The organism is Janibacter melonis, from assembly GCF_003721155.3.
Lineage (GTDB): Bacteria > Actinomycetota > Actinomycetes > Actinomycetales > Dermatophilaceae > Marihabitans > Marihabitans melonis.
The window spans coordinates 791,409-1,245,116 of record NZ_CP044548.2; the positions used below are offsets into that span (position 1 = coordinate 791,409).

The window sequence follows — 453,708 nt, forward strand, 5'->3', positions numbered from 1 at the left end:
GCGCTCGGCGACCGCCGCCGGCGTGCCGACGATCGCGGTCCCGCACGTCGTGCCCGTCCCGCCGGTCGAGGGCTCGGTGCAGCTCGAGACGCTCGAAGGGGTGTCGCTGGCCGACCTCGTGACGCGGGCTCGGTCCCCCTTCGCCTCCGCCTAGACCGGTGCGCCCGCGGGGCGCCCGGTCCTACGATGGGGTGTGGCTGCGAACGCGCCCGCGCCCCGTCAGCAGATCCGCTTCTGCCGCTCCGTCGACGGGACCCAGATCGCCTACGCCGTGCACGGGTCAGGCCCGCCGCTCGTCGTGGACTCCTGCTGGCTCAGCCACCTCCAGCACGACTGGTCCTCGCCGGTGTGGCGTCACCACCTGCTCGAATGGGGCCGTGAGCACACGGTCGTGCGCTTCGACGAGCGCGGGCACGGGCTCTCCGACCGCGACGTCACCGACCACGGCCTCGAGGTGCGGGTCGCCGACCTCGAGGCGGTCGTCGACGACGCCGGGCTCGAGCGCTTCGACCTGCTCGCCATGGCGCAGGGCGGGCCGGTCGCCATCTGCTACACCGCCCGCCACCCGCAGCGGGTCTCGCGGCTCGTCTTCTACGGCAGCTACTCGGGGCAGCAGTCGAAGGACCCGACCGAGGCGGCGATGGACGACACCCTCGACGCCCTCATCGCGGTGGGGTGGGCGCGGCCCGACTCGACCTTCCGCCGGGTCTTCACCTCGTTGATGATCCCCGGCGCGAGCGAGGAGCAGCGGGTCTGGCTCGACGAGCTGCAGCGCACCTCGACGAGCGCCGAGACCGCCCGGGAGTCGCGCCGCCAGCGGCTCGTCGCCGACGCGTCGCACCTGCTCGCGCAGCTCGACGTGCCGACCCTCGTCATCCACTCGCGGGGTGACCGGATGAACGACTTCTCCGAGGCCCGCTACCTCGCCGCCCACGTCGCCGACGCCCGCCTCGTGGCGCTCGAGAGCGAGAACCACATCGTCCTCGAGGACGACGACGCCTGGCCGGTCTACCGGGCCGAGCTGAGCCGCTTTCTCGCCGAGCCCGTGCCGGTCCGCGGGGGCACGGCACCCGGTGGGGGCCGCTCGGAGGGGCTCGAGGACCTCTCGCCCCGCGAGCGAGAGATCCTCGCTCTCGCCGCGCAGGGCCGCGACAACGACGAGATCGCCCGCTCCCTCGTGCTGAGCACCCGCACCGTCGAGCGTCACCTGAGCAACGTCTACGCCAAGCTCGACCTGCACGGGAAGTCGGCCCGCACGGCGGCCGTCGCCCGCCTGCTCACCGGCCGCTGAGCCCCCTTCGCCGCTGCGCGCACCCCGCCACGACCGGCGGTCGAGGTCGTCCGCGTCCGCGGTGGGCTACGTGCACGCACCGATGCGGCGCGCGCCGGTGCGCTCCTAGCGTCGACCCGTCAGGTCGGCACGCACGAAGGAGAGCGCCATGAGTACCATCGCACCCGACGGGCCCGCACCCGTCGACCCGCCCGCCGAGGACGCGGACACCGCACTCAAGGCGCGGCACCGCGCCATGTGGGCGCTCGGCGACTACCCCGCCGTCGCCCGAGAGGTCGTCGCCCCGCTGGGGCCGGTCCTCGTCGAGGCCGCCGGGGTGCACGCCGGGCAGCGCGTCCACGACGTCGCCGCGGGTCCCGGCACCGTGGCCATCCCGGCCGCCCGCACCGGCGCCGAGGTCGTCGCGACCGATCTCACGCCGGAGCTGCTCGAGGCGGGCCGGGCGGCCGCCGAGGCCGAGGGGCTCGACATCCGGTGGGTCGTCGCGGACGCGGAGCACCTGCCGTGCGACACCGGCGAGTTCGACGTCGCCCTGTCGTGCGTCGGCGTGATGTTCGCCCCGCACCACCAGGCGGTCGCCGACCAGCTGGCACGGGTCGTGCGGCCCGGGGGGACCATCGGGCTCCTCAGCTGGACGCCCGAGGGCTTCATCGGGCAGATGTTCGCCAAGATGCGGCCCTACGCGCCCCCGCCGCCGGCCGGCTCCCAGCCGCCGCCGCTGTGGGGGCACCTCGACCACGTCCGTGACCTGCTCGGCGACCGGGCGGAGATCACCACTGCGGTCCAGCAGGACCTCGTCGTCGACCGCTTCGCCGGCCCGCAGGACTTCCTCGACCTCTTCAAGAGCAGCTACGGGCCGACCATCGCGGTCTACCGGGCGCTGGGGGAGGGCTCCGAGCGGGCTGCGGCGCTCGACGCAGAGCTGATCGGTCTCGTCGAGCGCTTCGACGTCGGCGACGGCACGACGGTGCTGCCGTGGGAGTACCTGCTCGTCACCGCGACCTGCCGCTGAGCCGGACCTAGAGGTCCACGGCGTCGAGGACGAGGTCGCCCGACCCGGCGGTGACGCCGTCACGAGGTGGCAGCGGGGGCGGCGTGCCGCCGAAGGCGGGGCACAGCGCTCGGAAGTCGCACCACGAGCACAGCCGCGACGGGCTCGGTCGCCAGTCACCGCTCTCGTGGGCGCGCTGGATCGCGGCCGAGACCGCCCGCACGTTGCGCTCGAGCGCGAGCAGGTCCGCCTCGTCGGGGGAGTAGCGGATGACCTGGGCGTCGCGCAGGTAGACGAGCTGGAGCAGGTCGGGCACTCGGCCCGTGCTGCGCCAGATGATGAGCGCGTAGAAGCGCATCTGGAAGAGCGCCCGGCCCTCGAAGCGCTCCGAGGGGGACCGCCCGGTCTTGTAGTCGACGACCCGCACCTCGCCGGTCGGTGCGACGTCGAGCCGGTCGATGATGCCGCGCAGCCGCAGCCCGTCGACCTCCACCTCGACCCGGCTCTCGCGCTCGTGCGGCTCCAGCCGGGTCGGGTCCTCGAGGGTGAACCACCGGTGGACGAGCGCCTCCGCCTGGGCGTACCAGGCCTGCTCGTCGGGCCCGTCGTCGGTGCCCACGAGCGTCGCGAGCTCAGGACGCTCGGCGAGCATCGCCGCCCAGCGACCGGGCACGAGAGCCACGGCGGCGTCCGGGGTCCGCTCGGGCGCGGGCAGGTCGAAGAGCGCCTCGAGCACCGCGTGCACGAGCGTGCCCCGGGCCGCCGCGGCCGACGGCGCCTCGTCGAGCCGGTCGACGGCCCGGAAGCGGTACCTCAGCGGGCACGCCTTGAAGTCCGCCGCCCGCGACGGCGAGAGCGAGGGCAGATCGGTCGTGATCGTCGATCAGTCCTCGGGGTGGTAGCCGAGGTTCGGCGAGAGCCAGGTCTCGGCCTCCTTGAGCGTCCAGCCCTTGCGCTGCGCGTAGTCCTCGACCTGGTCGCGGCCGATCCGGCCGACGACGAAGTACTGGCTGTCGGGGTGCCCGAGGTACCAGCCGGAGACGGAGGCCCCGGGCCACATCGCCATGCGGTCGGTGAGCTCCATGCCGATCTCGTCGACGTCGAGCATCTCCCACAGCGTTGCCTTCTCGGTGTGCTCGGGGCACGCGGGGTACCCAGGAGCCGGACGGATGCCGTCGTACTGCTCCTTGATGAGCTGGCGGTTGTCGAGCTGCTCGTCGGGAGAGTAGCCCCACAGCTCGCGACGCACCCGCTCGTGGAGCATCTCGGCCAGGCCCTCGGCGAGGCGGTCGGCGAGCGACTCGAGGAGGATCGCCGAGTAGTCGTCGAGCTCGGCCTTGAGGCGGGCCACGTGCTCCGCCGAGCCCAGGCCGCCGGTCACGGCGAAGGCGCCGACGTGGTCGGGCAGACCGCTCTCCTTGGGCGCGACGAAGTCGGCCAGGCTGCGGTTGGGGACGCCCTCGCGGTGCCGGCCCTGCTGGCGCAGCATGTGCAGGCGGTGGGCCACCTCGGTGCGCGACTCGTCCGTGTAGACCTCGACGGAGTCGCCGACGGCGTTGGCCGGGAAGAGCCCGACGACGGCGTTCGCGGTGAGCCAGCGCTCGTCGATGACGCGGCGCAGCATGTCCTGCGCGTCCTCGAAGAGCTTGCGGGCCGCCGGGCCGGTCGACGGGGCGTTGAGGATGTCGGGGAAGGAGCCCTTCATCTCCCAGGCGTTGAAGAAGGGCTGCCAGTCGACGTACGGCACGATGTCGGCGAGCGGCACGTCGCGCAGCACGGTGCGCCCGGGCACCTTGGGCGCCGGCGGGACCGAGCCCTCGTCCCACTGCATCGGCGTCGCCCGCTCGCGGGCCTGCTCGAGGGACAGCAGCGGGCGGTCGTTCTGCTTCGCCGCGTGCCGCGCCCGGATCGAGTCGAAGTCGGCCTTGACCTCGCCCATGAGGCGCTCGCGCCCCTCGTCGGACAGCAGGGCGGCGACGACCGGCACCGAGCGCGAGGCGTCCTTGACCCAGATGACGGGGCCGTCGTAGCGCTGGTCGACCTTGACCGCCGTGTGGGCGCGCGAGGTCGTCGCGCCACCGAGCATGAGCGGGATGCTCAGCCCCTGACGCTGCATCTCCTCGGCGACGCCGACCATCTCGTCCAGGCTCGGCGTGATGAGCCCGGACAGGCCGATGATGTCGGCCTTCTCCTCGCGGGCGGCGTCGAGGATCTTCTGCGTCTGGACCATGACGCCGAGGTCGACGACGTCGTAGTTGTTGCACTGGAGGACGACCCCGACGATGTTCTTGCCGATGTCGTGCACGTCGCCCCGCACCGTCGCCATGACGACCTTGCCCTTGCTGCGCTCGGGGGCGTCCGGGTCCTTCTCGGCCTCGATGTAGGGGATGAGGTAGGCGACGGCCTTCTTCATGACGCGGGCCGACTTCACGACCTGGGGCAAGAACATCTTGCCGCTGCCGAAGAGGTCGCCGACGACGTTCATCCCGTCCATGAGCGGGCCCTCGATGACCTCGATCGGCTTGCCGCCGCGCTCGGAGATCTCGCGCCGCAGCTCCTCGGTGTCGCTCTCGGCGTAGTCGTCGATGCCCTTGACGAGCGCGTGAGTGATCCGCTCGGAGACCGGCAGGGAGCGCCACTCGTCGAGCTGCTTGGCCTCGACCTCGCCGCTGCCGCGGTGGGCCTCGGCGATCTCGAGCAGCCGCTCGGTCGCGTCCTCGCGACGGTTGAGCACGACGTCCTCGATCCGCTCGCGCAGCTCGGCGTCGAGGGTGTCGTAGGGCACGAGCGCGCCGGCGTTGACGATGCCCATGTCCATGCCCGCGGCGATCGCGTGGTAGAGGAAGACGGCGTGGATCGCCTCGCGCACGGGGTTGTTGCCGCGGAAGCTGAAGGAGACGTTGGAGACGCCACCGGACACGAGGGCGTGGGGGAGGTTCTCCTTGATCCAGCGCGTCGCCTCGATGAAGTCGGTCCCGTAGGCCGCGTGCTCCTCGATGCCCGTCGCCACGGCGAAGATGTTGGGGTCGAAGACGACGTCCTCGGCCGGGAAGCCGACCTCCTGCGTGAGGATCGTGTACGCGCGCTGCGCGATCTCGAGACGGCGCTCGTAGGTGTCGGCCTGGCCGTCCTCGTCGAAGCCCATGACGACGATCGCCGCGCCGTACTTGCGGCACAGGCGAGCGTGCTCGACGAAGGGCTCCACGCCCTCCTTCATGGAGATCGAGTTGACGATGCACTTGCCCTGGGCGCGCTGCAGCCCGGCCTCGATGACCTCCCACTTCGAGGAGTCGATCATCAGCGGGACGCGGCAGATGTCGGGCTCGGAGCCGACGAGGTTGACGAAGGTCGACATCGCGGCGACGCCGTCGAGCATCCCCTCGTCCATGTTGATGTCGATCACCTGGGCGCCGGACTCGACCTGCTGGCGGGCGACGGACAGCGCCGCCGGGTAGTCCTCGGCCTGGATGAGCTTGCGGAAGCGGGCCGAGCCGGTGACGTTGGTGCGCTCGCCGACGTTGACGAAGAGGGAGTCGGCGGTGATGGTGAAGGGCTCGAGCCCCGACAGGCGCATCGCCGGCTCGACGGTCGGGGGCACCCGCGGCGGCACGCCCTCGACCCGTCGGCCGAGCTCGGCGATGTGCTCGGGCGTCGTGCCGCAGCAGCCGCCGATGATGTTGACGAGGCCGTCGCGCACGAAGCCGTCGACGACCTCGGCCATCTGCTCGGCCGTCTCGTCGTACTCGCCGAAGGCGTTGGGCAGGCCGGCGTTGGGGTAGATCGACACGAAGCAGTCGGCGACCCGGGAGATCTCGGCGACGTAGGGACGCATCTCCGCCGCGCCGAGCGCGCAGTTGAGCCCGACGGCCAGCGGCTGGGCGTGCCGGACGCTGTTCCAGAAGGCCTCGGTCGTCTGCCCGGTGAGGGTGCGGCCCGAGGCGTCGGTGATCGTGCCGGAGATGATGACCGGCCAGCGGCGGCACTGCTCGTCGAAGAGGGTCTCGAGGGCGAAGATCGCGGCCTTGGCGTTGAGGGTGTCGAAGATCGTCTCGACGAGCAGGATGTCGCTGCCGCCGTCGACGAGGCCGCGGGCCTGCTCGAGGTAGGCCTCGACGAGCTCGACGAAGGTGATGTTGCGCGCCGCCGGGTCGTTGACATCCGGCGAGATCGACGCGGTGCGGTTCGTCGGGCCGAGGGCGCCGGCGACGTAGCGCGGGCGCTCGGGGGTCTCGACGGCGTCGCACGCCGCGCGCGCCAGCCGGGCCGCCTCGTAGTTGATCTCGTAGGACAGCTCCTCCATGCCGTAGTCGGCCATGGAGATGCGCTGCGCGCTGAAGGTGTTGGTCTCGATGATGTCCGCGCCGGCGGCGAGGTAGTCGTCGTGGATCGAGCGGATGACGTCGGGCGCGGTGATCGAGAGCAGGTCGTTGTTGCCCTTGAGCTCGCGCTCCCAGTCCGCGAAGCGCTCGCCGCGGAAGTCCGCCTCGCTCAGGCCCCGGCGTTGGATGAAGACACCCATCGAGCCGTCCAGCAGCAGGACGCGCTTGCTCATGAGAGCGGCGAGCGCGTCGGAGGCATCAGGGCGGTGGGCGGGGGAGGTCACGTCTGGGGGAGTCCTGTCGGCAGGGCCATCGGGGGAGGTGCTCATTATCGCCTAGGGTGCCTCGCATGGCCGCATCCCCTGATCGACCGTCCGGCCTTCGAGTCGCGTCGGTCGGCGGCGTGCCGGTCTACGTCGGCTCGTCGTGGCTGATCCTCGCCGTCGTCGTCATCGCCCTCGTCGGTCCGGGCATCGCCGCGGACCGCCCCGACCTCGGGGCCCTCGCCTACGGCGTCGGCGCCCTCTACGCCGTCGGCCTGCTCGTCGCCGTCCTCGTCCACGAGGCCGCCCACGCGGTCGTCGCCCGCGGCGTCGGGCACCGCGTCCACGCCGTCGTCGCCGACATCTGGGGCGGGCACACGACGTACGACCCCTCCCGGGGCACCCCCGGGAGCGCGGCCGCCATCGCCGTCGTCGGGCCGCTGAGCAACCTCGTCCTCGGTCTGCTCGCCTGGGGGGTCCACCCCTTCGCGCCCGAAGGGGTGCCCTCGGGCCTGCTCGGGGCGTTCGCCTTCGTCAACGTCCTCCTCGCCGCCTTCAACCTCCTGCCCGGTCTGCCGCTCGACGGCGGGCAGCTCGTCGAGGCCGCCGTGTGGCGGCTCACCGGCAGCCGTCCGCGCGGCCGGGTCGTCGCCGGATGGTGCGGGCGGGCCGTCGTCGTCGTGGTCGTCGTGTGGGCGATCGGCCTGCCGCTGCTCTCCGGGGCCAGGCCCGACCTCTTCCGCGTCGTGTGGACCGTGCTCATCTGTGCCTTCCTCTGGCAGGGCGCGACGGCCGCCATCGCCGCCGGTCAGTCCCTCGGCGTGCTCGCCCGCCTCGACCCGGCCCGCGTCATCCGCCCCGCCCGGGCGGTCTCGGAGCGCGCCGTCCTCGCCGACGTCGACCCGCAGGCCGCCCACGGCGTGCCCGTCGTCGTCGACGCCCTCGGCCGCCCGCTCGCCCTGCTCTCGGCCGCCGCGATGGGCGGCGTGCCCGAGGAGCTGCGCGAGCGCACCCCCGTCTCCGCCGTCATGGCGCGTCAGCCCTCCGAGTGGGTCGTCCCGCTCGAGGGCGACCCCGAGGAGGACCTCATCGCTCTCGTGCGGACCTTCCAGGACACCCGGGCCAGCCATCTCGCGGTGACGCGGGGCGGGGTGCTCGCCGGCGTCGTGTCCGTCCACGAGCTCGGCGCGGCGCTCGACGAGGTCCAGGGACGACCGCCCCGCCCGTGACGCCGTCCGGAGCACCGCCCACGGGTCCGTAGACTCGCGGGCTATGACTGCCACCGGATCCCAGTACCGCCGCGGCCCCTTCCGTGAGGGCGACCGCGTCCAGCTGACGGACCCGAAGGGGCGGATGCACACGATCACCCTCACCCCGGGCAAGCAGTTCCACACCCACCGCGGCCACGTGAAGCACGACGACCTCATCGGCTCGCCCGACGGCTCGACGATCACCAACACCGCCGGCACCGAGTACCTCGCCCTGCGCCCGCTGCTGTCGGACTACGTCATGTCGATGCCGCGCGGCGCGGCCGTCGTCTACCCCAAGGACGCCGGTCAGATCGTCACCATGGCCGACGTCTTCCCCGGTGCGACCGTCGTCGAGGCCGGTGTCGGGTCGGGCGCGCTGTCGATGTCGCTGCTGCGCGCGGTCGGCGAGAGCGGGCGGGTGCTGTCCTTCGAGCGCCGCGCCGACTTCGCCGACATCGCGGTCGCGAACGCCCGGGCCTTCTTCGGCGAGGACCACCCCGCGTGGACCGTCACCGTCGGCGACCTCGTCGAGTCCCTGCCCGGCGCCGTCGAGCCCGGCACCGTCGACCGCGTCGTGCTCGACATGCTCGCCCCGTGGGAGTGCCTCGAGGTCGTCGCCGACGCGCTCGCGCCCGGCGGCGTGCTCATCTGCTACGTCGCGACCGCCACCCAGCTGAGCAAGGTCGCCGAGGCGATGCGCGACTTCGGGACCTTCACCGAGCCCGAGGCGTGGGAGTCCCTCGTGCGCGGCTGGCACCTCGAGGGCCTCGCGGTGCGTCCCCAGCACCGCATGCACGGTCACACCGGCTTCCTCATCACCACCCGGCGCCTCGCGCCGGGCACCACCCCGCCCCTGCGCAAGCGCCGCCCCGGCCGCGGCTACGTGCCGGCCGAGGAGGACCAGGACGGCGCTCCCACGGGGGCCATGCTCGACGCGACGAGCCACCTCGGACCCGAGGGCCAGGACTGGAGCAGCGAGGCGCTCGGCGAGCGGGTCGCGTCGGAGAAGAAGATGCGCAAGCTCGTCCGGGGTGTGGTGCCCCCGACGCCGCGCTGACGTCGTGAGCGAGGATGGGGCTGACGCGACCTAGGAGGACGACCCGATGAGCACCGGAGCCACCGGCGCGGTCCCGCAGGGGCCGAGCCCCGCGGAGCAGCTGCGCACCACCCAGCGCGAGCTGAGCACGAAGACCTCGCAGCTGAGCACGCTGTCCTCGCAGAACGAGCGCCTCGTGCGCACGCTCAAGGACGCCCGGGAGCAGATCGTCACCCTGCGCGCCGAGATCGACCGCCTGGCCCAGCCGCCGTCGGCCTACGCGCAGCTCGTCGGGGTCCACGACGACGGCACCGTCGACGTCCTGAGCAACGGGCGCAAGATGCACGTCGCCGTCTCGCCGACGATCGAGGCCGACGCGCTCGAGGTCGGGCGCGAGGTGCTGCTCAACGAGGCGATGAACGTCGTGTCGGTCCACGACCCCGACGTCGCCGGCGACGTCGTGCTCGTCAAGGAGCTGCTCGACGACGGCCGTCTGCTCGTCCTCGCCCGCCAGGACGAGGAGCGCGTCGTGCGCCAGGGCGCGGCCCTGCGCCGCGAGCGCGTCCGCGTCGGCGACGCCGTGCTCCTCGAGGCCCGCAGCAACATCGCCCTCGAGCTCATCCCCAAGGCCGAGGTCGCCGATCTCGTGCTCGAGGAGGTGCCCGACCTCTCCTACGAGGACATCGGTGGCCTGTCCGGCCAGATCGAGACGATCCGCGACTCCGTCGAGCTGCCCTACCTGCACGCCGAGCTCTACGAGCGCCACCAGCTCAAGCCCCCGAAGGGGGTCCTGCTCTACGGCCCGCCCGGGTGCGGCAAGACGATGATCGCCAAGGCCGTCGCCTCCTCGCTGGCCCGCAAGGTCGCCGAGCGCGACGGGCGCGACGCGGCGACGGCGACGAACGCCTACTTCCTCAACATCAAGGGCCCGGAGCTCCTCAACAAGTACGTCGGCGAGACCGAGCGGCACATCCGCCTCATCTTCCACCGGGCCCGTGAGAAGAGCAGCGACGGCACCCCCGTCGTCGTCTTCTTCGACGAGATGGACAGCCTCTTCCGCACCCGGGGCTCGGGCGTGTCCTCCGACGTCGAGACGACGATCGTCCCGCAGCTGCTCGCCGAGATCGACGGCGTCGAGGGTCTCGAGAACGTCATCGTCATCGGCGCGACGAACCGCGAGGACATGATCGACCCCGCGATCCTGCGACCCGGTCGCCTCGACGTGAAGATCAAGATCGAGCGCCCGGACGCCCAGGCCGCGCGAGAGATCTTCGCGAAGTACCTCACCGCCGACCTGCCGCTGCACCCGCACGACCTCGGCGACCACGACGGCTCGCACGAGCGCACGGTCGTCGCGATGATCGACGCCGTCGTCGAGCGGATGTACGCCCAGATCCCCGAGAACCAGTTCCTCGAGGTCACCTACGCCGGCGGCGACAAGGAGGTCCTGTACTTCAAGGACTTCAGCTCCGGCGCGATGATCCAGAACGTCGTCGACCGCGCGAAGAAGCTCGCGATCAAGGAGTTCCTCACCTCCGGCGTCGAGGGCCTGCGCGAGGAGCACCTCCTCGCCAGCTGCCTGGCCGAGCTGCGCGAGAACGAGGACCTGCCGAACACGACGAACCCGGACGACTGGGCTCGGGTCTCGGGCAAGAAGGGGGAGCGGATCGTCTACATCCGCACCCTCGTCGGCACCGCCTCGGGCACGAGCGCCGGCAAGTCCATCGACCTCGGCTGAGCGGATCCCTGCCGAGCAGCTGGCAGATGCTCGGGTTGCAACCAAGGCGGATGCCGACATCTCGGGCAGATCATCCGAGAAGTTGGCAGGTGCTCGGGTTGCAACCAGGGCGGTTGCAACCAGGGCGGATGCCGACATCTCGGGTGCGGCGGGCTCGCCGAGACCGGCTAGTCGTCCGCGTCCGGGCGGTCCGCCTCGGCGTCGGGACGGCGGCCGTAGCGGGCGCGCTCCTGCGGGGGGACGACCCCGCGTCCCGGTGTGGTGATGTCCTGCTCGCCGAGCTCGCGCTGGCCGAGGGGGTCGGGGGTGGGCTCGCCGACGGCGACGCCGCGGTGAGACGTCGGAGACGAGGGAGCAGCCGCGCGCCGTCGGCCGAGCAGGGTCGCGGCGGCCCGCCAGCCGAGCAGCCCGAGGGCGAGCGAGAGCGTCGCGACGACGACGAAGGGGAGCGCGGTGCCCTGACCGGACATGTCGCGCAGCGCCATCCCGCCGAAGACCGTCGCGACCCACACCGGCAGACCGGTGGCGAGGGTGACGGGTGCCCGGCCGAGGCCGGCGACGACGCCCACCCAGCCCAGGACGAGACCGGCGAGGAAGGGCCAGGCCGTCTCGAGCCACCCGGCGAGGGTCACCCCTTCGGCATGGCTGCGCCGACCGACGACGACGAAGACCGCGACGACGAGGACGTCGAGCGCGAGCGCGGCCGCGGCGGAGCGCGCGGTGTCGCGCTCAGGCACGGTCGAAGAGGGAGGGCTGGGGCGGGGCGTGCGTCGGGTCGACGCCGTCGAAGAGGCTCGAGACCGACTCCCCGGCGTGGATGCGCGAGATCGCCTGGGCGAAGAGGCCGCTCACCGAGCGCACCTGGAGCTGCGGCCAGCCGTCCGGCGCCGGCACCGTGTCGGTCGTCACGACCTCGTCGACCATCGGGTGCTCACGCAGCCGCTCGACCGCACGGCCGGCGAAGAGCCCGTGCGTGCACGCGACGGAGGCACCGGTGCAGCCGAGCTCCTCGAGCTTGGCGAGCAGCTCGACGATCGAGCCGCCGGTGGCGATCTCGTCGTCGAGGACGATCGCGTGCCGGCCCCGCACGTCGCCGACGACCGACTCGACGACGACCGTGTCGTCGGACGTGCGCTGCTTGCTGCCGGCGGCGACCGGCAGGCCGAGGAGACGGGCGAACTGCGTCGCCTCCTTGGCGTTGCCGAGGTCGGGCGAGACGACGACGGCGTCGTCGAGGTCACGCCCGCGGAAGTGCTCGGCGAGCACCCCGAGCGCGGTGAGGTGGTCGACCGGCACCGAGAAGAAGCCGTGGACCTGGGGTGCGTGCAGCGCCATCGTGATGACGCGGTCGGCCCCGGCGGCGGTGATCATGTCGGCGACGAGCCGCCCGCCGATCGAGATGCGCGAGGCGTCCTTCTTGTCCGAGCGCGCGTACGCGTAGTGCGGCACGACGGCGGTCACCCGCGCGGCCGAGGCGCCCCGGGCGGCGTCGAGCATGAGGAGCAGCTCCATGAGGTGGTCCTGCGTCGGCGCGACGAGCGGCTGGACGACGTAGACGTCGCGCTGGCGGCAGTTCGCCAGCAGCTGGGTCTGGAGGCAGTCGTTGCTGAATCGGGTCGTGCGGCTCGGCGAGAGCGGCACGCCGAGCTGGTCGCAGATCCGCTCGGCGAGCTCTCGGTGGGCGCTGCCGGAGAAGACGACGATCTCTCTCACTGCGCGTGCTCCTGGTCCTCGGCGTCGCCGACGGCGAGCGGGCGCTGCGAGCCTACCGACGCGTGGAGGTGGTGCGCGATCTCGCCCACGAGCTCGGCGTGCGCGGCGTCGGCCCCCGGGCAGGCGCCGGGCATCGAGGCGAAGCCGTGCGGCAGCCGGCGGTAGGTCGTGCACCGCACCGGCACACCGGCCTCGGCGAGGTGCTCCGCGTACCGCGTCGCGTCGTCGCGAAGGGGGTCGAGCTCGCCCGCCTGCACGAGCGCCGGGGCGACCCCGGTCGCGTCGCCGGCCAGGGGAGAGGCGAGCGGGTCGCGGTGGCGCGGGTCGGCCCGGTGGTCCTCGCGCACGCCGAGGGTGCCGTCGAGGTAGAGCGCGCGGAAGGCCGTGATGCCCGCGCGGGTGAGGACCGGGCCGTCGGCGTGCTCGTCGATGGACGGCGAGCTCATCGTGAGGTCGGTCGCCGGGTAGATGAGGGCCTGGTGGCGCAGGACGGGCTCGCCGTCGGGACCGCGCAGGTCGCGCAGCTGCTGGGCGACGACGGCGCCGAGGTTGCCGCCCGCGCTGTCGCCCGCGAGACCGACCCTCGTGAGGTCTGCGTCGGCGAGCACCGGCAGGCTCGCCCCGTGCTCGACGAGCCAGGAGACGACGTCGACGGCGTCGTGGGCGGCGGTGGGGAAGAGGTGCTCCGGGGCCATCCGGTAGTCGACGCTGACGACGACCGCCCCGACCTGCTCGGCCAGGCGCGAGCACAACGGGTCGTACATCGCGGTCGAGCCCTGCACCCACCCGCCACCGTGGAAGAAGACGAGGAGGGGCAGCGGGCCCGGCATCGCGGGCAGGTAGCAACGAAGGGGGATGCGCGCCCCGTCGCGCACGGGGGCGCTCACCGTCTCGACCCGCACCCCGCGGCCGACGGGCCCGGTGATCCACGTGAAGGGGGCGCGGGTCGGGTAGACGGTCTCGCGCTTGGCCCGGATGTCGTCGAGGTCGGAGTCCTCGACCGGGCGGCGCCCCAGCCGCTCGAGGAGGTCGGTCACCACCCGGGTGCGCAGCGCCGGTCGCGGGGCACGAGCCGGGCGGGGCCGGGCCAGGTGGGGACGCGCGGTCATGCGGGCTCCTTCGTCGGGCGCAGGTGGTGGGCCATCTCGGCGGCGAGCTCCTCGAGGGCGGGGTGCCCGGCGGCCGTGAGCCCGGGCAGGGAGAGGAAGCCGTGGGGCGAGCCGCGGTACCGGGTGTGCCGCACGGGCACGCCCGCGTCGCGCAGGGCCTGGGCGAAGGCCTCGCCGTCGAGACGGAGCGGGTCGAGCTCGGCGGTCTGCACGAGGGTCGGGGGCAGCCCGGCGAGCTCGCCGCGGGCGGGGGAGACGATCGGGTCGCTGCCGTCGAGGTCGCCGAGGTAGAGGCTGCGGAAGGCGCGCAGCATGTCGGGGGTGATGACGGGGAAGCCGTGCGGCGGCACCTCGACGTCCTCCTGCTCGAGGACGAGGTCGACCTCGCGCTCGGTGAGGTCGGGCGCGGGGTAGGTGAGGGCGAGGTGGCGCAGGGCGCTCACGCCGTCGGCGACGAGCCCCTGGGCCACCGCCGCGGCGAGGTTGCCGCCCGCGCTGTCGCCGGTGAGGGCCAGCCGGTCGGGGTCCGCGCCCAGCTCGGCGGCGTGCGCGAGCACCCACCGGGTGACGTCGGCGCAGTCGTGCACGGCGGTCGGCGCGCGGTGCTCGGGCGCCATGCGGTAGCCCACCGAGACGACGACGGCGCCGGCGACCTGGGCGACGCGCGTGCACACGGGGTCGAAGGCGGTGGGGTGACCCATCGCGAAGCCGCCGCCGTGGAAGTGCATGACGACCGGCAGCGCCCCCTCGACGTAGTCCGGCCGGTGCACCCGGACCCGCACGCGGGCCCCGTCGCGGACCGGGACCTCGCGGACCGTCGTCGTCACCCCCTTCGTCGGGGTGCCGATCGCCCACGTCAGGGGCCGGTGCAGGGGCACCCGTCGACGGGTGCGGGCCAGCCGGGCCGGGCTGATCGTGTCGACCGGGCCGCTCGTCGCGCGCAGCAGGGCGGCCAGCGCCCTCGTCCGCAGCGGCATCCAGGCAGAGGGCGTCGCGGAGGGCATGCGGCCATTGAACCGCGCCCTCCTACGCTGGGGGACATGAGCGTGCGCAGAGTCATGGGGATCGAGACCGAGTACGGCATCTCCGTGCCCGGTCAGCCGTGGGCCGACCCCGTCCAGACCTCCGGTCTCGTCATCTCGCGCTACGCGAGGGAGCACGGGCTGCGCGCGACGCACGGGGCGTGGGACTACTCCGACGAGCAGCCGCTGCACGACGCCCGCGGCTTCTCGATGCCCCGCGACGAGGCCGACCCGACCCAGCTCACCGACGAGGAGCAGCCGGGCCTGGCCAACGTCGTGCTCACCAACGGCGCGCGCCTCTACGTCGACCACGCCCACCCCGAGTACTCCTCGCCCGAGGTGATGACCCCCCGCGACGCCGTCGTGCACGACCGGGCCGGCGAGCTCGTCATGCGCGAGGCCGTCGAGCTGCTGTCGACCCGGCCGCCGGGCGTGACGCTCTACAAGAACAACACCGACGGCAAGGGCGCCTCCTACGGCACCCACGAGAACTACCTGCTCGACCGCGCCACCCCCTTCGCCAGGGTCGTGCGCGACCTCACGCCCTTCTTCGTCGCGCGTCAGGTGGTCATCGGGGCCGGCCGCGTCGGCCTGGGCCGCGAGAGCGAGGGCGCGGGCTACCAGATCTGCTCGCGGGCGGACTTCTTCGAGGCCGAGGTGGGCCTGGAGACGACCTTCCGCCGCCCGATCATCAACACGCGGGACGAGCCGCACGCCGACCCCGACCGCTACCGGCGTCTCCACGTCATCGTCGGCGACGCCAACCTCGCCGACGTCGCGAACCTGCTGAAGATGGGCTCGACCTCGCTCGTCCTCGCCCTCGTCGAGGCCGACGCGGTGCGCGGCCGGCTCGCCCTGCGGGACCCCCTTCGGGCCCTGCGCGAGGTCTCGCACGACCCGACGTGCACCGCGCTCGTCGAGCTCGCCGACGGTCGGCGGATGACCGCCGTCCAGCTCCTGTGGGCCTACCGCGAGCTCATCGGCGAGCACCTCGAGCGGCACGGCAGCGACGAGGCGACCGACGAGGTCCTCGCCCACCTCGACCGGGTCCTCACGCTCCTCGAGAGCGACCCGATGTCGGCGGCGAAGGACCTCGACTGGGTCGCCAAGCTCTCGATCCTCCAGGGCTACCGCGACCGCGACGGGCTCGCGTGGGGCGACCTGAGGCTGCAGGCGGTCGACATCCAGTACAGCGACATCCGTCCGGCGAAGGGGGTCTTCGCCCGCCTCGAGGCGGCCGGCCGGATCACCCGGCTGACGACGCCCGAGGAGGTCGAGGCGGCGGTGACCACGCCGCCGGCCGACACCCGTGCCTGGCTGCGCGGGCGGCTCGTGCGCGACCACGCCCCCGACGTCATCTCCGCGTCCTGGGACTCCGTCGTGCTGCGCGTCCCGCGCGGGGTCGCGCGCATCTCGATGCCCGAGCCGACCGCCCTGGGCCGTGACGCGACCGCGGCCGCGCTCGCCCACGACACGGTCACCGAGGTCGTCGAGGCGCTCGGGGCATAGGTTGGGGGCTCGACCCGTCGACGAGAGGAGCCGGTGATGGCCGGTCAGGAGCAGGTGCGGCGCAGCGGTGGCGGCGGCGAGGACGAGACCCCCGGCGACGACGCCTTCGGCCAGGTGAGCGCGAGCAACGCCGCGCGCGACGAGGGGCTGGACTCGGTGCTCTCCGACATCGACGGCGTGCTCGAGACCAACGCCGAGGAGTTCGTCAAGAGCTTCGTGCAGAAGGGCGGCGAGTAGCCCCCGGTCCGGGCCGGGGGCGCTGCCCCTAGCCTGGGCGCCATGGAGCGGCGCATCTACGGCATCGAGACCGAGTTCGGCGTGACGTGCACGTCGCAGGGCAGGCGGCGCCTCACGCCCGACGAGGTCGCGCGGTACATGTTCCGCTCGGTCGTGCGGTGGGGCCGCTCGAGCAACGTCTTCCTCGGCAACGGCGCGCGGCTCTACCTCGACGTCGGCAGCCACCCCGAGTACGCGACCGCCGAGTGCGACGACCTGCTCGACCTCGTCGCGCACGACCGCGCCGGCGAGCTCGTCGTCCAGCAGCTCGTCGACGACGCGCAGACACGTCTGGCCGAGGACGAGGTCGACGGCGAGATCTACGTCTTCAAGAACAACGTCGACTCCGCCGGCAACTCCTATGGCTGCCACGAGAACTTCCTCGTCGCCCGCACCGACGACTTCGGGGCGATCACCGAGGGGCTGCTGCCCTTCCTCATCTCGCGCCAGCTCGTCGCCGGCACGGGCAAGGTGATGTCGACGAGCCAGGGACCGGTCTTCTCGGTGAGCCAGCGGGCCGACCACATCTGGGAGGGCGTCTCGTCGGCGACGACACGCTCGCGCCCCATCATCAACACCCGCGACGAGCCCCACGCCGATGCCGAGCGCTACCGCCGGATGCACGTCATCGTCGGCGACTCGACGATGACCGAGACGACGACGCTGCTCAAGGTGGGGTCCGCCTCGCTCGTCTTGAGGATGCTCGAGTCCGGCGTGCGGATGGACCACCTGCGTCTCGAGAACCCCATCCGGGCGATCCGCGACATCAGCCTCGACATCACCGGGCGAGCCACGGTCCGGCTGGCCGACGGTCGTCAGATGAGCGGCCTGGAGCTGCAGCAGGCCTATCTCGACGGAGTCCTCGAGCTCGTCGAGCGCGAGGGGATCGACGACGCGGTGACCACCCAGGTCGTCGAGCTGTGGCAGCGCACGCTCACCGCGATCGAGACCGACCGGCTCGACCTCGTCGCGACCGAGGTCGACTGGGTCGTCAAGCACCGGCTGCTCGACGCCTACGCCGCGAGCAGGGGTGTGGGCATGGAGGACCCCCGCATCGCCCAGCTCGACCTCGCCTACCACGACATCGACCCGCAGCGCGGGGTGCACCACGTGCTCCAGCGGGCCGGGCGGGTCGCCCGCGTCGTCGACGACGCCCGCGTCGCGGCGGCCGTCGACACCCCTCCGCAGACCACGCGGGCCCGGCTGCGCGGCGACTTCGTGCGGGCCGCGCGGGAGCACGGCCGCGACTTCACCGTCGACTGGGTCCACCTCAAGCTCAACGACGCGACCCAGCGCACGATCCTGTGCAAGGACCCCTTCGCCGCCGTCGACGAGCGGGTCGACGCCCTCATCGCCTCGATGCGCCCCGCTTCGCCGGAGCCCGCCGCCGCGCCCTGAGCAGGGCCCGCCGACCAGGGCCGTCGGACGGCTCGGTCAGGCGTCTCTCAGGGGGCTGTGGTTATGGTGGAGGAGAAGTCACCCCCAAGACGAAGGACTCCTCGTGATCTCACGTGCCCGCGCGACCGTGGCGCTGACCGCGGCCGCTGCACTGACCCTCACCGCCTGCGGCGGTGACGACACCGAGGCCCCGGAGGCCGCCTCCTCGGGGGCGGTGGACCAGGTGAAGGTCACCGCCGGCACCGAGAAGGCCGCCCCGAAGATCGCCCTCGAGGACAAGAGCGTCTCCACCTCGAAGACCGAGGTCAAGACGGTCAAGGAGGGCAAGGGCGCCCCGGTGAGCAAGGACGACGTCGTCACCGTCGACATCGCCCTCTACAACGGCACCAGCGGCAAGCCGATCCCCAACACCGAGACCTACACCGCGGACCCCATCGCGATCGACCTCGGCAACGAGCAGATCTTCCCCGGGCTGCGCAACGGCATCGTCGGCCAGAAGGTCGGCAGCACCGCGACCGCCGTCGTCCCGCCGAAGGAGATGTTCGGCGAGACCGGCAACGAGCAGCTCGGCGTCGCCGCGACCGACTCCGTCGTCATGGTCTACGACGTCAAGGACGTCATGCTCAAGGAGGCCGAGGGCAAGGAGGTCGCCGCGAAGTCCGGCCTGCCGAAGGTCACCTACTCGACCGACAAGGCCGCGACCTTCGAGATGCCCAAGGGCAAGGCTCCGAGCTCCACGACGGCCCAGACGCTCGTCCAGGGCGACGGCGCGACGGTCAAGAAGGGCGACACCGCCTACGTCAGCTACACCGGCGCGCTGTGGAAGAACGGCAAGGTCTTCGACTCCAGCAAGCAGGAGGGGCGTCGCCCCTTCGCCGTGCCGGTCGGCGGCGGCCAGGTCATCAAGGCCTGGGACGAGGAGCTCGCCGGCACGAAGGTCGGAGACCGCGTCCTGCTCGTCGTGCCCCCGAAGGACGGCTACGGCAAGACCGGCAGCCCCGACGGCAGCATCACCAAGGACGACACGATCGTCTTCGTCATCGACGTCCTCGGCAAGGTCTGACCCGGCGCTCGCGCCGCGACGACCTGCCACGCCACCCGCAACCCCAGACCCCAGGAGGTCCGCATGCCCTTCGACCCGAGCACGACCAAGCCCGAGATCGAGTTCCCCGGCGACACCCCGCCGAGCGAGCTCGTGCTCGAGGACATCACCGTCGGCGACGGCCGCGAGGCCACCCCCGGCGACCCCATCAAGGCGCACTACGTCGGCGTCGCCCACAGCACCGGCGAGGAGTTCGACGCCTCGTGGAACCGCGGCGCCCCGCTTGCCTTCACCGTCGGCGTCGGCCAGGTCATCCAGGGCTGGGACCAGGGCCTGCTCGGCATGAAGGAGGGTGGTCGTCGCAAGATCACCATCCCGCCGCACCTCGGCTACGGCGACCGCGGCGCCGGCGGCGCGATCAAGGGCGGCGAGACCCTGATCTTCGTCGTCGACCTCGTCTCCGTCGGCTGAGGAGTCGGCTGACACCCCCTTCGCCCCACGCCTCGGGCCCCCACCGGTACGCCGGTCGGGGGCCCGTGGTGCGTCCGGGGGCTGTCTCAGCTTTCCCGCCCTGGGCGGGAACATTCGACCTCGGGCGAGAACATTTCCTTCCCGATGTCGCACTTTCCCGCCCTGGGCGGGAAAGTGGGGACGAGGCCGAAGGGGGTCAGAGGAGGGCGGCGGCGTGGCGGCCGGCGGCGGCGGCGGTGACGAAGGCGGCGCGCTCGGACGCGTAGCCGCGGCCCATCGTCGTGAGCGGCACCGGGCAGGCGCGCAGCGCCTCGTCGAGCCCGGCGGCGGGCACCAGGACGGGGGAGAGGCGACCGGTCGCGGACGCGCAGACAGCCTCGACCGCGTCGCGCAGACCGGGGGAGAGGTCGTCGTCGTCGGCGAGCGGCACGTCGGCCGACCCGAGGACCACCCGGCCCAGCGTCGTCGCCGTGTGGTGCGACAGCCCGCGATGACGACCGCGCGGGTCGGCCGCGGAGACACGCAGGACCGCGACCCCACGACCGTGCAGCGTGTGCACGGTGTTGAGCACCTCGCCCTGGCTGATGCCGGAGTACCCCCACGGCGTGGCCGAGCCGGCGTTGCCCGGCCCCTGCGCGACGACGACGACGTCGGCGCCGAGGACGTACCGCGCCGCGAGCAGCGCCGAGTGCAGGGTGATCGTCTCGTGCTCCCCGCCGTACGCCTGGCCGACGCTCGTCGTGCTCGTGAGCATCCCGGTCTCGCGCATCGCGGCGACGAGACGGGAGTGGCCGAGCGGCAGCGAGCCCGTGTCGGTCATGACGTAGGCGACGCGAGCGCCGGGGCGGTCGGCGTGGATGCCGGCGACGACGGCCGGCAGGGCCGAGTGCAGCTCGGCGGCGACGACGGGCATGCCCTCGAGGTCACCGGCGACGACCTGGGGGTGGTCGGCCATCGCCTCGTGGTGGGGCGACTCCTGCTCCTCGAGCGCGAGGACCATCGTCTGCAGCGGCGCGTAGCGCGCCTTGACGATGTGGCCGGGCGGTCGGGCGCCGTCGGCGGCGACGGGGTCCGGGGGCAGCGCGTCGGGGATCGCGACGACGAGGGCCTGGCCCCCGGTGCCCAGCCCCTTAAGCAGCGCGCTCGCGTTGAGCAGCACCGTGTCGCCCACCTGCGGGGTGCCGACGATCGGGGTGTCGGCGAGCGCGGCCATGACCCCGCCGCCGTCGAGCTCGACGTCGACGGTGACCACCGGCCCCCAGCCGTCCGTGACGGACGAGACCGTGCCGCGGCGCCAGTGGATCATGGCGCGAAGGCTATCTGCCCGCCTCGCGACCCTCGGGTAGCGTCGGGCGTGCGCCGCAGCGGCGCAAGCGGCGAAGGGAGAGCGCGTGGCCGTCAGCAACACCCCTCGGGCCAAGACCGAGCGGCTGATGAACCTCACGATGTGCCTGCTCTCGACCCGCCGGGCCCTGCCCAAGGCGCGCATCCGCACGATGGTCGAGGCGTACCAGGGCGTCGAGTCCGACGAGGCCTTCGACCGCATGTTCGAGCGCGACAAGGACGAGCTGCGCGGTCTGGGCATCCCGCTCGTCACCGAGCAGATCGGCGGAGCCTTCGAGGACGAGCCGGGCTACCGGATCGACCAGCGCGACTACGCGCTGCCCGACCTCTCCTTCGCCCCCGACGAGCTCGCGGTCATCGGCCTGGCCAGCCGCGTGTGGACCCACGCGGCGATGGCGCCCAGCGCCGCGACGGCCTGGCGCAAGGTCGCCTCGCTCGAGCCCGGCGACGGGGCGACGGAGGACCCCTTCGTCGGCATCGAGCCCACCCTCGGCGGCTCCGAGCCCTCCTTCCCCGCGCTGCAGGAGGCGACCGTCGCCGCCCGCACGGTGACCTTCGACTACACCCGCTCCGGGGCCGCGGAGCCGCAGACCCGACGGGTCGACCCGTGGGCGCTCACGTCGTGGCACGGCCGGTGGTACCTCACCGGGTACGACCTCGACCGCGCGGGCCAGCGGATCTACCGCCTCTCGCGGATCTCGTCCGCCGTGCGCACCGGGGGAGAGATCACCCACCAGCGCCCCGAGGACCTCGACCCGCAGGGCGCGGTCGCGCGCTTCGCCCAGGGTGACCGCCCGACGACCGTGGCCGTCGTGCGCGTGCGCACCGGCGCCGGTCACGCGCTGCGCCGGCGAGCCCGCGCGAGCACCGACGCGGGGGAGGGGTGGGACCGTCTCGAGGTCGAGCACTCCTCGACGCACGCCCTGGCCGACGAGCTCGCCGGGTACGGCGGCGACGTCGTGGCCGAGTCGCCCGAGGAGCTGGTCACCGCCGTCCGGTCACGCCTCGAGGGCGTGCTCGCCAGCCTCGGAGGAGCCCGATGAGCCCCCGCACGCCCGCCGAGCCGGCGACCACCCGGGTCTCGCGGCTGCTGACGATGGTCCCGTGGCTCGTCTCGCGCCAGGGCATCGCGCTCTCCGAGGCCGCCGAGGGCCTCGGGGTCAGCGAGCAGCAGCTGCGCGACGACCTCGACCTGCTCTTCATGTGCGGGTACGGGCCGATGACCGACGAGCTCATCGACGTCAGCTACGAGCAGGGCCACGTCTACATCGACAACGCCGAGACGATCAGCCGCCCGCTGCGCCTCGGGGTCGCGGAGGCCACGACGATCATCGTCGGCCTGCGCGCGCTCGAGGCCTCCGGCGTCGGCCCCTCCGACGCCGTGCGGCGCGCCCTGGCCACCCTCGAGCAGGCGACCGGGTCCCTGCCCGGCATCGACCGGGTCGGGGTCGTCGCCGAGGGCGAGCGCGACCACGAGGTGCTCCAGAGCGCGAGCAGCGCCGTGCAGCAGCGCCGCCGGGTCCACCTCACCTACCTCGTGCCCTCGCGCGACGAGCGCACCGAGCGCGACGTCGACCCCATGCGGGTCGTCGCGCTCGACGGCCACTGGTACCTCGAGGGCTGGTGCCACCTCGCCCAGGACACACGCCTCTTCCGCCTCGACCGCGTCGAGGCGATCGAGCTGCTCGACGTCGACGGCACCCCGCCGCCGCAGGCGGTCTCGCGCGACCTGTCCCAGGGTGCGTACTCGGGGGCGCCCGACGACCGCGTCGTCACCCTGCTCCTGCGGCCCCGCGCCCGCTGGGTCGCCGAGTACTACCCGACCCTGTCGCAGGAGGAGGTCGGCGAGGACCTGCGGGTACGGCTCACGGCCCGCGACGACGCCTGGCTGGCCCGGCTCGTCCTCGGCTGCGGGGGGCACGCGGTGCTCGAGGCGCCGCAGCCCGCCGTCGACGCGGTGCGCGCCCGTGCGCTCGCCGCGCTCAGCGGCTACCCAGCCTGACGGGCGTACACTCGCACGAAGCAGTCACCCGCACCCCGAGCCCCTCGAAAGGCCAGGCCCGACATGCCCAACCTCGGCCCCATGGAGATCGTGGTCATCGCGATCGTCATCCTCGTCCTCTTCGGCTTCAAGAAGCTCCCCGACGCCGCCCGCAGCCTGGGCAAGTCCGCCCGTGTCTTCAAGTCCGAGGTCAACGAGATGAAGGAGGAGGACCGCGCTCGCGAGGAGGCCAAGAAGGCCCGTGAGTCCGGCACCATCACCTCCGCCGGCACCCCGGTGCGCGACGACGTCACCCACCGCCAGGGCGACGCCATGATCGACGAGACGAAGCCGCGGACGGACAACACCTCCGGCCCGGCCGTCTGACGACACCCCCTTCGCACCGCTCTCGCACGCCGCCGTGGCCACCCGACGACGCACGCCCAAGGACCCCGAGGGGCGGATGCCGCTGAAGGCGCACTTCATCGAGCTGAGGCGCCGGCTCGTCATCGCCGCAGCAGCGGTCGTCGTCGGGACGGTCGTCGGGTGGATCTACTACGACCCGATCTACGAGCACCTGTCCTCGCCCTTCCGCGAGTACAAGCGGATGCACCCCGAGAGCGTCATCGCGCTGAACTTCGCCAACCCGACGGCGGCCTTCAGTCAGCAGCTCTCGATCTCGATCTTCGCCGGCATCCTCATGACGAGCCCGATCTGGTTGTGGCAGATCTGGGCCTTCGTCGTGCCGGGGCTGACCAAGCGCGAGAAGCGCATCTCCGGCGCCTTCTTCAGCGCCACCGTGCCGCTCTTCGCGGCGGGCTGCGCCTTCGGCTACTACACGCTGCCGAAGGCCCTCATCATCCTCTACGGCTTCACCCCCGACGAGGACACGAGCTCGAACATCCAGAGCACGACGGACTACTTCACCTTCGTCATGCGCTTCATCTTCGCCTTCGGGGCGTCGTGGCTGCTGCCGGTCGTCCTCGTCGCCCTGTGCTCCATCGGCGTCATCACCGGGCGCCAGATGCTCCGGGCATGGCGCCCGGCGGTGCTCCTCATCTTCGTCGCGTCCGCGATCATCACGCCGACCCCCGACCCCTTCACGATGTTCCTGCTCGCGGGTCCGCTCGTCATCCTCTTCTTCGGCGCCTGCGGGATCGGCATGCTCATCACCCGCAAGCGGGAGCAGGCCCGACCGGCCTGGCTCGACACGCCGGAGGACCAGGCCTCCGCGCTCGACTGAGGCGCGGGCTGTCGTCATGAGCTCTCGCCGCATCGGTCTGCTCGTCAACCCCACGGCCGGCAAGAACGCCGGCGCCCGGGTCGGCACGACCGTCGCCGACCTGCTCGAGCGCGGCGGTGCCGAGGTCGTCGACCTCACCGGGCTCGACGCCCGCCGGGCCGAGGCCAAGGCCCGCCGTGCGGTCCGCGACGGCGAGGTCGACACCCTCGTCGTCGCCGGTGGTGACGGGGCCGTCGGCCTCGGGGTCAACATCTGCGCGGAGACCGAGGTACCCCTCGGTGTCGTCGCCGTCGGGACCGGCAACGACAACGCCCGTGAGCTCGGGCTGCCGGTGCGCGACGTCGAGGCCGCGGTCGAGCGGGTGCTGCACGGCTCGGCCCGCGCGGTCGACCTCGGCCGGGTGCGCAGCACCGACGCCAGCCAGCAGCGGTGGTACCTCGGCGTCCTGTGCGGCGGCTTCGACGCCCTGGTCAACGAGCGGGCGAACACGATGCGGTGGCCCCGCGGGCCGGCCCGGTACAACCTCGCGATCGCCCGGGAGCTGCCCACCTTCGCCCCGATCCCGTACACGCTCACCCTCGACGGCGAGCTGTCGCACCCGCGCGCGATGCTCGTGTGCGTCGGCAACGGGCGCGCCTACGGCGGGGGCATGCGCGTCACACCCGACGCCGACATGGCCGACGGCCTGCTCGACGTGCTCGTCGTCGACGAGATCAGCGTCCCGGAGCTCCTGCGCGTCTTCCCCAAGGTCTTCCGCGGCGCCCATCTCGGGCACCCCGCGGTGAGCGTGCACCGGGCGCGCTCCGTGCGTCTCGACGCGCCCGGCGTCGTCGCCTACGCCGACGGGGAGCGTCTCTACCCCCTGCCCGTGGACGTCGACGTCGTGCCCGGCGCGGTGCGCATCCTGATCTGACCCACCCGCCCGGTTAGCCTGACGACATGTCAGACGCCGTGGACGCCTTCGCCGCCGGGGTCGACTTCCCGCTCGACCCCTTCCAGATCGAGGGCTGCGAGGCCATCGCAGCCGGGCACGGCGTGCTCGTCGCGGCGCCGACGGGAGCCGGCAAGACGATCGTCGGGGAGTTCGCCGTGCACCTCGCGCTCCAGCGCGGGCAGAAGGCCTTCTACACGACCCCCATCAAGGCCCTGTCGAACCAGAAGTACCACGAGCTCGCCGCCCGCCACGGGCACGCGCAGGTCGGTCTGCTCACCGGCGACACCTCGATCAACGGCGAGGCGCCGGTCGTCGTCATGACGACCGAGGTGCTGCGCAACATGATCTACGCGGGCAGCAGCACGCTCGAGGGCCTGGGCTTCGTCGTCATGGACGAGGTGCACTACCTCGCCGACCGCTTCCGCGGGGCGGTGTGGGAGGAGGTCATCATCCACCTCGCGCCGTCCGTGCAGCTCGTCTCGCTCTCGGCGACGGTGAGCAACGCCGAGGAGTTCGGCGACTGGCTCGACGAGGTGCGCGGCGGCAACGTCGTCGTCGTCTCCGAGGAGCGGCCGGTGCCGCTGTGGCAGCACATGCAGGTCGGCAAGGAGGTCTACGACATCTTCGTCGACGGCGCGACGCCGAGCGACGAGGCCGACCGGTGGCGGGTCAACCCGCTGCTCATGGACGCCGTGCGCAGCGCCTCGCGCTCCGGCGAGGACGGCCCGGCCCGGGGCCGGGGCGGGCGTGACCGCGACCGGCGGGGCCGGGGCGGGCGGCCCCAGGGCGGCGCGCGTCAGCGTTTCGGCGGGGGAGCCTCGCGCACCGAGGTCATCACCCAGCTCGACCGCGAGGGGCTGCTCCCCGCGATCACCTTCATCTTCAGCCGGGTCGGCTGCGAGGGCGCCGTCGGGCAGCTCCTCGGCAACGACGTCCGGCTCATCAGCGCCGCCGAGGGCGAGCGCAACCGGCGCACCCTCGAGGAGCGCTCGGCCGTTCTCGAGGGCGAGGACCTCACGGTCCTCGGCTACCACCAGCTGCTCGCCGGCCTCGAGCGCGGGTACGCACCCCACCACGCCGGCATGCTGCCGATCTTCCGCGAGGTCGTCGAGGAGCTCTTCACCGCGGGCCGGGTCAAGGCGGTCTTCGCGACCGAGACCCTGGCCCTGGGCATCAACATGCCCGCCCGCACCGTCGTGCTCGAGAAGCTCGTGAAGTTCAACGGCGAGGCCCACGTCGAGATCACCCCTGCCGAGTACACCCAGCTGACCGGCCGGGCCGGCCGACGCGGCATCGACGTCGAGGGCCACGCCGTCGTCGTGTGGTCGCGCGGCATGGACCCGCTCTCGGTGGCGGGCCTGGCCTCGACCCGCACCTACCCGTTGCGCAGCTCCTTCGCCCCGACGTACAACATGGCGGTCAACCTCGTGGCCACCGTCGGTCGCCAGACCGCCCGCGAGATCCTCGAGAGCTCTTTCGCGCAGTTCCAGGCCGACCGGGCCGTCGTCGGCCTGGCCTCGAAGGTCCGCTCCCAGCAGGAGTCGCTCGAGGGCTACGCCGAGGCGATGCACTGCGAGCTCGGCGACTTCCGCGAGTACGCGCAGATCCGCCACCGCATCAGCGACCTCGAGAAGTCCGGGCGCAAGCAGCGCTCGGCGACCCGTCGCGCCGAGACCGCCGTCTCCCTCGACTCCCTCGAGACCGGCGACATCATCCGCATCGGGGGCCGCCGCTCCGGCCTGGCCGTCGTCGTCATCCCGGCCCGGCCCTACAAGGGGCAGTCCGGCGAGCCCATGGTCCTCACCGAGCACAAGCAGGTGCGCCGGCTCACGACCTCCGACCTCGACGGGCCGGTCACCCCCTTCGGCAAGCTCGCGGTGCCCCGGTCCTTCAACCCGCGCTCGGCCCGGCACCGGACCGATCTCGCGACGACGCTGCGGGTCAAGGCGCCCCACGAGGGGGCGCCGTCGATCCGGCGCGAGGCGAAGGAGGCCGCCGGGGGAGAGGACGCCCGGCTGGTCCGCCTGCGCCAGGAGCTGCGGGCGCACCCGTGCCACGCGTGCCCGGACCGCGAGGAGCACGCGCGGTGGTCCGAGCGCTGGTGGCGCCTCAAGCGCGAGCAGAGCGCCCTGCAGCGCACCGTCGACTCCCGGACCGGCTCGGTCGCGGCCCGCTTCGACCGGGTCGTGTCCGTGCTCGTCGACCTCGGCTACCTCGACGAGGGCGGCGACGCCGTGAGCGCGGACGGCGCCCGGCTGCGCCGGCTGTACTCCGAGAAGGACCTCCTCGCCGCCGAGTGCCTGCGCGCCGGCACGTGGAAGCAGCTCACCCCGGCCGAGCTCGCCGCCGCCGTCTCGATGCTCGTCTACGAGCCGCGGCGCGACGACGCCGACCTCATGCCCCGGATCCCGACCGACGGGCTCGCCATCGCCTGGGAGGACATGCAGGAGCGCTGGCGCGACATCGAGGCCCGCGAGCACACCGCGGGGCTCGACCCCACAGACCCGCCCGACGCCGGGATCGCCTGGCAGGTGCACCGCTGGGCGAGCGGCCGCCGGCTCGACGAGGTGCTCCTCGACTCCGACCTCACCGCGGGCGACTTCGTGCGCCGGTGCAAGCAGATCGTCGACCTGCTCGACCAGATCGCGAAGGCCTCCGAGGAGGACCGGCTGCGCAGCACCGCGCGCAAGGCGATCGACGCCGTCATGCGCGGCGTCGTCGCCGCCGACCGCATCGACTGACGCGGCCGGCACCGGGACGCCGCGGGCAGGGCGAAGGGGGAGCGGGGCCGGGTCAGTCGGCCTGCGGGTACAGCGCGGCCGCCGCCCGGCCGAGGGGACCGGCGATCCCGTGGTCGAGCGCGAGCCGGCTCATCCCCGCCGGGTCGGGCAGCTCCGGGCCGATCGTCAGGTCGACGTCCGTCACCGGCACGTCCCGCGCCACGGCGACGACGCGCGGGGCGGCGTCGAGGTAGTCGCTGCCCGCCTCGAGCCGGGCACGCTGCGCGCCCTTGATCGACGGGTCGCCGCTCGCGATCGCCGCGCGGATGCCCTCGAGGGAGCCGTGGGCGGCGATGAGCCGGGCAGCGGTCTTCTCACCGATCCCGGCGACACCGGGCAGCCCGTCGCTCGTGTCGCCACGCAGCACCGCCATGTCGGCGTACGCGTCGCCCGTGGGCACGTCGTACTTCGTGCGCAGGTAGCCCTGGTCGACGACATCGGGGTCACGGACGCCGCCGCGTGCGGTGTAGATGACCCGCGTGCTCGACGCGTCGTCGACGAGCTGGAAGAGGTCGCGGTCGCCCGTCACGACGTCGACGGGCATGACCCCGCGGTAGTGGTGGGCGAGGGTGCCGATGACGTCGTCGGCCTCGTAGTGGGCGGCTCCGACCTTGGGCACGCCCAGCACCTCGAGGCACTGCGCGATGACCGGCACCTGGGGCCCGAGCTCGTCGGGCACCTCCTCGCCCTCTGCGGCGTCCTCGGCGACGCGGTGCGCCTTGTAGGTGGGGATCGCGTCGACCCGCCACTGCGGGCGCCAGTCGTCGTCCCAGCAGGCCGCGACGTGCGTCGGCCGGTAGCGCCCGACGAGGGTCGCGATCATGTCGACGAAGCCGGCGACCGCGTTCGTCGGGATGCCCGACGGCGCCTCCGCCCGGGCCGGGACGCCGTAGAAGGCGCGGAAGTACAGGCTCGCGGAGTCGAGGAGGAGCAGGCGCGGCGTCGCAGACGGCATGGCCGAAGCCTATGCGTCCGGCGCCACGGCGCCCCGTCGCCTATCGTCACCCGCATGGAAGAGGCTGACCAGCGCATCGTCGACCTGCTCGTCGTCGACGGCCGGATGAGCTACACCGATCTCGGGCGCGCCATCGGCATGTCGACGTCGGCGGTGCACCAGCGCGTGCGCCGGCTCGAGGAGCGCGGGGTGATCCGCGGCTTCACCGCCCAGGTCGACCACGCGCAGGCCGGTCGTCCGCTCACCGCCTTCATCGCCGTCGAGCCGCTCGACCACCGTGCTCCCGACGACATCCCGCAGCGGCTGCGCGACGTCGCCGACGTCGAGTCCTGCTACAGCGTCGCCGGCGACGCCAACTACCTGCTCAAGGTGCGCGTCGGCACCCCGCAGGACCTCGAGGCGCTCATCGCGACCATCCGTGCCAAGGCGGAGGTCTCGACCCGCACGACGGTCGTGCTGTCGACCCCCTGGGAGGACTGAGCGCACCGGGTCGACGGCGAAGGGGTGGACGTCCCCGGGTTAGGCTCGGACGTGCCCGAGACCCCCTTCGCCCCGCCCGCCTGGGTGCGCGCCGTCCTCGCGGTCGCCGGCGGGCTGCTCGTCTGGCTCACCTTCCCCGACCACGGGATCCACCTCGCCGGGGTGCCCGGTGTCGCCCTCGTCGGCCTCGCCCTGTGGGGCGTGCGGGCGCGGGTGGGCTTCGGCCTCGGGATGCTCGCCGGCTGGGCGACCTTCCTGCCGACGCTGCACTGGTCGGGCATCTTCGTCGGCGCGATGCCGTGGGTGGCCCTGTCGACCGTGCAGGCCCTCTACGTCGCCGTCATGGGAGCGGTCCTCGCGGCCGTGCAGCGCCCGCTGCTCGCCCGGGGCCGTGTGGTCCTCGCCGCGCTCGCCCTGCCCGTGCTGTGGGTGCTGCAGGAGCTCGTCCGCGGCACCGTCCCCTTCGGCGGCTTCCCGTGGGCCCGTCTCGCCTTCGGGCAGGCCGACAGCCCGCTCGCGCGGTGGGCCTGGCTCGGCGGGGCGCCGCTGATCAGCCTCGTCGTCGCGCTCCTCGCGGTGCCGCTCGTGCTGCTCGTCGTGCGTCGCACGTTGCGCGCCGCCCTCCTCGTGCCGGTCGCCGTCGCCCTCGGGCTCACCGGCCTGCTCCTCCCGGTCCACGCCGAGGCGCCCGAGGGCTCGACGCCGGCCCGGATCGGGATGGTGCAGGGCAACGTGCCGCGCGCCGGCCTCGACTTCAACGCCGAGCGGCGTCAGGTCCTCGACAACCACGTCACGGGCACCGAGGAGCTCGGCCGCTCCGGTGAGCGCCTCGACCTCGTCGTGTGGCCGGAGAACTCCAGCGACATCGACCCGCTGCGCAACCCCGACGCCGCCGCCCAGGTGCAGCGCGCGCTCGACGCCGTCGACGTGCCCGTCGTCGTCGGCGCGATCCTCGACGAGCCGAGCCCGGAGGTGAGCAACGCCAGCCTGCTCTACGAGCCCGGCCGTGACGCCCCGACGGCCCGCTACGTCAAGCAGCACCCCGTCCCCTTCGCCGAGTACGTCCCGTACCGGGACTTCTTCCGCCTCTTCTCCGACAAGGTCGACCTCGTGCGGGTCGGCTTCGCGAAGGGGCCCGGGCCGCAGGCCTTCCCCGTCGAGGGGTCCGCGGGCGGCTTCTCCGTCGTGCCGACGATCTGCTTCGAGGTGGCCTACGACGGGCTCATGCGCGAGGCGGTCCACCACGCCGAGGACGGCGGGCTGCCCAGCGTGCTGCTCGTGCAGACGAACAACGCGACCTTCGGGTACACGGCCGAGTCGACCCAGCAGCTCGCGATCTCGCGGATCCGGGCCATCGAGCACGGCCGACCCGTCGCCCACGTCTCGACCGTCGGCGTGAGCGCCGTCATCGCCCCCGACGGGTCCGTCACCCAGCCCACCGAGCTCTTCACCGCGGCCCAGGTCGTCGGCACCTTCGACGCCCGCACCGGGCTCACCCCCTCCGACCGGCTCGGCCCGTGGGTGGAGATCGGCAGCGCCCTGGCCCTCGTCCTGCTCGTCGTGGCGGGGCGACTGCGCGGGCGCCGGGCGGATAAAGTCGACACCTCACCGAAGACGAAGCTGGAGTCGAGTGCCCGTGCCTGACGCCCCCCTGCGGCCCCCCATCACCCGGGTGGCCGTGCTCATCCCGACCTACAACGAGCGCGAGAATCTCCCGCGCGTCGTGCAGCGCGTGCGCGACAGCGTGCCGAGCGCCGACGTCGTCGTCCTCGACGACAACAGCCCCGACGGCACCGGCGCGGTCGCCGACGAGCTCGCCGCCGCCGACGACCAGGTCCACGTCCTGCACCGCCAGGGCAAGGAGGGTCTCGGCGCGGCCTACCTCGCCGGCTTCCGCTGGGCGCTCGACGCCGGCTACGACGCCGTCGTCGAGATGGACGCCGACGGCTCGCACCGCCCGGAGGACCTGCCGGCGATGCTCGAGGCCGCGCGTGACGCCGACCTCGTCATCGGCTCGCGCTACGTGCGCGGCGGCAGCGTCGTCAACTGGCCGCTGTCGCGCAAGGCGATCTCCATGGGCGGCAACCTCTACATCCGCGCGATCCTCGGCATGCCGGTCAACGACGCGACGGCCGGCTACCGGGTCTACCGCGCGGACACCCTGCGCGAGATCGGCCTGCACCAGGTCGAGAGCGCCGGCTACGTCTTCCAGACCGACCTCACCGTGCGCACCGTGCGCGCCGGGATGCGCGTCGTCGAGGTGCCGATCACCTTCGTCGAGCGCGAGATCGGCGAGTCGAAGATGGACGGCGACGTCGTCAAGGAGTCGATGCGGCGCATCACCGGGTGGGGCGTGCGCCACCGCCGTGACCAGGCCGCCTCCCTCCTGCACCGCGAGCGGCGGTGGCACCGGCTGTGAGCCAGATCCACGGCCAGCCCGGAGCACCGCGACGGCGGCGCCGCGTCCTGCCGTGGGTGCCGGTGGCGCTGCTGCTGCTCGTCGTCCTCGAGCTCGCGGTGATCATCGCCGTCGGCCGCCGGATCGGGGCCTTGTGGACGATCGTCTCGCTCGTCGCGCTCTCGGTCGCCGGCGTGTGGCTGCTGCGGCGCGAGGGTGCCCGGGCGATGCGCGCCCTGCGCACGTCCGCCCGCACGGGCGAGATGCCCAGCCGGGCGCTGGCCGACGGCATCCTCGTGCTCGTCGGCGGTCTGCTGCTCGTGCTGCCGGGCTTCGTCACCGACGTCGTCGGGCTGCTGCTCGTCCTGCCCTTCACCCGCCCCCTCGCCCGGCCGCTGCTCGAGGCGGGTATCCGGCGTCGCGTCTTCGGCGACCTCGGGGTGATCCGGGTGCGCACGGCCACCCACCGCGACGGGCGCTCGCGCCGCGACGGCCCCGACCCCGGCGACGAGGTCGTCGAGGGCGAGATCGTCGACTGAGAGACGCCGAGCACGGTCCGACGGGGGAGGGGGTCCCCCTTCGCCCGCCAACCCCCGCGCGACGTGCCGTGCCTGCACGACGAGAGCCGCCCCGGTCGTGCCGGGGCGGCTCTTGTGCGAGGAGGGTGCGGTCAGGCGGAGCGCTTGCGCGGCTTCTCGCCGCGACGCTCGCGCAGGAGCGCCAGACGCTCCTCGAGGAGCTCCTCGAGCTCGGGGACGGAACGGCGCTCGAGCAGCATGTCCCAGTGGGTGCGGGCGGGCTTCGTGGGCTTGAGCTCGGGCTCGGGGCCGTCGAGCAGCTTGCCGAGCTTGCCGCAACGGCACTCCCAGGTGCTGGGGATCTCGGCCTCGACCGAGAAGGGCAGCTCCGTGCGGTGGCCGTCGTCACACACGTAGGTGGTGATCTGCCGCTCGCTGGGGACGACGTTCGCGGTGGTCTCCATGCTGAACGACACCATGCGGGTGCCGCGAAGTGTGCGCTCTGCCATCTCAGTACTCCTCGTCGATCAGGGGGTGCGCCCGCCCTGCTGTCGGGCACACATGAAGAACGCCCGGGGGCGTCCAGTTTGTTCCGGCTCCGCGGCAGGCGTGAGGTACGTCGCCTGCGACTCAGATCACATGAGGGGGTCGATCTGCGCTCTTCGGCGAGCGAGCGATGTCGGCAGTCCGTCAGGTTACCGCGTCGTACCCGTGTCGCGCACATCGGCCCACGGGGCGAGGGTACGGTCCCCCTGTGACCCAGCACCGAAGCGACGTCGACGCCGACCTGCCCCTCGCGCCGCCCGGCTCCGCGCTGCGGCACGGGGACTCTCGGACGCCACGTCGCACGGTCGTGTCCTGGGCGATGTGGGACTGGGGCGCCCAGCCGTACAACACGGTCATCATCACCTTCGTCTTCTCCGTCTACATCACGAGCTCGAGCTTCGGCGCGACGAACGCGACGTCGACCGCCCTGGCGATCGCCACCGGCATCTCCGGCCTCGTCGTCGCCCTCGTCGCCCCCGTCCTCGGGCAGAACGCGGATCGCAGCGGTCGCACCGTGCGCAACCTGCGGGTGCAGACCTGGCTCATGGCGGCCCTGGCCGCCTCGCTCTTCCTCGTGCGTCCCGAGCCGGGCTTCCTCCTGCTCGGCCTCGTCCTGCTCGGCGTCGGGTCGATCGTCTCCGAGGTCGCCGGGGTGACGTACAACGCGACGATCGAGCAGGTGGCCACGCCGCGCACCGTCGGCCGGGTGTCCGGCTTCGGGTGGGGGATGGGCTACCTCGGCGGCATCCTCGTGCTCCTGCTGCTCAACTTCACCCTCATCGCACCGGAGCGCGGCCTCTTCGGCGTCACCGGCGCCGACGGCCTCGACATCCGCGTCTCGATGCTCGTCTGCGGGCTGTGGATCGCGGTCTTCACCGTGCCCGCCTTCCTCGTCCTGCGCGACGAGCCGCGCGAGCGGGCCCCGCGCGTGGGCATCGCCGAGTCCTACCGGCTGCTCTTCGCCTCGCTGCGGGCGCTCTACGCGAGCTCGCCCCACACCGTGTACTTCCTGCTCGCCTCGGCGCTCTTCCGCGACGGGCTGGCCGGGGTCTTCGCCTTCGGGGCGATCCTCGCCGCGGGGACCTTCGGGCTCACCGCGGGCGAGGTCATCATCTTCGGCGCCGTGGCCAACGTCGTCGCGGGGCTGAGCACGATGGCGATGGGCGTGCTCGACGACCGGATCGGCCCGAAGCGGGTCATCATCATCAGCCTCGTCGCGCTCGTCGTCATCGGCCTGGGCATCTTCGTCCTCCACGACGGCGGCAAGCCCGTCTTCTGGAGCCTCGGGCTCGTCATGACCGCCTTCGTCGGACCGGCGCAGGCGGCCTCGCGCAGCTATCTCGCGAGGGTCATCCCCGAGGGCCGCAGCGGTGAGATCTTCGGGCTGTACGCGACGACCGGGCGGGCCGTGTCCTTCCTCAGCCCGCTCGCCTTCGCCGCCTTCATCGCCCTCGGCGCAGCGGTGACCGGAGATGACAACACCCAGTACTGGGGCATCCTCGGCGTCGCGCTCGTGCTGCTCGCCGGGCTCGTCGTGCTCATCCCCGTGAAGTCGCACGAGGAGCAGGTGCGGGGCTGATCAGCCCGCGTACTCCCAGTGCCAGGGCTCGGGCAGGCTGCCGCCGGCCTGCGCCCACGCCGGGTGGAACCACCCGTAGAGCGCGGCGTTCTGCTGCATCCACGCGTGCGCGGCGGTGCCGAAGCTGTTGATCCCGCCGCACAGGTCGAGGGCGAGCCCGAGCCCGTGGTTCGAGCGGCCCGGCGTGGCCGCCCAGCCGCCGCGCTGCTGCTTGACGATGACCTGCTCGGCGTAGGAGCGGTAGCTGTCGGTGATGCAGATCGGCGAGCCGGTGTCGCGGGCGTAGGCCTTGCTCATCTCGTTGAAGGCGGCCGCGGCCTTGGGCCGCAGCATCTCGCCGGCCGCGCCGATGAGCGGGCACAGGGCGTTCGGGGGCACCTGGCCGTTGGGGTAGGTGCCCTCGTTGTCCGAGCACGGTGCGGCGCCCTCGAAGGCGCTGACGTCCTGCCCCGCCTTCTCCATCGCCGCGGTGAGGCTCTCCTGGGCGTCCTGCGCGTCGGGGTCGGTGAGCCCGAGGAGGGACTTCACGAGCGGCCCGGCCTCCTTGAGCTCGGAGGCGTACTCCTTGCGCAGCGTCTCCAGCGTCGCCTTGCGCTCGGTGATGACGGCGGTGAGGTCCTTGCGGGCCTTGTCGGCCTTGGCCTTCTCGCTCTTGGCGCGCTTCTCCGCCGTCGCCCGCTTGCGGGAGAGCTGGGCGGCGGTGATGGTGTCGACCCGCACGAGGTCGACGCTGTGGATGCGCTCGTCGGTGAGGTAGCTGAGGTCACCGGCGGAGTCGCCGGCCTTGGCCGGTGACTTCGTCATGATGTTGAGGAAGGCCATGGTGTCGGTGTAGCCGCCGGCCTCGGTGTACGTGCCGAAGGCCCAGTCGCGCAGGTCCTCGCGGCCCGCGTCGAGCCGGTTCTTCAGCCGGGTGGACGCACGACGCGCCTCGTCGGCCTCCTTCTTCGCGGCGCGGTGCTTCGACGTGGCCTCGGAGTAGCGCTCGAGGAGGGTGTTGGCCCGGGTGGAGTGACGGCGCAGCTCGGTGACGAGGGAGCCGATCTCCTTGTTGTTCTTGAGGATGCTCGCGGCGAGCGCGTTGGCCTCGTCGACCTGCTTCCTGACCTCGGCGGGGGAGAGGGCGTCGTCCTCCTCCCCCTTCGCGCTTTCGTCGTAGGCGAAGGGGTCGCTCGAGCTCTCGCTGCCGCTCGCACCGGGAGAGGTGGGGTCTGCGGGCTCGCCGGCCGGGTCACCGGTGGTCGGGGCCGTCGTGCCCGTGGGTGCCGGCTCGGTGGTGCTCGTCGGGGCGGGGGTGGTGCTCGTCGGCGCGACGGGGGAGGGGTCGGCGACCGCGGCGGGGGCGGTCAGCGACCCGGCGACGGTGCACACGGCCACGGCCTGAGCGCATCGGCGCCACGAGATGGTCCCCACTCGGTGTGTCCCCTTGACTGTCGCTGGTGCCAGATGGCACGGCCCCCATGATACGTACGGCACGGGCCCGTGGGGAGGGGATCCCCAGACATCTGCGACAGCCCTCTCGGATCAGCCCCGCTGCAGCCGCACGAGGACCTCGTGGTGGCCGGTCTGCGGGAACATGTCGACGAGGCGCGCCTCCTGCGCGACCCACGACGGCAGGTCGGCGAGGTCGCGGGCCAGCGAGGCGACGTCGCAGCTCGAGTAGACGAGGTGACGCGCCGAGGAGCGCTCGAGGGCCTGCGTCAGCGCACCGATGCCGCGCCGCGGCGGGTTGACGACGACGAGGTCGGCGTCGGCGGTCGCGGCGTCGGCGTCGCCGGTCCCGAAGTCCGCGGCCAGGCCGAGCTCGGCCGCGGTGGTCCGGGCCGCGGCGACGGCCTCGGCCGAGATCTCCAGGCCTCGGACCGGCGTGCCGGCGGGCAGCACCCGCGCCGCGTGGAGGGCGAAACCGCCGACCCCGCAGTACAGGTCGAGCACCGACCGCGGGGCGACGTCGCGGACCCAGCCCGTGGCGGTCTCGTAGAGCGCGGCGGCGGCCGCGGTGTTGGTCTGGAAGAAGCCGCCGGGTCGCAGGTGCAGCGGCACCCCGCCGATGCTCATCGTCAGGTGCTCCTGCTCCGTCAGGAGCACCTCGTGCTCTCCCTCGAGGACGGCCTTGTGCTCGGGCTGGAGGTTGACGCTCACGACGACGAGGGAGGGCAGCTCCTCGAGCAGGCGGGGCAGCGCGTCGCGCAGACGCGGCAGGTGGCGGTCGCTGCGCAGGACGAGACGGAGCATGAGCTCCTCGTCGGGGCTCACGGTGAGGAGCACGTGCTTGAGCTCGCCGCGCCGACGGGGCACGTCGTAGGGCGGCACCTGCAGCCGCTCGAGCCAGTGGGCGACCGGGCCGAAGGCGGCCGAGAGGGCATGAGGGTAGAGCCCGCACCCCTGGAGGTCGACGCCCCGACCCTCCCGGTCGAGGATGCCCAGGGTCAGGGCGCCGGGGGAGCCACCGACGACGAGCTTGGCCTTGTTGCGGAAGCCGGCCTCGGGGGAGGCGAAGGGGGAGCGCCACACGACCTCGGGCGCGACGCGGGCCAGCCGCTCCTGCACGTCCTGCTGCTTGCGCCGCAGCTGGACCTCGTAGGGGATGCCCATGAAGGTGCAGGACCGGCACGCCCCCGCGTCGAAGTAGTCGCACTGCACGCCCTCATCGTGCCACCCGTCCACAGCTCGTCCGTCGCGGCGGTCGCCGTCCACAGCCGCCGCCGGGCCCGTGCACCCGGTCGCACGACGGCGGACCGTGGGGGCTTAGCAGGCCGACGCAGGAGGAGCAGACATGGACGAGCAGGGTCAGGGCAGCGGCACCGACGTCAACGAGGTCCGGCTCGTCGGGCGGGTGAGCGGCGAGCCGACCGTGCGCACGCTGCCGAGCGGCGACGAGGTGGTGACCCTGCGGGTCGTCGTGTCGCGCACCGACGGGCGGCCGGTGGACACCATCGACCTCGCGTGCTGGTCCGCGCGCTCACGACGGGCCGCGCAGCACCTCGCCGACGGCACACGGGTCGAGGTCGAGGGCTCGTTGCGGCGGCGCTTCTACCGCACGCCCGGCGGGGCGGCCAGCCGGTACGAGGTCGAGGTCCGCCGTCTCGTGCGCGAGCGGACGCGTGTCAGCACATGTTGACACTCGGGGCACGCGGTGCCATCGTGTCAACATCTGTTGACGAGGCGAGGTGGCCGGACGATGACCCAGGAGATGGTCGACATGGTCGTGACCTTCATGGACGACGAGGACCCCCGTGCCGCGCTGCGCGGGGGAGCAGAGCTGCGGCGCGGTGTCGAGCGGCGCGAGGCCGTGCTCGTGCGGCGAGCCCGCAGCGCCGGCCTGTCGTGGGCGGAGATCGCCCACGAGCTGGGCGTCAGCCGGCAGGCGGTGCACCGCAAGTACGGCGGCTCGCGCTTCGAGCGAGCGCGCTCGACGTAGCCTGCGACCGTGGACGAGTCATCAGCAGGCAGCACCCGCCGACGCCCCGACGTCACCGACGTCGAGCTCGTCGGCGGGACGGAGAAGGTGCGGCTGCACCTCGTCGAGCACGACCCGGCGTGGGCGCAGGCGTACGCCCGCCATGAGACACGTGTTCGAACGGCGCTCGGGGGAGTCGCACGATCGGTCGAGCACATCGGTTCGACCTCCGTGCCGGGCCTCGCGGCCAAGCCGATCGTCGACGTCCTCGTCACCGTGCCCGACATCACCGCCGAGGAGGACTACCTCGACGCGTTGGTGGCCGCCGGGTACCAGCTGCGGGTGCGCGAGCCCGGCCACCGGCTGGTCCGCACGCCGGAGCGCGACGTCTTCATCCACGTGCTCGAGCCGGACGACCCGGCCGCCGACGACTACCTGCTGCTGCGCGACCACCTGCGCCGTGACGCCGACGACCGGGCGCTGTACGAGTGCACGAAGCGTGAGCTCGTCAGCAGGGACTGGCCGAGCATGAACCACTACGCCGACGCGAAGACCGAGGTCATCGAGGCGATCAAGGCGCGCGCCCGGGCGGCTCGGGACGCTTCCACCTGAGCCTCTTCTTCAGGATGTGGGCGCTCCCTCGTCTTTCGCCGATAATCGACATTATGTCAAGTAGCGCACTCGGTTAGGGTCCCCCGCATGTCGACACCTGTCATCGAGCTCGGACCAGACGCTCTCCTCGTCGAGGGCACCCCCGTCGTGCTGCCCATCCCCATCGGCACCCTCGTCGCGGCCTGGGGCGAGCCCGAGCTCTGGGTCGGCACGGCCGGGTCCGTCGTCACGTGGCACGAGCTCGGGGTCTTCGCGCACCGTCTCGACGAGACGCACGTCAAGACGCTCTGCGTGCAGCTGCGTCCCGAGGCGGACGCCCCGGCCTTCGTCCCCCGGTCGGCCTTCACCGGCCGTCTGGTCGTCGACGGCGAGGTCGTCACCGACGAGCTGCCCGGGGCCGGCGTCGACGCACGTCGCGTCGCCGGGACCGCGACGACCGAGCGTCACGGCGTGCGTCTGCACGCGAGCTACGAGGGCGACCACCTCGAGTCCGTCGAGATGACCGTGCCGAGGACGACCCCGGCCGTGCCGGTCGAGCGCTACGCGCCGCGGCGGGTCGCCGACCCCGTGCGCTTCACCGACCTGGGGCTCAAGCTGGCCGTCGTCGACGAGCTGATGTACCAGCAGGAGGTGATCCAGCCCCGGCTCGACGCCCGTGACTTCGCCCGGTCCTACACCGGGCGGACCATCGACCTCGACGCCGAGGGTCACCGGCCCGTCCCGGAGATCCTCGCCTACCTCCAGGACCTCCAGATCGACCGCAGCGAGGCCGCGCTCGTGCACGAGCTCGTCATCGACGCGGGCAACGACGTCTACCGCGAGGTCGCCCCGCTGTGGGACGGGGAGGACGACACCTTCGACATCGGGTCGTGGGCCGACCTCGACCTCCTCCCCCACCTCACGAGCCTCGACTTCGTCTCGCTCACCCCGGACGACGAGACGCTCGACGTGCTGCGGGCCCGTGGCCTGGATGTCGACGCCTGAGGGCCCTGCGCCGCTCGAGGTGATCGCCGGCGTCCACCCCGGCTCGCCCGACGCACCCCGTGACGTCAGGGCGCCGCGATCAGCGCAGGTCAGCGCGGCGGTGCGCCGCTGGTGGGCCCGCCAGGAGGGATGACCGCTCCCCCGTCCTCTCGACCGGGCGGCCACACATACGGCAGACCCGGCTCGACGTCGTCGAAGAGCGCCCCGTAGTGCGCGGGGAGCTTGGAGAGGAGCGAGGAGCGGTGGCTGCGGTGGAAGGCCTCGTCGCCGAGCCATGACGGCAGCGCGCCCGCCGCGGCGAGCTCGTCTTGGGTGCGCACGGCCTCCACACCCGATCCCGCCAGATCGGCCCGGATCGTCGCGGCGCAGGTGTCGGCGAAGCCCCGCGCGACCCACACCTCGCAGCACGTGAGCGAGTACCGCCCGAGCGCCTCGAGGCAGCCGCGCCACATCGTCACGGCGGGGTGGTTGCGCCACCCGTAGCCCGGCACGGTGAGTCCTCGCACCACCTGGATGCACTCGACGCGCTGCTTGCCCAGACGCTTGTCGTCGAGAGCCTGCGCGGAGGCGGCGAAGTCGGCGTACGGCAGGAAGGTCTGCACGGTCCTCCTCGTCGGGTCTCGGGCCCGGAGGCTCGGCTGCCGGTTCGGCGCTCGAGCGGTGGCAGCTGCCACCCTCGCACGAGGCGGGGTGTGAGACTGCGCGGGTGACCCCCTTCGCCCGGCTCGTCGAGCGCGTCCACCGCCGCCGGCACGACGGGGTCGTCCGTCACCGCGTCGACGTCATGGGCACCACCACCGCCTGGGTCGAGCGGGCGCCCGAGGGGCCGCCGACGGCTCCTGCGCTCGTCCTCGTGCCCGGCCTGTCGATGTCGTGGCGGGCCTACCAGTGGCTCCTCGAGCACCTGCCCCGGGACCGCGTGGTCGTCGCCGTCGACCCGCCGGCGTCCGGTCGCACGGGACGTCCGCAGCGCGGTCTCGACGCCGACGCGCAGGCGACGCACGTCGCGGCCTTGCTCGACCACCTCGGGATCCGAGGCGTCGACCTCGTCGGCCACTCGCTCGGCGCCCTCACCGTGGCGCGGCTCGCGGGCTCGCGGCCGGACCTCGCCCGGCGGGTCGTGCTCGTCGGTCCCTCCCCCGACCCGCACCTGCCGCACGTCCGCGACCACCTCCGGGCCCTCGTGGGCGACGCGCGCCGCGAGCGGCCGCGAGTGCTCGTGCAGGCCGCGACCGACTACGTCCGGGCCAGCCCCGCGCTGCTGCCCGCCTTCGTCGCGCAGATCGGCACGAGCGCGACCGAGCTCATGGCCGGGGTCGTGGCCCCGACGACCGTGCTGCGCGGGGGCCGCGACGCGGTGGCGGGCCGCCGGTGGTGCGCCGACCTCGCCGCCGCGGTCGAGGACGGGCGCTCGCTCGTCCTGCCCGGCGGCACCCACGGGCTGCCGCAGCACGACCCGGCCGATCTCGCCGCCGTCCTGCGCGACGTCCTGCGCTGAGCCCCGCTCGTGGTCCGCGAGACCCGGTCGCCGCCGGCCCGCGACGACCGGGTCTCGCGGACTCCGAGCGGGTCTCGGCGGGTGGCGGTAGTGGGGTGGGAGCTGTGGGCTGGGCTCGGTCGGGTTGGTCAGGTCGGTCGTGCCGGTCAGGCCGAGCCGATGGAGCGCACCGCGGCGCCGAAGACCCACGGGACGCGTGCGGCCGCGGGCACGACGAGCCGGCGCACGGGTCGCAGCCGGGTCGCGGTCACCAGGCCGAGGGTGAGGGCGGTGTGCCGGCGGGTGACCGCTCGCCACCTCGCGTCGTACGAGGCGGGGTCGTCGTCCGTGACCGCGGCCACCGCCGCCTCGCCCTGGGCGACGCCGAGCATCGTCCCCTCCCCCGTGAGCGCGTCGACGTAGCCCGAGGCGTCGCCGACGAGCAGCACCCGACCGGCGACACGGGCTCGGGTGCGCTGGCGCAGCGGCCCGGCGCCCCGGGCCGAGCTCGCGGCCGCGGCGTCGCCGACCCGCTCGAGCAGCGCCGGGAAGCCGGCGAGATGGGTCTCGAAGGGAGCCCGCCGCCGGGTGAGGACCGCCACCCCCACCATCGTGCCGTCGACCGGGGTGACGTAGGCCTCGGCGTCCCGGCCCCAGTGGACCTCGACGTGGTCGCTCCACGGCGCGACGGCGAAGTGCTGGCGCAGGCCGTAGCGCGGCGTGCCGGAGGCGGGGCGCTCGAGCCCCAGCGCACGGCGCGTCGGCGAGTGCAGGCCGTCTGCGGCCAGGAGGTAGCGCGCGCGCACCCGGGTCTGGCTCCCGTCGCGGGTCACCCGCACGGTGACCCCGTCGGCGTCCTGGGTGATCTCGCCGGCCCGCCCCGTGACGAGCTCGACGTCGGCCGCGCCGACGCGATCGGCGAGCGCAGCGTGCAGGGTCGTGCGCCGCACGCCGCGCCCGGGGCCGCTGCCGAAGCCGGCCTGCGCCGACCGCTCCCCCGCCACGTAGCGGATCCCCGCGATCGTCACCCCTGCGGGGTCGACCCCGAGCGCGCGCAGGGCCTCCAGGCCCGCCGGCATGAGCCCCTCGCCGCACGCCTTGTCGACGACCCCGACGCGCTGCTCGACGAGGGCGCACGACAGGCCGGCACGCCGCGCATGGAGCGCGGTGGCCAGGCCGACGGGCCCACCTCCGATGATGACGACGTCGAGCACCGACCCATCATGACTGCCCACCTCGCAGACGGCGCCTGCGCGGCCCGCCCGGTTACCGTGGCGTGGTGCCGCAGACCCCTCGACGACCCGTCCTGCGGGCAGCACGCGGCCTGGCCCTGACGACCCACCCGGGCCCCGCCGTGGCGGTCACGGCCCTGAGCGCCCTGCTCTCCCGCGCGGCCTCCCTCCCCCTCTCGCGCGGCAGCCGCGTGGTCACCGCCGTGGGGTGCGGTCAGCTCGTCATCGGCTGGACCAACGACCTCGTCGACGTCCAGCGCGACCGGGCCGTCGCGCGGGCCGACAAGCCGCTGGCGAAGGGGGACGTCTCCCCCGTCGCCGTGGGGTCGGCGGCCACCCTCGCCGCCGTGAGCTGCGTCGTCGCCTCGATGAGCTGCGGGCGCCGGGCCGGGCTCACCCATCTCGGGCTCGTCGGCTGCGGGGTCGCCTACAACCTCGGCCTCAAGAGCACGTGGTGGTCCTTCGCGCCGTACGCTCTCGCCTTCGGCTCGTTGCCCTCCGTCGCGACCCTCGCGGCCCCCTCCCCCGCCCTCGCGCCGTGGCCGACGACGGCCGGGGCGGCGCTGCTCGGCGTCGGGGCCCACCTCGTCAACGCCCTGCCCGACCTCGAGGACGACGAGGCGACCGGCGTCGCCGGGCTGCCGCACCGCCTCGGCGAGCGCCGCACCCGACAGCTCGTCGGCGCCGTCCTGCTCGGATCCACGCTCGTCCTGCTCGCCGGGCGTCGCCCCCTTCGCGGGGCCGATCTCGCACCCCTCGCGGCGACGCTCGCCCTCGTGCCCCCGGCGGTCCGCACCCGCGGCCGCTCCTCGCTCGCCGCGGTCGTCGCGATCGCGGGCGTCGACGTCGCCCTGCTCGGCAGGGGCCGACCCCGGAAGGATCCCCGTAGATGACCGCACCCCCGCTCGACCGCGCCAGCAGGCTCCGCTCGGTCGGCGCCGTCCTGCCGCCGTACCGCTACGACCAGACCGAGCTCACGACGATGTTCCTCGACATCCTCGGCGAGCAGGACATCCACCCCGAGGTCGTGCGGCGCACCCACGCCAACGCCGGCGTGAGCCAGCGCCACCTCGCGATCCCCGCCGAGCGCTACGCCGCGCTCGAGGACTTCGGGGCGGCCAACGACGCCTTCATCGAGGCCGCCGTCGAGCTCGGCGCGGCCGCCATGCTCGACGCGCTCTCTCAGGCCGGGCTCACCCCCTCCGACGTCGACCTCGTCATGTCGACGACCGTCACCGGGCTGGCCGTGCCCTCGCTCGAGGCCCGGATCGCGGCGCGGATCGGGCTGCGCCCCGACGTCAAGCGGGTGCCGCTCGTCGGCCTCGGCTGCGTCGCGGGGGCCGCGGGTGTCGCCCGCGTGCACGACTACCTCCTCGGGCACCCGCAGGACGTCGCCGTCCTCGTGGCCGTCGAGCTGTGCAGCCTCACCGTGCAGCGCGACGACGCGTCGATGGCCAACGTCGTCGCGAGCGGCCTCTTCGGCGACGGGGCGGCCGCGGTCGTCCTCACCGGCGCCGAGCGCGAGGCGCCCTCGCCGTCGACGAGCCCGGGCAGCGACGTCGTCGTCGTCGAGTCGCGCAGCCGGATGTACGCCGGCACGGAGCGCGCCATGGGCTGGGACATCGGGCAGACCGGGCTGAAGATCGTCCTCGGCGCCGAGGTGCCCGGACTCGTCCTGGCCAACCTGCGCGGCGACGTCGACGGCTTCCTCGCCGACCACGGGCTGACCCGCGAGGACATCGGCTGGTGGGTCGCCCACCCGGGCGGGCCGAAGGTCCTCGAGGCGATGCAGGACGCGCTCGAGGTGCCCCGTGAGGCCCTCGGCATGACGTGGTCCTCGCTCGACCGCATCGGCAACCTCTCCTCGGCGTCGGTCCTGCACGTGCTCGCCGACACCCTGCGCGACCGTCCCCCGGTCCCGGGGACCCACGGGATGCTGCTCGCCATGGGCCCCGGCTTCTGCCTCGAGATGGTCCTGCTGCACGCGGAGGTGTCACGATGAGGTCCACGACCGCCTACTACGGGCTCGTCGCCGCCGTCGGGGTCGAGCGCCTCGTCGAGCTCGTCGTCGACCGCCGCAACCGCCGCTGGGCGGCCGAGCAGGGCGGTGTCGAGACCGGCGTCGGCCACTACCCGGCGATGGTGGCCCTCCACACCGGGCTGCTCGCCGGGTGCGTCCTCGAGGTGTCGAGGGCCCGACGCCCCTTCGTCCCCGCCGTCGGCTGGCCGGCGGTCGCGGGTGTCGTCGCGGCGCAGGGCCTGCGCTGGTGGTGCATCCGCACCCTCGGGCGCCAGTGGAGCACGCGCATCGTCGTCATCCCGGGCGCGCAGCGGGTGACCTCCGGCCCCTACCGCGTCATCCCGCACCCGAACTACGTCGCCGTCGCGACCGAAGGGGTGGCCCTCCCCCTCGCGCACTCCGCGGGCGTCACCGCCACCGTCTTCACCGTCCTCAACGCCGTCCTCCTGCGCCACCGCATCCGCCTCGAGGACGAGGCGCTGCGCTCCCTTCGCCCCGGCACCACCGCCGAGGAGGAGACACCCGAGAGGAGCTGACATGACCGACGCCACGCTCGAGTTCGTCGGGACCGCGACGAGCCTGCTGCGGCTGGGTCCCTTCACGATCCTCACCGACCCGAACTTCCTGCACCGAGGGCAGCTGGCCTACCTCGGCAAGGGGCTCGCCAGCCGTCGTCTCACCGAGCCCACCCGCACCCCGGCCAGCCTGCCCGAGCTCGACGCGATCGTCCTGTCGCACCTGCACGGCGACCACTTCGACCGGGTGGCCCGCCGCGAGCTGACGCGGGACCCGCCGTTGCTCACGACGCCGCAGGCCGCGCCTCGCCTCGACCGGTGGGGGTTCGACGCGGTCGGGCTGAGCACGTGGAGCAGCCACGAGCTCGAGCGTGACGGGGTCGGGCTGAGCATCACCTCGACGCCCGGACGGCACGCCCCGGGTCTCGCGCAGGCGCTGCTGCCGACGGTCATGGGCTCGGTGCTCACCCTCGACACCGGCAGCGGCGAGCCCCTGCGGGTCTACGTCACCGGAGACACCCTCTACCGCGAGTCGCTGCGCGAGGTCGTGGAGCGCTGCGGCCCGGTCGACGCCATGGTCGTCCACCTCGGGGGCACCCGCGTGCTCGGCCTGCTCGTGACGATGGACGACGAGCAGGGCGCCCGTCTCGTGCAGACGATCCGCCCGAAGGTCACCGTGCCGGTGCACTTCGACGACTACCGGGTATTCCGGTCGCCGCGCGAGGACTTCGTCGCCCGCTTCGCCCGCGACGCGCTGCCCGGCGACCTGCGGGTCGTCGAGCGCGGCCGGACGATCTCGCTGGTGCCGTAGCCATGACGTACTACGTCGGGGTGTCCGGGTGGCGCTACCGCGCGTGGCGGGGCGACTTCTACCCGCAGGGGCTCGTCCAGCGCCGCGAGCTCGAGTACGTCGCGCAGCGGATGACCTCGGCGGAGATCAACGGCTCCTTCTACTCCCTGCAGCGCCCGTCGTCGTACGCGACATGGCACGACGAGACGCCCGACGACTTCGTCTTCGCCGTCAAGGGCGGGCGCTTCATCACGCACATGAAGAAGCTGCGCGACGTCGAGACGCCGCTGGCGAACTTCTTCGCGTCCGGGGTGCTCGCGCTCGGCCGCAAGCTCGGACCGGTGCTGTGGCAGCTGCCCGCTCGGACGACCTTCGACCCGGGCCGTGTCGGGGACTTCCTCGCGATGCTCCCCCGCACCCTCGACGAGACAGCGCAGCTGGCCCGCGGGCACGACGACAAGCTCGGCGAGGGCCGCGCGCTCGTCGACCTGCCCGACGGACTGGACGGGCGCCGGCGGGTCCGGCACGCCCTCGAGCCGCGGCACCCGAGCTTCGACACCGACGAGGCTCGTGACCTGCTGCGAGCCCACGACGTCGCCATGGTCGTCGCCGACAGCGCCGGCCGGTGGCCGCGCATGGAGGACTCGACGACCGACCTGCACTACGTGCGCCTGCACGGCGAGACCGAGCTCTACACGAGCGCGTACCCGCCGAGCTCGCTGGACCGCTGGGCCGAGCTGTGCCGCGAGTGGCACGACCAGGGGGGCGACGTGCACGTCTACCTCGACAACGACGCGCGAGGGCACGCGCCCCACGACGCCGTCGCGCTGCTGGACCGGCTGGGCGGCGTGCCGGAGCACCGCACGCCCGTCCCCGGCGGCCCGGGCGAGCAGGGCGGCGGCTGACCAGCGCCCGGGCCGTCGGCGCCGCTACGCTGACGTGGGACATGCAGGACGGGTCGCCCCGCGCTGGTGCTCGCGCGATCCCGCCACCCACCTCACCGAGGAGCCCCCGAGATGCACGTCCTCATCGCCACCGACGGCTCGAAGCAGTCGCTGCGGGCCGCCCGCCACCTCAAGACCTTCGCCGACCCCGCGAAGATCGACACGATCACCGTCCTCGCCGTGACCCGCCCCCTCGCGGCGCTGTCCTTCCACGACGAGATCTCGCCCGACGCGCGCCGGCCCAAGCCGATGGCCGAGGCGTCCTTCCGCGCCGAGGCCGAGGCGGCGGTCAAGGTCGTCGCCGCCGAGTTCGACGACTGGGAGGGCACGACGGTCAAGCGCAGCGTGCGCAGCGGAACCCCGTCGACGGAGATCATCCGGGCGGCCAAGCTCGGTGACGTCGGTCTCGTCGTGCTCGCCAACGGCAACCGCGGGCTGAGCGAGAGCATCCTCATCGGCAGCACCGCGGCCCGTGTGCAGGCGTCGGCGCCGTGCCCGGTCCTCGTCGTGCGCCCGACCCCGAGGCCGCGGCGGCGCAAGAGCTGACGGCGGACGCGGGGCACCGCACGGGTCGGGGATGATGCAGGCGTGAGCGACGCCGACCTGCGGGTGCCGCCGGGGCCTGGGATCCCCGGCGGTCTCGTCATCCCCGGCGGCGAGCTGCGAGAGCGCTTCTCGCGCAGCTCCGGACCGGGAGGGCAGGGCGTCAACACGACCGACTCGCGCACGCAGCTCTCCTTCGACGTGTCCACGACGACGGCTCTGACCGCGTCGCAGCGTCGCCGGCTGCTCGACCGGCTCTCCGGCCGGCTCGTCGACGGGGTGCTCACGGTCGACGCCTCCGAGCACCGCTCGCAGCGCCAGAACAGGTCGGCGGCACGCGACCGCCTCGCGGCCCTGCTGCGCGAGGCGCTCGCCCCTCCCCCGCCGCCACGGCGGGCGACCCGGCGCACCCGTGGCTCGCAGGAGCGCCGGCTGGCGGCCAAGCGGGAGCGCTCGTCGACCAAGCGCGCCCGCTCCCGGCCGCACGGGGACGACTAGCCGACCGGCGGGCCCGGGTGCGGCCCCCGGGCCCACGCGAGCACCTCGTCGAGGTCCAGCCCGTAGGTGGGCCCGCCGGCGTGCTGGTAGGCCTCGACCCGCTCGCCCCCACGCTCGACGAGCCGCCGCCCGCCGGTCTCGTTGCCCCGGGCGAGATGGGTGACGCCGACGCAGACCTGCGCCAGCCCCTGCCAGAGGTCGCGCTCCGACGACGGGGCGGCCTTCCACCTCGCCTCGAGCACCTCGTGCGCCGAGAAGGGGCGCCCCTCGCGCAGCAGCCGACGGGCCTCCTCGACCGTCTCCAGCGGCGGCAGGGGGTCCTCGCTCACCGGCTCGACCCCGGTCGCGCCGTACGGCAGCGGACGTCCGAGGGCGTCGCGCGGGCGGGACTGGCGCGGGCGGCCCTCGTCGTCGCGGTCGCGGCTCACGACGACCTCATCTCGTCGGGCAGCTGCAGGGCGACGACCCGCCCCGACGCGACCTCGTCCTCACCGGCGGTCATCGTCAGCGCGACGGTGACCTTGCGGCCCTTGACCTCCTCGACCCGCCCGCGCACGACGAGCTCGACGCCCATCGGGGTGGGGCGCTGGTAGCGCACCTCGAGCGTGCCGGTGACGTAGCGCAGCGACCCGTCGCCCTCGAGGTCGAGACCGGCGGCGTGCGTCCCGGCGAGCGCGGCCGACCCCGTGCCCGAGCAGTCGAGGACCGAGGCGACGAGCCCTCCGTAGACGTAGCCCGGCATCGCCGTCTGCTCGGGGCCAGGGGTGAATCGGGTGATCGTCTCGGTGCGCGACCCGTCGGCCCACCGGGTCTTCAGGTGGTGCCCGAAGGGGTTGCGCGCCCCGCAGCCGTAGCAGTGGGCCGCGTCGGCGGGGTAGTGGTCCTGGACGGCCGGTCCCTCGCCGGCCGTGGTGCCAGCGGTGCCGGCGGCCTCCGCCCGCCGGGTGCCCAGCCAGCGCCGGCTCGCCTCGACGAGAGAGTCACCGAGCGGCGTCGGGTTGTGGGCGACCTCCCAGCGGTAGCCGTCCGGGTCGGCGAAGTAGCCCGAGTACCCGCCCCACTCCCGGCGCTGCCCCGCGGTGACCTGCGCGCCGGCCGCGGCCGCGAGGGCGAGCACCGCGTCGACCTGGTCGGCGTCGGTGACGTTGTGCGCGAGGGTGATCGGCCCGATCCCCTCGGCCGGCTCGCCGACCTCGGCGACGAAGCCCGCGCGGTCCCACAGCGAGAGGACGAGGCCGTGGGCGAGGGGCAGGAAGAGCACCTCCCCCGGCTCGTGGAGGACCGGCTCCCAGCCGAGCCCGTCGACGTAGAAGGCGTGCGACCGCCCGACGTCGGCGACGGCCAGGGTGACGAAGTTCGCGCGCTGCTCCATGCCCGCCACGCTAGCCCGGCCCCGCCGCACGAGCAGGTGCGACGGGGCCGGGCATCGGTGCGGGCGGCTCGGTCGGCACCGGGGTGGGAGAGGTGGTCAGTGCGAGGTGCCGGCCTCCTGCGTCGTCGGCTCCTCGTCCCGGGCGTCGCGGCGGTTGGCCATGAGGCTGGTGATCGTCGTGATCGTCAGCGCCCCGACGATGACGCCGAGCGAGGCGAGGGTCGGGATGGTCGGGACCGACTCCCACACCCCGTGCGCCCAGTGGAGGATGAGCTTGACCGAGATGAAGGCGAGGATCGCCGCGAGACCGTAGCCCAGGTGGCGCAGCTTGCCGATCATCCCCTCGAGGACGAAGTACAGGGCGCGCAGGCCGAGCAGGGCGAAGGCGTTGGTGACGAAGACGAGGTAGGGGTCACCGGTGATGCCGTACACGGCGGGCACGGAGTCGATCGCGAAGATGAGGTCGGTGCCGAGGATCGCGAGGACGACGAGCGCGAGCGGGGTCAGGGCCTTGCGACCGCGCTCCCCGACGATCATCTTCGTGCCCCGGTAGTCGTCGGTCACCGGGTAGAGGCGACGGGCGAGGCGCACGATCTTCAGCTCGTCGACGTCGACGCTGTGCTCGCCGGAGCGGGCGTCGCGCAGGACGGTCCACGCGGTGAAGAGCAGGATCGCGCCGAAGAGGAGGAACATCCACGAGAAGCGCGCGATGAGCGCCGCGCCGACCGCGATGAAGGCACCACGCATGACGAGGGCCCCGACGATGCCGATGAGCAGGACGCGCTGCTGCAGCACCCGCGGCACGGCGAAGCTCGTGAGGATGAGGATGAAGATGAAGAGGTTGTCGACGGAGAGCGACTTCTCCACGAGGTAGCCCGTGTAGTACTCGACGCCGATCTGGGAGCCGTGCTGGCTCCACACCCACAGCCCGAAGGCGAGGGGCAGGGCGATGTAGAAGGCCGACCAGCCGACGGCCTCCTTCATGGAGACCTCGTGCGGGCGCCGGGTGAGCAGGAAGTCGAGGGCGACGAGCGCCAGGACGCCGGCGATCGTCACCCACCACAAGGTGGCGTCCGCGATGGACTCGATACCGGGAGCGGCCGAGGCGGCCGAGGACAGGGAAGACACAGCAAGGACCTCGCATCGTCGAGCGGTGCGAGGTCTCCTTCGCCCGACGCCGGGCCGTGCACCGGGCGGGGCATGGACCCCGCGGAATGACCGGCGACACGCTGGGAAGTACTCCCCTCGTGGTTGCACATTAAACCAGGCGGGCTCTCAGCGGGGCAAAGCGGCAGGGGTGTCGTACACCTCCCCTACAGTCGATGACATCTGGCCGATGTGTAACAAGGTGTCACGAGAGGACGCGACGATGCGCAACCCGTACACGCCCGGTGAGCTGCCCCGCGTCCTCGCCGGGCGCGAGGACCAGCAGCACCGCATCCGCGGCGTCCTCAGCCGGGTGAGCGCCTACGGCGAGACCGGCGGCCCGCCCGTCGTCTTCCTCGGCCCGCGCGGCGTCGGCAAGACCTCCCTGCTGCGCGAGGCGCAGCGCGACGCCGACGAGCACGGCTTCCTCACCGTCTGGGTCTCCTGCCACCACGGCGCCCCCTTCCTGCCCGACCTCGTCAGCCGGGTCGACCACGCCCTGCGGGCGGCGGACGTCGTGGCGAAGGGGGACCGCCGCTCCCTCCGCCTCGACGAGATCGCCGTCGAGCTCGGCGTCCCGACCGGGGTCAAGGTCTCCGCCCGGGCTGCCCCCGACGAGGGGGGCGGCGCCGAGACGGGCGCCCAGGTCTCGGCTCTCGAGGATCTCCTCCACGGCACGGCGACCCGGGTGCGCGAGCGCGGCGGGTCCGGCCTGCTCGTGCTCGTCGACGAGCTCCACGCCCCGAGCCGGACCGACCTCGCGGTCCTGCTCAACGCGATGCAGAACCTCGCGGGCGGGCGGGAGGACTCCCCCTTCGCCCTCGTCTGCGCCGGGCTCCCCTCGAGCGTCTCCGTCCTCACCCGGGCGGCGACCTTCGCCGAGCGCAGCACCTTCGTCACCCTGCCGCCGCTCGCGCCCGAGGCCGCGGCCCAGGCGGTGGGCGAGCCCGCCGAGGAGCTCGGCGTCGGCTGGACCGGCCCGGCGCTCACCGAGGTCGTCGAGCGCGCCCAGGGCTTCCCCTACCTGCTCCAGGTGCTCGCCCACGCGACCTGGCAGAGCGCCTCGCCGGTGGCCGGCGACCGGCTCGGGGTCGCCGATGTCCGCGCCGGGCTCCCCCTCGTCGAGGCGCAGCTCGACGCCATGTTCGCCGCCCGGTGGGGTGCGGCCACCCCGCTCGAGCAGCACCTGCTGACCGTCATGGCGCACGCGGGCAGCGCGAGCGTGACCCGCGCCGAGATCGCGGCGGGCATGGGCCGCTCGACCCAGTCGCTCGGCATGCCCCGCGAGCGGCTCATCGACAAGGGCATCGTCGAGCCGGCCGGGCACGGCCGCCTCCGCTTCACGATGCCCGGCTTCGCCGAGTACCTGCGGGCGACGACGGCGACGGGCGACGCCAGCCGCCCCTCGACGTGACGGGTCAGGACCCGGCGACCATCGCGGCGAAGAGCCCGACGTAGAAGAGGACGAAGATCGCGACGACGGCGACGCCGACGCCGAGGAGCACCGTGCCGACGATGCCGAGGATGCGCCCGATCGAGACGAAGTCGCGGTGGCCGTAGCGCCCCGGGCTCGCGTCGATCTCGCGCAGGGCCTGGTTGCCGAGGTACCACGCGATCGGCGAGGTGACCCACACCCCCATGATGCCGACGATGCCGAGCACGAGGATCGTCACCGCCTGGGGGTGGTCGGGCGGCATCTGCGCCATCTGCGGGAAGGGGTGCGGCGCCCACGGGCCGGCCGCGGCACCCGGCACCTGCTGCTGCGGTGCCGGCTGAGTGCTCCCGGACGCGGGGATCTCGGTCGTGGTGCCGGCCCCCGCCGGACCGGTGACCGGCCCCTGCTCGACGTCGTCGCCCCTGCTCTCCTGCGTCATGCCCGCACCCTACGCGGGGGCCGTCAGGGCGACGATGGGGAGATCTCCCCCGGCCGCGCTACCGTGACCTCGGTCTCGACGCGGAGACCTCCCCCGACCCGTCAGGAGATCGACGATGCGTGCGCTGGTCAAGACCCGTCCCGGACCAGGTCTGGAGCTGGTCGACGTGCCCGAGCCGACGCCCGGGCCGCGCGACGTCAAGATCCGCGTGCTGCGCGCCGGTCTGTGCGGCACCGACCTGCACCTGCACGACTGGGACCGCTGGGCCGCCTCGACGGTCACGACCCCCCTCGTCCTCGGCCACGAGTTCAGCGGCGTCGTCGCCGAGGTCGGCTCCGACGTCACCGACGTCGAGGTCGGGGCGCTCGTCTCGGGCGAGGGCCACGTCGTGTGCGGCCGCTGCCGCAGCTGCCGGGCCGGCCGCCGTCACCTGTGCATCAACACCTCGAGCGTCGGCGTCAACCGCGACGGCGCCTTCGCCGACTACGTCGTCATCCCGGCGACCAACGTCTGGGTCCAGCCCGAGGACTTCGACCCCGACCTCGCCGCGGTCTTCGACCCGCTGGGCAACGCGACCCACACGACCCTGTCCTTCCCGCTCGCAGGCGAGGACGTCGTCGTCACCGGCGCCGGGCCCATCGGCGTGATGTCGGTGGCCATCGCCCGGCACGTCGGCGCCCGCTACATCGCGGTGACCGACCTCTCCGACGAGCGTCTTGAGCTCGCCCGTGCCGCCGGCGCCGACATCTGCGTCAACCCGGCCCAGACCGACCTCAGCCAGGTGATGCGCGACCTCGGGATGCGCGAGGGCTTCGACGTCGGGCTGGAGATGAGCGGCGCTCCCCCGGCCGTCGCGTCGATGATCGACCACATGAACCACGGCGGGCGGATCGCGATGCTCGGTCTGCCCGGCGAGCCCTACCCCGTGGACTGGGGCAAGGTCATCACCCACATGATCACCATCAAGGGCATCTACGGCCGCGAGATGTACGACACCTGGTACGCCATGAGCGCGATGCTCTCGACGTCTCGCCCCCTTCGTGATGCGGTCACCTCCGTCATCACCCACCGCTACCCCGCCACCGACTGGCAGACGGCCTTCGACACCGCCCGATCGGGCCGGTGCGGCAAGGTCGTCATGGACTGGAGCTGATCGCATGTACACCATCGAGGACGACCTGGCCGCCGAGCTCGCCGAGATCGAGGCCGCCGGGCTCACCAAGCACGAGCGGCTCATCACGACCGCCCAGTCGGCGCACATCGCGACCTCGCGGGGCGAGGCGCTGAACTTCTGCGCCAACAACTACCTCGGCCTGGCCAACCACCCCGAGATCGTCGCCGCCGCCCACCGAGCGCTCGACGAGTCCGGTTTCGGCATGGCGAGCGTGCGCTTCATCTGCGGCACCCAGACTGGGCACCGCGAGCTCGAGCGGGCGATCGCCGACTTCGTCGGCACGCAGGACGCGATCCTCTTCCCGTCGTGCTTCGACGCGAACGGCGGAATCTTCGAGGTGCTCCTCGGGCCCGAGGACGTCATCATCTCCGACGCGCTCAACCACGCGTCGATCATCGACGGCGTGCGCCTGAGCAAGGCCCAGCGCCGCCGCTACGCCAACCGCGACATGGCCGACCTGCGCACCCAGCTCGAGGAGGCGAAGGGGGCCCGCCGCGTCCTCGTCGTCACCGACGGCGCCTTCTCCATGGACGGCTACCTCGCCCCGCTGGAGCAGATCTGCGACCTCGCCGACGAGTTCGGCGCGCTCGTCATGGTCGACGACTCGCACGCCACCGGCTTCGTCGGCGAGGGCGGCCGTGGCTCGCACGAGGCATGCGGCGTCATGGACCGCGTCGACATCATGACCGGCACGCTCGGCAAGGCGCTCGGCGGCGGCAGCGGCGGCTACGTCGCGGCCCGGCAGGGCGTCGTCGACCTGCTCAAGCAGCGCGCCCGGCCCTACCTCTTCTCGAACGCCGTCGCGCCGGCCGTCGTCGCCGGCTCGCTGCGGGCGCTGGAGATCGCGCGCGACTCCGACGAGCCGCGCCAGGTGCTGCGACGCAACGCCGAGCTCTTCCGCGCGCTCATGGGCGAGGCCGGTTTCGAGCTGCTGCCCGGCGAGCACGCCATCGTCCCGGTGATGTTCCCCGGCGAGGACGGCGCCCGCCAGGCCGGCCTGGTCGCCGACCGCATGCTCGAGCTCGGCATCTACGTCATCGCCTTCTCCTACCCCGTCGTGCCGAAGGGGCAGGCCCGCATCCGCGTCCAGCTCTCCGCCGCGCACAGCGAGGACGACGTGCGGGCGTGCGTCTCCGCCTTCGTCCAGGCCCGTGAGGACGTCACCGCCGCCTGACTCATTTTCCCGCCCAGGGCGGGAAAGCTCGACCTCGGGAAGGAACCTTTCCTTCCCGAGGTCGAAGCTTGTTTCCCGACGGGGCGTCCCGGTCAGCCCTCGACGAAGGGGTGTGCGTCACCGGCGCCCTGACGGGCGATCTCGGCGGTGCCCGAGCTGTAGTCGACGACCGTCGTCGGGGCGGTGCTCACCTCGCCAGCGTCGATGACGACGTCGACGGCGTGGTCGAGCTCCTCCTTGACGTCCCACCCGAAGACCGGGGTCTCCTCCTGACCGGGCAGGAGCAGGGTGCTCGAGAGCATCGGCTCGCCGAGCTCGGCGAGCAGCGCCTGGACGACCGGGTTGTCGGGGATGCGCACGCCGACCGTCTTCTTCTTCGCGTGGAGCAGGCGTCGGGGCACCTCCTTCGTCGCCGGGAGGATGAAGGTGTACGGCCCGGGCGTCGTCGCCCGCACGGTGCGGAAGACGTGGTTGTCGACGTGGACGAGCTGGCCGAGCTGGGCGAAGTCGCGGCACAGCAGCGTGTAGTGGTGCTTGTCGTCGAGCCGCCGGATGTCGCGGATGCGGTCCTTGATGCTCTGGTCGTCGAGCCGCCCGCCGAGCGCGTAGCCGGAGTCGGTGGGGAAGGCGACGAGGGCGCCCTCGCGGATGCGCGCGACGACCTGACCGATCGTGCGCGGCTGGGGGTTGTCCGGGTGCACTTCGACGAAGGTGGCCATGGGGCCAGGGTAGGACGCACGGGGCGCCACCGGATCAGTCGCGGGCCAGCTCCTGCGCGAGCGTCGTCGCGAGGGCACGGGCGGGCCGCCCCACGCCGATGAGGGTCGCCGACGCCGGGCCGGTCCAGTCGCCGTAGCCGACGAAGGCCACCCGCGGGTCCGTGACCGAGCGGGCCCCGTCGACGACGGGGATGCCGTCGCGGGTGCGCAGGCGCAGGGAGCGCAGGTGCCGCAGCGCCGGGCGGAAGCCGGTCGCCCACACGACCGCGTCGAGGTCGACGTGCTCGCGCCCGATGACCGCCCCGGTCGCGTCCATCCGGTCGAACATCGCCCGCAGGCGCAGCGCCCCCTTCGCCCGGGCCTCGCGCACGCTGGGCATCGCGACGATCGTCCCCGCGAGCTCGGACTCGAGGTCGCGGGCGTCACCGGTGATCCGGGCGCTCGCCCGCTCGAAGAGGTAGCGCCCGTCGACGTCGTCGGGCAGGAAGCGCAGCCGACCGAGGGAGGCGAGGTGCACCCGGGCGGCGTGCCCGAGCAGGTCGGCGGTGATCTGCACGCCGGAGTTGCCGCCGCCGACGACGGCGACCTGCTGCCCCACGAAGGGCTCGGGCCCGCGGTAGTGGGCGGAGTGCACCTGCGTGCCCTCGAAGCAGGTGGCGCCCTCGACGAGCGGGACGAAGGGGGCCCGCCACGTCCCCGTCGCGCTCACGACGTACCGGGCGCGCACGCTCCCCTCGCCGGTGACGACGTCGAGGCCGTCGTCGTCCGCCCGCACGTCGCTCACGTGGACGCCTCGGCGGACCGGCACGTCGTAGCGCTCCTCGTAGGCGGCGAGGTAGGCGAGCACGTGGTCGACGGGCGGGAAGACGTCGGGGTGCTCGGGCATCATCCACCCGGGCAGCGAGGAGTATCCCGACGGGGAGAAGAGGCGCAGCGAGGGCCACGTGCGCCGCCACGCGCCGCCGGGCTCCTCCTGCTCGTCGAGCACGACGTGGTCGACGCCGTGCCGGCGCAGCCAGTAGCTCGTGGCCAGCCCGGCCTGGCCCCCGCCGACGACGACGACGTCGGCGCGGTCAGCCATCCGTCTCCGGCGCCTGCTCCTGCATGCGGATCGGCGTCCCGCGCTGGACGGTGCGGGAGACCGTGCACAGCCGGTCGCGCGACTGGGCGACGGCACGCGGCAGCATCTCGCGGGCGCGGTCGCCGTCCTCGCCCGCGGGGAAGCGCAGGGTGAAGGTGACGTCGAGGTCGACCATGTGGTTGCCGTCCTGCGGCGTCGAGGTCTTCGTGCCGCTCGCGACCACCTCGAAGTGCTCGGGCTCGGCCCGGCGGCTCGTGATGTGGTCGACGTCGACGGCGCTGCACCCGGCGATGGCCGCGAGGAGCAGCTCGACGGGCGTGAAGTCGTCGTCCTCGCCGCTGCCCAGAGCGATGCTGCCGCCACGCGCGTTGCGCGCCTCGTAGCGCCCCAGCTCGGTGCGGGACAACGAGACCTCACGATGCCCCGGTCCGGTCCCGCCGGTCGTCTCGGCGTCTTCCTGCTGGCTCATCGCGCTCCTGGGGTCGAGGGGAGATCGGGGTGCGGTCCCATCTTCGTCAGAGCGGGTCGCCCGCGCCACCCGGTGACCAGGGCTGGGATCGTCCTACGGTGGCGTCATGACCTCCCACGGCCACGGCCGCCTCATCCTCGTCCGTCACGGCCAGACGCAGTGGAGCCGCGACGGGCGCCACACCGGGCTCACCGACCTGCCGCTGCTGCCCGAGGGCGAGGCCGACGCGGCTTCCCTGCGTCCGTACCTCGCCCGCCTCGACCTCGCTCTCGTCCTGTCCTCCGACCTCGGGCGGGCGCTGCGCACGGCCGAGCTCGCGGGGCTCACGCCCGAGGTCGACCCGGACCTGCGCGAGTGGGACTACGGCGGGGCCGAGGGCCGCACGACCGAGCAGGTCCGAGAGGACGAAGGGGGTCGGTGGACCGTCTTCGACGGCGTGCCGCCGGGGCAGACCCCCGGCGAGACCGTCGAGGAGGTCGCCGCGCGCGCCTCGCGCGTCCTCGCCCGGGTGCGGCCGGTGCTCGAGGGCGAGCACGCGGCCCCGGCCGACGTCTGCCTCGTCGGGCACGGGCACGCCCTGCGCATCCTCACCGCGGTCTGGCTCGGGCACTCGCCCCGCCTGGCCGCCCAGCTCGAGCTCTCCCCCGGCTCGCTCAGCCTGCTCGGCCGCTACCGCGAGGACGCGTCGGTCGTCGCGTGGAACGTGCCCGCCACCGGTCTCGACGCCCTCGTCTGACCCCCTTCGCCCGGCACCCCTTCGCCCCCTTCGCCGGTCGTGGGTCTCACCACCAGCGGCGGGGCCGCTACGGCAGCGGCCAGGTGTGCACCGGCTCGTTGGTGTGCATGTGCTCGACGTACAGCTCGAGCATCTGCGACAGGGCGCTCGCCCGGTCGGCCCCGCGCTCCTCGAGCCGGCGGACCGCCTCGGTCTGCCACACGGCGCCGTTCTGGCCCGTCGTGCAGCGTCCCTCGATGACGGAGAGGTAGCGGTCGCTCACCGCCGGTGAGACGCCCCAGTCCTCGAGCCCACGGGCCGCGACCGGCAGCAGGTGCCGCAGGGTGAGCTCGTCGACCCCGACCTCCCCCTGGCCCGGCCAGTACAGTCGGGCGTCCATGCCGCCGCGCGCCGCGGCCTCGAAGTTGGCCCGCGCCGCCGCGAAGGACAGCCGGGTCCACACGGGACGCTCCTCGGTGGCCAGCGTGCGCACGAGCCCGTAGTAGAAGGCGGCGTTGGCCATGACGTCGACGATCGTCGGGCCCGCGGGCAGGACGCGGTTCTCGACCCGCACGTGGGGCTTGCCGTCGGCGATGTCGTAGATCGGGCGGTTCCACCGGTAGACGGTGCCGTTGTGGAGGTTGAGCTCGGTGAGGGCGGGGGTGCCGTGCTCCTCGAGGACGGCCACGGGGTCCTCGTCGGTCGACTCCGCGAGCAGCGCGGGGAAGTAGCGCACGTTCTCCTCGAAGAGGTCGAAGATCGAGGTGATCCACCGCTCGCCGAAGAAGACGCGCGGGCGCACGCCCTGGTTCTTCAGCTCGATGGGGCGCGTGTCCGTGGCCTGCGCGAAGAGCTCGATGCGGGTCTCCGCGTGCAGCCGGCGGCCGAAGAAGAAGGGCGAGTTCGCGGCGAGCGCGACCTGGGGGGCGCTCACCGCCTGGGCGGCGTTCCAGTGGTCGGCGAAGTCGGAGGGGCTCACCTGGAGGTGCAGCTGGACCGAGGTGCACGCCGACTCGGGTGCGATGGAGTCGGCGAAGGTCTCCAGCCGCTCCCCCGTCGGCCCCTCGATGTCGATGACGATGTCCTCGCCGCGCGCCTCGAAGATCGAGTCGTTGAGCGCGGTGTAGCGGTTGTTGCGGCTGATCCACTCGCCCTGGAAGTGCTCCGGGCGGATCGTCGGCAGGATCCCGATGGGCACGATGCGCGCGCCGACCGCCCGCGCGCGCTCGTCGGCGGCGTCGAGAGAGGCGCGCAGGTCCTGCTCGAGGGCGAGGGCGGCGTCGCCGGGCAGCGGGCGGGGGGCGACGTTGAGCTCGATGTTGTACTGCGCGAGCTCGGTCTGGTAGCCGGGGTCGTCGATGGCGGCGAGGACCTCGGCGTTGGCGAAGGCGGGATCGGCCGCCTCGTCGAGGAGGTTGAGCTCGATCTCGAGCCCGGTCAGGGGCCGCTCGGCCTCGAAGCTCGACTGCGCGAGCATCCGCTCGAAGACGTCGAGGTCCTGGTGGACCTTCTCCCGGTAGCGCTGACGCTCCTCTCGCGAGTAGCTCTGCGCCGATACTTCCTTGCCCACTCCGGCCTCCTGGGGTCGGTCCGCCGCGGTCGCGACCTGGGTGCCCAGGCTAGACGTCAGACCCGCGCCACGACGGGCGAGCGCGGGGGTCGGTCGGGGCCGCTCGTGCCAGGTCGGCGGCGGCACGCCCCACGAGGTCCGGGGCGTTGTCGGCGCGGGCTCGTACGGTCGTGCCATGCGGCTGATCCACACCTCCGACTGGCACCTCGGACGCGCCTTCCACGGCGTCCGGCTGCTCGACGCGCAGGCCGCCTACCTCGACCACCTCGTCGAGACGGCCCGCTCCGAGAGCGTCGACGCGGTCGTCGTCGCCGGCGACGTCTACGACCGGGCCATCCCCGCCCCCGACGCGGTCGAGCTGCTCTCCGACGTGCTCCACCGGCTGCAGGCGGTGGGGACCCAGGTGGTCCTCTCCCCCGGCAACCACGACTCGGCGCGCCGGCTGGGCTTCGGGTCCGGGCTGCTCGAGCACGCCGGGGTCCACATCCGCACGAGCGTCGACGACCTCGCCCGGCCGGTGCTCGTCGGCGACGGCGCGATCTACGCGCTGCCCTACCTCGACCCCGCATCGGTGAGCGTCACCGACGCCCTCGAGGTGAGCACCCGCAGCCACGCCTCCGTCATCTCCGCCGCGATGGACCGGGTGCGCGCGGACGCGGCGACCCGAGGACCGCGCACCGTCGTCGCCGCGCACTGCTTCGCCGTGGGCGGGGCGAGCAGCGACTCCGAGCGAGACATCGCCTGCGGCGGTGTCTCGGCCGTGCCGACCTCGGTCTTCGACGGGGTCTCCTACGTCGCCCTCGGCCACCTCCACGGGGCGCAGCAGGTCGGCGAGCGGGCCTGGTACAGCGGGTCTCCCGTCGCCATGTCCTTCTCCGAGGCGGGGCACACGAAGTGCTCGCTGCTCGTCGAGGTCGACGGGACCGGCACGACGCACGTCGAGCGGGTCGCGGCCCCGGTGACCCGACGCCTGGCCACCCTGCGCGGCGACCTCGAGGACCTCCTCGCAGACCCGGCGCTCGAGGACGCGCGGGACGCCTGGGTGCAGGCCACCCTCACCGACACCCTGGCCCCGCGCCGGGCGATGGAGCAGCTGCGCACCCGCTTCCCGCACACCCTCTCGCTCGTGCTCGACCCCCGCGGCGGCGTCGTGCGCGAGCACCGGCGCCCCAGCCAGGTGGCCGGGCGAGCCGCGGTCGAGGTGTGCACCGACTTCGTCGCGGACGTGCGCCCCGGCGGCACCGTCGGCGACGACGAGCGCGCGCTCCTGCGCGAGGCCGTCGAGGCCGTGCAGCGGGCGCACGACGACGAGGGCAGCGCGACGACCCGTGAGCGGGGCGTCGCGTGAGGCTGCACCGTCTCGAGGTCGAGGCCTTCGGCCCCTTCGCCTCGCGGCAGGTCGTCGACTTCGACGCGCTCGGCCAGACCGGGCTCTTCCTCATCACCGGGCCGACCGGGTCGGGCAAGACGAGCCTGCTCGACGCCATCTCGTTCGCGCTCTTCGGTCAGCTGCCGGGGGTGCGCGGGGCGAAGGCCCTGCACAGCCAGCACGCCGACCCGAGCACCCCGCCCGAGGTGCTCCTCGAGGTCACCCTCTCCGGGCGACGGCTGCGGATCACCCGGCGGCCCGCCTTCGAGCGGCCGGGCCGCAAGACGCCGGTCCAGGCCGCGATCGTCCTCGACGAGCACCTCGGCGGGCGGTGGACGACGCTCACGCAGCGCCTCGACGAGGCCGGCCGCGTCATGGAGGACGCGCTCGGGATGACCCGCGAGCAGTTCCACCGCGTCGTCGTGCTCCCCCAGGGCGACTTCGCCTCCTTCCTCCACGCGAGCAGCGACGACCGCGGCGACCTGCTGCGGCGGCTCTTCGACGTCGAGACCTACGCCGGGGTGCAGGACTGGCTCCTCGAGGAGCGGCGCCGCGTCGAGCAGGTCGACCGCGACGCGGCTCGCGACCTCGACCGGCTGCGCGAGGAGGCCGTCCCCCTGCTCGCGAGCGGGCCCGGTGGCGGCGACGAGCCGGCCGTGGGGGCCGGGGCCGACTACCCCGAGCCCACCGGCGCCGCGACCGCCGACGGGACGCTCTCGCAGCTCGACGCCGCGGGGCTCGCCGACCTCCTCGCTCGCACGCAGCAGGCCGCCGAGAGCGAGCACACCGAGTCCGCGGCGGCGGTCGAGCTCGCCGAGGCCGCGCTGCGCCAGCACGAGCACCAGGCCCGGCTAGCCCACCAGCAGGCCGCCAGCCACGACCGCGGCACCCAGGCCGTCGTGGCCCGCGACGAGCTGCTCGCCCGCGCCGACGAGCACGACGCCGCGTCCCGGTCGCTCGCGCGCTCCGCGGCGGCCCGTCGCGCTCTCGGGGCCCTCCCGGCGCTGACCCGGGCTCAGGAAGACCTGCGCCGGGCGCACGAGCAGACCAGCACCGCACGCGCGGCGCTTCCACCGCTCGCCCCGGCGGCCCGCGACGATCTCGAGCGCTGGGTCGCTGACGTCGCCGGCGCCTCGGCCGACGTCGCGAGCGCCCAGCACGAGGCCCGGTCGCTCGTCGGACGGCTGGACCGTCAGCCGGGGCTGGTCGACGAGCGGGAGCGTGCTGCCGCCGACCTGGCGGCGGTCGCCCCGGCACGAGACGCGCTGCACGCCGAGCTCGAGGCGGCCCAGCAGTCCCGGGACGCGGCCGCTGCGGCTGCCGCCGAGCTCGAGACCATCACCACCCGGGCGGCTCGGCTGCGTCGCGCGCTCGACGTGCGGCGGCGCCTCGACGACGTGCGGGGGCGTGCGCTGCCTGCCGCGGCGGACGTGGTCCGCGACGCGCGCGACCGGGCGCAGGACGCCCGGCAGCGCTACCTCGACCTCTTCCAGGCCCGGCTCGACGGCATGGCGGGCGAGCTCGCCGCCGCGCTCGTCGAGGACGCGCCGTGCGCCGTCTGCGGCTCGACGGCCCACCCCGCCCCGGCCGCGACCGGAGAGCTCGTCGAGCCGGTCGCCGTCGAGCGCGCGCTCACCGCGAGCACGCTGGCCGCCGACGCCCTCGCCGAGGCGCAGGGACGCCAGACCGAGGTCGAGGTCGAGGTCGCGGCACTCGTCGCCACGCTCGGTGAGGAGGTGCGCGAGGCCGACAAGATCGCCGTCGATCTCGAGCAGACCGAGGCGGCCGCCCGGGCGTGCTCCGAGCATGCCCGCGAGGCCGAGCGGCTGGGCCGTGCCGTCACCGGCCTCGTCACGCGCCTGGAGCGTCTCGCGGGCGAGGAGGACCGTCTCGTGCAGGCCCTCACCGCCGCGACCACCCGTCATGACACCGGACTGGCCGCCCTCGTCGCCTCTCACGACGACGTCGTCTCCTCGCTCGCGGCCCATGCCGCGGGGTGCCCGTGCGGTGCGGTGTCGCCGGCGGGCTCCTCGAGCGGGGTGGACGCCGCCGCCGAGCGAGCCGGTGACCTCGTCCTGGACGACCTGCTCGTCCACCGGGTCGAGACCACGGTCCGCGCGGCCGTCCAGGTCGCGCAGGAGCACGAGCGCCACCTGCGGGCGGGCGAGCGCCTGCTGTCGGCACTCGACGCGCACGACGCCGCGACGGGGCGTCACGACAGCGCGGCCGCGGAGCTCGCGAGAGCGCTCGAGGCCGAGGGCCTGACGGACGTCGACGAGGCTCACAGCCATCTCCTCCAGGCGGAGCAGGTGGCGGGGCTCGAGCGGGCCGTCGCCTCCTACGCCTCCCGTCTCGCCGCGGCCCGCGCCGTCCTCGACGAGCCCGAAGTCGTGGCTGCCCTCGCCTCTGCCCGGCCCGACGTCGAGGCCGTCGACGAGCAGGCCCAGCACGCCCGGTCCCGGTGGACCGAGGCGACGCATCGCACCGCCGAGCTCTCCCAGGTGGTCGGCGCGCTGCGCTCCGCAGCCCGACGTGCGCGCGCCCTCGCGCAGACATCGGGCGACCTGGCCTCCCGGCGCGACCTCGTGACGAGCGTCGCCGACCTGACCTCCGGTCGCGGCCCGCACAACCCCGACGGCGTCTCGCTGACGACGTACGTCCTGGCCGCCCGCCTCGAGCGCATCGTCTTCATCGCCAACGAACGCCTCGACGCGATGGTCACCGGCCGCTACGAGCTCGCCGTCGACCACGGGCGTGGCGGCGACCGCCGTCGGCGCGGCGGCCTCGGTCTCCTCGTCCACGACCGGTGGAGCGGCGAGACGCGCGCGGCGACGACCCTGTCCGGGGGCGAGACCTTCATGGTGTCCCTCGCCCTGGCGCTCGGCACCGCGGACGCCGTGCGCGAGGAGTCCGGTGGCAGCGAGCTCGAGACGCTCTTCGTCGACGAGGGCTTCGGCTCGCTCGACGACGACGCGCTCGAGGAGGTCATGGCCGTCCTCGACGAGCTGCGCGCCGGGGGCCGGGCCGTCGGTGTCATCTCGCACGTCGCGGACATGCGCCACCGCATCCCCACCCAGCTCACCGTCACCCGCCGGGTCGACGGGTCGAGCGTCTCCGTCGTCGAGGACGCCGACGCGGCCTGACCTGCGCGTCGTCGACCGCTGCACGAGGGGCCGGTGACTGGAGCAGCCGGAGGGTGGGCGACCGCCCTCCCGGTCGCGCGGCTTCCCCCTTCGCCCGTCTCGACCCAGGACGAGCCGAACGCGCCACTGAGCGCGCCTGCTGCCCCCTTCGCCCTGGTCTCCCCGTTCGTCGAGCCCCGGAGTCTCACGACGGCCACTCAGCACGACAAACCCCGGCTCCGCACGAGTTTCTTACTCATGCGAAGCCGGGGTTTATCGGGTGACCCGAGAAACTCGGGGCGGGTGGGGCGAAGGGGCAGGTGAGGGGAAGGGGGAGGTGGGCGGGGGGCTAGAGGGCGGCGAGCTCCTCGGGCGAGGGGCAGGAGCACACGAGGTTGCGGTCGCCGTAGGCGCCGTCGATGCGACCGACCGGGGGCCAGTACTTGTCGGCCGACTCGACGTCGCCCGGGAAGACGGCGGAGGCGCGGTCGTAGGAGCGGTCCCATTCGCCGACGAGCGTCGCGGACGTGTGCGGGGCGTGGCGCAGCACGCTGGACTCGACGCCGTCACCGGCGACCGCCTCGTCGATCTCGCGGCGGATGGCGATCATCGCGTCGCAGAAGCGGTCGATCTCGCCCTTGTCCTCGCTCTCGGTCGGCTCGACCATGAGCGTTCCGGCGACGGGGAAGGACATCGTCGGGGCGTGGAAGCCGTAGTCGATGAGCCGCTTGGCGACGTCGTCGACGCTGACACCGGTGTCCTTCGTCAGCTGGCGCAGGTCGAGGATGCACTCGTGCGCGACGATCCCGTCGTGCCCGGAGTAGAGCACCGGGTAGTGGTCGCGCAGCCGCGCGGCGACGTAGTTGGCGTTGAGCACGGCGACCTGGGTGGCCCGGGCCAGACCCGCACCGCCCATGAGCCGCACGTACGCCCACGAGATCGGCAGGATGCCCGCCGAGCCGTACGGCGCGGCGCTCACCGGGCCGACACCCGACTCGGGGCCCGCCGCCGGAGCGAGCGGGTGGTTGGGCAGGTGCGGGGCGAGGTGCTCGCGCACCGACACCGGGCCGACACCGGGACCGCCGCCGCCGTGAGGGATGCAGAAGGTCTTGTGGAGGTTGAGGTGGCTGACGTCGGCGCCGAAACGGCCCGGCTGGGCCAGCCCGACGAGCGCGTTGAGATTCGCGCCGTCGACGTAGACCTGACCACCCGCGTCGTGGACCATCGCGCACAGGTCGCTGATCGTGTCCTCGTACACCCCGTGAGTCGAGGGGTAGGTGACCATGATCGCGGCGAGACGCTCCTCGTGCTCGACGATCTTGTGCTTGAGGTCGTCCATGTCGACGTTGCCGGTGATGCTGTCGGTCTTGACGACGACGACCTTCATGCCCGCCATGACCGCGGAGGCGGCGTTCGTGCCGTGCGCGCTCGAGGGGATGAGGCAGATCGTGCGCTCGTGGTCACCGCGCGCGTCGTGGTACCCGCGGATGGCGAGCAGACCGGCGAGCTCGCCCTGCGAGCCGGCGTTGGGCTGCAGCGAGACGGCGTCGTAGCCGGTGATCTCGCACAGCCAGTCGCTCAGCTGGGCGACGAGGTCACGGATGCCCTCGGTCTGGTCGTCCGGGGCGAAGGGGTGAAGCCCGGCGAACTCGGGCCAGGTGATCGCGGCCATCTCGGTCGTCGCGTTGAGCTTCATCGTGCACGAGCCGAGCGGGATCATGCCGCGGTCGAGCGCGAAGTCGCGGTCGCTGAGCCGGCGCAGGTAGCGCAGCATCGCGGTCTCGCTGCGGTGGGCGTGGAAGACCGGGTGGGTGAGGTACTCGCTCGTGCGCACGAGCGCCTCGGGCCAGCTCGGCTCGGCCGGCGCGGTCGTCGAGCTGTCGACGACACCCTCCTGGCCGTCGGTCGAGCCCTGCCCGAAGGCGGACGCGACGGCGGCGACCTCGCCCGGGTCGGTCGTCTCGTCGACGCTCACGAGGACGGTGTCGGCGTCGTGACGCCAGATGTTGACCCCGGCCTCGACGGCGGCGGCGACGACGTCGTCGGCGCGACCCGGCACGCTGACGCGCAGGGTGTCGAACCAGTGACCCTCCGCGACCTCGGCACCGCGCGCGGCGAGCTGCTCGGCGAGATCACGGGCGGTCGCGTGGACACGTCCGGCGATCCGGCGCAGCCCGTCGGGGCCGTGGTAGACGGCGTACATCGAGGCCATGACGGCGAGGAGGACCTGCGCGGTGCAGATGTTGCTCGTCGCGCGGTCGCGGCGGATGTGCTGCTCGCGGGTCTGCAGGGCGAGGCGGTAGGCCTGGGCGCCGGCGGAGTCGACGGAGACGCCGACGAGGCGACCCGGCAGCGAGCGCTCGAGACCGGTGCGCACCGCCATGTAGCCGGCGTGCGGGCCGCCGAAGGCCATGGGGACGCCGAAGCGCTGCGTGGTGCCGACGGCGACATCGGCGCCCCACTCCCCCGGAGGCGTGAGCAGGGTGAGGGCGAGCAGGTCGGCGGCAGCGGTGACGAGGGCGCCGGCGTCGTGCGCGGCCGTGGCCAGGGCGCTCCAGTCGTGGATGAGGCCGTCGGCCGCGGGGTACTGGACGACGACGCCGAAGACGTCGCGGTCACCCGCGGCGGCACGCAGCTCCTGCGCGGTGCTCACCTGGGTGAGGTCGGCGACGGCGACGGCGATCCCGAGCGGCCGGGCGCGGGTCTCGATGACCGCGCGGGTCTGGGGGAAGAGCGCCTCGTCGAGGACGACGACGGCCCCGTCGGGAGCCTTGCTCGTGCGACGCATGAGCGTCATCGCCTCGGCGGCCGCCGTGGCCTCGTCGAGCAACGACGCGCCGGAGACGCTGAGGGCGGTGAGGTCGCTCACCATCGTCTGGAAGTTGAGCAGCGCCTCGAGCCGACCCTGCGAGATCTCGGGCTGGTAGGGGGTGTACGCCGTGTACCAGGCCGGGCTCTCGAGGACGTTGCGCTGGATGACCGGCGGGGTGATCGTGCCGTAGTAGCCCAGGCCGATCATCGAGGTGAGGACCTGGTTGCGCCCGGCGAGCTCGCGCAGCTCCTCGAGGACGGCGAGCTCGCTCGTCGCGGCCTCGACGTCGAGGGCACCGGTCATCCGGATGGCCCCCGGCACGGCGGCGTCGCACAGGGCGTCGAGACTCGGGCGACCGACGACGGAGAGCATCTCCGCGACGTCGCTCTCACGCGGTCCGATGTGACGGGCGGCGAAATCGGGCAGGGACGGTGCGCTCATCGAAGGCTCCCTCGGTGGTCAGGCACGGCAGGTCAGCCTCCCCATCTGTCACGCGCAACGGCGCTTCCAGAGGTGCCTGATCCGCGGGGTCCTGGCGCCTGAGAGGTTCCGGGGAGTTTGCCCCTTCGGCGCCCCGTCGACGTGGACGGGGACTCTCCCCCGCGGGGTGAGCAGCGCCTCGCAGACTACCAGCGGTGCGACGAGGCAGGAGATCCCCCGCGGACGGGCGGGCACCCGGCCCGGGTCACGGGCGAGCGGTCAGGCGAGCTTCGCGCGGCGGCGCGCGCCGAGCTCGTCACCGGCGACCTCGGCGAGCTCGCCGGTCTCGTCGTCGTAGCGCTCGGAGGGCAGCTCCATGAGCGAGCCCTCGACCTCGCGCCACACCCGGCCGACGGCGATGCCGAAGACGCCCTGACCGCCCTGGACGAGGTCGATGACCTCGTCGGCGGAGGTGCACTCGTACACGCTCGCCCCGTCGCTCATGAGGGTGATCTGAGCGAGGTCCTCGACCCCGCGCTCGCGCAGGTGCTGGATGGCGACCCGGATCTGCTGGAGCGAGACACCGGTGTCGAGCAGGCGCTTGACGACCTTGAGCACGAGGATGTCGCGGAAGCCGTAGAGCCGCTGGCTGCCCGAGCCGTGCGCCCCGCGCACGGAGGGCTCGACGAGCCCGGTGCGGGCCCAGTAGTCGAGCTGGCGGTAGGTGATGCCGGCGGCCTTGCACGCCGCCGGGCCGCGGTAGCCGATGTCCTCGCTGAGGTCCGGCAGGTCGTCGTCGAAGAGGACGCCCTGCGCGCGCACGGAGGGCTGCGGCTTGTCGTCCTGGGACGTGGTGTCCACCGTGCCTCCTGCGCGTGACGGGCCCCTGCGGGCCCGCCGAGGGAATCACACCGCTGTGGTGCGACTCGTCCACGGTACGGCGGGCCCGGGAGGGGGTCAACGACCGAGCCGTCCCCGCACCCGGGCGTGTCGGTCACGAAACGGTGTCGGCGATGACCGCCGCGGGCCTCAGCGCCCGGGCTCGGGACCGGCGCCAGGCCCGGCGTCGGCTCCCCCGTCGCCCTCGCCCTCGCCGGCGGGCGTCTCGAAGTCCTCGGGGCTGATGTCCTCGAGGAACTCCTTGAAGCGCTCGACCTCGTCCTCCTCCTCCGAGGACTCGACCCCGGCCTGGGCGACGAGCTCCTCGGTCGCCAGGACGTCGGCGCCGCAGCGCAGCGCGACGGCGATCGCGTCGGAGGAGCGCGAGTCGACCCGAGTGCCGTCGTCGAGGACGAGGTTGGCGTAGAAGACCCCCTCGTCGAGGGTGACGATCTCGACGGAGGTGATCCGGCGCCCGACCGCCTCGACGACGTCGACGAGCAGGTCGTGGGTCAGCGGGCGCGGGGGCTCGACGCCCTCCTGCGCATAGGCGATCGACGTCGCCTCGGCGGCGCCGATCCAGATCGGCAGGTAGCGCGACCCGTCGCGCTCGCGGAGCAGGACGATGGGCTGGGAGGTCGGCATCTCGACCCTGACGCCGAGGACATCGAGTGCAATCACGAGACCACCGTAGTCCGCCGACCTGTGACCGCGCGGGGTGGGCGACGGGGTGACCTCGATCAGTCGTCGAGGTGCTGCAGCTGAGCGCGGACGAGCGCCGTGTGCAGGTCGAGGCACGCGGCCGCGACGGTCCGCGCCTGCGCGCCGGGGTCGGGCTCGACCGGACCGCGCCCATGCACCGAGCGCTGGGCGCGCACGTGCTCGACGAGGCCGACCTCGCGCTCGGCGGCGGTGCGGAAGGGGCGCAGGTGACGTACCTCGATGCCCGCGGCGACGAGGACGGCGGCGGCGCGCGCGACGTCGAGGTCGTCCTGGCCGTGGTGCTCCCCGGCCGGGCGCACGAGGCCGTAGCTCACGAGGTCGCGCAGCGTCGGCCCGTCGATGCCGGCCGCCTCGGCGAGCTCGGACGCCGTGAGGCGAAGGGGGGCGCGCGGCGCGAGGACGTCGGGGTCGGTGCGCTCCCCCGCCGGCGGCGCCGCGGCCCGGGCCTGCCCGGTGGCCTCGTCGACGACGAGGCCACGGTCGAGCGCGTCGAGGTGCTCACGGATCACCTTGAGGGGCCAGAAGCGGTCGCGCTGCGCGGTGAGGACGAAGCGCAGCCGCTCGACGTCGGCGTCGCTGTAGCGGCGCGAGCCCTTCGGCGTGCGCTGGGGGGTGATGAGCCCCTGCGCCTCGAGGTAGCGGATCTTCGAGATCGAGATGTCGGGGAAGGTCTCGCCCAGCGCCGCGAGGACCGCCCCGATCCCGACGGTGCGGCCGGACGTCACCTACGCGGTGCCGGCGTAGAAGACGAGCCGGAACTTGCCGATCTGGACCTCGTCACCCGTGCGCAGCAGCGCGTCGTCGATCCGCTCGCGGTTGACGTACGTGCCGTTGAGCGAGCCGACGTCGCGCACCGAGAAGCCCTGCTCGCCGCGGCTGAAGACCGCGTGCTTGCGCGAGACGGTGACATCGTCGAGGAAGATGTCGCTGCTCGGACCACGGCCGGAGGTGACCTCGGCGTCGTCGAGGAGGAAGCGGGCCCCCGTGTTGGGGCCGCGCAGCACGATGAGCAGCGCCGTGCCGGCGCGCAGCGCCTCGACCGTCGCCTGCTCCTCGCGGCTCAGCAGGTGGTCGACCTGGTCGTGCGCCTCGGGCGCGACCGCGTCGACACCCGTGAACTGCTGGGTGACGGGGTCCTGACGGTGCTGGGGCACCTGCTCGTCGGAGCCGGTCATCGAGAGTCCTCCTTGGCTGCTCGTTGCGTGGGGTCAGCCTAGACGACCGACCGCGGGTGCGGTCGGTCGCCCGGGCGAAGGGGGTGCGGGGCTCAGCCGAGCTGCTGCTGGTACGCCTCGGCGTCCATGAGCTCGCTGGTGTCGGCGCCGTCGCCGAGGGTGATCTCGTACATCCACCCGTCGCCGTAGGGGTCGGAGTTGACGAGCTCGGGGGTGCCCTCGAGCGCCTCGTTGACGGCGGTCACGGTGCCCGTGAGCGGGGCGTAGAGGTCGGAGACCGACTTCGTGGACTCGACCTCGCCGCACGAGTCGCCCTTGCTCACCTCGTCGCCGACCGTCGGCAGGCTGACGAAGACGACGTCGCCGAGGGCCTCCTGGGCGTAGCCGGTGATGCCGATGCGCACGCCCTCGGCGGTCTCGCGCACCCACTCGTGGTCGGTGGTGTAGCGCAGGTCGTCGGGGTACTCGCTCATGGCTCTCCTCGGTGCTCGTGGTGGGGCGTGCTCGTGTGCGGGGCTGGTCGTCGTCCGGTGGCGCTGACGCGGCGGGCCGCTCGTGCCGTGACCCTACCGGGAGGCCGAGGGCTCGGGGACGGGGCGAGCGTAACGAGGGCTCGAGACGCGGTGCAACGCGTCGACGGACACCTCGTCCTGCTCGGTGACGGTGACCTGCCCCCCGCGCCCGCGCACCGACTCGGTGATGCCGCCCGGGATCTCCATCGCCGAGCTGAGCGTCTGCGCGTCGCCGATGACGGTGAAGGTGTACGGGCGGGTCAGGGTCTGCCCGTCGGCCTGGATCGAGCCGTCGGCGTCGGTGAAGTAGCTGCCCGCGACGAGCCGCACGTCGTCGACCTGCATCGCCTCGGCGCCCGCGTCGCGCAGCTCCTGCATCGCGTCGAGCAGGACCGTCGCCGAGATCGCGTCACCGTCGCCGTCGAGCGTCACGGTGACGCCCGGGCCGGTCGCGGGGACGGTGCCGGCGAGGATGCCCAGGGCGTCGAGCCGCTCCTGGGCGCTGCGGACGGCCTCGACGGACCCCCCTTCGCTGCGCAGCTGGTCACGGCTGGACTCGAGCTCGGCGATCTCGGTGTCGAGACGCTCGCCGTTCTGCGAGACGTCGTCGAGGATCCGCACGAGCTCGTCCTGGCGCAGGTCCTCGAGCCCCTGCTCCTGGGTCTCGCTGACCTGGGTGGCGATGGCGAAGCCGAGCAGTGCGGCGAGCAGCAGCGCGAAGAGGTTGGCCCGGGTCGGCCGGGGCCGCGCCATGAGGTAGACGCGACGCCACGGGCTTCGGGTCTGCTCCTGCGGCTCGGCGGCCTTCTGCGCGGCGGCCTCCTCCACGGGTGCCTCCTCCACGGCGGGCTCCTGCGGCTCGTCGGGCTCGACGTCTCCGGGACGCTCGCTCATGCGCTGAAGAGGTGCCGGCGGATCGAGGCGACGTTGGAGAAGATCCGCACGCCGAGGACGACGACGACACCGGTGGAGAGCTGGGAGCCGACCCCGAGCTGGTCGCCGAGGAAGACGATGAAGGCCGCGACGACGACGTTGGAGAGGAAAGAGACGACGAAGACCTTGTCGTTGAAGATGCCGTCGAGGGTCGCGCGCACCGCGCCGAAGACGGCGTCGAGCGCCGCGATGACGGCGATGGGCAGGTAGGGCTGCAGGCCGAGGGGGACGTCGGGCTGCAGCACCAGCCCGATGACCAGCCCGGCGACGAGCCCGAGGGCGGGGATCATGGGGTCTCCTTCGTGGACTGCCCGCCGGTGGCGGGCCGGGCGTTGCGCAGCGTCGTCGACACCACGCTCGGCAGGGTCATCGAGTCGACGGTGCCGCTGCTCGTGGCGATGCCGAAGTTCTGCTGCAGACCGGTGAGGTAGGCCCCCCCGGGGCCGGCCGCGAAGCGGGACTGCATCGCCTGGGGGTCGCCGACGGCCTCGATCGTGTACGGCCGGGTCAGCGGGCGGAAGTTGACGAGGATCGCGTCGCCGGCGAAGCGGATCGCCGAGCGGCTCGTGAGGCGCTGCCCGTTGACCGCGACGGCCTCGGCGCCCGAGGCCCACAGCGCGTTGACGAGGACCTGGAGGTCGCGGCTCTGCACCCGACCGTCGTCGGAGGTCTGCGAGCGCGCGTCGCCGTCGCCGTCCGCGCCGGTCCCCTCGGCGTCGTCGACGACGACGCGCAGCCCGGGGCCGGTCACCGCGACGCCGCCGTCGGCGACCCGCAGCCGCTCGACCTGGGCGGTGCGCTGCTGGACGAGGTCGGGGTCGACGGAGGTGGTCGCGGCGTCGACCTCGGCCTGCAGCGCGCGGGCCGTGCGGGTGCGCTCGTCGACGACCTCCTGGCGGGCCTGGATGCGCTCGACGAGCTCGGCGCGGGTCTGCGTGCGCGTCGTCTCGCGCGAGCGCAGGTCGGCGGCGGCGATGCCGACGACGAGACCGATGATGAGCAGGTAGACGACGAGGACCGGGGTGCGCCAGCCGGTGCTCGGCGGGAGCCCCTCGGCAGCGCGCGCGTCCGCCGCGGCCTGGTACCCGGGGTCGAGCGGGCGCTCGAGCATCGAGGTGATGAGCGTCATCGAGGCGTCCGGGCGGCGCGAGCCCTCGGGGCCCGGCGGCGGCGTGCGCGGGGCGCGGGGGGTCCTAGGCGGCACGGGACCTCCTCGACGCGAGCGTCCAGACCTCGAGGAGGTAGACGGCCGCGGAGACGAGGTAGAGGCCGACGCCCCACCACGCGAAGGCCCAGCCGACCGGCCGGGCGAGCTGCGCGAGCGTGCCGTCGCCGACCGCGAGCAGCAGCAGCGGGAAGGCGTAGAGGAGGTTGAAGGTCGCCGCCTTGCCGACGAAGTGCACCGGCAGGCCGCGGGCGGCCTCGTCGCGCACGCCGATGACGGCGAGGGTGAGGACGAGGTCGCGGCCGACGAGGATCGCGACGAGCCACCACGGGATGATGTCGCGGTAGGCCAGGCCGAGCACCGTCGTGAAGATGTAGAGCCGGTCGGCCACGGGGTCGAGGACGGCGCCGAGGCGAGACGTCAGGTCGAAGTGCCGCGCGATCTTGCCGTCGAGGTAGTCGGTGATCCCCGACAGCATGAGCGTCGCCAGGGCGATGCCGTCGTGCCGGGTGAGGATCGCCCACAAGAAGATCGGGACGCCGACGAGCCGCATCGCCGACAGGGCGTTGGGGAGGGTCCAGACGTCGCTGCCGCGAGTGGCGGCGCTCGGGCTGGGATCCGTCGTCACCTGGCCAGGGTAGGCGGTGCCCCGGCTGGCACAGTGCAGGCATGGCCCGATCCGTCCTCGACGTCCCCCTTCGCACCCTGCGCGCCCGGACCTCGGCCAAGTGGCGCGCCTACGACCCCGACGTGCTGCCGCTGTGGGTCGCCGAGATGGACGTCATGCCGGCACCCGCGGTCGTGCGGGCGCTCGCCCGGGTCGCCGAGACCGGCGACCACGGCTACCCGTGGGGCCCGGCCTACCCCGAGGCGGTGGCGCGGTGGTACGACCGCTCCTTCGGGGTCGCCGTCGACCCGGGCGCGTCGCAGCTCGTCGCCGACGTCATGACCGGTGTGGCGCACGCGCTGCGCGCGGTCACCGCGCCCGGCGCCGCGGTCGTCATCACCACCCCGGTCTACCCGCCCTTCCACAGCGTCGTCGGCGACGTCGGCGCCCGCCGCGTCGAGGCGCCGCTCGACGCGGACGGCCGGCTCGACCTCGAGACGGTGCGCGCCGCGCTCGTCGAGGGCGGGCCCGGCTCGAGCGTGCTCCTGTCGAACCCCCACAACCCGACGGGCGTCGTGCACTCCCCCGCCGAGCTCGAGGCCCTCCTCGCCCTCGCCGCCGAGCACGACGGCCACGTCGTGAGCGACGAGATCCACGCGCCCCTCGTGCTGCCGGGCGCCGGCTTCACCTCCGTCCTCGCGGTGCCGGGCGGCTCCCGGGCCCTCGTCGTCACCTCGGCGGCGAAGGGGTGGAACCTCGCCGGGTACAAGGCGGCCGTCCTCGTCGCTGGCGAGGACGTGCGCGACGTCCTGCGCCGGCTGCCGGCCTCCGCCGGCTACCAGGCCAGCCACGTCGCCGTCCTCGCCCACGTCGCCGCCCTCGACGACGGCCAGGACTGGCTCGCCGCGCTCGTCGACGACCTCGACGCCAACCGCGCGCTGCTCGGCGACCTGCTCGCGCAGCACCTCCCGCAGGTGACGTGGCGCCCGATGGAGGCGACCTACCTCGCGTGGCTCGACTGCTCGGCGCTCGGCTGGCCCGACCCCTCGCGCGTCTTCCTCGAGCAGGGCCGGGTGGCGCTCAACCGTGGCCGCGACTTCGGGCAGGACAGCGCCGACCATGTGCGGCTCAACCTCGCCACCTCGCCAGAGATCCTCGTCGAGGCGGTCGAGCGGATGGGTCGGGCGGCGTCCGCGGGCTGACGCCGGTGGTGTGAGCAGGCCGTGAGCACCGCCCGGGGTCCACCGCCCTGGGCCGTATGGATGTCGTGAGGACGGGCGCGCGGGGGCGACCGGCAGGCGTTGCATCGCAGGTGCGCCCGACCGGCGCCCGCCCGCCCCCCGGCGAGCGGTCTCCCTTCGCCATCGGAGTCCTCACGGTGCTCGACCTCATCTACCTGGCGGCCGCGGTCGCCCTCTTCGCCCTCGTGGGCCTGCTCGCCCGGGCGGTGGAGCGGCTGTGATCGTCGTCGAGCTGCTCGCCGTCGTGCTCGGGGTCGCCGCGCTCGGCTACCTCCTGCTCGCCCTGCTCGCACCGGAGCGCTTCTGATGCAGGGCTGGCTCCTCCTCGCCTCCGTCGCGACCCTCGTCGTCGTCCTCGGCCTCCTCCACCGCCCCGTCGGCGACCACCTCGCCCGCACGTACACGAGCGAGCACGACTGGCGCGTCGAGCGGGCGGTCTACCGGGTCCTCGGCGTCGACCCCCGGCAGGGGCAGACCTGGCAGGCCTACCTGCGGGCCGTCCTCGCCTTCTCGCTCGTCGGCGTCCTCGGCCTGCACCTGCTGCTGCGCTCGCAGCAGTGGCTGCCGCTCTCGGAGGGGGCGACCACCCTCGACCCCGCCGTGGCGTGGAACACGGCGATCTCCTTCGTGACGAACACGAACTGGCAGGCCTACTCGGGCGAGACGCTCTCGCCGACGGTCCAGCTGCTCGGCCTCGTCGTGCAGAACTTCGTCTCCGCCGCCACGGGCATCGCCGTCGCGGTCGCGCTCGTGCGCGGCCTGGCCGGCGATCGGGCGAGCACCGTCGGCAACTTCTGGGTCGACCTCGTGCGCTCCTGCCTGCGGGTGCTGCTCCCGCTGGCCGTCGTCGGGGCCCTCGTCCTCGTCGCCGGCGGGGTGGTGCAGAACCTCGCGGGCTTCACCGACGTGACGACGCTGGTCGGGGGCACGCAGTCGGTCCCCGGCGGCCCGGTCGCCTCGCAGGAGGCGATCAAGCTGCTCGGCACCAACGGCGGCGGGTACTACAACGCGAACTCGGCCCACCCCTTCGAGAACCCCAGCGGATGGGTCTCGATGGTGCAGGTCCTCATGATCCTGCTCATCCCCTTCTCGCTGCCGCGCGCATTCGGCCGGATGGTCGGGGACGTGCGCCAGGGGCGCGCGATCCTCGCCGCGATGGCCACCCTCTTCGTCGTCTCGACCTGCGCCCTGGGCTACCTCGAGCTGAGCGGTCGCGGCGCCGCTCCGCAGCTGGCCGGCGCCCCGATGGAGGGCAAGGAGGTGCGCTTCGGGCTCGCCCAGTCGGTCCTCTACGCGGGCTCGACGACGCTCACCTCGACGGGTGCGGTGAGCTCGATGCACGACAGCTACACCGCGCTCGGCGGCATGGTGCCGATGGTCAACATGCTCCTCGGCGAGATCGCACCGGGCGGCGTCGGCTCGGGGCTGTACGGGATGCTCGTCGTCGCCGTCATCGCCGTCTTCGTCGCGGGTCTTCTCGTCGGGCGCACGCCGGAGTACCTCGGCAAGAAGATCGGGCCGCGCGAGATGACCCTGGCGAGCCTGTACATCCTCGTCATGCCGGTGCTCGTCCTCGGCGGTCTCGCCCTCAGCCTGGCCATCCCCGACGCGCGCGAGAGCGTCACCGCCTCGATGGCCAACAGCGGCCCGCACGGGCTCTCCGAGCTCGTCTACGCCTTCGCCTCGGCGGCGAACAACAACGGCTCCGCCTTCGCCGGGCTCACGGCGAGCACGCCGTGGCTCACCGGCGCCCTCGGCGTCGCGATGCTGCTCGGCCGCTTCGTGCCGGTCGTCCTCGTCCTCGCCCTCTCCGGCTCCCTCGGCGCGCAGCGCCCCGTCCCGGCGACCGCGGGCACCCTGCCGACGCACCGGCCGCTCTTCGTCGGACTGCTCGTCGGCACGGCCGTGCTCGTCACCGCCCTCGTCTTCTTCCCCGTCCTCACCCTCGGGCCCCTCGCAGAAGGGCTGCTCTGATGTCCACCACGACCCGCACCCCCGCCCCGGCCGCCCCCGCGGCACGGCCCGCCCCTCGGCGCACCCTCACCCCGGCCCAGCTGCGCGCCGCCCTGCCCGGCGCGGTGCGCCGGCTCGACCCGCGGACGCTGTGGCACACGCCGGTCATCCTCGTCGTATGGGTCGGTGCCGCCCTGACGACCCTCACCGCGGTCGTCGAGCCGCTCACCGGCGGACCGGCCAGCTCCGGCGGCTCGGCGATGCCCGGGTCCTTCGCGGCACTCGTCGCCCTGTGGCTGTGGCTCACCGTGCTCTTCGCCGGGCTCGCCGAGTCGGTCGCGGAGGGCCGCGGCAAGGCCCAGGCGGACTCGCTGCGGGCCACCCGCACGAGCACGACGGCCCACCTCGTCACCGGCTACGACCCGGCCGACCCCGGGGCCGAGCGCACCGCCACCCGCGAGGTGTCCTCCGCCGACCTCACCGTCGGCGACGTCGTCGTCGTGAGCGCCGGCGAGCTCGTGCCCGGTGATGGCGACGTCATCCACGGCATCGCCAGCGTCGACGAGTCGGCGATCACCGGCGAGTCGGCGCCGGTCGTGCGCGAGTCCGGCGGCGACCGGTCCGCGGTGACCGGGGGCACGCGCGTGCTGTCCGACCGGGTCGTCGTGCAGATCACCTCGCGCCCGGGCGAGACCTTCGTCGACCGGATGATCGCGCTCGTCGAGGGCTCCTCACGTCAGCGCACGCCGAACGAGATCGCGCTGAACATCCTCCTCGCCTCGCTGTCGATCGTCTTCGTCGTCGTCGTGCTGACGCTCAACCCCGTCGCCTCCCTCGTCGCCGAGCCGGCCAGCGTCGCCGTCCTCGTCGCCCTGCTCGTCTGCCTCATCCCGACGACCATCGGCGGGCTGCTGTCGGCGATCGGCATCGCCGGCATGGACCGGCTCGTCCAGCGCGGGGTCCTCGCGATGAGCGGGCGGGCCGTCGAGGCGGCGGGCGACGTGACGACCCTGCTCCTGGACAAGACCGGCACCATCACCTACGGCAACCGCCGCGCGAGCGCCTTCGTCGCGCTCGACGGCGTGGCGCCCGGAGCGCTCGTCGAGGCCGCGGTGCTCTCCTCCGGTGGCGACCCGACCCCCGAGGGCGCGTCGATCCTCGACCTCGCCCGCGAGGACGGGGCCGACCCCGCCCTCGTGCCCGGCGGCGAGGTCGTCCCCTTCACCGCGCAGACCCGCATGTCGGGGCTGGACCTGCCCGACGGCACCCAGGTGCGCAAGGGCGCGGCGAGCGCGGTCCTCGCCTGGCTCGACGCGGCCGGCTCCGCCCCGGTCGGGCCGGCACGGGCCGAGCTCGACGCCCACGTCGAGCGCATCTCGGGCTCGGGCGGGACGCCCCTCGTCGTCGCGACCCTCGCGCCCCAGGGGGCAGGCCGCGTCCTCGGCGTGGTGCACCTCAAGGACGTCGTCAAGGACGGCCTCGTCGAGCGCTTCGCCGAGCTGCGGGCGATGGGCATCCGCACGGTGATGATCACCGGCGACAACCCCCTCACCGCCGCCGCGATCGCGGCCGAGGCGGGCGTCGACGACGTGCTCGCCGAGGCCACGCCCGAGGACAAGCTCGCCTACATCCGCCGCGAGCAGGAGGGCGGCCAGCTCGTCGCGATGACAGGGGACGGCACGAACGACGCGCCCGCGCTCGCGCAGGCCGACGTCGGCGTGGCCATGGCGTCGGGCACGTCGGCGGCCAAGGAGGCCGGCAACATGGTCGACCTCGACTCCGACCCGACGAAGCTCATCGAGATCGTCGCCATCGGCAAGCAGCTGCTCCTCACCCGCGGCGCCCTGACGACCTTCTCGATCGCCAACGACCTCGCGAAGTACTTCGCGATCATCCCGGCGATGTTCGCCGGGGTCTTCCCCGGCCTCCAGGCGCTCGACGTCCTGCACCTGCACTCCCCCGCCTCCGCCGTGCTCTCCGCGGTGATCTTCAACGCCGTCGTCATCGTCGCGCTCGTACCCCTCGCCCTGCGCGGGGTGCGCTACCGACCGCGTCCCGCGGCCGAGGTCCTCGGCCGCAACCTCGCCGTCTACGGGATCGGCGGGGTCATCACCCCCTTCGCCGGCATCTGGCTGATCGACCACCTCGTCCGCCTCCTGCCCGGCTTCTGAGACCCAAGGAACCCCTCATGCCCCTCCTCGCCCGCGGCACCGCCCGCACCCTGTGGGTCGCGACCCGCGCCCTGCTCCTGCTCACCCTCGTCCTCGGCCTGGGCTACACCGGCGCCGTCACCGCGGCCGCCCAGCTCGTCGTGCCCGGCCGCGCCGACGGCTCGCTCGTGCACGACCGCGACGGCCGTGTCGTCGGCTCCTCCCTGCTCGGCCAGCCCTTCACCGACGCGAAGGGGGTCGCCCTGCCCCGGTACTTCCAGTCGCGGCCGTCGGCCGCCGGCGACGGCTACGACGGGAGAGCCTCCGGCGGCTCCAACCTCGGCCCGGAGGACCCCGGTCTCGTCGCGGCGATCCGCGAGCGGCGTGCGGAGGTCGCCGAGCGCGAAGGAGTGTCACCCTCGGCCGTCCCGGCCGACGCCGTCACCGCGTCCGCCTCGGGCCTCGACCCGCACATCAGCCCGCGGTACGCGCAGATCCAGGTGCCACGCGTGGCGCGCGAGCGCGGTCTGCCGCAGGCCGAGGTACGACGCCTCGTCACCGAGCACACGCGCGGCCGGGACCTCGGATATCTCGGCGACCCCGCCGTCGACGTGCTCGCGCTTAACCTGTCCCTCGACGAGCTGGAGGAGTGAGATGACCCGGGGACGGCTGCGGGTGCTGCTCGGCGCCGCCCCCGGCGTCGGCAAGACGTGCACGATGCTCGAGGAGGGGCGCCGGCTGCGCGCCGACGGGCGCGACGTCGTCGTCGGGCTCGTCGAGACGCACGGACGCGCGGCGACCGCCGCGATGGTCGAGGGCCTCGAGGTCGTGCCGCGCACCCTCGTCACCCACCGGGGGCTCGAGCTCGCCGAGATGGATCTCGAGGCGGTGCTCGCCCGCGCCCCCCAGGTCGCCCTCGTCGACGAGCTCGCGCACACGAACGCCCCGGGCTCGCCCCACGCGAAGCGCTGGCAGGACGTCGACGCCCTGCTCGACGCCGGGGTCGACGTCATCACGACGGTGAACATCCAGCACATCGAGTCGCTCCACGACGTCGTCGAGCAGATCACCGGCGTGCCGCAGTCCGAGACGACGCCCGACGCCTTCCTGCGCCGGGCCGACCAGGTCGAGGTCGTCGACCTCGCCCCGCAGGCGCTGCGCGACCGGCTCCTCGGCGGGGTCGTCTACCCGGCCGAGCGGGTCGACGCCGCGCTGTCGAACTACTTCCGGCTCGGCAACCTCATCGCGCTGCGCGAGCTCGCCCTGCTGTGGCTGGCCGACGAGGTCGACGAGGCGCTGCGCCGCTACCGCGACGAGCACGACATCGACGCGACCTGGCAGGCCCGCGAGCGCGTCGTCGTCGCGCTCACCGGAGGGCCGGAGGGCGAGACGCTCCTGCGCCGCGGGGCACGGATCGCCGCACGGTCGTCCGGCGGGGGGCTGCACGCGGTCCACGTCACGGCCCAGGACGGGCTGCGGGCCCCGGACCCCGCGGCGCTCGTGCAGCAGCGGGCTCTCGTCGAGCAGCTCGGCGGCAGCTATCACCAGGTCGTGGGCGACGACGTGCCCGCTGCGCTCGTCGACTTCGCCCGGTCGGTCGACGCCACCCAGCTCGTCATCGGGGTGAGCCGCCGGGGCCGGCTCGCCGCTGCGCTCACCGGCCCGGGCATCGGCGCGACGGTGGTGCGCGAGTCCGGCGACATCGACGTCCACATCGTCACGCACTCGGCGGCAGGTGGTCGCTTCGCGCTGCCGCCGGTCGGGGGCGCGCTCAGCCTGCGCCGCCGGGCCCTCGGGATGCTCCTCGCGCTCCTGGGCGGCCCGCTGCTCACCTGGCTGCTCGTCGCGCTGCGCAGCCCGGAGTCGATCACGAGCGACGTCCTCAGCTACCAGCTGCTCGTCGTCGTCGTCGCGCTCGTCGGCGGGCTGTGGCCCGCGCTCTTCGCCGCGGTGCTCTCGGCGGTCACGCTCGACTTCTTCTTCATCGACCCGCTCTACACGGTGACGATCGCCGACCCGCTGCACCTCCTCGCGCTGCTCCTCTACGTGACCATCGCGGCGCTCGTGAGCGTCGTCGTCGACCGCGCCGCCCGACGCTCGCGCACGGCGCGACGGGCGGCGGCGGAGTCCGAGCTCGTCCAGACCGTCGCCGGCAGCGTCGTGCGCGGCGACGACGCGGTCCAGGCCCTCGTCGACCAGACCCGCGAGGCGCTCCACCTGCGCGGGGCCCGGGTCCTCGCGGGCGAGGAGGTGCTCGCGAGCGCCGGAGAGGTCGACCTCGCCGGCACCGCACCCGTGAGCACCCTCGACCTCGCGCCGGGCACGACCCTCGAGCTCACCGGCGAGGTGGCCGCGAGCGAGCGCCGCCTGCTCGGCGTCGTCGCCGCCCAGCTCACCGCGGCCCTCGAGCACCAGCGCCTCACCGAGACCGCCCGCGAGATCGAACCCATCGCCGCCTCGGACCGGGTCCGCGGCGCCCTGCTGTCGGCCCTGAGCCACGACCTGCGCCGCCCGCTCGCGGCGGCCACCGCCGCGGTCGGCGGGGTGCGGGCGGCGGGGCCGGACCTGCGCGAGGAGGACCGCCGCGAGCTGCTCGACACCGCCGAGGAGAGCCTGGCCGCGCTGTCGGCGCTCATGTCCGACCTGCTCGACGTCAGCCGGCTCAGCTCGGGCGTGCTCACCATCGCGACGACGCCCACCGACCCGGCCGAGGCGATCGCGCCGGCGCTCGACGAGCTCGGTCTCGGCCCCGCGCAGGTGCGCCTCGCGCTCGCCCACGACGAGGTCGAGGTGCTCGCCGACCCGGTGCTCCTCCAGCGGGTCGTCGTCAACCTCCTCACCAACGCGGTGCGGCACTCACCGCCGGACGAGCCCGTGCTCGTGTCGACGAGCACCTTCGGCGGGCGGCTGGAGATCCGCGTCGCCGACCGTGGCCCGGGCATCGCGCAGGACCGGCGCGACGAGGTCTTCCTTCCCTTCCAACGGCTCGGCGACACCGACAACACGACGGGTCTCGGGCTCGGTCTGGCGCTCTCGCGCGGCTTCGTCGAGGGCATGCACGGCCGGCTCACGCCGGAGGACACGCCCGGCGGAGGCCTCACCATGGTCGTCTCCCTCCCCGTCCACGACCCCTCGCAGGAGGCCCGGTGAAGATCCTCGTCGCCGACGACGACCCGCAGATCCTGCGCGCGCTGCGCATCACCCTCACGGCGAAGGGGTACGACGTCGTCACCGCGCTCGACGGCGCCCAGGCGGTCGCCGCGGCCGTCGACCAGCAGCCCGATCTCGTCCTGCTCGACCTCGGGATGCCCCGGCTCGACGGCGTCGAGGTCATCCACGCCATCCGGGGCTGGTCGCAGGCCCCGATCCTCGTCGTCTCCGGCCGGGCCGGCTCGGCCGACAAGGTCGAGGCGCTCGACGCGGGCGCCGACGACTACGTCACCAAGCCCTTCGCCGTCGACGAGCTGCTCGCCCGGGTGCGCGCCCTCACCCGGCGCGTCCCCCAGGCCGCCGAGACCCCGGCGGTGCGCCTCGGCGAGGTGACGGTCGACCTCGCGGCCCGCAGCGTCGTGCGCGAAGGGGAGGGCGGCCGTCAGCACGTCCGCCTCACCCCCACCGAGTGGCAGGTCCTCGAGATCCTCGTGCGCAACCCCGGCCGCCTCGTCACCCGGCAGACCCTGCTGACGAGCATCTGGGGCAGCGAGCACGTCGCCGACACCGGGTACCTGCGCCTGTACGTCTCGCAGCTGCGCAAGAAGCTCGAGCCCGACCCGGCGCACCCGCGCCACCTGATCACCGAGGCCGGGATGGGGTACCGCCTCGAGCTCGACCGCTGAGCACGGGCTCCGGGGTCCCCCCTGACGCCCCGCTGCGCCGCCGCACGACCGTAAGGTCGGCAGCCCCGGGGCCACCGGGGCACCCGACCCGAAGGAGACAGACGTGAGCGAGTACAGCGCGGAAGAGCTCGACGCCGCACGCGAGGCCGCCCAGAACGCCGTGGACACCGCGACCTCCTGGGACTACAGCGCCGGCGAGACCAAGATCGCCGACAAGCTGCGCGAGGGCCTCGACGAGGCGCAGGTCGAGGTCGAGCCCGCAGAGCTCGAGCGGCTCGTCGCCGAGATCGACGCCCTGAGCACCGACGAGAGCGCCGGTCCCCCGACCGTGCGCGCCGCCACGCCGCGCTGAGGAGGCCCCCGATGACGCACCCGAGCGACGAGGCCGGGCACGGCGGACCGGTGACGACCCACGACCGGAGCGCCGAGATCGAGCAGAGATCGGCGGGCGAGAGAGCCGAAGGGGTGCCACAGGGCCGCCGGCGTCGGCAGTGGGTGGGTCTGGGTGCCGGTGTCGCGCTCGGGCTGCTCGTCTACCTGGCGATCCCCGGGGACGCGGGCCACCCGGCGCGTCTCACGGCCGCGGTCGCCGTCGTCATGGGCGTGTGGTGGATGACCGAGGCCATCCCCATCCCGGCGACGGCCCTGCTGCCCCTCGTCGTCTTCCCCACGCTCGGGAGCGACGTCTCGGTCGACGACGTCGGGGCGTCGTACGGCAACAACATCATCTTCCTCTTCATGGGCGGCTTCCTGCTCGCGCTGGCGATGCAGCGCTGGAACCTCCACCGTCGCATCGCGCTGCGCACGGTGTCGCTCATGGGCACCCGACCTGCGATGGTCGTCGCCGGCTTCATGATCGCCACCGGCTTCCTGTCGATGTGGGTGTCGAACACCGCGACCGCGGTGATGATGCTGCCCATCGGCGTCTCCGTGCTCGCCCTCGTCGCCACGCTCTCCGACGACGTCGAGGACCCGGGCGAGGACGGCGCGGCGGTGCGCAGCAGCCCCTTCGGGACCGCGCTCGTGCTCGGCATCGCCTACGCAGCGTCCATCGGGTCGCTCGCGACGATCATCGGCACCCCGCCGAACACCCTGCTCGTCGGCTACCTCGAGGACGCCCACGACATCTCCATCGGCTTCGGCCAGTGGATGCTCGCGGGGCTCCCGCTCGCGGTCATCTTCCTCACCATCACCTGGGTGCTGCTGACGAAGGTCTTCTTCCGTCCCGAGATCGACGACATCCCGGGCGGTCGAGAGCTCATCCGGGACGAGCTCGAGGCCCTCGGGCCGATGTCACGCGGCGAGATCCGGGTGACCGTGATCTTCGTCCTCGCCGCCCTGTCCTGGGTCTTCGTGCCGCTCGTCTCCGACTGGCTCGGCGCCGAGTCCGCACCGATCAGCGACGCCGGCATCGCCATGGTCGTCGGGCTGCTGCTCTTCGTCCTGCCGGCCGGGGCCGAGCCCGGGGTCCGGCTGCTCGACTGGGAGAGCGCGCTCGAGCTGCCCTGGGGCGTCCTGCTGCTCTTCGGCGGGGGCCTGGCGCTCTCCGGGCAGTTCAGCTCCAGCGGCCTGACGGAGTGGATCGGCCAGCAGGCCGGCGGTCTCGGGTGGATCCCGACGCTGCTCCTCGTCGCCCTGGTGACCACCGCGATCCTCTTCCTCACCGAGATCACGAGCAACACGGCGACGGCCGCCACCTTCCTCCCGGTGGCGGGTGGCATCGCCCTGGGCACCGGCCTGGACCCGATGCTGCTCGCCGTGCCGGTCGCGCTGTCGGCCACCTGCGCCTTCATGCTGCCGGTGGCGACACCGCCCAACGCCGTGGCCTACGGCAGCGGCTACGTGACGATCGGGTCGATGATCAAGGGCGGGCTCTGGCTCAACCTCATCGCGATCGTCCTCGTCACGGGCTTCACCTACACCCTCTTCACCTGGTTCCTCGGGATCACGATCTAGGCCCGAGGGGGGTCACAGGGCGAGCAGGCCTCTCAGGCAGGCGAGCGCCCCTCCCGCTGCGGCGACCCCGACGGCCAGCCGTCGGGCCGCCGTGGCGGGGACCCGTGCGGCGAGCACCCGGCCGAGGACCACCCCGACCGGTGCCGCGGCCACGACGAGCCCGCACACCCAGACGGAGGGCAGGGCGCCCAGCGGAACCGCGCCGGAGCTCGCCTTGACGAGGAGGGAGGTCGCGTTGGCGGCGAGGTAGACCGGCTGGAGGGTCGCGGCGAAGGATCGCTGCTCCCACCTCGTCGCGAGCGCGTAGGCGGTCATCGCCGGGGCGGCGACACCGGAGGTCGTGTTCATGAAGCCGGCGGCCAGCCCGGCCGCCACGCCCGCCCCGGGCCCGTCGAGACGACGTCGCCGTGCGAGCACCGCGCTGGCGGCCATCGCGAGCAGCACGCTCGAGCCGACGACGACGTCGAGCCAGGCCTCGCGGAAGGCACCGACGGCGGCTGCCCCGACGCACGACCCGACGACGACGAGCGGGGCCAGCCGACCCCATCGCCGCCAGTCGACGTCACCACGCATCGCGACGAGGACGAGCACCGCGGTGACGACGGCGACGACGTTGCTCAGGGTGACCCCGACCGCCGGCCCGACGAGCAGGGTCAGGCTCGGGGCGACCACGAGCCCCAGGCCCATGCCCGAGATCCGTTGCAGCGCGGCGCCGGCGATCACGGCGGCGCACATCGCAGCGAGCACGGCGGCGGTCATCGGGCGATCCTCGCAGCCGGTGCGCCGACGCCAGGGACGCGGGGGCCACCGGGCTCACCAGCAGACTCCGCCGGTCAGTCCAGCCCGTGTGCTCAGCCGGCGGGCTCGACGAGTGCGCGGACGAGCTCGCCGGCCCGCTCCTGCACCCGCGGGTCCACCCCGCGGTGGGCCACTCCCCCTTCGAGCAGGAGGAAGACGTGCTCGGCCAGGCCGGCCGGGTCGTCCCCGCCGAGACCGTCCTCGCGCAGCAGCTGCTCGAGGAGGTCGCGCACGGCCCGCTTGTGCTCGCGCACGACGTCCAGACCGGCGTGGTCCGTGGGCAGCTCGGCCGCGGCGTTGAGGAACCCGCAGCCACGGTCGACCGGGAGCGGGTCGTGCGCGTAGGCCTCGACGACGGCGAGCACCCGGGGGGCGTCGGCATCGACCAGCCGCTCCTGCAGGCGCCCCCACCACTGCTCGTGGCGACCCCGGAGGTAGGCGACGACGAGCGCGTCCTTGGACCCGAAGCGGTCGTAGAGGGTGCGCTTGGTGACGCCGGACTCCGCGGCGATCGTGTCGACCCCGACGGCGTGGATCCCGCGCCGGTAGAAGAGCTCTGAGGCGGTCTCGAGGATCCGGCGTGCGCCCGGTGTGAGGTCGACGCCCGGGCTCGTCGTGGGTGACATCGTTCCCCCTTCGTCGTCGCTCGACGGCCGTCCGACCGTCCTCTCCTCCGCCCCACCATCTCACAGACCGGTGTAGCGTCGGGGCAATGGTTCACCGATCTGTGAAGTCACCCACCGACGAGGCGCACCGCACCGCGCCCGATGCCCCGTCGGCGATCCGGCTCGCGGCGGTGGGGATGTGCCTCGTCGGGGTCTGCTACGGGTTGGCCCGCTTCGCCTACGGGCTCTTCGTGCCGGCCTTCCGCGAGGACTTCGACCTCGGACCCACGGCCACCGGAGCCGTCGCGTCCGGCTCCTACGTCGCGTACTGCCTCGCCGTGGTCGCCGCGACGGTGCTCACCCCGCGCCTCGGTGCCCGCAGGGTGGCCGTGGCCGCCGGGACGGTCGCCACGGCTGGGACGGCACTTGTCGCGCTGGCCCCGACCTCGGCGGTCCTCGGCGCCGGGGTGCTGCTCGCCGGCGCGAGCACGGGCGTCGCCTCTCCCCCGCTGGCCCACGCCGTCGCCCGCACCGTCCGCGCGGCGCGGCGCGATCGCACGCAGGCGGTCGTCAACGCCGGTACGGGGCTGGGTGTCGCCGTGGCCGGCCCCGTCGCGCTCGTCGCGCAGGACAGCTGGCGGGCTGCGTGGGCGATCTTCGCCCTCCTCGCCGCGGCGACGACCTTCTGGGCGGCCCGGGTCGTCCCGCCGGCGCGCGACGACGGCGCGTCGGTGCCCTCCCTCCTCCCCCGCCCGCTCCTGCCGGTCGGGGCCGGACGACTGCTCCTCGGCGCTGCCGTCATGGGCCTGGCGAGCGCGGCGGTGTGGACCTTCGGGCTCGACCTCCTCGTGACTGAGGGCGGCACGGGCCCGACGACCGCCCGTCTCGCCTGGGTGCTGCTCGGCGCCCTCGGGGTGCTCGGCGCGGCCGCCGGCGACCTCGAGGCCCGGCTGGGCCCGGCGAGGGCGTGGACCACGACGACGGTCGCGCTGGCGGGCGCCACCGCCGTCCTCGCGCTCGCCCCCGGCACGCCCGCACTCACCCACCCCGCCGCCGCCGTCTTCGGGGGCTCCTACATCGCGATGTCCGGCCTGCTCCTCCTGGGCGGCACTCGGGTGTACTCCGACGAGCCGTCCGCGGGCGTCGGCATCGCCTTCCTCGTGCTCGCGCTCGGCCAGGCAGCCGGCTCGCTCGCCCTCGGCGCGCTCGCCTCGGGCACGGGGCTGCGCACCGCCGTCCTCGTGGCCGCCGGGGTCGGGCTCATCGGCGCCCTCGCGCCGCCGCGGACGTCCTGAGATCGCGCCCGGGGACACGACGAGGCCCGGTGGACCATGTGGTCCACCGGGCCTCGTCTCGTGCTCTGCACGCCGTCGGGATGACAGGATTTGAACCTGCGACCCCTTGACCCCCAGTCAAGTGCGCTACCAAGCTGCGCCACATCCCGGTGTGCTGTGAAGCCGCCCCGTCGCCGGAGCGAAGTCACTCTAACTCAGCCGTCCCGCGTCTTCGTAATCGGCCCGGGTCGGGCCGCGGGCCGGCCCCCTTCGCCCGTGACGACGGGGGCCGCGGACCGGCTCAGCGCTCGCGACGACGACGCTCGCGCACCCGCACGGAGATCTCGACGGGCGTGCCCTCGAAGCCGAACTCCTCGCGCAGCCGGCGCTCGAGGAAGCGGCGGTACCCGGCCTCGATGAAGCCGGACGCGAAGACGACGAAGCGCGGCGGACGGGTCGAGGCCTGCGTCGCGAAGAGGATGCGGGGCTGCTTGCCCCCGCGCACCGGGTGCGGGTGCCCGGAGACGATCTCGCCCATGACGGCGTTGAGCCGACCGGTCGGCACGCGGGTGTCCCACGACGTCAGCGCGACGTCGAGGGCCGGCACGAGCTTGTCGACGTGGCGGCCGGTGCGCGCCGAGAGGTTGACGCGCGGCGCCCACTGCACCTGGACGAGCTCGCGCTCGATCTCGCGCTCGAGGTAGTAGCGACGCTCCTCGTCGAGCAGGTCCCACTTGTTGTAGGCGATGACGAGGGCACGACCGGTCTCGACGACCTGGCTGATGACGCGCAGGTCCTGCTCGGCGATGGCCTCCTCGGCGTCGATGAGCACGACGGCGACCTCGGCCTTCTCGAGCGCGGTCTGCGTGCGCAGCGAGGCGTAGAAGTCGGCGCCCTTCGTCTGGTGGACGCGGCGCCGGATGCCGGCCGTGTCGACGAAGCGCCAGGTGCGCCCGCCGAGCTCGACGAGCTCGTCGACCGGGTCGCGGGTCGTGCCCGCGACGTTGTCGACGACGACGCGCTCCTCGCCGGCGAGCTTGTTGAGCAGCGAGGACTTGCCGACGTTCGGGCGGCCGACGAGGGCGACGCGCCGGGGACCGCCGACCGGCATCGGCTCGGCGACCATCGAGCGGTCCGGGAGCACCTCGAGGACGGCGTCGAGGGCGTCACCGCTGCCGCGGCCGTGCAGGGCGGAGACGGGCCAGGGCTGACCGAGGCCGAGGTTCCACAGCGCGGCCGCCTCGCCCTCCATGCGCATGTCGTCGACCTTGTTGGCGACGAGGACGACGGGCTTGCCGGCGCGGCGCAGCAGGCGCACGACGGCCTCGTCGTCGTCGGTCGCGCCGACGGTCGCGTCGACGACGAAGAGGACGACGTCGGCCATGTCGATGGCGACCTCGGCCTGCTCGGCGACCTTGAGGTGGATGCCCGTGGCGGTGGCCTCCCAGCCGCCGGTGTCGATCATCGTGAAGCGGCGCCCGGACCACTCGCCCTCGTAGGCGACCCGGTCGCGGGTGACGCCGGGCACGTCCTCGACGACGGCCTCGCGGCGGCGCAGGATGCGGTTGACGAGGGTCGACTTGCCGACGTTCGGGCGGCCGACGATCGCGACGACGGGCAGCTCGCCCTCGTAGAGCTCGTCGGGCTGCTCCTGGAAGCCGTCGACGAGCGCCTGGTCCTCGGGCGTGAGCTCGAAGTCCTCGAGCCCCGCACGCAGCACGCGCTCGACGCCCTCGTCGTCGGCGGCGCCGAGGTCGGCGGGCTTCGGGCTCTGGCTGTCCACGGGTCTCTCCTGGCGGGTCGAGGCGAAGGGGGCGGACCGGCCGGGTCGGCGCGTGTCCACCCCCATTGTCGCAGCCCCGCGGACCTCGGCGGTCCCCTCGGGCGCGTCGGTGCCCGGTCAGCCCGCGGGACGCACCGCGTCGACGGCGGCGATGGCGGCCGCCACGCTCTCCTCGAAGGTCATCTCGGAGGTGTCGAGCGTGAGCACCCCGTCGGCGGCGACGAGGAACTGCGAGACCGTCGAGTCGTCGCGGTCACGACGCACGACCTCGTCGCGGGTCGCCTCCAGCGTCTGCTCGTCGGCGCCGCCGTGCAGCTCGACGGTGCGCCGGCGCAGTCGGGCCTCCTCGCTCGCGGTGAGGAGCAGACGCACGTCGGCGTCGGGGGCGACGACGGTCGTCACGTCACGCCCCTCGGCGACGACGCTGCCCTGCTCGTCGCCGATGACGGTGATGAGATCGCGCTGCTGCTCCTGGAGGGCGACGCGGACCCCGGGGTTGGTGGCGACGGCAGAGACCTGCGCGCTGATCTGCGAGGTACGGATCGCCTCGGTGACGTCCTCGTCGCCGACGAGGACCCCGGGCTCGGCCGGGTCGGCGCTCATCGCGAGCGGCAGGTCCCGTGCGGCCGCGGCGACGGCGTCGAGGTCGGTGAGGTCGACCCCGGACTCGAGGCACCACCACGTGAGGGCGCGGTACATCGCCCCGGTGTCGAGGTAGCCGCCCCCGAGGTGGGCGGCGACGGCCCGGGAGACGCTGGACTTGCCGGACCCGGAGGGACCGTCGACGGCGACGACGAAGGGGGCGCTCATGGGTGTCGATCCTAGGCGGGGCTCAGGAGTGCAGCTGCCAGCCCCGGGCCAGCAGGGCGTCCTCGAGCGGGCCGGCGGCGGCCGGCACGACGGAGACCTCCGCGACGCCGAAGGGCAGGCCCAGGCCGTGGTCGAGGCGCAGGTCCTCGAGGTTGATGCCGGCCTCGCCGATGTCGGCGAAGAGCCGGGCGAGCTCGCCGGGCCGGTCGTCGACGACGACGCTGACGATCGTGTAGGCCGTGGGCGCGGCGCCGTGCTTGCCCGGGATCCGGGAGTGCCCGGCGTTGCCGTCGGCGATGGCGCGGGCGAGGACGGCCCGGGCCCCCGGCGCGTCCTCGTCGAGGCCGTGCTCGAGGTCTCCGAGCGCGCCGATGACGCCGTCGAGCTCGTCGCGCAGGCTGGTGAGCACGGCCCGCACGGAGCCGGCGTTGCCGGCGAGGATCTGGGTCCACAGCCCGGGGTCGCTCGCCGCGATCCGGGTGACGTCGCGCACGCCCTGGCCGGCCAGGCCGACCGCGTGCTCGCTCAGCGGCTCGAGGCGTGCGGCTACGAGGCTCGCGGCGAGCTGGGGCACGTGCGAGACGGCGGCGACGGCGGCGTCGTGCTCGTCGGGCGTGAGCCGGCTGACGACGGACCCGACGGCCCGGGCGACGCGCTCGACGCGCTTCACCGCGGCGGGATCGGTGCCCTCGTCGGCGCAGACGACCCAGGCGCGACCCTCGAAGAGGTCGGGTCGCGCGGCGATGGCCCCGCTGCGCTCGCGCCCGGCCATCGGGTGCGAGCCGACGTAGCGCTCCAGGGGTGCGCCCAGACGCACGAGGTCGTGCCGGATGACCCCCTTGACGGAGGCGACGTCGGTGACCGTCGCCCCCGGCCAGCGGCGCAGGGCGTCGGCGACCACCGTCGGGGTGATGTCCGGCGGGGTCGCGACGACGACGAGGTCGGGCTCCGGGTGGCCGTCGTCGTCGTAGCCCAGGCGCGGCCCGAGCCGGCCCGCGCCGAGATCCCGGGCGAGGGTCATCGCCGTCACCGACTGGTCCTGCAGGACCGGCTCGGCGCCGGCCCGGCGCAGGGCGAGACCGATCGACGCGCCGATGAGACCGGTGCCGATGATCCAGACCTGCGGGAGCGCCTCGGCGCCGCTGCTCACAAGCCGACCGCCTTGTACAGCTGGCCGATCTCGCGCCGGCTGAGCGCCCGCCAGCGGCCGGACTTCGTCTGCCCGAGCTCGACGGGGCCGACCTGCACCCGGGTGAGGGTGAGCACGGGGTGCCCGACCTCCTCCATGAGCCGGCGCACGATGTGGTTGCGGCCCTCGTGCAGGACGATCTCGACGACCGCCTTGCCCGGGGTCGAGGCGACGACGGAGAAGGAGTCGACCTTCACCGGTCCGTCCTCGAGCTGGACGCCGGCGCGCAGCGTCTTGCCGAGGTCGCGCGGCACCGGGCCGGAGACCTGGGCGACGTAGGTCTTGAGCACCCCGTAGCGGGGGTGCTGCAGGCGGTGGGCGAGGTCGCCGTCGTTGGTGAGGAGCAGCAGGCCCTCGGTGTCGGCGTCGAGCCGGCCGACGTGGAAGAGGCGCTCGGGGCGCTCCGCGACGTAGTCGCCCACCGACGTACGGCCGAGGTCGTCCGACATCGTCGTGACGACGCCGAGGGGCTTGTTGAAGGCGAGGTAGACCCGGCTCTCGTCGAGCTGGACCCGCTCCCCGTCGACGTGGACGGTCTGGCTCGAGGGGTCGACGCGGATGCCGAGCTCGGTGACGACCTGGCCGTCCACCTGCACCCGGCCCGCTGCGATGAGCTCCTCGCAGGCGCGCCGCGATCCGACGCCGGCCCCGGCGAGCAGCTTCTGCAGGCGCACGCCGTCGGGCGCGTGGACGTCGACCTCAGGTGCAGATCGAGGCTGCGGGGCGATCGTCGGCTGGCCCTGGCGCGAGCGCCCGGTCGTGCCGCGGTTGCCGCCGTCGGGTCGCCCACGGGGGCCGCCACCCTGGCGAGAGCCCCCCTGACCACCCGGTCGGGAGCCCCCGGGGCCGCCCTGACGTCGGCCGCCGCCCCCGCCACCGCGGCGCTGTCCGTCGGCGGGGCTCATGCCCGGCCCTGCTCTGCGAGCTCGTCGATCATGTCTGCCTCCGGCAGGTAGGGAGCGATGGGCGGCAGGTCGTCGAGCGACTGCAGCCCCATCCGCTCGAGGAATGAGTCGGTGGTGCCGTACAGGGTCGAGCCGGACTCGCCGTCGTGGCTGACCTCGGTGATGAGCCCACGGGTGAGCAGGGTGCGCACGACGCCGTCGACGCTCACCCCGCGCACCGCGCTGATCCGGGCACGGGAGATGGGCTGGCGGTAGGCGATGACGGCGAGCGTCTCCAGCGAGGCCTGGGTGAGACGGGCCTGCTGCCCGTCGAGCACGAAGCGCTCGACGACCGACGCGTACGCGGGGTGCGAGTACAGACGCCAGCCGCCGGCGACGGAGCGGATCGTCCACCCGCGGGTGCCGTCGGCGAGCTCTGCCTCGATCTCGGCGAGGGCGTCGCGCACCGTCTCGACGGTCACCTCGAGGGCGGAGGCGAGGGCGACCTCGCTCACCGGCTCCTCGACGACCATGAGGACCGCCTCGACGGCCCCCTTCGCCCCACCGGGCAGCTCGTCGACGTCGAGGGCGAGCTGGCCGCCCTCGTCGGGTGCGTCCGGGGGGATCTCGTCGGTCGTGCTCATCGCGGGTCTCCTGCCTCGACGGGCCGAGGGCCGGCGTCGTCCTGCTCGGGGGTGGTGCCGGCCAGGGTGTCCTCGGCGGCCGCACCGGCCGGGGTCTCCTGCTCGGGGGCGGGCCGCTCGAGGTCGGCCTCGTCGAACTCGTCGCTCACCTGCACGTCGCCGTCCTGGGCGCCGACCCAGCGCACCGTGAGCTCGCCGAGGGCCTCGGGCTGCTCGAAGGTCACCGCCTGCTCGCGGAAGAGCTCGAGCAGGGCGAGGAAGCGGGCGACGACGACGAGCGTGGAGTCGGCGTCGCGCACGAGGGTGCGGAAGGACGCCGACCCGTGCTCTCGCAGCCGCTCGGCGACGATGCCCGCCTGCTCGACGACGCTCACCGTCGGCGCGTGGAGGTGGGCCAGGCCGACCGTCGGCTCCTCGCGCGGGGTGAGCGCACGGGCGGCGATCATCGCCAGCTGCTCGGGGGTGATCGTGATGACGAGCTCGGGCAGCAGGCTGGCGAGCTGGGGCTCCAGCCCGGCCTGACGGGGCGTCATCCGGGCGCTGCGGCTCAGCTCGGCGGCGAAGCGACCGGCGACCTCCTTGAAGGCGCGGTACTGCAGCAGCCGGGCGAAGAGCAGGTCGCGGGCCTCGATGAGGGCGAGGTCCTCCTCGTCGTCCTCGCGGCTCGTCGGCAGCAGCCGGGCGGCCTTGAGGTCGAGCAGGGTCGCAGCGACGAGGAGGAACTCCGAGGTCTGGCCGAGGTCGAGCTCGGCCTGGCTCTCGCGGATCGCCCGCAGGTGCACCATGAACTCGTCGGTGACCTTGGCCAGCGCGATCTCGGTGATGTCGAGCTGGTGCTTGCTGATGAGCCCGAGGAGGAGGTCGAAGGGACCCTCGTAGTTCTCGAGGTGGACGGTGAAGGCCTGCGAGGCGGCCCGCCGGGTGATCACTCCCCCCGGGACGGCCTCGGTCTCGGCGGGGACCGCCGCGGGCGGGTCGAGCAGCGCCGGGTCGAGTGCCGGGAGCTCGGTCATCGGCTCAGGCAGCCCCACCGCGGGCGATGAGCTCGCGGGCGAGCTGGCGGTAGGCGTTGGCGCCGTTGTGCGCCGTCGCGTACGTCGTGATCGGCTCCGCGGCGAGCGTGGCGTCGGGGAACTTCACGGTGCGCGAGATGACGGTGTGGAAGACGCGCTCGCTGAAGTGGTCGACGACGCTGCTGACGACCTCGCGGCTGTGCAGGGTCCGGCCGTCGTACATCGTCGCGAGGATGCCGTCGATCTCCAGGCGCGGGTTGAGCCGGTCCTGGATCTTCTCGATGGTCTCGACGAGCAGGGCGACCCCGCGCATCGCGAAGTACTCGGTCTCGAGCGGGATGATGACGCCGTGCGCCGCCGTGAGGGCGTTGACGGTGAGCAGCCCGAGGCTGGGCTGGCAGTCGATGAGCACGACGTCGTAGTCGTCGAGGACGGGGCGCAGGACCCGGGCGAGGATCTGCTCGCGGGCGACCTCGCCGACGAGCTGCACCTCGGCCGCGGAGAGGTCGATGTTCGCCGGGACGACGTCGAGGCCCTGGACGTTCGTGCGCTGGATGACCTCGCGGATGTCGTGACGGCGCTCGACGAGGAGGTTGTAGATCGTCACGTCGAGGGTGTGGGTCGGCACGCCGAGACCCACGGAGAGCGCGCCCTGGGGGTCGAAGTCGACGAGGAGGACCTTGCGACCGAGCTCGGCGAGCGCGGCGCCGAGGTTGATCGTCGTCGTCGTCTTGCCGACGCCGCCCTTCTGGTTGCACATCGCGATGATGCGCGCCGGGCCGTGCGCGGTCAGCGGAGCGGGCTCCGGGAAGTCGGGGAGAGGTCGACCCGTGGGGCCGACCTGGACCGTGCCGTGCTCGAGCTCGAGCGGCGGCGTCACCTCTGGTGCCACGTGCTGATCACTCCATCGCCGTACGTCGGTCAGCCTCACGCTGATCGAGGCGACCCTACCAGCGGCGCCGGTGGGTCTCCTGGTCGGCGAGCGCCGGGGCGCTCCGTCCCCTCCGGCGCGGGGGCGCGTCGTCTCACCGGGCGCGGGGGTGGCTCTGCGCGTAGACCTCGCGCAGCTGCTGCACGGTGACCATCGTGTAGATCTGGGTCGTCGTCACCGAGGCGTGGCCGAGCAGCTCCTGGACGACCCGGACGTCGGCGCCGCCGTCGAGCAGGTGGGTGGCGAAGGAGTGGCGCAGGGTGTGCGGCGAGATCTCGCCCCGCAGCCGGGCCCGGCCGGCCGTCGCGCTGATGATCGCCCACGCGCTCTGCCGCGACAGCCGGGTGCCGCGGCGGTTGAGGAAGAGGGCGGGGCCGCCGCGCCCCTTCGCCAGCATCTCGGGACGCCCGCGGACGAGCCACGCCGAGACCGCCTCGGTGGCGTAGCTGCCGAGCGGCACGACGCGCTCCTTGCTGCCCTTGCCGAAGAGCCGGACCGCCCCGGCGTCGAGGTCGACGTCGTCGACGTCGAGCCCGACCGCCTCAGAGATCCGCGCGCCGCTGCCGTAGAGCACCTCGAGCAGGGCGCGGTCGCGCAGCGAGGACGAGGTGTCCCCCGCTCCCGTCGCGTCGATGAGCGCCGACACCTCGGCGACGGAGATGGCCTTGGGCAGACGCGACGGGGGCCGCGGCGGCGCGACGTCGGCGGCGGGGTCGTCCGCGGCGAGCCCCTCGAGCGCGAGGAAGCGGTGCAGCCCGCGCACGGCCACGAGGGTGCGTGCCGCCGAGGTCGCCGCGAGCGGCGGGTGCTCCTCGCTCCCCCGGCGCAGGTCGGCGAGGAAGGAGGCGACGTGCTCCTCGCGCACCTCGTCGGGTGCGGTGACGCCCGCCGCCTCGAGATGGCGCACGTAGCGCTGCGCGTCGCGGCGGTACGCGGCGAGGGTGTGGCGGCTGACCCCGCGCTCGACGTCGAGGTGGGTCAGCCAGGTGCGCACCGCCCGGGCCATCGCGGTGGCCGCGGGCGGTGCTGACGACTGGGTCAGGCGAGGACCTCCGCGACGGGGGTGCACGCCATGTCGAAGGCGTCGGCGACGCCCTGGTAGGTCACGGCACCTGCGTGGGTGTTGAGGCCGGCCGCGAGCGCCGGGTCGGCCCGCATCGCGTCGCGCCAGCCGTGGTCGGCGAGCGCGGCGGCGTAGGACAGGGTCGCGTTGGTCAGCGCCCAGGTCGACGTCGAGGGGACGGCGCCGGGCATGTTGGCCACGCAGTAGTACAGCGAGTCGTGGACCTCGAAGGTGGGGTCGGCGTGGGTCGTCGGGCGGCTGCCCTCGAAGCACCCGCCCTGGTCGATCGCGACGTCGACGAGGACCGAGCCGGGCTTCATCTGGCTGACCATCTCGTCGGTGACGAGCTTGGGGGCCTTCGCCCCGGGGATGAGCACCGTGCCGATGACGAGGTCGGCCCCGAGCACCTGCTCGCGCACGCTGAGCGCCGAGGAGGCGATCTGGTGGACGCGGTTGTCGTAGCGCCAGAAGCTCATCCGCAGCTTGTCGAGGTCGGTGTCGAGGAGGGTGACGTCGGCGCCCATGCCCAGGGCGATGTTCGCGGCGTTCTGGCCGGCGACACCGGCGCCGAGGACGACGACCTTGGCGTTGGCGACACCACCGACGCCACCGAGCAGGACCCCGCGGCCGCCGTGGGCGCGCATGAGCGCCGAGGCCCCGACCTGCGGGGCGAGGCAGCCGGCGACCTCGGACATCGGGTAGAGCAGGGGCAGCATCCCCGAGCGCAGCTGGACGGTCTCGTAGGCGACGGCGGTGACCCCCTTCGCGACGAGCTCGTCGGTGAGCGGCTGGTCGGCCGCGAGGTGGAGGTAGGTGAAGAGCAGCAGGCCCTCGCGCAGGCGGTGGTACTCCTCGGCGACGGGCTCCTTGACCTTCATCACCATGTCGGAGGCGCCCCAGAGCTCGTCCGCGTCGGCGATGATCGTCGCGCCCTGCGCGACGTAGTCCTCGTCGGGCAGCCCCGACCCGAGCCCCGCACCGGACTCGACGAGCACCTCGTGCCCTGCCGTGACCAGCTCGTGGACGCCGACCGGGGTGATCCCCACCCGGTACTCGTTGTTCTTGACCTCGCGGGGGATGCCGATCTTCACGGGATGTGAGCCCTTCGTCGTCGGTGAAGCCGGCAGGACGCCGTTGTCCGCCGGCGCGGCCGTGGCCGCAGGGTGGGATTCTATGCACGGCGCGCGGTGCTCCGTGCACGGCCCGACGCTCCTCGTCCCCCTTCGCCCCCCACCCGCCCCGGGAGCCCCGATGAAGCTCTACGCCGACCTGCCGGCCCGCCGCACCGCCCAGGTCGTCTCCGACCTGCTGATGATCGCGTGGGTGTGGGGCTGGGTCTGGGCCGGCCGCACCGTGCACGACGTGACGATGCGTCTCGCCGAGCCCGGACGACGGCTCGAGGGCGCCGGCTCGGGCTTCCGCGAGAAGATGACGAGCGCCGGCAACGGCGTCGACGACCTGCCGCTCGTCGACGACAAGGTCGCCACGCCCTTCCGCGAGGCGGCCGGCGCCGGCACGGACATCGAGTCCGCGGGACGCGACCTCGTCGACGCCGTCGAGCGCCTGTCCACCGCGCTCGGGCTCGTCACCGCCGTCGTCCCGATCGTCCTCGTCCTGCTCGTGTGGGGCACGCTGCGCTACCGCTTCGTGCGGCACGCGACGGCGGCCCAGCGCTTCATGGACTCCGATGCCGACCTCGACCTCTTCGCGCTGCGGGCGATGGCCGGCCAGCCGATGCCGCGGCTCGCCGCCATCTCACCCGACCCCGTCGGCGCCTGGCGCCGCCGTGACCCCGACGTCGTGCGAGCCCTCGCCCTGCTCGAGCTGCGCGACGCAGGCCTGCGCCCGCCCCGCCCCACCGGCACCGACTCCGTGAGCTGACCCTCCCCCCTTCGTCTCGCCTGCCCCAGGTTTCTCGGGTCACCCGATAAACCCCGGCTCCGCAAGAGTAAGAAACTCATGCGGAGCCGGGGTAAGTCGTGCTGAGCGAAGGGGGAGTCAGCCGGCGGCGACGACGCGGGGACGCAGGTCCTCGGGCGGGCACTGCCAGGTGAGGGGGTCGGCGTCGACCTGCTCGCCCGAGCGGATGTCCTTGACCTGGTCGCCGCCCTCGCCGGCGCCGACGAACCACACGAAGGGGATGCCCCGCCGCTCGGCGTGCCGGATCTGCTTGCCGAGCTTGGCCGCCGAGGGGGCGACCTCGCAGGCGATGCCGCGCGAGCGCAGGGCGGTGGCGACGGCGACGGAGGCGGGGCGTGACTCCTCGTCGAGGACCGCGACGAGGACGGCCGCCGGAGACATGCGGGTGGCCGTGACGAGCCCCTCGCGCAGGAGCAGCGCGAGCAGGCGGGACAGGCCGATGGAGATCCCCACCCCTGGGTAGGTCGTGCGCCCGTCGGTGGCGAGGGTGTCGTAGCGCCCCCCGGAGCAGAAGCTGCCCCAGTCCTCGTGGCCGACGACCTGGGTCTCGTAGACCGTGCCCGTGTAGTAGTCGAGGCCGCGCGCGATCCGCAGGTCGGCGACCATCGCGCCGGGGGCGTTGGCCATCCCGGTCTCGATGACGGCCCGCAGCGCCGCCAGGCCCTCGTCGAGGACAGGGTGCTCGACGCCGAGCGCGCGCACCTGCTCGACGAAGGAGGCGTCCTCGGTGCGGATCTGGGCCAGGCGGAGCACGGCGTCGGCCTGCTCCTGGGTGAGCCCGGCGTCGACGAGCAGGGCGGCCACCTTCGCCGGGCCGATCTTGTCGAGCTTATCGACGACGCGGAGCGTGCCCGCGACGTCCTCGATGCCCAGCCCGCGGTAGAAGCCCTCGGGGATCATCCGGTTGTTCACCTGGATGACCATCGGCGGGACGGGCAGCGCGGCGAAGATCTCCGCCATGACGAGCGGCACCTCGGCCTCGAAGTGGGGCGAGAGCTCGCCGACGTCGACGACGTCGATGTCGCACTGCGTGAACTCCCGGAAGCGGCCCTCCTGGGGCCGCTCCCCGCGCCACACCTTCTGGATCTGGTGGCGGCGGAAGGGGAAGCTCAGCCGGCCCGCGTGCTCGACGACGTAACGGGCGAAGGGGACGGTGAGGTCGAAGTGCAGACCGAGCTCGGCGTCGCCGCGCTCCCCCGGCTCGCCGGCGAGGCGCGAGACCGCGTAGATCTCCTTGTCGGCGTCACCGCCCTTGCCGAGCAGCCGCTCGACCGGCTCGACCGCCCGGGTCTCGATGCCCGGGAAGCCGTGCAGCTCGAAGGTCGAGCGGATGACGTCGATGAAGTGCTGCTCGACCACCCGGTCCTGGGGCAGGTGCTCCGGGAAGCCCGACAGCGGGGTGATCTTGGTGGCTCGTGCGGTGGGGCCAGAGGTGCTCACGCGATGTCCTGCAGGTAGGGGTTGGTGGCCTTCTCACGGCCGAGGGTGGTCGCCGGGCCGTGGCCCGGCAGGACGAGGCTGGAGTCGGCGCGCGGCGCGACGGCGTCCCGCAGGCTGCGCATCATCGCCTCGTGGCTGCCGCCGGGCAGGTCCGTGCGCCCGATGGAGCCGGCGAAGAGGACGTCACCGGTGATGAGCGTGCGGTCGACCTGCGCCTCGTCGGGCACGCCGACGGGCACGCCGTCGAGGGCGAACATCACCGAGCCCTCGGTGTGACCGGGCGCGTGGACGACGTCGAGCTCGAGCCCGGCGACGCTCACCCGCTCCGCGTCGCGCACCTCGACGACCCGCTCCGGCTCGCGCCACGCCGCCTGGGTGCCGAACTGCTGCTCGAGCATCCCCAGCAGGCCCGGGCCGAGCGAGCTGCCGCCGAGCGGGTCGACGAGGCGGTAGCGGTCCTCGGAGTGGATGTACGCGGCGAGCTCGCCCCCGCACACCGGGGTCACGGAGTACACGTGGTCGACGTGCCCGTGGGTGAGCAGGACGGCCGCGGGACGCAGCCGGTGCTCGGCGAGCACCTCGCGCAGGGTCTCCTCGACACCGATGCCCGGGTCGACGATCACGCACTCCTCGCCGGGCCCCGGGGCGACGACGTAGCAGTTGGTGCCGAAGGCGGCTGCAGGGAAGGTCACGGTCAGCACGAGGAGTGAGCCTACCCAGCGCGCGTCGTGCGGCTAGGCTCGCGTCTCGTGAGCGAGCAGACCCCTGAGCCGACTGACGCCCCGGACACCACGCCCGAGGTGCACGACGCCCCCAGCCCCACCCCTTCGGCCCCCTCCCCCGCCGCGATGGCACGGATGGCGCCCCGTCGACCCGCCGCGGTCCCGGTCCCCCCGGTGATCGAGACGGACCACTCGGCGTCGGCCGCCTTCGGCCGCGTCGACGACGAGGGCACGGTCTACGTCCGCGAGGGCGACGGCGAGCGCGCCGTCGGCTCCTACCCGGGCGCGACGCCGGAGCAGGCGCTGCTCTACTTCGCCCGCAAGTACGACGAGCTGCACGCCTCCGCCACGCTGCTGCGCCAGCGCCTCGACGCCCCGGAGGTCACCGCCAAGGAGATCGCCGACGGCCTGGGCGCCCTGAAGACCCACGCCGAGGGTGCCGACGTCGTCGGCGACCTGCCGGCGCTGGCCGCCCTCGTCGCGGAGGTCGAGACCGGGCTGGCCGACAAGCGCTCCCGCGAGAGCGCCCAGCGCGCCGAGGCCAAGAAGGCCGCCGCCGCCGAGCGCGAGGCGATCGTCGCCGAGGCCGAGTCCATCGCCGCCCAGCCCGTCGAGCGCATCCAGTGGAAGTCCTCGACCGCCCGCATGCGCGAGCTGCTCGACACGTGGAAGACCCACCAGAAGTCCGGCGTGCGCCTGGACAAGGACGTCGAGTCGGCGCTGTGGCAGCGCTTCTCGAAGGCTCGTAACTCCTTCGACAAGGGCCGCCGCCACCACTTCGCCGAGCTCGAGTCGAGCCGTGGCGAGGTCAAGGCGACCAAGGAGGCGCTCGTCGCCGAGGCCGAGCGTCTGTCGACGAGCACCGACTGGGGCCAGACCGCCGGCGCCTACAAGCGCCTCATGGACCAGTGGCGCCACGCCGGCCGCGCCGGCCGCAAGGACGACGACGCCCTGTGGGAGCGCTTCCGCGCCGCCCAGGACGCCTTCTTCACCGCCAAGGACGAGGAGCAGGCCCGCGAGGACGAGAGCTTCCGCGGCAACCTCGAGGTCAAGGAGCGCCTCCTCGTCGAGGCCCAGGCCCTCCTGCCGATCAAGGACCTCGGCGCGACGAAGGGGGCGCTGCGCTCGATCCAGGAGCGCTGGGAGGCCGCCGGCAAGGTGCCCCGCGGCGACGTCGACCGGATGGAGAAGGGTCTGCGCGCCGTCGAGCAGTCCGTGCGCGACGCCGAGGACACCCGCTGGAAGAAGAGCAACCCCGAGCTGTCCGCCCGCGCGAACAGCCTCGTCAGCCAGCTCCAGGCCAAGATCGCCGAGCTCGAGGAGCAGGTCGCCGCGACCGACGACGCCGGTCGCCGCCGCCGCCTCGAGGGCGAGCTCGAGTCGAGCCGTTCGCTGCTCGCCATGGCCCAGGCCGGCGCCGACGAGCTCGGGGGCTGAGGGGGCTACTCCTCCTCGACGCCCGGGCGACCGCCGGTCAGCCGGTAGGCGTCGAAGACGCCGTCGATCCGCTTCACCTGGCCCAGCACATGGGCCAGGTGAGTCGGGTCGCCCATCTCGAAGGCGAAGCGCAGCTTGGCCACGCGGTCACGGCTCGTGTGGACCGTCGCCGAGAGGATGTTCACCGAGCTGTCGGAGAGCACCCGGGTGACGTCGGAGAGCAGCCGGCTGCGGTCCAGCGCCTCGACCTGGATCTGGACAAGGAAGAGGTTGTTGCTGCTCGACGTCCACTCGACGTCGATGAGCCGCTCGGCCTCGCGGCGCAGCGAGCCGGCGTTCGTGCAGTCGGTCCGGTGCACCGAGACGCCGTTGCCGCGGGTGATGAAGCCCATGATCTCGTCGCCGGGCACGGGCGTGCAGCAGCGCGCGAGCTTGACCCACACGTCGTCCATGCCCTTGACGACGACCCCGGGATCCCCGGCGCTGCGGCGCCGCGTGGCGATCGGGCCGGGCATGGTCGCCTCGGCGAGGTCCTCGGTCGCGCCCTCGCGCCCGCCGGCCGACGCGATGAGCCGCGAGACGACGTGCTGGGCCGAGACGTGGCCCTCGCCGACCGCCGCGTAGAGGCCGTCGACGTCCGGGTGGCGCAGCTCGTCGGCGACGCTCGCGAGGCTCTCGTGGGTGAGCAGGCGCTGCAGCGGGAGGTTCTGCTTGCGGATGACCCGGGCGATCGACTCCTTGCCGGCCTCGGCCATCTCCTCCTTGCGCTCGCGGGAGAACCAGTGCCGGATCTTGTTGCGGGCGCGCGGCGAGCGCACGAAGCTCAGCCAGTCGCGCGACGGCCCGGCACCCTCGGCCTTGCTCGTGAGCACCTCGACGACGTCACCGGTCTCGAGCGTGGAGTCCAGGGGCACGAGACGGCCGTTGACCCGTCCGCCGATCGTGCGGTGCCCGACCTCGGTGTGGACCGCGTAGGCGAAGTCGACGGGCGTCGAGCCGGCCGGCAGGGCGATGACCTGCCCCTTCGGCGTGAAGACGTAGACCTCGCGGGCGTTGATCTCGTAGCGCAGCGAGTCGAGGAACTCGCCGGGGTCGGCGGTCTCGCGCTGCCAGTCGAGCAGCTGGCGCAGCCACGCCATCTCCGAGACGGCCCCGGTGTCCTCGCTGCCGGCGGCGCCGGCGCGGGCGGTGGGGTCGTCCTTGTACTTCCAGTGCGCGGCGACGCCGTACTCGGCGCGGCGGTGCATCGCGTGGGTGCGGATCTGGATCTCGACCGGCTTGCCCTGCGGCCCGATGACCGTCGTGTGCAACGACTGGTACATGTTGAACTTCGGCAGCGAGATGTAGTCCTTGAAGCGCCCCGGCAGGGGGTTCCACCGGGCGTGCAGCGCGCCCAGCGCGGCGTAGCAGTCGCGGACCGTGTCGACGAGCACGCGCACGGCGACGAGGTCGTAGATCTCGCCGAACTCGCGGCCGCCGACGATCATCTTCTGGTACACGGAGTAGTAGTGCTTGGGCCGCCCGGTGACGGTCGCGTTGATCCGCGCCTCGCGCAGGTCGAGGACGACCTGGGCGCGCACCGTCGCGAGGTACTCCTCGCGGGCGGGGGCGCGCTCGGCGACGAGTCGCACGATCTCGTCGTACACCTTCGGGTAGAGCGTGGCGAAGGAGAGGTCCTCGAGCTCCCACTTGATGGTGTTCATGCCCAGGCGGTGGGCCAGCGGCGCGTAGATCTCGAGGGTCTCCTGGGCCTTGCGCTGCGCCGAGCCGGGCGAGACGTACTTCCACGTGCGGGCGTTGTGGAGCCGGTCGGCGAGCTTGATGACGAGGACGCGGATGTCGCGGGCCATCGCGACGACCATCTTGCGCACCGTCTCGGCCTGCGCGGCGTCGCCGTAGGTGACCTTGTCGAGCTTGGTCACCCCGTCGACGAGCTTGGCGATCTCGGAGCCGAAGTCCTCCTCGAGCGCCTCGAGCGAGTACGAGGTGTCCTCGACGGTGTCGTGGAGCAGGGCCGCGGCGAGCGTCACCGGCGTCATGCCGAGCTCGGCGAGGATCGTCGTCACCGCGAGCGGGTGGGTGATGTAGGGGTCGCCGCTCTTGCGGCGCTGGCCCTCGTGGGCGCGCGCGGCGACCTGGTAGGCCTGCTCGATGACCGACAGGTCGGCCTTCGGGTGCGTCGAGCGCACGACCTGGAGCAGCGGCTCGAGCTCGGGGGTGCTCGTCGGCTGCGAGCGGGTGCCGATCCGGGCGAGCGAGGCGCGCGCGAGCTGACGCGGGGAGAAGCCCCCTCCGGCAGACCCCGACGACGCTCTCGGCTCGCTCATGCGCAGAGCCTAGACCGTCAGCAGGGCCCCGACCTCACGCCCCTCCAGACGGGAGCGGCCGGCGAGCGCCGTGAGCTCGACGACGACCTCGATCGCCACGACCTCGGCCCCCACCTGCTCGAGCAGCTCGGCCGCCGCGGCGGCGGTGCCGCCGGTCGCGAGCACGTCGTCGACGACGAGGACCCGCTCCCCCGGCGTGACGCAGTCCTCGTGGACCTCGATCCGGGCGGTGCCGTACTCGAGGGCGTAGTCGAGGCTCACCGTCGCGCCGGGCAGCTTGCCCGCCTTGCGCACCGGCACGAAACCCGCGCCGAGGGCCAGGGCGACCGCGGTGCCGAAGATGAAGCCCCGCGCCTCGAGCCCGACGACCGTCGTGATCCCTGCGTCGCGGTACGGGGCGGCGAGCGCCTCGCACACCTGGGCCAGCGCAGGACCGTCGGCGACGAGCGGGGTGATGTCCTTGAAGAGCACCCCCGGCTCGGGGAAGTCCGGGATGTCGCGCAGCAGGCCCGAGACGAGCTCGGCGGTCTGCTCGCGCGACGCGGATGCCGTCGAGCTCATCGCTTCGACCGCGGCGTGCGCCGGGGCTGGTTGCGCGGGCCGGACTGGGCGTAGCGGTGCACGGCGCGCCCGGTGACCGTCTGCTCGGCGTCGGGGTCGGGCGAAGGGGTGACCGGCGCGTCCGCGCCGTCCCCCCGCGTCGGCGTGGTCGCGCTCGAGGACCGCAGCGGTCTCGACGGCGCGTCAGACGCACCGGCCCCCGCCGGTGCACCGACCGTGGCCGGCGTGCGGTCGCCGACCCGCTCGTGGTGCTTCGAGGCGACCTTGTCGAGCTCGACGACGTCGGCGTCGCGCCGGCGCAGGTGCACGAGCAGCGGCGTCGCGATGTAGACCGACGAGAAGGCTCCGACGACCATGCCGACGAAGAGCGCGAGCGAGAGGTCGAGCAGCGTGCCGGGACCGACCCGCGCGAAGCCGACCGCGAGGACCGCGATGATCGGCAGCACGGCGATGACCGTCGTGTTGATCGAGCGCACGAGCGTCTGGTTGACGGCGAGGTTCGCCGACTCCGCGAAGGTCTGACGCCTCGTCTCGAAGGCGTCGGAGGTGTTCTCGCGGACCTTGTCGAAGACGACGACGCTGTCGTAGAGCGAGTACCCGAGGACGGTGAGGAAGCCGATGACCGTCGCTGGCGAGACCTCGAAGCCCGACCACGTGTAGATGCCGACGGTGATGAGCATGTCGTGCGCGAGCGCGACCATCGCCGCGAGCGACATCTTCCAGTTGCGGTAGTACACCGCCATGAGCGCGGCGGTGATGACGAGGAAGACGACGAGCGCGCGCAGCGCCTGCTGGCTCACCGACGCGCCCCACGACGCCCCGATCGTGTTCTGGGTGACGTCGGAGGCCTGCACGCCGAAGGTCTGCGCGAGCTGGGAGCCCACGTCGTTCATCTCGGTCTCGGGCAGCTTCTCGGTCTGCACGCGGACCTGGTTGCCGCCGATGAGCGTGACGTTCGCCGAGGCCGTCGGGCCGGCGACCTCGCGGACCGCGTCGGTCGCCTCCTGCTGGTAGTCGCCGCTCGTCTGCGTCGTCGAGACGCGGAACTCCGAGCCGCCCTCGAACTCGAGACCGAGGTTGAGCCCGCGCACGCCGAAGCCGGCGAGGGCGATGAGCATGATGACGGCACTGATCGCGTACCAGGTCTTCGCCTTGCCGACGAAGTCGATGGAGCGCTTGCCGGTGTACAGGTCGTTGCCGAAGTCGGCCATGCGGCTCATACGACCGCACCTCCGTCGCTCGTGACGCCGGGTCGGGCGGGCTTGCGCTCCTCCGGGACGTCGAATTGGCCGCGGCCCTTGTAGCGCACGCCGGCGTTGTGCAGGGACTCGACCTCGAAGCCGGACCACGGGTGGCCGGAGGCGAAGAACGTGCGGCGGGCGAGCAGGGTGAGCAGCGGGTGGGTGAAGAGCCAGAAGACCGCGAGGTCGATGGCCGTCGTCAGGCCCAGGGTGAAGGCGAAGCCGCGCACGCCGGAGCTCGCGAGGACGTACAGGACGATCGCGGCGATGAAGTTCACGCCGTCGGCCACGAGGATGGTGCGCTTGGCACGCGCCCAGCCGGCCTCGACCGCGGCCCGCAGGTTCCTCCCTTCGCGCAGCTCGTCACGGACTCTCTCGAAGTAGACGATGAAGGAGTCCGCGGTGACGCCGATCGCGATGATGAGCCCGGTGACCCCCGCCATGTCGAGACGGAAGTTGTAGCCCCACGCGAGCAGCGCGATGAAGAGGTACGTGAAGGCGAAGGCGACGACCATCGAGCCGATCGTCACGAGGGCAAGCGCCCGGTACTGGGCGACCGAGTAGACGATGACGAGGAGCAGACCGATGAGCCCGGCGATGATGCCGTAGCGCAGCTGCTCCGAGCCGAGCGTCGGGCTGATCGTCACGGCCTGGTTGGTCTCGAAGGTGATGGGCAGCGCGCCGAACTTCAGCGACTGGGCGAGGGCGCGCGCCTCCTCGATGGTGAAGTTGCCGGTGATCGAGGCGGTGCCGTTGGGGATCGCCTCGTTGAAGCCCGGGGCGACGAGGACGGTGCCGTCGTAGACCGTCGCGAGGGCGTTGTACGACCCCGGCGGGTTGATCGGGCTGGCCTGCGACAGGCTCGGCAGGGCGAGGAGGTCGCGCGAGACCTGCGCGTAGCGCTGGACGCCGTCGCCGCCGAAGGTCAGCTGGATCTCGACGGTGTTCGTGACCTGACCCTGCTGGGTCGTCTGGTACCCGGCCGAGGCGTCCTTGATGTCGGCGCCGGCGACCATCTGCGGGCCGAGGACGTACTTCGTCGCGCCGTCCTCGGAGCAGGCGGTGATCGCCTTCTTCGGGTCGGTCGCGGGCCGCTCGTCGGAGCGCTGCGCGCAGTCGAGCTCGGTGAACTCGCGGTACAGACCGGTCGAGATGTTGTTCGGGTCGGTGGGGCCGTCGGGCTTGGCCGAAGGGGTCCACCCGCCCTGCGCGGGGGCCGTGGGCTCCCCGGTGGCCGAGGGGGTCGACGAGGCCGAGCCGGAGGCGGAGCCCCCGGAGGACGGCGTCGAGGAGGCGCTGCCGGAGGACGAGCCGCTGCCGGAGGGGGTGGTCGACGTCGTCGCGGCGCTCCCGGCGGGAGCCGTGCGGGCCTCGTCGCGGGACGCGGAGGTCGGCGAGGCGTTGCTCGCCGAGGGGTTGGACCGGGTCGTCGAGCCGCTCGTGCTGCTCGAGGACGAGCCGGAGCCGGAGGTGGCCGAGCCCGAGGACGACCCGGTGCTGCCGGGGGTGGGCTCGGTCGTGCCGGGCGCGGTCGCGAGGACCGGGCGGAACTGCATCTGCGAGGCGCTCGTGATCGCCTGGCGCTGGGCCTCGGTGGGGCGACCGGCCATCGCGACGACGATGTTCTCGCCGCCGAGGGTGGTCACCTCGGCACCGCTCGTGCCCTGGGCGTCGATGCGCTGGACGATGATGTCGCGGGCCTGGTCGAGCTGCTGCGAGCTCACCCGCTGCCCGCCCTCGACGACGGGCTCGAGGATGAACTGCGTGCCGCCCTGGAGGTCGAGGCCGAGACGGGGCGCCCACGTCGCGTCGGAGCGGGCGACGCCGAAGCCGAGGACGGCGGTGAGAGCGGCGCCCATGACGAAGAGCGCGATGAGGGTGCGCTTGGCCGCGTCCTTGGCCTTCGCGGCGCGAGCCGCGCCGCGGTCGGCCATCACGGCCGGCCCCGCTGGCCCTCGTCGTCCACGGCGCTCTCAGCGGTCACGACGGGGTCCTGGACCGGGTCGTCGGCAGGCTCCTCGCCGCGCGCGGCGGCGGTGCCGGCGACCTGGCCGCGAGACATCTCGGCCTCGCGCACGCCGACGGCACGCCGGTCGACGCGGATGACCGTCCCGGGGGCGATCTCGAGGTGGAGGACCCCCTCGTCGGTGCCGGTGATGGTGCCGTAGACGCCCGAGGTCAGCACGACCTTCTCGCCGACGGCGAGGGAGCTCTGGAAGTCCTGCATCGTCCGCTGGCGCCGACGCCCCGAGAAGACCATGAAGACGATGAGCAGGAGCGGGAGCAGCAGGATGAGCAGGCTGGCGAACGAGCCGTCGTTCATGGGAGTTCAGCAGACCTTCGCAGACGGAGACAGGACACGCCGCCGGACGGCAGCACGGCCCGGGACACCCGGGCCGATCTCGCAGTGTAGGCCAGCGATCTGCGGACCGCCTGACCTGACGCGCCGAGCCCGCTGACCGGTGGCTCAGCCGCCGAAGCGCCCGGGCTCGTCGACGGGCAGCATCCCCTGGGCCAGCCCGTCAGGCACGGCGAGCCCGAGGTGGCGCCAGGCCAGCGCCGTGGCGACCCGGCCGCGGGGGGTGCGGGCGAGGTAGCCGGTGCGCACGAGATAGGGCTCGGCGACCGTCTCGACGGTGTCGGTCTCCTCGCCGACGGCGACGGCGAGCGTCGACAGACCGGTCGGGCCGCCGCCGAAGCGGGTGCACAGGACCTCGAGCACCCCGCGGTCGAGCCGGTCGAGACCGGCGTCGTCGACGTCGAAGAGGGTGAGCGCGGCCTGGGCGGAGCGGGCGTCGACGACGTGGTCGCCGTGCACCTGCGCCCAGTCCCGCACCCGGCGCAGCAGCCGGTTGGCGATGCGGGGCGTCCCCCGCGAGCGGCGGGCGATCTCGGCGATGCCGGCGGCGTCCGCGCCGACCTGGAGCAGCCCGGCCGAGCGGTGCAGGATCGTCTCGAGGTCGGCGGTCTCGTAGTAGTCGAGATGGCCGGTGAAGCCGAAGCGGTCGCGCAGTGGGGCGGGCAGCAGCCCGGCCCGGGTCGTCGCGCCGACGACGGTGAAGGGCGGCAGCTCGAGCGGGATCGCGGTCGCCCCGGGCCCCTTGCCGACGACGACGTCGACGCGGAAGTCCTCCATCGCGAGGTAGAGCATCTCCTCGGCCGGGCGCGACATGCGGTGGATCTCGTCGAGGAAGAGCACCTCGCCCTCGGCGAGCGAGGACAGGATCGCCGCGAGGTCCCCCGCGTGCTGGATCGCCGGGCCGGAGGTGACCCGCACCGGCTGGCCGAGCTCGGCGCCGACGATCATCGCCAGCGTCGTCTTGCCCAGCCCGGGCGGGCCGGAGAGCAGGACGTGGTCCGGGGGCGCGGCACGGCGCCGCGCCGCCTCGAGGACGAGCCCGAGCTGGTCGCGCACCTTCGTCTGGCCGGGGAAGTCGACGAGCCGCTTCGGGCGCAGCGCCGCCTCGACCGCGGTGTCGTCCTCGGCCGCGGCGTCGACGATGCGCGCCGTCGCGTCGTACGACCCGTCGGGCAGGCTCGCCGGGCCGCCGGGCGGGCTCACGGGGCCGTCGGCCGGCCCGCCGCCGGCGGGCTCCTCGGCCTCGCGGATCTCGGAGGTGAAGCCGTCGCGGCTCATCCGGCGAGCTCTCGCAGGGCGGCGCGCAGGGCGGCGGAGACGTCGGGCGTGCCGTCGAGACCGGCCGCGGCGCGGTCGAGCGCGCCCTCGGCCTGCGACGCCGAGTAGCCCAGGCCGACGAGGGCCTCGAGCACCTGGGTGCGCCACGGGGGGACGACCGGCTCGACCGGGGCCGACGCGACGGCACCGGGCACGACGCCGATCTTGTCGCGCAGCTCGAGCACGAGGCGCTCGGCGCCCTTCTTGCCGATGCCGGGGACCTTCGTCAGGGTGCGCACGTCCTCGCTGCCGACGGCGGTCGCGAGGGTGTCCGGGGTGAGCACGGACAGGATCGCGAGCGCGACGCGCGGCCCGACGCCCGAGACCGTCATGAGCAGCTCGAAGGTGTCGCGCGTGCCGTCGGCGTCGAAGCCGTAGAGGGTGAGCGAGTCCTCGCGCACGACGAGCGAGGTCGCGAGGGTCACCTCGGAGCCGGTGCGGCACGCGGCGGCGACGGCCGGCGGGGTGTGCACGAGCATGCCCACACCGCCGACGGAGACGACGACGCGGTCGAGGCCCACGTGCTGGGCGCTGCCGGTCACGGAGGCGATCACGCGCCGACCCCCTTCGCCGCGAGCCGGGCCCGCTCGGAGGCGACGGCCTGCTCGAGCCGGGCCGACCCCCCGCCACGCCACGCGTGGCAGATGGCGACGGCGAGCGCGTCGGCCGCGTCGGCCGGGCGAGGCGCCTCGGGCAGGCCGAGGACGCGGGTGATCATCGAGGTGACCTGCGCCTTGTCGGCGCGTCCCGAGCCGGTGACCGCGGCCTTGACCTCGGTCGGGGTGTGCTCGTGGACGACGAGACCGCGGCGCGCGGCGGCGAGGTGGACCAGGCCGCTCGCCATCGCGGTCGTCATGACCGTCGGCACGTGCTCGGCGACGTAGACCCGCTCGATGGCGACGACATCGGGCTCGAAGCGGTCGAGCCACGTGTCGAGCTCGTCGGCGAGGTAGGCCAGCCGGTCGCCGGTCGCGCGCTCGGAGGTCGTGCGCACGACGCCGACGGCGATCATCCGCGGTCGGGCCCCGCTCGGTGCGAGGTCGCCCCGGACGCCGACGTCGACGACCGACAGCCCGCACCGGGTGAGACCGGGATCCACCCCGAGGACGCGCACGACATCTCCCTTCGACCGAACACCTGTTCGGGACCAACCTACGCAGACGGGCCGGACGGCGTCGTCAGCGACACGCGTCCGGCCCGGTGCGAGGACCTGCCCGGCGGGCGACCTCAGTCGTCGGACTCGAGCTCGGCGAGGACCTCGTCGGGGATGTCGCCGTTGACGTAGACGTCCTGGACGTCGTCGCTGTCCTCGAGGGCCTCGACGACGCGGATCATCTTGCGCGCGCCGTCGGCGTCGAGCGGGACCTGGAGGTTGGGCACCCACGAGGCCTCGGCCGAGTCGTAGTCGACCCCGGCGTCCTGGAGCGCGGTGCGCACGGCGATGAAGTCGGTGGCCTCGGAGACGACCTGGAAGACGTCGCCGTGGTCGTTGATCTCCTCGGCGCCGGCCTCGAGGACGATCTCGAGCAGGCCGTCCTCGGTCGCGTCGGGCTTGCCCTCGCCCTGGGCCTTGGGGACCATGACGACGCCCTTGCGGTCGAAGACGTAGGCCACCGAGCCCGGGTCGGCGAGCTGGCCGCCGTTGCGGGACAGCGCGGTGCGCACCTCGGCCGCGGCGCGGTTGCGGTTGTCGGTGAGGCACTCGACGAAGACGGCGACGCCGCCGGGCGCGTAGCCCTCGTAGACGATGGTCTCCCAGTCGGCCCCGCCCGCGGTGGCCCCCGACCCGCGCTTGACCGCGTTGTCGATGTTGTTGTTGGGGACCGAGGACTTCTTCGCCTTCTGGATGGCGTCGTAGAGCGTCGGGTTGCCCGCGGGGTCGCCACCGCCGGTGCGCGCGGCGACCTCGATGTTCTTGATGAGCTTGGCGAAGAGCTTGCCGCGCTTGGCGTCGATCGCCGCCTTCTTGTGCTTCGTGGTTGCCCACTTGGAGTGGCCGGACACTAAGACTCCCTCTGCTGCTGCTCGCGGTGACCTGATCGACGGCCAACTGTAGTCGCCGGGTGCGCCGTCGGCGGGCGTGCCTAGGCTGCGGCCATGGACCGACCCCTCGTCATGCGGCCGCGGGCGGCCGCAGACCTGCCCGCCCTCGTCGACCTCGTCGGCGAGCAGCAGCCGCAGAGCCGCTACCCCTACCGGTGGCCGCTGCCCTTCCCCGTCGAGGACTTCCTCGTGCGCCCGGGCGAGATCGAGACGTGGGTGGCCGAGGACGACGAGGGCCTGCTCGGGCACGTCTCGCTCACCCGGGCCGACGTCGACGAGCACGCGGCGGCGTGGTCGCAGGGCACCGGCCGACCGGCCGGGGAGCTCGCGGTCGTCTCGGTCCTCGTCGTCGCGAGCCGGGCCCGGCGTCGAGGCATCGGGCGCGCCCTCATCGGCGAGGCGGTCGCGCGCAGCCGTGCGCTCGACCTCCAGCCCGTGCTCGACGTCGTGCCGGTCAACGACGCCGCGCTGGCGATGTACCGCGGCCTCGGCTGGGTCGAGCTGTCGCGGGCCCGCGCGTCCTGGCAGCCCGGCGACGCGCCCGACCTCGTCCTCATGACCCTGCCGGGCTAGCTCCCGGCGGGTGGCACGGCTAGCCCTTGGCAGGTACCGCCACCGGCACCGGGGCCGTCCGGCTCCAGCCGAGGACGACCGCTGCGTCCGTGCGTCGGAAGAGGTCGCGGTCGGCGGCCTTGCGCAGGTCCAGGGTGCGACCGAGCCGGATGCTGTAGAAGCGGTAGTCGGTGTCCCCCACGCCCCCCGAGGCTCCGGCCCGGATGCCGTAGTCGGCCGCGGAGCGGCTCGACACCGTCGTCGTCGTGATGATCGGACCCGACGTCCCCGCCGCGGCCACCACCCGCAGGGTGCCCCCGGGGCCCACGGACACGGACGCCGCGCCCGTGCAGCTGCTCGCGGACGTCGAGATGATCGACGGGTGCGCACCGGTGCCGCCGAAGCGCACCTCGCACCCGGTCTGGCGCACGCCGCCCGCGGGCGCCGAGCCGTGGACGAAGTCGCCGTACTTGTCCAGGGCGGGTGTCGTCGTCGCGTTGGCCAGCCCGGGCCGGGCGGTGGTCTTGGTCCAGGCGACCCACATGTTCGCGTAGGCGCCCGCCATGACCTTGCGGTCGGCGGGGTGGCGGAGGTCGATCCGCCGCTTCGAGCGCGTGTCGAAGAGGTCGACGTGCAGCTCGGTGGGCGAGGAGCTGATGCCGGTGATGATGCCGCGGCGCACGAGGGTCTCGTCGGGGTCGGCCGAGACGTTGACCGTGCTCCCCCGCTGCTCGTCGGAGTAGCGGATGCGCACCCGGCCCAGGCTGCTGATCCCGACGCTGCGCACCCCGGTGCAGTGGTGGCTGCTGTTGGCGTGGATCTTCGGCCCGGCGGAGCCGAAGCGGATGGCGCACCCGCCGGCCACCGTCTGGTCGTCCGTCGCGAGCCGGTCGTGGTAGCGCCCGTACGCGTCGACACCGGGGTCGAGCTGTCGTGCGTCGACGGCGCTGCGGCCGAGCCAGCCGAAGGACGCGCCGCCGCGGACGACCCGGGCGCGCTGCGCCGCGCTGCGCATGTCGACCCGCTTGCCCCGCTTCGCGTCGAAGAAGCGCAGCGCGATGGTGCCGGGGCTGCGAGACGCGCCGACGGTGATCCCCCGTGAGGCCAGCGTCGTGTCGGCGCTCACGAGGAGCCGGGTCTGGGGGTACCGCGCCCCCGGGGCCAGCCGGACCTCGAGATCTCCCAGACCGGTCCGGGTCACGGAGACGGCGCCGATGCACGGCCGGCCGAGAGACGGCGAGAGGAAGGGCTTGCCCGCCCCGTCGAAGCGCAGGAGACAGCCCCCGATGACGTTGCGGTCCGGCGGGGCCGGGTCGGCCGCGGACGCGGGTGCGGCGGCGCCCCACGCACCGGTGGACATGACGAGCACGGCGAGCAGCACAGCTGCCGCCCGCCGGACGAGCGGACGCATCACTTTCCCCAACCCCTGCAACCCCTGCGACGTGGCGTCGAGCGACGCCTGGGCGAGGATCGTGCATCACTGTGCATGGTGTCAACCAGATGATGGCATCCTGGAGAGGACGAGCACAGGAGGTGCCCATGGCAGGTCGCAGCGCACGACGCCCGGTGACCCGGTACCGCGCCGGTGAGGTCGACCGGCGGGTCGACACCCTCGCCGTCGAGGAGCCGCTGGAGATCCGGGTCGACGGCGAGCCCTTCACCCTGACGATGCGCACCCCGGGCGACGACGTCGAGCTCGCCCACGGGCTGCTGCGCTCCGAGGGCGTCATCACCTCGCGCGAGGACGTCCAGGTCATGCGGTACTGCTCGGACACCACGACCCTCAACGTCCTCGACGTCGCGCTCACCCGCGCCCCCGGCGTGCCCCTGAGCGGCCAGCGCAACCTCGCCTCCTACGGCGGCTGCGGGCTCTGCGGGTCGAGCACCATCGACGCCGTCGCGGAGCGGGTGCTCCTCGGCTCACGCGTCGAGCACGCCGACGTCGAGGTCGAGCCCGCGGCGATCACCCGGGCCCTCGACGGGCTGCGCGAGGCGCAGACCCTCTTCGCCAAGACCGGCGGCGTCCACGGCGCGGCCGTCGCGAGCGCGCAGGGCGAGGTGCTCCACGCCCGAGAGGACGTCGGTCGGCACAACGCCGTCGACAAGGTGCTCGGCCGGCTCGTCCTCGACGAGGCCCCGCCCGCTCCCCTGCTCGTCGTCAGCTCGCGCGCGAGCTTCGAGATCGTCGCGAAGGCCGCCGTCGCCGGCGTCAGCGTGCTCGCCTGCGTCTCGGCGCCCTCGAGCCTGGCCGCGGACGCGGCCGACCAGCTCGGTCTCACCCTCGTCGCCTTCGCCCGCGACGACCGGCTCACCGTCGTCACCTCGCCCGAGCGCGTCCGCCAGGGCGCGGCCGACGCCCCCGCGGCGTCCTGAGACCGGTCCCGACCGACCCGGCGGGACGGCGACGGGGGCGAAGGGGTCAGCGCGCGGCGAGCGCGTCGTCGAACTCGACGGTCTGCGGCAGCTCGGCATGACCGGCGAGGCGGAACCACCGCACGACACGCTTGCTGCGCACCCGCTGGACCTCCTTGACCGCGTCGTTGTGGAAGCGACGGGCCAGCTGCACCCGCAGCGCGGCCGCGTGGAGACGCTGGAGCGCCGCGGCGCCCGCTCCCCCGTCGGCCTGCACCTGCGCGACGACCTCGGGGCCGAGCGCCGCGCCCAGGGTCTCGGTGAGCTCGGACTCCACCCCTTCGCGCCCGGCGAAGTGCTGCCCCTCGAGGAGGTCGGTCTCGAAGGTCCGCTCCGTCGTGCGCTCGAGCGACTGGCTCGCCGCCGCCGCGACGAGGAAGCCCGTCGCCGGGTCGACGGCGCCGGAGTTGGCGACCTCGAGGGCGGCCTCGGCGCGTCGCACGAGCGCGGCGTCGAGCGCCGACAGGGCGCCCTCGACCTTCGCGTGGAGGCGGTCGAGCCGGGCCGCGGAGTAGCTGAGGTACCAGGCGAGGAGGGAGACGACGGCCGCGGTGACCGCGACCCACTCGAGGACGCTCATCGGCGCTCCCGCAGCCGGGTCGGGACCTCGCGCAGCGGCCGCGCGTCGAGGACGGTCTCGTAGACGGCGGTGATCTCGGCGGCGACGACCGACCAGTCGAAGTCGGCCGCCCGCTCCCGCCCGCACGCCGCGAGCTCCTCGCGCCGGGCGGGGTCGCGCAGCAGGGCGACGAGCTGCTCGGCGAGGTCGTGCGTGCGCTCGTTGCGGAAGGTCGCCCCCGCGCGGCCCCCGTCGAGGACGCGGACGAAGGCGGGCAGGTCGCTCGCGAGCACCGGCGCCCCGGCGGCCATCGCCTCGACGAGGACGATCCCGAAGCTCTCGCCACCCGTGTGGGGGGCGACGTAGACGTCGACGGAGGAGAGGAAGGCCGCCTTGTCCTCCTCGCTGAGCGCGCCGAGCATCTCGGTCGCCGCGGCGACGTCCTGCGGCAGGCGCGCGTGCGCGGTCTGGCTCGAGCCCGGGCCGACGACGAGCAGGCGGGCGCCGGGGATCGCGCGCAGCACCTCGCTCATCGCCTCCGCGAGGACCGGCAGCCCCTTGCGCGGCTCGTCGACCCGGCCGAGGAAGCCGATCGTCGGACGACCGGGCTCGCCCGACCACTGCGGGCGGCGCGAGGCGGCCGCGTAGGTCTGGGTCTCGACGCCGTTGGGGATGACGACGGCGTCGCCCCCGAGGTGGGTCGTCACCGTGCGGCGCGCGTCCTCGGAGACGGCGATGCGGGCGCTGATCTTCTCCAGCGACGGGCGCAGCAGCGGGTAGGCCGCCTGCATCGCCCGGGAGCGCAGGTTCGAGGTGTGGAAGGTCGCGACGACCGGCTGGGTCGCGGCCCACAGCGCGAGGACGGAGACGCTCGGGGTCACCGGCTCGTGGATGTGCAGCAGGTCGAAGTCGCCGTCGGCGATCCACCGGCTCACGCGCGCGGCGGTGATCGGGCCGAAGTTGAGCCGGGCGACCGAGCCGTTGTAGCGGATGGGCACCGCGCGTCCGGCCGAGGTGACGTAGTCGGGCAGGACCGTGCCCTCGTCGGCCGGGGCGAGCACCTCGGCGTGGTGACCGTCGGCAAGCAGCCGGTCGGCGAGGTCGCGGATGTGGAACTGCACCCCGCCGGGCACGTCGAAGGAGTACGGGCTGACGAGGCCGACCCTCATGCGGCCGCCTCGTCCGGGGCACGGCGTCGCGCCGAGAGGTCGGCGACGAAGACCCGCTGCATCATGTGCCAGTCCTGCGGGTGCTCGCGGATCGCCGCGCCGAGCGCGTCGGCGCAGGCCTGGGTCGCGGCGGCGACACGCTGCGTGCGGGTGCCCTCGGCGGGCACGTCGACGGCCGGGTGGACGGTGATGTCCAGGCCCCACCGGTGCCGTCCGCGGCGCACGTGACGCATCGTCACGGGGAAGAGCGGGACGCCGGTCTCGACGGCCAGGGCCGCGGGACCGGCGGCGACCCGGGCGCGCTCGCCGGCGAGGTCGACCTCGACCCCGCTCGCGGAGAGGTCGCGGTCGGAGAGCAGGGGCATGACGACCGGGTCGCCGGTGCGCAGCTGCGCGAGGAGGGCGCCGAAGGTGCCGCGCTCCGCCGGGTGGATCGTCATGCCGAGCTCGCCCTCGCGGAAGTCGAGAAAGGCCTGGAACATCTCCTCGGGCCGCAGCCGCTCCGCGACGGTGACGACGTGCCCGAGATGACGGGCGCACCACGCGCCGGCGAGGTCCCAGTTGCCCGTGTGGCCGAGGAAGGCGAGCACGGGGCGCCCCTGCTCGAGCTCGGCGAGCATCGGCTCGGTCCCCGTGATGTGCACGAGGTCGTCGACCTGCTCGCCCGACAGGGCCGGCAGGCGGAAGGCCTCGACGTAGTAGCGGAAGGCGCGGCGCACCCCGTCGGCCGTGAGCTCCTGCAGCTCGGCCGGACCGAGGTCGGGCCGCACGCGGGCGTAGTTGCTGCGCAGCCGCTGCACCGAGGAGCCGTCACGGCGGGTGACGACGGACGCGACGACGTCGAAGAGGGCGTAGGCGAGCGGCGCGGGCAGCAGGCGCAACGCACGCCACCCGGCCCGGAAGGCCAGGACGCTCGCCCGCTCCTGGAGGCGGGGCAGGGCGGGCACCGTGCTCAGCCCCGGGCGTCGAGCGCCGCGGCGGCGGCCATCGCCTGGCTGCGCACGACGAGCATGCGCTGGAGCACGGTGACAGCGCTGGCGACGGCGAGGAGCGCGAGGACGACGGTGAGGACGCGCTCGGGCAGGCCGAGACCGACGAGACCGGCGGTGACGAGCGCGGTGACGAGCCGGTCGGCCCGCTCGGCGATGCCGACGTCGGCGCTCATGCCCAGCCCCTCGGCGCGGGCCTTGGCGTACGAGACGAGGCTGCCGAGGACCAGGCAGGCGAGGGCGAGGTAGCCGGTGAGCTGGTGCTCGCCGCCGGTGAAGTACCAGATCGCCAGGCCCGAGAAGATCGCCGCGTCGCCGAAGCGGTCGAGCGTGGAGTCGAGGTAGGCCCCCCACACGCCCTTGCGCCCCTGCATCCGCGCCATGACCCCGTCGAGGGTGTCGGAGAAGACGAAGGCGGTGATGACGAGGACGCCGACGAGCAGCTCTCCGCGCGGGAAGAAGAAGAGCGCGCCGAAGCACACCCCGAGGGTCCCCACGACCGTCACGACGTCCGGGCTGATGCCGAGCCGCAGGAGCAGCCGGGCCACGGGTGTGAAGATCGTGGTGAAGAAGGCGCGCGCGTATTTGTTGAGCATGGCCCTGCCAGGGTAGTGGCCCGCAGCCCGCCGCCCGACCACCTGCGGGGCGCGTCGCCTTGCCTGCGAGCGGCCCAGCGGCGAGGGTGGCGCCATGGGCGAAGGGGTGTCGAGGGGCTGGCGGCTGGCCGTCACCGGTCTCCTCGTCGGCGGGGTGGTCGCCGGCAGCCTCGTCGGCGACGACCGGTGGTGGCCCTTCTCGCCGATGTCGCAGTACGCCTTCCTCGTGCAGGACCAGGGCGGCGTCATCAGCTCTCCGTACCTCGAGGCGACGACCGTGCAGGGGCAGGACGTCCGGGTCCGCCTCGACCGCGAGAACCTCGGCATGGAGCGCTCGGAGATCGAGGGCCAGCTGCGCAGCCTGCAGGCCGAGCCCTCCCGGCTGCAGGCCGTCGCCGTGCTCCACGCCCGGCGTCAGCCCGAGCAGCCCCGGTGGTCGCAGGTACGGCTCATGGACGACCGGCGGGTGCTCGGCGACGACCCGAGCCACGAGCAGGTGACGCTCGCCACGTGGGACGTCGAGCACCCTGAGGACCCGGAGCGCGGCCTGTGAGGGGCCTCGACCTCGCGATGCCCGAGGTGCCGCTCGCCCGGGTCGCCTGGATGCGGCGGCTCGTCTACCCCTTCGTCATCTTCGACGTCCTCGTCAACGTCACCGACCCGATCCCCCACGGCGACGTCCCCGCCGAGCTCTACCGCGAGCTGCCGGTGCGCGCCCTGCTCGGGCTGCCCGCCCCCTCCCCCGGCTACGTCAGGGTGCTCCTCGTCGTCATCGTGCTCAGCGCGCTCGTCGCGGCCCTCGGGCGGCTGCCGCGGCTCGCGGGCGCGGTGTGCGGCCTCGGGATGCTCGACTGGATGAGCAACGCCTTCTCGTACAGCAAGATCGACCACGACCACTTCGCGCTCATGGTCGCCCTGCTCGTGCTGCCGACCGTCGGCGCCGCGCGCGCCGGGGACCTCACCCCGAGCCGGGCCGCGGGCTGGGCGCTGCGGATGATCCAGATGGGCGTCGTCGCGACGTACTTCCTGTCGGCCGTGGCGAAGATGCGCTTCGGCACGTGGCTGTGGGCCAACGGCTCGACCTTCGTGTGGGCCTTCAGCCGGCGCGGCAACGACGTCGCGCAGTGGCTCGCCGGTCACCCCGCGCTCGTCCACCTCACCCAGTGGTCGCTGCTCGGGCTCGAGTTCGTCTCACCGGTGCTGCTGTGGCTGCGCGGGCGGGGTCTGGCGATCGGCATCGGCATCTGCTTCGCCTTCCACGCGACGACGGCCTACCTGCTGCACATCCACTTCCTGCCGCTCGTGGTCTGCCTCTTCGCCTTCCTGCCGCTCGAGCGGCTCGGCGAGCTCAGGCGGGGTCGGGCCAGGCCTGCGCGAGCCGGTCGCGCGCGTCCTCGAGCAGGATCGGCAGCGCCTTCGTCTGCGCGATGATCGGCAGGAAGTTCATGTCGCCGCCCCACCGCGGGATGACGTGCTGGTGCAGGTGCGCGGCGACACCGGCCCCGGCGACCTCGCCCTGGTTCATCCCGAGGTTGAAGCCGTGCGGCGCCGAGGTCGCCTCGAGCACCCGGATCGCCGTCTTCGTCATCGCGGTGAACTCCGCGGTCTCCTCGTCGGTGAGGTCGACGTAGAGGGAGACGTGGCGGTAGGGGCAGACGAGGACGTGGCCCGCGTTGTACGGGAAGAGGTTCATCACGACGAAGCAGTGCTCGCCGCGGGCGACGACGAGGCCCTCGGCGTCCCCCTTCGCCGGTGCCGCGCAGAAGGGGCAGCCGTCCCCGGCCTCGGCGCTCGGCCGCTCCCCCGTCACGTACGCCATGCGGTGCGGGGTCCACAGCCGGCCGAAGCCGTCGGGCACCCCGGCGAGGCCGCGCGCGTCCTCGGTCGGCAGCTCCTCGTGCGTCATGCGCCCGATCCTACGGAGCGCGACAGGGACCGCTCACGGGGTCCACTGCATGACGCGGGGCGAGGGGGCGCCGAAGCCCGTCGCCTCGAAGAGCTCGCGACCGGCGTCGCTGCTGCGCAGCTCGAGCCAGCGCACCCCTTCGTCGCGCGCCGCGCGCTGCAGGCCCGTCATGAGCGCGCGGCCGACGCCGGTGCGGCGGTGCGACGGGGTGACGAAGACGGACTGGACGTACCACCACTCGGGGCGGCCCTCGGCCATGAGGCTCGGCAGCTTGCGCACGCGCAGGGCGAGCAGGCACCCGACCGGCGTCCCGTCGCCCAGCTCGGCGATCCACCCGCGGTAGCCGTCGATCTCGGCGAGGAGGGCGTCGGCGTACTCGGTGAGGAACCCCGCACGGGTCGCCCGCCCGACCTCGCGGTCGTGCTGGATCCGCAGCGCGGCCAGGGCGAAGGCGTCGCGGCGCTCGATCGGGCGGATGGTCGCGTCCATGCGCCGAAGACTAGGCCCTGGGCCGGGCGCGCTACGGCGCAGTACCGGTCGCGATCACGACCAGTACTGCGCCGTAGCAGGCGTCGGAGCCGGTGCCGCGGTCGGAGCCGGTGCCGGGGCCCGCGTCAGACCTGGGCGCGGGTGTCGATCGCCTCGCGGATCTTCGCGACCGCGTCGGCGACGGGCACGCCGTTCTCCTGCGAGCCGTCGCGGTAGCGGAAGGAGACCGCGCCGGCGGCCTGGTCCTCGGCACCCGCGATGAGGGTGAAGGGGACCTTCGACTTGCTCGCGTTGCGGATCTTCTTCGGGAAGCGGTCGTCGCTGCGGTCCATGTCGACCCGCGCGCCGGCGGCGCGCAGCTGGTCGAGCACCTCCTGCAGGTAGGGCTCGAAGTCCTCTGCCACGGGCACGCCGAGCGCCTGCACCGGAGAGAGCCACACGGGGAAGGCACCGGCGTAGTGCTCGACGAGCACCCCGAAGAAGCGCTCGATGGAGCCGAACTTCGCCGAGTGGATCATCACCGGCTGCTGACGGGTGCCGTCGGCGGCCTGGTACTCGAGACCGAAGCGCTCGGGCTGGTTGAAGTCGTACTGGATCGTGCTCATCTGCCACGTGCGCCCGATGGCGTCCTTGGCCTGCACCGAGATCTTCGGGCCGTAGAAGGCCGCGCCGCCCGGGTCGTCGACGAGCGCGACGCCGAAGCTCTCGGCCGTCTCGCGCAGCACCTGCGTCGCGGTCTCCCACTGCTCGTCGGAGCCGATGAACTTGTCCTTCTTCTCGCCCTCCGTCGCACGCGTCGACAGCTCGAAGTAGTAGTCGTCGAGCCCGAAGTCCGTGAGCAGACCCGTGACGAAGCGCAGCAGGTGCTCGATCTCGCCCGGCGCCTGCTCGGCGGTGACGTAGGAGTGGCTGTCGTCCTGCGTCATCGCGCGCACGCGGGTCAGGCCGTGCACGACGCCGGACTTCTCGAAGCGGTAGACCGACCCGAACTCGAAGAGGCGCAGCGGCAGCTCGCGGTAGGAGCGACCGCGGCTGCGGAAGATGAGGTTGTGCATCGGGCAGTTCATCGCCTTGAGGCGGTACTCCGCGTGCTCCATGTGCATCGCCGGGAACATCGTGTCCGCGTAGTACGGCAGGTGCCCCGAGGTGTGGAAGAGCCCGTCCTTGGAGATGTGGGGCGTCGAGACGTACTCGAAGCCCTCCTCGATGTGGCGCCGGCGGACGTAGTCCTCCATCTCGCGCTTGATGACGCCGCCCTTGGGGTGGAAGACGACCATCCCGGACCCGAGCTCGTCGGGGAAGGAGAAGAGGTCGAGCTCGGCGCCGAGCTTGCGGTGGTCGCGGCGCTCGGCCTCCGCGAGACGCTCGAGGTAGGCCTTGAGGTCGTCCTTGGTCGGCCACGCCGTGCCGTAGATGCGCTGCAGCTGGGGGTTCTTCTCCGAGCCGCGCCAGTACGCGGCGGCGCTGCGCATCACCTTGTAGGCGTTGCCGATGACCTTCGTCGTCGGCACGTGGGGGCCGCGGCACAGGTCGCCCCACGCGACGCTGCCGTCGCGGCGCACGTTGTCGTAGATCGTCAGCTGGGCGCCGCCGACCTCGACGGAGGCGCCCTCTGCCGCCTCGTCGACGTCGCCGCCGGCGCCGCCCTTGAGCCCGATGAGCTCGCACTTGTAGGGCTCGCCGGCGAGCTCGGCGAGCGCGTCCTCGTCGGAGATCTCACGGCGCACGAAGGTCTGGCCCTCGTTGATGATCCGCTGCATCGCCTTCTCGAGGGCCTTGAGGTCCTCGGGGGTGAAGGGCTCGGCGACGTCGAAGTCGTAGTAGAAGCCGTCGCGGATCGGCGGGCCGATGCCGAGCTTCGCGTCCGCGTGCGCCTGCTGCACGGCCTGGGCGAGGACGTGAGCGGTCGAGTGCCGCAGCACGTCGAGCCCGTCCTGCTCCTGCGCCGTCACCGGCTCGACGACGTCCCCGTCCGCGAGGACGTGGGCGAGGTCGCGCAGCTCGCCGCCGACGCGGGCGACGAGGACGTCACGGCGGCCCTCGAAGAGGTCGGCGGCGGTGGTGCCCTGCTCGACCGCTCGCTCGTCTCCGGCGACGTGGACGGTGATCTGGGCTGGCACGGCGGCGCTCCTGGGGTGTGCGGGTACTCGGTCGGCGGTCCGGGGGCGCCGATGACGGCGCGGTGGACCGGGGTCGACTCTATCCGGGGCGAAGGGGTGTCCCCACCTCGCCGGGGGCTCACCCCTGGGCGGTGAGCCGGGGGTCGAGGACCCCGTCGTCGAGGAAGGTCCGCAGCCGCACGAGGGTCGCCGCGAGGTAGGCCTCGACCTCGGGGCGCAGCGCGCTCGTGCTGCTCGCGAGCAGCGAGCTCGTGAGGTGCAGCTGGCGGCCGGCGAGCAGCCCTTCGAAGGTCGCGTCGTCCAGCGGCGGGAGCGGGCGCACGGAGGCGTACCCGGCGAGGAGCGCGGTCGGCGCGTCGTCGTCGGGGCTGCGCCGCAGCGCGAAGGTGGCGACGGCCAGGTCGTGGGCGGCGGGGGCGAGCACGGCGTCGTCGAGGTCGACGACCCACGGGCGGTCGCGCCCGCTCTGCCACAGCAGCGCGTCGGGTCGCAGGTCGCCGTGGACGACGTGCACCTCGTGCTCGCGGGCTCGCGACAGCGCGGTCTGCGCCAGCTCCAGGCTCGTCTCGACGACGGCGACGTCGCGCGGGTCGCCGAGCGCACCGGTGAGCAGCTCGGGGTACCCGGCGAGCGGGTCGAGCAGCTCGGCGAAGGCGCCCTCGGGCGCCGCCCAGCCGCTCGCCTGCTCGTGCATGCGGGCCGCGGTCGCGCCGAGCGCCCGAGCCCGGTCGGCGTCGAGGTCGGTGACCCCTTCGCCCTCGCACCACCACGTCGCGCTCGCCCGCAGCTGCTCGTCGGGCGCGAGGCCGGGCAGGAGCACCTGCTCCTCCCCCGCCGGTCCGGTCCACGGGGTGGCGACGTCGACGCCGGCCATCGCGAGGGCCTGCGCCCAGGCGGCGCGACCGTGGACCCGACCCTCGTCGGCGTCCACGACGGGCCGCAGCCGCAGCGCGAGGCGGCCACCGCCGACGAGGTCGACGGCGAAGGTCGTGGCGCCCGGTGCCACCGGGCCCAGCCGCTCGGCGTCGATGCCGAGCAGCGGCAGCGCCCGCTCCGCGGCCTCGCGCAGCGCGACGTCCGCCGGAATGCCGGTGCCGTCCGCGCTCACAGCGTGTCCCCCGACCGCGGCTCCTCGGTGTCGCCGTCGGGTTCGGGGCCGATCGCCTCGACCGGCAGGGCGATGCCCGGCCGGGCGGCGTCGACGACCTGGAGCATCCGGGTCGCGTCGACGAGCAGCGAGCCGTAGGCGAAGACGCCCGCCCCGGCCTCGTACACCTCGTCGCCGAGGGTCGTGATGCGGTCCTGGCAGCGGTCGAGGATCTCGGTGAGCTCGTCACGGGCGGCGTCGTCGGTCCGGTCGAGCAGGGACATGCCGCTCGCGAGGTCGAGGAGCACCTCGCCGAAGGCCTCGAGGTAGCGCTCGCTCGGCGGCTGCACGGGGTGCTCGGGGTCGCGCACCTCCGACAGCGTCGCGGCGATCCCGGCGATCTGGGCCTGGATGGCCCGCAGCGCGCGGACGGCGTCGCGGTACCCGGTCCAGTCCGCGTCGGTGCGCTTGAGCACCATTCGAGGGTTCATCCGGGTGCTCTCCTGCCCGAGGTCGACGGCGGCGAGCACCGACGGCGCCTCGTCGGCGAGGCGCTCGCTGCGCTGGGCCCACTCCTGGGCCTCCTCGACGGTCCACGACCCGCCCTTGAGGGCCTCGCCGACGTCGGTGACGAGGTCGTAGGCCTCTCCCGCGATGCGCCGCAGCCGTTGCCGCGAGGTCTCGATGTGGGCGGGCGGGGCGACGACGGCGTTGACGAGGATGCCGATGGCGCCACCCATGACGGTCTCGAGCATCGTCGCGACGGTGAAGTCGGTGTCGGTGCCGCCGGCGGTGATGAGCGAGAGCAGGGCCATCGTCGGCACCATCGAGCCGTGGTCGCCGAGCGCCGGGATCCGCCCGATCGCGACGGCCACGGCGAGGACGGGGAGCATCGTCCACCAGTGGAGCCCGACGGCGAGCCCGGCGCCGGCGGCCATGAGCATCCCGATGAGCACGGCGACCAGTCGCTGCACGCTGCCGCTCACCGAGCGGGCGATGGTGCGCTCGACGACGAGCATCGCGGCGAGCGGTGCGTACGTGGGGGTCGAGCTGTCGAAGACGTTGGAGGCGAGGGTCCACGCGGCGGTGCCCGCGACGGCGGCCTTGATCACCAGCATCACCGTGCCGCGGGCCCACGGGTCGCCCTCGCGGGCGTTGCGGGCCGTGACGACGACCGGGGTGACGACCTCGCCCTGCATCCGGCGGCGCCAGGCCGCCTGCTGGGCCGACGTCGGTTCATCGCTCATGCGAGGGGACCGTAGTCCCCCGTCGCCCCGGTCACCGCATCGGCGTCCCCCCTCTGACCTGGGCGGACGCCCCGCCGACCGCTCAGCGCCCGGTGAGGCAGAAGTCGGCGACCCGGTCCGCATGGGCGCGCATCGAGTCGACGAGCGGCAGCGGCGCGGCGTGGCCGTCGCGGAAGAGGTGCTCGATCTCCGTGCACGCGAGGACGGCCGCCTCGGCCCCGCGGTCGGCGAGCTCGCCCATGACCCGGACGTGCTCGGCGCGGGAGGCGTCGGTGACGACGCCGCGGGTCAGCTCGTCGAAGACGACCCGGTCGACGAGCTCCCGGTCGACGGCGTCGGGGACGACGACCTCGACCCCCTTCGCGGCGAGCCGCTGCGCGTAGAAGTCCTCCTCCATCACCCACCGGCTGCCGAGGAGCGCGGCGGTCGTCACGCCCTGCGTGACGAGCCGGTCGGCGACCGCGTCGGCGATGTGCAGCACGGGCACGTCGACGCGCGCCTGCACCGCGGGGGCGACCTTGTGCATGAGGTTGGTGCAGATGGCGATCGCGCGGGCGCCCGAGGCCTCGAGGCGCTCACCGGCCGCGGCGAGGGCGTCGCCGGCGCCGTCCCAGTCCTCGGCGAGCTGGGCGGCCCGCACCTGCTCGAAGTCGAGCGACTCGACCGCCAGACGGGCGCTGCGGTGCCCACCGAGGCGGTCCTGCACCCGGGCGTTGACGCAGCGGTAGTACTCGAGCGTGGAGTACCAGCTCATCCCGCCGATGAGACCGACCTTGTGCGTCGCCTGCGCGGCGTCGTCGGCGAAGGGGGACGCCGTCGCGGCGTCGGGGGCGGCGGTGAGAGCACTCATGGGTCCATCGTCCCGACGCCGCGAGCTCTACGGAATCCGTCATCTCCTAGGAGGGCCCATAAGCCATGCTTGGGTCATGGACGACGTGCCTGACCTCGACCCCCGCCGGCTGCTCGTCTTCCGTGAGGTCGTCCGCGCCGGCTCGATCAGCGCCGGGGCGCGCCGTCTCGGGTGGACCCAGCCGGCGGTGAGCCAGCACCTCGCGGCCCTCGAGCGGGCCGCCGGGATGCCGCTGCTGCTGCGCGGGCCGCGCGGGGTCGAGCCGACCGAGCCCGGTCGGGCGCTCATGACGCACGCCGACGCGGTCGCGGCCCGGCTGGCCGACGCGAGCGCCGAGCTCGCGGCCTTCGCCGACCGGGCGACGGGTCGGGTCCGGGTCGCGGCCTTCCCCTCCGGCGCCGCGGTCGTGCTGCCCCCGGCACTGCGGCGGCTCGCCGAGGCGCACCCGGCGATGCGCGTCGACCTCGTCGAGGCCGAGCCCCCGCAGGCCCTCGACCTCGTACGGGCGGGCGACGCCGACCTCGGTCTCGTCTTCGACTACGGCAGCACGGACGAGCCGGCGGGCGACCTCGTGGTCGTGCCGGTCGGCTCCGACGCGACGCGCCTCGTCCTGCCCCGCGACCACCCGCTGGCCGGCGCGAGCGGCCCGGCCGACCTCGGCGACCTCGCCGACGACACGTGGGTCGCCGGGTGCCCCCGGTGCAGCGCGCACCTCGTCGAGGCGGCGGGCGCGGCGGGCTTCGTGCCCGACGTGCGGCACACGACCGACGACTACGTGCTCGCGCAGGCGCTCGTCGCGCAGGGGCTCGGCGTCACGCTGCTGCCTGAGACGGCGCTGCAGGCCTACCGGCACCCCGACGTCGTCGTGCGACCGGCGCGGCGCACCCGGGCGCGCCGCCACCACCTCGTGCACCGCCCCGGGGCGCAGCACCTGCCCGCCGTGGCGGCCGTCGTCGCGGCGCTGCGGGAGTCGGTCCCTGCCGGGCCGGTCAGGAGGACGGCAGGGTGATGACCTGCACGCCGTCCTGCGTGATGGCGACCGTGTGCTCGCTGTGCGCGGTGCGCGCGCCCGTGGCGCTGCGCAGGGTCCAGCCGTCCTCGTCGGTGACGAGACGGGCCGTGTCGGCCATGACCCACGGCTCGATCGCGAGCATGAGGCCGGGGCGCAGCTGGTAGCCGCGACCGGGGCGCCCGTCGTTCGCCACGTGCGGGTCCTGGTGCATCGTCGAGCCGATGCCGTGACCGCCGAACTCGAGGTTGACCTCGTACCCGGCGTCCTTGAGGACCGTGCCGATGGCGTGCGAGATGTCGCCGATGCGTGCGCCGGGGGCAGCGGCCGAGATCGCGGCGGCGAGCGCCCGCTCGGTGGTCTCGATCATCGCGAGGTCCGCCGGGTCCTGGGTGGGGCCGACGACGAAGCTCAGCGCCGAGTCGGCCGCGACGCCGTCGAGGACGACGGCGAGGTCGAGCGAGACGAGGTCGCCGTCGGCGAGCTCGTAGTCGTGCGGCAGCCCGTGCAGGACGGCGTCGTTGACCGAGGTGCAGATGTAGTGCCCGAAGGGTCCCCGCCCGAAGGACGGCGCGTAGTCGACGTAGCACGACGTCGCACCCGCGCCGAGGATCATCTCCTTGGCCCACCGGTCGATGTCGAGCAGGTTGGTGCCGACGGTCGCGCGGTCGCGTGCGGTGCGCAGGATGTCGGCGACGAGCGCACCGGTCCGGCGCGCCCTCTCGACGTCGGCGCGGTCGAGGATCTCGATCATCGTGGGTCCCTCCAGGTCCGCGGCCGGTCGGCCGCCGCCCCCATCCTCTCCCACGGCTCCCCCACCCCTTCGCCGAACCCCGCTCCTGGTCCGCGAGCCCCGGTCGTCGCGGCCCCGCGAGGACCGGGCCTGACGGACGACGACCGGGCCTCGGCGAAGGGGGCGACCGCCACGAGCGGTAGGCGGCCGTCTGCGGCCGTCGGGGCGAAGGAGGTCAGTCGAGCGTGAGGACGAGGTGCTCGGTCTCGGGGTGGCGGGCCCGGCGCAGGGCGAGGACGGCCGTCGCACCCGGCGCGGTGGGGCCCGCGACGAGCTCGACCCGGCCCGGCAGCAGCACCGGCTTCTTGAACCACACGTGGCTGGTCGACGGGCCGTTCGCCCGCGGCCCGAGGGTGCCCAGGCACCGGGCGTAGGTCCACATCCCGTGCGCGATCGCCGACGGGAAGCCCATGGCCCGCGCGGTGAGCGCGCTCATGTGGATCGGGTTGACGTCGCCGGAGACCCGCGCGTACTGCCGACCGAGGTCGCCGGGCAGCGACCACACCGCGGCGGGGTGACCGGTCGGCGTGGCCGGAGGGGCGTCGCCGCGCGGTGCCTCGGCATCGCCGCGGCCGCGCGCGAGGTACGTCGAGCGCCCCTCCCAGACGACCTCACCGGCGACCTCGGTCACCGTGACGAGGTCGACCGTGCGCCCCTTCGGGTGCGGGGCGAGCCGCTCCGCGTGCACGGTGATGTCGAGGACGTCGTCGGCGGTCAGCCGGCGGTGCACGGTGATCGCGTTCTCCACGTGGACGAGCCCGACGAGCGGCAGCGGGAAGCCGCGCCGGCTCATGAGCTCCATCTGCAGCGGGAAGCCGAGGACGTGCGGGTAGGTGTGCGGCAGCGTGTCGTCGGCGGCGAAGCCGCACAGCCGCTGGTAGGTGCGCAGGTCGCCCCGGTCGACCCGCTGCTCCGCGAGCCGCAGCGAGACGTCGGGGAGGGTCTCCCCCTTCGCCCGGCCGCCGATCGCCGACCGCAGGAAGACCGGACCCAGCCGCGGGGTGCGGGTCAGCGTCTCGGTCGCCATCAGGCGCCCAGGAGCATCTGGCCGCAGACCCGCACGACGGTGCCGGTGACGCCGCGGTTGGCGTCCCACGCGAACCAGCCGATGGTCTCGGCGACGTCGACGGTCTGCCCGCCCTGGCTCAGGCTGTTCGTCAGCCGGCCGATCTCGCGGGTGGCGAGCGGGATCTTCGCCGTCATCTCGGTCTCGATGAAGCCCGGTGCCACGGCGTTGACCGTGACCCCCTTCGCCCGGATCTGCTCGTCCTGCGCCAGCGCGGTCGTCATGCCGATGACACCGGCCTTGCTCGCCGCGTAGTTCGCCTGGCCGCGGTTGCCCGCGATGCCGGCGATCGACGCCACGTTGACGACATGGCCGCCCTCCCGGATCGCCGGGACGAGCGCCTCGTTCATCGCGAGGATCGACGTGAGGTTGACGTCGAGCACCGAGGCCCAGCGCTCCGCGTCGGTGTTGGCGAGCAGCTTGTCGCGGGTGATGCCGGCGTTGTGGACGACGACGTCGAAGCCGCCGTGCCGGGCCTGGGCGTGCTCGACGATCTTCGCGCCCGCGTCGGGCGAGGTGACGTCGACCTGCAGCGCGGTGCCGCCGATGCGGTTGGCGACCTCGGCGAGCGGTCCGCCGGCGGCGGGGATGTCGACGCAGACGACGGTCGCGCCGTCGCGGGCGAGGACGTCGGCGATCGAGGCGCCGATACCGCGCGCCGCACCGGTGACGACGGCGACCTTGCCGGCGAGCGGCTGGTCCCAGTCGGCCGGGGCCTCGACCGGCGCGACGGGCTCGCCGACGCGCACGACCTGGGCGTCGACGTAGGCCGAGCGCCCGGAGAGCAGGAAGCGGATCGTCGCGTCGACGCCCTCGTCGGCGCCCTCGGCGACGAGCACGAGGTTGGCCGTGCCCCCGCCGCGCATCTCCTTGCCGACCGAGCGCACGACGCCCTCGAGCGCGCGTCGCGCCGCGGACTGGGCGACCGAGGTCGCCTCCTCGACGGGCCGGCCGACGACGACGACGCGACCGGTCGGGGCGAGGGTCTTCAGCGCCGGCGAGAGGACGGCGCGCAGCGACTCGAGGTCGGCCGGGCTCTCCACCGAGGTCATGTCGACGACCACGCCGGCGACCGAGGTCGAGGCGCTCGTCGCCACGGGGATGCCCTCGGCCTCGAGCAGCCCGCGGACGCGGTCGGCAACCGGCGTCTGCCCGTGACCGCCGAGCAGGACGGCCCCGTGGATGAGCGAGTCACCGACGCGGTGGCGCCGCAGCCGGGTCGGGCGGGGCAGCCCGAGCGAGGTGGCCAGCTGCTTGCCGATGCCGCCGCTGACGAGCTTGCCGTAGTCGAATGCCATGGAGGGGGTCTCCTCGTGTGTGGTGGGGCGAAGGGGGTGTGCGGCGCGGGCCGGGTGAGGCTCAGGCGCCCTCGAGGATCGCGACGACGCCCTGGCCGCCGGCGGCGCACACGGAGATCAGGCCTCGGCTGCCCGGGCCCTTCTCGTGGAGCATCTTCGCCAGGGCGGCGACGATGCGCCCGCCCGTGGCGGCGAAGGGGTGACCCGCGGCGAGCGAGGAGCCGTTGACGTTGAGCCGGTCGCGGTCGATCGAGCCGAGCGGGGCGTCGAGACCGAGACGGTCGCGGCAGAAGTCCTCGTCCTCCCAGGCCGCGAGCGTCGAGAGCACGGTCGCGGCGAAGGCCTCGTGGATCTCGTAGAAGTCGAAGTCCTGCAGGGTGAGGCCGTTGCGCGCCAGCAGGCGGGGCACCGCGTAGGCGGGGGCCATGAGCAGGCCCTCGGCGCCGTGGACGTAGTCGACCGCGGCGGCCTCGCCGTCGACGAGGTAGGCCTGCACGGCGAGCCCGTGCTCGGCGGCCCACTCCTCGCTGCCGAGGAGGACGACGGACGCGCCGTCGGTGAGCGGGGTCGAGTTGCCGGCGGTCATCGTCGCCTGCTCGCCCTTGCCGAAGGCTGGCCCCAGCGTCGCGAGCTTCTCCATCGACGAGTCCGGGCGCAGGTTCTGGTCGCGGCTCAGACCGGCGAAGGAGGTCATGAGGTCGTCCATGAAGCCCTCGTCGTAGGCGCGCGCGAGGTTGCGGTGGCTCTTCATCGCCAGCTCGTCCTGGGCCTCGCGGGTGATGCCCCACGTCTTGGCGGTGATCGCCATGTGCTCGCCCATCGACAGCCCGGTGCGCGGCTCGGTGTTCGCCGGCGTCTCGATGCCGATGTCGGTCGGACGGATCTTGCTCAGCGCGAGGGCCTGCTTCTTCGCCCCCTTCGCGCGGTTGACCGCGAGCAGCTTGGTCCGCAGCCGCTCGCTGATGGTGATCGGCGCGTCGGAGGCGGTGTCGACGCCGCCGGCGATGCCGGACTCGACCTGGCCGAGCCGGATCTTGTTGCTCACGAGGATCGCGGCCTCGAGACCGGTGCCGCACGCCTGCTGGATGTCGTAGGCGCTCGTGTGCGGGTCCAGGCTCGAGCCGAGGACCGCCTCACGGGTGAGGTTGAAGTCGCGGCTGTGCTTGACGACGGCGCCGGCGACGACCTCGCCGATGCGCTGCCCGCCGAGGTCGTAGCGGGCGACGAGACCTTCGAGCGCGGCGGTGAGCATGTCCTGGTTGCTCGCCTGCGCGTAGGGGCCGAACTGCCGGGCGAAGGGGATCCGGTTGCCACCGAGGACGGCGGCGCGACGCGGGAGGTTCGGGGTGGACGTCACGAAGGACTCCTCGGTGTGTCGTGGGGTGCAGCGGGCCGCGACCGGGCTGCCCGGGGCGGGTCATTTATGCGATACGGACGGTAGCAGGTACTTCTGGTGCCTGCTAGCGTCGAGCGCTGTGAGCACGACCACCGACGGACGCAGCGCGCGCTGGGACGCGCACCGCCAGCAACGACGCGTCGAGCTCGTCGAGGCGGCGCTGCACGCCATCCGCGAGCACGGCGCCTCGGTCGGCATGGATGAGATCGCGACCTCGGCGGGCACGAGCAAGACGGTCTTCTACCGCCACTTCACCGACCGCTCGGGCCTCTACCGCGCCGTCGCCGAGCGCGTCGACGAGCTCATCCTGCGCGACGTCGGCCGGGTCGTCGGGCAGAGCCTGCGCGAGACCGATCTCGCCGAGCTCGACGAGGATCCCCGCTCGCTCATCGCCGCGGCCGTGCGCGCCTACCTCCACCTCGTCGAGCGCGACCCCGAGGTGTACCGCTTCATCGTCTCGGCGCCGATCGTCGTCGCCGAGCGCACCGGCAACGCCGCCGAGGTCGCCGCCGACACGACCGGCCGGATGGCCCTGCAGATCGGCGACCTCATCGCCCAGGGCCTCGTCGCCCGCGGCAGCGACCCCGCCCCCGCCCGGGTGTGGGGGCTCTCGCTCGTCGGCATGGTCCGCGCCGCCGCCGACGCCTGGCTCGCCGGCGAGGTCGGCGAGATCTCCGCCGACGAGCTCACCGAGCAGCTCACCGACCTCGCCTGGCACGGCGCGAAGACCGCGTGGTCACCGGCACACCGCTCCCGGGCCTGAGATCGCCCGTCGCCCTGCCAGGATGCGGCTCATGGGTACCGCCGAGCAGATCCGGACCGTCCTCGACGGTCGATGGGGCGAGGTGCGCCAGCAGGTGCGCACCGAGCTCGACCCCGCCGACTTCGCACCGCCGCGCGACCTGCTGCCGATGGACGAGCACCGCCAGCGCACCCTCGACGCCGTCCTGCGGCTCGCCGGGACGACCGACTTCGCGCGCAACGGGCTGACCCGTGAGCAGGGCGGGACCGACGACCACGGGGCGTCCGTCACCGCCTTCGAGATGCTCGGCCACGCCGACCTGTCGGTCTTCGTCAAGGCCGGGGTCCAGTTCGGTCTCTTCGGCGGCGCGATCGCCGGGCTCGGCACCCAGCGGCACTGGGACGCCTACCTGCCCGGGATGGCCGACGGCTCGCTGCTCGGGTGCTTCGCGATGACGGAGACCGGGCACGGCTCCGACGTGCAGTCCCTGCTGACGACCGCGACCTACCTGCCCGAGAGCGACGAGCTCGAGATCCACAGCCCCTCGCTCGCCGCGCGCAAGGACTACATCGGCGGCGCGGCGCGCGACGCCCGTCTCGCGGCGGTCTTCGCCCAGCTCGTCGTCGACGGCGAGCAGCACGGCGTGCACTGCGTCCTCGTGCCGATCCGCGACGGGGACGGCACCGTCCGCCCAGGGGTCACCGTCGGCGACTGCGGCGCGAAGATGGGGCTGCGCGGCGTCGACAACGGCCGGCTCAGCTTCGACCACGTCCGGGTGCCGCGGCACAACCTGCTCAACCGCTACGGCACGATCGACGACGACGGGCGCTACCACTCCCCGATCGAGAGCGCGTCGCGCCGCTTCTTCACCATGCTCGGCACGCTCGTGCGCGGGCGGATCTCCGTGGCCGGCGGCGCCGGTGCCGCGACCCGCACGGCGCTGACCCTCGCCATCACCTACGCCGAGCACCGCACGCAGTTCCACGTGCCGAGCGGCGAGCGCGAGGTGCACCTGCTCGACTACCGCGCCCACCAGGCCAAGCTGCTGCCCCGCCTGGCCCGCAGCTACGCGCTGATGCTCGCGCAGAACGCGCTCGTCGAGCAGATGCACCGCATCGCCACCGGCGAGGAGGACGGCGAGGACGCTCAGCGCGAGCTCGAGGCCCGGGCCGCCGGCATCAAGGCGCTGACGACCGAGCACGCGACCCAGACCATCCAGGTCTGCCGCGAGGCGTGCGGCGGGGCCGGGTACCTCTCGGTCAACCGCTTCGCCGACCTCAAGGCCGACACCGACGTCTTCACGACCTTCGAGGGCGACAACACCGTGCTCCTCCAGCTCGTCGCGAAGGGGATGCTCACGAGCTACTCCGACGCCTTCCACGAGCTCGACACCCGTGGGGCCTTCTTCTTCGGCGCGCGCCAGGTCACCGAGGCGGTCATCGAGCGCACCGTCGGCGGGTCGATCATCCAGCGCCTCATCAGCGGCAGCCCGGGCCGGGACGGCGACGCGGCGCTCGCCGACCGCGGCGGGCAGCTCGACCTCTTCGAGGACCGGGAGAAGCACCTGCTCGAGACCCTGGCGATGCGGCTGCGCCGTGCGGGCGACGACGGAGCCGACTCCTTCGCGATCTTCAACGACGCCCAGCCGCACCTGCTGCTCGCCGCCCGGGCGCACGTCGAGCGCGTCGTGCTCGAGGCCTTCGTCGCGGCCGTCGACGCGACGCCGCCGGGCGAGGCGCGCGAGCTGCTCGACACGGTCTGCGACCTCTACGCGCTGAGCACCATCGCGCAGGACCGCGCGTGGTTCGTCGAGCACGGACGCCTGTCGGCCCAGCAGTCCAAGGACCTGCTCGGCGCGGTCGACCAGCGGTGCGCGCAGCTGCGCCCGCACGCCCAGACCCTCGTCGACGCCTTCGCCATCCCCATGGCGTGGCGCGAGACCGAGCTGCTCGAGGACCTCGGCGACGTGAGCTGATCCCCCTTCGCCCTCCTGCCGGGGACCGGGCGAAGGGGGACCCGGCTCAGCTGCTCGGGATGCTGCGGGTCGGAGCGACGTAGCCGAAGCGCTCGCCGTCGGACCACGCCTGGCGGTCGTTGCCGTACGTCGGCAGCCCGCCGGCGCGGCGCAGCATCGCGGCGGTGTGCATGAGGTTCCACGCCATGATCGTCGAGTTGTGGGCGGTGAAGTCGCTGTCGAAGCCGACCGGCTGATCACCTTCCTGCTCGTCGCCGAAGGACGGGCCGGGGCCGATCTCGCCGATCCAGCCGGCGTCGGCCTGGGGCGGGATCGTGTAGCCGAGGTGGCTCAGCGCGAAGAGCAACGACATCGCCGTGTGCTTCACCCCGTCCTCGTTGCCGGTGATGATCGCGCCGCCGGCGCGGCCGTAGAAGACCGACTGCCCCTGGTCGTTGAGCTCGCCGGACATCGCGTACAGCCGCTCGACCACCCGGCGGCACACCGAGCTCTCCTCGCCCAGCCACAGCGGGGTGCCGATGACGAGGATGTCGGCGCGCTCGACCCGCGGCCACAGGTCGGGCCAGGCGTCGTCGGGGAAGTCATCGCGCATGTCGGGCTGCACGCCCGGGGCGATGGGGTGGTCCATGGCGTAGAGGGTGTCGACCTCGACGCCGGCGCCGCTCATGATGGCGCCGAGGCTCTCGAGCAGGACGCCGGTGTGGGACTGGGTGGAGTCCTTGGTCAGCGAGCAGTTGATCAGCAGAGCGCGCAGGTCGTCGTAGCGCGGCGCGGTGGGGGTGGTCTGGCTCATGACCTCAGGCTAGGGAGCATCCGCGCAGATGGGGGCCGTGCCGGCGCAGCACTTTCACAGCCGCGGCACCTACGCTCCGAGCACCGCCCTCGACCTCAGGAGGCCTCATGGACGGCGCGCTGCTCGTCGACCTCCTCGTCGTGGTCACCCTGCTCACCGCCGTGCTCAGCGGGTGGGCCCGGGGCCTGGGCCGCACGGTCGGGGCGCTCGCGGGAGCCGTCGGCGGCGCGCTCCTCGCCCTCGCCGTCGTCGTCCCGTGGGCCGAGGAGCGGCTCGGGCCGCAGACCTCGCCCACCCTGCTCGTCGTCGTCGCCGGCATCCTGTGCGTCGTCACCGGCGCCGCGCTCGGCACCGCGCTCGGCGGCCTGCTCCACCGTGCGCTCGCCCGCATCAGGCTGGGCTGGCTCGACGCCGCCGGGGGCGCCCTCGCGGGGTCCGTCATCACCGCCGTCATCTGGGTGCTCGTCGCGGCGCTCGTGCCGGTCGTCGGGTCGGCGACCGTCACCGACAGCGTGTCGAGCTCGCGGGCGCTCGCCGCCCTCACCCGCGTCGTGCCCGACGAGCTGCAGGACCGCACCGCGCTCGCCCGCGCCCTCGAGCGCAGCCAGCCGTGGCTCGCGGAGGTCGCCGGCAGCCCGTCGCAGCCCCCCTCGATCCCCGCCGTGGACGTCGACTCGGCCGCCCTGCAGAGCTCGAGCGCCTCGGTCGTGCGCGTGAGCGGGGACGCCCGCGCCTGCCGCAGCGTCGTCACCGGCAGCGGCTTCGTCATCGCGCCCGACCGGGTGATGACCAACGCGCACGTCGTCGCCGGGGTGGACGCACCGGTCGTGCGGGCGCCGGGCGAGCTGCCGGTGACCGGCCGCGTCGTCTACGTCGACGAGCGCCAGGACCTCGCCGTCGTCGCGACCGACGGCCTCGACGCCCCCGCCCTCAGTCTGCGCACCGGGGCCCGGTCCGGCGACGTCGCCGTCGTCGCGGGGTACCCGCACGGCGTGCGTCAGCTCCAGCTCGAGGCCGCGCAGGTCGTCGGCCAGCGCAGCACGATCGTCACGACCGACGGCCAGTCACGGCTGCGTCGCGTGCTCACCCTCGCCTCGGACATCCAGCAGGGCAACTCGGGGGGCCCGGTCCTCGGCTCCGACGGGCACGTCATCGGCGTCGTCTTCGCCAAGGCGGTCGCCGTCGACCGGGTGGCGTACGCGGTGCCGGCATCTGTCGCCGCGCCGGTCGTCGAGCGCGCGCCGGGGATGACCGAGGCGGTGCCGACGGGCAGCTGCACGGCCGCCTGATGGTGGGTCAGACGCGCTCGGCCACCCGCTGACGCGAGCCGAGCACCTCGTCCATGTGCTCCCGGGCCCAGTCCTCGAGGGCGAGCAGGGGGACGCGCAGCGAGTGACCGAGCGCGGTGAGCTCGTACTCGACCCGCGGCGGCACCTCGGCGAAGACGGTGCGGGTCACGAGCCCGTCGGCCTCGAGCCCGCGCAGGGTCTGGGTGAGCATCTTCTGCGAGACGCCGTCGACCCGGCGCCGCAGCTGCGAGAAGCGCTGCGGCCCGTCGGCGAGGATGCCGATGACGAGCACCGTCCACCGGTCGCCGATGCGGTCGAGCAGGGCGCGCGAGGGGCACCCCTGGACGTAGGGGTCGTAGTCCTGCGGTGTCGTCATGTCTCTCCTGCTCCTGCGGTGCCTGCTCTGGCCCCTGCGTGCTGCTGCTGCGCGTGCTGCTGCGGTGGGTCGGTGCGGCTCGAGCGGGGCGACGGCGGCGCGACGGTGACCGCCCGGTGACCTGGTCACCGCCAAGTGCCTTCTTCCCCTTCGATACCAGGTCACCTACGGTAACCATTGGAGCGGCCCGGCACCAGGCCCGGCCGCGCTGACCCACCAAGGAGCACACCCATGACCCGCATCACCGTCCTCGGGGGCACCGGTTACACCGGTCGCCACATCGCCGCCACCGCCGCGGCGAAGGGGCACGACGTCACGACGTGGAGCCGCAGCGCCCCGGCCGAGCCGGTCGAGGGCGCCACCCACCGCACCGGCGACCTCTCCGACCCGGCCGTCGTCGCCGCCGCGGTCGAGGGCGCCGACGTCGTCGTCTCCGCGGTCTCGCCGCGCGGCGAGCTCGCGGAGCAGGGCGCGCTGCGCGGGATCCTCGCGACCGCGGCGCGGCAGGCCCAGGAGCGCGGCGTCCGCCTCGGCGTCATCGGCGGCGCCGGGTCCTTGCACGTCGCCGAGGGCGGCCCGCTCCTCGTCGACACCCCGGACTTCCCGGAGGCCTTCGCCCCGGAGGCTCGCGAGCTCACCGCGGTCCTGCAGGACCTGCGCGCCTCCGACGAGGCGCTCGACTGGTTCTTCCTCTCCCCCGCCGCGGGTTTCGGCGCGTACGCCCCCGGAGAGGCGACGGGCAGCTACCGCACCGGCGGCGACGTGCTGCTCGCCGACGAGCAGGGCGAGTCCTTCATCTCCGGCGAGGACCTCGCGCTCGCCGTCGTCGACGAGATCGAGCAGCCGGCGCACCGCCGCGCCCGCTTCACCGTCGCGTACTGACCGACCGGGGTCCCCGGCGCGCGCCGTCCCGGTGCGCGCCGGCCCCGCGGTCGCAGGTCAGCGGTCGCAGGTCAGCGGTCGCAGGTCAGCGGTCGCAGGTCAGCGGACCCCGAGGACCCGGTGCTCGCGGATCGACATGACGAGGGCCACCACCCAGCCGACGACGGTCCAGCCGAGGAGCAGGTTCACCCAGAAGACGCTCCACATGTTGCGGTTGCCCCGCACCGCGGCGATCGCCCACGGCAGCATGTAGCCGGCCGTGACGACCGCGACGACGATCGCGACGAGCGAGCTCACGGGGCGGGACGTCCGGTCGGTGATGACGGTAGGCATGGGCCGACGCTAACGCCCGAGGGTGCGAGGAGGCTGGGTCAGCCCTCTCCCGTGTCCAGGCCCGGGTGAGCGGGCTGCACGAGGTCGCGCCGGGACTCCAGGCCGAGCTTGCGCAGGATGCTGCGCATGTGGGTCCGCACGGTCGTCACCTCGATGCGCAGGCGCTGGGCCATCTGGGGGTTGGTCAGCCCGTCGAGGACGAGCTGGAGGATCTGCGCCTCCCGGTCGGTGAGCGGCTCGGCCGGCGTGAGACGCGGGGTCGGACGGTCGGCGCCGGGTCCGAGGTCGAGCACCTCTCCCCCGGCGCGCACCTGGCGCAGGGCGGCGAGGAGCGCGTCGGCCGAGACGGTCTTCGCGACGAGGGCGTCAGCGCCGGCGAGCATCGCCATCTGCACGTCGACGGTGCGGGTGAAGGACGTGAAGACGACGACCCGCGCGGTGCAGGCCGTCTTGATCGAACGACACAGCTCGATGCTGGCGCGGATGCCCCCGAGCCGCACCGGCAGGACGACGACGTCGGGCTGCAGCCGGGAGGCCTGCGACAACGCCTCGGCGGCGGTGCCCGCCTCGCCGACGACGGCGACGTCGTCGTGCTCGCGCAGCATCGCCTGCAGCCCGCGCAGCACGACGGGGTGGTCCTCGACGAGGAGGACGCGGATCGGCGGGCTCACGCCCTCACCCCCTTCGTCGACGTCGGTGCGCACCGAAGATCTCACGACGACCGCCGTGGTGCTCCCGATGATCATCCCGAAGGGAGGATGGCACCGGTCACGCGGGTGCCTAGCGTGAGGAGCATGGCCCAGCAGAGCGTCCCCAGCAGCATCTCCGGCCGACCCCGTCGGGTCGGCGTCGTCGTCGTCGGAGCCGGGGTGGTGGGCGCGAGCGTCGCCCGTGACCTCGCGCGGCGCGGCACCGAGGTGGTCGTCGTCGACGGCGCCCCGGGCATCGGCGGTGGGTGCTCCTACGCCAACGCCGCGATCCTCGCGCCCGGCCACGTGACGCCTCTCGCGACGCCCGCGCTGCTGCGCGAGGCCCCGGTGCAGATGCTGCGGCGCCCGGCGGCCGTCGCCGTGCGGCCCGCGCGGGGTCTGGCTCCCTGGCTCGGGCGGCTCGCGGCGTCCGCCGCGCCGCACCGCTCCGGTCCCGGCGGCCACCTCTTGCGCGCGCTGGCCCACGAGAGCACCACGCTGCACCGCGAGCTCGCCGACCGCGGTCTCAGCCCGACCCTGCGAGGGACCGGCGCGGTCGACGTCTACCTCCGCGAGGCCCGGGGAGCGGCCCTCTCGCCGGAGCAGCTGCGCGCGCTCGAGCCGATGCTCGGTGAGGTCGCGGGCGGGTCGCACGACGAGGACGAGTGGACCGTCGAGAGCCGCAGCTACGTGAGCGCGACCCTCGAGGACGCCGTCGCGCACGGCGCCGAGCTGCACTTCGGCACCGACGTGCGCGCGCTCGTGCCGCACGCCGACGGCGGGCACCACGTCGTCACCGACCGCACCACCGTGCACGCCGATCACGTCGTCCTCGCCGCGGGCGTCGAGTCCTCCGTCCTCGCCGCACAGGTCGGCGTCGAGCTCCCCCTTCGCGGCGGTCGCGGCTACGTCGTCGACGTCGCCGCGACCGAGTCGGACCTGCGCATGCCCGTGCGGATCAAGGAGCACCGCGTCGTCGTCACCCCGCTCGAGGACCGGGTGCGGGTGTGCGGGTCGATCGAGTTCGGCGACGAGTCCCGACCGGCCGACCTGCGCCGCGCCGACGCGCTGCTGGAGGTCGCGACGCGGGTGCTGCCGGACCTCGCCGGTCGAGAGGTGCTCGACCGGTGGGCCGGTGAGCGCCCGTGCACCCCGGACGGGATGCCGCTCGTCGGCACCTCGCGGGTCGCCCCGGGCCTGGCGGTCGCGACGGGCCACGGCATGTGGGGGATGATCCTCGCCCCCGTCACCGCACGCCTCATCACCGAGGCGCTCCTCGACGGCCCCGCCCTGCCGACCGACGGGTGGCTGCACCCCGACCGCTTCACCCGCGGGTCCCACCGGCGGTCCCTGCCCGGTGGGGCGCGCGCGGGCCTGGCGCGACGCGGGCGGGTCGACGGCGGCGTCCGCGCCGCCTCCTAGACTGCGGACGCGGTGCGCCCCGGCACCCCCTGAGCGCGAGGTGTGAGGCCGACGTCCACGAGCCCTGACGCGTCCTGGCGCGGCCACGACCGCGGCAGCCGGGAGTACCGCCGCATACTCGTCGCCCTGCTCGGGGCGGGTGTCGCGACCTTCGCCCAGCTGTACTCGCCGCAGGGCGTGCTCCCCCTCCTCGCGGGCGACCTCGACATCGACCCCGCGCGGGCCAGCCTGTCGATCTCCGCGGCGACAACCGGGCTGGCGCTGTCGGTGCTGCCGTGGTCGGTGCTCGCCGACCGGGTCGGTCGGGTGAGCGCGATGCGTCTCGCCCTCGTGAGCGCGACGGTCTTCGGGCTCGTCATGCCGTGGTGCCCGTGGTTCGAGGCGCTCGTCGTCGTGCGGGTGCTCGAAGGGGTGGCCCTCGGCGGCATCCCGGGCGTCGCCGTGACCTATCTCAGCGAGGAGGTCTCGGCCCGCTCCGCCGCCGTCGCCGCCGGGACGTACGTGTCGGGGACGACCGTCGGGGGGCTGCTCGGCCGGCTCGTCGCGGCACCCGTGGCCGACGTCGCGGGGTGGCGCGTGGGGACCTTCGCCGTCGCCGTGCTCGCAGCGGTGGCGACGGCGGTCTTCTTCGTCGTCACGCCCCCGCCGCAGGGGTTCCGCCCACGGCGCTCGTCGGTGGGGACGACCCTGCAGGCGGTGCGCCGGCACCTGCGCGACCGCCACCTCGTCGCGCTCTACGCGCAGGGGCTGCTCCTCATGGGCGGCTTCGTCGCCGTCTACAACTACCTCACCTTCCGTCTCGAGGCCCCGCCCTTCCTCGTGCCGGTGGGCGCGGCGAGCCTGCTCTTCCTCGCCTACCTCGCCGGCACCGTCAGCTCCCGTGTCGCCGCCGGGCTCGTCGCCCGGCTCGGACGACGCGCGGTCCTGCTCGCCTCGACCGGGGTCATGGTCGCGGGCACCCTCGTCACCCTCGCCGACTCGCTCGTCGTCGTCATCGGCCTCGTCGTGCTCACCGCCGGGTTCTTCGGGGCCCACTCGGTGGCGTCGGGGTGGTCGGGCACGGCCGCTCGCGGCGACCGCTCGCAGTCCACCTCGTTGTACACGCTCTTCTACTACGGCGGGTCGAGCATCTTCGGCTACCTCGGCGGGCTGGCCTGGAGCGCGCTGGGCTGGGGCGGTCTCGTGACGATGGTCGTCGCGCTGTGCTGCGCCGCCGCCCTCTGGGCGGCGCTGGGCATCCGGGAGGTCCTGCCCCGATCGGGCTGACGCGGCGCCGGACCCGTGCCAGCATCGAGACATGGAGCTGGCCGTCGAGCTGAGCGACGTCGTCAAGACCTTCGGGCGGGCCCGGGCGCTCGACGGGCTGGACCTGCAGGTGCGCACGGGCGAGGTCCACGGCTTCCTCGGGCCGAACGGCGCGGGCAAGTCGACGACGATGCGCGTGCTCCTCGGCCTCATCCGCGTCGACAGCGGCAGGGCGCGCCTCCTCGGGTTCGACCCCTGGCCGGACCCGGCCGCGCTGCACCGGCGGGTCGCCTACGTCCCCGGCGACGTCACGCTGTGGCCGTCTCTCACCGGCGGCGAGGTCATCGACCTGCTCGGCCGGTTGCGCGGGGGCCTGGACCGACGACGGCTCGACGAGCTGCTCGAGCGCTTCGAGCTCGACCCGACGAAGCGCACGCGCACGTACTCGAAGGGCAACCGGCAGAAGGTCGCGCTCGTCGCCGCCCTCGCCGGCCACGCCGATCTCTACCTGCTCGACGAGCCGACGTCGGGGCTCGACCCGCTCAAGGAGGCGGAGTTCCAGCGGTGCGTGCGCGAGGCCGCCGCAGACGGCGCGACGGTGCTGCTGAGCAGTCACGTGCTCGCCGAGGCCGAGGCGCTGAGCGACCGGGTGAGCATCATCCGGGCCGGTCGGCTCGTGCGGTCCGGGAGCCTGGCCGAGCTGCGCCAGCTGACGCGCACGACGGTGAGCGCGCAGGTGACGTCGCCTCCCGGGGCGCTGGCCGACGTGGACGGTGTCCACCACCTGCGCGTCGACGGCGACCGCGTGAGCCTCGACGTCGACCCCGACCACCTCGACGGGGTGCTCGAGGCGCTGTCCGCGCTCGGGGTGCGCTCACTCGTCGCCCACCCGCCCACGCTCGAAGAGCTCTTCCTGCGACAGTACGCGGACATGGACACGGACACCCCGGGCGCCCCCGACGACCGACCCTCGGACCTGTCATGAACCTCGGGCTGACCGGCACCGGCGAGCTCGCCCGGCTCGTCCTGCGCCGCGACAGGGTGCGCCTGCCCGCGTGGGTGCTCGGCCTGGGCGGGCTCGTCGCCTGGAGCGCGGTCGGGGTGCAGTCCGTCTACGACACCCCGGCGAAGGTCGCCGGCTACGCCGCCACAGTCGGGACGAGCCCGGTGAGCCGGCTCATGTCCGGGCGTCAGGCCGGCATCGACACGATCGGCGGGATCACCGCCAACGAGATCTCGCAGGTGGCCCAGCTCGGCGTGTGCCTCATGGTGACCTTCCTCGTCGTCCGGCACACGAGGGGCGACGAGGAGTCGGGACGCTCCGAGCTCCTCCGCTCCGGGGTCGTCGGCCGCCACGCCGCGACCCTCACCGCCCTCCTCTACGCCGTCGCGGCGGCGGTCGCCGTCGGGGGTATCACTGCGGCCTCGATGCTCGGCGTGGGCCTGGGCACGACGGGCACCGTCGCCTACGCCGTGGGCCTGGTGCTGCTCGGCGCGTGCTTCGCGGCCGTCGCCCTCGTCGCCGCCCAGCTGACGTCCTCGGCCCGCACCGCGCTGGCGCTCGCGGGCGCTGCCGTCGGCGTGGCGTACCTCGTCCGCGGTCTCGGGGCCATCCGCGACGACGCCCTCGTGTGGCTCTCCCCCTTCGGGTGGGCGCAGGAGATGCAGGCCTTCGGCACCGAGCGGTGGTGGCCGGCCGGGCTGCTCGCCGTCGCGACGGCCGCCCTGCTCGTCGGGGCGGCCTGGCTCGAGACCCGCCGCGACCACGGCGGCGCCCTCCTCCACCCCCGCCCCGGGCCGGCCCGCGCCTCGCGATGGCTCGCCTCCCCCCTCGCGCTCGTCCTGCGGGTCCAGCGAGGCGCGCTCGTCGGATGGGTGGTGGGTCTCGCCGCCCTGGCCGTCATCTACGGGGCGGTCATCCCCACGATCCCCGACCTCCTCGCGTCGAACCCCGAGATCGGGCAGTACATCGGAGCGAGCGGGAGCGCGCAGGAGGCGCTCGTCGACGCCTTCGTGCGCTACGTCCTGCTCTTCCTCGCGGTCGTGTCGACGGCCTTCGGGGTGGCCTGCGTGACCCGGCTGCACGGCGAGGAGGAGTCCGGCCGCGGCGAGCTCGTGCTCGCCGCGGCGGTCTCTCGCACCCGGTGGGTGGGCGCCACGGTCGCCGTCGCGTGCGCCGGCTCGCTGCTGCTCCTCCTCACGTCGGGTCTGGGCCTCGTCGTGGGGTACGTCCTCGGCGGCGGCGAAGGGGTCAGCCCCACCGAGGTCGTCGGTGGACAGCTGAGCTATCTGCCGGCCGTCCTCGTCGTCGTCGGCGTGGCCGTCCTCCTCGTGGGCGCACGACCCCGGGCGGTCCCGCTCGCATGGGTCGTCGTGGCAGCGGTCGCCGTGCTCGCCCTCCTCGGGCAGAGCCTCGGGCTGCCGGAGGGCGTCGAGCGGGTGTCCCCCTTCGCGGTGCTGCCGGGGGTGCCGGTCGAGCCCTTCGACCCGGTGCCCGGGGCGGTCGAGCTCGTCGTCGTCGCGCTCCTCGTCGGCGTGGGGACGTGGGCCTACCGCCGACGCGACCTCGGCTGATCGGATCAGCCCGCGGTGGGACCGGAGCCTGTCCCGGTGCCCGCCGGGCTGGTCGCCTCACGGCACATCGACCACACGACCGGCCCGTCCGGGATCTCGGTCGACCCGGTGACGACGAAGCCGTGCCGCTCGTACAGACGCACGTTGCGCGCGTCGGAGGTCTCCAGCGCGACCGACGACATCATGCCGTCGACCCGGCGCAGGCCCTCGGCGAGAACCGCTGAACCCAGACCGCGCCCGGCACTGCCCGGACGCACACCGAGAGTGGCGAGATCCCAGGCCCCCGCGGGCCGTGGGGGCAGGTCCGCGGACATGACGACGGGCAGGCGGTCGTCCATGAGCTCGACGACCCGGCCCTGCGTCGCGTCGTCGGGGTCCGGCGCGCCCGGCGGCAGGAAGGCGCCCACCCCGTGCACCTCGTCGTCGACGAGCACGACCCCGTGGCGCAGCGCGTGCGCCAGGTAGAGCAGCTGGAGCTCTTCGAGCCGGGCGAGGTGGTCGTCCGCGGGGATCGACCACCGCGTCCACGGGTAGTGCTCGAAGGCCCGCACGAGGGTGAGGGCCGCCTCGGGCAGGTCGACGGGGGTCGCTGGCCGGACGTCATGACTCACGCGGGCGACCGTACCGAAAGAACGCTCAGCCGCCCCGACGACCCCACCCTGCCTCCCCGCACCAGCCAGAGCTTGCCCGGCCGATCACGACACCCGCGCCTCCCCGACCCATCCCGGACCGGGGCCGGGTCAGAGGTGCCAGGTCACCCCGGTGCTCGCCACCGTCGCCATGAGGTCGAGCTGGTGCACCCGGGTGTGGTGCCGCTGGCACAGGAGGGCGGCGTTGCTGACGTCCGTCAGGCCGCCGCGGGACCACCAGCGGACGTGGTGCGCGTCGCACCACTGCGGCGGGACGGTGCACCCCGGGTAGGTGCACCCCTGGTCGCGGTGCCACAGGACACGCTGCTGGCCCGGGGTGAAGAGACGCACCACACGGCCCATGTCGAGCACCTCGCCGGAGCCGCCGAGCACGACGGGCACGATGCCGGCGTCGCAGGCCATCCGACGGGCCACCGACGGTGCGAGGACCTGGCCGGTCGCGGTCGTCGCTCCCCCGTGGGCGTCGTCACCCAGGAGCGTGGAGAGCGGGATCAGCACGTGGACCTGCGCCTTGTCGGTGCGGGGCACCTCGCCGGGCGCGGAGACGCCGCGACGGATGATCTCGAGGAGCGCCTCGGCACGGCGCTGCGCCGGGCTGCGCTCGTCGCGCTCGCCCTCGGGCCCGGTCACCGGACCGGACAGCGCCGCGAGCGCGGCGTCGACGACGGCCGCTCCCTCGGGGTCGAGGACGACCCGGTAGGACGTGAGCCCTGCCGGTCCCTCGTGCCGGAAGAGCGCTCGTGCGGCACGCGCTCGGCGGTCGTCGTGCTCGAGGTCCTCGACCGGCCGCAGCAGGCGCCCGGTCCGGGTGACGGCCTGGGCGAGCTGACGCTCGGTGAGCCCGCTGATGCGCTCGTGCGGCCCGTGCCCGTCGGGCCCTGTCGGGACGACGTCGTCGCGAGCACCGTCGAGCAGGATGCGCATGGCCTCGGCGAGGGACTCGGGCTCGGCGACCGGCGCCACCTGCGTCTCGAGCCGGACGAGCTGGTCGGCCTTGGTCAGCGGGAGGTCTCCGGCCGTGAAGGCCGCGGTCACCTCGGGGACGCGGGTCTGCCCCTTCGCCACCCGCAGCACCCGGGCGACGTGGTGCACGTCGGGCGCGGGTGCTCGCGCTGCCTCGGATCGTGCCACCCAGTCGTGGGCTGACCACGACCGCTCGGCCGGCAAGCCGCGCTCGAGGCCCTCGCGGGCCACGGCGACCTCGGCCACGTCGACGAGCTGGCGCAGCTGCCCGACGAGGGCGAGCGCGTCGTGCACCTCGTCGTCGGCGAGCCGCCACGTCTCGTCGCCGAGGTCATGCTGCAGCTGCAACGACCGGAGTGCGTCGCGGAGCCCGGGGAGGACACCTGCTCCGCCCCACCGCGCCGTCGCGATCGCTGCCATGGAGGAACTCTGCCAGCGACCACCGACAGCGCTGAGCCCCGTCGCGGCGGCTGGCACGATGACGCGATGACCCCGGCAGCTACGAGCCAGACGCGCCCGATGACCGCGGCCGACTGGCCCGCCGTCGAGCGCATCTACCGCGAGGGCATCGCCACAGGCCTTGCGACCTTCGAGACGCAGCCGCCGACCTGGGAGCGCTTCGACGAGCACCGGCTGCCCGCCCCCCGCCTCGTGGCGACCGGTGAGCGGGGCGAGGTGGTCGGGTGGGCGGCGGTCACACCCGTGTCGACGCGCGAGGTCTACCGCGGGGTCGTCGAGCACTCGATCTACGTCGCGTCCGCGGCTCGCGGCCAGGGTGTCGGCGGGCGCCTCCTCGCAGACCTGCTCGCCGCGGCGGACGAGAGCGGGATCTGGACCGTCCAGGCGACGCTCTTCCCCCAGAACCTCTCCAGCCTGGCCCTGCACCACGCCCACGGCTTCCGCACCGTGGGCACGAGGGAGCGGATCGCCCTCATGACGCACGGCCCCCTCGCCGGCACGTGGCTCGACACGGTGCTCGTCGAGCGCAGGAGATGAGCGAAGGGGGCGGGTCAGGTGGTCTCGAGTCTCGCTGGCGCGCGCACCTCGACGAGCGAACGGGGCAGGTGGTCTCGAGGCTCGCTGGCGCTCGCACCTCGACCAGCAACTGCGCGCGCACCTCGACCAGCGAACGGGGCGAGATGAGCGCAGGCCCGGGAGGGTTCGCGGAGCGTCAGGCGGACCGGACCGCAGCCGAGGGCGCGCAGCGCCCGGGGTGGAGGGAGGACCAAGGCTCCGCGGGCCCTGCTGCGCCCGAGCGGCGGGGCGGGTGGTCTCGAGGCTCGCTGGCGCTCGCACCTCGACCACCGAAGCCTGCGCGCCGGCGCTCGCACCTCGACCAGCGAAGGGGGCGCGATCTCGGGGACGAAGAGGGTGGACGTAAAGGGACTCGAACCCCTGACCTCTCGCGTGTGAAGCGAGCGCTCTAACCAGCTGAGCTATACGTCCGTGGTGCTGCCGCGGTGAGGCGGTGAAGCCAGTGCAGAGTACCTGGCGCTCTCCCCCTTCGTCACATCGGGCTACGCACCCAGCCCGGGGAGCATCCGCAGGTACTCCTCGACGACGTCCGGGGTCCACCCCGGGAGCCCGGTGACGAGGAGCGCGAGGTAGAAGCACAGCCAGCCGATCGCGACCGAGACCATGACGAGCGGGATCTTCGCGGCGAGGGGCAGGTGACGGGCCCACTGCTCGAAGGACTTCACCTCGGCCTTGACGAACTGCGTGACCCGGCGGGCCCACATGTACTCCGTCGACCACAGGAAGAGGCCGACGAAGATGACGACCCAGCCCGGGCCGACGAGGGGGACCATGGGGATGCCGACGACGATGAGCGCGAGCCCGGCGACGAAGACCCCGATGCGGTAGACCGGGCCGAGCACCGGGTTGAGGCGCACCGCGCGCCGCCAACGGATCGAGTCCTCCTCGGGGTCGATCGTCTGGTTCTCGCCGAAGCGCTCCAGCAGCTCCTCGCGCACGAGCTCGTGCTGGTCGCGCCGGATGGCTCGGTACGGACGACGGTGACCCTGCGCGTCGAGCCCGAGGCCCCGACGCTCCTCCTCCTGCTGCTCCCCCCGCGTGGCCTCCATCGAGGTCACGGGTCCATCCGCTCGGCGGAGCGGGTCGCGAAGATCGCCGCCGCCTGGTCGGTGACCGGGGTCTGCGTGGCCAGCGCACGTCCGTCGACGGTCGCGATCGGCTGGACGTCGCGCATCGTGTTCGTGAGGAAGGCCTCGTCGCTCGTCTCCATCGCGTCCGCCGGCAGGGTCTCCTCGCGGACCTCGAGACCGGCCTCGCGGCACCACTCGATCGTCACGGCACGGGTGATGCCGGCCAGGCAGCCCGACTCGAGCGGCGGGGTGAGGACGACGCCGTCACGGACGACGAAGACGTTCGACCCCGTGCCCTCGCACAGCTCGCCGCGGGTGTTGAGGAAGATCGCCTCGTCGGCGCCCTGGCTCTTCGCCCGGGCGAGCGCGATGACGTTCTCCGCGTAGGACGTCGTCTTCAGCCCCGCGGTCGCCGCGCGCTCGTTGCGCGTCCACGGCACGGTCGCGACGTGGGCGTGGCTCGGCAGCGGCGAGGCGGGCACGAGGCCCACGACGTAGGTGAGCGGGGTGTCCGAGCGGTCCGAGCCGAGCGGCCCGACTCCCCCGGTCACCGTCCAGCGCAGCCGGCCCAGCGGCATGGGGCCGCCGGCGGCGAGCACCGCCTCGACCCCCTCGTCGAGGTGGTCGGCGTCGAAGCCCGTGAGCCCGAGGCCCTCGAGCGTGCGCTCGAGGCGACGCAGGTGACGGGTGCGCCCGAAGACGACCCCGTCGACGACCTTGCACGTCTCGAAGCCCCCGTCACCGACGGTCAGACCGTGGTCGAGCGCGGTGAGAGATGCCTGCCCCCCGTCCACGAGCTCGCCGTTGACCCAGACCGTGACACCCATGCTCATACCCCAACTCTTCCAGATGACAGACCGACGAGCCTGCCCGCCTTGAGCTCGGTCTCGCGCCACTCCTGGCCCGGGTCCGACCCCCACGTGATGCCGGCGCCCGTGCCGAAGCGCAGGACGCGCCCGGCGGGCCCCTGCTCGGCGTAGAACGTGCGGATGCCCACCGCGAGTTCCCCCCGTCCCGCGTCGGCGTCGACCCACCCGATCGCGCCGCAGTACGGACCCCTGCGGACCGGCTCGAGCTCGCGGATCACCTGCAGCGCAGAGGACTTCGGCGCACCGCTCACCGACCCGGGCGGGAAGGTCGCCCCGACGAGCTCGGCCCACCCGACACCCGGTCGCAGCCGGGCCGCGACGTCGCTCGTGAGGTGGAGCAGACCCGGGTGCTCCTCGAGCGCGCACAGCGCCTCGACGTCGACCGTGCCGGGGACGGCGACGTGGCTGAGGTCGTTGCGCACGAGGTCGGTGATCATGACGTTCTCGGCGTGGTCCTTCGCCCCGAGGTCGGAGGGCACCCGCCCGGTCCCCTTGATCGGGCGGCTCACCACCCGATCGCCGTCGCGCAGCAGGTAGGCCTCGGGCGAGGCGCACACGACGTCGAGCCCGGCGGAGGGCACGTGGACCAGCCCGGCGAAGGGGGCGGGGTTGCCCTCCTCGAGCACCGCCGCCAGGGCGGGGAGGTGGGCCTGCGGCGCCAGGGGCGCCGTGAGGACCCGGCAGAGGTTGACCTGGTAGACCGTGCCCGCCGCGACGTGCTCGCGGACACGCTCGACCCCGGCGAGGTACTCCCCCTCCGACATCGAGGACGACCACCTACCAGGCGGGACCCACGGACCCGTGGCCGGGGCGTCGGAGGTCTGCTCCGCCCGGGCGAAGCGGACCGCCGTCACCTCGCCCTCGAAGGTCACGACGACCGCCCACTGGCCGCCGTCGTCGAGGTCGGCGAGGTCGGTGCTCACCGCCACGGGGTCGATGAGCAGCCGGCGGCCGAAGCGGGCGTACTCCACCGCCGCAGCATAGGGGCGCCCCCGAGGCTGGACGGCGCACGCCGCTAAGCCCCACGACGGGGCCGACGTGTGGTGGGTTGTCCCCATGCCGGTCATCGGACACCACTGCAGCCACGAGCAGATCAGCCCCCGCCAGCTCCTCCTCGACGTCCAGCACGCCGAGCGGGCCGGCTTCACCGCCGCGATGTCGAGCGACCACCTCGCGCCGTGGAGCGCGCGGCAGGGCGAGTCGGGCTTCGCGTGGAGCTGGCTCGGCGCCGCCCTCGCGACGACGGACCTCCCCTTCGGCGTCGTCAACGCCCCCGGTCAGCGCTACCACCCGGCGATCCTCGCCCAGGCGATCGCGACCCTCGGCCAGATGTACCCGGGCCGCTTCTGGGCGGCGCTCGGCTCTGGCGAGGCGGCCAACGAGCACGTCACCGGGCAGGGCTGGCCGCGCAAGGAGATCCGCGACGAGCGGCTGCGCGAGTGCGTCGACGTCATCCGCCGGCTCCTGCGCGGAGAGGTCGTCAGCCACGACGGCCACGTCGTCGTCGACCGCGCGCAGCTGTGGACCCTCGCCGACCCCGTGCCCCGTCTCGTCGGGCCGGCCGTCACGCCGCAGACCGCCGCCCGCCACGCCGACTGGGCCGACGGCCTCATCACCGTCAACCAGCCGGTGGAGCGCCTGCGCGAGGTGCTCGCCGCCTACCGCGACGCCGGCGGCCGCGGCCCGACCCGGCTGCAGGTGCACCTGTCGTGGGCGCCCACGCAGGAGCAGGCCGAGGCGATCGCCCACGACCAGTGGCGCAGCAACACCGTCGGGCCGCCGATCGCGTGGGACGTCGACAGCGTCGAGGGCTTCGACGCCATCGGCGAGCACGTCACCCGCGAGTCCGTCGCCGAGGCCGTGCGCATCTCGGCCGACCCGGGTCAGCACGTCGAGTGGCTGCAGGAGTACCTCGAGATCGGCTACGACGAGCTCTACCTCCACTTCGTCGGGCAGGACCAGCGCGAGTACCTCGACACCTTCGCCGAGCAGGTGCTCCCGCACCTGGGGCCGACCCGCCCCGAGACGACACCCGGCACGACCCAGCCCGACCCGAAGGGAGCCCGGTGAACCTCACCGACACCGCCGACCTGTGGTGGAAGCACGCCGTCCTCTACTGCGCCGACGTGCAGACCTTCGTCGACTCCGACGGCGACGGCTGCGGCGACCTCACCGGCATGGCCGAGCGTGTCGACTACCTCGCCGATCTCGGGATCACCTGCCTGTGGCTCATGCCCTTCTACCCGACGGCCGACCGGGACGACGGCTACGACATCACCGACTTCTACGGCGTGGACCCGCGGGCCGGCACACCCGGCCACATGGTCGAGCTCGTCCACCTCGCCCGCTCGCGCGGCATCCGGGTCATCGTCGACTTCGTCATGAACCACACGAGCGACCAGCACCCGTGGTTCAAGGAGTCGCGCAAGAGCACCGACAACCCCTACCGCGACTGGTACGTCTGGCGCTCGTCGACACCGCCAGACACCTCCGACCAGGTCGTCTTCCCCGACCAGGAGGACTCGATCTGGGAGCTCGACGAGCGCACCGGCGAGTACTACCTGCACAACTTCTACAAGACCCAGCCCGACCTCAACATCGCCAACCCCGCCGTGCGCGACGAGATCGCCCGCACCATGGGCTACTGGCTCCAGATGGGCGTGAGCGGCTTCCGCGTCGACGCCGTGCCCTTCCTCTTCGCCGAGGACACCCTCCCCGAGTCCGAGCGGAAGTTCCCCGCCTACGACCCGCACGAGTACCTGCGCAGCCTGCGCCGCTTCGTCTCGCGGCGCGGGGGCAACGTCATGCTGCTCGGCGAGGTCAACCTCCCCTACCCGGAGCAGAAGCTCTTCTTCGGGGGCACCGACGCCGACCAGCTGACGACGCAGTTCGACTTCGTCGGCATGCAGGCGACCTACCTCTCCCTCGCCCGTCACGACGCCCGCCCGCTGGCCAAGGCGCTGCGATCCCGCCCGCGGCTGTCCGACGAGAGCCAGTGGGCGAGCTTCATGCGCAACCACGACGAGCTCACCCTCGACAAGCTCACCGACGACGAGCGGCAGGAGGTCTTCGACGCCTTCGGCCCCGAGCCGCAGATGCAGCTCTTCGACCGCGGGCTGCGCCGCCGGCTGCCGACGATGCTCGGCGGCGACATGCGCCGCATCCGGATGGCGTACTCGCTGATGTTCTCGCTCCCGGGCACCCCGGTGCTCTTCTACGGCGAGGAGATCGGCATGGGCGAGAACCTCGACATCCCCGGCCGGCTGGCCGTGCGCAGCCCGATGCAGTGGGACCCCTCGGGCGGCTTCAGCCAGGCGCCCGAGCGGCAGCAGGTCCGCCCGATGACCTCGGGCCCGTGGGGGCCGGAACGGATCAACGTCGCCGACCAGCGCGGCGACGTCGACTCGCTGTGGCGCTTCGTCTCCCGGCTCATCCAGCGCTACCGCCAGAGCCCGGAGATCGGCTGGTCGCAGGTCGAGGTGCTGCGTGGCACGCCCCGATCCGTCCTCGCGCACGTGTGCCGCAAGGACGAGTGGCGGATGGTCGCCCTGCACAACTTCTCCGGCGAGCCGGTCGAGATCTCGGTCACCGTGCCCGACCTGCCGGACGAGTGCTCCTTCGTCGACCTGCTGACGCCGGGCGCGCCCCGTCGGATCGAGCCTGGGCCGAAGGGGGTCCTCGAGACGACGATCGACGGCTACGGCTTCCTCTGGCTGCGGGTCTGCTCCGCGCAGGACACCCGGGTGGCGTGATGGCGAAGGGGGAGCACGAGGGGTCCGCCGACGGCGAGGACGTCGCCCCGGGCGACGGACGGGACGAGACGGCGACCGAACGCTTCGACCGCAACTGGGAGGAGCTCCTCCAGGAGCTGCGGGTCGTCCAGACCGGCGTGCAGATCCTCGCCGGGTTCCTGCTCACCCTGCCCTTCCAGGCCCGTTTCACGGTGCTCGAGCCGCACCACCGGGTGATCTACCTCGTCGCCTTCTGCCTCGCGCTCCTCGCGACGGCGCTGCTCGCCGCACCGGTGAGCGCGCACCGGCTGCTCTTCCGCCGGCACGCGAAGCGCGAGCTCGTCGCCTTCGGCAACCGGTGCGCCCAGGGCGGCATGGTCTCGCTCGCCCTCAGCCTGCTCGCCGTGCTCTACCTCATCGTCGAGGTGCTGCTCGGCACCCCGGCCGCGGTCACCGCGCTCGTCGTCGGTGCCGCCGTCTTCCTCGCCCTGTGGGTCGTGCTGCCCATGCGGATGGGGCGGGCCGCCGGTCATGCCGGCAGCCCGCCCCCTTCGCGGTCCTCGTCCTGATCGCTCAGGTGTAGAAGGGTCGGTCCTCGTGGGCCGGGTCGGTGACGTTGGGGTGGACGCGCTCGACCTCGTCGGCCGGGGCGTCGTAGACGCCGAGGACGGCGCCGTCGTCGGTCTCGATGACCAGCCGCGAGCGGATGCCGCGCTGGATCGCCTCGGCGACCGAGCGGGCGACGACCGTGGGCTGGTCCCCGGCACCGGTCGCGGCCATCGCCTCGTGGACGCGCTCGGTGAGCTCGTCCTGGGTGAGCCCGCCGGCCTCGCCGACGACGCGGAGCAGGGCCGCGGCCTGGGCCCGGACCGCCTCGGTGCCGTCCTCGCCGGCGATGGTGTTGAGGACGACCCGCTCGCCGGACTTCGAGACGTGCGGGTGCACCTCGGTGTCGTGCTCGGGGCCGTGGGTGGGGGCGACCTCGACGGTCTCGCCGTCGCGTGTCCCGCGCTCGTCGTGCGCCGCGAGCTCCTCGCGGCGTGGGTCCTGCGTCATCGCTTCACTCCCTTGTCGACGGTGTCAGGCCAGGCTATCCGCGCAGGTGCACGGATCGGCTCCGCGGAGCCCGGCTGTCCAGGGTGGCCTCACCACGCGGGGTCGAGCTGGTCCCCGAGGACGAGGGCGGTGAGCTCGCGGCGGCTGTGCACCCCCGCCTTGGCGAAGATCGCCTTGAGGTGGTCCTGCACCGTGTGGCTGCTCATGTGCAGCTGCTCGGCCACCGACCGCGTGTCCGCGCCCCGCACGACGAGCACGAGGACGTCGCGCTCGCGCGGGGTCATGCCCAGGGCGTCGACGACGAGCGGGAGCAGCTCGCGGGGGCGCGACTCCGTGATCGTCACGCCGACGAGGTCCCCGTCGGGCGAGCCCAGCGGCGTCGCGTGCACGGTGCACCACCGTCCGTCGGCCAGGCGCACCCTCGTCGTCGGGTGGTGCGCCCCCTTCGTCGCCCGGGTCGCCGCGGCCGCCGCGGCGAGCGACGCGAGCAGCCCCTCGCTCGCCTCGGCCCCGTCGCCGTGGTGGAGCGAGACGAGCTGCTCGACGCCTCCGGGCGAGGACAGCACGACCTCGCCCCGCGCGTCGAGGACGACCATCGTGGGGGTGGCGTCGTCGGTCACCGTGCGCCGACCGGCCCACATCCCGAGGACCCCGCGGCGCACGGCGCGCGCGAAGGAGGGGCACAGGGCCTCGACGAGCGCGACCTCCCACGGCTCGAAGTGCCCGCGGAGCCGGTAGAGGAAGACCGCCCCCCACGACCGGTGCCCGTCGGTGGCGAGCGCGCGCAGCTCGTCGGCGCAGCCGAGGACGGGGGTCATGAGGTCACGCATGCGAGGTGAGCGGGAGAGGTCTCCCCCGGTGACGTCGTGCACGCCGAGCGCGGCGCAGCCGGAGCGCGCCATGGCGAGCACCGAGGTGGGGTCGTCCTGGCCGTACTCGAGACGCGCCCACTCGCGGTCGTGCGCCGACCAGGCCACCGCGCAGCCCTCGCGCAGGCAGACCCCCGTGGGCATGAGCGACGCCGGGTCGAGGGTGCCGAGAGACCAGCCGTCGTGCGGCACCGCGCGCTGCAGCGACTGCATCGCCTCGTGCGCGAAGGTCTCGAGGTCGACCTGGGCCCGCGCGAGGACGGCGACATCTGCCACCACGCGGTCGCGCACCAGATCTCTGTCCATCGACGACCACCTCCCGAACGGCGTCACCGGACCCCCAGCATTGTGGGGCAGGTCACCCTCCGCCGGGGCGGAATCGGACAAAGCCGCGGCTCGGGGATGGGCAGGCCCCGGGGGCCTGCACGACCCTTCATGGGATCCGAGCACCGTCGCGAGACGAGCCCGCCGGGGAGGGCGGGCGCGTGGTCGGACCCCACGTCACGAGGAGCAGCCCATGTCATCGAGCCGTCTGAGAGCCCGTCACCAGCACCCGGGTCGCCGTCGAGGGCTCCGACCCGTCCTCGCCGCCGCCGCGGCAGCCGTCCTGGGTCTGAGCCTCGCGCCGCCGACGTCCGCAGCACGACCCCCCGGGGACCCCCAGGGGCACCCGCGCTGGGTCTCGACGATCGACGACAGCGTCCTCGCACCCTTCCAGCTCGCCGTCGAGGGGCGCGACGTCTACGCGACCGACGGCTTCCTCGGCACCCTGACGAAGTACTCCCGCTCGGGCACCAAGACCGTGCTCGCGCGGGTCGAGGGTGGCGAGATCGCCGGCGTCGACGTGGCGAAGGGGGGCCGCACGTGGGCGTACGCCAGCACCTCGTCCGACGGGCGCAGCACCCTGACGATCCAGTCGAAGGGACGGCCGGACGTCGTCGCCGACCTCGGCGCGTACGAGCAGACCGTCAACCCGGACCAGGGGGTCACCTACGGCATCATCGCCGGCGGCAACCCCTGCGCCGAGGAGGTCTTCGGCGGGCTCACCGGCGGCCAGGCCACGTACACGGGCATCGTCGAGTCGCACCCCTACGCCGTCGCGGCCCTGCCCGACGGGTCCTGGGCCGTCGCCGACGCCGCGGGCAACTCCGTGCTGCGGGTCGACCGCCGAGGACGCATCTCGACGCTCGCCCTCGCGCCGCGCCGGCCGCTGCTCATCACGACGGAGATCGCCGCGTCGATCGGGCTGCCCGACTGCACCGTGGGCGTGACCTACGCCTTCGAGGGTGTCCCCACCGATGTCGAGGTGGGCCCGCGCGGCCGGCTCTACATGAGCTCGCTGCCCGGCGGCCCCGAGGACCCGAGCCTGGGTGCCCGTGGCGCCGTCTTCACGATCGGGCACCACGGCGCGGTGACGAAGGTCGCCTCCGGATTCCTCGGGGCGACGAACCTCGCGGTGCAGGGCGACACGCTCTACGTCGCCGAGCTCTTCGGCGGCCAGGTGACGGCCGTGCACGGCCGGCACCGCTGGGCCGCCTACCGGATGGAGCGGCCCCTGGCCGTCGAGGTGAGCGGGCGCACGATGTACCTCGGCCAGCTCGCGGACATCGACTTCGAGACGGGCACGCCCCGGGCCCCGGGGTCGATCGTCAAGGTGTCCCTGAGGCACCACCATCACCACCACTGATCGCGGTGGGGGGACGCCGAGGCACGAGCCCCGGTGGCATGACGAAGGGCCCCGACCTGGTGGTCGGGGCCCTTCGTCTGCGGTGGGCGATACTGGGTTTGAACCAGTGACCTCTTCCGTGTCAAGGAAGCGCGCTACCGCTGCGCCAATCGCCCGGGGTCTTGCTAGGTCCTGCGTCGAGGTGGAGACGGGATTTGAACCCGTGTAGACGGCTTTGCAGGCCGTTGCCTCGCCTCTCGGCCACTCCACCAATGGAGGCGGTGAACCTTCCGAGCGGATGACCGGCCTCGAACCGGCGACCTCAACCTTGGCAAGGTTGCGCTCTACCAACTGAGCTACATCCGCACTTCCGCTCCGGGCTTCCTTGCCCCTTGCGTGCGGTGTGACAGTAGCCCAGACGGACGGTGAACTCCAAACCGACTCCTGGGGCGGTCCTCGCACCCCCGTCGTCAGGCCTGCGCGATGGACCGGTCGGCCGCCGAGTGGGGCCACAGGGAGCGCACGGCGGCGTTGAGCGCGGCCCCGACGAGCACGGAGATCGCGATCGCGTAGAGGCCGACGATGAGGATGATCGGGGTGCTCAGCGGGCCGTAGATCGAGGTGCCGCCGAGGGAGCCGGCGACGAGGGTGCGCACGAGCCAGGCCGACAGGACCCACAGCACGAGGGTGAGGGCGGCGCCGGGCAGGTCGCGGCGCCAGGGGTCGCGCTGCGGGGTCGAGAGGTGGAAGAGGGTCGTGACACCGGCGAGCACGAGGACGGACACGACCGGCCAGTAGAGGGCCACGAGCCAGTCCGCGGGGTCGGGCAGCAGGGAGCCGATCGCGCTCGGCCCGACGAGGACGAGCGGCATCATGACGACGCCGAAGAGCAGCCCGAGGGTGTAGATCGACAGGCTCATCGCCCGCGTGCGCACGATCCCGCGGATGCCGGACTGCCCGTACATGATCGAGATGGTGTCGATGAAGACGTTGAGCACCCGCGAGCCCGACCACACCGACAGCAGGAAGCCGATGGAGATCAGCTCGCCGCGCCCGGCGCGGAAGACCTCGTCGACCGTCGGCAGCAGCAGGTCGTCGATGACCTGCGGGGTGAGGAAGCTGCCGGCATAGCTGGCGATCCGCTCGGTGAAGTCGTCGACACCGCTCTGCCCCACCGCGCTGCCGACGTAGCCGACCCCGCCGAAGAGCCCGAGGACGAGCGGCGGGAGGGACAGCAGCGCGAAGAAGCCGGCCTCCGCGGCCAGCCCGGTGACCCGGTAGCGCAGGCAGATGCGCACCGTCTCGCGCACGAGCCGGACGAGGGCGAGGGCGAAGGGGACGCTCTCGAGCCCGTCGCGCACCCTCACCCGTGTGCTCACGCTCTGCACCGTAGAGCCCGTGCGGCCCCACGGGCGTGACCCACGCGGGAGGAGTGGCTCGTCGAAGGTGGCCTCGTCCCCCGCACCTCGACCGGCGAGGGCTTCGTCGGTCGAGGCGCGACGGGCCCTCTGGGCCCGAGCCTCGAGACCACCGGACCGGCCGCCTATCCTCGCGCCATGCCGACCCACGACGTGACGAACCAGCCGCCCCCCTTCGTCGGGGTCGACGTCTACGGCAGCGACCCGACCCTCACCGAGGCCGTCGAGCGCTGGGTCCCCGGGACCGGGCGGGCCGACGCCCACGCAGCGCTGCACGCGCTCGGCGAGCAGGCGGGCAGCGCGGAGGCGGCAGAGCTCGCGGAGCGGGCCGAGCGCAACGCACCCCGGCTGCGCACCCACGACCGCTGGGGCCACCGCGTCGACGAGGTCGCCTACGACCCCGCCTGGCACGACCTCATGCGCGTCGCCGTCGGTGCCGGGCTCACCGCCGGCACCTGGGCGGCCGGACGGGGCACGGGCGCTCACGTGCGGCGGGCGGCCGGCTTCGTCACCTGGTCGCAGGTCGACGCCGGCCACATCTGCCCGGTGACGATGACCCATGCCGCCGTGCCCGCGCTGCGCCACTCCCCCGAGCTCGCGGCACGCTACGAGCCCGGTCTCGCGTCGCGCGAGTACGACCCGGGTCTGCGGGCGCCGGCGCTCAAGGCGGGGCTCGTCGCCGGCATGGGCATGACGGAGAAGCAGGGCGGCTCCGACGTGCGCGCCAACCGCACGCTCGCGACGCCGGCGCCGGACGGGCCGCTGCCCGGGCGCACCTACCGGCTCACCGGGCACAAGTGGTTCTGCTCGGCCCCGATGAGCGACCTCTTCCTCGTCCTGGCCCGCACCGACGGGCAGGACACGCCGAGCTGCTTCGCCGTGCCGCGCGTCCTCGACGACGAGACGCGCAACCCCTTCGCCCTCCAGCGCCTCAAGGACAAGCTGGGCGACCGCTCGAACGCCTCCTCCGAGGTCGAGCTCGACGGCACGTGGGGCTCGCTCGTCGGCGAGGAGGGGCGCGGGGTGCGCACGATCATCGACATGGTCGCCGCGACCCGTCTCGACTGCGTCCTCGGGTCGGCCGCGACCACCCGCGCCGCCCTCGCCCGGGCCGTGCACCACGCCCGGCACCGTCGCGCCTTCGGCGCGTTGCTCGTCGACCAGCCGCTCATGCGCTCGGTGCTCACCGATCTCGCGCTCGAGTCCGAGGCGGCCACCCTGCTCGGCATGCGGCTGGCCCACGCGGTCGACACCGGCGAGGTCGAGCTGGCCCGCCTCGGTGTCGCCGTCGGCAAGTACTGGGTGTGCAAGCGCACGCCGACCCTCGTCGCCGAGGCGCTCGAGTGCCTCGGCGGGGCGGGGTACGTCGAGGAGAACGGTCTGGCCCGTCTCTACCGCCAGGCCCCCCTCAACTCGATCTGGGAGGGCTCGGGCAACGTCAACGCGCTCGACGTCGTCCGGGCGATCAGCCGCGAGCCCGCGAGCCTCAAGGCCCTGCTCGAGGAGGCCGCCGTCGCGCGGGGCACCTCGTCGACGCTCGACCGGGCGCTCGACGCCGTCGAGACCGCCTGCGCCGCCGTCGCGCTCGACCCGCTCGCGGCCCAGGCCGGCGCCCGGCGCCTCGTCGAGGACCTCGCCCTCGTGCTCCAGGGCAGCCTCATGACGCGGTACGCGCCACCGGAGCTCGCCGAGGCCTTCGTCGAGTCACGCCTGGGCGCGGGTGCCCGTCTCGGGCTCGGGTCGATCGATCCCGGTCTCGCGTCGCTCGCGGCGCCCGTCGCGCTCGGACGCTGCTGACGGTGCGCGTCCCGCCTGGTCGCCGCTGACGCTCAGGTGTGCTCGAGGCGCTCCTGCTCGACCTCGACGTCGAAGTCGGCGGCCGGCCACCGCGGGTCCATCGCCTCGAGGTGCTCCTTGAGCAGCTGCATGACGGCCAGACGGGCGTACCACTTGCGGTCGGCGGGCACGACGTACCACGGCGCGCTCTCGGTCGAGGTGCGCTCGAGGACGCTCTGGTAGGCCTCCATGTACTCGTCCCAGTGCTCGCGCTCGTCGATGTCTCCGGGGTTGTACTTCCAGTGCTTGTCGGGGCGGGCGAGACGCTCGGCGAGGCGGGCGCGCTGCTCGTCCTTGCTGATGTGGAGCATCACCTTGACGACCGTCGTGCCGCTCTCGACGAGACCGCGCTCGAAGGTCGCGATCTGGCCGTACCGGCGCGACCACTGCGATCGCGGCACGAGGTCGTGGACGCGCACGACGAGGACGTCCTCGTAGTGGCTGCGGTCGAAGACGCCGATCTCGCCGGGCCGCGGCAGGGCCCGCCGGATCCGCCACAGGAAGGGGTGGCGGCGCTCCTCGTCACTCGGCACCTTGAAGCTCGTGAGCGCGACACCCTGCGGGTCCATGGCCCCGACGACATGGCGCATGATGCCGCCCTTGCCCGAGGTGTCCATGCCCTGGATGACGAGCAGGACGCTGCGCTGACCGCCGCCCTTGGACTCGGCGTACAGCCGCTCCTGCAGCTCGCTGACGACGTCGGCGAGCTCGGGCATGAGCTCGGCAGCCGCGGCCTTGTCGCCGTCGAAGCCCGGCGTGCCACGTGTGTCGATCTCGTCGACCCGTGTCGTCGGACCGGCGCGCAGCGCCTCGCCGAAGGTCTGGGGCACGGGCGCCCCCTTCGGCACCGTCGTCTGCACGGGCTCGTCGGCAGCTGACTTCTTCGGACCTGAGCCCGTGCGACCCGGCCCCTTCGGGCGCTTGTCCTTCGAGCGCTCGTCCTTCGCGCTCTTCGCCGACGTCTTCGTCTTCTTCGACCCCTTCGCCATCGGCCCATCATGCCCACCGGTCCGGGCCCGTGGGGCTGCGAGGATGCCGCCATGCGCGCCCTCATCGCTCCCCCGCACGTCGACCTGCCCGACGGGACCCTCGACGACGCCGCCGTCGACGCGCTCTACGCCCACGACGGCGAGCTGCTGCGCCTCAGCTTCGTCTCCACCCTCGACGGCGCCGCGACGGGCGGCGACGGGGTGTCGGGCTCGATCAACACCGAGGCCGACGGCCGTGGGTACCGGGCGATGGGCCGGGCGGCCGACGTCGTGCTCGTCGGTGCCGGCACGGCCCGGGCGGAGGAGTACGGGTCCCGCTCGACACCGCTCGTCGTCGTCAGCCGCCGCGGCGAGCTGCCCGAATCGGTCCGCGAGGGCGACGGCACCGTCGTCCTCGCCACGGTGGCGGCCTCGGGAGTGCCCGAGGGCGAGCACGTGTGGCACGTCGGGCAGGACGAGGTCGATCTCGTGGCCCTCGTGCAGCGGTGCCGCGCGGCCTTCGGCCCGCACGTACTGTGCGAAGGGGGACCGAGCCTGGCCGGGGACCTCGTCGCCGCGGGCCTGGTCGACGAGCTCGGCCTGTCGTGGGCGCCCTCGCTCGTCGTCGGGTCGCCGGAGGACCACCCCCGGATCCTGCGCGGTCCCGCCGCCGAGGTCGCGCTCGAGCCGGTGCACCTCCTCGAGGAGGACGGCACCCTCGTCGGGCTGTGGCGCGTGCGCCGCTGACGCACCGCGCTCAGAGCACACGGCCGGTGCGGGCGCGGGGCGGGGTGCAGCGCCGGACGACCTCAGCGCACGAAGTCGCCGACGACCCGGTCCCATCGGTGCGGGTCGACGTTCCACTCCTTGCAGTGCCGGGCGAGCGACCACGGCTCGAAGGTCACGAGGTCGGGCCGGGCGGCGGCGAGACGCTCGGAGGGCCCGACCGGCACGAACTCGTCGTCACGGGAGTGGATGAGCAGCAGCGGGTGGTGCAACTCGTCGGCGCGGCGCACCCAGTCGGTGCGGGTGACGTCGACGGACTCGGTGAGCCCGACGAGACCGCGCGCCCAGCGCTGACCCATGAGGCTGCGTCCGAGGCTGCCGACGGCCCGGGGCACCGAGTGCAGCCGGGCGTGGTGGGCGAGGACGTCGGCCCAGTCGACGACCGGTCCGTCGAGCACGGCCCGGCTGACGAGCGGGGCGAGCTCGGAGCGGTCGAGCACCTGGAGCACGATCGCCCCGCCCATCGACCACCCGACGAGGACGATCTCCTGGGCCCCCCGGGCGACGGCGAGGCGCATCGCGGCCTCGACGTCACGCCACTCCGACAGGCCGAGGTTGTAGCGCCCGTCGGGGCCCAGCGGGGCCTCGGTGTCGTTGCGATAGCTCGGCACGAGCACGTCGAGACCGGCGGCGTGCAGCGCGGGCACGGCCCGCAGGGTCTCGTAGCGCCGGGCCCCGCGCCCGTGGACGAGGACCGCCCAGCGCGAGTGGTCGGCTCCCTCGCTGGGCACCACCCACGCCGGCATCGGCCCGACCTCGCCGTCGACGACGACGTCCTCGTGGTGCAGGCCGAGGTCCTCGCGGGGGTTGCGCGCGTAGTAGTAGCCGTTGACCCGCACCGGACCCGGCCGGGCGGTGCCCCAGTCGACGCTCACGAGCCGACGGCGCACCCGCTGGAGGCGGTGGTCGTGCTCGAGGACCTCGCCCACCCGGACGTGGCCACCGTCGCCGTCGACCCACAGGCCGTACAGGCCCGGCACGGTCGTCTCCGGCGTCGCGTCGAGGGTGACCGAGTCGTGGTGGAGCACCCGGATCCGCGCGTCGTCGGGCCGGTAGGGGTCGGGCGTGAGCACGCGGCGGGCGAAGTAGGCCGCGGCGCCGAGCCACACCGAGCCGGCACCGGCCAGGGCGCCGCCCACGGCGGCACCGCCGTACGTCGCGGCGCGTCGGGTGGTCGTGCTCGGGCTCACGAGGCGATCCTCTCAGGTCATGATGGGCAGGTGAGGCAACCCATCGCGCTCCCCGTCGACCCCATGCTCGCCAAGGCCGCCGCCGCGGTGCCCGCCGCCGACGCGGTCGACGGGGGGTACGCCTACGAGCCGAAGTGGGACGGCTTCCGCTGCGTCGTCCTGCGCGACGGCGACGAGGTCGAGCTCGCGAGCCGCGGCAAGAAGCCGCTCACCCGTTACTTCCCCGAGGTCGTCGCGGCCTGCCTGGAGCACCTGCCCGAGCGGGTCGTCCTCGACGGCGAGATCGTCGTGCGCTCCGGCGAGCCGGGAGCCCAGCGGCTGCAGTGGGAGGCGCTCTCGCAGCGCATCCACCCCGCGGCGTCGCGCGTGACGAAGCTCTCGCAGAAGACCCCGGCCGAGGTCGTCGTCTTCGACCTCCTCGCCGTCGGCGACGAGGACCTCATGTCCTCCCCCTTCGCCGAGCGCCGTGCGCGCCTCGAGGGGCTCTTCGCGCAGGTCTCTCCCGAGGCGCCGATCCACCTGACCCGCGTCACCCGCGACCCGGACGAGGCGACGGACTGGTTCACCCGCTTCGAGGGGGCCGGGCTCGACGGCGTCGTCGCCAAGGCGCTCGCCTCGCCCTACTCCCCCGGCAAGCGCACGATGATCAAGGTCAAGCACAAGCGCACCGCCGAGGCCGTCGTCATCGGATATCGCGTGCACAAGTCGGGGCAGGGCGTCGGCTCGCTCCTGCTCGGGCTGCACCACGAGGGGCAGCTCATCGGGGTCGGGGGGATCGCCGCCTTCACGACCGCGCGCCGCCTCGAGCTCGTCGACGAGCTCGAGCCCTACGTGCGCCGCGACGAGGAGGGCGAGGTCGTGCGGGCCGAGACCGACCGCTCGCGCTTCTCCTCGAGCAAGGACGTCTCGTACGTGCCGCTGCGCCCGGAGCTCGTCGTCGAGGTCGCCTTCGACCAGCTCGAGGGATGGCGCTTCCGGCACGCCGTGCAGCTCGTGCGCTGGCGGCCCGACCGCGACCCCGAGTCGTGCACCCTCGACCAGATCGACCGCGCCCCGGCCTACGACCTCGGCGAGGTGCTCCTCGAGCGCGAGCCCTGATCGGCCGTCCTCATCGGCAGCGTCTGGCCATGAGCCTCACCCGAGACAGCCACAACCTCACCGTCGACGGGCGTCCGGTGCGCGTCGTCGGCTCCACCGGCGCGATCCGCGCGACCTGGCGCCTCTTCGAGGATGACCACCTGCTCGCCGAGGAGGAGGTGCTCGCCGGCACCCGCGAGCTCGTCGGCTCGCTGTCGACGGGCACGCAGGTCGTCGCGACCGTGCTCCAGTCGGCGCTGGGCAGCACGAAGGTCGTCGTCACCGCCCACGGCGAGACCGTCGCCGAGCTCGACGGCTTCGTCGCCTGAGACCTCGTCGGGCTCCGACCCGGTCGCTCCGGCGGTCGTCGCCGACCTCGTCGCGCTCAGCCCTCGACCCGGTTGCCGTCCTCGTCCCAGTGCGACGCCACCTTCTTGCTGGGCTGCACCCGCGGGGGCTCGCCGGGCATCTTCGGGTAGTCGGGCGGGAAGTTCAGCTCGCCGCCGGGCAGCTCCTCCCACAGCCGCAGGAGCGGCTTCAGGGGGTGGGCCGTGGTGTCCATGTCGGCCCACGGGTCGCCGTCGGCGAGCCGCTCGGGGACGGACAGCAGGTGCAGGGCCGCGGGGTCGTCGACCTCGGCGAGCTGCTCCCACGTCAGCGGGGTGCTCACCGGCGCCCCGGGGCGGGCGCGCAGGCTCCACGCGCTCGCGATCGTGCGGTCGCGGTTGTTCTGGTTGAAGTCGACGAAGATCCGCTCCCCGCGCTCCTCCTTCCACCACGCCGTCGTCACGCCGTCGTCACGGCGCTCGAGCTCGCGCCCGAAGCCGATCGCCGCGTGGCGCAGGTCCTCGAAGGAGTGCGTCGGCTCGACCCGCACGTAGACGTGGATGCCGCGGTTGCCGCTCGTCTTGGGGTAGCCGCGCATGCCGAGCTCCTCGAGCAGCTCGCGGGCCACGCCGGCGACACGCCGCGCGTCGGCGAAGGTCGTGCCGGGCTGGGGGTCGAGGTCGATCCGCAGCTCGTCGGGGTGGTCGACGTCGGGCCGGCGCACCGGCCACGGGTGGAGCGTCAGCGCACCCATCTGCGCGGCCCACACGACCGTGGCGGGCTCGGTGGGGCACAGCTCGGCCGCGGTCCGTCCGCTGGGGAAGGTGATCTCGACGGTCTCGACGTAGTCGGGCGCGCCTCGCGGCAGCCGCTTCTGGTAGAAGCCGTCGGCTCCCTTGTCCTGGGGGCCGACGGCCAGGCGCATGCCCTCGCGCCACCCGTCGGGCCAGCGCTCCATCGCCGTCGGTCGCTCGCCGACCGCGCGCATCATCGCCTCGCCGACGTCGGCGAAGTACTGGCACACCTCGAGCTTGGTGATCTGTGGCGTGCGCTCGGTCGCCTCGTAGATCACCCGGTCCGGGCTGGAGACGCGGACCTCGCGCTCACCGGCGGTGACGCTGCCCGCGGGGGTCTTGGCCATGCGCTCACGGTAGTGGCGAGAGGGGACAGCGCGGTCCCCCTTCGCCCCCTGACGAAGTCCTGACCTGGTCTTGGCCAGAGGTTTACCCCGGACGCGGCGTGGCGTCACCCAGGGGTGCCTACCGTCTCTCTCGCCCCCTCTCTCCAGCTCAGGAGCCACCCCCGTGCCCACTCGCCACACCTCGCCCCGACGCCGTCGCGCGCTCGCGGCGCTCACCGCCGTCCCGCTCGTCACCGCCGCTCTCGCCGTCACCGCGCCGAGCGCCACCGCCGTCTCCACGACGGTCGTCATCTCCGAGGCCTACGGCGGCGGCGGCAACTCCGGCGCCCCCTTCCGCAGCGACTTCGTCGAGCTCGCCAACCGCTCCGGCGCGGCCGTCGACCTCAGCGGCTGGAGCCTGGCCTACTACTCCGCGAGCGGCACGACCGCGCAGACGACGCCGCTGAGCGGCAGCATCGCCGCGGGTGGTCGCTACCTCGTCAAGCAGGCCGACGGCGCGAGCGCGACCGCCCCCGCGCTGCCCACCCCCGACGCGACCGGCACGGTCCCGATGTCCTCGAGCGGCGCCCGCGTCGTCCTGCGCGACGCGAGCGGGGGCGAGGTCGACCTCCTCGGCTGGGGCTCGGCGACAACCTTCGAGGGCGCGCCGGCCGGGGCGACGAGCAACACGACGTCCGTCGCGCGCCGGGACATCTGCAGCGACACGGATAACAACGCAGGCGATTTCGTCGTCGGGGCACCGACGCCGCAGTCCTCGACGACCCCGGTGACGACGTGCGAAGGGGGCGAGGAGCCGCCGGTCGACGAGCCGGAGACCATCGCGCAGATCCAGGGCGCGGCTCACCTCTCCCCGCTCGACGGGCAGCGGGTCAACGGCGTCGAAGGGGTCGTCACGGCGGTGAGCCGCAACGGCTTCTGGATGCAGTCGACCACCCCGGACGACGACCCCGCGACGTCCGAGGCGATCCTCGTGTACACCCGCACGGCGCCGACCGCGACGGTCGGCGACACCGTGAGCGTCGACGGCGCCGTCGACGAGTTCCGTCCCGGTGGCTCCAGCGGGTGGGACAACCTCACGACGACGCAGGTCGTCGGCCCGCGGGTCACCGTGACCGGCACGGCGCCCGTCCCGGCCCCGGTCGTCCTCGGCGAGGACCGCACCGCCCCGCAGCAGAGCGTCGACGCGGCGGACCCGAAGAACGTCGAGTACGACGGTGCCGAGTTCCGGCCCGAGCGCGACGCCATCGACTTCTACGAGTCGCTCGAGGGCATGCGCCTCGGGGTGCGCGACGCGACCGCCGTCGGCCCGACGAACTCCTTCGGCGAGCTCCCCGTCGTGCCCGGCAGCGGTGTCCAGGCCACCCGCACCGCGTGGGACGGCGTCGTCTACTCCGGCTACGACCGGCCCAACACGATGCGCGTCATCCTCGACGACTACCTCACCGGCGCCCTCCCGGCGGCCGACCAGGGCGACACCCTGCCGGGGCTCGTCACCGGCGTCCTCGACTACGACTTCGGCAACTTCAAGCTCCACGTCCAGGAGCAGCCGACGGTCGTCGACGGCCCGGCGCAGCGCGAGGTCGCGCCCGTCCAGCGCGACCGCGAGCTGAGCGTCGCGTCCTTCAACGTCGAGAACCTCGCGCCGACGAACCCGCAGGAGAAGTTCGACCGGCTCGCGGGGCAGATCGTGACGAACCTGCGCTCCCCCGACGTCATCGCCGTCGAGGAGGTCCAGGACGACAACGGCGCGGTCGACGACGGCACCGTCGACTCGACCGCGACGACCGACAAGCTCGCCGCGGCGATCCTCGCCCAGGGCGGACCGCAGTACACGGCGCACTGGGTCAACCCGAAGGACAAGGCCGACGGCGGCCAGCCCGGCGGCAACATCCGCAACGTCCTGCTCGTGCGCGCCGACCGCGACGTCGACGTCATCACCCGCGACGCGGGCGACCCCGAGCACGAGGCGCTCGTCGAGACGCGGCGCAAGGGCAAGCGGACCGAGCCCTACCTCACGACCTCGCCGGGCCGCGTCGACCCGACGAACCCCGCCTTCGAGAGCTCGCGCAAGCCGCTCGTCACCGAGCTGCGCTACCGCGGCGAGAGCGTCTTCGTCATCGCCGTGCACCTGAGCAGCAAGGGCGGCGACGACCCGCTCTTCGGGCGCTGGCAGCAGCCGGTGCGCTCCAGCGAGGACGACCGGCACGCCCAGGCGCGCGCGGTGCGCTCCTTCGTCGACGACCTGCTCGAGGCCGACAGCCAGGCCAAGGTCGTCGTCGCCGGCGACGTCAACGACTTCGAGTTCTCGCAGACCGCCGACATCCTCGTCGACACGCTCGAGGGCAGCGGCTCGACGGCGCTGACCGACCTGCCGCGCACCCTGCCCGCCGGTGAGCGGTGGACCTACGTCTTCGACGGCAACAGCCAGGTCCTCGACCACATCCTGCTCAGCCCCTCGCTGGTGACGCGGGAGAAGGTCAACGGCCCGTGGCGGCCGGGCAAGCCGAAGGCGGGCGAGCCGGTCTTCCGCTACGACATCGTCCACACGAACGCCGCCTTCTCCGACCAGGACAGCGACCACGACCCGCAGGTCGTGCACCTGGACCTCAAGAAGTAGGGCTCGACCCCCCTTCGCACCGACGCCCTCACGCCCCGGGAACATCTGGGACGTGAGGGCGTTGGCATGATGTGATCCACCCCCGACCCGCGAAGGAGACCATCGTGGAGCCCACCGGCCGGCAGTACTCCGTGTCCAAGGACGACGCCCAGTGGCGGTCCGAGCTCAGCGCCGACGAGTACTCGGTGCTGCGTCAGGCCGGCACGGAGCGCCCCTTCACCGGCGAGTACACCGACACGACGACCGAAGGGGTGTACGCCTGCCGCGCGTGCGGCGCAGAGCTCTTCACCTCGACGGAGAAGTTCGAGAGCCACTGCGGCTGGCCGTCCTTCTTCGCCCCGCTCGCGCAGGACCGCGTCGAGTACATCCAGGACGACTCGCTCCCGGGCCGCCCCCGCGTCGAGGTCCGCTGCGGCAGCTGCGGCAGCCACCTCGGGCACGTCTTCGAGGGCGAGGGCTACGAGACCCCCACCGACCAGCGGTACTGCATCAACTCGATCGCCATGACCCTGCGCCCCGCCCAGGGCTGATCCCCCTTCGCCCCACCCGTCACCAGTTTCTCGGGTGACCCGATAAACCCCGGCTTGGCACCAGTAAGAAACTCGTGCGAAGCCGGGGTTTGTCATGCTCAGCGGGTCACGCGGCGACGGCGAGGGCTGCCGTGACGGCGGCGATGATGCGATCGGTGTGGAAGAGGTCCGCCCAGGTCAGCCGCACGACGACGTAACCGAGGGCGCGGAGCCGGTCCTCGCGCTTCTTCTCACGGAAGAGGGCGTCAGTGCCGCCCTCCGTGTACTTGACCTTGCCGTCGAACTCCAGCAGCACCCGGGTGCCCTTGATGCGCAGGTCGACCCGCCCGACGAAGACCCCGTCCTGGTCGGCGATGTCCACCTGCGACTCCACCTCGAGCCCCGCACCACGAAGGGCGACCCGGGTCACGCTCTCGCCGAGGGACTCGGCCGCCGCGTCGGCCCACGCGAGGGCACACGTGAGACGGGACGAGCGCGGGGTGCCGGCCATGGCCTCTCGGACGGCCTCGAGCTCGTGCATCGAGACCTTCCGCTCGTGGAGAGCGGCGTCGATCGACGCGACGCCGGCGGGGATCCCGTGGTCGACGGCCGTCTGGGCGAGCGCGTCGGGCAGGGGCACCGCCGGACCCCAGGGCGTGGCGACCGGCTCCTGGCGAAGGGGGCGGATGCGCAGCTGCTCGGTGAAGGCCTCACGGGCGATGGGCCGGCAGATGTCGGTCCGGATCACCGCCACCTCGAAGGTCGGCACGCCATGAGCCTCGACGGCGGTGCCGCTCGCGAGGACGGCGTCCGGGTAGACCCGCAGGGCCGCCCGGGCGAGGAGGCGACGGTGCTCCCCCTTCGTCCACTCCCCGGGTCGGGTGTAGGCGCCCCGGCAGATCCTCACGATGACACCGCGGCGGCACCCGGCGGTGAGGACCTCGTCGCTCATGCCCGTCCGCAGGGCGTCCTGGCGGGTGAAGATGCCGTCCGGCATCGCGAGCAGGCTGCTGAAGATGTCTGGGGTGACGAGATGCATGCGTCACGGTCGCGCTCTGTGCCCTGTCGGCGCCGTGGTCGACCCCGGGCTGTGGACAAGGTTCCCGAGCGGTCGGTGCCTGGGGACAACCACGTCGAGGGCACTGAGCAAGACAAACCCCGGCTCGGCAGGAGTTTGGGACTCGTGCTGAGCCGGGGTTTATCGGGTGACCCGAGAAACTTGGGGCTGGTGGGGCGTCAGCGGAGGCGGTCGACGAAGTCGGCCATCTCCACCCGCGGGCCGGTGTAGAAGGGGATCTCCTCGCGGACGTGGAGGCGGGCCTTGGACGCGCGCAGCTCGCGCATGAGGTCGACGATCCGGTGCAGCTCGTCGGCCTCGAAGGCCAGGACCCACTCGTAGTCGCCGAGGGCGAAGGAGCTGATGGTGTTCGCGCGCACGTCCGGGTAGTCGCGGGCCATGGCGCCGTGCTCGGCGAGCATCGAGCGGCGCTCGGTCTCGTCCATGACGTACCAGTCGTAGGACCGCACGAAGGGGTAGACGCACAGGTAGGCGCGGGGGTCCTCGCCGGCCATGAAGGCCGGGATGTGGCTGCGGTTGAACTCCGCCTGGCGGTGCAGCGCGGCGACCGACCACACAGGCTCGAGGTGCTGCCCGAGCGCGGTGCGCAAGAAGCGGTGGTAGGCGCCCTGCAGCTGCTCGATCGTGTCGGCGTGCCACCAGATCATGAGGTCGGCGTCGGCGCGCAGACCGGCGACGTCGTAGGTGCCGCGGATGCGCACCCCGTCCGCCTCGAGCTCGGCGAAGAGCTCCGCGACCTCGGCCGCCGCGCCCTCGCGGTCCTCGCCGAGCGGGCTCACCGCGGCGAAGACGGAGAACATCGCGTAGTGCACCGAGGAGTTGATCGCCTCGAGCTGCTCGCGCGACGGCTTGGACGGGGACGGACGGGTGCTCATGCGATCTCCTTGGTGTGGCTCAGCTGGTCGTGGGTGGTGTCTGCGGTGGTCCGGGCGTGGGCGAGGACGGAGGCGATGCCGACCCCCTCGTAGGTCGCGCCGGTTACGGCCAGGCCGGGCCGGTCGGCGAGACCGGCGACGACGCGCGCGACACGGGCGCGGTGGCCGACCGTGTACTGCGGCAGCCCCCCGCCCCAGCGCTGCACGTGGCTGTCGGCGACCTGCGGCACGGGCCGACCCAGCGCGGTCGCGACGTCGGCGAGGGCACCGCGGACGAGCTCGGCGTCCTCGCGCTGCAGGCTCGTGACGTCGCCGGCGCGGCCGACGGAGGCCCGCAGCAGGAGCAGCCCGTGCTCGCGGGCCGCCTGCGCCGCCCACGCCCACTTCGTGCTGACGAAGGTGCTCGCCTTGATGAGCCGCCCGTCGACCGCGGGCACGAGGAAGCCCGACCCCGGCAGGTCGTCCCACCCGTCCCGACCGGCGGGGACGGCGATCGTCACGACGGCCATCGAGGCGGTCTCGACCTCGGCGAGCGCGTCGGCGGCGACGGGGGCGACGTCGCGCAGGAGACGGGTCGCGGCGGGTGCGGGGGTCGCGACGACGACGGCGTCCGCGTCGATCGCCTCGGACGCGGTCGTCGGGCCGACGACGACGCGCCAGCCCTGCGCGGTGCGCTCGACGCCGCGGCTGATCGTGCCGAGACGGATCTGCCCGCCGTGCGCACGCACGCGGTCCGCGAGCGCGAGCGGCAGCTGGTGGACTCCCCCGTCGACGCCGAGCAGGGCGGGTCCGCGCCGGCCTGTCGCCCCGCCTGCGCCCGAGGCGGGCGCCGCCGCGGGGTCGGCAGGAGGCACGAGCGTGCGGGCGCCGGCGGCGAGCGACCCGTGCTCGCGCGCTGCCTGCCACAGCCCGCCCATCGTCGAGGGGAGCGAGAGCTCGTCGACGCGACCGGCGTAGACCCCGCCGAGGAGCGGCTCGACGAGCCGGTCGACGACGGCGCGCCCGTACTCGGCGGAGACGCCCGCCGCCACGGAGACGTCGGCGTCGGGCCCCTCGCCGAGGGCTGCCGGTCCCCCCTTCGCCGCCCGCTCCTGCTCCTGCTCGGTGAGGACGCCGCCGGTCGTCGCTGCGTCCGCGGGCACCCCCATGTAGGTCCGGGTGGGCAGCGGCACGAGCCGGCCCCGGTCCCACAGCTGCGCGGGGACGGGTTCGGGGCGCACCTGGCGCTGCGCGAGACCGACGCGCTCCAGCGCCGCCGTCGCGTCGTCGGTGATCCGCACGGACTCGGCGCCGACGTCGAGGCGAACCCCCGCGACCTCGGCCGGTGCGACGACGCCGCCCACGCGGTCGCGCCCCTCGACGACGAGCACGTCGTGCCCGCGCGCGGCGAGCGACTCCGCGGTGGTCAGACCGGCGATCCCGGCCCCGATGACGACGACTCGAGCCATGCCCCCAACTGTGCCACCCGCGCGTGACCCGATCGTGACCGCCCCGGCCGGAACCCCCCGCCCCACCGGCGCCGTCCCATCCCCGACGGCGCCGCGCCCGGCGGTGCCGCGAGAGCAGGGGGCAGACGATGAGCACGCAGGCGAGCAGGACGCACGGCGAGGACAGCACGAAGGGGTGGCGCCGCCCGGCCGTCGGGACGGCCGCCGCGGCGCTGGTGGCGGCGGTGACGCTCACGGGGTGCGGCGTCGGCGGGTCGTCCTCCGACTCCGGCGTCCCGCGGTCCGAGGGCGCGACCGCCCAGGGCGAGGGAGGCGCCGCCGAGGACTCCTCGGTCGCCGACGACCAGGACGCGAGCCGACCGGCCACCGGGGCGAAGGGGGCGACGGGCGCGCGCTCCCAGCAGCGCACCGTCGTCTCGCAGCAGCGCCTGGCCCGCAGCGCGACCCTCGACCTCACCGTCGCCGACGTCGACCAGGCCGCGGCGAAGGTCCGCAGCGCGGCCGCCCGGGTCGACGGCGCGGTGACCTCGGAGGAGGTGTCCTCCGACGAGGGTCACGCGTGGGGCGAGGTGGTCGTCACCGTGCCGAGCTCACGTCTCGACACGACCCTGGACGCGCTGTCCGAGCTCGGGACCGTCGAGCGGCGCACGACCTCGACGAGCGACGAGAGCTCGACCTACACCGACACCTCGTCGCGCATCAAGACCATGCGGGCCTCCATCGCCCGCGTCCAGCGGCTCATCGCGAGCACGGACGACATCGACAGCTCGTCACGCTCGAGAGCGACCTGTCGACCCGTCAGGCCGACCTCGAGTCGCTCCTGGCCCAGCTCAAGGACCTCGAGCGGCGCACGAGCACCTCGCCGGTGACGGTCAGCCTGTCGCAGGAGGGCGCGCCGGAGCGTGAGGACGAGGACGCAACGGGCTTCGTCGCCGGGCTGTCGGCCGGCTGGGACGCCTTCGGCAGCTCGGCGGCCGTGCTGCTCACGGTCCTGGGGGCGCTCACCCCCTTCGTCGCGCTCGGGCTGCTCGTCACCGCGCCGCTCGTGTGGTGGTGGCGGCGCCGGCGGGTCAGCGCGCCGCTCGTACCGGCTGCTGGTGGACCAGCTCGACGACACGGGTGAGGACGTCGGGGTCGGTGGTGGGCAGCACGCCGTGGCCGAGGTTGAAGATGTGGCCCGGTGCGGCGTGGCCCTCGGCCACGATGCGCTCGACCGCCGCCGCCAGCGGCTCCCACGGGGCGAAGAGGAGGGCGGGGTCGAGGTTGCCCTGGACGGCGTGGCGGCCCTCGAGCCGCTCGATCGCGTCGGCCAGCGAGGTCCGGTAGTCGACGCCGACGACGTCGGCCCCCGCCGCGCCCATGTCGCGCAGCAGCTCGCCGGTGCCGACCCCGAAGTGGATCGTCGGGACGTCGAGGTCGGCGACCATCGCCAGGGCCGCGGCCGAGTGGGGCTGCACGTGCGTCACGTAGTCGGCCCGCGAGAGGAAGCCGGCCCAGGAGTCGAAGAGCTGGACGACGCTCGCGCCGGCCTCGACCTGCACCCGCAGGAAGGCGCCCGCGATCCGCGCGAGCCGCTCGCACAGGTCGTGCCACAGCCGGGGGTCGCCGTGCATGAGCGCCTTGGTGCGCTCGTGGTTCTTGCTCGGCCCGCCCTCGACGAGATAGCTGGCGAGGGTGAAGGGCGCCCCGGCGAAGCCGATGAGCGGGACCGGGCCGAGCTCGGCGACGAGCCGGCGCACCGACTCGGTGATGTCCGGGACGTGCTCGGGCGTCAGCTCGGGCAGCCGGTCGAGGTCGGCGCGGGTGCGGAAGGGCTCGGCGACCACCGGACCCCGGCCCGGCACGATGTCGAGGTCGACGCCCACGGCGTGCACCGGCACGACGATGTCGGAGAAGAAGATCGCCCCGTCGACGCCGTGACGGCGCACCGGCTGCATCGTGATCTCGGTGACGAGGTCGGGCGTGCGGCACGCGGCGAGCATCTCGTTGCCCTCGCGCAGCGCGCGGTACTCGGGCAGCGAGCGACCGGCCTGACGCATGAACCACACGGGCGTGCGGCGCACGGGCAGCCCCCGTGCCGCGCGGACGAGGTCGCTGTCGGCGGGCGTCGTCGCCGCCTCGAGCCGCTGCTGCAGGCCCGGTGCGGCACCGGTGCGGTCGGCGCGGGCGTCGGCGGTGGGGTCGGCGGTGCTCACGCCCCGATCCTCCCCCACGGCCGGGCCGGGGGCGAAACCCTCGTCCCCCCTTCGCCCGGGGCTCAGCCGGCGGCGAGCAGGACGACGCCGAGGAGGGCGAGGACGACCCCGATCCCCTGGACCGGCCGCAGGCGCTCGTGCAGCACGAGCGTCGCGAGCGCCACCGTCGCGACCGGGTAGAGCGAGGCGAGGACGCTGACGACCGACAGCGGGCCGCGCGTCGCGGCGAGCGCGTAGAGGACGTTGGCCCCGAGGTCGGCGACACCGACGAGCAGGATCCCGGGCAGGGTCGCGCGCGGCGGCGCACCCACCCGGCGCACGGCGAGCGCGCCGAGGAGCACGACGAGCGCGCCGACGACCTTGAGCGACCACAGGGTGTGCAGGACCGAGCTGTGCGACCCGCGCTCGACGAGCACGAGCGAGGCCCCCAGGCCGAGCGCCGCGAGGAGCGCGAGGAGGACCGGGAGGCCGGCGCGCTCCCCCCTCGCCCCCGTCCGCAGCTCAGGACCGCTCGCGAGGACGATGCCGACGACCGCGCAGAGGAGGCCGATGACGACGAGGGCGCCGACCGGGTCGCCGCCGAGCAGCCCGACGACGACGGGGACGACGACGCCGCACGCGGCGACCGGCGCGATGACGCCCATGCGGCCCGCCGCGAGCCCCGCGTACAGCGCGCACAGGCCGAGGGTGCCGACGACCCCCGACAGGCTCCCCCACAGCCACCAGCGACCGGGCGGCAGCGGCCCGGCGGAGAGGACGGCGACGCTCGTGAGCACCGCGGCGACCGCCAGGCTCCACCCGAGGACGACCCCCGCGGGCGTGCGCCGCGACGTCAGCCCGGCGACGAAGTCCGAGCTGCCCCACACCACCGCCGCGAGGAGGCCGAGGACGAGGGTCACCCCGCGAGGTTAGGCGAAGGGGGAGGCCCCGGCCTGGCACCGCGGGGTCCCTGCGACGGGAGCGGGCTCCCTGACGCAGGCCCGGCAGGAGAGGATCGGCAGGTGAGCACTCGCACCGGACCCAGCCGGAAGCCGGATCAGCGGTGGTTCGTCGAGGTCGCACGCCGGCCGAGCCTCGGGGTCGAGGTGACCAGCGGGCGAGCGTGGGTCGGCGTGGACCAGCAGGTCGGTCACGGGTCGGCCGACGCGCTGTACGCGCTGACCGACGAGCAGTACCGCACGGGGCTGGCCGAGCCCGACGCGCTGCGGCCCTTCCTGGGCGAGTGCTGGTCCGGTCATCACCCGGACCGGCTGCTCTTCAGCCCGTCGGGCGGTCGCTGGCGTCCCGAGCGCTGGTCGCCGTGGGCCGAGCGGACCGTGCCGCCCCGGGTCGCCGGAGAGATCTGGTGCCATCTCGACGCGCTGGGCGCGGCGGTCGACGACGACGCCGTCACCCGGTCGCGTGCCCTGGCCGGCGGCACGGCCCGGGCCGTCGAGCGCGACGGCGTGCACGTCGGGGTCGAGCTCGACCTGACCGGTGGGGCCGCACATCCGCGAGCGGGAGCGCTGGTCGTCGGTCTGGACGCCGGCACCGATCGCGCGCGGGTGGCCGCGATCCTCGGCGACCCGGTCGACGAGGGGCCCGACGTCCATCGTCTCGAGGGCGATCGGCTGACCGCACGCTACGACGACGCCGGCGGCCTCGTCGGCCTGAGGCTCTCCCGTCCGGCTCCGCCCACGGCACCCGTCGGGGCCATCGGGACCATGCTCCATGCGCTCGGCCAGGACGAGGGCAGCGCGCCGCTCGGGGCGTTGATCGCCCTGCTCGGCGAGCCGCGTCGTCGGTGGACCGACTCGCTGCTGGGGTCGCGGCGCATGATCGAGCTCGCCGGTGGGGTCCAGGTGCTGCTCGACGACCGACGCGTGACCGAGGTCCGCACGCCCGCGCTGCACCCCGACGAGGGCCGACCCGCCCTGCTGCCCGGTCTGACCCGACCGCCGTCCCGGGGCGAGGTGGCCGACGCCCTGGGGCACCCGGTGATGACCACCGCGGACCTGGACCTCTTCCGGTCCCCGGTCGGTGACGTGGTGGTCGGCTACGGCGCCCTCGGCACCGCGGTCGCCCCGAGATCGGTCTCGGTCCGGGCTCGGGGCGGTCACGCGGTCCCCGACCGCCGGTGGCGGGTGAGCGGCGACCTGGTGACCTTCCTCGACACCCTCGGCCGCGGCCGTGACCACCCTCTGGTCGACCGGGTGCGCGCGCTGCCCGGGGTGCGCGTCGGGTTCCGGGCCAACCGGGTCGACGAGATCGAGCTGGGCGGGCGCCATGGCGAGCACCGGTTCGCCGCGGCTGTCGACGGTCTGCCGCCGCAGCCGACGCGGGCAGACCTGCGCGCCCTGCGCCAGGGACTTGCGCCGGCGCGCTCCGATCCTCAGCGGGTCGAGCAGCGACCCGTGGACGGCGGGGTGTGGACCGTCCGCTACGACGACGCCGACCGGGTGACCAGCATGGTCGTCAGCCGGGACTGATCGGCCCGGCGTGGGAAGGCCGAGGACGAGGGTCATCCCGCGAGGCCAGGCGAAGGGGGAGCCCCCGGCGTGGCAACTCCCGCGGGGTCATCGACCGACCTACCCTCGCGACGTGGCCACCCGACCGACCTCCGCGCAGGGCGCGGACGATTTCGAGCACGCTCTCAGCGCGCTGCACGCGGCGAGCGTGCGGCCCGAGGTGCGGCTCACCGAGGTCCCCGCACCCACCCGGATCGCCCCGCACGCCGTGGCGATGACCGGAGACGTGCTCGACGCGAACGGCGAGGACGAGCTCGCCACCGGACGCTTCGTGCTGCTGCACGACCCCTCCGAGCCCGAGCCGTGGGGCGGTCCGTGGCGGGTCGTCACCTACGCGCGCGCCGAGCTCGAGCCCGAGGTCGCGACCGACCCGGTGCTCGGCGAGGTGGGCTGGTCCTGGCTCGTCGACGCCCTGGAGGAGCGTGGTGTCGAGCTCGTCGCCGAGGCCGGCACGGTGACGCGCGTCGTCTCGGAGTCCTACGGCGACCTCGAGGACCGCTCGGTGAGCGTCGAGATGGAGATCCGCGCGTCGTGGAGCCCGCAGGACGCCCAGGTCGGGGCGCACCTCGAGGCGTGGGTCGACCTGCTGTGCACGATCGGCGGGCTGCCCCCGCTGCCCGACGGCGTCGTCGCCCTGCCGGGGAGGCGCCGATGAGCACCGCCGGAGGCGGACCGGACGAGAGCGGTCCCTCCGAGGTCCGTGACCTCGAGGAGGCCGCCGAGCAGCCCACCCCTGCTCCTCTGCCCGTGCTGTCCGAGCCGGCCGAGGGCGTGCCCGACGTCGTGACGACCGAGCGCGGTCTGCTCGAGTGCGCCGAGGCGATCGCCCGCGGCAGCGGCCCCGTGGCCCTCGACGCCGAGCGGGCCTCGGGCTACCGCTACGGCCAGCGCGCCTACCTCGTGCAGGTGCGCCGCGACGACGCCGGCACCTGGCTGCTCGACCCGATGGCCGTGCCCGACCTCTCTCCGCTCGACCGCGCGATCGGCAGCGGCGAGTGGCTGCTGCACGCCGCGACCCAGGACCTCGCCTGCCTCGCCGAGGTCGGCCTGCGGCCGCGCCAGCTCTTCGACACCGAGCTCGCCGCCCGTCTGCTCGGGCTGCCCCGCGTCGGCCTGGCCGCCGTCGTCGAGCACTACCTCGGGCTGAGCCTGGCCAAGGAGCACTCGGCGGTCGACTGGTCGACCCGCCCGCTGCCCGAGCCGTGGCTGCGCTACGCGGCGCTCGACGTCGAGGTGCTCGGCGAGGTGCGCAACCTCATGGGCATCGACCTCGCCGTGCAGGGCAAGGCCGAGTGGGCGCGCCAGGAGTTCGAGGCGCTGCTCACCTGGCAGCCGGCCGTCAAGGACGACCCGTGGCGGCGCACCTCGGGGATGCACAAGATCCGCAAGCCGCGCGTCCTCGCGACCGTGCGCGAGCTCTGGTACGCCCGCGACGCCATCGCCCAGGAGCGCGACATCTCCCCCGGCCGGGTCGTCCCGGACGCGGCGCTCGTCGCCATCGCCATGGAGTCCCCGACGACAGCGGCCGACCTGCCGACCTCGCCGCGCAGCGTGCCGCGCTACGGCCGGCACTGGCTCGCCGCGGTCGAGCGGGCCGCGGCGCTGCCCGACTCCGAGCTGCCCCCGGTGTCCGTGCGCACCGACGCCCCGCCGCCGCAGCGCAGCTGGCCCGACCGCAACCCCGTCGCCGCGGCCCGGCTCGCGACGACCCGCGAGATGCTCACGGCCTTCGCCGAGGCGCACACGATCCCGGTCGAGAACGTCTGCGCGCCCGACCCGCTGCGTCGCGTCGTGTGGACGCCACCGGAGCAGACCGACGCCGCCGGCTTCGAGGCGGCGCTCGCCGCGCACGGCGTGCGGCCCTGGCAGCGAGAGGTCGTCGCCCCGATGCTGGCGGCAGCCTTCGAGGAGCACACGGGCTGACCCCGCTCGGCCGCCGCTCGTCCCCCTTCGCTCCCGCTCTGACGCGCGCTACGACGCAGTAGTGGTCGTGGTCGCGACCAGTACTGCGTCGTAGCGCGCGTCGAAGGGGGCACCACCGCCAGTCGGCGGCGAAGGGAGAACCGCCACCGGCGACGGGGCGCGTCAGCGGGCGCGGGCGGCCAGGTCCGCGAGGAGGTCGGTGACCTCGCCGGGAGCCTCCTCGGCCATGTGATGGCCCGACCCGACGACGACCTCGACGACGTCGTCGGCCCAGTCCTGCCAGATCCGCATCGGCTCGCTGTAGAGCTCGGCGAGGTCGTCCTCGCGGCTGCGGGCGAAGGTCGTCGGCATGCGCAGCCGCCTCCCCGCGGCCCGGTCGGCCTCCTCGTCCGCGCGGTCGACGCCCAGCCCCGCGCGGTAGTCCTCGAGCATCGCCCGCACGACATGCGGTCGCACGAGCGCCTCCTCGAGCTCGGCGAGCGCCACGGCGCCCATGTGCTGCGGGGACGGCGCGTACCAGGCGAGCGGGTCGGCGAGGATCGCGCGCTCGGGCTTGTCGGGCATCGCGAAGAAGAACCAGTGCGGCCACGCGGCGGTGAAGCGTGCGTCGCACCGCGCCAGCGCCTCGCTGATCGGCACCCCGTCGAGCACCCCGAGGGCGGTGACGCGGTCGGGGTGGTCGAGGGCCAGCCGCAGCGCGACGTAGCAGCCGCGGTCGTGCCCGGCGAGCACGACGCGAGGCACGTCGAGGACGTCGAGCAGCCGCACGAGGTCGCCCGCGACGGCGCGCTTGGACTGCTGGCTGTGGTCGGGCCGAGGCTCGGGGGCGCTCGACGCGCCGTAGCCGCGCATGTCGGGGACGACGACGTCGTGCCCGCGCTCGACGAGCCGGCGGGCCACCTCGTGCCACGTCGCGCCGGTACGCGGGTGCCCGTGGACGAGGAGCACCGGCGTGCGGGCGGGGTCGGTGATCCGGTGACGTACCCGCAGGGAGGTTGCCGGCGACGTTGTGGACGTCCCCGGCGTCGTCGACCCAACCCACGCACTGCAGACAGATCTCACCGGGGCGCAGCTGCCCCGGCGGGCCCGCGGGTCGGTCTGGGGTGGGGTCAGTCCCTCGGGGTGCCGGACGGTCTGCCCGCTACCCCCTCGGGCGGCGCTCAGGCCTCGGGGCGTAAGTCGGCCCGTGCCGCCCTCGGTCTGCCCGCCGTCAGACGGTCCAGCTGAGACCAACAAGGCCCCCGTGACGGCGGCGGCTCCGCTGCCCCGAAGGCATCTGGCTCGGCCAGGAGCCGCCTCGGGCCCTCACGGGCCTTAGAGGGCCGCGACCCGTATGCGTCTTGTTTTACTGTAACATTTCGGTTGTTTTCTTAAGCGCCGACAATAGGCGGCCCAAGATGAAACAGACGCTAAGGTATACAAGGCCGCAGACCAATGACACAAGGCCTGGTTCCCACCCAACAATAAAGGAAACGCACCTACTAGGCAGCGGGGGGCCGCGTAGGAGGCCCCCCGCCCTGCCCTTCGGGCCAGCCGTGGCTACGCGGGCTGCGTAGTGACCCGTGAGGGCACACCCTCCGAGAACCGCACACGTAACGGGAAAGCCAACGGCAGCGATACGGACATCACCACGACTGAGGTAGCCCCCCCCCCACGACGACCGCCACTCCAAAAGCGGCGATCGTCGGGGCGGTAAGATTGCTACTTCTCAATGCAGGACGGCCTTGCGATGTCAGGGTTGGCGTCAAGATCTACCTCCGCGTTGGGAAAAATCGGAGCCAACTTTCCAAATCCCTTATCGTTGAAACGATAACAGCACCCGAACTTGTACGCATTCGAGTCCTGCGAGTTCGTAGCCGACCCCCACAACGACTCTGTGCTGGACGCCTAGTCAAACTCACCAGTTGCGCTAATCCAGCCATCTTTCCGAGCAGTGTAAAAGAAGTTTCAGCTGATTGCAGGCGCCCCAGAGCACAGTGGTAGCGCCACGCTAGAACTGCCGTTGCTGCACGACAGTGACGTGGTGGGATTAACACTACTGTGAGTCAGTTTGATGCCCGAGGTGCCCGTGTTCTTCGACTCAATTATCTTGAGGTTCGAGTCGTATCCATGGGATGCTTTTACCTGCCTGTCGGTCCACCCGTTCAGCCAGTCCGGGGCCTGCGACTTATCCCAACTCGACCCCACCCTGTTAGGAGCGGATGGGCAGCCTGTGCTGGAGCATTCGTGTCAGGAGCTCGGCCATGGTGTGACCGTGCCCGGCGGCCTCCTCGAGCAGGATGCCCGCAGCGGCTCCCTGACCAGCCCAGTACGCCCGGTCGCGGCCACCGCGACCACGTCATCGCGGTAGCCCCTCGCCAGGGTAACCCCGACCAAAGAGGATCAGCCGGTGCACCATGAGCGTCCTACCCGCGCCGTCAGCAGCACGAGCAGGGGGCAGCACCTCCGCCACGACGTCCAGGGCCTCGCCCACCGCCTCACGCAACGGCTCGGGGATCTCACCCCCACGCAGCGGCCACACCTGCGCCACGATCGCGTCCCGGGTCTCCACATCGGCCAGGCCCACCATCGCCGCCTCCGGCACGTCCGGGAAGGTCCGCCACAAGCCCGCTCGCGGGGTCGAGGATCGTCGCCCATGCCTGGGCGCATTGCCGGGCGTCTATAGGCTCCGCGGCGCTCAGAGCATCCGCCAGGCCCTCCGGGGCGCTCCCGGGCGCCATCGCCCACTCCAAGGACTCCCGCGACACCGTGCGCGAGATCCGATAGCGGAAGGGACGTTCGGACCGTGGGCCCCGCCGTGTTCCGGCGAGGCGGCCTGGAGTCACAAACTCCGATCAAGCAGTAGACCGAGCCCGTCAGCACCATCGAACACGGCGGTCAATACTTGTCGCCTTCGACGACCGACCCGGCTCGAGACTAAATGCAGCAGACTCGGTGCCCACTGGTCATCTCGGAGTTCACCAGTCAGCAGGCCGGCCGAGTAGACCTTTGTCCAATTCGTCGAACCACTTGACAGCAGATTCGACTAGCGGCTTTGGGAAGCGGCACCGATGCCCCTGGCGTTCATGAACAAGGTCCACCCCGAAGTCGTTACGCAGGCTCGCGGGGACGACCGGTCCGTTCCCGCCGAAGTATGAGAAGTTGCGTGATACGAGTACGGCGTCGACGGAGGTGTCGACTTCTATGTGGCCCGGGTTCGGAAGGCCACCCGCGAGGCTGTGGCGGGAGTCGGCTTGAAGCCAAGTGCCGTCATCGGCGTGACGGTAGATGTTGTCGCCATACGCACGTTTGACGGCACCGCCGTCGGTGGGGATCTTGCGAGCGAACCGCGGGTCCTCCCAGTACTTATCGAAGGTAAGCACCTCCTCGACCTGCATTGCGTAGACCAAGTGGCCGGCGAGGCCCTTCTGCGAGGAACCGGTGCCGACGATCCAGTCACCGACTGCGGCCGCGCCGCGGATCTGGGGCTTGCACGTGGCGATCGTGCAGAAGCCCTCGAAGGGGTTCGGCGCGAACCCGAAGTCGTAGCGCACGATGTAGCTGAAAACACGTGCGGCCATGGTCAGCAGCTCAGACGCTTGATGCTCCGCGGCGGCACCTGCGTGCCGTCAGGACCCTGCCAGTTGTCGGCCCCTTCCAACGCGGCGACGATGGCAGGGCCGTCCCACGGCACGACCGCGTCGGCGAACTCGTCGAGCTCGGCCGGCATGTCGACACCAGTGGCCCCGGGCGCCCAGACACCGATGATGCGCTTGTCGGGGAAGCGGTTCGCGTGGGCGATCTCCCAGCTAACCCACTCGTGGTGCTTCGTCTCGGGCGAGATTACGACAATCATCTTTCCTGCCCACTGGATTCGATCGGCCAGAATCTCCTTGATGTAGCTCTCGGCCTTTGCCCGGTTGGGAGTCGTGGTGGTCACCGACGAGTCGCGAACCTCGGAACCGTGGCGCCGGAGCAGATCTTTGAGCTGACTCACCAGAGCATCGTCCTCATGACGGTGGCTGATGAACACGTTGTGGTTGTGGGTACCGGGCATGGTCCGCCTCCTCTAGGCCGAGAGTAGGGCGTGGCGCCGACATCGCACCGACATTGGGCGCATCAGGCGCGAAAGTGGGCGGTACCGCCTAGTCTCGTTGTCGTGCCTGCACCCCCGATCCTGGACGTCTTCGTTGTCTGGCACCCGGACGACGAGGTCGGCGCCACCGTGTTCGAGCGGGTCCTCTCGCACTTTCATTCCCAGGGATACTCCGGCCTTGCGGGTGGTGCGGTCGAGGTCTACGCGCGTAGCGCCAGCTGGACCGCAGCTGGAGGGCCGCCGCGTCCGCTCCTCCTGCCGGGCGCTGGTCCGGGTGCGCCAAAGCCCGCCCAGTTCGTCGCGATCGTGCCAGTTCTGGGCGCGGCTCTGAGGAACGCGGTCGAGCGGGATGAAGGGTGGGCTAACTACCTACGCACTGCGGCCGACGGCGGCAGCGGCGCTGCGGTGGTGGTGCTCCCGGTCACGGTGCCCGGCGTCAACCTGGCGGACTCCTTGCTCGCGTCAGTCATCGGCGGCATTCAGCGGTTGCCAAGAGACGCTCTGGGCGCTGCGGGGCTGCTCGAACGCGAGATCGCCCAGGCCATCGCGCAGAAGGCTGGCGGGCTGACATCTCCGGTGCGCGTCTTCATCAGCCACGCCAAGCACTTCTCAGGCAAGGAGGCTTCGCTCGAGGGTGACCCGCTATACGAGCGCGTCCGCTCGGCGATTGCCGAGAGCCATCTCGGCGAGTTCTTCGACGCCCACGACCTGCTCCCAGGCAACGAGTGGGCCACCGACCTCGAGGCGAACGCCGGCGGGTCAGCGATGCTAATGGTGCGCACCGACCGCTACGCGTCTCGTGAGTGGACCCAACGGGAGGTGAGGGCAGCCAAGCAGCACGATGTTCCGATCGTGGGCTTGATCGCACTTGCCGAGGGCGAGGCACGCGGATCCTTCCTGATGGACCACGTCCCCACCGTGCCGTTGCGCCACGACGCTGTCGTCGAGTCGATCTCACAGGCGCTGGACCGACTCGTCGACGAAGTGCTCAAGCGGGTGCTGTGGGCGGCGCAGTCCACCTACATCGGGGACGAGGGGTTCGATTGGACCCCGGTGCACGCTCCGGAGCCGGTGACCGCGGTGGAATGGCTTACACAGCACCGGAACGATTTCCCGGATGACGACCATGTCCTGATCATCCATCCCGACCCACCGCTCGGCACCGCCGAGCGAGCGGTGATCGACGACTTATGCACGTTGGCCGGTTTCGACACGCGGATCGACATCCTCACCCCGCGGACATTCGCCGCACGAGGAGGTGTGCTCCATGAAGGGTGATCCGCAGCTGGTGCCTCGCGACGCGCTTGCGGGGCAAAAAATCGTGATCTCGGTGTCGGAAAGTGCCGACCTGCAACGGCTCGGGCTCAGCGAACGTCATTTGGAGCTGACCATCGCCGAGCTCAGCCGAGCAATCGCGATCGCCGGCGGCGTCGTTATTTATGCAGGCGGCATCAACGTCGGCTTCACGACAGTAGTGCTCGAGCAGGCCGAGCGGTACGGTCACGCGACTGGCTCCTTCGAGCACGTCATTCCCTACAGTGAGCACGCCACCCGGCCCGTGAGCCAGCTGACGGACTACACCGCGTCGCTAGGGGTGAAGTCCACCGTGAAGCTACTCGACATCGACGGCGTACCGGCACCGGTGCGCCACGGCGGTGTCGACGTCCTCGATGTCAATGCGCCCGACCAGCAGCAGGCGCTAAGCGCGATGCGCCGCTACACGTCCGAGATCGCGACAGCTCGCGTAGTCGTGGGCGGGAAGGTTTCCGGCTTCGCTGGTGAGATGCCTGGCGTCGCCGAGGAAGCCGCCGCCACGCTCCGCGCGGCGAAGCCCTTGTACGTCGCGGGTGGCTTCGGCGGCGCGGCCACCTTGGTCGGGTCGATCATCGCTCCGGAGCTGTACGACTGGCTGCCGTCCGAACTCCCCGTGGATGTCCAGGACCGTGTCCGAGATCTGGTCGCGTCTGCGCTCGACGTGCGCCTTCCACCCGACGGGCTCTCCGACCCAGAACGCGCGCTTCTCGCCGAGACACATCGGCCGTCCGACATTGCTACCCTCGTGGTGCTCGGTCTTGCCCGCCATCTGGATAGCAGCTCGGGAGACGAGTGATGGTGTTGTGTCCATGGTCCGGCTCGGTCGCCGGGCAGCAAGTCACCGGCTCCGACGTGCTCGCGAGCTACTGGACCCTCGCCGCCGAGCGCCAGCGCGTTTACCACGCGCGCCTGGCGGGGCTGCCCGCTCCGTGGACCGACGACGAGGTCGTCTCTCGGTACCGCTTCACCAACGCGTACCGCGCGGCCGACCGGGTGTCCCAAGACTTGATCCGCGTGATCTACGACGGGCCGCAGGGTCCTGATGACCTATTGCTACGAGTCCTGCTCTACCGGTTCTTCAACAAGCCTGAGACATGGGATGTCATCGAGTCCACTTTCGGCACGGTCACGGCCGTCGACTTCAATCCCCACCTCTGTGGCGACGTGTTGGACCATGCGATGGCGAGCGGTCAAAAGATTTACTCGGCCGCCTACATCGTCCCGCCCCCACCTTTCGGACACGCAAGAAAGCATCGAAACCACCTTGCGCTGGTCGATTCGATGATGGAGAGCGGGCTCAGCCACGCGCTGCAGCAGGCAGCCGGTCTGAAGGACGTGTTCAAGCTTCTGTCCTCCTTCCCCTCCATCGGGCCGTTCCTCGCATTTCAGCTCACCATCGATCTCAACTACTCGACATTGGTAGATTTCGACGAGGACGACTTCGTCGTCGCTGGGCCGGGCGCGTTGAGCGGTCTGGCCAAGTGTTTTCCCCACGCGCGGGGCATCCCTGCCGCCGACCTGATCCGGTGGATGGTCGATACCCAAGAAGAGCAGCTCGCGCACTACGGCATCGACTTCGACAACTTGTTCGGTCGACGCCTGAAACTCATCGATTGTCAAAACCTATTCTGCGAGACCGACAAGTACGCGCGCGTCGCTCATCCCGAGGTCGCTGGTCGCGGCAACCGCACCAGGATCAAGCAGCAGTTCACGGCCAACGGACCGCTGGAGGCACCGCGCTTCCCCCCCAAGTGGGGGCTGCATCCGGCATGCTCCATCGTGGGTGCCCTAGCACCCTCGCTCAGTCGCTGACGCGACAGCGGCATCGAACGACCTTCCCAGCGCCGAGGACTGCCCGTGGACTTCGACGACTATCAGCGTGAGACGGTACGGCTGGCCGGTCCGAGCAGCACGGCTCACGAGCTTGTGCCAGTGCTCGGCCTCGGTGCCCATGTGGGGGCGCTACAGCTGGCTCACCAGCGCAACCTAAGCGAGTCGCTGGTTGCTGACACTAGTCAGGAGATCATCGCTCGCGAGCTCGGCATGGTGCTGCGGTGGTCTGCGATGCTGGCCCACCTCCACGGGCTCGCCTACAGCGCCATCGCGTCGGCCAACGTAGCCAAGATCGACCGGCGTGCTCGCGACCTCGGCTTTCCCGGCATTTCGTCCGTGCCGAGTCAGGACGTGCCGCTGGACATCTCGGCCTACGCCACCCTTGCCGCGGAAACCGACCAGGAGATCACGGCAGGTGTGGATCCGCTGAGCCTCAGCATCCCCATCCTGGGCTTGGCCGGCGAGGTCGGTCCGCTGCTCGTGGCGGAGAAGAAAAAGTATCGTCGGGATGGCGTGGTCGACGACTGGCCCAGCTTCGTTAGCGTTGAGCTCGGCGACGTGCTCTGGTACGCCACCGCCGTCGCCCGACATGCCGGCCTGGCGCTCGAAGACGTCGCGATGAACGATCTCGCGCGTGCCCAGAGGTCATCCGTCCTCAGCACCGACGACAGCGCCTCGAGAACCGCTTTCGACGAAGGCTTCGTACTGACAGAACGCTTCCCCCGCCAACTGCACCTGCAATTCAAAGAACGCACTGAAGGAGGCCGGGCCAAGGTGGCGATGACCTTGCTGAGCGTGACTCCGAACGCGTTCCCGGATGGCCCGATCCCCCGCGGTGAGGACAAGGTGCAGGGCTTTGCAGTCGGGGCATCTCTCGGCGACGAAGTAACCGACAACTCACGCCGGGTAGACGCCTACCGGTACCACGACGCCATCCACCTCGGGTTCCTAGCGGTGCTCGGCTGGTCTCCGAATCTGCGAGCACTGCTTAAACTGAAGCGGAAGAGCAACCGCGATACCGACGAGACGCAGGACGGCGCGCGCGCCATCTTCGCGGAGGAAGGCATCGCTGCCATCCTCGCAAAACAGGCAACCACCAGCCGACACTTCGAGGCAGTTAGCCTGGTCCCCGAAGAGTTGCTCGACCTTATCTCGCTGGTGGTGGAGGACCTCGAGGTGAGTGTCCTGCCTTACCGTATGTGGCGAGAGGCGATCAGCCAGGGCTTCACGGTGATGCGGCAGTTGAACGACGCTCGCGGTGGGTACGTCCTGGCCGATCTCGACGCCCGGACATTGCAGTATTCGAAGTTCCCGTTCTCGGGCTGAGCTGCTCGCAGCAAGTCCGGACCGACCGACACGAGGAGCGATCTTCGCCTACTACACAGCTGCGCGAGCAGGCGGGCGGGTGTGACGAAATGTGCTGCTCGCTTTGGGCTTTCACACGCAGCGGTGACACCCTCCGCCAGCCACGACATATTCCTCAACCACAGCATCAAGGACGAGATTCTCGTGCTTGGACTGCGGAACGGGCTGACGAACATGGGGCTGACCGTGTACGTCGGCTGGCTCGAGGACCCCGCTCTTGACCGGACCACGGTCGCACCGACGACTGCCTATCGGTCGTGATCCCGAGCTGGTGAATACGGTGAGCAGCACGACGGAGGCGCAGCAGCGGATTTATGCTCGAGTAGCCAACGCACCGTCCCTCTCCCGGGCAGCGCCCCGGCGGGCCCATGCGTTGGTCTGGAGTGGGGTTCGGTCGTGGGAGTGCCGGACGGTCTGAGGTCGATATGGGGATGGGGTCGGTCGGTGGTCTCGATGCTCTGCCCAAGGTGGGTCAGTGGTCGGCCGCTCCCGCGGAATCCTCCGGGCCCACTCCTAAGATTCGTTAATTAGCGACCCAAGTCTTCAGCTACCCAACCATGACCGATCCGGGAAGTTGTGGCGCCCCGACGTGCAGACCCTGAAATGGGCGCTCTCGGTGGTCGACGAATACGAAGTCGGAGAGAGTATCCACCACTTCCTCGCCCACGTCGGACGTGGTCCAGGTGCACCCGCCCTCGGCGGCATCACCGCCGAGTCCGTACTCCTACCTCTGATCGCCCTGGCCCGTGAAACAGCGCAACTAGACCCACGCGAACCAGTTTACGGAGGGCCTGCCGACGGCTAGCGTCAAGAAAATGCGGCCGCACGCGAAGAACTGCCGTGTCGACCAGGCCTCACCGAGAGCGGTACACGACAAAGCCCGCAGGATGACCAGCACGGCGACCATGCGCGTTCGGGCCCGCTCGTCGACGAAGCCCTCGAAGATCTCGGTACCGCTCATCCGTCCACCCTGCCGCACCCCCTTCGCCCCGGCGGTCCCCGCGCTCCCCCGTCGTCCCCCATCCCTGTCCACCCACCCGCCCAGACCCCCACCTACCCCGCCGCACTGGTGGTGATCGCCCCACCGACGGGGTGGTAGCCGGGGGTCTCGGCGGGGCGGGGTGGGACAACTCACCCCACCACCCCTCGTGCGGTGAGCGCTCGCTTAGTAGCCTGACGTCACCCCGCCATCCCGGTGGGGACCCCCGAGCGAAAGTGAAGGCCGCCGTGCCCCGCACCCCGCGTGAGGTCGTCTTCGTCGATGGCGTGCGTACGCCCTTCGGCAAGGCCGGTGAGAAGGGCATGTACGCCCAGACCCGTGCCGACGACCTGGTCATCAAGTGCATCCGTGAGCTCCTGCGTCGCAACCCCGACCTGCCGCCGGAGCGCGTCGAGGAGGTCGCCATCGCCGCGACCACCCAGATCGGCGACCAGGGCCTGACCCTCGGCCGGATGGCCGCCCTGCTGTCCGGGCTGCCGAAGACCACCCCCGGCTACAGCGTCGACCGCATGTGCGCGGGCGCGATGACGGCGGTGACCAACGTCGCCGGCGCGATCTCCTTCGGCGCGATCGACGTCGCCGTCGCCGGTGGCGTCGAGCACATGGGCCGTCACCCCATGGGCGAAGGGGTCGACCCCAACCCCCGCGTCGTCGCCGAGAAGCTCGTCGACCCCAGCGCGCTCGTCATGGGCAAGACGGCCGAGAACCTCCACGACCGCTACCCGAGCCTGACCAAGGAGCGCAGCGACGCCTACGCCCTGGGCAGCCAGCGCAAGCTCGCGCAGGCCTACGAGGACGGCAAGATCCAGCCCGACCTCGTCGAGGTCGCGACCCGGCACGCCGAGAAGGGCTGGGGGCTCGCGACGACCGACGAGCCGCCCCGCCCGCAGACCACGCTCGAGGACCTCGCCGGGCTGAAGACCCCCTTCCGCCCCCATGGCAACGTCACCGCCGGCAACGCCGCCGGTCTCAACGACGGCGCGACCGCGTGCCTCATCGCCTCCGAGCAGGCCGCAGCCGAGCTCGGCCTGCCGGTGCGCATGCGTCTCGTCGACTTCGCCTTCGTCGGCGTCGAGCCGGAGGTCATGGGCTACGGCCCGGTCCCCGCGGCCGAGAAGGCCCTGGCCAAGGCCGGTCTGGGCATCGACGACATCGGCCTCTTCGAGCTCAACGAGGCCTTCGCCGTGCAGGTGCTCGCCTTCCTCGAGCACTTCGGCATCGCCGACGACGACGAGCGCGTCAACCGCTACGGCGGGGCCATCGCCACCGGGCACCCCCTCGCGAGCTCCGGCGTGCGTCTCATGACCCAGCTCGCGCGTCAGTTCGAGGAGGACCCGAGCGTGCGCTACGGCATGACCGCGATGTGCATCGGCATCGGCATGGGTGGCGCCGTCATCTGGGAGAACCCCCACCACGCCGACTACGGCTCCGACACGACGAGCGAGGCCTGATCCATGACGACCACCGCAGCCCCGACGACCGCGCACGACGAGGTCGTCACCCACGCCCCCGCCCAGGACGTCACCCTCCCCGGAGGCGCCGGGACGATGGCCCTCATCACTCTCGACAACGGCCTCGACCACACCCGGCCGAGCACCTTCGGCCCCCAGGGCCTCGCCGAGCTCTCGCAGACCGTCGCCGAGGCGCGGCGCCGCGCCGAGGCCGGCGAGATCCAGGCCGTCGGCATCACCGGCAAGCCCTTCGTCTTCGCCGTCGGCGCCGACCTCTCCGGGGTCCCGCACGTCACCTCCCGTGACGAGGCGCGCGAGATCGCCCGAGCCGGCCACGCCGCCTTCGCCGCGGTCATGGACCTGCCGGTGCCGACCTTCGCGTTCGTCAACGGCGCCGCGATGGGCGGCGGCGTCGAGATCGCGCTCGCGTGCGACTACCGCACAGTCTCCGCGGGTGTCCCCGCGATCGCCCTGCCCGAGGTCTTCCTCGGTCTCGTGCCCGGGTGGGGCGGCTGCTACCTGCTGCCCCGCCTCGTCGGGCCCGAGGCGGCCCTCAAGGTCGTCGTCGAGAACCCCCTCAGCCAGAACCGCATGCTCTCCGGCCCGCAGGCCGCGAAGCTCGGCATGGCCGACACGCTCTTCGCCCCCGTCGACTTCCTCGAGGACTCGATCCGCTGGGCCGGCTCGGTCCTGCGGGGCGAGACCACCGTCGAGCGCGCCCCGGTGAGCGAGGACGAAGGGGTGTGGGCCGCGGCCTGCGACGCCGCCCGGGCTCTCGCCGACGCGAAGACCTCGCGCACCTCCCCCGCGCCGTACCGCGCCATCGACCTCGTCCAGGCGGCCCGCACGGCCGGTCGCGACGAGGCTTTCGCCGCCGAGGACGAGGCCCTCTCCGACCTCGTCATGGGCGACGAGCTGCGCGCCGGGCTCTACGCCTTCGACCTCGTGCAGAAGCGCGCGAAGCGTCCCGCCGGCGCCCCGGACAAGGCCCTGGCCCGTCCCGTCGGCAAGGTCGGCATCGTCGGCGCGGGCCTCATGGCCAGCCAGCTCGCGATGCTCGTCATCCGCTCGCTCAAGGTGCCGGTCGTCATGACCGACCTCGACCAGGACCGCGTCGACAAGGGTGTCGGCTACGTCCACGCCGAGATCGAGAAGTCGCTGGCCAAGGGCAAGATCAGCCAGGACAAGGCCAACCAGCTGCGCGGCCTCGTCACCGGCTCGACGAGCAAGGACGGCTTCTCCGACGCCGACCTCGTCATCGAGGCGGTCTTCGAGGAGATCTCCGTCAAGAAGCAGGTGTGGGCCGAGGTCGAGGCCGTCGTGCGCCCCGAGTGCGTGCTCGCCTCGAACACCTCGTCGCTGTCGATCACCGAGATGGCCGCCGACCTCGAGCACCCCGAGCGGGTCGTCGGCTTCCACTTCTTCAACCCCGTCGCCGTCATGCCGCTGCTGGAGATCATCCCCGGCGAGCGCACCGACGACGCGACCCTCGCGACGGCCTTCGCCGCCGGCAAGGGCCTGAAGAAGACGTGCATCCTCGTGGGGGACAGCCCGTCCTTCATCACCAACCGCCTGCTGGGCCGCTTCATGGGCGAGTTCAGCCGGGTCGTCGACGAGGGCACCCCGGTCGAGGTCGCCGAGCGCGGCGTCGCCGGGCTCGCGCCGATGCCCCCCTTCGTCCTGCTCGGGCTCGTCGGCCCGCCGATCGCGCTGCACAACAGCGAGACGCTGCACCGGGCCCTCGGCGACCGCTTCTACGTCTCGCCGAACCTGCAGACCATGGTCGAGATGAAGAAGCCGGGCTACTACCTGTGGCAGGACGGCAAGCCCGTCGCCGACCCGGAGCTGCTCGCCGCCCAGGTCGCGCCGGAGCAGCCCGTCGAGCTCACCGTCGAGCAGGTCCGCGAGCGCGTCCTCGGGGTCATCGCCGAGGAGGTGCGCCTCATGCTCGACGAGGGCGTCGCGCAGGCCCCGATGGACATCGACCTCGCGATGATCACCGGCGCCGGCTTCCAGTTCTGGAACGGCGGGATCACCCCGCTGCTCGACCGCGAGGGCGTGTCCGAGCGCGTCACCGGGCAGCGCTTCCTGCCGCCGGGCGTCGCCTCCGTCCCGGCCTGACCCCGCGCTACGGCGCAGTACTGGTCGTGATGACGACCAGTACTGCGCCGTAGCAGGAGCACGAAGGGGGACCCGCGCACCTCGCGCGGGTCCCCCTTTCGTCGTGCCGTCGGGCCTACCCCGCGACGGGGGCGTCGCCGGTCTGCACCGCCCACAGCGCGGCGTAGAGACCGCCCTGCTCGACGAGCTCGTCGTGGCTGCCGGCCTCGACGACCCGCCCCGAGTCCATGACCCAGATGCGGTCGGCGTGCCGCACGGTGGACAGGCGGTGCGCGACGACGACCGCGGTGCGCCCGCGCGTCGCGGTGCGCAGCGAGCGCTGGATCGCGGCCTCGGTCTCGTTGTCGACCGCGCTCGTCGCCTCGTCGAGCACGAGGATCGAGGGGTCGCGCAGGAGCGCCCGGGCGAGGGCGATGCGCTGGCGCTGGCCGCCCGAGAGCGTCACGCCGCGCTCCCCCACCCACGTGTCGAGCCCCTCGGGCAGCGCGTCGACGACGTCGAGCGCGGCGGCGGCGTCGGCGGCCGCGCGGATCTGCTCACGGGTCGCGTCGGGCCGTCCGTAGGCGATGTTCTCGCCGATCGTCCCGGCGAAGAGGTAGATGTCCTGGGCGACGTAGCCGATGGACCCGCGCAGCGAGTCCCAGTCGAGCTCGCGCACGTCACGGCCGTCGAGGAGCACCCGGCCGGCGCGCGGGTCGTCGAAGCGCAGCAGGTGGCGCAGCACGGTCGACTTGCCCGACCCCGTCGCCCCGACGAGCGCGTGCGTCTGCCCGGCGGGGATGACGAGGTCGATGCCGTGGAGCACGTCGGGGCCGTCGGCGTAGCCCGCCCGCACGCCCTGCAGCTCGATGCGCCCCTCCGCGGGGCCCTCGACCTCCTGCGCACCCGGGCGCACCCCCACCGGCTCCTGCAGCAGCCCGAGCACCCGCACGACCGAGGCCCGCCCGCGCTGGTAGAGGTCGAGCACCTCGGCGACGTCGGTGAGCGGCCACAGCAGGCGCTGGGTCATGAAGACGAGCACCGAGTACAGCCCGACGGCGAGGTCGCCGTCGAGCACCTGCCACCCGCCGACGAGCAGGGTGCAGGTGAAGCCCGCGAGGATCGCCATCCGCACGAGCGGCACGAAGGCGGCCGAGGACCGGATGGCCGTGATGTTCGCCTGGCGGTAGGCGTCCGAGCTCGCGCTGATCCGCTCGGTCTCGCGCGGCTCGGCGGTGAAGGCCTTGATCGTCGCCAGCCCGGCGAGGTTGGCCGAGAGCGCGCCGGAGAGGTCGGCGACGGCCTCGCGGACGCGGGCGTAGAGCGGCTGCAGCCGCCGCTGGAAGACGAGAGCGCCGCCGATGACGAGCGGGATGGGCAGGAAGGCGAGGACGAGCAGCTGCCACGACGCGACCGCGAAGACCGCCCCGACGAGCACGACGTTGAGCGCGGTCTGCAGGATCGAGGGCACGCCGACGTCGAGGAAGCGCTCGAGCTGGTTGATGTCGTCGTTGACGACCGCCAGGGTCGCGCCCTGCGGGCGGCGCTCGTGCCAGCCGAGGTCGAGGCGCTGCGCGTGGTCGTAGGCCTCGACCCGCAGGTCGTGCTCGACGGCCTGCGAGAGCCCGCGGAAGAGCACCGCGGCGAGGTACTCGGTGAGCGACTCGACGACCCAGACGACGACGTTGATCGCCGCCAGCCACGCGAGCTGGCCGTAGCGCGACTCGACGCCGAGCAGCTCGCCGACGAAGGACCGGTCGCCCCGCACGACGACGTCGATCGCGGCGCCGATGAGCAGCTCGGGCACGACGTCGGCGATCTTGTTGAGCGTCGACATGAGCAGCGCGAGGACGAAGCGCCCTCGGTAGGCGCGGTAGCGCTCCCACAGCGCGCGAAGGGGGCGGCTCGGGTCGTCGGCGGGCCGCGGGGCGGCCGTCGGGTCGGCCGCGGTCTGCGGCGGGCGGGTGCTCGTGCTGCTGCTCACGGAGGTGATGCGCTCCCATCGGGGGTCGTCAGGTAAGGGTCACCTTAGGGGGCGGCGCGTGGGCGACCGGCAGCGGTCCGCGGCGACGCGCACGACGCGCACGACGCGGCAGCGGTGCGCTGCGGCCCGGACAGGCCTACCCTCCCCTGGTGGAGACCGCGATCACCCTCGTGCTGCTCGCCGTGACCGTCCTCGCCGGCACCGCGGTGAGCGAGCGGCTCCGGGTGCCGGCACCTCTCTTCCTCGTCCTCGTCGGTGCCCTGGGGTCGCTGCTCCCCTTCGCCCCCACCATCGAGCTGAGCCCCGAGGTCGTGCTGCTCGGCCTGCTGCCGCCGCTGCTCTACTCGGCGGCGCTGCAGACCTCGCTCGTCGACTTCCGCGCCAACCGCGGCGCGATCCTCGCCCTGTCCGTCGGGCTCGTCCTCGCGACGACCGCCGTCGTCGCCGTCGTCGTGCGCCAGCTCGTGCCCGACCTCTCCTGGGCGGCGGCCGTGGCCATCGGCGCCGTCGTGGCCCCGCCCGACGCCGTCGCGGCGACCGCCGTCGCCCGCCGGATCGGCCTGCCCCGCCGGGTCGTGACGATCCTCGAGGGCGAGTCGCTCTTCAACGACGCGACCGCCCTCGTCGCGCTGCGCACCGCCATCGCCGCAACGGCGGGAGGAGTCGCGGTCCTCGACGTCGCCCTCGACTTCGTCATCGCCGCCGGCGGCGGCGCCCTCGTCGGGCTGCTCGCGTTCGTCGTCGTCGCGAAGGTCCGCCGGCGCGTCACCGACCCCCTCCTCGACACGGCGATCTCGCTCGTCACCCCCTTCGCCGCCTACATCTGCGCCGAGGAGATCGAGGCCTCCGGCGTCATCGCCGTCGTCGTCGCCGGGCTGCTCCTCGGCCACAAGGCACCCCTCGTGCAGACCGCCCGCTCCCGGATCACCGAGCAGATGACGTGGGCGAGCATCGCCTTCGTCCTGGAGGGCGCGGTCTTCCTGCTCATCGGCCTCCAGGCGAGCACCCTCGTCGACGAGGTGCGCCGCAGCGACATCGGCGTCGGCCGGGTCGTCCTCGTGTGCCTCGCGGTGCTCGCGACCGTCGTCGTCGTGCGCGTCGCGTGGGTCTTCAGCACCCGGGCGCTGCTCGGCCGCACCCGGCGGGCCGCCGCCCTGCCGCCCCGTCAGGCCCTCCTCGTCGGCTGGGCCGGCATGCGCGGCGTCGTCACCCTCGCGGCCGCCTACGTCATCCCCGACGACACGCCGCACCGCGAGGTCGTGCTCATGATCGCCTTCTCCACGGTGGCCGGCACGCTCTTCGCCCAGGGGCTCACCCTGCCCCTGCTCACCCGTCTGCTCGGCGTGCCGCCGCCCGACCCCGCCTCCGACGCGCTCGCCCGCGCGACGGTCCTGCAGCAGGCCGGCGAGGCCGGTTTCGCCCGGCTCGACGAGCTCGACCCGGCCGAGCTCGGCCCGGAGGAGCACGGGGTCGCCGAGATGGTCCGCACCCGGGTCGAGCAGCGCAGCTTCGCCGCGTGGGAGCGGCTCGGTACGCGTGACGGCGCGCAGAGCCCGGCCGCCCTCTACGCCCGGGTGCGCCAGGAGATGCTCGCCGCCGAGCGGGAGCGGGTGCTCCAGATCCGCAGCGAGGGCGAGATGCCCTCGCAGGTCATCCGCGAGGTCCTCGCGATGCTCGACATCGAGGAGTCGATGGTCGAGGCCGCGCGTCAGGACGAGCCCGCCCCCGCCCCCACCGCCGACACCGTCGCCGCCGGCGCCTCGTGCGACGACCTCGACGCCCATCCCGCGCTCGACGAGGCGACGGCGCAGACCTGCCCGGCGTGCGAGGCCGAGGGCACGACGTGGGTGACCCTGCGGCGCTGCCTCGGGTGCGGCGAGGTCGGCTGCTGCGACTCCTCGCCGCAGCGGCACGCGTCGCGCCACTTCGAGCACACCCAGCACCCCGTCATGCAGTCCGCCGAGCCGGACGAGTCGTGGCGGTGGTGCTTCGTCCACCAGCTGAGCGGCTGAGAGCAGGCACGTCATGAGCGACCCCGCGATCATCGTCATCGCCCCCGAGCACGGCGACGAGCTGCGTACCCAGTTCCGGCGCTACGAGGGCGAGTACACCGTCGTCGTCGCCCCCGACCTCGCCTCCGCGGAGGCGCACGGACGCGCGCTCCAGGACGCCGGCACCCCGGTCGCGCTCTTCGTCACCGAGTCGCTCGTCCCCGGCACCGACATCCACGCCCTGCTCGTCAAGCTCCGCGGTGTCGTGCCGACGGCCCGCCGGGTCGTCCTCTCGCCGTGGGAGCGCTTCCGCGCCGAGGCCCCGGCGCTGCGCCCCGGGCTGGCGAAGGGGGTGTACGACGCCTTCCTCCTCCTGCCGCGCGGGGTGCGCGACGAGGAGTTCCACAGCGCGGTCGGCGAGCTGCTCAACGACTGGAACGCGACCGTCGGCGCGCCGGTCGTCGAGACGGTCTCGATCATCGCCCCGTCGCTCACCGGCGTCGCCCTCGACGTGCGCGGGCTGGTCGAGCGCACGGGTCTGCCCGTCGGGGTGCACACGCCCGACAGCCCCCGGGGGCGCGAGGTGCTCGCCCGCTACGACGGGCCGCCCGGGTGGCCCGTCGTCACCGGCGTCGGGCAGCAGGTCGCCCCGGTGCTCGTCACCTCGGCCCGCGAGGTGGCCGCGATGCTCTACGGCCGTCCCGACGACGTCGACGTCGACGCCGTCGTCGACCTCGTCGTCGTCGGGGCCGGACCGGCCGGTCTGGCCGCCGCGGTCTACGGCTCGAGCGAGGGGCTGGCCACGGTCGTCGTCGAGAGCGAGGTCGTCGGCGGCCAGGCCGGCACGAGCTCGATGATCCGCAACTACCTCGGCTTCCCCCGTGGCATCTCGGGGATGCGCCTGGCCCAGCGCGCGCGGGGCCAGGCGATCCGTTTCGGCACCCGCTTCTTCACCGGGTGGCCGGTCGTCGGCATCGAGGTCGGCGAGGACGGCGCGCCCCACCGCGTGCGCACCGAGGGCGGCGAGATCGCCGCCCGCGCGGTCGTCCTGGCCACCGGCGTCGACTACCGGCGCCTCGGGGTGCCCTCGGTCGAGGCCTTCGTCGGTCGGGGCGTGCACTACGGCGCCGCGATGGCGGTCGCCCGCGAGATGGAGGGGCTCGACGCCTACGTCGTCGGCGGCGGCAACTCCGCCGGGCAGGCCGCGGTCCACCTCGCCCGGTACGCCCGCTCGGTGACCGTCGTCGTCCGACGGCCCGACCTCTCCTCGACGATGTCCTCCTACCTCGTCGGCGAGATCCGGCACAACCCGCGCATCACCGTCCTCGGGCGCACCGAGATCACCGACGCCGGTGCGCAGGACGCCGACGACGCGGCCCGGCTGGAGTGGCTCGAGCTCACCGACTGCGACACCGGGCGGAGCCGGCACGTCCCCGCCGGCGGGCTCTTCCTCCTGCTCGGCGCGCGGACGGCGTGCGACTGGGTGCCCGACGCCCTCGCCCGCGACGAGCGCGGCTTCGTCCTCACCGGTCGCGACGTGCCCCGCGACGCCTGGGTCGACGGCCGCCCGCCGGCCGACCTGTCGACGACGGTGCCGGGCGTCTTCGCGGTCGGGGACATCCGCGCCGGCTCGATGAAGCGGGTCGCCTCCGCCGCCGGCGAAGGGGCGTCCGTCGTCCCCCAGGTGCACCTCCACCTCTCCCCTGAGGCTCCCCCGTCGCCCGGCCCGACAGCCACGGCACCCGCGCCACGCCGGACGTCGACTTGAGTTAACTCATATATGAGTTACCTTGGACGACGTGAGTGACGACTACCTGAACCGCATCGGCCTGCTGATCCGCGACGCCCGCGTCAAGCGCGGCATGTCCCAGTCCGAGCTGGCCGGCGTCCTGGAGACCAGCCAGGGCGCCGTGACCCGCGTCGAGTCCGGCAAGCAGAACCTCACGCTGGACTCCCTGGCCAAGATCAGCGAGGCCCTCGACACCGAGTTCCTCTCCTTCGGCAAGTCCGGCGTCGACGGCGCCGTGCACCTGCGCATCGAGGGCGGGCGGCAGCTGTCGGGCGCCATCGACGTCAAGACGAGCAAGAACGCCGCCGTCGCGCTGCTGTGCGCCTCGCTGCTCAACAAGGGCACGACGACCCTGCGCAGCCTGGCCCGCATCGAGGAGGTCAACCGCATCCTCGAGGTGCTGCACTCCATCGGCGTGCAGACGCAGTGGCTGCCCGACTCCAACGACCTGCGGATCACCCCGCCGGCCCGTCTCGACCTCGCGAGCATGGACGAGGCCGCGGCCCGCCGCACCCGCACGGTCATCATGTTCCTCGGCCCGCTGCTGCACGACATGCCGCAGTTCCGCCTGCCCTACGCCGGTGGCTGCGACCTCGGCACCCGCACGGTCGAGCCGCACCTCGCCTCGCTCAAGCACTTCGGGCTCGACGTCGAGGCCACCCAGGGCTTCTACGAGGCCCGTGTCAGCGACGCCGTCGGCACCGACAAGACGATCGTGCTCACCGAGCGCGGCGACACCGTCACCGAGAACGCCCTCATGGCCGCCGCCCGCGACACCGGCACGACGACCATCCGCAACGCCAGCCCCAACTACATGGTCCAGGACCTGTGCTTCTTCCTCGAGAAGCTCGGCGTGAGCATCGAGGGCATCGGCACGACGACCCTGCGGGTGCGCGGCGTCGCCGAGATCGACGTCGACGTCGAGTACAGCCCGAGCGAGGACCCGATCGAGGCGATGAGCCTCATCGCGGCCGCGGTCGTCACCGGCAGCGAGATCACCATCCGCCGTTCCCCCATCGAGTTCCTCGAGATCGAGCTGGCGACGCTCGAGCAGATGGGCATGCGCTACACGCTCTCGCCGGAGTACACGGCCGCCAACGGCCGCACGCGCCTCGTCGACATCACGACCCACCCCGGGCCGCTCAAGGCGCCGATCGACAAGATCCACCCGCTGCCCTTCCCGGGTCTGAACATCGACAACCTGCCCTTCTTCGCGCTCATCGCGGCGTGCGCCGAGGGCACGACGACGATCCACGACTGGGTCTACGAGAACCGCGCGATCTACCTCACCGAGCTGACGAAGATCGGCGGGCACGTCACCCTGCTCGACCCGCACCGCGTGCAGATCACCGGTCCGACCCGGTGGCGCGCGAACGAGGTCGCCTGCCCGCCGGCGCTGCGCCCCGGCGTCGTCGTCCTGCTCGCGATGCTCGCCGCGCCGGGCGTGAGCTTCCTGCGCAACGTCTACGTCATCAACCGCGGCTACGAAGACCTCGCCGAGCGCCTCAACGCCCTGGGCGCCGACGTGCGCCCCTTCCGGGACATCTGAGCCCGGTCCACCCGCGCCACCCGCACGAAGGGAGGGCCCGTCACCTCGTGGTGACGGGCCCTCCCTTCGTCGCCGGTGGGGCGACCGCCGGTCAGCGGCTGCGGAGCAGCTCCTCGACGATCGGCTCCGGGGTGAGGCCGACGGCCTCGAGCACCTGGCCGCGCGACGCGTGCTGGATGAACTCCTTGGGCAGGCCGAAGCGGTGCACGGGCACGCCGACCCCGCCGTCCTGCAGGGCGCGAGCCACCTCGGAGCCGACACCGCCGGCGACCGAGTTGTCCTCGAGCACGGCGACGCGGACGCTGCGGGCGGCGAGCGCGACGAGCGCCTCCGGCACCGGGAGCACCCAGCGCGGGTCGACGACGAGGGTGGTCAGCCCCTCGGCCGCGAGCTTCTCGGCGACGGTCGTCGAGGTGCCCGCCATCGCGCCCACCGAGACGACGAGGACGTCGGGGTCGACCTGGGGGTCGCCGAGCAGGACGTCGAGACCCTCGTGCGTCGCCACCGCCTCGATCGGGTCGGCGACGCTGCCCTTGGGGAAGCGCACGACGGTCGGGCCGTCGGTGACGTCGACCGCCTCGCGGACCGCTCGGCGGATCTGCTGGCCGTCGCGGGGAGCGGCGAGGCGCAGGCCGGGGACGATCGCGGCGAGCGACATGTCCCACATGCCGTGGTGGCTCGCGCCGTCCGGTCCGGTGACCCCGGAGCGGTCGAGCACGAAGGTGACGCCGGCGCGGTGCATCGCGCAGTCCATGAGGAGCTGGTCGAAGGCGCGGTTCAAGAAGGTCGCGTAGATCGCGACGACGGGGTGCAGGCCTGCGTACGCGAGGCCCGCGGCCATCGTCGTCGCGTGCTGCTCGGCGATGCCGACGTCGAAGATGCGGTCGGGGTATGCGTCGGCGAAGGGCTGCAGGCCGACCGGCATCATCATCGCCGCGGTGATCGCGACGACGTCCTCGCGCTCGGCGCCGAGGGCGACCATCTCGTCGCTGAACTCGTCGGTCCAGCTCCGCCCGGCGATCTCCAGCGGCAGGCCCGTCTCGGGGTTGATCTTGCCGACGGCGTGGAACTGGTCGGCGACGTCGTCGACGGCGTGGTCGTAGCCACGTCCCTTCTGCGTGATGCAGTGGACGAGCACCGGTCCGCCGAAGGCCTTGGCGCGGCGCAGCGCCTGCTCGAGCGCACCGAGGTCGTGCCCGTCGACCGGGCCGAGGTACTTGATGCCGAGGTCCTCGAACATCCCCTGGGGGGCCCAGAAGTCCTTCGCGCCCTTCTTCATCGAGTGGAAGGCCTGGTAGGCAGTGCGGCCGACGACGGGGGTGCGGGTCAGCTTGTCCTTGCCCCAGTCGAGGACCTGCTCGTACTGGCGGTTGGTGCGCAGCATCGCGAGGTGGTCGGCGAGCCCGCCGATCGTCGGGGCGTAGCTGCGCTCGTTGTCGTTGACGACGATGACGAGGGGCAGGTCCTTCTCGGAGGCGATGTTGTTCAGCGCCTCCCAGGCCATGCCGCCGGTGAGCGCCCCGTCGCCGATGACGGCGACGACGTGGCGGTCCTCGCCGCGCAGCCGGTAGCCGGACGCGATGCCCTCGGCCCACGACAGCGAGGTCGACGCGTGGCTGTTCTCGACGACGTCGTGCGGGGACTCCGCGCGGCTCGGGTACCCCGAGAGGCCGTCCTTGACGCGCAGGGCGGAGAAGTCGCTGCGGCCGGTGAGGATCTTGTGCACGTAGGACTGGTGACCGGTGTCGAAGACGAGCGTGTCGCTCGGGCTGTCGAAGACCCGGTGCAGCGCCATGGTCAGCTCGACGACACCGAGGTTGGGCCCGAGGTGACCGCCGGTGCGCGACACCTCGCGCACGAGGAAGGCCCGGATGTCGGCGGCGAGCGTGTCGAGCTCCTCCGGCGTCATCTCGTCGAGGTCGCGAGGACCGCTGATGCGCTCCAGGTCCGTCACCGGCTGTGTCCTTCCGAGGGGTGGGCGCACGGGTGCGTGCACACGAGCGCCCAGTCTAGGTGTCCTCGGCTGGGCGCTCCCTGCGAGGAGGGCTCGGCGTGGCGGGTGCCGCCGACGTCACATCCGCGGCACGTAGGTGCGCCCCGCGAGGGCGTCGCGCACCAGCTCGACCGCGTGCTCGGCGGTGCGCAGCCGGCGCCCCTCCGCCTCGAGCGCGGCGAGCAGCGGCTCGAGGGTGCCCGCTGGCAGCTCGGCGACCATGGCGACCCGGGCCTCGCGGTAGGCCTGCCGGGTCGCGTCGACCTGCGCGCGCACGTGCAGCCGGGCCAGCCAGGCGAGGGCGACGGGGTGGCGGCGCAGCACGTCGTGCCCGCGGTAGTCCGGCGGGCAATGGTCGAGCAGCCACCCGGTGACGTCGCCCTGCCAGCCCGTCGTGCCCGGCGGGCGCACGCCTGGTGGCCACCCCGGAGGCACGTGCTCGAACATGCGTTCGACGATACCCGCCGCCCCCGACGACGCCCGCCCCTCCCCCCTTCGCACCCCCCCTTCGCCGAGGTATGGAGATCGGTCGCCCGGACGGGGTCCGTGGCGACCGATCTCCATACCTCGCGGGGTCAGGGGTGGACGGGGCGGATGCTCAGCTCTTCGACCATCGCCTCGGGGCTCGCGTCGACGGCCAGACGGACGGTCGCGGCCACGGAGTCGGCCCGCAGGTGCTCGTCCGGGTCGTACGCGCGCCCCTTCGAGCGCTGGAGGTCGACCTGCATGTCGGTGTCGACCCGCCCCGGGTGGATCGAGCACACCCGCACCTGGCCGCGCTCCTCCTCGCGCAGGGCGTCGGTGAGCGCGCGGACGGCGAACTTCGAGGCGGAGTACGACCCGCCCCCGGCGCGCGAGGAGAAGCCGGACCCGGAGTTGATGACGACGACCTGCCCGCGCGCCTCGCGCAGCGCCGGGAGCAGGCGCCGGGTGAGGTCGGCGACCGCGACGACGTTGACCTCGAGCTGGACGCGCCAGTCCTCGCGCGTCAGCTCCTCCACCGTCCCGCTGCGGGCGATCCCCGCGCTGTGGACGAGGACCTCGAGACGTCCGCCGAGGACCTCGGCGGCGTGATCGACCGCGGCCGCGGTCTGCGCGTCGTCGCTCAGCTCGGCGACGAAGGGGTGAGCCGTGCACCCCTTCGTCGACAGGGCGGCGACCGCCTCGGCGACAGCGGCCTCGTCACGCCCGCCGACGAGCAGGTCGTGCGTCGGGGCGAGGACCTCGCAGATCGCGCGGCCGATGCCGCGGGTGCCCCCGGTGACGAGGGCGAGGGGACGTCTGGTGGGCTCGGTGGTCATGGCCCCACCCTAGGGACGCCGGCGGCCCGGCCCCCACGAAGGGGGACCGGGCCGTCGGGCGTCGGGCGCGGGTCTCGTCAGGCGACGAGCGAGCGCAGGACGTACTGCAGGATGCCGCCGTTGCGGTAGTACTCCGCCTCGCCGGGGGTGTCGATGCGCACGACCGCGTCGAAGGAGATCGGCTCGCCGCCGTCCTTCGTCGCCGTGACCTTGACGGTCTTGGGCGTCGTGCCCTCGTTGAGCGCGGTGATCCCCTCGACGTAGAAGGTCTCCGTGCCGTCGAGGCCGAGGCTCTCGGCGCTCTCGCCCTGCGGGAACTGCAGCGGGATGACCCCCATGCCGATGAGGTTGCTGCGGTGGATCCGCTCGTATGACTGGGCGATGACGGCGCGGACGCCGAGCAGGCGCGTGCCCTTCGCGGCCCAGTCGCGCGAGCTGCCCGAGCCGTACTCCTTGCCGGCGAGGACGACGAGCGGGGTGCCCTGCTCGGCGTAGGACTCCGAGGCCTCGAAGATCGAGGTCTGCTCGCCGCCGTTGGTGAAGTCGCGGGTGAAGCTGCCCTCGACGCCGTCCAGCAGCAGGTTGCGCAGCCGGATGTTGGCGAAGGTGCCGCGGATCATCACCTCGTGGTTGCCACGACGCGAGCCGTAGGAGTTGAAGTCCTTCTTGTCCACGCCGTGCTCGGCGAGGTAGCGGCCCGCCGGGCTGTCGGCCTTGATCGAGCCGGCCGGGCTGATGTGGTCGGTGGTCACCGAGTCACCGAGCCAGGCCAGGACGCGGGCCCCGGAGATGTCCTCGACCGGCTCGGGCTCGCGGCCCATCCCGTCGAAGTACGGCGCCTTGCGCACGTAGGTCGAGTCGGCGGCCCAGTCGAAGGTGTTGCCCTCGGGGGTCGGCAGGCCCGTCCAGCGCTCGTCACCGGCGAAGACGTCTGAGTACTTGTCGGCGAACATCTCGGTGCTCACGGCCTCGTCGATCGTGCGCTGCACGTCGGAGGGGTTCGGCCAGATGTCCTTGAGGTAGACGTCCTGGCCCTCGCCGTCCTGACCGATCGGGTCCGCGTCGAAGTCGAAGTCCATCGTCCCGGCGAGCGCGTACGCGATGACGAGCGGCGGCGAGGCGAGGTAGTTCATCTTGACGTCGGGGTTGATCCGGCCCTCGAAGTTGCGGTTGCCGGACAGGACCGCGGTCACCGCGAGGTCGCCCTGGGCCACGGCCTCGGACACCTCCGGGATGATCGGGCCGGAGTTGCCGATGCACGTCGTGCAGCCGTAGCCGACGAGGTGGTAGCCGAGCTTCTCGAGGTAGGGCCACATGCCGGCCTTCTCGTAGTACTCGGTGACGACCTTGCTGCCCGGTGCCATCGAGGTCTTGACCCACGGCTTGACGCTCAGACCACGCTCGACGGCGTTCTTGGCGAGCATGGCCGCGGCCATCATCACCGAGGGGTTCGAGGTGTTGGTGCAGCTCGTGATCGAGGCGATGGCGACGTGGCCGTGGTCGATGCTCACCTCGTGACCGTCGATGCTCACCTGGACGGCGTTGCTCGCCAGCCCGTTGGCCTCACCACCGGAGTGGCTCGGACGACCGGCCTCCTGCGACTCCTCGTGGGCGTCGTGCGACGGCGAGTCGGAGGCGGGGAAGGTGTCGGCCAGCTCGGCGTCGACGGCGCTCTTGTCGATGCCGTTGCCGTCCACGACGTAGTTGCGCAGGTCCTTGCGGAACTGCGACTTCGCGTCGGTGAGCGAGATGCGGTCCTGCGGACGCTTCGGGCCGGCGATCGAGGGGACGACGCTGGACAGGTCGAGCTCGAGGCGCTCGGAGTAGCGGGCCTCGAGGCTCGGGTCGTGCCACAGGCCCTGCTCCTTGGCGTAGGCCTCGACGAGGTCGAGCTGCTCCTGGGGGCGGCCGGTGAGACGCATGTAGTCGAGCGTCACGTCGTCGACGGGGAAGATCGCGCAGGTGGAGCCGAACTCGGGGCTCATGTTGCCGATCGTCGCGCGGTTGGCCAGCGGCACCGCGGTGACGCCCTCGCCGTAGAACTCGACGAACTTGCCGACGACGCCGTGGTCGCGCAGCATCTCGGTGATCGTGAGGACGACGTCGGTCGCCGTCGCACCCTGGGGGATCTCGCCGGTCAGCTTGAAGCCGACGACGCGCGGGATGAGCATCGAGATGGGCTGGCCGAGCATCGCGGCCTCGGCCTCGATCCCGCCGACGCCCCAGCCGAGCACACCGAGGCCGTTCTCCATCGTCGTGTGGCTGTCGGTGCCGACGCAGGTGTCGGGGTAGGCCTGGAGCGTGCCCTCGACCTCGCGGGTCATCGTCACGCGGGCCAGGTGCTCGATGTTGACCTGGTGGACGATCCCGGTGCCCGGGGGGACGACCTTGAAGTCCTCGAAGGCGGTCTGCCCCCAGCGCAGGAACTGGTAGCGCTCCTCGTTGCGCTCGTACTCGAAGTCGACGTTGCGCTCGAAGGCGTCACGCTGGCCGAAGACGTCGATGATCACCGAGTGGTCGATGACGAGCTCGGCCGGGGCGAGCGGGTTGATCTTCGAGGGGTCGCCGCCGAGGTCGGCGACGGCCTCGCGCATGGTCGCGAGGTCGACGACGCAGGGGACGCCGGTGAAGTCCTGCATGATGACGCGAGCAGGGGTGAACTGGATCTCGGTGTCGGGCTCCGCGGTCTCGTCCCACTGCCCGAGGGCGTTGATGTGGTCCGCCGTGACGTTCGCGCCGTCCTCGGTCCGCAGGAGGTTCTCGAGCAGGACCTTGAGGCTGTAGGGCAGCGTCTGCGAGCCCTCCACCTGCGCCAGCCGGAAGATCTCGTAGGACGCGTCACCGACGCTGAGCTCGCCCTTCGCACCGAAGGTGTTCGCACTGGGCACTGTCGACTCCTCTGTCGTGGTTTTTATCTTGACGTCAAGATAAACCTATCACAGCCCCCGTGCGTCACGGGGTCCGGTTCTGCTCCCACTGTCTCGCACACGGGGCCGCTCGGCGCGCCGAGCAGCAGCCCTCGTCGGCGGGCGGACAGGGCGCTCTCAGCCCGCCGGGACGAAGGTCGCGACGCACTCGACGTGGTGCGTCATCGGGAAGGCGTCGAGCGAGCGCAGCGCGTCGAGCTCGTACCCGCCTGCCCGCAGGGTGGCGGTGTCGCGCCCCAGCGCGGCGGGGTCGCAGGCGACGTAGACGAGGCGCCGAGGGCGCATCGCGAGCAGCGCCTCGACGACCCCGCGACCGGCGCCGGTGCGCGGCGGGTCGAGGACGACGACGTCGGCGCTCGGCGGCAGCAGCTGGGAGCGGGCCGGAGCGCGTCCCCCGCGCTGACCACGGCGCCGGCCCTGCCGGGGCACCCCCAGGAGGTCGTCGACCCGACCGGGCACGACGACGGCGTGCCGCTGCTCGGCGAGGTTCTCGGCGAGGTGGTCCAGGGCGAGCGGGTCCGACTCGACGGCGAGCAGCTGGCCGTCCGCCCCGGTCGCCTCGGCCAGCGGCAGCGAGAGCAGGCCGACCCCGCTGTAGAGGTCGAGCACCCGCTCGCCCGGCTGCACCTGTGCCGCCTCGAGGACGGCCTCGACGAAGGCGCGCGGCGCATCGGCGTGGACCTGCCAGAAGCCGCGCGCGTCGACGCTCATCTCGCGCTCCCCCGTGGGCGTGGCCACCCGCTCGGTGAGGGTGATGCGCTGCGCCCGGCCCTGCGGGCCGACCTCGACGAGCGCGACGTCCTCCTCGCCGGAGGCGGCGACGACGTCGACGGCCACCGCGTCCTCGAGGCCGCCCTCGGCGGCCTCCTGCGCGGCCGCGGCGATGCCCTCGTCGACCCTCGGGTGGGCGATGGGGCACCCGGTGACCGCCACGAGGTCGTGCGAGCGGTGCTTGCGCAGCCCGACGAAGGGGGTCCCCCCGCCCTCTCGCCCGACCGCCACCTCGACCCGGGTGCGGTAGGCCAGCCCATCGGTGTCGCCCAGCGGCTCGACGACCACCTCGCGCTCGACCCCGCCGAGGCGCTGGAGCTGCTCGACGACGACCTGCGCCTTGAGGGTGCGCTGGTGCTCGGTGCTCACGTGCTGGAGGTCGCAGCCGCCGCAGCCCCCGGGCCCGGAGACGGGGCAGCGCCGCGGCACGCGGTGCTCGGAGGCCTCGAGGACCTCGACGGCGTCGCCGCGCACGAAGCGGTCGCCGGGTCCCCCTTCGGTGATCCTCACGACCACCCGCTCCCCCGGGATGGTGTGGCGCACGAAGACCACGCGCCCGTCGTGGCGAGCCACGCAGTGCCCGCCGTGCGCGACCGGGCCGACGACGACCTCGATCTCGTCGCCGACGGCCAGCTCGTCTCCTGCAGGTGTCGTCATGCTCACTTCTCTCCTCGTCGCACGTCGCCCGCGACGGGTCCGTCGAAGCGCTCCTCGGCACCCTGCGAGCTCGCGAGCTGCCACGGCACCGAGCTCACCATGACCCCTGGGGTGAAGAGCAGGCGCGACCTCAGCCGCAGCGCGCTCTGGTTGTGCAGCAGCTGCTCCCACCAGTGCCCGAGGACGTACTGCGGGATGTAGACGACGACGAGGTCGCGCGGGTTGCCCGAGCGGATCGACTTCACGTAGTCGACGACCGGCCGCGTGATCTCGCGGTAGGGCGAGTCGAGCGACTTCAGCGGCACGGGGATCCCCCGGCGCAGCCACTCGGCCTGGATCTGGGCGGTCTCGTCCGGGTCGACGTCGACGGTGATCGCCTCGAGGCGCGATGGCCGGGTCGCGGCGGCGTAGGCGACGGCTCGCAGCGTCGGCTTGTGGATCTTGCTCACGAGGACGATGGCGTGGACCCGCGAGGGGAGCAGCTGCTGCTGCGTGTCGTCCTCGCGGACCGCGAGCTCCTCGCGCACGTGGTCGTAGTGCCGTCGGATCGCGATCATCAGGGCGAAGAGCACGCCCATCGCCGCGAGCGCGTAGCCCGCGCCGTGGGTGAACTTCGTCAGCAGGACGACGACGAGAACCGTGCCCGACATCGCCGCGCCGACGGCGTTGATCGCCCGTGAGCGGCGCATGCGGCGGCGGGCCCGCTCGTCCTTCTCGACCGCGAGGTGGCGGTTCCAGTGGCGCACCATGCCGGTCTGGCTCAGCGTGAAGGAGATGAAGACCCCGACGATGTAGAGCTGGATGAGGGCCGTGACCTCGGCGTCGTAGGCGACGATGAGCGCCGCGGCGGCGGCCGCGAGGATGATGATGCCGTTGCTGAAGGCGAGGCGGTCGCCGCGGGTGTGCAGCTGGCGCGGCAGGTAGCCGTCCTTGGCGAGGATCGACCCCAGGACGGGGAAGCCGTTGAAGGCGGTGTTCGCCGCGAGCACGAGGATGAGCCCGGTGACGACCGAGACGAGGACGACGCCGGGGTGGAAGCCGGAGAAGACCGACTTCGCGACCTGGCCCATCACCGTGTCCTGGACGTAGGAGTCGCCGACGGGCACGCCGTCGCGCAGCAGCTGGCGCTGCGGGTCGTCGGCGAAGTGGACCCCCGTCCACGTCGCGAGGGTCATCATCGACAGCAGCATCGTCGTCGCGACCGCACCCATGAGGAGCAGCGTCGTCGCGGCGTTCGTCGACTTGGGCTTCTTGAAGGCCGGCACGCCGTTGCTGATCGCCTCGACACCGGTGAGCGCCGCACACCCGGAGGAGAAGGCGCGCAGGAGCAGGAAGGCCATCGCCAGCGTGCCGAGCTGCTCGTACCCGGCCTCGGGCGCGAGGGTGAGGTCGGCCGACTCGGCCTGCGGCAGCTCGCCGAAGGTGCGCCGGGCGAAGCCGACGAGCGCCATCCCGAGCACGGCGGCCATGAAGAGGTAGGTGGGGATCGCGAAGGCGGAGCCCGACTCGCGCACCCCGCGCAGGTTCATCGCGGTGAGGGCGACGACGATGCCGACGGCGACGAGGGCCTCGTGCCCGCGCAGGAAGGAGAAGGCGGACGCGGCGTTCTGCACCCCCGAGCTCACCGACACGGCCACCGTGAGGACGTAGTCGACGAGCAGCGCGCTCGCGACGGTCAGCCCGGCGCGCGGCCCGAGGTTGACGCTCGCGACCTCGTAGTCACCGCCGCCGGAGGGGTAGGCGTGGACGTTCTGGCGATAGCTGAGGACGACGACGACCATGACGACGACGACCGCCAGCGCGATCTCCCACGAGTGGGTGAGGGCGAGGGCGCCGCCGGCCAGACCGAGGGTCAGCAGGATCTCGTCCGGGGCGTAGGCCACGGAGGACAGCGCGTCGCTGGCGAAGACCGGCAGCGCGATCTTCTTGGGCAGCAGCGTCTCGCCGAGACGGTCGCTGCGCATCGCTCGGCCGACGAGCACCCGCTTGAGCAGACGACCCCTGGACACGAGGCAGAACTGTACGCGGGCACCGGGCCCGCCGCTGCGCGACGACGAGGTGCCGCGTCACCCCTTCGCCCCCCGGCCGCCGCACGTGCCGGCGTGTACCGTCGCACCGTGCATTTCGTCATCATGGGGTGCGGTCGCGTGGGGGCCTCGCTCTCCCGGTCGCTGGAGCGCGGCGGCCACGACGTCGCCGTCGTCGACCAGGACCCGGCGGCCTTCCGCCGGCTCGGCCCGGAGTTCGCCGGGCGACGTGTCGAAGGGGTCGGCTTCGACCGGGACACCCTGCTGCAGGCCGGCATCGAGCAGGCCTACGCCTTCGCCGCCGTCTCCAGCGGTGACAACTCCAACATCCTCGCCGCCCGGGTGGCGCGCGAGACCTTCGGCGTCGAGCACGTCGTCGCCCGCATCTACGACCCGGACCGCGCCGAGATCTACCAGCGCCTGGGCATCCCCACGGTCGCGACGGTGCGGTGGACCGCCGACCAGGTGATCCGCCGGCTCCTGCCGCAGGGTCACGCCCCCGAGCACACCGACGCCTCCGGCGCCGTCATCATCGCCGAGGTGCAGGTCGACCCGTCGTGGGTCGGTCGTCGTCTCTCGCAGCTCGAGTCGGCGACGGGCACCCGCGTCGCCTACCTCACCCGGCTCGGCGAGGGCACGATCCCCGGGCCGGACACGGTCTACCAGGAGGGCGACCTCGTCCACCTGACCATCCCGCGCACGCGCGTCGGAGACGTCGAGCGCGTCCTCGACAAGGCCCCTCCGGCGCAGGACTGAGAGGACACCATGCGAGTCGTCATCGCCGGGGCCGGCAGCGTGGGCCGCTCCATCGCCCGTGAGCTGCTCGACAACGAGCACGAGATCCTCCTCGTCGACAAGCACGCCGACGAGGCCCGGGTGGCCAAGCTGCCCGAGGCCAGCTGGCTGGCCGGCGACGCGTGCGAGATCTCCACCCTGCTCGAGGCGGGCCTGGCCGACTGCGACGTCGTCGTCGCCGCCACCGGCGACGACAAGGTCAACCTCGTCGTCTCGCTGCTCGCCAAGACCGAGTTCGGCGTGCCGCGCACCGTCGGTCGGGTCAACAACCCCAAGAACGAGTGGATGTTCGACGAGTCGTGGGGCGTCGACGTCGCCGTGTCGACCCCGCGCATCATGACCGCGCTCGTCGAGGAGGCGGTGAGCGTCGGCGACCTCGTGCGGATCTTCGAGTTCCAGCAGGGCAGCGCGACGATGGTCGAGATCACCCTGCCCGCGGACAACCCCTACGTCGGGCGTCGGGTCGGCGACATCACCTTCCCCGTGGACACCGTCCTCACCGGGATCATCCGCGACGCCCGCCCGATCCACCCCTCGGTCGACGACGCCCTCGAGGCGCTCGACGAGCTGCTCTTCCTCACCACGGCCGAGGCCGAGCCCCAGCTGGCGCACATGATGAGCCCGCGGCGCGGCGCGACCGCCTGACCGACCGGGGCGTCACGCCCTCTCGACCCCCCGACTCCCCGAGCACCGGGGCCGCCGGAGCGCTCAGCGCGGCGGGTACGGGCCGGCCGGCTCCTGGAGGAGCTCGTCGCCGGGCTCGATCGGGGTCTGGCCACGCAGGAGCATCACGCCCATGAGGGCGACGGCGGCCGCCCACAGCGGCCAGCCGAGGACGACCTTGCTCACGGTCAGGCCCGCGACGTTCTCGGCGAGGTAGAGCGGACCCATGATCGCCACCCGGATCGCGTAGACCGCGACGAGCACGAGGGTGAGCCGGCTGCACACCCGCACGGCGGCGGGGTTGCGCCGCCAGCGGGTGAAGTCGCCCTCGCGAGCCGCCGGGTCGGTGGCGCCGATCATCAGACCGACGAGGGGCCAGCGCAGCACGACCGACAGGGCGGCCGCGACGCCGTAGGCCAGGCTCGTGAGGATCCCGGGCAGGAAGGCGTCCTCGGCGTTCCCGGAGCGCAGCGCGAAGAAGGCGGCGATGGCCGCGGCGAAGACGCCGGAGACGACGAACTGCACGCTCGAGCGCGAGGCCAGACGGGCGAGCAGCAGGACGACGACGAGCACCCCGGCGGCACCGAGGGAGATCATGCGGTCCTGCGTCATCGACCAGGAGATGACGAAAGCGAGCATCGGCAGCGTCGTCTCGAGCGAGCCCCGGATGCCGCCGAGGGCGTCGGACAGACGCTGGCGGATGAGCCCCTCGACCGTCGTCGGCACTGGGCGCAGGGCCTCGGGCGTGCCGGCTGGCGCGTCCGCGTCGCGGCTCATGAGGGCGGGGGGACGATGTCGTAGGACGGGTTGTAGATCGTGCGGTTGCGCGTCCCCTGGCACAGCCGGCCGTGGGCACGCACGTAGGTGCCGGGGCGGATGCCGCCGATCTCTCGCCGGCCCAGCCAGACGAGGTCGACGGGGCACGTACCGTCGTAGAGCTCGGCGACGAGCGCGGGCACCGTGACCCGCGGGCGCAGGGTGACGCTGCGGATCGTGCCGGCGACGGTGACGACCTCGCGGTCGGGTGCCTCATCAAGCGCGGTGCAGCCGAGGTCCTTCGCACCCGTGCGCAGCTCGTCGTCGACGAGGTCGTCGTCGGAGCGCACGATGTCGCGCAGGCGGCGCAGGACGGTGCTCATGACTGCTCGGTCGCCGGCATCTTCAGCTCGAGCATCTCGCGCGGCGCCATCGGGTCGGCGCCACGGACGACGACGAGGTCGCGGACGACGTCGTCGAGGCGGGCGCGGGCCGCGTCGTCGACCGCGGCGCGGCCGGAGTACACGGCACGCAGGAACCACCGGGGGCCGTCGACCCCGGCGAAGATCGCAGGGGCGAAGACCGTGCGGCCGTCGCCGCCGGGCTGGGGCAGCCGGGTGCGCAGCTCGGTGCCGAAGGGACCGGTGCCCTCCTCGACGGTGCCGCGGTTCTTCTCGATCATCTCGGCGATCTCGCCGCGGATCTCGTCCCAGATGCCGCTGGAGCGGGGCGCGGCGAAGGCCTGGAGCTGGACGGTGGCGTCGTCGACGCCGACCTGCACGGCGGAGACAGCGTCGGACGTCGGGTCGACCTCGAGCCGCAGCTCCATGCCGGGGCCGGGGCGCAGCCACAGCCCGCCGAAGTCGACGCGGCCGTCGGCCTCGCCGACCTGGGACTGGTCGAAGGGACCGCTCTCGCCCGCCGCGACGGCGGTGCCGTCCGACGTCTCGTCGGCCGTCGTCGAGCCGTCGGCGTCCTGGGTCTGCGGGGCGTCGCCCTGCTCCGACGCCTTCTTCTTACGACCGAACATCGTGTCCTGGACCTTCCTCGATGGTGAAGCCCCCGCTGGAGCCGTGACCAGTCTCGCCCCGGAGCGACCCGGGGAGCGAATCGACCTCGACGAAGTCGCCGGTGCCGACCTCCTGGAGCACGAGCTGCGCGATGCGGTCGCCGGCGGCGAGGGTCACCGCGCGCTCACGGTCGAGGTTGACGAGGTTGACGAGGATCTCTCCCCGGTACCCCGAGTCGACCGTGCCGGGGGCGTTGACGACCGAGACCCCGTGCCGGGCGGCGAGCCCGGAGCGGGGGTGCACCAGACCCACCCAGCCCGGCGGCAGCGCGATCGCGACCCCGGTGGGGACGAGCGCACGCTCGCCGGGCGCGAGGGTGACCTCGGCGACGCTGGTGAGGTCCGCGCCGGCGTCGCCGTCCTTGGCGTACGTCGGCAGCACCGCGTCGGCGTGGAGCCGACGGACGAGGACCTCGGGTCGGGCAGCCATGCTCAGGCGGCGCACTCCCGGCAGATCGGGCCGGACGTGCCCTCGCTGGCGAGCTGGCTGCGGTGGTGGACGAGGAAGCAGCTGGTGCAGGTGAACTCGTCGGCCTGACGAGGCAGGACCCGCACCGACATCTCCTCACCGGAGAGGTCGGCCCCGGGCAGCTCGAAGCCCTCGGCCGCCTCGGTCTCGTCGACGTCGACGTTGCTCGACTGCTGGTCGGCTCGTCGAGACTTCAGCTCCTCGATGGAGTCCTCGGAGATGTCGTCGTCGGTCTTGCGTGGAGCGTCGTAGTCGGTTGCCATTGTGGTGGTCATTCCCCTCAGCGCGCGTGGTAGATCGTGGTCGGGTCGTGCAACGCACGACCCCGCAGTTTTGTGCCCGGCGGGGCGGATTGTGCCTGAGCGGGGGGCACGAGCGCCACCTGGGTTCGCAGGGGGAGACCGTGAGCCCTCACAGGAGGGAGAAACCTGGAGCAAGGACAGTACGCCCGGTGAGGGCGAGCAGCACCTGCGGGGCCTGCCCCGGCGAGATCCGCGCGCAGAGCGCGACAGCGGGCACGCACGCCTCGACGAGCTCGGCGGGCGGCTCCTGCCCGGTCGCCCGGGCGAGGTCGAGCCCGTGGACCGTGAGCTCGAGGGCCCGCGTCGGCAGGTAGTCGGCGAGCACGAGGGTGCCGAAGGGGGTGACCGCCGGGGTGCCGTCCGCGCTCTCGTGCACGACGCGCAGGGCGCGGTCCGCGGCTGCGTGCACGGCCGACCAGGGGTCGTCCCCGAGGGCCCGGCCGGCCGCACGGCCGCGCTCGGCGACGGCCGCGTCACCGGAGGGCAGCGCGCGCGCCGCGGCGTAGTAGCCCGCGGTGCCGACGAGCTCGACGTCCGGCCCGGGCTCGCGGCCCACGTAGTCGACGAGCGTGACGAAGGCCCGCGACGTGTGGCCGAGCAGGGAGCGCACGTCCCACTCCCCCAGCCCCGGTCGGTCGAGCTGCTCGGACGAGATCGCGTCGGCGACCGCGAGCACGCCCGTGCTCGCGAGCTCGAACCAGGCGCGGGCGCCGACCTCGCTCATGACCGGTCGTGCTCCTCGCCCACGGCGTCGACCGCCTCGAGGACGGCCTCTCGTAGGGCCGCCTGGGTCCGCGGGGCGCCCGCGAGCGTCATCGCGCTGCTCGGGTCGCCGCCGTCGAGATCGGTGACCGCCGCCCCGGCCTCGGTGGCGACGAGCCAGCCGGCGGCGAGGTCCCAGGGGTTGAGCCCGCGCTCGTAGTACACGTCGACGGTGCCGTCGGCGACCCGGCACAGGTCGAGCGCGGCGCTGCCCAGGCGGCGGATGTCACGCACCTGCGGGAGCAGACGGGCGAGCACCTGGCCCTGCCAGGCGCGTCGGTCGGCCTCGTACCCGAAGCCCGTGGCGCACAGGGCCAGACCCAGCCCCTCCGCCTCGGCGACGCGAAGGGGGCGCGGCGCGCCTCCCCCTTCGCTCACGGTCGCGCCCTCGCCGAGAGCGGCGACGTAGGTGCGGCCGGCGACCGGGTCGACGACGGCGCCCGCGACGGGTCGCCACGCACCCGGCCGGGAGGGGTCGCCGACGACGACCGCGACGGAGACCGCGTAGGCGGCGAGGCCGTAGAGGTAGTTGACGGTGCCGTCGATGGGGTCGACGACCCAGGTGAGCCCGGAGGTGCCGGCGCTCCCGCCCTCCTCCTCACCGGCGAAGGCGTCCTGCGGCCGACGCTCGCCGAGGAGCGAGCGCAGGAGGTCCTGGCTGGCCTGGTCCATGACCGTGACGACGTCGGTGAGCGAGGACTTGGTCGTCGCGACACCGAGATCGGCCGGCCGGCGCTGGACGATCATGGTCGCGGCCTCCTCGGCGACCTCGCGGGCCACCTCGGCGAGGTCGCGGACATCGGTGCCCTCGGGCAGCGCGGGCGCGGTGCTCATGCGTGCTCGCCCACGGCGGGCAGCGCCTCGCGCAGGTTGGGGCAGCAGCCCGGCCGGCACGGCGTGGCCGCCGGCACGAGGCCTGCCCACGCCCGCGGCTCGACGTCCTCGCCGCGGCGCATCGCCGCGCGCTCCTGTGCGAGGTCGGCCAGACCCTCGACGAAGGCGGGGTGGGTGCCCACGGTCGGCACCCGCACGAGGCGCACGCCGTGCTCCTTCGCCGTCGCGGCGGCCTCGGTGTCGAGGTCGTAGATGACCTCCATGTGGTCGCTGACGAAGCCGATGGGCACGACGACGACGGTCCGCACGCCCTCGGCCGCGAGCTCCTCGATGCGGTCGCCGACGTCGGGCTCGAGCCAGGGCATGCTCGGCGGGCCCGAGCGGGAGCAGAAGGTCAGCTCGCCGGTGATCTCTCGGCCGAGCTGCTCGCTCGCGTGATCGCAGATCGCGGCGCCGAGGTCGGCGTGGCCGCGCGAGTAGGCCCGCTCCTCGGCGTCGCCGGGGCCGGAGGTGATGTCCATGGTCTCGGGGATCGAGTGGGTGACGAAGAGCAGGGCGGGCGCCTCGTCGTCCTGGAGCACCTCGCGCAGGGCGGCCGTGACGAGCTCGGCGTTGGTCTGAGCGAAGCCGGGGTGCTGGCCGTAGGGGCGGACGAACTCGAGGTCGACGTCGAGCCCGTCGACGCGCACGTCGGCGAGGGCCGCGGCGAGGTCCTCGCGGTAGGAGCGGCACGAGGAGTAGGACTGCCAGGCGCTCGTGCGGATCGCGAGCACGTGTCGGGCGCCCTCGTCGGCGAGCTCGGCGAGGACGTCGGCGGTGAAGGGCGGGCTGTGCCGGTTGCCGAGGCGGACCGGCACGTCGATCTCGCGGCGGCGCAGCTCCTCGGTGAGCTCGGCGACGAGACGGCGACCGTGGTCGTTGATCGGCGATCGGCCGCCGAATAGGTCGTAGTGCGCGCCGACCTCCCGGAGGCGCTCGTCAGGGATGCCCTTGCCCCCGGTGACACGGCGCAGAAAGGGCAGGACCTCGTCGGGCCCCTCGGGCCCGCCGAAGGAGTGGAGGATGATCGCGTCGTACGGGGCGATGGCGTCGTGCGGCATGGAGCCAACCGTAGTCGCGCGGCGTGGTGGCCCCGCCGCACGGGACGGGGGTGGCAGAGTCGCACCCGACCCCCGAAGAGCTGAGAGGACAGTCATGCGAGACCTTCGACTGATCGGCGTGCACGGCGACGGTGAGCACCTCGTCGTCGCCGACGGCGACGGCCAGGAGTACCGCGTCCGCATCGACGACCAGCTGCGCGCCGCCGTGCGCCGCGACCGTCCGCGCCTCGGGCAGCTGCAGATCGAGATGGACAGCACCGTGCGCCCGCGCGAGGTGCAGGCGATGATCCGCGCCGGGGCCTCCAGCGAGGAGGTCGCGGCCCGCACGGGCTGGAGCATGGAGAAGATCGCCCGCTTCGAGGGGCCGGTGCTCGACGAGCGCCAGCACGTCGCGAGCGCCGCCCAGCGAGTGCGCGTGCGCGGCCAGGGCTCGGGGTCCGACGAGACCCTCGGCGGCCGGGCCGCCTCCCGGCTGGCCTCGCGCGGCGTGCCCGAGGAGGCCGTCCTGTGGGACTCCTCGCGCGACGCCGAGGGGCAGTGGAGCGTCACCGTGACCTTCGCGGCAGGGGGCAAGGAGCGCACCGCGCGCTGGTGGTTCGACCGGGCCGGCATGAGCGTCGTCGCCGCCAACGACGAGGCGCGCTGGCTCTCCGAGGCCGACGCCGCCGAGAGCGCCGTGCCGACCCCCCACCGGCCGACCGCCGTCTTCGACGTCGAGGCCCAGGAGCGACGCGAGCCCGACGAGCTCATGGCCTCGATGCGCGAGGCGGCCCGTGGCCGCCGTCGTGGCCGTCGCCGCCCGAACCACGTCGAGCCCCCGCTCCCCCTCGAGGGCGACGAGGCCGGCACCCCGCTGCCGACCGAGCTCCCGCCCGGGGCGAAGGGGGTCCACCCCCGTGACGAGGATCGCGCGGCTGCGGCCGCCGAGCCGGTCGAGGCCGTGGAGCCGCAGGACGCCACCGGCCCCCAGCAGAGCGAGCAGCTGCTCGAGGTCGAGCCGGTCGTCGAGCCGGCCGAGCCGGTCGAGCCGGTCGTCGAGGACGGCGGGGCACCTCCCGCCGACGCGACGGCGCAGGCCGGCGTTCTCGAGGACACGACGCCCGAGCCGGTCGGCGAGGACGCCGACGAGGAGCCCGAGACCCCGGAGGCCGAGACATCTCGACCCGAGACCCCGGAGGCCGAGACCCCTCGGCCCGAGGCGCCGGAGGCCGAGGCACCGCAGCCCGAGGCCCCGGCGGCCGCCGGTCCGGACGAGGCCGACGCCGAGGTGGGCGCCTCGGAGGATGCCGAGACGACCCCCCAGCCCGACCCCGAGCCCGAGCCCGAGCCGGCCCCCGAGGCCCCTGCTCCCGGGCCCAAGAGCTCCGGCGGTCGCCGCAAGGGTCGCGCCAGCGTCCCGAGCTGGGACGACGTGATGTTCGGCGCCAAGCGCGGCGAGTGACCCGGTGACCGCCGCAGCCACGACGGCTGCGCTCGTCCTCGAGACCGATCTCACCGCGCTCGTCTGGGGCGTGCGCATCATGCTCGTCGTCGTCAGCCTGGGCCTCGCGCTCGTGCTCGTCGGCATGCCCGTCGTCTTCTCCCGCCCGGTCCTCACCGAGCTGCTGCGCGCACGCGCCCTCGGCGACCCGTGGGCCCCCTTCGCCCCCGACGGGGCGGGCCGCTACGGGCCGCTCGCGCAGAACCGCCACTGGGCGGTCATGCGCGCACCGGCCCGCCGCACGACCGCCGGGCTCGCCTGGCGGTGGGGCTGGTGGGTCGTCTCCGCCGTGGTCCTCGTCGGCGGGGGTCTCGTCGGCTTCGTCAGCTTCATGCGGCTCGTCGTCGCCTTCTGGATCTGATCGACCCACCCCGGGCCGGCACCGCCTCTGCGGCGACCTCGGGCGACCTCAGCCGCGCGGCGGCACCGGGCAGGCGTCGAGGTCGAAGGGGAGGACGTCGGCCGAGAGCGCGGCGGCGTGGGCCGCGTGCGAGCTCATCCGGCGCATGTGGTGACGACGGCAGAGCACCTCGTACTCGACCTCCTGGGTCCCGTCGGTCGTGTCGCCGACGACGACCTGCTCGCCCTCGACGACCATCGACCCGTCGACGACGCGGGCGTTGTGGGTGGCCCGGGCACCGCACCAGCACAGCGCGGCGACCTGGAGGACCTGGGTGCGGTCGGCGAGCTCGACGAGCCGTTGCGACCCGGGGAAGAGCTGGGTGCGGAAGTCGGCCATGATGCCGAAGGCGTAGACCTCGATGTCGAGCTCGTCGACGACGCGGGCGAGCTGCTCGACCTGGGCCGGTGAGTAGAACTGCGCCTCGTCGCAGATGAGGTAGTCGACCTTGCCGCCGCTCGTCAGCTGGGCGACGACGACCTCCCAGAAGTCGAGCTCCTCGTGGACCTCGACGGCGCCCGTCGACAGGCCGAGGCGCGAGGACAGCACCGAGTCGCCGGCCCGGTCGAGCCGGGTGAAGATCAGACCCTCGCGACCGCGGGCGCGGTGGTTGTGGTCCATCTGGAGGGCGAGGGTGGACTTGCCGCAGTCCATGGTGCCGGAGAAGAAGACGAGCTCAGCCACGGTCGGACAGCCTAGGCCCGTCGCGCCGGCGCGCAGAGCCACGGCACGGCGACCTCGTCGAGGGTGACCGACCCGTGCAGGCCGACGAGCGCCAGCAGCTCGGGACGGTGACGGCGCGAGTCCCCCACGGCGAGCTCGCCGGTCATCGTCGCGACCACCTCGCCGATCCGGGGCCGCACGCGGTCCTCGACGGGACCGAACCACCCGGCCGAGACGGCCTCGTCGCGGGTGACGACGACGGCGTCCTCGCCCAGCCGCTCCCGCCACGCGGCGAGCACGTCGTCGACGGCGCCGGGCAGGCAGTGCAGCTGCACCGAGCGCGGCTCGCCGGACACCTCGGCCACCCCGGCCGCGAGATCGGGCTCGTGGGCGACGTCGAGACGGCGGTCCATCGCGACGTCGACCATGCCGTGGTCGGCGGTGACGTGCAGCGCGCAGTCGGGCGGCAGCGAGGCGGCGAGCCGCCGCAGCTCGGCGTCGACCGCCTCGAGCTCCTCGCCCCACTGCCACGAGGCGCAGCCGTGCACGTGACCGACCTTGTCGAGGTCGCCCCAGTAGAGGTAGACGAGGGATCGCGGGCGGGTGCGCAGCGCGGCGAGGGTCGCGTCGACCCGTTGCGCGAGGCTGGAGGCGGCGACGAAGCGGCCGCCGCGCAGGGCGGCCTCGGTGAGGCCGGAGCCGTCGAAGAAGCCCGGGCCGACGCGGACCGTCTCGACACCGGCCGCCGACGCGGCCTCGAAGACGGTCGGGTGCGGCTGCCAGGCGCGAGGGGCCGGGCCGTCCTCCCAGGACAGCTCGTTGAAGGCGCGCCCGGTCGCCGGGTCGTACGCCTCGTAGCCGACGAGGCCGTGCTCCCCGGCGAGCCGTCCGGTGCCGAAGGTCGCCATCGACGTCGCGGTCGTCGAGGGGAAGCCGCAGGCCACGGAGCGCGAGCCGGGCGCCGCGGCGAGCCCGCGCAGGTAGGGAGCATGACCGCCCCGCCGGGCGAGGAGCTCGGCGCCGAGCCCGTCGACGAGCACGACCACGGCGCGCCGTGCGGGCTCGAGCACCCGGTCACCGGGGCGGGCGAGACCGGCGACCCCGAGGCTCGTCGCGACGCTGGGCAGCAGACGGTCGAGCAGACCGTCGCCGACGACCGGCAGGGCCGGGGCGGGGGGCACGCTCAGACGCCGACGCGGGCCGAGAGGTCCCGGGCGAAGGTCACCGCAGCGTCGAGCGCGCCACTGCCCTCGGCCTCGGCGCTGATGCGCAGCGAGATGTCGTCGGCGGCGATCGTGCCCTCGTAGCCGTGGTCGGCGTCGCACGAGGGGTCTGCGCACACGGCGGGGAGCAGGTCGACCCGGCTCACGGTGCCCCAGCCGACGGTGAGGGTGAGCTCGCGCCCGAGGGACCCGGGCACGTACTCGCTCGGCTTGGGCACGACGTGGGTGAGCATGACCCCGCGCACGGCGCGAAGGGGGATGCACTCGGTCGTCGCGGTCGCGACGTCCTCGCGGGAGGTCTCGTCGTCGGGGAAGTCGTCGGCGTGGGCGATGACGAGGCGGGTGCTCGTCGTCACCAGCGCGGTGATGTGCCGGCGCACGGACTCCTGGTCGAAGGTCGTCTCCTGGTGCACGAGGTGGGAGATGACCTCCTCCTCGCCGACGGCGGCGCGGATGATGTCGGCGACGAGGTCGGGGTAGTACCCGGCCCGCGCGATCGCGTCGAGCAGGGGGGACGGCAGGACGATCCTGGTGAGATCGGTGGGCACCTGGGACATGACCCCCATTCTGCCGCAGGGCGAGGACACCCCGGACCACCCGCAGGGCTCAGGTCATCGCCCGGCGACCGGGGTCCTTGCGGCGCAGCGGCGGGGCGAGGTGGATCTGGGCCCCGAGGACGCTCGCCCCCTTGCCGTGGGCCATCACCGGGTCGAGGACGACGGAGGCGATCTCGACGAAGTCCTCGGACATGAGCGACAGCCGCCCGAGGACGTCCTCGAGCGCGCCCCGGTCGACCGGGGTCGCGCCCTTGTGACCGTGCAGAAGGGGCGCGAGCTTGATGTCGTCGACGATCTCGCGCACGTCGACGTCCGTGAGCGGCGGGATGCGGTAGGCGATGTCGTCGAGCAGCTCGGTCGGCGCACCGGCGAGGCTGAAGGAGATGACCGGGCCGAAGAGCGGGTCCTCTACGGTCCCGAGGACGCACGACGTGCCCTGCGGCGCCATCCGCTGGACGACGAAGTAGTTCGCGTCGAGCGGGGCGAGCCGGGCGTCCATCGCCTCGAAGGCCGCCCGCACGTGCTCCGGCTCGGTGAGGTCGACGCGCACGGCGTCGAGCAGCGAGTGCCCGCGCACCAGGGGCGAGAGCGACTTGAGGACGACCGGGTGGCCGACCTCCTCCGCCGCGGCGACCGCCTCGTCGGCGCTCGCGACCTCGATGCGACGCCACAGGTCGATGCCGTAGGCGGCGAGCAGGTCGTGCGACTCGTCGTCGGTGAGGGCGCGCCCCTCCGGGTACTCGGCGAGCACCGAGTCGACGAGCTCTCGGGCGGCGGTGCGGCGCACCCCGTCGCGCACGACGGGCTCGCCCTTGTCCTTCGTGCGCCACCGGCCGTACTGCGTGGCCAGGCCGAGCGCGCGGATGGCGTCCTCGGGCATCGCGTAGAGCGGCACCGCCTCGCGCGGCACGTCCCCCGAGCTCGCGCCGGGGTCCTCGGCGACGAGCGACCCGGTGTCGACGCCCCGCATGCCGAGGAGGTTGCCGACGCAGGGCTTGCTCGAGCGCTTCGCCGCGTAGCGCACGGCCTCGACGACGTCGTGCTCGACGGCGCCGATCGGAGGGATGAAGGACACGACGACGCTGTCGACCTGCTCGTCGGCGAAGGCGGCGTCGACCGCGGCCCGGAACTCCGAGGGCGTGGCCTCCGTGCGCACCGACACCGGCCCGTGGGTGACCTCGAGCCCCCACGCCGCGGCGCTGCCGGCGCTGATCGTGCCGAGCTGGTGGGAGTTGGAGACGATGGCCACGCGGTTGCCCTCGGGCAGCGGCTGGTGCAGGAGCAGCTGGGCCGCGTCGAACATCTGGTGGACGTTCTCGACGTGGATGACACCGGCCTGCGCCATGATCGCGCGGAAGGCGTGGGGGCGCACGGTCGTCGAGCGCACCCGGTGGCCCGGCACCTCCTCCATCGGGGACTTCACGACGATGACCGGCTTGGTCATCGCGAGCGCCCGGGCGATCCGAGAGAACTTGCGCGGGTTGCCCATCGACTCGAGGTAGAGACCGACGGCGTGCGTGCTGTCGTCGTCGACCCAGTACTGCATGACGTCGTTGCCGGAGACGTCGACGCGGTTGCCCGCGGAGAGGAAGACCGAGACCCCGAGGTTGCGTCGGGCAGCGGAGTCGAGGTTCGCGACCGCGAGGGCCCCGCTCTGGGAGTACAGCCCGAGGTGGCCGGCGGGCGGGGTCGTCGGGCTGAGACTGGCGTTGAGCCGGACGCCCTCGTCGTTGTTGAGGATCCCGAAGGAGTTCGGCCCGATGACCCGCATGCCGTTGTCGCGCGCGACGCGCAGCACCCGCTGCTGCAGCGCCGTGCCCTCCTCGCCCTCCTCCGCGAAGCCCGAGGAGATGACGAGGAGGCCGCGGACCCCCTTCGCCGCGCACTCCTCGACGACGCCGGGCACGGCGCTCGCCGGCACGGCGACGACGGCGAGGTCGACGGCCTCGGGCAGGTCGGTGATGCTCGGGTAGGCGGGCACCCCGAGCAGGCGGTCGGCCTCGGGGTTCACGGGGTAGACCTCGCCGGTGAAGCCGCCGTCGAGGACGTGACGCATCACCTGGTGGCCGATCGCGCGCTCGCGCCGGCTGACGCCGACGACGGCGATGCTGCGCGGGTGGAGCAGGGCCGACACGCTCTCGGCCTCGGCGCGGTGCTCGCGGGCGAAGCGCACCGACAAGGACTGCGCGGTCGGCTCGATGTCGAAGTGGAGCATGACGACGCCGTCCTCGAAGCGTCGGCTCACCTCGTAGCCGGCGTCGGAGAAGACGGAGAGCATCTTGCGGTTCTGCGGGAGCACCTCCGCCTCGAAGCGGGTGATGTCGTGCTCCTGGGCGATCGCCGCGAGGTGCTCGAGGAGCACCGAGCCGATGCCCTTGCCCTGGTAGTGGTCGCTGATGTTGAAGGCGACCTCGGCGCTCGTCGGCGCGATCCGGTCGTAGCGGCCGATCCCGATGATCTCGTCGCGGATGAGCGCGACGAGCGCCATCCGGTCGACGTAGTCGACATTCGTGAAGCGCTCGACGTCGCGCTCGCTCAGCCGCCGGATCGGCGCGAAGAAGCGCAGGTAGATCGACTCCTCGGACTGCCCCGCGTGGAAGCGGTGGATGCCCTCGGCGTCGCTCGGACGGATGGGTCGCAGCCGGGCGACGGTGCCGTCGCGCAGCACGACGTCAGCCTCGGCCAGATGGGGGTACCCCGGTGGGAGCGCCTCGCTCATGCGTCCGATCCTGCCATGCCCCTCGCCCGTCGAGCGCGACGCTCAGGGCGCGAGGACCTCGACCCGCCAGGACTGGCCGCCGTCGGTGCTCTCGAGGAAGCCCTCGGAGTCGTCGGCCAGGCCGTAGACGCGGTCGTCCCCGCCCGCGGCGACCCACGACCACTGGACGGAGTCGGCCTTCGCCACCCGCCAGCTCGCGCCGCCGTCGGTCGTGCGCAGGGCACGGCCTCCGGCCTCGCCCCGGGTGACGGCGACCGCCGTGCCGGGCTGGGTCTCGGCGTACCCGGCGATCGTGCCGCCGACCGCGACCGAGGGGCTCGCCGGCGACCAGGTGACCCCGTCGTCGGTGGAGGTGCGCACCCGGATCGAGGTGCCGCCGTCGTCCCCGGGCGTGCCGCACAGCGCGCTCAGCGGGCCCTCGCCGTCGGCCGGGGTGCCGAAGAAGACGCTGTCGCCCTCGTCGCACGGCTCGAGGTGCTCGGCCTGCTCGCCGATCCGGTAGGTGCGGCTGCCGTCGGCGGTGCCGACGGAGAGGTAGGCGCGCGGCCCGCGCACGACAAGCTGTGCCCCGGTGATGCCCGAGACGTCCTCGTCGAGGACGACGACGTCGGCGCTGCTGTCACCGGTGCCGGCCCGGTAAACACGAAGGGGGCCGGCGCACCCCTGCTCGGTGCACTCCCCCGCGCTCACGAGGTGCACGACGCCGTCGGCGACCTCCGTGGCGACGATCGTGCCGCCCGGGTAGGGCATGTCGGCCCACGTCGTGCCGCCGTCGGTCGTGCGTCGCAGCACCGACCCGGCGAGGTAGCCGGTGTCGGCGCTCGCCCAGCGCAGGATGCCCACCTGGTCGGGCGCGACGGCGATCCCGCCGGGCGGGGCGACGGAGAGGTCGGGCAGGGCGGCGGTGTTGATCCAGCTCTGGCCGTCGTCGGTCGTGCGCAGCAGCAGCGGGCAGGTGGTCTCGGCGCTGCACCGCGCCTCGCCGAGCACCGCGCGGGTGCGGTCGTCGCCGGCGCTCACCGAGCGGGCGAGGAGCTGGCCGTCGGCCGGCTCGGCGCGTGAGGCGGTCGGGGCCGGGGTCGTCGCCTCGCTCGGCTCGGGCAGGCTCACCGTCGTCGGGTCGCCGGCCGGTCGCAGCTCCTCCTGACCGGTCCCGAGCATCCCCACGCCGACGGCCGTCGCCACGGCGGCGACGGCGGCGGCCCCGGCGACGAGCCAGCCGGTGGAGCGACGCCGACCGGTCCGACCGGCGCGCAGCACGCCCTGGAGGTGCACGTCGTGCCCGGGGAGGTCCTCGACGAGCTCGCGCTCACGGGCGAAGAAGGCGTCGACGGGGTCGTCGCGCCGCGTGGGGTCGTCCATCAGCCTGCCGAACGTCTCGAGGTCGTCGTGCTCGTCACGGGGGATCATCGGGCGCCCTCCAGCATGGCAGCCAGGGACTTGCGGGCCTCGAAGAGGTCGCGCTTGACCGCGCCCTCGGACTTGCCGAGCTGGGTGGCGACGGAGCCGACGGAGAGGTCGGCGAAGTAGTAGAGCAGCACCGCCACGCGCAGCCGGTCGGGGAGCGACTGGACGGCGGTGCGCACGGAGACCTGGGTCGCGACGTCGGGGTCGTCCCGCCCCTCGGCCGGGGCTCCCCCTTCGTGACGCAGGTAGGCGGAGTGCTCCCGCCCGCGCTTGCGCCAGTGGTCGCGCACGAGGTTGGCGGTCACCGCGTAGAGCCACGCCTTGGGCTCGTCGACCCGGCCCCACTCGCGCACGAGCTTGACGAAGGCCTCCGTCGCGAGGTCGTGGGCGAGATCGGGGTCGCCGACGAGACGGTTGGTCCAGCCCGCCAGACGCCCGTAGTGCGCGTCGTAGACCTCCCGCAGCTCCGCATCGACGTCCGTGCGGGCTCGCGCCATCGTCACCCCTTCGCTCCTCGGGAGGACGATGCTCATGGCGGTCATGCCTGTGAGACGCCGCAGCCCCCTGCGTGGTTCGGGGTGATCTTGGCAGAGTCCCCCCGGCGGCGCAGGCGGGCACCCCGCGACCCGCCGTCGGGGTGTCATCACGGGGTTGACGGTGCGATCGGCGAAGATGAGGTCCTCCCCTGCCCGACGAAGGAGCACCCGCACGCATGGCCCGCCGCACCACCACCCCCGCGCCGCCCCCCGTCCCGGAGCGGATCGTCGACATCGACGTCGCGGACGAGATGCGCGGCGCGTTCCTCGAGTACGCGGTCTCGGTCATCCACGCACGCGCGCTGCCGGACGCCCGCGACGGGCTCAAGCCGGTGCACCGCCGGATCCTGTACTCGATGAGCGAGATGGGGCTGCGTCCCGAGCGCGGCCACGTGAAGTCCAGCCGCGTCGTCGGCGAGGTCATGGGCAAGTACCACCCGCACGGCGACACCGCGATCTACGACGCCCTCGTGCGCCTCGCCCAGCCCTTCGCCATGCGGCTGCCGCTCGTCGACGGGCACGGCAACTTCGGCTCGCTCGACGACGGCCCCGCGGCCTCGCGCTACACCGAGGCGCGGATGGCGCCCGCGGCGCTGCTCATGGTCGCCAGCCTCGACGAGTCCACCGTCCCCTTCGTCCCCAACTACGACGACCAGCTCACCCAGCCCGAGGTGCTGCCGGCGGCCTACCCGAACCTCCTCGTCAACGGCACGACCGGCATCGCCGTCGGCATGGCCACCCAGATGCCGCCGCACAACCTCGTCGAGGTCATCGGCGCGGCCCGGCACCTGCTCACCCACCCGCAGTGCTCGCTCGACGACCTCATGCGCTTCGTGCCCGGCCCCGACCTGCCCGGCGGCGGGCGCATCGTCGGTCTCGACGGCATCCGCGACGCCTACCTGCGCGGTCGCGGCAGCTTCCGCACCCGGGCCACCGTGCGCGTCGAGAAGGTCTCGCCGCGCCGGCAGGGCATCGTCGTCACCGAGCTGCCCTACCTCGTCGGTCCCGAGAAGGTCATCGAGAAGATCAAGGACGGCGTCCAGGGCAAGAAGCTCGAGGGCATCGCCGACGTCAAGGACCTCTCGGACCGCACGAAGGGCCTCGAGCTCGTCATCGAGATCAAGAACGGCTTCAACCCCGAGGCCGTCCTCGAGAAGCTCTACAAGCTGACGCCGATGGAGGAGAGCTTCTCCATCAACAACGTCGCCCTCGTCGACGGCACGCCCCGCACGATGGGCCTCAAGGAGCTGCTCACCGTCTACGTCGACTTCCGGGTCGACGTCGTGCGCCGCCGCACCGAGCACCGGCTGGGCAAGAAGCGCGACCGCCTGCACCTCGTCGACGGCCTGCTCGTCGCGATCCTCGACATCGACGAGGTCATCCAGCTCATCCGCGGCAGCGACGACGCGGGCACGGCCCGCCAGCGGCTCCAGGAGGTCTTCGACCTCAGCGAGGTCCAGGCGAGCTACATCCTCGACCTCCAGCTGCGCCGCCTGACGAAGTTCTCCCGGATCGAGCTCGAGCAGGAGCAGGAGGACCTGCGCCGCCAGATCGCCGAGCTCGAGGAGATCCTCGGCGACGAGCGCGTGCTCACCCGCCTCGTGTCCTCCGAGCTCGCCGAGGTCGCCAAGCAGCACGGCACCCCGCGCCGCACGGTGCTCCTCGAGTCCGCGGGTGCGCCAGCGGCGACGAGCACCCCGCTCGAGGTGAGCGACGACCCGTGCTGGGTGCTCCTGTCGAGCACCGGTCTGCTCGCCCGCACGACGAGCGAGCAGGAGCCGTCGCGCGACGGCTCGCGCTCGCGGCACGACGCGGTCGTCTCCGCGGTGCGCAGCACCGCCCGCGGCGAGATCGGGGTCGTGACGAGCGCGGGCCGCGTCGCCCGGGTGAGCGCCCTGGAGCTGCCGACGCTGCCCCCGACGAACGACGCCCCCTCTCTCTCCGGCGGCGCGCCCGTCGGCGCCTACGTCGACCTCGGCGCCGACGAGCGGGTGCTCGCGCTGCTCTCCCTCGCCGAGGACTCCCCCGGCCTGGCTCTGGGCACCGCGAGCGGTGTCGTCAAGCGGGTCTCCCCGGAGGTGCCGAAGGGGGCGCTGTGGGAGGTCGTGTCGCTCAAGGACGGCGACGAGGTCGTCGGGGCCGTCGAGCTGCGCACCGGCGAGGAGGAGCTCGTCTTCGTGACGAGCGACGCCCAGCTGCTCCACTTCTCCGCCTCGGCCGTCCGACCGCAGGGTCGCGGCGCCGGCGGCATGGCCGGCATCCGCCTCTCGTCCGGCGCTCGGGTGATCCACTTCGGGGCGGTCGACCCCGCGCGTGACAACGTCGTCGTCACCGTGAGCGGGTCCTCCGACGCGCTGCCCGGGACCGACCCGGGCGCGATCAAGGTCACCCCCTTCGCCGAGTACCCGGGCAAGGGCCGCGCGACCGCGGGCGTGCGGGCGCACCGCTTCCGCGGCGGCGAGGACACGCTGCTCCTCGCCTGGGCCGGTCGGGCCGACGCGCGCGCGAGCGCGTCGAACGGCGTCGCCGTCGACCTGCCCGAGGCCGACGGCCGCCGCGACGGCTCGGGCACGCCTGCCCAGCGCGCCATCCGGGGCATCGGAGGTTGGTGAGCGCCGGGGGCTGGTGACGGCCGCGCCCGACGGGCGGACATGACGACGGGCCGGGGCAGATGCCCCGGCCCGTCGTCGTGCGATCGGTGGATCAGTCGTGGTCGATGTGCTCCGGGTCGCGCATGAAGGTGCGCTTGCCGTAGACCGCCCGGTTGACCACCCAGGTGATCGCCCAGAGGACGACACCGACGGCGAGCAGGCCGCCGGCGATCTCGTACTGCTGCTGCTGCTCCTCGCTACGGGCCCACGGACCGGCGAGGAAGGCGCAGAGCACGGCACCGATGACGGGCAGGACAGTCGGCGCGTTGAAGTGCGCGCGGCCGACGTGGTCGCGCCGCAGCACGAGGACGGCGATGTTGACGACGGTGAAGACGCACAGCAGGAGCAGCGCGGTGGTGCCGCCGAGCAGCGAGACCGTGCTGGCGCCCTCCTCGCTGCCGTTGGCCCGCACGACGTAGGTGATGAGGCCGAAGGCGAGGACGGTCGTGAAGACGATCGCGAGCCACGGGGTCTGGCGGCCGCGGTGGACCATGCCGAGCGGACGCGGCAGCACCTCCTGGCGCGCCATGCCGTAGACGAGCCGGCTGGCCATGAGCATGTTGATGAGGGCTGAGTTCGCCACGGCGAACATGCCGATCCACGGGAAGATCTTGTCGAAGGGGATGCCCGGGGCTCCCGCGGCGACGACCTGGGTGAGCGCCGAGGGCTTCTCCGGGTCGATGAGCGAGCCGACCGGCACGAGCGCGACCGCGGTGATCGCGACGAGCACGTAGATCAGACCGGTGATGCCCAGGCCGGTGAGCATGACCTTCGGGAAGATCCGCACGGGGTCCTGGGTCTCCTCGGCCATGTTGACCGAGTCCTCGAAGCCGACCATCGCGAAGAAGGCCAGCGAGGTGGCCGCCGTGACGGCGAAGAAGGTGGACTTGTCGCTCGGGCTCTCGAAGACGACGACCCGGCTGAAGTCGGCCTTGCCCTGGGTGACGGCGTAGAGACCGATGAAGATGATGAGGAGCAGACCGGAGAGCTCGACGAGCGTGAGCACGACGTTGGCCTTGACGCTCTCGCCGACGCCGCGGAAGTTGATCGCCGCGACGAGGGCCATGAAGCCGAGCGCGATGAGCAGCAGCGGCGTCGAGCCGGCCGCCCAGTCGGCACCGATCCCGTCGCGCAGGAAGCCGGCGAAGGCGTTCGACGCGGTGGAGGCCGAGGTGATGCCCGAGCACATGACGGCGAAGGCGACGATGAAGGTGACGAAGTGGATGCCGAAGGCCTTGTGGATGAAGGTGGCGGCTCCACCGGCCTGCGGGTACTTCGTCACGAGCTCGAGGTAGGAGAAGGCGGTGATCGTCGCGACGACGAAGGCCGCGAGGAAGGGCGCCCAGGCGGCGCCGCCGACCTCGGCCGCGACCTGTCCGGTCAGCGCGTAGACGCCGGTGCCGAGGATGTCGCCGACGATGAAGAGCAGGAGGAGCTTGGGCCCCATCACCCGGCGCAGCTCGGTGCGCTCCTCCCCGGTACCGGGGTCCGATGTGGCGGTCTCGGACATGTGGCCTCCCAGGTGTGCGTGCTCGCAGACGGACGTCTGGAGTGTGGCTAACCGTGGCCCAGATCACCGGTCGGGGCAACAACGTCGCGCCCGGCGTGTCGCACTCGTGACCCCCGGTCTCCTCGAGACCACGTACCGCCGCGGGTGAGCGCGAATCGCCGCTACGACGTAGGCGTAGCGGCGATTCGCGCTCACCGGTCTGACGAAGGGGGGTCTCGAGGCCCCCTTCGCCGAGGCTCAGCGGGACACGACGCGCAGGGTGGCGAGGGTGGGGTCGGCGGCGTAGGCGATGCGGACCCCTGCCCGCCGCGCCTGGTCGAGCGCGTCGAGGCTGTCCTGGGTCACGAGCTCGCCGGGGGCGAGCACCGGGATGCCGGGCGGGTAGGGCGCGACGAGCTCGGCGCACACCCGGCCCACGGCCGCGGCGAGCGGCACCGCCTCCTCCGGGGCGAACCACGCTGCCCGAGGAGACATCGCGACGACCGGCTCGACGCGGTACATCGCCGGCCCGGTGACGGCGCGTGGCGCGCCCCGGTGCCGGTCCACCGACGCGACGAGCGCGTCGCCCAGCGGCTCGAGCGTCGAGGCGTCGTCGGCGAGCGAGACGACCGCGACGAGCACGTCGCGGTCGGCGGACTCGACGGGCATGCCCCGGGCGATGAGGTCGGCCTCGACCGCGTTGCCGTCGACCCCGGCACCGGAGAGGACGAGGGTGAGCTTGAGCGGGTCGACGCCAGGCCCGTCGAGCACGACGAGCCCCTCGACCCCCCGGAGCCGGTCGCGCACCCGCGCGGTGGCCTCGATCGCGCGACCGAGCAGCTCCTCGCCGTCGCGCTCCAGCAGCGCCCGGGCGGCATCGGTGCTCGCGAGCACCGCGCCCGCGGGGCTCGTCGTCGCCCCGGCCTCGACCGCGGCATCGAGCCGGGCCGGGTCGACGCGCTCGGTGCGGGCGAGGACGAGGGCGGCCTGGCTCCACGCGGGCAGGGTCTTGTGGGCGCTCGTCACGACGAGGTCGGCCCCCAGCTGCAGGGCGTGCTGCGGCAGGTCGGGGTGGAAGCCGAGGTGCGCGGCCCAGGCCGCGTCGACGACGAGGGGCACGTCGTGCTCGTGGGCGACCGCGGCCAGCCCGGCCACGTCGCCGGTCGTCCCCACGTAGGACGGGTCGCCGACGAGGACCGCGCGGGCCCGGGGGTGCTCGGCGAGCGCCCGGCGCACGCTGGACGGCGACACCCCGGCCGGCAGACCGGTCGCCGCGTCGACCTCGGGCCGCACCCACACGGGCGTGAGCCCGGCCAGGACGAGCCCGACGAGCACGGAGCGGTGCAGGGTCCGGCTGACGACGACCTCGTCGCCGTCGCCGGCCACGGCGAGCACCGCCGCCTGGTTGGCATGCGTCGCACCGCCGGTGGAGAAGCGGCACACGTCGGCTCCCCACAGCCGGGCGGCCCGCCGCTCGGCCTCGACGAGCACGCCCGTCGTGAGCTTCATCGTGTCGAGACCGGCGTAGAGCGGCACGTCACCGGCGACGACGTCACCGACGAGATCGGTGCGCTGCTTGTGGCCCGGGATGGTGAAGGGTGTGGGCGGGTGCTCGCGCTGACGCAGCCACGCGTCGAGCAGGGGGGCGTCAGCGCGCAGGCCGCGGGGGTCAGCCGGCATCGCGCGCCCACCCGACGAGCACGTCGCCCAGAGTCGTGGCGAGGGCGCGCACCTGGCGCAGGTCGACCCACTCGTCGACGGCGTGGAGCCCGCCGCCCGACGGCCCGCACACGAGGGTCGGGCACAGCTGCTGCCACATCGGCGCCTCCATCCAGTACGGCGCGTCGAAGGTCGCTCCCGTGCCGAGCGCCCCGCCCAGCCGTCGCGCGAGGTCGGCGGCCGGCCCGTCGGCGTCCAGCCGCCAGCCGTCGCGGTGCGCGACGAGCTCGGCGGTCGCGCCCCACGCGGGGTCGAGGAGCGCCCGGACGTCGTCGAGCGCCTCCTCGCTCCCCCGGTCCGGGGGCAGCCGCATCTCGACGACGCACGACGCACGATCGGGGACGACGAAGGGGGACGACCCGCCGCTGACGACGGTCACCATGAGGTCGCCGCCGGCCGCGCGCACGGCGTCGGCGCGTGCGTCCACGGCGTGCAGGAGCCGACCGAGGTGGGTCACGGCATTGACGCCGAGCTCGGCCTGAGAGCTGTGCGCGGCGCGCCCGGGCAGCTCGACCCGGACGACGGCGAAGCCGCGCAACGAGCGGCACAGGGCGAGGTCCGTGGGCTCGGCGACGAGGCACACGTCCGGCCGGACGTCCCGGTGCCGCAGGACGTCGATGACGGCCTGGCTGCCGAGACTCGCGTCCTCCTCGTCGGCGACGAGCGCGAGGACGGGTCGCACCGGCGCCCCGGAGGCGACGAGGTGCTCGGCCACCGCCACGACCGCGGCGATGCCGCCCTTCATGTCCGCAGCGCCGCGCCCGAGCAGCCGGTCGCCCTCGACCCGCGCCTCGAAGGGCGCGTCCATCCCGCTCACCCCCACGGTGTCGAGATGACCGTTGAGCACGACGGTGGGCAGGTCCTCGCCCCCGCGGGGCATGGCGACGAGGCTCGGCCGGTCGTCCGGGCCCGGTGCCGGGACGACGGTCGTCACCAGACCGGCGGCCTCGAGCCGGTCGCGCAGGTGCGCGACCACGCGCCGCTCACCCGCAGCTCCGGGCACGAGCCCGGGGTTGACGCTGTCGACGGCGACGAGCTGCTCGAGCAGGGCGACCGCCGCGGGCCCCGGGTCCGTCATGGCCTAGGCGTCGATGCGCTCGCGGTCGAGCTCGCTGGCCGAGGAGACGATGAACTCGCGACGCGGGTCGACGTCCTTGCCCATGAGCAGCTCGAAGACCTCGGCGACCGCGTCGACGTCGGCCAGGGTGACCCGGCGCAGCGTGCGGTAGGTGGGGTCCATCGTCGTCTCGGCGAGCTGGTCGGCGTCCATCTCGCCCAGGCCCTTGTAGCGCTGGATGGGCTGCTTGATCGAGCGGCCCTTCTTCTGCAGGCCGGCGAGCGTCGAGCGCATCTCGGCCTCGGAGTAGGTGTAGATGAGCTCGTTCTTCTTCGACCCGGGGTGCACGACCTCGATGCGGTGCAGCGGGGGCACCGCGGCGTAGACCCGCCCGGCCGCGACGAGCGGCCGCATGTGGTTGAAGAAGAGGGTGAGCAGCAGCGTGCGGATGTGGGCGCCGTCGACGTCGGCGTCGGTCATGATGACGACCTTGCCGTAGCGGGCCGCGTCGAGGTCGAAGGAGCGCCCCGAGCCCGCGCCGATGACCTGGATGATCGAGGCGCACTCCGCGTTCTTAAGCATGTCGCCGATCGCGGCCTTCTGGACGTTGAGGATCTTGCCCCGGATCGGCAGCAGCGCCTGGAACTCGCTGTTACGAGCCTCCTTGGCCGTGCCCATCGCCGAGTCGCCCTCGACGATGAAGAGCTCGGTCGCCTCGACGTCGTTGCTGCGGCAGTCGCGCAGCTTCGGCGGCAGGGTCGAGCTCTCGAGCGCGTTCTTGCGGCGCTGCGTCTCCTTGTGCACCCGCGCGCTGATGCGCGACTTCATCTCGGCGACGACCTTCTCGAGCAGTTGGGCGGACTGCTGCTTCTCGCCCCGCTTCGTGCTCGTCAGCTGCGCCGTGAGCTCGGTCTCGACGACCTTGGCGACGATGGTGCGCACCGCCGACGTGCCGAGCACCTCCTTGGTCTGGCCCTCGAACTGCGGCTCGGCGAGGCGGACGGTGACGACCGCCGTCATGCCGGCGAGCACGTCGTCCTTCTCGACCTTGTCCGAGCCGACCTTGAGCTTTCGCGCGTTGACCTCGAGCTGCTTGCGGAAGACCTTGAGCAGCGCCTGGTCGAAGCCGGTGAGGTGGGTACCCCCCTTCGGCGTCGCGATGATGTTGACGAAGCTCGACACCCGGGTGTCGTAGCCGGTGCCCCACCGCAGCGCGATGTCGACACCGCACTCGCGCTCGACCTCGGTCGGGGACATGTGCCCCGAGGCGTCGAGCACGGGGACGGTCTCGGTGAAGGTGCCGCTGCCCTGGAGCCGCCACACGTCCGTGACCGCAGGGTCGGGGGCGAGGAAGTCGACGAACTCGGCGATGCCGCCGTCGTGGACGAAGACCTCCTCGACCGGGCCGTCCTCCCCCTTCGTCCCGGGCAGGCGGCGCTCGTCACGGATGACGAGGGTGAGCCCGGGCACGAGGAAGGAGGTCTGCCGGGCCCGGGCGACGAGCGCGTCGTAGTCGAAGCCGGACTCGGTGGGGAAGATGTGCGGGTCGGCCCAGTAGCGGATCCGGGTGCCGGTGGCGCCCCGCTTCGCTTTGCCGACGACGGCGAGCTCGCTGCCCTTCTCGTACGGCGTGAAGTCGTGCTCGGGGTCCTTCGCGCCCTCCGAGCCCGCGACGTCGGAGAAGACACCGGGCTCGCCGCGGCGGAAGGACATCGCGTAGGTCTTGCCCGCCCGGTCGACCTCGACGTCGAGCCGCGCCGAGAGCGCGTTGACGACGGAGGCGCCGACGCCGTGCAACCCGCCGGACGCGGTGTAGCTGCCCCCGCCGAACTTGCCGCCCGCGTGCAGCTTGGTGAAGACGACCTCGACACCGGTGAGCCCCGTGCGCGGCTCGATGTCGACGGGGATGCCGCGCGCCTGGTCGCGGACCTCGACGGAGCCGTCACGGTGCAGGACGACGTCGATCCGGTCGCCGTGGCCCCCCAGGGCCTCGTCGACGGCGTTGTCGATGATCTCCCACAGGCAGTGCATGAGACCGCGGCTGTCGGTGCTGCCGATGTACATGCCGGGCCGTTTGCGGACCGCCTCGAGCCCCTCGAGCACCTGGAGGTGGTGCGCGGTGTAGTCCTGGGCGGTCTTGCTGCTCGCCCTCTTGGCGGCGGTCCTGGTCGCGGCTGGCACGGGGTCGGTACGTCCTTCGGCTCGGTCGGCGGGGTGGATGCACCCGCCACGTGCAGGGTAGTCCGGGCCCTCTGACAACCCGAGCAGGCGCGCGAAGGGGGACCCTCGGCCACCCGTCTGCGGTCACCTCGGCCGGGTCGAGGCCGTCCGGGAGCCGTCCCGGAGCCTGGACAAGGGACGCGCCTCACGCGGCCGATGCCCCTCGGGAAGGGATCGGCGTGCTTGACTGTTGGACACCTCGAGACCCCCCGGTCTCGAGCAAGTGTCACCGAAAGAAGGAACGACGTGAACGCGACCCTGGTCTCTCCCCTGACCGCGGCCGACCGCTGCGACCGCTGCGGGGCTCAGGCCTACGTCCGCGCCCGGCTCCACGCCGGCGGTGAGCTCTTCTTCTGCGCCCACCACGGACGTGAGCACCTGCCCAAGCTGCGCGACCTGGCCGACATCGACGACCAGAGCGAGCGACTCGAGGTGACGCCGGCTCTCGCCGCTGACGACGAGCGCTGAGCGTGACCGGTCTGCTCGACCTGGCCGGCGTGGCACCTGATGCCACGCCGGCCGCTCTGTGGCTGCTCGTCCCCCTCTTCGCCGTGGGGGTCTTCGGGATCGTCTTCCCGATCCTGCCCGGCCTCATCATCTGCCTCGGCACGGTGCTCGTCTGGGCCCTCGAGGTCGGCGGCACCCGCGCCTGGGTGACCTTCGGCGTCGCCGCCGCGATCTACCTGCTCGCCGTCGTGCTCCAGATCACCATCCCCGGCCGCAAGATGAAGGCCGAAGGGGTGGGCGGGGCCACCATCCTCCTCGGCCTCGCGGCCGCGGTCGTCGGCTTCTTCGTCGTCCCGGTCGTCGGGGCGCCGCTCTTCTTCGTCGCCGGGATCTACCTCGTCGAGCTCTCGCGCTACCGCGACGGCCAGCGGGCGTGGGCCGCGACCCGCTCCGCCCTCAAGGGCGTGCTGCGCAGCATGGGTGTCGAGCTGAGCGCCGCGATGCTCATCGCGATCACCTGGGGCGTCGGCATCGTGAGCCACTCCGTCTGACCCGCACGGCAGACCGGTCGCACGACGCGCACGAGCCGGGCCCGACAGGGCCCGGCTCGTCGTGCGTGTGCAGCAGTCGAGGCTGCTGAGGCGATCAGCACCCTTGGCTGATCAGCATCTTCTGATGATCAGCGTCTTCTGATGATCAGTACCCGCTGCCGCCGTGACGGCGCTGCTCCCAGCGCTGCTCGAGACGCTGCATGAAGGTCCCGGACTTCTGCGGGCGGGCGGTGCGGCCCGGCCGCGCGGCCCCCTTCGCCGGTCGTCCGGTGCGTGCACCCCGGGGGACGCGGCCGCCGGGCGTGCGCGGGGTGCCGAGCGAGCCGTCGGCCTGCACGGCCTGGAGCCCGCCCTCGCGGCGCGGCGCCAGGGCCACGGCGAGGGAGGCGACGATGACGACGAAACCGACGACGCCGACCCACACCGAGGTCGAGACCCCGAGGAGGACGAGGCCGAGACCGGCGACGACGCCGACGGCGCCGATGATGCGACGGCGGCGCAGGTCACCCCCGAGGGGCCCGCCCTTCATGCTCGTCGCGAAGCGTGGGTCCTCCGCGTAGAGGGCCTGTTCCATCTCCTCGAGCATCTGCTGCTCGCGCTCTGACAGAGCCACTGATCCTCCTGCACGTCTGCGACCCACGACCTTGGTCGGTACCGATCAGTCTAGGTCGCGCTCGCCGCTCGTGGTAGACCGGCCACCCCTGATCAGGCTGGCGGGCTGCACGCTGCCCGTGCCGAAGCGCGCGGAGGCCCTGTCCACCGCCCGGTCCGCGTCGCGCCAGCCGTGCTCGGGCTCGTCGAGCAGACCCTGGACAGGGGTGCTCGCAGAGTCGCTCAGCCCCTCGACCCGGACCCCGACGAGACGGATCCGCGCCTTCTGCACCCCCTGGCCGTCGTAGAGCTCGCGGGCGACGGCGTAGATGTCGCGGCTGACGTCGGTCGGGGTGGACAGCGAGCGCGACCGGGTGATCGTCGTGAAGTCCGAGAAGCGCACCTTGATGCTCACCGTGCGCCCGACGAGGGCCTGCGCACGCAGACGTGCGGCAGCCTTCTCGGCCAGGCCGAGGAGCACCCGACGCACGACCTCCGGGTCCCCGACGTCGCTGGAGAAGGTGCGCTCGTGCCCGATGCTGCGCTCGCGGTGGACGGGCTGGACGTGGCGCGGGTCTCGACCCCACGCGAGGTCGTGCAGGTGGGCGCCGGTCGCGGCGCCGAGGTCGCGCACCAGCTGCTCGCGCGGGGTCCGGGCGATGTCGGCGACGGTGCGCAGCCCGAGCCGGGCGAGCGTCTCCTCCGTGCGGTCGCCGACGCCCCACAGCGCGCCGACGGGGAGCTGCTGGACGAAGTCGACGACCTCGTCCGCCGGCACGAGCAGGACCCCGTCGGGCTTGGCCAGGCCGGACGCGAGCTTGGCGACGAACTTCGTGCTCGCGATGCCGACGGAGCAGGTGATCCCCTGCTCGGCCCGCACCTGGGCACGGATCCGCTCCGCGATCGCCGTCGGCGCCCCGAGCAGGCGCGTGGCCCCCGAGACGTCGAGGAAGGCCTCGTCGAGGCTGATCGGCTCGACGAAGGGGGTGATCCCCTCGAAGATCCGCATGACCCCCTTCGAGACCACGGAGTACTCGTGGTGGTCGGGGGCGAGGACGGTCGCCCGGGGGCACAGCCGGCGGGCCCGGACCATGGGCATCGCCGAGGTCACGCCGAAGGCGCGGGCCTCGTAGGTCGCCGACAGCACGACGCCGCGCTCTCCCCCGCCGATGATCACCGGGGTCCCGACGAGCTCGGGGTGGTGGCGCAGGGTGACGGAGGCGTAGAAGGCGTCCATGTCGACGTGCATGACGCCGCAGCCGGTCTCGTCGAGCGGGCGGTCGTGCGGGCGCTCGGGGACCCGGAACTGCCGCCGGCTCATCGCCGCGCACCCCGGATCACGCCGTCAGTCCTTGCGGGCGAGGGCGTGCAGCTGCGACCCGAGGTGGCTGAGCACCGAGCGCTCCTCGTCGGCGACGCTCGCCTGCTCGAGCGCGAGCACGTCGGCGCGGTCGGCCTCGGAGTCGAGCAGCGCCCCGGGCACGAGGTCGCTGAAGATCCGCACGCCGTGGATCGCCTCGACGGTGAATCCGGCCCGACCGAGCCGGGCCACGACGTCGCCCTGGTCGAAGCGACGCGGCATCGGGTCGCCGCTCCCCCAGCGCCCGTCCGGGCTCGCGAGCGCGGCCCGGGCCTGGTCGAAGCGACCGGCGAGCGCCCGGGCGACGACGGCGGCCAGGCGCTGCGCGGTGACGAGGCTGAGGTAGCCGCCGGGCGCGAGGACGTCGGCGATCCGGCACAGCGTGGTGTCGGGGTCGTCGACGACCTCGAGGGTCCCGTGGCAGCACACGAGGTCGACGCTGCCGGCGGCGAGCACCTCCGAGAGGGTGTCGGCGTCGCCCTGGACGGCGCTGATGCGGGCCGAGGCGCTCGACTCGGCGCTGCGCCGTCGTAGCGAGGCGAGGGCGTCGGCGCTCGGGTCGACGACGGTCACGGTGTGCCCCTGCTCGGCGAGCGGCACGGCCAGCCCTCCGGTGCCACCTCCGAGGTCGAGGACGCGCAGGGCACGGCCGAGCTCGCGCTGCCGCTCGGCGGTCAGGGTGGAGACCTCGGACCACACGGCGGCGGTCCGCAGGTTGCTCTCGACCCCCCGGCGGCGGGCGGGTCGGCGTTCGTCGCTCACGGTGCTCCCTTCGTGCGCCACGGGTGCGGCACGTGGATGCCCCAACCCTAGTTCGGCCCGGGCCACGGGTGCGACCACCCCGCGGGCGGGGTCACGACGCCTCGGCGTCCTCGACCCGCCCGGCGCCGCCCGGGCCCGTCGCGGGCAGACCGGTGCTGCTCAGGCTGACGGGCACGAGGGTGGCGGGCAGGCTCGGCGCCGGTAGCCCGAGCGTCGCCGCGGCGACGAGGAGGAAGTCCTCGCCCGCCCGCAGCAGGTCGTCGACCCCGCGGACGTCGGCGGGAGGACGACGCTCGGCCCGCTCGAGGTGCGCCGCCCACTCCGAGAGCTCGGGAGCGACCCGCGCGAGCACCTGCCACGTGCTGCTCGGGCTGCCCGCCGCCTGGCCCGGGCGCCCGCGCGCCGCGAGGACGGCCGCCGCCACCCGCAGCGTGCCGAGCCGGGTGGCGGCGAGCCGCTCGGGGGCCTCGCGCACCCAGTGCGCCTCGGTGAGGGCGTCGGCGGCGTCGGCGAGGAGCCGGCCGACCTGCTCGATGTCTGCCATGCCGTGCACGACCACCCTCAGCCCCGCGCCGCCACGAGCGACCAGGCGACGGCCGCCCCGCCGTCCTCGCGGTCCGCCCGCAGGTCGAAGACCTCGTCGGCGCCTCGGCCCGAGCTCGCGCAGACCCGCCAGACCTCGCCGCGGCAGTCCTCCTGCCAGCGGTCGACGACCCGGCTCACCCGGTGGAGGCGCCCCCTCCACAGGAAGGCCCGGGGCGCTCCCCCATCACCCGAGGAGTCACCGCCCGGAGCCCCTCGCACCTCGATGCTCTCGCCCGCCACCCGCGTCGTCACCGCGTCCTCCGCTCGTCGCCGTCACCCGTGATCGAACACCTGTTCGAACTGGTGGCCACACTAGCGCGGGTGACGTCGAGGTGGTCAAGCCCGCCGGGGCACGGGGGCGGGGCGTGCGCCGAGCGGTCGCTCAGGCGCGCAGGTGCGAGAGGTTCTGCAGCACCTCGAGGCTCGCCGTCGAGCGGTTCATCGTGATGAGGTGCAGGCCCGGGGCGCCCTCCCCGAGCATCCGGTCGGCGAGCTCGGTGGCGATCTCGACGCCCACGGCCCGCACCGCCGCGGGGTCGCCGTCGACGGCCTGGAGGCGGTCGACGACGGCCGCGGGCAGGGGCGTGCCCATGAGCTGGGCCATCCGCCGGATCTGCTTGACGCTCGTCACCGGCATGAGACCGGGGGTGATCGGCAGGTCGCGGCGGGCGGCGACCTCGTCGCGCAGCCGCAGGTAGGACTCGGCGTCGAAGACCATCTGGGTCACGGCGAAGCTCGCGCCGGCGTCGGCCTTGCGCACGAGGGTCTCGACGTCGTCGCGCAACGAGGCAGAGCTCGGGTGCACGTCGGGGAAGGCCGCGACGCCGACCTCGAAGCCGCCGACCTCGCGCACGAGGGCGACGAGGTCCTCGGCGTGATCGAGCCCCTGCGGGTGGGCGGTCCACTCGCCGCCGGGGTCACCGGGCGGGTCGCCGCGCAGGGCGAGGACGTGGTCGATGCCGGCGGCGGCGTACCCGGCGAGCACCTCGCGCAGGTCGTCGACGCTCTGGCTGACGCACGTGAGGTGCGCCATCGCGGTGAGCGAGGTGCGCTGGCCGATCTGCTCGGTGACGCGCAGCGTGCGGTCCTGGCTCGAGCCGCCCGCGCCGTAGGTCACCGACACGAAGTCGGGGGCGAAGGGCTCGAGGCGCGCGATCGCCTCCCACAGCACCGCCTCGCCCGCGTCGTCCTTGGGCGGCATGAACTCGAAGCTGATCGAGGGACGCGTCGAGGAGAGCCGCTGCGGGATGGTCCCGCCGGGTGCGCTGGGCGACGTCATGGCGGCGACGATAGCCCGCGGGCCTGCCCGTAGGCTGGCGCGTACCTGCTGCTGAGACCGCCGCCGACGTCGCCGCTCGCAGCACCGACCGCACCGCCCGACCCCACCCTCGAGGAGCCGACGTGCCCGACCCCTTCGCCGCCGACCTGCGGGGCCGGGTCCAGGCCCAGCTCGATGCCGAGATCGCCCGTCAGCAGCGTCATCTCGACGAGATGGGTCCGGACGTCGCCGACCTCACCGACGCGATCAGCTCGCTCGTGCGCGGCGGCAAGCGGCTGCGCGCCGCCTTCGCCTACTGGGGCTGGCGCGCGGGGGGCGGCGAGGACGGGCACGTGCCGGTGGCCCTCGCCTCGGCGATGGAGCTCTTCCAGGCCGCGGCCCTGCTCCACGACGACGTCATGGACGACTCCGACACCCGCCGCGGCGCCCCCGCGGCGCACCGGGCGCTCGCCGCCGCGCACGCGCAGCGCGGGTGGCGCGGCGACGCCGACCGCTTCGGCCTGTCCGGGGCGATCCTTGCCGGCAACCTCTGCCTCGACTGGTGCGACGACCTCGTCGTGCGCTCGGGCCTGCCGGCCGACCGTCTCGCCGCGGCGTGGGAGGTCCTCGAGCGGATGCGCACGCAGCTCATGGCCGGCCAGTTCATCGACGTCGTCGAGTCGATGCAGCCGTGGTCGGCCGCCGACGGCCCGGAGCGCGTCGAGCGGGCCCGGCGCGTGCTGCGCTACAAGAGCGCGAAGTACTCCGTCGAGCACCCCCTGCTCATCGGCGCGGCCGCCGCGGGAGCCTCGCCGGCGACGCGCGAGGCGCTCTCGCGCCACGGGCTCGCCCTCGGCGAGGCCTTCCAGCTGCGCGACGACCTCCTCGGCGTCTTCGGCGACCCCGACGAGACGGGCAAGCCGGCCGGCGACGACCTGCGCGAGGGCAAGCGCACGGTCCTCGTCGCCCGGGCCTGGCTGGCCGCCGACGTCGCGCAGCGGGCCTGGCTCGAGGAGCACCTCGGCGACCCCGATCTCGAGGACGCGCAGGTGGCGCGCTTCCGCGAGCTGCTGACGAGCACCGGCGCGGTGGCCGAGGTCGAGGCCGAGATCACCCGGCTGGTCGACGCCTCACGCACCGCCCTCGACGAGGTCTCGGGCCTGCCGGGCGCGCGACCCGAGGCGGTCGAGGCCCTCGCCGAGCTCGTCGAGCTCGCCACCGCGCGCACCGCCTGACCCCTACCCTGAGGGGGTGGCGCTGCTCTTCCTCCACGGGGCCGGCGGGCACGACGAGGACCAGGTCCTCGTGCGCGCCCTGCGGGAGGGGCTCGCCGAGCCCGTCCTCGCCCCGCGGCTGCCCGACGAGGACATGACCCACGACGCGTGGGCCGCGTGCATCCGCGACGCGATCACCCCGCAGGTGCGCACGGTCGTCGGCCACTCCTTCGGCGGGTCCACCGTGCTGCGCATGGCGACCCAGGCCGACCTCGGCGTCGACCACCTCGTGCTGCTCGCCGCGCCGGACTGGGGGCCGAAGGGGTGGGACGTCGCCGACTACGCGCTGCCGGACGACGCCGCAGAGCGGCTCGACCCCGCGCTGCGGGTCACCCTGCACCACTGCGCCGACGACGAGGTCGTGCCGGCCGGGCACCTCGACCTGCTGAGCGCACGCATCCCGGCCGCGCGGCGGGTCCTGCACGACCGCGGCGGTCACCAGCTGATGGGCGACGCGACCACGGTCGTCGTCGGGTCGCTCTCGCCCGCGCCGTGACGGCGCGGGCCCTGCCGACCGGCTAGAGCGCCTCTTCCATCGCCCGGCGACGCACCTCGGTCTTGAAGCCCGCTCGGATGGCCTCGACCGGGGTGGTCGCGCCCCCGGGCAACGTCTCGTCGCGGGCGAAGAGCCAGGCGACGACCTCGTCGTCGCTCATCCGGGCGTCGCGCAGCACGGTGAAGGTGCCGCGCAGCGCCGGGAGCGGCCCGTCGTCGTCGACGAAGGCCGCCGGCACCTGCAGCACGCGGCGCTCCCCGACCCGGACGGCGACGAGGTCGCCCTCCTCGATCATCCGGCGCACGTCGGTGAGACGGACACCGAGCCGCTGCGCGACGTCGGGGATGGCGAGCCACTCGCCGACGAGGTCCTCGAGGGCGTCGTGACCGGAGACGGGGGCGCCCGGCTGGGCGAGGTCCTGGGGCTGCTCGGTGCTCATCGGACCAGTCTCCCAGAGCCCGGGCCCCCGTCCGCACGCCGCACCGGGCCTCGCGTCGCCGCGCGAGGTCGGCCGAGCTGGGGTAGCGTCTCGCGCGAATGATTCACACGAGTCAGCACACGCCACACCCGCCACACACAGTCCCGACGGTCGCCACCGGCTCGCGGACGCGACGCGCCACCCCCTTCGACCGACGTCGCGACCACCGCCCTCGGCGAGTGACCTCGGGTACCGAGGAGAGCACCATGGTCCTGCCGATCGTCGTCCCCCCTGCCACCGTCCCGCCCGCGCTCGACCTGCCCGCGCTGCCGGCCTCCGTCCACAGCGAGGAGCGGGCCGGCCGCACCCACACCGTGCGCAGCGGCGAGACCCTCTACGACATCGCCGAGCGCTACGGCACGAGCGTCGGCGCGCTGCGCCGGCACAACCAGCTCGACGCGGGCTTCATCTACCCCGGTCAGCACCTGCGCATCCCCTCCGGCGGCGCCTCGAGCCCCGCGGCGAAGCCCGCCCGCAGCGCCGCGACCCGCGGGTACACCGTGCGCAGCGGCGACACCCTCTACGGCATCGCGGCGCGCCACGGCATGTCGGTCGGGCGCCTCGCCTCCCTCAACGGCGTCTCCAGCGAGTCCTTCATCCACCCGGGTCAGACGCTGCGCGTGCACGGCACCGCCGCACGCCCCGCGAAGCGTCCGGCCGCCCGCACCAGCGGGTCGCGCCACACCGTGGCCGCCGGCCAGACGCTGTCGGGCATCGCCTCCCAGCACGGCATGTCGGTGACGCGCCTGGCCAAGATCAACGGGCTGTCCGCCCGCTCCTTCATCTACCCCGGTCAGCGCCTGCGCGTCGCCGGCACGAGCCGCCCCGCCGCGACGACGACCGGCGGGGCCGGCTTCGACCACAACACCTTCGCCGGGCGCACCTACCCCAACGAGATCGTCTCCGCCGCCAGCCGCAACCGTCAGACCCTCGCCGGACGCCCGGTGCCGAGCCGCTCGCAGGTCCGCGCGAAGATCGTCGCGACCGCCCAGCGCTACGGCGTCGACCCCTCGCTCGCCCTCGCGATCTCCTACCAGGAGTCCGGGTGGGACCAGCGCCAGGTCTCCGTCGCCAACGCCGTCGGCGTCATGCAGGTCATCCCGTCCTCGGGCGACTGGACCTCGGGCCTCGTCGGGCGCCGCCTCGACCTGCTCGACACCGACGACAACATCACCGCCGGCGTCGTGCTCCTGCAGCAGCTGACCCGGATGGCGTCGAGCGACTCGCAGGCGATCGCCGGGTACTACCAGGGGCTGGGCTCGGTGCAGAAGCACGGGATGTACGCCGACACGCGGGGGTACGTGAAGAACGTGCAGGCACTGCGCGCCACAATGTGAGGTCATGGGGGCACGCAGCGGCGTTGAGGACCTCGTCGGCATCACGCTCGACGGGCGCTACCGCGTGCTCGAGCACCTCGCCGACGGCGGCATGGCCTCGGTCTACCGCGGGCTCGACACCCGTCTCGAGCGCGATGTCGCGATCAAGATCATGCGCCCCGACCTCGCGGCCGACGACACCTTCGTCTCCCGCTTCCGGCGTGAGGCCCGCAGCGCGGCCCGCCTGGCGCACCCGCACGTCGTCGGCGTCCACGACCAGGGCGAGAGCGACCGCCTCGTCTTCCTCGTCATGGAGCACGTGCCCGGGCAGACCTTGCGCGAGGTGCTGCGCACCGAGGGGGCACTGAGCCCCCGCGCGGCGCTCGACCTCCTCGAGCCGGTCCTCGCCGGACTGGCCGCCGCGCACGACGCCGGCCTCGTCCACCGCGACGTCAAGCCCGAGAACGTCCTCATCCGCGACGACGGCACGGTCAAGGTCGCCGACTTCGGGCTCGCCCGGGCCGTCTCCTCGCAGACCGCGACCGGCACGACCGGGGTGCTCCTCGGCACGGTGAGCTATCTGTCGCCCGAGCAGGTCGAGCGCGGCATCGCCGACCCGCGCAGCGATGTCTACGCCGCCGGTCTGCTCCTCTTCGAGATGCTCACCGGCCGCAAGGCCGTCGACGGCGAGACCCCGATCCACGTCGCCTTCCAGCACGTGCACGGCGACCTCCCGAGCCTGCGCACCACCCGCCCCGACGTGCCCGTCGCCCTCGACGAGCTCGTCGCCGCGGCGGTCGCGCGGGACCCCGACGAGCGTCCTCGGGACGCCTCGACCTACCTCGGGCTCGTGACCCGCGTGCGTCGGCAGCTCGGCGACGCCGAGCTCGACGCCCGGCCGGCACCGGGCAGCGCGCACGAGCGCAGCACCCGCAGCGACGAGACGGCGCTGCTCGACGCGACCGCCGGCGGCTCGCGCCGACCCGACGTCGTGGGCGCCCGGGCCGAGCGGTCGGGGGCGACCGAGGCGACGCGCACGAGCCCCACCACCGCGACCGACCTCGCGACCGGGCCGCAGGACCCGCCGGCGCGACGCCGCTCCCCCTTCGCCCTCATCGGTCTCGCCCTGCTCGTCGCCGCGCTCGCCGGAGGTCTGTGGTGGGGCACGCTCGGCCAGCGCACCACGGTGCCCGAGGTCGCCGGCGCCGACGCGAGCACCGTCGAGGCGCGCCTCACGGGCGCCGACCTGCGGCTGAGCACGAAGCAGGCCTTCGACGAGGACGTCGCCCCCGGCGTCGCCATCGGCTCGACCCCGGCCGCCGGCCAGGAGGGGCGGCGCGGCGACGAGGTCGTCGTGACCTTCTCGAAGGGGCCGGAGCGCTACGAGGTGCCCTACCTCACCCGCCTGACGAAGGACGCGGCGAGCGCCCGCCTGGCCCGCGACCACCTCGTCGTCGGCTCGACGACGAGCGAGCACCACGAGTCCGTGCCGCAGGGCCAGGTCATCCGCACGGACCCGACGACCGGCACGAAGATGCGCCGCGACGCGAAGGTCGCCCTCGTGCTCTCGAAGGGCCCGCAGCCCGTCGCCATCCCCTCCGTCACCGGTCAGCCCTACGAGAGCGCGAAGACCACGCTCGAGGAGGCCGGCTTCGTCGTCGAGCGGGCGGCGGACGTCAACGACCAGTCCGTGCCGAAGGGGTCGGTCGTCTCGCAGGACCCCGCCAGCGGCGGCACCGGCGTGCGTGGCGACACCGTGACGCTCGCGGTGTCCAAGGGGCCGGTCATGGTGACGATCCCCGACGTCGAGGGCAAGAGCGAGAGCGATGCGAAGAGCGCCCTCGAGGGCGCCGGGCTCGCGGTGAAGGTCCAGCGCTTCTTCGGCAGCCCGCTGGACCAGGTCCGCGCGACGAGCCCGCGGGCCGGCACGAGCGTGCCGAAGGGGAGCACCGTCACCATCCTCGTCGTGTGATCCGGCCCCACACTGGGCTCATGACGCCCGACCCGCGCCCTCCCGTGAGCCGGCCCCGCCGCTGGCTCGTCCCCCTCGCGGCCACCGCGGTGGTCCTCGGCGTCCTCGACGCGCTGTGGATCTCGCTCGTGGCGCGGGGCCTGTACGAGGACGGGCTCGGTGACCTGCTCGCCGACCCGCTCGTCGGCTGGGCGGCCGGGGTCTTCTACGTCGTCTACGCCGTCGCGGTCACCGTGCTCGTCGTGCGTCCGGAGCTCGACACCGGCACGACCGGGACCGCCGCGGCGAAGGGGGCAGTGCTCGGGGTCGCCGCGTACGCGACCTTCGGCTTCACCGACCTCGCGATCGTGCAGGGGTGGCCGGTGCGGCTCGCCGTCGTCGACACGGTCTGGGGCGGGGTGCTCACGGCCGCGACCGGCGCCGCGGCCCACGCGGCCTCGCGACGGGCGGGTGCGTGATGGTGACCCGGATCAGCGCCACCGGGCCGGCCCCGGCGAGCACCGCGTGGTCGCGCTACGTGACCCGCGAGGCGTGGCCGACGTGGGCGCCGCACATCCGTCGGGTGCGTCCTGAGGGCGAGATCCGCCCCGGTGACCGCGGGGTCGTCCTCGGGCCGCTCGTCAGCCTCGTGCCGTACACGATCCTCGAGCGGGACGACGCCCTGCGCCGGTGGTCCTGGTGGGTCGGGGTGGGCCCGGTCGGGGTGCGCCTCGACCACGGCGTCGACGAGGGGCCGGAGGGCACGACCGCGTGGGCCGACGTGCACCTCCCGGCGCCGCTCGTCGCGATCTACCGGCCGCTGGCCGGCAGCGCGCTGCGCCGCCTCGTCGGGGGCTGAGCGGGCTCAGCCCCCGGGGGGGGTGCTCAGCGGGCGCTGAGCATCTCCGCGACGAGGAAGGACAGCTCGAGGCTCTGCTGGTGGTTCAGACGCGGGTCGCACACGCTCTCGTAGCGCTTGTTGAGGTCCTCGTCGAGGATCCGCTCGGCGCCGCCGAGGCATTCGGTGACGTCGTTGCCGGTGAGCTCGACGTGGATGCCGCCGGGCACGGTGCCGACCTCGCGGTGGGCGTGGAAGAAGCCGCGGACCTCGTCGACGACGTCGTCGAAGTCGCGGGTCTTGTAGCCCGACGCCGACTCGAAGGTGTTGCCGTGCATCGGGTCGCAGATCCACGTGACCATCGAGCCGCTCGTCTTGACCGCCTCGAGCAGCGGCGGGAGCGCCTCGCGGATCCGGCCGGCGCCCATGCGGGTGATGAGCGTGAGGCGGCCGGGCTCGCGACGCGGGTCGAGCCGGTCGATGATGCCGAGCAGGTCCTCGGGGGCGAGCTTGTCGCTGACCTTGAGACCGATGGGGTTGCGGATGCGCGAGACGAAGTCGAGGTGCGCGTGGTCGGTCTGGCGCGTGCGCTCGCCGACCCACACGAAGTGGCCGGAGGTGTTGTAGAGGTCGCCGGTGCGCGAGTCGACCCGGGTCATCGGGCGCTCGTAGTCGAGGAGGAGCGCCTCGTGGGCAGACCAGAACTCGGTCCCCTTGAGCGCGTCGAAGTCGACGCCGCACGCGGCCATGAACTTCATCGCCTTGTCGATGTCGCGCGCCAGGCCCTCGTAGCGGGCGTTGGCGGCGTTGGCGACGAAGCCGCGGTTCCAGTCGTGGACGTGGCGCAGGTCGGCGAAGCCCCCGCGGGTGAAGGCGCGCACGAGGTTCATCGTCGCGGCGCTGCTGTGGTAGCCGCGCAGGAGACGCTGGGGGTCGGGGCGACGGGCCTCGGGGGTGAACTCGAAGTCGTTGACCATGTCGCCGCGGTAGGCCGGCAGCTCGACGCCCTCGCGGGTCTCGGTGTCCTTGCTGCGGGGCTTGGCGTACTGCCCGGCCATGCGCCCGATCTTCACGACGGGCATGCCGGCGCCGTAGGTGAGGACGGCGGCCATCTGCAGGATCGTCTTGACGCGGTCGCGGATGTTGTCGGCGGTCGCGTTGACGAAGGTCTCCGCGCAGTCGCCGCCCTGGAGCACGAAGGCCTCGCCGATGGCCGCGGACGCGAGCCGGTCGCGCAGGTCGTCGCACTCCCCCGCGAAGACGAGCGGGGGGTAGCTCTCGAGGGTCGCCACGACATCGGCGAGCGCGGCCTGGTCGGGCCAGGTCGGCTGCTGCGCGGCGGGCAGGTCTGCGGACAGGGCCGCGCGGATCTGAGCGGAAGGTGCTGCGGTGGTCACCGGCACAGTCTAGGTACCGCCGCAGAGCTCAGCCCGGGGTGTCCAAGCCGCGGCTGATCGCGAAGCGCGTGAGCTCGACCCGGTTGTGCAGGTGGAGCTTGCCGAGGATGTTCTGCACGTGGTTCTGCACCGTGCGGTGCGAGAGGACGAGGTCGGCGGCGATCTCCTTGGCGGTCATGCCCATCGCGACGTAGCGCAGGATCTCGGTCTCGCGCTCGGTGAGCTCGGGGACCGCGCTGACCTGCCCCTTCGGCTCCGGCTCGGGCTGCCCCGAGCGGGCCTTCATGTCACGAAACTCGCCGAGCACCATCCCGGCCAGACCGGGGGTGAAGACGGCCTGGCCCTGCGCCGTCTCGTGCACGGCGCGGCGGATCTCCTCGCCGGAGGCGGACTTCACGAGGTAGCCCGACGCCCCCGCCTTGATCGTCGCGAGGACGTCGCGCTCCTCGCCGGACGCGGAGAGGATGAGGATGCGGGTCGGCAGGTCGGCGATGGCGGCGCACACCTCGTCGCCGCGCAGGCCCGGCAGGTTGAGGTCGAGGACGAGGACGTCCGGTGTCGTCGCCCGGGTGCGCGCGACCGTCGAGGGCCCGTCACCGGCGGTGCCGACGACGCGCAGTCCGTGGTCCTCGAGGTCGGCGACGAGGGCGTCCCGCCACAGCGGGTGGTCGTCGGCGACGAGGACGGTGGTCGGCTGCTCGCTCATGGCCGTGAGCCTGCCACGTCGGGGCGCGGCACACGCAGGGTCACGGTGCACCCGGAGCCGGGTCGTGATCTCCAGCCCGCGCTGCCCCCGAGGTCGCGCACGCGCCCGGCGATCGAGGACGAGCAGCCCAGGCGGCCCTGGTCGGCGGCCTCGTCGAGCCGCTCGTCGGTCATGCCCGCACCGTTGTCGCGCACGGTGACGACGACCTCCTCGCCTGTGTCGTCGAGCAGGACCCAGGCCCGCGCGCCCTCCCCCGCGTGCCGCTCGACGTTGTCGAGCGCGGCGGCGACGGCGGCGTCGATCTCGTCGACGTGGTGAGCCGGCAGCACGACCGTGCGGGCCGGCAGGACGACCTCGACGGACGCGGTGCGTCGCTCCGCCAGCCGGCTGGCGAGATCGGCCCGGTCGTCGTGCGCGTCACGGGACGGGGTCGCGGGTGACGTGGCGAAGGGGACGTGCCCCCGCCCGCCGCGCACGTCCGGGTGGGCCGCGTCGAGGAGCGCGGGCTCGACCCGGGTGATGAGGGTGCGCAGCGCCCGCTCCTGGTCGGCGGCGAGCTCGGCGAGGGCGAGCGACTCTCCCCCGATCTCGCGGCCCCGCCGGTTGATGAGGGCGAGCGCCTGCAGGACGCCGTCGTGCACCTGGCGCCCGATCCGCTCGCGCTCGGCGAGCCGCTCCGAGGCGGTGATCGCGGCCTCGAGGCGCACCTGCGACTCCCGGGCGAGGTTGACGGCCAGGCCGACGAGGGCGCCGAGCAGGAGGAGCAGGACGATGTTGTGGTAGGTCAGCGCGCTGTCGGGATCGGCCTGCACGAGGTTCGAGACGGCGACCACGACGGCGACGAGCAGACCGCCGCGGATCCCGGAGTACAGGGCACCGGCCATGACCGCGCTCGCCGACCAGTTCGTGGGGATCGTCGGCACCCCGCCGGCCACGGCGTCGGGGCTGTAGGCGAGGTTCGTCGCGAGGACCGCGCCGACGACGATCGCGGTCTCGACGACGATCGCCAGGCGGGTGGGGCGGGGCAGCAGCGGCGCGACGAGCGACCACGCGAGGAGCACGAGGAGCACGGCGACCGCCACCCACGGGGCGTCGAGGTCGGCGCGGTGGGTCCACACGACGACGCTCGCGTAGACCAGGGACAGCAGCCGGTAGATCGCCAGGCCACGGCCCGCGGCGGAGTCGATGAGGGGCGAGGGGGCGTACCGGGTGGCCGGCACGGCGGGGGGCACCTCTGCCTGCCTCAGGAGCCCTCGGCCCAGGGCGACGGGGTCCCCTGGGGCTGGTCAGCCGCGTCGAGGGCCTCCTCGAGCTCCTTGGCGGCCCGGCCGGGCTTGGCCGCCTCCTGCAGCTGGCGCGCCCGGTTGCGGGCGCGGGTGAGCAGGCGCTCCTTCATCGCCGTCGCGTACATGTCGACGTACTCCTGCTCGGAGAGCTGCATGAGCTCGTACATGATCTCGTCGGTCACCGAGCGCAGGACGAAGCGGTCGCCCTCCATGCCCTCGTAGCGCGAGAAGTCGAGCGGGGCCCCGATGCGCACGCCGATCCTCATGATGTTCGGGACGAGCTGGCCCGTGGGCTGGGCCTTGTCGGTGTCGATCATCGCGACCGGGATGACGGGCACCCCGGCGGTGAGGGCCATGCGGGCGACCCCCGTGCGCCCGCGGTAGAGGCGCGAGTCCGGCGAGCGGGTCCCCTCCGGGTAGAGACCGAGCAGCTCACCGCGCTCGAGCACCCGCAGGCCGGAGCGCAGCGCCGCCTCGCTCGCCTTGCCGCCGGAGCGGTCGATGGGCAGCTGGCCGACGGCCCGGAAGAAGAAGGCGGTGAGCCGGCCCTTGACCCCGGTGCCGGTGAAGTAGTCGGCCTTGGCGAGGAAGGTCACCCGTCGGTCGACCACGAGCGGCAGGAAGATCGAGTCCGAGAAGGACAGGTGGTTGCTCGCGAGGATGGCCGCGCCGTCGGCGGGGACGTGCTCGAGCCCCTCGACCCGGGGCCGGAAGAGCGCCCGGAGCAACGGGCCGAGGACGACTCGCTTGAGTATCCAGTAGAGCAACGGTGCTTCCCTCCTCGTCGGCGGCTCGCACTCTACCGGCCGCTGACGCGGCGCGACGGACGTGCGACGATGACAGGCGTGAGCCCGTCCTCGATGGAACCCGACGAGGTCGACGCCGCCTTCGCCGACATCGTCGCCCGGCTGGAGGCCGAGCGTGGTCCTCGTGATGCCCCTCGTGCCGACGAGGACGTCGACCTCGGGCCCGCCGACGAGCACGACGAGACCGGGCGCCCCGCCCCCAGCACCCCGCAGCGACCTCTCGACTACCCCCGTGCCGTCGACCCGCGCAGCTTCCGCAGCCCGCCCCCGGCCCGCGAGCCGCGCGAGGACGACGACGTCGAGCCGCCCCGGCCGGCAGCGCCCGCCGTGCCCCCGACCCCGTGGCGTGCCGACGCCACCTCGGTCGTCGACGCGGTGCTCGGCGACGACGACGCCGAGCCCTTCGTGCCCGGTCCGACGGCGGCCCTGCCGCCGGCGACCGACCGCACCTTCTGGCTCGCGGTCGTCGGTCTCGTCCTCGGCCCGGTGATGCTCGTCGTCGCCGTCCTCGGACGCGACGGGGTCTCGCCGTGGTGGGCCTGGCTCGGCATCGGCCTCATGGTCGTCGGCTTCGGCGCGCTCGTCACCCGTCTGCCGCGCGAGCGCGACGACGGCGACGACGGCGCCCGGCTCTGACCTCGCGCCGGCTCAGCCGGCGCCGGACGCGGTCGGGGCGCCCGGCACCTCGAGGTCGACCCACACGGGTCGGTGGTCGCTCGCGGCGACGAGGTCCTCGTAGAGCCACGGCACCTCCTGGTGCGGCAGCACCGTGAGGTCGGGGGTCGCGAAGACGACGTCGAGGACGCGGTCGGGCAGGTTCGCCGGGTAGGTGGGGGTGAGCGGGCTGACCACCCGCATCCGCTGGCCGAAGAGCTGCCAGGCCTGCCCGTCCTCCTGCTCGTTGAGGTCGCCCGCGAGGACCGCCGGGCCGGGGAGCGCGTCGAGCGAGGCGAGGATCTGGCGCGCGTGACGCACCCGCTCCGGGGCGTCGAGCGAGAGGTGGACGCTGACGACGCTCACCGCCGGACCGCCGAAGGGGGCGACCCGCGTCACCGCGTAGCCGCGCCGGTCCCCGCGGCGGGCGGGCAGGGGGTGGTGGGTGACCGAGAGGACCTGCGTGCGCAGGCTCGTCAGCACCGAGGTCTGCCCGCTGCGGTGGTCGCGGCCCGACCACACGAGGCCGCAGCGCCGCGCGAGGTCGGTGACCCGCGTGGCCACCGGCGGGATCCACGGCACCTCCTGCAGGCACAGGACGTCCGGGTCGACCGCCCGCACGGTGCGGGCCAGCGCCGCGACGTCGTCCTGCAGCGCACGCAGGTTGTACGACGCGACGCGCAGGCTCATGCCGGCCGGCCCGCCGGGCCGGGGTGGTCGAGCGAGTCCGAGGCGAGCGCGGCCGCGCCGATGAGACCGGCGTCGGGGCCGAGCGTCGCGACCTCGATGCGTGCCTGCGGGCGGTAGCCGCGCCCGGTGAGCTGACGGCCGAAGGCCTCGCGGGCCGGGCCGAGCAGCAGGTCCTGGGCGGCGCTCACCCCTCCGCCGACGACGAAGACCTCCGGGTCGATGGCCGCGGCGAGGTTGGCCATGCCGACACCGAGCCACGTGCCGATCTCGGCGAGCAGCTCGACCGACGTGCGGTCGCCGGCCCGGGCGGCCTCGGTGATCATCGGGCCGGTGAGGTTGGCGGGGTCGCCGTCGGCGCGGGCGAGCAGGTCGCTCGCGACCGGCGAGCGGGCGCCGACGAGGCCACGCGCCTCGCGCACGAGCGCGTTGCCCGACGAGTACTGCTCCCAGCAGCCGCGGTTGCCGCACTCGCAGCGCAGGCCGCTCGGCACGACCTGCATGTGCCCGAACTCCCCGGCGATGCCGTAGCGGCCGCGCATGAGCACGCCGTCGACGAGCAGCGCCCCGCCGATGCCGGTGCCAAGCGTGATCATCACGGCGTGGCTGGTGTCCTGGGCGACGCCGAAGCGGTGCTCGGCCCACAGGGCGGCGTTGGCGTCGTTGTCGACGGTGATCGGCAGGTGGACCCGGCGCGAGAGCGACTCGCGCAGCGGCTCGTCGCGCCACGACAGGTGCGGGGCGAAGACGACCCGGCTGCGGTCGGCCGAGACGAAGCCCGCGGCGCCGATGCCGACGGCACGCACGGCGTCGCGCTCGGTCTGGGCGAGCAGCTCCTCGACGACGGAGACGATCGCGTCCTCGACGACCGACGGGGCGGTCGAGCGGTGCGGGGTGTCGCGCCGGGTGCGCCCGACGATCGTGCCGGTCTCGTCGACGAGCCCTCCGGAGACCTTCGTGCCGCCGATGTCGACGCCGACGGTGAGCCCGCCGCTCATGCCGCTCCCCCGGTGCGCTCGGCGAGGACGGTGCGCGCTCGGTGGGCCGCGCCGACGACCCCGGCGTCGTCACCGAGCTCGGCGAGGACGATCGAGGGCGACGGGCGGTGACCCCGCCCGATCTGGTGGCGGGCGAAGGCCGTGCGCACCGGGGCCAGGACGAGGTCACCCGCGGCGGACAGACCGCCGCCGATGACGACGAGGCGGGGGTCGAGCACGGCGCACACGGTCGCGATGCCGTGGCCGAGCCGGGTGCCGACCTCCTCGAGGAGCTCGACGCTGGCGAGGTCTCCCCCTTCGGCCAGCTCGGTGACGTCGGTGCCCTTGAGCTGTGACGCGTCTCCCCCGCAGCGTCGGCGCAGCGCCTCGCCGATCGGCGAGGCCGACTCGACGAGCTCGCGGGCCGAGCGGGTGAGCGCACTGCCGGAGGCGTAGACCTCGAGGCAGCCACGGTTGCCGCAGCCGCAGCGCGGGCCGTCCGGGTCGAGGACGACGTGGCCGAGCTCGCCGCCGATGCCGAAGGCCCCGGTGAGCAGGCGCCCGTGCGAGACGCAGCCGCCGCCGACCCCCGTGCCGAGGGTGAGCAGGACCATGTCGTCGACGTCGCGCCCGGCGCCGAAGACGTGCTCGCCCCAGGCCGCGGCGTTCGCGTCGTTCTCGACGACGACCGGCAGGCCGACGAGGCGCTCGACCCGCTCGCCGAGGTCGACGTCGCGCCAGGCGATGTTGGGGGCGAACCACACGTGGCCGCGGGCGCCGTCGACGAAGGCTGCGCACGCGAGACCCACCGCGGAGACGGGCTCGTCGGCGGCCGCGACGAGCTCGGCGATGACGCCGCTCGTGGCCGTGATGATGTCCTCGGTGCTGTCGGCCGGGGTCGCGACCCTCGCCCGGGCGAGGACGGCGCCGTCGGGCGCGACGAGCGCTCCGGCGATCTTCGTGCCGCCGATGTCGATGCCGATGGTCGGTGCGTGCTCGCTCACGAGGTCATCCTGCCGTGGTCGGGGAGGTCCTCGTCACGCACGGGCACGACCACGCGCGCGCGAGGGGGGCGGGGCGGGGGCTCGGTGCCCTCGCCGAGGAGGTGGGCGACACCCTCGCCGGCGAGGACGAGGCCCGCGAGGACGCGGTCGGCGCTCGCCGGGTCGACGCGCCGCAGGCGGTCGAGCAGGTCGTCGGCGTCGGCGGCGCGCACCTGCTCGAGCAGCGCCTCGAGGATCCCGGCGAGCGGGTCGGGCGCGCTCATCGCGGCCACACGCTCTCGTCGGGCTCGAGCTCGACGGTGAGGACGCCGGCGCGCATGCTCGCGTCGACGACCCGGCACCGGCGGTGCAGCGGGCTCAGACGGGTGCACCGGCTGCGCCGGCCGGCCGTGACGACGAGGTCGTCGTCCTCGCGCTCGAGGGTGATGTCGCGCGCGGTGAGCCCGGGCAGGGACAGCCGCAGGACGAAGGGGGACGCCTCCCCCGCCGCACCGGCGGCACCGGCGGCATCCGGCGCGGCGGCCGCCGCACCGTCAGGGTCCGGCGCGCCCGCCGCCGAGGCGTCGGGTGACGACCCGTCGTGTCTCGAGCCGTCCCGGGCCGGGTCCATGGCCTGGTCCACGGCCGCGGTGGGGTCGGCGACCCGGCGGCCCATGAGGGCGAGCGCCAGCGCGAGCTCGGCGGTGCGGCCGGCCTCGACGAGCCCGTTGGCGGGCAGGTGGTGGACGGTCGCGTCGCCGCACAGCCGGGCGTCGAGGAGGTCCATGAGGTGGGTGACGGCGCGCAGCGCGTCGATCGTCGCGGCCGGTGGGCGGGGCAGCCCGATGCCGGCCGGGGCGACGACGGCGTCCCAGCGGGCGACGAGGGGCACGAGGGAGCGCGCGAGGCGGGCTGCGCGGTCGGGCAGGGCGACGAGACGGGCCGGGTCGCTGCCGGGGGGCACGAGGAGCACGACGTCCTCGAGGTCCTCGCCCGGGGCGCTGGCGAGCACCGCCGCGGCCCCGAGCAGGGCGAGCAGGTCGCCGTCGCGCAGCACGGCGGTGAGGTCGCGGACGACCTCGCCGGGCAGCTCGGCGGCGAGCAGCAGGTCCTCGGCGCTCGTCGTGAGCACGGCGAGGGCTGCCGGCGCGTGGTCGCGGGCGTCCTCGTGGGTGCTGTCGTCGCCCCAGGTGAGGACCCGGGCGCCCGGACGGCGCGCCACGAGGTCGGCGACGAGCACCCGTCGTCGGGGCTCGTCGCCACCGGTGACGAGGTGCAGCGCACTCACCCCCGGTCGGCCCCGGTCAGGCCTCGCACCGCTTCTTGAGGTCCTTGAGCGCGGTGTCGGTGATGACCTTCGCGGCCTTGCGCTTGATCATCCCGAGCATCGGGATGGTGACGTCGACGAGCAGGTCGTAGGTCACCCGGGTCATGCCCTCGCCCTCGTCCTCGAGCGTGTACGAGCCGTCCATCGCCTTGAGGATCGTCGCCTCGACGAGGGTCCACGACGCGACGCCCAGGCCCGCCTCGTCGACGTCCCACGAGTAGTCGAGCGTATAGGTGTCCTTGATCGGGCTGGCGTCGAGGCGGAAGCGAGCCCGGTCGGGCCACCCGTCGCCGTCCTCGGAGAGGATCTCGACCTCCCTGATCTCCTTGGCCCACTGCGGGTAGGCCTCGAGGTCGGCGATGACGTCGAGGACCTCGCCCGCGGGGGCCTGGATGACGATCGTCGAGCGGGTGCTGTCTGCCATGGCGGCGAGACTACCCGGCGCTCTGCGCCCGTCCCTCGATCTCGTCCTTGACCTCGTGGACGAGCCGTTTCCACCCCACCGTGTGGTCCCGGGCGAGGGTCGCCGGCGAGCGCCACGGGTGCCTGCCCGTGCCGCGGACGTAGTGGTGCACGAGGGTCCCGCCGGGCACCGGCTCGAGCCAGATCTCCATGCTCCCGACGAGCCTGCCCGTCGAGACCCAGCGCACCCCCTTCGGCCCGCGGTCCTCGACCTCGCCGACCCCGCACCCCCGCGGCCAACCCGTCGCGCCCGGATCCGGCAGGCCCCGCGCGTCGAGGGCGGCGCGGACGTCCTCGGCGGCCCCCCGCACGAAGGTGTCGTCGACGACGTCGACCCGGCCGACCCGCATCGCGTCCTCCCACCTCGTGCGCCACGTGCCCGGCCAGGGGTGGACCTCGTCACCATCTGCCGAGTCTGCTGTCGAGGACGCTACCCACTGGTCTAGGTTGAGGCCCACACCCTGACGCCGTCGTCGACGAAGGAGATCCCGTGCAAGACAGCGTGATGCCCCGGCTGGTCGAGGGAGATCCTCGTGACTCCCTGGGCCGGCTGCCCCAGCGCAACGCCGACAACGCGCCGCAGCGCGTGGCCTTCGCGATCAAGGAGCACGGGTCGTGGCGCGACGTCACGACGTCGCAGTTCCTCGACGACGTCCGGGGTCTGGCCAAGGGTTTCGTCGCCGCCGGGATCGAGCCGGGCGACCGTGTCGCGATCATGGCGCGCACCCGCTACGAGTGGACCCTCGTCGACTTCGCCGCGTGGATGGCCGCCGCGGTGCCGGTGCCGATCTACGAGACGAGCTCGGCCGAGCAGGTCGAGTGGATCATCGCCGACTCCGGGGCGAGCGCCCTCGTCGTCGAGACCGCCGCCCACGCGGCGACGGTGCGCCAGGTCGCCGACGGCGTGCCGACGCTGCAGCACACGTGGGTCATCGACAACGGCGACCTCACCTCGGTGAGCGAGCGCGGTGCCGAGATCGAGGACTCCGAGCTCGAGGCGCGTCTCGACGCGACCGGGCGCGACAGCCTCGCGACGATCATCTACACCTCGGGCACGACCGGTCGGCCGAAGGGGTGCGAGCTCACCCACGACAACTTCCTCGGGCTGGCCGAGAACGCCATCGCCAAGCTCGGCGACGTCGTCGCCCGTGACGGCGCCTCGACGTTGCTCTTCCTCCCGCTCGCGCACGTCTTCGCCCGCTTCATCGAGGTCCTGTGCGTCACCGCGGAGGCGAAGATGGGCCACAGCGCCGACATCGCGAACATCCTCGACGACTTCCAGGCCTTCCAGCCCAGCTTCATCCTCGCTGTCCCCCGGGTCTTCGAGAAGATCTACAACAAGGCCAACGAGACGGCGACCGCCGACGGCAAGGGCGCGATCTTCGAGCGCGCCGCCGACACGGCCGTCGCGTACTCCGAGGCGCTCGACAAGGGCTCGGTGCCGCTGGGTCTGAAGATCAAGCACGCCGTCTTCGACAAGCTCGTCTACGCGAAGCTGCGCACGAAGATGGGTGGTCGGGTCCAGTACGCCGTGTCCGGCGGCGCCCCTTTGGGCACCCGGCTGGGTCACTTCTTCCGCGGCGTCGGCGTGACGATCCTCGAGGGCTACGGGCTCACCGAGACGACCGCACCGCTGAGCGTCAACATCCCGGAGAAGGTCAAGATCGGCACGGTCGGCCCGCCCCTGCCCGGTGTCTCGGTACGCATCGAGGAGGACGGCGAGATCCTCGTGCAGGGCCTCAACGTCCTGCGCGGCTACCGCGGCAACGAGCAGGCGAGCGCGGAGGCGGTCGTCGACGGCTGGTTCCACACCGGCGACCTCGGCGAGCTCGACGAGGACGGCTACCTGCGCATCACCGGCCGCAAGAAGGAGATCCTCGTGACCGCGGGCGGCAAGAACGTCGCCCCGGCCGTGCTCGAGGACCGCCTGCGCGCCCACCCGCTCGTCAGCCAGTGCATGGTCGTCGGCGACGGCAAGCCCTTCATCGCCGCGCTCGTGACGATCGACGAGGAGATGCTCCCCGGCTGGGCCGCGAACAACGGTCTCGGCGCGATCACCGTCGCCCAGGCTCGCACCGACGAGACGGTGCTCGCCGAGATCCAGCGTGCGGTCGACGACGCGAACAAGGCGGTCTCGAAGGCCGAGTCGATCCGCAAGTTCGCGGTCCTCGAGGAGGACTTCACCGAGGAGAACGGCACCCTCACCCCCTCGCTGAAGCTCAAGCGCAACGTCGTCATGCGCGACTACGAGGACCAGGTCGAGGCGCTCTACGGCTGACCCGTCACGACGCACCTCGCCCGTCGAGGCGCGTCGGGCGGCCGTCCCGGCTCAGCCCACCCCGCGGTGCAGCAGCTCCCACTGCGACCACGGCTCGCGCTGGGCGACGGCGCGGTCGGCGGTGCCCGCCGACACGAGCCCTGCGGCGACGAGGCGCCCCACCGCCTCTCGCTCGGCCGCGTCGAGCGGCACCTGCCCGGCCAGCTCGGGCTCGACGCCCGCGGAGCGCGGGTCGAGCAGGGCGGTGACCATGCAGTCGTCGCACCCGATCCCCTGGACGGGGCAGGTGCGGCAGTCCACACGCATGACGTCTGGCTTCATCGTGTCCTCCTGTGCGTCGCTTCGACCCGGTGTGCTCGTGCTCGCCCGGTCGTCCGACCAGGCACGACGCACGCTACGAGCGAGCACCGACAGCGTTGGTGGACGTCCGCCCGAGGGGGGCGGCACCCCCTTCGCCCGCTGCCCGAGGGGGCGAGACCGGACCGGACCCGGTGGACCCGGCACACCGGTCCGACCCGGCGCACCTCGTCAGACCGGTCAGACCCAGGTGAGGCTGCGCCCGTGGCCGTGGGTCCACGCCCGGGCCCGCCCGTCGACGCCCAGGCAGAAGTGCCGGGCGCTCGGCGGCGGAGCGGCCGCCGACGCGGCCACCCCGGGGAGCACCGTCGGCCCCTCATTGCTCACCCACACCGCGTCGTGCTCGGCGCACAGCCTCGCCACCTGCTCCGGCCAGGCCGCCCGTAGGGCATCGTCGAAGTACGCCGCGACCGCCGTGTGGAAGACGACGAGCCGGGCATCCGGCGCCTCCTCGCGGGCGCGGGCCATGAGAGGACCGAGGTCGCGGGCCGCGTCCCCCCGCACCGTCGTCCGGGGCTCACGGCCGACGACGGCGACCGCCTCGTCGAGACGCGCGCGCCGGGCGACGTCCTCGGGCCAGACGAGCACGCGCAGCCAGTCCAGGGTCTGCGGGTCGGTGACGTCGAGCGGTGAGAGGTCGAGGCCGCCGCGCCACCTCACGTGCGGTGACGCGTCCGGCAGGTGAGCGGCGGCGACGGGGTCGACGACGCACTCGAAGGTCGGGCTGCCCTCGCCGACCTCGGCGACCTCGTGCCCGTCCTCGTCGAGGTAGCGGTAGGCGTACCGGTCCGGGTAGAGGCACAGCCCGCCGCTCACGCCGACCTCGAGCAGGGCGAGCGGCGCGCCGTCGGCGATCTCGGCGAGCACCGGCAGGAGCGTCGCGCACCGGCCCGGCTCGTTGGTCTGGGTCGAGCGCCGGCGCATCGTCGCGCTCACCTGCGGCCACTGCCGTAGCACGAGGTCGCGCATCGGGCGGTACCCGCCGGGCGCGGGCGCGCCGTGCCAGCGGGCCGCGGCGAAGAGCAGGTTGGGCTGGCGCCGCGGCGGCTCGAGCTCGGCGAGACGGCCGAGGAGCTCCTCGTCGGCCGCGACCCCCTCGCCCCACTCGACGTAGGTGGCCGACTCCCCCGTCGCCTGGTCGCGGGCGAAGGAGCGGTAGAAGTCCGCGGTCTGGGTGAGGTCGCTCGTCGGCAGCACCCGATCAGGCTAGGTCCCGTGTGTCGTCCGTGGCGTTGTCACCGGCTCTGCCTACGGTTCGACCCATGACCACCGAGGCGACACGTGCACCGGCCCTGGCCGTGCAGGAGACGCTCGGCCTGGGCACCGACCTGCGCGACGTCACCTTCGTCGTCGTCGACCTCGAGACCACCGGGGGCTCGCCGCGCGACTGCGGCATCACCGAGATCGGCGCGGTGAAGGTGCGCGGCGGCGAGGTGATCGGCGAGCTGCAGACCTTCGTCAACCCCGGCGAGCCGATCCCGCCCTTCATCCAGAGCCTCACCGGCATCACCGACGCGATGGTGCGCGACGCCCCCCGGTCGGCGGCCGCCGTCACCTCCTTCCTCGAGTTCGCGAAGGGGGCGGTCCTCGTCGCGCACAACGCGCGCTTCGACATCTCCTTCCTCAAGGCGGCGTGCGCCGCCGCCGAGATGCCGTGGCCGCGCCACGACGTCCTCGACACCGTCCACCTCGCCCGTCAGGTGATGCGGCGCGACGAGGTGCGCAACCACAAGCTCTCGACGCTGGCGGTCGCCTTCGGGGCGACGACGACCCCCGACCACCGCGCGCTGCACGACGCGCGGGCGACCGTCGACGTGCTCCACGGGCTCATCGGCCGGCTCGGGTCGCTCGGCGTGACGACCTTCGAGGAGCTCGCGTCGTACACGAGCCGGGTCACCCCCGAGCAGCGCCGCAAGCGCCACCTCGCCCGCGACCTGCCCAACGTGCCCGGCGTCTACGTCTTCAAGGACGGCCAGGGCCGCCCGCTCTACGTCGGGGTCTCCGTCGACATCCGCACCCGGGTGGGCTCGTACTTCACCGCCTCCGAGCAGCGCTCGCGGATGTCGGAGATGGTGCGCATCGCCGAGTCCGTGACCCCGATCCCGTGCGCGACGACCCTCGAGGCGCGGGTGCGCGAGCTGCGTCTCATCGCCTCGGCCAAGCCCCGCTACAATCGCCGCTCCCGGCACCCCGAGCGGGCGTGGTGGGTCCGTCTCACCGACGAGCCCTTCCCCCGTCTGTCCGTCGTCAAGCGGGTGCACGCCGGCGACGAGGAGTGGATGGGCCCCTTCCGCTCGAAGAGCTCGGCCGACGAGGCGGTCCAGGCCCTGCACGAGGTCGTCCCGCTGCGGCAGTGCCTCGTGCGGATCAGCCCGACCCGGCGCAGCTCGCCGTGCGTGCTCGCCGACATGGGCCGCTGCGCCGCTCCGTGCATCGGCGGGGTCGACGTCGAGGGCTACGGCCGCACGGTCGCCCAGGCCCGCACCGCGCTGCGCGGCGACGCCCGTCCCGTCCTCGCCGGGCTCCAGGCCCGGATGAGCGAGCTGTCCGGGCAGGAGCGCTACGAGGACGCCGGCACCGTGCGCGACCGGCTCGCGGCGCTCGTGCGCGGCGTCGCCCGCAGCCAGCGTGCGAGCCCCCTGCTCGCGACGGCCGAGCTCGTCGCCGCCCGGCGCTCGCCGGTGGGCGGGTGGGACCTCGTGTGCATCCGGCACGGGCGCCTGGCCGGCAGCACGAGCGCCCCGCGCGGCGCCGACCCGATGCCCTACGTCGAGGCCCTGCGCGCGAGCGCCGAGGTCGTGCCCCCGCCGGCCGTCCCGGGCGACTCCGCCCTGCCCGACGAGACCGAGCTGCTGCTGCGCTGGCTCGAGGAGCCGGGCACCCGGGTCGTCGACATCGAGGGCACGTGGACCTGCCCCGTGGGGGGCGCCGCGGCGGCGCAGGACGAGCTGGCCCCTGCCCTAGGCTGGGCGTCGTGATCACCGCCATCGTCCTCATCAACGCCGACGTCGACCGCATCCCCGAGGTCGCGCAGAGCATCGCCGAGATCGACGGCGTGAGCGAGGTCTACTCCGTCGCCGGGGACGCCGACCTCATCGCGATGGTGCGGGTCAGCCAGCACGAGGAGCTCAACGACGTCATCGCCGACCGGCTCAACAAGGTCACGGGCATCATCGGCACGTCGACGCACATCGCCTTCCGCACCTACAGCCGTCACGACCTCGACGCGGCCTTCAGCCTCGGCCTCGAGGGCTGAGCCCGCGGGCGCACCGGGCACCCGCTCCGGCGGGGTTCGTCAGCCCGCGAGACGGCGGCTGGCCTCGGCCCACCGACCGAGCGCGGCCTCGCCCCGCCCGTCGTCGAGGACCTCGGCGATCGTCTCGACCGAGCGCGCGATGGCAGCGACCGGGTCCTCGACCGCGGAGCCGCCGGCACTCGCGAGGGCGTGCGCCGCACCGGCGTTGAGCAGCACCGCGTCGCGCGCCGGCACCTGCTCGCCGCGCAGGACGGCCCGGGCCACCTCGGCGTTGGCGGCGCCGTCACCGCCGCGCAGCTCGGCCAGGGAGCGCCGGGTCACCCCGACGTCCTCCGGCTCGACGCGTCCGGGGGTGACCTCGCCGTCGTGCACCCACCACAGCTGGGAGGGCCCGGCGGGGCTCAGCTCGTCGAGGCCGTCCTCGCCGCGGAAGACGACGGCCTCGCGCCCGCGCGCCGCGAAGACCCCAGCGATGAGCGGGGCGAAGCGCGCGTTGGCGACACCGATGGCGGAGTAGCGCGGCTGCGCCGGGTTCGTCATCGGACCGAGCAGGTTGAAGGCCGTGGGCACGGCGAGCCCGGCGCGGGCCGGTGCGGCGTGCCGCATCGAGGGGTGGAAGGCGTTGGCGAAGCAGAAGGTGATGCCCGCCTCGAACGCGACCGCACGGACCGCGTCGTGCGAGAGCGTGAGCGATACGCCGAGCCGCTCGAGGACGTCGGCGGAGCCGGACGAGGACGACACCGCACGGTTGCCGTGCTTGACGACCGTGAGCCCGGCGCCGGCGAGCGCGATGGCCGACATCGTCGAGATGTTGACGGTGTTGAGCCGGTCACCACCGGTGCCGACGATGTCGACGGTCTCACCGGGCACGTCGATGCGCACGGCGCGCGCGAGCATCGCGTCGACGAGACCCTCGAGCTCGGCGACGCTCTCCCCCTTCGCCCGCAGCGCGACGAGGAAGCCGGCGACGGCGATCGGGTCGGCCTCGCCGGCCATCACCTGGTCCATCGCCCAGCGGGCGCGCTGGGTCGTGAGGTCCTCGCCCTCGATGAGGGTCGTGAGGATGTCGGGCCAGCTCTCGTCCGGGACGGTGCTCGTAGAGGACGCCGCCGGGACCTGGGTCACGCGTCAGCCCGCGTCGGGGCCGTCGACCGGCCGGGCCACGTCGTCCGAGCCGCCACGGGCCAGGGCGGCCACGGCGTCGGCGAGGGCGATCGGGTCGAGCGGGTGCGGCACGACGGCGTCGGCGAGCGACCACGTCGCGAGCCAGCCGTCCTGGGGGCGCCCGGTGAGGACGAGGACGGGCGGGCAGCGGTAGACCTCGGACTTCAGCTGGCGGCACAGACCCATGCCACCGGTCTTGGCCGCCTCGCCGTCGAGGATCAGCAGGTCGAAGCCGCCGGCATCGACCGCCTCGACCACCGCGGGGGCCGTCGCGCACTCGTGCCAGGAGACGACCTCGACGTCGCGTGCCGGTCGACGGCCGACCGCCGCGCGGACGGTGTCGCGCACCGTGATGTCGTCGCTGTGGAGCAGGACGGTGACCTGCCGCGCCGCGGCGGTGGGACCGGTGGTCGCCACGGTGCTGCCGGGCGTCGCAGAGGAAGCGCTCATGGGCCCAGATGGTACCCGCGAGCCGTTCGCCGCACGTCACACGGGGGGTGCGCGCACATGGCCCGCCCCGTCGGACATAATGACGACGTGGCCACTGCTCAATCACTCTCCCCGACCGCGCCCGCGCCGCTGCCGTCGGACCCCATGACGGGACCGGTCAGCCGGCCCAACATGGTCTCCGTCGGGACGATCGTGTGGCTCTCCAGCGAGCTGATGTTCTTCGCGGGTCTCTTCGCGATGTTCTTCACGCTGCGCGCGACCCGACCGGACCTCTGGGCCGAGCGGGTCCCGATCCTCGACGTCCAGTACGCCGCGATCAACACCCTGATCCTCGTGGTCTCCTCGGTGTGGTGCCAGCTCGGCGTGCTCAAGGCCGAGGACGGCATCCCCTCGCGCACCGGCAGCCTGCTGCAGGTCGGCCAGTGGGGCATGCGTGAGTGGTACGTGCTCACCTACATCTTCGGCTCGGTCTTCGTCGCCGGTCAGGTGACGGAGTACGCGAAGCTCGTGAGCGAAGGGGTGACGATGTCCGCCGACGCGTGGAGCTCGGTCTTCTACCTCACGACCGGTCTGCACGGCATCCACGTGACGGGCGGGCTCATCGCCTTCCTGCTCATCATCGGCCGCACCTTCACGACGAGGCACTACAGCCACTCCCAGGCCACGGGAGCGGTCGTCACCTCGTACTACTGGCACTTCGTCGACGTCGTGTGGATCGCGCTCTTCGCCGCGATCTACCTGCTGGGCTGAGCAGCGCCATGACCTCGACCGACTCCCCCACCAGGACAGGACGACGCATGCCCTCGATCAACCGCCGCCACCCCGCTGCCCTGGCGCTGCTGATCCTCTTCGGCCTCTTCTTCGCCGGCACCGCGTACGCCGCGGTCTCCCCCTCGCAGGCCGACGCCAGCGCGACGAGCCGCAGCTCGGTCGACGACGTCGCCGAGGGCAAGAAGCTCTTCACCGCCAACTGCGCGACGTGCCACGGCACGAACGGCCTCGGCATCGACGAGAAGGGCCCGAGCCTGGCCGGCGTCGGCGCCGCCTCCGTCGACTTCCAGGTCGCCACCGGTCGCATGCCCCTGGCCAAGCCCGGTGTGCAGGCCCCCCGCGTGGAGCAGGTGAAGTTCACCCAGGAGGAGATCGACCAGATGGGGGCCTACGTCGCCTCCCTCGGCGCCGGTCCCGCGGTGCCCGAGGAGGAGTACACCGACGCCTCGAAGGGGGATGCCGGCAAGGGCGGCGAGATCTTCCGCGTCAACTGCGCCATGTGCCACAACTCCGCCGGCGCCGGTGGCGCGCTGACCCGTGGCAAGTACGCCCCCGCCGTCGCGGGCGTCGAGGGTCGCCACGTCTACGAGGCCATGCTCACCGGCCCCCAGTCGATGCCCGTCTTCAACGACGCGAACCTCACCCCCGAGGACAAGCGCGACGTCATCGCCTACATCCAGGCCCAGCAGGACGCGGGCAACCCCGGCGGCAACCCGCTCGGGTCGCTCGGTCCCGTCCCCGAGGGTCTCTTCATCTGGACGATCGGCCTCGGCGGCCTCGTCGCCGCCGCCGTCTGGCTCGGGCAGAAGTCCGCCTGAGCCCCCGCCACGACTGATCAGAGAAGGACCAAGACGATGACCGACCACACTCCCGAGTCAGAGCACACCGCGGGGACCGCGGTGCGCCTGGACCAGGGCCACGTGCAGGGCACCGGCGGGGTGCCGGACCGCTTCGAGAACCCCGGCCTGCCGCCGCACGTCCACCGCGCCGCCGACCTCGACGACCGAGCCGCTCGCCGCGCCGAGCGCATCGTCGCCGGGCTCTTCGGCCTGTCGATGGTCGGCACCCTGATCTTCCTCGTCGCCTACTTCCTCGTCGACGTCGAGACCCAGACCTTCGTGCCCGTCGTCGGCCGCACGAGCCTGTCGAACGTCCTGCTCGGCGTGGGCCTGGCGCTCGCGCTGCTCGGCATCGGTCTCGGTGCCGTCCAGTGGGCCAAGACGCTCATGCCCGACGAGGAGAGCGTCGAGGAGCGCCACCCGCTGCGCAGCAGCCAGGAGGCCCGTGACGGCTTCGTCGAGACGATGATGGAGGGCGGCGAGAAGGCCCAGCTGACCCGTCGTCCGATCCTCAAGGGCGCCTTTCTGGGCTCCATGGCCCTCTTCCCGCTGCCGCTCGTCCTCCAGGTCGCCGGCAGCCTGGGGCCCCTGCCCAAGAACGACCTGTCCGTCACGTGGTGGAACGGCCGCCGTGACGAGCAGACCGGTCTCATCGTCAAGCCGGAGAAGAAGCTCCGCCTGATGACGGACCCCGAGAACAAGCCGATCCGTCCCGGCGAGGTGACGATCGGCTCGGTCTTCCACGTCATGCCGGAAGGCCTGCTGGAGGAGCACGGGACGCAGAAGCTCACCGAGAAGGGCAAGGCCGCGGTCTTGCTCATGCGTCTCAAGCCGGAGGACTTCCAGGACACCCCTGGGGGCCGCAAGGCACAGGAGTGGGGTTACCAGGGCATCGTCGCCTACTCCAAGATCTGCACCCATGTCGGGTGCCCCGTCGGGTTGTACGAGCAGACCACGCACCACCTCCTCTGCCCGTGCCACCAGTCCACCTTCGACGTCACCAATGACTGCGAAGTCATCTTCGGACCGGCCAAGCGTCCGCTGCCGCAGCTGAAGATCACCGTCGAGAACGGCTACCTCGTCGCCGACCAGCCCTTCCAGGAACCGGTCGGACCGAGCTTCTGGGAGCGTGAGTCCTGATGAGCACCACAGCACGACCTGCCGACGCCCTGCGTGCAGGCGACAGCCCCCGCAGCACCTCCACCTCACCCGGTCTGAAGAAGGTCGGCGGCGTCGCCGGCTGGATCGACGACCGCACCGGCTCCGCCAAGGGCGTGGGCTACCTCATGAAGAAGGTCTTCCCCGACCACTGGTCCTTCATGCTCGGCGAGATCGCGATGTACTCGATGATCATCTGCCTGCTGACCGGTGTCTTCCTCACCCTGTGGTACGACCCCACGCACGGCGAGGTCATCTACGACGGCTCGTACGTGCCGCTGCAGGGCGTCGAGATGTCGCGGGCCTACGCCTCGACGCTCGACATCTCCTTCGACGTCAAGGGCGGTCTGCTCATCCGGCAGATCCACCACTGGGCGGCCCTGCTCTTCATCGTCTCGCTCTCGGTTCACATGCTGCGCGTCTTCTTCACCGGCGCCTTCCGCAAGCCCCGTGAGATCAACTGGACCATCGGCTGCCTGCTGTCGATGCTCGCCCTCATCGAGGGCTTCGCCGGCTACTCCCTGCCCGACGACCTGCTCTCGGGCACCGGTCTTCGCGCGGCGCAGGGCTTCATGCTCAGCGCGCCGGTCATCGGCAGCTACCTCAGCTACGCGGTCTTCGGCGGCGGCTTCCCGGGCGAGGACATCATCCCGCGCCTGTACTCGGTGCACATCCTGCTGCTCCCGGCGATCCTCGTCGCGCTCTTCACGGCGCACATCGTGCTCGTCGCGCTGCAGAAGCACACCCAGTACCCCGGTCCGGGTCGCACGAACGACAACGTCGTCGGCTTCCCCGTCATGCCGGTCTACGCGGCCAAGGCCGGTGGCTTCTTCTTCATCGTCTTCGGTGCCCTGGCCCTGATGTCCTCCCTCGTGCAGATCAACGCGGTGTGGGTCCACGGGCCCTACGACCCGAACGCGACGACCGCCGGTGCCCAGCCCGACTGGTACATGGGCTTCGCCGACGGCGCGCTGCGTCTGCTGCCCGGCTGGCTGGAGTTCACGACCTTCGGATACACGTGGAGCCTCAACGTCGCCATCGGCGCGCTGCTGCTCATCCCGGTGATGTACGGCGTCATGGGCGCCTACCCCTTCATCGAGTCGTGGGTCACCGGTGACAAGCGCGAGCACCACCTGCTCGACCGCCCGCGCAACCGTCCGGTGCGCACGGGCATCGGCATGGCCGGTCTGACCTTCTACGGCGTGCTCCTCTTCGCCGCGAGCAACGACATCATGGCGATCAAGTTCCACATGTCGATCAACGACATCACCCACATCCTGCGGGTGCTCGTCTTCGTCGGCCCGATCATCGCCTTCTGGGCGACGAAGCGGATCTGCCTGGCGCTGCAGCGTCACGACCGCGAGACCGTGCTCCACGGTCGCGAGACCGGTCGCATCGTGCGTGGCCCTGGTGGCGACTTCCACGAGGTGCACGAGCCGCTCGACCCGTACACCCGCTGGACGCTCGTGCAGCACGACCCGGCCACCCCGCTGGAGCTCGAGTCCGGCGTCGACGCCAACGGCGTCGAGCGCAAGGGTGCGGGCAAGCGCAAGGCCCGTGCGGCGCTGTCCCGCTTCTACTACTCCGGTGCGGTCAACCCCGTCACCCCGGCCGAGCTCGAGGCGGCGCACCACGACGGTCGCAGCCACGAGGCCATCGAGCCGGCGCAGGAGCAGGAGCGGCGCACCGTCGAGGCCGGCGAGCGCTGAGCGGCCATCCCGACGCAGGGGGCCCGGAGGTGACCACCTCCGGGCCCCTTCGTCGTGCCCAGGCGGCCTCGAGCGCGCCGGTGGCGGTCATGGTCGTCGTCCTCGCGGTGCTCGGCATGTTCGGGCCGCTGTCGATCGACACCCCCTTCCCCGCCTTCACCCAGATGGGCCGTGACCTCGGTGTCGGCAGCACCGCGCTGCAGCAGGTCGTCAGCGTCTACCTGCTCTCCTTCGCCGCCATGAGCCTCTTCCACGGCCCGCTGAGCGACGCGGTGGGGCGCAAGCCCGTCATGGTCGGCGGGGCGGTCGTCTACGCCCTCGCCTCCGTCGGTGCCGCCCTCTCCCCCTCGCTGCCCGTCCTGCTGCTGTGCCGCGCCCTCCAGGGCGCCTCGGCGGGTGCGGGCACCATCGTCTCGCGCACGGTCGTGCGTGACCTCTACGAGGGACCCCGGGCCCAGCAGCTGATGAGCGTCATCGCCATGGTCTTCGGCGTCGGCCCGGCGATCGCCCCCCTCCTCGGCGGCTGGTTGCTCCACCTCGGCCCGTGGCCGGTGATCTTCTGGTTCCTCGCGCTCTTCGGTGTCCTCATCGCTGCCGCGGTCGTGCTCCTCCTGCCCGAGAGCCACCCCGTCGAGCGGCGCACCCCCCTTCGCGTCGGGAGCGTCCTGGGCAACGTCGCCGCGGCCGCCCGAGACGGACGCTTCCTCGTCCTGTGCGGTGCCAACGCCTTCTCCTTCGCCGCGCAGTTCCTCTACATCGCCGGGGCACCGATCGTCGTCGTGGAGATCCTCGGGCTCGGGGAGCAGGACTTCTGGCAGCTCTTCGTGCCGATGGTCGTCGCGATGGTGAGCGGCTCCTTCGTCGGCGGACGGCTCGCCGAGCGCGTGCCCGGCCCCCGGCTCGTCGCCAGCGCCCAGGTCGTCGCCGTCACCGGTGCGGTCGTGGCCGCCGTCCTCGCCGCCACCCCGGGCACGTCGGCGCAGATGCCCTACGCTCTCGTCGGTCTCGTCATGGTCTCCTTCGCGACCGGTCTGTCGCTGCCCGTCTACCAGATCGCCCTGCTCGACGCCTTCCCGCGCGCGCGGGGCACCGCCGCGTCCGTGAGCACCTTCCTCATGCTGCTGCTCAACTCCGCGCTCGCCGGTCTCGTCGCGCCGCTGGCCGGGGTGTCGATGCTCGCCTTCACCTCGACCAGCCTCGGCCTGCTGCTCCTCGGGGTGGCCCTGTGGTGGCTGCACCGGTGGGCCGACCCCGACCGGCGTCCGCAGCCGGCGACCGAGCAGGCGGCAGCGTAGTGGAGGCCGTCGACGACGCGACCTTCGAGACGGTCGTGCACGAGGCGCTCGACGCCGTGCCCGAGCAGCTCATGCGGATGGCCGACAACCTCGCGATCTTCGTCGAGGACGAGCCCACCGAGGAGCACCTCGACCCCACGCTGCCCCCCGACGAGGCGGGCGACCTGCTCGGCATCTACCTCGGCACCCCGCTCACCGAGCGCGACGCCTGGTGGGCGGCCGGGTCGCTGCCGGACCGGGTCGTCCTCTTCCGGGGGCCGCTCACCCGGATGTGCGAGGACCTCGACGAGCTGCGCGAGGAGGTCGCGATCACCGTCGTGCACGAGATCGCGCACCACTTCGGGATCGACGACGCCCGCCTCCACGCCCTCGGCTGGGGCTAGCCCCGATCAGCGCAGGGCGCTCTGCTCCTGCCACCCGGCGTAGTCGTACTGCCACACCCCGATGCCCTCGGTGGGCTGGAACTCCCGCGAGGAGCCGGTGAAGTCCACCGGGTCGCCCGGGATGGAGCTCTCGTACATCCAGCGAGCGGCGGCGGGCGCGAGGTTGACGCACCCGTGCGAGACGTTGCTCGAGCCCTGCGCGCCGACCGACCACGGCGCGGAGTGCAGGAACTCCCCCGTCCAGGTCACCCGGACGTTCCAGTCGGTGTCGATCTTGTAGTAGCCCGGCTCGCCCTTGTGGATCCCGATCGTCTCGGAGTCCATCGTCATCTCCGCCTGCTTGCCGATGACGACCTTCATCCCCGACCGGGTCTCGGTCTGCGGGCCCGGCTTGCCGCTGGAGACGGGGAAGGAGCGCACCGTCTCGCCGCCACGCGTGACGCGCAGGCGGTGCTTCGCGATGTCGACCGTCGTCAGCTGCTCCCGACCGATGGTCATCGTGCCGGAGACGTCGCTGCCGACCCACTTGTCCTCGCCGGTCTGGAAGCCGGTGAGCGGGGCGTCGAGGGTGACCGTCGTGCCGGGCTTCCAGAAGCTCTTCGGGCGCCACATGAGCTGGCGGTCGTCGAGCCACCCCCACGACCCCTGCGTGCGCGGCGAGGTCGTCACCGTGACGGCCTTCTCGATCGCGCGACGGTAGCGGGCGGAGGTCACGGCGGAGTCGAACTGGAGGCTCACCGGCATCGCGACGCCGACGGTCTGCCCGTCGTAGACCATCCCGTAGGTCGCGGTGACCGCGGGCTCGTGGGTGCGGAAGGTCGAGCGCGAGGTGCGCTCGACGCCGTCCGGGCCGGTGCTGCGCGTCGTCACGGAGTACCTCGACCCCGGCGCAAGACGACCCGTGCTCTTCCACTGCGAGCCCGTGACGCGTCCTTCGACCGCGCTCCCGCCAGCGGTGCGCACCGTCACGCCGTCGAGCTGCCCGGTCATCGCCTGGACGGTCACCGGCTGGTCGGGCATGACGTCACGGGCCCCGTCAGCAGGTGAGAGCTTGAGCCGGGCGGGCCGGGCGGGTGCCGACGTCGTGCTGGACGTCTGCCCGTCGGTCGACCCGCTCGTGCCCGAGCCCGTCGCGCCCGCCGTCCCGGTGCCCTCGGCCCCCGACGTGCACCCGGCCAGCAGCAGGCCTGCTGCCGCACCGTACGCGGCCCAGCGGCCGCCCTTCGCTCCCCTGCTCATCGAGGTGCCCCTCTCCCCTGCTCGTGCGGCCCCTGCAGGCCCGGTCCTCGGACGACGACGCCGCGGCGACCTCGACCCCGGTGGTCGTGGTCGCCGCGGCGTCAGCCGGCGTGCGTGCTCAGTGGGCGTGCTCGCCCTTGTAGTACTCGAAGACCCAGCCGACGAGGGCGAAGACGCCGAAGACCGCACCCAGGACGGCGACCCAGATGCCGACGGCGACACCGAGGAAGATGATCGACCCGGACAGCGCCAGCCAGAGCGGCCACCACGAGTACGGGGCGAAGGAGCCGTAGCTGCCGGCCTGCTGCTCGATCTCGCCGTCGAGGTCGTCCTCGGGGCGAAGGGGGAGCTTCGCGGCCGTCTTGGCCAGGTAGAAGGCGATCATCACGCCGAGACCACCGGCGAGGTAGAGCCCGACGAACCCGACCGGCTCGTCCCACTGCGTCACCAGGCCGTAGATCGTGGCGACGAGGAAGAAGAAGACGGCGAGGATGCCGAAGAGCTTGTACTCGGGCTTCATGCGTTGTCCTCACGGGTCGAGCGGACCGTGGCCGTCGCCGGGTCGCCGGCACCGCTCGGGGTGAGCGCACGGGGCGCGTACTCCGGGTGGTGCAGGTCGAAGGCCGGGCGCTCGGAGCGGATCCGGGGGATCGAGGTGAAGTTGTGCCGCGGGGGCGGGCACGAGGTGGCCCACTCCAGCGAGGCGCCGTAGCCCCACGGGTCGTCCTGGTTGACGTCCGGTGCGGTCGTCTGCGTCTTCCACACGTTGTAGAAGAAGGGGAAGAACGAGATCGCGAGGATGAAGGCGCCGACCGTGGAGATCTGGTTGGCCAGCTGGATGTTGTCCTCGGGCATGTAGTCGGCGTAACGACGCGGCATGTTCTGCACACCCAGCCAGTGCTGGATGAGGAAGGTCATGTGGAAGCCGATGAAGAGCAGCCAGAAGTGCCACTTGCCGAGGGCCTCGTCGAGCATCTTGCCGGTGAACTTCGGCCACCAGAAGTACATCGCCGCGAAGAAGCTGAAGACGATGGTGCCGAAGAGCACGTAGTGGAAGTGCGCGACGACGAAGTACGTGTCGGACACGTGGAAGTCCAGGGCGGGGCTGGCGAGGATGATCCCCGTCAGACCACCGAAGAGGAAGGTCACGAGGAAGCCGATCGTCCAGATCATCGGCGTGTCGAAGACGAGCTTGCCGCCCCACATCGTGCCGATCCAGTTGAAGAACTTCACGCCTGTCGGCACCGCGATGAGCATCGTCATGATCGCGAAGAACGGCAGGAAGACCTGGCCGGTGACGTACATGTGGTGGGCCCACACCGAGACCGACAGCGCCGCGATGGCGATCGTCGCGAAGACGAGCGTCTTGTAGCCGAAGATCGGCTTGCGCGAGAAGACCGGGATGATCTCGGAGACGATGCCGAAGAACGGCAGGGCGAGCACGTAGACCTCTGGGTGCCCGAAGAACCAGAAGAGGTGCTGCCACAGCAACGTCCCCCCGCTCTCCGGCTGGAAGATGTGCCCGCCGAAGCGCCGGTCCACGCCCAGGCCGATGAGCGCGGCCGCGAGGACCGGGAAGGCCATGAGGACGAGGATCGAGGTGATGAGCACGGTCCACGTGAAGATCGGCATCCGGAACATCGTCATGCCGGGTGCGCGCATGCACAGGATCGTCGTGATGAAGTTGACGGCACCGAGGATCGTGCCGAAGCCACCGAGCGCGAGGCCCCAGACCCACAGGTCGCCGCCGAGACCGGGGCTGTAGGTCGGGTTCGACAGCGGGGTGTACGCGGTCCAGCCGAAGCTCGCGGCGCCGCCCGGGGTGAGCAGACCGGCGCCGGCGATGACACCGCCGAAGAGGTAGAGCCAGTACGCGAACATGTTCAGCCGCGGGAAGGCGACGTCAGGGGCGCCGATCTGCAGCGGCATGAGCGCGTTGGCGAAGCCGGCGAAGGCCGGGGTCGCGAAGAGCAGGAGCATCACCGTGCCGTGCATGGTGAACATCTGGTTGAACTGCTCGGGGTTGTCGACCACCTGCAGACCGGGGGCCCACAGCTCGGCGCGGATGACGAGGGCCATCACGCCACCGATGAGGAACCACAGGAAGGAGGTGACGAGGTAGAGGTTGCCGATGACCTTGTGGTCGGTCGTCGTCAGGTACTTGTAGGCCTGCGTGCCGGCCCGCTCGCGCCTCATGACGCGGCGGTCCTCGGCGTCGGTCGTCCGGTTGACGATCCCGGTGATGCCGGACATCAGCGTGCCCCTTCCTCGAGCAGTTCGGCCTCGCCCGGCGCGAGCTTCTCGCGGTTGAGGTCGGTGGGCAGCAGCCCGGTCTGGCCCTTCGCCTCGAGGTCGGCCATGTGCTGGTCGAACTCCTCCTGGCTGACGACCTTGACGTTGAAGAGCATCTGGCTGTGGTAGGCGCCGCAGAGCTCGGCGCACTTGCCCTGGAAGGTGCCGGTCTCGGTCGGGGTGACCTGGAGGCGGTTGACCAGGGAGGGGTTGAGGTCCATCTTCTCGAGGAAGGCGGGGACCCAGAAGGAGTGGATGACGTCACGCGAGGTGAGCTGGAACTCGACGCGCTTGTCGACCGGCACGTAGAGCGTCGGCAGCGTCTCCTCGACACCCGGCTTGCCGTCGAGCTCGGCCATGAGGCCGCTCTCGTGGACGTCGGCGTCGACGTAGTTGAAGTCCCAGCTCCACTGCTTCGCGGCGACGTTGATCGTCACGTCGGGCGTCTGCGAGACGTCGTGCAGCTCGGACTGCGCCTCCTCGGTGAAGTAGAAGAGGGCGCCGACCATGAGGATCGGGACGACCGTGTAGAGGATCTCGAGGGGGACGTTGTACTGGAGCTGGACGGGCAGGCTGCCGTCGTCGTCCTCGCGACGGCGGTACGCCACCATGCACCAGATCGTCAGGCCCCACACGAGGACGCCGACGGCCAGCGCGGCGATCCAGGAGCCGATCCAGAGGTTCTCGACGAGCTTGGACTGCTCCGTCGCCCCCTGGGGCAGGTAGCCGTTGGCAGGGTCGGTGTGGATACCGACGGCGCTGCAGGCCGAGAGCGCGAGAGCGGCGACGGCAAGACCGACGACGCCGATCCGGCGACGAGCTCGACCGATGTGGCGGTCAGGACGAGGCAAGGGACACCAACCTGGGACGGGACGGACAGTGGAACACCAGCAAAGGTACCCCAGCCGGCTGGGAGGTCCGGGACCGGGGGCGCCGCCCGCAGGGGTGTGGCGAGCCCCTGTCGGCCCCCTGTCGCCGAGCGGTCGTCGGCCGCGCCGTCACGAGCCCCACGGCGCCGGCAGGACGGCCCGGGCGAGGTCGGGCTGGGGCTCGCGCAGGGCGGCGGCCAGGCGCCTCGCGTAGGCGGTCCGTGACAGGGTCGTCACGCCGAGAGACTCGAGGTGCTCGGTGGGCCACTGGGTGTCGACGAGAGCAGCAGGACGCGAAGGGGTGAGCACCAGCCCGTCGAGGGCGACGAGGGCGACCTTCGAGGCGTCGCTCACCCGGTGGAACATCGACTCTCCCGCGAAGAGGCCGCCGATCGCCAGGCCGTAGAGACCCCCGACGAGATCCCCTTCGCCGGGTTCCCCCTCCCACACCTCGACGGAGTGCGCCCAGCCGAGGAGGTGGAGGGCCCCGTAGGACAGGCGGACGTCGTCGGTGATCCACGCACCGGGTCGGTCGGGATCGGCGCACGCGGCGACGACGGCGTCGAAGGCGAGGTCGACGCTCACGCGCAGCCGCCGGCAGGAGCGGCGCAGCGAGCGGGTCATCCGCAGCGCGCCGGGCAGCAGCACCCCCCGCTCCTCGGGGCGCCACCAGCCGACGGGCGGGCCACCGAGGTCGCCCACCCCCATGGGGAAGAGACCGTGCCGGTAGGCCTCGAGCACGGTGCCGGGGCGCAGGTCGGCGCCGATCGCCACGAGGTCCTCCCCCGGCGTGTCGCGGACCGAGGCGAGGTCGACCCCGGCGGGGCCGGGGTCGACCGGCGGGTACGGGACCTGCGGGGACCGCGGCGCAGAGCCGCTCGCCCCGGGCGTCACGACGCTCAGGCCGCGGCCGCCAGGGCGTCGACGAGCAGGTCGGCGCTCGCGTCGCCGTACGCCTCGCGGAAGCGGGCGACGAAGTCCTCGCGCCCCAGCTCGTACTCCTGGGTGCCGACGGTCTCGATGACGTAGGTCGCGAGCATCGAGCCCACCTCGGCCGACTCGCGCAGCGGCAGGCCGATGGCGATGCCGGTGATGAAGCCGGCACGGAAGGCGTCGCCGACCCCGGTCGGGTCGGCCTTGCGCACCTCACGGGCAGCGGGGACGACGACCGGCTCGGGCAGCTCGGCGCCGGTGATCCGCACGCCGTCCTTGCCCAGGGTCGTCACCCGGAAGCGCACGCGCGCGGTGATCTCGTCCTGGCTCCAGCCGGTCTTCTGCTCGGTGAGGTGCGACTCGTACTCGTTGGTGATGAGGTACTCGGCCCCCTCGACGAGGTCGCGGATGAAGGCGCCGTCGCTGAAGGCGAGCTGCTGGCTCGGGTCGGCGACGAAGGGGATGCCGCGCTTGCGGCACTCGTCGGTGTGCCGGCGCATGGCCTCGGGGTCGTCGGGGCCGACGAGCACGAGGTCGAGGCCCCCGAGGCGGTCGGCCACGGGCCCGAGCTCGATCTCGCGGGCCTCGGACATCGCGCCCGCGTAGAAGGTCGCGATCTGGGCCATGTCGTCGTCGGTCGTGCACACGAAGCGAGCCGTGTGCTGCGTCTGGGAGACGCGCACGGAGGCGCAGTCGACGCCGTGGCGCTCCAGCCACGAGCGGTAGTCGGCGAAGTCCTCGCCCACGGCCCCGACGAGCACGGGGTGCTGGCCCAGGCGCGCCATGCCGAAGCAGATGTTCGCGGCGACGCCCCCTCGTCGGATGTCGAGCTTGTGAGCGAGGAAGCTCAGCGAGATCTTGTCGAGCTGGTCGACGACGAGGGAGTCGGCGAAACGGCCCGAGAAGGTCATGAGGTGGTCGGTGGCGATGGATCCGGCGATGGCGATGCGCACCGCCGCACTGTATCCGGCGGGTCGCCGCACCCACGGCCCACCACCCGGGGTCGTCGGACCGCCACCGTCGCCGCTCTGTGCTGTGCACCGTCTGGTACTTGACATCGCTAGGTAGCGGGTGGACAGTTGCGCCATGCCCACCCACGACCCGCAGATGCTCAAGGGAGTCCTCGGGCTGCTGCTGCTCAGCGTGCTGTCGACCGGCGACAGCTACGGCTACGGCCTCGTCACCCAGCTGCGCGAGGCCGGCTTCGACGACCTCGCCGAGGGCACGGTCTACCCGGCCCTCACCCGGCTCGAGGGCGCCGGTCTCCTCGCGTCGCACCTCGTGCGCAGCGAGTCCGGCCCGGCCCGCAAGTACTACGGCCTCACCGAGGCCGGCCGGGCCGAGCTCGTCGCGCGGCGCTCCGCCTGGGAGCACCTCGTCTCGTCCGTCCAGACCGCGACCACCGTGTCGCCCACCTCAGGGGAGAGAGCATGACGATCATCGACCGGGCCCGGATCGAGTCCGCGATCCTGCGCTACGACTTCTGGCTCGAGATGCGCGGCGTGCGCGGGTCGCGACGCCGCGACCTGCGACGCGAGCTGCGCGCCAACCTCGCCGAGGCGAGCACCGACGTCGGCACGACCCGCGCGCTCTTCGGCATCGGCTCCCCCAAGGAGCTCGCCTTCGGCGCCACGGAGACCGACCCGACCCGCCCGCGGTGGTCTCAGGCCGCGATGGCCGCGGCCGCCGTCTTCACCGTCGTCCTCTTCGGCTGCGTGCTCACGGCGATCGCCTTCACCTCGGGCGTCGAGGCGAGCGGGGCGACGGGGCGCGAGGTGAGCGGCACGGTCTTCCCGTGGTTCGGGGTCGACTACACCGCCCAGGTCGACCCCGGCCGCAGCTACTCCGCCGGCGCAGGGGGCATCGGCGGGTACCTCCTCGGGCTGCCGCTGCTCACCTTCGTGCTCGTCGCCCAGCCGTGGCGGCTGCTGCGCCGGGGCCACCGCGCGCCCGCGGCCTCCAGCCCGCGGGCCTGAGAGCTCGAGCCGAGGCCCCGGACCCGCAGACGACGACGGGCCCCTCACCGCGAGGTGAGGGGCCCGTCGTGCGTGGTGAGCTCGTGCTCGCTCACCGGCAGCGCTCGATCAGCTGAAGGAGTCGCCGCAGGCGCAGGAGCTGCCGGCGTTGGGGTTGTCGATCGTGAAGCCCTGCTTCTCGATCGTGTCGGCGAAGTCGATCGTCGCACCGGTGAGGTACGGGGCCGACATCCGGTCGACGACGACGCCGACGCCGTCGAAGTCGCGGACGAGGTCGCCGTCGAGGGTGCGCTCGTCGAAGTACAGCTGGTAGATCAGGCCGGAGCAGCCACCGGGCTGCACACCCACGCGCAGGCGGAGGTCGTCGCGACCCTCCTGCTCGAGGAGCGACTTGACCTTGCCAGCCGCGAGGTCGGTGAGCAGCACGCCGTGGGTCTCCTCGGCGGTGGCCTGCTCGGTGGTCGTCGTGACCGTCTCGTCCTGGACGCTCATGGTGATCCTCACGTGTCTCGGGGGGCGGGCGTAGATCCCGTCAGCGGGGTGAACACCGGCGGTGCCGGAGATCTTCCCGCACCCCCAATGTACGTCAGGGCGAGCCGAGGGCGGCAGCCCCGGGGTCGCAGCGCGAGGTCAGCGACCCGGTGACCACGTGGCCGCGACGCGGCTGACCCGGGCGGTGAGCCTCGGCACCGGGTCGGCGAGCGAGGCGTCGAGGTCGGCGAGCGACTCGGCGACGGCGTAGACCCCGCTCGCCCCCATCGCCATCGCCTCGCGCCGACCGAGGAGCACCCGGCCGGCGACGACGACGACGGGCGTGCCGTGGCGGCCCGCCGCGGTGCACACGCCGCTGACGACCGTGCCCTGGCGCGACTGCCAGTCCAGGCAGCCCTCGCCGGTGAGGACGAGGTCGGCCGCGCCGACGAGCATGTCGACCCCGACCGCCTCGAGCGTCGTGTCGACGCCGCTCACGCGTCGGGCCCCGAGGACGAGCAGCGCGTAGCCGATCCCACCGGCGGCGCCGGCCCCTGGCTCGCGGTCGAGCCGGCGAGGTCGGCCGGTCAGCAGGTCGGTCGGCGCCGGGTGCGCCGCGGTCACGGCGGCGACGAGGTGCCCGAGGGCGCCCTCGAGGTCCTGGGCGAGCTGCGGGCTGGCGCCCTTGTCCTCGGCGTGGCTTGCGCTCGCCCCGTCGAGACCGAGCAGCGGCACGTCGACGTCGGTCGCCGCGACGAGCTCGACGCCGCGCAGGGCCTCACGGGCCCGGGGCACGACGTCGACGAGGTCGTCGGGCGCCACCGCGCCGAGGGCCAGCCCCCCACGGGTGAGCGTGCCCTCCTCGAGCCCGGCGAGGACGGCGAGCATCCCGGCGCCGGCGTCGTTGGTGGCCGACCCGCCGAGCCCGACGACGACCCGGTCGGCGCCCGTCTCGACCGCGGCGAGGACGAGCTCGCCCAGACCGGCTGAGGTCGTCACCGCGGGGTCGCGCTCGTTGGCCTCGAGGAGGTGCAGCCCAACGGCCTGGGCGCTCTCGACCCAGGCCGTGCGCCGCTCGCCGTCGGTCGTCACGAGGACCGTCGCGGGCACCGGCCGGCCGAGCGGGTCGCCGACGGTGACGAGCACGCTCTCGCCGCCGATGGCACCGGCGAGGACGTCGAGGAATCCTGGACCGCCGTCGGACAGGGGCAGCAGGGTCAGCAGGTCGTCAGGGGCGGCGCGGCGCCACCCCTGTGCCATCGCCTCCGCCGCCTGGGTCGCGGTGAGCGTGCCGGTGAAGGCGTCGGGGGCGATGAGGACGTGCACGGGAGGTGACTGTACCGAGCGGGCTCAGCCTGCGTCCGGCCCCAGGGCGCCGCCGCGCTCGGCAGGTCGTCCGGTGTCGCGGACGAGGTAGAGCCACGGGAAGGCCCGGCAGCCGACCTGCCACCCGTCCCTGGCGTAGTGCTCGGCGGGACGGCTCCACACGACGCGGCGGTGCTCCCACTGCGTGTCCGTGCGCTCGACGAGGTGGTAGAACATGCCCGCGCCGACGGTGCGCCAGCCCTGCCGACCGGCGATCTCGAGCTCGGCGAGCTCGTCGAGCGCGGTCACCGGACCGAGCCGGCGTCGCTGCCCGGTCGTCCCCGCGCCGGGCTCTGCGGCGCCGCCACCGGGGTCGGTCTCGGATCCGAAGCGCTGCTGCACCGCCTGACGGCTCAGGCCGAGCACTCCCCCGATGGCCGCCCAGCTGTGCCCGTGGGCCCGGGCGGCGGCGACCGCCTGGCGCAGCAGGTCTCGGGTCACCTCGTCGGCCTGGGCGGCCCGACCGACGATGGCGAGGTGGTCGTCAGCCCGCTCGGGGTCGACCCCTTCGCCGAGGACGGCCCGCCCGACCCGGTCGGCGAGCCCCGGGTCGACGACCTGCACCCGGTCGCTCACCGCTCGTCCGCCCCGTCACGGCTGGGCAGCCACATGCCGTCCTCGTCCGGGTCTGCGTCCGAGGACCACAGCCGACGGCCGAGGAGGTAGGCGCCGCCGACCATGAGCGCGACGGTCGCCCCCTGGAAGGCGCCATGGACAAACCCCGAGTCGACGACGAGGCTGCCGACGAAGGTGAGCGCCCCGAGGGCGACGAAGGTCAGGCCCGATCGCATGAGGAAGGAGACGTGCCGAGGAGTCATGCGTCAACCTTAAGTTGACGCACGGCGGAGCGTCAACGTCTCGTTGACAACGAAGTCGTCAGGTGGTGCGCACGAGCCCGGTCGCCGGGTCGACGTGCGGGTTGTGCTCGACCGGCACCCGCTCGCGCTCGGGCACCGGACCGGGGGCGGTCGCCCCCGGAGCGAAGGGGGACCCCCCGAGCGTCTCGCGTCCGTGCGGCTCGGCCCAGCCCGACAGGTCCGGCCCGAGGGGCACGACGCCGGTGGGGTTGATGTCGCGGTGGACGCCGTAGTAGTGCGCCTTGATGTGCACGAAGTCCGTCGTGTCGCCGAAGCCGGGCGTGGTGAAGAGGTCGCGCGCGTACGCCCACAGGACGGGCATCTCGGTGAGCTTCGAGCGGTTGCACTTGAAGTGACCGTGGTACGCGGCGTCGAAGCGGGCGAGGGTCGTGAAGAGCCGCACGTCGGCCTCGGTGATGTGCTCGCCGACGAGGTAGCGCCGGGTGGACAGACGCTCCTCGAGCCAGTCCATGGCCGTCCACAGCCGCTCGTAGGCGGCGTCGTAGGACTCCTGCGTGCCGGCGAAGCCGCAGCGGTACACCCCGTTGTTGACCTCGGTGTAGACCCGCTTGTTGACCTCGTCCATCTCGGCCCGCAGCTCCTCGGGCCACAGGTCGGGCGCTCCCTCGCGGTGGTGCTCACGCCACTGCCCAGACATGTCGTAGGTGATCCACGGGAAGTCGTTGGTCACGACCTGGCCGGAGGGGATGTCGACGACGGCCGGGACCGTGATGCCGCGCGGGTAGCCGGGCACCCGCGCCTCGTACGCGTCCTTGATCCGCGGGATCTGCAGCACCGGGTCGAGGTGCCCCTCGTCGAGGTCGAAGGTCCAGCTGTCGGCGTCGTGGGTCGGACCGGCCACCCCCATGGAGATGGCGTCCTCGAGCCCCAGCAGGCGGCGCACGATGATCGCGCGGTTGGCCCACGGGCAGGCGCGGGCCACGACGAGGTGGTAGCGACCGGCCTCGACCGGCCACTCCTGCTCCCCCACCGGCATGTCGCTCCCGGGCCCCTTCGCGGGGTCGGGCTCGGCGAGGATGCGGTCGCCGATGTAGTTGGTGTCCCGGGTGAAGTCCTGCTCGACGTAGCTGCCCTGTGCCATGCCGCTCACCCTAGATGTCGTGACCGGTCGCCTCGCCGGTCGCGCGCCGCCCGTTGTCGGTGGTTGCCCCTAGCGTTGGTCCATGGCACCGACGCCGGCTCCGACCACCCCGATCAGGGGTGTGTGGTCCGTGCCCACGGGCAGTGCCGCGGGCGGCTGGACCTGTGCTGGTCCGGCTCCCGGCGTCCCGATCCGACAGGCGACCGCTGCTGGTGCCGGCACCGCGCCCGACGACCCGCTCACCTGGGCTGAGCGCCGCGGCGCGCTCGACGCCGCGGTGCGGGCCCTGCGCGGTCTGAGCAGCGCGATCGACCAGGCCAACGGACCCGAGCTCATGGAGGTCATGGGCGTCCTGGACGAGCTGACCACCCTGGCCGCCGCTGGGCGCTACGTCGTCACCGCGCAAGCCCACGAGCGTGGTGAGGTCGCCCAGTCAGACGCCCCGTCCCTGCCCGCCTGGGTCCGCCAGCACGCCACGAGCACCCGCCAAGGTGGGTGCGGCACCATCGCCCAGGCCGTGCTCGACCTGTCCCGACCCGCCAACACCCTGCTCCGCGACGCGGTCGAGGACGGCACCGTGACCCTGCCCGTCGCGCGCACCGTCATCACCGAGATCTCCCGGATCGAGTCCCGCCTCGTCGACGGAGCCCGCGACAGCGTCCTGACCGCGATGATCGAGATGGGCCACCTGCACGGCTCCCCCGGCGTGCGATCCGTACGCCCCGAGCTCCTCGCCCGCCACGGCATCCCCGGCGAGCTCGACACCGAGCACGACCGGCTCCGCCGAGCCCGGGCCCTGTCCCGGCCCGTCGTCGACGACGGGCTGCACGAGTACCGCCTCGTCCTCGACCCCGAGGGCGCCGCCGTCCTCGAAGCCGCCATCGAGGCCCTGTCCGCACCAGCACCCACCCACGACCCCGACACCGGCACCCGCGAGCCCGACCTGCGCACCAGCGACCAGCGCCGCGCCGACGCCCTCCTCGACCTCGTCCGCACCGCGGTGGCAGGCATGGACACCAGGGCCGGACGCGGAGCCAAAGCCACCCTCCTGCTGACGATGACCTTCGAGGACCTCCGTGCACGCACCGGCGCGGCCCGTACCCTCGGTGGCCTGGACACCGGCACCCTCCTCGCACCGGGCACCGTGCGACGGCTGGCCTGCGACGCCGAGGTCATCCCCGTCGTCCTGGGCAGCCGCAGCCAGGTCCTCGACCAGGGCACCGCGATACGGCTCTTCACCCCCGCCATGACCCGCCAGCTGTGGCTGCGCGACGGCGGCTGCACCTACCCCGGCTGCACCGCCCCCGCGCGGTAGACCGACGCCCACCACCTCCACCACTGGGCCGACGGCGGACCCACCGACCTCAGCAACGCCGCCCTGCTCTGCGCCCGCCACCACACCATCGTCCACACCCGCCGCCTCCACGGACACCTCGACACCGACCCACCCGACAACGGGCCACCACACGTCGTCTGGGACCTCACCCCCGGCTCCTACGACCAGGCGCTGACGATCCTGCCCCGCGCCGGCTGAGGACAACCCCGCGCCGGGTGAGGTGCGCGCCCGGGTCTCGTGGGATCCCGGTGGATGTCGTGGGATCCCGGAGGAGGGGCGAGCGGGCCGAGTGCGCTCAGCCGCGAGGCATCGCGCCGAGACGGGCGAGGAGCAGCGCCTCGGCCGCGCAGGTGCGCTCGAACTCGCCGAGGTGCAACGACTCGTTCGCGCCGTGGGCGCGGGTGTCGGGGTCCTCGACGCCGGTGACGAGGATCGCCGCGTCGGGGAAGCGCTCGGCGAAGGCCTGGACGAAGGGAATGGACCCGCCGATGCCGACGTCGACCGGGTCGGTGCCCCACGCGTCGGCGAAGGCGGCGCGGGCCTGGTCGTAGACCGGCCCCTGCGCGTCGGCGGCGAAGCCCCAGCCCTGCTCGTCGAGCTCCACCTCGACGGTGGCACCCCACGGGGCGTAGTCGGCGAGGTGACGCTGCAGCGCGGCCCACGCGTCCTGCGGGTCCTCCTGCGGGTGCAGGCGCAGGTTGATCTTCGCCCGCGCCGACGCGTTGAGCACGTTGCCCGCCTCGTCGACCGCCGGGGCGTCGATGCCGATGACGACGGCGGCCGGCTTGGTCCACAGCCGCGAGAGGATCGAGCCGGTGCCGATGAGCTCGGTGCCCGGCAGCAGGCCGGACTCCTCGCGCAGGCGCGCCTCGTCGTAGTCGAGCTCGGGGGCGTCGGTGGCCTTGAGGCCCTCGATCGCGACGTCGCCCTGGTCGTCGTGGAGGGTGGCGAGCAGCCGGGCGAGGGTGGTCAGGGCGTCGGGGCAGGCCCCGCCGAACATGCCGGAGTGCACGCCGTGGTCGAGCGTGCGCACGGTGACGACGGCGCGGATCGAGCCGCGCAGGGTCGTCGTGAGCGCCGGGGTGCCGATCGCCCAGTTGAGCGAGTCGGCCAGGACGATCGCGTCGGCCTCGAGCTTGTCGCCGTGCTCGGAGAGGATCCGCGGCAGCGACTCCGAGGCGATCTCCTCCTCGCCCTCGACGAAGATGCGCACGCTGCACGGCAGATCGCCGGCGTGCGCGCGGAGCGCGGCGACGTGGGCCATGACGCCGGCCTTGTCGTCCGCGGCGCCCCGGCCGTAGAGCCGCCCGTCGCGCTCGGTGGGCTCGAAGGGGTCGGTGTCCCAGTCCTCGAGGGCCCCGGGGGGCTGGACGTCGTGGTGCGCGTAGAGCAGGACGGTGGGCGAGCCCTCGGGGCCGGCGACGTGGCCGATGACGGCGGGGCGTCCCCCTTCGCTGACGATCTCGACGTCGAGGCCCTCCGCCCGCAGCAGCTCCGCGGTCGCCTCGGCGCTGCGCTGCACCTGGGCCTGGTCGAAGGAGTCGAGGCTGACGCTCGGGATGCGGGTGAGCGCCTCGAGGTCGGCGCGCACACCGGGCATGAGGTCACGCACGCGGTCGCGGATGGTCTGGATCTGGTCCTGGCTGAGCACGTCGGGCGAAGTCACGTGGGGGACGCTACCGCGACGGGGTGCACGCGCCCCCGCAGCGGGCCGCGCCGTCAGGGGCGGCGGGGGGCGGGTGGTGCGTGCACCTAGACTTCACGTCGTGTTCGGACGCAAGAGCAAGAGCGAGCAGGAGCTCCAGGAGCAGGCCGCGCTGTCGGATCGCCCGCGGGGCGACGGGGCGAAGGGTCGACCGACCCCGAAGCGGCGTGACCAGGAGGCCGCCCGCCGGCGCCCGCTGGTGCAGAACGACCCCAAGGCCGCGAAGAGCGCCGACCGGGCCGCGCGCCGCGAGCAGAGCATGAAGATGCGCCAGGCGATGATGACCGGCGACGACCGCAACCTGCCCCCGCGCGACAAGGGCCCGGTGCGCCGCTACGTGCGCGACGCCGTCGACCGCCGCTTCAACCTCGGCGAGATGCTCCTGCTCCTCATGCTCGCCGTGCTCGTCATGTCGGTCATCGCGCCGAGCATCGCCACGCTCTTCTTCCTCGGCGTCTACGTCCTCTTCGCCCTCGCCGTCCTCGACGCGGTCCTGCTGTGGCGCCGCACGAAGAAGGGCATCCTCGCGAAGTTCGGCGAGGACACCGATCTCAAGGGCCTGCCGATGTACGCGGGGATGCGCAGCTTCCAGATGCGCCGGACCCGGATGCCCAAGCCCCAGGTCGAGCGCGGCGCGCCGCTGTCCTGACCTCTCGCCCGCACGACGAAGGGGTGCCCCGGACCGAGCGGTCCGGGGCACCCCTTCGTCATGGGCGGTGCAGGTGCGAGGCGGTCAGGCGGGGTCGAGCGGCATCGGGCCGTAGACCTCGGCGTCCTCGTGCAGCAGGGTCACCGCGGTGACGCCCTGCTCGGCGAGATCGGACCACTCCCCCGCGAACCACGACTCGGCGTCGGCCTGCGTCGGGAAGTCGGTCGAGGACGAGGGTGCGCCCTCGCCGCCCTCGTAGCGGAAGCGCCAGCGCTCGGTCATGACGCGCGCACCTGCACCTGGACGAAGGGGGGCTTGACGACCTCGGCGGGCAGGTCGCGGCCGCGGACGTCGACGACGACCTGGGAGCCGAGGCTCACCGAGCGGTCGAGGAGCGCGAGGGCGATCCCCTCCTTGCGCGTCGGGCTGAAGGTGCCCGAGGTGACCTCGCCGACGACGGTGCCCTCGGCGTCCTTCACCGCGCAGTGCGCGCGGGGGATGCCGCGGCCGGTGACGACGAGACCCTTGAGCACGCGCGACTCCTTCGCGACGCGCTGGGCGACGAGTGCCTCCTTGCCCCAGAAGCTCTCCTTCTCCCAGCCGACCGCCCACGCGGAGCCGGCCATGACGGGGGTGATGTCGAGGCTGAGGTCGTTGCCGTGCAGCGGGTAGCCCATCTCGGTGCGCAGGGTGTCGCGCGCCCCGAGACCGGCGGGCAGACCGCCGCGCTGCGTGACCTGCTCCATGAGGGCCGCCCACAGGGCCGGGGCCGCCGAGCTCGGGGCGACGAGCTCGTAGCCGCGCTCACCCGTGTAGCCCGTGCGGCATACGGTGATCGGCGTGCCCTGGAAGTCCGCCTCCTCGAAAGACATGTACTCGTGGTCGACGGGCAGCCCGAGCGCGGTGAGGACCTCGTCGCTCAGCGGGCCCTGGACGGCGAGCACGGCGTAGTCCTCGTGCTGGTCGGTGACGCTCACGCCCTCGGGCGCCTCGTCGCGCAGCATCTGCACGACGGTCGCGGTGTTGGCGGCGTTGGGGATGAGGAAGACGTCGTCCTCCGAGCGCAGGTAGGCGATGAGGTCGTCGACGACGCCCCCGGTCTCGGAGCAGCACAGCGTGTACTGCGCCTTGCCCGGCTCGATCCGGCCGAGGTCGTTGGTGAGGCAGCGGTTGACGAAGGCGGCGGCCCCCGGGCCGGTGACGCTCGCCTTGCCGAGGTGGCTGACGTCGAAGACGCCGACGCGCTCGCGCACCGCCGTGTGCTCGGCGACGACACCGCCGCCGGGGTACTCGATGGGCATCTGCCAGCCGCCGAAGTCGGCCATCTTCGCGCCGAGGTCGACATGGGCCTGGTGCAGCGGTGAGGTGCGCTGGGTCTGCGTCATGCGGCGAAGGCTACTCGTCTCAGGATCCGGGATAGCGTGGTGACGGATCGCACCCCACCGGAAGGACACCCGTGCCCCGTCTCGCCCTCGGCAACACCTCCCTGACCGGCTACTCCGGCGACACCGTCGTCGTCGGCCTCCGCCCTGCGGAGAGCCCGAAGGGGGGTCGCCGCCGCAAGGACGCGGCGCCCGCCGCGCAGGTCGCCACCGGCGTCGAGCTCGACGCCGCGCTGGCCGACGAGATCGCCTCGCTCGTCGAGGTGCTCGCCCCGAAGACCGCGCTCGGCAGCACGACGCTCGCCGCCGCGCCCGCCGGTCTGCGCGCCCGCACCCTCCTGCTCGTCGGCCTCGGCGACGACGCGCCGACCACCGAGACCCTGCGTCGTGCCGCCGGCGCCGCCACCCGCGCCCTGCCCAAGGCCAGCTCCGTGCGCCTGCTGCTCCCCCATGACGGCCCCGCGCAGCTCGCGGCGATCGCCGAGGGTGCGCTCAGCGGCTCCTACTCCTTCACCGCGCACAAGTCCGCGGACGCCGAGGGCGGGCTCGAGACCGTCGAGATCGGCACGACCCTGGGCAAGGAGCACGCCCCCAAGGACGTCCTCGCCCGCGCCGAGGTCCTCGGCCGCGCCGTCGCCTGGGCGCGCGACCTCGTCAACACCGCGCCCAACCTGCTCTACCCCCAGTCCTTCGCCGACCGCGTCGCGGAGACCGTCAAGGCCAGCCCGGGCAAGATCAGCCTCACCGTCCTCGACGAGAAGGACCTGGCGAAGGGGGGCTTCGGCGGCATCGTCGGCGTCGGCCAGGGCTCCTCTCGCCCGCCGCGCATCGTGCAGATGACCTACACCCCGTCGCGCTCGCGCAAGGCCCCCCACGTCGGGCTCGTCGGCAAGGGCATCACCTTCGACACCGGCGGCGTCTGCATCAAGCCGGCCGCCTCGATGGCGACGATGAAGTCCGACATGGCCGGCGCCGCCGCCGTCGCGGCGACCGTCGTCGCCGCCGCCGAGCTCGAGGTCCCCGTCGCCGTCTCGGGCTACCTGTGCCTCGCCGAGAACATGCCGGGCGGCAACGCCCAGCGCCCCGGCGACGTCGTGACGATGCGCAACGGCATGACCGTCGAGATCCTCGACACCGACGCCGAGGGCCGCATGGTGCTCGCCGACGGCATGTCGCTGGCCGCCGAGCAGGGCGCGGAGGTCATCCTCGACATCGCGACCCTCACCGGCGCCTGCATGGTTGCCCTCGGCCCGGACATCTACGGCGTCATGAGCAACGACGAGTCCGTGCGCGACGCCGTCGGCGTCGCGTCGGCCGCGACCGACGAGCCGTCGTGGCCGCTGCCGCTCCCGCGCGACCTGCGCCCGGGCCTGGACTCCTTCGTCGCCGACATCGCGCACAAGGCCGACCGGATGGGCGGCGCCCTCACGGCGGGCATCTTCCTCGAGGAGTTCGCCCGCACGAAGGACGGCGAGACCATCCCGTGGGCGCACCTCGACATCGCCGGCCCGTCCTTCCGCGACGGCGGTGCGCGCGACCACCTGCCCAAGGGCGGGACCGGCGTCGGCGTCGCGACGATGCTGCGCTACCTCGAGGACCTCGCCTGACCCGGCACCGCCGAGCACGACGCCCCGCACCCGGCTCCGGGTGCGGGGCGTCGTGCGTCCTGGCCGTGGTCGGGCTCCGTGCGTCCCGGCCGTGGTCGGGCGCTCTCGGCGCAGCCTCTACGCTGTGCCCCGTCCGTCACCCCGGGCACCACTGATGCAAAGGAGCACACCGTGGCAGACCCCACGACCCCCTTCGACCTCGTGATCCTCGGAGCCGGCAGCGGCGGGTACGCCTGCGCGCTGCGCGCGCGCCAGCTCGGGCTCACCGTCGCCCTCGTCGAGGAGGCTGAGGTGGGCGGGACCTGCCTGCACCGCGGGTGCATCCCGACCAAGGCGATGCTCCACGCCGCGGAGGTCGCCGAGGCGTCGCGCCACGGGGCGGGGATGGGGCTACGGACCTCCTTCGAAGGGGTCGACGTGCCGGCTCTGCACGCGTACAAGGACAAGGTCGTCGGGCAGCTGCACAAGGGCCTCGTCGGTCTCGTCACCCAGTCGGGCACCGAGGTCGTGCCCGGGCGCGGCCGGCTCGTCGACGCGACGACCGTCGAGGTCGAGGGCCGCCGGGTCACCGGCCGCACCGTCGTCCTCGCGACGGGCAGCCAGGCCCGGACCCTCCCTGGCGTCGAGCTCGGCCCGCGGGTCATGACGAGCGACGGCGTCCTGCGCATCGAGGAGATCCCCGAGCGCGTCGCCGTGCTCGGCGGCGGCGTCATCGGGTCCGAGCTCGCGTCGGTCTTCGCCGGCCTCGGGTCGCGCGTGACGATCGTCGAGGCGCTCGACCGCCTCGTCGCAGGCGAGGAGCCCGCGATCAGCAAGGTGCTCGAGCGCAGCTTCAAGAAGCGCGGCATCACGACCCGCACCGGCGCCCGCGTCGCCTCGGTCGAGGCCGGCGCAGACACCGTCGTCGTGCGTCTCGAGGAGGGCGACCCGCTCGAGGTCGAGCTCGTCGTCGTCGCCGTCGGTCGCGGTCCGCGCACCCAGGACCTCGGGCTCGAGGAGGTCGGCGTGCGCACCGAGCGCGGCTTCGTGCCGACCGACGAGCGGCTGCGCACCGACGTCGACGGGGTGCGCGCCGTCGGCGACCTCGTCCCCGGCCTGCAGCTGGCCCACCGCGGCTTCGCGCACGGGATCTTCGTCGCCGAGGACGTCGCGGGCCTGGAGCCCGCGCCCGTCGTCGACGTGCAGATCCCGCGCGTCACGTACTGCGACCCCGAGATCGCCTCAGTCGGCCTCACCTCGGCGCAGGCGCAGGCCGCCGGTCACGAGGTGGCCAGCTCGACCTACCCGCTCGGCGGCAACGGGCGCAGCATCATCCGCGGCACGAGCGGGTCGATCACCGTTGTGCGCGAGGTCGACGGCCCGGTGCTCGGCGTCCACATGATCGGCGCCGGGGTCAGCGAGCTCGTCGGCGAGGCCCAGCTCATGGTCGGCTGGGAGGCCCACCCCGAGGAGGTCGCCTCGCTCGTGCACGCCCACCCGACGCAGGGCGAGGCCCTCGGCGAGGCGGCGATGCTCGCCGCCGGGCGACCCCTCCACGCCCACGCCTGATCGCCCTGACAAGATGGGCAGCCAGCACGTGACCTGGCTCTCCATCGAGCCTGTCCGCGTGAGAGTGTGAGACCCAACGACCGCGACCAGCGTGATGTCGACGAAGGAGAAACAACGCCATGTCAGAGCGCGTGACCATGCCGGCCCTCGGGGAGTCCGTCACCGAGGGCACCGTGACTCGATGGCTCAAGAGCGTCGGCGACAGCGTCGAGGTGGACGAGCCGCTCCTCGAGGTCTCGACCGACAAGGTCGACACCGAGATCCCCTCGCCCGTCGCGGGCACCCTGCAGGAGATCCTCGTCGAGGAGGACGAGACCGTCGAGGTCGGCGCGGACCTCGCCGTCATCGGTGACGGCGACGCCCCCGCGAGCTCCGGCTCCGACGAGGGCGGCGCCGACGACAGCGCCGACGAGGAGGCCGAGTCCCCCGCCGCGAGCGAGGACGCCGCCGACACGCAGGAGCAGCAGGCCGAGGCGGAGGAGGAGGCCACCGCGCCGAGCACCGCCGAGGACGAGCCCGCCAAGAAGCCCCAGGCCGAGACCGCGAGCACCGACGAGGGCCAGAAGGTCCAGATGCCGGCGCTCGGCGAGTCCGTCACCGAGGGCACCGTCACCCGTTGGCTCAAGGCCGAGGGCGACGAGGTCGAGGTCGACGAGCCGCTCCTCGAGGTCTCCACCGACAAGGTCGACACCGAGATCCCCTCGCCCGTCGCGGGCACGCTCACCTCGATCCTCGTCCAGGAGGACGAGACGGTCGAGGTCGGCGCCGACCTCGCGGTCATCGGCGGGTCCGGCGGCGGCTCCGCCTCCGCGGAGGAGCCCCAGCAGGAGGCCCCGAAGGAAGAGGCCCCGAAGCAGGAGGCCCCGAAGGAGCAGCCGGCGCAGGAGAGCGCCTCCTCCGAGGACACCGACGACAGCGCCCAGAAGGACGAGTCCCTCCCCGAGGACGGCGAGGGCGGCGACGTCGCCGACCAGCCGGCCGGTCAGTCCGCCCCCTCCACCGGTGGCGAGTCCGCGGCGACCCAGCAGGCCCCGGCCTCGGGCTCGAGCACCTCGGCTCCCGCCTCCGGCGACAGCGCCCCCCAGGACGCGTCGAAGTACGTCACCCCGCTCGTGCGCAAGCTCGCGGCCGACAACGGCATCGACCTCGCCGACGTCCAGGGCTCCGGCGTCGGCGGCCGCATCCGCAAGGAGGACGTCCTCGAGGCGGCCCGTGCGAAGAACGCCCCCGCCGAGCAGCCGAGCGCTCCCGCGGCCCAGGCCCCGGCAGCGCAGGCCCCGGCGTCCTCGAGCACCCCGCCCCGCGGCATGGAGAGCAGCGTCTCGCCGAGCAAGCGCGGCACCCGCGAGAAGATGACCCGCCTGCGCAAGGTCATCGCACAGCGGATGGTCGAGTCGCTGCAGGTCTCGGCCCAGCTGACGACGGTCGTCGAGGTCGACATGACCAAGATCGCCCGGGTCCGTGCCCGCACCAAGGCCGACTTCGAGCGCCGCGAGGGCACGAAGCTGTCCTTCCTGCCCTTCATCGCGCTCGCGACGGCCGAGGCGCTCAAGCAGCACCCGGTCGTCAACTCCAGCGTCGAGGGCGAGGAGATCGTCTACCACGGCTCGGAGAACCTCTCCATCGCCGTGGACACCGAGCGCGGTCTGCTCACCCCGGTCGTGAAGAACGCCGGTGACCTCAACGTCGCCGGTCTGGCGCGCGCCATCGCCGACGTCGCCGAGCGCACCCGCGCCAACAAGATCACCCCGGACGACCTGTCCGGCGGCACCTTCACGATCACCAACACCGGCAGCCGGGGTGCGCTCTTCGACACCCCGATCCTCAACCAGCCGCAGGTGGCCATGCTCGGCACCGGCGCGATCGTCAAGCGTCCGATCGTCGTCACCGACGCCGACGGCGGCGAGACGATCGCCGTGCGCTCGATGATGTACCTGGCCCTGTCGTACGACCACCGTGTCGTCGACGGCGCCGACGCCGCTCGTTTCCTCGGGACCGTCAAGGCGCGTCTCGAGGAGGGCAGCTTCGAGGCCTGAGCAGCATGCACGTCCGAGAGCGCGTCGTCGTCGCCGGGTCCTCCGGTCTGATCGGCAGCGCGCTCTCGGCGTCTCTACGCGAGCGCGGCACCGAGGTCGTCCGTCTCGTGCGGCGCGAGCCGAGGTCCGGCGACGAGCGACGCTGGGACCCCTCGAGCGGTGAGCTCGACCCAGCCGTGCTCGAGGGCGCCGACGCGGTCGTCTGCCTCTCCGGCGCCGGGGTCGGCGACCAGCGGTGGACCCCGTCGTACAAGCAGCTCATCCTCACCTCGCGGGTCGAGACCACCCGCACCCTCGCCCGGGCCGCCGCCTCGGCCGGCGTGCCCCGGATGGTCGCCGGGTCTGCCATCGGCATCTACGGAGACCGCGCCGACGAGGTGCTCACCGAGGACTCCGCACCGGGCCACGGCTTCCTCACCGAGGTCGTCCGGGCCTGGGAGGAGGCCGCCGACCCCGCGCGTGACGGCGGCGTCCGGGTCGCCCACGCCCGCACCGGGCTCGTCGCCACCCGCGACGGCGGCGCGACCGGACCGCTGCTGCGTCTGGGCCGTCTCGGTCTTGGCGGGCCGCTCGGCCGCGGCCGCCAGTGGTGGCCGCTCATCTCCCTCGACGACGAGGTCGCGGCGCTCGTGTGGCTCCTCGACTCCGACGTCGAGGGCCCGGTCAACCTCGCCCCGCCGCAGCCCTACCGCCAGCGTGACGTCGCGCGCGAGATCGGGCGCCAGCTGCACCGCCCCGCCCTGCTTCCTGCCCCCTCGCCGGCCCTGCGGGTCGTCCTCGGCGAGTTCGCCGGCGAGATCCTCTCCTCCACCCGGGTGCTACCGACCCGGCTGTCCGACGGCGGCTTCGCGTGGGAGCACCCTGATCTGCCCACCCTGGTTCGCTGGATGCTCCGCGAACAGGACTGACCCGGCACTGGCCTCGGGCCAGACAGCGCTGACGACTCGGGTCAGGGCTGGCGCAGGTCGACCACCCGCCATCGCCCGTCGCGGTAGGTCAGGTGCACGTCGGTGATGACGGCCGGCTGCGCCGGGCGTCGTCGCGCCGCCGGTCCGCTCACGGAGTACGCCGAGGTGGCGATGCTCGCGCGGAGCACGACGTCGGTGCTGCTCGAGCTGCGCACGAGCGACACGCCGCTCACGCGGTGGGCCAGCCGCGTGTAGCGGTGCCCGCCCTCGGCGAGCCGGCGCAGCACGACGCGGTCGGCCCGCTCGGCCGGCGACCCAGGCACGACGAGACGGGCGAGCAGGTCGGTGTCCTGCTCGGTGAGCACCCGGGCGCGCAGCCTCGCCAGCTCCGTCATGAGCTCGGCCGGTCGCTCCCGCGCAGCGCGGGGGTCGAGCGCGGCCTCGCCCTCGGCCGGCTCCCCCGCCGCGGCACCGCCTCCGGAGCCCGACGTGCTCGACGTCGACGCCCCCGGCGCCTGCTCGGCCTGGGCGAGCCGCTCCCAGGGCACGAGCACCGAGAGCACGACGGCGAGCGCGAGAGCTGCTCCGGGCAGCACCCACGAGCGCACGGTCGAGCGGTCCACGGCACCCGCGTGCGCACCACGGCTGCGCTCCCCCGCGGCGTGACGCCGACCGGCCGGAGCGGGCCGCCCACCCGTCCGTGACGTCGGCACCGGCTCGTCGCGGCGCAGGTCGATCTCGTCGTCGCGTCGCCAGGGCCGCCACCAGCGGCGCGGCTCCTCGAGGGTGAGGTCGCGCTCCCACACGGGCAGGTCGTCGGGGTGGGTGTCGGCCACCGCCGCCTCGCGGATGCGCCGGGTGAGCGAGCTGTCGACGTCGCAGGGCACGACGAGGACGAGCGGCTGCGCGTCCGCGGCGGCGAAGACCCTGGCGGCGACGTCGTCGACGTCGGGCCGGGCGGCGGGGTCGGGCTCGAGGCACTCCTCGACGACCGCCCGCAGCTCCGGCGGCGCCTGTGGCGCCACCTCGGCGAGGACCGGCCGGGTCGCCCGGTGGCCCGGAGCCGCGCCGGTCAGGCAGGCCCAGGCGATCGCGCCGAGCCCGAAGACGTCGCTCGCCTCCGAGGGCTGCCGGCCGAGGGCCACCTCGGGCGCGACGTACCCCTCGGTGCCCCACAGGTCGGCCTCACCGGGGTCGACCCCGACGAGCCGCGACCAGCCGAGGTCAGACCACACCGGGCGCCCGGTCGAGTCGAGCAGGACGTTGCCGGGGCTGACGTCGCCGTGCACGACGCCGAGCCGGTGCAGCTGCCCCAGCGCGGTGGCGAGCGGCACGAGCACGGTCACGCACTCCCCCGCGCTGAGGAAGCCGCGGGCGCCGACCACGTCTCGAAGGCTGCCGCCCGCCATCCAGTCGAGGACGAGGACGGGGCGGGGTCCCCCTTCGCCCTGCGTCGTCGCCCACCCGTGGACGCCGACGCAGTGCTCCAGGGCGCTCTGCGCGAGCAGCTCGTGCTCGCGCAGGGCGCGCTCGTCGGCATCCGCGTCGAGCACCTTGAGCGCGACGAGGGAGTCGTCGCTCTCGCGCCGGGCGCGGTAGACGGTCGAGGTGCCGCCCCGCGCCACCCGGCGGGTGACCCGGTAGCCGGGCACGTGCGGCAGGTCGGCGGTGGGGTCGAGCGTGCTCACGGGGTGCGGCGACTCGTCCATGCCTCCAGGCTGCCCGAGGGGGCCGACCTCGCCGCGGAGTCATCCACAGGCCTGCTAGGACAGGAGCATGACCGCTGCCGAGCCGACGATCCTCGCCACCTCCGGCGGCTACGCCCGTCCCGAGCGCGGTGACCTCGCCCTCGGCCCGCTCGTCCACCACGCCATCGGGCTCTCCCGCCCGCAGGGGCGCCCCCGGGTCGCGCACCTCGGCACGGCGAGCGGGGACCAGCGCTCCTTCAACGCCCAGCTCGGCGAGGCCGCCTCTCGCGCGGGTGTCGAGCTCACCCACGTCAACCTCTTCCCCATGCCGACGCTCGACGACGTCGAGGCCCACCTCCTCGCGCAGGACGTCGTGTGGGTCGGCGGCGGGTCGGTCGCCAACCTCCTCGCGGTGTGGCGGGTCCACGGGCTCGAGCAGACCTTCCGCCGGGTGTGGGAGGCGGGCGTCGTCCTCGCCGGGGTGAGCGCGGGCTCGATCTGCTGGTTCCGCGGCGGGACGACCGACTCCTTCGGCCCCGAGCTGCGGGCCGTGCGCGACGGTCTCGGGCTGCTCCCCTTCGACAACGGCGTGCACCACGACTCCGAGGCACGCCGGCGCCCCACGATCCACCGTCTCGTCGCCGACGGCACCTTCGGCGAGACGCACTGCACCGACGACGGCGCCGGCCTGCACTACGAGGGCACCGAGCTCGTCGGGTGCGTCACGGAGCGGCCCGGGGCGCGCTGCTACCGCGTGACGAAGGGGGACGACGGCGCGGCCGTCGAGGTCGCGCTGCCGACCGTCGAGCTTGCCCGGTAGACGGCGGCAGATGACCGCCCGGTAGCGGCGTAGGCTCCGAGACATGCGCTTCGAGCACCTCGGCTTCTCCCCTGATCTCGTCGACTACATGGACGCCTGGGAGCGTCAGAAGCAGGTGCACGCGCAGGTCGTCGCCGGCGAGCGCGAGGACACCGTGCTCCTGCTCGAGCACGCCGCGGTCTACACCGCCGGCAAGCGGACCGTCTCGCACGAGCGTCCCTTCGACGGGACCCCGGTCATCGACGTCGACCGCGGCGGCAAGATCACCTGGCACGGGCCGGGCCAGGTCGTCGGCTACCCGATCGTCCACCTGCCCGACCCCGTCGACGTCGTCGCCTACGTGCGCCGGCTCGAGGAGATGATGATCCGCGTCGCGCGTGACGTGGGCGTCGAGACGACCCGCGTCGAGGGTCGCTCGGGCATCTGGGTGCTCGCCGACGAGCGCGGCCGTGACCGCAAGGTCGGGCAGATCGGCATCCGCGTGAGCCGCGACGTCGCGATGCACGGCTTCGCGCTCAACTGCGACTGCGACCTGTCCTGGGCGCAGTCGATCGTGCCGTGCGGCATCCCCGATGCCGACGTCTCCACGCTCTCCCGCGAGGCCGGCCGCGAGATCACCGTCGCCGAGGTGCTGCCGCTCGTCGAGCGCCACCTCGCCGAGGTCCTCGACTGGTCGAGTCAGATCAGCACCGCGCCGGACGCCACCGCGTCGGCCCCCACCGCCACCGCCTCCGCGACGGGCGCCGCGTGAGCCGGCCCGTCACCGGCACCTACCGACTCCAGCTGCACGCGGGCTTCACCTTCGCCGACGCGGCGACCCAGGTGCCGATGCTCGCGACGCTCGGCGTCAGCCACCTCTACCTCTCGCCGATCCTCCAGGCCTCACCGGGCAGCGCCCACGGCTACGACGTCGTCGACCACACCCGGGTCAGCGCCGACCTCGGCGGCGTCGAGGGCTTCCGCGCTCTCGTCGCGACCGCCCACGAGCACGACCTCGGTGTCGTCGTCGACGTCGTCCCCAACCACATGGCGCTGCCCTCGCCGGAGCACCTCAACGCCCCGCTGTGGCAGGTCCTCACCGAGGGGCGCGACGCCCCGACCGCGCACTGGTTCGACATCGACTGGAAGGCCGGCGGCGGTCGTCTCGGCCTGCCCGTCCTCGGCGCCCCGCTCGAGGAGCTCGTCGCCGACGGCCAGATCACCCGCGACGTCCACGAGGGTCGCCCCGTCATCCGCTACGGCGACCACGTCCTGCCCCTCGTGCTCGGCAGCGAGGACACCGAGGACCTGCCCGAGCTGCTCTCGCGCCAGCACTACCGGCTCGAGCACTGGCGGCACAAGGACGAGTGGCTCAACTACCGCCGCTTCTTCGAGGTCGACCAGCTCATCGCCGTGCGCGTCGAGCTCGACGACGTCTTCGACGCGACGCACGCGCTGCTCCTCGAGCTCCACCACGAAGGGGCGATCGACGGCTTCCGCGTCGACCACCCGGACGGTCTGGCCGACCCGACGGGGTACCTCGACCAGCTGACCGCCGCGTGCCGCCCCGGCACCCCCATCTGGGTCGAGAAGATCCTCGAGGGCACCGAGCGCCTGCCCGACGACTGGCGCTGCGCCGGCACGACCGGCTACGACGCGCTGCGCGTCGTGCAGGCCGCGCTCACCGACCCCGCCTCGGCGCCGACGCTCGACGAGACGTGGGCCGCGACCGGCGGCACCGCCTCGCTCGACGACGCCGTCGAGACCGCGAAGCGGCACGTCGTCGACCGCTCGCTCGCCCCCGAGGTCGAGCGGCTCACCCGACGCGCCCGTGAGGCCCTGCCGGGTCTCGCGCCGGACCGGCTGCGCGCCGCCGTCGTCGAGATCCTCGTCGCCGGCGAGGTCTACCGCGCCTACGTTCGGCCCGACGAGCGCCCGGCGCCGAGCGACCAGGAGCGCATCGACGAGGCCTTCGAGCGGGCGCTCGCGGCCCGCCCCGACCTCGCGGCCGAGCTCGACTCCCTTCGCCCCCTCACCCTGCTCGCCGACGACGAGGCCGCGGCGACGGACTTCGGCGTGCGCCTGCAGCAGACGTGGGGCCCGGTGATGGCGAAGGGGATCGAGGACACGACCTTCTACCGCTGGCACCGTCTCGTCGCGCTCAACGAGGTGGGCAGCGACCCCGACGTCGTCGCGGACGCCTCTCCCGAGCTCATGCACGACTGGGCCCGGCACGCGCAGGCCCACTGGCCGCGCACGATGACGACGCTGTCGACCCACGACACGAAGCGCAGCGAGGACGTGCGAGCCCGCGTCCTCGCCGCTGCCGGGCGCCCGCAGCTGTGGCGCCAGCTCTCCGAGGTCGCGGCGAGCGCCGCCGACGAGGCCGGCGTCGACCGGCCCACCGCGCACCTCGTGTGGCAGACCCTCCTCGGCGCGCGCGGCCTCACCGACGAGCGCCTCGGCGAGTACCTCACGAAGGCGATGCGCGAGGGCAAGGAGCGCACCGCGTGGGTCGACGGCGACCCCGAGCACGAGGCGCGGGTCATCGACTTCGCGACCCGGGCCAACCGCGGCGGGCCGGTGCGCGAGGCGCTCGACGCGGCCGAGGAGCAGCTCGGCGACGACGTGCGCGCCTACGTGCTCGCGGCCAAGCTCCTCCAGCTCACCCTGCCGGGCATGCCCGACGTCTACCAGGGCTGCGCCGGTGTCGACCTCTCCCTCGTCGACCCCGACAACCGTCGCCCCGTCGACTTCGCCGGTCGCTTCGCCGACCTCGCGGACCTCGACGCCTCCGAGACCGACCCGCAGGCGAGCCTGCACCTCGAGAAGCTGCACCTCACCGCGACCGCCCTGCGGCTGCGGCACGACCACCCCGAGCTCTTCGGCGGCGAGGCGACGTACGAGCCGGTCACGACGGGCTCCGAGCACGTCACCGGCTTCGTGCGCTCGGGCCGCGTCGCGGTCCTCGTGACCCGGGCGCCCGGGCGGCTCCAGGACGCCGGCGGGTGGGGCGACGAAGGGGTCGACCTCTCCCCCGGTCGGTGGACCGACGTGCTGAGCGGTGCGGTGCACGACGGCGGTGCGCTGCGCTGCGCCGACGTCTTCGCGCAGGCCCCCGTCGCGCTGCTGGTGCTCGAGGAGCCCGACGCGGACGTCGCCACCATCGGCACCGCGGCCGCCGCCGCGCAGGAGCAGACCCCGGCTGACCTCGGCCCCCACCGCGTGTGGGCGCCGGACGCCGAGCAGGTCGAGCTCGTGCGGGCGGGCGACGGCGGTGAGACCCGCGAGCCGATGGCCCGCGAGGAGGGCGGCTGGTGGCGCAGCGGCGCCGACCGGGTCGACGGCGAGCGCTACGGCTTCTCGCTCGACGGCGGCGAGACCTCGCCCGACCCGCGCTCGCTCGCGCAGCCGGACGGGCCGATGGGTCTCTCCCAGGTCGTCGACACCTCCGCCTTCACGTGGACCGACGAGCACTGGCAGGGGGTCCCCCTTCGCGGTGCGGTGATCTACGAGCTGCACGTCGGCACCTTCACGCCCGAGGGCACGCTCGACTCCGCGGTCGAGCGACTCGACCACCTCGTCGACCTCGGAGTCACCGTCGTCGAGCTCATGCCGGTCGCGACCTACCCCGGCCACCACGGCTGGGGCTACGACGGCGTCGACATCTGGGCCGTGCACCCCGACCTCGGCGGTCCGCAGGCGCTGGCGCGCTTCGTCGACGCCGCGCACGCGCGCGGGCTCGCCGTCTGCCTCGACGTCGTGCACAACCACCTCGGGCCGAGCGGCAACACGCTCATCCGCTTCGGGCCGTACTTCACCGACACCCACATGACCCCGTGGGGCCCGGCGCTCAACCTCGACGGCCCCCGCGCCGACGAGGTCCGCCGCTACCTCGTCGACCACTCGCTCATGTGGCTGCGCGACTTCCACGTCGACGCGCTGCGGCTCGACGCCGTCCATGCGCTCGTCGACGAGAGCGCGGTGCACGTGCTCGAGCAGCTCGCCGAGGCCGTCGACGACCTCGCCGACAAGCTCGGCCGCGAGCTGCTGCTCGTCGCCGAGTCCGACCGCAACGACCCCGCGACGGTCGTGCCGCGGTCGGCCGGGGGCTTCGGCGGGCTCGGCCTGGCCGGGCAGTGGGCCGACGACGTGCACCACACCCTGCACGTCCTGCTCACCGGCGAGACCCAGGGCTACTACGAGGACTTCGCCGCGCCCGAGGCTCTCGACACCCTCGTCGCCACCCCCTTCTTCCATGCCGGGACCTACTCGAGCTTCCGCGGGCGGACGCACGGACGCCCGGTCGACCCCGAGCGGACGCCGGGCTGGCGCTTCGTCGCCTCGCTGCAGACCCACGACCAGGTCGGCAACCGCGCGAAGGGGGATCGCCTCACCCACCTCGTGAGCACCGGTCGCCTCGCGTGCGGGGCCGCGCTGCTGCTCACCGGGCCGTGGACGCCGATGCTCTTCATGGGTGAGGAGTGGGGCGCCTCGACCCCGTGGCAGTACTTCACCGATCACACCGAGCCCGAGCTCGCCGAGGCCGTGTCGCGCGGTCGGGCGACGGAGTTCTCCGCGCACGGCTGGGGTGGTGACGTGCCCGACCCGCAGTCGCCCCAGACCTACCGCGACTCGCAGCTGCGCTGGGAGGAGACGACGCAGGAGCCCCATGCCCGGGTGCTGGAGTGGTACCGCACCCTCGTCGGCCTGCGCCGCGGCGTGCCGGACCTCTCCGACGCCGACCTCACGAGCGGATCGGTCGAGCGCGACGGCGACGTCGTGACGATGCACCGCGGCGCGTGCGACGTCGTCGTCAACCTCGGCACCGAGGCAGTGCGCCTCGAGGTCGGCGACGTCGAGCTGCTCGCGGCGTGGGAGGCGAGCCTCGAGGGCTCGACCCTCGTCGTCCCCGCCGACGCCTGCGCGGTCCTCCGCCGGTCCTGAGCGGCCTGGCTGGTCGAGGTGCGAGGGCCGCCAGGCCTGAACCTCGAGACCACCCGCCCTCGCCGTGACGCGCTACCCCAGCGCCCGGACCGTCTCGATGGTGTCGGCCTGCTCGGCGGTCTTGTCCTCGCGGTAGCGCAGGACCCGCGCGAAGCGCAGCGCGACCCCGCCCGGGTAGCGCCGCGAGGTCTGCACCCCGTCGACGGCGATCTCGACGACCTGCACCGGGTCGACGTGCACGACGTGGCCCTCGCGCCCGGTCTCGAGCGCGAGGAAGCGCTCGGTCTGCCACGCGAGCGTCTCGTCGGTCATCCCCTTGAAGGTCTTGCCGACCATGACGAGCTCGCCGTCCTCCCCCTTCGCCCCGAGGTGGATGTTCGACAGCAGCCCACGACGACGGCCGCTGCCCCACTCGACCGCGAGGACGACGAGGTCGAGGGTGTGGCGGGGCTTGACCTTCGTCCACGCGCTGCCGCGCCGCCCGGCGGCGTACGGGGCGTCGAGGTCCTTGACGACGACGCCCTCGTGGCCGGACGCGACGGCCTCGTCGAAGAAGCGCCGCGCCTCGCCCTGGTCGGAGGTGAGCAGCCCCGGCACCCGTGACGACTCCGGCACGAGCTCGAGCAGCACCTCGCGCCGGGTCGCGTACGGCTCGTCGAGCAGGTCGCGGCCGTCGACGTGCAGGACGTCGAAGACGAAGGTCGTCAGCGGGGTCGCCTCGCGCAGCGCCTCTACGGAGCGGCTCGACGCGGTCCGCGCCCCGGTCTCCTGGAAGGGACGCGCCCGGCCGTCGGGGTGCAGCGCGATGGCCTCGCCGTCGAGGACAAGGGTGGTGGCGTCGAGCGCCTCGGCGACCTCGACGACCTCGGGGACGCGCTCGGTGATGTCGTCGAGGCTGCGCGTGTAGACCCGCACCCGGCCCGCGGGGTCCTTGTGCACCTGCACCCGGATGCCGTCGACCTTCGTGTCGAGCACGACGGGGGTGCCGGCGACGAGCTGGGGCACCTCCTCGATCTCCGCGGCCGACCCGGCGAGCATCGGCTGGATCGCCCGGCCGGGCTCGAGACGCACCTGCTCCAGCCCCTCCGCGCCGGTCGTCAGGGCGAGCTCGACGGCGTGCGGCAGGTCGCCCGCGAGCATGGCCGCGCGGCGCAGCGTCGGCTCGGGCACGTCGGCGGCGAGCGCACCCGCGGCGAGGAGCACCCCCTCGAGCGAGCCCTGCCGCACCTCGCCGAGGAGCAGTCGGCGCAGGTAGTCCTGCTCGTCCTCGCCCGCCCGGCCGAAGAGCTCGGCGAGGAGCTGGGTGCGCGTGGTGCGGCTCGTCGTGCCGGCGAGCGCGGAGAGCGTGTCGTCGACCTCCGCGACCGTGAGCGAGGGAGCGGCTGCGGGCACGGGGAGGTCGGCCAGGCTGCGCCAGCCGACGCCGACCCGTCCCTGCGGGAGGGCACCGGCGAGCCAGGAGGCGACGGTGCGCACCTGGGCGGGCGGCGTCTCGCGCAGCACCTGCGCGACGAGCTCGGTCTTGGCCGTGCGCGACCGGGTGGCCCCCACGGCGCGGGAGACCTCGACGACACGGCTCAGCGGGATCGGCTCGCTCACGCGGCCACGCTATGCCGCACCACCGTCAGCCGCGCCCGATGTGCTCCCACGGCTTGTCGAGCGCGAAGCGTCGTCCGGTGACCTCGTCGGCGGAGATCTCGACGACCGTGTGCTTGTCGCTGCCGACCCACGGGCGAAGGGGGATCGACTCGGCCCGGTAGCCCTCCTGGCCCTCGAGGACGCGGGCGGAGCCGCGCACGACGACCGACCAGGCCTCGTGCGCGCCGATCCCGTCGATCTCGAAGGCGACGTCGCTGTCCATGACGACACCGAGCAGCTTGTTGCCCTCGGCGGTGCGGAAGAGGATCGTCTCGCCGTCGACGGCGTAGTTCACAGGGGTGATGTGGACCTCGCCGGCGAGGTGGAAGGCGAGCCGGCCGAGCTCGTGACGGCGCAGCAGCCCCCAGCACTCCTGGCTGCTCAGCCTCGTGGTGACGTCGGTCATCTCAGGTGCCTCCTCGACTGGGTCCCTCCTAGTACTACGTACTGTAGTACTAGGAGGGAAGATCTGCGACCCCGTCGACGCTGTACCTGTCGGGCTGCTCCGCGACCGCGGGGCGAAGGGGCGTCCCCCACCGGGCGTACCCTGGTGACCTGGGCCACGAACCCCCTTCGCCGCCCACACCCGATCTACCCAGGAGGGTTTGCGTTGACCGTCGCACCCGAAGGCCGCCGCATGCTGCGCGTCGAGGCGCGCAACGCCGAGACGCCGATCGAGCGCAAGCCGAGCTGGATCCGCACGACGGCGAAGATGGGCCCCGAGTACACCGCGCTCAGCTCGATGGTGAAGTCCGAGGGCCTGCACACGGTCTGCCAGGAGGCGGGCTGCCCCAACATCTTCGAGTGCTGGGAGGACCGCGAGGCGACCTTCCTCATCGGCGGTGACGTGTGCACGCGACGATGCGACTTCTGCGACATCGCCACCGGTCGCCCGACGAGCCTCGACATGGACGAGCCGCGCCGCGTCGCCGAGTCCGTCCAGCAGATGGGTCTGCGCTACTCCACCGTCACCGGCGTCGCCCGCGACGACCAGCCCGACGGCGCCGCGCGCCTGTACGCCGAGACGATCCGCGCGATCAAGGCGCTCAACCCCGGCACCGGTGTCGAGATCCTCCCGCCCGACTTCGGCGCCAAGCCCGAGCTCGTGAGCCAGGTCTTCGACGCCCGGCCCGAGGTCTTCGCCCACAACCTCGAGACCGTGCCGCGCATCTTCAAGCGCATCCGCCCGGCCTTCACCTACGACAAGTCGCTCAAGGTGCTCTCCATGGCCCGCGAGGCCGAGCTCGTGACGAAGTCCAACCTCATCCTCGGGATGGGCGAGGAGGACCACGAGATCGAGCAGGCGATCCGCGACCTGCACGAGGCCGGCTGCGACATCCTCACGATCACCCAGTACCTGCGCCCCTCCCCGACCCACCACCCGATCGACCGGTGGGTCAAGCCCGAGGAGTTCGTCCACTGGAGCGAGCTCGCCGAGGAGATCGGCTTCAAGGGCGTCATGGCCGGGCCGCTCGTGCGCAGCAGCTACCGCGCCGGCCGTCTCTACGTCGGGGCCATGCGCCGCTGGGGTCGCGAGATCCCCGCCGAGCTCGCCCACCTCGCCGAGGACACCGGGTCCGCTCGCCAGGAGGCCTCGTCTCTCCTCGCGGCGGGCAAGACCGGCGCGGCCACCGCGTAGGATCGGGCGCACTATGGCACGACAGGACACCCCGGCAGCTCCGAGCGAGACCCGCAACCCCTTCAAGCGCATCGCGCAGGTGCACCGCACCGTGCGCACGATCGACCCGAAGATCACGCTGTGGATGCTCGGGGCCTTCGTCCTCGTCATCGCGGTCGGGCTGCTCATCGGCTTCGCCTTCGGTCACCCGTGGCTGACGATGATCGTCGCCGTGCCGGCAGCGATGCTCGCGGCGATGATCGTCCTCGCCCGTCGTGGTGAGCGTGCCGCCTTCCGCCAGATGGAGGGCCAGAAGGGTGCCGCGCTCGGTGGCCTGTCCGCGCTGCGTCGTGGCTGGTACTACGACCAGGAGCCGGTCGCGGCCGACGCGGCCCGCGCCCAGGAGCTCGACAACGCGGCCATCGTCTTCCGGGCGCTCGGTCGTCCCGGCGTCGTCCTGCTCGCCGAGGGCCCGAAGGGGCGCGCGGCCAAGCTGCTGGAGAAGGAGCGCAAGAAGGTCGTGCGCGTCGCCCCCGGCGTGCCCGTGTACACGTACCACGTGGGCACCGGCGAGGGCGAGCTCCCCGTGCAGAAGATGCGCTGGACCCTCACCCGCCTCAAGCCGGCGCTGTCCAAGCAGGAGCTCATCGTCGTCAACAAGCGCCTGAAGTCGCTGCCCGGCATCCGCCAGGGCATCCCCGCCGGCGTCGACCCCACCTCCGCCCGGATGAACCGCAAGGCCCTCCGCGGCCGCTGACCGTCACCGCACGTCGACGAAGCCCCGAGACCGTTGGTCTCGGGGCTTCGTCGTTCGTCGGTCGAGGTGCGACGCGCCCGCTAGGGCCAGAGCCTCGAGACCACGGGTCCGGATGGTTTCGAGGCTCGCTGGCGCTCGCACCTCAACCATCGAAGACTCAGACGCGGACGAGCCTCGTGCCGGCGGCGCGGTCGTGGAGGCCGACGTTGTCGCGGTCGGTGACGACGGCGGGGATGACGATGCACAGCAGCGCGGCGCGCACGACCCCCTGGACGACCGAGATCCGGGGGCGGGCGACCGGGACGACCTGCATGCCGAGCACCCGGTGCCCGAGGGACCCGCCGGCGAAGGTCACGAGCAGCACGTGCTCGACGAAGAGGACGAGCAGCGGGTAGAAGCTCTGCCCGGTCGGGGTGATCTCGACGACCTGCCCGATGAGCCCGAAGGTGATGGCCAGGCACGCGGCCCAGTCGATGACGATGCCGACGAGACGTCGTCCGAGGCCCGCAGGCCGGGGCGTGGAGGTCGAGGAGGTCACGGCTACGAAGGGTAGCCGTGCCGGATGACGGGACCGCTCCCCCTTCGCAGGCCCCTCCTCGGTACTGTGTGTCTCACGGATCGGGACCGCCGTCTCACGTAACACCTGTGAAACACACGAGTCATGGTCGGGTAACTGCCCCGACCTACGGTGGTCGCATCAACGCGAGGCTGGCCGACAGATCAGCCGACATCACCAGGAGGATGGATTGTTCAGCAACGCTGACGAGGTCCTGTCGTACATCAAGGACGAAGACATCAAGTTCGTCGACATCCGCTTCTGCGACCTGCCGGGCATCATGCAGCACTTCAACGTGCCGGCAGAGACTGTGGACGAGGACTTCTTCACCGAGGGGCAGATGTTCGACGGCAGCTCCATCCGGGGTTTCCAGGCGATCCACGAGTCCGACATGAAGCTCGTGCCCGACGTCAAGACCGCCTTCGTGGATCCCTTCCGCGAGGAGAAGACGCTGGTGATGAACTTCTCCATCGTCGACCCCTTCACCGGTGAGCCGTACTCGCGCGACCCGCGCAACATCGCCGCCAAGGCCGAGGCCTACCTGAAGTCGACCGGCATCGCCGACACCGCCTTCTTCGGCGCCGAGGCGGAGTTCTACGCCTTCGACGACGTGCGCTTCAAGACCGACGCGCAGAGCAGCTTCTACCACCTCGACTCGATCGAGGCCGCGTGGAACTCCGGTCGTGAGGAGGAGGGCGGCAACAAGGGCTACAAGACCCGCTTCAAGGGCGGTTACTTCCCCGTCCCGCCGGTCGACCACTTCGCCGACATCCGCGACAAGATGTGCGTCAACCTCGCCAAGGTCGGCATCGAGGTCGAGCGCAGCCACCACGAGGTCGGCACCGCGGGTCAGCAGGAGATCAACTACCGCTTCAACACGATGCTCCGTGCGGGCGACGACGTCATGAAGTTCAAGTACGTCATCAAGAACACCGCCTGGGATCTCGGCAAGACGGTGACCTTCATGCCGAAGCCGATCTTCGGCGACAACGGCTCGGGCATGCACACCCACCAGTCCCTGTGGAAGGACGGCGAGCCGCTCTTCTACGACGAGCAGGGCTACGGCGGCCTGTCCGACATCGCCCGCTGGTACATCGGCGGTCTGCTCAAGCACGCCCCGGCGCTGCTCGCCTTCACCAACCCGACGGCGAACTCCTACCACCGCCTCGTGCCCGGCTTCGAGGCCCCGGTCAACCTCGTGTACTCCGCGCGCAACCGCTCGGCCTGCATCCGCATCCCGATCACGGGCAGCAACCCCAAGGCCAAGCGCGTCGAGTTCCGCGTGCCGGACCCGTCGAGCAACCCCTACCTGTGCTTCGCCGCGCAGCTCATGGCCGGCCTCGACGGGATCCGCAACCGGATCGAGCCGCCGGACCCGATCGACAAGGACCTCTACGAGCTCCCCCCGGAGGAGCACGAGGCCATCGAGCAGGTCCCGACGACCCTCCCCGGCGTCCTCGCCGCGCTCGAGGCGGACCACGAGTTCCTGCTCGAGGGCGACGTCTTCACCCAGGACCTCATCGAGACGTGGATCACCTGGAAGAAGGAGAACGAGGTCGCTCCGCTCCAGCTGCGTCCCCACCCGCACGAGTTCGAGATGTACTTCGACATCTGAGTCGAGCATCTGAGCAGTGCTGACGAAGGCCCGGCCCCCGTTCAGGGGTGCCGGGCTTTCGTCGTGCTCCGGCGAGGGCGCGCCGGGCGCTTCCCCCTTCGCCGAGGTATGGCGATCGGTCGAGATCCAGACCATGTGACGACCGATCTCCATACCTCGCGAGAGGGGGTGGGGCCGGGGGGCTCGGGGCACACTGACACCCATGGCGCGCTGGGTGCTCCACGTCGACCTCGACCAGTTCATCGCGGCGGTCGAGGTGCTGAGGCGCCCGGAGCTCGCGGGGCTGCCCGTCGTCGTCGGCGGGCGAGGTGACCCGAGCGAGCGGGCCGTGGTCTCGACCGCGTCGTACGAGGCACGGGAGTTCGGCATCCGCTCGGGCATACCGCTGAAGATCGCCGTCCGCCGCTGCCCGCAGGCCGTCTTCCTCCCCGTCGACGCGCCCGCCTACGACGCCGCGTCTGCCGTCGTCATGGAGACCCTGCGCGACCAGCCGGGAGCGACGGTCCAGGTCCTCGGATGGGACGAGGCCTTCGTCGGGATCGAGACGAAGGGGGCGGACGTCGAGGAGGGCGAGGCAGAGGCGGTCGCCTATGCCCAGGCGATCCGCGCCGCCGTGCTCGAGGCCACTCAGCTGCACTGCTCGGTCGGCGTCGGCGACACGACGGTCCGCGCGAAGATCGCCACCGACCTCGGCAAGCCGCGCGGCGTCTTCCTCCTCACCCGCAGCAACTGGTCGCAGGTCATGGGGGCCCGCCCCACGACCGCCCTGTGGGGCGTCGGCAGCCGGATCGGCTCTCGCCTGGCGACCCACGGCTACGAGACCGTCGACCAGCTCGCCGCAGCCGACGACGCGGTGCTCGCCGGCGAGTTCGGACCCCGGATGGGCCCGCACTACGGGCGGCTCGGTCGCGGCGAAGGACCTGACGTCGTCGACGACACCCCGTGGGTCCCCCGCGCCCACGGGCGCGAGACGACCTACCAGCACGACCTCACCGACCCCGCCGAGGTCGAGGCCGCCCTGCACACCCTCGCCGAGCACGTCGTCGAGGACATCCGCGCCGAGGGTCGAGCGTGCCAGCGCGTGCATCTCAAGGTGCGCTTCGCCCCCTTCTTCACGACGACGCGCATCCGCACCCTGCCCGAGGCGACGGACGACCCCTTCGTCATCGCCCGGACAGCGACCGAGCTCCTCCGCGCGCTCGACGACGACCGCCCCATCCGGCTCCTCGGCGTGCGAGCCGAGATGGTGCCGCCCGAGGGCGGCTACGAGAGGCCGCGGACGACCGGCCGGGGTGGCCCCGCCGCAGCGGAGCCGTCTGCCGAGGAATGAGCGACGCCCCGCCGCCGTTCTGGCCGCCATGACTGAGACGAGCGAGACGGGGGCCGGGCTGCAGCTCGGCATCGACACCTTCGGTGACGTGACGCAGGACGCGCAGGGGCGCACCGAGACCTACCCGGACGTGATCCGGCACGTCGTCGAGCAGGGCGTCCTCGCCGACCGGGTGGGGCTGCACTTCTTCGGCGTCGGCGAGCACCACCGGCCCGACTACGCCATCTCCGCCCCTGACGTCGTGCTCGCCGGTCTGGCCACCGCCACGCAGCGCATCCGTCTCGGCACCGCCGTCACCGTGCTCAGCTCGGACGACCCGATCCGCGTCTTCCAGCGCTTCGCCACCCTCGACGCCATCTCGAGCGGGCGGGCCGAGGTGATCCTCGGGCGTGGCTCCTTCACCGAGTCCTTCCCCCTCTTCGGTCACGACCTGCGCCAGTACGACGAGCTCTTCAGCGACAAGCTCGACCTCTTCACCCGGCTGCTCGAGGAGACCCCGGTGACCTGGCAGGGCTCGACCCGACCGCCGCTCGTCGACCAGGAGGTCTTCCCCCGCACCGCCGCCGGGCTCACGGCGTGGATCGCCGTCGGCGGCTCGCCGGAGTCGGTCGTGCGGGCCGCGCGCTACCGCCTGCCCCTGATGCTCGCCGTCATCGGCGGCGACGCCGAGCGCTTCGCCCCCTTCGTCCAGCTCTACCACCAGGCCAACGCCCAGCTCGGCAACCCGGCGCTGCCCGTCGGTCTGCACTCCCCCGGCCACGTCGCCGACACCGACGAGCAGGCGCGCGACGAGCTGCGCGAGCACTGGACGAAGAACCGCGACACGATCGGCGCCGAGCGCGGGTGGCCGCCCGCCCAGCCGGGAGACTTCGAGCGCGAGGTCGAGCACGGCGCCCTCTACGTCGGCTCCCCCGAGACGGTGGCCCAGAAGATCGCCCGGACGGTGCGCCTGCTCGGCGTCCAGCGCTTCGACCTCAAGTACTCGCACGGCCGTCTGCCGCACGAGCACATGATGCGCTCGATCGAGCTCCTCGGCACGAGCGTCGCTCCCCGCGTCCGTGAGCTCCTCGCGCAGGAGGCCGGCGCCGGCGCCTGAGACGACCACCGCAGCGCGCCTGACGCCGCTGCGTAGACTCCGCCTCGTGCCGGCGGAAGGACGACGCAGACCATGAGCACCCTCCAGACGCTCGACCGCGGCCTCGAGGCGATCGACATCGTGTCGCGCCGGGCCGGGGGCGTCTCGCCCGCCGCCCTCGCGGACGCGCTCGGCGTCCATCGCGCCGGCGCCTACCGCATCCTCGCCACCCTCGAGCAGCGCCACCTCGTGACGAAGGGGGAGGACGGCCTCTACCGGCTGGGCAGCGGGGCACTCGTCGTCGCCGGGCGCTTCATGAGCCAGTACCGGTCTGCGGCGCAGCCGGTGGTCCAGGACCTCGCGGACCGCACAGGGCACACCGCCTTCGTCGCGATCGCCGACCGTGAGGAGTCGGTCGCGATCGCGGTCGCCGAGCCGGCCGCTCGTGGCTCGATCGGCATCAGCTACCAGGTCGGCGGACGCCACCCGCTGACCCAGGGCGCCGACGGCGTGGCCATCCTCGCCCAGCGTCCGGCCGGCCCGTCCGACGGTGTCGCGGTGCGCACGGCCCGCGAGCGCGGGTACGCGATCTCGCGGGGCGAGGTGCAGCCCGGCACCGCAGGCGTCGCGGTCGGTACCGGCGGCTCCTCGGTGACCGAGGTCGAGAGCTCGATCGGCGTCATCACCCTCGGCTCGCCCGACGACCTCCCGGTCGACGACCTGCTCCCGGTCCTGCGCGAGGCCAGCGCGCGCATCGCCCGGCTGTACTGAGGCCCCCGCCGCACGTCCCCACCCTTGACGGTGCACTCCCCGCGCACTACGTTGTGCGCTGAACGCACACAGAAGTGCAATATCCGCACAAGGAAGTGCCCGCATGACGAACTGCCCTGTCACGACGGAGGTCTCAGGCCGCGCCGCCGCCTTCGACCCCTTCGGCGACGGCTACCAGCAGGACCCGCCCGCCTATGTCGCGTGGTCGCGCGAGAGCGAGCCGGTCTTCTACAGCCCCGTGCTCGACTACTGGGTCGTCACGCGCTACGACGACATCAAGGCGATCTTCCGCGACAACATCACCTTCTCGCCGGCCGTGGCGCTGGAGAAGATCACGCCGACGAGCCGCGAGGCCGAGGACGTCCTGCGGTCCTACGACTACGGCATGGCCCGCACGCTGGTGAACGAGGACGAGCCGGCGCACATGGAGCGTCGCCGGGCGCTCATGGGCCCCTTCTCACCCGAGCACCTCGCCCACCACGAGCCGATGGTCCGTCGTCTCGTGCGCGAGCACGTCGACCGCTTCGTCGACGACGGCCGGGCCGAGCTCGTCAACCAGATGTTCTGGGAGATCCCGCTCACCGTGGCCCTGGAGTTCCTCGGCGTGCCCGACGACGACAAGCCGACGCTGCGGGAGTACTCGGTCGCGCACACCGTCAACACGTGGGGCCGCCCGCAGCCCGAGGAGCAGGTCGCGGTCGCCCACGCGGTCGGCAACTTCTGGCAGTACGCCGGCGAGGTGCTCGACCGTATGCGCGAGCGCCCGGACGACACGGGGTGGATGCAGTACGGCATCCGGACCCAGCGCGAGCTGCCCGAGGTCGTCACCGACTCCTACCTGCACTCGATGATGATGGCCGGCATCGTCGCGGCCCACGAGACGACGGCCAACGGCATCGCCAACGCCGTCAAGCTGCTGCTGGAGAACCGCGAGGTCTGGGACCAGATCTGCGCCGACCCGAGCCTCATCCCGAACGCGGTCGAGGAGTGCCTGCGCCACAACGGGTCGCAGGCGGCGTGGCGGCGCATCACCACCCGGCCCACCGAGGTCGGCGGCGTGGCTCTGCCCGAGGGGGCGCGCATCCTCATGGTGTCTGCGTCGGGCAACCACGACCCGCGCCGCTTCGAGGACCCGGAGCTCGTCGACGTGCGCCGTGACGACGCCGCCGACCACCTCACCTTCGGGTACGGCGCCCACCAGTGCCTCGGCAAGAACCTCGCCCGCATGGAGATGCAGATCTTCCTCGAGGAGCTCACCGGTCGGCTGCCGCACATGAGGCTGGCAGAGCAGGACTTCACCTACGTGCCGAACACCAGCTTCCGCGGGCCGGAGCACCTCTGGGTCGAGTGGGACCCGACGGCCAACCCCGAACGCCGTGACCCGACGGTGCTGCAGCCGCGGGTCGAGGTCAACATCGGCGAGCCGACGTCCGCGCACCACAGCCGTCCGATGCGGGTCGTGCGCGTCGCGGACGTCGCGAAGGGCGTCCGCCACCTCGTCCTCGAGAGCGCGGACGGCACCCCCCTGCCCGCCTTCACCCCCGGCTCCCACGTCGACGTCGAGTGCGGCGACACCGGGGTCGTGCGGCAGTACTCCCTGTGCGGGACGCCCCCGTCGCCCGTCCAGCCGCCCGGGTGCCCGCTGCCTCACGTGCCCCGCCCCGACCGCTACGAGATCGCCGTCGCACGCGAGGACGAGTCGCGCGGCGGCTCGGCGTGGGTGCACGACGAGGTGGCCGAAGGGGATGTGCTCACGGTCCGCGGACCGCGCAACCACTTCCGACTGCCCTCGGCTGCCCGTCGGTACGTCTTCGTCGCCGGCGGCATCGGCATCACACCGATCCGGTCGATGGCCGGCCAGGCGCGTCGCGACGGTGTGCCGTACGAGATCCACTACCTCGGCCGTGACCGCAGCGCCATGGCCTTCCTCGACGAGCTCCTCCTCGAGCACGGCGACCGCCTGCACGTGCACTGCTCCTCAGAGGGCACACGCGCTGACCTGCGGGCCCTCATGTCCGATCTCGACGACGACGCCCGCGACGGTGCCGTGCACGTCTACGCGTGCGGTCCGCAGCGCATGATCGACGTGCTCACGACAAGCACCGAGACCTGGCCCGAGGACGCTCTCGTCGTCGAGCACTTCGCGTCTGCTCTCGGCGAGCTCGACCCCGAGCACGAGCACGAGTTCGCCGTGCACCTCGAGGACTCGGACGTCGACCTCGTCGTGCCCCGCGACCGCACGCTGCTGCAGACGCTGCGCGACGCCGGCGTGCAGATCCCCTCGAACTGCCAGGAGGGGCTGTGCGGCACCTGCGAGGTGCCCGTCCTGCGGGGCGACGTCGACCACCGCGACGTCGTCCTCACCGCCGCCGAGCGACGGGAGTGCAGCCGGATGATGGCCTGCTGCTCTCGCGCCGCGGGCGACCGCCTCGTGCTCGGCCTCTGACCCGACTCCCCCTCTCCCCCCTTCGACCAAAGGCAACCGATGACGCTTGCACTCCTGGGCATCTTGCTGTCCCTGGCCCTCCTCATCACCCTGGCCTACCGCGGCCACTCCGTCATCGCGGTGGCTCCGCTGGCCGCCACCGTCGCGGTGATCATGTCGGGGGCCCCGCTCCTGGCGAGCTACACGCAGATCTTCATGCCCGCGCTCGGCGGCTTCATGGCCGCCTTCTTCCCGCTCTTCCTCGTCGGTGCGATCTTCGGACGGCTCATGACCGTCAGCGGGTACGCCCAGGACCTCGCGGGGTGGATCTCCGGGCTTCTCGGTCCGCGTTTCGCGATCCTCGTGACCGTGCTCGCGACGGCGCTGCTCACCTACGGCGGGGTGAGCGCCTGGGTCGTCGTCTTCACGATCTTCCCCATCGCCACCGCCCTCTTCGCCGAGGCCGACATCCCGCGTCGCCTCATGCCGGCGGCCATCGCGCTCGGCATCTTCACCTTCGCCACGGCCGCGCTGCCCGGGTCGCCGCAGATCCACAACACGATCCCGACGAAGTTCTTCGGCACCAACACCTTCGCCGCGCCGGGACTGGGCGTGCTCGGCGCGGTCCTCGTCTTCGGGCTGGGCATGCTGTGGCTGGACCGTCGTCAGAAGCAGCTCGCCGCCGCCGGCGAGTCCTTCTCGGACCCCACCCTCGCCGAGCTCGAGGAGGACGCAGCGCGCCGTGGCGGCGGCACCACGCCTGCTCCTGCGACCCAGGTCGACCCTGACGAGCCCGCCTCCGACGGCGCGGCGCGGACCCCTGCGGCCACGCTGACGGCCGTGCGGTCGACCTCGACCACGCCGGCGCAGCCCGCCCCCGGCGCGGCCGCCGGGCTCCTCGGGCTCAGCCCGGTCCTCGCGATCGTCCTCGTCAACGCGCTCTGCACCTACGTGGTCCTCCCCGCCCTCGAATTCGGCTACCTCGCGGACGAGAAGTTCGGCGGCACGACCGTCGAGGCCCTCACGGGCGTCTGGTCGGTGACCGTGGCCATGCTCGCCGGCATCGCGCTCGTCTTCGTCCTGCGCGTCGCCGCATGGAAGACCTACGTCAAGGCGATCACAGAGGGCGCGCGCAACGCGGTGCTCCCGGTCTTCAACACCGCGAGCGAGGTCGGCTACGGGGCGGTCATCGCCTCGCTTGCCGTCTTCGCCGTGGTCCGCGACGGGATGTTCGGCATCAGCGACAACCCGGTGGTCGTGTCGGCCGTGTCAACCTCGGGCATCTCGGGCCTCACCGGCTCGGCCTCGGGCGGCCTCACCATCACGCTGCAGACCTTCGGCGAGCAGCTGGCGCAGATGGCCACCGACCAGGGCATCCCCATGGAGCTCATGCACCGCGTCACCGCGATGGCGTCGACCGGCTTCGACTCGCTGCCCCACAACGGCGCGATCATCACGCTGCTGCTCGTCTGCGGGCTGTCGCACCGCGAGGCGTACAAGGACATCTTCGTCGTGACGGTCGTCGTGCCGGTGGTCGGCCTCCTCGCCGTCATGGGCCTCGGTCTCGCCGTCGGCACCTTCTGACAGACCCGGCTCTCCTCACCGCACTGGTCTCAGCCGGCCCGGCCGATGACGAAGGCGGTGAGGAAGCCGAGCGTCGCGATGAGCCCCGCATACATGTGCGTGCGCTCGAAGGCCTCGGGGATCATCGTGTCGGCGACCATCGTGAGGATGGCGCCGGCGGCGAGCGCGGTGATCGCGGCGACGACCTCGGGCGAGGCACCCTGGAGCAGCAGGCACCCGAGCAGCCCGGCGAGGCCGCTCGCGACGGCCACCCCGCCCCACACCCCGAAGACGTAGCGCGCCGAGCGCCCGCTGCGCTTCATGCCCGCCGCGCTCGACAGGCCCTCGGGCAGGTTGGAGATGAAGATCGCGGCGAGCACCGGCACCCCGACGCCTCCCCCGCCGAGCAGCGACAGGCCGAGGACGACCGACTCGGGGATGCCGTCGAGGAGCGCGCCGACGGCGATCGCCGACCCGCTGCCCTCCTGCTCGTCCTCGCCGGGCTGCTCGTCGCCCGCGCGCTTGCGGTGCCGCGCACCGCGCCGGGCGAGCGCGATGTTGGCCAGGAGGTAGAGGACGGCGCCGACGAGGAAGCCGATGACGGTGGGCACGAGGCCCCCGGTCGTCTCCGCCTCGTCGACGAGGTCGAAGGACAGCGCCGAGATGAGCACCCCGGCACCGAAGGCCATGACCGAGGCGACGACCCGACGGGGGACGTCGACGAACCACGCGACGAGCGCACCGACGACGAGCGCACCCCCCGCGACGAGACCCCACAGCCCGGCCTGCGCCCAGATCGGCATCACAGCACCGCGATGACGGCCCCGGCGGCGACGCCCGAGACGACGGTGAGCCCGGCCACCGCGGCGGTCACCCGCCAGGTGAGCGCGCGACCGACCATGGCGAGCGAGGGCAGGCTGACGGCGGGCAGGAGCAGGAGCGCGAGCCCGAGGACCCACGGGCTGGCGCCGGCGGCGGCCAGGGCGAGGAGCACGGGGATCTCGCCGGCTGTCGGGATGACGACGAGCAGCGCGACGACGGCGAGCGCGACGAGCGCGGGCGGACCGGCGCCGAGGTCGAGATCGGCCGGGGCGAGGTGGGCGCCCGCGCCGACGAGGGCCACGAGCAGCAGGTACTCGGGCACGAGCGTGATCGACAGCCGCCCGAGGCTGCGCGCGAAGCGGGTGACCGGACCACCGGGGCGGTCGTCCTCCCCCTTCGCCTCCTCGACGAGACCCGAAGGGGGCATGACCCGCCCGGGCAGCAGGCGGCCGGCGAGGACCGCCGCGCCGACGACGAGGCCCAGCCCGACGAGCAGCCGGGCGGCGACCCACTGCCACGGGCCGACGAGCGCGAGGAAGACGAGGACGGCCGGGTTGAGCACGGGGTTGCCGAGCCAGTAGGCGACGACGGAGGGGGCGGGCACCCCGCTGCGGCGCAGGGAGACCGCGACCGGCGCGGCGCAGCAGGTGCACATCATGCTCGGCAGGGACAGCGCGCCGGCGAGCAGGCCGCTCGACGTCGTCGAGCGACGGGTGAGCAGACGCTGCACCCAGCGCCGCGGCACGAGCGCGTCGATGCCGGCAGCGAGGACGAGACCGACGAGCAGCGCCTTCCACACCGCCTGGGTGTAGGCGACGGTGAAGTCCCACGCGCCCGTCCACACCGACGGCGCGTCACGTGCGACGTCGAGCGGGCTGCTGCCCTCCCACGCACCGGTGCCGACGAGACCGTCGATCTTGTGCGCGTAGGGCCACCACTTCGCCCAGCTGAGGCCGATGGCGACGACGACGAGGACGACCGCGGTCGAGACGACCGTACGTCGTGAGGGTCGCAGACCGCCGGGGCCACCCAGGTCGAGATCGGCGGGACCGGTGCTCATGCGCGTGCCTCTTCAGACGGTGGTGGGGGCCTGATCCAGCGTAGGCGTCGGTCGTGCAGCCACTGCACGCACGGGGTCCCCCACCCGCACCTCGCCCGTCCCGAGCGGCACGAGACGCACCCCGAACCACAGCGCTCCGTCCCACCGTCGACGGGCGGCGAGGGTGCGCAGCGGCTCCGCTCCGGTGCGCAGGGTGACCGGGTCAACGCCCGTGACGACGCACCGGTCGCACAGCGCGCTCACCCGGTGGTCCACGTCGCCGATGCGTACCCGCGACCAGCCGTCCTCGGCGAAGGGGGCGTCGCCGTCGACGACGACGTTGGGCCGGAAGCGCTCCATGACGAGGCGCTCGGCGCGCCGCTCGCCCCGCTCGTCGGCGGTCTCGTCGACCCACTCCTGCAGCCGCTCGAGCGAGCGCTGGGTCGTGAGCACGAGCGGGGAGGACCAGGCCAGACTCAGCGAGTCCGGCGGCTGCCCGCCGCGCTCGGCGGGGATGCCCCGGGCGGCCGGGTCGGGCTGCCACACGAGGCGAAGGGGGCGCCCCACCCGTCGGGTGAGCCAGGCGTCGACCTCCGGGTCGGCCGGGACGGCGTGCGCACCGACCGCGCCGCCGATCGGCCGGGCGGTGACGCCGCGGGGTGGGTGGACCCGGCGGCTCTGCTCGGCGTGGCGCACGAGCACGCCGCCGCCGGCGAGGGGCTCGGAGCTGAGCGCGAGGAGGCGGGGGTCCATGAGCGCTGTGACCTTGTGGCCGCTCTCGTCGACCAGCCCCCACCGTCGGTCCCCCGCCAGCCCCCACGGCTCGACGGCGGCCGAGGTCACGGCCTGCCCGGCGAGGGACTTCACCGGGTAGAGACGGATGTCAGTCACGCGCATGGGGTCATCATCGCCTGGGCCCGGGTCGGTGGTCTCGAGGCTCGGGCCCGGGGGCCCTCGCACCTCGACCAGCTAGCGCCCGTGAGGTGCGAGGAGCGGCGGGTCACCAGCGGCCGACGCGACCGCCTCCGCCGGCGGCCCAGCAGGTGCCGCGCTCGCAGTCGAGGGTGTGCCAGGCGGTGGGGTCGACGAGACGCCAGGTGCGGCCGCCGTCGTCGCTGGCGCTGGTGCCCCCGATGCCGCCGCCCTCGCCGACGACGAGGAGGCGGTGGCGCGAGAGCCACTCGACGTCCTCGCCGAGGTGAGGCAGGTCGCCCGCCGTGCGCCACGTGCGCCCGTCGCGCGTCACCGAGCTCGCCCGCGAGCCGTCCGCCGGGTCGGAGAAGTCGCCGCCGACGGCGACGCCCTGCCGCGGGGTGCGCAGCGCGAGGGCGAAGACCCCCGCGGCCTCGCTGGCGGGGATGCCGGAGCTGCTCGCCCGCCACGTCGTGCCGAGGTCGTCGGAGCGGAAGACCCGCGATCGCTCTCCCCCCGACCCGAAGACGGCGGTGCGGCCCGACATCGTCAGGCAGTCGCCGCTGGCCGCGAAGTTGGCCTCACCGGTCGAGTCCGGCATCCCGCGTGACGGCAGCACCCGCCAGCTCGCCCCGCCGTCCGTCGTGCGGATGATCCGGAAGCGCCCGTCGACCGGGTCGCTCACCCCGAGCCCGACCCGCCCGCCCGGCGCGAAGGCGATGCAGTTGTAGAAGGCGGCCTCCTCGCGGTTGCGGAAGGTCTCGCGCCAGGTCTGCCCGCCGTCGGTCGTGCGGTAGATGCGCGACGCCTCGCCGGGGCCGATGGCGAGCACCGACGCGGTCCGCGCGTCACGCGCCTCGACGTCGCGGAAGGCCAGCCCCTGCGACCCCGGAGGGCGCACGTCCTGCCACGTCCGGCCGGCATCGGTGGTCCGGTAGACCGAGCCGGCTCCCCCGTCGCTGACGCTCCCGCCGGTGACCCACGCGGTCCGCCCGTCGACCGCGTCCAGCCCGCGGAAGCTCTGGTCGGTGTCGACGACCTGGGTCTGCCACCCCTTCGCGCCCGGCGGTGAAGGGGGACTGCCCGGCGACGCGGTCGCCGCGGTCGTGACCCCGAGGGCCAGGGCGAGGGCGGACGCGGCGGCGGCGAGGTGGCGCATGCGCCGACCTTCCTCCTGCGGGGCAGACCTGTCCACCGGAGCGTGGCGGTGCCCGCCGGCGACGGGTCAGGCCACGTCGTGCGGCAGCAGCTCGGCGCCCGGCTCGTCGCTCTCGGCAATCGGCTCCTGCCCGTCTCGCCGGAGCACGTGCGCGCCGATGAGCGAGATGCCGACGCCGTCCGGGTCGTCCCGCCGGGCGAGGTGGAGGTTCGCGCAGTAGCCGTGGCGCACGACGAGCTTCGTCGCCGTCACCCAGCCGACCCCTTCGCGGATGATGAGCACGTGACGTCCGGCAGGGATGTCGTACGTCACCGAGCTCTCGCCGTCGAAGCGGCCGAGCTCGACGTCGCCGAGCATGATCTGCGCCCCGCGCAGGTGCTCCGGGTCGATGTCACCGGTCGAGATCCGGATGGCTGCGTCGCTCACCTGCATCACCACACCTTTCGTCGTGTCCCTCGATCATCCTCCGCCGGTGTCAGCAGCGGTAGTGGACGCGCCCGACCTCAGAAGTCGAAGCCACCGCCGAAGTCCCCTCCACCGAAGTCGCCACCGCCGAGGTCGCCGCCCCCACCGCTGGCGTCGTACCCGGCGTCCGCGAAGCCTGCATCGCCACCGGCATCACCGCCGGCGTCCCCACCTGCGTCACCGGACCCGCCGTCGTCGGGCAGGGCGCCCTCGCCGCCGCCCTCGGACCCCAGGCCCTCGCCGCTGTCGCCGGCCTCCTGCGCCTCGGGCGAGTCGCCGTAGCCGTCGAAGATCGCGCTGGCGATCATCGAGCCGACGACGACACCGGCCACGGTGCCGAGCATCGACCCCGCGAAGCCGCCGCCCATGACGCCCCCACGCCCGCCACGGCCCATGCCGCCGAGGCTCGACTGGAGGTAGCCGGGCTGGCGCATCTCGGCGCGCGTCGCGGCCCGCGCCATGTCACGCGGGTCGTCCGAGCGCGGTGCCTCGCCCTGCGGCAGGTCCTGCGAGAGCTGGGCGAGGACCTGCTGGCGCTGCTCCGGGGTGAGCTGCGCGAAGGCCTCGGCGTGCGTCTGCTCGATGGTCTCGGGCGGGGCCGTGCGCAGGAGGTAGCGGTAGCGGGCGAGCGCCTGCTCGTCGCTCACCTGCTGCTGCCCCTGGGCCGGCGGGCCGGGAGCGTACCCCGGAGCGGGCTGGCCGTACCCCTGCTGCCCGTACCCCTGCTGGCCGTAGCCTCCCGACGCCTGCTGGTGCTGCTGCGTCTGGTCGGACCGTCCGAAGAGCTTGTCGAGGAAACCCATGGTGACTCCCGTCATCGCGTGGCGGTCGGACCGGGTCGGTCGACGACCGCCTCGTCAGTCAACCACGCGGCCACAGCGCCCAGTGGTGATGCACAGGGCCCGCTGCGTGACCGACGGAGAGCTCGTCGGCGTGGGTGAGCGCGCCGGTCAACCAGTCCTTCGCCTGTGCCACGGTCTCGGCCCACGCGTCCCCCCGCGGCCGCAGCGCGGCGATCGCCGACGACAGCGTGCACCCGGTGCCATGGGTGTGACGTGTCGGGACCCGTCGGGCCGACAGCTCGCGCACCCCGGTGCCGTCGACGAGCAGGTCGACCGACTCGTCCCCGGCGACGTGCCCGCCCTTGAGCAGCACCCGGGCCGCCCCGAGGTCGAGCAGCGCCTGCGCGTGCCGGTGCATCTCGTCGAGGTCGCGCGCCGCAGCGTGCGGGGTGAGGCCGAGCAGGACGGCCGCCTCGGCGGTGTTGGGCGTGACGAGGTCGACGACGGGCAGCAGGGCCCGCACCCCCTCGACGGCGTCCTCGTCGAGCAGCCGCGAGCCGGCCGTCGAGACCATCACCGGGTCGAGGACGACCTCGCCCAGCCCGCCCCTGCACACCAGCTCGCCCACCACGGCGACGACCTCGGCCGAGCCGAGCATCCCGATCTTCGTCGCCGCGAGCTCGACGTCGTCGACGAGGGTCTCGACCTGCTCGCGCACGAAGCCTGCCGGTACGTGATGGACCCCGGTCACCCCCTTCGTGCTCTGCGCCGTGAGCGAGGTGAGGACGGCGCAGCCGTACGCCCCGAGCGCGCCGAAGGTCTTGAGGTCGGCCTGGACCCCGGCGCCGCCGGACGGGTCCGACCCGGCGATCGTCAGGACGTTGGGCACGCTCATGCCGCACCCCCGTCGACGACGGCGCGCAGCCGCGCGGCGGCGGCCCGTGGGTCGTCGGCGGCGCAGACGGCGCTGACGACGGCGACGCCGTCGACCCCCGTGGCCATGACCTCGGCCGCCCGGTCGAGGTCGATCCCTCCGATGGCCACGCTCGGCAGCCGGCTCGCGGCGGCGAGCGCGCGCAGGCCCTCGAGCCCGACCGCCGGGTCGTGGTCGGGCTTGGTCGGGGTCGCCCACACGGGGCCGAGACCGAGGTAGTCGAGGGTGCCGGGCGGCAGCGTCGCGGCCCGCTCCACCTCCTCGACCCGCGCACACGACAGCCCGAGCGACGCATGCGGTCCGACCACCCGGCGTGCCTCGACCGCGTCGAGGTCGCCCTGGCCGATGTGGGCGCCGTCGGCGCCGATCTCGGCGACGAGGTGGGCCCGGTCGTTGATGATGAGGGGCACGCCCGCCGGCCGGGTGACGGTGAGCACGAGCCGGCCCATGGCCACGACCTCGTCGTCACCGGCGTCGGGGTCACGCAGCTGGACCACGCTCGCTCCCCCGTCGATCGCCGCGCTCACCGTGGTGAGGAGCCCGTGGCGCTGCGTCATCACCGGGTCGGTGACGAGGTAGAGGCCGAGGTCGAGCACCGGGCGGGTCAGCACAGCCCCACCCGCTCCTCGAGCTGATCGGGCGTGAGGGCCGCGAGCTCGTCGAGCAGCCCGACGGCGAAGGAGCCCGGCCCGCGCGCGGTCTGCACCGCGGTGTCGGCGGCGAGGGTGAGCGCGGCCGTCGCGGTCGCCGCGGCGACGAGCGGGTCAGATGTCGCCGCGCAGCACGCCGCGACGAGGGCGCCGAGCGCGCACCCGACACCGGTGACCCGTGTCATCAGCGGGTCGCCGTGGGCGAGCCGCACCGTGCGCTCGCCGTCGGTGAGGTGGTCGACCGCGCCGCTCACGGCGACGACGCAGCGGTGCCGGCGGGCGATCGCGCCGGCGCCGTCCTGGACGGCCTGGGACGCGGTGTCGTCGGTGGAATCGACTCCCCGGCCGCCGCTGCCGCCGCCGAGCGCGAGGACCTCCGAGGCGTTGCCCCGGATGACGGCGGGCGAGCCGAGCGCGAGCAGCTCGTGCGCCAGCCCCGTGCGCCAAGTGAGCCCGCCGACGGCGACGGGGTCGAGGACCCAGGGGGTCCCGGACGACAGGGCGGCGGACACCCCTTCGCGTGCGCCCGCGGCCGTGTCGTCGTACGGGGTCCCGAGGTTGACGAGGACCGCTCCGGCGACGGCGGCGAGCTGGCCCGCCTCGTGCGGGTTGTCGACCATGGCCGGCGACGCTCCCGCGGCGAGCAGGACGTTCGCGGTGAAGGGTGCGACGACGATGTTGGTCAGGCACTGGGTCAGCGGTGACTCCGCGCGCAGGCGCGACCAGCAGTCGGCGAGGTCGTGCGCGCTCGGCGCGGTGGTGGGCAGGGCGACGCTCATGGGTGACGTCCCTTCGCTAGTACGAGCTAGATCAGGTTCCACGGGTGTGCTCTCAGCCGCTCGAAGGCGGCACCCCGCGTCAGCGACGACCATAGCGAAGGGGGTGGGGTCGCCGGGCGGGGCGGCTCTGCCGGGCTGCGCGTCGGCGCGGTCCGCACGATGATGGGTGCGTCGACCCGACCGACCACGCCTGGAGGCACCGATGACGCATCCTCTCGACCGGACCCGGAGCGCGCCCTCGGCGCTGGCGGCCGGCAGCGCCGTGGCACCGATCGTCGTCGGGGGCCTGCTGCTCGTGCTCGCCGTCATCTGGTGGGCCTACGCCCAGGTTGCCGTCGACGAGATGACCACGACCGCCTCGCAGCTCGTCGTCCCCGGGATCCTCGCTCTCGCCGGGGCCGCAGGTCTCGTCTACGGGTTGCTCGTCCTCGCCGCGAAGGTGCAGGAGAGCCACGCCCTGCTGCTCCAGGCGGCCCGGGCGAGGGACGCGGAGGTGGACCGCGCCGGGGCGTAGGGCGGTGGTCTCGAGGCTCGGGCGCAGAGCGCCCGTCGCACCTCGACCATCGAAGGGGTGGTGGTCTCGACCGGCGAAGGGCCGCGGCCTACGGCTCGAGGCCGACCATCGCGGCGGACTCGTCCCAGAGGCGGGCGGCCACCCCTTCGTCCGAGGCCACCCGGGAGGTGCGCGAGACGCGACGGTCGTCGAAGTACTGACCCACCGGCCAGTCGGTGCCCGGCTCGCCCTCGGCGAGCCAGACGAGCTGGTCGGCGCCCTTCGCCGGGGAGGTCATGAGGACCTTCGACAGGGGCGTGCGGTAGAGGGCGCGCATGACGACGGAGGACTCGCTGGCGAAGTTCGTGCCGACGATGCCGGGGTGGAAGGCCGCGGCGGAGATGCCGTCACCGCCGTGCCGTCGCTGCAGCTCGCGGGTGAAGAGGATGTTCGCGAGCTTGGCGTTGCCGTAGGCGCGGCGCTCGGAGTACCCGTGCTCGAGCTGGAGGTCGTCGGGGTCGTAGCGCGCCATGACCCGTGACGCCAGGCTCGAGGTCTGCGCGACGCTCGCCCGGCTCGCGGTGAGGGTCGGCAGGAGCAGCCGCGTCAGCAGGTACCCGGCGAGGTGGTTGACCTGGAAGGTCGCCTCGAAGCCGTCCTCGGTCAGCCGCCGGCTGCCGAGGACTCCCCCGGCGTTGTTCGCGAGGACGTCGATCCGCGGGTACTGCGCGCCGAGCGCGTCGGCGAGCGCCCGCACCTCGGTGAGGCGGGCGAAGTCGGCGACGAAGGGGGTGCCCCCCACCTCCGCGGCGACCGCCTCGGTCTTCTCCCGGGAGCGCCCGACGACGGCGACCTCGTGGCCGTGCTCGGCGAGCTCGCGCGCGGCGGCGGCGCCGATGCCGTCGCTCGCACCGGTGATGACGACGGTCTTGCGGTCCATCCAGGTCTCCTCGAGGTGGGGTGCCACCAGTGTGCGGGAGGGTCGCCGGGCGACGCCCCGTGGCCGCGGCCCACGCTCAGGCCGGGTCGTCGGGCATCTGCAGGTGCAGCAGCTCCACCGCGTCGCTCGTCAGCCGCGCCGTCGTCTCCAGCAGCTCACCAGGCGACGTCGAGCGCAGCAGCGTCAGCTGGTCGAGGGCACCCAGGGGCGAGAGCCAGGCCAGCTGCCAGCTCCGGGCGACAGGGTCGTCCGCCAGCTCGACGTCGGCCGGCCAGACCTGCGAGCGGTGCTCGCTCATCACCGCCAGGGCCCTCCTGACGACGCGCTCGGTGTCGGCGAGCCTCTCGTGGTCCTCGCCGGACCACGTGAGGTCCGGCAGGCGACGCACCTCGGCCCGCGGGTAGGGGTCGTCGGGCAGCCACCGCTCGACCTCGACACGCTCGTGCCCTCGCGCCAGCAGCACGAGCCGGCCGTCGGGCAGCCGGCCCATCTGCTCGACGCTCGCCACGCAGCCGACCGTGAACCGCCGGTCTCCCCCGCCGACCTCGGAGCCTCGCTCGATGAGCACCGCGCCGAAGCGCCGGTCGCTGCCGACGACGTCTCGCATCATCGCCACGTAACGCGGCTCGAAGACCTGCAGCGGCAGCGGCTGCCCGGGGAGCAGGGCCGTCCCCAGCGGGAACATCGGCAGCACGTCCATCGGACCAACGTCGCACCCCGGACCGTGCGATGTCACCCCTTCGCGCGAACGCGTCGCCTACAACGGGTGCCCCCTGGGTGTCGTGGTCTCGAGGCTCGGGCCCTGGGGGCCCTCGCACCTCGACCATCGATGGGTCGCCGTGTGGTTGGGTAGGGCGCAACCAGCCCACCACCGCCTTCAGGGGAGACGGTTTGAGCAACGCACCGCAGCAGTTCATGGACATGGCCCGGCAGGCAGCCGGCAACGCAGGGGTCCGGCAGGCCGTCGGCCGTGCCGCGGGCGGGGGTGGTGACGGCTTCGACCTCAACGCCGCGGACTTCCCGGCGGCCCGGGGCGAAGGGGCATCGGCCGGCACGCGCATCACCTCGGCCTCCGTCAGCCTCGACGACGCCGCCGAGGCGCTGAGCCGCAGTCACTACGAGGCCGGCGCGGCCGGCCCGGTCCACGTCATCACGCCGATGGTCATGCCGAAGGGGCGCCGCCTGCGCGCGATGCTCCCGGTCATCGCCCTCGCGCTCCTCGGCATCGCCGGCAGCATCGTGCTCCTGCCCTTCGACGGGCTCGTGCTCGGCATCTTCGGGCCGCACTACTGGCTGCTCGTGCTCCTGCTCGCCGCCTTCATGTGGTGGCGCCAGGGCATGGTCATGGTCCCCGAGGGGTGCACCGCGCTCATCAGCCGCTTCGGCAAGGTCGAGGCCGAGGTCGGCCCGGGCCGCGTCACCCTGCTCAACCCGTGGAAGCGGGTCTCCTACATCGTCAACACGACGCGGGAGTACCCCTTCAACGCCCCGATCCGCGAGGCCCCGACGAAGTCGGGCGTGCAGGCGAGCGTCGACCTCTTCCTCCAGTTCCGCATCGCCAACGCGCGCGAGTTCGTCTTCGTCCTCGGTGCCGTCCAGGGCTTCCAGGACAAGCTGAACAACGCGATCTCGGAGACGACCCGCTCGCTCATCTACGACCAGGAGGCCAGCGGCATCTACGACCTCGTCGGCGAGAGCACCGCGCGGCTGCTCGAGCAGCTCAACGCGCAGTTCCAGCCCGCGGTCGAGCTGACGACGGCGAACATCACGCACGCCGAGCCCTCGGCCCAGGAGTACCGCATGGACCTCGCGGCGCCGGAGATGATCCGGGTCGCGAAGGAGGCATACACCTACGACTACGAGCTGGGGCTGAAGAAGGAGCAGAACGAGGGAGACCTCAACAAGGACCTCGCCTCGCTCAACGAGAGCCTCTCGGCGATCCAGGCCGACATCGCGCGCTACCAGGCGCAGATGGACACCGCTCTCGAGCGCGAGACGAACCGCGCGAACGCGCTGGCCCGTCAGCGCTTCGTCGAGTCGGAGTCGACGGCCAACGCCAACGCCGCGCTGCTCGAGGCCCAGGCGCTCGACATCCGAGCGCTGAGCGCGGCCCAGGCCCCGGAGATCCTCGACTACCGCTACCAGCAGGACATGCTCGACAAGATGGAGAGCGTCGCGGACTCGCTGCCGCAGATCGTGCGGGTCGGCGACCAGGGCGACGGCGTGGACTACCTGAAGATCGCCCGCGAGCTCGTCGGCGGTCAGGGCAGCGCGCTCTTCACCGACGAGGACATGGCCGCGATCCGGGAGCGTCACGGCGCCATCGCCGAGCGCGTCGCGCAGCGCGAAGGGGAGATCGGCGACCTGCTGCAGGCGCCCGAGGAGACGGACGTCGAGATCATCCCGGCCTCGGAGGTCACCGACGACCCCGAGGGCGAGGAGGCGATCGCCAAGATCCGCGAGTCAGTGACCGACGAGGCCGTCACGGCCCAGATGGGAGAGGCCGCGGGCGGTCCCCCTTCGCCGCCGTCCGGTCCCCCGGTCTCACCTCCGGCGACGCCGCAGGGCGCGCCGACCACTCCCGCCACGACTGACGAAGGGGGCACCCGATGAGCCAGCAGATCATGGACACGATGACCGCGCGCGGTCGCGGGATGAGCTCGATCAAGGAGGCCGTCTCCGGGTGGGGCGACGTCGCGCGGCTGCTGCGCGGCGGTGACGGTGGCGCGATCGTGCCCGTCGTCATCCCCAAGGACCAGCGCGGGCTGCGGTGGACCTCGCTCGTGTGGTTCGGGCTGTGGGCCGCGATCAGCGGGCTGCTCCTCACGACCGTCGACCACGGCGGTCTGGGCGGGCTGGCGATCTTCGTCGCGCTGCTCTCCTTCGTCCTCGCCGCCCTGTGGTGGTGGCGCAGCTCGATCGTCGAGATCGAGGAGGGCACGGTCGGGGTGCTGACGAAGTTCGGCGCGATCTACGGACCGGGCCTGTCCCCCGGCCGGCACTACCTGTGGCACCCGTGGGCGCGCGTCGCGTACGTCGTCGACGTCACGACCGAGATCCCGTACACCGCACCGGTGCTCAGCTCGCCGACGCACGAGAACGTGCCGCTGAAGTCGATCGAGTTCTTCTTGCGCTTCCGCATCGTCGACGCGATCCGCTTCGTCCAGACGATCGGCGCGGGCAACTTCGACCTCGTGCTGAGCAACTCGGTGCAGGACGCGATCCGCCAGCGCAGCCGGCAGGTGCGCACGGAGAGCGCGTACGACCTGCGCGGCAGCGACGTCAAGGACATGCAAGACCTGCTCAACCGTCAGCTGACGCGCTACGGCGCGCAGATCATGGGCTGCAACATCCCCGACGTGCAGCTGCCCGACCAGTACCGCGAGCACCTCGCGACGCGCGAGCGCGTGGCCAAGGAGCTCGTCGCGTACGAGAAGGAGTGGGAGCTCACCCGCAAGCGTCGGATCGACACGCTGCTCATGGAGATCGAGCGCAGCAAGAAGGTCCGCGACGCGAAGATCGTCGAGGTCCAGGCGTCGCTGAACAAGGCACGCAAGGACGTCGCGCAGATGCTCGAGGAGCGCGAGACCGAGGCGCAGAAGGTGCGCTACGAGATCGAGACGCGCGCGCGCACCAACCTCGTCGCCGCCCAGGGTGAGGCGAAGGCCCAGGAGCAGCTCGCCACGGCCTACCGCGACAACCGCGCGGTGCTCGGGTACGAGCTCGCCCGTCGCCGGCTCGACGTCGGTGCTGCTCTCGCCGAGCAGGCGCCGCGCCCGGTCATCGTGCAGACCGACGGGAGCAGCGGGGACAGCTCCGCGCTGTCGACGCTGCTCATGGCCCAGCTCCTCCCCTCGCTCTCGGCGAACGGGAACGGCTCGCGGTCGGCTGCGACGCCCCCGCCGCCGAGCGCCCGCAGGGTCCAGCAGGCCGCCGGCGAGGCGGCTGCCGGCCTCGTCCAGCGTGCCGGGAAGGGTGCGAAGGGCGACGCCTGACCCCACCCGCGCACGAGAGCCCGCCGGTCCGAGAGGACCGGCGGGCTCTTCGCTGTCCGCAGGGCGATTCGTGGGATGCCGTTGACAACGGGGCTCCTGATCAGGACTATTCAGGTATAGACAGGTATGGACAGGACGGAGCACAGTGAACGCGAAGTACCAGCGCGTCGCCTCCCTGCTGAGGGAGCAGATCCACGTCGGCGACCTCAGCGACGGCGAGAAGCTGCCCGGCGAGGCCGAGCTCGCACGTGATCTCGGGGTCAGCCGCGGGACCGTGCGCCAAGCCATCGCCGAGCTGCAGCGGCAGAACCTCGTCGACACCCAGATGGGGGTCGGCACCTTCGTCACCTTCGACGGCGTCGCACTCAACAGCCCTCTGGGCTGGGCGCAGGCGCTCGCGATCGGCGGTGTCGACCTCGACGTGACCATCCTGTCGATCGACCTCATCTCCGTCGAGGAGATCCCCGACGCACCTCGTGACATCGGCTTCGCCGAGGCCGTCGCGGTGCGCCGTGTGCGACGTCTGGGCGACGGCACCGCGGTGTCCTTCGAGTGCGCGTCCGTCCCCGCCACCGGGATCCTGCGCGACCTGCCCACGACGGGTCTCGTCGACGGCTCGATCACGAAGACCCTCGCCCAGGCCGGGCTGCGGGCGACAGGCGGCGACCAGCAGGTCAGCCTCGTCGAGCTGCCCGCCCGCGAGGCCGAGCTGCTCGGCCGGAGCGAGGGCGAGCCCTTCCTGCGCTCCGTGAGGACCTCGCGCAGCGCCCGCGGCGACGTCGTCGAGCACGTCGTCTCCTCGCTCGACCCCCGCCACTTCCGCCTCCACACGACCTTCGGAGACCGTGCATGACCCGCGCCCTCAACACTCTCGTCGGCCTCGCCGTCGGCGACGCCCTGGGCATGCCGACCCAGAGCATGAGCCGGGCGGACATCGCCGCCCGCTACGGGCGGGTCGACCGGCTCCTCGACGGCGCACCCGACCAGCCCATCGCCCCGGGCATGCCGGCGGGCTCGATCACCGACGACACCGAGCAGGCCCTGCTCCTCGCCGACCTCCTCGTCGAGGGCGGGGGCACCTTCGAGCCCCGCGCCCTCGCCGATGCCCTCCAGGCATGGGAGGACGACATGCGCGCCCGTGGGTCGTCGGACCTGCTCGGGCCGTCGACCAAGGCCGCGCTCGTCGAGCTCGCCGCCGGCGCCTCGCCGGAGGAGAGCGGCCGCTTCGGCACGACGAACGGCGCGGCGATGCGCATCGCCCCGGTCGGCATCGCCTTCGCCGAGCCGGACGCCCTGCTCGAGGCGGTCGTCGCCGCCAGCCGGCCGACCCACAACACCGGCCTGGCCCTGTCGGCGGCCACCACCGTCGCCGCCGTCATCAGCGCCGGGATCGACGGCGCGGACCTCGACGCCGCCCTCGACGTCGGTCTGAGGGCGGGAGAGGCGGCCTTCGCGCGAGGCCACTGGCGCGCAGGCGCCTCGGTGCCGGCCAAGGCCCGATGGGCACTGGCCCAGACCTTCGGCTCGGACGACGAGTGCGTCGACTTCGTGGTCGACGTCATCGGCACCTCCGTGAGCAGCCAGGAGTCGGTCGTCGCCGCGATCGTCCTCGCTCACCACTTCGTCGACCGCCCCTTCGAGGCGCTCTGCCAGGCGGCGAGCGTCGGCGGCGACACGGACACCGTCGCCGCCATCGCCGGCGCCATGCTCGGCGCCACGGCCGACGCCCCTCCCGCACCGGCCGAGGTCGTCGACGACGTGCTCCGCGTGTCGCAGGTCGACCTCGCCTCCAGGGCTCTGGCCCTCACCCGTCTCCGCGACTCCGCACCCCGCCCCTCCTGACTCTCCCGGGCGCACTCCCCCTTCGGACCGCCCCGCCACACCCGTATGCAAAGGAGCACACGCATGTCCACGCCTCATGAGGTCAGCACCCCGGTAGACGACGGCGGGCGCACTCGCGTCCGCGCGTCCTTCGAGCAGCGCGGCATCGAGCCGGTGCCCGTCGAGGAGCGTGACGGCCACCCGCTGCAGCTCTTCTGGGTGTGGTTCGCCGCGAACATCTCGATCCTCGGCATCCCGCTGGGCGCCACCCTCGTCGCGCTCGGGCTCAACCTTTGGCAGGCGCTCGTCGTCGCGGCCATCGGTGCCTTCGGATCCTTCGCGCTCGTCGGGCTCATCTCGATCGCCGGTCGTCGGGGCGGGGCACCCAGCCTGACCCTCAGCCGCGCGGTCTTCGGCGTCCGCGGCAACGTCCTGCCGACGCTGGTGTCCCTGGGCTCGCGCCTGGGCTGGGAGACCGTCAACACGGCGACCGCCGCCTTCGCGCTGCTCTCGCTCTCGGCCCTGCTCTTCGGCACCGACGCCGACGCGCACCAGGTGCCCGCCCTCGCCATCGCCTGCATCCTCATCTTCGTCTTCCTCACCGTCGCGGTGTCGGGGATGGGTCACTCCTTCCTCGTGCGGGTGCAGAAGTACGCCACGTGGGCCTTCGGAGCGCTCAACGTCTTCGTCGCCGCCTTCCTCGTGGCCACCGTCGACTGGTCGGCGGTCACGTCCGCCCCGGCCGGCCCGGCCGTCGCGATGGTCGTCGGCGTGGGGATCATCGCCGGCGGCACCGGTATCGGCTGGGCCAACGCCGGGGCCGACATGTCGCGCTACCAGGCGCCGCGCGTCCGGGCGGGTCAGCTCGTCGCATCGGCGTCGGCGGGCGCGGGGATCCCGCTCGTCCTGCTCATCGGTCTCGGCAGCCTGCTCTCCGTGGGCGATCCCTCGCTCGGCTCCGCGAGCGACCCGGTCGCGGCCATCCGTGACCTCCTGCCCGAGTGGGTGGCTGTCCCCTACCTGCTCGCGGCCTTCGGCGGCCTGCTGCTGTCGAACCACCTCTCCGTGTACTCGGCCGGCCTGACGACGCTGACCCTCGGCATCCGCATCAAGCGCGTCTACGCCGTCGTCGTCGACGTCGTCGTGACCACCGCCGGGGCGATCTACTTCATGCTCTTCGCGTCGAGCTTCTACGGGCCCTTCATCACCTTCATCGCGCTGCTCTCCGTGCCGGTCACCGCGTGGGTCGCGGTCTTCCTCGTCGACCTCGTGCGTCGCGCGGACTACGACTCCGCGGGCCTCATGGACCTCAGCCGGAGCTCGGCGTACTGGTACCGCGGGGGCGTCGAGTGGCGTGCGCTCACCGCGTGGGCGGTGGCCATCGTGCTCGGCTACTTCTTCACCCGCGCCCAGGTCACCGCCGAAGAGGTCTGGTTCACCGGCGCCCTGTACGACACGTGGATCGGCCAGAACGGCCTCGGCTGGGTCGTGTCCTTCGTCGTCGCGGGCGGGATCTACCTCGCGCTCGGCGGGGCGCGGGGCGCTGGCGCCGTGGCCCGCGGCGAGAAGAGCGCCCGACGATGACGGGCCGTGTCGTCCACGTCGGCCAGGCCATCGTCGACCTCGTCATGAGCGTCGACGAGGTGCCGGCCGCCGGGCAGGACGTCTTCGCCTCGTCCTACACCCTCACCGCGGGCGGCGGCTTCAACGTCATGGCCGCCGCCCGGCGGGACGGCGCCGAGGTCGTCTACGCCGGGGCTCACGGCACGGGCCGTTTCGGCGACATCGTGCGTGCGGCGATGGCGGACGAGGGTGTCGTGGTCGTCAACGCGGCCGAGACGCAGCTCGACACCGGCTTCTGCGTCGCGCTCGTCGACGCGGCGGCCGAGCGCACCTTCGTCTCGACGGTGGGCGCCGAGGGCGAGCTCGACGTGCGTCACCTCGACGAGGTGCACGTCCGTGAGGGCGACGTCGTCTACGTCAGCGGGTACGGGCTGTACCACCCCGGCAACGCGGCGGCGATCACGTCGTGGCTCCCCCGGGTGCCCGCCGAGGTCATGGTCGTCGTCGACACGTCGCCAATGATCGCCCAGGTGTCGTCGGAGGTCTTCGCACTGGTCGCCGCCCGCGCGGACCTGTGGACGGCGAACGAGGAGGAGGCCCGTGCTCTGCACACGCGCCTCGGCGTCGGCACGACGTCCGACCCCGCCGGGACCGCCACCGAGACGGCTGCGGCGCTCGACGCCACGGTCGTGGTCCGGGTGAACCGAGCGGGCTGCTGGGTCGCGGCGCCGGGGACCGAGCCGGTGCACGTGCCGGCCTTCGAGATGGTGCCCGTCGACACGAACGGCGCCGGCGACGCGCACACGGGGGTGCTCTGCGCCGGGATCGTGGCGGGAGAGCCTCTGCTCGAGGCAGTCCGACGGGCCGCGGCGGCCGCGGCGATCGCGGTCACGCGTCGTGGCCCGGCCACCTCTCCCCTCCGGGGCGAGATCGACGAGCTCGTGCGCAGCGCGGGTCGGGCGGCGCAGCCGGGCGAAGGGGTGCCGACCGCCCCCGCGAGGTCCTGAGGGGACGTCGGGCAGCTGGGACCCGGGTGGTCGGTCCCTAGGATCGGCGGGTGCGTGTCGTCTCCCTGCTGCCCTCGACCACCGAGATCCTCTTCGCGCTCGGCGCGGGGGACGACGTCGTGGGGGTCACCTTCGAGTGCGACCACCCGGCGCAGGCGCGTGAGCGGCGGGTCGTCTCGACCTCGACGATGCCCGAGGGCCTGTCGCCGCGGGAGATCGACGACTTCGTCAAGGCCTCGCTGGAGCGGGGCGACGACCTGTACCACCTGCAGGCCGACGCCCTGGCCGAGCTGGACCCCGACCTGGTCGTCACGCAGGACCTGTGCGCCGTGTGCGCGATCGACGTCACCGCGGTGGACGAGGCGATGGCCTACCTGGGGTGCCAGGCGGACGTGCTGGCCTTCGACCCCCACACGATCGACGAGGTGCTCGCCTCGGTCGTCTCGGTGGGCGATGCCGTGGGACGGCGGGCGGAGGCCGACGCGCTCGTCCGGTCGTTGCGGGAGCGACTAGCGGCTGTCGCCGATGCGGTGGCCGGGGCCGAGCGACCTCGTGTGCTCGTCCTCGAGTGGACCGACCCTCCCTTCGCGCCCGGCCACTGGATCCCGGAGATGGTCGTCGCTGCCGGTGGTGAGCCGGTGCTGGGGGTCGCCGGCGAGAGGTCGGAGCAGACGACGTGGGGAGCCGCGGTGGCGGCCGCACCCGACGTCGTCATCTGCGCGCCGTGCGGCTACGACCTCGGCGGCGCCGCCGAGCAGGCAGCTGTCGTCGCCGAGCACTTCCCCGGGGTGCCCGTGTGGGCGGTCGACGCGAACGGGTCGTACGCGCGACCCGGGCCGCGGGTCGTCGACGGGGTGGAGGCGTTGGCGGGGATCCTGCACCCTGACCGGGTGGGCAGACCTGACCCGGGCGCGGCGAGCCCCCTCTAATGATGAGCCTCTGAGCGAGCGAGGCCGTGAGCTCAGTACTTCGGGAACTGCTTGAGGTAGGGCACGTGCCAGCCCGCAGCCTTGTATGCCGTGGAGTTCGACACCCACGCCGTTGACGAGCTCGTCTGCACCCACCGCCCGCCAGACCAACGAAACCGCACCTTTGTCTGGCGGTGGGGCCGCGAGCCGCCAACCTCATGATCTCGGACAGACCCGACCGCGGTCATCTGGAGACCGTTCGTCATGGTGCGATGCCATCCCGCGTTGTAGGAGTACGAGCCATCCGTGTACCAGGTCCACTGACCTCCGGGTGCCTTCAGCACGGACAGTCCGCCACCTCGGTACGTAAGCACCACGAAGAACATGGAGTGCGCACCGGTGTCCTTGCCGAGGACGAGCTCGTACCCACGTTGACCGTCGACTGCAGCGGACCCGTGCCAGGACGTCTTGCCTGCCCATTCCCCGTCGATCGTTCGGGTCAGTGTCCGACCTCGTGCGGTGCGCACCCGGACGACGCTCCGCGTCGTCGTGTAGTCGTCCCCGTACTCGACCAATCCGACCTGGTCCACCCGCCCGTCTCCGTCAACATCAGCTCTGGATACAACACGGCAGTAGTCGATCCCGCTGCATACAGACGTCGACGAGCTCGTTGCCGCGGCAACGGACATGCCCCCTGCGCCGATCGCTCCCGCTCCGATGACCGCGCCAGCCGCGTGTGACCACCTCATGCTTCCTCCACCCCTAGCCCTGCTTGCGCGCTGACGCTACCTCGCCCTTCGCCAACTAGCTGGCCGAATGACGAAGACCCGGCTCGTGGGAAGGATTGGCAGGTGTCAGAGGACCAGCGTGCGCAGGTAGCCGCGGGTCTCGGGGTCCGTCGAGTGGATCGTGACGCTTCGCATCCCGCGGGTGAGGAGCACCTTGTAGACGTTCCGGACCAGGCGGTCGAAGTCGGCGGCGTCGACGGCGGTACGGCTCTTGAAGTCCGGGTCGCGGTTGGCCTCGCGGACGGCGACCCAGCGGTCCTCCCGCCACACCAGGTCGGGCCCAATGATGACACCCGCGTGGTCGTACTCGAAGCCCTGGGCGGTGTACACGCACCCGACCTGACCGAATCCTGCGGGGTCCGACGCCCACAGCGCCGAGGGCGGTGCACCACCGACCGACCGGTCGCCACGCAGGTTCCACGGACGCGCCCACCCGTCGATCACCACGTCCGGCACCAGCGAGCCGTCGGCGCGGGGGTCGCTCCAGGGCCAGCAGTACCCCGCCGCCATCCGGGCGGTGCGACCCTCTCGGTGCCCTTCCTCCAGGACCCGCTCCATCTCGCCCGGCGTCTCGACGACAGTTACCTCGAACGACGGGTCACCGGCCCAGGCCACCGGTCCGCCGGCAGCCAGGCCGAGGAGTCGCTCGACCCAGTCCACGTACAGCTGCGACCCTCCGCACCGGAACTGGTCGTCGAGGTCGATGTGCTCGACGTCCACTCCGTGCGCCGCAGCGAAGCGCTCGATCTCCTGCGCCGTCCCGAGCTCTCCCGGACGCACGACCTGGTGCTGGTCGAGCAAGAACACCGGCACACGTGCTGCAGACAGCAGCTCCTCGACCTGAGGTCGGGCGCGGTCGCGATCCGCCTTCCTGGTGTACCGGTTGACCGAGGTCTCCCGGATGCGGTGTGCCTCGTCGAGGATGAGGCAGTCGAGGTCGTTCGGCTCGGCAGCCATGAACGAGTTGAAGTACTTGAAAAGGCCCTTCACCCGCGTGTCCCGGTGCCCAGCCACCTTGCGCAGGGTCTGCGTGAAAGAACGGGAACCGGTGGCGTGGACGACCGTGCGCCCCTGCCGTGAGAGCTCCCCCATCACCGACAGCGCGATGACCGACTTGCCCGATCCCGGTCCACCGCTCACGACGACAGCCGTCTTGGTGCTCGAGCGACGGGCTCTGCCGACCGCGTGAAGCACGTGCTCGTAGGCATCGCGCTGCTCGTCCAGCAGGACGAACATCTCACGTCGCTGGACCTCGTCGGCCGCGACGGTCAGGAGCTGACGGCTGGGCGCGATCTTCGAGGCCAGCAGAGCATCCGCTGCTGCGGCTCCTGGCTGACCCGGGTCGAGGTGATCGGTGAGGAAGTCGACGAAGGCGCTTCTGCGCTGGCCGGTGAACAAACGGCCATGGGGCGAGCCCGGACGTCTCATGAGGTCGGCGACATCGCGGTCGGTCGCGTTGTGCAGGTAGGCGGCGCCGACGAGGGAGTGGTCGTGCTCCGCGAGCACCACCGTGAAGTCCCGGAGGTACTCCACGTAGCCCTCCACCTGCACGGCTGGGTGGGTCACCGCTCGGCCGCCGTACTGCTCGACGCTGACGAGCGTGTCCGACCCCTCGAAGGCTGCGGCGGCGCTCCACTGCTTGAGCTCGACCACCACGTAGGACGGATTGCCAGTCCGGGGGTGCACCCCGGCGAGCACGACGTCGGCACGCTTCGAGGTCAGAGGGAGCTGGTACTCGACGAGCATCTCGACGTCGTCCAGGCCCGCGCTCAGGAGGTCAGCGCGCAGGGCCGGCAGGCTGCGCTCCCACGAGCGCATCTCGGCGGGCGACGGTCGGTGTCCGCTCTGGATGGCCATCTGCTCCGCCAGGTGCTGGGCGAGGTGGTGCTCGAGCGCGGAAAAGCCGCGAGCGGTCGAGCGAAGAAGTGGCACGAACAGTCCCCAGGCAGCACGAATCTCGTGCGGGTGGGGGCATGTCCGCGAAGGAAGCCCGTCGGGCCGCTATGTCACGGCGAGTATGCCCCAGCACCCCCGCTGCGTTCGTGGGGCGCGCCTGGCGGAGCCGACCCTGCATCATGGTCCGATGGTCGACGCGCCCTCCGCCCTGATGCCCTTCCAGCAGGACGTGCGTGGCTTCGCGGCCGAGCGGGACTGGACGCAGTTCCACGACCCAAAATCGCTGGTCCTGGCCCTTGTGGGTGAGGTCGGTGAGCTCGCCGAGCTCTTCCAATGGGTCCCGGCGGACGAGGCCCGCCGGACCTACTCGAGCGAACCGCGGAGACGGCGTGCTGAGGAGGAGATCTCCGACGTCCTCATCTACCTCCTCGCCCTCGGCAACTCGCTCGACATCGACGTCCTCGACGCGGCGACTCGCAAGCTCGCCGCCGCACGAGATCGCTTCCCCGCGGAGTCGGTCGCCGGCGTAGCGCCGGAGAAGGACTGAGCTGCCAGACGCCGACAAACGTCCCGCTGGACAGACCTCCGCACTGACCTCATCTACAGGTCACGGATTGGCCACGCGATGAACCGTTCAACCCGCATGGCTGTGGCACGGCTGCTAGACCGTCCTCAATCGCCACAGACCCAGAAGGAACGAACATGAGCAATCCCGGGTGGTACCCCCAGCCTGACGGCACCGAGCGATGGTTCGACGGGAACAGCTGGACTGATCACACCCGTGCGACGCAGCCGACAGGCCCCGTGCCCCACTTCTCGGCCCCGCAGAAGAAGGGTGGGGCGTTCAAGTGGGTCGCCCTCGGTGTGGGTGGCTTCTTCGTACTCTGCTGCGGAGGAGGAGTCCTCATGAGTCTCGGCGCTTCCGACACCGACACCTCCGCTGACTCGTCGACCACCGAGGTGCAGGAGAGCAGCGCGACCTCCTCCTCCCCGAAGAAAGCACAACCGTCCAGCAAGTCGCCCGCCAGCAAGGCCTCGGCCTCCAAGTCGACGGCGAAGCCGAAGCCGAGCCCGGCCAAGACCAAGGCGCCGGCTCCGCCGAAGCCTGCAGGGGCTGACATCAAGGTCACGGCCGGCGAGATCATCGAGGAGTTCGACAGCAACGAGCTCGCCGGAGACCAGAAGTACAAGGGCAAGACGGTCGAGGTGTCAGGAGTGGTCGAGAAGATCGACACCGAAGTTCTTGATGACGACAAGTACATCCTGAACATCACCGACGGCGGGGACTTCGAGATCTTCAGCGTGACGTGTCACGACATGCCCACCGACGTGCTCTCGACCCTCCAGGTCGGCAGCTCCATCAAGGTCATCGGCGACTTCGATGACGGCGGAGACCTGGGCGTCGATCTGAAGAACTGCAAGGTGGTCTGAGGCGGCGGTGCTGGGCTGCGCATGCGGCCCAGCACCGATCGACTCGGCATCGGCTGCACCTCACCCCTCATCTGCCCAAACGCCAGACGCACCGTTCACACTGCATCTACTCTCACCTCATGCGCCGCACCCTCGCCACGCTCACCGCGTCCCTCGTCTGCCTCACCCCCGCCGCCGTCGCCCTCGCCGCGCCGGCCCCGACCACCGCCTCCGCCGGCGTGAAGGTCTACAAGAACTGCACCGAGCTCAACAAGACCTACAAGCACGGCGTCGGCAAGGCCGGCGCGCGCGACAAGACCCGCAGCGGCACGAAGCCCGTGACGAACTTCCGGGTCAACACCAAGGTCTACAACGCCAACAAGAAGCACGACCGCGACAAGGACGGCGTGGCCTGCGAGAAGCGCTGACCCAGCCCGGCGCGCCCACCACGCGCCGCCGCTGGTACCCCTTCGTCACCGTCACCTCGGCGCTCCTCGCCCTCACCGGGTGCGGGGCGCTGAGCTCCGTCTCGGCGCCCGAGGTGACCCTCACCGTCTCGGCGCCGCCGGCCACCTCGACCACGCGGACCACCCCTTCGCCGACGACCTCCTCCCCCGCCCTCGCCGTCCTCGCGGCACTCCCGGTCAAGGGCCGCGCACCCAAGACCGGGTACGACCGGGCGGTGTTCGGGCAGGCGTGGAGCGACGACCACGCGATGAGCGGCGGACGCAACGGCTGCGACACCCGCAACGACGTCCTGCGCCGCGACCTCGCCGATGCCGTGCTCAAGCCGGGCACCAACGGCTGCGTCGTCCTCACCGGGACGCTGCGCGACCCCTTCGGCGGGGCGGTCGTCGACTTCGCGCGCGGGCCCGGCACGTCGAGCCTCGTCCAGGTCGACCACCTCGTCGCGCTCTCCAACGCGTGGCAGACCGGCGCGCAGCTCCTCACCGCGCAGCAGCGTCAGGACCTCGCCAACGACCCGCTCAACCTGCTCGCCGTGCAGGGCCGCCTCAACGCGCAGAAGGGCGACGGCGACGCCGCGACCTGGCTCCCGCCTCGCAAGACCTTCCGCTGCACCTTTGCCGCCCGCCAGGTCTCGGTGAAGCAGCGCCACCACCTGTGGGTCACCGCTCCCGAACGGGACGCGCTGCGACGAGTCCTCACGACCTGCCCGGGCCAGCGGCTCCCCACAGCGGCCTCCACCGCCGTCCCGCCTGTGGACGGGGCGAAGGGGGTCACCTCCCCTTCGCGCCGGCCGTCACCGGTCGTGCCCGCGCCGACCTCCACGCCCGCTCCCACTGGCGCTGTGAGCTACGAGAACTGCGACGCCGCCCGCGCTGCGGGCGCCGCACCGCTGCACCGGGGCGATCCCGGATACGCCTCGAGGATGGACGGCGACGACGACGGGGTCGCTTGCGAGTAGCCGACCGCGTCGCGCGAGCACTGCACCTACCTGGCCGCCAGGGCATCATGGCCCACACGCAGCTGGCCGAGCGAGAGGAGCAGCGATGAGCGAGCCGAGTCGGAAGGGGTGGGTCGCCCAGTACCTGGAGGACAAGCGTGAGCCCCTAATCATGCTCTTCGTGTGGATCCCGCTGCTGGCTGCCGTCCTCTTCGGCGGCCTGCTGCTCGTGGTTTTCGTCTCGACGCAGATGTGACCTGGCGTTGCGGAGTGGCTTCTAGGCTCAGGCCCTGGCGGGCCCTCGCACCTCAGCCAGCGACCAGGACTCGCGCTCACCCCTTCGTGCGGAAGGCCGAGAAGACCTCGTACATGTAGTCGCTCCCCTGCTCGAGGGCCTCGACGAAGATCCGCTCGTTGTTGCCGTGCATGCCGATGAGCTGCTCGTTGCTGATGACGTAGGGGTAGACGCCGTATCCCGGCACCCCCTTCTCGCGCCACGGACCCAGGCTCGTGCCGGCCTCGAAGAGCGCGGGCGTGAAGGGCACGTCCTCGTAGGTCCGCCGCGACGCACCCGACAGCGCGCGCCACAGGTCCGTGTCGAGGTCGGCCGGGGGCGTCGCCCAGGTCTTGTCGAGGCGGGCGAGGGTCTGCTTCTCGCTCTCGCCGGGGGTGCCGACGACCCGGACCTCGACGTCCCGGTGACGCAGCAGCCGGCGCACGGAGGCGACGAAATCGCGCGGCTTCTCTCCACCGGGGATGCCGCGGCAGTTGATCCGCGTCGTCGCCTCGGAGGGGATGACGTTCTCCTTGTACCCCGCCTCCTGGATGACGAAGGCGTGCGTCGTGCGCAGCAGCGCCCGGTGCAGGTAGGGGTAGTCGGAGAGGTGCTCCACGAGCTTCGCCGCGCGCTCCCGCACCCGGTCGTTGCGGGCCCGGAGCAGGAGGCGGATGGCCGCGGCGAAGCGGCGGTCGTCGGTCGCCCTCGCGAGCGCCTCGAAGTAGTCGCGGGTCACGCGGGTGAGGTGCACGGGCGCCTCGTAGCGTCCGAGGTCGCTGATCGCGCGGGACATCGAGACGATCGCCGAGTCGTCCGGGATCGGCTTCGAGGAGTGGGTGGCGGTGCCCGTCGCGACGAGCTCGAGGTTGAAGTAGACCTTGTCCTGGCGGGTCGCCGAGATGAGCATCGGCGAGGTCCTGTCGCTCTGGGCGATGAACCAGCCGCCCTCGGTGAGCACGCTGCCCGCGTCGATCTTCTCCCAGTAGTTCTCGGCCAGCCAGCCCGAGCCGTACGACCCGGCCTCCTCGTCGCAGTCGGTGAGCACGATGATGTCGCGGTCGAAGCGCGCGCCCTCGTCCAGGTGGCGCAGCAGCGCGGTGATCATCGCCGAGTTCGCGCCCTTCATGTCGAGCGCGCCGCGGCCGTAGACCTCACCGTCGACGACCTCACCGGCGAAGGGGTCGACGTCCCAGTTCTCCCTCTCGACCGGCACGACGTCGGAGTGACCGAGCAGGAGCAGCGGCTCCTGCGCGCCGCTCCCCGGGATCCGGGCGATGAGGTGCACGTTGTCGGGCTGCGGCGTGTCGATGATCTCGACCGGCACACCCGCGCGTTCCCACACGGCCTTGAGCATCTCGGCGTGGGGCCGGGTCTTGCCGCCCTGACCGCTGTTCTGAGTGTCGAAGGAGAGCATCCGCTGGAGCAGGTCGAGCGGGTCCATGTCGGCGGCCGGGATGGCCGCGCCGGACAGGGTCGTCGTCGGTTGCGGCGAGCGGGTGAAGGCACCCGCGCCGCCGGCGGTCGCGACGCCCAGGGCAGAGACGCCGATGCCCCCGAGGAAGGCTCGACGGGGCAGGGTGCTGGGGATCTTCTCGGGTGTCTGGTCCATCGTCGACTCCTCTGTCGGTGGTCCTCGCAGGCTCCGCCCGACGTCGATCCGGGCGAAGGGGTGACCGCCCGGTAGCGAGGCGAGCGGTCGCCCTTCGCGACCAGCGGCAGCCGCCCTCACCAAGCCGTGACCGGCTCGTGGGGAGCCCATGACGCGGTCGTGACCAAGGTCAGGACACCTGGCGTCGTGACCGCGGCGGGTCCACAGTGGAGGAATGAGACGCACGCGGCGGCTGGCCGCAGGACCGCTGACGGTGGCGCTCCTCTGGGGCGGGTGCCTGACTGCGTCGGCGCACCCGTCGACCGCCCGGCCGGCGAGCGCGACGTCGACGTCGCGCGCAGAGCAGGCGCAGGCGGCGATGACCCGGGACCAGCGGATCGGCCAGCTCTTCATGGTCGCCACCCCCGCCGACACCGTGAGCAGCGGCCTGCGAGACGTCGTCGCGCGACAGCACGTCGGCAACGTCATCCTCATGGGCCGCAGCACCCGCGGGGCCGACCACATCCGCTCCGTGACGACGGCCGTGCAGCGGCTGACCGAGCCGAGCGCCGCGACCGCCGGGGTGCCGGCCTTCGTCTCCGCCGACCAGGAGGGCGGGCAGGTCCAGGTGCTGCGCGGCCCCGGCTACTCGACGATGCCGACCGCGCTCGTCCAGGGCACCCGGTCGACCTCGGCCCTGCGCGCCGACGCCCTGCGCTGGGGCACCCAGCTCAGCCGGTCGGGCGTCAGCACCGACCTCGCGCCCGTCCTCGACACCGTCCCCACCGCATACAAGGCGACGAACGAGCCGATCGGACGGTACGACCGCGAGTTCGGACCCCTCACCACCACCGTCACGGCGAAGGGGGGTGCCTTCCGCTCCGGGATGGACCGGGCCGGCGTCGCCACGGCCGTCAAGCACTTCCCCGGGCTCGGCCGGGTGCGGGGCAACACCGACACGACGAGCGGGGGACCGACTCGGTGACGACGACGACCTCGGGAGTCATCGCCCCCTTCGCCGCCGCGGTCGACGCGGGCACCCCCTTCGTCATGGTGTCCTCCGCGTACTACTCGAAGATCGACCCCGACCGCCCGGCGCTCTTCTCCCCCACGATCATCCGCACGCTGCTGCGCTCGCGGCTCGGCTTCGACGGCGTCGTCATCAGCGACGACGTCGGCAACGCCCGCCAGCTCGCCGCGTGGACGCCGGCGCAGCGGGCGACGACCTTCATCGGGGCGGGCGGCGACATGATCCTCACCGCCCGCACCGGCACCCTGCCCGAGATGGTCGCGGCAGTGCGCAGCAAGGCCGCGTCCGACCCCACCTTCGCGGCGAAGGTCGACGCCGCCTCCCTTCGCGTGCTCCGGGCCAAGGAGGACGCTGGGCTGCTCGACCCGCGGATCACCCCGACGGGCCGCTTCTCCCCCTACCTCGTCGGGCGCGTGCAGGCCTGGCTCGGCACGCCCCAGACGCGGACCTGGGACGCCGCGACGATCCGCTCGCTGCAGTACCGGGTCGGCGCGGCGACCACCGGGCGATGGGATGCCGCGAGCGTCGGCGCGCTGCAGGACTACCTCGGCATCGCCCGCTCCGGCTCGAAGGGCTGGGACTCGCGCACCGTCACCCAGCTGCAGCGCTACCTCACCACCCAGCTCTGAGGGAGGCGGCGGATGCGGGAGACTCCTTCGATGACTGAGCACCTCGCGCCAGTGCTGCACGTGAGGGACGCACGCGCCGCCACGCGGTGGTACGCGCAGCTCGGCTTCGTCATGGAGTGGGAGCACCGCTTCGCGCCGGGGCTGCCCCTGTACGTCGGCATCGCGCGTGGGGGTCTTCGTATCCATCTCTCCGAGCACGCCGGAGACGCCAGGCCCGGGACGCTGGTCTACCTCTACGTCGACGACGTCGAGGCAGCCGCCCGCGCAGTCGGTGTGACCGAGCTCGACGACATGCCCTGGGGACGAGACTTCGAGATCGCCGACCCCGACGGCAACCGGCTGCGGATCGGCACCGCGCTCGGCGCTGACGGGTCCTGACGACCGTCGGGACCTCCGGATGTCGGGTCGGCCGCTCTCCCCCTTCGCCCTAGGCTGACGCCCGACCGCCCGACGAAGGAGCCCCATGGCCGACAACACCCGCGACCTCGAGCAGGGGATCCACGAGGACTTCCGCGAGGAGATGAGCTACGGCTCGTACCTCGCGCTCGACACGCTGCTCGACGCGCAACGGCCGGTGAGCTCGCCGGAGCACCACGACGAGATGCTCTTCATCATCCAGCACCAGACCTCCGAGCTGTGGCTCAAGCTCGTGCTGCACGAGACGCGCTCGGCGATGGAGCTGCTCGCCGCCGACGAGATGCGGGTGGCGCTCAAGCGGATCGCGCGGGTCAAGCACATCCAGCGCACCCTCACCGACCAGTGGTCCGTGCTCGCGACGCTCACGCCGACGGAGTACCAGCAGTTTCGGCCCTTCCTCGGGCACTCGTCGGGCTTCCAGTCCTGGCAGTACCGCGCCGTCGAGTTCGCCCTCGGCAACAAGCACCCGGGGATGCTCACGGTCCACGAGGCCGACCCGCAGGCGCACCACGTGCTCGAGGAGCTGCTGCGCGCCCCGAGCCTGTACGACGAGTTCCTGCGCTACCTCGCCCGGCGCGGGTACGCGATCCCCGAGCACGTCCTCACCCGTGACGTCACCCGGGCGCACACGACCGACCCCGAGGTCACCCGGGTCTTCACCGACATCTACGCCCACGCCGACGAGCACTGGGACGTCTACGAGGCGTGCGAGGAGATGGTCGACCTCGAGGACAACTTCCAGCTGTGGCGCTTCCGCCACCTCAAGACCGTCCAGCGCACCATCGGCATGAAGACCGGCACCGGTGGCAGCTCGGGCGTGAGCTTCCTCCAGCGCGCGCTGGACCTCACCTTCTTCCCCGAGCTCTTCGCCGTCCGCACCGAGATCGGCGCCTGACGGCAATGGGAGGTGGGCACGGCCACACCCACGACGCGCCCCAGGTGTCGACGCCGCGCGGCACCCGCATCGCGCTCGCCGTGACCGTCGCCGTCATCGCGCTCGTCACCGTCGTCGGCATGTGGGTGCTGCGTCCCACGGGCGAGGGCCGGCCGGAGGTGCGCGAGAGCAGTGCGAACGGCGTGACCTACCTCGAGGGCGAGGTCGTGTCGGTCACCCCGCTCGACTGCGGAGCCTTCGGGACCGACCCGTCGACGACGACGGGTGCGGCGCCCGCCGGCGCCGAGTGCGGCCGGGCGAGCGTGCGCATCACCGACGGGGCCGAGCAGGGCGAGAGCGTGCAGGTCGACATCCCGCCCGACGCGGTGCGCGAAGGGGTCGGCGCACCCCTGGTCCTGCTGAAGATCCCCGGGCAGGTCGCGGGCTCGCCGTACACGTACTACGACATGCAGCGCGGCCAGCCCCTGCTCCTGCTGTCGATCGCCTTCGCGCTCGTCGTCGTCCTCGTCGCCCGGTGGCGCGGGCTGCGGTCACTCGCTGGTCTCGCCGTCGCAGCGGCCGTCGTCGTCGGCTACCTCATGCCGGCGCTGCTCGAGGGGCGCAGCCCGGTCGCGGTCGGGCTCGTCAGCTCGGCGGCGATCATGATCGTCGTCCTCTACCTCGCGCACGGGGTCTCGGCGCGCACGACGACCGCCCTGCTCGGGACCTTCGCCGGGCTCGCCGCGACGGCCGGGATCGGTGCGCTCGCGGTGGCGCAGGCGCGGCTTACCGGGGTCAGCGGCGACGAGAACGCCGCCCTCCAGCAGGCCGCGCAGCAGATCGACCTGCGCAACCTGCTGACCTGCGGGATCATCCTCGCCGGCCTGGGCATCCTCAACGACGTGACGATCACCCAGGCGTCAGCGGTCTACGAGCTGCACGAGGCGGCGCCGGACCTCTCGCCGGTACAGCTCTACCGTCAGGCGATGCGGATCGGGCGCGACCACATCGCCTCGACCGTCTACACCGTCGTCTTCGCATACGCCGGCGCCGCGCTCCCGGTGCTCCTCGTCATCAGCCTCGTCGACCAGCCGATCGGGCGGATCCTCACCAGCGCCGACATCTCCGAGGAGATCGTGCGCACGATGGCCGGCGGCATCGGCCTGGTCCTCGCGGTCCCCGCCACCACTGCCCTCGCGGCCCTCGTCATCCGGTCCAGCCAGGGCGGCCCGCGCCACGCCGCCTGAGACATGACGAAGGGCGACCCGCGGCACCTGCCGCCGGGTCGCCCTTCGCGTCGATCAGCCGTAGTAGCTGTCGAGGTAGGGGACGTGCCAGCCCCCGACCTTCACCTTCCGGATGTCCGTGGTCGCGATCGTGCTGCCGGACACCTTCGTCCAGCCGTCGGACCAGGTCGGCGAGTAGGTCCGGGTGGACAGCGTCCACAGCTCCCCCTCGAGCGAGGAGACCTTGCGGGTGAGACGGATCGTGCCGTTCGTGCTCGCCGTGCGCCAGTAGCCGGCGTTCGCGTAGTTGGAGGAGTCGATGGTCCAGCGGTACTCGCCGCCGGGGGCGAGCTGGGTCGTGAGCGCGCCCGACCGGTAGGTGATGACGCGGAAGCTCGCCCCGTGGTTGCCCATGTCGTCGCCGACGACGAGCTCGTGACCGGCCCGCCGGTTGATCGCTGCGGCACCCCACCAGGGGTTGGCGCCACGCCAGTGCGAGTCCGTCGTCGTCGTGCTCAGCCGCTCGCCGTCGGCCGTGAGGACCCGGACGGTGCTGCGGTCGGCGCCGCCGGAGCCCGTGCTCCACGAGATGCCGACCGAGTCCCGGCGGCCGTCACCGTCGACGTCGGCACGGGAGACGACCGTGCAAGCCGTCACCCCGGTGCACGCGGTCGGGGCGGCGGCCTGCGCCGGCGCGGCGAGAGACAGGCCGAGGGCCGGGGTGAGAACGGCGAGGGTGAGCGTGGCGGACGTGCGTGACATCGAGAGACCTCCCTGTTGGTGTCCCGGGACCCCCGTCCCGCGGTACGTCTTCTGAGACGCCGCAGGGCCGTGACCGGTTGGCGGACGTCGCAACATCTCGTCGAACCCGCAAGAGCAGCCCCGTACGCCAGAGAGGCCGGCGCGCGCCCGGGTAGCAACCCGGGCGGACGCGAACTTCTCGGGAGACGGCGGGGCATCCCCCTTCGCCGCGTCAGCGAGCCGAGGCGAGGTACATGCGGCCCGCGCCGGTGAGGCGCAGGCTCCCCCGGTCGGGCACGAAGACCGCGTCGCCTCGGCCCAGCGACGCGCGTTCGCCGTCGACCTCGAGCGCGAAGCCCCCGTCGAGGACGATCGCGACGGCGGGCGAGGCGGTCGCGACGACCGCGTCGCCGGTGACCGTGCGCAGCTCGAAGGGGACGTCGGCCCCGGAGGGGACGGACGCGGGCCGGTAGACGAGCACGTGGTCGCCCTCGGGCTCGGGCACGAGGCGGGGCGGCTCGCAGTCGGCGAAGTCGAGCACGGCGAGCAGCTCGCGGACGTCGACGTGCTTGCCCGTGAGCCCGCCGCGCAGCACGTTGTCGCTCGGGCCCATGAGCTCCATCGCGACGCCGGAGAGGTAGGCGTGGATGTTGCCCGCCGGCAGCCACAGCGACTCGCCCTCGTCGAGCACGACGTGGTTGAGCATGACGGCGACCGCGACACCCGGGTCGCCGGGGTGCCGCTCCTCCAGCCGCCCGACGACCTCGAAGCGCTCGGCGTCGCGAGCCGCGGTCGCGCCGAGGTCGGCGGCGAGGGCGGCGGCCACCGGGTCGTCCGAGAGCAGCCACTCGACGCTGCAGTGCAGGCCGTCGTCGCCGTCGAGCAGCTCGAGCCAGCGCTCGTAGGGGGCCGGGTCGTCGGCGAGCGTGCGCAGGGCCTCGACCTCCGCACGCGTGCGGGCCAGCGGGGCGAAGCCGCACAGGGCCTCGAAGCCGTCCTCGACGGCGACGACGAGCTCGGGCTTGGCCTGGGGGTCCTTGTAGCTGCGGTGCGGGGCGTCGCGCGGGATGCCCCGGGCGTCCTCGGCGTCGAAGCCCCGACGGGCCCGCTCGGCGCTGGGGTGGGCCTGAAGGCTCAGCGGCTCCGCGGCGGCGAGGACCTTGAGCAGGTAGGGCAGCTCCTGGCCCGTGCTGCGCTCCCAGTCGAGCAGGCTCTCCCACGGCGCGGCGACGCACCGGCTGGGCGAGCCCGGGTGCGACCCGAGCCACAGCTCGGCCTCGACCGCGTCGCTCTCCCCCGACCCGAGGACCCGCGAGATGCCGCCCCGCTGGCCCCACGCGTAGTCGCGGGGCTCGTTGCGGATGGGCACGATGGGGGTCACGGGCGTCATTGTCACCCATGGACGCCGCCGTCGGCCGATCCCCCTAGGGTGGGCGCGGCACCGCTGCCCCGTCGAAGGAGAGCCATGGACCTGCGCACCCGCGCCGCCGAGCTGGACGCGAGCGACCCGCTGCGCGAGACGCGCGACCTCTTCGTCCCCGCCAGCGGGGGCGACGACGTCGTCACCGCCTACCTCGACGGCAACTCGCTGGGGCGCCCCCTTCGCGCCACCGCTCAGCGCCTCGACGACCTCGTCCGCCGCGACTGGGGCACCCGGCTCATCCGGTCGTGGGACGAGCGGTGGATGGAGCTGCCGACCCGGCTCGGCGACCGCCTCGGCGAGGTCTGCCTCGGCGCCGCCGCCGGGCAGACCGTGGTCGCCGACTCGACGACCGTCCTGCTCTACAAGCTGCTGCGCGCCGCCGTCGCCGCCGACCCCGAGCGCGACGAGATCGTCCTCGACAGCGAGAACTTCCCCACCGACCGCTACGTCGCCGAGGGCATCGCCGCCGAGACCGGCGCCCGTCTCGTGTGGGTCGAGCCCGCGCCCGAGGAGGGCGTGACGCCCGAGCAGGTCGCCGCGGTCGTCGGCCCCCGCACCGCCGTCGTCCTCGTCAGCCAGGTCGCCTACAAGTCGGCCTGGCTCGCCGACCTGCCCGGCATCACCCGGGTCGCGCACGACGCCGGCGCGCTCGTCCTGTGGGACCTGTGCCACTCCGCGGGCGTCGTCCCCGTCGACCTCGACGAGCACGAGGTCGACCTCGCCGTGGGCTGCAGCTACAAGTACCTCAACGGCGGGCCGGGCGCGCCCGCCTTCGCCTACGTCGCGCGTCGCCACCAGGGCCGTCTGCGCCAGCCCATCCAGGGGTGGATGGGTCACGCGCGGGTCTTCGAGATGGGGCCGGGCTACGAGGCCGGCACGGGGATGCGGTCGTGGATCTCGGGCACCCCGCCGGTGCTCGGCATGGTCGGCATCGAGGACACCGTCGACCTCGTCGAGTCCGTCGGTCTCGACGCGATCCGCGCGAAGGCTGCCGCCCTCGGGGACTTCGTCGTCGACGCGGTCGACGCCCGTCTCGCCGCCCACGGCGTGCGCGTCGTCTCGCCCCGCGACGCCCAGCAGCGCGGCGGCCACGTGACGATCGCCCACCCTCGCTCGCGCGAGATCTACCAGCAGCTGTGGAGCGAAGGGGTGGTCCCCGACTTCCGCGAGCCCGACGGCATCCGGCTCGGGCTGGCTCCCCTGTCGACCTCGTACGCCGAGGTCGCGCACGCGCTGGTGCGGATCGAAGAGCTGCTCAGCCGCTGACCTCGCGTACGAGCTCGAGGACCCGCGGCCAGTACGGCGACTGCGGGTCGACGACGTCGAAGTGGTGCGCACCCGCCAGCGTCACCGACTCCGCCGGGAAGTCGGTGCTCAGGTGCAGCGGCACGGTCGCGTCGGCGTCACCGTGCGCGAGGAGGACCCGCGGGGCGTCGGGGCCGTAGCCATCGGTGGCGAAGGGGGCCGACCACCGCTGCCTCGGGTCGACGGTCGCGTAGGCCTGCACCTGCTGCTCGGGGGTGCCGCCGACCCAGTCGACGACGGCTCCGTCGCCGAGGTCCTCCCGCGCTGCCGCGACGAGATCGGCGACGGGCGCGAGCGCGAGGACGGGGACGCGAGGGCGGTCCGGCGTCGCACCCCGCAGGAGGACGAGCGTCCCGCCGGCCGAGTGACCGACCCAGGTACCGAGCTCGCCGAGATGGTCCTCGAGGGCCTCGAGGTCGGTGACGCTCACGACCGGGTCACCGGGGACGCGGCGGTACTCGGCGAGCACGACCCGGTAGCCGGCGTCGGCGAGCGCCCGGGCCTGCGGACGGGCGTGGGCTCGGTCGATGCTCGGGCGGAAGTAGCCGCCGTGGACGACGACGACGAGCGGCCCGCGCTCGGGGCCGTAGACCTCGTAGACCTGGTCGGGGTCGTCGCCGTAGCGCTCGAGGACCCCGCTCGGCCCGGTGTCGCCGAGCAGCCGGGCGAGGACTGCCCCTTCGTCCTGAGCCGCGCTCATCGGGGGCCGCCGCTGCCCGGCGTGCCGCGGCCGGACAGCCAGTCGGCGCACTCGTCCTGGTGGAGCAGTGGCTGACGGACCTCGTCGCGCAGGAAGGCCAGGAGCGCCTCGGCGAGCTCGAAGTTCTCCGACGCGCACGCCTCGCGCGCGATGGCCACGTCGAGGTCGAGCGCGAAGCCGTGGGTCGCGGTCTGGGCGATGCACGAGTGCGTCGACACACCGCACAGGAGGATCCGACCGACGCCGCGCTCGCGCAGCAGCTCCTCGAGCTCGGTGCGCACGAAGGCGCTGTCGCGGGTCTTGACGACCTCCAGCGCGCCCTCGGTGTCGAGACCGTCGAGGGGTGCGGCCTGCTCGGTGCCGGGGAAGGCGAAGCCCTGGTCGTCGCGCCGCATGCTCAGCGTCCACGTCGAGCGGTCGCGGGCGTGCTCGGTGCGCACGAGGACGGTGTCGGCGCCCGCCTCACGGGCCGAGGCGACGAGGTCGTTGACCCGAGGGAGGAGCCACTCCCGCTGCTCGTCGAGCACCGGGTCCTCGAAGTAGGAGTTCTGCATGTCGACGACGACCAGTGCGGCGCGGTCCTGCGGCATCAGCGGGTGTGGTCGTGGAGGGGTGCGGCCATCTGCTCATCTTCGCCGGGGCCCGCGCCGAGGTCCACACCCCGCTGGACGTGCTGGCGACCCGGCAGTACCCGCCGGTGACACGATCCTGGAGGTGGCGACGGGTTAGGTTCGAGCCGTCGCGCCGACGAGGAGGTGCCGTGCCGACGATCCGAGCCCGCACCGCGCTCGTCGCGAGCGCCCTGCTGCTCGCGCCGCTCGCCGCGGCCTGCGACAGCCCGTCCCCCGCCCCGGGCCCGTGCGCTGCCGCTGACGCCGAGCTGCCGACGGCCCAGCCGGCGCACGACGAGGACGCCCGCGTCGACGCCATGTCCGGGCCGGGGTGGGTCGCCGGCGACTCGACGTACTCGGTCGTGCTGCCCGACGGGCGCGTGCTCTGGCTGTACTCCGACTCCTTCATCGGCTCGCTCGGACTGCGCGGGCAGCCCGGGCCGGGCACGGTCATGGTCCACAACGCCCTCGTCGTCCAGTCGCCCGACGGCACCTCGCGCACCCTCACCGGGACGCGCAACGGGGAGCCCAGCGCCTTCTTCCCCGACGTCGACGAGCGCACGTACCACTGGGTCCAGGACGCCACCGTCGAGGGCTCACAGCTCACCGTCTTCCTCGCCCGGACGACGGGCAGCGGCAGCGACTTCCGCTGGGCCGGGACCTCGGTCGCGCGGGTCTCGCTCCCCGACCTCAGGCTGCTGAGCATCACCGACGTGCCGAGCGCAGGCGACGTGGCGTGGGGCGCGGCGGTGATGGAGCGCGAGGACGCGACCTACGTCTACGGGGTGGAGGACCGCGGCTCCGACAAGCACCTGCACCTCGCGAAGGCACCCCCGGGTGGCGTGCACGACCGGTCGCAGTGGTCCTACCGCACCGCCACCGGGTGGTCGACGGACCCGCAGGGCTCCGTCCGGATCACCGACGGCGTGGCCAACGAGCTGTCGGTCCAGCCCTACGACGGGGGGTTCCTGCTCGTCACGAGCGACACCCGCGAGCTCTTCTCCCCCGACGTCGTCGCCCGCACCGCGTGCTCCCCGGCCGGTCCGTGGGGCGAGGCCCAGCTGATCTACACCGCGCCCGAGCCCGGCGAGGACGAGCGCTTCGCCTACAACGCGCACGCGCACCCCGGCCTGCCCGGCGCCGACCCCGACGAGCTGCTCGTCTCGTACAACGTCAACACCTTCGACAGCGACCGGCTCTTCGCCACCCCGAGCATCTACCGCCCCCGCTTCGTGCGCCTCCGTCTCCCCTGAGCGGACCGAGGGCCCAGGCCCTGGACCACCACAATTCGTCGGTCGGGGCGGGGGCGGGGCATGATGGACGGCTGCCCACCCACTCGGAAGGACCCCTTCGATGCTCGACGCCCCGGCGCACGCCGGCGAGCCCACGCCCGACACCGCACCGGCGACTCGCGTCGCCACCCTGCCCGGCATGCCCGCCCTGCTCGTCGCCACCCTGCTCGGCTTCGCCGGCTTCTCCGTGCTGCTGCCCACGGCCCCGCTGTGGGCCGTGCGCGGCGGGGCCGACGTCGGGGGTGCCGGTCTCGTCAACGGCGTCGCGCTGCTGTGCACCGTCCTCACCCAGCCCGTCGTCCCCCGTCTCCTGCGCCGTCTCGGGTGGGGCCGGGTCCTGGCCGTCGGGCTGCTCCTCATGGGCGTCCCGTCGCTGCTCCACCTCACCTCCGACGCGCTCGCGCCCACCCTCGCCCTGTCCGCCGTGCGCGGCGCAGGCTTCGGCGTGCTCACCGTCACCGGCAGCGCGGCCGTCGCCGAGCTCGTCGACGCCGCCCGCCGCGGTCGTGCCGTCGGGCTCTACGGCCTGGCCATCGCGCTGCCGCAGGTCGTCCTGCTCCCCCTGTCGCCGTGGCTGGCCGACCGGGTCGGCTTCGCGCCGGTCTTCGTCCTCGCCGCCGCGCCGGTCCTCGCGATCCCCGCCGCGCTCGCCCTGGGTCGCCACCTCGACGGACGCCCCAGCGCGCCCGCGAGCGAGGAGCACGCCCGCGTCGACCTGCGAACGGTCGTCCTGCCGCTGCTGCCGCCCATGCTCGTCCTCACCGGCATCACCCTCGCCGGCGGCGCCGTGCTGTCCTTCGCCCCGCAGATGCTCGACGAGGCCGCCCTCGTCACCCTCGCGCTCGTCGTCGTCACCGCCACCTCGGCGCTCGCCCGTTGGCGCGTCGGCGCGCTCGCCGACCGCTACGGCGCGCGACGCTTCGTCGCCCCGCTCGTCGTCGTCGGCGCGCTCGGCAGCCTGCTCATCGCGCTCTCGCTCGACGGCCCGTCGGTGCCCCTGCTCGTCCTCGGCTCCGCGGCCCTCGGCATCGCGTACGGCGGTCTGCAGAACCTCACCCTCGTGCTGTCCTTCGCCGCGGTGCACCGCCGGCACTACGGCACGACCAGTGCCGTGTGGAACGTCGGCTTCGACCTCGGCACCGGGGTCGGCTCGGTCCTCGTCGGCTCGCTCGCCGCGGGCCTGGACTTCGAGCGTGCGCTGCTCGTCACCGCCGCGATCACCGCGCTCACCCTCCCGCTCGCCCTCGTCCGCTCGAGGCGTCCGGCCGGCTGAGACGCACCCTTCGAGGCTCGTCGCAGAGCTCCTCGTACCTCAGGGAGCGAAGCTCGGGTGACCCCAGAGCTCTTCGCACCTCAGGGAGCGAAGCTCGGGTGACCCCAGAGCTCTTCGCACCTTAGGGAGCGAGGGTCGGGTGACCCCAGAGCTCCTCGCACCTCAGGGAGCGAGATACGACGAAGGGGTGGTCCCGCCGGCCGGCGGGACCACCCCTTCGCGCTCGTCGTGGCTCAGAGGCCGGCGACGCGGTCCTCCGGCGCGGTGAGGCCGGGGTTGGCCTGCAGGTAGCGCACGAGGTTCTCGAGATCCTCGGGACCACCGGTGAGGTTGGTCGCGTCCTCGAAGGCGGTGAAGTCGTCGCCGCCCTCGGCGAGGAAGCTCAGGGTCGCGACGCGGTAGGTCTTCGCCGGGTCGATCGCCGTGCCGTCGAGCTCCATGCCGGAGACCTTCGAGCCCTCGGCCTGGGTGTCGTCCCACGTGTAGCTGAAGCCCTCGGAGACGCCGAGCGCGAGGTACTTGCGGCCGCGGGTCGGCACGTACTGCTGCTCGAGCACCGCCTTGATCTGCGCGCCGGTCATGTCGACCGTGACGAGCAGGTTGCCGAAGGGGGCGACCTTGTAGGCCTCCTCGTAGGTGATCTCGCCGACCTGCTCGCCGTTGGTGATCGTGCCGCGGGCGAAGGACGAGCGGACACCGCCGACGTTCATCATCGCGATCTGGGCGCCACCGCGCTCGGGGGCCTGGGTGCCCCAGAGGATCGAGTCGGCGACGAGGTCGGCCATCGGGGTCTCGATGCCGCGGTTGCCGCTCGCGTCGCCGGTGATGTCCTCGGCGACGGTGCCGACGACCTTCGCGCGCTCGGGGCCGGCGCGGTCGATCCACTTGTCGAGGATCGCCTGGACGCCGGGGTCGGCGGTGGTGCTGCGGACGTTGAGGTGGTTCGTCGCGCGGCTCGACTTCTTCACGACGTCGCCGGTCTTGAGGTCGACGAGGAGACGCATCTGGTTGAAGGCGCGGCCCCAGTCACCGGAGGCGACGACCGGGCGCTGCCCGCCCTTCCAGTCGGTGAGCGTGCAGTTGAAGGACGAGTGGGTGTGGCCGGTGACGATGCCGTCGACGCGCGAGTTGATCCGGCGGTTGAGCTCGACGACCGGGCCCGAGAGATTCTCGCACTGGTCGATCGTGCCGTCCTGGCTGCCGCCTTCGTGCATGAGCACGACGATGGTCTCGACGTCCTTGGTGCTGCTCAGCCAGCTCGCCGCGGAGTTGACCTTCGCCGCGATCTCGTCGAAGCGGATCGAGGAGACGCCGCCGGGCGAGACGAGGCTCGGGGTCTCGGGGGTGACGACGCCGATGAAGCCGACCTTGACGCCGTTGACCGTCTGCACGGACGTTCCGGGCAGGATCTTGCGGCCGTTCTTCGTGTTCGTCACGTTGCTCGCGAGGTACTCCATGTCGGCGCCCGGGTAGGGCTTGCCGGGGAAGTACGTGCCGTCCTTGGGGTGCGCCCCGCCGTGCTGGATGCGCAGCAGCTCGTTGGTGCCCTCGTCGAACTCGTGGTTGCCCACGGCCGAGGCCTTGACGTCCATCTCGTCGAGGACCTCGATGGTCGGCTCGTCGTGGAAGAGACCGGACAGGAAGGTCGAGCCGCCGATGTTGTCGCCGGCCGAGACGGTGATGCCGTTGCTGCCCTTGCGCGCCTTGATGTTCGCCGCGAGGTGGGCGACGCCGCCGACCGGGGTCTGGGTCGGGTCGACCTCGGGCGCGAGCGCCGGGTCGTTGGCCTCGAGGTGCCCGTGGAAGTCGCTGAAGGAGAAGATGTTGACGTAGCGCCAGCGGTCGCCCCAGGCGCTCGGGGCGGCGGCCGTGGTGTCGGCAGCCGGGGCTGCGGCGGCGGGGGCAGCCGGGGCGGCCGACGGGGTGGCCGCGGCGGTCGGCAGGCCGGCGGCCAGAGCCAGGGCGAGGGTGGCAGGCAGGCCGACGGCCAGACGCTTCGTGTGCTTCATGCGAGAGGTCTCCTGGAGATGGGGGTGGCGTGGCTCGAGAGCCGTCGCCATTGTGTCGCCCCCGTCAAGAGGTCCGGGCCTGATCTGCGCAGATGCCCCGACCGTTCAGCGGATCGTCACCCCGCCGTCGGGCCCTCGAGACGCTGCGTCGCACCGATCTGGTCAAGCACCCACGCCCACTCCCACGCGGTCTGCTCCCACGCGGCGTAACGGCCCGAGCGCCCGCCGTGACCGGCGACCATCTCGGTGCGCAGCAGCACCGGGCGCTCCTGCGGGTCGTTGGTCACGACCTCGCGCAGCCGGGCGACCCACTTCGCGGGCTCGGTGAAGGAGACCCGGGTGTCGTTGAGCGAGGTCGTCGCGAGGACGGCCGGGTACTCGACGGCGCGCACGCCCTCGTACGGGCTGTACGAGCGCATGTAGGCGTAGACCTCGGGGTCTTCGAGCGGGTTGCCCCACTCGTCCCACTCCCCCACGGTGAGCGGCAGGTCCGGGCGCAGGATCGTCGTCAGCGCGTCGACGAAGGGGACGGCGGCGAGCACCGCGCGGAAGCGCTCGGGGGCGAGGTTGGCGGCGGCCCCGACGAGCAGACCGCCGGCGGACCCCCCTTCGGCCGCGAGCCGGTCACGGGCCACCCAGCCGCGGTCGTGGAGGTGCTCCGCGCACGCGACGAAGTCGGTGAAGGTGTTGCGCTTGGTCGCCAGGCGCCCGTCCTCGTACCAGGCGCGCCCCATCTCGCCGCCGCCGCGCACGTGGGCGACGGCGTAGACGACGCCGCGGTCGACCAACGACAGGCGCGCGGTCGAGAAGTAGGGGTCCATCGACAGCTCATAGCTGCCGTAGCCGTAGAGCAGGCCGGGGTTGGTGCCGTCGGCCTGGGTGCCGCGGCGCATGACGAGCGAGAGCGGCACCGGGGTGCCGTCGGGGGCGGTGACCCACTCACGGCGCTGCTCGTAGTCGGCGAGGTCGACGCCGAGCACCGGGTGCTGCTTGTGCACGACCTGCTCGCCGGTCGCGACGACGACGTCGAGGATCGTGCGCGGGCTCACCCACGACTCGTGGCTGACCCGGATGCGGTCGGCGTCGGGGTCGGCCGCGCCGAGCGCAGAGACGGTGGCCATCGGGTCGTCGCCGACGACGACGTCGCGACCGGTGCCGTAGTCCACAGCGGCGAAGGGGGCGGAGCGCCCGGTCCGGGGCAGGATGCGCGCGGCGGGGACGCCGTCGCGGCGCAGGGTGAGCACGGCGAAGTCGTCGTAGGCGTCGACGCCGAGGAAGCGCTCGCCGTCGGCCCGGTCGAGCAGGGGGCTCCACTGCTCGTGGCTCGTCGCGTCGAGGGGTGCCCAGGCGAGGTCCCACTCGCGCTGGCGCTCGTTGTGCAGGACGAGCAGGTGGTCGGCCGCGGGCTCGACGTCGTACTCGACGCCCTCGCGCCGGGGCGAGACGCAGCGCATCGGGGCGGTGACGTCGGTCGCGTCGAGCAGGTGCACCTCGCTCGTCGTGCGGCTGCCGAGACCCAGGACGACCCACCGGTCGTCGCGGCTGCGGTCGACGCCCATCCAGAAGCGCTCGTCGTCCTCTCGGTGCAGCAGCACGTCGTCGGCGGGGTCGCCGCCGACCTCGTGGCGCCACAGCTCGTGCGGGCGCCACGCGTCGTCGACGCGCACGTAGAAGACATGGGCCCCGTCGCGCGAGAAGACGGCGCCGTAGCCGATGCCCCGGACGGAGTCGTCGAGCACCGCGCCGGTCGTGAGGTCGAGCACCGTGAGGTCGAAGCGCTCGTCGCCGCTGACGTCGACGGAGTACGCGAGCCGGTCGTGGTCGGCGCTGATCTCGTAGGCGCCGACGGCGAGGTACTCGTGCCCCTCGGCGAGCGCGTTGTCGTCGAGGAGCACCTGCTCGCCGGGCAGCGGGTGCTCGGGATCGAGCGTCGGCACGACCGCGCGGTCGGCCAGCGGCGCGCGGCAGTGGATGCCGTACTGCTGCCCCTCGCGGGTGCGGGTGTAGTACCACCACGGGCCGGCGGCCACGGGCACGGACAGGTCGGTCTCGAGCGTGCGGGAGCGGATCTCCTCGACGAGCGCCGAGCGAAGGGGGGCCAGGTGCGCGGTGCGCTCCTCGGCGTAGGCGTTCTCGGCCTCGAGGTGGGCGACGACGGCCGGGTCCTGCGCGTCGCGGAGCCACTCGAAGGGGTCCTCGAAGACCTCGCCGTGGTGCTCGCGTCGCGTCGGCCGGTGCGGGGCGACCGGCGGCTGCACGGTGCTCATGCCGACACCGCCCGGGGGCCGAGGAGGACCTTGAGGTCGGCTACCAGCGCCTCGGAGACGTCGACGCGCCACTCGGGGTCGACCGCCATCGTCACCGACCGACCGGGCTGGACGAGCTTGAGGTGGACCTCGGTCGAGCCGGGGTGCTGGCCGAGGACCTCCTTGATCTGCTCGACCCGGGCCGAGGTCGCCCGGCGCAGGTCCATCGTCAGCGTCACCGGGCCGCGGGGGCCGTCGGTGAGCTCGGGCAGGGTGAGGTCCTCGGCGAAGATCGACACCGAGTCGTCGCGGGTGTTGACCCGGCCGCGCACGACGGCGACGACGTCCTGCGTGAGCATCGTCTGCACCGTCATGTACGTGCGGGGGAAGAAGAGGCACTCGATGGAGCCGCCGAGGTCCTCGACCTGGGCGACGGCCCACAGCTCGCCGCGCTTGTTGCGCTTGACCGACAGGTTCGTCACGAGCCCGGCGATCGTCACCATGCCCTTGCGCTCCTCGGAGGACTCGGACTGCGTGAGCGAGGTGATCGAGGTGTCCGCGGCGCGCTGCAGCACGTGCTCGATGCCGAAGAGCGGGTGGTCGCTGACGTAGAGGCCGAGCATGTCGCGCTCGTTGCTCAGCTTCGCCTGCTTGTCCCACTCGACCTCGGGCACGGGACGCAGACCCATGCCCTCGATGCCGCCGGCCTCGCCCTCGTCGTCGCCGCCGAGGAGGTCCCACAGGCTGTCCTGGCCGACGGCCTCCTGGCGCTTGACCGAGACGAAGGCGTCGACGTACTCCTCGTGGACCATGACGAGCCCCTGGCGGGGGTGACCGAGGTCGTCGAAGGCTCCCGCCTTGATGAGCGACTCGATGGTGCGCTTGTTGCACACGACGGCCGGGCACTTGGCGAGGAAGTCGTCGAAGGACGTGAAGCGGCCCTTCTCCTCGCGCGCGGTGATGATCGCCTCGACGACGTTGCGCCCGACGTTGCGGATCGCGTCGAGACCGAAGCGGATGTCCTCGCCGACCGCGGCGAAGCGCCCGACGGACTCGTTGACCGAGGGCGGCAGGACCTTGATGCCCATCCGGCGGCACTCGCCGAGGTAGAGCGCGGACTTGTCCTTGTCGTCGCCGACCGAGGTGAGCAGCCCGGCCATGTACTCGGCCGGGTAGTTGGCCTTGAGGTATGCCGTCCAGTACGAGACGAGGCCGTAGGCGGCGGTGTGCGCCTTGTTGAAGGCGTAGTCGGAGAAGGGCACGAGGACGCCCCACAGGGCGGCGACGGAGGCCTCGTTGTACCCGTTGGCCTTCATGCCCTCGGAGAAGGGGACGTACTCCTTGTCGAGCACCTCCTTCTTCTTCTTGCCCATCGCGCGGCGCAGCAGGTCGGCGTTGCCGAGCGTGTAGCCGGCGAGCTTCTGGGCGATCTCCATGACCTGCTCCTGGTAGATGACCAGGCCGTAGGTCATCGACAGGATCGGGTCGAGCGCCTCGACCATCTCGGGCTGGAGCTTGCCCTTGAGCTGGGGGTCGAGCGGGACGATCTCCTGCTTGCCGTTCTTGCGCAGCGCGAAGTTCGTGTGCGCGTTGACGCCCATCGGGCCCGGCCGGTAGAGCGCGAGCGCGGCGGAGATGTCCTCGAAGTTGTCCGGCTGCATGAGCCGCAGCAGGGTGCGCATGCCCCCGCCGTCGAGCTGGAAGACGCCGAGGGTGTCGCCGCGCGAGAGCAGCGCGTACGTCGCCGGGTCGGTCATGTCCTTGCTCAGCGCGTCGAGGTCGATGACCTCGCCGCGGTTCATCTGCACGTTCTCGAGCGCGTCGTCGAGGATCGTGAGGTTGCGCAGGCCGAGGAAGTCCATCTTGACCAGGCCGAGGTTCTCGCAGCTCGGGTAGTCGAACTGCGTGATGACCTGGCCGTCCTGGAGCCGGCGCATGATGGGGATGACGTCGATGAGCGGCTCGCTGGACATGATGACGCCAGCGGCGTGCACGCCCCACTGGCGCTTCAGCCCCTCGAGGCCCCGGGCGGTCTCGACGACCTCCTGGAGGTGCTTCTCGCCGGCGACGAGGTCGCGGAACTCCTGGCCCTCGGCGTAGCGGTCGTGGCTCTCGTCGTACATCTTCGACAGCGGCACGCCCTTGCCCATGACGTCGGCCGGCATCGCCTTCGTCAGCTGCTCGCCGACGGAGAAGGGGTGGCCCATGACCCGGGCGGCGTCCTTGACCGCCTGCTTGGCCTTGATCGTGCCGTAGGTGACGATCTGGGCGACCCGCTCGTCGCCGTACTTCTCGGTGACGTAGCGGATGACCTCGCCGCGCCGGCGCTCGTCGAAGTCGATGTCGAAGTCGGGCATCGACGCGCGCTCGGGGTTCAGGAAGCGCTCGAAGATCAGGCCGTGCGGGATGGGGTCGAGGTCGGTGATGCCCATCGCGTACGCGCACATCGAGCCCGCGCCCGAGCCTCGGCCGGGGCCGACCCGGATGCCGTTGCGCTTGGCCCAGTTGATGAAGTCGGCGACGACGAGGAAGTAGCCGGCGTAGCCCTTGCCCGCGATGACGTCGATCTCGTAATCGGCCTGCTGGCGGGCGTAGTCGGGCACGCCCTCGGGGAAGCGCCGGGCCAGGCCGGTCGCGACCTCGGAGATGAACCAGCTCTGCTCGCTCTCGCCGGGCGGGCAGTCGAAGCGGGGCATGTAGCGCCCCTCGCCCTCGGTGAAGGAGACCTCGCACATGTCGGCGACGAGCATCGTGTTGTCGCAGGCCTGGGGCAGCTCGCGCCACAGGTGACGCATCTCGGCCGGCGACTTGATGTAGTAGCCGTCGCCCTCGAAGGAGAAGCGACCCGGGTCGAGCAGCGTCGACCCGGAGTTGATGCACAGCAGCGCGTCGTGCGCGACGGAGTCGCCCTGGCGCACGTAGTGCAGGTCGTTGGTGGCCAGGAGCGGCAGGTCGAGGTCCTTGGCCAGGCGCAGGAGGTCCTCGCGCACCCGGCGCTCGATCTCGACCCCGTGGTCCATGAGCTCGAGGAAGTAGTGCTCGCGCCCGAAGATGTCGCGGAACTCCGAGGCGGCCTCGACGGCCTTGTCGTACTGGCCCAGGCGCAGCCGGGTCTGGACCTCGCCGGACGGGCAGCCGGTCGTCGCGACGAGCCCGTCGCCGTACCGGCCGAGCAGCTCGCGGTCGAGCCGGGGCCACTTCGCGTAGACCTGGTCCAGCGAGGCCTGCGAGCCCATCCGGAAGAGGTTGGACAGGCCCTGGTTGTTGCGGGCGAGGATCGTCATGTGGGTGTACGCGCCGCCGCCGGAGACGTCGTCGCCGGGCCGGGTGCGCTCGTTGCCCCACTTGACGCGGGTCTTGTCGGTGCGGTGCGTGCCGGGCGCGACGTAGGCCTCGAGGCCGATGATCGGCTTGACCCCGTGCTTGACGCCCTTGCTCCAGAACTCGTAGGCGCCGAAGAGGTAGCCGTGGTCGGTCGTCGCGATGGCCGGCATGCCCATCTCGGCGGCCACCTCGAACATCTCGTCGATCCGCGCCGCACCGTCGAGCATCGAGTACTCGGTGTGGTTGTGGAGGTGGACGAAGTTCTTCTCGCGGGGCAGCAGCTCGGACATCGCTGTCGATCCTACGGCCGCTCGCCGACAGCCCCGAGCCGTCCGTCGGACATCCGCCACGATCCCGTGCGGCGAGCGGTCGGCGGGGCTAGCGTCAGGGTGTCCACGGCACCCGTCGCCGCACCCCGGTGACCTCGACGACCCCTTCGGGAGGGCTCACGATGCGCGTCCCCTTCAGCGTCAACCACTTCATCGACCGGGCCGCCCTCGTCTACGGCGACCGGGTGGCGGTCGTCGACGAGCCGGCCCAGCCCGCTCCCCCGCTCGAGGACGTCACCTATGCCGCGATGCGGCGCCTGGCGCACGCCCAGGCGGCCCATCTCGACTCCCTGGGCCTCGAGGTCGGCGACCGGGTCGCCGTCGTCTCGCACAACTCCGCCCGCCTGCTCACGAGCTTCTTCGGGGTGTGCGGCTCGGGCCGCGTCCTCGTGCCGGTGAACTTCCGCCTCGCGCTCGAGGAGGTCCAGTACATCGTCGGCCACAGCGGGGCCCGGGTCGTCTACGTCGACCCCGAGCTGCGCGACCAGCTCGCCGACCTCGAGGCCGAGCACGTCTTCGTCCTCGGCGAGGACGAGCACCTCTTCGGCGACGCGCCGCTCGAGGGCGACCCGCCGCAGCCACGCCCCTGGGAGCCCGACGAGGACGCGACGGCGACGATCAACTACACCTCGGGCACGACGGCCCGCCCGAAGGGGGTCCAGATCACGCATCGCAACATCTGGACCAACGCGGTGACCTTCGCCATGCACATCGGGGCGGGCGACCGCGACGTCTACCTCCACACCCTGCCGATGTTCCACGCCAACGGGTGGGGCATGCCCTTCGCGATGACGGGCGTCGGCGCCCGCCACGTCGTCATCCGCAAGATCGACGGCGCCGAGATCCTGCGCCGGGTCCGCGACGAAGGGGTGAGCGTCATGTGCGCCGCGCCGGCCGTCGTCGCCTCGGTCCTCGCCGCCGCCCAGGACTGGGAGGGCGAGATCCCCGGCCGCGGGCGGGTGCGCATCGTCGTCGCCGGCGCCCCGCCGCCCACGACGACCGTGGCGCGCGTCGAGACCGAGCTGGGCTGGGAGCTCATCCAGATCTACGGGCTCACCGAGACCTCTCCCCTCCTCACCGTCAACCGCACCCGCGCGGAGTGGGACGACCTCGACCCTCAGGAGCGTGCCGCGCGGCTCGTGCGCGCCGGGGCGCCGGCCCTCGGCGTCGAGCTCGACGTCTCCCCCGAGGGAGAGGTCCTCGCCCGGGCCAACCAGGTGATGGAGGGCTACTGGGAGCAGCCGCAGGAGAGCGCGGCGGCGCTCGAGGACGGGTGGTTCCACACCGGCGACGGCGGCACGCTCGAGGACGGCTACCTGACGATCAGCGACCGCAAGAAGGACGTCATCATCACCGGCGGCGAGAACGTCTCCTCGATCGAGGTCGAGGACGTCCTCTTCGCCCACCCCGCGGTCACCGAGGTCGCCGTCATCGGCGTGCCCGACGAGCGGTGGGGCGAGACGATCAAGGCCCTCGTCGTCCTCGACCCCGACCACGACGAGGAGATCACCGAGGCCGAGCTCATCGCGTGGTGCAAGGGCAAGGCCGCGGGCTACAAGGCCCCGACGTCGGTGGAGTTCCGCGACGAGCTCGCCCGCACGGCGACCGGCAAGCTGCAGAAGTTCAAGCTCCGTGCGCAGTACTGGCAGGGGCGCGACCGCCAGGTCAACTGACCTGCGCCGAGACCGGGCGGGGCGGCCCCGACCGGCTCAGCGCAGGTCGCGGAGCCGGTCGAGGGCCACCTGGAGGTCCTCGGGGTAGGTGCTCTCGTAGTGCACGTACTCGCCGGTCCCCGGGTGGGTGAAGCCCAGGCCCATCGCGTGCAGCCACTGGCGCTCGAGCCCGAGCCGGCGGCCGAGCGTCGGGTCGGCGCCGTACAGCGGGTCGCCGACGCACGGGTGGCGCAGCGCGGCCATGTGGACGCGGATCTGGTGCGTGCGGCCGGTCTCGAGGTGCACCTCGACGAGCGACGCGTGCCGGTGGGCCTCGAGCAGCTCGTAGTGCGTGATCGCGTGCTTGCCCGAGTCCATGACGGCGAACTTGTAGTCGTGCCCGGGGTGGCGGCCGATCGGCGCGTCGACCGTGCCGACGTGCGGGTCGGGCAGGCCCTGGACGAGCGCGTGGTAGGTCTTGTCGACCGTGCGCTCCTTGAAGGCCCGCTTGAGCACCGAGTACGCGTACTCGCTCTTGCACACGACCATCAGGCCCGAGGTGCCGACGTCGAGACGGCTGACGATGCCCTGGCGCTCGCTCGCGCCGCTCGTCGTGATGCGGTAGCCGGCCGCGGCCAGACCGCCGAGCACCGTCGGACCGGTCCAGCCCACGCTCGGGTGGGCGGCGACCCCGACGGGCTTGTCGACGACGACGATGTCGTCGTCGTCGTGGACGACGCGCATGCCCGGGACGGGCTCGGCGACGACCTCGACGCGCGGCACCTCCTCCGGGCTCGGCAGGCTCACCTCGAGGTGGCTGCCGTCGTGGACCCGCTCGGACTTGCCGACGGCGGAGCCGTCGAGCACGACGTGGCCCTCCGCGGCGAGCTCGGCGGCCTTGGTCCGGCTCACGCCGAAGAGACGCGCCACAGCGGCGTCGATCCGCTCGCCGGCCAGGCCCTCCGGCACGAGGACGTTGCGCACGTCAGGCATCTCGCTCCCCCTTCGTCTGCTCCTGGGCCGGCTCGGCGGCCGGTCTCTCCTGCGCCTCGTCCTCGGTGCCCTCGACGTCCTCGTCACGGGCGTGCCGGCCGGCGCGCACGCCGTCCAGGCCCACCCCGGCGAAGGTCAGCCACACGACGACGACCGCGCCGAGCACGATCGCGATGTCGGCGACGTTGCCGACGAAGAGCCCGCCGTAGTCGATGAAGTCGATGACGTGGCCGCGGCCCGGTCCGGGCTCGCGGAAGAAGCGGTCGTAGAGGTTGCCCAGCGAGCCGCCGAGCAGCAGCCCGAGGGCGGCGGTCCAGCGCGGGCTGGCCGCGCGCCAGGCGGCGACGACGACGGCGATCGTGATCGCGACGGCCAGGGCGGTCATGACGACCGTCGAGGAGTCACCGATCGAGAAGGCCGCGCCGGGGTTGCGGATGAGCCGCAGGCTGAGGACCTCGCCGACGAGGGGCACGACGTGCCCGTCGTCGAGCGAGCCCAGCGCCCACACCTTGCTCGCCTGGTCGAGCCCGAGGGTCACCAGGGCGAGCAGGGCGAAGGGGGCGAGGGTCGCCCGGGTCCGCGGTCGCAGTCGTGCCCCGCTCGCGTCGACGGGAGCGCCGTCGGCGGCGCCCCCGTCGGCTGCGGGGTCGGTGGGAGGGGTCAGCGTCGTTCCTGCTTCGTCTTGCATGTCACGCACAGGGTCGCACGTGGGTAGGCCTGGAGGCGAAGCTTGCCGATCGCGTTCCCGCAGGACTCGCACCGCCCGTAGGTCCCGTCGTCGATCCGCTCGAGGGCGTGGAGGTTCTGGATGAGCATCGCCCGGGTGTTGTTGGCCAGGGTGACCTCCTGCTCACGCTCGAAGGTCTTCGCCCCCGCGTCCGCCTGGTCGTCGCCCGACCCGTCGGCGTGGTCGCGCATGAGGTCGACGAGGTCGTGCTCGGCGGTCTCGATCTCCGTGCGCAGGCGGGCGACCTCGTCGTCGATCTCCTTGCGCACGGCCTTGAGCTCGGCCTTGGTCCATGCGGCCTCGTCGTCGCGCACGACGAGGGTGGGGGCGACGTCGCCGGCCTTGGAGCGGGTCCGGGTGCTCGTCGTCGTGGCCGCCGACTCCTCGGCGGACTTCTTCGCCGCGCTCTTCTTCGCGGTCTTCTTCGTCGCAGGGGTCTTCGCCGCGGCGGTGGTGCTCGACCTGGCCATGTCCGTCCTCAGCTGGCACGGCCCGCCGATCGCGGGCCGAAGGTGGCCTGAGGATAGACGCCCCGGGGACGCAGCGGCCACCGCAGGGCCCGCCCTGTCCGGGGTCGGCGCAGGACAGCACGACGGGGGTGAGCGCGACCTGCGCGCCCACCCCCGTCGTCGTGGAGCCGTGGTGCCCTCTCGGGCGCCGGGTCAGCCCTGCTTCTGCGCCGGACGCTCGGTCGTCCCGACGGTGTCGAGCTCGGCGAGCTGGCCCGAGATGTAGTCCTTGAGCCGCGAGCGGTAGTCCTTCTCGAAGGACTTGAGGTCCGCGATCTGCTTCTCGACCTCGGTCTTGCGCTGCTCGAGGTCGCCGAGGATGCGCTTCTTCTTCTCCTCGGCCTCCGCGACCATGCCCTGGCTCTTGCTCGTGGCGTCGCCGATGAGCTTGTCGCGCTGCGAGGTGCCCTCGCCGACGAGCTTCTCGTTCTCGGCCTTGCCGCGCGAGAGCAGGTCGTCGTGCTGGGTCTGGCCCTTCGTCACGAGCTCGTCGTGACGCGCCTGGCCCTGGCCGACGAGCTCCTCGAACTTCGCCTTCGCCTCGGCGACGAGCTTGTCGTGCTGGGACTGGCCCTCGGCGACGTGCTCGTCGTGCAGGCGCTGCGCGAGCGCGATGAGACCGCTGGCCCCGCCACCGGTGGCGGCACCACCGGCGAAGGCAGCGGCCTGGTCGCCCTGGCCGGGAGCCGCCGCGGCGGGCGCGGGCGCCTGCTGGGCGGTCCGAGCCTTCGCCTCGGCCTCGGCGGCGGCGCGCTCGGCGGCCTCACGGCGGCGCTGGGCGTCCTCCTGGGCCTTCTTGGCGTCGGCCTCCGCCTTCTTCGCGTCGGCCTCGGCCTTGGCGATGCGCTCCTGGGCGGCCTTCTCGGCCTCCTCGGCGCGGGCGGTGACGGTGCTGACGCGCTCGTCGGCGCCGCGCTGGGCGGCGGCGGCCTGCTCGTCGCGCGACTGGGACTCGCGCCCCTGCTGCTCCTCGAGCGCCTTGACGCGCGCCTCGGCCTCGCTCGCGCGCTTCTGCGCGTCGGCGAGGGCGCTCTGCTCCTTCTCCAGACGGGCCTTGAGCTCGTCGTTGCGCCGCATGAGCGCGTCGCGCTCCTTGACGGCCTGGCCGGAGTCACCGGCCGGGGCGGGCGCGGCCGCGGCGGACGTCGTCGCCGGGGCGTCGCCGTCCTGGACGCGGGCCCGCAGGTCCTCGCCGTCCTTGACCATGCGGCGCATCTCGGCGACCACCTCGTCGAGGAAGTCGTCCACCTCGCGCTCGTCGTAACCCCGTCGGAACTGGGTCTGGGTGAACGTCTTGTTGAGGACGTCCTCAGGCGTCAGCGCCATCTCTTCTCCTCGTTGCACGGACACGTGAGACGCCTGTCGCTCCCGCGAGCAGGCATCGAGTCACCCTAGATGATACGCAGCAGGATCGAGACACCGAGGATGAGCACGAGGAAGGCGAGGTCCAGCTGGACGCCGCCGAGACGCAGCGGCGGGATGACCTTGCGGATGGCCTTGAGCGGCGGGTCGGTGATCGAGTAGACGACCTCGGCGACGACGAGCACGATCCCGCGGGGCCGCCACTCGCGGGCGAAGACCTGGATCCAGTCGAAGATCAGCCGCCCGATGAGCACGAGGAAGAAGGCGTACAGCACGAGGTGGACGACGGCCCGGATCAGCTCCATGGGCCCTATCTAAACCTGCCGACCTGCGAGCTCGCCGCACCGGGTACGACACGCGACGCCCGGCTCCTCGTGGGACGAGGGGCCGGGCGTCGGGCGGGACGGCGAGCGGTGCGCGGTCAGCTCTGGTTGAAGAGGTTGCGCGCGGCAGGCTCGTCGGCCCCCTCCGCGGCGACCTCGATGTGCTCCGGCGAGAGCAGGAAGACCTTGTTCGTCACGCGCTCGATCGAGCCGTGGAGGCCGAAGACGAGCCCGGCGGCGAAGTCGACGAGACGCTTGGCGTCGGAGTCGTCCATGTCGCTGAGGTTCATGATGACCGGCACGTCGTCGCGGAAGCTCTCGCCGATGGCTCGGGCGTCGTTGTACGTGCGCGGGTGGATGGTCGTGATGCGGTTGAGCTGGCCCACAGGCACCTCCCGGACGGCAGCGGCGTGGTCGTGGCGCTCGACGGGGCGCAGCCGGGTCACCTCGGCGCGGGGCGCCTCCTCGACCTCGTCATAGCTCTCGTCCGCCTCGTCGACGTACTGGTCCTCGTAGTCGTCGTAGCGCTTCTGATCCTCGGCCAGGCCGAGGTACACCATCGCGTCACGCAGTCCCATGTCTCTACTTCCTTGCCTGCAGCCTCACGGGGCCGCTCCACTCGCCGGTCGTGACCGAAGTTACCGGTGGGACTGCCGATCTCCGAGGATTGCGCTGCCGACACGCAGGTGTGTCGCCCCGTGGGCCACGGCCTGCTCGAGGTCGCCGCTCATGCCCGCCGAGATCATCACCGCACCCGGGTGCACGGCGCGCACCTGCGCCGCGAGCTCGGCGAGCCGGGCGAAGGCGGGCGCCGGGTCCGCACCCCGGGGGGCGACGGTCATCACCCCGCCCAGGCGCAGCCCGCTCTCGACGACGAGATCGGCCAGGGCGGGCACGTCCTGCGGCTGCGCCCCGCCCCGCCCGGCGTCGGACCCCTCGAGGTCGACCTGGACGAGGCCGGTCACCTCGCGCCCGGCGGCCTGGGCGCCCCGGGCGAGGGCACGCACGACCTTCGCCCGGTCCAGCGAGTGCACGACGTCGGCCAGGCGGGCGATCTCGCCGGCCTTGTTGCTCTGGATCTGCCCGACGAAGTGGGTGCGCACGCCCGGCGGCGGGCCGTCGCCCTCGGCGAGCTTGGCCGTCGCCTCCTGGGCGCGAGACTCCGCGACGTCGCGCACCCCGAGCCCGACGAGGGCGTCGAGGTCGCTGCGGGGGAAGTACTTCGTGACGACGACGAGCCGGACCTCGTCGCGCGGGCGACCGGTGGCCGCGCACGCGGCGTCGATCCGCGCGTGGACGGCGGCGAGCCGCTCCTGCAGCTCGGCGACGCGCTCGGGGGTGGCGCTCATGCCAGCCCCACGAGCCCGGCGAGCCGGCCGGTCGTGCCGTCACGGCGGTAGGAGTAGAGGGTCGGGTCCTCGCGGGTGCAGCCGGGGAGCCACTCGACGGCGACGTCGAGGGCGGCCAGCTGCTCGACGACACCGGCCGCGACGTCGATCGCCGGGGTGCCCTGCCAGGTCATGGCGTAGGACGCCGGGCTGGTGGCGGCGGCGTCCTCGCGCATCGCGGCCGGCACCTCGTAGCAGCGGCCGCACACCGACGGCCCGAGCGTGGCGGTGATCTGCTCGGCCCCGAGGTCGCGCATGGCCGCCACGGTCGCGGGGACGACCCCGGCGAGCATGCCGGGCCGACCCGCGTGGGCCGCGCCGACGACCCCGGCCCGGGCGTCGTGCAGGAGCACCGGGGTGCAGTCGGCGACGAGCACGGCGAGCGTGACGCCGCGGGTGTCGCTCACCATCGCGTCGCACGTCGGCGACCCGCCGGCCGCGCGCACGTGGACGACGTCGGCGCCGTGCACCTGGTCCATGTAGGCGACCGGGGTGCCGACCGCCTCCTCGACGAGCGTGCGGTTGCGGGCGACCGCCGCGGGGTCGTCATCGACGTGGCCCCCGAGGTTGAGCCCGTCGTAGGGACCCTCGCTCACCCCGCCGAGCCGATGGGTGACAGCGCGCAGCACCCCTTCGTCCCGGCTCTCCCAGCGCAGCGGGTGCTGCGTCGGCAGGGGGGCGAAGGGGTGCTCGCTCACGTCGTGCAGGGTGCTCAGCGCACCCTCACTTGAGGAAGTCGGGGACGTCGAGGTCGTCGCCCTCGTCGAAGGTCACCTGACGTGGGGGCTGCTGCACCTGCGGGCGCTCCTGCGGGGCGGCCGGGGCCTGCTGGGCCTCGTCCTGCACCGGCACGGCGACGGGCTGCGCGGGGGCGGCCTGCTCGCGCTGACCGCCCTGGCCGCCGACCGGCTGCGGCTGGGGGCGCTGCTGGGGCTGGGCGGCCGGCTGCTGGGCCGGTGCCGGGCGCTGACCCTGCGAGACGGGCTGCCCGCCCTGCGGGCGCTGCTGACCACCCTGCTGCGCGCCGCGCTGGCTCGACCCCTGCTGGCCCGAGCCCTGCTGGCTCGAGCCCTGGATCGTGCCGAGGGCCCGCTCGTCGGGCCGGGCGTTCGGCGCACCGCCGTCGAAGCCGGCGGCGATGACCGTCACCCGCACCTCGTCGCCGAGCGCGTCGTCGACGACGGCACCGAAGATGATGTTCGCGTCGGGGTGCGCGCCCTCCTGGACGAGGCGGGCGGCCTCGTTGATCTCGAAGAGACCGATGTCGGAGCCACCCTGGATCGACAGGAGCACGCCATGCGCGCCGTCGATGCTCGCCTCAAGCAGCGGGCTGCTGATGGCCAGCTCGGCCGCCTGGACCGCGCGGTCCTCGCCGCGGGCCGAGCCGATGCCCATGAGAGCCGAGCCCGCGCCCTGCATGACGGACTTGACGTCGGCGAAGTCGAGGTTGATCAGACCCGGGGTGGTGATGAGGTCGGTGATGCCCTGGACACCGGAGAGGAGCACCTGGTCGGCGCTGCGGAAGGCGTCGAGCATCGACACGGCGCGGTCGCTGATCGAGAGCAGCCGGTCGTTGGGGATCGTGATGAGGGTGTCGACCTCGTCGCGCAGCGACTGGATGCCGGTCTCGGCCTGGGTCGCGCGGCGGCGGCCCTCGAAGGTGAAGGGGCGGGTGACGACACCGATCGTCAGGGCACCGAGCGACTTGGCGATCTTCGCGACGACGGGCGCGCCACCGGTGCCGGTGCCACCGCCCTCACCCGCGGTGACGAAGACCATGTCGGCCCCCTTGAGGACCTCCTCGATCTCGTCGGCGTGGTCCTCGGCGGCCTTGCGGCCGACCTCGGGGTCGGCGCCGGCGCCGAGACCGCGGGTGAGCTCGCGACCCACGGCGAGCTTGACGTCGGCGTCGCTCATGAGGAGGGCCTGGGCATCGGTGTTGATGGCGATGAACTCGACGCCCTTGAGGCCGACCTCGATCATCCGGTTGATGGCATTGACACCTCCACCGCCGATGCCGACGACCTTGATGACGGCGAGGTAGTTCTGGGCAGATGCCACGGGGGTTCTCCTGGATGGGTGACGTGCTGGACTTCTCGAGACGAAATCTCGACGTCAACTTGAGAGTTACGTTTTGATCACGACCGGTGTGCCGCTGACGTTATGCGTCACGGACGCCCGTCGCAAGGCAGGTCCCCCGCGTGTCGGGACGGGTCTGCAGATCGTGGCCGGACTGTGCTCTCGACGGGGCCCGGACGCACCTGCGCGCGGGCGTGATCAGCGGGTGACGGGGGTGTCGGGGGCCGAGACGTCGAGCACCTTCGGACGCCCCTTGAGGAGCACGTCGATGACCTGCACCTTGAGCTGAGGTTGCGCCTCGTCGCCCCAGACGACGGTCGTGCGCCCGATGCGGAAGCTCACCCGGTCGGCGGCGTCGACGGTGACCGCCGAGACCCGGTCGCGCACGCCCTGCGGCAGGGCCTCGAGCATCGACAGCGCGGCCGTGACGCCGTGCCCGCTCACCTCGGCCCCCCGGTCCGCGGAGATCGTCGGGACCCCCTTCGGCACCGACCCCGTCGAACGGATGCGGACGCCGTCGATGTCGTAGACCTCTACCTGACCTTTACCCCGGTTCACGGCGAGGGCAGGGATGCGGGGCACGACCTCGACGCGAAGGGTGCGCGGCCAGTCGCGCACGACGGTCGCCGACTCGACCCCGGGCCGGGCCTCGGCGCCGTCGACGATGGCGCCGACGTCGACCCGGGCCAGGGGCCGGCCGTGGGCGCCGGCGGCGAGCTCGCCGATGGCCGCGGTGTCGCCCGGCTCGGCCCCGACGACGTCGACGTCCTGGACGGCGAGGAGGGGGCTGAAGCCGACGACGTAGACCCCCGCGGCGAGGACGGCGACTGCCCCGCTCCCCCAGGCCCACCGGCGGCGGCGGTCGGCCGCGAGATCGGCCTGGCGCTGCTCGAAGCGCGCGTGCTGGGTGCTCGTCATCGCTGCCGCAGGCCCTCGATGACCGGCGCACCGAGCGCGGTGACGTCGCCCGCGCCGATCGTCATGACGAGGTCGCCCGGGCGCGCCCGGGCGACGACGTGCGCGACGGCGGCCTCGGGCTCGAGCACGGCGACGACCCGACCGGCCGCGCGCAACGGCTCCGCGACGACCTCGGAGGTCACCCCGAACACCGGGTCCTCCCGCGCCCCGTAGATCGGCAGCAGGACGACGTCGTCGGCCGGGGCGAGCCCGGCCGCGAAGTCCGTGGCGAAGTCGGCGGTGCGCGAGTACAGGTGCGGCTGGAAGATGACGAGCAGGCGGCCCGGCCGGGCGATCTCGGAGGCGGTGGCGACGACGGCGCTCACCTTGCCGGGGTTGTGCGCGTAGTCGTCGACGACGGTGATGCCGTCGACCTCGCCGCGCACCTCGAAGCGGCGGCGGGTGCCGGCGAAGTCCGCGAGACCGGCGAGCACCGCGCGGGCGTCGTGCCCGCAGCCGAGCACGGCCGCGGCGAGGGCTGCCGCGGCGTTGAGCAGGTTGTGCCGCCCGGGGACGCGCAGCACGAGGTCGTGCACGACGCCCTCGAGCGCGACCTGGGCCCGCGCGCCGTGACCCTCGAGCACCGGGTCGGCGAGCCGGACGTCGGCGTCGGGCGAGAAGCCGTAGGTGACGACACGCGTCGTCTGCCCGCGGTCGGGGTGCGCACCGCCGGCGTCGCCGACCGCGTCGGCGAGCCGGGCCGAGCCCGGGTCGTCGGCGCAGGCGACGACGAGGCCGCCGGGGCGCACGGTCCGGGCGAACTCGGCGTAGGCCTGCTCGACCGTGGCGAGGTCGCCGTAGAAGTCGAGGTGGTCGGCCTGCACGTTCGTCACGACCGCGACGTCGGGGTGGTAGACGAGGAAGGAGCCGTCGGACTCGTCGGCCTCGGCCACGAAGTCGGGCCCCTCGCCGAGGGCGGCGTTCGTGCCCTGGCTCGCGAGCTCGCCGCCGAGGGCGAAGGAGGGCCGGGCGCCCAGGTGCAGCAGGGCCGAGGTGAGCATCGACGACGTCGTCGTCTTGCCGTTCGCCCCGGCGACCGCGACCCGCCGCTGCTCTCCCATCGCGGCCGCGAGGGCCTGGCTGCGGTGCAGCACGCGTGTGCCGGCCTCGCGGGCGGCGACGAGCTCGGGGTTGCTGTCACGGATCGCCGAGGAGACGACGACGGTGTCGACGCCGTCGACGTGGGCCGGGTCGTGACCGACCCAGATCTGCGCGCCGCGACGGCGCAGCTCGTCCAGGACGGGGCCGTCCTTGGCGTCGCTGCCGCTCACGCGGGCGCCGGCGTCGAGGAGCAGACGGGCGACGGCGGACATGCCCGCGCCACCGACGGCCAGGACGTGCACCCGGCCGAGCTCGGCCAGGGGCGGGACCGGAGCGTCGACGTCGAGACGGAAGGGCAGGCGGTCGCGCACGCTCATGCGCCTTCCCCCGCCCCGCGCGCGGCCACGAGGGCCCGGCCGACGAGGTCGGCGAGCAGCTCGTCGCCGTCGCGCTCGCCCACGGCGGAGGCGGCGAGCGACATGGTCGCGACCCGCTCGCGGTCGCCGAGCAGGGGCACGACGACGTCACGCACCCACGCCGGGGTGACCTCGGAGTCCTCGGTGAGGGTGCCGCCGCCCGCGGCGACGACGCCCGTGGCGTTGAGCCGCTGCTCGCCGTTGCCGATGGGCAGGGGCACGTAGAGACCGGGCAGCCCGACGGCCGTCAGCTCGCACACGGTGTTGGCCCCGGAGCGGCACGCGGCGACGTCGGCGGCGGCGTAGGCGAGGTCCATCCGGTCGAGGTAGGGCACGACGACGTACGGGACGCCGGGCACCGCTCCGACGGGCTCGAAGTCCTTGTCCCGCCCGGTGACGTGCAGGACCTGCACGCCGGCGGCGCCGAGGTCGGCCACGCTCGCGGCAAAGGCGTCGTTGAGCCGCTTGGCCCCGAGCGACCCGCCGGTGACGAGCACGGTGGGCAGGTCGGGGTGCAGGCCGAGGTGCGCACGGCCCTCGGCCCGGCGGGCGGCCCGGTCGAGGTCGGCGATCTCACGGCGCAGGGGCATGCCGGTGACGGTGGCGTGCGCGAGCTCGGTCTGGGGGAAGGTGATGCCGACGTGGCGCGTCATCCGGGCGCCGACCCGGTTGGCCAGACCGGCCCGGGCGTTCTGCTCGTGCACGACGACCGGGACGCTGCGACGCCGGGCGGCGAGGTAGACGGGGGTCGAGACGTAGCCGCCGAAGCCGACGACGACCTCGGCGCCGCTGGACTCGACGAGCTCGCCCGCGCGGGCGACCGCGCGGCGCAGCGCGCCGGGCAGGCGCAGCAGGTCACCGGAGGGGCGACGCGGCAGCGGCACCTTGGGGATCGTCGCGAGCTCGTACCCACGCGCGGGCACGAGCCGTGACTCCAGGCCCTGCTCGGTGCCCACCGCGAGGATCGCGACCTCGGGGTCGCGCCGCCGCAGGCAGTCGGCGAGGGCGAGCAGCGGCGAGACGTGCCCGGCCGTCCCCCCTCCGGCGAGCAGGACGCTGCGTGGGCTGGTGGGGGTGGTGCTCATGATGCGCTGCTGCTCCGTCGGGTGAGGCGGGCGGGGATGAGGGTGTGCAGGCGGGAGGGGCGCGAGGCCAGGGCCGCCGCGCACGTCGGCTCGGCGCGGGCGAAGGAGAGCAGGATGCCGACGGCGAGCATCGTCGTCACGAGCGAAGAGCCGCCGGAGGAGACGAAGGGCAGCGGCACCCCGATGACCGGGAGCATGCCGATGACCGAGCCGATGTTGATCATCGCCTGCACGAGGACCCACGTGCAGATGCCGGCCGTGGCGACCCGGACGAAGAAGTCCTCGGTCGAGCTCACGAGGCGCATCCCGACGACCGCGAGCCCGGCGAAGAGGGCGATGACCCCGAGGCTGCCGAAGAGGCCGAGCTCCTCGCCGATGATCGCGAAGATGAAGTCGTTGTACGGCTCGGAGAGCCAGCCCCACTTCTCGCGGCTCCCGCCGAGGCCGACGCCCCACCAGCCGCCGTCGGCGAGGGCGTAGCGCCCGTGCATCGGCTGCCGGCAGATGGCGTAGTAGAGGTCGGTGCCGGGCGCGCAGCGTGCCGGGTCGAGCCAGATCGCGATCCGCTCCATGCGGTTGCTGCTCACCGAGGCCATGATCGCGACGAGGACGCCGAGAACCCCGAGCGCCAGGCCGAACCACCGCATCCGCACGCCCGCGGCGAAGAGCATGCCGACGACGATCGCGGCGATGACCATCGCCGTGCCGAGGTCGTGGCCGATCATCACGAGGGTGAGGATGCCCAGCCCGATGGGCGCGACGAAGGGGACGACGGCCTGGCGGATGTCGCCCAGGGCCGCGCGTTTGCGCTCGAGGACGAGCGCACCGCCGAGGACGAGCCCGATCTTGGCGATCTCGCTGGGCTGGATGCTCACGGGCCCGACGCCGATCCAGTTCTTGTTGCCCTGGAAGCCGTAGCCGACGAGGGGCACGAGGGCGAGCAGCCCGACGCCGCCGGCGAGCAGGAGCATCGCGCTGCGCCGCCAGAAGGCGATGGACCGGGTCGCGGCGAACCACATCGCCGCGAGACCGAGGACCGCGAAGACGAGCTGCTTCAAGAAGATCGTCAGCGACGAGTCGTTCTGCTTGAGCGAGACGATCATCGAGGCCGACAGGACCATGACGAGCCCGACTGTGACGAGGATGCCGACGATGCCGAGCAGCCCGTAGTAGGTCGTCAGCGGGGAGTCGACGAGGCGGGTCCAGGACCCGGCCCTGCCCCGGGGCAGACGGGTGGTGCGACCGACCGGGCGCCCCCCGCTCGTCGCGTTGCTGCTCATCGGCTCATCCCTGCTCGTGGTGGCGCCGCACGGCCGTGGCGAAGGCCTCGCCGCGGGCCACGTAGCTCTCGAACATGTCCATGGAGGCCGCCGCGGGGGCGAGCAGCACGACGTCGCCCGGCTGAGCAACGGCCGCGGCCTGACCCACGACGAGATCCATCGCCTCAGTGTCGGTGGCGGCGATGTCGAGGACGGGGACATCGGGTGCGTGTCGCGCGATCGCCGCGGCGATCTGGTCGCGGTCGCGTCCGATGAGGACGACGGCGCGCAGACGGTGCGCGTTCGCGGCGACGAGGTCGTCGACCTCGGCGCCCTTGAGCAGCCCGCCGGCGATCCACACGACGTGCTCGTAGGCCGAGAGCGACGCGGCGGCAGCGTGCGGGTTGGTCGCCTTGCTGTCGTCGACCCACCGGACCTCGTCGACCGTGAGCACGTGGGCGATGCGGTGGGGCTCAGGACGCCAGGCGCGCAGCCCGTCGCGCACGGCCGAGGGCGGGACGCCGCAGGCGCGGGCGAGCGCGGCGGCGGCCAGGGCGTTGGCGACGACGTGGTCAGGGACCCCGTCGCCCTCGTCGCCGAGGTCGGCCAGGCTCGCGAGCTCGGCGGCCTGACGGCCGCGGTCGGGCACGAAGGCGCGGTCGACGAGGAGGTCCTCGACGCGACCGAGCATGGACAGCCCCGGGCTGGAGCGGGTGAAGCCGACGGCCCGGCAGCCCTCGACGACGTCGGCGGCCTCGACGAGGCGTCGGGTCGTCGGGTCGTCCTCGTTGTAGACGCAGGCCACCTCGGTGCCCTCGTAGACCTTGCCCTTCGCCGCGAGGTAGGCGTCGTACCCGCCGTGCCAGTCGAGGTGGTCGGGGGCGATGTTGAGGCAGGCGGAGGCGAGCGGGCGCACCGAGTCCTGCCAGTGCAGCTGATAGCTCGACAGCTCGACGGCGATGACCTCGTAGGGGTCGGGGTGCAGGACCGCCTCGAGGATCGGGGTGCCGACGTTGCCCGCGCTGCACGCGCGCAGCCCGGCCGCGGTGAGGATCGAGGTGAGCATCTGCACCGTCGTCGTCTTGCCGTTGGTGCCGGTGAGTGTGATCCACGGCGCGCCCCCGTGCTCGGGGCGCATCCGCCAGGCGAGCTCGACCTCGCCCCACACGGTGATGCCGCGGGCGGCGGCGTCGGCGAGCAGGGGCTGGGTCGGCGGCCACCCGGGCGAGGTGACGACGAGGTCGACCCCGTCGTCCAGCAGGCCCGCCGGGGCCGCGTCGCCGAGGAGCATCCGGGCGCCGAGCACCTCGAGGATCGTCGAGCGCTGCGCCATCGGCGAGCCCTCCGCGGGGGCGGTGCCGTCGACGACGCTCACCTGCGCGCCCCGCTCGAGCAGGGCGTCGGCGGCGGCGAAGCCGGAGACCCCGAGGCCGGTGACGACGACCCGCAGGCCCGACCAGTCCGCGTCGCGGTGCGTCAGCGTGCTGAGGTCCCTCACGCGCCGACGACCCACTCGGCGTAGAAGATCGCCAGGCCGAGGGCGACGAAGAGCCCCGCGATGATCCAGAAGCGGATGACGATCGTCACCTCCTGCCAGCCGAGCAGCTCGAAGTGGTGCTGCAGCGGTGCCATCCGGAAGACGCGCTTGCCGGTGGACTTGAAGGAGGCGACCTGGATGATCACCGACAGGGTGATCGTCACGAAGAGCCCGCCGAGGATGACGATGAGGAGCTCGGTGCGGGTCGTGATCGCCAGCCCGGCCAGCGCGCCGCCGAGCGCGAGCGAGCCCGTGTCGCCCATGAAGATCTTCGCCGGCGAGCCGTTCCACCACAAGAAGCCGAAGCAGGCGCCCATGCCCGCCGCGGCGACCACCGCGAGGTCGAGCGGGTCGCGCACGTCGTAGCACTTGAGGCCGGGCTCGATCTGGCAGTTCTGGTTGAACTGCCAGATGGAGATGAGCACGTACGCGGCGAAGACCATGACCGAGGCCCCGGTCGCCAGGCCGTCGAGGCCGTCGGTGAGGTTCACGCCGTTGCTCGTCCCGGCGATCATGAGGTTGGCCCACAGGACGAAGAGGACGATGCCGACCATCGGTCCGGCGAAGGCGAGGTCGAGCGGGGTGTCGCGCACGAAGGAGATGTGGGTCGAGGCCGGCGTGCGCAGGGAGTCGTTGGGGAACTGCAGGGCGAGGATCGCGAAGATCACGCCGACGAGGGTCTGCCCGATGAGCTTCTCGTGCGAGCGCAGCCCGAGGCTGCGCTGCTTGCTGATCTTGATGTAGTCGTCGGCGAAGCCGACGAGCCCCATGCCACCCATGAGGAAGAGCACGAGCAGCCCGCTGGCCGTCGGCAGCGACCACGTCGCGAGGTGCGCGACGGCGTAGGCCAGCACCGCGGCGAGGATGATCACCGCCCCGCCCATCGTCGGCGTCCCGCGCTTCGTGTGGTGCGAGGTGGGGCCGTCGTCACGGATGAACTGGCCGTACCCCTGGCGCACGAGCACCTTGATGAGCATGGGCGTCCCGAGCAGGGCCACGACGAGCGAGACCACTGCCGCGATGAGCACCGCCTTCACTGCGCGTCCTCTCTGTGGCTGAGCCGATCTCCGAGCCACCGTAGCCCGGCGTCACGGCTGGACTTGAGCAGCACGACGTCGCCGGGGGCGAGTCGCTCGTGCAGCTCGGTCTGTGCGGCGTCGACGTCGGCCACGGTCTCGACCGTGGCGACGCCGCTGTCGCGGGCACCGTCCGCGATGTCGCGGGCGAGGTCGCCGACGGCGAGCACGAGGTCGACCCCGAGCGCGCCGGCGAGCTCGCCGACGCCGCGGTGGAGCGCGGGCGACTCCTCGCCGAGCTCGAGCATCGAGCCGAGCACCGCGACCCGGCGGCCGCGGCAGGACATCGCGGCGAGCGCGCGCAGGGCGGCCTCCATCGAGTCGGGGTTGGCGTTGTAGGCGTCGTTGACCACCCGCACCCCGTCGGGGCGCTCGGTGACCTCCATCCGCCAGCGGCTCGCCGGGCGGGCCTGCGCGAGCGCGACGACGACGTCGTCGAGGGCCAGACCGCACGCATGCGCGGCGGCGACGACCGCCAGGGCGTTGCCGACGTGGTGACGCCCGACGAGCGGGAGCGCGACCTGGGCGGTGCCGAAGGGGGCGGTGACGGTGAAGCGCGGACGGCCGGCCTCGTCGAGGACGACGTCGGTGGCGCGGACCTCGGCGTCCTGCGCCTCGCCGACGAGGACGACGCGGGCGGAGGTGACCTCCGCCATGGCGCGGACGCGGTGGTCGTCGGCGTTGAGGACGGCGACGCCGTCCGCGGGCAGCGCGGCGACGAGCTCGGACTTCGCGACGGCGACGTGGTCGACGGAGCCGAACTCGCCGACGTGGGCGTGCCCGACGTTGAGCACGACGCCGACCTGGGGCGGCGCGATCGTCGTGAGGTAGGCGATGTGCCCGGCGCCGCGGGCGCCCATCTCGACGACGAGGTGGCGGGTGCGCTCGGTGACCCGGCAGACCGTGAGCGGGACGCCGACCTCGGAGTTGTACGAGCCCTGCGGCGCGACGGTCTCGCCGTCGGCGGCCAGGACCGCTCCGAGGAGGTCCTTCGTGCTCGTCTTGCCCGAGGACCCGGTGATCCCGACGACGTGCAGCTGCGGCAGGCGGTCGATCAGGGCCCGGCTCAGGGCGACGAAGGCGGCCTGGGTGTCCTCGACGACGACGCACGGCAGCCCGTCGACGGGTCGGGTGGTCAGGGCGGCGCTCGCGCCGCGCTCGGCGGCCTGGGGCACGTAGGCATGCCCGTCGGCGTGCTCGCCGACGCGGGCGACGTAGAGGCTGCCGGCGGCGGCCTCACGGGCGTCGGTGACGACCGGGCCGTCGACGACGACGGCGGGGTCGCCGTGGACGGTGCCCCCGGTGACCTGGGCGAGCTCGGCGAGGGTGAGGGCGATCATCTGGCCACCTCCGTGGCGAGGGCGGTGAGCGCCTCGAGGGCGACGACGCGGTCGTCGAAGGGGGTGACCACCCCTTCGACCTCCTGCCCGCTCTCGTGCCCCTTGCCGAGGAGCGCGACGACTCCCCCGGGCCCGGCGGCGCGCACGGCGTGCTCGACGGCGGCCCGGCGGTCGGCGACGACGTCGAGCTCGGCACCGCCCTGGCGGGCGCCCGAGGCGACGGCCTCGCGGATCGCCGCGGGGTCCTCGGAGCGGGGGTTGTCGTCGGTGACGACGACGAGGTCGGCGTGGTCGGCCGCGGCGCGGCCCATGCCGGGTCGCTTGCCGGGGTCTCGGGACCCGCCGGCGCCGAGGACGGCGACGAGCCGGCCCGTGGTGCCCTCGCGCAGGGCGGCCAGCGCGGCGGCCACGGCGTCGGGGGTGTGCGCGAAGTCGACGACGACGCGGGGCAGGAGCGCGGCGTCGGCACCCTCGGGGGCCGCGACGACCTCCATGCGGCCCGGCACGCGCGGCTCGGCGCCCACGGCGCGGGCCACCTCGGCAGGGGCGTGGCCGGCGACGAGCAGGGCGGCCGCCGCGACGGCGGTGTTCGTGCGGTTGAAGCCGCCCGGCAGCGGGCTGCGCAGGGCCAGGCTCACCCCGTCGCCCTCGAGGACGAAGGCGGGGCCGTCGACCGAGGTGATGACGAGGTCCGCGGGGACGGCGGGGTCGGAGGAGACGGTGCGCACGGGCACGCCGGCCTGCGCGGCGAGGCGGCGGCCCCACGCATCGTCGACGCAGACGACGCCCGCGCGGGAGCGCTCGGGGGTGAAGAGGCTCGCCTTGGCGGCGAAGTAGTCCTCCATGCCGTCGTGGAAGTCGAGGTGGTCCTGCGAGAGGTTGGTGAAGAGCGCGACGTCGTAGACGACCTCGTCGACACGGTGGAGGACGAGGGCGTGGCTGCTCACCTCCATGACGCAGTCGTCGACGCCGCGCTCGCGCATCACCGCGAGCAGGGCGTGCAGGTCGGGGCTCTCGGGCGTCGTGCGTGCGCTCGGGACTCGCTCCTGGCCGATCCGCGTCTCGACGGTGCCGATGAGACCGGTGCCGCGCCCCAGGGCCTCGAGAGCGGCGGCGAGGAGGTAGGCGGTCGTCGTCTTGCCGTTCGTCCCGGTGATGCCGAAGGAGCGCACGCCCGGGCCGCCCGGCGTCCCGGTGCCGTAGACGGCGGCCGCGACGCGGCCGAGGACGGAGCGCGGGTCGACGACGACGACGGCGGGCACGTCGACGCCGGCCTCGCGGGCCAGCTCGAGGCCACGCCCGTCGGTGAGCAGGGCACGGGCACCCTCACGGACGGCGGCGGCGGCGTACGAGGCGCCGTGGGCGTTGGCCCCCGGCAGGGCCGCGTAGAGGTCACCCCGGCGGACCGAGAAGGTGCTCAGGGTGACACCGGTGACGGTGAGGTCGGCGTCCCCGACGATGTCGCTGCTGCGTCCTGCAGCCTCCGACACCGCCTGGAGCGCGACCGGGTCGATGGTCTGCGGGCGGGGCGATGGCACGACGAGCGAGCCTACCTGTCCCCCGGGTTGCCCCGGTCCTTCAGCAGACCGGGCGTGCCCTCTGCGGGGGCCTTCTTCAGCCGGGTCGAGATGGGCTTGACCTTGTCGTCCGCGGCCGGCGGGACCTCCTGGGTCTGCAGGGCGTGGGTCATGACGTCCTTGAAGACCGGCGCGGCGACCTGGCCGCCGAAGTAGCCCTTGACGGGGCGCTGGAGGATGACGGCGACGACGAGCTGGGGGTCCTGGGCGGGGGCGTAGCCGATGAAGCTCGCCGTCTTGCCCGAGTAGCCGCCGGTCTTGTCGTCGTAGCGGTCGGCGGTGCCCGTCTTGCCGGCGACGCGGTAGCCGTCGATCTTGGCCTTGGGGGCGGTGCCCTCCTCGCTGACGACGCCCTCGAGCATCCGGCTCACCGAGGTCGCGGTGCTCTGCGAGACGACGCGCTCGCGCTTCGCGGCCGGTGCCGGGGTCCATCCGCCCTCGCCGTCGGAGGTCTCGGCGACGAGGCTCGGGGCGACGCGCACACCCTTGTTGGCGATGGTCTGGAAGACGCCGGCGACCTGCACGGCCGTCGTCGACAGGCCCTGGCCGTAGGTGACGGTGTAGCGCTGGACGCCGTCCCACTTCTCCGACGGCGGCATGATCCCCTCGGACTCGCCCGGGAAGCCCGAGCCGGTCTTGCTGCCGAGCCCGAACTTGCGGAAGTACTCCTCGAGCGTCTTGGGCTTCATCGTCTCGCCGATGAGCATCATGCCGACGTTGCTCGACTCGGCGAGCGCGCCGCCGACGGTGCGGTACTCGACGGGGTGCGGGTGGCTGTCGCGCAGGGTGGCGTCGTAGCGCTGGAGGTGGTCGGGCAGGACCATCGGGCTCGACGGCGTGATCGTGCCCTCCTCGAGACCGGCGGCCACCGTCATGATCTTGGCCGTCGAGCCGGGCTCGAAGGCGTCGCTGAAGGCGAGGTTGGCGAAGACGCCCTTGCCGTCGCCGATGTCGTTCGGGTCGAAGGTCGGGTACGAGGCGAGCGCGACGAGCTCGCCCGTGTCGACCCGCTGGACGACGACGGTCCCCGAGAGCGCGTCGGTCTCCTCGACCTTCGCGGCCAGGGCGTTCTGCGCGTACCACTGCACGTCGTTGTCGATCGTCAGGCGCACGTCCTTGCCCGGCTTGGCCGAGCTGACGTCGGACCCGGCGTTGGGCAGCCGGCTGCCGTCCATCGCGACCTCGTAGGTCGCGGTGCCGGGCGTGCCCTTGAGCGTGTCGTCGAGCATGAGCTCGAGCCCGCCGCCGGCCGTCTGGTCCTGGGGCTGGACGAAGCCGACGAGGCTGGCGACGGTCGTCGACTGCGGGTAGGTGCGCTGCGAGGAGCGCTCGCTGTACACGCCGGGGATGCCCAGGGCGCTGATCTTGCGCCACGTGAGCGGCGAGAGGTTCTTGGCGAGGATGACGTAGCGACGCTCGCCGGTCATCGCCTCGACGAGGTCGTCCTCGTCCTGGCGCAGGAGCGGCGCGAGGTCCTCGGCGGCGCCGGCGACACCGGCCTCGGTGCGCGTGCCGCCGACCTCCTTCTCGTAGGCGGGGACCGCGGTCTGGTCGACGACGACGATGCGCCGCTCGGCCGAGCTGGCGAGCACCGTGCCGTGGGCGTCGGTGATCGTGCCCCGGCGCGCGGGGATCGACTCGGTCGTCGTGCGCTGGGCGAGGGCGTCGGCCGCGACCTCGGCCGAGTCGAAGCCCTGGATGCGCATGAGCTGGGCGGCGAAGAGGCTGAGGACGAAGAGGCTGGCGACCATGAGCCCGCGCATCCGCATCCGCGGGTTGCCGGCCGGGGGCACGTCTCCTCCACCGCCACCACCACGACGACGCGGGCCGCGCGGGGGCGCCGACCCGCCGCCGCGGCGCGAGCTCGTCGGACGGGTGGTCCGGGTGCCGGTGCGCGACGCGCCCGGTCCGGTCGTGCTGCGCCGGGTCGCGCCGGCGGCGCTCGTGCGGGCGCCGCGCGTGGAGGAGCCCGTGCTCGCGCCGGTCCGTGCGGCCGGGCGGCGGGCAGAGGACGGTGCTGCCGTCGCGCGGGTGCGGGCGCTCGACGAGGTCCGCGCCGAGGAGGCCTTCGAGGAGGTCTTCGACGAGGACGCCCTCGCCGAGGAGGCCTTCGACGTGGGCGCCGTGGTGGAGGAGGTCCTCGGCGAAGAGGTCCTCGACGACGGGGTGGAGGATCCTGCCCTCGTCGTCGTGGCCCTGGTGGTGGCCCTCGTGGTGGTGGGCTTCGTCGTGCCCGTCCGGGACGCCGCGGCCTTCTTCGCCGCGGCCCGCCGGGCGGCGGACGACGAGCTCGCCGTCGACCGGGTCGAGGTGCTCGAGGAGGCGGAGGTCGACCCCTTCGCCGTGCGGGTGCTCGAGGCGGGGGTGCGGCGCTGCGTCACGTCGTCTCCTGCCTGGTCGGGTGCGGTCGGTCTCGTCGGGCGTCAGTCCTGGTCGCCCGAGGCCGGCGCGCTCGTCGTGCTCGCCCGGGGCGTCGCCCGCGCCGCTGCGTCCACGCTAAATCCCTCGGGCTTCTTCGCCGCCTTCGCCACGCCGAGGACCCGCCCGCGCTCGAGGTCGACGAAGGCCGCGGTGTCGGCGGGGACCATGCCGAGCTCGCGGGCCTTCGTCGCGAGGTTCTGCGGTGCCGAGCGCGCGTCGACGGCGTGCACGAGGGCCTCCTGGGTGTCGGAGAGCTCGGCGGAGCGCGCCTCGAGGCGCCCGACCTCGAAGGAGTCCTGCGCCATCTTCGCGTTGAGGGCGAGGACGGCGGCCAGACCGGCGACGAGCAGCGCGACGACGAGCATCGGGAAGAGCGGCGAGCCGGTCGCGTCCGCGGCGGTGAGCACGCGCAGCTCGCGCTGCTGGCCCCCCTTCGCGGGGGTGCGCCGGGCGACGGTGGTCGCGGTCTGCAGCTGGCTCATCGGGAGGTCCTCTCGGGGGCGCGGACGGGTCGGGTGCGCTCGGCCGCGCGGAGGCGGACCGAGGCGGATCGGGGGTTCGCGGCGAGCTCGGCCGCGTCGGGGGTCGCCGCGCCACGGGTGAGCAGGCGCAGCTCGGGGGCGTGCTCGGGCAGCTCGACCGGCAGCCCGGGCGGGGTCGTCGAGGTCGCGCCGGCGGCGAGGGCGCGCTTGGTGATGCGGTCCTCGAGGGAGTGGAAGGACAGCACGGCGAGCCGTCCGCCGACGCAGAGCCGGCGCAGCGCCTCGGGCAGCGCGCGCTCCCAGACGGTGAGCTCGGCGTTGACCTCGATGCGCAGGGCCTGGAAGGTCCGCTTCGCCGGGTGGCCCCCGGTGCGCTGCGAGGCGGCCGGGATGCTCGCCCGGAGCACCTCGACGAGCCGGGCGGAGGTCTCGAAGGGGGCGACCTCGCGCTCGCGCACGACGGACCGGGCGATCCGGCGGGCGAAGCGCTCCTCGCCGTACTCCTGGAGCACCCGCGTGAGCTCGCGCTCGTCGTAGGTGTTGAGCACGTCGGCGGCGGTCGTCGGTGCGCCCGGGTCCATCCGCATGTCGAGCGGGGCGTCCTGGGCGTACGCGAAGCCGCGCTCGGCCTCGTCGAGCTGGAAGCTGCTCACCCCGAGGTCGAAGAACATCGACTGCGCGCACTCGATGCCGAGGTCGTCGAGGACGTCGCCGATCTCGTCGTTCGTCGCGTGGGCGTAGTCGACCCGGTCGGCGAAGGGGGCCAGCCGGGTCCGTGCGAGGTCGAGGGCGAGCGGGTCGCGGTCGATGGCGACGAGGCGCACCCCGGGGTGACGGGCGAGGACGGCCTCGGCGTGGCCGCCCATGCCGAGGGTGCCGTCGACGTGCACGGCGCCGGGGACGAGCACGGGGCCGAGCAGGTCCAGGACCGGCTCGAGCATGACGGGGACGTGCCGGTCGGCGGCGCCGGGGCCGGTCGTCGTCGTCATGCTCCTCCTCCTCTGCTCTTTCGTCGTGGTGGTGCGGGGTGGTGCGGTGCTCGTGCAACTGCTGCGTCTGCTCGGGCTGCTGGGTCCTGGTCCCCATCCGGACCGGTCCGGCGCGGGGGAAGACGCGTCGGCATCGGCTCGGCTGGAGGCCAGGGCCCAGCAGCTACATCAGGCCCGGGATCACCTCGTCGGACTGGTCGGAGAAGGCCTGCTCGGTGGCCGCGAGGTAGTCGGTCCAGGCCTGCGAGTCCCAGACCTCGAGCCGGTTGCCGGCACCGATGACGGTGCAGTCCTTGCTCAGGCCCGCGTACTGGCGCAGGGCGGCCGGGATCGTCACCCGGCCCTGCTTGTCGGGGATCTCGTCGGACGCGCCCGAGAGGAAGACGCGCATGTAGTCGCGGGCGGCCCGGCTGCTCGTCGGGGCCTTCTGCATGTCGGTGGCGATCTGCGTGAAGGTCTCGAGCGGGAAGACGTAGAGGCAGCGCTCCTGCCCACGGGTGACGACGAGGCCGGTGGCCAGACGGTCGCGGAACTTCGCGGGGAGGAAGAGGCGGCCCTTGTCGTCGAGACGAGGCGTGTGGGTACCGAGGAACACGACCCACCTCCCGCTCTGCTCGACCCTCCGGGCGCCACCGTGTCCCGATGTCCCCCACTTTACTCCACCCAGCCCCCGAAAGACAGCCAGAACCGTGACGGATCCGTGATTTCTCGCCCTCAGATCCGCCATTTCTCGGGGGTGGTGCGAAGTGGGGCAGATCCGGCGCACCGGGGCCCGGGAGCGGCCCGCCGACGGCTCGACCGGGCGGCTCTTCGGGACGGATCCCGCTGATCCCGGGGCCTGTCGCCCCCCGAGGCCTCGCGAGGGCACCCCTTCGCCATAGGGTCGGGAGCACAGTGGGGCGTGGTGGGATGACCTCGACCTCACCGAGGACCCGGTCGGCACGGCCGGGGGGAAGGAGCCCGGGTGATCCCGGTCAACGACATCCGTCCGAGCGCCCCGACGACATCGGAGCTGGAGCACCTCGTCGAGGTGGGCGAACGCCTCGCCGCGACGATGAGCGCGGTCATCGAGGGCAAGCCCGAGGTCGTGCGCACCGCGATCACCGTCATGCTCGCCGAGGGCCACCTGCTCGTCGAGGACGTGCCGGGAGTCGGCAAGACGATGCTCGCCAAGACCCTGGCCCGCTCGGTCGACGCATCGGTGCGACGGGTGCAGTTCACCCCCGACCTGCTGCCGAGCGACATCACCGGCGTGAGCGTCTTCAACCAGGACAACCGGGTCTTCGAGTTCCGGCCCGGGGCGGTCTTCGCCAACGTCGTCGTCGGTGACGAGATCAACCGCGCCTCGCCCAAGGCCCAGTCGGCCCTGCTCGAGTGCATGGAGGAGCACCAGGTCACCGTCGACGGGCAGACCCACGCGCTGCCCCACCCCTTCATGATCATGGCGACCCAGAACCCCGTCGAGATGGAGGGCACCTACCCCCTGCCCGAGGCGCAGCGCGACCGCTTCATGGCGCGGGTGTCCGTCGGCTACCCCGACCCGCGCGCCGAGGTCGAGATGCTCGACCACCACGGCGCCACCTCTCCCCTCGACGACGTCCGGCCGGTCACCGACGCCGAGGGGGTCGCCGAGCTCATCCGGGTCGTGCGCCGCGTGCACGCCTCCGAGGCCGCCCGCCGCTACGTCGTCGACGTCGCCGCCGCGACCCGCTCCCACTCCGCCATCCGGCTCGGCGCCTCGCCGCGTGCCACCCTCCACGTGCTGCGGGCGGCCCGGGCGCGCGCCGCCCTCGCCGGGCGCGACCACGTGCTGCCCGACGACGTGCAGGCCCTCGCGGTCCCCCTGCTCGCCCACCGCATCATCCTCACGAGCGAGGCGCACGTCTCGCGGCTCACCCCGGCCGGGGTCGTCGAGGACGTCATCGCCCGCACGCGGGTGCCCGGCAGGCGCTAGGTCGTGGGATCGCGGCTGAACAGGCTGACCTCGCGCGGCGCGGTCGTCCTCGGCCTGGGCATCTCGCTGGCCGCCGCCGGGGTGCTGCTCGGGGTGCCCGACCTCACCCGGGCCGGGGCGCTCCTGCTCGTCCTGCCCCTCCTCGCCCGGCTGCTCGTCTCCCGCCCCTTCGGGCTCGTCACCTCGCGCACCGTCGACCCGCCGAAGGTCACGACGGGCACCCCCGCCTCGGTCCACCTCGTGCTGCGCAACACCGGCCGCACGACCTCTCCCCTGCTCGTCGCCGAGGACCAGGTGACGTACGCCCTGGGCGACCGGCCCCGCATGCTCGTCGCCCGCCTGGCCCCCGGCGAGGAGCGCGAGGTGCAGTACCGCGTGCGCTCCCACGTGCGCGGGCGGCACCCCGTCGGCCCGCTGAGCGTGCGGGTCACCGACGCCTTCGGCATGGCCCATCGCGAGGTCGTCGTCCCCGGCACCGACAGCGTGCTCGTCCTGCCGCGCACCGTGCCCCTGCGCGGCACGCCCGTCATGCGCGCCGGGTCCGGGGGCGACGAGTCCTCCTCGCACCAGCTCGCGCTGCACGGCGAGAGCGACGTCGGCGTGCGCGAGTACCGCAGCGGTGACGAGCTGCGCCGCATCCACTGGCCGTCGACCGCGCGCACCGGCCAGATGATGGTGCGCCAGGACGAGCAGCCCGGCCGGCGCCGGGCCCTCGTCCTCCTCGACAACCGGGCGAGCTCGCACGCCGGCACCGGCGGCGGCGGCTCCCTCGAGTGGTCGGTGAGCGCGACGGCCTCCGTCGCCACCCACCTCGTGGCCCACGGCCTCGAGACCTACCTCGCGACCGCCGACGAGACGAGCGAGCCGCTGGCCCCGCTCGGCGGCGTCGACGACGCGCTCGAGGCCCTCGCCGTCGTCGCCACCTGCTCCCGACCCGGGCCGGACGGGCTCGTCGACGCCGCGACCGAGGTCGCGGCGACCGGCGGGGGCACGGTCGTCGCCGTCGTCGGGCCGCTCGAGCACGAGCAGGCCCAGCGCCTCACCCGCACCGGCCACGGCATCGCCTTCGTCGTCGACCCCGACTCCTTCGAGCAGGCCGGCGAGCGGCCGAGCACGACGGCGGCCGCGCTCACGGCCGGCGGCTGGCGAGCGGTCGACGTGCAGCCGGGGTCGCGCATCGCCGAGGTGTGGGACCACCTCGTCGCCGCCCGGGCGGGGGCCGCCTGATGCGCCAGGCGATCACCTCCGTCATCACCGCCCTCGCCGTCCTCGCGGCCGCGGCCTCGTTGCGCTACCTCTTCGTCGACTCCTCCTTCATGCGCCCCGCGGCGCTCGTCGTCCTCGTCGTCGTCGGGCTCGGCGTCGCCCTGCGCACGCGCACCCGGGCTGTCACCGTCCTGCTGCCCGTCCAGGCCCTCGGCCTGGCTCTGGCCCTCGCCTGGCTCTTCGCCCGCGACACCCTGTGGTTCGCGCTGCCGACGACGCGCACCGTCGAGCGGGCCGTCGAGCTCGTCCTGCAGTCGCAGGACACGATCACCTCCTACGCCGCTCCGGCCCCGGTCGACGCCGGCGTCACCTTCTCGCTCACGGCGATCGTCGGGCTCGTCGCCCTCACGGCCGACCTCGCCGCGGCGACCGCCGAGTCGCCGACCATCGCGGGCCTGCCGGTGCTCGCGCTCTACGCGATCAGCGCCGCGAACGCCCAGACCAGCCTGCCGTGGCACGCCTTCGCCGCCCCCGCCGCGCTGTGGCTGCTCGTCCTCGCCCACCAGGACGGAGACCAGCTGCGCCGGTGGGTCAGCCACGTCCCGGGGCACCCGGGCGAGGACGGCGAGGAGCGGGCCCGCCGGGACTTCACGACCCAGGGGGTCGGCCTCGCCGCCGCCGGCATCGCGCTCGCGATCGCCGTGCCGACGGTCGTGCCCCACCTGCCGAGCACCTACATCGGAGACGGGCTGCGCGACGGCACGGGCCAGTCGGAGGGCGGTCGCTCCCGGGTGAGCCTGTCCAGCGAGATCGACCTGCGGCGCTCGCTGCAGGACCCCGACCCCTCCCCCGTCCTGCGCTACCAGACCGACGACCCCAGCCCCCCGCCGCTGCGGGTCGGCGTGGCGACCCGCTTCGTCGACGGACGGGCCCGGATCGGCTCGGAGATCTCCGGCACGGTCCCCCTCGGTGACGACGACGCCGTGGGGGTCACCCGCTTCGACCAGGAGCGCCGCACGACGACCGTCGTGGAGTCGAAGGTCCGCGCACCGCAGCTGCCGGCCCCCTTCGTCGCCCGTGACGTCCAGGTCGGGGCGCCGTGGAGCATGGACTCCGACGGCGTCGTGCGGGTCGCCGACGACGCGCAGAGCTACACGATCAGCTACGACGAGCCGCTCGACGAGACCGAGGCGGTTCTCGCGGCGGCCGGCGACACCGGGGCGGGCCTGCAGGACCGCGAGGAGTACCTCGCCGTCGAGCCCGAGATCGCCGGTGAGCTCGCCCAGGTGCTCGACGAGGTCGTCGAGCCCGGCGACAGCCAGCTCGAGAGCGCCCAGGCGATCCAGTCCTACCTGCGCGGCAACGACTTCACGTACAGCCTCGAGCTCGACGAGCGCCTCCCGGGCGAGCACCCCATCAGCCAGTTCCTGCGCACGAAGCGCGGCTACTGCCAGCAGTTCGCCGCGACGATGGTCCACCTCGCCCGCGCCGAGGGCATCCCCGCGCGCTTCGTCGTCGGCTTCCTGCCCGGCACCGGCAGCACCCAGGAGCGCGTCGTGCGGGCGTCGGACGCCCACGCGTGGCCCGAGCTGTGGATCGACGGCGTCGGCTGGTTGCGCTTCGAGCCCACCCCCGGCGGCCGTGCCGCGAGCCTGCCGGGCTACTCGCTGCCGCAGCAGGACACGACGTCGTCGACCTCGACGACGAGCTCGAGCACGACGAGCTCGGCGACGAGCACCTCGCAGGACGTGGCGCCCGTCGAGGAGGCCGACACGGGCGCCGAGGTCCAGTGGCAGCGCCCGCTGCTCCTCACCCTGCTCGTCGTCGCCCTGCTCGCCGTGCTCCCCCTCACCGCCCTGCTGCTGCGCGAGCGCGCCCGCCGGCGGCGCGGGTCGCCCCAGGAGCAGGTCGAGCGCGAGTGGGAGCGGCTCGTCGAGGGTCTGGGCGATCTCGGCATCGACGCGCCGCCCGGTGCCACGCCGCGGGTCTCCGGCGACCACCTCGTGCAGCGCAGCGGGGTCGGCGGCCGCGGCACCGAGCAGATGCATCGCGTCGTCACCACCCTCGAGGGGGCGCGCTACGCCCCTCCCGGACGCCCCGAGCCCGACGAGGTCGAGCAGGTCGGGCGTGACGTCGACGACCTCCTCGCGCGGGTGCGACGCTCGCGCGACACCGGGCGACGGGTCCGGGCCGCGCTCGCCCCGCCGTCGGCGATCCGGTGGTGGGGCTCCCTGCCGGGCCGGGTCGTCGACGTCGTGACGCGCCGCCGCTGAGCAACGGCCCGCGCCCGGGCCACCGGACGCACGAAGGGGGACCCACCGGATGTCCGGTGGGTCCCCCTTCGCGTCGGGCGGGTTGCTCAGTCGAGGTAGTCGCGCAGGACCTGCGAGCGCGACGGGTGACGCAGCTTGCTCATCGTCTTGGACTCGATCTGGCGGATCCGCTCGCGGGTCACGCCGTAGACCTTGCCGATCTCGTCGAGCGTCTTGGGCTGGCCGTCGGTGAGGCCGAAGCGCATCGACACGACGCCCGCCTCGCGCTCGGAGAGCGTGTCGAGGACGCTGTGCAGCTGCTCCTGCAAGAGGGTGAAGGAGACCGCGTCGGAGGGCACGACCGCCTCGGAGTCCTCGATGAGGTCACCGAACTCGGAGTCGCCGTCCTCGCCGAGCGGGGTGTGCAGCGAGATCGGCTCGCGGCCGTACTTCTGCACCTCGACGACCTTCTCGGGGGTCATGTCGAGCTCCTTGGCCAGCTCCTCCGGCGTGGGCTCGCGGCCCAGGTCCTGGAGCATCTGGCGCTGGACGCGCGCGAGCTTGTTGATGACCTCGACCATGTGCACCGGGATGCGGATGGTGCGGGCCTGGTCGGCCATCGCGCGGGTGATCGCCTGGCGGATCCACCACGTCGCGTACGTGGAGAACTTGTAGCCCTTCGTGTAGTCGAACTTCTCGACCGCACGGATGAGGCCCAGGTTGCCCTCCTGGATGAGGTCGAGGAAGAGCATGCCGCGACCGGTGTAGCGCTTGGCGAGCGAGACGACGAGACGCAGGTTGGCCTCGAGGAGGTGGTTCTTGGCGTTCTTGCCGTCCTGCGAGATCCACCACAGCTCGTTCTTGAACTTCGTGTCGATCTTCTCGCCCGAGGCGAGCTTCTCCTCGGCGAAGAGGCCGGCCTCGATCCGCTTGGCGAGCTCGACCTCCTGCTCGGCGTTGAGGAGGGCGACCTTGCCGATCTGCTTGAGGTAGTCCTTGACCGGGTCGGCCGTGGCGCCGGCGGTGACGACCTGCTGGGCCGGGGCGTCGTCCTCGTCCTGGTTCGACAGCACGAAGCCGGCGGCCTCGCTCGTGGGAGCGGTCGTCGCGGGGGCCGGGGTGCCGACCGCGGCCTCGGTGGTCTCCTCGCCCTCCTCGCCGGCCTCCTCGGCGGCGTCGGCGATGTCGGCGGGATCGGGCTCGACGTCCTCACCGGGACCGGTGGCACCGGCGGTGGCGGCAGCCTTCTTGGCCGCCGTCTTCTTCGCGGTGCTCTTCTTCGCGGCGGTCTTCTTCGCCGGAGCGGCGGCGCCCGCGGCGGCGGCCTTGGTCGTGCCGGCCTTCTTCGCCGCCACCTTCGTCGTCACGGCGCCGTCGGCCGTAGCCTTCTTCGTCGTCGACTTCGTCGCCGCCTTCTTGGCGGGGGACGCTGCCTTCTTGGTGGCGGTCTTCTTGGTGGTGGTCGGTGGCACGTGGACCTCGATTCCCTGTTCCTTCAGCGTCTGAAGCACAACGCGCATCCGAGGGGCGGTAATCCCGGCCTCGCTCACCGCGGCGGCGACGTCCTCTGCCGTGACGTGGCCGGTGGAGCTGCCCTTGCTGAGCAAGGTCTGCACGGCAGGGTGGGCGAAGTCGCGGGGCAGGGAGTCTGACGTGGTCGAGCGGGGCGACAAGGGTCTACCGGCACCTTCCGTGGCGTGTGAGCGGGCTGAGCCCGCGCCACCGAGGATGCATCCGGAGCAGGGTGACTGCCTCCGGAGCAGGTGGCGCCTGGGCGCTCGGCCGCGGGCTTGATCACCATTATAAGTCGAGAGCACGCGAAGGGCCCACGCGACCGTGCGCGTGGGCCCTTCGGCGGGGCTGCAGAGCCTCTCGGGTCAGGCGTCGGCCTTCACCGCGAGGACGGGGCACGGGGCGTCGAGGAGCACCCGCTGGGCGTTGGAGCCGAGGATGAGCTTGCCGACGGGGGTGCGGCGGCGCAGCCCGATGACGATGAGCTCGGCATCGGTCTCCTCCGCGACGGCGATGAGGTCCTCGGCCGGCTCCTTGCCGCGCACGAGACCACGCACGTCGACGTCGACGCCGCTGCCGGCGAGGTCGTCGCGCACCCCCTGGAGGGTGGCCTCCTGGGAGGCGGCGTTGTCACCGGTGAAGCCCGAGCCGCCGCGGTCGGAGTGCACGACGACGAGGCGTCGCCCGCGCAGCTTCGCCTCCTCGACCGCACGGTCGAGGGCGGCGCGTCCCTCTTTGGTCGAGACGTAACCAACGACGATCGTCATCTGCGACTCCTTGTCCATGGCTGGTAGTTGCCGCAGACGCTACACCGCGAGCGCGGTGCCGCACGGGCAAGAGGACGGGGCGCGCCGGACGCGTCAGCGGTGCCGGTCGAGGCCGTCGTCGGCGGCTCGGCGTCAACCGTCGAGGGCCTCGCGCACGATCGTCGCGACCTGCTCGATCTCGGTGAGGAAGCCGTCGTGCCCCGACCGGCTCGTGACGAGCCGCTGGACCGTGCCCGGGCGCAGCGCGGCGACCTCGTCGGTGAGCCGTGGGGGGTAGAGCCGGTCGCTGTCGACGGCCGCCACCGTGAGCCGCCCGGGGTAGGCCCGCAGCGCCGACTCGAGACCGCCCCGGTCACGCCCGACGTCGTGGGAGTTCATCGCCTCGGTGAGCACGACGTAGGAGTTGGCGTCGAAGCGACCGGCGAGCTTGGTGCCGTGGTGCTCGAGATAGCTCTCGACGGCGAAGGGGGCGTCGGCCCCCTCGGCCTGCCCGCGCCGCCCGAAGCGGTCGTGCAGCTCGATCTCGCTGCGGTAGGTGACGTGGGCGACCTGGCGCGCGATGCTCAGACCGGCGTCGGGGCCCTCGGGCTGCCCGTAGTAGTCGCCCCCGGCGAAGTGGGGGTCGTTGCGGATCGCCATGACCTGGGCCTGCGACCACCCGATCTGCTCCGCCGTCGCGTACGGGGTGCTCGCGAGCACGACGGCCCGCTCGACCCGCTCGGGCTCCGAGAGCGCCCACTCCAGGGCGCGCATGCCGCCCATCGAGCCGCCGACGACCGCGGCCCACCGGGTGACGCCGAGGGCGTCGGCGAGCAGGACCTCCGCGGCCACCTGGTCGCGGATCGTCACCGCTGGGAAGCGCGAGCCCCACGGGGCGCCGTCCGGGGCCGGCGAGCTCGGGCCGGTGCTGCCCTGGCACCCGCCGAGCACGTTGGGCGCGACGACGAAGTAGCGGTCGGTGTCGACCGGCGCGCCGGGACCGACCATGCCCTCCCACCACCCGGGCGTCGGGTGACCGGGGCCGCTCGGCCCGACGACGTGGCTGTCGCCGGTGAGGGCGTGCTCGACGAGGACGGCGTTGGAGCCGTCCGGGGCGAGCTCGCCCCACGTCTCGTAGGCGACGCGGACCGCCGGCAGCCTCGTGCCGCGCTCGAGGTCGAGGGGGCCGACGTCGGCGAAGAGCCGGCCGCCGGGGTCGTCGCCCTCGCGCCAGGCGGCGCTCGGGCGCGCCGGGTCCGCCGCGCGGGCGGGCGCCGAGGTGGGGGTGGGGGTGCCCGGTCGATCTGCACCGGGTCGGACGAATGACGTCACGCTCATGACGGATGCGCTCCTGCAGCCTCGCTCTTGCACGCACCGGGTCGGTGCGGCCAGGTCATCACCCGGGGCACCCCATCGCGAGGAGGGTTGCCGCCCAGCAAGCCGGCGCTTGACGCTGGGTCTCATGACCTGCCCGAAGTGTAACGAGGCGCCGTGGGCCCGGCCACGGGCGTCTCACCCTCAGGCGGCGGGCAGCCGGATGCCGTGGGTGACGAGCTGGTCGAGCAGCACGGCGAGCCGGTAGCGGGGGTCGGCCCGCAGAGCCGCCTCGAGCGCGACGCCGGCCAGGGCACCGCTGCCGGACCACCAGGCCACCTGCCCGACGACGGTGAGCAGCGGCGCGCTGCGCGGCTCGGGCACCCGGTGCACGACGCCGCACAGCCGGTCGAGCAGGGCCTCGACGTCGAGCGCCGCCGGGTCGTCGACCTCTCCCCCGCGGCTGCCCGTCGCCTCATGGGTCCACGAGCAGCAGCGCGCCGCCGCGGCGGCGGTGCGCAGGTCCTCGGGGTCGATGCCGGGCACCGCGTCCGGCCCGGGGGTGAGGACGGCGAGGAGGGCGTCGCGCCAGGCCCGGTCGCGCAACGACACGACGAGGTCGGCGACGACGTCGTCGTCGAGGTCGTCGACCGGCTCCCGGGCGCGCAGGACGGCCGTCCAGGCGGCCGTCGCCGCAGCCCGGCCCCGGGGCCCCGTCGGCCGGTGCGCGAGGAGCGTCTCGACGAGCGCGCTGCCCGGGTGGGTGCCAGGTGCGACCTGCTCCGCGAGGTCCGACCGCGTCCGCAGGGGCGCTCGTCCGTGGGCGACCAGCCCGGCGACACCGGGCACCCTGCTCGCCTCGGGGAGCACGACGCCGTCCTCCTCCCACCCCTCGACGTCGCGGTCCGGCGAGTGCCACCGCCCGTCGCGCACGACGACGACCGGGCTGCACCCGATGACGCCTCGGTCGACGAGACCCGCGAGGACTGCGCGCATCCGGGCGGACGCACCGGGACGGGTCTCGTAGGCGATGGCGACGACGGCCCGGGCGCGGGTCTGCACGACCTGCCCGACCATCTGGCGCACGGCGCGCTCGGCGTGCTCGTCGGGGACGATGTCGCAGCGCTGGATCAGCCCGACGCGTCGCCCGTCGAGGGCGAGCAGGACGAGAGAGTCCTCGGGGTGGAAGCCGAGGAGATAGGGCGCCATGACGGCGATGTCGACAGGGGTGCGGGCTCGGACGGTCTCCATGACCGCACGCTGCCCGGTGGCACGGGCTGCCGTCAGGCCGTCGGGGCGCCCTGTGGACGACGGCTGCGCGGCGGGCGCGCCTGTGGACGACGCACGGGGCCGTCAGTCGCGGACGACCTCGGAGGGCACGGTCGTCGACGTCGCGTAGGCGGATGCAGGGCCCGCCGTCGGGCCCGACGCGTGGGCGTACGCACCGGGGGCGGGCGAGCCTGCCCGCTCCCAGGCGATGAAGTCCTCGGTCTCGCGCACGAGCGAGACGGCGAGCCAGGACAGGATGACCGCGTCGTCGACGAGGCCGACGACGAGGAGCAGGCCCTCCGGCACGACGTCGATCGGGGAGACGACGTAGCCGAGACCGAGGAGCATGAGGGTGAGCTGCCCGCTGCTCATCCCCTGGTAGCGCCCGCTGCGCACGGCGCGGACGAGGCGCGGCAGCGCGAGCACCCGCTGGATCAGGCTGGGCGTGCCGGGACGGGTGGCGCTGCGCACGGCGCCGGCGAGGTTCGCGGCGGCGTGCATGCGGTGTCGTCGGGCCATCGGGCTCCCCTTCTCGAGGTCGGGCCGGTCTGGGGCCGGCCGCGAGGAGTAGAACGAGCGGGCGACCCGGAGGATTCCCCCGGGTCGCCCGATGGTCACGAGGCGGGCGGGAACTCCGTGCGCACGTGGTCGGCGAGCTGCTTGAGCAGCCAGGTGTCCATGCCCGCGCCCACGGCGCCGCCGACGACCGGCACCGACTTGCCGAAGCGGGAGAAGGACTTGCGCCCCGCCGTCGACAGGATCCGGAAGCCGACGGCCTTGTTGACGACCATGAGGGCCGGCCCCGGGAGGCGCTGCGCGGCGAGGTTCGCCAGGCGCCCGGACGGGGCGGCCATCCCGGCCTTCGCGAGCAGGTCGTTGGCGTCAGCCCCGACGAGCGCGAGGAGGACCGCGCTGCGGATGCGCTGGTCGCTGATGTCGTGGCCGCGCAGGCGGGCGGTCGCGGCGGTCATCCGGGTCGCGAGGAGGTAGAAGCCCAGGACGTTCGCCGGGAGCGCCACGGGCAGCGTGATGAAGCCGCCGAGGTTGGTGACGAAGCCGCTCGCCGCGACGAGCTTGAGGTGGTCGCGCATGACCTCGTCGACGGCCTTCTCGGCGTTGCCGCCGTGCTTGGCGAGCGCGGCGTCGGCGACCTGGGCGGCCGAGTCGAAGGGGCCGCGCCCGTCGATGCCGGTGTCGAGGAGGCTCTCGACGACCCGGGAGACGGACGTGGTGAGCGCGCCCTGGTCCGTCGGGTCCTGCGCCTGCTCGAGAGCGGTGCGCGTCTGCTGCACCTGCTCCTTCTCGTCCTTGCCGAAGCCGAGCGCGTCGGAGATGCGTCCCACGGGTCCTCCTGGTCTGTCTGCGCCGGGCCCTGTCGCCCGCCGCGTGGTCATCCTGCCCCATCGTGCGCACGCCGAGGCCCCGCAGCCGCCTACCGTGACCCGGTGAGCACGAGACCCCTCCCCGGCACCGAGCGCGCCCTGGTCCTCGCGCCTGGCGTGGCGCTCGCCGTCGGCGCGGACGACCACGTCGTGCTGGGCCCGGACGTCGCCGACGGGCTCGCGGCGCTGGGGCCCACCCGGTGGGTCACCTGGTCGGCCCGAGACCTCGTCCCTCTGCTGGCGACCGGGGCCGCGCTCCCCCGGACGTGGGACGTCGCCGAGACCCACCGCCTCCTGCACGGCGGATGGCGCGCGGACCCCGCGACGGCGTGGGCGCACGCCCGGGGCCTCGACCCCGGCGCCCTGCCGGCGCCGGTCGGCGACGACCTCTTCGCCGCGCTGTCCGAGGACGGGGACCCGGACGACCTCGTGCGACCCGACGGGTACCTGCGCGCCGACGCCGGAGCGGTGTGGGCGAGCGAGTCCCTGGCCCGCGGTCTGGCCTGGGGGCGCGCGGCCCTGGAGGTCGCCCGATGGCAGCAGGAGCGTCTCGAGCGGCTCGGCCCGCGGGCGGTCGTCACCGCTCATGCGGAGTCGGCGGCTGCCGTCCTCGCGGTCGAGCTCGAGCGCGACGGGCTGCCCGTCGACCGGGCGACCCTCGAGGAGCTCGTGATGCGGGCTGCCGGGCCGCGCCCGGTCACCGAGGCCGACGAGGCTCGCGCCCGCGCCGAGCGCGACGCGCCGGTCCTCGCCAGCGTGCCGGGCATCGGCCGGGTCGACCTGCGCAACCCCGCCGCCGTCCGCAGCCTGCTGGCGACGGCCGGCGTCGACGTCCCGAGCACCCGCAAGTCCGTGCTCGCCGAGCACGTGCATCGCCACCCCGTCGTGCCCGCCCTGCTCGAGTGGCGTCGGCGCGAGCGGATCGCGACGACGTACGGGTGGCGCTGGCTGGCCGAGCACGTCGGCGCGGACGACCGGCTGCGCGGGGCGTGGACGGCGTGCGACGGGGCGGCCGGGCGGATGACGGCCCAGGCCGGGCTCCACAACCTGCCCGCGGAGCTGCGGCCCGGCGTCGCGGCCGCTGCGGGGCATGTCCTCGTGCGGGCCGACCTCGGCCAGGTCGAGCCTCGTGTCCTCGCCGTCGTCTCCGGCGACAAGGCCTTCGCCGCCGCGAGCACGGCCGCCGACCTCTACGAGCCGGTCGCCCAGCGTCTCGGGGTGGAGCGCCCGGTCGCGAAGATCGCCGTGCTCGCCGCGATGTACGGCCAGCGCAGCGGGGCCGCCGGAGAGGCGCTGCGCGGTCTCGAGCGCGCCTACCCGGTCGCCATGGGGCATCTCGACCGCGCGCAGCGCGAGGGCGAAGGGGGACGACCCGTGCGCACCTTCGGCGGGCGGCTCGTGCGCACCGCCTTCGGCGCCGTCGGGCCCGGTGAGGACCCGGGGCCGCTCATCCGCTCACGGGGACGTTTCGCCCGCAACGCCGTCATCCAGGGCTCGGCCGCCGAGCTCTTCAAGGCGTGGGCGGTGACGGTGCGCGAGGCCGTGCGGCCGCTCGGCGGTCAGGTCGTCCTGTGCCTGCACGACGAGCTGCTCGTGCACGTGCCGCAGGAGCACGGCGAGGAGGTCGCCCGGCTCGTCGACGAGTCGTTGCGGCTCAGCGCCCGCCGGTGGTGCGGTCATGACCGCGTGCGCTTCGTCTCCGACACCTCCGTCGTACGCCGCTGGTCCGAGGCCAAGTAGGCCCCGGACCAGCGTGGACGGCGTCGCGACGAGCGCTCAGCTGTCGCCGTCGTCGACGGTGCGCAGGAAGTCCTCGAACTCCGCACCGAGCTCGTCGGCCGAGGGCAGCTTGTCGTCCTCACCGGCCAGGAGGCTGGGGCGCTCGATGCCGCGCAGGTGCACGTCGTACTGGCGCTCGAGCCCGTGGACGGCCTCGGCGACCTCGGCGTTCTCGCCGATCTCGCGCTCGATCTCGAGGCGGTTCTCGCCGGCCGCCTGGACGAGGGCGTCGTTGGGCAGGTTGAGCCCGGTCGCGTCGACGACCGCGTTGAGCGCGGTGAGCGCGCCGTCGTGGAAGGCCGAGCCCGCGAGGTAGTGCGGCACGTGGATCGCGAAGCCCATGGCGTCGAGACCGGCCTCGCCGAGACGCAGCTCGAGCAGTGAGCCGAGGCTCCCCGGCACCTGCACGGTGCCGAAGACGGGCTTGCGCTCGCCGATGAGGCGCTCGTCGGTGGCGTGCGCCGTCATGCCGATGGGACGGGTGTGCGGCACGGCCATGGGGATGCCGTGCGCCTGCACGACGAGGGTGATGCCGAGCCGACGCACGAGGTCGGTAACCGCCAGGACGACCGCCTCCCAGCGGTAGTCCGGCTCGGGACCGGTGAGCAGGTAGTACGCCTGCCCCTCGCGGTCGGTGAGCTGGTAGAGCAGCAGGGCCGGGTCGTCGTAGGAGCCGTAGCGGGTCGCCTCGAAGACGATGACGGGTCGGCGGCCGCGGTAGTCGAGCAGGCTGTCGACGTCGAAGGACGCGACGACACGGGCCTCGCCCGCGGCGAGCAGGTGGTCGACGAGGATGCGCTGGGTGCCCCCGGCGTCGATGAAGCCGTCGAAGCCCACGATCATCGGCCCGGGCGTGAGCCGGCTCGGGTCGATGTCGACCTCGAAGCGGTAGAGCTCGGTCGGGTCGGTCACGTCGTCCTCCTGGTGATCGGTACATACATCATCCCCAACGACGCCGGGCCGCACGGGATTCCCCCGCGCGGGTGGCGCGTCGCGGTCAGCCGTGGGGGCGCAGCTCGGCGCGCACGGCGGCGATGGCCGAGCGCACCCGCTTGGCCGAGACCGGCACGGGCACGCCGACGGACTGGGCGAAGAGCGAGACCCGCAGCTCCTCGACGAGCCAGCCGATCGCCCGGACGTCCTCGCGGTCGCGCTCGAGCGGGTCGAGGACGTCGAGCAGGTCGGCGTAGGCGCCCTCGACGCCGTCGACCACCTCCTGCTGCGCCCGGTCGCGGTCGGGCCGCTCGCCGAGCCGGTCGATGCGCACGGAGACGCCGCGCAGGTAGCGGGCGAGGTCGCGCAGCCGACCCAGGCCCGCCGCGGTGACGAAGCCGGGCCCGGCGATGCTCTCGACCTGCGCGCGCATGTCGGCGACGGCCGGGGCGAGGGCGGGCGCGGTGATGCGCTCGAGGGTGCCCAGGACCTCGCGGCGCTGCTGCAGCACCGGCTGGACCTCGCGCACGACGAAGAGGGTGCGCGAGCTGAGATGGGTGCGCACGGCACGCAGCGCGTCGTCGAAGGCGGCGCGGTCCCTCACCTCGCCGGGCACGTGCTCGGCGACGACGTCGTCGACGGCGGCGCCGAGGCAGTCCTCGAGCAGGGCGGGGACCGACCCGTGCGGGTTGTCGCCGAGCGCGAGCTTGTCGGCGTTGGAGAGGCCCGCGAGCACGCGCTTCCACGGGGCCGGGGTGCCGAGCACGAGCAGCCGGCGCACACCGCGTCGACGGGCCGCCTCGGCCTGCGCGGCGTCGGGCAGCACCCGGACGGCGACGGTCTCGCCCTCGTCGACGAGCGCCGGGTAGCCGACGACCTGACGGGCGCCGCGACCGGACGTCACGGTGCGCGGCAGCTCCTCCAGATCCCACGTCGTCATGCCCGAGCGCTCGACCGACGCCCCGGCCTGGCGCACCCGCGCCTGGACGTGGCCGGCGACCTCGGTGCGCAGGGCGTCGAGGTCGGTGCCCTCGGCGAGCCGGCGACCGCGCTCCCCCTCGACCCGGAAGGTCATCCGCAGGTGGGCCGGCACCGCCGAGGGGTCCCACTGCTCGAGCGGCACGGCGACCCCGGTGAGGCTGCGCAGGGCGCGCCCGAGAGCGACGACGAAGGGGGTCTGCCCCACCTCCTCGGGCGGGATGGCCCGCAGGGCGCGGGCGGCGTGGTCCGGCGCGGGCGCGAAGCTGCGGCGGGTCGCCTTCGGCAGACCGCGGATGAGCGCGGTCGCGAGCTCCTCCCGCAGACCGGGGACCTGCCAGTCCAGGCCGGTGCCCTCGATCTGGTTGAGCAGGTGCACCGGGAGGTGGACGGTCACGCCGTCGGCCTCGGTGCCGGGCTCGAACTGGTAGGTGAGGCGCAGGTCGTGCTCGCCGTCGCGCCAGGTCGTCGGGTACTGCGCGTCGTCGACGGCCTCGGCGTCGTCGCGCACGAGGTGCTCGGGGGTGAGGGTGAGCAGGTCGGGCTGCTCGCGGCGCGCGGACTTCCACCACCGGTCGAAGTGGGTCCCGGAGACGACCTCGGCGGGGATCCGCTCGTCGTAGAAGGCGACGAGGTCCTCCTCGTCCGTGGCGATCCGTCGCCGGCTGCGCGCCTCGAGCTCCTCGACGCGGGCGATGGCCCGCGCGTTGTCCCGGAAGACCTGGTGGTGGGTCTCCCACTCCCCCGAGACGATCCCCTCGCGGATGAAGAGCTCGCGGGCGAGCACGGGGTCGACGCGCGAGAGCTGCACGGTGCGACCGGCGACGAGCGGCACGCCGTAGAGGGTCACCCGCTCGGTGGCGATCGCGCTCGCCTGACGCTTGGACCATCGCGGCTCGGAGTAGCTGCGGCGCACGAGGTGCGCCCCGGCCCGCTCGGCCCACTCGGGGTCGATCCGGGCGTTGGTCCGTGCCCACAGGCGCGTGGTCTCGACGAGCTCGCCGGCCATGACGACCGGCGGCTGGCGGCGGTGGAGCGTCGAGCCGGGCTGGATGGAGAAGCGCGCGCCACGGGCGCCGAGGTAGTCGCGCTTGTCCTCGTCACGGACACCGACGTGGCTGAGCAGCCCGGCCAGCAGCGCCTGGTGCACGGTGTCCCAGTCCGGGTCGTCCCCCTTCGCCGCGGTCCGCGAGCGCGTGTCGAGACGACGGTCGGTCGCCGCCCGGCGCAGCTGCGCGTGGACGTCCTGCCACTCACGGATGCGCACGTAGTGGAGGTACTCGCGCTTGCACATCCGGCGGAAGGCGCTCGAGGACAGCTCGCGCTGCTGCTGCTTGAGGTAGACCCACAGCTGCCACCACGTCGCGAAGTCGGAGGTCTCGTGACGGAAGCGCGCGTGCTGCTGGTCGGCCTGCGCCTGGCGCTCGAGCGGACGCTCCCGCGGGTCCTGGATCGACAGCGCGGAGACGACGACGAGGACCTCGGTGAGGCAGCCGCGGCGGTCGGCCTCGATGAGCATCCGGCCCAGCCGCGGGTCGACGGGCAGCCGGGCGAGGGTCTTGCCGGTGGGGGTGAGGCGGCGGGCCGACCCCTTCGCCCCCCGCTCGGCCGGGTGGACGGCCTCGAGCTCCTCGAGCAGACGCAGTCCGTCGCTCACCTGGCGGGAGTCCGGCGGCTCGACGAAGGGGAAACGGCTCACGTCCCCCAGGCCGAGGGCGGTCATCTGGAGGATGACCGCGGCGAGGGAGGTGCGCAGGATCTCGGGGTCGGTGAACTCCGGGCGCGCGTCGTGGTCCTCCTGCGAGTACAGGCGCACGCAGATGCCGTCGGAGAGCCGGCCGCAGCGGCCGGCGCGCTGCGACGCGCTCGCCTGGCTCACCGGCTCGACGGGCAGGCGCTGGACCTTCGTGCGCTGGCTGAAACGGGAGATGCGCGCCATGCCGGTGTCGATGACGTAGCGGATGCCGGGCACGGTGAGCGAGGTCTCGGCGACGTTCGTGGCGAGCACGATGCGCCGGCCGGAGTGGCGCCCGAAGACACGGTGCTGCTCGGCGGAGGAGAGCCGGGCGTAGAGGGGCAGGACCTCCGTGCCCGGCAGGTGCATGCCCTCGAGCGCGTCCGCGGTGTCGCGGATCTCGCGCTCGCCGGAGAGGAAGACGAGGATGTCCCGCGCCCCGCCGGGGTCGGGCTCGGTCCACAGCTCCTCGACCGCCCGGCAGATGCCGGTGATCTGGTCGACGTCCTCGCCGTCCTCGCCCTCACCGACGAGCGGTCGGTAGCGGACCTCGACGGGATAGGTGCGCCCGGAGACCTCGATGACCGGGGCGGGGGTGCCGTCGGCGTCGGCGAAGTGGGCGGCGAAGCGGTCCGGGTCGATCGTCGCCGACGTGATGATGACCTTGAGGTCGGGGCGGCGCGGCAGCAGCTGCTTGAGGTAGCCGAGGATGAAGTCGATGTTGAGGCTGCGCTCGTGCGCCTCGTCGATGATGAGCGTGTCGTAGCGGCGCAGGTCGCGGTCGCGCTGCATCTCGTTGAGCAGGATGCCGTCGGTCATCACCTTGACCGCCGTCGCGTCGCTGCTGTGGTCGGAGAAGCGGACCTGGTAGCCGACGAGGCCGCCGAGCTCGACGTGCAGCTCCTCGGCGATGCGCTCGGCGACGCTGCGGGCCGCGATCCGTCGCGGCTGGGTGTGACCGATCTGGCCGCCCATCCCCCGGCCGACCTCGAGCGCGATCTTCGGCAGCTGGGTGGTCTTGCCCGAGCCGGTCTCGCCGGCGATGACGACGACCTGGTGCTCACGGATCGCGGCCGCGATCTCGTCCTTGACGGCGACGACGGGCAGCTGCTCCGGGTAGTGCAGCTGCGCCGCCGTCATGGGCGCAGCGAGGGGTCCGGGCATGCGCGCCAGGATACGTCCGGCCCCGCGCTAGGGCCGCGTCGGCTCCTCGACCCGGTGGGCGCTGGCGGCGCGGCGCCGGTCCTCGCGCCGGGTGTCGCGGCGCTCGCGCTCGTGCGCGTCGGAGTCGGTCACCGGGCGCAGCCGCTCCCGCGTCGTGCCCACGGTGTCGGCGGTCCGCCCGACGTGCCGGGCGACCTTCGTGCTCGACGCGACGCCCTGGACGACCTTCACCGGGCGGGAGGCACCCGAGACGGCGCGCCAGTCGGCGGCGAGCTCGTCGGCGAGGGCGAGGCCGCTCCGGTCGCGGGCGAGCTGCGTCCCCTTCGCCACGGCGAGCTCGCGGCTGCGGGCGGCCAGCCGGGTCGTGCTCTGCTGGGCGGTGACGTGCCAGGGCTGGTCAAGGGCCCGTGGGGCGCGGGCAGGGCTCGCCGTCCGCGTCGTGCGGCCCACGGAGGTGGCGGCGGGGCTCACGCCCCGCGCCGAGCGCAGGACCCGTCCGCTGCCCTTGATGACGCCGTCGGCGACGAGGAGCTTCGAGTCCGAGGCGATCCGGCGCCAGCTGCCGTGCCCGTAGGCCACCCGCAGGCCGGCCTGGCCGAGCGGGTCGAGCGCGGTCCCGAGGGCGAGCGGCTTGAGCAGGCCCGCCCACGGCCCGGTGAAGAGCGCGCTGCGCCCGAGGTCTCGGGTGCCCTCGAGCGCGTCGTAGCCGCGCGGGTCGGCGAGGTCGGTGCACACGTCGTCGAGGTCCGCGGCGAGCAGGGCCTCGTCGCGCCGGGCGTCCTCGCTCGCGGCGGCGTAGGCGCTCTCGTGGGCGAGGACCTCGCGGTGGGCCTCGGCGCGTCGCGCCCGCAGCGCGTCCTCGGCCGGGTGGGGTGCGTAGAGGGCGAGCTGGCGGTCGATCTCGGCGAGGGTGTCGCACGTGCGCTCGTGCGCGGCGGCCGTGCGCGCCATCTCCTCCTGGGTGGTGCGCAAGGTCCGCGAGTAGCAGGTGATCCGCTCGCCCGCGTCGCCCATGCGCGCGGCGACCTGGCGCAGGGTCACCGGGACGTCGCCCACCTCGCGGGCGAAGGTCTCGCCGGACGGCGACTCCCACACCCCGTGGGTGCTCACCTGCCCGAGGAGCTCGGCGACGAGCCTGACGTTGTCCTCGACGGTCGTGAGGTCGCTGCCGAGCGCGGCGACGACGTCGGTGGCGGCGAGGTCGACGCGGTAGGGGTCGAGCGCGAGGATGTCGCGGGCGCTCCAGTCGTAGCCGGTCACAGGGTGCCGACCTTCGTCCCGCGCTCGAAGGTCGGTGTCACCGAGCGGCGCACCATGTCGTCGGTGTCGACGTAGCAGGCACCCGCGGAGCGGGCCAGGCGGGCGAGCGAGGTGAGCTGCGCGCACAGCGTGACCCGTGCGTGCTCGAAGTCGCCGTAGACCCGGTCGACCGCCTCCTCGGCCACCCGGTCGACGAAGCCGTGGTCGACGTCGCCCGCTCCCCGCGTCTGCGCCGACCGCTCCTCCAGGTGGGTCGCGATCTCCTCGAGCCGGTCGCCGAGCGCGGCGATCGCCTCGGCGCTGATGGTCAGCCGTGTCATCCCCGAACGCTAGGTCGACACCCCACCCCGGCCGGACGAGTTGTCCACAGGCCCTCGTCGGTCGAGGTGCGAGGGCGCCTGCGCCCGAGCCTCGAGACCACCCGAGACGTTCGCACCTGCTCGGGTTGCAACCAGCGCTCGCGCCAACATCTCGGGAGACCACCCCAGACGTTCGCACCTGCTCGGGTTGCAACCAGCGCTCGCGTCGACATCTCGGGCGGGCCCAGCCCGCTGACGACGAAGGGGGGACCCACCACCGGGTGGGGCCCCCCTTCGCCATGACGTCAGCTCGCGGCGCGCTCCTGCGCCTCGCCCGCGGCCGCGGCGAAGCCGCGCTCGAGGTCGGCGACGATGTCGTCGACGTGCTCGATGCCGACGGCCAGGCGCACGAGGCCGGGCGAGACACCGGCCGCGTAGCGACCCTCGTCGCTGCCCTGGCTGTGCGTCGTCGACCAGGGGTGGATCGCCAGGCTGCGCACGTCGCCGATGTTCGCGACGTGGCTGTGCAGGGTCAGCCCCTCGACGAAGCGGCGGCCCGCCTCCTCGCCGCCGACGATCTCGAAGGTGAGCACGGCGCCAGCACCCTTCGGCGCGTACTTCTGCGCGAGGGCGTGGTGCTTGTGGTCGGGCAGGGACGCCCAGGTGACGTGCTCGACCTGCGGGTGACCGACGAGGAAGTCGGCGACGGCGCGCGTGTTCTCCAGGTGCCGCTCGATGCGCAGCGAGAGCGTCTCGATGCCCTGCGCGACGAGGAAGGCGTTGAAGGGCGAGACCGCCGAGCCGAGGTCGCGCAGCAGCTGCACCCGCGCCTTGAGGATGAAGGACAGGTTGGCCCCGAAGGCGCTGCCGACGCCGAGGTCCGGTCCGTAGCGCAGCCCGTGGTAGCTCTCGTCCGGCTCGTTGTAGGACGGGAAGCGCTGCGGGTGCAGCGCGTAGTCGAAGGTCCCGGCGTCGACGATCGCACCGGCGATCGTCGTGCCGTGCCCGCCGAGGTACTTCGTCGCCGAGTGCACGACGACGTCGGCGCCGTGCTCGATCGGGCGCAGGACGTAGGGCGTCGCGACGGTGTTGTCGACGACGAGCGGCAGCCCGAGCTCGTGGGCGACCCCGGCGACCCCCTCGACGTCGAGGATCTCGCCGCTGGGGTTGGAGATCGTCTCGCCGAAGAAGAGCTTGGTGTTCTCCTTCGCCGCGTCGCGCCACTGCTGGAGGTCCGCCGCGTCCTGCACGAAGGTCACCTCGATGCCGTAGCGAGGCAGGGTCGAGCCGAGGAGGTTGTACGTGCCGCCGTACAGCGCCGGGCTGGCCACGACGTGGTCGCCGGCCTCGGCGACGTTGAGGATGGCGAAGGTCGTCGCGGCCTGGCCGGACGCGACGAGGAGGGCGCCGACTCCCCCTTCGAGCGCCGCGATGCGCTGCTCGACGACGTCCGTCGTCGGGTTCATCAGGCGGGTGTAGATGTTGCCGAGCTCCTTGAGCCCGAAGAGGTTCGCGGCGTGCTCGGTGGAGCCGAACTGGTAGCTCGTCGTCTGGTAGATCGGCAGCGCGCGGGCGCCGGTCGTCGGGTCGGGGCTCTGCCCGGCGTGGACCTGCTGCGTCTCGAAGTGCCACGTCGTGGGGTCGGACATGAGGGTTCTCCTGGTGTCATCGCGCTTGACCGTGGGCGGGTGCTCACGGACCAGGTCGTCTCCCGGGGCACCCCACCGCGGATGGAGGGTTGCCGACCAGCGAGCCGGGGCTTGACGCTGGTGCTCTTGACCTGCGGGCAGGCTAGCCCGCGTCCTCGCGGCGCGACAGGGCGCGTCTCAGGATGTGGTGGGCGCGCCCGCCCGGGCCGTGCGGCGCAGCCACCACAGCCCGACGAAGGGGAGGACGAGCGGCAGGAAGCCGTAGCCGGAGCCGAAGTGCGACCACACCGTCTTGTCCGGGAAGAGGTCGGGCGCGAGGTAGGACAGCGCCCCGACGAGCAGGACGCCGACGGCCTCGACCGTGATCGTCGCGGAGGCGACGGGGCGCCGGTCGGTGAGCAGGGCCCACGTCGCGACGACGTAGACGAGCGCGGCGAGCGCGCTCAGCAGGTAGGCCAGCGGCGCGCGGTCGAAGTACTCGATGACCTGGAGGGTCGAGCGGCCCGTGGCCGCGAGCGCGAGGGTGCCGTAGGCGATGACGAGGAGCAGACCGGGGCCGCTGCGCACCGGACGGCCGGTGCGCTCCCCCGTCGCCTCACGCATGGACGGTCCAGATCTGCTGGATGCGCAGGGTCATCACCGCGACGACGAGGGCGCCCCCGAGGACGGCACCCATCGCCCAGCGCGACTTCTCCTTGATGGCCAGGTACGCGAGCGCCGGCGGCACGAGCGGCAGGGTGACCGCGTACGCGGCCATCGTCGGCCCCTCGCCGGGGGTGCGGACCTGCCCCGCGACGACGCAGGCGACGACGGCCTGGACGACGAGGAGCAGCTCGACGACGGCGGCGACGAGCAGCAGCCGGTCGTCGATGACGCGGTCGAGGGCCGTGTAGGCGCCGGCGACCACGGCGAGGACGAGGGAGGCGACCAGGACGATCGTGGTCAACGGCACAAGCACGAGAGCCAAGGGTAGGGCCTGCTCCTGGGCAGGATCGACCCATGCCTGCCGACCGCGACACCCGCGAGCACGTCGGCGGCCCCGTCACGGTCGACACGACGCTCGGCTACGAGCCGCCGCTCGACTGGCAGGGGCTGCTCGACTGGTACCGCTACCACGCGCTCGACGGCGTCGAGGTCGTCGACGACGAGCGCTACCGGCTCGCGCTGGCGCTCCCTCACGGCTCGACGCTCGTCGAGCTGCGCGACGACCCGGGCCAGGACCGGCTCGCCGCCAGGCTCGAGCTCGCCGACGCCGCCGACCACGACGCGGCCGTCGTCGTCCTGCGGCGCATGCTCGACCTCGACACCGATCCCGCCGAGGTCGACGCGCACCTGCGCACGGTCCCGGTGCTCGCTCCTCTCGTCGCGCGGCGCCCGGGCATCCGGCTGCCGGGCACCCCCACCCCCTTCGAGGCGGTGCTGCGGGCGGTCACCGGTCAGCAGGTGAGCGTGGCCGCCGGGCTGACCCAGCTGCACCGGCTCGTCGCCGAGGTCGGCACGCCGAGCGCGGAGGTCGGCGCGCTGCAGCCCTTCCCCGGGTCCGCGGCGGTGCACCCCTTCGGCACCGGGTGGTACCACGGGACGCGGTCACGACGACGGGCGCTCGAGGGGGTCCTCGACCTGGCTGCGGACGGCGGCCTCGACCCGGGTCTCGACCCCGAGGCGACCGGCGCGGCGCTGCACGCCGTGCGGGGTGTCGGGGCGTGGACGGTCGCGAGCACCCTCATGCGCGGGCACGGCGCCGCGGACGTCGACCTGCGTGGCGACCGGGCGCTGGTCGTCGCCCTCGAGCGGCTCACGCGCGAGGTCGACCTGCCGGGCGTCCTGCGCCCGGCGAGCCCGTGGCGCAGCTATGCCGCGCTGCACCTGTGGACCGCGCGACCGCTGGGCAGCCGCTAGCTCGCGAGCGCCGGCTCGTCCCACCGGGGCAGCAGGCTCACGCCGTCGCGAGTCGCGAGATAGGCGCCGAGCAGCTCGACCCCGCCCTCGCGAGCGGCGCGCAGCGCGCTCTCGTGCCAGGCCCGCACCTCGTCGTCGGGCACGCTGCCGCGCGGGCGCCCCACCGCGACGACGACGGCGGCCAGGCTCGCGCCCAGGTGGCCGAAGAAGGCGTCGAAGAGGGCACGTCGCTCCCCCTCGTCGGTCGTGGGGTCGACGCCGTCGACGGTGACCGGCTGGATCATCCGGCCGTCGGCGTCGCACAGGAGGAGGCTGATGCAGCGCCCCTCCCGCTCGTCGTCGCGGACGACGAGGTCGACGACGTCGGCGGCGAGGCGCTCGTCGCGCAGGGACAGGGCGGGCCACCCGGGTGGCAGGTCGGAGAAGGTCATGACCGCAAGACTTGCGCGTGACGGGCCGATCGCCGCGAGCTTTTCCACAGCGCCCGTTACTGTGACGCACGTGGCACTCAGCGTCTTCGACCTCTTCTCCGTCGGCATCGGGCCGTCCAGCTCGCACACGGTGGGACCGATGCGGGCGGCGGTGCTCTTCGTCGAGGGCGTGCGGGACAGCGGCGACCTGCCCCGCGTGGCGCGGGTCAAGGCCGAGCTCTTCGGTTCGCTCGGCGCGACGGGCCACGGCCACGGCTCGAACACCGCCGTCATGCTCGGCCTGTCCGGCGAGCGGCCCGAGCTGTGCCAGCCCCGCGAGGTCCAGGGCCGTCTCGCCCAGATCCGTGAGAGCGGTCGGCTGAGCCTGCTCGGCGAGCACGAGATCGACTTCGCCGAGGCCGACGACGTCGTCCTGCACCGTCGGGCCACCCTGCCGCTGCACCCCAACGGCATGACCTTCCACGCGTGGGACGCCGCGGGCGAGCTGGTCTCGCAGCGCACGTACTACTCCGTCGGCGGCGGCTTCGTCATCGGCGAGGACGCCTCCGGCTCGACGAAGGTCGTCGAGGACACCACCCCCGTCGCCCATCCCTTCACCACCGGTGACCGCCTGCTGCAGATCTGCGCCGAGACCGGGCTGTCGATCGCCCAGGTCATGCTCGAGAACGAGCTGTCGTGGCGCACCGAGGAGGAGGTGCGCTCCGAGCTGCTCGCGATCTGGCAGGTGATGTCGGAGTGCATCGACAACGGCGCGCGCACCGAGGGCGTGCTCCCCGGGGGGCTGAAGGTCCGCCGCCGTGCGCCCGACCTGCACCGCCGGCTCAAGGTCGAGGGCAGCAGCGACGACCCCCTGCGCGGCATGGACTGGCTCACCCTCTACGCGCTGGCCGTCAACGAGGAGAACGCCGCCGGCGGGCGCGTCGTCACCGCCCCGACGAACGGCGCGGCCGGGATCATCCCCGCGGTGCTGCGCTACTACCTCGACTTCGTGCCCGGTGCTGACGACGACGGGATCGTGCGCTTCCTGCTCACCGCGGCCGCCATCGGCGTCATCTACAAGGAGAACGCGTCGATCTCCGGCGCCGAGGTCGGCTGCCAGGGCGAGGTCGGCTCGGCCTGCTCCATGGCGGCCGGGGCGATGGCCGCGGTCCTCGGCGGCACCCCCGCCCAGGTCGAGAACGCCGCCGAGATCGGCATGGAGCACAACCTCGGCCTCACCTGCGACCCCGTCGGCGGGCTCGTGCAGATCCCGTGCATCGAGCGCAACGCGGTCGCCTCCGTCAAGGCGATCACCGCCGCCCGCACCGCCCTGCGCGGCGACGGCAGCCACGTCGTCTCCCTCGACAAGGTCGTCAAGACGATGCGCGACACCGGGCGCGACATGAAGGTCAAGTACAAGGAGACCGCCCGCGGGGGTCTCGCGGTCAACGTCATCGAGTGCTGACCGTCAGCTGCCGGCAGCAGCACGAAGGGGGTGCCCGGACCGATCGGTCCGGGCACCCCCTTCGTCACGGCTGGGTGATCAGCGCGCGGTGATCAGCGCTTGGTGATCTCCCAGTCGCCGCCGTCGGAGTCGACGACGAGGTACTTCGTGCCGGTCTGGACCGTCGAGGTGCCCTCGTAGGTCTTCTTGTACTCGCTGACGAGACGGTCCGGGTAGTCCTCGCCACCGACGGCCTGGATGGAGATGCGGCCGCCGTAGTCGTTGCTCGAGGTGTACTTCACGCGGATGTCGGAGGACTTGCCGTCCCACTTGAAGACCGCGCCGCCGTTGCCCTTCTGCGAGGAGCCGAAGGCGGGGGCCGTCGAGATCCGCTTGAAGGTGATCTTCCACTTGCCCTCGGACTCGACCTTGATGCGGTTGGTCGAGGCGCTGGAGCCGGTGAGGTTGTACGAGCTCGTGCCCTTCGCCTTGTCGTAGTAGGAGAAGATGCTGTAGTCGCCCGAGGACGAGCCGTTCGCGTCCTCGCCCTTGACCCGGAAGCTGGAGAAGCTCGAGTTGGGGTCACCGAGGAAGTCGGCCTCGATGAGACCGGCGCCGTCCCCCGGCGGGACCTGGATGACGGCGTTGCCGCTGCCCTCGTAGGTCTTGCCGTACTCGCCCTTGGTGACGCCGCTGCCGATCTTCGTGCTGCCACCGCCGGTGGAGTCGCTCGTCGGCGAGGCGTCGGTCGTCGGGGAGTCGGTGCTCGTGTCGCTCGTCGAGGAGTCGTCGCTCGTCGGCGAGTCGCTCGAGGTGTCGCTCGAGGTCTCCGAGGTCGAGGACTCGGTGCTCGAGGAGCTCGCAGTCGTCGTCGGGTCGTCGCCACCGCTGAGGGCGCGGACGCCGAAGAAGCCGAGGACGCACAGCAGGAGCACACCGAGCACGCCGCCGCCGATGATGAGCGGGAGCTTGTTGCTCTTCTGCGGGCCGCCGGGCTGACCGGGGTAGCCGCCCTGCTGGCCGTAGCCCTGCTGGTTGTAGCCCGAAGGACCGCCGGGGCCCTGCTGGCCGTAGCCGCCCTGCTGGCCGTAGCCCGGGGCTCCCGCGCCGGCACCGGCGCCGTAGGAGCTCGTGCCGTAGCCGCTGTCGCCCGAGGACCCGTAGGAGCTCGAGCCGTAGCCGCTGTCACCGCTCGCGCCGTAGGAGCTCGACCCGTACGAGGAGTCACCCGACCCGTAGCCCGAGCCCGCGCTCGGCATGGCCTCGGTCTCCGGCGACTTGTCGGCGCTCGGACGGATCCGGGTCGCCTCGTCGACGTCAGAGGCGTCCTGACCGGCAGCCCCCTGCTGGTCGTTGCCGAAGCCCTCGGGCGTCGGCTGACGGTGATCCGTCCAGCTGCTGCCGTCCCAGTACCGGATCTGGCCGGACTGCTCGGGGTCCGGGTACCAGCCCGCTGCCCACTCGCTCATCGTGCTCCCCTTGTCAGGTGGTGTGTCTTGTGCGGCGAAGGCTACCTGCGCCGGATGGGTGCGAGGCGCACCGATCTCGTGTCGTTTCGGCGACGACCCGCGATCTGCCCCGGTATCTCGGGGTTGTCGTCATGTCGGGGGAGCACTCCCCCGGCGCATGTCTGCGGAAAGCGCGGGGCCCCGGCCGCAGCATCGCTGCGGCCGGGGCCCGTCGTGCGCAACTCGTGATCAGCTGCAGCCGCTGGTGGAGCCGCAGCCCTCGCAGACGTAGCAGGAGCCGGCGGGGCGCATCTTCGTCCCGCAGGTCATGCACATCGGCGCGTCGGCGGTCTTGCCCTGGAACTTCTCCAGCAGCTCGGCCGAGCTGTGGATCTGGCCGCTGACCTCACGGGCGGAGGCGGCGCCGGCGCCCGAGGTGACCTCGGCCGCGTGCTCCTCGACCGGGGCGTCGGCCTTCTTCGAGGACGGGGCGGCGGACTGGCTGTAGGTCTCCAGCTCGTCCTCGAGGTCCTCGTCGTCCTCGTTCGGCGCGGCCGCGTAGGACCCCGTCTCGAGCTGGCGGGCGCGCTCCTCGGCGGTGTGGATGCCCATGAAGGAGCGGGTCTCGAAGTCGAGGTAGTCCAGCGCGAGGCGACGGAAGACGTAGTCCATGATCGACTGCGCCATCCGCACGTCCGGGTCGTCGGTCATGCCGGCCGGCTCGAAGCGCAGGTTGGTGAACTTCTCGACGTAGGTCTCGAGCGGCACGCCGTGCTGCAGCGCGATGGAGATCGCGATGGAGAAGGCGTCCATGAGACCGGCGAGGGTCGAGCCCTGCTTGCCAAACTTGAGGAAGATCTCGCCCAGCTCGCCGTCGTCGTACGTGCCCGACGTGAGGTAGCCCTCGGCCCCGCCGACGGCGAAGGACGTGGTCTGCGAGGTGCGGCGCTTGGGCAGACGACGACGCAGCGGGCGGTACTCGACGACCTTCTCCGGCTCCGCGGCCTCGGTCTTCGCGTCCTTGGCGTCCTTCGCGTCCTTGGCGGTCGAGCCGCCGTCGGAGAGCGGCTGGCCGACCTTGCAGTTGTCGCGGTAGACCGCGAGCGCCTTGAGCCCGAGCTTCCAGCCCTGGATGTAGACGTCCTCGATCTCCTCGACGGTCGCGTCCTCCGGCAGGTTGACCGTCTTGCTGATCGCGCCGGAGAGGAAGGGCTGGGTCGCCGCCATCATCCGCACGTGACCCATCGGGCTGATCGAGCGCGCACCCATCGCGGTGTCGAAGACCTCGTAGTGCTCGGTCTTCAGCCCGGGGGCGTCGATGACGTGGCCCTTGTCGGCGATGTACTCGACGATCGCCTCGACGGTCTCCTGCGCGTAGCCGAGCTTCTTCAGCGCGCGCGGGATGGTGAGGTTGACGATCTGCATCGAGCCGCCGCCGACGAGCTTCTTGAACTTCACGAGCGAGAAGTCCGGCTCGATGCCGGTGGTGTCGCAGTCCATCATGAAGCCGATGGTGCCGGTGGGCGCGAGGACCGAGGCCTGCGCGTTGCGGTACCCGTTCTTCTCGCCGAGCGTGATGACGGCGTCCCACGCCTTCGTCGCGGCCGCGTGGATGTCCTTGTCCATCGTGTGCAGCGTGCGGACCTGGTCGTTGGCCGCCTGGTGCTTGCGCATGACGCGCTTGTGGGCGTCGGCGTTGCGGGCGTACCCGGCGTAGGGGCCGACGACCGCGGCGAGCTCGGCGGAGCGCTTGTAGGCGGCACCGGTGAGCAGCGAGGTGATCGACGCGGCGAGGGCGCGGCCGCCGTCGGAGTCGTAGCCGTGGCCGGTCGCCATGAGCAGCGCACCGAGGTTGGCGTAGCCGATGCCCAGCTGACGGTAGTCACGGGTCGTCTCGCCGATCGGCTCGGTCGGGAAGTCCGCGAAGCAGATGGAGATGTCCATCGCGGTGATGACGAGCTCGGCGACCTTCTGGAAGGTCGCGACGTCGAAGGTGTCGTCGTCGCGCAGGAACTTCAGCAGGTTGAGCGAGGCGAGGTTGCAGCTGGAGTTGTCGAGCGACATGTACTCGCTGCACGGGTTGGACGCGGTGATCCGGCCCGTCTCGGGGTTCGTGTGCCAGTCGTTGATCGTGTCGTCGTACTGGATGCCCGGGTCGGCGCACTCCCACGCGGCCTTGGCGATCTTGCCCATGAGCTCACGGGCGTCGACGGTGGAGATGACCGAGCCGTCCTTGCGGGAGGTGAGCCCGAAGTCGGTGCCGTCCTCGACCGCACGCATGAACTCGTCGCTGACGCGCACCGAGTTGTTCGCGTTCTGGTACTGGACCGAGACGATGTCGGCGCCGCCGAGGTCCATGTCGAAGCCCGCGTCGCGCAGGGCCCGGATCTTGTCCTCCTCGCGGGCCTTGGTCTCGACGAACTCCTCGATGTCCGGGTGGTCGACGTCGAGGACGACCATCTTCGCCGCGCGACGCGTGGCGCCACCGGACTTGATGGTGCCCGCCGACGCGTCGGCACCGCGCATGAAGCTCACGGGGCCGGAGGCGGTGCCGCCGGAGGAGAGCAGCTCCTTGCTGGAGCGGATGCGGGAGAGGTTGAGGCCGGCGCCGGAGCCGCCCTTGAAGATGAAGCCCTCTTCCTTGTACCAGTTGAGGATCGAGTCCATCGAGTCGTCGACGGAGAGGATGAAGCACGCCGAGACCTGCTGGGGGCTCTTCGTGCCGACGTTGAACCACACCGGGGAGTTGAAGCTGAAGACCTGGTGGAGCAGGGCGTAGGTCAGCTCGTGCTCGAAGATCTCGGCGTCGGCCGGGGTCGCGAAGTAGCCGTGGTCCTTGCCCGCCTTGACGTAGGTGAGCACGACGCGGTCGATGAGCTGCTTGAGACCCTGCTCGCGCTCGGGCGTGCCGACGGCGCCGCGGAAGTACTTCGTCGTGACGATGGTGCTCGCGTTGGCGGACCAGAAGTCGGGGAACTCGACCCCGCGCTGCTCGAAGATCGTCGCGCCGGTCTTCCAGTTCTGCTGGACGACGTCGCGCTTCTCCCAGGTCACCTCGTCGTAGGGGTGGACGCCCTCGGTGGTGTAGATGCGCTCGACCGTGATGCCGCGGTTCTTCGCGGATCGACGGGTGCTGGGCTTGCCGGCGGTCTCGGTCATGGTCCCTCTCTCGGTGGTGCGTGGTCTGCAGGTGGAGCTGCTCATGTGGTGCTGGGTGGTGCGGCGTGCAAGGGAAGACCTCGCATCGAGCGTGTCACCGGGTACCGACAGCCCGATCGCGTGCCGGTACCCGGGGGTCTAGGGGGCGTCCTGCGCGAGAGCGGTGTGCTCGGCGCGCAGCAGGGTGATGGCGGCCTCGAAGTCCTCGAGCGAGTCGAAGGCCTGGTAGACGCTCGCGAAGCGCAGGTAGGCGACCTCGTCGAGCTCGCGCAGCGGGCCGAGGATCGCCATCCCGATCTCGTGGGCGTCGATCTCGGCGCTGCCCTGCGCCCGTACGGCCTCCTCGACGCGCTGGGCGAGCAGGGCCAGCTGGTCCTCGGTGACCGGTCGGCCCTGGCAGGCCTTGCGGACGCCGACGAGGACCTTGGCCCGGCTGAAGGGCTCCGCCGCACCCGAGCGCTTCGTCACGCTCAGGCTCGCGCTCTCGAGCGTGGTGAAGCGCCGGTTGCACTCGGGGCACTGCCGACGGCGACGGATCGAGGACCCGTCGTCGGCCGTGCGCGAGTCGATGACGCGAGAGTCGGTGTGACGGCAGAAGGGGCAGTGCACGATGCTCTCCTCTCGGGCACGGTGGCACAGGTCGGGCACCGGCTCACCAGCACGAGGCGTGTCGCCAGCTGTGGACCGGGGTGTGGATCAGGGCGGTTCTGCTGTGGACATCTGTCGACAACCGGTGGACAACTCCGCCTCACATGTGCACTACATGTGGACGAATGACATCGGTGCAACCACTAGATGTAGTGCCATTTCATCACGCCCACCACCACGCACGCAAGACCCGGCGAACCCCCGGGCGAGAAGTCCCGGGATACCGGGCGAGACGCCGACGCGAGCCCCGTCGACAGCCGGCGGGGACAGCACGACGGCCGCACCCGGTGGAGGTGCGGCCGTCGCCGTCGCCCGGGTCGGGTCGAGGGACCCGGGTGGTCTGGTGATCCGTCGTGACGGTCAGCGCGTCGGGATGACGAGCTCCTGGCCGGCGTGGACGAAGGGGGTGCTCAGCGCGTTCTCCGAGCGGATCGCCGAGACGGCCGCGCTCGTGGGCACGCCGGGCATCTGGCTGGCGGCGACGTCGCTGAGGGTCTGCCCCTGCTCGACGGTGACGGTCGTGGCCGCAGCGGCCTCGCCGCCCGCGGTCGCGATGCCGGTGCCGAGCGCGAGCAGGGCCGCGACGGCGATCGTCGTGAGCGCGAGGCGACCCCGACGGGTCACCCGCAGCTCGGTGGGGACGTCGGTCCCCGTCGGCACGGACACGAGGTGGCGCTCGGCCCGGCGCGGGTCGCGCAGCGCCGAGGGCCGGGCAGCGTGCTGCGGGGCCTGGACGGTGAGTGCGCTCATGGTCTCCTCCTGGTCGTCTGGTCGAACCGGTGTTCGACGAGGCGTCTGCACGATGTCTAGCACAGGTGTTCGAGCGAGAACAAGACACGCTCGAACATGTGTTTGATCTAGACCGGGCCGAGCACTACCGTCGGCCACACGGGAGAGACAACCAGCGAGCACCGACAACGCTGTCCTCCCCCGCAGGAGCAGGCCACCAGCCGCCCCCTCACGGGTCGCGGCGCGAGCGAGACAGCGAGGGGCGCGATGAGCGAGGACAACATCCGCACGTTGCCGGTGCGGGACAACGGCGAGGGGCTGACCGCCCGGCAGGTCAAGGTCCTCGAGGTGATCCGCAGCGCGGTCGCGACGCGGGGCTACCCGCCGAGCCTGCGCGAGATCGGCGACGCGGTCGGGCTGACGAGCCCGAGCTCGGTGGCCCACCAGCTGACCGCGCTCGAGCGCAAGGGCTACCTACGCCGTGACCCCAACCGGCCCCGCGCCATCGAGGTCGTCTCCCCCGATGCGCCCCGCTCCCCCGAGGGCGACGCGCAGACCCACGACATCGCCGGCTACCGCGGTGGCGCCAGCCCCCACGACCCCGACGCGACGGGCAGCGGGGACGCCCACCCCGCCGCGACGTACGTGCCGGTGCTCGGCCAGATCGCCGCGGGCGTGCCGATCGTCGCCGAGGAGAGCGTCGAGGAGGTCTTCCCCCTGCCGAAGCAGGTCGTCGGCGAGGGCTCCCTCTTCCTCCTGCGCGTCGTCGGCGACTCGATGATCGAGGCCGCGATCTGCGACGGCGACTGGGTCGTCGTGCGCCAGCAGCCGACGGCCGACAACGGCGACATCGTCGCGGCGATGCTCGACGACGAGGCGACGGTCAAGACCTTCAAGCGACGTGACGGCAAGGTGTGGCTGCTCCCCCACAACCCCGCCTTCGAGCCGATCGACGGCGACCACGCGACGATCCTCGGCAAGGTCACCGCGGTCCTGCGCCGCATCTGAGCCTGGCGCGCCGCCCCGGCCGGACGGGCCCGCCCCTGCACGGGGCGGGCCCGTCCTGCGTGGCGGGGCCGGTCAGCCGACCTGTGCGCTGGCGCGGGCCAGCGCGTCCAGGCTCGTGTCGAGCGAGCCGTCGACCCGGTGGGTCGCGAGGTCGTCACCGCGCGTGCGTCCCCTCGTGATGATGACGACCGGCGTGCCGAGCTTGGCGGCCCGCCGCACGAAGCGCAGGCCGGACATGACCTGCAGGCTCGACCCGAGCACGAGCAGGCTCGGCGCCGCCTCCGTGAGCGCGAAGCAGTGCTCGACGAGCGGCTTGTCGACCGAGCCGCCGAAGAAGACGACGTCGGGCTTGAGCATGTCCGACCCGCACACGAGGCAGAGCGGCGCCTCGAAGGCCTCGACCTCGACCTCCTCGAGGCGCACGTCGCCGTCGGGTCGGATCTCGTCGCTGTCCGCGTCGAAGCCGGGGTTGCGCTGCGCCATCCGCTCGTCGAGCGCGGCCCGGGCCTCCCGGGCGCCGCACGCGAGGCAGACCACCTCGGCCAGGCTCCCGTGCAGCTCGACGACACCGGTGCTGCCGGCCGCCTGGTGCAGGCCGTCGACGTTCTGGGTGATGACGCTGCCGACCTGACCGCGCTCCTGCAGGTGCGTGACGAGCTCGTGGGCGCGGTTGGGCCGGGCCGCGCTGAAGCGGCGCCACCCCACGTAGCTGCGCGCCCAGTAGCGCCGCCGGGCGGCGCTGCTGCCGACGAACTCCGAGAGGTGCATCGGCGTCACCCGGCGCGTGCCGTCCGGACCGCGGTAGTCGGGGATCCCCGAGTCGGTCGACATCCCCGCGCCGGTGAGGGCCAGCGCCGGCCCGCGGCTCAGCACGTCGGCGATCTCGCGGAAGGTCTCGGGGGTGCTCACCGCACCAGTATCCGCCCGGACCTCGCGTGCACGGCGGGCGAAGGGGGTGCCCCCACCAGGTGGTGGTGGGCACCCCTTCGTCCGGTCCCGCCCGCCCGTCCTGCGCGCGAGGCTCCCGGCGCCGCTCGGAGCGCGCCGGGGCTGCGGCTATCGTGACCGCATGATCGACGCTGCAGGGCTGCGGGTGATGCGCGCCATCGCTGACGAGGGCAGCTTCACCGCCGCCGCGCTCGCGCTCGGGTACTCCCAGCCGGCGGTCTCGCAGATGGTGCGCCGTCTCGAGCAGCGCACCGGCACGGTGCTCGTCGAGAAGGTCGGTCGCTCGGTGCGCCTCACCGAGGCGGGCGAGGTGCTCGCCCGGCACGCCGGACCGGTCCTCGCCGCGCTCGACGCCGCCGAGGAAGAGGTGGCAGCCATCGCCGGCCTGCGCGCCGGTCGGGTCCGGCTGATGGCCTTCCCGAGCTCGTCGGTCACCCTCGTGCCCCGCGCCCTCGCCGCGGTGCGCCGCGCGCACCCGGACGTCAAGGTCACCTTCACCGAGGCCGAGCCGCCCGAGTCGCTCGCGGCGCTGCGCGGCGGCGACTGCGACCTCGCGGTCGCCTTCAGCTACGACGGCACCGACCTCGGGCGGGGCGAGGACCTCGAGGGCTTCGTCGTCCACCCCCTCCTCACCGAGGAGGTGGGCATCGCCCTGCCGAAGGGGCACCGCCTCGCCGAGGAGGAGCGGGTCGACCTCTCCGACCTCTCGGAGGAGGAGTGGATCGCGGGCTGCCCGCGATGTCGCGGTCACCTGCTGCAGATCTCGCACGACGCGGGCTTCGCCCCACGCGTCGCCTTCGAGACCGAGGACTACGTCGCGGTGCAGGGCTTCGTCGCCGCGGGGCTGGGCGTCGCGCTCATCCCCGACATCATCCGCGAGGCCACGGCCAACGACGACGTCGTCGTGCGCCCGCTCAACCCGCCGACCCGGCGCCACATCCACGTCGTGACGACCGAGGACCTCCAGCGCGTGCCGGCCGTGCAGGCCGCGGTCACCGCTCTCGTCGACGCCGCGGCCCGCTGAGGGCCTAGCTGCTCGCGCCGGCCTCGGCGTGCTGGCCGTCGCACCACTGCTCGTCGGGGACCTGCGCGCGCACCTGGTCGACGTGCTCGCCGCAGCCGGCCCAGGTCGTCTTGCCGCAGACCTCGCACGGGACGGGTCGGCACATGAGGATCACGCTCCTGCTCGATCGGGACTGATGTCACCGCGAGGGTAGCCCCCGCGGGTCTCGTCCCCCTCACCCACAGGGGCCCCTCGGCGCGGTCCGCCGTCCACAGCCTGCCGTGGTGGCCTGCTGCGAGCCCCCGGCGTTCGTAACGTCGCGCCATGCGCAGACCGGACGAGCCCAGCGAGCGCCTGCGACGCATCCTCGACGGCGTCGAGGACGCCCGCGCCACCGACCCCGCAGACGGCGACCCCGACCTCGGCCCCGATCTCCTCGACGCGGGGGCACGAGACGCGCCGGTGCTCCCGCCGCCCCGGCCGCTGACCCTGCCGTCGGGCATCGCGACAGCCCGCTGGCGTGTCCGCCCGCGCGCGGTCCTCGGGGTGGCCCTGCTGCTCGCCGTCGCCGTCACGGTGCTCGGGGTCCGGCTGCACCTCGCGCAGCGCGACGCGCTGCCGCAGGCCGCACCGGCCACGTCGGGCGGTCCTGCCGTGGTGGCGAGCGGTGACCGCTCCGGCTTCGAGACCGGCGTCGGCACCGAGCCGGTGCCCAGCGGCACCGCACCGGCTCGAGCCACGCCGGCGGCGGAGGTGTACGTGCACGTCGTCGGGCGGGTGCGCAGCCCGGGGGTGGTCACCGTGCCCGCAGGCGCCCGCGTCGAGGAGGCGATCAAGGGCGCCGGGGGCGTGCGCGAGGGTGCCGATCTCGCCCAGGTCAACCTCGCCCGACTGGTCGTCGACGGCGAGCAGGTGGTCGTCCCGCGCGAAGGGGGCGCCACCCCCGTCGCCGGAGGGGTCCCGGCACCCGCCGGACCCACGGCACCGGCTGCTGCTCCGGGCGGACCGGCGGGCACCGCGGCCCCGTCGGCGCCGGTCGACCTCAACACCGCCGACCAGGCCACGCTGGAGACCCTGCCCGGCGTCGGACCCGTCCTCGCCGCACGGATCGTCGAGTGGCGCACCACGAACGGCGGATTCACCACCGTCGAGGAGCTCGACGAGGTCTCGGGCATCGGCGAGAAGCTCTACGCCCAGATCAGCCCGAAGGTCACCGTGTGAGCCCCGGGCCGACGCGGCGGGAGCCGACGAGCACCGCGCCGGTGAGGGCGCCCGACCGGGTCGACCTGCGTCTGCTCGTGCCCGCTCTCGCCGCCTGGGCCGTCACGGTCGGCGCCCTGGGTGTGCCGGTGCCGGTGCGGGTCGGGTGCGCGCTCGCATGCCTCCTCCTCGGTGGCGTCGTCCTCGCGTCCCGCTCGCCCGCACACCGCCCGATCGCACACCGCCCGACAGCGCGACACGACGACACGCGACACCAGGCGATGCGACGCCAGGCCGTGCGCGGCTCGTCCGGCACCCGCCCAGCGTCCTGGCGCTCCGGGCTCGCTGCGCTCCTGGGCCTGTCGTGCCTGACGAGCGCGGCCTGCCTGCTCGCCTCCGCGACGCACGACACGCGCTCTCGGGTCGGCGGGGTCGTCGAGCTGGCCGAGCAGCGCGCGTCCGTGACGGGCACGGCCGTCGTCCTCGGCGAGCCGGTGCTCGTGCGGGGCCGCGGGTCCGACGAGCCCGCGGTGATGCTGCGCGTGCGGCTGACCCGGACGACCGTGCGCGGGCAGGTCCGGCGTCTGCACGCCCCCGTCGTCGTGCGCTCGTCGGACCCGGCCTGGCGCGACCTGCGCTGGCACGACGAGATCCGCGTCGCCGGCACGCTCGCGCCGGGCCGCCCCCACGAGCCGACCGTCGCCGTGCTCCGGCCCCGGGGACCGCCCGAGGTCGGCGAGCGAGGGCCGCTGCTCGCCGCCGCCGACCACATGCGCTCACGGCTGCGCGAGGCGACCGACCACCTGCCCGCCGACGCACGCGGGCTCGTGCCCGCCCTCGTCATCGGCGACCCGAGCGCCACCCCGCCCGACCTCACCGACGACATGCTCGTCACCGGGATGTCGCACCTGTCGGCCGTGAGCGGGAGCAACGTCGCGATCGTCCTCGCCGCGGTGCTCGGCGCCTGCCGCCTCGCCGGCTGCCCCCGACGAGCCCGGCCGTGGGTGGCGGCTCTCGCACTGGCGTGGTTCGTCGTGCTGGCCCGTCCGGAGCCCAGCGTCGTGCGTGCCGCGACGATGGGTCTCGTCGCGCTGCTCGGCATGAGCGCGTCGCGCCGTGGCGCGGGCGCGCCGGCGCTGTCCGCCGCGGTCGTCGTCCTCCTCCTGCTCGACCCGTGGCTCGCCCGCAGCTACGGCTTCGCGCTGTCGACGCTCGCGACGCTCGGCCTCCTGCTCTTCGTGCGGCCGTGGGCGCGGGCGATCAACGCCCGGCTCCCCCGGCGCCTGCACGTCGTCGGCCCGGCCGTCGCCATCCCCGTCGCCGCGCATCTCGCGTGCGCCCCGGTCGTCGTCCTCCTCCAGGGCTCGGTGAGCACGGTGAGCGTGCTCGCCAACCTCGTCGCCGCCCCGCTCGTCGCCCCGACGACGGTCGCCGGCGTCCTCACCGCACTCGTCGCGCTGCTCTCCCCGAGCCTCGCGTCGTGGCCCGCCTGGCTGGCCGGCCTGCCGGCGCTGGGCATCGCCCGCGTCGCCCGGGTCAGCGCGGACGTGCCCGGAGGATCCGTCGACTGGCCGGACGGCACCCCGGGGGCGCTCCTGCTCGCCGGCCTCACCGTGCTCGGGCTCCTCGCCGCGCCCTACCTCGGCCACCGGGCCCGCGCGGCGCCGGTGCTCGCGTGCTGCGTCGTCCTCGTCCTCGCCAGCGCCGCCGTCCCCCGGCGGGTGCTCGTCGACGTGCCGGACGACTGGGTGATGGCGGCCTGCGACGTCGGCCAGGGCGACGCGCTGGTCCTCGCCACCGGGCCGGGTCGCGCGGTGCTCGTCGACGTCGGCCCCGACCCCGCCGCGGTCGACAGCTGCCTGTCCCGGCTCGGCGTGCGTCGGCTGGACGCCGTCGTGCTGACCCACCTGCACGCCGACCACGTCGGCGGTCTCACCGGCGCGCTCGACGACCGGCCCACCCAGCGGCTGCTCGTGTCGCCGGTGCGCGACCCCGAGGACGCGGACCGCGAGGTGCGGGCGGAGGCACGGCGCCGCCGCATCGCCGTGAGCGAGGTCGTCGCCGGCGACCGGCTGAGCCTCGGCCCGGTGACCGGCAGCGTGTGGTGGCCGGCCCGCCGGATCACCGAGGGCTCGGTGCCCAACAACGCCTCGCTGGTGCTGCGACTGCGGATCGGCGAGGTCGACGTGCTGCTGCTCGGCGACATCGAGCGCGAGGCCGGGCACGCGATCCTCCTCGCGCTGCGCCGAGACCCCGTGATGTCCGCAGCGGTGGCCGACGTCGACGTCCTCAAGGTCGCCCACCACGGCTCGGCGAACGTCGACGAGGACCTCATGGCGGCCGTCGCCGCACCGGACGCCCTCATCAGCGTCGGTGCGGACAACGACTACGGACACCCCGCCCCGCCCCTGCTCGCGCTCCTCGCCCGCACCGGCACGAGGGTCTGGCGCACCGACGTCGACGGCCTGCTCGTCATCGTGCCCGACGGCGACGGCGCAGCGGTGGGCTCGCTCCCGTGAAGGGCAGGGCCGCGAGCGACAGCCCGCCTCGACCTCCCGCCCGCGAGATCAGCTCTCGAAGCGGGGGGCGAGGGTCACCGCGATGGTGCCCGGCCCGACGTGCGCGCCGATGACCGCGCCGAGCTCGACGACGCGGGGCTGCTCCTCGAGCGACGCCGCGAGGTGCTCGCACAGGGTCTGCGCCCGCTCGTCGGCGTCGAGGTGGTGCACGGCGACGTCGAGGGTCGCCCCGCTCGCCCGGATGCGCCCGGCCCGCTCGAGGCAGATCGCCTCGAGCCGGCCCAGCGCGCGCCCCGCGGTGCGCACGCGCTCCAGCGGCTGGACCGCGCCGTCGCGGACCTCGAGGATCGGCTTGATCGCCAGCGCGGACCCGAGCAGCGCCTGGGCGCCCCCGATCCGCCCGCCGCGGCGCAGGTGCTCGAGCGTGTCGACGTAGACGACGACCTCACTGGCGGCGGTGACCCGGCGGGCCGCCGCCTCGCACGCGTCGAGGTCGGCGCCGGCCGCCGCGAGGACGGCGGCCTCCTCGGCCGCCACCCCCAGCGGACGGGCGATGGTCTGGGTGTCGACGACACGCACGGGCACGGGCGAGTCGACGGCGGCGCTCGCCGCCGCGTCGACGGTCCCCGACAGCGCCGAGGAGAGGTGCACCGACACGATCGCGTCGGCCCCCTGCTCGACGAGCCGCTCGTAGGCCTCGAGGAAGACGTGGGGGGTGGGCCGCGACGTCGAGACCGGCGAGCGCCGGCGCATCGACTGCGCGAGGAGCCCGGGGGCGAGCGTGCCGTCGGTGTGCGACACCCCGTCGACGACGACCTGGAGCGGCACCGTCGTCACCGACCCACGACCCGCCAGGACGGCGGTGGAGTCGGTGACGACGGCGACCGGGGTCATCGGCTCAGGCCGGCACGACGTTGACGAGCTTCGGGGCGCGCACGACGACGGTGCGCACACCCCCTTCGATCAGGCTCGCGACCTTCGGGCTGGCGAGCGCCAGCTCGCGCAGCTCGTCCTCGCCGATGTCGCTGGGCACCTCGAGACGGTCCTTGACCTTGCCGCGCACCTGCACGACGCAGGTGACGGTCTCCTCGACGAGGCGCGACGGGTCGGCCTGCGGGAAGGCCTCGTGGGCGAGCGAGCCCTCGTGACCCAGGCGCGACCACAGCTCCTCGGCGATGTGCGGCGCGAGCGGGGCGACCATGAGCACGATCGCCTCGGCCGCCTCGCGGGGCACACCGCCCTCGATCTTCGTCAGCGCGTTGTTGAGCTCGGTGAGCCGGGCGATCGCGGTGTTGAAGCCCAGCCCCGCGTAGTCGGCGCGCACCGCGTCGATCGTGCGGTGCAGGACGGCCGCGGTCGCGTCGTCCAGCGGGGCGTCGACGACGGTGACCTCGCCGCTCTCCTCGTCGACGACGTTGCGCCACAGCCGCTGCAGGAAGCGCTGCGGGCCGACGACGGCACGGGTGTCCCACGGCTTGCTCTGCTCGAGCGGGCCCAGACCCATCTCGTAGAGCCGGAAGGTGTCCGCGCCGTACGTCTCGTACATCTCGTCGGGGCTGACCATGTTCTTCAGCGACTTGCCGATCTTGCCGAACTCGCGGGTCACCGGCTGGCCCTGCCAGGTGAAGGTGCCGTCGGGCCCCTCCTCGACCTCGCGCGCCTCGACCGGCTGGTCCCGGGCGTCGCGGTACGCGGCGGCCTGGATGTAGCCCTGGCTGAAGTACGTGCGGAAGGGCTCCGAGGAGCTGACGTGACCGAGGTCGTGGAGCACCTTGTGCCAGAAGCGGGCGTAGAGCAGGTGCAGCACCGCGTGCTCGACGCCGCCGACGTAGAGGTCGACGCCACCGGGGTCACGGGTGCCGGCGGGCGCGCCGGCGACCGGCTCGGGCCGCGGGCCCATCCAGTACCGCTCGTTCTCGGGGTCGACGAGGGCCTGGCCGTTCGCCGGGTCGAGGTAGCGCAGGTAGTACCAGCACGAGCCGGCCCACTGCGGCATGACGTTGGTGTCGCGGCGGAAGCGGCGCGGGCCGCGCCCGTCGCCGAGGTCGAGCTCGACGCTCACCCAGTCGGCGTCGCGGGCGAGGGGCGGCTCGGGCTCGCTGCCGGCGTCGTCGGGGTCGTAGGTGCGCGGGCTGTAGTCCGGCACGTCCGGCAGCTCGACGGGCAGCTGGTCCTCGGGCACCCCGTAGGCGATGCCGTCCTCGTCGAAGAGGACGGGGAAGGGCTCGCCCCAGTAGCGCTGACGGGCGAAGAGCCAGTCGCGCAGCTTGTAGGTGACCGCGCCCTCGCCCAGGCCCTTGCCCTCGAGCCAGGTCGTGATGCTCTCCTTGGCCTCGGCGACGCCGAGCCCGTCGAGGGAGATCTCGTCGTTGCTCGAGTTGATGGCCGGGCCGTCGCCGGTGAAGGCGGTCGACTCGTCGTGGTCGGCCGGGGGCTGCACGGTGCGCACGACCGGCAGCTCGAAGGCGGTCGCGAAGTCCCAGTCGCGCTCGTCCTGGGCGGGCACGGCCATGATCGCGCCGGTGCCGTAGCCCATGAGGACGTAGTCGGCGACGAAGACGGGCACGCGCGTGCCGGTGACGGGGTTGGTCGCCCAGCCACCGGTGAAGACGCCGGTCTTCTCCTTGCCCTCGGCCTGGCGTTCGAGATCGGTCTTCGCCGCGGCCTGGGCGCGGTAGGCGGCCACCGCCTCGCCGGGGCTGCCCGCTCCCCCGGCCCACGCGTCCCGCGTGCCCTCGGGCCAGCCGCCCTCGGGGACGAGCTCGTCGACGAGCGGGTGCTCAGGGGCGAGGACCATGAAGGTCGCGCCGAAGAGGGTGTCGGGCCGGGTCGTGAAGACCTCGATCCCGGTGCCGGCGGCGCCGTCGACGGGGAAGGTCACCCGCGCGCCCTGGCTGCGCCCGATCCAGTTGCGCTGCATGATCTTGACCTTCTCGGGCCAGTCGACCCCGTCGAGGTCGTCGGCGAGCCGGTCGGCGTACTCGGTGATCCGCATGACCCACTGGCGCAGGTTGCGCTTGAAGACCGGGAAGTTGCCGCGGTCCGAGCGGCCCTCGTTCGTGACCTCCTCGTTGGCGAGCACGGTGCCCAGCCCCGGGCACCAGTTGACCTGGGCCTCGACGCTCTGCACGAGACGCCGGGCGTCGAGCAGGTCGGCGCGCTCGACGTGCGAGAGGTCGTCCCAGCCGCGGCCGTCGTCGGCCGGGAGCGGGCGACGCCCGCTGCGGTACTCCTCGACGAGGTCGGCGATCGGCCGGGCCCGCCCGGTGCCGCCGTCCTCGCGCGGGGCGTCGGCGTCGTACCAGGAGTTGAAGATCTGCAGGAAGATCCACTGCGTCCAGCGGTAGTAGTCGGGGTCGATCGTGCGGATCGCCCGACGGTCGTCGTGGCCGAGACCGAGACGGCGCAGCTGGCGCGCCATGATCGCGATGTTCGCCTCGGTCGTCGTGCGCGGGTGCTGACCGGTCTGCACCGCGTACTGCTCGGCCGGCAGCCCGAAGGCGTCGTAGCCCAGGCAGTGCAGGACGTTCTTGCCGAGCATGCGGTTGTAGCGCGCGACGACGTCGGTGGCGATGTAGCCCAGCGGGTGGCCGACGTGCAGCCCTGCCCCGCTGGGGTAGGGGAACATGTCGAGGACGAGCAGATGACCCTCCGGGTGGGCGGCGACGCCCTCCGGGTCGGCCCAGGGGCCGGCGGGGTTGGCCGCGTGGAAGGTGCCCTCGCGCTCCCACCGGTCCTGCCAGGAGAGCTCGATCTGGTCGGCGAGTGCGGCCGTGTAACGGTGCGGGGTCTGGCTCATCGGTCCTTGTCTCTCGCGATCGTCAGCGGGCACGGGAGCCCGACATGTCAGGGTACCGGCCGTGCGCCGGCCCCCTTCGCCGCGCCCACGACGACGAGCGGCGAAGGGGGGTCAGTCCCGCGCCCGCTCGAGGGCGTCGGTGACGCCGGGCTCGACGGGCCCGAGGACCGGGTCGCGCCGGGTGATGACGTCGGCGGCGGCCTTGACGTTCGCGAGCACCTCGCGCTGGCGACCGGCCGACCACGTGCCGCCCCACCGCCGGGCCGTCTCGTCGCCGACGGCGTCGACGGGCAGCCCGACTGCCCGGCAGACCGCGACGACGCGGGGCACGTGGTAGCCCTGCGAGACGACCGTCGCGCTGCTCACCTGGAAGACCCGCTTGGCCCGCACGCACGTGTCGTAGCTGTCCAGCCCCGCGTAGTCGAGGACAACCCGGTCTCGGTCGACCCCGCGGTCGACGAGGTAGTCGCGCATCGCGCTCGGCTCGTCGTAGTCGTGGCTGCGGTTGTCACCGCTGACGAGGACTACCTCGACCTTGTCCTCGCGGACGAGCTCGGCCGCGATGTCGAGCCGCGCCTGGAGGAAGGGGCTCGGCGACCCGTCCGGCGCCAGCCCGGCACCGAGGACGATCGCGACGGGGTGCCGTGGCACGTCCTGCGCGGTGTAGAGGTGCCCGGAGGACGAGCGGGCCACCCAGAGGTTGGGCCCGCCGACGACGAGCGCGACGAGGAGCACGAGCCCGCCGGCGGCGAGCAGCAGCCGTCGCCGGGTCATCGCTGCCCCCGGGCGTGGCGCAGGGCCCCGACGACGACGAGGGTCTGGGCCAGCAGGTACGGGACCATGACGCGGACCCCGGCGGCCGGCACGGGCGCGACGAAGGCGTCGCGCGCGAGCACCGTGTCGCTGAGCACGAAGAGCGACGAGCCGGTGCCGAGCACGACGTCCTGCGTCGACCACGCGGCCAGGCTCGTCGCGCCGATGACCGCCATGTACGCGGCGACCGGTGCGGCTGCGGGCAGCCCGCCCTCTGCTGCGAGCGCCGGCAGCACCTCGCGGCTCGACCACAGGCACCCGGCGAGCACGAGACCGCCCGGCAGGACCCAGGCCGTGCGGTGCAGACCCATCCGGCGGGTCGCGTCGAGGTAGGCGAGGTGGCCGAGCAAGAAGCTCGTCAGCCCGCCGAGGAAGTACCCGCGCTGCTCGCCCCGCAGCAGGGCGACGTCGCCGACGAGGCCGAGCCCCAGCCCGCCGAGCACGCTGCGGCCCCACGGTCGCTCGTGCAGACCGGAGGCGAGGGCCGCCGAGCCGAGCGCCAGCATCGCGCCCGGCTTGGCGACGACCTCGGCGCGGCGGTGCCGGGCGGCGACGGCGACCCAGTCGGCGGCGACGGCTCCCGCGGTGAGCGTCCACAGCGCGGCACGGCGGCTGGGTCGGGTCATGGCGCGCACCCTACGGCGTGCGGAAGATCGTGCGGTGCCACTCCTTGTGCGCCGCCCCGGTGATGTCGGTCATCACGTGCTTGACCTGCGTGTACTCCTCGAAGGAGTAGTGCGACATGTCCTTGCCGAAGCCGGACTGCTGGAAGCCGCCGTGCGGCATCTCGCTGATGATCGGGATGTGGTCGTTGACCCACACGCAGCCCGCCGAGATCTCGCGGGTCGCCCGCCCGGCGCGGTAGACGTCGCGCGTCCACACCGACGCCGCGAGCCCGTAGACCGAGTCGTTGGCCAGCGCGATCGCCTCGTCGTCGTCGGCGGCCGGCAGCACCGCGAGGACGGGCCCGAAGACCTCGTCTCGCACGATCTCGCTGTCCGCCGGGGCCCCGGTGACCAGGGTCGGCCGGTAGTACGCGCCGCGGGCGAGCTCGCCGGACGTCGGGGCCTCTCCCCCGGTGACGACCCGGGCGTACCCCTTCGCCCGCTCGACCATCGCCGCCACGCGGTCGCGGTGCTCCACCGAGACGAGGGATCCGAGGTCGGTCGCCTCGTCCCGGGTCGGCCCGAGGACGACCCGCTCGTAGAGCTCGGCGACCCCGTCGACGAAGGCGTCGTGGAGGCTCTCGTGGACGATCGCCCGCGTCGCGGCCGTGCAGTCCTGCCCGGAGTTGATCAGGGACCCGGCGACGGCGCCGTGGATCGCGGCGTCGAGGTCGGCGTCCTCGAGGACGACGAAGGGGGCCTTGCCCCCGAGCTCGAGGTGGACCCGCTTCGCGGTCGTCGCCGCCGCCTCGAGCACGGTGCGCCCGACCCGGGTCGAGCCGGTGAAGGACACCATGTCGACGTCACGGTGCCGCAGCAGGTGCGAGCCGGCGTCGGCGCCGCGCCCGGTGACGACGTTGACCACCCCGGCGGGCACCCCGGCCTCGAGGAAGGCCTCGGCGAAGAGCAGCGAGGTCGTCGGGGTGAGCTCGGAGGGCTTGAGGACGATGGTGTTGCCGGCCGCGACGGCGGGCAGGACCTTCCACGCGGCCATCTGCAGCGGGTAGTTCCACGGGGCGATCGAGCCGACGACGCCGATCGGCTCGCGGCGGATCGCCGACGTGTGGTCGGGGCTGTACTCGCCGCTCGCCAGGCCCGAGAGGTGACGCGCGGCGCCGGAGAAGAAGGCGACGTTGTCGACGGTGCCCGGCACGTCGAACTCGCGCGAGAGCCGGATCGGCTTGCCGCACTGGGCCGTCTCGGCCTGGGCGAGCTCCTCGGCGCGGTCGTCGAGCACCCGCGCGGTGCGGGCGAGCAGGTCCGAGCGCTCGCCCGGCGTCGTGCGCGACCACGTCGCGAAGGCGCTCCGGGCGGCCGCGACCGCGTGGTCGACCTCCCGCGGCGAGGCGAGGTCGACGACGTCGAGCACCTCGCCGGTCGAGGGGTCGACGAGGTCGATCTGCTCGCCCGAGCCCCGGCGACGGGTGCCGTCGACGATCTGGTGCATGTCTGCTCCTTGCCCGACCTCAGCCCGGCGGGCCGACGGTCAGCTCGTGGTGGTCACCGACCCGGACGAAGCCGAGCCGGTCGTAGTAGGGCTCGACCATGCCGGCGGGCGTGCGCACGAGCCGGTAGCCGTCGGTGCGGAAGGGGCCGTGCGGCCCGAAGACGACCTCGCCCGGGCTGCGGTCGCGGTAGCGCGGCGTGACGTAGTCGAGCAGGACCTGCGCCACGCCGTCGCCCTCGTCGCGCACGACGACGACGCCGACGGTCTCGTCGCCGGTGAGCACGAGGTAGGCGGCGTCGTGGGCGAAGGGGTCGTGGACGAAGCCAGGGGTGAAGCGGCGGATGTCGGCCTCGTGGACGCGCAGGACGTGGCGCAGGTAGGCGTCGTCGCCGTCGACCTGGAGCACCTGGTAGGCCCGCTCGTCGTGGCGGTCCCGCCAGCCCCGCACGAGGTAGACGACGTTGATGACGGCCAGGACCACGTTGAGCCCGACCATCGGCCACACGCCGACCGCGGCGTTGTACCCGATGAGCACGACGCAGCCGAGCAGGTTGATCCAGCGCAGCCGGTGCAGGTTGGTCTGCAGGAGCGAGACGACGAGCACGGCGGAGCCGAGCCAGCCGATGACCTCCAGCGCCGTGCTGCTCATGGGCCGCAGGCTAGCGGGCGCCCGCCCGCGGCCGGGTCAGGTGCGGCGAGGCGTGGCGAAGGGGGGTCACCACGACGACCCAGCGGCGCTCACGACCTGGGCCTGGGTCGCTGGGCCGTCCCAGGTGCGCACGTCGTCGACGTGGCCGGCCCAGCCGGCGTGGCCGTGACCGGCCCCGACGAGGAGGTCGCCGACGTCGGCCAGCACCGGGACGGGCGACGAGCTCGTCCGCAGGGTCGACCCGATCGACCGCTCGTCGCTCTCGTGCATGACGTCGAGCCGCAGCTGGGGGCCGCCGGTCGCGCCCGGCAGGTAGGTGATGCCGACCGACCACCACCGCCCGGCCCGGGAGGGCTGGGCCGGGGCGTCGTCGACGACCCGGGCGAGCTCGGAGCCGCCGGCTCCGTGCAGCACAGCCTCGAAGCGGTCGGCCGCGGCGTCGCGGCGCACGGAGAGGGTGCCCGCCCCCTCGGCGGTCGTCACCGGCACGACCAGGGCCGTCTGGTCGTCGGCACCCGCGGCCCGCAGCCAGGCGGAGACGGTGAAGCCGGTGCTGGCGTCGAGACCGGTCCGGGCCCGCGCCCCCGTCGTGGCGCGCGGGGCGAGGGCGTCGGTGAGCGAGTCGGTGGGCACCCCCCGCGCCGGCCGGACGACCCGCTCCACCGGCGCGCTGCCGTCGCCGCGGGCGGCGGTCGTCAGGGCCGGACCACCCTCGACCTCGTTGTCGACGCGGTAGCCGGTCGTCGTGCGCACGGGCCGCATGGCGTAGGCGGCGGACACGTCGCTGAGGCGGCCGTGCAGCGCGAACCACGCGGTGTCGGGGTGCGTGACGCCGGCGGCGTCGACCGCCCGGGCCTGCAGCTCGACGAGAGAGGCGTCGACAGGACGCGTCAAGGTGATCGGTCGTCCCGGGTAGGGCGTCGTCGTCCACGGGCCGACGATGCCGTTGACGCGCCAGCGGTAGGCGATCTCACGATCGGTGCGAGGCGCCGTGATCGTCCACGTCTGCGAGGAGTGGACGGGCACGACCGAGCCGTGGCGCGCCGACCCGCTGATGCTCGCCGAGCGCAGCACGGTGAAGGGGCACTTCGGGGACCAGCCCGACCACGCCCCCGTCGCGTCCTGCACCCGCCATCGCGCGGTGTGCTGGCCGTCGGTGAGCGTCGGCGACAGCCCGGCCGAGACGGTGGACCCGCTGGCGACGTGCGTCGACCCGCCGGGCACCGTCCGGGCCGAGACCCGCTGCCGGGGCCAGGCGTCCCAGATCTCCAGGCGGGCACGGACGGCGTCGCCGTCGGCGTCGGAGAGACGCACCGCGAGCCGCTGGGCGGAGGAGGGGCGCAGCACCTCCTTCCACCGTGTGGCAGCCAGGCAGCTGCGCCCGGCGACGGTCATGCCGTCGCCCCATCCCGGCGTCCGCGGGCTCGAGGCGGCGGCCGACGACGACGCGCGGGTCTCGGGCGCGGCCGCGGCGGGCGTGGCGAGGGCAGCCGGCACGGCGAGCGCACCGACGAGCAGGAGGGGGACGAGGCGGGGGCTGCGAGCGCGTGCTCGCCGACGTGGCATGCGCACAGTGTCCACGAGGCGACGTCGTCGTGCGGCCGGACGCACGAAGACCCGGACCGATCCGGTCCGGGTCTTCGTCTCACGGGTGGAGCTGAGGGGATTCGAACCCCTGACCCCCTCCATGCCATGGAGGTGCGCTACCAACTGCGCTACAGCCCCGAGCGTGATGCTCGCGCCCCCTGTGGGGACTGCGGAATAGTACCCATGCCTACCCCTTCGCCACCAAATCGAGCGGTCAGGCGATGACGCTCTCGGCCGCGGTCGCGTCCGGCGGGGCCCCGACGTTCCACTCGACGACGCGCCATCCGGCGCGTCCCTCCTCGAGCAGCGCCCAGTGGCAGTTGCGCAGCCCGCCCAGCGCCAGCCAGGCCTGCTGCTGGTCGAGACCGACGAGGTCGACGACGAGGGTGCGGCCGGTGACCCCGTGGGTCGCGAGGACGACGCACTCCCCCGGCGCCATGCTCGCGACGACCTCCGAGACCGCGGCCCGGGAGCGCTCGGCGACGTCGGCGACGCTCTCGCCGTGGCCGCCGCGCACGAAGTCCTCGCCGCTCAGCAGGCGCTCGGCGTCCTCGGGGTAGCGCTCGCGCACCTCGGCCCCGGTGAGACCCTGCCAGTCGCCGGCGTGGATCTCGCGCAGCCGCTCGTCGAGGGTGATCGGCACGCCGCACGCCTGCGCGACGTCACGACCGGTCACCTGAGCCCGGAGCAGGTCCGAGGCGACGACCCGCGAGGGCTGCAGCGCGACGAGCGCCTGCGCGGCCGCGCGGGCCTGCGCGTGCCCGCGCTCGGAGAGCTCGTGGTCGAGCTGGCCCTGCCAGATCCCGCGCGCGTTGGAGTCGGTCTCGCCGTGCCGGAGCACGACGAGACGACGCGGCTGGCTCACGAGGGGTCGGTGGTCTCGTCCGGGGCGCCGGCGGCCGGCGACCCCGTCTGCAGGTCGAGGACCGGGCAGTCGCGCCAGAGCCGCTCGAGCTCGTAGTAGGCGCGCTCCTCCTCGTGCTGGACGTGCACGACGACGTCGCCGAAGTCGAGCAGGACCCAGCGCGACTCGCGGGCCCCCTCGCGGCGCAGGCGCTTCGCGCCGACGTCGCGCAGGGCGTCCTCGACGGCGTCGACGATGGAGGCGACCTGGCGCTCGTTGTCCGCGGAGACGATGAGGAAGATGTCGGTCAGGGGCATCTGCCCGCTGACGTCGAGGGCGACGACCGACTCGGCGATCTTGTCCTCAGCGGCGCGGGCGGCGACGGTGGCGAGCTCGACGGCTCGGGTGCTGGCAGTCACGAGGTGGTGGGCTCCCCATCAGTGGGTCGGGTGTAGAGGGCGTACTTGTTGATGTACTGGACGACGCCGTCCGGCACGAGGTACCAGACCGGCTCGCCCTCGGCGACGCGGTCACGGCAGTCCGTCGAGGAGATCGACATGGCGGGCACCTCCTGGAGGGTGACCCGGTCCTGCGGCAGCCCCGACTCGCTGAGCTCGTAGCCGGGGCGGGTGACGCCGACGAAGTGCGCGAGCTCGAAGAGCTCGTCGGCATCCTTCCACGACAGGATCTGCGCGAGCGCATCGGCGCCGGTGATGAAGAAGAGCTCGTCGTCCGGTCGTGCGGCACGCAGGTCGCGCAGGGTGTCGATGGTGAAGGTCGGGCCGTCGCGGTCGATGTCGACCCGGCTCACGGTGAAGCGCGGGTTGCTCGCGGTGGCGACGACCGTCATGAGGTAGCGGTGCTCGGGCGGGCTGACCGTGCGCTCCGCCTTCTGCCAGGGCTGCCCGGTGGGGACGAAGACAACCTCGTCGAGGTCGAGCAACGACTGCGCCTCCGAGGCCGCGACGAGGTGCCCGTGGTGGATGGGGTCGAAGGTCCCACCCATGACGCCCAGGCGCATGGTCAGTGCTGGCCCGGGCCCTCGTGGGGGGTGTCGTGGTCGTGCGCGCCGGGGGCGTGCTCGGTCGTGTGCGGCACCTTGTTCGCGGTGTTGCGGAAGGACCACAGCGACCCGAGCATGAAGGCGAAGACCGCGAGCGCGATGCCACCGAAGCCCCAGTGGCTGAAGGGCAGCTCGATGTGGTGCTCGGGGGCGGCCTCGGCGGCGTACGAGACGAAGGTGCTCAGCATGGCCCCAGCCTACCGGGCCGCGCGCCCGGCCCTCCCCGCGGCGTCGTCGGCCCCACTTGTCCACCGTCGCCGTGCACAGGGGTGTGCACGGCGACGAGGTCATGGGCCTCTCGCTGGGGACAACCCGGCTCTGCCCGCCGTTCGTCGACCGGGTGCCCGGCGCGGTTGCCCCGTCGCGGTACCCAGGAGTAGACAAGCGGGTGCACCCAAGCCCGGCATCCCCCTTCGCCCGGGGGCCTGGGCGGCAACGGGTCCCAGGGATAACGCACCTGCACCGGCGCGCGAGCGCGACGACGGCCTCCGGGCTGCCGGGTGACCGCAGGGACGGACCCCGGGGGCTCGACTCGGATCGCCCGGCGCCCCGCGCCGCCGCACGTCACCGCGGAGCCCACCCGGCCGGCTGGTCCGACGGCGCGAGGGCCCCTTCGAGACGATCGAAGGGGCCCTCGGCGCGTCGTCCGCGCGGGTCAGCGCACGTGGCCCTCGCCCTCGACGACCCACTTCGTCGTCGTCAGCTCGGGCAGCGCCATCGGCCCGCGGGCGTGCAGCTTCTGGGTCGAGATGCCGATCTCGGCACCGAAGCCGAACTCGCCCCCGTCGGTGAAGCGGGTGCTCGCGTTGACGAGCACCGCGGCCGCGTCGACCTCGGCGACCCAGCGGCGCGACGCGCCGCGGTCCTGGGTGACGATCGCCTCGCTGTGACCCGAGCCGAAGCGCCGCACGTGCTCGAGCGCCGCGTCGAGGTCGTCGACGACGGCGACGCTCATCTCGAGGCCGTGGTACTCGGTCGCGTAGTCCTCGTCGGTCGCCGGCTCCGTCGGCACGTCGCCGGCGAGAGCCGCGGTGGCGGGGTCGACGTGGAGGCGCACCCCGGCGTCGCACAGCTGGCGAAGGGCGACCGGCAGGAAGTCCGCGGCGACGGCGCGGTGGACGAGGAGCGACTCGGCGGCGTTGCACACGCTCGGCCGGTGGGTCTTGGCGTTGATCGTGATCGCCCGCGCCTGCTCGAGGTCGGCGGCCGCGTCGACGTAGACGTGGCAGTTGCCGATGCCGGTCTCGATGACCGGCACGGTCGAGCCGAGGACGACGGACTGGATGAGGCCCGCTCCCCCGCGCGGGATGAGCAGGTCGACGAGCCCGCGGGCCCGCATGAGGGCTGTGACCGACCCGTGCCCGCCCTCGAGCAGCTGCACGGCGTCGGCGGGCAGCCCGACCGTCGTCAGCGCCGAGCGCATGACGTCGACGAGGACGCGGTTGCTGCTCGCCGCGGCGCTGCCGCCGCGCAGGATGACGGCGTTGCCGGACTTCAGCCCGAGACCGGCGGCGTCGACGGTGACGTTGGGACGGGCCTCGTAGATCATCCCGACGACGCCCATCGGCACGCGGACCTCGCGGATCTGCAGCCCGTTGGCCAGGGTCGAGCCGCGCACGACCTCGCCGACCGGGTCGGGCAGCCCCGCGACGTCGCGCAGCGCCTGGGCGACCGCGGCGACCCGCTCCGGGTCGAGACGCAGGCGGTCCTGCAGGCTCTGCGCCATGCCCTGCGAGCGGCCCCGCTCGACGTCCTCGGAGTTGGCGGCGACGACCTGCTCGCTCGCCGCGTCGAGGGCGTCGGCGAGCGCGTGGAGGGCGGCGTCCTTCTCGGCGCGGGTGAGCAGGGCGAGACGGCGGGCGGCGACGCGAGAGCGGGTGGCGAGCGCGGTGACGAGCTCGACGTCCTCGGGGCTGGCCTGCGCCGGTCCGGCGGTCGTGGCGGTCATGACGACAAATCTAGGCGACGACGGCGTTCAGCCGGTCGGGTCGTCCGACCGGCGACCGGTCGACTCACCTGGGGCGGGTCCCGCCGTGCCCGGGGCGGGTCCCGCCGCACCCGGGGCGGTCTCGCCCGCTCCCCCCGCACCGGGTCGCGCGGGCGGCTGGTAGCCGGTCGGGAAGCACTCGATGACGCTCGGGTCGAGCGGTCGGTGCTCCTGCTGGTGCGCCTCCTCAGCGCGCCGCCGTGAGCGCACGACGAGGACGACGAGGGCCACGACCGCCACGAGCACGACGAGCAGGCCGGCGAGGAGCGGCAGGACGAGAGCTGCGGACATCGGGGCTCCTCGGAGACGGTCGCGCGGGCGGACGGTGTCCATGGTGCGCCCTCGCAGTGCCAAGATGGGCCGGTGAGCACGACGATCCTGTCCATCCAGTCCTCGGTCGCCTACGGCCACGTCGGCAACTCCGCCGCCGTCTTCCCCATGCAGCGCCTCGGTGTCGAGGTGTGGCCGGTCTCGACGGTGGTCTTCAGCAACCACACCGGGTACGGCCAGTGGCGCGGCCCGATGCTGCCGGCCGACGACGTGCGCGAGGTCATCACCGGCGTCGGCGAGCGCGAGGCCTTCCCCGAGGTCGACGCGGTGCTGTCCGGCTACCAGGGCGGCACCCAGATCGGTGACGTCGTCCTCGACGCCGTCGCCCAGGTCAAGGCGGCCAACCCGGACGCGATCTACGCGTGCGACCCGGTCATGGGCAACGCGAAGTCGGGCTGCTTCGTCCACCCCGACATCCCCGTGCTCCTGCGCGAGCGCGTCGTGCCGCAAGCCGACCTCATCACCCCCAACCAGTTCGAGCTCGGCTTCCTCACCGGCACCGAGCCCGACGACATGGAGAGCACGCTCGCCTCCGTCGACGCCGCCCGCGCGATGGGCCCCTCGACGGTGCTCGTCACCTCGGTGCTCCAGCCCGACCGCCCCGACGACACCATCGAGATGCTCGCGGTGCACGGCGACGGGGCCTGGGTCGTGCGCACCGAGCACCTGCCGATCAAGTGCAACGGCTCCGGCGACGTCACCGCCGCCCTCTTCACCACCCACCTGCTGCAGACCGGCGACCCGGCTCTCGCCCTGGGCCGCACCGCCTCGAGCGTGTGGGACCTCGTCAAGACCACCCTCGACTCCGGCAGCCGCGAGCTCCAGCTCGTCCAGGCCCAGGAGCACCTCGCCGCGCCCCGGATGCAGTTCGAGGTCACCCGCGTGCGCTGAGCCGCGAGACGCACCGCAGGACAGCGCGAAGGGGGAGCCGGCCGGCTCCCCCTTCGTCATGGGTCGGGCCCGGGCCGCGAGATGCGGCCCGGACCGGGACACCCCGAGCTGACCGGGACACCTCGGGGTGACCGGGACGTGTCCCGGTCACAGCCGGGGGTCCCGGTCACCCACCGGTTGCCCGGCCCCGACGGGCGAAGGGGGTCCCCCGCCGGTCAGCGGGGGTGGAGGGCCAGGTGGTCGCGGTGGATGACCTCGCGCTCGTACTCAGGCCCGAGATCGGCGGCGATCTCCTTCGTCGAGCGCCCGAGCATGAGCGGCAGCTCGACCGAGCCGTAGTTGCTCAGGCCGCGACCCAGGACCGTGCCGTCGGGGCCGACGACGTCGACGGGGTCGCCGTCGACGAAGCTGCCCCGCACCTCGACGATGCCCGCGGGCAGCAGCGACTTGCCGCGCTGGGTGAGGGCCGTGACGGCACCGGCGTCGACGACGAGCTCGCCGCGCGACGTCGTCGCGTGCTGCAGCCACCACGTGCGCGGGGCCCGGCGCCGCTGCGCGGGCACGAAGACGGTGCCGACGTCCTCGCCGGCCAGGGCCGGTGCGACGTCGGCGGCCGAGGCGAGCATCGCGGTGATGCCGGCCGCGCCCGCGATCGAGGCGGCCTCGACCTTCGTCTGCATGCCGCCGGTGCCCACGCGCGAGCCGCGCGCGCTGACGTCGACGGCGTCGAGCTCCTCGCGGCCGCGCACGACGGGGATGCGGCGGGCGCCGGGACGCCCGGGCTTGTCGGTGTAGAGCGCGTCGACGTCGGTGAGCAGGAGCAGCGCGTCGGCGCCGACGAGATGGGCGACGAGGGCGGCGAGCCGGTCGTTGTCGCCGAAGCGGATCTCGCTCGTCGCGACGGTGTCGTTCTCGTTGATGACCGGCAGGATCCCGAGCGTGAGCAGCCGGTCGAGGGTGCGCCGCGCGTTCGTGTAGTGGGTGCGCCGGGTCGTGTCATCGGCCGTCAGGAGCACCTGGCCGACGGTCAGCCCGTGCCGACGGAAGGCCTGGTCGTACGCGGCGACGAGCGCCCCCTGGCCGACGCTGGCCGCCGCCTGCTGGGTCGCGAGGTCGCGCGGGCGCGAGGGCAGGCCGAGGGGCCCGAGACCGGCCGCGATCGCCCCGGAGGAGACGAGGACGACCTGCGCACCGAGCGCGACGCGGCCGGCCAGGGCGTCGACGACACCCCGGAGCCGGTCGAGGTCGAGGTGCCCGCCGTCGGCCGAGGTGAGCGAGGACGAGCCGACCTTGACGACGACCCGTCGCGAGGACGCGACCCGCTCACGGGCCTGCTCGTCGGTGACCTCCAGCGGCGTCACGGTGCTCCTCGGGTCCGGGCGTCGGGGACGCGCCCCAGTGTGCGGCCTGTGGCCGCGTCAGTCCTCGTCGGTCCAGTGACCGGCACGGCGCTCGGCCGCGAGCTCCTCGCGGGCCGCGCTCTGGGCGTCCTTGCGGGCGTGGAACTCCTCGCGCCGCTCGGCGTTGGTGCGCCGATCGCTCGGGTCGAGACGCGCGTCCGTGCCACGACCGCCGAGCAGCTCGGCGCCGCCGACGAGCGTGGGCTCCCAGTCGAAGACGACGGCGTCGTCCTCGGGGCCGATGAGCACGGTCGAGCCGGCGACGGCGCCGGCCTTGACGAGCTGGTCCTCGACACCGGCGCGCGAGAGCCGGTCGGCGAGGTAGCCCACAGCCTCCTCGTTGCTGAAGTCGGTCTGGCGCACCCACCGGGTCGGGCGCTCGCCGATGACGCGGAAGACCTCGCCGTCGGAGGTGCGCTCGCGCCGCACGACGAAGCCGGAGTCGTCGACCCCCTTCGGGCGCAGGACGACCCGCTGCGGGACGACCTCGCGCTCGATGTCGGCCCGCGCCTGCTGCACGTGGCGGGCCAGCGCGAAGGAGAGCTCCTTGAGGCCGGTGTGCGCGACGGCCGAGACCGTGAAGACCTCGAGCCCGCGCTCCTGGAGCATCGGGGTGACCATCTCGGCGAGCTCGTGGGCCTCGGGCACGTCGGCCTTGTTGAGCACGACGACCCGGGTGCGCTCCGAGAGCGGGATGCCGCCGAGGGCGTCGTCGCCGACGTAGGCGGCGAGCTCGGCCTCGATGAGGTCGAGGTCGCTCATCGGGTCGCGGTCGGGCTCGAGGGTCGCGCAGTCGACGACGTGGACGAGCACCGAGCAGCGCTCGACGTGGCGCAGGAACTCCAGGCCCAGGCCCTTGCCCTCGCTCGCGCCGGGGATGAGACCGGGCACGTCGGCGATGGTGTAGCGCATCGAGCCGGCCGTGACGACGCCGAGGTTCGGGACGAGGGTGGTGAAGGGGTAGTCGGCGATCTTCGGTCGCGCCGCCGACAGGACGGACACGAGCGAGGACTTGCCGGCGGAGGGGAAGCCGACGAGCGCGACGTCGGCGAGCGACTTCAGCTCCAGGACGATCTCGGCGCTCTCGCCGGGCTCGCCGAGCAGCGCGAAGCCGGGGGCCTTGCGACGCTGCGAGGCCAGGGCGCGGTTGCCCAGGCCGCCGCGCCCGCCCTGGGCGGCGACGTAGCGGGTGCCCTCGCCGACGAGGTCGGCGAGCACGTCACCGGCGCGGGTCTTGACGACCGTGCCCTCGGGCACGGGCAGGACGAGGTCCTCGCCGGCCGCGCCGTCCTTCTCGTCACCGGCCCCCGGGGCGCCGTTCTTGGCGCGCCGGTGGGGGCTGCGGTGGTAGTCGAGCAGGGTCGTGCTCTGCGTGTCGACGACGAGCACGACGTCACCGCCGTTGCCGCCGTTGCCGCCGTCCGGGCCGCCGAGCGGCTTGAACTTCTCGCGGTGGACCGAGGCCACGCCGTGGCCTCCCTTGCCGGCCTCGACGTGGAGGACGACCCGGTCGACGAAGTTCGTCATCTGCTTCTTCTCCTGGGGGTAGACGAAGGGGGCGGGTCAGCGTGGCGCTGACCCACCCCCTTCGACGTGGTGCCTGCGGGCGATCAGCTGGCGCTGTCCGCGAGGACGATGTTGACGACCTTGCGGCCGCGCTTGGTGCCGAAGTGGACGGTGCCGTCCGCGAGGGCGAACAGCGTGTCGTCGCCACCGCGGCCGACGTTGTCGCCCGGGTGGAAGTGCGTGCCGCGCTGGCGGACGATGATCTCGCCGGTGCCGACGACCTGGCCGCCGAAGCGCTTGACGCCGAGGTACTGGGCGTTGGAGTCGCGACCGTTGCGGGTCGAGGATGCACCCTTCTTGTGTGCCATGTCAGGAAGTCCTTCGCTACTCGGTGGCGCTCAGGCCGTGATGTCGGTGATCTTGACCTGGGTGAGCGGCTGGCGGTGGCCCTGACGCTTCTTGTACCCGGTCTTGTTCTTGTACTTCATGATCGTGATCTTCGGGCCCTTCGCGGGACCGACGACCTCGGCCTTGATCGACACCTTCGCGAGCTTGTCGGCGTCGCTGGTGATGGTGGAGCCGTCGACGAGGAGCAGCGGCTGGAGGTCGACGGCGTCGCCGGCCTCGCCCTTGACGCGGTTGATGAGGATGGTGTCGCCGACGGAGATCTTCTCCTGGCGGCCACCCGCGCGAACGATCGCGTACATCAGTGGGAACTCACTTTCGGTGTGCGTGGCGCGCTCTCTCTGTCTGACCGGCCGACAGTCCACCCGCCCCCGTGAAGGGCCGATGGCGTCCGCTCGGTGGACGCACCAAGGGTCAAGAGTACCGGCGGGGCTACCACCGGCCAAACCCGCCCCCGGCAGGGGCGGGTCCGGTCACTGCCGGGTCACTCCCCCGCGGTCGGCGGGCCGGCCTCGGAGGTGACCCGCTTGCGCTTGCGGCGCGGCGCGGGCGTCGAGGTCTGCTCGGCCTCGGGCGAAGGGGTGGGCTCGGCCGCGCCGCCCACAGCACCGGCGACGGCCGTGATCGGCTCGCTCGGCGCGGAGGCGGTGAGGTCGACGGCCTGGAGCGTGACCGGGGCGCCGCTGGTGGCGGCGCGGCGGCCGCCACGCCGGCGCGGTGCCGGGGCGGGCTCGGGCTCCGCCTCGGGCTCGGGCTCGGGCTCGGGCTCGGGCTCGGGAGCAGCCTGGGGAGCGGGCTCCTCGGCCGGCGCGTCCTGCACGGGGGTCGACGCGTCGTCGCGCACCTCGACCGAGGCCACCTCGTCCTCGCCCGCGGTGAGGTCGAGCTCGGCCACGTCGTCCTCGGCGGACTCGCCGGAGACGTTCTTGATCGCAGCGGCGTGGGCGGCCGCGGCGATCTGGGCCGCGGTCCGGCCGTTCTTGTCCTGCGGCTCGCGCTCGGGCTCGGCGGAGGAGCGCTGCTCCTCCCCCTTCGACCCGCGGCCCTTGCCCCGACGCGACCGGGAGCCGGAGCCGCCCTGGTCGTCGTCCTTGGAGCCGCCGCTGCCACGCCCGCCGTTGCCGCCGTGACCGTGGTCGTGACCGCCGTCGCCGGAGACCGGCTCGGAGGAGACGATGATGCCGCGTCCGTGGCAGTGCTCGCACTCCTGCGAGAAGACCTCGATGAGGCCCGAGCCGACCCGCTTGCGGGTCATCTGGACCAAGCCGAGCGAGGTGACCTCGGCGACCTGGTGCTTCGTGCGGTCACGGCCGAGGCACTCGAGCAGGCGGCGCACGACGAGGTCACGGTTGGCCTCGAGGACCATGTCGATGAAGTCGATGACGATGATGCCGCCGATGTCGCGCAGCCGCAGCTGACGCACGATCTCCTCGGCCGCCTCGATGTTGTTCTTCGTCACCGTCTCCTCGAGGTTGCCCCCGGAGCCGACGAACTTGCCGGTGTTGACGTCGACGACGGTCATCGCCTCGGTGCGGTCGATGACGAGCGAGCCGCCGGAGGGCAGCCACACCTTGCGATCCATCGCCTTGGCGATCTGCTCGTCGATGCGGTGGCCGGCGAAGACGTCCTGCTGGCCGGTCCAGCGCTCGAGGCGGTCGGAGAGGTCGGGCGCGACGTCGTCGACGTAGCCCTTGATCTCGCGCCACGCGTCCTCGCCGGAGACGACCATCTTCGAGAAGTCCTCGTTGAAGATGTCGCGGATGACGCGGACGGTCATGTCGGGCTCGGCGTGCAGGACCGTCGGGGCGCCGCCCTTCTTGCCCTTCTTCGACTCGGCCTTCTCGCTGATGCGCTCCCACGCGGTGGTGAGCCGCTCGACGTCCTTGGTGAGCTCTTCCTCGCTCGCGCCCTCGGCGGCCGTGCGCACGATGACGCCGGCGCGGTCGGGGACGACCTGCTTGAGGATGGACTTGAGGCGGGCGCGCTCCTTGTCGGGGAGCTTGCGCGAGATGCCGGTCATGCTGCCCTCGGGCACGTACACGAGGTAGCGGCCGGGCAGCGAGATCTGCGAGGTGAGGCGCGCGCCCTTGTGGCCGATCGGGTCCTTCGTCACCTGGACGAGGACGGCGTCGCCGGAGGACAGCGCCTGCTCGATGCGGCGGGGCTGGCCGTTGCCGATGCCGTGGGCGTCCCAGTTGACCTCGCCGGCGTAGAGGACGGCGTTGCGGCCCTTGCCGATGTCGACGAAGGCGGCCTCCATGCTCGGCAGGACGTTCTGCACCCGGCCGAGGTAGACGTTGCCCACCATCGTCGAGGTCGTCTCGCGCGAGACGTAGTGCTCGACGAGCACGTCGTCCTCGAGGACGCCGATCTGCGTGCGCTCGCCGGTGGAGCGCACGACCATGACGCGCTCGACGCTCTCGCGACGGGCGAGGAACTCGGCCTCGGTGATGATCGTGCGGCGGCGGCCGGCCTCGCGGCCCTCGCGGCGGCGCTGCTTCTTCGCCTCGAGACGCGTGCTGCCCTTGACGGCCTGCGGCTCGTCGCGCTCCTTGCGGGCCTCGCGGACCTTCGTCACGGTGCCGGGCGGGTCCTCCTGACCCTCGCCCGAGCCGGAGCCGCGGCGGCGACGACGCCGGCGCCGGCTCGAGCCGCCGCCCTCGGAGTCGTCGTCCTCGTGGTCCTGGGCTGCGTCGTCGGCGTCGTCGGAGCCACCGGAGGTCTTGTCCTGCGCGTCCTGGCGGGCCTTGTCGCCCCCGCGACCACCGCGGCCGCCACGGCCGCGGCCGGAGCCACCACCGGAGCCATTGCCGCTGCCCTTGCCGGAGTCGTCGGCCTCGGCCGCGTCGTCGTCCGAGGAGGCCTGGGCCTCCCCCTTCGTGTCCTCGGTGCCCTCGTCCTCGGACGCGCTGTCCTCAGACTTGTTGCGGCCACGACCGCCGCGCCGGCGGCGGCGCCGGGGCTGGTCGGACTGCTCGTCGTCGTCCGCGGTGTCGGCGGCGCGGTCGTCCTGCGAGCTCTCCGGCTCGACGACGGGCTCGGGCTCGTCGTCCTGCGGGCGGGGCTCGGGCGCGGCCTGCGGGGCAGAGGCCGCGCGGCGGGCGCGGCGGGGAGCGACGGGCTCGGGGGCCTGGAAGAGCAGACCGAAGCTCGGCACGCTGGCGGCCGGCTCCTCGGGCTCGTCCTGCTCGTCGTCCGCCTCGGTGTCGTCCTCGGCGGTGTCGTCCGCGATGAGCTCGTCCTGGACCGCCTCGGGGGCGGGGTCCTGGGGGGTCTGGCTCGTCGCGACGCCTTCTTCGAGGGTCTCGTCGGTCGTGCTGGTCTCGTCGGTCGCCATGGTGGCACCTCCTGCGGCACCGCCGGACGCCACGACCAACCCCGATGAGGGGCCGTCCGGCCGCGTGTCGCGGCTCGGCGTGGCGGTCGTGCCACGCCCGGGAAGTCAGTGCTGCCCGGTGAAGGCTCGCGCCGAGCGCGTCACCCCATCGGGCCGACGGTGTCCTCGTCGGTCATCAGCGGATCGATGACCGTCGCGTCCGCCTCGTCCCAGACCCCCTGCTCGAGCCGGGTGACCATCGGTGGCCTCGGCGGTGCGAAGGGCGTGACGAGCGACAGCGCGGTGAGCACGTCGTCGGGGCGCACGGCCGGTGTGGTGTGCCGTACGACCATCGTCAGTATCGCACAGGGAGCATCGGGACCGGCCTCGACACGGGTCTCGCGGACGGGCTCGCGGGCGTCGAAGCTCTTGCGACCGCGCTTGAACATGCGCGACACCTCGACCCGCTCCTGCGCGAGGAAGGCGTCGACGACGCGCTGGAGCTCCTCGACCTCCACCCCGGCGAAGACCATCCGCCAGCGACTCGCCTGCAGCCGGTCGGCGAGCGCCCCGGGCGTGGCGTCGACGACCTGGATGACGTCGATGCCCTCCGGCAGCGCCTCGTCGAGGGCGACTCGCACCGCCTCCGGGTCGACGTGCTCGGTCACCGAGATCTCGAAGTACTCGGCCTCGCTGGCCATGCCCGTCGGGGCGCCGTTGGCGTAGGAGATCTTCGGGTGCGGGTGGAAGCCGGCGGAGAAGGCCATCGGCACCCCCGAGCGACGCAGCGCCCGCTCGAGCGCCCGGGCGAAGTCACGCGTCGAGGAGAAGCGCAGCCGCCCGCGCCGGGCGTACTGCACCCGCAGCTTCTGGACCGGTGGGGGCGGGGGCGGTCCGTCCGGGGTGCGCTGCGGTGACATGGCCACCAAGGGTACGGGGCGCTCCGGGCGCGCCCCACCAGCCACGAGTTTCTCGGGTCCCCCGATAAACCCCCGGTGAGCATGAGTCCGAGACTCATGCGGAGCCGGGGGAAGTCTTGCTCAGCGGGCGAAGGGGGCCCACCACGGGCCCGCGAGCCCCGATCCCCGGGGTGGGGCGCCACACCAGCCACAGGTTTCTCGGGTGACCCGATAAACCCCCGGTGAGCACGAGTCCGAGACTCGTGCTGAGCCGGGGGAAGTCTTGCTCAGCGGGCGAAGGGGGCGGCCGTCACCCCTCGAGGTGGCCCTCGCGGTGGAGGAAGTCGGTGATCGTCTGCCGCGGCCGGTCGCGCAGCTCGGGCCCGTGGGTGAAGGCCGCGAGCGCGTAGTCGACCTCGACGAGGCGGTGCGCCGTCGCCTTCGTCATCGCGTAGCTCGTGCAGAAGGACGCGACCGGCCACCGCACCCCGCGCACGTTGAAGATCGCGTCGCCGGTGACGAGCGTCCCGGTCGGCTCGTGGAGGAAGGACGCGTGCCCCGGCGAGTGCCCCGGGGTGTGGATGACCCGCAGCCCGCCCGCGACGTCGAGGACCTCGCCGTCGAGGAGGCCGCGCTCGACCGGGACCGGGTCGAAGGACCCCTTCGCGAGGCGGTCGAGCAGCCGCCCGAGCCGCAGCGTCCGGTCCCGCGGCGGCGAGGTGCCGGTGCGGGCGTGCTCGACGTCGTCCTCGTGGATCTCGAAGGACCGCCCCGTCTCGCGCGAGACGTGCGCCGCTCCCCCGGCGTGGTCCGGGTGCGCGTGGGTGAGCAGCAGCCGGGTGACGTCGGAGGGGCCCGCGCCGATCGCCCCGAGCGCCGCCATGACCTTCGGCCCCGACCGCGCCACCCCCATGTCGAGCAGGGTCACCTGGCCGTCGCCGTCGCGCAGCACGAAGCCGTTGACGAAGTCGCCGAGCAGCGGGATGCGCCACACGCCGGGGGCGAGGGGGACGACGAGGTCGCGCGCCATCGCACCAGCGTGGCACGGCCGACTTGACGAAGGGGGCCGCGCGCCCCCTTCGCTGCTCCTACGGTGTGCTCATGACACCCCTCGACCGCACCCGGCTGCGCGCGCTGCTGCAGACCGAGACCGCCGCCTACGCCGCCGCCAACCCGCGCAGCCGCGCGCTGCACGAGGAGGGGACGAACCTCTTCGGGCAGGTCCCGATGACGTGGATGCGGATGTGGGCCGGCGGCTTCCCGCTCGGTTTCGAGGCGGCGAAGGGGAACCGCGTCACCGATCTCGACGGTCACGAGCTCGTCGACCTCGCGCTCGGCGACACGGGCGCGATGGCCGGGCACTCCCCCGACCCGACGCTCGCGGCGATCCGGCGCCGCGCCCAGGACCTCGGCGGGCTGACGACGATGCTGCCGACCGCCGACGCGCAGTGGGTCGCCGCCGAGCTGACCCGGCGCTTCACGGTGCCGCGCTGGAGCTTCACCCTCTCCGCCACCGACGCCAACCGGTGGGCGGTGCGCCTCGCCCGCCTCGTCACCGGCCGCAGCAAGATCCTCGTCTTCGGGCACTGCTACCACGGCAGCGTCGACGAGACCTTCGCCCTGCCCGGTCCTGACGGCACGACCGTGAGCCGGCCCGGCAACGTCGCTCCCCCGGTGCCGCTCGACCTCACGACGCGCGCGGCGACGTGGAACGACCTGGCGAGCGTCGAGGAGCAGCTGCGCCACGGCGACGTCGCCGCGGTGCTCACCGAGCCGGCGTTGACGAACATCGGCATCGTCCTGCCCGAGGACGGCTTCATGAGCGGGCTGCGCGAGCTGGCCACGCGGTACGGCGCCCTGCTCATGATCGACGAGACCCACACCTTCTCCGCCGGGTGGGGCGGGGCGACGACCGCGTGGGGGCTGCAGCCCGACGTCGTCGTCATCGGCAAGTCCATCGGCGGCGGGGTGCCGATCGGCGCGTACGGGCTGAGCGAGGAGCTCGCCGCGGACGTCATGCGGCGCACCGAGAGCGGCGACGCCGACATCGTCGACGTCGGCGGGGTCGGCGGCACGCTCGCGGGCAACGCGCTGAGCCTCGCCGCGGCGCGAGCCACCCTCGGCGAGGTCCTCACGCGGGAGGCCTTCGAGCGGATGGAGCGGCTCGCGACCGACTTCACCGCCGGGGTGCAGGACGCCATCGACGCCCACGACCTGCCGTGGTCGGTGAGCCGGCTCGGGGCGCGCGCCGAGTACCGCTTCGCCTCCCCCGCCCCGCGCACCGGCGCGGAGTCGGCGGCCGCGGCGGACGACGAGCTCGACGCCTACCTCCACCTCGCGCTCGTCAACCGCGGCTACCTCATGACGCCCTTCCACAACATGGCGCTCATGTGCCCGACGACGAGCGAAGCCGACGTCGCCGGTCACACCGCGGTCTTCGCGGAGGTGACCGCCGCCCTGCGCGGCTGACTCCCCCTTCGCCCTGACTCCCCCTTCGCCCTGGCTCCCCCCTCGCCGAGGTCTGGCGATCGGTCGTGATCGCGACCGCATGACGACCGATCGCCATACCTCGGCGAAGGGGGGCAGCGGGTCAGGGGGCAGCGGGGTCAGCGGGTGAGGAGCTCCACGAGGTGGATCGCCTCGCGGTCGGAGAGGTCGGCGACCTGGGTCTGGCAGGAGAAGCCGTCGGCGAGGACGACCGCGTCGGGCGCGGCCTCCATCGCCGGCAGCAGCTGCTGGCGCGCCACCTCGACGGACACCTCGTAGTGGCCGAGCTCGACCCCGAAGTTGCCCGCGAGCCCGCAGCACCCGCCGAGCCGCTGCACGGTGGCGCCGGTCCGGGCGAGCAGCGCCTCGTCGGCCTGCCACGTCATCACCGCGTGGTGGTGGCAGTGCGGCTGCGCGACGACGGTCGTGCCGGTGAGGTCGGGCGCGCTCCAGCGGCCCTCGTCCTGCGCCAGGACGAGCAGCTCGGCGACGGTGCGCACGCCCTCGGCGACCGAGCGGGCCGTGTCCGTGTCGACCAGACGCGGCAGGTCGTGGCGCAGCGCTGCGGTGCAGCTCGGCTCGAGACCGACGACCGGGACCCCGGCCGCGACCGCCGGCGCCAGCGCCTCGCTCGCCTGCGCGAGGGTGCTCGCCGCCCGGTCGAGCTGTCCGGTCGAGATGAGGGTGAGCCCGCAGCAGCCCCGCTCCGCCGGGACGAAGGGGGTGTACCCCGCCTGCCGCAGCAGCGTCACCGCGGCCTGGCCGACCCGTGGCGAGAAGTGGTCGGTGAAGGAGTCGACGAAGATCGCGACGGGGTGGTCGAGGCCGGCGGCGTCGCCGGCCGGACGGACGAGGCCCTCGCCGTCGGCCCAGGCCCGGAAGGTCTGGCGCGCGAAGGTCGGCAGGTTGCGGCGGGGGTCGACGCCCGCGAGCGGCAGGGTGAGCCGCTTGGCCCCGGGCAGCGAGGTGAGGGCGTTGACGACCCGGGGCATGCGGGAGGCGATCCGCGAGAGCTCCGGCAGCCGGCCCAGCGAGTAGTGCGAGCGCGGGCGCAGCCGCCCGCGGTAGGTCTGGTGGAGCACCTCGGCCTTGTACGTCGCCATGTCGACGCCGGTCGGGCAGTCGCTCGCGCAGCCCTTGCACGACAGGCACAGGTCGAGGGTCTCGTGCACGGCCGGGTCGCGCCAGCCGCCGCTGATCGTGCCGCCGTCGAGCATCTCCTGCAGCGCGCGGGCGCGGCCGCGGGTCGAGTCCTTCTCCTCGCGGGTGGCCAGGTAGCTCGGGCACATGACGGTGCTCGACGTGCCGGCGGCCCGGCACTTGCCGACCCCGGTGCAGCGGTGCAGCGCCTGGCTGAGGTCGCCGTCGTCCTCGGGGTAGGCGAAGGCGAGCCCGTCGCGCGACCGGGTCACCGGGCGGGCGCGCGGGATGCGCAGCGAGGCCTCGGCCGGGTCGGGGTCGACGAGGACACCGGGGTTGAGCAGCCCGTGCTCGTCGAAGGCGTGCTTGACCGCGCCGAAGAGCGAGATGACCTCGGGCGAGTACATCCGCGGCAGCAGGGCGCTGCGGGCGCGCCCGTCGCCGTGCTCGCCGGACAGCGAGCCCCCGAGCGAGGCGACGAGGTCCGCGGCGTCCTCGACGAGCGAGCGGTAGCGGGCCGGGGCGCCCGGCGAGGCGAGGTCGACGTCGAGGCGGATGTGCAGGCAGCCGTCGCCGAAGTGGCCGTACGGCAGCCCGGTGACGTCGTGCTCGGCGAGCAGCGCGTCGAGCCGGCGCAGGTACTCGCCCATGCGCTCGGGCGGCACCGCGGCGTCCTCCCACCCGGCGTGCGCCGGCCGGTCGCGCGGCGAGCGGCTCGACAGCCCGGCGCCGTCCTCGCGGATGCGCCACAGCGCCCGCACCTCGGCCGGGTCGGTGACCACCCGTGCCTCGACGGCCGGGATCTCGGCGACGACGCGGCGGGCCGCGGCCATCGCCTCGCCCTCGTCGGCCCCGGTGACCTCGACGAAGAGCCAGGCGGCCCCCTTCGGCAGGTCCGGCACGGCGGCCGGGCCGCGACGGCGCGCGGTGACCTCGACGATGCGGCGGTCGATGCCCTCGGCGGCCACGGCGCCGAGCCCGCGCAGCAGGTGGGCGACGTCGCCGGCGGCGTAGATGTCCTCGAAGCCGAGCGCGACGAGGCAGGTCGCCGGCGGGTCGGTGACGAGGCGGACCCGGGCCTGGGTGACGACGGCGAGGGTCCCCTCGGAGCCGACGAGCATCCGCCCGACGTCGCGGCCGTGCTCGGGCAGCAGGTGCTCGAGGGCGTAGCCGCTCACCTGCCGCCCGAAGCGGCCGAGCTCGGTGCGGATCGTCGCGAGGTGGTCGTCGGTGAGCGCGGTGAGGCGGGAGACGAGGTCGTCGGCGCCGGTGAGCGAAGGGGTGCCCCCGACCCCCGTCGTCGTCTCGACGGCGCGGCCGTCGGCGAGCAGCAGGCTCATCGCGGCGATGTTGTCGGACGTGCGTCCGTAGCCGAGCGCGCGGTTGCCGCAGGCGTTGTTGCCGATCATCCCGCCGATGACGCAGCGGGTGTGGCTGCTCGGGTCCGGGCCGAAGCGCAGGCCGTGCTGGCGCGCGCTCGCCTGCAGCGTGGCGTGCACGGTGCCGGGCTCGACGAGCGCGGTCCGGCTCTCCGGGTCGACCTCGAGCACCCGCCCGAGGTGACGGCTGGTGTCGACGACGATGCCCGGGCCGATCGCGTTGCCGGCGCACGAGGTGCCCGCACCGCGTGCCGTGAGGGGCACGCCGGTGCTGCGGGCGACGGCGAGCGCCGCGGCGACCTCGTCGGTGTCGCGGGGCAGCACCACCGCGCGCGGGGGCACGCGGTAGATCGAGGCGTCGGCCGCGTACATGCCGATCGACAGCGGGTCGGTCCGCACGTCGGCGATGCCAGCACGGCGCAGCTCGGCCCCGAGGTCGTCCAGGCTCACGCTCATGCGCGCCATCCTCTCCCGGACCGCGGGGCCGGCCCCAGCCGGTCCCGCAGCGTGGTCACGCCCCGCGGACCATCGACTCCTTGCCCGAGCCGAGGACGGTGAGCGGCAGGAGGGTCTTGCCGGTCGGGCCGACCTCGATGTCGGTGCCCATCTGCGGGCACACGCCGCAGTCGAAGCACGGGGTCCAGCGGCAGTCCTCGACCTCGGTCTCGTCGACCGCGTCGAGCCAGTCCTGCCACAGCCACTCCTTGTCGAGCCCGGAGTCGATGTGGTCCCAGGGCAGGACCTCGCTCTCGCCGCGCTCGCGGGTGGTGTACCAGTCGACGTCGACGCCCGTGCCGGCCAGGCCGCGCTCGGCGCCTGCCATCCACCGCTCGTAGGAGAAGTGCTCGCTCCAGCCGTCGAAACGACCGCCGTCGCGCCACACCTCCTCGATGACCCGGCCGATGCGGCGGTCGCCGCGGCTCAGCAGGCCTTCGACGATGCCGGGCTTGCCGTCGTGGTAGCGGAAGCCGATGGAGCGCCCGTAGCGCTTGTCCGAGCGGATCGCCTCACGCAGCTTGGCCAGGCGGGCGTCGGTCTCCTCGGCGGAGAGCTGGCTGGCCCACTGGAAGGGGGTGTGCGGCTTGGGCACGAAGCCGCCGATGGAGACGGTGCAGCGGATGTCGTTGTGCCCGGCGACCTGACGACCGGTCTCGATGACGCGCTTGGCGACCTCAGCGATCTGCAGGACGTCCTCGTCGGTCTCCGTCGGCAGGCCGCACATGAAGTACAGCTTCACCTGGCGCCAGCCCGCGCCGTAGGCGGCGGAGACGGTCTTGATGAGGTCGTCCTCGGTGACCATCTTGTTGATGACCTTGCGGATCCGCTCGGATCCCCCTTCGGGCGCGAAGGTGAGCCCGGAGCGACGACCGTTGCGGGTCAGCTCGTTGGCGAGGTCGATGTTGAAGGCGTCGACGCGGGTCGACGGCAGCGACAGGCCGGTGTTCGTGCCCTCGTAGCGGTCGGCCAGGCCCTTGGTCACCTCGGCGATCTCGGAGTGGTCGGCCGAGCTCAGCGAGAGCAGGCCCACCTCCTCGAAGCCGGTGGCCTGCAGGCCCGCCTCGACCATCTCGCCGATGCCGGTGATGGAGCGCTCGCGGACCGGGCGGGTGATCATCCCGGCCTGGCAGAAGCGGCAGCCGCGGGTGCAGCCGCGGAAGATCTCGACCGACATCCGCTCGTGGACGGACTCGGCGAGCGGGACGAGCGGCTTCTTCGGGTAGGGCCACTCGTCGAGGTCCATGACCGTGTGCTTGGCGACCCGCCACGGGATGCCGCTCTCGGCCGGCGCGACGCGCTGGATGCGCCCGTCGGGCAGGTAGGACACGTCGTAGAAGGCCGGCACGTACACGCCACCGGTCTCGGCGAGACGGCGCAGCAGCTCCATCCGGCCGCCGGGCGAGCCCTGGGCCTTCCACGCCCCGATGATGTCGGTGGCCGCGAGCACCGCCTCCTCGCCGTCGCCGACGATGGCGGCGTCGATGAAGTCAGCCACGGGCTCGGGGTTGAAGGACGCGTGACCGCCGATGAGGACGATCGGGTCGTCGTCGGTGCGGTCGGCCGCGTGCAGCGGGATGCCCGCGAGGTCGAGCGCGGTGAGCATGTTCGTGTAGCCCAGCTCGGTCGAGAAGGACAGCCCGAAGACGTCGAAGTCGCGCACCGCGCGGTGGCCGTCGACGCTCAGCTGGGGCACCTCGTGCTCGCGCATGAGGGCCTCCATGTCCGGCCACACCGCGTAGGTGCGCTCGGCGAGGGCGTCGTCGCGCTCGTTGAGCACCTCGTAGAGGATCATGACGCCCTGGTTGGGCACGCCCACCTCGTAGGCGTCGGGGTACATGAGGCACCACCGGGTCGTGAGGTCCTCGCCACCGGGGCCGCGTCCGCCGCAGTCCCAGTCCTTGACCGTGGAGTTCAGCTCGCCCCCGACGTACTGGATGGGCTTGCTGACCCGCTCGAGCAGCGGCTCGAGGTCGGCGAAACGAGACTGTCCAGACATGGGTTCCAGGGTAGGTCCCGCCCGCCACCAGCCCAAACGGCCGCCGACGAAGGGGTGTCGGCCCCCCTTCGCGCGGCGGGGAGCGGGGAGGCTGCCGCCGTGCCTCCCGCCCCGTGAGTCGAAGAAGGATCGTCACCTCGAGGTGACGATCCTTCTTCGAACCAGCGAGGGCGGGCGTCAGCCGGCGTACATGCCGTCGATGTCGCCCTTGAACTTGTCGGCGACGACGCGGCGGCGCAGCTTCAGGCTCGGGGTGAGCTCGCCCTCCTCGACGGAGAGGTCGCGGCCGAGGATGGTGAACTTGCCGATCCGCTCCCACTTGTTGAGACCAGAGTTCAGCTCGTCGACGTACCCCTGGACCATGTCGCGGGCCTGGGCCGAGGAGACGATCTCCTCGTACGACGCGTCGCCGAGGCCGTTGGCCTGCGCCCACGGCTTGATCGCCTCCTCGTCGAGCGTGACCAGCGCGGTGACGAAGTGACGCCCCTCGCCGTGCACGAGCAGCTGACCGACGTAGGGGCACAGGCCCTTGAAGGTCGACTCGACCTGCGAGGGGGCGACGTACTTGCCGTTGCTCGTCTTGAAGAGGTCCTTCTTGCGGTCAGTGATCCGCACGAAGCCCCGCTCGTCGATCTCGCCGATGTCACCGCTGTGCAGCCAGCCGTCGGCGTCGAGCGTCTCGGCGGTCGCCTCGGGGTTGTCGTGGTAGCCCTGCATGACGCCCGGGCCGCGCATGAGCACCTCGCCGTCCTCGGCGATGCGCACCTCGGTGCCGATGAGCGGCCAGCCGACGGTGCCGGTGCGCTGGGCGTACGGGCGGTTGACCGTGGCCGCAGAGCTCGTCTCCGTCATGCCGTAGCCCTCGAGGATGGTCAGGCCGGCGCCGTTGAACCACTGCGCGATGTCGGTGTTGAGCGCCGCCGAGCCGGAGATGAAGAAGCGGATGCGCCCGCCGAAGCGGTCCCGCACCTTCGACAGGACGAGCTTGTCGGCCACGGCCAGCTGGGCCTTCTGCACCGGGCTGAGCGAGCGCCCCTCCTGCTCGGCGTCGGCCCGGGCCCGGCCGAGGTCGGAGGCCCAGCGGAAGAGCTTGAGCTTGGCTCCCCCTTCGGCCTCCATGCCCAGGCTCACCCGGGCGTAGACCTTCTCGAAGATGCGCGGGGCGGCAGCCATGAAGGTCGGCCGGACGACCGCGAGGTTGTCGACGATCTTGTCGATCCGCCCGTCGACGGCGGTCGACATGCCGGTGGCAAGCGTGAGCATGAGCAGCTGCTTGCCGAAGACGTGGGCGAGCGGCAGCCACAGGTACTGCACGTCGTCCTGCGTCATCATCCCCGTCGCGGTCGTCGCCGCACCCTGGTAGGTCCACGCCGAGTGCAGCAGGCGCACGCCCTTCGGACGGCCGGTCGTGCCGGAGGTGTAGATGATCGTCGCGAGCGAGTCCGGGCCGGTGCCCTCGATGCGCTCGTCGACGACGCCGGGGGTGGCCTCGAGCACGGCCTGCCCGCGCTCCTCGAGCTCGTCGAGGGTCACGACCCAGTCGTCGCGCTCGACGCCCTCGGGGTCGACGACGACGACCGTGCGCACGTCGGGGATGACCTCGCGGACCTCGCGCAGCTTGGCCACCTGCTCGGCGTCCTCGGCGATGACGACGACGGAGCCGGAGTTGTCGAGGATGTACGCGACGTCGTCGGCGATGGTCGTCGGGTAGATCGTCGTCGTCGCCGCACCGGCGGCCATGATCGCGAGGTCGCCGAGCACCCACTCGATGCGGGTGCTGCACGCGATCGCGACCCGCTCCTCGGCCTCGACCCCGAGGTCGACGAGACCGGCGGCGAGGCGCCACACGCGGTCGCCGAGCTGGGCCCACGTCATCTCGCCCCAGGCGACGCCCTCGGGGTAGCTGTAGGCGGCGCGGTCGGGGGTGGCGGCGATCCGCTCGCGCAGCAGGTGGCCCACGCTCGGGGCCGGGTTCGCCAGCACAGCGGCGTCGTAGGTCTCGTCACTGGGCAGGTTGACGTGGGTCGCGCTCAACGGGGGGCTCCTCGATAGCAGTCGGCCCCCGGCGCCGTCGACGGGGGTCTGTGGTGCACGACCTTCGCATCTGGAGGCGCCGCTGTCACGGGTTCGCGCCCGAAAGTTGCCGCGGAGTGACCCGATCCGCCTCCAGGACAGCCGGATCCGGGCTCAGCGCTCGCGCGGGGCGGCCGACACGACGAGCGCGACCGCGAGCCAGCAGGCGAACATCGAGCTGCCCCCGTAGCTGAGGAAGGGCAGCGGCAGCCCGGTGACCGGCATCACCCCGAGGTTCATCCCGACGTTCTCGACGACCTGCACGCCGAACCACGTCGCGACGCCGACGCACACGAGCCGCCCGAAGTGGTCGGCCCGCGCGGCGGCGAGCCCGATCCGCGCGACGAGCAGGCCGTAGAGGGCGATGATCACCGCCCCGCCGAGGAAGCCGAGCTCCTCCCCCGCGACGGAGAAGACGAAGTCGGTCTCCTGGAAGGGGATCCGGCCCGACTGCGTGAGCTCGCCCGCCCCCAGGCCCGACCCGAGCAGCCCGCCCGAGCCGATCGCCTCGCGCACCTGCTGGGTCTGGTAGCCGATGCCGAGCGGGTCCGCGCTCGGGTCGAGGAAGGTCGTGAGGCGGTCGCGCTGGTAGCCGCTGAGCACCGGCGTGGTGAAGGCCGCGAGCACGGCCCCGCCGGCGACGAGCGCGAGACCGGCGAGCCAGGGCCACCTCGCCCCCGAGGCGACGAGCACCCCGACGGACAGCGCGAGCAGGACGAGGGCGGAGCCGAGGTCGGGCTGGGCGAGGACGAGCAGGACCGGCACGCCGACGACGGCACCGGAGACGAGGACGTCGCGCGTCGTCGGCGCCCGGCCGCGCTCGGCGGCGTCGGCGAGGACCATCGGCAGGGCGACGCACAGCGCCACCTTCGCCAGCTCGGAGGGCTGGACGGACAGCCCCACCGGCAGCTCGACCCAGGACCGCGAGCCGTTGACCGTCGAGCCGAGCGGCCCGAGGACGACGACGAGCGCGGCGACGCTCAGCAGGTAGAGCACCGGGGCCAGCGCGCGCAGGGTGTGCCGGTCGAGCCGCAGGAGGGCGCCGGCCATGACGAGCCCGACGGCGAGGTTGACGAGGTGCTTGACGAAGACGGTGGAGCCCGCGTCGGCGCGGGTCGCCGAGCCGACGAGCAGGGCGCCGACGAGGCTGAGCACGAGCGCGGTGACGACGAGGACGACGTCGCCGCGCAGGAGCAGCTCGCGCACCCGCCCGCCCGGGCGCCGGGCGGTCGCGGTCGGGCTCATCACGCGGCCGCGACGATCAGGGCGCGGTGACGCCGAGGACGGCGCGGGTGCGCTCGACGTCGGTGCTCATCGCGTCGAGCAGCTCGTCGACGGAGGAGAAGCGCAGCGTCGGACGGATCCGCTCGACGAGCTCGACGCCGACCTGCTCGCCGTAGAGGTCGAGGTCGGTGCGGTCGAGGACGTAGGACTCGAGGACACGTCGGACCCCGTCGAAGGTGGGGTTGGTGCCGACCGAGACGGCGGCGGGCAGGCGCCGGTCGGGATGCCCCTCGGGCAGCCCACGCCGCACGAGCCAGCCGGCGTAGACGCCGTCGGCGGGCAGGATGCCCAGGCTGTCCTGGCTCATGTTCGCCGTCGGGTAGCCCAGCTCGCGCCCCCGGTGCTCGCCGTGGACGACCTCGCCGACGACCCGGTGCGGGCGGCCGAGGATCTCGCCGGCGGCCGCGACGTCGCCCTCGGCGAGGAGCCGGCGCACCGCGGAGGAGCTCCAGCGCTCGCCGTCGCCGACGTCGTCGATGACGACGACCTCGAAGCCGTGCTGCTCGCCCAGGGTGCGCAGCAGGTCGACGTCGCCGGTGTAGCCCCGGCCGTACCCCTTCGTGTCCGCGCCGACGACGAGGCAGGTGGCCCCGAGACCCTCGACGAAGGTGGAGACGACGAAGTCCTCGGCGGTGGTCTGGGCGTACTCCCAGGTGAAGGGCACGACGAGGACGCCGTCGACGCCCAGCTCGCCGAGCAGCTCGTCGCGCAGCGCCCCGGGGGCGATGAGCTCGGGCGCCCGCTCGGGGTGCAGGACCTCGACGGGGTGGGGGTCGAAGGTCACCGTGACGGTCGGCAGACCGCGCTCACGACCCTCCGCGAGGAGCCGGTCGAGGATCGCGCGGTGGCCGCGGTGGACGCCGTCGAAGTTGCCGAAGGTCGCCACGCACGGACGCAGGGCGTCCGGGGTGGCCTCGGGAGTGGTCCATCGCTGCACAGCAGCACACTCTACGAAGTCGAGGGGCAGCACGCCGCGCCCGCCCGCCCTCAGCTGCCGGCCGGGGCGAGGACGACGTGCGCCCGCACCCTCGCGCCGGACTCGTCGAGCACCGCGACGAGGGTGCCGTCGGGCCCGATGGCCGCGACCGGCTCGGTGCGCCCGGGCTGCTCCGAGTCGATCCGCTGGCCGTACCCGAGGGCCCGGGCCTGGGCCTCGTCGAGCCGCCGCACGGCGAGCGAGGCGGCCGCCGCGTCGGCGAGCGGGACGAGGGGCATGCTCGCCTCGAGGTCCTCGGCACGCGCGGTGAGCTCGGCGAGGTCCTCCGCGTCGTCGAGGTGGTAGCCGCCGACGCGGGTGCGGGTGAGGGCGGTGAGGTGGCCCCCGACCCCGAGCGCCTCGCCGAGGTCGCGGGCCAGCGCACGGATGTAGGTGCCCGAGGAGACGACGGCGCGCACGTCGAGGTCGACGACGGCGGTGCCGTCGTCGGCGGTCGCAGCACGGCGGTCGAGGACGACGAGCTCGGAGACCGTCACCGGGCGAGCCGGCAGGTCGACCTGCTCGCCGGAGCGCACCCGGGCGTAGGACCGCTCGCCGTCGACCTTGATCGCGCTCACGGAGCTCGGCACCTGCTCGATGTCGCCGGTGAGGGCCGCGACCCCCTGCGCGACCGCGTCGTCGGTCACCGCGGCGGCGTCGACGCTCGCGGTGACCTCGCCCTCGGCGTCGTCGGTGACCGTGCGCTGCCCGAGCCGGATCGTCGCCGTGTACTCCTTGTCGCACCCGACGAGGAAGGTCAGCAGCTTCGTCCCGCGCCCGACGCCGATGACGAGCACGCCGGTGGCCATGGGGTCGAGCGTGCCGGCGTGTCCGACCTTGCGGGTGCCGTACAGCCCGCGGCAGCGGGCGACGACGTCATGGCTGGTCCAGCCCGCCGGCTTGTCGAGGACGACGAGACCGTCGCCGGCGAAGGGGCGACGCGGGCGCGAGGCGGGGCGGCTCACCCTTCGCTCTGGTCCGCGTCCTCGCGGGGCTTCTTGTACGGGTCGGGCTCGCCCGCGTACTGCGCGCCGGTCGCGCTCTGCGCGAGCTGCTCGTCGCGCTCGCGGGTCTGGCGCAGCACGTCGTCGAGGTGCGACGCGGTCTCGGGCAGCGCGTCGGGGATGAGCTCGAGGGTCGGGGTGAGCCGGATGCCCAGCTGGCGGCCGACGAAGGAGCGCAGCTTGCCCTGGTTGGCCTCGAGGACACGTCCGCTGCGCTCGCGCTGGGCGTCGTCGCCGAAGACGGTGTAGAAGACCGAGGCGTGCTGGAGGTCGCCGGTGACACGGACGTCGGTGATCGTCACGAAGCCGAGGTCGGGGTCCTTGACGATCGACTCGAGGTTGCCGGCGATGACCTCCTTGATGCGGTCGGCGATCTTGCGGGCGCGGGCCGGGTCAGCCATGAGGGCACCTCCGTGAGTCGGGACAGGACGAGGACACGGTATGCGATCGCGCGTCCCGCACGGGCACCGGTCAGTAGTCGCCCGGGACGTCGTAGAGGCCCGGGATGGTGCCGAGCAGGCCGGCGACGAAGGCGGCCGCCACGAGGAGCAGCCCGGTGCCGCCGAGCACGGCCCCCGCGACGAGGAGCGGGCGGTGGCGCGAGTCCTCGGCCCCGCGTGCCTGGGTGAGGCCGACGACGGCGGCGACGAGCGCCGCGACGGGGAAGATCCAGCCGATGAACCAGCAGCAGCAGGACGCGGGGATGCCGACGATGCCGAAGACGATCGAGACGATGCCGAGGATCTGCGGGGCCGGGGTGCCCGGGCTCTGCGCGCCGCCGGCCTGGGCGTAGGGGGTGCCGGGCACGTGCTGCGCCCCGTACGGGACCGGTGGGTGGGCCGCACGGGGAGGCACCTCCGGGTACGGCACGTCCGGGCGCGCCGGTCGGCCGTCGCCCGGGACCCCGCCGGGCTGTCCCGGCCCGGGCGGTGGCGGCGGTGGTGTCGTCATGTGCTCCCCCGTCTCAGGTGACGACGCGCCCCGCCCGCGGGAGCGGACGGGGCGCGTCGACGAGCAGCCGCAGGTGGCGGCAGCCGCTCAGTAGTTGTACGTGGCGTTGAGGTCGATGACCCCGGCGGCGACGAGGATCCAGTAGAGGACCGCGATGACCAGGCCGAGGGCACCGGTGGCCAGACCGACGGTGATGAAGGTCTTGAGGTCCGGGCGCGGGTGGGCCTTGGTCTGGTTACGGGCGATGAAGCCCGTGACGAGTGCGACGATCGGGAAGATCGGCAGGGCCCAGCAGCAGCACAGGACGACACCGACGATGCCGAAGCCCATCGAGACGAGGGCGAGGATCTTCGTCGAGTCGCTGCCGGACTTCGGGGCGCCGTACTGGTTCGGCGCGCTGCCGTAGGGGTTGCCCTGCGGGGCGCCGGGACCGGAGCTGCCGTAGGAGGCGCCCGGGGCGCTCGGGTAGGACGAGCCGGAGGGGCCGGACGGGGGCGGGGTGGATCCGGAGCCGGGCGTGGAGCCGGAGCTGGGCGTCGAGCCCGAGCCGGGCGTCGAGCCCGAGCCCGAGGGGTACGGCGACGAGCCGGTCGGGTCGTAGGGCTGGTTGCCGCCGCTGCCGGGCGGAGGAGGAGGCGTGGTCACGAGGATCCCCTGAGAGGTGTTGACGGACACGGTCGGTCGTGCTGCCCGGAGTCTAGGGGCCCACCTGGCCCGGATCGGCGAAGAGCGCGGGCGGCGCGTCCCCCCCGCAGCCGGACCACCTAGCCTGGGGGCCATGACCACCGGACGGCTCCCCGTCGTGAGGGCCGTGCGCAGCCTGGCCCTCACGACGAGCGCTGTGGGTGCCGGGCTCCTCGCCCACTGGCACGCTGGCGGGACCACGCCCCACCCGGTCGCGCTGCTCGTCCTGCTCCTCGTGCTCACCGTGCCGGTGGCGCGGCTCAGCGCACGGCGGGTCTCCCCCGCCGTCGCGACCGTGGTGCTCGGCGCGGGCCAGGGTGCGATCCACCTGCTCGGCGCCCTGGGGGGCACCACCTCCTCGCACGCGTCGTCGCACGGCGGCCACGAGGTCGTGCACCTCGGGCCGCTGCCCGCCGGCTCGACCGACGGCGGCGGGCTGACCATGCTCGGGCTGCACCTCGTCGTCACGCTCGCCCTCGCTGCCCTGTGGTCGCGCGGCGAGCAGGCCCTCTTCGCCGTCGTGCGCCGGCTGCGCCCGCCGGCGCTCCCCCGCTGGTCGGTGCCAGGAGCACCGGCGGTGCTCGTCGCGGTCGTCGCGCCGCGAGCGCGCAGCCTGACCCGGTGGCACCCGAGCCGGGCCCCACCTCTCCCTGTGAGCTGATCCCCCTTCGCGCCTCCCGGCGCACCACCGGACGCACCCCGTGCGCCCGGCCCTGCCCGCACGCCGCGGGCCCCATCGCTCACAGGAGAAGACACCCATGCGCACCACTCACCGCCGCGCCCTGCGCGCGCTCGTCGGCCTCGCCGCCGTCACCACCCTCGCCGCCTGCGGGTCGGGCAAGACGACCTCGACCACGACGGCCTCGTCCTCCTCGGCCGCCTCGACGTCCACCCCGGCGCTCACCGTCACCGACGGCTGGGTCAAGGCCGTCGACGCCTCGCAGGACATGACCGCCGCCTTCGGCACGCTGACGAACACCGGTGACGAGGACGTCGTCATCACCGGCGGTCGCTCCGACCTCGCCGGGATGGTCGAGGCCCACGTCATGAGCAAGGACGAGAACGGCGCCATGGTCATGGAGGAGGCGAAGGACGGGCACACCGTCCCCGCCGGGGGTGAGCTCGAGCTCACCCCCGGGGGCGCCCACCTCATGCTCATGGACCTCTCGAGCGACGTCGTCGCCGGCGAGGACTACGTCGTCACCGTGACGACGGCGGACGGCCAGGAGGTCGACCTCACCTTCGCCGGCCGGGAGTTCTCCGGCGCCGAGGAGGAGTACGCGCCCGACATGCCCGGCATGTCGCACGACGGGCACGGCGAGACCTCGGCGACGTCGAGCTCGAGCCGATGACCCCCGGCTCCTCCGGGGGCCACGGGCTGCGTCGTCGGACCCTGCTCGGGTCCGGCGTCGGCGCCGCTCTCGCCGGCTCGGCGGCCGTGCTCACGGCCGCCGGCCCGGCGCGGCCGGTCGCAGCCGCGGCCGAGCAGACGTCACCCGGACCGCGCACCGTCGCCTTCTACGGCGACCGCCAGGCCGGGGTGACGACGCCCCCGCAGACCCACACCCGGTGGGTCGCCCTCGACCTCGCCCGTGGCAGCGACCTCGCCGACCTGCGCCGTGTGCTGCGGATGTGGACGCAGGACCTCGCCCGGATCACGCAGGGCGTGCCGCCGCTGGCCGACCACACCCCGGAGCTGACCCTCGACCCCGCTCACCTCAGCGTGACCGTGGGCCTCGGGCGGAGCGCCTTCGCCCGGCTCGGGCGGCTCGACCTCGCGCCGCCGTGGCTGCGGGACCTCCCCTCCTTCGCGACCGACGCGCTGCAGGACCGCTGGAGCGGGGGCGACGTGGTGCTCCAGATCGGGTCGAGCTCGCTCGAGGCCACGGCCCGCGTCCAGCGGGCTCTCGTGCGGGCGGCCGGCTCGACGACGACCTCGCGGTGGACCCAGGCCGGGCACCGCGGCCCGTCGCCCGAGCCGTCGTGGGCCACGCAGCGCAACGCCTTCGGCCAGGTCGACGGCACCGTGCAGCCGGCCGTCGACGGGCTCGACGACGACCTGCTGTGGCGCGACGCGAGCAGCGGGGCGTGGGAGCACGCGAGCACGCTCGTCTTGCGCCGGGTCGCGATGAACCTCGACACCTGGGAGCAGCTCGACGGGCACGCGAAGGAGGCGGCGATCGGCCGCCGCCTCGGCGACGGCGCCCCGCTCACCGGCGGCGGGGAGCGCACTCCCCCGGACCTGCACGCGACGGACGCCGACGGCCTCACCGTCATCGACCCGTCGTCGCACATGGCCCGAGCGATGCCGCGCGAGCCGTGGGAGCGCTTCCTGCGCCGGCCGTACTCCTTCGAGCTGCCCGGGGCCGACGACGTCGGCACGCTCACCCGCGCGCAGACCGCGCGCTCGGCCCACGGCCTGCTCTTCGCGGCCTACTGCGCCGACGCCCACCGCCAGTACGTGCCCGTCCAGCGCCGCCTCGCCGAGGCCGACCTGCTGAACATCTGGACGGTCACTACCGGCTCGACGCTCGTCGCGGTCCTGCCGGGGGTGCACCCGGGTGAGGCCCTCGGCGAACGGGTCCTCGACGGCTGAGCCGGCCCGGGCACGACGAAGGGGTGACCCTCCCCGCGTGGGAGGGTCACCCCTTCGTCGTGATGATCCGGGCGTGTCAGGCGCGCGGCTTCTCGCGCATCTCGTAGGTGGCGATGAGGTCATCGAGCTGCAGGTCGTTGTACGACCCGAGGTTGATGCCGCACTCGAAGCCCTCGCGGACCTCGGTGACATCGTCCTTGAAGCGCCGCAGACCGGCGATCTCGACGTTCTCCGCCACGACGACACCCTGGCGCGTGATGCGCGCCTTCGTGCCGCGCTTGATCTCGCCGCTGCGCACGATGGAGCCGGCGATGTTGCCGAACTTGCTCGAGCGGAAGATCTCGCGGATCTCGGCGGTGCCGAGCTCGACCTCCTCGTACTCCGGCTTGAGCATGCCCTTGAGAGCCTGCTCGATCTCCTCGATCGCGTTGTAGATGACCGAGTAGTACCGGATCTCGACGCCCTCGCGCTCGGCGACCTCGGCGTTCTGGCCCTCGGCCCGCACGTTGAAGCCGATGATGATCGCGTCGGACGCCATCGCGAGGTTGATGTTGTTCAGCGTGATCGCGCCGACGCCGCGGTCGATGATCCGCAGGTCCACGTCGTCGCCGACGTCGATCTGCAGCAGCGCGTCCTCGA

General features: G+C 73.3%; 418 protein-coding genes, 6 tRNA genes, 1 pseudogene and 4 riboswitches (2 of these 429 running past the window's edge). Of the genes and pseudogenes, 171 read left to right on the forward strand and 254 right to left on the reverse strand.

Annotation, left to right across the window (positions count from 1 at the left end; translation table 11 throughout):
• From EEW87_RS03755 to EEW87_RS03765, 3 genes are all read left to right on the forward strand, one after another.
• On the forward strand, positions 1-154 hold the end of the coding sequence (locus EEW87_RS03755) for an HAD family hydrolase (protein ID WP_263596801.1). The gene continues 518 nt to the left of window position 1, outside the view; the window shows 154 of its 672 coding nt (coding positions 519-672); its start codon lies off the left edge, out of view; the stop codon is at positions 152-154.
• A 39-nt stretch (positions 155-193) separates the two neighbouring features.
• A complete protein-coding gene (locus EEW87_RS03760; RefSeq protein ID WP_123091754.1) occupies positions 194-1,291 on the forward strand; it encodes an alpha/beta fold hydrolase in 1,098 nt (365 codons plus the stop codon).
• A gap of 148 nt (positions 1,292-1,439) precedes the next feature.
• A complete protein-coding gene (locus tag EEW87_RS03765) occupies positions 1,440-2,303 on the forward strand; it encodes a class I SAM-dependent methyltransferase (RefSeq protein WP_123091755.1) in 864 nt (287 codons plus the stop codon).
• Positions 2,304-2,310: 7 nt separating this feature from the next.
• On the opposite strand, the gene EEW87_RS03770 is transcribed toward EEW87_RS03765, so the two are convergent.
• Together EEW87_RS03770 and metH are read right to left on the reverse strand one after the other, a co-directional pair.
• On the reverse strand, positions 2,311-3,147 hold the full coding sequence (locus tag EEW87_RS03770) for a RecB family exonuclease (RefSeq protein ID WP_123091756.1): 837 nt from the start codon (positions 3,145-3,147) through the stop codon (positions 2,311-2,313).
• 18 nt (positions 3,148-3,165) lie between these two features.
• Positions 3,166-6,930, reverse strand: coding sequence for a methionine synthase (gene metH, locus EEW87_RS03775; RefSeq protein WP_123091757.1), 3,765 nt, complete (start codon positions 6,928-6,930; stop codon positions 3,166-3,168).
• A gap of 20 nt (positions 6,931-6,950) precedes the next feature.
• On the opposite strand from metH, the gene EEW87_RS03780 reads away from it, so the two are divergent.
• The 3 genes from EEW87_RS03780 to arc are packed head-to-tail and all read left to right on the forward strand — an operon-like array spanning position 6,951 to position 10,888.
• The gene (locus EEW87_RS03780) at positions 6,951-8,093 is read left to right on the forward strand and encodes a site-2 protease family protein (protein WP_148041565.1); all 1,143 of its coding nucleotides are present in this window, start codon (positions 6,951-6,953) and stop codon (positions 8,091-8,093) included.
• 43 nt (positions 8,094-8,136) lie between these two features.
• Positions 8,137-9,171: a tRNA (adenine-N1)-methyltransferase gene (locus EEW87_RS03785; protein WP_123091759.1), complete on the forward strand. Its 1,035-nt coding sequence runs from the start codon at positions 8,137-8,139 to the stop codon at positions 9,169-9,171.
• Between the two features lie 46 nt (positions 9,172-9,217).
• Positions 9,218-10,888: a proteasome ATPase gene (gene arc, locus EEW87_RS03790; RefSeq protein WP_123091760.1), complete on the forward strand. Its 1,671-nt coding sequence runs from the start codon at positions 9,218-9,220 to the stop codon at positions 10,886-10,888.
• 167 nt (positions 10,889-11,055) lie between these two features.
• Here the strand turns inward: arc and EEW87_RS03795 are convergent, their stop codons facing one another.
• Genes EEW87_RS03795 through EEW87_RS03810 form a run of 4 tightly spaced genes read right to left on the reverse strand, consistent with a single transcriptional unit; the run spans position 11,056 to position 14,714 of the window.
• On the reverse strand, positions 11,056-11,625 hold the full coding sequence (locus EEW87_RS03795; RefSeq protein WP_123091761.1) for a DUF3054 domain-containing protein: 570 nt from the start codon (positions 11,623-11,625) through the stop codon (positions 11,056-11,058).
• A complete protein-coding gene (locus EEW87_RS03800; protein ID WP_123091762.1) occupies positions 11,618-12,601 on the reverse strand; it encodes a ribose-phosphate diphosphokinase in 984 nt (327 codons plus the stop codon). Before EEW87_RS03800 ends, EEW87_RS03795 begins: the two co-directional genes overlap by 8 nt.
• Complete coding sequence (locus tag EEW87_RS03805) at positions 12,598-13,710, reverse strand: alpha/beta hydrolase (RefSeq protein WP_123091763.1); 1,113 nt, start codon at positions 13,708-13,710, stop codon at positions 12,598-12,600. Before EEW87_RS03805 ends, EEW87_RS03800 begins: the two co-directional genes overlap by 4 nt.
• Positions 13,707-14,714 carry an alpha/beta hydrolase gene (locus EEW87_RS03810; RefSeq protein ID WP_083968853.1) on the reverse strand — a complete coding sequence of 336 codons (1,008 nt, stop codon included), beginning with the start codon at positions 14,712-14,714 and terminating at the stop codon, positions 13,707-13,709. Before EEW87_RS03810 ends, EEW87_RS03805 begins: the two co-directional genes overlap by 4 nt.
• A gap of 36 nt (positions 14,715-14,750) precedes the next feature.
• Here EEW87_RS03810 and dop point away from each other — a divergent pair, with 36 nt between their 5' ends.
• The 5 genes from dop (at position 14,751) to EEW87_RS03835 (ending at position 19,428) form a co-directional block, all read left to right on the forward strand.
• Positions 14,751-16,241, forward strand: a complete 1,491-nt coding sequence (dop, locus tag EEW87_RS03815; protein ID WP_123091764.1) for a depupylase/deamidase Dop — start codon at positions 14,751-14,753, stop codon at positions 16,239-16,241.
• Positions 16,242-16,277: 36 nt separating this feature from the next.
• Complete coding sequence (locus EEW87_RS03820; protein ID WP_123091765.1) at positions 16,278-16,478, forward strand: ubiquitin-like protein Pup; 201 nt, start codon at positions 16,278-16,280, stop codon at positions 16,476-16,478.
• A gap of 42 nt (positions 16,479-16,520) precedes the next feature.
• Positions 16,521-17,915, forward strand: a complete 1,395-nt coding sequence (gene pafA, locus EEW87_RS03825) for a Pup--protein ligase (RefSeq protein ID WP_123091766.1) — start codon at positions 16,521-16,523, stop codon at positions 17,913-17,915.
• Between the two features lie 103 nt (positions 17,916-18,018).
• Positions 18,019-18,978, forward strand: a complete 960-nt coding sequence (locus EEW87_RS03830; protein ID WP_163562370.1) for an FKBP-type peptidyl-prolyl cis-trans isomerase — start codon at positions 18,019-18,021, stop codon at positions 18,976-18,978.
• Positions 18,979-19,041: 63 nt separating this feature from the next.
• A complete protein-coding gene (locus EEW87_RS03835; RefSeq protein WP_068275809.1) occupies positions 19,042-19,428 on the forward strand; it encodes an FKBP-type peptidyl-prolyl cis-trans isomerase in 387 nt (128 codons plus the stop codon).
• Positions 19,429-19,624: 196 nt separating this feature from the next.
• On the opposite strand, the gene EEW87_RS03840 is transcribed toward EEW87_RS03835, so the two are convergent.
• Positions 19,625-20,734, reverse strand: coding sequence for a DUF3866 family protein (locus tag EEW87_RS03840; RefSeq protein WP_123091768.1), 1,110 nt, complete (start codon positions 20,732-20,734; stop codon positions 19,625-19,627).
• A gap of 85 nt (positions 20,735-20,819) precedes the next feature.
• On the opposite strand from EEW87_RS03840, the gene EEW87_RS03845 reads away from it, so the two are divergent.
• The 6 genes from EEW87_RS03845 (at position 20,820) to EEW87_RS03870 (ending at position 27,671) form a co-directional block, all read left to right on the forward strand.
• The gene (locus EEW87_RS03845) at positions 20,820-21,815 is read left to right on the forward strand and encodes a helix-turn-helix transcriptional regulator (RefSeq protein ID WP_224767039.1); all 996 of its coding nucleotides are present in this window, start codon (positions 20,820-20,822) and stop codon (positions 21,813-21,815) included.
• Entirely contained in the window at positions 21,812-22,774 is a 963-nt protein-coding gene (locus tag EEW87_RS03850) for a helix-turn-helix transcriptional regulator (RefSeq protein ID WP_123091769.1), read from the forward strand. Before EEW87_RS03845 ends, EEW87_RS03850 begins: the two co-directional genes overlap by 4 nt.
• Positions 22,775-22,855: 81 nt before the next feature.
• On the forward strand, positions 22,856-23,140 hold the full coding sequence (gene tatA / locus EEW87_RS03855) for a Sec-independent protein translocase subunit TatA (protein ID WP_240341644.1): 285 nt from the start codon (positions 22,856-22,858) through the stop codon (positions 23,138-23,140).
• A gap of 34 nt (positions 23,141-23,174) precedes the next feature.
• Positions 23,175-23,996, forward strand: coding sequence for a twin-arginine translocase subunit TatC (gene tatC / locus EEW87_RS03860; RefSeq protein WP_224767040.1), 822 nt, complete (start codon positions 23,175-23,177; stop codon positions 23,994-23,996).
• 16 nt (positions 23,997-24,012) lie between these two features.
• On the forward strand, positions 24,013-24,909 hold the full coding sequence (locus EEW87_RS03865; RefSeq protein WP_123091772.1) for a diacylglycerol kinase: 897 nt from the start codon (positions 24,013-24,015) through the stop codon (positions 24,907-24,909).
• 26 nt (positions 24,910-24,935) lie between these two features.
• A complete protein-coding gene (locus tag EEW87_RS03870) occupies positions 24,936-27,671 on the forward strand; it encodes a DEAD/DEAH box helicase (RefSeq protein WP_123091773.1) in 2,736 nt (911 codons plus the stop codon).
• 52 nt (positions 27,672-27,723) lie between these two features.
• Here EEW87_RS03870 and EEW87_RS03875 read toward each other — a convergent pair whose 3' ends face one another.
• Complete coding sequence (locus EEW87_RS03875; protein WP_123091774.1) at positions 27,724-28,665, reverse strand: 5'-3' exonuclease; 942 nt, start codon at positions 28,663-28,665, stop codon at positions 27,724-27,726.
• Positions 28,666-28,719: 54 nt separating this feature from the next.
• On the opposite strand from EEW87_RS03875, the gene EEW87_RS03880 reads away from it, so the two are divergent.
• The 4 genes from EEW87_RS03880 to EEW87_RS03895 are packed head-to-tail and all read left to right on the forward strand — an operon-like array spanning position 28,720 to position 32,082.
• Positions 28,720-29,145: an Lrp/AsnC family transcriptional regulator gene (locus EEW87_RS03880; RefSeq protein ID WP_068275787.1), complete on the forward strand. Its 426-nt coding sequence runs from the start codon at positions 28,720-28,722 to the stop codon at positions 29,143-29,145.
• A 51-nt stretch (positions 29,146-29,196) separates the two neighbouring features.
• Positions 29,197-30,789, forward strand: a complete 1,593-nt coding sequence (gene lnt / locus EEW87_RS03885) for an apolipoprotein N-acyltransferase (RefSeq protein WP_123091775.1) — start codon at positions 29,197-29,199, stop codon at positions 30,787-30,789.
• A complete protein-coding gene (locus EEW87_RS03890) occupies positions 30,782-31,564 on the forward strand; it encodes a polyprenol monophosphomannose synthase (RefSeq protein WP_123091979.1) in 783 nt (260 codons plus the stop codon). Before lnt ends, EEW87_RS03890 begins: the two co-directional genes overlap by 8 nt.
• On the forward strand, positions 31,561-32,082 hold the full coding sequence (locus EEW87_RS03895; RefSeq protein WP_240341645.1) for an FxsA family protein: 522 nt from the start codon (positions 31,561-31,563) through the stop codon (positions 32,080-32,082). The genes EEW87_RS03890 and EEW87_RS03895 overlap by 4 nt, the downstream gene beginning before the upstream one ends.
• Positions 32,083-32,213: 131 nt before the next feature.
• On the opposite strand, the gene EEW87_RS03900 is transcribed toward EEW87_RS03895, so the two are convergent.
• The gene (locus EEW87_RS03900; protein WP_068275780.1) at positions 32,214-32,570 is read right to left on the reverse strand and encodes an RNA polymerase-binding protein RbpA; all 357 of its coding nucleotides are present in this window, start codon (positions 32,568-32,570) and stop codon (positions 32,214-32,216) included.
• 245 nt (positions 32,571-32,815) lie between these two features.
• Here EEW87_RS03900 and EEW87_RS03905 point away from each other — a divergent pair, with 245 nt between their 5' ends.
• Entirely contained in the window at positions 32,816-34,186 is a 1,371-nt protein-coding gene (locus tag EEW87_RS03905) for an MFS transporter (protein WP_229298936.1), read from the forward strand.
• Here EEW87_RS03905 and EEW87_RS16920 read toward each other — a convergent pair whose 3' ends face one another.
• Both EEW87_RS16920 and EEW87_RS03915 read right to left on the reverse strand, forming a co-directional pair.
• On the reverse strand, positions 34,187-35,563 hold the full coding sequence (locus EEW87_RS16920) for a M15 family metallopeptidase (protein ID WP_240341646.1): 1,377 nt from the start codon (positions 35,561-35,563) through the stop codon (positions 34,187-34,189). It lies immediately after the preceding gene.
• Positions 35,564-35,710: 147 nt separating this feature from the next.
• A complete protein-coding gene (locus tag EEW87_RS03915; RefSeq protein WP_123091982.1) occupies positions 35,711-36,829 on the reverse strand; it encodes a methyltransferase in 1,119 nt (372 codons plus the stop codon).
• A 133-nt stretch (positions 36,830-36,962) separates the two neighbouring features.
• Between EEW87_RS03915 and EEW87_RS03920 the strand changes: the two genes are divergently transcribed.
• The 4 genes from EEW87_RS03920 to EEW87_RS03935 all read left to right on the forward strand — a co-directional run bounded on the left by EEW87_RS03920 (position 36,963) and on the right by EEW87_RS03935 (position 39,182).
• Complete coding sequence (locus EEW87_RS03920; RefSeq protein WP_068275776.1) at positions 36,963-37,307, forward strand: single-stranded DNA-binding protein; 345 nt, start codon at positions 36,963-36,965, stop codon at positions 37,305-37,307.
• 15 nt (positions 37,308-37,322) lie between these two features.
• Positions 37,323-37,607, forward strand: a complete 285-nt coding sequence (locus EEW87_RS03925; protein WP_224767070.1) for an ECF-type sigma factor — start codon at positions 37,323-37,325, stop codon at positions 37,605-37,607.
• A gap of 9 nt (positions 37,608-37,616) precedes the next feature.
• On the forward strand, positions 37,617-38,198 hold the full coding sequence (locus EEW87_RS03930; protein WP_123091778.1) for a GrpB family protein: 582 nt from the start codon (positions 37,617-37,619) through the stop codon (positions 38,196-38,198).
• An 87-nt stretch (positions 38,199-38,285) separates the two neighbouring features.
• On the forward strand, positions 38,286-39,182 hold the full coding sequence (locus EEW87_RS03935) for a DUF6892 domain-containing protein (RefSeq protein ID WP_123091779.1): 897 nt from the start codon (positions 38,286-38,288) through the stop codon (positions 39,180-39,182).
• 89 nt (positions 39,183-39,271) lie between these two features.
• Here EEW87_RS03935 and EEW87_RS03940 read toward each other — a convergent pair whose 3' ends face one another.
• Complete coding sequence (locus EEW87_RS03940) at positions 39,272-39,784, reverse strand: MSMEG_6728 family protein (protein WP_192826125.1); 513 nt, start codon at positions 39,782-39,784, stop codon at positions 39,272-39,274.
• 104 nt (positions 39,785-39,888) lie between these two features.
• On the opposite strand from EEW87_RS03940, the gene EEW87_RS03945 reads away from it, so the two are divergent.
• Positions 39,889-40,680, forward strand: coding sequence for an alpha/beta fold hydrolase (locus EEW87_RS03945; protein ID WP_123091780.1), 792 nt, complete (start codon positions 39,889-39,891; stop codon positions 40,678-40,680).
• Between the two features lie 146 nt (positions 40,681-40,826).
• Here EEW87_RS03945 and EEW87_RS03950 read toward each other — a convergent pair whose 3' ends face one another.
• Positions 40,827-41,873: an NAD(P)/FAD-dependent oxidoreductase gene (locus EEW87_RS03950; RefSeq protein ID WP_123091781.1), complete on the reverse strand. Its 1,047-nt coding sequence runs from the start codon at positions 41,871-41,873 to the stop codon at positions 40,827-40,829.
• Positions 41,874-41,938: 65 nt separating this feature from the next.
• On the opposite strand from EEW87_RS03950, the gene EEW87_RS03955 reads away from it, so the two are divergent.
• The 7 genes from EEW87_RS03955 (at position 41,939) to arfB (ending at position 47,201) form a co-directional block, all read left to right on the forward strand.
• Positions 41,939-42,784 (forward strand): UbiA family prenyltransferase, encoded by an 846-nt coding sequence (locus tag EEW87_RS03955; RefSeq protein ID WP_240341647.1) that lies wholly within the window; start codon positions 41,939-41,941, stop codon positions 42,782-42,784.
• Positions 42,781-43,893: a type III polyketide synthase gene (locus EEW87_RS03960; protein ID WP_123091782.1), complete on the forward strand. Its 1,113-nt coding sequence runs from the start codon at positions 42,781-42,783 to the stop codon at positions 43,891-43,893. Before EEW87_RS03955 ends, EEW87_RS03960 begins: the two co-directional genes overlap by 4 nt.
• The gene (locus tag EEW87_RS03965; protein WP_123091783.1) at positions 43,890-44,447 is read left to right on the forward strand and encodes an isoprenylcysteine carboxyl methyltransferase family protein; all 558 of its coding nucleotides are present in this window, start codon (positions 43,890-43,892) and stop codon (positions 44,445-44,447) included. Before EEW87_RS03960 ends, EEW87_RS03965 begins: the two co-directional genes overlap by 4 nt.
• A gap of 1 nt (position 44,448) precedes the next feature.
• Positions 44,449-45,237, forward strand: coding sequence for an MBL fold metallo-hydrolase (locus tag EEW87_RS03970; protein ID WP_123091784.1), 789 nt, complete (start codon positions 44,449-44,451; stop codon positions 45,235-45,237).
• A 2-nt stretch (positions 45,238-45,239) separates the two neighbouring features.
• Positions 45,240-46,121: a DUF72 domain-containing protein gene (locus tag EEW87_RS03975; RefSeq protein WP_123091785.1), complete on the forward strand. Its 882-nt coding sequence runs from the start codon at positions 45,240-45,242 to the stop codon at positions 46,119-46,121.
• 111 nt (positions 46,122-46,232) lie between these two features.
• Positions 46,233-46,706: a universal stress protein gene (locus tag EEW87_RS03980; RefSeq protein WP_123091786.1), complete on the forward strand. Its 474-nt coding sequence runs from the start codon at positions 46,233-46,235 to the stop codon at positions 46,704-46,706.
• Between the two features lie 42 nt (positions 46,707-46,748).
• Positions 46,749-47,201 (forward strand): alternative ribosome rescue aminoacyl-tRNA hydrolase ArfB, encoded by a 453-nt coding sequence (gene arfB, locus EEW87_RS03985; RefSeq protein ID WP_229298946.1) that lies wholly within the window; start codon positions 46,749-46,751, stop codon positions 47,199-47,201.
• Here arfB and EEW87_RS03990 read toward each other — a convergent pair.
• The 3 genes from EEW87_RS03990 to EEW87_RS04005 all read right to left on the reverse strand — a co-directional run bounded on the left by EEW87_RS03990 (position 47,198) and on the right by EEW87_RS04005 (position 49,701).
• Positions 47,198-47,629, reverse strand: a complete 432-nt coding sequence (locus EEW87_RS03990; RefSeq protein ID WP_123091787.1) for a DUF309 domain-containing protein — start codon at positions 47,627-47,629, stop codon at positions 47,198-47,200. The genes arfB and EEW87_RS03990 overlap by 4 nt on opposite strands.
• Entirely contained in the window at positions 47,626-48,573 is a 948-nt protein-coding gene (locus EEW87_RS17205; RefSeq protein ID WP_318825904.1) for a VOC family protein, read from the reverse strand. Before EEW87_RS17205 ends, EEW87_RS03990 begins: the two co-directional genes overlap by 4 nt.
• Before the next feature lie 96 nt (positions 48,574-48,669).
• Positions 48,670-49,701, reverse strand: a complete 1,032-nt coding sequence (locus tag EEW87_RS04005; RefSeq protein ID WP_123091788.1) for a TerC family protein — start codon at positions 49,699-49,701, stop codon at positions 48,670-48,672.
• Positions 49,702-49,942: 241 nt separating this feature from the next.
• Between EEW87_RS04005 and EEW87_RS04010 the strand changes: the two genes are divergently transcribed.
• Positions 49,943-51,133 (forward strand): ATP-binding protein, encoded by a 1,191-nt coding sequence (locus EEW87_RS04010; protein ID WP_163562371.1) that lies wholly within the window; start codon positions 49,943-49,945, stop codon positions 51,131-51,133.
• A 4-nt stretch (positions 51,134-51,137) separates the two neighbouring features.
• Here EEW87_RS04010 and EEW87_RS04015 read toward each other — a convergent pair whose 3' ends face one another.
• On the reverse strand, positions 51,138-51,593 hold the full coding sequence (locus EEW87_RS04015; RefSeq protein ID WP_123091790.1) for a DUF4190 domain-containing protein: 456 nt from the start codon (positions 51,591-51,593) through the stop codon (positions 51,138-51,140).
• A gap of 115 nt (positions 51,594-51,708) precedes the next feature.
• On the opposite strand from EEW87_RS04015, the gene tdh reads away from it, so the two are divergent.
• Together tdh and EEW87_RS04025 are read left to right on the forward strand one after the other, a co-directional pair.
• Positions 51,709-52,746 carry an L-threonine 3-dehydrogenase gene (gene tdh, locus EEW87_RS04020; RefSeq protein WP_123091791.1) on the forward strand — a complete coding sequence of 346 codons (1,038 nt, stop codon included), beginning with the start codon at positions 51,709-51,711 and terminating at the stop codon, positions 52,744-52,746.
• Between the two features lie 4 nt (positions 52,747-52,750).
• Positions 52,751-53,941 (forward strand): glycine C-acetyltransferase, encoded by a 1,191-nt coding sequence (locus tag EEW87_RS04025; protein ID WP_068275742.1) that lies wholly within the window; start codon positions 52,751-52,753, stop codon positions 53,939-53,941.
• Between the two features lie 92 nt (positions 53,942-54,033).
• Here EEW87_RS04025 and EEW87_RS04030 read toward each other — a convergent pair whose 3' ends face one another.
• From EEW87_RS04030 to EEW87_RS04040, 3 genes are read right to left on the reverse strand one after another with little or no spacing between them, the layout of a single operon-like run.
• Positions 54,034-54,660: an L-threonylcarbamoyladenylate synthase gene (locus EEW87_RS04030; RefSeq protein ID WP_123091792.1), complete on the reverse strand. Its 627-nt coding sequence runs from the start codon at positions 54,658-54,660 to the stop codon at positions 54,034-54,036.
• Between the two features lie 34 nt (positions 54,661-54,694).
• Positions 54,695-55,741 carry an ArsO family NAD(P)H-dependent flavin-containing monooxygenase gene (locus EEW87_RS04035; RefSeq protein ID WP_123091793.1) on the reverse strand — a complete coding sequence of 349 codons (1,047 nt, stop codon included), beginning with the start codon at positions 55,739-55,741 and terminating at the stop codon, positions 54,695-54,697.
• Entirely contained in the window at positions 55,734-56,210 is a 477-nt protein-coding gene (locus EEW87_RS04040) for an OsmC family protein (RefSeq protein WP_123091794.1), read from the reverse strand. Before EEW87_RS04040 ends, EEW87_RS04035 begins: the two co-directional genes overlap by 8 nt.
• Before the next feature lie 106 nt (positions 56,211-56,316).
• Between EEW87_RS04040 and EEW87_RS04045 the strand changes: the two genes are divergently transcribed.
• Complete coding sequence (locus EEW87_RS04045) at positions 56,317-56,946, forward strand: histidine phosphatase family protein (protein WP_123091795.1); 630 nt, start codon at positions 56,317-56,319, stop codon at positions 56,944-56,946.
• A gap of 67 nt (positions 56,947-57,013) precedes the next feature.
• Here the strand turns inward: EEW87_RS04045 and EEW87_RS04050 are convergent, their stop codons facing one another.
• Positions 57,014-58,495 carry a glutamate-cysteine ligase family protein gene (locus EEW87_RS04050; protein ID WP_123091796.1) on the reverse strand — a complete coding sequence of 494 codons (1,482 nt, stop codon included), beginning with the start codon at positions 58,493-58,495 and terminating at the stop codon, positions 57,014-57,016.
• Between the two features lie 175 nt (positions 58,496-58,670).
• Here EEW87_RS04050 and EEW87_RS04055 point away from each other — a divergent pair, with 175 nt between their 5' ends.
• Together EEW87_RS04055 and EEW87_RS04060 are read left to right on the forward strand one after the other, a co-directional pair.
• Positions 58,671-59,843, forward strand: a complete 1,173-nt coding sequence (locus EEW87_RS04055; RefSeq protein WP_123091797.1) for an exonuclease SbcCD subunit D — start codon at positions 58,671-58,673, stop codon at positions 59,841-59,843.
• Positions 59,840-63,007 carry an AAA family ATPase gene (locus EEW87_RS04060; RefSeq protein ID WP_123091798.1) on the forward strand — a complete coding sequence of 1,056 codons (3,168 nt, stop codon included), beginning with the start codon at positions 59,840-59,842 and terminating at the stop codon, positions 63,005-63,007. Before EEW87_RS04055 ends, EEW87_RS04060 begins: the two co-directional genes overlap by 4 nt.
• Before the next feature lie 328 nt (positions 63,008-63,335).
• Here EEW87_RS04060 and gcvP read toward each other — a convergent pair whose 3' ends face one another.
• The 10 genes from gcvP to EEW87_RS04110 all read right to left on the reverse strand — a co-directional run bounded on the left by gcvP (position 63,336) and on the right by EEW87_RS04110 (position 72,233).
• The gene (gcvP, locus tag EEW87_RS04065; protein ID WP_123091799.1) at positions 63,336-66,239 is read right to left on the reverse strand and encodes an aminomethyl-transferring glycine dehydrogenase; all 2,904 of its coding nucleotides are present in this window, start codon (positions 66,237-66,239) and stop codon (positions 63,336-63,338) included.
• Between the two features lie 76 nt (positions 66,240-66,315).
• A riboswitch (glycine riboswitch) is annotated at positions 66,316-66,409 on the reverse strand.
• An 88-nt stretch (positions 66,410-66,497) separates the two neighbouring features.
• Complete coding sequence (locus EEW87_RS04070) at positions 66,498-67,079, reverse strand: MerR family transcriptional regulator (protein ID WP_123091800.1); 582 nt, start codon at positions 67,077-67,079, stop codon at positions 66,498-66,500.
• Between the two features lie 168 nt (positions 67,080-67,247).
• Positions 67,248-67,778, reverse strand: coding sequence for a bifunctional nuclease family protein (locus EEW87_RS04075; RefSeq protein ID WP_083968841.1), 531 nt, complete (start codon positions 67,776-67,778; stop codon positions 67,248-67,250).
• Between the two features lie 59 nt (positions 67,779-67,837).
• The gene (gene ftsR / locus EEW87_RS04080; RefSeq protein ID WP_123091801.1) at positions 67,838-68,545 is read right to left on the reverse strand and encodes a transcriptional regulator FtsR; all 708 of its coding nucleotides are present in this window, start codon (positions 68,543-68,545) and stop codon (positions 67,838-67,840) included.
• Complete coding sequence (locus EEW87_RS04085) at positions 68,546-68,995, reverse strand: FHA domain-containing protein (protein ID WP_068275705.1); 450 nt, start codon at positions 68,993-68,995, stop codon at positions 68,546-68,548.
• Between the two features lie 92 nt (positions 68,996-69,087).
• Positions 69,088-69,468, reverse strand: a complete 381-nt coding sequence (gene gcvH, locus EEW87_RS04090) for a glycine cleavage system protein GcvH (RefSeq protein WP_068275701.1) — start codon at positions 69,466-69,468, stop codon at positions 69,088-69,090.
• 93 nt (positions 69,469-69,561) lie between these two features.
• Entirely contained in the window at positions 69,562-70,401 is an 840-nt protein-coding gene (locus EEW87_RS04095) for a DUF881 domain-containing protein (RefSeq protein WP_083968839.1), read from the reverse strand.
• Positions 70,398-70,730, reverse strand: a complete 333-nt coding sequence (locus EEW87_RS04100; RefSeq protein ID WP_068275698.1) for a small basic family protein — start codon at positions 70,728-70,730, stop codon at positions 70,398-70,400. Before EEW87_RS04100 ends, EEW87_RS04095 begins: the two co-directional genes overlap by 4 nt.
• On the reverse strand, positions 70,727-71,644 hold the full coding sequence (locus tag EEW87_RS04105) for a DUF881 domain-containing protein (RefSeq protein ID WP_240341648.1): 918 nt from the start codon (positions 71,642-71,644) through the stop codon (positions 70,727-70,729). Before EEW87_RS04105 ends, EEW87_RS04100 begins: the two co-directional genes overlap by 4 nt.
• Positions 71,634-72,233 (reverse strand): CDP-alcohol phosphatidyltransferase family protein, encoded by a 600-nt coding sequence (locus EEW87_RS04110; protein WP_240341649.1) that lies wholly within the window; start codon positions 72,231-72,233, stop codon positions 71,634-71,636. The genes EEW87_RS04105 and EEW87_RS04110 overlap by 11 nt, the downstream gene beginning before the upstream one ends.
• Before the next feature lie 41 nt (positions 72,234-72,274).
• Between EEW87_RS04110 and EEW87_RS04115 the strand changes: the two genes are divergently transcribed.
• The 10 genes from EEW87_RS04115 (at position 72,275) to EEW87_RS04160 (ending at position 83,348) form a co-directional block, all read left to right on the forward strand.
• Positions 72,275-73,414, forward strand: coding sequence for a MalY/PatB family protein (locus EEW87_RS04115; protein ID WP_123091803.1), 1,140 nt, complete (start codon positions 72,275-72,277; stop codon positions 73,412-73,414).
• Between the two features lie 110 nt (positions 73,415-73,524).
• Positions 73,525-73,674 (forward strand): hypothetical protein, encoded by a 150-nt coding sequence (locus EEW87_RS04120; protein WP_163562372.1) that lies wholly within the window; start codon positions 73,525-73,527, stop codon positions 73,672-73,674.
• Positions 73,671-73,760 (forward strand): potassium-transporting ATPase subunit F, encoded by a 90-nt coding sequence (locus tag EEW87_RS04125; RefSeq protein ID WP_068275687.1) that lies wholly within the window; start codon positions 73,671-73,673, stop codon positions 73,758-73,760. The genes EEW87_RS04120 and EEW87_RS04125 overlap by 4 nt, the downstream gene beginning before the upstream one ends.
• Positions 73,760-75,427: a potassium-transporting ATPase subunit KdpA gene (gene kdpA / locus EEW87_RS04130; protein WP_123091804.1), complete on the forward strand. Its 1,668-nt coding sequence runs from the start codon at positions 73,760-73,762 to the stop codon at positions 75,425-75,427. Before EEW87_RS04125 ends, kdpA begins: the two co-directional genes overlap by 1 nt.
• Positions 75,427-77,577 carry a potassium-transporting ATPase subunit KdpB gene (gene kdpB, locus EEW87_RS04135; RefSeq protein ID WP_123091805.1) on the forward strand — a complete coding sequence of 717 codons (2,151 nt, stop codon included), beginning with the start codon at positions 75,427-75,429 and terminating at the stop codon, positions 77,575-77,577. Before kdpA ends, kdpB begins: the two co-directional genes overlap by 1 nt.
• Positions 77,578-77,594: 17 nt before the next feature.
• The gene (kdpC, locus tag EEW87_RS04140; protein WP_123091806.1) at positions 77,595-78,209 is read left to right on the forward strand and encodes a potassium-transporting ATPase subunit KdpC; all 615 of its coding nucleotides are present in this window, start codon (positions 77,595-77,597) and stop codon (positions 78,207-78,209) included.
• A 1-nt stretch (position 78,210) separates the two neighbouring features.
• On the forward strand, positions 78,211-80,706 hold the full coding sequence (locus EEW87_RS04145) for a sensor histidine kinase (RefSeq protein WP_123091807.1): 2,496 nt from the start codon (positions 78,211-78,213) through the stop codon (positions 80,704-80,706).
• Positions 80,703-81,392 carry a response regulator gene (locus EEW87_RS04150; RefSeq protein ID WP_123091808.1) on the forward strand — a complete coding sequence of 230 codons (690 nt, stop codon included), beginning with the start codon at positions 80,703-80,705 and terminating at the stop codon, positions 81,390-81,392. The genes EEW87_RS04145 and EEW87_RS04150 overlap by 4 nt, the downstream gene beginning before the upstream one ends.
• A 103-nt stretch (positions 81,393-81,495) precedes the next feature.
• Complete coding sequence (locus EEW87_RS04155; protein ID WP_123091809.1) at positions 81,496-81,744, forward strand: DUF3775 domain-containing protein; 249 nt, start codon at positions 81,496-81,498, stop codon at positions 81,742-81,744.
• 11 nt (positions 81,745-81,755) lie between these two features.
• On the forward strand, positions 81,756-83,348 hold the full coding sequence (locus EEW87_RS04160; RefSeq protein ID WP_123091810.1) for an SLC13 family permease: 1,593 nt from the start codon (positions 81,756-81,758) through the stop codon (positions 83,346-83,348).
• A gap of 12 nt (positions 83,349-83,360) precedes the next feature.
• Here the strand turns inward: EEW87_RS04160 and EEW87_RS04165 are convergent, their stop codons facing one another.
• The gene (locus EEW87_RS04165) at positions 83,361-84,107 is read right to left on the reverse strand and encodes a sulfite exporter TauE/SafE family protein (protein ID WP_123091811.1); all 747 of its coding nucleotides are present in this window, start codon (positions 84,105-84,107) and stop codon (positions 83,361-83,363) included.
• A 92-nt stretch (positions 84,108-84,199) separates the two neighbouring features.
• The gene (locus tag EEW87_RS04170; RefSeq protein WP_123091812.1) at positions 84,200-84,772 is read right to left on the reverse strand and encodes a TetR/AcrR family transcriptional regulator; all 573 of its coding nucleotides are present in this window, start codon (positions 84,770-84,772) and stop codon (positions 84,200-84,202) included.
• 101 nt (positions 84,773-84,873) lie between these two features.
• Here EEW87_RS04170 and EEW87_RS04175 point away from each other — a divergent pair, with 101 nt between their 5' ends.
• A complete protein-coding gene (locus EEW87_RS04175) occupies positions 84,874-86,046 on the forward strand; it encodes an MFS transporter (RefSeq protein ID WP_205473767.1) in 1,173 nt (390 codons plus the stop codon).
• 75 nt (positions 86,047-86,121) lie between these two features.
• On the opposite strand, the gene EEW87_RS04180 is transcribed toward EEW87_RS04175, so the two are convergent.
• From EEW87_RS04180 to ald, 10 genes are all read right to left on the reverse strand, one after another.
• Positions 86,122-86,195, reverse strand: a tRNA-Pro gene (locus tag EEW87_RS04180).
• A gap of 131 nt (positions 86,196-86,326) precedes the next feature.
• Complete coding sequence (gene der, locus EEW87_RS16930; protein WP_123091814.1) at positions 86,327-87,874, reverse strand: ribosome biogenesis GTPase Der; 1,548 nt, start codon at positions 87,872-87,874, stop codon at positions 86,327-86,329.
• Between the two features lie 51 nt (positions 87,875-87,925).
• Positions 87,926-88,618: a (d)CMP kinase gene (gene cmk, locus EEW87_RS16935; RefSeq protein WP_123091815.1), complete on the reverse strand. Its 693-nt coding sequence runs from the start codon at positions 88,616-88,618 to the stop codon at positions 87,926-87,928.
• Between the two features lie 22 nt (positions 88,619-88,640).
• The gene (locus EEW87_RS04195) at positions 88,641-89,768 is read right to left on the reverse strand and encodes a prephenate dehydrogenase (RefSeq protein ID WP_123091816.1); all 1,128 of its coding nucleotides are present in this window, start codon (positions 89,766-89,768) and stop codon (positions 88,641-88,643) included.
• The gene (locus tag EEW87_RS04200) at positions 89,765-90,712 is read right to left on the reverse strand and encodes a pseudouridine synthase (RefSeq protein WP_123091817.1); all 948 of its coding nucleotides are present in this window, start codon (positions 90,710-90,712) and stop codon (positions 89,765-89,767) included. The genes EEW87_RS04195 and EEW87_RS04200 overlap by 4 nt, the downstream gene beginning before the upstream one ends.
• Positions 90,709-91,335, reverse strand: a complete 627-nt coding sequence (gene scpB / locus EEW87_RS04205) for an SMC-Scp complex subunit ScpB (protein ID WP_068275644.1) — start codon at positions 91,333-91,335, stop codon at positions 90,709-90,711. Before scpB ends, EEW87_RS04200 begins: the two co-directional genes overlap by 4 nt.
• Entirely contained in the window at positions 91,332-92,348 is a 1,017-nt protein-coding gene (locus EEW87_RS04210; RefSeq protein ID WP_123091986.1) for a segregation and condensation protein A, read from the reverse strand. The genes scpB and EEW87_RS04210 overlap by 4 nt, the downstream gene beginning before the upstream one ends.
• Before the next feature lie 4 nt (positions 92,349-92,352).
• The gene (locus EEW87_RS04215; RefSeq protein ID WP_232311864.1) at positions 92,353-93,228 is read right to left on the reverse strand and encodes a ParA family protein; all 876 of its coding nucleotides are present in this window, start codon (positions 93,226-93,228) and stop codon (positions 92,353-92,355) included.
• 145 nt (positions 93,229-93,373) lie between these two features.
• Complete coding sequence (gene xerD, locus EEW87_RS04220) at positions 93,374-94,285, reverse strand: site-specific tyrosine recombinase XerD (protein ID WP_123091818.1); 912 nt, start codon at positions 94,283-94,285, stop codon at positions 93,374-93,376.
• A 32-nt stretch (positions 94,286-94,317) separates the two neighbouring features.
• Positions 94,318-95,433 (reverse strand): alanine dehydrogenase, encoded by a 1,116-nt coding sequence (gene ald / locus EEW87_RS04225; protein WP_123091819.1) that lies wholly within the window; start codon positions 95,431-95,433, stop codon positions 94,318-94,320.
• Between the two features lie 82 nt (positions 95,434-95,515).
• On the opposite strand from ald, the gene EEW87_RS04230 reads away from it, so the two are divergent.
• The gene (locus tag EEW87_RS04230) at positions 95,516-96,223 is read left to right on the forward strand and encodes a hypothetical protein (protein ID WP_225988177.1); all 708 of its coding nucleotides are present in this window, start codon (positions 95,516-95,518) and stop codon (positions 96,221-96,223) included.
• Positions 96,224-96,340: 117 nt separating this feature from the next.
• Here EEW87_RS04230 and hisS read toward each other — a convergent pair whose 3' ends face one another.
• Both hisS and EEW87_RS04240 read right to left on the reverse strand, forming a co-directional pair.
• Positions 96,341-97,702 (reverse strand): histidine--tRNA ligase, encoded by a 1,362-nt coding sequence (gene hisS, locus EEW87_RS04235; protein ID WP_123091821.1) that lies wholly within the window; start codon positions 97,700-97,702, stop codon positions 96,341-96,343.
• Positions 97,699-98,403, reverse strand: a complete 705-nt coding sequence (locus tag EEW87_RS04240) for an MBL fold metallo-hydrolase (protein WP_123091822.1) — start codon at positions 98,401-98,403, stop codon at positions 97,699-97,701. The genes hisS and EEW87_RS04240 overlap by 4 nt, the downstream gene beginning before the upstream one ends.
• Positions 98,404-98,451: 48 nt before the next feature.
• Here EEW87_RS04240 and EEW87_RS04245 point away from each other — a divergent pair, with 48 nt between their 5' ends.
• Positions 98,452-99,861: a DUF349 domain-containing protein gene (locus EEW87_RS04245; RefSeq protein ID WP_229298970.1), complete on the forward strand. Its 1,410-nt coding sequence runs from the start codon at positions 98,452-98,454 to the stop codon at positions 99,859-99,861.
• Between the two features lie 5 nt (positions 99,862-99,866).
• Here EEW87_RS04245 and EEW87_RS04250 read toward each other — a convergent pair whose 3' ends face one another.
• From EEW87_RS04250 to EEW87_RS04290, 9 genes are all read right to left on the reverse strand, one after another.
• Complete coding sequence (locus EEW87_RS04250; protein WP_123091824.1) at positions 99,867-102,188, reverse strand: RelA/SpoT family protein; 2,322 nt, start codon at positions 102,186-102,188, stop codon at positions 99,867-99,869.
• A gap of 9 nt (positions 102,189-102,197) precedes the next feature.
• Positions 102,198-102,749, reverse strand: a complete 552-nt coding sequence (locus tag EEW87_RS04255) for an adenine phosphoribosyltransferase (protein WP_123091825.1) — start codon at positions 102,747-102,749, stop codon at positions 102,198-102,200.
• Positions 102,746-103,969 carry a protein translocase subunit SecF gene (gene secF, locus EEW87_RS04260; protein ID WP_225985038.1) on the reverse strand — a complete coding sequence of 408 codons (1,224 nt, stop codon included), beginning with the start codon at positions 103,967-103,969 and terminating at the stop codon, positions 102,746-102,748. Before secF ends, EEW87_RS04255 begins: the two co-directional genes overlap by 4 nt.
• A complete protein-coding gene (gene secD, locus EEW87_RS04265) occupies positions 103,966-105,924 on the reverse strand; it encodes a protein translocase subunit SecD (protein WP_123091827.1) in 1,959 nt (652 codons plus the stop codon). The genes secF and secD overlap by 4 nt, the downstream gene beginning before the upstream one ends.
• The gene (gene yajC / locus EEW87_RS04270; protein ID WP_123091828.1) at positions 105,924-106,313 is read right to left on the reverse strand and encodes a preprotein translocase subunit YajC; all 390 of its coding nucleotides are present in this window, start codon (positions 106,311-106,313) and stop codon (positions 105,924-105,926) included. The genes secD and yajC overlap by 1 nt, the downstream gene beginning before the upstream one ends.
• Before the next feature lie 144 nt (positions 106,314-106,457).
• Positions 106,458-107,627, reverse strand: coding sequence for a Holliday junction branch migration DNA helicase RuvB (gene ruvB / locus EEW87_RS04275; RefSeq protein ID WP_123091829.1), 1,170 nt, complete (start codon positions 107,625-107,627; stop codon positions 106,458-106,460).
• On the reverse strand, positions 107,624-108,220 hold the full coding sequence (ruvA, locus tag EEW87_RS04280; protein WP_123091830.1) for a Holliday junction branch migration protein RuvA: 597 nt from the start codon (positions 108,218-108,220) through the stop codon (positions 107,624-107,626). The genes ruvB and ruvA overlap by 4 nt, the downstream gene beginning before the upstream one ends.
• Positions 108,217-108,780, reverse strand: a complete 564-nt coding sequence (gene ruvC, locus EEW87_RS04285; protein WP_123091831.1) for a crossover junction endodeoxyribonuclease RuvC — start codon at positions 108,778-108,780, stop codon at positions 108,217-108,219. The genes ruvA and ruvC overlap by 4 nt, the downstream gene beginning before the upstream one ends.
• Positions 108,781-108,893: 113 nt before the next feature.
• Positions 108,894-109,670: a YebC/PmpR family DNA-binding transcriptional regulator gene (locus tag EEW87_RS04290; protein WP_123091832.1), complete on the reverse strand. Its 777-nt coding sequence runs from the start codon at positions 109,668-109,670 to the stop codon at positions 108,894-108,896.
• A gap of 93 nt (positions 109,671-109,763) precedes the next feature.
• Here EEW87_RS04290 and EEW87_RS04295 point away from each other — a divergent pair, with 93 nt between their 5' ends.
• Positions 109,764-110,282: a GNAT family N-acetyltransferase gene (locus EEW87_RS04295; protein WP_123091833.1), complete on the forward strand. Its 519-nt coding sequence runs from the start codon at positions 109,764-109,766 to the stop codon at positions 110,280-110,282.
• Between the two features lie 19 nt (positions 110,283-110,301).
• Here the strand turns inward: EEW87_RS04295 and EEW87_RS04300 are convergent, their stop codons facing one another.
• Positions 110,302-111,672, reverse strand: a complete 1,371-nt coding sequence (locus EEW87_RS04300; RefSeq protein ID WP_148041568.1) for a hypothetical protein — start codon at positions 111,670-111,672, stop codon at positions 110,302-110,304.
• Positions 111,673-111,800: 128 nt separating this feature from the next.
• On the opposite strand from EEW87_RS04300, the gene fdhD reads away from it, so the two are divergent.
• On the forward strand, positions 111,801-112,634 hold the full coding sequence (fdhD, locus tag EEW87_RS04305; RefSeq protein WP_123091835.1) for a formate dehydrogenase accessory sulfurtransferase FdhD: 834 nt from the start codon (positions 111,801-111,803) through the stop codon (positions 112,632-112,634).
• A gap of 46 nt (positions 112,635-112,680) precedes the next feature.
• On the opposite strand, the gene EEW87_RS04310 is transcribed toward fdhD, so the two are convergent.
• From EEW87_RS04310 to pgsA, 4 genes are read right to left on the reverse strand one after another with little or no spacing between them, the layout of a single operon-like run.
• A complete protein-coding gene (locus EEW87_RS04310) occupies positions 112,681-113,253 on the reverse strand; it encodes a hypothetical protein (RefSeq protein ID WP_123091836.1) in 573 nt (190 codons plus the stop codon).
• Positions 113,250-114,401 carry a glycosyltransferase family 4 protein gene (locus EEW87_RS04315; protein ID WP_123091837.1) on the reverse strand — a complete coding sequence of 384 codons (1,152 nt, stop codon included), beginning with the start codon at positions 114,399-114,401 and terminating at the stop codon, positions 113,250-113,252. The genes EEW87_RS04310 and EEW87_RS04315 overlap by 4 nt, the downstream gene beginning before the upstream one ends.
• Positions 114,398-115,348: a phosphatidylinositol mannoside acyltransferase gene (locus EEW87_RS04320; protein ID WP_240341650.1), complete on the reverse strand. Its 951-nt coding sequence runs from the start codon at positions 115,346-115,348 to the stop codon at positions 114,398-114,400. The genes EEW87_RS04315 and EEW87_RS04320 overlap by 4 nt, the downstream gene beginning before the upstream one ends.
• Before the next feature lie 5 nt (positions 115,349-115,353).
• A complete protein-coding gene (gene pgsA, locus EEW87_RS04325) occupies positions 115,354-115,986 on the reverse strand; it encodes a phosphatidylinositol phosphate synthase (RefSeq protein ID WP_123091838.1) in 633 nt (210 codons plus the stop codon).
• 94 nt (positions 115,987-116,080) lie between these two features.
• Here pgsA and EEW87_RS04330 point away from each other — a divergent pair, with 94 nt between their 5' ends.
• Both EEW87_RS04330 and EEW87_RS04335 read left to right on the forward strand, forming a co-directional pair.
• Positions 116,081-116,539 carry a hypothetical protein gene (locus EEW87_RS04330; RefSeq protein ID WP_123091839.1) on the forward strand — a complete coding sequence of 153 codons (459 nt, stop codon included), beginning with the start codon at positions 116,081-116,083 and terminating at the stop codon, positions 116,537-116,539.
• Positions 116,536-117,417: a hypothetical protein gene (locus tag EEW87_RS04335; RefSeq protein ID WP_240341651.1), complete on the forward strand. Its 882-nt coding sequence runs from the start codon at positions 116,536-116,538 to the stop codon at positions 117,415-117,417. The genes EEW87_RS04330 and EEW87_RS04335 overlap by 4 nt, the downstream gene beginning before the upstream one ends.
• On the opposite strand, the gene EEW87_RS04340 is transcribed toward EEW87_RS04335, so the two are convergent.
• From EEW87_RS04340 to EEW87_RS04365, 6 genes are all read right to left on the reverse strand, one after another.
• The gene (locus EEW87_RS04340) at positions 117,335-117,892 is read right to left on the reverse strand and encodes an HIT family protein (RefSeq protein WP_068275577.1); all 558 of its coding nucleotides are present in this window, start codon (positions 117,890-117,892) and stop codon (positions 117,335-117,337) included. The genes EEW87_RS04335 and EEW87_RS04340 overlap by 83 nt on opposite strands.
• Positions 117,893-117,925: 33 nt before the next feature.
• The gene (locus EEW87_RS04345; RefSeq protein ID WP_123091840.1) at positions 117,926-118,381 is read right to left on the reverse strand and encodes a GNAT family N-acetyltransferase; all 456 of its coding nucleotides are present in this window, start codon (positions 118,379-118,381) and stop codon (positions 117,926-117,928) included.
• A 125-nt stretch (positions 118,382-118,506) separates the two neighbouring features.
• The gene (gene thrS, locus EEW87_RS04350; RefSeq protein ID WP_123091841.1) at positions 118,507-120,501 is read right to left on the reverse strand and encodes a threonine--tRNA ligase; all 1,995 of its coding nucleotides are present in this window, start codon (positions 120,499-120,501) and stop codon (positions 118,507-118,509) included.
• 118 nt (positions 120,502-120,619) lie between these two features.
• Positions 120,620-121,609: a phosphotransferase enzyme family protein gene (locus EEW87_RS04355; protein WP_163562373.1), complete on the reverse strand. Its 990-nt coding sequence runs from the start codon at positions 121,607-121,609 to the stop codon at positions 120,620-120,622.
• Positions 121,606-122,835 (reverse strand): FUSC family protein, encoded by a 1,230-nt coding sequence (locus EEW87_RS04360; protein WP_148041569.1) that lies wholly within the window; start codon positions 122,833-122,835, stop codon positions 121,606-121,608. Before EEW87_RS04360 ends, EEW87_RS04355 begins: the two co-directional genes overlap by 4 nt.
• 82 nt (positions 122,836-122,917) lie before the next feature.
• Positions 122,918-123,685: an aspartate/glutamate racemase family protein gene (locus EEW87_RS04365; protein ID WP_123091844.1), complete on the reverse strand. Its 768-nt coding sequence runs from the start codon at positions 123,683-123,685 to the stop codon at positions 122,918-122,920.
• Positions 123,686-123,761: 76 nt separating this feature from the next.
• Here EEW87_RS04365 and EEW87_RS04370 point away from each other — a divergent pair, with 76 nt between their 5' ends.
• Positions 123,762-124,694, forward strand: a complete 933-nt coding sequence (locus tag EEW87_RS04370; RefSeq protein ID WP_123091845.1) for a LysR family transcriptional regulator — start codon at positions 123,762-123,764, stop codon at positions 124,692-124,694.
• Here EEW87_RS04370 and map read toward each other — a convergent pair.
• The 4 genes from map to EEW87_RS04390 form a co-directional block, all read right to left on the reverse strand.
• Positions 124,675-125,448: a type I methionyl aminopeptidase gene (map, locus tag EEW87_RS04375; RefSeq protein WP_123091846.1), complete on the reverse strand. Its 774-nt coding sequence runs from the start codon at positions 125,446-125,448 to the stop codon at positions 124,675-124,677. The genes EEW87_RS04370 and map overlap by 20 nt on opposite strands.
• Positions 125,449-125,662: 214 nt before the next feature.
• Positions 125,663-126,514: a MaoC/PaaZ C-terminal domain-containing protein gene (locus tag EEW87_RS04380; RefSeq protein WP_123091847.1), complete on the reverse strand. Its 852-nt coding sequence runs from the start codon at positions 126,512-126,514 to the stop codon at positions 125,663-125,665.
• On the reverse strand, positions 126,514-127,851 hold the full coding sequence (locus EEW87_RS04385; RefSeq protein ID WP_123091848.1) for a 3-oxoacyl-ACP reductase: 1,338 nt from the start codon (positions 127,849-127,851) through the stop codon (positions 126,514-126,516). Before EEW87_RS04385 ends, EEW87_RS04380 begins: the two co-directional genes overlap by 1 nt.
• A gap of 61 nt (positions 127,852-127,912) precedes the next feature.
• Entirely contained in the window at positions 127,913-129,208 is a 1,296-nt protein-coding gene (locus EEW87_RS04390; RefSeq protein ID WP_123091849.1) for an acetyl-CoA C-acetyltransferase, read from the reverse strand.
• A 118-nt stretch (positions 129,209-129,326) separates the two neighbouring features.
• Here EEW87_RS04390 and EEW87_RS04395 point away from each other — a divergent pair, with 118 nt between their 5' ends.
• A complete protein-coding gene (locus EEW87_RS04395) occupies positions 129,327-130,010 on the forward strand; it encodes a TetR/AcrR family transcriptional regulator (RefSeq protein WP_068275547.1) in 684 nt (227 codons plus the stop codon).
• 31 nt (positions 130,011-130,041) lie between these two features.
• Positions 130,042-131,964, forward strand: coding sequence for an acyl-CoA dehydrogenase family protein (locus EEW87_RS04400; protein WP_225985037.1), 1,923 nt, complete (start codon positions 130,042-130,044; stop codon positions 131,962-131,964).
• 46 nt (positions 131,965-132,010) lie between these two features.
• Here EEW87_RS04400 and EEW87_RS04405 read toward each other — a convergent pair whose 3' ends face one another.
• The gene (locus tag EEW87_RS04405; RefSeq protein WP_068275541.1) at positions 132,011-132,757 is read right to left on the reverse strand and encodes a flavodoxin family protein; all 747 of its coding nucleotides are present in this window, start codon (positions 132,755-132,757) and stop codon (positions 132,011-132,013) included.
• A gap of 107 nt (positions 132,758-132,864) precedes the next feature.
• Here EEW87_RS04405 and EEW87_RS04410 point away from each other — a divergent pair, with 107 nt between their 5' ends.
• Positions 132,865-134,046, forward strand: coding sequence for a MarP family serine protease (locus tag EEW87_RS04410; protein WP_123091851.1), 1,182 nt, complete (start codon positions 132,865-132,867; stop codon positions 134,044-134,046).
• Between the two features lie 7 nt (positions 134,047-134,053).
• On the opposite strand, the gene EEW87_RS04415 is transcribed toward EEW87_RS04410, so the two are convergent.
• Entirely contained in the window at positions 134,054-134,422 is a 369-nt protein-coding gene (locus tag EEW87_RS04415) for a winged helix-turn-helix transcriptional regulator (RefSeq protein WP_123091852.1), read from the reverse strand.
• A gap of 231 nt (positions 134,423-134,653) precedes the next feature.
• Between EEW87_RS04415 and EEW87_RS04420 the strand changes: the two genes are divergently transcribed.
• Positions 134,654-135,304, forward strand: coding sequence for an NAD(P)-dependent oxidoreductase (locus EEW87_RS04420; RefSeq protein ID WP_123091853.1), 651 nt, complete (start codon positions 134,654-134,656; stop codon positions 135,302-135,304).
• A gap of 99 nt (positions 135,305-135,403) precedes the next feature.
• Here the strand turns inward: EEW87_RS04420 and EEW87_RS04425 are convergent, their stop codons facing one another.
• Together EEW87_RS04425 and EEW87_RS04430 are read right to left on the reverse strand one after the other, a co-directional pair.
• Positions 135,404-135,637 carry a superinfection immunity protein gene (locus EEW87_RS04425; RefSeq protein WP_123091854.1) on the reverse strand — a complete coding sequence of 78 codons (234 nt, stop codon included), beginning with the start codon at positions 135,635-135,637 and terminating at the stop codon, positions 135,404-135,406.
• A 38-nt stretch (positions 135,638-135,675) separates the two neighbouring features.
• Positions 135,676-136,383, reverse strand: coding sequence for a response regulator (locus EEW87_RS04430; RefSeq protein WP_123091855.1), 708 nt, complete (start codon positions 136,381-136,383; stop codon positions 135,676-135,678).
• A 48-nt stretch (positions 136,384-136,431) separates the two neighbouring features.
• Here EEW87_RS04430 and EEW87_RS04435 point away from each other — a divergent pair, with 48 nt between their 5' ends.
• The 4 genes from EEW87_RS04435 to EEW87_RS04450 are packed head-to-tail and all read left to right on the forward strand — an operon-like array spanning position 136,432 to position 141,567.
• Positions 136,432-137,748: an NAD(P)/FAD-dependent oxidoreductase gene (locus tag EEW87_RS04435; RefSeq protein WP_163562374.1), complete on the forward strand. Its 1,317-nt coding sequence runs from the start codon at positions 136,432-136,434 to the stop codon at positions 137,746-137,748.
• 42 nt (positions 137,749-137,790) lie between these two features.
• Positions 137,791-139,014 (forward strand): MFS transporter, encoded by a 1,224-nt coding sequence (locus EEW87_RS04440; protein ID WP_123091857.1) that lies wholly within the window; start codon positions 137,791-137,793, stop codon positions 139,012-139,014.
• 31 nt (positions 139,015-139,045) lie between these two features.
• Positions 139,046-139,978: an ABC transporter ATP-binding protein gene (locus EEW87_RS04445; RefSeq protein ID WP_123091858.1), complete on the forward strand. Its 933-nt coding sequence runs from the start codon at positions 139,046-139,048 to the stop codon at positions 139,976-139,978.
• Entirely contained in the window at positions 139,975-141,567 is a 1,593-nt protein-coding gene (locus tag EEW87_RS04450) for an ABC transporter permease (RefSeq protein ID WP_123091859.1), read from the forward strand. Before EEW87_RS04445 ends, EEW87_RS04450 begins: the two co-directional genes overlap by 4 nt.
• A gap of 5 nt (positions 141,568-141,572) precedes the next feature.
• On the opposite strand, the gene EEW87_RS04455 is transcribed toward EEW87_RS04450, so the two are convergent.
• Together EEW87_RS04455 and EEW87_RS04460 are read right to left on the reverse strand one after the other, a co-directional pair.
• On the reverse strand, positions 141,573-142,178 hold the full coding sequence (locus EEW87_RS04455) for a GNAT family N-acetyltransferase (RefSeq protein ID WP_123091860.1): 606 nt from the start codon (positions 142,176-142,178) through the stop codon (positions 141,573-141,575).
• Positions 142,179-142,307: 129 nt separating this feature from the next.
• Positions 142,308-143,600: an HNH endonuclease signature motif containing protein gene (locus tag EEW87_RS04460; protein ID WP_148041570.1), complete on the reverse strand. Its 1,293-nt coding sequence runs from the start codon at positions 143,598-143,600 to the stop codon at positions 142,308-142,310.
• Positions 143,601-143,666: 66 nt separating this feature from the next.
• On the opposite strand from EEW87_RS04460, the gene EEW87_RS04465 reads away from it, so the two are divergent.
• Positions 143,667-144,176: a GNAT family N-acetyltransferase gene (locus EEW87_RS04465; protein WP_225985036.1), complete on the forward strand. Its 510-nt coding sequence runs from the start codon at positions 143,667-143,669 to the stop codon at positions 144,174-144,176.
• Between the two features lie 376 nt (positions 144,177-144,552).
• Here EEW87_RS04465 and EEW87_RS04470 read toward each other — a convergent pair.
• The 4 genes from EEW87_RS04470 to EEW87_RS04485 form a co-directional block, all read right to left on the reverse strand.
• Positions 144,553-144,626: transfer RNA gene (locus tag EEW87_RS04470), tRNA-Val, on the reverse strand.
• A 71-nt stretch (positions 144,627-144,697) separates the two neighbouring features.
• Positions 144,698-145,264: a PGPGW domain-containing protein gene (locus EEW87_RS04475; RefSeq protein WP_224766860.1), complete on the reverse strand. Its 567-nt coding sequence runs from the start codon at positions 145,262-145,264 to the stop codon at positions 144,698-144,700.
• A gap of 5 nt (positions 145,265-145,269) precedes the next feature.
• On the reverse strand, positions 145,270-146,118 hold the full coding sequence (locus EEW87_RS04480) for an aminotransferase class IV (protein ID WP_123091864.1): 849 nt from the start codon (positions 146,116-146,118) through the stop codon (positions 145,270-145,272).
• Entirely contained in the window at positions 146,115-147,125 is a 1,011-nt protein-coding gene (locus tag EEW87_RS04485; RefSeq protein WP_404811745.1) for a chorismate-binding protein, read from the reverse strand. Before EEW87_RS04485 ends, EEW87_RS04480 begins: the two co-directional genes overlap by 4 nt.
• Positions 147,126-147,210: 85 nt before the next feature.
• Between EEW87_RS04485 and EEW87_RS04490 the strand changes: the two genes are divergently transcribed.
• Genes EEW87_RS04490 through EEW87_RS04500 form a run of 3 tightly spaced genes read left to right on the forward strand, consistent with a single transcriptional unit; the run spans position 147,211 to position 150,454 of the window.
• Positions 147,211-148,224 carry a TIGR03885 family FMN-dependent LLM class oxidoreductase gene (locus tag EEW87_RS04490; protein ID WP_123091866.1) on the forward strand — a complete coding sequence of 338 codons (1,014 nt, stop codon included), beginning with the start codon at positions 147,211-147,213 and terminating at the stop codon, positions 148,222-148,224.
• Entirely contained in the window at positions 148,221-149,906 is a 1,686-nt protein-coding gene (locus tag EEW87_RS04495) for an alpha-amylase family protein (RefSeq protein ID WP_123091867.1), read from the forward strand. Before EEW87_RS04490 ends, EEW87_RS04495 begins: the two co-directional genes overlap by 4 nt.
• Positions 149,906-150,454, forward strand: coding sequence for a DUF6328 family protein (locus EEW87_RS04500; protein ID WP_123091868.1), 549 nt, complete (start codon positions 149,906-149,908; stop codon positions 150,452-150,454). The genes EEW87_RS04495 and EEW87_RS04500 overlap by 1 nt, the downstream gene beginning before the upstream one ends.
• A gap of 4 nt (positions 150,455-150,458) precedes the next feature.
• Here the strand turns inward: EEW87_RS04500 and EEW87_RS04505 are convergent, their stop codons facing one another.
• Positions 150,459-150,941, reverse strand: a complete 483-nt coding sequence (locus EEW87_RS04505; protein ID WP_123091869.1) for a hypothetical protein — start codon at positions 150,939-150,941, stop codon at positions 150,459-150,461.
• Between the two features lie 89 nt (positions 150,942-151,030).
• The gene (locus EEW87_RS04510) at positions 151,031-152,116 is read right to left on the reverse strand and encodes a helix-turn-helix transcriptional regulator (protein WP_148041571.1); all 1,086 of its coding nucleotides are present in this window, start codon (positions 152,114-152,116) and stop codon (positions 151,031-151,033) included.
• A gap of 211 nt (positions 152,117-152,327) precedes the next feature.
• On the opposite strand from EEW87_RS04510, the gene EEW87_RS04515 reads away from it, so the two are divergent.
• Positions 152,328-153,497, forward strand: coding sequence for a ScyD/ScyE family protein (locus tag EEW87_RS04515; protein WP_123091871.1), 1,170 nt, complete (start codon positions 152,328-152,330; stop codon positions 153,495-153,497).
• Positions 153,498-153,580: 83 nt separating this feature from the next.
• Here the strand turns inward: EEW87_RS04515 and EEW87_RS04520 are convergent.
• The 4 genes from EEW87_RS04520 to EEW87_RS04535 all read right to left on the reverse strand — a co-directional run bounded on the left by EEW87_RS04520 (position 153,581) and on the right by EEW87_RS04535 (position 154,855).
• Positions 153,581-153,652: transfer RNA gene (locus EEW87_RS04520), tRNA-Val, on the reverse strand.
• 24 nt (positions 153,653-153,676) lie between these two features.
• Positions 153,677-153,747: transfer RNA gene (locus EEW87_RS04525), tRNA-Cys, on the reverse strand.
• Positions 153,748-153,769: 22 nt separating this feature from the next.
• Positions 153,770-153,842 (reverse strand) — tRNA-Gly (locus tag EEW87_RS04530).
• 104 nt (positions 153,843-153,946) lie between these two features.
• A complete protein-coding gene (locus EEW87_RS04535) occupies positions 153,947-154,855 on the reverse strand; it encodes a YihY/virulence factor BrkB family protein (RefSeq protein WP_123091989.1) in 909 nt (302 codons plus the stop codon).
• A 177-nt stretch (positions 154,856-155,032) separates the two neighbouring features.
• Between EEW87_RS04535 and EEW87_RS04540 the strand changes: the two genes are divergently transcribed.
• On the forward strand, positions 155,033-156,691 hold the full coding sequence (locus tag EEW87_RS04540; RefSeq protein ID WP_123091872.1) for an acyl-CoA dehydrogenase family protein: 1,659 nt from the start codon (positions 155,033-155,035) through the stop codon (positions 156,689-156,691).
• A 32-nt stretch (positions 156,692-156,723) separates the two neighbouring features.
• Here EEW87_RS04540 and EEW87_RS04545 read toward each other — a convergent pair whose 3' ends face one another.
• Positions 156,724-157,719: a polyphosphate kinase 2 family protein gene (locus EEW87_RS04545; RefSeq protein ID WP_123091873.1), complete on the reverse strand. Its 996-nt coding sequence runs from the start codon at positions 157,717-157,719 to the stop codon at positions 156,724-156,726.
• A gap of 51 nt (positions 157,720-157,770) precedes the next feature.
• Here EEW87_RS04545 and EEW87_RS04550 point away from each other — a divergent pair, with 51 nt between their 5' ends.
• Positions 157,771-158,445, forward strand: a complete 675-nt coding sequence (locus EEW87_RS04550; RefSeq protein ID WP_123091874.1) for a dihydrofolate reductase family protein — start codon at positions 157,771-157,773, stop codon at positions 158,443-158,445.
• A gap of 62 nt (positions 158,446-158,507) precedes the next feature.
• Here the strand turns inward: EEW87_RS04550 and EEW87_RS04555 are convergent, their stop codons facing one another.
• Complete coding sequence (locus EEW87_RS04555; protein WP_123091875.1) at positions 158,508-159,674, reverse strand: alpha/beta hydrolase family protein; 1,167 nt, start codon at positions 159,672-159,674, stop codon at positions 158,508-158,510.
• Positions 159,675-159,704: 30 nt separating this feature from the next.
• On the opposite strand from EEW87_RS04555, the gene EEW87_RS04560 reads away from it, so the two are divergent.
• Both EEW87_RS04560 and EEW87_RS04565 read left to right on the forward strand, forming a co-directional pair.
• On the forward strand, positions 159,705-160,772 hold the full coding sequence (locus EEW87_RS04560) for an ATP-dependent DNA ligase (protein WP_123091876.1): 1,068 nt from the start codon (positions 159,705-159,707) through the stop codon (positions 160,770-160,772).
• A 29-nt stretch (positions 160,773-160,801) separates the two neighbouring features.
• A complete protein-coding gene (locus EEW87_RS04565; protein ID WP_123091877.1) occupies positions 160,802-161,080 on the forward strand; it encodes a hypothetical protein in 279 nt (92 codons plus the stop codon).
• 56 nt (positions 161,081-161,136) lie between these two features.
• On the opposite strand, the gene EEW87_RS04570 is transcribed toward EEW87_RS04565, so the two are convergent.
• Positions 161,137-162,219, reverse strand: coding sequence for a DNA polymerase domain-containing protein (locus EEW87_RS04570; protein ID WP_123091878.1), 1,083 nt, complete (start codon positions 162,217-162,219; stop codon positions 161,137-161,139).
• A gap of 163 nt (positions 162,220-162,382) precedes the next feature.
• Here EEW87_RS04570 and EEW87_RS04575 point away from each other — a divergent pair, with 163 nt between their 5' ends.
• The gene (locus tag EEW87_RS04575; protein ID WP_123091879.1) at positions 162,383-164,836 is read left to right on the forward strand and encodes a lamin tail domain-containing protein; all 2,454 of its coding nucleotides are present in this window, start codon (positions 162,383-162,385) and stop codon (positions 164,834-164,836) included.
• A gap of 104 nt (positions 164,837-164,940) precedes the next feature.
• Positions 164,941-165,366 carry a peptide-methionine (R)-S-oxide reductase MsrB gene (gene msrB, locus EEW87_RS04580; protein WP_372430348.1) on the forward strand — a complete coding sequence of 142 codons (426 nt, stop codon included), beginning with the start codon at positions 164,941-164,943 and terminating at the stop codon, positions 165,364-165,366.
• Between the two features lie 106 nt (positions 165,367-165,472).
• On the opposite strand, the gene EEW87_RS04585 is transcribed toward msrB, so the two are convergent.
• From EEW87_RS04585 to hemG, 3 genes are all read right to left on the reverse strand, one after another.
• Positions 165,473-166,384, reverse strand: coding sequence for a type IV toxin-antitoxin system AbiEi family antitoxin domain-containing protein (locus EEW87_RS04585; RefSeq protein WP_123091880.1), 912 nt, complete (start codon positions 166,382-166,384; stop codon positions 165,473-165,475).
• Between the two features lie 197 nt (positions 166,385-166,581).
• Positions 166,582-167,298: a hydrogen peroxide-dependent heme synthase gene (gene hemQ, locus EEW87_RS04590; protein WP_123091881.1), complete on the reverse strand. Its 717-nt coding sequence runs from the start codon at positions 167,296-167,298 to the stop codon at positions 166,582-166,584.
• Positions 167,295-168,746: a protoporphyrinogen oxidase gene (hemG, locus tag EEW87_RS04595; protein ID WP_123091882.1), complete on the reverse strand. Its 1,452-nt coding sequence runs from the start codon at positions 168,744-168,746 to the stop codon at positions 167,295-167,297. Before hemG ends, hemQ begins: the two co-directional genes overlap by 4 nt.
• Before the next feature lie 128 nt (positions 168,747-168,874).
• On the opposite strand from hemG, the gene EEW87_RS04600 reads away from it, so the two are divergent.
• Positions 168,875-169,615 carry a DUF4349 domain-containing protein gene (locus tag EEW87_RS04600; protein WP_123091883.1) on the forward strand — a complete coding sequence of 247 codons (741 nt, stop codon included), beginning with the start codon at positions 168,875-168,877 and terminating at the stop codon, positions 169,613-169,615.
• The gene (locus EEW87_RS17290) at positions 169,567-169,869 is read left to right on the forward strand and encodes a DUF4349 domain-containing protein (RefSeq protein ID WP_476737636.1); all 303 of its coding nucleotides are present in this window, start codon (positions 169,567-169,569) and stop codon (positions 169,867-169,869) included. Before EEW87_RS04600 ends, EEW87_RS17290 begins: the two co-directional genes overlap by 49 nt.
• Here the strand turns inward: EEW87_RS17290 and hemE are convergent.
• Positions 169,817-170,881 (reverse strand): uroporphyrinogen decarboxylase, encoded by a 1,065-nt coding sequence (gene hemE, locus EEW87_RS04610; RefSeq protein ID WP_123091992.1) that lies wholly within the window; start codon positions 170,879-170,881, stop codon positions 169,817-169,819. The genes EEW87_RS17290 and hemE overlap by 53 nt on opposite strands.
• Positions 170,882-171,003: 122 nt before the next feature.
• Entirely contained in the window at positions 171,004-171,840 is an 837-nt protein-coding gene (locus tag EEW87_RS04615; RefSeq protein ID WP_123091884.1) for an EamA family transporter, read from the reverse strand.
• A 102-nt stretch (positions 171,841-171,942) separates the two neighbouring features.
• On the opposite strand from EEW87_RS04615, the gene EEW87_RS04620 reads away from it, so the two are divergent.
• The 3 genes from EEW87_RS04620 (at position 171,943) to EEW87_RS04630 (ending at position 175,371) form a co-directional block, all read left to right on the forward strand.
• The gene (locus EEW87_RS04620; RefSeq protein ID WP_123091885.1) at positions 171,943-173,409 is read left to right on the forward strand and encodes a hypothetical protein; all 1,467 of its coding nucleotides are present in this window, start codon (positions 171,943-171,945) and stop codon (positions 173,407-173,409) included.
• Between the two features lie 112 nt (positions 173,410-173,521).
• On the forward strand, positions 173,522-174,103 hold the full coding sequence (locus EEW87_RS04625; protein WP_123091886.1) for a DUF3000 domain-containing protein: 582 nt from the start codon (positions 173,522-173,524) through the stop codon (positions 174,101-174,103).
• Positions 174,100-175,371 carry a ribonuclease D gene (locus EEW87_RS04630; protein ID WP_123091887.1) on the forward strand — a complete coding sequence of 424 codons (1,272 nt, stop codon included), beginning with the start codon at positions 174,100-174,102 and terminating at the stop codon, positions 175,369-175,371. Before EEW87_RS04625 ends, EEW87_RS04630 begins: the two co-directional genes overlap by 4 nt.
• Positions 175,372-175,533: 162 nt before the next feature.
• Here the strand turns inward: EEW87_RS04630 and EEW87_RS04635 are convergent, their stop codons facing one another.
• From EEW87_RS04635 to EEW87_RS04645, 3 genes are all read right to left on the reverse strand, one after another.
• The gene (locus tag EEW87_RS04635) at positions 175,534-176,433 is read right to left on the reverse strand and encodes an alpha/beta fold hydrolase (RefSeq protein ID WP_318825905.1); all 900 of its coding nucleotides are present in this window, start codon (positions 176,431-176,433) and stop codon (positions 175,534-175,536) included.
• A 1,895-nt stretch (positions 176,434-178,328) separates the two neighbouring features.
• Positions 178,329-178,931 (reverse strand): Nmad2 family putative nucleotide modification protein, encoded by a 603-nt coding sequence (locus EEW87_RS04640; RefSeq protein ID WP_123091890.1) that lies wholly within the window; start codon positions 178,929-178,931, stop codon positions 178,329-178,331.
• Positions 178,932-178,933: 2 nt separating this feature from the next.
• The gene (locus tag EEW87_RS04645) at positions 178,934-179,407 is read right to left on the reverse strand and encodes a TIR domain-containing protein (protein ID WP_123091891.1); all 474 of its coding nucleotides are present in this window, start codon (positions 179,405-179,407) and stop codon (positions 178,934-178,936) included.
• 102 nt (positions 179,408-179,509) lie between these two features.
• Between EEW87_RS04645 and EEW87_RS04650 the strand changes: the two genes are divergently transcribed.
• From EEW87_RS04650 to EEW87_RS04665, 4 genes are read left to right on the forward strand one after another with little or no spacing between them, the layout of a single operon-like run.
• Positions 179,510-180,724, forward strand: a complete 1,215-nt coding sequence (locus tag EEW87_RS04650; RefSeq protein ID WP_205473770.1) for a toll/interleukin-1 receptor domain-containing protein — start codon at positions 179,510-179,512, stop codon at positions 180,722-180,724.
• Positions 180,714-181,556, forward strand: coding sequence for a hypothetical protein (locus EEW87_RS04655; RefSeq protein WP_123091892.1), 843 nt, complete (start codon positions 180,714-180,716; stop codon positions 181,554-181,556). Before EEW87_RS04650 ends, EEW87_RS04655 begins: the two co-directional genes overlap by 11 nt.
• Before the next feature lie 56 nt (positions 181,557-181,612).
• Positions 181,613-182,572: a nucleotide kinase domain-containing protein gene (locus tag EEW87_RS04660; protein ID WP_205473771.1), complete on the forward strand. Its 960-nt coding sequence runs from the start codon at positions 181,613-181,615 to the stop codon at positions 182,570-182,572.
• Between the two features lie 45 nt (positions 182,573-182,617).
• The gene (locus EEW87_RS04665; RefSeq protein ID WP_123091894.1) at positions 182,618-183,919 is read left to right on the forward strand and encodes a hypothetical protein; all 1,302 of its coding nucleotides are present in this window, start codon (positions 182,618-182,620) and stop codon (positions 183,917-183,919) included.
• A gap of 799 nt (positions 183,920-184,718) precedes the next feature.
• Here EEW87_RS04665 and EEW87_RS04670 read toward each other — a convergent pair.
• Positions 184,719-184,919 (reverse strand): hypothetical protein, encoded by a 201-nt coding sequence (locus tag EEW87_RS04670; protein ID WP_123091895.1) that lies wholly within the window; start codon positions 184,917-184,919, stop codon positions 184,719-184,721.
• Positions 184,920-185,185: 266 nt separating this feature from the next.
• On the opposite strand from EEW87_RS04670, the gene EEW87_RS04675 reads away from it, so the two are divergent.
• On the forward strand, positions 185,186-186,409 hold the full coding sequence (locus EEW87_RS04675) for a thiolase family protein (protein WP_123091995.1): 1,224 nt from the start codon (positions 185,186-185,188) through the stop codon (positions 186,407-186,409).
• A gap of 3 nt (positions 186,410-186,412) precedes the next feature.
• Positions 186,413-188,530, forward strand: a complete 2,118-nt coding sequence (locus EEW87_RS04680; protein ID WP_123091896.1) for a 3-hydroxyacyl-CoA dehydrogenase NAD-binding domain-containing protein — start codon at positions 186,413-186,415, stop codon at positions 188,528-188,530.
• Between the two features lie 115 nt (positions 188,531-188,645).
• Here EEW87_RS04680 and EEW87_RS04685 read toward each other — a convergent pair whose 3' ends face one another.
• Entirely contained in the window at positions 188,646-190,493 is a 1,848-nt protein-coding gene (locus EEW87_RS04685) for an ABC transporter ATP-binding protein (RefSeq protein ID WP_123091897.1), read from the reverse strand.
• 149 nt (positions 190,494-190,642) lie between these two features.
• Between EEW87_RS04685 and EEW87_RS04690 the strand changes: the two genes are divergently transcribed.
• From EEW87_RS04690 to EEW87_RS04700, 3 genes are read left to right on the forward strand one after another with little or no spacing between them, the layout of a single operon-like run.
• Entirely contained in the window at positions 190,643-192,505 is a 1,863-nt protein-coding gene (locus EEW87_RS04690; RefSeq protein ID WP_123091898.1) for a Na+/H+ antiporter, read from the forward strand.
• A 13-nt stretch (positions 192,506-192,518) separates the two neighbouring features.
• Positions 192,519-194,252 (forward strand): NAD(P)/FAD-dependent oxidoreductase, encoded by a 1,734-nt coding sequence (locus EEW87_RS04695; RefSeq protein ID WP_123091899.1) that lies wholly within the window; start codon positions 192,519-192,521, stop codon positions 194,250-194,252.
• Between the two features lie 31 nt (positions 194,253-194,283).
• Positions 194,284-195,822, forward strand: coding sequence for a helix-turn-helix domain-containing protein (locus tag EEW87_RS04700; RefSeq protein WP_068276537.1), 1,539 nt, complete (start codon positions 194,284-194,286; stop codon positions 195,820-195,822).
• Between the two features lie 91 nt (positions 195,823-195,913).
• On the opposite strand, the gene dxs is transcribed toward EEW87_RS04700, so the two are convergent.
• The 6 genes from dxs to EEW87_RS04730 form a co-directional block, all read right to left on the reverse strand.
• Positions 195,914-197,776, reverse strand: coding sequence for a 1-deoxy-D-xylulose-5-phosphate synthase (gene dxs, locus EEW87_RS04705; protein WP_123091900.1), 1,863 nt, complete (start codon positions 197,774-197,776; stop codon positions 195,914-195,916).
• A 117-nt stretch (positions 197,777-197,893) separates the two neighbouring features.
• Entirely contained in the window at positions 197,894-198,262 is a 369-nt protein-coding gene (locus EEW87_RS04710; RefSeq protein WP_123091901.1) for a hypothetical protein, read from the reverse strand.
• Positions 198,263-198,390: 128 nt separating this feature from the next.
• Positions 198,391-199,116, reverse strand: a complete 726-nt coding sequence (locus EEW87_RS04715; protein ID WP_123091902.1) for an SDR family oxidoreductase — start codon at positions 199,114-199,116, stop codon at positions 198,391-198,393.
• A gap of 77 nt (positions 199,117-199,193) precedes the next feature.
• A complete protein-coding gene (locus EEW87_RS04720) occupies positions 199,194-202,004 on the reverse strand; it encodes an aconitate hydratase (RefSeq protein WP_123091903.1) in 2,811 nt (936 codons plus the stop codon).
• 156 nt (positions 202,005-202,160) lie between these two features.
• A complete protein-coding gene (locus tag EEW87_RS04725; protein WP_123091904.1) occupies positions 202,161-203,471 on the reverse strand; it encodes a class I SAM-dependent RNA methyltransferase in 1,311 nt (436 codons plus the stop codon).
• Positions 203,472-203,473: 2 nt separating this feature from the next.
• The gene (locus EEW87_RS04730; protein WP_123091996.1) at positions 203,474-205,435 is read right to left on the reverse strand and encodes an APC family permease; all 1,962 of its coding nucleotides are present in this window, start codon (positions 205,433-205,435) and stop codon (positions 203,474-203,476) included.
• 153 nt (positions 205,436-205,588) lie between these two features.
• Between EEW87_RS04730 and EEW87_RS04735 the strand changes: the two genes are divergently transcribed.
• Both EEW87_RS04735 and EEW87_RS04740 read left to right on the forward strand, forming a co-directional pair.
• Positions 205,589-206,254 carry a potassium channel family protein gene (locus tag EEW87_RS04735; RefSeq protein ID WP_068276529.1) on the forward strand — a complete coding sequence of 222 codons (666 nt, stop codon included), beginning with the start codon at positions 205,589-205,591 and terminating at the stop codon, positions 206,252-206,254.
• Between the two features lie 9 nt (positions 206,255-206,263).
• Entirely contained in the window at positions 206,264-206,938 is a 675-nt protein-coding gene (locus EEW87_RS04740; RefSeq protein WP_068275405.1) for a potassium channel family protein, read from the forward strand.
• A 63-nt stretch (positions 206,939-207,001) separates the two neighbouring features.
• Here the strand turns inward: EEW87_RS04740 and EEW87_RS04745 are convergent, their stop codons facing one another.
• The 8 genes from EEW87_RS04745 to hemH all read right to left on the reverse strand — a co-directional run bounded on the left by EEW87_RS04745 (position 207,002) and on the right by hemH (position 212,248).
• The gene (locus tag EEW87_RS04745; RefSeq protein WP_123091905.1) at positions 207,002-207,733 is read right to left on the reverse strand and encodes a DUF3159 domain-containing protein; all 732 of its coding nucleotides are present in this window, start codon (positions 207,731-207,733) and stop codon (positions 207,002-207,004) included.
• Complete coding sequence (locus EEW87_RS04750; protein ID WP_068275402.1) at positions 207,730-208,095, reverse strand: OB-fold nucleic acid binding domain-containing protein; 366 nt, start codon at positions 208,093-208,095, stop codon at positions 207,730-207,732. Before EEW87_RS04750 ends, EEW87_RS04745 begins: the two co-directional genes overlap by 4 nt.
• The gene (locus EEW87_RS04755) at positions 208,092-208,742 is read right to left on the reverse strand and encodes a DUF3710 domain-containing protein (RefSeq protein ID WP_123091906.1); all 651 of its coding nucleotides are present in this window, start codon (positions 208,740-208,742) and stop codon (positions 208,092-208,094) included. Before EEW87_RS04755 ends, EEW87_RS04750 begins: the two co-directional genes overlap by 4 nt.
• Complete coding sequence (gene dut / locus EEW87_RS04760; RefSeq protein ID WP_123091997.1) at positions 208,729-209,211, reverse strand: dUTP diphosphatase; 483 nt, start codon at positions 209,209-209,211, stop codon at positions 208,729-208,731. Before dut ends, EEW87_RS04755 begins: the two co-directional genes overlap by 14 nt.
• Positions 209,212-209,213: 2 nt before the next feature.
• On the reverse strand, positions 209,214-209,513 hold the full coding sequence (locus tag EEW87_RS04765; RefSeq protein ID WP_068275393.1) for a DUF4193 domain-containing protein: 300 nt from the start codon (positions 209,511-209,513) through the stop codon (positions 209,214-209,216).
• Between the two features lie 148 nt (positions 209,514-209,661).
• A complete protein-coding gene (locus EEW87_RS04770; protein ID WP_123091907.1) occupies positions 209,662-210,276 on the reverse strand; it encodes a maleylpyruvate isomerase N-terminal domain-containing protein in 615 nt (204 codons plus the stop codon).
• On the reverse strand, positions 210,273-211,148 hold the full coding sequence (locus tag EEW87_RS04775; protein ID WP_123091908.1) for an inositol monophosphatase family protein: 876 nt from the start codon (positions 211,146-211,148) through the stop codon (positions 210,273-210,275). Before EEW87_RS04775 ends, EEW87_RS04770 begins: the two co-directional genes overlap by 4 nt.
• The gene (gene hemH, locus EEW87_RS04780) at positions 211,145-212,248 is read right to left on the reverse strand and encodes a ferrochelatase (protein WP_123091909.1); all 1,104 of its coding nucleotides are present in this window, start codon (positions 212,246-212,248) and stop codon (positions 211,145-211,147) included. Before hemH ends, EEW87_RS04775 begins: the two co-directional genes overlap by 4 nt.
• 94 nt (positions 212,249-212,342) lie before the next feature.
• On the opposite strand from hemH, the gene sepH reads away from it, so the two are divergent.
• Together sepH and EEW87_RS04790 are read left to right on the forward strand one after the other, a co-directional pair.
• Entirely contained in the window at positions 212,343-213,689 is a 1,347-nt protein-coding gene (gene sepH, locus EEW87_RS04785) for a septation protein SepH (protein ID WP_163562375.1), read from the forward strand.
• 4 nt (positions 213,690-213,693) lie between these two features.
• Complete coding sequence (locus tag EEW87_RS04790; protein ID WP_123091910.1) at positions 213,694-214,089, forward strand: hypothetical protein; 396 nt, start codon at positions 213,694-213,696, stop codon at positions 214,087-214,089.
• 48 nt (positions 214,090-214,137) lie between these two features.
• Here the strand turns inward: EEW87_RS04790 and EEW87_RS04795 are convergent, their stop codons facing one another.
• From EEW87_RS04795 to EEW87_RS04820, 6 genes are read right to left on the reverse strand one after another with little or no spacing between them, the layout of a single operon-like run.
• Positions 214,138-214,812, reverse strand: a complete 675-nt coding sequence (locus EEW87_RS04795) for a thymidine kinase (protein ID WP_123091998.1) — start codon at positions 214,810-214,812, stop codon at positions 214,138-214,140.
• Positions 214,813-214,823: 11 nt separating this feature from the next.
• On the reverse strand, positions 214,824-215,972 hold the full coding sequence (locus EEW87_RS04800; RefSeq protein ID WP_123091911.1) for an alkaline phosphatase family protein: 1,149 nt from the start codon (positions 215,970-215,972) through the stop codon (positions 214,824-214,826).
• A gap of 2 nt (positions 215,973-215,974) precedes the next feature.
• Positions 215,975-216,571: a DUF5998 family protein gene (locus EEW87_RS04805; protein ID WP_123091999.1), complete on the reverse strand. Its 597-nt coding sequence runs from the start codon at positions 216,569-216,571 to the stop codon at positions 215,975-215,977.
• A gap of 49 nt (positions 216,572-216,620) precedes the next feature.
• On the reverse strand, positions 216,621-219,290 hold the full coding sequence (locus tag EEW87_RS04810) for a bifunctional acetate--CoA ligase family protein/GNAT family N-acetyltransferase (RefSeq protein ID WP_123091912.1): 2,670 nt from the start codon (positions 219,288-219,290) through the stop codon (positions 216,621-216,623).
• A 42-nt stretch (positions 219,291-219,332) separates the two neighbouring features.
• Positions 219,333-220,700: a hypothetical protein gene (locus EEW87_RS04815; protein ID WP_163562376.1), complete on the reverse strand. Its 1,368-nt coding sequence runs from the start codon at positions 220,698-220,700 to the stop codon at positions 219,333-219,335.
• Complete coding sequence (locus EEW87_RS04820) at positions 220,697-221,230, reverse strand: RNA polymerase sigma factor (RefSeq protein ID WP_205473773.1); 534 nt, start codon at positions 221,228-221,230, stop codon at positions 220,697-220,699. The genes EEW87_RS04815 and EEW87_RS04820 overlap by 4 nt, the downstream gene beginning before the upstream one ends.
• A 179-nt stretch (positions 221,231-221,409) precedes the next feature.
• Here EEW87_RS04820 and EEW87_RS04825 point away from each other — a divergent pair, with 179 nt between their 5' ends.
• Positions 221,410-223,845 carry a DNA gyrase/topoisomerase IV subunit A gene (locus EEW87_RS04825; protein ID WP_123091913.1) on the forward strand — a complete coding sequence of 812 codons (2,436 nt, stop codon included), beginning with the start codon at positions 221,410-221,412 and terminating at the stop codon, positions 223,843-223,845.
• A gap of 91 nt (positions 223,846-223,936) precedes the next feature.
• Here EEW87_RS04825 and EEW87_RS04830 read toward each other — a convergent pair whose 3' ends face one another.
• The 4 genes from EEW87_RS04830 to EEW87_RS04845 form a co-directional block, all read right to left on the reverse strand.
• Complete coding sequence (locus tag EEW87_RS04830) at positions 223,937-225,394, reverse strand: APC family permease (protein ID WP_123091914.1); 1,458 nt, start codon at positions 225,392-225,394, stop codon at positions 223,937-223,939.
• 237 nt (positions 225,395-225,631) lie between these two features.
• On the reverse strand, positions 225,632-227,053 hold the full coding sequence (locus EEW87_RS04835) for an aminotransferase class I/II-fold pyridoxal phosphate-dependent enzyme (protein WP_123091915.1): 1,422 nt from the start codon (positions 227,051-227,053) through the stop codon (positions 225,632-225,634).
• Positions 227,043-228,170 (reverse strand): M20 family metallopeptidase, encoded by a 1,128-nt coding sequence (locus EEW87_RS04840; protein WP_123091916.1) that lies wholly within the window; start codon positions 228,168-228,170, stop codon positions 227,043-227,045. The genes EEW87_RS04835 and EEW87_RS04840 overlap by 11 nt, the downstream gene beginning before the upstream one ends.
• 3 nt (positions 228,171-228,173) lie before the next feature.
• On the reverse strand, positions 228,174-230,330 hold the full coding sequence (locus EEW87_RS04845) for a DNA gyrase/topoisomerase IV subunit B (protein ID WP_123091917.1): 2,157 nt from the start codon (positions 230,328-230,330) through the stop codon (positions 228,174-228,176).
• A gap of 285 nt (positions 230,331-230,615) precedes the next feature.
• Here EEW87_RS04845 and EEW87_RS04850 point away from each other — a divergent pair, with 285 nt between their 5' ends.
• Positions 230,616-230,837, forward strand: coding sequence for a DUF7455 domain-containing protein (locus EEW87_RS04850; protein WP_123091918.1), 222 nt, complete (start codon positions 230,616-230,618; stop codon positions 230,835-230,837).
• Positions 230,838-230,839: 2 nt separating this feature from the next.
• Positions 230,840-231,367, forward strand: coding sequence for a DUF456 domain-containing protein (locus EEW87_RS04855; protein ID WP_229299039.1), 528 nt, complete (start codon positions 230,840-230,842; stop codon positions 231,365-231,367).
• A 145-nt stretch (positions 231,368-231,512) separates the two neighbouring features.
• Here EEW87_RS04855 and EEW87_RS04860 read toward each other — a convergent pair whose 3' ends face one another.
• The 6 genes from EEW87_RS04860 to metF form a co-directional block, all read right to left on the reverse strand.
• Complete coding sequence (locus tag EEW87_RS04860; protein WP_123091919.1) at positions 231,513-231,980, reverse strand: DUF3040 domain-containing protein; 468 nt, start codon at positions 231,978-231,980, stop codon at positions 231,513-231,515.
• A gap of 45 nt (positions 231,981-232,025) precedes the next feature.
• The gene (locus EEW87_RS04865) at positions 232,026-233,279 is read right to left on the reverse strand and encodes a DNA polymerase IV (protein ID WP_123091920.1); all 1,254 of its coding nucleotides are present in this window, start codon (positions 233,277-233,279) and stop codon (positions 232,026-232,028) included.
• A gap of 24 nt (positions 233,280-233,303) precedes the next feature.
• Positions 233,304-234,080 (reverse strand): methyltransferase domain-containing protein, encoded by a 777-nt coding sequence (locus EEW87_RS04870; RefSeq protein WP_123092002.1) that lies wholly within the window; start codon positions 234,078-234,080, stop codon positions 233,304-233,306.
• Positions 234,081-234,171: 91 nt separating this feature from the next.
• A complete protein-coding gene (locus tag EEW87_RS04875; protein ID WP_148041573.1) occupies positions 234,172-234,624 on the reverse strand; it encodes an SAV_6107 family HEPN domain-containing protein in 453 nt (150 codons plus the stop codon).
• A gap of 17 nt (positions 234,625-234,641) precedes the next feature.
• Positions 234,642-234,917: a DUF6504 family protein gene (locus EEW87_RS17120; protein WP_191564016.1), complete on the reverse strand. Its 276-nt coding sequence runs from the start codon at positions 234,915-234,917 to the stop codon at positions 234,642-234,644.
• Positions 234,918-235,047: 130 nt separating this feature from the next.
• Complete coding sequence (metF, locus tag EEW87_RS04885) at positions 235,048-235,944, reverse strand: methylenetetrahydrofolate reductase [NAD(P)H] (RefSeq protein ID WP_123091922.1); 897 nt, start codon at positions 235,942-235,944, stop codon at positions 235,048-235,050.
• Between the two features lie 122 nt (positions 235,945-236,066).
• Between metF and EEW87_RS04890 the strand changes: the two genes are divergently transcribed.
• Together EEW87_RS04890 and EEW87_RS04895 are read left to right on the forward strand one after the other, a co-directional pair.
• Positions 236,067-237,158, forward strand: a complete 1,092-nt coding sequence (locus EEW87_RS04890) for a polyprenyl synthetase family protein (protein WP_229299042.1) — start codon at positions 236,067-236,069, stop codon at positions 237,156-237,158.
• A 16-nt stretch (positions 237,159-237,174) separates the two neighbouring features.
• The gene (locus tag EEW87_RS04895) at positions 237,175-237,693 is read left to right on the forward strand and encodes an alpha/beta fold hydrolase (protein WP_123091923.1); all 519 of its coding nucleotides are present in this window, start codon (positions 237,175-237,177) and stop codon (positions 237,691-237,693) included.
• A 22-nt stretch (positions 237,694-237,715) separates the two neighbouring features.
• Here the strand turns inward: EEW87_RS04895 and EEW87_RS04900 are convergent, their stop codons facing one another.
• A complete protein-coding gene (locus tag EEW87_RS04900; protein WP_163562378.1) occupies positions 237,716-238,132 on the reverse strand; it encodes an Rv2175c family DNA-binding protein in 417 nt (138 codons plus the stop codon).
• Between the two features lie 245 nt (positions 238,133-238,377).
• On the opposite strand from EEW87_RS04900, the gene EEW87_RS04905 reads away from it, so the two are divergent.
• From EEW87_RS04905 to EEW87_RS04920, 4 genes are read left to right on the forward strand one after another with little or no spacing between them, the layout of a single operon-like run.
• On the forward strand, positions 238,378-239,508 hold the full coding sequence (locus EEW87_RS04905; protein ID WP_225985032.1) for a LysM peptidoglycan-binding domain-containing protein: 1,131 nt from the start codon (positions 238,378-238,380) through the stop codon (positions 239,506-239,508).
• Between the two features lie 4 nt (positions 239,509-239,512).
• Positions 239,513-241,459, forward strand: coding sequence for a Stk1 family PASTA domain-containing Ser/Thr kinase (pknB, locus tag EEW87_RS04910; protein WP_123091925.1), 1,947 nt, complete (start codon positions 239,513-239,515; stop codon positions 241,457-241,459).
• Between the two features lie 20 nt (positions 241,460-241,479).
• A complete protein-coding gene (locus tag EEW87_RS04915; protein WP_123091926.1) occupies positions 241,480-241,917 on the forward strand; it encodes a DUF2177 family protein in 438 nt (145 codons plus the stop codon).
• Positions 241,914-242,297 (forward strand): SRPBCC family protein, encoded by a 384-nt coding sequence (locus EEW87_RS04920; protein ID WP_163562379.1) that lies wholly within the window; start codon positions 241,914-241,916, stop codon positions 242,295-242,297. Before EEW87_RS04915 ends, EEW87_RS04920 begins: the two co-directional genes overlap by 4 nt.
• Positions 242,298-242,323: 26 nt before the next feature.
• Here the strand turns inward: EEW87_RS04920 and EEW87_RS04925 are convergent, their stop codons facing one another.
• Genes EEW87_RS04925 through EEW87_RS04940 form a run of 4 tightly spaced genes read right to left on the reverse strand, consistent with a single transcriptional unit; the run spans position 242,324 to position 246,432 of the window.
• Entirely contained in the window at positions 242,324-243,673 is a 1,350-nt protein-coding gene (locus EEW87_RS04925; protein WP_372456483.1) for a class II 3-deoxy-7-phosphoheptulonate synthase, read from the reverse strand.
• A 28-nt stretch (positions 243,674-243,701) separates the two neighbouring features.
• Positions 243,702-244,379, reverse strand: coding sequence for a response regulator (locus EEW87_RS04930; RefSeq protein ID WP_123091928.1), 678 nt, complete (start codon positions 244,377-244,379; stop codon positions 243,702-243,704).
• Positions 244,376-245,611, reverse strand: a complete 1,236-nt coding sequence (macS, locus tag EEW87_RS04935; protein ID WP_148041575.1) for a MacS family sensor histidine kinase — start codon at positions 245,609-245,611, stop codon at positions 244,376-244,378. Before macS ends, EEW87_RS04930 begins: the two co-directional genes overlap by 4 nt.
• An 11-nt stretch (positions 245,612-245,622) precedes the next feature.
• Entirely contained in the window at positions 245,623-246,432 is an 810-nt protein-coding gene (locus EEW87_RS04940) for a lysophospholipid acyltransferase family protein (protein WP_123091930.1), read from the reverse strand.
• Positions 246,433-246,510: 78 nt separating this feature from the next.
• Between EEW87_RS04940 and EEW87_RS04945 the strand changes: the two genes are divergently transcribed.
• Positions 246,511-247,107 (forward strand): hypothetical protein, encoded by a 597-nt coding sequence (locus EEW87_RS04945; RefSeq protein ID WP_163562380.1) that lies wholly within the window; start codon positions 246,511-246,513, stop codon positions 247,105-247,107.
• 12 nt (positions 247,108-247,119) lie between these two features.
• Here EEW87_RS04945 and EEW87_RS04950 read toward each other — a convergent pair whose 3' ends face one another.
• Genes EEW87_RS04950 through EEW87_RS04980 form a run of 7 tightly spaced genes read right to left on the reverse strand, consistent with a single transcriptional unit; the run spans position 247,120 to position 251,911 of the window.
• Positions 247,120-247,815 carry an endonuclease/exonuclease/phosphatase family protein gene (locus EEW87_RS04950; protein WP_068275294.1) on the reverse strand — a complete coding sequence of 232 codons (696 nt, stop codon included), beginning with the start codon at positions 247,813-247,815 and terminating at the stop codon, positions 247,120-247,122.
• A complete protein-coding gene (locus EEW87_RS04955; protein WP_123091932.1) occupies positions 247,812-248,810 on the reverse strand; it encodes an ROK family glucokinase in 999 nt (332 codons plus the stop codon). The genes EEW87_RS04950 and EEW87_RS04955 overlap by 4 nt, the downstream gene beginning before the upstream one ends.
• Entirely contained in the window at positions 248,807-249,793 is a 987-nt protein-coding gene (locus EEW87_RS04960) for an ROK family glucokinase (RefSeq protein WP_123091933.1), read from the reverse strand. The genes EEW87_RS04955 and EEW87_RS04960 overlap by 4 nt, the downstream gene beginning before the upstream one ends.
• On the reverse strand, positions 249,790-250,056 hold the full coding sequence (locus EEW87_RS04965) for a hypothetical protein (RefSeq protein WP_148041577.1): 267 nt from the start codon (positions 250,054-250,056) through the stop codon (positions 249,790-249,792). The genes EEW87_RS04960 and EEW87_RS04965 overlap by 4 nt, the downstream gene beginning before the upstream one ends.
• Entirely contained in the window at positions 250,053-251,060 is a 1,008-nt protein-coding gene (locus EEW87_RS04970) for an ArsA family ATPase (protein ID WP_123091935.1), read from the reverse strand. Before EEW87_RS04970 ends, EEW87_RS04965 begins: the two co-directional genes overlap by 4 nt.
• A 16-nt stretch (positions 251,061-251,076) precedes the next feature.
• Positions 251,077-251,523 (reverse strand): SRPBCC family protein, encoded by a 447-nt coding sequence (locus tag EEW87_RS04975; RefSeq protein ID WP_123091936.1) that lies wholly within the window; start codon positions 251,521-251,523, stop codon positions 251,077-251,079.
• 10 nt (positions 251,524-251,533) lie between these two features.
• The gene (locus EEW87_RS04980; RefSeq protein WP_123091937.1) at positions 251,534-251,911 is read right to left on the reverse strand and encodes a polyketide cyclase / dehydrase and lipid transport; all 378 of its coding nucleotides are present in this window, start codon (positions 251,909-251,911) and stop codon (positions 251,534-251,536) included.
• 140 nt (positions 251,912-252,051) lie between these two features.
• Between EEW87_RS04980 and EEW87_RS04985 the strand changes: the two genes are divergently transcribed.
• Complete coding sequence (locus tag EEW87_RS04985) at positions 252,052-253,839, forward strand: AMP-dependent synthetase/ligase (protein ID WP_372456484.1); 1,788 nt, start codon at positions 252,052-252,054, stop codon at positions 253,837-253,839.
• Positions 253,840-253,890: 51 nt separating this feature from the next.
• On the opposite strand, the gene EEW87_RS04990 is transcribed toward EEW87_RS04985, so the two are convergent.
• The gene (locus EEW87_RS04990) at positions 253,891-254,160 is read right to left on the reverse strand and encodes a hypothetical protein (protein WP_068275271.1); all 270 of its coding nucleotides are present in this window, start codon (positions 254,158-254,160) and stop codon (positions 253,891-253,893) included.
• A 216-nt stretch (positions 254,161-254,376) separates the two neighbouring features.
• On the reverse strand, positions 254,377-255,393 hold the full coding sequence (locus EEW87_RS04995; RefSeq protein ID WP_205473775.1) for a DUF2332 domain-containing protein: 1,017 nt from the start codon (positions 255,391-255,393) through the stop codon (positions 254,377-254,379).
• Between the two features lie 65 nt (positions 255,394-255,458).
• On the opposite strand from EEW87_RS04995, the gene EEW87_RS05000 reads away from it, so the two are divergent.
• Both EEW87_RS05000 and EEW87_RS05005 read left to right on the forward strand, forming a co-directional pair.
• A complete protein-coding gene (locus EEW87_RS05000; RefSeq protein WP_123091939.1) occupies positions 255,459-257,174 on the forward strand; it encodes a DEDD exonuclease domain-containing protein in 1,716 nt (571 codons plus the stop codon).
• Positions 257,171-257,452 carry an Lrp/AsnC family transcriptional regulator gene (locus EEW87_RS05005; protein ID WP_068275261.1) on the forward strand — a complete coding sequence of 94 codons (282 nt, stop codon included), beginning with the start codon at positions 257,171-257,173 and terminating at the stop codon, positions 257,450-257,452. Before EEW87_RS05000 ends, EEW87_RS05005 begins: the two co-directional genes overlap by 4 nt.
• A 39-nt stretch (positions 257,453-257,491) precedes the next feature.
• Here EEW87_RS05005 and trpD read toward each other — a convergent pair whose 3' ends face one another.
• Positions 257,492-258,577, reverse strand: coding sequence for an anthranilate phosphoribosyltransferase (trpD, locus tag EEW87_RS05010; protein WP_123091940.1), 1,086 nt, complete (start codon positions 258,575-258,577; stop codon positions 257,492-257,494).
• Positions 258,578-258,580: 3 nt separating this feature from the next.
• Complete coding sequence (locus EEW87_RS05015) at positions 258,581-259,066, reverse strand: response regulator (RefSeq protein ID WP_068275258.1); 486 nt, start codon at positions 259,064-259,066, stop codon at positions 258,581-258,583.
• A gap of 144 nt (positions 259,067-259,210) precedes the next feature.
• Here EEW87_RS05015 and ctaE point away from each other — a divergent pair, with 144 nt between their 5' ends.
• From ctaE to EEW87_RS05045, 6 genes are read left to right on the forward strand one after another with little or no spacing between them, the layout of a single operon-like run.
• Positions 259,211-259,816 (forward strand): aa3-type cytochrome oxidase subunit III, encoded by a 606-nt coding sequence (ctaE, locus tag EEW87_RS05020; protein WP_068275255.1) that lies wholly within the window; start codon positions 259,211-259,213, stop codon positions 259,814-259,816.
• 47 nt (positions 259,817-259,863) lie between these two features.
• On the forward strand, positions 259,864-260,655 hold the full coding sequence (qcrC, locus tag EEW87_RS05025; RefSeq protein WP_068275252.1) for a cytochrome bc1 complex diheme cytochrome c subunit: 792 nt from the start codon (positions 259,864-259,866) through the stop codon (positions 260,653-260,655).
• A 36-nt stretch (positions 260,656-260,691) separates the two neighbouring features.
• On the forward strand, positions 260,692-261,816 hold the full coding sequence (qcrA, locus tag EEW87_RS05030) for a cytochrome bc1 complex Rieske iron-sulfur subunit (RefSeq protein ID WP_123091941.1): 1,125 nt from the start codon (positions 260,692-260,694) through the stop codon (positions 261,814-261,816).
• Positions 261,816-263,543, forward strand: coding sequence for a cytochrome bc1 complex cytochrome b subunit (gene qcrB / locus EEW87_RS05035; RefSeq protein WP_123091942.1), 1,728 nt, complete (start codon positions 261,816-261,818; stop codon positions 263,541-263,543). Before qcrA ends, qcrB begins: the two co-directional genes overlap by 1 nt.
• A gap of 29 nt (positions 263,544-263,572) precedes the next feature.
• A complete protein-coding gene (locus tag EEW87_RS05040) occupies positions 263,573-264,838 on the forward strand; it encodes a multidrug effflux MFS transporter (RefSeq protein WP_240341653.1) in 1,266 nt (421 codons plus the stop codon).
• Positions 264,838-265,221: a metallopeptidase family protein gene (locus tag EEW87_RS05045; protein WP_240341654.1), complete on the forward strand. Its 384-nt coding sequence runs from the start codon at positions 264,838-264,840 to the stop codon at positions 265,219-265,221. Before EEW87_RS05040 ends, EEW87_RS05045 begins: the two co-directional genes overlap by 1 nt.
• Before the next feature lie 6 nt (positions 265,222-265,227).
• Here EEW87_RS05045 and EEW87_RS05050 read toward each other — a convergent pair whose 3' ends face one another.
• The 6 genes from EEW87_RS05050 to EEW87_RS05075 form a co-directional block, all read right to left on the reverse strand.
• Positions 265,228-266,460 (reverse strand): L,D-transpeptidase, encoded by a 1,233-nt coding sequence (locus tag EEW87_RS05050; RefSeq protein ID WP_123091943.1) that lies wholly within the window; start codon positions 266,458-266,460, stop codon positions 265,228-265,230.
• A gap of 118 nt (positions 266,461-266,578) precedes the next feature.
• Positions 266,579-266,980: a cytochrome c oxidase subunit 4 gene (locus EEW87_RS05055; RefSeq protein ID WP_123091944.1), complete on the reverse strand. Its 402-nt coding sequence runs from the start codon at positions 266,978-266,980 to the stop codon at positions 266,579-266,581.
• Positions 266,977-268,656 (reverse strand): aa3-type cytochrome oxidase subunit I, encoded by a 1,680-nt coding sequence (gene ctaD, locus EEW87_RS05060; protein ID WP_225985202.1) that lies wholly within the window; start codon positions 268,654-268,656, stop codon positions 266,977-266,979. Before ctaD ends, EEW87_RS05055 begins: the two co-directional genes overlap by 4 nt.
• 56 nt (positions 268,657-268,712) lie before the next feature.
• Positions 268,713-269,603, reverse strand: coding sequence for an aa3-type cytochrome oxidase subunit II (gene ctaC, locus EEW87_RS05065; protein ID WP_192826122.1), 891 nt, complete (start codon positions 269,601-269,603; stop codon positions 268,713-268,715).
• Between the two features lie 147 nt (positions 269,604-269,750).
• Positions 269,751-270,515, reverse strand: a complete 765-nt coding sequence (gene aat / locus EEW87_RS05070; protein ID WP_205473776.1) for a leucyl/phenylalanyl-tRNA--protein transferase — start codon at positions 270,513-270,515, stop codon at positions 269,751-269,753.
• A gap of 5 nt (positions 270,516-270,520) precedes the next feature.
• Positions 270,521-271,507, reverse strand: a complete 987-nt coding sequence (locus EEW87_RS05075) for a carbohydrate kinase family protein (protein ID WP_123091946.1) — start codon at positions 271,505-271,507, stop codon at positions 270,521-270,523.
• 133 nt (positions 271,508-271,640) lie between these two features.
• On the opposite strand from EEW87_RS05075, the gene EEW87_RS05080 reads away from it, so the two are divergent.
• Entirely contained in the window at positions 271,641-271,988 is a 348-nt protein-coding gene (locus tag EEW87_RS05080; protein WP_123091947.1) for a PadR family transcriptional regulator, read from the forward strand.
• Positions 271,985-272,530 carry a hypothetical protein gene (locus EEW87_RS05085; RefSeq protein WP_123091948.1) on the forward strand — a complete coding sequence of 182 codons (546 nt, stop codon included), beginning with the start codon at positions 271,985-271,987 and terminating at the stop codon, positions 272,528-272,530. Before EEW87_RS05080 ends, EEW87_RS05085 begins: the two co-directional genes overlap by 4 nt.
• A 108-nt stretch (positions 272,531-272,638) precedes the next feature.
• Here the strand turns inward: EEW87_RS05085 and EEW87_RS05090 are convergent, their stop codons facing one another.
• From EEW87_RS05090 to EEW87_RS05110, 5 genes are all read right to left on the reverse strand, one after another.
• On the reverse strand, positions 272,639-273,022 hold the full coding sequence (locus EEW87_RS05090) for a HesB/IscA family protein (RefSeq protein WP_068275223.1): 384 nt from the start codon (positions 273,020-273,022) through the stop codon (positions 272,639-272,641).
• Between the two features lie 138 nt (positions 273,023-273,160).
• A complete protein-coding gene (locus EEW87_RS05095; protein WP_123091949.1) occupies positions 273,161-274,327 on the reverse strand; it encodes a glycerate kinase family protein in 1,167 nt (388 codons plus the stop codon).
• Positions 274,328-274,351: 24 nt separating this feature from the next.
• On the reverse strand, positions 274,352-274,942 hold the full coding sequence (locus tag EEW87_RS05100) for a hypothetical protein (protein WP_225985031.1): 591 nt from the start codon (positions 274,940-274,942) through the stop codon (positions 274,352-274,354).
• On the reverse strand, positions 274,939-275,184 hold the full coding sequence (locus EEW87_RS05105) for a hypothetical protein (protein ID WP_123091950.1): 246 nt from the start codon (positions 275,182-275,184) through the stop codon (positions 274,939-274,941). Before EEW87_RS05105 ends, EEW87_RS05100 begins: the two co-directional genes overlap by 4 nt.
• Before the next feature lie 58 nt (positions 275,185-275,242).
• Complete coding sequence (locus EEW87_RS05110) at positions 275,243-276,325, reverse strand: glutathione S-transferase family protein (protein WP_123092011.1); 1,083 nt, start codon at positions 276,323-276,325, stop codon at positions 275,243-275,245.
• Positions 276,326-276,407: 82 nt separating this feature from the next.
• On the opposite strand from EEW87_RS05110, the gene EEW87_RS05115 reads away from it, so the two are divergent.
• Positions 276,408-277,640: a DUF222 domain-containing protein gene (locus EEW87_RS05115; protein WP_163562381.1), complete on the forward strand. Its 1,233-nt coding sequence runs from the start codon at positions 276,408-276,410 to the stop codon at positions 277,638-277,640.
• 18 nt (positions 277,641-277,658) lie between these two features.
• Positions 277,659-277,859: pseudogene (locus tag EEW87_RS17255) on the forward strand (hypothetical protein); the annotation flags it as partial.
• Between the two features lie 97 nt (positions 277,860-277,956).
• Here EEW87_RS17255 and EEW87_RS05125 read toward each other — a convergent pair.
• The gene (locus EEW87_RS05125; RefSeq protein ID WP_123093345.1) at positions 277,957-279,327 is read right to left on the reverse strand and encodes a dipeptidase; all 1,371 of its coding nucleotides are present in this window, start codon (positions 279,325-279,327) and stop codon (positions 277,957-277,959) included.
• 100 nt (positions 279,328-279,427) lie between these two features.
• Here EEW87_RS05125 and EEW87_RS05130 point away from each other — a divergent pair, with 100 nt between their 5' ends.
• Positions 279,428-280,015: a DUF3043 domain-containing protein gene (locus tag EEW87_RS05130; RefSeq protein ID WP_068275200.1), complete on the forward strand. Its 588-nt coding sequence runs from the start codon at positions 279,428-279,430 to the stop codon at positions 280,013-280,015.
• A gap of 84 nt (positions 280,016-280,099) precedes the next feature.
• On the opposite strand, the gene EEW87_RS05135 is transcribed toward EEW87_RS05130, so the two are convergent.
• Together EEW87_RS05135 and gcvT are read right to left on the reverse strand one after the other, a co-directional pair.
• Positions 280,100-280,297, reverse strand: a complete 198-nt coding sequence (locus EEW87_RS05135) for a hypothetical protein (protein WP_123093346.1) — start codon at positions 280,295-280,297, stop codon at positions 280,100-280,102.
• On the reverse strand, positions 280,294-281,400 hold the full coding sequence (gene gcvT / locus EEW87_RS05140; protein ID WP_123093347.1) for a glycine cleavage system aminomethyltransferase GcvT: 1,107 nt from the start codon (positions 281,398-281,400) through the stop codon (positions 280,294-280,296). The genes EEW87_RS05135 and gcvT overlap by 4 nt, the downstream gene beginning before the upstream one ends.
• Before the next feature lie 71 nt (positions 281,401-281,471).
• Here gcvT and EEW87_RS05145 point away from each other — a divergent pair, with 71 nt between their 5' ends.
• From EEW87_RS05145 to EEW87_RS05160, 4 genes are all read left to right on the forward strand, one after another.
• Complete coding sequence (locus tag EEW87_RS05145) at positions 281,472-283,004, forward strand: leucyl aminopeptidase (RefSeq protein ID WP_123093348.1); 1,533 nt, start codon at positions 281,472-281,474, stop codon at positions 283,002-283,004.
• A gap of 171 nt (positions 283,005-283,175) precedes the next feature.
• Positions 283,176-284,552 carry a dihydrolipoyl dehydrogenase gene (gene lpdA, locus EEW87_RS05150; RefSeq protein WP_123093349.1) on the forward strand — a complete coding sequence of 459 codons (1,377 nt, stop codon included), beginning with the start codon at positions 283,176-283,178 and terminating at the stop codon, positions 284,550-284,552.
• 119 nt (positions 284,553-284,671) lie between these two features.
• Positions 284,672-286,588: a 2-oxoglutarate dehydrogenase, E2 component, dihydrolipoamide succinyltransferase gene (gene sucB, locus EEW87_RS05155; protein ID WP_123093350.1), complete on the forward strand. Its 1,917-nt coding sequence runs from the start codon at positions 284,672-284,674 to the stop codon at positions 286,586-286,588.
• A 5-nt stretch (positions 286,589-286,593) separates the two neighbouring features.
• Positions 286,594-287,496: a TIGR01777 family oxidoreductase gene (locus EEW87_RS05160; protein ID WP_123093351.1), complete on the forward strand. Its 903-nt coding sequence runs from the start codon at positions 286,594-286,596 to the stop codon at positions 287,494-287,496.
• 41 nt (positions 287,497-287,537) lie between these two features.
• On the opposite strand, the gene EEW87_RS05165 is transcribed toward EEW87_RS05160, so the two are convergent.
• Positions 287,538-289,205, reverse strand: coding sequence for a serine/threonine-protein kinase (locus EEW87_RS05165; protein ID WP_123093352.1), 1,668 nt, complete (start codon positions 289,203-289,205; stop codon positions 287,538-287,540).
• Positions 289,206-289,272: 67 nt separating this feature from the next.
• On the opposite strand from EEW87_RS05165, the gene EEW87_RS05170 reads away from it, so the two are divergent.
• Genes EEW87_RS05170 through treY form a run of 3 tightly spaced genes read left to right on the forward strand, consistent with a single transcriptional unit; the run spans position 289,273 to position 294,930 of the window.
• Entirely contained in the window at positions 289,273-290,004 is a 732-nt protein-coding gene (locus EEW87_RS05170) for a Type 1 glutamine amidotransferase-like domain-containing protein (protein WP_123093353.1), read from the forward strand.
• A 43-nt stretch (positions 290,005-290,047) separates the two neighbouring features.
• Positions 290,048-290,755, forward strand: a complete 708-nt coding sequence (lipB, locus tag EEW87_RS05175; protein ID WP_123093354.1) for a lipoyl(octanoyl) transferase LipB — start codon at positions 290,048-290,050, stop codon at positions 290,753-290,755.
• Positions 290,752-294,930, forward strand: a complete 4,179-nt coding sequence (gene treY, locus EEW87_RS17210) for a malto-oligosyltrehalose synthase (RefSeq protein ID WP_318825906.1) — start codon at positions 290,752-290,754, stop codon at positions 294,928-294,930. The genes lipB and treY overlap by 4 nt, the downstream gene beginning before the upstream one ends.
• A gap of 72 nt (positions 294,931-295,002) precedes the next feature.
• On the opposite strand, the gene EEW87_RS05190 is transcribed toward treY, so the two are convergent.
• Both EEW87_RS05190 and EEW87_RS05195 read right to left on the reverse strand, forming a co-directional pair.
• On the reverse strand, positions 295,003-296,529 hold the full coding sequence (locus tag EEW87_RS05190; RefSeq protein WP_240341655.1) for an ATP-dependent DNA ligase: 1,527 nt from the start codon (positions 296,527-296,529) through the stop codon (positions 295,003-295,005).
• A 25-nt stretch (positions 296,530-296,554) separates the two neighbouring features.
• Complete coding sequence (locus EEW87_RS05195) at positions 296,555-296,974, reverse strand: pyridoxamine 5'-phosphate oxidase family protein (protein ID WP_123093355.1); 420 nt, start codon at positions 296,972-296,974, stop codon at positions 296,555-296,557.
• A 204-nt stretch (positions 296,975-297,178) separates the two neighbouring features.
• Here EEW87_RS05195 and lipA point away from each other — a divergent pair, with 204 nt between their 5' ends.
• Positions 297,179-298,207: a lipoyl synthase gene (gene lipA, locus EEW87_RS05200; RefSeq protein WP_192826120.1), complete on the forward strand. Its 1,029-nt coding sequence runs from the start codon at positions 297,179-297,181 to the stop codon at positions 298,205-298,207.
• Positions 298,208-298,220: 13 nt separating this feature from the next.
• Positions 298,221-298,943 carry a DUF4191 domain-containing protein gene (locus tag EEW87_RS05205; RefSeq protein ID WP_068275170.1) on the forward strand — a complete coding sequence of 241 codons (723 nt, stop codon included), beginning with the start codon at positions 298,221-298,223 and terminating at the stop codon, positions 298,941-298,943.
• Positions 298,944-299,100: 157 nt separating this feature from the next.
• Here the strand turns inward: EEW87_RS05205 and EEW87_RS05210 are convergent, their stop codons facing one another.
• Positions 299,101-299,481, reverse strand: coding sequence for an RDD family protein (locus EEW87_RS05210; RefSeq protein ID WP_163562382.1), 381 nt, complete (start codon positions 299,479-299,481; stop codon positions 299,101-299,103).
• Positions 299,482-299,689: 208 nt separating this feature from the next.
• On the opposite strand from EEW87_RS05210, the gene glnA reads away from it, so the two are divergent.
• From glnA to EEW87_RS05240, 6 genes are all read left to right on the forward strand, one after another.
• The gene (gene glnA / locus EEW87_RS05215) at positions 299,690-301,114 is read left to right on the forward strand and encodes a type I glutamate--ammonia ligase (protein ID WP_123093358.1); all 1,425 of its coding nucleotides are present in this window, start codon (positions 299,690-299,692) and stop codon (positions 301,112-301,114) included.
• A gap of 202 nt (positions 301,115-301,316) precedes the next feature.
• Positions 301,317-302,444 (forward strand): DNA polymerase IV, encoded by a 1,128-nt coding sequence (locus EEW87_RS05220; RefSeq protein ID WP_192826119.1) that lies wholly within the window; start codon positions 301,317-301,319, stop codon positions 302,442-302,444.
• 28 nt (positions 302,445-302,472) lie between these two features.
• Entirely contained in the window at positions 302,473-303,540 is a 1,068-nt protein-coding gene (locus EEW87_RS05225) for an LLM class flavin-dependent oxidoreductase (RefSeq protein ID WP_123093359.1), read from the forward strand.
• Positions 303,541-303,612: 72 nt separating this feature from the next.
• Positions 303,613-304,290: an IclR family transcriptional regulator gene (locus EEW87_RS05230; protein ID WP_068275154.1), complete on the forward strand. Its 678-nt coding sequence runs from the start codon at positions 303,613-303,615 to the stop codon at positions 304,288-304,290.
• Positions 304,291-304,393: 103 nt separating this feature from the next.
• Positions 304,394-306,736, forward strand: a complete 2,343-nt coding sequence (locus EEW87_RS05235; protein WP_123093360.1) for a cytochrome P450/oxidoreductase — start codon at positions 304,394-304,396, stop codon at positions 306,734-306,736.
• A gap of 39 nt (positions 306,737-306,775) precedes the next feature.
• On the forward strand, positions 306,776-308,299 hold the full coding sequence (locus EEW87_RS05240; protein WP_123093361.1) for a GntP family permease: 1,524 nt from the start codon (positions 306,776-306,778) through the stop codon (positions 308,297-308,299).
• A 29-nt stretch (positions 308,300-308,328) separates the two neighbouring features.
• Here EEW87_RS05240 and EEW87_RS05245 read toward each other — a convergent pair whose 3' ends face one another.
• The 9 genes from EEW87_RS05245 to thiM all read right to left on the reverse strand — a co-directional run bounded on the left by EEW87_RS05245 (position 308,329) and on the right by thiM (position 315,820).
• Positions 308,329-309,081, reverse strand: coding sequence for a ZIP family metal transporter (locus EEW87_RS05245; protein ID WP_123093362.1), 753 nt, complete (start codon positions 309,079-309,081; stop codon positions 308,329-308,331).
• Positions 309,081-310,160, reverse strand: coding sequence for a permease (locus EEW87_RS05250; RefSeq protein WP_123093363.1), 1,080 nt, complete (start codon positions 310,158-310,160; stop codon positions 309,081-309,083). The genes EEW87_RS05245 and EEW87_RS05250 overlap by 1 nt, the downstream gene beginning before the upstream one ends.
• Positions 310,161-310,172: 12 nt before the next feature.
• Positions 310,173-311,036: an MOSC domain-containing protein gene (locus tag EEW87_RS05255; RefSeq protein ID WP_123093364.1), complete on the reverse strand. Its 864-nt coding sequence runs from the start codon at positions 311,034-311,036 to the stop codon at positions 310,173-310,175.
• Positions 311,037-311,139: 103 nt separating this feature from the next.
• Complete coding sequence (locus EEW87_RS05260; protein ID WP_123093365.1) at positions 311,140-312,210, reverse strand: WD40/YVTN/BNR-like repeat-containing protein; 1,071 nt, start codon at positions 312,208-312,210, stop codon at positions 311,140-311,142.
• Between the two features lie 66 nt (positions 312,211-312,276).
• A complete protein-coding gene (locus EEW87_RS05265; protein ID WP_148041620.1) occupies positions 312,277-312,636 on the reverse strand; it encodes a hypothetical protein in 360 nt (119 codons plus the stop codon).
• Between the two features lie 77 nt (positions 312,637-312,713).
• Positions 312,714-313,478, reverse strand: coding sequence for a hypothetical protein (locus EEW87_RS05270; protein ID WP_163562383.1), 765 nt, complete (start codon positions 313,476-313,478; stop codon positions 312,714-312,716).
• Between the two features lie 58 nt (positions 313,479-313,536).
• Positions 313,537-314,352, reverse strand: a complete 816-nt coding sequence (gene thiD / locus EEW87_RS05275; protein WP_123093367.1) for a bifunctional hydroxymethylpyrimidine kinase/phosphomethylpyrimidine kinase — start codon at positions 314,350-314,352, stop codon at positions 313,537-313,539.
• Entirely contained in the window at positions 314,349-315,002 is a 654-nt protein-coding gene (thiE, locus tag EEW87_RS05280) for a thiamine phosphate synthase (RefSeq protein WP_229299074.1), read from the reverse strand. Before thiE ends, thiD begins: the two co-directional genes overlap by 4 nt.
• Entirely contained in the window at positions 314,996-315,820 is an 825-nt protein-coding gene (thiM, locus tag EEW87_RS05285; protein ID WP_123093368.1) for a hydroxyethylthiazole kinase, read from the reverse strand. The genes thiE and thiM overlap by 7 nt, the downstream gene beginning before the upstream one ends.
• A riboswitch (TPP riboswitch) is annotated at positions 315,812-315,907 on the reverse strand. It overlaps the preceding gene by 9 nt.
• 115 nt (positions 315,908-316,022) lie before the next feature.
• Between thiM and EEW87_RS05290 the strand changes: the two genes are divergently transcribed.
• Positions 316,023-316,334 (forward strand): hypothetical protein, encoded by a 312-nt coding sequence (locus EEW87_RS05290; RefSeq protein WP_123093369.1) that lies wholly within the window; start codon positions 316,023-316,025, stop codon positions 316,332-316,334.
• 88 nt (positions 316,335-316,422) lie between these two features.
• Here the strand turns inward: EEW87_RS05290 and EEW87_RS05295 are convergent, their stop codons facing one another.
• Together EEW87_RS05295 and EEW87_RS05300 are read right to left on the reverse strand one after the other, a co-directional pair.
• Positions 316,423-317,253: an SDR family NAD(P)-dependent oxidoreductase gene (locus EEW87_RS05295; protein ID WP_123093370.1), complete on the reverse strand. Its 831-nt coding sequence runs from the start codon at positions 317,251-317,253 to the stop codon at positions 316,423-316,425.
• Positions 317,254-317,329: 76 nt separating this feature from the next.
• Positions 317,330-317,953, reverse strand: coding sequence for an LON peptidase substrate-binding domain-containing protein (locus tag EEW87_RS05300; RefSeq protein ID WP_225985030.1), 624 nt, complete (start codon positions 317,951-317,953; stop codon positions 317,330-317,332).
• Between the two features lie 191 nt (positions 317,954-318,144).
• On the opposite strand from EEW87_RS05300, the gene EEW87_RS05305 reads away from it, so the two are divergent.
• The 7 genes from EEW87_RS05305 to EEW87_RS05335 all read left to right on the forward strand — a co-directional run bounded on the left by EEW87_RS05305 (position 318,145) and on the right by EEW87_RS05335 (position 326,568).
• Complete coding sequence (locus EEW87_RS05305) at positions 318,145-319,866, forward strand: SPFH domain-containing protein (protein ID WP_225985029.1); 1,722 nt, start codon at positions 318,145-318,147, stop codon at positions 319,864-319,866.
• Entirely contained in the window at positions 319,863-321,248 is a 1,386-nt protein-coding gene (locus EEW87_RS05310; RefSeq protein WP_205473778.1) for an SPFH domain-containing protein, read from the forward strand. Before EEW87_RS05305 ends, EEW87_RS05310 begins: the two co-directional genes overlap by 4 nt.
• A gap of 145 nt (positions 321,249-321,393) precedes the next feature.
• Complete coding sequence (locus tag EEW87_RS05315; protein WP_123093372.1) at positions 321,394-322,101, forward strand: GntR family transcriptional regulator; 708 nt, start codon at positions 321,394-321,396, stop codon at positions 322,099-322,101.
• Positions 322,098-323,090 carry an ADP-ribosylglycohydrolase family protein gene (locus EEW87_RS05320; protein WP_123093373.1) on the forward strand — a complete coding sequence of 331 codons (993 nt, stop codon included), beginning with the start codon at positions 322,098-322,100 and terminating at the stop codon, positions 323,088-323,090. The genes EEW87_RS05315 and EEW87_RS05320 overlap by 4 nt, the downstream gene beginning before the upstream one ends.
• A 63-nt stretch (positions 323,091-323,153) precedes the next feature.
• A complete protein-coding gene (locus EEW87_RS05325; RefSeq protein ID WP_123093374.1) occupies positions 323,154-324,653 on the forward strand; it encodes a purine-cytosine permease family protein in 1,500 nt (499 codons plus the stop codon).
• Positions 324,650-325,639: a PfkB family carbohydrate kinase gene (locus tag EEW87_RS05330; protein WP_123093375.1), complete on the forward strand. Its 990-nt coding sequence runs from the start codon at positions 324,650-324,652 to the stop codon at positions 325,637-325,639. Before EEW87_RS05325 ends, EEW87_RS05330 begins: the two co-directional genes overlap by 4 nt.
• A gap of 50 nt (positions 325,640-325,689) precedes the next feature.
• Complete coding sequence (locus EEW87_RS05335; protein WP_123093376.1) at positions 325,690-326,568, forward strand: ABC transporter substrate-binding protein; 879 nt, start codon at positions 325,690-325,692, stop codon at positions 326,566-326,568.
• Positions 326,569-327,401: 833 nt separating this feature from the next.
• Here the strand turns inward: EEW87_RS05335 and EEW87_RS05340 are convergent.
• Complete coding sequence (locus EEW87_RS05340) at positions 327,402-329,192, reverse strand: DUF2075 domain-containing protein (RefSeq protein ID WP_123093416.1); 1,791 nt, start codon at positions 329,190-329,192, stop codon at positions 327,402-327,404.
• Positions 329,193-329,418: 226 nt separating this feature from the next.
• Here EEW87_RS05340 and EEW87_RS05345 point away from each other — a divergent pair, with 226 nt between their 5' ends.
• From EEW87_RS05345 to EEW87_RS05365, 5 genes are all read left to right on the forward strand, one after another.
• A complete protein-coding gene (locus EEW87_RS05345) occupies positions 329,419-329,778 on the forward strand; it encodes a nucleotide pyrophosphohydrolase (RefSeq protein ID WP_225985028.1) in 360 nt (119 codons plus the stop codon).
• 155 nt (positions 329,779-329,933) lie between these two features.
• On the forward strand, positions 329,934-330,662 hold the full coding sequence (locus EEW87_RS16790; RefSeq protein WP_192826502.1) for an OB-fold protein: 729 nt from the start codon (positions 329,934-329,936) through the stop codon (positions 330,660-330,662).
• A 119-nt stretch (positions 330,663-330,781) separates the two neighbouring features.
• Positions 330,782-331,069, forward strand: coding sequence for an excalibur calcium-binding domain-containing protein (locus tag EEW87_RS05355; RefSeq protein ID WP_123093378.1), 288 nt, complete (start codon positions 330,782-330,784; stop codon positions 331,067-331,069).
• A gap of 113 nt (positions 331,070-331,182) precedes the next feature.
• Entirely contained in the window at positions 331,183-332,067 is an 885-nt protein-coding gene (locus tag EEW87_RS05360; RefSeq protein WP_240341656.1) for a GmrSD restriction endonuclease domain-containing protein, read from the forward strand.
• 85 nt (positions 332,068-332,152) lie between these two features.
• Positions 332,153-332,302, forward strand: coding sequence for a hypothetical protein (locus tag EEW87_RS05365; RefSeq protein WP_157090091.1), 150 nt, complete (start codon positions 332,153-332,155; stop codon positions 332,300-332,302).
• Between the two features lie 76 nt (positions 332,303-332,378).
• Here the strand turns inward: EEW87_RS05365 and EEW87_RS05370 are convergent, their stop codons facing one another.
• Positions 332,379-333,932, reverse strand: coding sequence for a M20/M25/M40 family metallo-hydrolase (locus EEW87_RS05370; protein WP_123093379.1), 1,554 nt, complete (start codon positions 333,930-333,932; stop codon positions 332,379-332,381).
• A gap of 214 nt (positions 333,933-334,146) precedes the next feature.
• Between EEW87_RS05370 and EEW87_RS17125 the strand changes: the two genes are divergently transcribed.
• The 5 genes from EEW87_RS17125 (at position 334,147) to EEW87_RS05395 (ending at position 338,108) form a co-directional block, all read left to right on the forward strand.
• Entirely contained in the window at positions 334,147-334,896 is a 750-nt protein-coding gene (locus EEW87_RS17125) for a glycoside hydrolase family 3 N-terminal domain-containing protein (RefSeq protein ID WP_123093380.1), read from the forward strand.
• Positions 334,893-335,570, forward strand: a complete 678-nt coding sequence (locus EEW87_RS17130) for a glycoside hydrolase family 3 N-terminal domain-containing protein (RefSeq protein WP_123093381.1) — start codon at positions 334,893-334,895, stop codon at positions 335,568-335,570. The genes EEW87_RS17125 and EEW87_RS17130 overlap by 4 nt, the downstream gene beginning before the upstream one ends.
• A 30-nt stretch (positions 335,571-335,600) precedes the next feature.
• Entirely contained in the window at positions 335,601-335,948 is a 348-nt protein-coding gene (locus EEW87_RS05385) for a glyoxalase superfamily protein (RefSeq protein WP_123093382.1), read from the forward strand.
• A gap of 85 nt (positions 335,949-336,033) precedes the next feature.
• Positions 336,034-336,882, forward strand: coding sequence for a tryptophan 2,3-dioxygenase (gene kynA, locus EEW87_RS05390; RefSeq protein WP_123093383.1), 849 nt, complete (start codon positions 336,034-336,036; stop codon positions 336,880-336,882).
• Between the two features lie 44 nt (positions 336,883-336,926).
• Positions 336,927-338,108: a YibE/F family protein gene (locus EEW87_RS05395; protein ID WP_163562384.1), complete on the forward strand. Its 1,182-nt coding sequence runs from the start codon at positions 336,927-336,929 to the stop codon at positions 338,106-338,108.
• 54 nt (positions 338,109-338,162) lie between these two features.
• Here EEW87_RS05395 and EEW87_RS05400 read toward each other — a convergent pair whose 3' ends face one another.
• On the reverse strand, positions 338,163-338,849 hold the full coding sequence (locus tag EEW87_RS05400; protein ID WP_123093385.1) for a hypothetical protein: 687 nt from the start codon (positions 338,847-338,849) through the stop codon (positions 338,163-338,165).
• A gap of 211 nt (positions 338,850-339,060) precedes the next feature.
• Entirely contained in the window at positions 339,061-340,209 is a 1,149-nt protein-coding gene (gene manA / locus EEW87_RS05405) for a mannose-6-phosphate isomerase, class I (RefSeq protein WP_205473779.1), read from the reverse strand.
• Between the two features lie 84 nt (positions 340,210-340,293).
• Between manA and kynU the strand changes: the two genes are divergently transcribed.
• Positions 340,294-341,517 (forward strand): kynureninase, encoded by a 1,224-nt coding sequence (gene kynU / locus EEW87_RS05410; protein ID WP_123093387.1) that lies wholly within the window; start codon positions 340,294-340,296, stop codon positions 341,515-341,517.
• Here kynU and EEW87_RS05415 read toward each other — a convergent pair.
• Both EEW87_RS05415 and EEW87_RS05420 read right to left on the reverse strand, forming a co-directional pair.
• Positions 341,507-342,256 carry an alpha/beta hydrolase family protein gene (locus EEW87_RS05415; RefSeq protein ID WP_148041621.1) on the reverse strand — a complete coding sequence of 250 codons (750 nt, stop codon included), beginning with the start codon at positions 342,254-342,256 and terminating at the stop codon, positions 341,507-341,509. The two genes, kynU and EEW87_RS05415, sit on opposite strands and share 11 nt — an antisense overlap.
• On the reverse strand, positions 342,253-342,846 hold the full coding sequence (locus EEW87_RS05420) for a cysteine hydrolase family protein (protein ID WP_123093389.1): 594 nt from the start codon (positions 342,844-342,846) through the stop codon (positions 342,253-342,255). Before EEW87_RS05420 ends, EEW87_RS05415 begins: the two co-directional genes overlap by 4 nt.
• A 170-nt stretch (positions 342,847-343,016) precedes the next feature.
• Here EEW87_RS05420 and EEW87_RS05425 point away from each other — a divergent pair, with 170 nt between their 5' ends.
• The gene (locus tag EEW87_RS05425) at positions 343,017-344,120 is read left to right on the forward strand and encodes a DUF4185 domain-containing protein (protein WP_123093390.1); all 1,104 of its coding nucleotides are present in this window, start codon (positions 343,017-343,019) and stop codon (positions 344,118-344,120) included.
• Between the two features lie 100 nt (positions 344,121-344,220).
• On the forward strand, positions 344,221-345,432 hold the full coding sequence (locus tag EEW87_RS05430) for an MFS transporter (protein ID WP_225985027.1): 1,212 nt from the start codon (positions 344,221-344,223) through the stop codon (positions 345,430-345,432).
• A gap of 233 nt (positions 345,433-345,665) precedes the next feature.
• Here EEW87_RS05430 and EEW87_RS05435 read toward each other — a convergent pair whose 3' ends face one another.
• From EEW87_RS05435 to dnaE, 3 genes are all read right to left on the reverse strand, one after another.
• Entirely contained in the window at positions 345,666-347,441 is a 1,776-nt protein-coding gene (locus tag EEW87_RS05435; protein ID WP_123093391.1) for a bifunctional metallophosphatase/5'-nucleotidase, read from the reverse strand.
• A gap of 116 nt (positions 347,442-347,557) precedes the next feature.
• A complete protein-coding gene (locus EEW87_RS05440; RefSeq protein WP_123093392.1) occupies positions 347,558-349,708 on the reverse strand; it encodes a S9 family peptidase in 2,151 nt (716 codons plus the stop codon).
• Positions 349,705-353,301: a DNA polymerase III subunit alpha gene (dnaE, locus tag EEW87_RS05445; protein ID WP_123093393.1), complete on the reverse strand. Its 3,597-nt coding sequence runs from the start codon at positions 353,299-353,301 to the stop codon at positions 349,705-349,707. Before dnaE ends, EEW87_RS05440 begins: the two co-directional genes overlap by 4 nt.
• A gap of 161 nt (positions 353,302-353,462) precedes the next feature.
• Here dnaE and EEW87_RS05450 point away from each other — a divergent pair, with 161 nt between their 5' ends.
• Positions 353,463-355,013 carry an AMP-binding protein gene (locus tag EEW87_RS05450; RefSeq protein ID WP_123093394.1) on the forward strand — a complete coding sequence of 517 codons (1,551 nt, stop codon included), beginning with the start codon at positions 353,463-353,465 and terminating at the stop codon, positions 355,011-355,013.
• A 36-nt stretch (positions 355,014-355,049) separates the two neighbouring features.
• Here the strand turns inward: EEW87_RS05450 and EEW87_RS05455 are convergent, their stop codons facing one another.
• From EEW87_RS05455 to mraZ, 21 genes are all read right to left on the reverse strand, one after another.
• Positions 355,050-355,985, reverse strand: coding sequence for an RluA family pseudouridine synthase (locus EEW87_RS05455; protein WP_123093395.1), 936 nt, complete (start codon positions 355,983-355,985; stop codon positions 355,050-355,052).
• Positions 355,978-356,673, reverse strand: a complete 696-nt coding sequence (gene lspA, locus EEW87_RS05460; RefSeq protein WP_123093420.1) for a signal peptidase II — start codon at positions 356,671-356,673, stop codon at positions 355,978-355,980. Before lspA ends, EEW87_RS05455 begins: the two co-directional genes overlap by 8 nt.
• Entirely contained in the window at positions 356,646-357,182 is a 537-nt protein-coding gene (locus EEW87_RS05465) for a TraR/DksA family transcriptional regulator (RefSeq protein WP_123093396.1), read from the reverse strand. Before EEW87_RS05465 ends, lspA begins: the two co-directional genes overlap by 28 nt.
• 192 nt (positions 357,183-357,374) lie before the next feature.
• Positions 357,375-358,547 carry a DivIVA domain-containing protein gene (locus tag EEW87_RS05470; protein WP_123093397.1) on the reverse strand — a complete coding sequence of 391 codons (1,173 nt, stop codon included), beginning with the start codon at positions 358,545-358,547 and terminating at the stop codon, positions 357,375-357,377.
• A gap of 65 nt (positions 358,548-358,612) precedes the next feature.
• Positions 358,613-358,888, reverse strand: a complete 276-nt coding sequence (locus tag EEW87_RS05475) for a YggT family protein (protein WP_068275066.1) — start codon at positions 358,886-358,888, stop codon at positions 358,613-358,615.
• A 116-nt stretch (positions 358,889-359,004) separates the two neighbouring features.
• Positions 359,005-359,484 carry a cell division protein SepF gene (locus EEW87_RS05480; protein WP_068275063.1) on the reverse strand — a complete coding sequence of 160 codons (480 nt, stop codon included), beginning with the start codon at positions 359,482-359,484 and terminating at the stop codon, positions 359,005-359,007.
• A 60-nt stretch (positions 359,485-359,544) separates the two neighbouring features.
• On the reverse strand, positions 359,545-360,255 hold the full coding sequence (locus EEW87_RS05485) for a YggS family pyridoxal phosphate-dependent enzyme (RefSeq protein WP_123093398.1): 711 nt from the start codon (positions 360,253-360,255) through the stop codon (positions 359,545-359,547).
• A complete protein-coding gene (gene pgeF / locus EEW87_RS05490) occupies positions 360,252-360,992 on the reverse strand; it encodes a peptidoglycan editing factor PgeF (protein ID WP_404811791.1) in 741 nt (246 codons plus the stop codon). The genes EEW87_RS05485 and pgeF overlap by 4 nt, the downstream gene beginning before the upstream one ends.
• 25 nt (positions 360,993-361,017) lie before the next feature.
• A complete protein-coding gene (gene ftsZ, locus EEW87_RS05495; protein ID WP_123093399.1) occupies positions 361,018-362,355 on the reverse strand; it encodes a cell division protein FtsZ in 1,338 nt (445 codons plus the stop codon).
• Positions 362,356-362,571: 216 nt separating this feature from the next.
• Positions 362,572-363,291 (reverse strand): cell division protein FtsQ/DivIB, encoded by a 720-nt coding sequence (locus tag EEW87_RS05500; RefSeq protein WP_123093400.1) that lies wholly within the window; start codon positions 363,289-363,291, stop codon positions 362,572-362,574.
• On the reverse strand, positions 363,288-364,748 hold the full coding sequence (gene murC, locus EEW87_RS05505; protein ID WP_123093401.1) for a UDP-N-acetylmuramate--L-alanine ligase: 1,461 nt from the start codon (positions 364,746-364,748) through the stop codon (positions 363,288-363,290). Before murC ends, EEW87_RS05500 begins: the two co-directional genes overlap by 4 nt.
• Positions 364,745-365,872: an undecaprenyldiphospho-muramoylpentapeptide beta-N-acetylglucosaminyltransferase gene (gene murG / locus EEW87_RS05510; RefSeq protein WP_123093402.1), complete on the reverse strand. Its 1,128-nt coding sequence runs from the start codon at positions 365,870-365,872 to the stop codon at positions 364,745-364,747. Before murG ends, murC begins: the two co-directional genes overlap by 4 nt.
• The gene (gene ftsW, locus EEW87_RS05515) at positions 365,869-367,152 is read right to left on the reverse strand and encodes a putative lipid II flippase FtsW (protein WP_123093403.1); all 1,284 of its coding nucleotides are present in this window, start codon (positions 367,150-367,152) and stop codon (positions 365,869-365,871) included. Before ftsW ends, murG begins: the two co-directional genes overlap by 4 nt.
• Positions 367,153-367,156: 4 nt before the next feature.
• Positions 367,157-368,629, reverse strand: coding sequence for a UDP-N-acetylmuramoyl-L-alanine--D-glutamate ligase (murD, locus tag EEW87_RS05520; protein WP_224766723.1), 1,473 nt, complete (start codon positions 368,627-368,629; stop codon positions 367,157-367,159).
• Positions 368,626-369,705 carry a phospho-N-acetylmuramoyl-pentapeptide-transferase gene (gene mraY / locus EEW87_RS05525; protein ID WP_123093405.1) on the reverse strand — a complete coding sequence of 360 codons (1,080 nt, stop codon included), beginning with the start codon at positions 369,703-369,705 and terminating at the stop codon, positions 368,626-368,628. Before mraY ends, murD begins: the two co-directional genes overlap by 4 nt.
• Complete coding sequence (locus EEW87_RS05530) at positions 369,702-371,084, reverse strand: UDP-N-acetylmuramoyl-tripeptide--D-alanyl-D-alanine ligase (RefSeq protein ID WP_123093406.1); 1,383 nt, start codon at positions 371,082-371,084, stop codon at positions 369,702-369,704. Before EEW87_RS05530 ends, mraY begins: the two co-directional genes overlap by 4 nt.
• Entirely contained in the window at positions 371,081-372,622 is a 1,542-nt protein-coding gene (locus EEW87_RS05535; protein WP_123093407.1) for a UDP-N-acetylmuramoyl-L-alanyl-D-glutamate--2,6-diaminopimelate ligase, read from the reverse strand. The genes EEW87_RS05530 and EEW87_RS05535 overlap by 4 nt, the downstream gene beginning before the upstream one ends.
• An 11-nt stretch (positions 372,623-372,633) precedes the next feature.
• Entirely contained in the window at positions 372,634-375,042 is a 2,409-nt protein-coding gene (locus EEW87_RS05540; protein WP_240341657.1) for a peptidoglycan D,D-transpeptidase FtsI family protein, read from the reverse strand.
• A gap of 42 nt (positions 375,043-375,084) precedes the next feature.
• On the reverse strand, positions 375,085-375,564 hold the full coding sequence (gene ftsL / locus EEW87_RS05545; RefSeq protein ID WP_123093408.1) for a cell division protein FtsL: 480 nt from the start codon (positions 375,562-375,564) through the stop codon (positions 375,085-375,087).
• Complete coding sequence (rsmH, locus tag EEW87_RS05550) at positions 375,561-376,553, reverse strand: 16S rRNA (cytosine(1402)-N(4))-methyltransferase RsmH (protein ID WP_123093409.1); 993 nt, start codon at positions 376,551-376,553, stop codon at positions 375,561-375,563. The genes ftsL and rsmH overlap by 4 nt, the downstream gene beginning before the upstream one ends.
• Positions 376,554-376,716: 163 nt before the next feature.
• Positions 376,717-377,148, reverse strand: coding sequence for a division/cell wall cluster transcriptional repressor MraZ (gene mraZ / locus EEW87_RS05555; protein ID WP_068275024.1), 432 nt, complete (start codon positions 377,146-377,148; stop codon positions 376,717-376,719).
• Positions 377,149-377,517: 369 nt separating this feature from the next.
• Between mraZ and EEW87_RS05560 the strand changes: the two genes are divergently transcribed.
• Genes EEW87_RS05560 through EEW87_RS05570 form a run of 3 tightly spaced genes read left to right on the forward strand, consistent with a single transcriptional unit; the run spans position 377,518 to position 381,986 of the window.
• On the forward strand, positions 377,518-378,507 hold the full coding sequence (locus EEW87_RS05560; RefSeq protein WP_229299113.1) for an AAA family ATPase: 990 nt from the start codon (positions 377,518-377,520) through the stop codon (positions 378,505-378,507).
• Between the two features lie 3 nt (positions 378,508-378,510).
• Complete coding sequence (locus EEW87_RS05565; protein WP_123093798.1) at positions 378,511-379,734, forward strand: DUF58 domain-containing protein; 1,224 nt, start codon at positions 378,511-378,513, stop codon at positions 379,732-379,734.
• Positions 379,734-381,986, forward strand: coding sequence for a transglutaminase TgpA family protein (locus tag EEW87_RS05570; protein WP_123093799.1), 2,253 nt, complete (start codon positions 379,734-379,736; stop codon positions 381,984-381,986). Before EEW87_RS05565 ends, EEW87_RS05570 begins: the two co-directional genes overlap by 1 nt.
• A gap of 86 nt (positions 381,987-382,072) precedes the next feature.
• Here the strand turns inward: EEW87_RS05570 and EEW87_RS05575 are convergent, their stop codons facing one another.
• The 6 genes from EEW87_RS05575 to EEW87_RS05600 form a co-directional block, all read right to left on the reverse strand.
• A complete protein-coding gene (locus EEW87_RS05575; protein ID WP_123093800.1) occupies positions 382,073-383,638 on the reverse strand; it encodes an RNA polymerase sigma factor in 1,566 nt (521 codons plus the stop codon).
• 204 nt (positions 383,639-383,842) lie between these two features.
• Positions 383,843-384,244, reverse strand: a complete 402-nt coding sequence (locus EEW87_RS05580; protein ID WP_123093801.1) for a universal stress protein — start codon at positions 384,242-384,244, stop codon at positions 383,843-383,845.
• Between the two features lie 132 nt (positions 384,245-384,376).
• On the reverse strand, positions 384,377-385,561 hold the full coding sequence (gene metX / locus EEW87_RS05585; protein ID WP_123093802.1) for a homoserine O-acetyltransferase MetX: 1,185 nt from the start codon (positions 385,559-385,561) through the stop codon (positions 384,377-384,379).
• An 18-nt stretch (positions 385,562-385,579) separates the two neighbouring features.
• Positions 385,580-385,691: riboswitch (SAM riboswitch) on the reverse strand.
• Between the two features lie 50 nt (positions 385,692-385,741).
• Positions 385,742-386,788 (reverse strand): DUF4192 domain-containing protein, encoded by a 1,047-nt coding sequence (locus EEW87_RS05590; protein WP_123093803.1) that lies wholly within the window; start codon positions 386,786-386,788, stop codon positions 385,742-385,744.
• A 102-nt stretch (positions 386,789-386,890) separates the two neighbouring features.
• Positions 386,891-387,325, reverse strand: coding sequence for a YkvA family protein (locus tag EEW87_RS05595; protein ID WP_123093804.1), 435 nt, complete (start codon positions 387,323-387,325; stop codon positions 386,891-386,893).
• A 95-nt stretch (positions 387,326-387,420) separates the two neighbouring features.
• Positions 387,421-388,149 (reverse strand): EcsC family protein, encoded by a 729-nt coding sequence (locus tag EEW87_RS05600; RefSeq protein ID WP_229299117.1) that lies wholly within the window; start codon positions 388,147-388,149, stop codon positions 387,421-387,423.
• Between the two features lie 102 nt (positions 388,150-388,251).
• On the opposite strand from EEW87_RS05600, the gene EEW87_RS05605 reads away from it, so the two are divergent.
• Positions 388,252-389,928 carry a DNA polymerase gene (locus EEW87_RS05605; RefSeq protein WP_240341658.1) on the forward strand — a complete coding sequence of 559 codons (1,677 nt, stop codon included), beginning with the start codon at positions 388,252-388,254 and terminating at the stop codon, positions 389,926-389,928.
• 36 nt (positions 389,929-389,964) lie between these two features.
• On the opposite strand, the gene EEW87_RS05610 is transcribed toward EEW87_RS05605, so the two are convergent.
• The 7 genes from EEW87_RS05610 to EEW87_RS05640 form a co-directional block, all read right to left on the reverse strand.
• Entirely contained in the window at positions 389,965-390,879 is a 915-nt protein-coding gene (locus EEW87_RS05610) for a PAC2 family protein (protein ID WP_068275006.1), read from the reverse strand.
• Between the two features lie 85 nt (positions 390,880-390,964).
• Entirely contained in the window at positions 390,965-394,777 is a 3,813-nt protein-coding gene (gene hrpA / locus EEW87_RS05615) for an ATP-dependent RNA helicase HrpA (protein WP_123092865.1), read from the reverse strand.
• 27 nt (positions 394,778-394,804) lie between these two features.
• On the reverse strand, positions 394,805-396,037 hold the full coding sequence (locus EEW87_RS05620) for a hypothetical protein (RefSeq protein WP_123092863.1): 1,233 nt from the start codon (positions 396,035-396,037) through the stop codon (positions 394,805-394,807).
• A complete protein-coding gene (locus EEW87_RS05625; RefSeq protein ID WP_123092861.1) occupies positions 396,034-396,357 on the reverse strand; it encodes a hypothetical protein in 324 nt (107 codons plus the stop codon). The genes EEW87_RS05620 and EEW87_RS05625 overlap by 4 nt, the downstream gene beginning before the upstream one ends.
• 284 nt (positions 396,358-396,641) lie before the next feature.
• Positions 396,642-397,985: a bifunctional o-acetylhomoserine/o-acetylserine sulfhydrylase gene (locus EEW87_RS05630; protein ID WP_123092859.1), complete on the reverse strand. Its 1,344-nt coding sequence runs from the start codon at positions 397,983-397,985 to the stop codon at positions 396,642-396,644.
• Positions 397,986-398,001: 16 nt separating this feature from the next.
• Positions 398,002-398,117, reverse strand: a riboswitch (SAM riboswitch).
• Between the two features lie 45 nt (positions 398,118-398,162).
• Positions 398,163-398,588, reverse strand: a complete 426-nt coding sequence (locus EEW87_RS05635; RefSeq protein WP_123092857.1) for a hypothetical protein — start codon at positions 398,586-398,588, stop codon at positions 398,163-398,165.
• Positions 398,581-398,931, reverse strand: coding sequence for a hypothetical protein (locus EEW87_RS05640; protein WP_123092855.1), 351 nt, complete (start codon positions 398,929-398,931; stop codon positions 398,581-398,583). Before EEW87_RS05640 ends, EEW87_RS05635 begins: the two co-directional genes overlap by 8 nt.
• A gap of 53 nt (positions 398,932-398,984) precedes the next feature.
• Here EEW87_RS05640 and EEW87_RS05645 point away from each other — a divergent pair, with 53 nt between their 5' ends.
• On the forward strand, positions 398,985-399,884 hold the full coding sequence (locus EEW87_RS05645; RefSeq protein ID WP_123092853.1) for a DNA-3-methyladenine glycosylase family protein: 900 nt from the start codon (positions 398,985-398,987) through the stop codon (positions 399,882-399,884).
• Here the strand turns inward: EEW87_RS05645 and EEW87_RS05650 are convergent.
• Positions 399,881-400,315: a hypothetical protein gene (locus EEW87_RS05650; RefSeq protein WP_123092851.1), complete on the reverse strand. Its 435-nt coding sequence runs from the start codon at positions 400,313-400,315 to the stop codon at positions 399,881-399,883. The two genes, EEW87_RS05645 and EEW87_RS05650, sit on opposite strands and share 4 nt — an antisense overlap.
• A 70-nt stretch (positions 400,316-400,385) precedes the next feature.
• Between EEW87_RS05650 and EEW87_RS05655 the strand changes: the two genes are divergently transcribed.
• On the forward strand, positions 400,386-401,759 hold the full coding sequence (locus EEW87_RS05655; RefSeq protein WP_123092849.1) for an L-serine ammonia-lyase: 1,374 nt from the start codon (positions 400,386-400,388) through the stop codon (positions 401,757-401,759).
• A gap of 92 nt (positions 401,760-401,851) precedes the next feature.
• Here the strand turns inward: EEW87_RS05655 and EEW87_RS05660 are convergent, their stop codons facing one another.
• From EEW87_RS05660 to EEW87_RS05675, 4 genes are all read right to left on the reverse strand, one after another.
• Positions 401,852-403,207, reverse strand: coding sequence for a DUF2510 domain-containing protein (locus EEW87_RS05660; protein WP_123092847.1), 1,356 nt, complete (start codon positions 403,205-403,207; stop codon positions 401,852-401,854).
• A 228-nt stretch (positions 403,208-403,435) separates the two neighbouring features.
• The gene (locus EEW87_RS05665) at positions 403,436-406,345 is read right to left on the reverse strand and encodes a vitamin B12-dependent ribonucleotide reductase (protein WP_123092845.1); all 2,910 of its coding nucleotides are present in this window, start codon (positions 406,343-406,345) and stop codon (positions 403,436-403,438) included.
• A 138-nt stretch (positions 406,346-406,483) separates the two neighbouring features.
• Positions 406,484-406,954 (reverse strand): transcriptional regulator NrdR, encoded by a 471-nt coding sequence (gene nrdR / locus EEW87_RS05670; RefSeq protein ID WP_123092906.1) that lies wholly within the window; start codon positions 406,952-406,954, stop codon positions 406,484-406,486.
• A 399-nt stretch (positions 406,955-407,353) separates the two neighbouring features.
• A complete protein-coding gene (locus EEW87_RS05675) occupies positions 407,354-407,743 on the reverse strand; it encodes a LysM peptidoglycan-binding domain-containing protein (protein WP_083968765.1) in 390 nt (129 codons plus the stop codon).
• Positions 407,744-407,989: 246 nt separating this feature from the next.
• Between EEW87_RS05675 and lexA the strand changes: the two genes are divergently transcribed.
• The gene (gene lexA, locus EEW87_RS05680) at positions 407,990-408,730 is read left to right on the forward strand and encodes a transcriptional repressor LexA (RefSeq protein ID WP_123092843.1); all 741 of its coding nucleotides are present in this window, start codon (positions 407,990-407,992) and stop codon (positions 408,728-408,730) included.
• A 72-nt stretch (positions 408,731-408,802) separates the two neighbouring features.
• Here the strand turns inward: lexA and EEW87_RS05685 are convergent, their stop codons facing one another.
• On the reverse strand, positions 408,803-409,639 hold the full coding sequence (locus EEW87_RS05685) for an NAD-dependent protein deacetylase (protein WP_123092841.1): 837 nt from the start codon (positions 409,637-409,639) through the stop codon (positions 408,803-408,805).
• 160 nt (positions 409,640-409,799) lie between these two features.
• Between EEW87_RS05685 and EEW87_RS05690 the strand changes: the two genes are divergently transcribed.
• Positions 409,800-410,702 carry a LysR family transcriptional regulator gene (locus tag EEW87_RS05690; protein WP_068274964.1) on the forward strand — a complete coding sequence of 301 codons (903 nt, stop codon included), beginning with the start codon at positions 409,800-409,802 and terminating at the stop codon, positions 410,700-410,702.
• A 4-nt stretch (positions 410,703-410,706) separates the two neighbouring features.
• Here EEW87_RS05690 and EEW87_RS16795 read toward each other — a convergent pair whose 3' ends face one another.
• A complete protein-coding gene (locus tag EEW87_RS16795) occupies positions 410,707-410,847 on the reverse strand; it encodes a hypothetical protein (RefSeq protein WP_192826117.1) in 141 nt (46 codons plus the stop codon).
• Between the two features lie 158 nt (positions 410,848-411,005).
• Here EEW87_RS16795 and EEW87_RS16800 point away from each other — a divergent pair, with 158 nt between their 5' ends.
• Entirely contained in the window at positions 411,006-411,902 is an 897-nt protein-coding gene (locus tag EEW87_RS16800; RefSeq protein ID WP_192826116.1) for a ComEA family DNA-binding protein, read from the forward strand.
• A 41-nt stretch (positions 411,903-411,943) separates the two neighbouring features.
• A complete protein-coding gene (locus EEW87_RS05700) occupies positions 411,944-414,400 on the forward strand; it encodes a ComEC/Rec2 family competence protein (RefSeq protein WP_240341659.1) in 2,457 nt (818 codons plus the stop codon).
• 48 nt (positions 414,401-414,448) lie between these two features.
• On the opposite strand, the gene EEW87_RS05705 is transcribed toward EEW87_RS05700, so the two are convergent.
• The 14 genes from EEW87_RS05705 to EEW87_RS05770 all read right to left on the reverse strand — a co-directional run bounded on the left by EEW87_RS05705 (position 414,449) and on the right by EEW87_RS05770 (position 427,545).
• Complete coding sequence (locus EEW87_RS05705) at positions 414,449-415,294, reverse strand: DegV family protein (RefSeq protein ID WP_123092839.1); 846 nt, start codon at positions 415,292-415,294, stop codon at positions 414,449-414,451.
• A gap of 4 nt (positions 415,295-415,298) precedes the next feature.
• Positions 415,299-418,199 carry a leucine--tRNA ligase gene (leuS, locus tag EEW87_RS05710; RefSeq protein ID WP_123092837.1) on the reverse strand — a complete coding sequence of 967 codons (2,901 nt, stop codon included), beginning with the start codon at positions 418,197-418,199 and terminating at the stop codon, positions 415,299-415,301.
• 111 nt (positions 418,200-418,310) lie between these two features.
• The gene (locus EEW87_RS05715) at positions 418,311-418,973 is read right to left on the reverse strand and encodes a SanA/YdcF family protein (protein WP_191563347.1); all 663 of its coding nucleotides are present in this window, start codon (positions 418,971-418,973) and stop codon (positions 418,311-418,313) included.
• Positions 418,970-419,638, reverse strand: a complete 669-nt coding sequence (locus tag EEW87_RS05720; RefSeq protein WP_148041603.1) for a lysoplasmalogenase family protein — start codon at positions 419,636-419,638, stop codon at positions 418,970-418,972. The genes EEW87_RS05715 and EEW87_RS05720 overlap by 4 nt, the downstream gene beginning before the upstream one ends.
• Before the next feature lie 10 nt (positions 419,639-419,648).
• Complete coding sequence (locus EEW87_RS05725) at positions 419,649-421,124, reverse strand: gamma-aminobutyraldehyde dehydrogenase (RefSeq protein ID WP_123092831.1); 1,476 nt, start codon at positions 421,122-421,124, stop codon at positions 419,649-419,651.
• Between the two features lie 19 nt (positions 421,125-421,143).
• On the reverse strand, positions 421,144-421,773 hold the full coding sequence (locus EEW87_RS05730) for a YgjV family protein (RefSeq protein ID WP_123092829.1): 630 nt from the start codon (positions 421,771-421,773) through the stop codon (positions 421,144-421,146).
• 66 nt (positions 421,774-421,839) lie between these two features.
• Entirely contained in the window at positions 421,840-423,339 is a 1,500-nt protein-coding gene (locus EEW87_RS05735; RefSeq protein ID WP_123092827.1) for a LamG-like jellyroll fold domain-containing protein, read from the reverse strand.
• Positions 423,340-423,425: 86 nt separating this feature from the next.
• Positions 423,426-423,498: transfer RNA gene (locus EEW87_RS05740), tRNA-Ala, on the reverse strand.
• A gap of 76 nt (positions 423,499-423,574) precedes the next feature.
• A complete protein-coding gene (locus EEW87_RS05745) occupies positions 423,575-424,225 on the reverse strand; it encodes a histidine phosphatase family protein (RefSeq protein ID WP_123092825.1) in 651 nt (216 codons plus the stop codon).
• Positions 424,222-424,623, reverse strand: coding sequence for a ribosome silencing factor (gene rsfS / locus EEW87_RS05750; protein WP_123092824.1), 402 nt, complete (start codon positions 424,621-424,623; stop codon positions 424,222-424,224). The genes EEW87_RS05745 and rsfS overlap by 4 nt, the downstream gene beginning before the upstream one ends.
• A complete protein-coding gene (gene nadD / locus EEW87_RS05755; RefSeq protein WP_264156490.1) occupies positions 424,620-425,225 on the reverse strand; it encodes a nicotinate-nucleotide adenylyltransferase in 606 nt (201 codons plus the stop codon). Before nadD ends, rsfS begins: the two co-directional genes overlap by 4 nt.
• 2 nt (positions 425,226-425,227) lie before the next feature.
• The gene (locus EEW87_RS05760; protein ID WP_068274932.1) at positions 425,228-425,455 is read right to left on the reverse strand and encodes a hypothetical protein; all 228 of its coding nucleotides are present in this window, start codon (positions 425,453-425,455) and stop codon (positions 425,228-425,230) included.
• A gap of 467 nt (positions 425,456-425,922) precedes the next feature.
• The gene (locus tag EEW87_RS05765; protein WP_123092823.1) at positions 425,923-427,215 is read right to left on the reverse strand and encodes a glutamate-5-semialdehyde dehydrogenase; all 1,293 of its coding nucleotides are present in this window, start codon (positions 427,213-427,215) and stop codon (positions 425,923-425,925) included.
• A 27-nt stretch (positions 427,216-427,242) separates the two neighbouring features.
• On the reverse strand, positions 427,243-427,545 hold the full coding sequence (locus tag EEW87_RS05770) for a hypothetical protein (RefSeq protein ID WP_123092822.1): 303 nt from the start codon (positions 427,543-427,545) through the stop codon (positions 427,243-427,245).
• Between the two features lie 72 nt (positions 427,546-427,617).
• Here EEW87_RS05770 and pdxY point away from each other — a divergent pair, with 72 nt between their 5' ends.
• Complete coding sequence (pdxY, locus tag EEW87_RS05775) at positions 427,618-428,475, forward strand: pyridoxal kinase PdxY (RefSeq protein ID WP_192826115.1); 858 nt, start codon at positions 427,618-427,620, stop codon at positions 428,473-428,475.
• Between the two features lie 215 nt (positions 428,476-428,690).
• On the opposite strand, the gene proB is transcribed toward pdxY, so the two are convergent.
• From proB to EEW87_RS05810, 7 genes are all read right to left on the reverse strand, one after another.
• Complete coding sequence (gene proB / locus EEW87_RS05780; protein ID WP_232311846.1) at positions 428,691-429,836, reverse strand: glutamate 5-kinase; 1,146 nt, start codon at positions 429,834-429,836, stop codon at positions 428,691-428,693.
• Positions 429,837-429,893: 57 nt separating this feature from the next.
• Positions 429,894-431,402 (reverse strand): GTPase ObgE, encoded by a 1,509-nt coding sequence (obgE, locus tag EEW87_RS05785; RefSeq protein WP_123092821.1) that lies wholly within the window; start codon positions 431,400-431,402, stop codon positions 429,894-429,896.
• A gap of 83 nt (positions 431,403-431,485) precedes the next feature.
• Positions 431,486-431,749 carry a 50S ribosomal protein L27 gene (gene rpmA, locus EEW87_RS05790; protein WP_068274920.1) on the reverse strand — a complete coding sequence of 88 codons (264 nt, stop codon included), beginning with the start codon at positions 431,747-431,749 and terminating at the stop codon, positions 431,486-431,488.
• A gap of 30 nt (positions 431,750-431,779) precedes the next feature.
• Entirely contained in the window at positions 431,780-432,088 is a 309-nt protein-coding gene (gene rplU, locus EEW87_RS05795) for a 50S ribosomal protein L21 (protein WP_123092820.1), read from the reverse strand.
• A gap of 182 nt (positions 432,089-432,270) precedes the next feature.
• A complete protein-coding gene (locus EEW87_RS05800) occupies positions 432,271-435,123 on the reverse strand; it encodes an Rne/Rng family ribonuclease (protein WP_123092819.1) in 2,853 nt (950 codons plus the stop codon).
• A gap of 140 nt (positions 435,124-435,263) precedes the next feature.
• Positions 435,264-436,022 carry a TIGR03936 family radical SAM-associated protein gene (locus EEW87_RS05805; RefSeq protein WP_123092818.1) on the reverse strand — a complete coding sequence of 253 codons (759 nt, stop codon included), beginning with the start codon at positions 436,020-436,022 and terminating at the stop codon, positions 435,264-435,266.
• Between the two features lie 289 nt (positions 436,023-436,311).
• The gene (locus EEW87_RS05810; RefSeq protein WP_123092817.1) at positions 436,312-437,031 is read right to left on the reverse strand and encodes an MBL fold metallo-hydrolase; all 720 of its coding nucleotides are present in this window, start codon (positions 437,029-437,031) and stop codon (positions 436,312-436,314) included.
• Positions 437,032-437,102: 71 nt separating this feature from the next.
• Between EEW87_RS05810 and EEW87_RS05815 the strand changes: the two genes are divergently transcribed.
• Positions 437,103-438,470: a transaminase gene (locus tag EEW87_RS05815; RefSeq protein ID WP_123092895.1), complete on the forward strand. Its 1,368-nt coding sequence runs from the start codon at positions 437,103-437,105 to the stop codon at positions 438,468-438,470.
• Positions 438,471-438,607: 137 nt separating this feature from the next.
• On the opposite strand, the gene EEW87_RS05820 is transcribed toward EEW87_RS05815, so the two are convergent.
• The 9 genes from EEW87_RS05820 to EEW87_RS05860 all read right to left on the reverse strand — a co-directional run bounded on the left by EEW87_RS05820 (position 438,608) and on the right by EEW87_RS05860 (position 450,434).
• On the reverse strand, positions 438,608-441,463 hold the full coding sequence (locus EEW87_RS05820; RefSeq protein WP_123092816.1) for an FAD-binding and (Fe-S)-binding domain-containing protein: 2,856 nt from the start codon (positions 441,461-441,463) through the stop codon (positions 438,608-438,610).
• Between the two features lie 55 nt (positions 441,464-441,518).
• The gene (locus EEW87_RS05825) at positions 441,519-443,501 is read right to left on the reverse strand and encodes a TIGR03960 family B12-binding radical SAM protein (protein WP_123092815.1); all 1,983 of its coding nucleotides are present in this window, start codon (positions 443,499-443,501) and stop codon (positions 441,519-441,521) included.
• Positions 443,502-443,678: 177 nt separating this feature from the next.
• Entirely contained in the window at positions 443,679-445,535 is a 1,857-nt protein-coding gene (locus EEW87_RS05830; protein WP_205473783.1) for an AMP-dependent synthetase/ligase, read from the reverse strand.
• Positions 445,536-445,688: 153 nt separating this feature from the next.
• The gene (locus EEW87_RS05835; protein ID WP_123092814.1) at positions 445,689-446,819 is read right to left on the reverse strand and encodes an FtsW/RodA/SpoVE family cell cycle protein; all 1,131 of its coding nucleotides are present in this window, start codon (positions 446,817-446,819) and stop codon (positions 445,689-445,691) included.
• A 16-nt stretch (positions 446,820-446,835) separates the two neighbouring features.
• Positions 446,836-447,795, reverse strand: coding sequence for a bifunctional riboflavin kinase/FAD synthetase (locus EEW87_RS05840; RefSeq protein ID WP_123092813.1), 960 nt, complete (start codon positions 447,793-447,795; stop codon positions 446,836-446,838).
• A gap of 50 nt (positions 447,796-447,845) precedes the next feature.
• On the reverse strand, positions 447,846-448,799 hold the full coding sequence (gene truB / locus EEW87_RS05845; RefSeq protein WP_123092812.1) for a tRNA pseudouridine(55) synthase TruB: 954 nt from the start codon (positions 448,797-448,799) through the stop codon (positions 447,846-447,848).
• Positions 448,796-449,239, reverse strand: a complete 444-nt coding sequence (gene rbfA / locus EEW87_RS05850; RefSeq protein WP_068274885.1) for a 30S ribosome-binding factor RbfA — start codon at positions 449,237-449,239, stop codon at positions 448,796-448,798. The genes truB and rbfA overlap by 4 nt, the downstream gene beginning before the upstream one ends.
• Before the next feature lie 70 nt (positions 449,240-449,309).
• On the reverse strand, positions 449,310-449,645 hold the full coding sequence (locus tag EEW87_RS05855; RefSeq protein ID WP_123092811.1) for a hypothetical protein: 336 nt from the start codon (positions 449,643-449,645) through the stop codon (positions 449,310-449,312).
• Between the two features lie 231 nt (positions 449,646-449,876).
• A complete protein-coding gene (locus EEW87_RS05860) occupies positions 449,877-450,434 on the reverse strand; it encodes a DUF4190 domain-containing protein (protein ID WP_148041602.1) in 558 nt (185 codons plus the stop codon).
• Positions 450,435-450,567: 133 nt separating this feature from the next.
• On the opposite strand from EEW87_RS05860, the gene EEW87_RS05865 reads away from it, so the two are divergent.
• The 3 genes from EEW87_RS05865 to EEW87_RS05875 all read left to right on the forward strand — a co-directional run bounded on the left by EEW87_RS05865 (position 450,568) and on the right by EEW87_RS05875 (position 453,069).
• Complete coding sequence (locus EEW87_RS05865; protein ID WP_123092809.1) at positions 450,568-451,134, forward strand: hypothetical protein; 567 nt, start codon at positions 450,568-450,570, stop codon at positions 451,132-451,134.
• A gap of 97 nt (positions 451,135-451,231) precedes the next feature.
• On the forward strand, positions 451,232-451,825 hold the full coding sequence (locus EEW87_RS05870) for a copper chaperone PCu(A)C (RefSeq protein ID WP_123092808.1): 594 nt from the start codon (positions 451,232-451,234) through the stop codon (positions 451,823-451,825).
• Positions 451,822-453,069 carry a Dyp-type peroxidase gene (locus EEW87_RS05875; protein WP_123092807.1) on the forward strand — a complete coding sequence of 416 codons (1,248 nt, stop codon included), beginning with the start codon at positions 451,822-451,824 and terminating at the stop codon, positions 453,067-453,069. The genes EEW87_RS05870 and EEW87_RS05875 overlap by 4 nt, the downstream gene beginning before the upstream one ends.
• A 76-nt stretch (positions 453,070-453,145) precedes the next feature.
• Here EEW87_RS05875 and infB read toward each other — a convergent pair whose 3' ends face one another.
• Positions 453,146-453,708, reverse strand: partial view of a translation initiation factor IF-2 gene (gene infB, locus EEW87_RS05880; RefSeq protein WP_163562385.1) — the 3' portion only. Its footprint extends 2,362 nt past the window's final position; only the last 563 of its 2,925 coding nucleotides appear in the window; the start codon falls outside the window, past its right edge; its stop codon occupies positions 453,146-453,148.

What these genes read in the sequence shown, in the direction of transcription:
- EEW87_RS03765 (WP_123091755.1), top strand. Translation starts at nt 1,440, where the DNA reads ATGAGTACCATCGCACCCGACGGGCCCGCACCCGTCGACCCGCCCGCC.
- metH (WP_123091757.1), bottom strand. Translation starts at nt 6,930, where the DNA reads ATGAGCACCTCCCCCGATGGCCCTGCCGACAGGACTCCCCCAGACGTG.
- EEW87_RS03780 (WP_148041565.1), top strand. Translation starts at nt 6,951, where the DNA reads ATGGCCGCATCCCCTGATCGACCGTCCGGCCTTCGAGTCGCGTCGGTC.
- EEW87_RS03785 (WP_123091759.1), top strand. Translation starts at nt 8,137, where the DNA reads ATGACTGCCACCGGATCCCAGTACCGCCGCGGCCCCTTCCGTGAGGGC.
- arc (WP_123091760.1), top strand. Translation starts at nt 9,218, where the DNA reads ATGAGCACCGGAGCCACCGGCGCGGTCCCGCAGGGGCCGAGCCCCGCG.
- EEW87_RS03805 (WP_123091763.1), bottom strand. Translation starts at nt 13,710, where the DNA reads ATGACCGCGCGTCCCCACCTGGCCCGGCCCCGCCCGGCTCGTGCCCCG.
- EEW87_RS03810 (WP_083968853.1), bottom strand. Translation starts at nt 14,714, where the DNA reads ATGCCCTCCGCGACGCCCTCTGCCTGGATGCCGCTGCGGACGAGGGCG.
- dop (WP_123091764.1), top strand. Translation starts at nt 14,751, where the DNA reads ATGAGCGTGCGCAGAGTCATGGGGATCGAGACCGAGTACGGCATCTCC.
- EEW87_RS03820 (WP_123091765.1), top strand. Translation starts at nt 16,278, where the DNA reads ATGGCCGGTCAGGAGCAGGTGCGGCGCAGCGGTGGCGGCGGCGAGGAC.
- pafA (WP_123091766.1), top strand. Translation starts at nt 16,521, where the DNA reads ATGGAGCGGCGCATCTACGGCATCGAGACCGAGTTCGGCGTGACGTGC.
- EEW87_RS03835 (WP_068275809.1), top strand. Translation starts at nt 19,042, where the DNA reads ATGCCCTTCGACCCGAGCACGACCAAGCCCGAGATCGAGTTCCCCGGC.
- EEW87_RS03840 (WP_123091768.1), bottom strand. Translation starts at nt 20,734, where the DNA reads ATGATCCACTGGCGCCGCGGCACGGTCTCGTCCGTCACGGACGGCTGG.
- EEW87_RS03850 (WP_123091769.1), top strand. Translation starts at nt 21,812, where the DNA reads ATGAGCCCCCGCACGCCCGCCGAGCCGGCGACCACCCGGGTCTCGCGG.
- tatA (WP_240341644.1), top strand. Translation starts at nt 22,856, where the DNA reads ATGGAGATCGTGGTCATCGCGATCGTCATCCTCGTCCTCTTCGGCTTC.
- EEW87_RS03865 (WP_123091772.1), top strand. Translation starts at nt 24,013, where the DNA reads ATGAGCTCTCGCCGCATCGGTCTGCTCGTCAACCCCACGGCCGGCAAG.
- EEW87_RS03870 (WP_123091773.1), top strand. Translation starts at nt 24,936, where the DNA reads ATGTCAGACGCCGTGGACGCCTTCGCCGCCGGGGTCGACTTCCCGCTC.
- EEW87_RS03875 (WP_123091774.1), bottom strand. Translation starts at nt 28,665, where the DNA reads ATGCCGTCTGCGACGCCGCGCCTGCTCCTCCTCGACTCCGCGAGCCTG.
- EEW87_RS03880 (WP_068275787.1), top strand. Translation starts at nt 28,720, where the DNA reads ATGGAAGAGGCTGACCAGCGCATCGTCGACCTGCTCGTCGTCGACGGC.
- EEW87_RS03900 (WP_068275780.1), bottom strand. Translation starts at nt 32,570, where the DNA reads ATGGCAGAGCGCACACTTCGCGGCACCCGCATGGTGTCGTTCAGCATG.
- EEW87_RS03920 (WP_068275776.1), top strand. Translation starts at nt 36,963, where the DNA reads ATGGACGAGCAGGGTCAGGGCAGCGGCACCGACGTCAACGAGGTCCGG.
- EEW87_RS03935 (WP_123091779.1), top strand. Translation starts at nt 38,286, where the DNA reads ATGTCGACACCTGTCATCGAGCTCGGACCAGACGCTCTCCTCGTCGAG.
- EEW87_RS03960 (WP_123091782.1), top strand. Translation starts at nt 42,781, where the DNA reads ATGACCGCACCCCCGCTCGACCGCGCCAGCAGGCTCCGCTCGGTCGGC.
- EEW87_RS03965 (WP_123091783.1), top strand. Translation starts at nt 43,890, where the DNA reads ATGAGGTCCACGACCGCCTACTACGGGCTCGTCGCCGCCGTCGGGGTC.
- EEW87_RS03970 (WP_123091784.1), top strand. Translation starts at nt 44,449, where the DNA reads ATGACCGACGCCACGCTCGAGTTCGTCGGGACCGCGACGAGCCTGCTG.
- EEW87_RS03975 (WP_123091785.1), top strand. Translation starts at nt 45,240, where the DNA reads ATGACGTACTACGTCGGGGTGTCCGGGTGGCGCTACCGCGCGTGGCGG.
- EEW87_RS03980 (WP_123091786.1), top strand. Translation starts at nt 46,233, where the DNA reads ATGCACGTCCTCATCGCCACCGACGGCTCGAAGCAGTCGCTGCGGGCC.
- EEW87_RS17205 (WP_318825904.1), bottom strand. Translation starts at nt 48,573, where the DNA reads ATGGAGCAGCGCGCGAACTTCGTCACCCTGGCCGTCGCCGACGTCGGG.
- EEW87_RS04010 (WP_163562371.1), top strand. Translation starts at nt 49,943, where the DNA reads ATGCGCAACCCGTACACGCCCGGTGAGCTGCCCCGCGTCCTCGCCGGG.
- EEW87_RS04015 (WP_123091790.1), bottom strand. Translation starts at nt 51,593, where the DNA reads ATGACGCAGGAGAGCAGGGGCGACGACGTCGAGCAGGGGCCGGTCACC.
- tdh (WP_123091791.1), top strand. Translation starts at nt 51,709, where the DNA reads ATGCGTGCGCTGGTCAAGACCCGTCCCGGACCAGGTCTGGAGCTGGTC.
- EEW87_RS04025 (WP_068275742.1), top strand. Translation starts at nt 52,751, where the DNA reads ATGTACACCATCGAGGACGACCTGGCCGCCGAGCTCGCCGAGATCGAG.
- EEW87_RS04030 (WP_123091792.1), bottom strand. Translation starts at nt 54,660, where the DNA reads ATGGCCACCTTCGTCGAAGTGCACCCGGACAACCCCCAGCCGCGCACG.
- EEW87_RS04035 (WP_123091793.1), bottom strand. Translation starts at nt 55,741, where the DNA reads ATGGCTGACCGCGCCGACGTCGTCGTCGTCGGCGGGGGCCAGGCCGGG.
- EEW87_RS04040 (WP_123091794.1), bottom strand. Translation starts at nt 56,210, where the DNA reads ATGAGCCAGCAGGAAGACGCCGAGACGACCGGCGGGACCGGACCGGGG.
- EEW87_RS04045 (WP_123091795.1), top strand. Translation starts at nt 56,317, where the DNA reads ATGACCTCCCACGGCCACGGCCGCCTCATCCTCGTCCGTCACGGCCAG.
- EEW87_RS04055 (WP_123091797.1), top strand. Translation starts at nt 58,671, where the DNA reads ATGCGGCTGATCCACACCTCCGACTGGCACCTCGGACGCGCCTTCCAC.
- gcvP (WP_123091799.1), bottom strand. Translation starts at nt 66,239, where the DNA reads ATGAGCGCACCGTCCCTGCCCGATTTCGCCGCCCGTCACATCGGACCG.
- EEW87_RS04085 (WP_068275705.1), bottom strand. Translation starts at nt 68,995, where the DNA reads ATGACCGGCTCCGACGAGCAGGTGCCCCAGCACCGTCAGGACCCCGTC.
- gcvH (WP_068275701.1), bottom strand. Translation starts at nt 69,468, where the DNA reads ATGAGCGAGTACCCCGACGACCTGCGCTACACCACCGACCACGAGTGG.
- EEW87_RS04095 (WP_083968839.1), bottom strand. Translation starts at nt 70,401, where the DNA reads ATGAGCGAGCGTCCCGGAGACGTCGAGCCCGACGAGCCGCAGGAGCCC.
- EEW87_RS04100 (WP_068275698.1), bottom strand. Translation starts at nt 70,730, where the DNA reads ATGATCCCCGCCCTCGGGCTCGTCGCCGGGCTGGTCATCGGGCTGGTG.
- EEW87_RS04115 (WP_123091803.1), top strand. Translation starts at nt 72,275, where the DNA reads ATGGCCCGATCCGTCCTCGACGTCCCCCTTCGCACCCTGCGCGCCCGG.
- kdpA (WP_123091804.1), top strand. Translation starts at nt 73,760, where the DNA reads ATGCAGGGCTGGCTCCTCCTCGCCTCCGTCGCGACCCTCGTCGTCGTC.
- kdpB (WP_123091805.1), top strand. Translation starts at nt 75,427, where the DNA reads ATGTCCACCACGACCCGCACCCCCGCCCCGGCCGCCCCCGCGGCACGG.
- kdpC (WP_123091806.1), top strand. Translation starts at nt 77,595, where the DNA reads ATGCCCCTCCTCGCCCGCGGCACCGCCCGCACCCTGTGGGTCGCGACC.
- EEW87_RS04145 (WP_123091807.1), top strand. Translation starts at nt 78,211, where the DNA reads ATGACCCGGGGACGGCTGCGGGTGCTGCTCGGCGCCGCCCCCGGCGTC.
- EEW87_RS04160 (WP_123091810.1), top strand. Translation starts at nt 81,756, where the DNA reads ATGACGCACCCGAGCGACGAGGCCGGGCACGGCGGACCGGTGACGACC.
- EEW87_RS04165 (WP_123091811.1), bottom strand. Translation starts at nt 84,107, where the DNA reads ATGACCGCCGCCGTGCTCGCTGCGATGTGCGCCGCCGTGATCGCCGGC.
- EEW87_RS04170 (WP_123091812.1), bottom strand. Translation starts at nt 84,772, where the DNA reads ATGTCACCCACGACGAGCCCGGGCGTCGACCTCACACCGGGCGCACGC.
- der (WP_123091814.1), bottom strand. Translation starts at nt 87,874, where the DNA reads ATGGGGGTGGACACGCGCCGACCCGGCCGGTCCGCCCCCTTCGCCTCG.
- cmk (WP_123091815.1), bottom strand. Translation starts at nt 88,618, where the DNA reads ATGAGCGCCCCCTTCGTCGTCGCCGTCGACGGTCCCTCCGGGTCCGGC.
- EEW87_RS04200 (WP_123091817.1), bottom strand. Translation starts at nt 90,712, where the DNA reads ATGAGCCCCGCCGACGGACAGCGCCGCGGTGGCGGGGGCGGCGGCCGA.
- scpB (WP_068275644.1), bottom strand. Translation starts at nt 91,335, where the DNA reads ATGAGCACGACCGACGAGATCCCCCCGGACGCACCCGACGAGGGCGGC.
- EEW87_RS04210 (WP_123091986.1), bottom strand. Translation starts at nt 92,348, where the DNA reads ATGACCGAGCTCCCGGCACTCGACCCGGCGCTGCTCGACCCGCCCGCG.
- xerD (WP_123091818.1), bottom strand. Translation starts at nt 94,285, where the DNA reads ATGGCCCGGGCGGTGCGCACCTGGCTGACCCACCTCGACGTCGAGCGC.
- EEW87_RS04230 (WP_225988177.1), top strand. Translation starts at nt 95,516, where the DNA reads ATGCACGGCGCGCGGTGCTCCGTGCACGGCCCGACGCTCCTCGTCCCC.
- EEW87_RS04250 (WP_123091824.1), bottom strand. Translation starts at nt 102,188, where the DNA reads ATGAGCGAGCCGAGAGCGTCGTCGGGGTCTGCCGGAGGGGGCTTCTCC.
- EEW87_RS04255 (WP_123091825.1), bottom strand. Translation starts at nt 102,749, where the DNA reads ATGAGCTCGACGGCATCCGCGTCGCGCGAGCAGACCGCCGAGCTCGTC.
- secF (WP_225985038.1), bottom strand. Translation starts at nt 103,969, where the DNA reads ATGAGCCGCATGGCCGACTTCGGCAACGACCTGTACACCGGCAAGCGC.
- secD (WP_123091827.1), bottom strand. Translation starts at nt 105,924, where the DNA reads ATGGCCGACCGCGGCGCGGCTCGCGCCGCGAAGGCCAAGGACGCGGCC.
- yajC (WP_123091828.1), bottom strand. Translation starts at nt 106,313, where the DNA reads ATGAACGACGGCTCGTTCGCCAGCCTGCTCATCCTGCTGCTCCCGCTC.
- ruvB (WP_123091829.1), bottom strand. Translation starts at nt 107,627, where the DNA reads ATGAGCCGCGACGGCTTCACCTCCGAGATCCGCGAGGCCGAGGAGCCC.
- EEW87_RS04295 (WP_123091833.1), top strand. Translation starts at nt 109,764, where the DNA reads ATGGACCGACCCCTCGTCATGCGGCCGCGGGCGGCCGCAGACCTGCCC.
- EEW87_RS04300 (WP_148041568.1), bottom strand. Translation starts at nt 111,672, where the DNA reads ATGCGTCCGCTCGTCCGGCGGGCGGCAGCTGTGCTGCTCGCCGTGCTC.
- fdhD (WP_123091835.1), top strand. Translation starts at nt 111,801, where the DNA reads ATGGCAGGTCGCAGCGCACGACGCCCGGTGACCCGGTACCGCGCCGGT.
- EEW87_RS04310 (WP_123091836.1), bottom strand. Translation starts at nt 113,253, where the DNA reads ATGAGCGTCCTCGAGTGGGTCGCGGTCACCGCGGCCGTCGTCTCCCTC.
- EEW87_RS04315 (WP_123091837.1), bottom strand. Translation starts at nt 114,401, where the DNA reads ATGAGGGTCGGCCTCGTCAGCCCGTACTCCTTCGACGTGCCCGGCGGG.
- pgsA (WP_123091838.1), bottom strand. Translation starts at nt 115,986, where the DNA reads ATGCTCAACAAATACGCGCGCGCCTTCTTCACCACGATCTTCACACCC.
- EEW87_RS04330 (WP_123091839.1), top strand. Translation starts at nt 116,081, where the DNA reads ATGGGCGAAGGGGTGTCGAGGGGCTGGCGGCTGGCCGTCACCGGTCTC.
- EEW87_RS04340 (WP_068275577.1), bottom strand. Translation starts at nt 117,892, where the DNA reads ATGACGCACGAGGAGCTGCCGACCGAGGACGCGCGCGGCCTCGCCGGG.
- EEW87_RS04345 (WP_123091840.1), bottom strand. Translation starts at nt 118,381, where the DNA reads ATGGACGCGACCATCCGCCCGATCGAGCGCCGCGACGCCTTCGCCCTG.
- EEW87_RS04360 (WP_148041569.1), bottom strand. Translation starts at nt 122,835, where the DNA reads ATGAGCGATGAACCGACGTCGGCCCAGCAGGCGGCCTGGCGCCGCCGG.
- EEW87_RS04365 (WP_123091844.1), bottom strand. Translation starts at nt 123,685, where the DNA reads ATGAGTGCTCTCACCGCCGCCCCCGACGCCGCGACGGCGTCCCCCTTC.
- EEW87_RS04370 (WP_123091845.1), top strand. Translation starts at nt 123,762, where the DNA reads ATGGACGACGTGCCTGACCTCGACCCCCGCCGGCTGCTCGTCTTCCGT.
- map (WP_123091846.1), bottom strand. Translation starts at nt 125,448, where the DNA reads ATGATCGAGATCCTCGACCGCGCCGACGTCGAGAGGGCGCGCCGGACC.
- EEW87_RS04380 (WP_123091847.1), bottom strand. Translation starts at nt 126,514, where the DNA reads ATGGCGACCGAGACGCTGACCCGCACCCCGCGGCTGGGTCCGGTCTTC.
- EEW87_RS04385 (WP_123091848.1), bottom strand. Translation starts at nt 127,851, where the DNA reads ATGGCATTCGACTACGGCAAGCTCGTCAGCGGCGGCATCGGCAAGCAG.
- EEW87_RS04400 (WP_225985037.1), top strand. Translation starts at nt 130,042, where the DNA reads ATGGGTACCGCCGAGCAGATCCGGACCGTCCTCGACGGTCGATGGGGC.
- EEW87_RS04405 (WP_068275541.1), bottom strand. Translation starts at nt 132,757, where the DNA reads ATGAGCCAGACCACCCCCACCGCGCCGCGCTACGACGACCTGCGCGCT.
- EEW87_RS04410 (WP_123091851.1), top strand. Translation starts at nt 132,865, where the DNA reads ATGGACGGCGCGCTGCTCGTCGACCTCCTCGTCGTGGTCACCCTGCTC.
- EEW87_RS04415 (WP_123091852.1), bottom strand. Translation starts at nt 134,422, where the DNA reads ATGACGACACCGCAGGACTACGACCCCTACGTCCAGGGGTGCCCCTCG.
- EEW87_RS04420 (WP_123091853.1), top strand. Translation starts at nt 134,654, where the DNA reads ATGACCCGCATCACCGTCCTCGGGGGCACCGGTTACACCGGTCGCCAC.
- EEW87_RS04425 (WP_123091854.1), bottom strand. Translation starts at nt 135,637, where the DNA reads ATGCCTACCGTCATCACCGACCGGACGTCCCGCCCCGTGAGCTCGCTC.
- EEW87_RS04430 (WP_123091855.1), bottom strand. Translation starts at nt 136,383, where the DNA reads ATGATCATCGGGAGCACCACGGCGGTCGTCGTGAGATCTTCGGTGCGC.
- EEW87_RS04435 (WP_163562374.1), top strand. Translation starts at nt 136,432, where the DNA reads ATGGCCCAGCAGAGCGTCCCCAGCAGCATCTCCGGCCGACCCCGTCGG.
- EEW87_RS04445 (WP_123091858.1), top strand. Translation starts at nt 139,046, where the DNA reads ATGGAGCTGGCCGTCGAGCTGAGCGACGTCGTCAAGACCTTCGGGCGG.
- EEW87_RS04450 (WP_123091859.1), top strand. Translation starts at nt 139,975, where the DNA reads ATGAACCTCGGGCTGACCGGCACCGGCGAGCTCGCCCGGCTCGTCCTG.
- EEW87_RS04460 (WP_148041570.1), bottom strand. Translation starts at nt 143,600, where the DNA reads ATGGCAGCGATCGCGACGGCGCGGTGGGGCGGAGCAGGTGTCCTCCCC.
- EEW87_RS04465 (WP_225985036.1), top strand. Translation starts at nt 143,667, where the DNA reads ATGACCCCGGCAGCTACGAGCCAGACGCGCCCGATGACCGCGGCCGAC.
- EEW87_RS04475 (WP_224766860.1), bottom strand. Translation starts at nt 145,264, where the DNA reads ATGGAGGCCACGCGGGGGGAGCAGCAGGAGGAGGAGCGTCGGGGCCTC.
- EEW87_RS04480 (WP_123091864.1), bottom strand. Translation starts at nt 146,118, where the DNA reads ATGAGCATGGGTGTCACGGTCTGGGTCAACGGCGAGCTCGTGGACGGG.
- EEW87_RS04490 (WP_123091866.1), top strand. Translation starts at nt 147,211, where the DNA reads ATGCCGGTCATCGGACACCACTGCAGCCACGAGCAGATCAGCCCCCGC.
- EEW87_RS04500 (WP_123091868.1), top strand. Translation starts at nt 149,906, where the DNA reads ATGGCGAAGGGGGAGCACGAGGGGTCCGCCGACGGCGAGGACGTCGCC.
- EEW87_RS04505 (WP_123091869.1), bottom strand. Translation starts at nt 150,941, where the DNA reads ATGACGCAGGACCCACGCCGCGAGGAGCTCGCGGCGCACGACGAGCGC.
- EEW87_RS04510 (WP_148041571.1), bottom strand. Translation starts at nt 152,116, where the DNA reads ATGGACAGAGATCTGGTGCGCGACCGCGTGGTGGCAGATGTCGCCGTC.
- EEW87_RS04515 (WP_123091871.1), top strand. Translation starts at nt 152,328, where the DNA reads ATGTCATCGAGCCGTCTGAGAGCCCGTCACCAGCACCCGGGTCGCCGT.
- EEW87_RS04540 (WP_123091872.1), top strand. Translation starts at nt 155,033, where the DNA reads ATGCCGACCCACGACGTGACGAACCAGCCGCCCCCCTTCGTCGGGGTC.
- EEW87_RS04545 (WP_123091873.1), bottom strand. Translation starts at nt 157,719, where the DNA reads ATGGCGAAGGGGTCGAAGAAGACGAAGACGTCGGCGAAGAGCGCGAAG.
- EEW87_RS04550 (WP_123091874.1), top strand. Translation starts at nt 157,771, where the DNA reads ATGCGCGCCCTCATCGCTCCCCCGCACGTCGACCTGCCCGACGGGACC.
- EEW87_RS04565 (WP_123091877.1), top strand. Translation starts at nt 160,802, where the DNA reads ATGAGCCTCACCCGAGACAGCCACAACCTCACCGTCGACGGGCGTCCG.
- EEW87_RS04570 (WP_123091878.1), bottom strand. Translation starts at nt 162,219, where the DNA reads ATGGCCAAGACCCCCGCGGGCAGCGTCACCGCCGGTGAGCGCGAGGTC.
- EEW87_RS04585 (WP_123091880.1), bottom strand. Translation starts at nt 166,384, where the DNA reads ATGCATCTCGTCACCCCAGACATCTTCAGCAGCCTGCTCGCGATGCCG.
- hemQ (WP_123091881.1), bottom strand. Translation starts at nt 167,298, where the DNA reads ATGAGCACCCGTCCGTCCCCGTCCAAGCCGTCGCGCGAGCAGCTCGAG.
- hemG (WP_123091882.1), bottom strand. Translation starts at nt 168,746, where the DNA reads ATGGCTCGAGTCGTCGTCATCGGGGCCGGGATCGCCGGTCTGACCACC.
- EEW87_RS04600 (WP_123091883.1), top strand. Translation starts at nt 168,875, where the DNA reads ATGAGCACGCAGGCGAGCAGGACGCACGGCGAGGACAGCACGAAGGGG.
- EEW87_RS04630 (WP_123091887.1), top strand. Translation starts at nt 174,100, where the DNA reads ATGAGCACCGCCGGAGGCGGACCGGACGAGAGCGGTCCCTCCGAGGTC.
- EEW87_RS04640 (WP_123091890.1), bottom strand. Translation starts at nt 178,931, where the DNA reads ATGGCCGCACGTGTTTTCAGCTACATCGTGCGCTACGACTTCGGGTTC.
- EEW87_RS04645 (WP_123091891.1), bottom strand. Translation starts at nt 179,407, where the DNA reads ATGCCCGGTACCCACAACCACAACGTGTTCATCAGCCACCGTCATGAG.
- EEW87_RS04655 (WP_123091892.1), top strand. Translation starts at nt 180,714, where the DNA reads ATGAAGGGTGATCCGCAGCTGGTGCCTCGCGACGCGCTTGCGGGGCAA.
- EEW87_RS04670 (WP_123091895.1), bottom strand. Translation starts at nt 184,919, where the DNA reads ATGAGCGGTACCGAGATCTTCGAGGGCTTCGTCGACGAGCGGGCCCGA.
- EEW87_RS04680 (WP_123091896.1), top strand. Translation starts at nt 186,413, where the DNA reads ATGACGACCACCGCAGCCCCGACGACCGCGCACGACGAGGTCGTCACC.
- EEW87_RS04695 (WP_123091899.1), top strand. Translation starts at nt 192,519, where the DNA reads ATGAGCGACCCCGCGATCATCGTCATCGCCCCCGAGCACGGCGACGAG.
- EEW87_RS04710 (WP_123091901.1), bottom strand. Translation starts at nt 198,262, where the DNA reads ATGTTCGAGCACGTGCCTCCGGGGTGGCCACCAGGCGTGCGCCCGCCG.
- EEW87_RS04715 (WP_123091902.1), bottom strand. Translation starts at nt 199,116, where the DNA reads ATGACCACCGAGCCCACCAGACGTCCCCTCGCCCTCGTCACCGGGGGC.
- EEW87_RS04725 (WP_123091904.1), bottom strand. Translation starts at nt 203,471, where the DNA reads ATGACGACACCTGCAGGAGACGAGCTGGCCGTCGGCGACGAGATCGAG.
- EEW87_RS04730 (WP_123091996.1), bottom strand. Translation starts at nt 205,435, where the DNA reads ATGCGCAGCGACCGTCTCGGCGAGACGCTGCTGCCCAAGAAGATCGCG.
- EEW87_RS04740 (WP_068275405.1), top strand. Translation starts at nt 206,264, where the DNA reads ATGCGAGTCGTCATCGCCGGGGCCGGCAGCGTGGGCCGCTCCATCGCC.
- EEW87_RS04745 (WP_123091905.1), bottom strand. Translation starts at nt 207,733, where the DNA reads ATGAGCCGCGACGCGGACGCGCCAGCCGGCACGCCCGAGGCCCTGCGC.
- EEW87_RS04750 (WP_068275402.1), bottom strand. Translation starts at nt 208,095, where the DNA reads ATGAGCACCGTCCTGCGCCGCCTGCGCGACATCGTGCGCTCCGACGAC.
- EEW87_RS04755 (WP_123091906.1), bottom strand. Translation starts at nt 208,742, where the DNA reads ATGTTCGGTCGTAAGAAGAAGGCGTCGGAGCAGGGCGACGCCCCGCAG.
- dut (WP_123091997.1), bottom strand. Translation starts at nt 209,211, where the DNA reads ATGGCTGCCCGACCCGAGGTCCTCGTCCGTCGGCTCCACGCCGACGCG.
- EEW87_RS04765 (WP_068275393.1), bottom strand. Translation starts at nt 209,513, where the DNA reads ATGGCAACCGACTACGACGCTCCACGCAAGACCGACGACGACATCTCC.
- EEW87_RS04770 (WP_123091907.1), bottom strand. Translation starts at nt 210,276, where the DNA reads ATGAGCGAGGTCGGCGCCCGCGCCTGGTTCGAGCTCGCGAGCACGGGC.
- EEW87_RS04775 (WP_123091908.1), bottom strand. Translation starts at nt 211,148, where the DNA reads ATGAGCACCGCGCCCGCGCTGCCCGAGGGCACCGATGTCCGCGACCTC.
- hemH (WP_123091909.1), bottom strand. Translation starts at nt 212,248, where the DNA reads ATGCCGCACGACGCCATCGCCCCGTACGACGCGATCATCCTCCACTCC.
- sepH (WP_163562375.1), top strand. Translation starts at nt 212,343, where the DNA reads ATGCGAGACCTTCGACTGATCGGCGTGCACGGCGACGGTGAGCACCTC.
- EEW87_RS04805 (WP_123091999.1), bottom strand. Translation starts at nt 216,571, where the DNA reads ATGTCCCAGGTGCCCACCGATCTCACCAGGATCGTCCTGCCGTCCCCC.
- EEW87_RS04810 (WP_123091912.1), bottom strand. Translation starts at nt 219,290, where the DNA reads ATGAGCGAGGCGCTCCCACCGGGGTACCCCCATCTGGCCGAGGCTGAC.
- EEW87_RS04815 (WP_163562376.1), bottom strand. Translation starts at nt 220,700, where the DNA reads ATGATCCCCCGTGACGAGCACGACGACCTCGAGACGTTCGGCAGGCTG.
- EEW87_RS04820 (WP_205473773.1), bottom strand. Translation starts at nt 221,230, where the DNA reads ATGAGCATCGTCCTCCCGAGGAGCGAAGGGGTGACGATGGCGCGAGCC.
- EEW87_RS04825 (WP_123091913.1), top strand. Translation starts at nt 221,410, where the DNA reads ATGGCCCGCCGCACCACCACCCCCGCGCCGCCCCCCGTCCCGGAGCGG.
- EEW87_RS04830 (WP_123091914.1), bottom strand. Translation starts at nt 225,394, where the DNA reads ATGTCCGAGACCGCCACATCGGACCCCGGTACCGGGGAGGAGCGCACC.
- EEW87_RS04835 (WP_123091915.1), bottom strand. Translation starts at nt 227,053, where the DNA reads ATGCCGGCTGACCCCCGCGGCCTGCGCGCTGACGCCCCCCTGCTCGAC.
- EEW87_RS04840 (WP_123091916.1), bottom strand. Translation starts at nt 228,170, where the DNA reads ATGACGGACCCGGGGCCCGCGGCGGTCGCCCTGCTCGAGCAGCTCGTC.
- EEW87_RS04865 (WP_123091920.1), bottom strand. Translation starts at nt 233,279, where the DNA reads ATGAGCCGGCGGCAGTTCCGGGTCCCCGAGCGCCCGCACGACCGCCCG.
- EEW87_RS04875 (WP_148041573.1), bottom strand. Translation starts at nt 234,624, where the DNA reads ATGGCAGACATCGAGCAGGTCGGCCGGCTCCTCGCCGACGCCGCCGAC.
- metF (WP_123091922.1), bottom strand. Translation starts at nt 235,944, where the DNA reads ATGACGTCGCCCAGCGCACCCGGCGGGACCATCCCGCAGCGGCTCTCC.
- EEW87_RS04900 (WP_163562378.1), bottom strand. Translation starts at nt 238,132, where the DNA reads ATGAGCACCGAGCAGCCCCAGGACCTCGCCCAGCCGGGCGCCCCCGTC.
- EEW87_RS04905 (WP_225985032.1), top strand. Translation starts at nt 238,378, where the DNA reads ATGGTCCTGCCGATCGTCGTCCCCCCTGCCACCGTCCCGCCCGCGCTC.
- pknB (WP_123091925.1), top strand. Translation starts at nt 239,513, where the DNA reads ATGGGGGCACGCAGCGGCGTTGAGGACCTCGTCGGCATCACGCTCGAC.
- EEW87_RS04915 (WP_123091926.1), top strand. Translation starts at nt 241,480, where the DNA reads ATGACGCCCGACCCGCGCCCTCCCGTGAGCCGGCCCCGCCGCTGGCTC.
- EEW87_RS04930 (WP_123091928.1), bottom strand. Translation starts at nt 244,379, where the DNA reads ATGAGCGAGCAGCCGACCACCGTCCTCGTCGCCGACGACCACCCGCTG.
- EEW87_RS04950 (WP_068275294.1), bottom strand. Translation starts at nt 247,815, where the DNA reads ATGAGCCTGCGCGTCGCGTCGTACAACCTGCGTGCGCTGCAGGACGAC.
- EEW87_RS04955 (WP_123091932.1), bottom strand. Translation starts at nt 248,810, where the DNA reads ATGAGCGGCGGGCTCACCGTCGGCGTCGACATCGGCGGCACGAAGGTC.
- EEW87_RS04965 (WP_148041577.1), bottom strand. Translation starts at nt 250,056, where the DNA reads ATGAGCGCGCCCGACCCGCTCGCCGGGATCCTCGAGGCGCTGCTCGAG.
- EEW87_RS04975 (WP_123091936.1), bottom strand. Translation starts at nt 251,523, where the DNA reads ATGGCAGACAGCACCCGCTCGACGATCGTCATCCAGGCCCCCGCGGGC.
- EEW87_RS04980 (WP_123091937.1), bottom strand. Translation starts at nt 251,911, where the DNA reads ATGCGGGTCGGCCGGGTCGACGTCGTCGACGACACCTTCGTGCGGGGG.
- EEW87_RS04990 (WP_068275271.1), bottom strand. Translation starts at nt 254,160, where the DNA reads ATGAAGCCAGACGTCATGCGTGTGGACTGCCGCACCTGCCCCGTCCAG.
- EEW87_RS05000 (WP_123091939.1), top strand. Translation starts at nt 255,459, where the DNA reads ATGACCACCGAGGCGACACGTGCACCGGCCCTGGCCGTGCAGGAGACG.
- EEW87_RS05015 (WP_068275258.1), bottom strand. Translation starts at nt 259,066, where the DNA reads ATGAGCGCTTCCTCTGCGACGCCCGGCAGCACCGTGGCGACCACCGGT.
- ctaE (WP_068275255.1), top strand. Translation starts at nt 259,211, where the DNA reads ATGACGGGACCGGTCAGCCGGCCCAACATGGTCTCCGTCGGGACGATC.
- qcrC (WP_068275252.1), top strand. Translation starts at nt 259,864, where the DNA reads ATGCCCTCGATCAACCGCCGCCACCCCGCTGCCCTGGCGCTGCTGATC.
- qcrA (WP_123091941.1), top strand. Translation starts at nt 260,692, where the DNA reads ATGACCGACCACACTCCCGAGTCAGAGCACACCGCGGGGACCGCGGTG.
- qcrB (WP_123091942.1), top strand. Translation starts at nt 261,816, where the DNA reads ATGAGCACCACAGCACGACCTGCCGACGCCCTGCGTGCAGGCGACAGC.
- EEW87_RS05050 (WP_123091943.1), bottom strand. Translation starts at nt 266,460, where the DNA reads ATGAGCAGGGGAGCGAAGGGCGGCCGCTGGGCCGCGTACGGTGCGGCA.
- EEW87_RS05055 (WP_123091944.1), bottom strand. Translation starts at nt 266,980, where the DNA reads ATGAAGCCCGAGTACAAGCTCTTCGGCATCCTCGCCGTCTTCTTCTTC.
- ctaD (WP_225985202.1), bottom strand. Translation starts at nt 268,656, where the DNA reads ATGAGGCGCGAGCGGGCCGGCACGCAGGCCTACAAGTACCTGACGACG.
- EEW87_RS05080 (WP_123091947.1), top strand. Translation starts at nt 271,641, where the DNA reads ATGCCCACCCACGACCCGCAGATGCTCAAGGGAGTCCTCGGGCTGCTG.
- EEW87_RS05085 (WP_123091948.1), top strand. Translation starts at nt 271,985, where the DNA reads ATGACGATCATCGACCGGGCCCGGATCGAGTCCGCGATCCTGCGCTAC.
- EEW87_RS05090 (WP_068275223.1), bottom strand. Translation starts at nt 273,022, where the DNA reads ATGAGCGTCCAGGACGAGACGGTCACGACGACCACCGAGCAGGCCACC.
- EEW87_RS05105 (WP_123091950.1), bottom strand. Translation starts at nt 275,184, where the DNA reads ATGACTCCTCGGCACGTCTCCTTCCTCATGCGATCGGGCCTGACCTTC.
- EEW87_RS05110 (WP_123092011.1), bottom strand. Translation starts at nt 276,325, where the DNA reads ATGGCACAGGGCAGCTACGTCGAGCAGGACTTCACCCGGGACACCAAC.
- EEW87_RS05115 (WP_163562381.1), top strand. Translation starts at nt 276,408, where the DNA reads ATGGCACCGACGCCGGCTCCGACCACCCCGATCAGGGGTGTGTGGTCC.
- EEW87_RS05135 (WP_123093346.1), bottom strand. Translation starts at nt 280,297, where the DNA reads ATGACCGAGCGCTGGCGCTTCCGCTACGAGGGCGGCGAGGGCGCACCC.
- gcvT (WP_123093347.1), bottom strand. Translation starts at nt 281,400, where the DNA reads ATGACGCAGACCCAGCGCACCTCACCGCTGCACCAGGCCCATGTCGAC.
- sucB (WP_123093350.1), top strand. Translation starts at nt 284,672, where the DNA reads ATGTCAGAGCGCGTGACCATGCCGGCCCTCGGGGAGTCCGTCACCGAG.
- EEW87_RS05160 (WP_123093351.1), top strand. Translation starts at nt 286,594, where the DNA reads ATGCACGTCCGAGAGCGCGTCGTCGTCGCCGGGTCCTCCGGTCTGATC.
- EEW87_RS05165 (WP_123093352.1), bottom strand. Translation starts at nt 289,205, where the DNA reads ATGGACGAGTCGCCGCACCCCGTGAGCACGCTCGACCCCACCGCCGAC.
- EEW87_RS05170 (WP_123093353.1), top strand. Translation starts at nt 289,273, where the DNA reads ATGACCGCTGCCGAGCCGACGATCCTCGCCACCTCCGGCGGCTACGCC.
- lipB (WP_123093354.1), top strand. Translation starts at nt 290,048, where the DNA reads ATGCGCTTCGAGCACCTCGGCTTCTCCCCTGATCTCGTCGACTACATG.
- EEW87_RS05195 (WP_123093355.1), bottom strand. Translation starts at nt 296,974, where the DNA reads ATGACCGACGTCACCACGAGGCTGAGCAGCCAGGAGTGCTGGGGGCTG.
- EEW87_RS05205 (WP_068275170.1), top strand. Translation starts at nt 298,221, where the DNA reads ATGGCACGACAGGACACCCCGGCAGCTCCGAGCGAGACCCGCAACCCC.
- EEW87_RS05220 (WP_192826119.1), top strand. Translation starts at nt 301,317, where the DNA reads ATGGCGCGCTGGGTGCTCCACGTCGACCTCGACCAGTTCATCGCGGCG.
- EEW87_RS05225 (WP_123093359.1), top strand. Translation starts at nt 302,473, where the DNA reads ATGACTGAGACGAGCGAGACGGGGGCCGGGCTGCAGCTCGGCATCGAC.
- EEW87_RS05230 (WP_068275154.1), top strand. Translation starts at nt 303,613, where the DNA reads ATGAGCACCCTCCAGACGCTCGACCGCGGCCTCGAGGCGATCGACATC.
- EEW87_RS05235 (WP_123093360.1), top strand. Translation starts at nt 304,394, where the DNA reads ATGACGAACTGCCCTGTCACGACGGAGGTCTCAGGCCGCGCCGCCGCC.
- EEW87_RS05240 (WP_123093361.1), top strand. Translation starts at nt 306,776, where the DNA reads ATGACGCTTGCACTCCTGGGCATCTTGCTGTCCCTGGCCCTCCTCATC.
- EEW87_RS05245 (WP_123093362.1), bottom strand. Translation starts at nt 309,081, where the DNA reads ATGCCGATCTGGGCGCAGGCCGGGCTGTGGGGTCTCGTCGCGGGGGGT.
- EEW87_RS05250 (WP_123093363.1), bottom strand. Translation starts at nt 310,160, where the DNA reads ATGAGCACCGGTCCCGCCGATCTCGACCTGGGTGGCCCCGGCGGTCTG.
- EEW87_RS05255 (WP_123093364.1), bottom strand. Translation starts at nt 311,036, where the DNA reads ATGCGCGTGACTGACATCCGTCTCTACCCGGTGAAGTCCCTCGCCGGG.
- EEW87_RS05260 (WP_123093365.1), bottom strand. Translation starts at nt 312,210, where the DNA reads ATGCGCCACCTCGCCGCCGCCGCGTCCGCCCTCGCCCTGGCCCTCGGG.
- EEW87_RS05270 (WP_163562383.1), bottom strand. Translation starts at nt 313,478, where the DNA reads ATGGGTTTCCTCGACAAGCTCTTCGGACGGTCCGACCAGACGCAGCAG.
- thiD (WP_123093367.1), bottom strand. Translation starts at nt 314,352, where the DNA reads ATGAGCGTGCCCAACGTCCTGACGATCGCCGGGTCGGACCCGTCCGGC.
- thiM (WP_123093368.1), bottom strand. Translation starts at nt 315,820, where the DNA reads ATGAGCGTCGCCCTGCCCACCACCGCGCCGAGCGCGCACGACCTCGCC.
- EEW87_RS05290 (WP_123093369.1), top strand. Translation starts at nt 316,023, where the DNA reads ATGACGCATCCTCTCGACCGGACCCGGAGCGCGCCCTCGGCGCTGGCG.
- EEW87_RS05295 (WP_123093370.1), bottom strand. Translation starts at nt 317,253, where the DNA reads ATGGACCGCAAGACCGTCGTCATCACCGGTGCGAGCGACGGCATCGGC.
- EEW87_RS05300 (WP_225985030.1), bottom strand. Translation starts at nt 317,953, where the DNA reads ATGGACGTGCTGCCGATGTTCCCGCTGGGGACGGCCCTGCTCCCCGGG.
- EEW87_RS05310 (WP_205473778.1), top strand. Translation starts at nt 319,863, where the DNA reads ATGAGCCAGCAGATCATGGACACGATGACCGCGCGCGGTCGCGGGATG.
- EEW87_RS05320 (WP_123093373.1), top strand. Translation starts at nt 322,098, where the DNA reads ATGACCCGCGCCCTCAACACTCTCGTCGGCCTCGCCGTCGGCGACGCC.
- EEW87_RS05325 (WP_123093374.1), top strand. Translation starts at nt 323,154, where the DNA reads ATGTCCACGCCTCATGAGGTCAGCACCCCGGTAGACGACGGCGGGCGC.
- EEW87_RS05330 (WP_123093375.1), top strand. Translation starts at nt 324,650, where the DNA reads ATGACGGGCCGTGTCGTCCACGTCGGCCAGGCCATCGTCGACCTCGTC.
- EEW87_RS05340 (WP_123093416.1), bottom strand. Translation starts at nt 329,192, where the DNA reads ATGGCCATCCAGAGCGGACACCGACCGTCGCCCGCCGAGATGCGCTCG.
- EEW87_RS05345 (WP_225985028.1), top strand. Translation starts at nt 329,419, where the DNA reads ATGGTCGACGCGCCCTCCGCCCTGATGCCCTTCCAGCAGGACGTGCGT.
- EEW87_RS16790 (WP_192826502.1), top strand. Translation starts at nt 329,934, where the DNA reads ATGAGCAATCCCGGGTGGTACCCCCAGCCTGACGGCACCGAGCGATGG.
- EEW87_RS05355 (WP_123093378.1), top strand. Translation starts at nt 330,782, where the DNA reads ATGCGCCGCACCCTCGCCACGCTCACCGCGTCCCTCGTCTGCCTCACC.
- EEW87_RS05365 (WP_157090091.1), top strand. Translation starts at nt 332,153, where the DNA reads ATGAGCGAGCCGAGTCGGAAGGGGTGGGTCGCCCAGTACCTGGAGGAC.
- EEW87_RS05370 (WP_123093379.1), bottom strand. Translation starts at nt 333,932, where the DNA reads ATGGACCAGACACCCGAGAAGATCCCCAGCACCCTGCCCCGTCGAGCC.
- EEW87_RS17125 (WP_123093380.1), top strand. Translation starts at nt 334,147, where the DNA reads ATGAGACGCACGCGGCGGCTGGCCGCAGGACCGCTGACGGTGGCGCTC.
- EEW87_RS05385 (WP_123093382.1), top strand. Translation starts at nt 335,601, where the DNA reads ATGACTGAGCACCTCGCGCCAGTGCTGCACGTGAGGGACGCACGCGCC.
- kynA (WP_123093383.1), top strand. Translation starts at nt 336,034, where the DNA reads ATGGCCGACAACACCCGCGACCTCGAGCAGGGGATCCACGAGGACTTC.
- EEW87_RS05400 (WP_123093385.1), bottom strand. Translation starts at nt 338,849, where the DNA reads ATGTCACGCACGTCCGCCACGCTCACCCTCGCCGTTCTCACCCCGGCC.
- kynU (WP_123093387.1), top strand. Translation starts at nt 340,294, where the DNA reads ATGGACCTGCGCACCCGCGCCGCCGAGCTGGACGCGAGCGACCCGCTG.
- EEW87_RS05415 (WP_148041621.1), bottom strand. Translation starts at nt 342,256, where the DNA reads ATGAGCGCGGCTCAGGACGAAGGGGCAGTCCTCGCCCGGCTGCTCGGC.
- EEW87_RS05420 (WP_123093389.1), bottom strand. Translation starts at nt 342,846, where the DNA reads ATGCCGCAGGACCGCGCCGCACTGGTCGTCGTCGACATGCAGAACTCC.
- EEW87_RS05430 (WP_225985027.1), top strand. Translation starts at nt 344,221, where the DNA reads ATGCTCGACGCCCCGGCGCACGCCGGCGAGCCCACGCCCGACACCGCA.
- EEW87_RS05435 (WP_123093391.1), bottom strand. Translation starts at nt 347,441, where the DNA reads ATGAAGCACACGAAGCGTCTGGCCGTCGGCCTGCCTGCCACCCTCGCC.
- EEW87_RS05440 (WP_123093392.1), bottom strand. Translation starts at nt 349,708, where the DNA reads ATGAGCACCGTGCAGCCGCCGGTCGCCCCGCACCGGCCGACGCGACGC.
- dnaE (WP_123093393.1), bottom strand. Translation starts at nt 353,301, where the DNA reads ATGTCCGAGCTGCTGCCCCGCGAGAAGAACTTCGTCCACCTCCACAAC.
- EEW87_RS05450 (WP_123093394.1), top strand. Translation starts at nt 353,463, where the DNA reads ATGCGCGTCCCCTTCAGCGTCAACCACTTCATCGACCGGGCCGCCCTC.
- EEW87_RS05455 (WP_123093395.1), bottom strand. Translation starts at nt 355,985, where the DNA reads ATGCCTGACGTGCGCAACGTCCTCGTGCCGGAGGGCCTGGCCGGCGAG.
- lspA (WP_123093420.1), bottom strand. Translation starts at nt 356,673, where the DNA reads ATGCAAGACGAAGCAGGAACGACGCTGACCCCTCCCACCGACCCCGCA.
- EEW87_RS05465 (WP_123093396.1), bottom strand. Translation starts at nt 357,182, where the DNA reads ATGGCCAGGTCGAGCACCACCGCCGCGGCGAAGACCCCTGCGACGAAG.
- EEW87_RS05470 (WP_123093397.1), bottom strand. Translation starts at nt 358,547, where the DNA reads ATGGCGCTGACGCCTGAGGACGTCCTCAACAAGACGTTCACCCAGACC.
- EEW87_RS05475 (WP_068275066.1), bottom strand. Translation starts at nt 358,888, where the DNA reads ATGGAGCTGATCCGGGCCGTCGTCCACCTCGTGCTGTACGCCTTCTTC.
- EEW87_RS05480 (WP_068275063.1), bottom strand. Translation starts at nt 359,484, where the DNA reads ATGGGACTGCGTGACGCGATGGTGTACCTCGGCCTGGCCGAGGATCAG.
- EEW87_RS05485 (WP_123093398.1), bottom strand. Translation starts at nt 360,255, where the DNA reads ATGAGCGCCACCCCCGAGCGCGTCGCCGAGCTGCAGGAGCGGCTCGCC.
- EEW87_RS05500 (WP_123093400.1), bottom strand. Translation starts at nt 363,291, where the DNA reads ATGACGAGCACCCAGCACGCGCGCTTCGAGCAGCGCCAGGCCGATCTC.
- murC (WP_123093401.1), bottom strand. Translation starts at nt 364,748, where the DNA reads ATGAGCGTGCGCGACCGCCTGCCCTTCCGTCTCGACGTCGACGCTCCG.
- murG (WP_123093402.1), bottom strand. Translation starts at nt 365,872, where the DNA reads ATGAGCACCACCCCCACCAGCCCACGCAGCGTCCTGCTCGCCGGAGGG.
- ftsW (WP_123093403.1), bottom strand. Translation starts at nt 367,152, where the DNA reads ATGAGCAGCAACGCGACGAGCGGGGGGCGCCCGGTCGGTCGCACCACC.
- EEW87_RS05530 (WP_123093406.1), bottom strand. Translation starts at nt 371,084, where the DNA reads ATGATCGCCCTCACCCTCGCCGAGCTCGCCCAGGTCACCGGGGGCACC.
- ftsL (WP_123093408.1), bottom strand. Translation starts at nt 375,564, where the DNA reads ATGAGCCAGCTGCAGACCGCGACCACCGTCGCCCGGCGCACCCCCGCG.
- rsmH (WP_123093409.1), bottom strand. Translation starts at nt 376,553, where the DNA reads ATGACGACGACGACCGGCCCCGGCGCCGCCGACCGGCACGTCCCCGTC.
- EEW87_RS05570 (WP_123093799.1), top strand. Translation starts at nt 379,734, where the DNA reads ATGCGCCAGGCGATCACCTCCGTCATCACCGCCCTCGCCGTCCTCGCG.
- EEW87_RS05580 (WP_123093801.1), bottom strand. Translation starts at nt 384,244, where the DNA reads ATGACGATCGTCGTTGGTTACGTCTCGACCAAAGAGGGACGCGCCGCC.
- metX (WP_123093802.1), bottom strand. Translation starts at nt 385,561, where the DNA reads ATGAGCGTGACGTCATTCGTCCGACCCGGTGCAGATCGACCGGGCACC.
- EEW87_RS05590 (WP_123093803.1), bottom strand. Translation starts at nt 386,788, where the DNA reads ATGGAGACCGTCCGAGCCCGCACCCCTGTCGACATCGCCGTCATGGCG.
- EEW87_RS05595 (WP_123093804.1), bottom strand. Translation starts at nt 387,325, where the DNA reads ATGGCCCGACGACACCGCATGCACGCCGCCGCGAACCTCGCCGGCGCC.
- hrpA (WP_123092865.1), bottom strand. Translation starts at nt 394,777, where the DNA reads ATGCCCGGACCCCTCGCTGCGCCCATGACGGCGGCGCAGCTGCACTAC.
- EEW87_RS05625 (WP_123092861.1), bottom strand. Translation starts at nt 396,357, where the DNA reads ATGACACGGCTGACCATCAGCGCCGAGGCGATCGCCGCGCTCGGCGAC.
- EEW87_RS05630 (WP_123092859.1), bottom strand. Translation starts at nt 397,985, where the DNA reads ATGTCCGACCCCACGACGTGGCACTTCGAGACGCAGCAGGTCCACGCC.
- EEW87_RS05635 (WP_123092857.1), bottom strand. Translation starts at nt 398,588, where the DNA reads ATGCGTGAGGCGACGGGGGAGCGCACCGGCCGTCCGGTGCGCAGCGGC.
- EEW87_RS05645 (WP_123092853.1), top strand. Translation starts at nt 398,985, where the DNA reads ATGCCTGCCGACCGCGACACCCGCGAGCACGTCGGCGGCCCCGTCACG.
- EEW87_RS05650 (WP_123092851.1), bottom strand. Translation starts at nt 400,315, where the DNA reads ATGACCTTCTCCGACCTGCCACCCGGGTGGCCCGCCCTGTCCCTGCGC.
- EEW87_RS05660 (WP_123092847.1), bottom strand. Translation starts at nt 403,207, where the DNA reads ATGAGCGAGTGGGCAGCGGGCTGGTACCCGGACCCCGAGCAGTCCGGC.
- EEW87_RS05665 (WP_123092845.1), bottom strand. Translation starts at nt 406,345, where the DNA reads ATGACCGAGACCGCCGGCAAGCCCAGCACCCGTCGATCCGCGAAGAAC.
- EEW87_RS05675 (WP_083968765.1), bottom strand. Translation starts at nt 407,743, where the DNA reads ATGAGCGCACTCACCGTCCAGGCCCCGCAGCACGCTGCCCGGCCCTCG.
- lexA (WP_123092843.1), top strand. Translation starts at nt 407,990, where the DNA reads ATGAGCGAGGACAACATCCGCACGTTGCCGGTGCGGGACAACGGCGAG.
- EEW87_RS05690 (WP_068274964.1), top strand. Translation starts at nt 409,800, where the DNA reads ATGATCGACGCTGCAGGGCTGCGGGTGATGCGCGCCATCGCTGACGAG.
- EEW87_RS16795 (WP_192826117.1), bottom strand. Translation starts at nt 410,847, where the DNA reads ATGTGCCGACCCGTCCCGTGCGAGGTCTGCGGCAAGACGACCTGGGCC.
- EEW87_RS16800 (WP_192826116.1), top strand. Translation starts at nt 411,006, where the DNA reads ATGCGCAGACCGGACGAGCCCAGCGAGCGCCTGCGACGCATCCTCGAC.
- EEW87_RS05705 (WP_123092839.1), bottom strand. Translation starts at nt 415,294, where the DNA reads ATGACCCCGGTCGCCGTCGTCACCGACTCCACCGCCGTCCTGGCGGGT.
- leuS (WP_123092837.1), bottom strand. Translation starts at nt 418,199, where the DNA reads ATGAGCCAGACCCCGCACCGTTACACGGCCGCACTCGCCGACCAGATC.
- EEW87_RS05715 (WP_191563347.1), bottom strand. Translation starts at nt 418,973, where the DNA reads ATGACCCGGCGACGGCTGCTGCTCGCCGCCGGCGGGCTCGTGCTCCTC.
- EEW87_RS05720 (WP_148041603.1), bottom strand. Translation starts at nt 419,638, where the DNA reads ATGACCCGACCCAGCCGCCGTGCCGCGCTGTGGACGCTCACCGCGGGA.
- EEW87_RS05725 (WP_123092831.1), bottom strand. Translation starts at nt 421,124, where the DNA reads ATGCACCAGATCGTCGACGGCACCCGTCGCCGGGGCTCGGGCGAGCAG.
- EEW87_RS05730 (WP_123092829.1), bottom strand. Translation starts at nt 421,773, where the DNA reads ATGAGCAGCACGGCGCTGGAGGTCATCGGCTGGCTCGGCTCCGCCGTG.
- EEW87_RS05735 (WP_123092827.1), bottom strand. Translation starts at nt 423,339, where the DNA reads ATGCCACGTCGGCGAGCACGCGCTCGCAGCCCCCGCCTCGTCCCCCTC.
- nadD (WP_264156490.1), bottom strand. Translation starts at nt 425,225, where the DNA reads ATGCGCCTGGGCGTCATGGGTGGGACCTTCGACCCCATCCACCACGGG.
- EEW87_RS05760 (WP_068274932.1), bottom strand. Translation starts at nt 425,455, where the DNA reads ATGCTGAGCACCTTCGTCTCGTACGCCGCCGAGGCCGCCCCCGAGCAC.
- EEW87_RS05765 (WP_123092823.1), bottom strand. Translation starts at nt 427,215, where the DNA reads ATGACCGCCACGACCGCCGGACCGGCGCAGGCCAGCCCCGAGGACGTC.
- EEW87_RS05770 (WP_123092822.1), bottom strand. Translation starts at nt 427,545, where the DNA reads ATGTCCGCAGCTCTCGTCCTGCCGCTCCTCGCCGGCCTGCTCGTCGTG.
- obgE (WP_123092821.1), bottom strand. Translation starts at nt 431,402, where the DNA reads ATGACGAACTTCGTCGACCGGGTCGTCCTCCACGTCGAGGCCGGCAAG.
- rpmA (WP_068274920.1), bottom strand. Translation starts at nt 431,749, where the DNA reads ATGGCACACAAGAAGGGTGCATCCTCGACCCGCAACGGTCGCGACTCC.
- rplU (WP_123092820.1), bottom strand. Translation starts at nt 432,088, where the DNA reads ATGTACGCGATCGTTCGCGCGGGTGGCCGCCAGGAGAAGATCTCCGTC.
- EEW87_RS05800 (WP_123092819.1), bottom strand. Translation starts at nt 435,123, where the DNA reads ATGGCGACCGACGAGACCAGCACGACCGACGAGACCCTCGAAGAAGGC.
- EEW87_RS05805 (WP_123092818.1), bottom strand. Translation starts at nt 436,022, where the DNA reads ATGTCACCGCAGCGCACCCCGGACGGACCGCCCCCGCCCCCACCGGTC.
- EEW87_RS05810 (WP_123092817.1), bottom strand. Translation starts at nt 437,031, where the DNA reads ATGGCGCGCGACCTCGTCGTCCCCCTCGCCCCCGGCGTGTGGCGCATC.
- EEW87_RS05815 (WP_123092895.1), top strand. Translation starts at nt 437,103, where the DNA reads ATGACACCCCTCGACCGCACCCGGCTGCGCGCGCTGCTGCAGACCGAG.
- EEW87_RS05820 (WP_123092816.1), bottom strand. Translation starts at nt 441,463, where the DNA reads ATGAGCGTGAGCCTGGACGACCTCGGGGCCGAGCTGCGCCGTGCTGGC.
- EEW87_RS05825 (WP_123092815.1), bottom strand. Translation starts at nt 443,501, where the DNA reads ATGTCTGGACAGTCTCGTTTCGCCGACCTCGAGCCGCTGCTCGAGCGG.
- EEW87_RS05835 (WP_123092814.1), bottom strand. Translation starts at nt 446,819, where the DNA reads ATGAGCCCGACCGCGACCGCCCGGCGCCCGGGCGGGCGGGTGCGCGAG.
- rbfA (WP_068274885.1), bottom strand. Translation starts at nt 449,239, where the DNA reads ATGGCTGACCCGGCCCGCGCCCGCAAGATCGCCGACCGCATCAAGGAG.
- EEW87_RS05865 (WP_123092809.1), top strand. Translation starts at nt 450,568, where the DNA reads ATGACCACCGGACGGCTCCCCGTCGTGAGGGCCGTGCGCAGCCTGGCC.
- EEW87_RS05870 (WP_123092808.1), top strand. Translation starts at nt 451,232, where the DNA reads ATGCGCACCACTCACCGCCGCGCCCTGCGCGCGCTCGTCGGCCTCGCC.
- EEW87_RS05875 (WP_123092807.1), top strand. Translation starts at nt 451,822, where the DNA reads ATGACCCCCGGCTCCTCCGGGGGCCACGGGCTGCGTCGTCGGACCCTG.